The organism is Ottowia sp. VDI28 (assembly GCF_049532675.1).
GTDB lineage: Bacteria > Pseudomonadota > Gammaproteobacteria > Burkholderiales > Burkholderiaceae_C > Ottowia.
In genome coordinates, this window is the sequence record NZ_CP149820.1 from 5980148 (window position 1) to 6436686 (window position 456539).

Genomic DNA, 456539 nt, shown 5'->3' on the forward strand with positions numbered 1-456539 from the left:
CCGCAGCGTATTCCGGTTTCCATCGTGGACATGAGCACCTCGCTCTACGCGGTCCACGCCGTCTCGGCCGCGCTCTTCGCCAGGCAAACGGCGCCGGAGCCATCAGGGCGCCACATCGAAATCAGCCTTCTGGAAGCCTCCGCGTCGCTCGTCGCAGTGCGTCTGCTGGCAACGTGGCTCGATGGCGAAAATGCCCCCGTCTCCACGCCTCCCAGCGGCTCATTCGAGGCGGCCGACGGCTGGTTGCAAGTCCAGGTCATTCAGGAGACTGATTGGCAGGCGCTGTGTACGGCCCTCGGCGCTTCCGGGCTTGCCTTCGATGAGCGCTACAACCACAGGAACCTGAGAAATCGGAGGGCCAAGGAACTTCGCGAGGAGATGCGTCCTCTGTTCAAGCGCTTGACGCTGGCGGAACTGTCCGACCGCCTTGGCGCGGCGGATATTCTGTTCGAACGGCTCAATACCTACGGTGATTTTGTAGAGCAGGAAAGCAAGACCGGGTCTTCCACCTTGAGGTGGTTGCATCAACCGGGCGTGCCACGAGACTTGCCCATGCCGAGGATTCCCGGGTTGCCGATAGCAGCGCATGAGGCCGCCTTGGTCGCGCCGTCCTGCGGTGAACATACCATGGCCATCCTGGCGCAATGCGGCTACGGTGAACGGGACATCGAGGAAATGCGCCTATCCGGCGCGGTTGGGACGGCAAACAAGGGATAAGCTGAACCGGAATTCCGAGCCATGCGAGTTGGCTCTGGCTGTGCCCGTGCATGCTTTCATTCACCCATACGGGCCGCTGGCCGGTCCGCCGCTTTGCGGAAGGGCTCTGTTGCGCTGTAGAGCAGATCCACCAAGGTCTTCCGGTCGGATTCGATTTCGTTGATGGGCCCGCCCAAACTCAGCGTCAGCGGCTCGTGACCACGTGGAACGGGCAGAAGTATCGCCAGTGCTGAGGCGCCCGGTGTCGATGTTCCCAGCGACATGGCATAGCCATTGTGGATCGCTTTGCGCCGATCAGAAAGCGCCGCCTTGAGCTCCACGTGCAGCCGCTCATCGTTCTCCAGCGCGTTGGATTTGCGCAGCAAGAGGCCGATGTTCTTTTCTGGATGCGTGGTCAGCAGCATGCGGCCTGGAGCACTTCTGAACAAAGGCCGAAGGGATCCGGTCTTGGCGATAAACCGGCCTTGTCTAGTCGCCTGCAGCACATGCAGGTAGCGCACATGCACGCCTTGCTGGGTGCCGATCATTACCGTGTGGCCGCAGGCATCCAGGATGCCCTGCATCAGCCGAAGCAATCCTTGCTCAGTGAAAAGCTGCTCCTCGATCCACGCGGTGGCCAAGGCCAAGCGCACATTGGGCACATACATGCCGCTGCGGCTTTCGTAATCGAAATACCCCGATTCCACCAGGCTCTTGAGTAGCACGGAAGTGCTCGATTGGGGGTAGCCCAACGCTTGCGAAACCTCCTTCACCAGCGCCGGCCGGCGGGTCTCAGCGAAGAATTCAAGCAACTCCAGCACACGTTGCGCTGATTTGACGTGGTAGTCGGCCATTCACATCCTGAATTTTCAATCATATACATGATAGATCTCGCACAGGAGAACAGGCAAGGCGTAGGCTCGCGGCATCAAAAAACATCGGAGACAAGCATGCCTACGCGACGCCAACTCATGTGTGCCCTTACAGGATCCGCCGCCGGCCTGTGGCTACCCTCGACCTCGTTCGCCCAGCTCGGCAAGTCCGCACGAATCGTCGTCGGGTTTCCGCCTGGAGGCTCGGCAGATCTCATCGCCCGGGCTCTGGCCAGCCAGATGACGGGCTACGCCCAGAGCCTGATCGTCGAGAACAAGGCCGGGGCCGGAGGCCGCATCGCGATCGAGGCAGTGAAGGCCTCGGAGGCCGACGGTGCCACCTTGCTGATCACTCCCTCCTCCATGGTCAGCGTCTACCCGCATGTCTACCGCAAGCTCAACTACGACATGGCCCGGGATTTCGTGCCCGTGACCGAGCTAGCCTCTTTTCCCTTCGTGCTGGTCGTGGGTCCGCTGGTGCCGGAGAACGTGAAGACGCTTCCGGATTTCCTGGCCTGGGCCAAGGCGAATCCTCGGGAGGCCTCCTATGCCTCACCCGGCAATGGCACGACGCCTCACTTCATCGGTGCCATGCTGGCGCGGGCCAGCCAGGTGCCCATGACGCATGTAGCCTACAAAGGAGGAGCCCAGGCCATGAACGACGTGCTGGGCGGCCAGATCGCCTCCAACATGGCGGTCATCTCCAACGCCCTGCCGCAAATCCAGGCAGGCAAGCTTCGTGCGCTCGCCGTGACCGGCCCGCAGCGGAACAAGGCACTGCCCCAGGTGCCGACCTTCGTGGAATCGGGATTTCGTGATCTGAACATGCTGGAATGGTTCGGGCTCTTTGCCCCCGCCCGAGTACCTGCCGATCAGGTCAAACGCCTTTCTGATCAAGCCCAGCAGGCGCTGCGGAGCCAGCCCGTACAGGAAGCCTTGACCAAGGCAGGCTTCGATCCCGCCGCTCCTGGCGACCCGGCCAGCTTCGGCGCCATGATGAAAGCGGATCAGGCCCGTTGGGCCAGCATCGTGAAGGCTAGCCACTTCACGCCGGAGGAATGAGCATGGTGAAATTTGATGCCAGTCACTTGTCCGAAGGCGGATCTCCGGAACTGACCCTGGACGGTGCGGTGGCGACGATCACGTTGAGCCGGCCAGCCCATCGCAACCGGTTGCACAACGACGACCTGCGTACCTTGATCGCTCACTTCGACAGGATCAATGCCGCCACCGAGATTCGAGCCGTTGTATTGACGAGTCAGGCTCACGGACCGAAGCCGGTGTTCTGCGCCGGCTATCACATCGGCCAGCACGGCGACGAGCATCCTGATGCGCGTTTCGAGCAGGTAGCCGACGCCCTGGAGCAATTGCGGCCAGTGACGATCTGCGCCTTGAACGGCAGCGTGTACGGCGGAGCGACCGACTTAGTGCTCGCCTGCGATTTCGCGATCGGTGTGGAGGGTATCGAGATGCGCATGCCAGCCGCCGCGCTGGGCATGCACTACTACCCAGGGGGTATGGCACGCTATGTATCGAGGTTGGGAATCTCCAATGCCAAACGCGCCTTTCTGAGCGCAGAGGCTTTCGGCGCCTCGGAACTGCTCCGCATGGGCTACGTTCAAGAGTTGGTGCCCGCTGAACATCTGCAGGCGGCCATGAAGCGCCGCCTGGATCAGATTCTCCCGTTGGCGCCGCTGGCGCTCGAGTCGCTGAAGCGCTCCATCAATGAGCTGGGGCGCGGCGACTACGAGCCAACCCGCCTGCGCCAACGGCAGCAGGAATCGCAAACTTCCCATGACTTTGCTGAAGGCTGTCTGGCATTTGCTGAACGCCGCGCGCCTCGCTTCGAAAGACATTGAGATGAACCCCCTCCCACCGCATCCCCTCTGCATCTCCCCTTGGCGGGGGTGCGGGTCATCGAAGCGGCCCAGATCATGGCCGGTCCGGTGTGCGGGCTGATGCTGGCCGATCTGGGCGCCACCGTGATCAAGGTGGAGAAGTTTCCGGCTGGTGATGATGCCCGCCACTACCAGAAGCCGGGCGATCCGGCATTGCCGCCTTCCTTCCGGATGATCAACCGCGGCAAGCGCTCCATTGCCTTGGATATCCGTACCAAGGCTGGCCAGGAAGTGATGTACCGGCTGGTCAGGCAGTCGGACGTCATCACCGAGAATTTCCGCCGGGGCGTCATGGACAAGCTCGGCCTGGGTTTCGAGAAACTGCATGAGGTCAACCCCGCGCTGATCTATGCGGTCGTCAGCGGATATGGGCGGGAAGGACCACTCGCCGACAAGGGCGGCTTCGATCTGATTCTCCAGGCCTTCAGCGGGCTGATCAGCGTGACGGGCGAACCCGGCCGGCCGCCGGTGAAGCCCGGCGTTTCCATCGCGGACATCAACGCCGGCATTCTGTGCGCCTTCGGCATTCTGGCGGCCTACATCCAGCGCCTGCGTTCCGGCCAGGGGCAGAAGGTCGAGACCTCCCTGCTTCAGGCCGCCATGCAGCAAACCTACTGGCTGGCGGCCACCTACTTTTCCACTGGAGCCAATACACAGCCACTGGGCACGGCGCATGCACTGATTGCGCCTTATCAGGTCTTCCAGTGCAAGGATGGCGGTGTGGCGGTTGGCGGAGCAAACCAGAATGCCTGGGTCCGGATCTGCGAAGTGCTCGGTCATCCTGAGTGGCAACAGGACGCCAGGTTCGAAACACCTCAATTGCGGGTCCAGCACAGCCGGGAACTACAGGATTTGCTCGAAGCGGTTCTGGCTTCCGATGATGTCTCCACCTGGTGCGCCCGTTTCGACGCCGCAGGTGTTCCCGCCGGGCCGGTCAACACACCGGGCCAGGCGCTGGAGCATGAGCAGACCAAAGCGGTGGGCATGGTCATCGATGTGGACAACGGCATGGGCGGCACCACCCGGGGCCTGGGTTCTCCCGTCGTGCTCAACGGCACGATTTCCCGGCACGCCACCTCCATCGCGCCGAAAGTCGGCCAGCACTCCCGCGAGGTATTGAGCGAATTCGGTTTCGGCGATGAAGAAATCGAACGGTTGGAACGCGACGGCGTCATCCACCAGGATACCCCCTGATCGCCAACCCCCAGCAAGTGTCCTGAGACGGGTTTGCGCGGCTTTCAGCGCGCTGGCCGCCGAGGCGTCTTGGCGGGTTGCTCATCCATCACGTTGGGGATGTCTGTCTCAAGAGCTGCGCGCAGGCGAGCCAATGCGTCCAGCGTTTCCTTGAAAAGCGCCTTGCCCACGACACGCTCCATCAGCACATATTGACGCTCCACCAAGGGCGTCAGCTTATTGGCGAGCTCCATTCCGGCAGGCGTGAGCGTGATGGTCTGCCTGCGCTGATCCTGATCCGAGCGGGCACGCACCACCAACCCATTCTTCTCCATGCCTGCCAGGATCTGGGACATGCTGGGCGCCAGGATCTGGCAGGCCGAGGCTATTTCGTTCGAGCTCAAGCCATCAGGCGAGTCTTGCAAGGTACGAACCACGCGCCACTGCTGGCCAGTGAGTCCATGCGCTTTGAAGATCGGCCGGAAAGGCCGCAGCATGGCCTCTCGGGCGAGCATTAGCGACTGGGCAACGTTCGGATGACGGGCAGGCATGCGCGAGTAGGTTGAAGAGCGCCTGTTTGATGGCGCTGTAGCGGCGCAGTATAGCGGCGGACCGATCGCGCCAGAGTCGTTTTCTTGCGCGTTCGACGCGTTGACAATGAAGATATTCATTATTAATATCTTCATTAATTGATCGCCTTTTCCCCTACCCACGAACCGGCCGACGGCCAGCCACCAAGGAGACAGCATCGATATGCAGACCACATCCATAGACACCAACAGGCTGCATAGTGGCTCGCTTTACAAGCGCCCTCCAGGCACGCACAACGCCACTCTCACCGAAGTTGGACAAGGCACCCCCATGGGTGAACTGCTGCGCCGTTACTGGCAACCGGTCGCCTTGGCTCGCGATGCCACCACCACGCCCAAGCTCATCCGCGCGCTCGGTGAGGAGCTGATACTTTTCCGTGACAAGTCAGGCCGGCCCGGACTGGTGCACCCTCGTTGCGCGCATCGCGGTACCTCGCTGTACTACGGCAAGGTGGAAGAACGAGGTATTCGCTGCTGCTACCACGGCTGGCTTTTTGATGTGGAAGGACACTGTGTTGAGCAGCCGTGCGAGCCCGGTGGCGGCGCTCACCGCGGCAAGGTAAGGCAGCCCTGGTATCCCGTGCGCGACGCCTATGATCTTGTCTTCGCCTACATGGGGCCACCCGAAAAAATACCGGTGCTGCCGCGCGTGGATGCACTCGAAGGTGCGGGGCCTGATCAGAAAATCCTGGGTGAGCAGAAGGCCTTTGCTTCTGGCGGGCCAGCGATTGCGGACTGCAATTGGCTGCAGTACTTCGAGAACGCGCTCGACACCTTCCACGTCGCGGTTTTACACAGCAACTTCAGTGGTTTGCAATTCATCCCGGAAATGGCGGTGATGCCCGAGGTCAAGTGGTCCTTGACGGCAGGCGGCGTGAAGGCCACGCAGCACCGGCAACTTGACGACGGCAAGCTCTTCCTGCGCGTGACCGAAGTATTGAGCCCCAACGTGCGGAGCGTGCCAGACGCGTTCGGCAAAAAAGGGCCCGTGGACCGCATCGAATGGACGCTTCCCGTGGACGACACCCACTTCACGACTTTCACGGCCGGTGTCGTCGCCAAGGATGCCACGGTCATCCGCGAGCGCCGCGTTCTGCACAACGGCAAGCTCTGGGAGGACATGACGGAAGAAGAACGCCGCCTCTTCCCGGATGACCGGGAAGCCCAGGTGGGCCAAGGGCCTATCACGCTGCACTCCGACGAGCACCTCGCCACCTCCGATCAGGGTTTGGTCATGTTCCGGCGTCTGCTGCAACGCCAGTTGGCTACCGTGGCGGAAGGCAAGAATCCATTGGGCGTATGGTTCAACGAAGCCGAGGCGGTAATCCGCCTGGAGGCCGGCAACTTCTTCGACGCGCAGCTTTGAGCGCCTGACGATGAACACCGCCCTGTCGATGCGGCTGGAGCGCATCCAGTATGCCTGCGAACAGTGCAGTATCTTTGAATTCCGGGCGCCCCATGCCGATCCGCCGCCAGCGCCGGCGGGCGCCCATGTTCAAATCTATCTGCCCGACGGCAACCTGCGTGCCTACTCGGTTCTCAACCCCGACGAGCCCGAGCCGCGCTATGTGGTGGCCGTCAAGCACGCGGCTGGCAGCCGCGGCGGTTCACGCTGGCTGCATGAGCATGCGCGCGTGGGCATGCACTTCGACATCCTTCCGCCGCAAAACAATTTCTCATTGAACGAAGGCGCCTCTCACAGCCTGTTGTTCGCGGGTGGTATCGGCATCACACCGCTCTGGAGCATGGTGCAGCGGCTGGAGCGGCTACGGGCTTCTTGGAAGCTCATCTACGGTGTGCGCCACCACACCGACATCGTGTTCGCCAAGGAGCTGGCAGCGCTTGGCGATCGCGTGCAGTTCGTGTTCTCAAGGGGGCAGGCTTCTTCGCGGCATATTGATTTCCGCAGCGAATTGGCCGCAGCACCCGACGGCACGCACTTCTACTGCTGTGGCCCCAAAAGCATGATGGACGCTTTTGAATCAGCCACGGCAGCCCTTGGATTGCCGCCGCAGCAATGCCACGTGGAGTTCTTCACGCCGCGCGAGGAAGCCGCGCGCGGCGGTGACTTCATCGTGCATCTCGCGCGCAGCGGACGTTCCATCACCGTTCCCGCAGGCTTGACCATTCTCGATGCGCTACTGGCGCAAGGCATCGATGCGCCCCGCTCTTGCGAGCAGGGAGTTTGCGGGACCTGTGAAACACGCGTACTGGAAGGTGCGCCGGATCATCGCGACTCTGTGCTTTCCGATTCGGAGCGCAGCAGCAACCAGACCATGATGATCTGCTGCTCTGGCTGCCTGGGCAGCCGCCTCGTGCTCGACCTCTAGGCTTCAGACCCTCAATTGCTTCAGGAGACACCTCATGCCAACCTGGTTCTCAGCCATCCGTGTCCGCTTTTCCAGTTGCATTGCCTTGGTTCTTCTCATCCACGGGGCGCCCGCCCTCGCGGATGAAGCCTGGCCCAGCAGGCCGGTACGCTTCGTGGTGGGAGTGCAGCCCGGCGGTACAAACGATGCCATCGCGCGTTCCATCGCGAAAGCCTTGAGTGAACGCATAGGCCAGCCTGCCCTGGTCGAGAATCGCCCAGGAGCCAGCGGCAACATCGGCGCCGAGTATGTGATGCGTTCCGCTCCCGATGGCTACACGTTCTACGTGCCTACTTCTTCCATCGCTATCCGGCCCGCGCTCTACAAGGAGATGAGTTTCAGTTTCACCAAGGACTTCAAGGCCGTCGCACTGCTGGCAAAGGTGCCCAACATCATCTCCGTGAACCCCGCGGTTCCGGTCAGCAATCTCAAGGAACTCATCGAGTATTCAAAGAAGAATCCAGGGCTTGTGACCTACGGCTCAGGCAGCGCCGGCTCTTCAGGCCACATCACGGCGGAGAGTATCAAGCTGGCCACAGGCGCGGACTGGCGCCATGTGCCTTATAAAGGGATAGCGGGAGCGCTGAACGACGTCATGGCAGGCCATATCAAGGCTGTCGTGGACAATCTGCCTTCGTCACTCCCGCTGGTGCGCAATGGCAGCCTCAAACCCATTGCCGTCACCGGCGCTGCGCGCTCGCCATTGCTTCCCCAGGTGCCCACGGTGGCGGAATCCGGGTTGCCCGGCTTCGAGATGGTGGCGTGGTTCGGTTTGATAGCGCCGCGCGATACGCCTCAGCCTATCGTCGACCGGGTCAATGCCGCAGTGGCCGATGCGCTGGGCAACAGGGACCTACGAACGCAATTTGCACGCGAAGGGGCTGACTCCTCGCCCATGAATCCCGAGGAGTTTCATAATTACATCGTGTCGGAAACCGCCAAGTGGGGTGATATCGTTCGCAAAGCCAACGTCACTCTGAATTGAAGTACGAACGAGTTGATCCAGCTTCCAGCCCATCACATCACCAATGGCCCTGCCTCAGTCACCGGAAATACCGTCAAGCATCTCCATGGATGCCAGCTTTGCAAGCATCCCTGATCTTATCCGGCAGCATGCGCGCCAAAATCCCACGCACAAGGCGCTTGTGGATGGCAGCGACCCCTCTTCCAGCCTCGATTACCGGGCACTTGATGAGCGCATGGACCGCATCGCGGCCGCGCTGCAGGCCAATGGCTTGCGGGCCGGCGACAGCATTGCGGTGTGTGCCCCGGCGTCGGTGGACTATGCGGCCGTGTTTCTTGGCGCGCTACGGGCAGGCGTCGTAGTGGCCCCGCTCGCACCGGGATCCACGCCAGAGGCGCTTACCCGCATGCTGGCCGATGCTCAAGCCCGCCTCTTTTTCCTGGATGAAGATACCGCGGCCAGAATGCCTGTGCCAGGCACCGACGCTCCCACGCGTATTGGGCTCAATGGCTCCACCGGCAGGCTCTCGCTTGACGCCTGGCTCGCCCGCGACGGCAACCAAGCGCCCGAGTTTGCCGATCTGCAGCCTGGCTCGCCTTTTAACATCATCTACTCCTCGGGCACGACCGGCGTGCCCAAGGGAATCGTGCAGTCCCACGGCATGCGCTGGGCTCATGTACAGCGCGGGCGGCCCTACGGCTACAGCGCGCAAGGCGTCACTGTTCTGGCCACTCCGCTTTACTCCAACACCACGCTGGTGTGCTTTTTCCTACGCTGGCCTTTGGCGGCTGCGTGGTGCTCATGCCCAAGTTCAGCGTCGACGTTTACCTGGCACTATGTGAGCAGCATGGGGCAACTCACACGATGCTGGTGCCTGTGCAATACCAGCGGTTGATGGCGAGCGAGGCTTTCGATCGGCACGATTTGTCCCGCTTCGTCTCCAAATTCTGTACCAGCGCGCCCTTTTCCGCCGCGCTCAAGGCCGAGGTGCTGCGGCGCTGGCCTGGCGGGCTGATCGAGACCTACGGTATGACCGAAGGGGGCGGCACCTGCCTCCTGGAGGCCCATCTTCATCCCGGCAAGCTGCATACCGTGGGCCAGCCCGCGAAAGGCAGCGACATTCGCCTCATTGATGAGGAAGGCCGTGAAGTTGCCACGGGCGAGGTCGGCGAGGTGGTCGGCCATTCTGCCGGCATGATGATCGGCTACCACGGACAGCCCGAGAAAACACGGGAAGTCGAGTGGTTCAATCCCGAAGGCAAACGCTACATTCGCACCGGCGACATCGGCCGCTTCGACTCAGACGGCTTCCTGAGCCTCCTCGACCGGAAGAAGGACGTCGTGATCTCCGGCGGGTTCAATGTCTATCCGAGCGATCTGGAAGGGGTTTTACAACAGCACCCCGCCGTGCTGGAGGCCGCCGTGGTGGGCGTGCCCTCGGCGCAATGGGGAGAATCTCCCATGGCTTTCGCAGTCCTTCGCCCAGGGGCTGCGTTGTCGGAAGATCAACTTTTAGCCTGGACGAATGAGCGGCTTGGCAAGACGCAGCGCTTGGTGGCCTTGCAGTTGGTTCCTGAATTGCCGCGCAGCCCTATTGGCAAGGTGCTCAAACGCGACCTGCGAGACACTGCTTCGCAAGCATCCCGAGCCTCCTGAACGGAGGTTACGCCAGGGCGTGTTTGCACTAAAGATCCAGCACCAGCCTGCCTGACTTCGCTCGCGAGCAGCACGGAAGAAACTGGTCGTTGGACGCCTGCTCGGCGGCCGTCAGGTAGACGTCGCGGTGATCAGGTTCGCCGCCCAGCACGCGAGTAAGGCAGGTGCCGCACACCCCTTGCTCGCACGATGTTTCGATGTGCACGCCTTGCGCGGCCAGGGCCGCGATGACAGTTTGATCGGCTGCTATGGGGACCACCCGGCCGGAGCTAGCCAGTTGCACTTCGAATGCGCCATCGCCTTCCATCGTGACGGGTTCGGCGCTGAAGTATTCCTGGTGGAGCTGGTCATCGGCCCAGCCGCCGCTCCTGGCGCAGGCCAGCACGGCATCCATGAAACCTTTGGGGCCGCAGGTATACAAGTGAGCATCGGCACCTGCCGGCACCAGCAACGCCTGGAGGTTAGGTGGGGCCGCAGGCGCTTCATCGAAATGAAAGTGAGCATGCGCGGAAAAGCGGGAGGCGCGGATCCGGCCGATGAAGGCAGCTCGCTCCGCCGAGCGCGCGAAGTAGTGGAGCGTGAAGGGGCGGTCCATTTGCGCCAGACGCTCGGCCATGCACAGCAGCGGCGTGATGCCGATACCGCCCGCCAGCAGCAGGCTGTGCCCGCGCGCGTTCGCCAGCGGAAAATGGTTTCTGGGCTTGCTGATCACCAGCACGTCGCCCAAGTGGACCGCCTCGTGCATGGCCCGGGAGCCGCCTCGACCGTCCGGCACGTTGAGGACCGCGATCTGATAGCGATGCGATTCGCTCGGATCGTTGCACAGCGAATACTGGCGCGTGAGGCCGCCCGGAACCGCCACGTCGACATGCGAGCCGGCTTCGAAGGCCGGTAACGGCACGCCGTCTGCGCTGACAAGCTCGAAAGAGGTGATGCCGAGTGCGGTCTGATCCTTCCGCGCGACTCGAACGCGCAGACTCTCGATGACCTGGTTCATGGAGCTATCCGGGTTGCTGCGCAACCTGCCTGGTGCGGATCTCGTCGAGCACACGGCGGTATCGGACGGGGCCGCCATCCACCGACAAAAGCACAGGGCGAGCGGTTTGTTCGCCCACTTTGTCGATCACACGTTGCTGCGCCTCGATCATCGGCTCGTCTTCCGTCACGAAGGCCTTTCGGCGGAGCACCTTGAGGTCTTCCATGATCTTCGCGTGCACATCGTCAGGAAACGGCAGCGGGTTCTGGCGAACCGCGGCGAAGTGGTACACCGTCTTGCGCTCGTTCACGGGCGTCAGAAGATGCAGCCCGAAAATGCCGGTCCCTTCGCTTCGTGGCGCTCCGACCGCCGTGACCCCGGCGTTGTTGAGCAGGCAGGAGGGGGCCATCCAGGTGATCGCGGACCAGTGATCCACCAGACTCCCGTCGCGGCGGAACAGCATGTCGAACAGGCCGGGAGGTTTTACGTTGGGCATCCAGCGCGATACCGTGACCGAGTCGCCTTCCTGTGTCACGGCTATATCCGCCGCCACCGTGCTGTCGTTGCCCAGCACGCCGCCGTGGAGAAACGCCACATGCGAGAGGTCGAGCAGGTTGTCGATGACCAACTGGTAGTTGGCCTCCATCTTCAGAACATCGCGATAGGTCACATCCTTGGGGGCCGCGCGGTCAATGACGGACAAGTCCGGGATCAACGCAGGGTCTGCCGGCTGATCGCCAGTCCATACCCAGATCAGGCTGTGGCGCTCGATCACGGGATAGGAACGAACCCGCAGGGCTACCGGGATCACGCCCTTGCCGTGGGGGTTCACCGCACAGGCACCGGTCGCATCGAACTGCAGGCCGTGGTAGCCGCATTGCAGGTTGCCGTTGGGACACACCCGCCCCATGTGCAAAGGCGCGGAACGGTGGGGGCAGCGGTCGTCCAGGGCGGCGGGGATGCCGTCCGGCATTCTGTAGATGGCGATGTCGTGCCCCGCGATCTCGCGCTGCACCACTTTGCCTGGTTCGAGGGCCTCCGCCCACATGGCCACATACCAGGCGTTCTCGATGAAGCTGCTCATTCAGGACTCCTTCTCAGCCTGCAGGCGGGCCGACAGCAGCCGGCGGAACTGGGTCAGCCCGACATCCGCTCCGATGGCCACCATCGTCACGGGCTTGCCTTCGCCCAGCCGCCGTGCCTGGGCTTCGATCATGACCCGATCCTCCTCGAACGCGGCCACGATGTCATCGAAAATCTTGCTCGTGATCTCCTCGTCGGCGATCGCGAAGTTGCGAGGCACCGCGTAGAAATAGTGCGAGCTTCCAGTGGTTTCCGGCGTGACGGCCTGGCAGCTGCGAAACTCCAGGGCGTCCTGGTACCGGCCTTCGGGCGCGCCGGTGCCCGTGGCCTGCACACCGGAGTGCATGATGAGTATTCCTGGCACCTTGAAATCGTAGAAGTGCCAGCGGTCGACCCGGCCCGCGAAGCTGGCCACGCGGGCGTGGAAAGGCGCAGGCACCTCGTCCAGCAACCAGCGCTCGACGCGGACACCATCGGCCTGCGGCTTGACGACGGGCTTGCTCTTGGCGATGTTCTCGGTGCCGCCCAAGGTGGTCGGATGCACGTACCCGATGTGCGAGAAATCCAGCAGGTTGTCGCAGATCAGCAGATGAGGCGCGTCATAGTGGTAGTAGCCCGGTTTGTAGGCCCACTCGGTGCTGTCAAGCGACCAGGTATCCGGAATGGCGCTGGCATCGGCGCTTTCAGGCGCGCCCATCCAGATCCAGATCCAGCGGTTGCGCTCCACCACCCGATAGCTGCGCGCGCACATGCTGGGCGGGATACGGTCCTGGCCCGGGATTTCCACACAGCGGCCGTCGGCGCCGAACTTCACGCCGTGGTACATGCAGCGCAGTTGGCCGTTCTCGATCCGCCCCATCGACAGCGGAGCCGCCCGGTGGGGACAACGATCCAGCAAGGCCACCGCTTCGCCCGCGGTATCCCGGAAGAAACAGATGGGCTCCCCGAGGATGGTACGGCTGAAAGGCTTGTCGCCCACTTCATGGGACCAGGCCGCCACATACCAGCAATTCTCAACGAACATATTCAACATTGATGGAACCTCGGTTCTCCTACTGTTTGTCCATGAGCTTCCATGTGCCGCCTTCAACGCGCACGATCGTCCGCGAGCGGCGGTCCAGGCCCACGTGGTCGGTGGGCGTCATGTTGTAGACCCCTTGGGTGCCTTCGAACTCCTTGGTCTGCTCCAGCGCATCTCTCAACGCAGCCCTGAACTCTTTCGTGCCGGGCTTGGCCTTTGCCGCCGCTACCGGAATGGCATGGGCCGCCAGCAAGTAGGCGTCGTAGGCATTCGAGATGAACGTATTGCGGGTGCCGGCGCCGAATTTTTTCTCGTAGCGCGACACGATATCGACCGACTTCGCGCGGGCGGGATGTGACGCGGGAAGCTGGTCACTGATGAGCAGGGGCCCAACCGGCAGGTAGGTGCCCTCAGCGCTCTTACCCGCGACGCGCAGAAAATCATTGTTGGCCACGCCGTGGGTCTGGTAGATGCGCCCCTTGTAGCCACGTTCAGCCAGCGTCACCTGCGGCAGAGCCGCCGGTGTGCCGAAGGCCGCGATCAGAATGGCGTCGGGCTTGGCTGCCATCAGCTTGAGCGCTTGCGCGGTCACGGAATTGTCGCTGCGCTCGAAGCGTTCCACGCCAACGATCTTGATGTTCGCCTTTTCAGCCAGCGGGCGCAGCACCTTGAGGTATCCCTCGCCCGTTGCATCCGCGAAGCCGAGAAAGCCCACGGATTTGGCGCCTGCCTTGGCCATATGCTCCACGATGGCTTCCACCATCATCGAGTCGTTGTGCACCGGCTTGAAGACCCAGCGCCTGACCTTGTCGACAGGATCGACGATGGCTGCACCTGCCCCCATGGAGAGCATGGGCGTCTCACTTTCCGCCGCCACCTCGGTGATGGCCAAGGAGCCGGGCGTGGTGGTAGAGCCGATCAATACGTCGACACGATCTTCATGCGTGAGTTTGCGGGCATTCTGCACAGCCCTGGTCGAATCTGATCCGTCGTCCAGCACAATGACCTGCACGGGCATGCCATTGATGCTGGATGGCAGCAGATCGAACACGTTCTTCTCAACGATGCCCAGCGAGGCGGCCGGACCTGTTTCAGAAACCGTCACGCCGATCTTGACCTGTGCATGCGCTGCGGCCGATGTCAGCGCGGCGGCCAGGAACACCCCGAGCAAGCGGGTCTTTCGCATCTTTGTCTCCTAGAAAGCTATCGTGGAAGGGCTGGTCCGGTGCCTCTTGGCGGCACCGTGACAGGCACTTCAATCTAACGAGAAAGGATGCGGCGGGGCGAGCAGCGTTTACCTATCGTAAATTATTGATCCAAGTCCTCCAACCCTTCGTAGCCCAGTTTTGCTGAGAACTCGGCAGCAACGCGGCGCATGGCGGCGGCGCTTTCCCCGTCTGGTTGCCAGTCGAATCCCTGCACCAGCCCCAGCAATGTCAGGGCGCCCGCGAGGGTGCCGCCGGCGCCCAGCACGGGCGCGGAGATCGCCGCGACATCCGGCAGCATGATTCCCGAGCCCACCGCAACGCCGCATTTCCTGGCGTCCCCGATCCGCTGGCGCAAGGTGTCCTCAAGGCCGCGCCGCGCGCGCGGCGCGGCGGCGCGGAGTTCCGACGCCATCACCGCCGCTGTCTGCGGAGGCGGGAGCCATCCGGAGAAGACGATGCCCGTGACCGAGTGCAGCAGCGACATCTTGGTGCCAAGCCGCGCGAAGACGGTCAACGGGCTGAGGCCTTGCTGCCACCGCACAATCACCGCCCCGGTCGGCTGCCAGATGCAGAAGAATGAGGAGTAACCGGTCTCTTCGCTGAGCTTGGCGAGAAACGGCGCGCTGAAGTGCTGTACTTCAAGCCGGTCGACCGCGGTAAGGCCCAGGCGAATGGCAAGGTCGCCCAAGGCGTAGCGAACCGGCCCCTCGGAGCGCCGGACCAGCCCCGACCTGCACAGGCTCACCAGGTAGTGATGGAGTTGCGGTTTCGGCAGGCCGGTGACTTGCGCAAGCGCAGCCAGACCCAGCGCTTCACGCGAAGCGCGCAGGGCTTCCAGGATGAACGCCGCGGTCTCCACTGCCGCGACACCGCGTTGCGGTGTACCGGGGGTGCTCACGATTGATTCGGCCTCATGCAGCTTGCATTCCGTTCTGATTGATCGAATGCAGCCGTTATATCAGCGCGCCATCAACCGAGCGCGCCGTTTCTTTATCCATATCATGAGCCCTGTCACAACGAGACCCAGCACCGCGATGCCCAGCACGCAGACGAACACCTGGTAGGGCCGGCCAAACACCTGGGCCATATGCAGTGCCCCCAACCAGTTGCTCACCGTATTGCCGGCCGGACCGCCCGTGGGCAGCCAGCGCCCCAACGGCGCTCCGGTGTCGGCATCAATCAGCAGGGCCGTATTGCCGACTTCGCGGCGCAGGTCTGCCGTGGAATGCACCATGTAGGCGTATACGCCTCGGCGCCGGTCCAGTTGAAGCCGCTCTTCCCAATCCACGGTAAAGCCCACTTCCATGGCCATGCCATGCATGGCGTGCCGCGCGGCTTCTCGGGCGGCACGCCAATCCAACTGAGGGGACACCACAGGCTTGGCGCGCCAAGGCACGGTGCGCCAGGAATCGTCAAAAGGCAGGACAACGCCCATGACTGGCCGGAACACCGGCTCACGCAAATTGAACATGACACTCGACCAGGCAAACAGCAACAGCACCGCCCATAGCCAAAGGCCGCCAGCGCGGTGCAGATCCAGCGTGGCGCGGTAGGCTCCCGCACGCCATTTGAGGAGCCAGGAGGTTTTCCACTTGGGCATGAAGGGCCTGCCTTTCGGAAAGGTGAGGTACGCCCCTATGAAGCAGTCCAGGGTCCAGATGAGGGAGATGACGCCCAGCAGCACCGTTCCCCACAACCCGGGCAAGGCCAGGCTATGGTGCACCTTGTAGAGCAGAGGCACGATCTGCTGCGCCGAAAAGGCGATTGCTTCGCGGGCGCGCCTTCCTTGAATCTGGCCGGTGTGCGGGTCGACGAAAACCTCGTCGTAGTCCAGCACATGGAACTTGCCGGTTTGGCCATCGGGATTCGAGGCTACCGGAAAGCGTGCGGTGCGGCCCGCGTGCAAGCCCAACACCACAGTATCGACACGGCCCTGGGGGGCCACTTGCCGCTGCACGCGCTCGCGCAGCTCGAACGCATCGAGAACGGGAGCGCTGGCCGGAGAAGCCGCGATGAAAAGTTCAGGTGCCAGCCAGGCGTCGAGGTCGTCCCGGAAAGCCAGCGCGCTGCCTGTAATGGCGGCAACCGCCAGAAAGGCGGCCATCAACAGGCCGGCGTAGCGGTGCAGCGCGACGAGGTGCGCGCGTCCGATGCGGCGCACGCTTACCAGCGATAGGTAGCCCGAACAATGGCGTTGCGGCCGTCCCCATAGAAGCAACTCGTGGTGCCGTAGTAGCAGGACTGCACGTAGGTCTTATCGAACAGATTGCTGATGTTCAGTGCAATGCTCCATGGCCCCCGGTCGTAGCTGAGCATGGCGTCGAACACGGTGTAGGCCGGCAGTTGGGCGGGCGTGGGCGTACTGCCCAGCACATAGCCACTGGTGCCCACGATGCGGCGCACCCCCACCCCCATCTTCACGCCGGGCAGCAGGTTCTGGGGCAGCCGGTAGCTTGCCCACAGGGACAGGTTGTGCCTCGGCACGCCCGGCGGCGCGGTACCTTGGTCACCATTATTGCTGCGGGTGATCTCGGTGCGGGTATAGCTGTAGGCGCCCATCAGCTCAATGGAGCGGTTGAGGCGAGCCTTGGCCTCCAGCTCGATCCCCCGGGACTTGATTTCGCCGGCCTGCACCGAGTAGCCGGCGTGATCGGGATCAGCGGTCAGCATGTTGGTCCGGCGCAGATCGAAGACAGCAGCCATCATCGATACCGGGCTATCGGGAGATTCGTACTTGATGCCCGCCTCGTACTGCCGCCCCCGCGTGGGCTTGAAGGGGTTATTGTTGTAATCCAGCGCGCCCGCCTCGGGTTCGTAGGAGGTGGCAGCGCTCAGGTACGGCGCCCATCCGTTGTCCATCAGATAGACCGCGCCGATGCGGCCGGTCGTGGCCGAATCATTGTTGCGCAGGGACACGGACGTGACAGGGCTCGTGGCCGAGCCGTTGGTCAAGGTGCCGTTGACCTTGCTGCGCGCGCGGTCGTGCCGCAGGCCCGCCATCAGCACCCATCGCTGGTTGATCTTCACCTGCTCCTGAAGGTACAGGCCGAGTTGGGAAGTATCCGTGTGAAGGATGCGGCTGGGCTGCGCATTGGGCACGATGGGCAATCCGTAGACCGGATCGAACAGGTCAAGGGGGGCTGCGGTGCCCCGGCGTTCGTTGCGAATCCAAGGGACATCGGCGTAGTCGATGCCAGCCAGCGTGGTGTGCTCGAACACGCCATGACGCCACTTGGCTTCGACCTGGGTATCGATGTTGAAGGACTTGTAGTCGTCAGCCCTAATGAAGGCGAACCGGTTCAGCCGGCGCTGGTCGGCCTGCATGCCTGCCCCATAGGCAGAATCCCAGATCATGTCTGACTCGTAGTGGCGCGCGTTCTGCCGCAGGCTCCAGGTATCGTTGAAGCGATGCTCGAACAGGTAGCCCAGCGACCAGGTCCGGGTTTCATAGCGATCGAATCCAGGCTCGCCCGTGAAGGTGCCGCGGCCCAGTGGTCCATTGGGGTTGGGCAGTACCGTGCCGCTCACCGGCAAGCCCCAGTTATAGGCGGTCTTGGTTTTCTGGTACGAGCCCAGCAATGTGAGCGACGTGTTCGCGGATGGTCGCCAGGTGAGGGCTGGCGCCACGTACTGGCGGTCATTGGGAATGTAGTCCGTCTGTGTATCGGCATCCCGGCCCATGGCGGTCAGCCGGTAGGTCCACTCCCCGCTTTCATCGATTTTGCCGCCCAGATCCAACCCGATCTGCTTGTGGTTGTGGCTGCCCAACTGCACGTTGATTTCCCGTTGAACTTCACTGCCAGGCCGCTTGGACACCACGTTGATCAGACCTCCTGGGGTGACTTGGCCGAACAGCACGGAACCCGGGCCGCGGAGCACGTCGATGCGCTCGATGCCGTAGGGCTCGACGGTCGAGGCGTACATGGCGGGGGCTTGGCGCAAGCCGTCCCGGAATACCGGCGTATTCGATGATGTGGCCAAGCCTGCCGCAAAGCCGCGAACGTTGAAGGAATCATCGGTCAGGTTCACACCGCGCGTGCCGATCAGCCCGGGCGTGTAGCGCAAAGCGTCCTGCAAGGCAGGCGCGGCGCCCTGTTCGTCTATCTGATCGCGCGTGACCACGCTGATGGCTTGCGGAACCTCCACGTTGGGGGTGTCTGTCTTGGTGGCGGTGGAGGTGCGGCGTGCCTGGGGGCTGAAAGCGGACCCGTCGCTCTGTGCGCTGGCAGTCACCGTCACTGTCGCCAACGTGGGCCCCGGTGTGGTATCGGCCGTGGACGCCGGCACGGCAACAGGTGCCGCGCGCAGCGCATAGCTTCCATCGGACCGGCGGACGGCCTGCAGCCCTTGGCCGCGCAAAAGCGCCATGAAGCCCTGCTCGATGGAAAAATTGCCAGACAACCCCGCGCTGCCCTTGCCCTGTGTCATGGCGGCTGGCGCTGACAGAAATATGCCGGCCTCCTCTGCAAAGCGGTTCAGCGCCGCCGTCAGAGTCCCCGCGGGAATGTCAAAGCGCCGCACTTGCTCTGCCCCGGCTTGCGCTTGCGCGCTCGGCGACCAACCGGCAGCGGCGAGTATGGTGCCTGCAGCCGCCAAGCGGATCGTGAGTGCGGCAAGACGGAAACCGGGCCTGGATGAACAGGCGATGGCTGGGCGGGGCATGAATGATCCTCTCGAGAATTCACAAGGCATCGAGACGGCCATCAAGCGCACAAGCCCAATCTGATTGCCGTCTCTTATCTTCTGAATCGGATGAGATCGAAAAAGGGGAACTCGCTGCGTCAATTTTTTGCAAGAGCGGCTTCAGGCGCCTTGCCTCTGCTCTCGTCATTCCCGCGCAAGCGGAAATCCAGGCGGCGGTGAAAAGGTAGCACTGGATTCCCGCCTGCGCGGGAATGACGGGAAAAGGCTCTTGGAATACGCTTAAAGCCACTTCTGAATTGAATGAGATCAAAAAAGGAACGCGCTGCGTCAATTTTTTTGCAGGAGCGGCCTCAGGCGCCTTGCCTCTACTCTCGTCATTCCCGCGCAGGCGGGAATCCAGGGGTGGTGAAAAGATGGCACTGGATTCCCGCCTGCGCGGGAATGACGGGGAAAGGCTCTTGCAGTGCGCTTTAAAGCCACTCCTGGAGAAACAGATCCTCTCAATTCAGAAGCGCGAAAGTGCCGCTTTTCTCTTAACGTGCCTCGACGACAACCCACCAAGGCAGGGTGCGGCGCACCCGGATGGGCAGGGACTGCTCCAGCATGGAGAGCGTTCGGTCGGGGTCGTCGGCGGGGTACACGCCCATGACCTTGAGATCCGCCACTTCCGGCGCCACGCTGATGTACCCGTGGCGGTAACGGCCCAGTTCCTCCAGCAGCTCGCCCAAGGGCAAGTTGTCCGCCGGCAGACTGCCTCGGCTCCAGGCCTCGCGCACCCGGTCGGCGGGCATGGATGCCGAGATGAATTCAGCATCAAAAACCGCAGCCTGGCCAGCCGGTACACGTTGAACCTTGCCTTCGCTGGTGCGGATCTTCACAGCGCCTTCGAACACGTCGAGCCGGGTAACAGACTCCATCAGGCGCACCGAGAAGCGGGTACCCAAGGGTTGCAGCCGGCCGTGGCTTACGTCTACATAAAGCGGGCGCTGCAAGCTGTCGGAGCCGGTTTGAACCAGGATTTCGCCCTGGAGAAGGGTCAGATGGCGCTGGTTGGCGTCATAGCCTGCATTGAGCGCGGTGCGCGTATTCAGCCAGACGCGCGTGCCGTCGGCCAGGACGAGATCGCGGCGCTCGCCGGTGCCCGTATGGTGGTTCGCGCGTGCCGCCATGATCCATTCAGGGCCTGGTGAGTGCCGCCAGCCCATCCACAAGGCACCGCTGGCCAGCACGCCAGCCAAGGTGTTGAACACCTGACGGCGTTTGACGACAGCATGACGGGCAGCCCCCACCGCCGCGGCGGCCGCGCCACGCGGCCCGGCGCCGCGAACCGGATCGAACTTGCGGCTGACTGCCTCGATATGCGCCCAAGCCGCCTCGTGCTCTGGAGCCTGCGACAGCCAGCCTTGCCAAGCTAGCCTGTCCGCATCCGTTGCGTTTTCATCGCGCAAGGTCGCATACCACTGGGCCGCCTGATGGAGATTCTCGGCACTCAGCTTGCTCCCCGTTTTGCGGTGCTCGCCAACGCTTGCAGGAAGGGCGGGCGTCAGCTGTTGAGTCCGGCCTCGATCAGCGCGCATTGCAACATTCCCTGGGCGATGTATTTCTTGACCATGCGTTCAGAAACGCTCAATTGAGCCGCGATGTCCCGGTAGAGCATGCCTTCCACCTGAGACATGATGAAAGCCGCCGCCGCCTTCTCCGAGAGTTTTTCAAGCAGGCGGCTGATCTCCAGCAGGGCCTCGATCACGATGGCCTGATGTTCCGGCGATGGTGCGGCTGATTCCGGCATGGCCGCGAGGGTCTGCAACCATGCGGTTTCGATCTCGCGGCGGCGCCAGAGATCAACGCACAAGCCGTTGGCGGCTGTGCGGAGGTAAGCGCGGGCTTCTCCGAAGCTGTTGAAACCGCGGCTGGCGGGTTTGATGAGAAGGCGGACGAAGGTGTCGTGAGCGAGATCCGCTGCATCGGAGGCATTGCCCAAGCGCCGATGCAGCCAGCCCTGCAACCACCCATGGTGATCGCAGTAGAGGGTCTCCACTGAGGGAGTAAAAGCGTAGGCCGGCGCGCTCACAGGAAGTTCGGACCGCGGGTAGCGGTGCCGCGGCCATCAATGGTTTAGCTATAAATGAGAACTATTCTCAAATATAACATCAATGATGTTGGCTACAACTTCATGTCGTAATCAATGCTGATGGGCGCGTGGTCAGAAAATTTCTCGTCTTTATAGATCGACTCGTAGCGTGCCAATTGGGCAATGGCGGGCGTGGCCAGGTGGTAGTCCAGGCGCCAACCTACGTTCTTGGCGTAGGCCTGGCCGCGATTGCTCCACCATGTATAGGCATCGCCGGTGGTCTCGGGCTTCAGGTGACGGTAGACATCCACCAGCGCAAGCTCGTCGATCACGCGAGTCATCCAGGCGCGCTCCTCGGGCAGGAAGCCGGAGTTTTTCTGGTTGCTTTTCCAGTTCTTCAGGTCGATTTCCTTGTGGGCGATGTTCACATCGCCGCACAGCACGAATTCGCGCTGGGCCTTGAGTTGATGCAGATAGGGGAAAAATTCCGCCAGGAACCGAAACTTGGCTTCTTGCCGCTCGGGGCCGGAAGATCCACTGGGGAAATAACAGCTCACCACCGAAAACTTGCGCTTGGGCGTGTCGAAGCGCGCCTCCAGGTAGCGCCCCTCGGGATCGAATTCGGGTGAACCGTAGCCAGCGATGACTTCGCTCGGCTCATGGCGGGTATAAATGCCCACACCGGAATAGCCTTTCTTGCTCGTGGCAAGATGGAAGTGCCCGTTCATACCGGCCAGCACTTCGAAGCGGCCGGCCAGGTCAGGCTGCTGTGCCTTGATTTCCTGTACGCAAATACAATCCGGACGGTGCTTTTCCAGCCATGCCTCCACGCCCTTGGTAGCGGCCGAACGGATCCCGTTGAGATTGAGGCTGGTGATCTTGAACAAAGGAAGTTCTCCATGAAATCGGACGAAACAGTGTCCGCGAACGCCGAACGCGATACGCTGGCGCAAGAATTCGTGCAGTTTGCCATCGAGGCCGGCGTGCTGCGCTTTGGCGAGTTCAAGACCAAGGCGGGCCGCCTGTCGCCCTACTTTTTCAATGCCGGCCTGTTTGACGACGGCGCCAAGATGAGCCGGCTGGCTCAATTCTATGCACGCGCGCTGCTGGCCTCCGGTATTGAATTCGACGTCATCTTCGGCCCGGCCTACAAGGGTATTCCCTTGGGCGCCTGTGTAGCCGTGGAACTGGCCCGGTTAGGCCACAACAAACCCTTTGCCTACAACCGCAAGGAAGCCAAGGACCATGGCGAAGGCGGCATACTGGTGGGCGCGCCCCTGAAGGGCCGGGTGCTGATCGTCGACGACGTGATGTCAGCCGGCACGGCGGTACGCGAGTCGATCGCGCTCATCCGCGCCGCTGGCGCCATCCCGCATGCGGTGGCCATTGCGCTCGACCGGCAGGAGCAAGCCACCGAAAATGGCAAGGATGTGGCCTGGAGCGCGGTGCAGTACGTCCGAGAAACCTTGGGGTTACAAGTTTGTGCCATCGCACAGTTGGCGCACTTATTGCTACATCTACGTTCTAGTGACAATTTTTTGCCGCATTGGCAAGCTGTGTCGGCCTATCGGGCCCGATATGGCGTTGAGCAAGGGTGAACTTCACAAAATCGCTACTACTATTTGCCACATCGCGTCCATCCCGTCTGATCACGGCTGCGATGGGCTTGATGGCGCTTTGCTGCGCGGTACTGGCCCAACCGACGCCTCCGAACCAGGGTGCTTCCGGGCCCGGCATCTATAGTTGCGTTGATGCCCAGGGCAAGCGCCTGAGCGCGGACCGCCCCATCGCGGATTGCAGTGACCGCGAGCAGCGGCAGCTTTCCCGCAGTGGCGTCACCCGCCGGACGATCGGCCCGACCATGAGCGTCAACGAGCGCGAAGCGCGTGAAGCTCGCGAACGGGAGGCTGTGCTGACCCGGCAGCGCGCGCAGGAAAACATGCGGAGGGATCGGGCACTGCTCAGCCGCTACCCGGACAAGGTGACACATGATGCCAGCCGGCGCGACGCCCTGGCCCCTACGCAAAGCGTGATCGATGCGGCAGGCCTGCGCATCACCGAACTGGCGCATGAACGCAAGGCGCTCGATGACGAAATGGAGTTCTACCGCAAGGACCCGTCGCGCGCACCGGCCCAATTGCGCCGCCGCCTGGAAAGCAACGCGCACAGCGTGCAGCAACAGCAGCAAGCCATTGCCGAACAGACCGCGGAGCGAGGACGCATCAACGCCCGTTTTGACGAAGAGCTGGCCCGTCTGCAGCAGCTGTGGGGTGGGCAGCCGAACCTCCGGATGGCCAAATAGGCTGGGTTCTTACCGTATCTTGATTTTTGTGGGAGCGGCCTCGGGAAATACCGTGCTGCGGAGGCTGGGCGGGTTTGAAACCCGCCCCTGCGGTCGCCCGCTCAGCTTTCCAGCTTTTGCCGGAGCAGCGCATTCACCTGCGCCGGGTTGGCCTTGCCTTTGCTGGCTTTCATGGCCTGGCCGACCAGCGCGTTGAAGGCCTTGTCCTTGCCGGCCTTGAACTGAGCCACGTTGTCCGGGTTGGCGGCGATCACCTCGTCGAGGATCTTCTCCAGGGCGCCGGTATCATTCATCTGCTTGAGGCCCTTGGCCGCGATCAGCGCATCGACCTCGGAGCCTTCGCCCGACCACAACGCATCGAACACCTGGCGCGCGGCGGCATTGCTGATGGTGCCGTCCTGGATGCGCTGAATGAGCGCGGCCAGTTGCGCGGCCGATACCGGCGCGGCCTCGATGCCGATCTCGCCGGTATTCAATCGGCGCGACACCTCACCCATGATCCAGTTGCTCGCCAGCTTGGCTTGGCCGCTGGCTTTGGCCGCCTGCTCAAAATAAGCCGCCATGGCGGTTGATTGCGTGAGTGTGACGGCGTCGTATTCCGGCAGGCCATAGTCCGCCACGAAGCGCTCAACCATCTTGCGCGGCAGTTCAGGCATCTGAGCGCGCGTTTCCTCGACCCATTGCTCTGAAACACATAGCGGCGGCAGGTCCGGGTCAGGGAAATAGCGGTAGTCGGCCGAGTCTTCCTTGGTGCGCATGGCACGGGTTTCGCCGCTGTCGGGATCGAACAGCACGGTGGCCTGCTGGATCTTGTGGCCGTCTTCGATCTGCTCGATCTGCCAGCGGATCTCGAAATCGATGGCCTGCTGCATGAACTTGAAGCTGTTCAGGTTCTTGATCTCGCGCCGCGTGCCCAGGGGCTCGCCCGGCTTGCGGACCGACACGTTGGCATCGCAGCGGAACGAACCTTCCTGCATGTTGCCGTCGCAGATGCCGATCCAGGTGACGATTTTGTGCAGTTCCTTGGCGTAAGCCACCGCCTCTTCGCTGCTGCGGATATCCGGCTCGGTCACGATTTCGAGCAGCGGGGTGCCCGCACGGTTCAGATCGATGCCGCTCATGCCGTCGTAATCTTCGTGCAGCGATTTGCCGGCGTCTTCTTCGAGGTGCGCGCGCACCAGGCGCACGGTTTTTTCTCGTCGCCCAGGAAGAAAGAGACCTCTCCGCCCTGCACCACCGGGATCTCGAACTGGCTGATCTGGTAGCCCTTGGGCAGGTCAGGATAGAAGTAGTTCTTGCGCGCAAAGATGCTGCGGGGAGCGATGTGCGAGCCCAACGCCAGCCCCAGCTTGATGGCGCACTGAACGGCTTCGCGGTTCATCACCGGCAGCGTGCCGGGCAGCGCCAGATCGACCGGGCTGGCCTGCGTGTTGGGCTCGGCCCCGAACGCGGTCGAGGCGCGGCTGAAGATCTTGCTCTTGGTTTGCAGTTGGGTGTGTGTTTCGAAGCCGATGACGACTTCGTAGCCTTGAATCAACTTGGGAGAGCTTGTGGTCATCAGAAACTCTCCGGACGGCGAAGATGGAAATCGGTGGCTTGCTGCAAGCGGTGCGCCACGTTGAGCAAACGCCCTTCCTGCATGTAGTTGCCGATCAACTGCATGCCGACGGGCATGTCGCCCTCGCCAAAACCAGCCGGCACGCTCATGCCAGGCAGGCCAGCCAGCGACGCGGGCAACGTGAAGATATCGGCCAGGTAGTCAGCCAGCGGATCGGCGCCGTGCGCGCCCAGGTGCCAGGCTACGGTAGGAGCCACCGGGCCAGCGATTACGTCGCACTGCTGGAAGGCCTGCTGGAAATCGCCCGCGATCATGCGGCGGATCTTCTGCGCTTGCAGGTAGTAGGCATCGTAGTAGCCATGGCTCAGCACGTAGGTGCCGGTCATGATGCGGCGCTTGACCTCTTCGCCGAAGCCTTCGGCGCGGGTCTTCTTGTACATGTCTTCCAGATCGGTGTAGTTCTTGGCGCGATGGCCGAACTTCACGCCGTCGAAGCGGGACAGGTTGGAGCTGGCTTCTGCCGGGGCGATGACGTAGTAGACAGGAATCGCGAGCTCGGTGCGCGGCAGCGAAATCTCGACCACCCGGGCGCCCAGCTTCTCGTACTCCTTCAGCGCGCCTTCCACGGCCGCGCGCACGTCGGCGGACAGACCCGCGCCAAAGAACTCTTTCGGCAGGCCGATGCGCAGGCCTTCGATGCTTTCGTTCAAGCCGCGCGTGAAATCCTCGGCCGGCACATCGAGCGACGTCGAATCGTGATCCGGATCGGGGCCGCAGATGCTGGAGAGCAGCAGCGCGCAATCTTCGGCCGTGCGGGCCATGGGGCCGGCCTGATCGAGGCTGGAGGCGAAGGCGATCATGCCGAAACGCGAGGCGCGCCCGTAGGTGGGTTTGATGCCGGTGACGCCGCAGAAGCTGCCGGGCTGGCGGATGGAGCCGCCGGTATCGGTGCCAGTGGCGGCGGGCGCCAGCCTGGCTGCAACGGCCGCAGCGCTGCCCCCGAGGAGCCGCCGGGCACGCGCGTGATGTCCCAGGGATTCTTCACCGGGTGATAGGCCGAGTTCTCGTTGGCAGAGCCCATTGCGAATTCATCGCAGTTGAGCTTGCCCAGGCAAACCATGCCCTGGCTGGCCAGGTTGGCGACCACGGTGCTGTCAAAGGGCGATTGGTAGCCCTGCAGCATCTTCGAGCCCGCAGTGGTGGGGAAATCCTTGGTGACGAAGACGTCCTTGTGGGCGATCGGCACGCCAGCCAGCAGCGGGGCATTGCCTTGGGCCAGCCGGGCATCGGCCGCCTGGGCCTGCGCCAGGGTGACGGCTTCATCCCGGGCCAGATACGCACCCAGGCTTTCATGCTCCGCGGCGCGGCGCAGGAAATGCTGCGCCGCCTCCATAGCGGAAACCTCGCGTGCGCGCAGGCGGGCAGCCAACTGGGCCACGGTCAGATCATGCAAATCAAGCGCGGCGGTCATTCGATCACCTTCGGCACGAGGAACAGGCCGTCTTCCACCGCAGGGGCGCTGCGCTGGTTGGCTTCACGCTGATCGGGCTCGCTCACCACGTCGTCGCGCAATCGCAGCTGCACATCCTGGATGGCAGCGATAGGATGCGGCAGCGGCTCCACGCCCGTGGTGTCCACAGCGCGCATGGCCTCGACAATGGAAAAGAAGTCGTTGAGCTTCGTGAGCATGCGCTCACTTTGCTCATCGCTCAACTCGAGCCGCGCCAAATGGGCGATGCGCTCAATGTCAGGACGGGTCAGAGACATGGGAAAAACAGAGAAAACGGCCGGAAAGCCGAACTGAAACTAATTGTAAATTCGAACTTCGGGACGCACGGCATCCCGAGTCCCCGCAGGGGGATGCGTTATTATCCCGCCTTTGATGCGTGATGCTGGAAACGGCCCGTATCTGCTCGAAAAACACCCTAATTTTGCGGCGAAACCGCTGGTGGCGGCGGTAGGGATGCTCTGCATCCAAGAGGACAATTCATGTTTGGAGCTTTCCGTCGGTACTTCTCCACCGACCTGGCGATTGACCTGGGCACCGCCAACACCCTGATCTACGTACGCGACAAAGGCATCGTGCTCGATGAGCCTTCGGTCGTGTCCATCCGCCACGAGGGCGGCCCGCAAGGGAAAAAGACCATCCAGGCCGTGGGGAGCGAAGCCAAGGCGATGCTCGGCAAGGTGCCCGGGAACATAGAGGCCATCCGGCCCATGAAAGACGGCGTGATCGCCGATTTCACAGTGACCGAGCAGATGCTCAAGCAGTTCATCCGTATGGTTCATCCGCGCGGCCTGCTCAAGCCCAGCCCGCGCATCATCATCTGCGTGCCTTGCGGCTCCACCCAGGTCGAGCGCCGTGCGATCCGCGAATCCGCGCTCGGCGCCGGTGCCAGCGAGGTCTACCTGATCGAGGAACCCATGGCCGCCGCTATCGGTGCAGGCCTGCCTGTCAGCGAAGCCAGCGGCTCCATGGTGGTGGACATCGGCGGGGGCACCACCGAGGTGGGCGTGATCTCGCTCGGCGGGATGGTCTACAAGGGTTCGGCCCGCGTAGGCGGCGATAAATTCGACGACGCCATCATCAACTACATCCGCCGCAACTATGGCATGCTGATTGGCGATCCCACCGCTGAGGCGATCAAGAAGCAGATCGGCAGTGCTTTCCCTGGCAGCGAAGTCAAGGAAATGGAAGTCAAGGGCCGCAACCTCTCCGAAGGCGTGCCCCGCAGCTTCACGATCAGCAGCAACGAAGTGCTGGAAGCGCTCACCGAGCCACTCAACAGCATTGTTTCCGAAGTCAAGAAAGCGCTGGAAGAAACGCCTCCCGAGCTGGGTGCCGACATCGCCGAGCGCGGCATGATGCTGACCGGCGGCGGCGCCCTGCTGCGCGATCTCGACCGCCTCCTGGCCGAGGAAACCGGCCTGCCCGTGCTGGTGGCCGAAGAGCCGCTGACCTGCGTGGTGCGCGGCTGTGGCATGGCACTGGAGCGCATGGAACGCCTGGGCAGTATCTTCACGAGTGAATAGGCCCCCCTGAGGCGCTGCGCGCCTTCCCCCAGGGGACGCTGCCGGCGGCCTGGCGGAGCCAGCTCCGCGGCAGCCTTGAATGGCCTGCTCCGCGGCCATCTGATTTGGGTTTACGCATCTCCTCCGCTCGCGTATGCAGACGTTTCGAATCGCAGCAACCCCGCTTGAGCGCAGCGAAAGCCCGGTGATTCGCAGGCCGAGCGTAGCAATGGCCCGAGTCACGGGTCCCCTCTGGACGTGCCGAGGAGCACAGAGCGAGGGGTGGGCAAGGGCACTGCAAGATGCCCTTGCTTCGTGCTCTGACTTGCTGCAGCTGTTTGAGCGGCGTGAACGAAGTGAACATAGCGAGTTCTGCAGCACCTCCCCTCGATCGAGCACCGCAGGTTGCCCGCAGCGAAGCGAAGGGACACGTCCAGTGGGGTCGCCTTTCTTTGGCCTACGTTTCTTTGGCGACGCAAAGAAAGGTAGGTGCACCGCCGGGGGCAATCCCGGCCTCCGACCTTGGATGAGTAACAAAAGGCCATTAAGAAGCAGAGGGCCGCTCAGATCCACACGCCGTGAAAGCCCTCACCCCCCTCTCCCAGAGGGAGAAAGAGAGGGAACAAAACCTCACGGCCGCCCGCCATCATCCCAAGCGCCTCAAAAAAAATGACTAGCGCACCAGTATTTTTAATATCACCTGCTCATCTTTCAGGAGCATCGGCGATACTCAAGCTCTAGCCGCCGCAGCGCCTCTCACCAGCCATGCCGCTCGAAACACTCGACCGCACGCCTCCGCCCTTCTTCAAGCAAGGGCCATCGGCATTGTCGCGCCTGGTGTTCTTCAGCGCCCTGGCGCTGTTTCTGATGGTCGCGGATGCGCGCTTTCACGTCGCCCAGCCGCTGCGCGCCGCCATCGCCACCGTGCTGTACCCTGCGCAGTGGCTAGCCCTGCAGCCGGTGCAGATGATCGAAAACCTCACGGGCTATCTGACCGAGCTCAAGACCGCCCGCAAAACCGAAGAGGCGGCGCGCATGAAACTCGCCGAGCAATCGCAGCGCGCCGGCCAGGTCGAGCAGCTCCTCCTCGAAAACGAACGCCTGCGCCAGTTGCTCGCACTGCGTGACCGCGTTCAGGTCTCGTCGGTGGCGGCGCAGGTCCTGTACGACGCCACCGACCCTTTCAGCCGCCGCGTGGTGATCGACAAAGGCCAATTGCAGGGCATCGCACCCGGCTCCCCGGTGATGGATGAATGGGGCGTGCTCGGACAGATCACGCGGGTGTACCCCTTCGTCAGCGAAATCACCCTGTTGATCGACCGCGACCAGGTCATCCCCGTGATGAACGCGCGCACCGGCACACGCAGCGTGGTCTACGGCATGCCCGCCTCGCACGGCGGCATGCTGGAGTTACGCTACGTGTCGGTCACGGAAGACGTACGGGAAGACGACCTGCTCACCACCAGCGGTGTCGATGGCGTTTATCCGCCAGGCCTGCCGGTGGCACGGGTGACGTCGGTCGACCGGCAGAGCGACTCGAGTTTCGCGCGCATTCAATGCACGCCGCTGTCCAAGATGCAAGGCGTCACGCACGTGATGGTGCTCTCACCTGTGGAGCCCGCGCAAACGCCAAGCTCAGACGCCAGCGCCCCTGCCGCGAAATCAGCCGCGCAGGGAGCATCCGCCAGCGCGCCGGCAGCATCGGCGGCTTCAGCCGCACCGCAGGGCGCCCGCCCATCCACCTCCCGAGGAGCACGCCGATGATCATGCCGCCCGGCCGGCAATTGCTGCTGCCCGCCAGCCCCATCTTCATCTGGGGCAGCCTGCTGGCGGCGCTGATGCTGGATCTGCTGCCGATCGGGCGCGTGGCCTGGCGGCCTGATTTCCTGGCCCTCGTGCTGGTATTCTGGAACGTGCACCAGCCGCGCCGCGTGGGGCTGGGCGCGGCCTTCATCTTCGGCCTGGCCCTGGATGTGCACCAAGCCTCGCTGCTCGGGCAGCATGCGCTCGCCTATGTGGTGCTGATCTACTTCGCGATCATGATCCACCGGCGCATCCTCTGGTTTTCCGTGCCGGGCCAAGCGGTGCAACTCATTCCGCTCTTTGCCGCCGCGCACGCGATCACCATTGTGCTGAGGCTGATTGGCGGCTCGCCGTTTCCAGGCTGGGAGGTGCTGCTGGCCCCCGTGCTCGAAGCTGCGCTTTGGCCCATCGTGAGTTATATATTGCTGGCACCACAGCGCCGCGCACCCAACCCCGATGCGAACCGGCCGCTTTAAAGAGACGGCAACCCCATGACCGAATTGCGCAATGTCGAAGCCGACCTCAGGCGCTTCCGCTTGCGCCTGCTCGTGGTCGGGCTGGTCATGCTGCTGGCCTTCGGGCTGGTGGCCACACGCCTGTATATCCTGCAGGTGGTGCGCCATGATGCCTATGCGGAACGCGCCGAAACCAACCGCACCGCCGTCGTACCGATCGTGCCCAACCGCGGCGACATCCTGGATCGCAACGGCGTGGTGCTGGCCACCAACTACAAGGCGTACACACTGGAGATCACGCCCTCGCGCGCCAAGCCGCTGGAAGAAACCATCGACGCCGTCAGCCAGGTAGTGGAGATCACCCCGCGCGACCGCAAGCGCTTCAAGCGCCTCATGGACGATTCACGCAACTTCGAATCGCTGCCGATACGCATGCGCTTGTCGGACGAGGAAGTCGCCCGCTTCGCAGCCCAGCGCTACCGTTTTCCGGGCGTCGAAATCAAGGCACGGCTGTTTCGAACCTACCCGCTCGGCGAGGTCGGCTCGCACGTGATCGGCTATATCGGCCGCATCAATCAGGCTGAGAAGGAGCGTCTGGAAGACTCGGACGATGACGCCAACTACCGCGGCACGGACTACATCGGCAAGCTCGGCATCGAAAGCAGTTATGAGCGCATGCTGCACGGCACGACAGGTGTCGAGCAGATGGAAACCTCGGCCGGCGGCCACGCCGTGCGCAAACTGGCCAGCCATCCGGCCACGCCAGGCGATTCGGTGCGCCTCTCGCTCGACATCAATCTGCAGAAACTGGTGGAAGACCTCTACGGCGAACGGCGCGGCGCGCTGGTGGCACTGGATCCTCGAAACGGCGAAGTGCTGGCTTTCGTAAGCAAGCCCACCTACAACCCGAACCTTTTCGTGGAAGGGATCGATCAGGAAACCTGGGACGAGCTGAACACCTCGATCGCCAAACCGCTGCTCAACCGCGCCATCCGCGGCACTTACCCGCCCGGATCCACCTACAAGCCCTTCATGGGCCTGGCCGCCCTGGAAACAGGCAAGCGAACCCCCAGCGCGGTGGTCATGGACGGCGGTTCATGGACCTTCGGGGGACACACTTTCCGCTCGGGCCATGCGCTGGGGCCGGTAGACCTCAAGCGAGCCATTACCCTGTCGAGCAATGTGTACTTCTACCAATTGGCCAACGACATGGGCGTGAACGCCATCCATGATTTCATGAAGCCGCTGGGCTTTGGCCAGGTCACCGGCATCGACATTCCGGGCGAGTTGCGCGGCGTGCTGCCCTCCACCGAATGGAAGCGCAAAGCCTACAAACGCCCTGAGCAACAGCGGTGGTATGCCGGCGAAACCATTTCGCTCGGTATCGGGCAGGGATACAACAACTTCACCATGCTGCAGATTGCACAGGCTGCAGCCATTTTGACCAACAACGGAGTGCGCCACACGCCGCACTTTGTCAAGGCGCATAAAAGTCCCGCCGCCCAGGAGTTCATCGATATTCCACAGCCGCCAGGCGAAGACCTGGGCTACAAGCAGGAGCACATGGACGTCGTGCGGCGCGGCATGGTGGGCGTCACGCAAGAAGGCACTTCCAGACGCGTGTTCGCTGGCGCCCCCTACATCTCCGGCGGCAAGACAGGCACCGCGCAGGCGATCACCATCGGCCAGAAAGGGCGCTACAACGCCGCCAAGCTGGCCGAGTATCAGCGCGATCACTCACTCTACCTGGGCTTCGCACCCGCGGACAACCCGCAGATTGTGGTGATCTCCATTGTTGAAAATGCGGGCTTTGGTGCTGCGGCTGCCGCGCCGCTCGTGCGAAGGGTCATGGACTACTGGCTGGCGGGCATCTACCCCAGCGAACAAGACATTGCAGCAGTGCAGCGCGGCCAGGCCGGGCCTCCTATCGGCACTCCGCGCACCGTGAGCGAAATGGCCATTTCGCCACCCACCATCGCGCCGTAACTGATTCTGGCCGTCGGGCCAGAAGGCCTCTCGGAACAATGAAAGCCTGAAGGGTTGGCAAGAGGGACATGGCGCGGGTATCGGCCCAGCCATATAGACAACCTATAACCTTCTTAATGTGAATTAATTGGATCTATTCAAGAAGCTCTTCTATAGTCATCATGCATCCCACAACCAGCCAGGAGAATTCCCATGAGCGACGACACCAAGAAGTGCCCTGTAACCCACTTGACCACTGATTTCGGTGCGCCGGTATCCACCAACCGCGACAGTCTCACTGCCGGCCCGCGCGGCCCCCTCCTGGCACAGGATGTCTGGCTGAATGAACGCCTGGCCAACTTCGTGCGCGAAGTCATTCCCGAGCGCCGCATGCATGCCAAGGGCTCAGGCGCCTTCGGTACTTTCACGGTCACCAAGGACATCACCCAATACACCCGAGCCAGCATCTTCAGCCAGGTAGGCAAGAAGACCGAGATGTTTGCCCGCTTCACCACCGTCGCGGGCGAGCGCGGCGCGGCCGATGCCGAGCGCGACATCCGCGGCTTCGCTCTCAAGTTCTATACGGATGAAGGCAACTGGGACATGGTGGGCAACAACACGCCCGTGTTCTTCATTCGCGATCCGCGCCAGTTCCCCGACCTGAACAAGGCCGTCAAGCGCGACCCGCGCACGAACATGCGCAGCGCCACCAACAACTGGGACTACTGGACGCTCCTGCCCGAAGCCCTGCACCAGGTTACCGTCGTGATGAGCGACCGCGGCATCCCCGCCAGTTACCGCCACATGCATGGCTTCAGCTCGCACACCTACAGCTTCTGGAACAAGGCCGGCGAGCGCTTCTGGATCAAGATGCACTTCCGCACGCAGCAAGGCATCAAGAACCTCACCGACGCCGAGGCCACCGAACTGGTCGGCAAGGACCGCGAAAGCCACCAGCGTGATCTTTACGAAGCCATCGAACGCGGCGAATATCCCAAATGGACGATGTTCATCCAGGTCATGCCCGAAGCCGATGCCGAGAAGTACGCCCTGCACCCATTCGATTTGACCAAGGTCTGGTACAAGGGCGACTACCCGCTCATCGAGGTCGGTGAGTTCGAACTGAACAAGAACCCCGAAAACTTCTACGCCGATGTCGAGCAGGTGGCTTTCGCCCCCAGCAACCTGGTGCCCGGCATCGGCGCCAGCCCCGACCGCATGCTGCAGGCGCGCCTCTTCAACTACGCCGATGCACAGCGCTACCGCCTGGGGACCAACTACCACCAGATTCCCGTCAACCAGGCCCGCTGCCCGGTGCACAGCAACCACCGCGACGGTACCGGCCGTGTCGACGGCAACTATGGCGGCTTGCCGCACTATGAGCCCAACAGCTTCGGCCAGTGGCAGGGCCAACCGGAATTCATGGAGCCGCCGCTCAAGATCACCGGCAATGCTGCCCACTGGAGCTACGACAAGGACGACCACAACTACTTCGAACAACCCGGCAAGCTGTTCCGCCTGATGACGGATGCGCAAAAAGAAGCGCTGTTCGGAAATACCGGCCGCGCCATGGGCGATGCGCCGGAATTCATCAAGTTCCGCCACATCCGCAACTGCAATGCAGCCGATCCAGCCTATGGCGCCGGCGTGGCGAAGGCCCTCGGGATCGATCTGGCCAAAGCGCTGGCCTCCAAGAAGAACGATCCCATGAATGGCAATCCGCTGGTGGCGCTGCCAGCATAAGGACAGCCATTAAAACGAAAAGCCTTGGCAATCGCCAAGGCTTTTTTGCTGAGTGTGGAGACCTGCCGCGTTACGTCCGGTTCTTGAATAGCGCGGAAGCGCTGCTGGCCTGTGCTATTTCGTGCGCTGCGTTCAGCAATGTCGGCCCCAGGGCCTCCATGCGCTGCGGCGTCAGCCGCACGAGCGGCCCCGCGATAGTCACCACGCCGATGGCCCGTCCACCAGGCGCCAGCACCGGGGCCGCCATGGCCGTCATGCCAGGCGCGAACACTTCGTTGATCATGCTGAAGCCGCGCTGGCGAGCCGCCTTGACATACGCCATGGCTGCCTTGATCGAAGTGGGCGCCTTGGGGCCAAAATCCTCCGGCTTTCCCAAGCCCTTCTTGGCAATCAAGGCCAGGGCTTTGTCCTCGGTCAGCGTGGATAGCCAAGCATGCCCCGCGGCACTACATGACAGCATGACCGACAAACCCATGTCCGGATCGTACCGAAGCCCATGGGTCGCGCCTTGCGCTTTGGCGACGAAAGTCAGGTCATCACCGTCCACTACGGCAAGACGCACCAGCTCACCAGAAGCCGCGGCCAGTTGATCAAGCAGGGGCTGCGCGACGTCCACGATGCCGGCCCGGCTGAGAAATGCCAACCCCACGGACACCAGCTTGATCGTCATGAAGTAGTGACCATTGTGGGCATCCTGCCGCACATAGCCAAAGCCGATCAACTCGCCCAACAGTCGATGGGACGCTGACAAAGGCATGTTCAGCGCCGCTGCCAGCGTTGATACGGGCACGCCTTCCGGATGCTCAGCCAAGTATTCCAGGACTTTAAAACTGCGCTCGAGCACTCCGCTCATCAAGCTTCTCCAGATCAGGTTTCGGTATAGCGCATTCCAGCGACCGACAAGAAGACTCTATCAAATTTTTGCAAGGGATTTCCTTAGTGGAAAATTTTTCCACTTTTATTTATCATCGCGGCCAACCCGAGCAAGAGATTCGTCTGGCCGGGGCCCACCCATTCTTACCGGAGAGAAATCTTGAAATTCCTTCGTACCCTGGCCGCTATCGGCCTCGTGGCCGCGCTGTCGGCTCCCTCCTGGGCTCAGCAGGAGCGTGTGATCCGCTTCGGGCATTTGAACAACACAGACCATCCCGTGAGCTTCGGCGTCAAACGCTTCTCGGAATTGCTGGCCACCAAGAGCGGCGGCAAGATGAAAGTGCAGGAATATCCCTCGAACCAATTGGGCAATGAAATGCAGCAACAATCCGCCCTGCAGGGCGGTGTGCAGCAGATGTCCGCCCCCGCCACGACGTCCCTGGCCGGCATTGTCAAGGAGTTCGGCCTGATCGACTTCCCCTTCTCCGTGTCGACCTTCGCGCAAGCCGATGCGCTGCTCGATGGCCCTCTCGGCCAGACACTAATTGCAAAGCTGCCCGAAAAGGGCCTGATCGCTTTGGGCTATTGGGACCTGGGTTTTCGCAATACGACCAACAGCAAGCACGCCATCAAACGGGCAGAGGATCTGGAAGGGCTGAAGATCCGTGTCATTCCCAATCCTGTGTTCCTGGACACCTTCAAGGCTTTCAAGGCAAACCCGGTTCCACTGCCTTTCGCGGAACTCTATGGCGCGCTGGAATCGAAGGCGGTCGATGGGCAGGAGAACCCATTTTCAGTGATTCTGTCGAACAAATTCTTCGAGGTGCAAAAGTACCTCAGCGCCACCAATCACGTGTACGCAGCCAATATCGTGCTGGTGAGCAAGAAGTTCTGGGATCAGCTGACGCCCACCGAACAGAAATGGATGAAGGAAGCCGCCGACGAAACGCGCGGCTATCAGCGGCAGGTCAGCCGGGCGGCAGCTCAAAAGGCGCTGGGCGATCTCCAAGCGAAAGGCATTCAGTTCAACGAGATCACACCCGCCGAGCAAGCTCGCATGCGCCAGATCGCGCAGCCGGTGATAGACAAGTTCTCATCCCAGTATGAGCCGGCAATCGTGAAGCTCTATCAGTCCGAGCTTGTCCGCATCCGCAAGCAATGAGTGGCGCCTCCATGAAGATCCTTGTCCTGCACGGGCCCAACCTCAACCTGTTCGGGCGCCGCGAACCCCACATTTACGGCACTACGACGCTGGCACAGATCAATGAGCGCCTGGATGCGCTCGCGGCCGAATTGGGTGTGGAGATCGCCAAGATCCAGTCTAACCACGAAGGCGTGCTGATTGATTTTCTGCATCACCACATCGACGATGCGCAGGGCGCGCTGGTGAATCCGGCGGGCCTGACGCAGCACGGTGTGCCGCTGCATGACGCCATCAAGGCCATGCCCTTTCCAGTCGTGGAAGTGCATATGTCCAACATCGCCGCCAGAGAGGCATGGCGCACGCATTCGATCATTTCTCCAGCCGTCAAGGGTACGGTGCAAGGCTTGGGGCCGCACTCCTATCTGGCGGCGCTGCGCGCACTGGTCGACATCGTACGCACAGCGCAATCCTGAAGGCGATCGGCAGACGGGGAAAAAGCATGGATAGATTCATGGGGAGAGCGTGCCGCGCTATCGAAGGTCTGATGGCCTTCATCCTCGCGGTGATGGTAGTGCTCGTGTTCGGCAACGTCTTGCTGCGTTACGGATTCAACTCAGGCATCACCGTCTCTGAGGAGTTATCTCGCTGGCTGTTTATCTGGATCACCATGCTGGGCGCATTGGTCGGCTTGCGCGAACGCACTCATTTGGGGGTCGACATGGTGGTAGCCAAGCTGCCTCCGCTCGGAAAGAAAATCTGCCTGGCAGCCAGCTACCTGATCATGCTCTTCATACTCTGGCTGCTGTTCCAAGGCAGCGTGGCGCAGACCCGGATCAACTGGGATGTGGAAGCCCCCGTGACCGGGCTCTCCATGGCTATTGTGTATTCGGTGGGCATCTTTTTTTCGGTGTGCGCCTCCCTGATTCTGCTCATTGATCTGTATCGGCTGGCGGCGGGCAAGCTGTCAACGCAGGAACTCGTGGGTATCCAGGAGTCGGAGGAAGCAGGCGCTCTCGCACAAGTCCTGGGGCAACAGGGCGGTGGCAAGGAGATGCAATCATGACCCTTGCCGTCTTCATCGGGTCACTGCTGCTGGCCATGGCCATCGGCATGCCTATCGCCTTCGCGCTGCTGGCCAGTGGTGTCGCATTGATGTGGCAACTCGATCTGTTCGACGCACAGATCCTCACGCAAAATCTGATCGGCGGAGCCGACAGCTTCCCCTTGCTGGCCGTGCCGTTCTTCATGCTGGCCGGAGAAATCATGAACGCTGGCGGCCTGTCGCGCCGGATCGTCGATTTGGCCCTGACTCTCGTGGGCCATGTGCGCGGCGGGCTTGGCTATGTCACCATCATGGCAGGTTGTCTGCTGTCCGCTCTGTCCGGCTCGGCTGTGGCCGATGCAGCGGCGCTGACAGCTCTGCTGCTTCCAATGATGACTTCAGCCGGTCACGATCGCGCGCGCTCGGGTGGACTGATCGCTGCCACTGGCATCATCGGCCCGGTGATCCCGCCCAGCATCGGCCTGGTCATCTTCGGGGTTGCAGGCAACGTGTCGATCTCCAAGCTGTTTCTGGCTGCCATCGTGCCTGGGCTGCTCATCGGCGGCGCACTTTGGGTCACCTGGGCCTGGGTCGCGCGCAAGGAAAATATCCAGCCTCCGCCACGCAAGAGTGCTCGTGAAATTGCCAGGGCGGCACGTGAGGCGGGCTGGGCCCTCATGTTGCCGGTCATCATTCTGGTCGGCCTGCGGATGGGCGTGTTCACTCCCACCGAAGCGGCGGTAGTCGCGGCAGTTTACGCCCTCTTCGTGGCCACATTCGTCTACCGCGAGTTGAGCTTCAAGGATCTTTATCATGTGTTCGTCGGCGCCGCCAAAACCAGTGCCATCGTGATGTTTCTGATCGCTGCGGCCATGGTCAGCGCCTGGTTGATCACTGTCGCGGATCTGCCTTCGAAAGTCGTGGAAATGCTCAGGCCCTTCATGGGCAACCAGACGCTGCTGATGCTCGCGATCATGGTCTTGGTCATGATCGTCGGCACGGCGATGGACATGACCCCTACTATCTTGATCCTCACCCCGGTATTGATGCCGGTGGTCAATGCCGCAGGCATTGATCCGGTCTACTTCGGCGTGATGTTCATTATCAACAACTCCATCGGCCTGATCACGCCCCCCGTCGGCGTGGTGCTCAATGTGGTGGCGGGCGTCGGCAAAATGAAGATGGATGAGGTCACGCGCGGCGTGATGCCTTTCATGCTCGCGGAATTTGCCGTCATGTTCCTGATGGTCTTGTGCCCCTGGCTGGTCACCGTGCCTGCCAAATGGTTCCACGGATAGCGCCACTCTCTTGGCGTGAGGCCTCCGGCGAGCCTTAACGCCTCTTCAGGGGTTTCAGCATCCGGTAGTGAATTTGACACAAATTGATCAAATTACTGCCTCCACTCCTCCGTCCCATCGCCTTAGACTGCAATCATCCACTTGCTTTCCAAAGGACCGTTTCCATGAAACATCGCGCCCTCCTCGTGGCTGCTCTGCTGGCTGCCACCACATCGGCATTCGCCCAGAATCAGATGCTCGAGACCCTGAAAGGCCAGCTCGGCAAGTCGAATGCGACATCAGGTACCGGCCTGAGTGGAGAGGCAGGCTCCGGCGGCACCGCCGCAGGCCTGGCCAGCAGCCTGGGCCTGTCGATGCCCTCCATCGGTACCAGCACCATGGGCAATGCTGCCGGGGTTCTGGAGTACTGCGTGAAGAACAACTACCTCAGCGCCGATGCCGCCGGAGGTGTCAAGGACAAACTGCTGGGCGCGGTCACCGGCCAGAAGCCGCAGGAAACAGGTTATGCCAGCGGCCTTCAAGGCATGCTGCAGGGAGGCGACGGCAAGTCCCTCAGCCTTGACAGCGTCAACAGCCAGCTCAAGACCAAGGCCTGCGACTACGTGCTGTCCAATGCCAAGTCGTTGATCTGAGAACGTGCTCTAAGCCAATCCAGCGTCGATCTCAGCCAACACCCGGCGTATGGTGACCTGCTCGCCCACGCCCACGTTCAGCGAGCTCACGCGGCCACTCAGTGGGGCCACATGCACATGCTCCATTTTCATGGCCTCGAGCGTCACCATGGGCTGTCCGGCCTCGACCTGATCGCCCTCCGCCACCAGCACGGCCACCACACGCCCGTTCATCGACGCACGCACCTTGCCGTCACCGCCCTCTTCCGCCGCGCGTTCGGCGGCGGTGCGGGTGCGGTCGTTCACGATGAGAGGTTGCCCGCGGTAGTGCAACAGCAGTTGGTGGCCGTCGCGCAGGAAAGTGGCACTTTCCATCACCCCATCGGCCACCGCACGCACCTGGTGCTGGGCGATCTCGACCAGATCAATGACGTGCCGCCGCTCTTCTATCTGGACATCGAAGCGGTGGGAGCCGCTTTGTACGAGCTGCACTTTGTACGGAACCCCTTCGATCTCCAGCCGCATGCCCACCGGCAGTGAATGGGCCAACTGACGCAGGCCTTCACGAGTGGGATGCTGGTTGGCGGTCTCGAAAAGCAGCAACGCGGCCATGGCCACTGCACGCTCGCGGGTCGCACCGTCGGCACGCAGCAGTTCATCCTGATGCTGCGCGATGAACGCGGTGGTGGCGCCGCCAGCGGCAAACACCGGATGGCGCAGGCAGCTGCCCAGGAATACCTGATTGGTGGTCACGCCCAACGCTACCGTCTGGTGCAAGCCCAGCATGAGGCGGCGGCGCGCTTCGTCGCGTGTGGCGCCATGCGCAATGATCTTGGCGATCATGGAGTCGTAATACGGCGGGATCTCGGCGCCGGTGCGCAGCGCTTGCTCCACTCGCAGATGGTCCGGGCCGTGCCAGAGCAGCATGGTGCCGCTCTGTGGCATGAAACCCTTGCCCACGTCTTCGGCGCACAGACGCACCTCGATGGCGTGCCCCTTGAAAACGACGTCTTCCTGCGCCAGAGGCAGGCGCTCACCGGCCGCCACGCGCAGTTGAAGTTCCACCAGATCCAGGCCGGTGATCGCCTCGGTCACCGGATGCTCCACCTGCAGACGGGTGTTCATCTCCATGAAATAGAAGCTGCCTTGTTGATCAAGCAGAAACTCCAGCGTGCCCGCGCCTTCATAGCCGATTGCCTTCACGGCAGCCACGGCCGTGGCACCCATGCGCTCGCGCAACGCGGCATTCACCGCGGGCGACGGCGCCTCCTCGATCACTTTCTGATGGCGCCGCTGCACCGAACAATCACGCTCGCCCAGATGGATGGCATTGCCGTGACGGTCGGCGAAGATCTGGATCTCGATATGGCGGGGCTCAATGAGGGCGCGCTCCAGGATGACCTCCGGATCACCAAAGGCATTCCGTGCCTCAGACTGAGCGCTGCGCAGCAGATCAGGAAACTCCGCCGCACTGTTCACAAGCCGCATGCCACGGCCGCCGCCGCCGGCCGTGGCCTTGATCATCACGGGAAAGCCGATGTGCTCGGCCTCGCTCATCAGGCGGGCTTCGCTCTGGTCTTCACCCTGATAGCCGGGAATGCAGGGCACACCCGCATCCATCATGATTTTCTTGGCGCCGGCCTTGTGACCCATGGCAACGATCGCCTCGGGCGAAGGGCCAATGAACACCAGCCCTGCTTCACGGCAGGCACGGGCGAAATCCTCGTTCTCGGCCAGGAAACCGTACCCCGGGTGAACCGCATCGGCGCCGGTCTGGCGCGCGGCTTCAATGATGTGATCGATACGCAGATAGGACTGCGCGGGCAGCGGCTCGCCGATGCACACCGCCTGGTCCGCCTCCAGCACATGGCGGGAGCGCGCGTCCGCAGTGGAGTACACGGCCACCGTCTGATACCCCATGGCGCGTGCGCTGCGGATCACGCGCAGCGCGATCTCTCCGCGGTTGGCGATGAGGATCTTGTGAAAAGGAGTCAAGGTAGGCGTGGTCATGGGCGGGCAACGGAAAACTGCATGGATTGCGGCTGGCGCGCGGCCGATTCGCGGCAGATGGCCAGCACGTTCGCCAACACGGCGCGGGTGTCGCGCGGATCGATCACCCCATCGTCCAGCAGATGCGCGCTGGTGGTGAACACGCTCATCTGCCGGTCGAACCGATCGATGATGTTCTTTTTGAGCGCATCGAGCTTGGGCTGGTCCACCTCGCCCTTGCGGCGCATGGCCGCCTCGGTGACGATGGCCATGGTCTCCGCAGCCTGCTCGCCCCCCATGACCGCCGTCTTGGCATTGGGCCACGAGAAACAGAAGCGCGGATGGAAGCCCCGGCCGCACATGCCATAGTTGCCGGCACCGAACGAAGCCCCGCAGTAAAGCGTGATCTGGGGCACCGTGGCGTTGGTCACCGCCTGAATCATCTTGGAGCCGTGCTTGATGATGCCGCCCTCTTCGTAAGCCTTGCCCACCATGAAACCGGTGGTGTTGTTCAGGTAGAGGATGGGCGTTCTGGCCTGGCAGCAAGCCTGGATGAAGTGCGTGGCCTTGGTGGCGCCCGCCGGATCGATCGGACCGTTGTTGGTAATCACCCCCAGCGGCCAGCCTTCGATCTTGATGTGGCCGCACACCGTGGCGCCGCCGTAGTTCTCGCCAAACTCCAGGAATTCGGAATCATCGGCAATGCGGGCCAACACCTCTTTCATGTTGACCGGGCGCTTGTGGTCCATCGGCATGATGCCCAGCAGTTCCTCGCTGTCGTAACGCGGCAGCTTGAAGCGGCGGGGTGCTTCGACGGGCATGCCATGATCCCAGTCGATCTGGCCCATGACCTCGCGGGCGATGCGCAGGGCATCACGGTCGTCTTCGGCCAGATAGTCGCCCAGACCCGAGATCGAGGTGTGCATCACCGCCCCGCCCAACTCCTCCTCGGTCGCGATCTCGCCGGTGGCGGCCTTGAGCAAGGGAGGGCCGGCCAGGAAGGCCCTGGAGCGCCCTCTCACGAGGATGATGTAATCCGACAGGCCAGTTTGATAGGCGCCCCCCGCCGTGGAGGACCCGTGCGTGACCGTGACCACCGGCAGGCCCGCCGCCGACAGACGCGCCAGGTTGCGGAAAGTGCTGCCGCCGCGAATGAAGTCCTCGACACGGTAGGCCATGAGGTTGGCCCCCGCGCTCTCCACGAGCTGCACATAAGGGAGCTTGTTTTCCAGCGCCAACTCCTGCACGCGCAGGATCTTGTCCAGCCCCATGGGTTGAAGCGCGCCCGCATCGATGCCGGAATCCGAGGCTATCACCATGCACCGGATGCCGCTCACGAACCCGATGCCGGCGATCACGCCGCCGCCAGGCACGCTTCTGTCGAGATCGGCGCTATCCAGCCCCAGGCCCGCCAGGGTGGACAGCTCAAGAAACGGCGTGCCGGGATCAAGCAGCAGCGACAGGCGCTCGCGCGGCAGCATCTGGCCGCGCTTTTCAAAGCGCTCGCGCGAAGCGGCCGATTTCTGGCGTGCGCGCGCTTCATACTGCCGGACGCGATCCAACAAGGCCTGCATGCCTTCGCGGTTGGCGCGATAGGCATCACTGGCAACGGACAAAGAAGACTCGATATGGGCCATGGTGTGCTTGGTGGATGCGCTCGATGTTGATGCACATCGTAGCCGGGACAATGACCTGAGAGCGTATTGACGATCTCAGGCAGATTAAATGCCGAGTTGGCGTGCCGACAGATCCTTCATGATCTCCTCCGATCCGCCGCCAATCATCATCACCTTGACTTCGCGGTAGATCCGTTCGCTGCGGGTGCCACGCATGAAACCCATGCCGCCCAGGATCTGCACCGCCTGATCGGCGCAGTGCTGCATGGCCTGGGTGGCGAGCACCTTGGCCATACAGGTGCGGGCCACGAGCTCGCCCGGATCGCCCACGTGCTCCCGCAAGCGCCAGGCCAGGTCATAGGTCAGACAGCGCGCCGCATCGATACGGGCATACATATCCATCAGCTTGTGCCGGATGACTTGCCGCTCCGACAAGCTCACGCCGAAGGTCTTGCGCTCGCGCGCCCAGCCCACGGCTTCTTCCAGGCAGACCTGTGCATAGGAGCACGCCATGGCGGACATTCCCAGCCGCTCGCTGTTGAAATTGTTCATGAACACCTTGAACCCCTGGTTCTCCACGCCGATCAGGTTCCTGGCCGGCACGCGTACATGGTCGAAGCGCAGGTGGGCGGTATCAGAGGCCCACCAACCCATCTTCTTGAGGGCGCTGCGCGATAGGCCCTCGGCATCGCCTTCGATAAGCAGAGCCGAGATGCCTGAGGGACCCTTGCTCGCGGGATCGGTGCGCACAGCCACGGTGATGTAGTCAGCGCGCATGCCGGACGTAATGAACACTTTCTCGCCATTGACCACGTAGTCATCGCCTTCCAGCACCGCAGTGGTCTTGAGCGCCGCCACGTCGGAGCCGCCTCCTGGCTCGGTCACCGCCAGGGCCGCGATCTTCTCTCCGCGCAGCACTGGGGGAATGATGCGCTGCTTCAGCTCGGCGCTGCCATGAGCAGCCACTGGCGGCAGGCCGATGGTGTGCGAAAGCAGCGAGGCCGCGACGCCCCCCGCACCACAGCGCGCGATTTCCTCCGAGATGATCAGGTGATGGAAGACATCGGCCGGTGTGCCGCCATAAGCTTCCTCATAACCCACCCCCAGGATACCCAGATCGGCCGCCTTGCCATAGAGCTCGCGCGGGAAGGTTTCAGCTTCATCCCAATCGGAGACGAATGGCGTGATCTCTTTCGCCACGAAGTCTCGCAGCCCCTCACGAAAGGCATTGTGTTCAGGCGAAAAATAGTGTGGCGCGGGAGAAAAGTCGAACATGGGGTGGAATTCTGGACAGCGAGCGGTACGGGGCGACGGGAACAGTCTGGCCGATGTCATCGCCGCCGTCTTGCGCCTACTGGTCATCCGCGATCGAAAGTCTGCACCGTCTCTCCCGCGAGAGGCGGGGCCTCGGGCTAAACCGGCGCCAGCCTAGAACCGATCACCCGCAACTTGCGCGAGCCAGCGAAGATGTCCCTGGGCTTCAAGCCATAGACCTGACGAATCGAATGGCTGAAATGCGTGGAATCCGGGTAACCTGCCCCCAGGGCCACGTCGGTCAGGGTGGAGTTCTGGTCGACGACGTAGTGCAGCAGGCCGCGCGCACGCTTCCAGGTGCGAAAGCTGCGGAATGACGCCCCGACCTCACTCTTGAAAAGGTGCAGGAACCGGGAGAACGAGAGGTGCACCTGTTCGGCATACTCCTGGGCCAGCGCCTGGCCGGCAGGGTCGCGGCAGATACGGTCGAGCACATGGGCAATGCGGGGATCCACCGCGCGTGCCGGCAGCCGCTGGCCAAACATCTGATCATCGAACTCAAACATCGGTGCATCGACCAGGTGCTCATCACGAAGCAGGGATGCATGGCAGCTCCGCACTCTCTCCAGCAAGTCCTCGGCAGCCACCAGGCCGCTGGCTTGCCTCAGCCACGCGGGCAGGCGCGCGCTGTCCACGGATTCGGGCTCGATATGGATGCTCACGATATGGCGGGCATCACAAGCCACCCTGTGGCTGATATAGGGCTGCACCACGGCCACACGTCCAGTTTCCCACTCTCCGCCATCCACACTGATGCGTACCGGGCCTTCCAACGCCACATACAGGCTGATGGAGCCGAAGTTCCGCGCTGAGGGCGCCCCAAGCAGGCCTGCATAGAACACCCGGTCCTGGTTGATCCACATCACTCGCTCTGTGCTGCGGGAGCTGCACATGGCAATGGCGCCCATACAGTTCTGGTCAATACGCATCTTGCTTGGTCTCCTGGAGTCACTGGGGAGCGCTGTTGATCGGCCTGGCGCTGCTCTGGGTCTTCAGAAATCCCGCAGCCCTTGCTCCGGCAAGGCCTCAGACCAATTGATATTTTGTTGCTTTGATTGTGAACACCTTCTTAGAGCTCATTCCGATTTTCTTTTTCGAAAAACTAATCTTTCCACGGGTTCACAAGCGGCACGCCCGTCCTGTCATATCCGCCCGTATCGCGTGAAACAATGGTCAAGCCATGATGCAAGGCGGTGGCGGCAGGCCTGGAGCCGAGCTTCCAACTGGTGCCCAGCCCCTTTGGCCAGGTCCTGGAAACCATCAACCGCGGACGCATTGGCTCACAATGTTTTCCAACGGCAGATTGGCATCTGGCCGAGGGGGAGCCAAGGATTCGACTTTGGGTATCAGCCGCTTCGTCCTGATCGGCAACAAGTTGGTGGAGTTCGCCCTCATCCTGAAAGTCGGGCCGCAACGATCCGTCGATGAGCAGGTGGCCTATGCCCGGCAAATCATGGATGGGTATTGGCTTGCACTCACCCCGGAAGCGCCGGTTGAAAACGAGCCAGCACAGCCGCCTGCACAGTAAAGCCTGCTCAGGAATCTGCCCTTTCTCTGCATGCGTTCGTCCATACACAACGCCGTTGGACATGCAAGCCGTACGCGCCGAAGGTCAACGGTTGCGGAGCCGGCGTAGCGCAGCAGAGACAAAGCACCCCAAGCGGAAAACGGTGGTCGTCCGGCGTCGTACGCGTCTTGCATAGCGCACGGAACATCACGCAGGACACCTTCTCCGACAAACACCACTGAAACACCGAGCCCAAGCCATAAGGCACGGATATGCAGTGAAAGGCAATCTCGGACAAGTCATTGGTTGGCAATGACTTTTAGGAACTGGCGCGGCTGGCGGGGATCGAAAATCATCCGGAAACGCCTATAATTCTTATCTCACTGCTATTGATTTTCAAACATACCAACAAAAATACCAACAAATCGAAAAGTGTTCTATTCCTGCCACATGCGAGGGAAAACATCACCCTGCGCGGTGAGGCTCGTTACGTTTGGGCTTGAGGGGCCGAAAACCAGGTACTTGCTGTTTCCGAGAATTCGCAATGGCGCGCCTCGGCATAACACGCGCAGTCAGTCTTGACTTGATTCAATTCACGAAGCCGCCGTTGCTCATGAATCATAATCCACAGGTCAGCGGTTCGAGTCCGTGAAGCGCCACCATATAAAACAACGACTTAGCCCAGCCTAGCCCGCTGGGCTTTGTTGTTTCTGGGGTACGTGTAGCCACTGTGTAGCCATTGGTGCGGGGTTTTGCCCCACGACGACGGCCTCTCTATCATGCGCAACTCAATGGACTTGCGTGTCTTGAGCACCACACACTGAAGCAAGCGGTCTCAACAAAGCGTTCCAGCGAGTTCTTGCTGTCAAGAGCAGCGCTTCAGCCACGCTGACTGAAGACCGGTTTAGGCTGATTGCGGATCATCGCGAGGCCGTTGAGGTTCGACGGCTTTCGGTCGGATGCAGATCTTCGAGATTTCGACGGCGCCACCGACAAATGGCGATTCCTTGTCGGCGTGCTGCCGTCTTCTGAGTTGGACGCTTAGCGATAACCCGCAGTTGTCGATAGCCAGCGCATCTGCTGCTCGCACGGCAATCACGCGGGCGCCGGTCATCTAGGAAGTGCTGCACTTTTGTCGTTGACTTCCCCAAGATTGAGCGGTAATTCACATGGCGCAGCAATCTCTGCACCTGTCCGCGACAAGTCCGGAGAGATAGTCGCGGCATTCACCGTGACGGTGCCTGTCAGCCGGTTCACCAAGACGTTGCGCGAGCAAATGATAGAAGCCGTCACCTCCGCAGCCTCCACAATTTCCTCGGGACTCGGCTTTGTAGAACATGCGCAATCGCCAAGACGCACTGCATGAGACCGGAAACTATTGCACAGCGAAGCGTCAACGCGGGCGACTTGACCGGCAAGGAGAACTCTGCAATAGAAACCCGTGTTTTGTATGAGCTCAGGAAACGCTGATCAATCCGGTCCGAAACCTGTATATCCCTGGATCATGACCTATTCACCCCTTAGACGCCAAATCAGCCTTGCCAGCGTGGAGCATGCCCGCAAGGGGAAAGCGACGTGTCGCGAGAAGTGCCTCGCCGAGATGATAAGGCTCTCTGCTCTACGGAAGCCGAATCCTCGGTCAACGCCAGATACTGCAGTTTTGCAATCTTTCTGCGGCCTATCCCTCCAGGCGCCAGTTGGTAGAAAATTCGAATCGATCCACCGGATAGACGTTAAGGGAAACGGCAAGGAGGCGCTCCGCTTTGGCCAGATAGTAACGCCGCACAAATAGTCCCGGCGACCCCTCTTCCACTCCCAAGATCTTGGCGCTTTCCGCAGGTACGCCGATTGCTCCCACGACCTGTTCAGCCTCCAAGATGCGTTCTCCTCCGAACTTCTCCACCAAACCATAGATCCATGCATCGCCATCTTCCAGGGCATGCTGGATACCGTCACATTGGGGACGCACAAAGATGCGCATGTGCACGATTGGCTGCCCGCCCGCTACGGGAAATCTGCATGTATTCAATTCGAGCCAGGGCTCTCCCACGTCGCAACGCAGCAAGCGCTCCAAACTTTCGTCCGCATTCACCCAACGCGAACCCAGAAATTTCAGGGTGGTTTGCTGCGTATAGGCCATGAGGTCCCGCAACGACGACAAAGACGCTACGTAGCGGGTTTCGACCCTGTTCGCAAGCACGTGCGTGCCGACTCCCTGCTGCCGCGACAACAGACCCTGCTCACACAGCAGGCGAACGGCCTCCCGCAGGGTATGGCGCGAAACCGCAAAGCGCTGGCACAACTGAGGCTCAGGAGGAAGCAGGGTTCCAACAGGAAATTGTCCTTCACTGATCTCTCTGGTCAGGATGTCCGCGACCTGCAGATAACGGGGTGCACGGTCCCGCAAAAGGCCAAATTCAGTTGAACTATTCATGATGCTGAAGCCTAGCAGAGCCGTCGGGAGCCCGGAACTGGACGCGCGTCTCTCAATATAGAACAAGAAAACCTGCACTAGGGCATTGACGATACACCGAACTCCAGATTAACATTCGGACGTCCGGATGTTTAATGATGAATTGATCCGCCGACCTCACTTGCCCCTAAGGAGACAAGATTGAACATGCGCTTTGCTCAGCGGCTAATAATGGCAGTCGCATCGGTCGCCAGCTCACTGGCGCTCGCACAAGGTTACCCCGATAAGCCTCTTAAGCTCATTGTTCCCTACCCTCCTGGCGCCTCGACGGATGTCACCGCACGCTTGATCGGCCAGAAGGTTTCGAGCTTGCTGGGGCAGCCTGTGGTGGTCGATAACAAGAGCGGCTCCAGCGGCAACATTGGCACTGAATTCGTCGCCAAGCAGCCGGCTGACGGATACACCTTTATGCTGGGTACGGACGCCACGCACGCCGCGAACTCTTATGCGCGCGAGTACGACGTCGAGCGCCGCTGGCGCGAATCGCGCATTCAGCAGATCGCACCCATCTCGACCAACCTGGTTCTGGCCTATATCGCCGGGCATGTGCTCGGCACGCCGCGCTCTTATTGAGACGCAACGAGGCCCGTCTTTTCATCATGCTTGACTGTCACGAATGCATCATCGTTGGCCCCGATCCGGACGAACCCGTGCCTTCCACCCGAGTATCCAACGTCTCCTCTCGATCGGAATTACTCATCGATTTGGATTCACGACCCGAAGGACTGCGGCTCGTTGCTGGCTGGACTCCCCAGCCGATCATCACCGCCGAGTTTCTGAACGCCGAGAGGGCTGAAGTAGGGCAAGGGCACAAGATGGCCCGCAAAGCTGGTCACCTCTCAGAAGCGGAAAGGGAACGACTGTGGGGCTGACTCTCGATGCGGGCCGTTTCGTGGCTGGCCTTTCCGCAACAGCCATCCCTGATGAAGCGCTGTCCGTGGCCGAAACGGGATTTTGTGATTGCATAGCCGTCATGCTGGCTTCTCGCGAAGATCCTTCTGTCATTGCGCTTACGAGCGTGATCGCCCCCAGCAGCCTCGGCACATGTTCCGCAGTGTCGACCCATCACCGCCTCACTGCAACAGACGCCGCCTTGCTGAACGGTACCGCCGCCCACGCGCAAGACTTCGACGACATCGGACTCGGCGTCCACCCAGCCCATCCGAGTGCTGTCATGGTCCCGGCGATTCTCAGCCTGGCCGAGGAATACGGCGCAAGTGGTGCTGAGATGCTCACGGCCTACGTGGCCGGCTATGAAGTCTGGGGCGAGTGCGCACGCCGTGAACCCGGCCAGCATCTTGAGATCGGTTGGCATGCGACTGGAATCCTGGGCCCGCTGGCCGCCGCCGCCGCGTCAGCAAATTTGCTAGGTCTGAATGCACAGCAAGCCGCAATGGCCTTGTCAATTGCTGCATCTCAGTCTGCGGGACTCGTCGCCAATTTCGGCTCCATGACCAAGCCGTTGCACGCAGGCTTAGCCGCGCGCGCCGGTGTTCTCGCCGCAAAGCTCGCCGCCGTAGGGTTCAGCGCTGGCGAAACCTCGCTCGAACAACCTCACGGCTTGCTAGATGCTATTTCGCCGCACGGCAAAGCCGACTTGAACGGCATCTCCACTTTCGGCTTGCCTTGGAACATCACAAAGTTCCCGCTCGGCATCAAACTCTACCCGGTTTGCTATGCCCTGCACCGTATCGTCGACTGTGCGGTGGAGTTGCACCCGCAGGTTGAAGGTCGCCTCGCTGACATCGCTCGCATCGACGTCATGGTTGGGACTAACCAACGCAAGATGCTGGGTTTTCCACGCCCGATCAACGCATTGGAGGCGAAGTTCAGCATCGAGTTCGGGGTCACTACCGGGCTCCTCGAAGGGGCCTTACGTCTCGACCATCTCGATACTGAGTTTCTCTCGCAAGGTCGAGTAAAGGAATTAATGGAGAAGGTCGTGATCACGGAGGATCCCGTACCGGACCCCATCTATCGAACCTTTTCCCGGCAGGACGTTGTGCAGGTCACCCTGGCGGACGGTGCGACCTTCTCGCACCAATCGGCATACGCGAAAGGACATCCAACGAGGCCATTGTCTCGCACAGATCTGCTGGCCAAATTCCTCGCTTGCACAGGTCAAGCTGTGTCGGCGGACGACGGCATCGCCCTGTTCGACAAACTTCTCCGAATTCGGACACTGCCGGACGCGAAATTTATGACCCATCTGACGGCATCGCGCTCGTCGGGTCACTCCGGAGCCTCTGGATTGAAACGGCACTTGTCATCGAATCCTGAGAAACACAACGGATTCTAAATTTTCCCATCATAACCAAGGAGACAACGTTGAAAAAACTTTCCACACTGCTCGGGCTCTGCTTGGCGCTTGCTGCGCCAAGCATGGCGCTGGCAAACGACTATCCGACCAAGCCCATCCGAATAGTGCTTCCCTATGCGCCAGGTGGCCCTACCGATACCGTAGCTCGCGCCGTTGCTCAGCAAATGGCCAAGAAGCTGGGCACTGCCATCATCATCGATAACCGCCCCGGGGCCGATTCCACCATCGGCACGCAACATGTGGTTCAGTCCCCGGCGGACGGCTATTCACTCCTTTTCGGAACCTCATCGACGTTCATTAACGCGTCGATCTACAAGTTGAATTACGACCCTTCGCATGAGCTCGCCGGCATCGGACTCGTGGGCACTCAATACCTCGTGTTGGTCACTCGACCGGACTTGAAATTCGAAAACGTTAATGCCTTTATCAAACAGGTCAAGGAGCGATCTGCCGGATACAACTATGGAACCTCAGGCAGCACCGTCACACTGGTGACCGAACTTTTCCATACGCATGCAGGCATCTCAGTGGGACAGCGAATTCCCTACAATGGAAATGCGCCTTTGCTCAACGCCTTCTACTCGGGCGTCCTCGACTATTCCTTCATGTCGCTGGACAGCGGCATCGTCGGCATCCGATCCGGCAAATTGCTGCCGCTCGCAGTCACTGCGCCGACGCGGGTCGCCGCCTTGCCTCAAATTCCCACCACGCTAGAAGCGGGCGTTCCCGAATCTTCAGCTGGCGTCTCGTACTTCCTTGGGGCTCCGCGGAACACGCCTCCAGCAGTGCTGGAAAAGCTTAACGAAGCTCTCAACCAAGCTCTAGCCTCACCAGATGTTAAAGAACTTGGCAACAAGTTCGCCGGGCTTGTCCTGTCCGAAAAAACCAGTATCGAAGAAGCTAATCGATATATGAAATTCGAACAAGTTCGGTGGGCACCGATCGTAAAGAAAACTGGCGTCAAACCGGGCTGAAGCGTGCAATCGCACAAGAACTTAAAAGGAAATTGAAATGAGCAATCGCAAATTCATGGAAGGCAAGTCGGTCGTCGTGACAGGCTCGGGCCGCGGTATTGGCCGAGCCATTGCGCTCGAATTGGCACGTCAAGGCGCCTGCGTGGTGGTGAATGACGCCGGCGTCAGCGTGAACGGTACAGCCGAAACCGTTTCTCCGGCCGATGAGGTCGTGCAAATGATCAAGGACAGCGGAGGACAAGCGGTCGCGAACCGTGACAGCGTCTCTGAGTACACCGGCGCTGAACGCATCATCGACACCGCGCTCGACAACTTCGGACGCATTGACGCTGTCATCAACAACGCAGGAATCTTGCGCGACGTCATGTTCTTCAAGATGACGCCCGAGGAATGGGATGCCGTCATCAAGGTCCATCTCTACGGCAGTTTCAACGTCAGTCGCGTGGCGTCCGAACATTTCAAGAAGCAGGGCAGCGGGGCATTCGTCCACATGACGTCCACCTCCGGGTTGGTCGGTAACTTCGGACAAGCCAACTATGCCGCAGCCAAGATGGGAATCCTTGGCCTGTCGAAATCCATCGCACTCGATATGGCGAGGTCCAATTGCCGCTCCAACTGCATCTCACCCTTCGCCTGGAGTCGCATGGTCGGCTCTATCCCTACTGCTGGTGACACCGTCGACCCACGCGTCGAGATGGCAAAGACCTTGACGCCAGACAAGGTCGCAGTGATGGCAGCTTTCCTCGCCAGCGATGCCGCCAAGGACATCACCGGTCAGATCTTCGCTGTCCGCAGGAATGAGATTTTCCTGATCAGCCACAACCGACCGGTGCGCTCGGTGCATCGCGGCGAAGGTTGGACGCTGGAAACACTGGAAGACCACATGGTTCCCGCGCTGAAATCGTCTTTCGTCCCACTTGAGCGCTCAGTGGATGTTTTCGGATGGGATCCCATCTAACCATGGACTTCACTATCCCAGAAGAAGTCGCCGCAGTAGGCGACGCTCTCCTCAAGTTTATCGATCGCGAGATAGTCCCGCTCGAGCGCGACCACGCACATCTACTGAGCAGCGAGCGCAGGCTATTCGATGAGAGTGGGCGCTATGTCCCCGAAGTGCTCGCCCTTCGAAAGCAGGTGCGCATGCGCTCGGCCGAACTCGGCTTCTACAACCTGTTCGGCGATGAGCGTATCGGCGGTGATGGGCTCGGCGCGGTTGCCGCCGTGTACCTTCAAGATCTTCTCAATGAGCATTGCGGCCCGGACCGCTCGCTAATCCAGACGGTCGTACTACCCTCGCCTTTCACCAACGGGTTATCTCCAGTACTCACGCACCTGCCAACAGCCACTTTTAGGCGATACGAGGAGGGCATCCGTAACGGCTCAAGCATTCTCTGCTTCGCGCTTTCCGAGCCGGATGCGGGTTCGGACATCCATTCAATGAAAACGCGAGCCGTCCGCCAAGGCGCTGGCTGGGTCATCAACGGGACCAAGCAATGGATCACCAACTCACCTTACGCCGACTATGCGATGGTGTTCGCGATCACCAATGACGATGCGTTCAAAGCACGCAAAGGTGGTGTAACTGGCTTCTTCGTGCCGACCAATTCGCCGGGCTTCTCAGTGCCCAGCATTATTCCTGTCATGGGCCACCAAGGCGGCGAAACCGGGATCATTTCGCTGGACAACGTCCACGTCGATGACGACATGCGTCTCGGCGAAGTTGATGAGGGTCTCGCGGTCGCGTTGCAAGGTGTAAACACCGGCCGACTTAGTATGGCGGGGAGTTGCATCGGGCTCGCTAGGTGGGCGCTACGTCAGGCTACCGAGTACGCCAAGGTCCGCAAGACCTTCGGCAAGCCAATTGCCGAACATCAAGCTGTCCAATTCCTTCTTGCTGATTCTGCTATCGATATCTACGCCGCAAAATGCATGGCGCTGAACCTGGCGTGGCGGATTGATGAAGGCCAGACCGCCATCAAGGAAACCTCGATTGTCAAGGCCTTCGCCACCGAGATGCTAATGCGAGTGATGGATCGCTGCATGCAGGTCCACGGCGGTATGGGGCTGACCAACGAGCTACGCCTGGAGGCTGGACTCCGATACGCGCGGCTGCTTCGCATTCCCGATGGCACGTCCGAAATCCAACGCCGCGCGATTGCAACCCAGATGCTTCGCGGCGACTGCGAGTTCTAACCATGCTCGACATAGACACCGTCCGTCGTTGGAATTTCGGCTCCCTGACTCAAACCTACTCTGAGCGTGACACCATGCTCTACGCCCTCGCGGTCGGGTTTGGCGAAAATCCGAGCAATCAGGCTGACCTCGCCTTTGTTTTCGAAAAAAATCTGAAAGCCGTTCCGTCAATGGCCTCGATTTTGTGTTCGCCCGGCGGTTGGTACGGCAACCCGCGCACAGGCATCGACATCTCCAAGGTCGTTCACGGCGAACAAGATATCACGATTCTCCGCCCACTCCCCGCCTCTGGGTCACTCACGGCCCATGCACGCGTCACGGCGATTGTGGACAAAGGGCCAGGCAAGGGTGCCATCCTTGAGATTCAGCGCGACCTGATTGGCTCCGATGGCAGTGCAGTTGCACGAATCCGTCATATCGCTTTTTGCAGGGCTGAGGGAGGGTGCTACGGCAACCGACCGCAAACCGATCGCATTGAGCCGCTGCCGGGCGTACCAGAGCGTACCCCTGATTTTGTGGTTGATATGCCAACGCTGCCACAGTCGGCACTGATCTACCGACTACTCGGCGACTACAACCCGTTGCACGTTGACCCAGCCTACGCTAAGGGCGCAGGGTACGACCGCCCCATCTTGCATGGACTGTGTGTCTTTGGAATGGCGACACGCACTGTGCTGACCACTTTCTGTGGCCATGATGCCCACCGGGTTAAGAGAATGAGCGCTCGATTCAGCGCACCGACCTTTCCTGGCGAGGTGCTCCAGGTTCGCATGTGGCGGGAAGCAGCTGATGTCGTGCAGCTACAGGTGACGGTCCCCGAGCGGGGTGTCACAGTGCTTGCCAATGGGCGATTCGAAATCGCTCCCATCTAAAGGACATCCTTCCAAAAGCTCAAAGTGATGAAAAACGATATTCAATTGCCGCTTCGGCGCGACGACCTCGACCGACTGATGCGCCCTCAATCGGTCGCGATTATCGGTGCGTCCGAAGATTCCTCGCGCATCGGTGGACGTCCGCTTCGCTATCTACGCGAATCCGGTTTCCAAGGCCGTGTGTACCCAGTCAATCCGAACCGATCGATCGTCCAAGGACTGAGGAGCTACCCAAGCATCGACGCGGTACCGGACGCAGTAGATGTAGTCATCTTGGCAATTCCCGCCAGCGGCGTGGTTGCGGCTGCCCAAGCCTGCGCCAATAAGGGATGCGGCGGCTTGATCATCTTTTCTGCTGGCTTTGCAGAGACTGGTGAGGAAGGTAAGGAGATGCAGGACGCCCTGAGCGAACTCGTGCATCGAACCGGGATTCGCATCATCGGTCCCAACTGCCTCGGGATTTTCAATGCCGTCGATGGTTTCTACGCCACGTTCTCGCAGACGTTCGACCAAGTCGGGATTCCGAAGCCTGGCCCTATTGGCGTGGTCAGCCAAAGCGGTGCGTACGGTGGCCACCTTGCCTACCTGCTTTGCAAGCGAGACATCGGCATCGCCCACTGGATCACCACCGGCAACGAATGCGACATCAGCATCTCGGACGCCCTGGCATGGGTGGTCCGGTCGCCGGAGGTCAAAGTCATCCTGCTTTACGCAGAAACTGTGCGCGATGCGCCCGGCTTCCTGAAAGCGCTGCAGGAGGCGCATCGTCAGCGTAAGCCGGTCATCATGATCAAGGTCGGCCGTTCCGAATCGGGCTCGCGCGCGGCTGCCTCGCACACTGGAGCGCTAGCAGGCGCAGACGCGATCTATGACGCAGTACTCAGTCAGATGGGGGTTCTGCGCGCACCTACCACTGAGTACATGGTGGACGTAGCCCAAGCCTGCCTCCAACAACGCTTTCCCGCCGGAAAGCGCCTGGGCATCCTCTCGATGTCGGGTGGTATCGGTATTCAGTTGGCCGATGCGGCGGAACTGCATGGCCTGGACGTCGCCCCCCTAGCACAGGTCGGACAAGACGAGGTCTTGCGCCTGGTGCCTTTCGCCGGACCGTTGAATCCAATAGACATGACGGCAGCGGTGCTCAACGACACCTCCTACATAGGGCGTATGTTCGAAATCGCCCTGGATATAGGGCGCTACGATGCAGTCGTCATGTTTGCAGGAACTGGTGTTGCTTCGAGCAACCTCCGGGACCCGGTTCTCGAGACTATGCAAAGCGTGCGAAAGCGCTACCCGGAGAGGACGATCGGCCTTGCTATCGCCGGTCCCGATGAAATGATGAAGCAGTACCGAGAGCTAGGATTCGTCGTCTTTGAGGACATTGATCGTGGCATCGCAGCTATCGCAGGGCTTGCGTTCTTCGGTCGTAGCTTTGCGCGCGAACTCTCATGGCAAGGGCTACCGCCAGCACGACCGGCGGGCGAATTGCCTAAGGATGAGTTTGCTGCTAAGCAGCTGCTGTCGAGCCACGGCATTCCTTGTCTACCTGAGCAGGTCGTACCGGATGCCGCGAGCGTGGAAGTCGCGGCTCGCGACATGGCCGGATCAGTGGTGGTCAAGATTCTGTCGACCGACATTCCCCACAAAACCGAGGTCGGTGGCGTCGCTGTTAACCTGAAGACTCCACACGAGGCGGCCGACGCGGCGCGCGCCATTGGCGCCCGTGTGAAATCCCTTCGGCCAGATGCAGTCATCCAAGGCTACCTGGTAGCGCCGATGTGTCGCGGTATCGAGATCATCTGCGGCGCTCTATGTGACCCAACATTTGGCCCAATGGTCATGGTTGGTATCGGTGGCATCCATGCCGAGTTACTGAAAGACGTGGCCTTCCGCATGGCGCCCTTCTCCAGGGACGAGGCGCTGGAAATGCTGGATGAACTGAAGATGCGCCCACTGCTCGACGGCGTACGCGGCGCGCCGCCATCGGATATCGGCACCCTGGCGGACACGCTTGCGAATTTGTCGGATTTCTACGCATCCACTTATGCGGATATTGCTGAAATCGATATCAACCCGTTCGTCCTACTGCCGAAGGACCAGGGCGGTTTCGCGGTAGATGCACTGATCGTACCCACCACAAAGGGGACCTACTGAATGAGCATTAAGAACAAGGCGTCGATTGTTGGTGCATTCGAACATCCGACACGGCACGCGCCCGACAAGACGGTCGCACAGCTTCATGCTGAAAGTGCCAAAGGCGCGCTGGAAGATGCAGGCCTGTCCCTTTCGGATGTTGACGGCTATTTCTGCGCGGGCGATGCACCCGGGATCGGTGCACTATCCATGGTCGACTACCTCGGCGTCAAACCGCGCCATGTCGACTCGACGGACACTGGCGGCTCAGCGTACCTGATCCACGTTTCGCACGCAGCCCAGGCTATCGCGGCAGGCAAGTGCGATATCGCTCTGATCACACTGGCCGGCCGCCCTAAGTCGGAGGGTTCCAGCGGCGCGGTCCCGCGAAACTTTGGACCGAATACACCCGAGGAACCCTATGAAGTTCCTTACGGCTTAGTCACGCTCAACGGCTACGGCATGGCCGCGATGCGCTACATGCATCAATATGGAGCCACGAGTGAGCAGCTTGCCTGGGTCAAAGTCGCGGCTTCGATGCATGCGCAACACAATCCAAACGCCGCAATGCGCAAGGTACTGACTGTCGAGGATGTCCTTACATCGCCGATGGTATCCGACCCCTTGCACCGTATGGATTGCTGCGTGGTCACTGACGGGGGCGGCGCACTCGTACTGGCGCGCCCAGAAATCGCCAAAGCCTTGAAGCAGCCTCAGATCAATCTACTCGGTGCCGGCGAGGCTGTTCGTGGGCAGGACGGCGGTCGATTTGATATCACGCGAACCGCGAGCTCCATCTCCGGTCCCGCAGCGTTCGCAGAAGCTGGCCTTTCGCCATCAGACATCCGCTACGCCTCCATCTATGACAGCTTCACGATCACAGTCATGTTGCAACTTGAAGACCTCGGCTTCTGCGGGCGAGGGGAAGCAGGCCGCCTCGTGATGAACGCCGGACTGGTGGCAGGCAACGGCCGGCTAACGGTCAACACCGATGGCGGCGGACTATGCAACAACCACCCTGCCAATCGCGGCGGCATCACAAAAGTCATCGAGGCCGTACGCCAACTCCGAGGGCAAGCGCATCCTGCCGTTCAAGTACCTAACCTTACCTTCGCCCTCGCCAACGGCACAGGCGGGAACATTGGCATTCGCCATGGTTCCGCTACCTTGATTCTAGGAAGGGTCTGAATATGTCCAGTACCAACGACGCAGTCAAAATCAACCCGACCGAACGCCTGATGATTCCGCGCTGCCTGTCATGCCACAAGCTCTTTTGGTATCCCCGACCTCAGTGCCCTTTTTGTCTCGGTGATACGAAGTTGGAGGAAGCCAGCGGCATAGGCACCGTCTATACATTCAGCATCACCCGACGCGCAGGTCCAATACCCTATTGCATCGCCTACGTCGAACTGGCTGAGGGCCCTCTCATGCTGACGAACATCGCGGAATGCGATTTAGACGCGGTGCGGATAGGCAGCCCTGTGCATGTTTACTTCCGGGAAGCACCGAACGGCGCCCGGGTTCCTTACTTCACTCTCAGTTAGGAAAAGCCATGTTGCTCTCAAGACGTCAACTCAATGCCGGCTTGCTCGGTCTAGGTGTGATCGGCGCTCGATCGGTCTTGGCGGAAAGCTACCCAAACCGACCGGTCACCATCGTCGTGCCGTACGGCCCAGGCGGGGTTTCCGATGTACTCGCCCGTGGGCTCGCGACGCAGTTGAGCCAGCACTTCAAACAGAGCTTCATTGTTGAGAACCGGCCCGGGGCTGCTGGCGCCATCGGCACCAGTCTGGTTGCGCGAGCAAAGCCTGACGGTTACACGTTGCTGCTCGGCAACAACGGCTCGCTCGCCATTGCACCGCTGTTGCGCAAGACCAATCCGTTCGACCCCATGAAGGATTTCACCTTTATCTCGAATGCACTGGAGACAGCCAACTTCCTCGGCATCAACCAATCGACTCCAGCAACCAGCGTCTCTCAATTTGTCGAGTGGGCAAAATCGCAATCAAACCCTTTAACTTTCGGCTCGCCAGGCATTGGATCGTTTGGCCACATGAGCGGTGAGTTGGTACGCCAAGGCCTCGGCATCCAAGCGACGCACATCCCTTATCAGGGGACCTCTCAGGCCATCAGCGATTTGCTCGGCGGCCGGATCCAATTCATGGTCGATCCCGCTCTGATCCAACCTGCCTTCGCGGGGAGAATCAGGATCCTCGCGTGCGCCGCGACTGAGCGCTTCCCGAACGCACCAGAGATCCCAACGTTCAAAGAACTAGGCTTCGACATTGTCTCCAAGGGTTGGCAGGGCTTGGTCGGGCCAGCCGGACTACCAACGGAAGTCCGCGACGCGTTATCAGCAGCGGTGGCCATCGCCGCCAGGGATGAGGGCTTCCGCAAGCTGCTGCTCGGCATCGGCTCTACCCCTGCACCCGACTCGCCGCAAGACTTTGCCGAACGCCTGAGGCGCGACATCTTGCGCTATTCCGCAATCCGGACGCGCGCTGGCATCCAGATGGAGTAACCATGGCGACGGTCGATCTGCTCGAAACCTCCCAGGAGGGCATCGTCACCCTGACGTTCAATCGTCCGGCCAAGCGCAATGCGATATCCTTGGATATGCTGGCGGCACTAGCCGAGACATTAAACCGCCACGCGCTTGACCCACTCACCCGTGTGCTCATCCTGACCGGCGCTGGCGACGCGTTCTGTGGTGGCGGCGATGTCAGCAGCATGAGAAATCGCAGCGATATGCCGCCGACCGAACTTGCCGAGAGCCTAACTCAGCGTCAACTGGCGTTCCGACGACTGCAGACTTTTCCTAAGCCGGTGATCGCGAGAATCCGCGGTGCCGCTGTCGGTGCGGGATTCAGCATGGCCCTCGCCTGCGACTTCAGGATCGCCTCCCGAACTGCGCGATTCGGCACGGCGTTCACCCGCATAGGCCTCAGCGGAGACAATGGCATAGCATGGCTACTGTCAAAACTGGTCGGGTCCGCCAAGGCTCGTGAACTCTTGATGCTCGGAGACATACTTGATGCTCGAACGGCCTTGGCAGCCGGGTTGATCACCTCGCTGGTGGAGGAAGATTCACTCGATGCCGAAACCGACCGATTTGCCAGACGTCTCGCGAACGGGCCTACGGTGGCGTTTGGGTGCATCAAGCGGAATCTCCAGGCCGCAGAGCACCTCGGGCTCATGGAAGCGATGGGTATCGAATCGATGAACCAAGCGAATTGCATGCACACCTCCGACCATAAGGAAGGTATGGCCGCGTTCCTCGAACATCGGCTGCCTGAGTTCAAGGGAAAGTAGAGCGTAGTGGATGTTGGCAGGCGAGTGCGGTACATCACTACCGCGCCAGCCTGCACCGTCGACGAGCAGAACGATGTACTCACAGCGATAGAGGACGGCGACTTCAGCGCGAACCTAGTCCGCCTCATCAAATTATGTCCGTGGGAAAGCCGATGAGCTCGTCGATGTGTCTGCCCTTACGGGCCACCGTCTCTCAGTTCCATGGCAACCTGCTGCGAATGCTCACCCAGCATTGGTGGTCTGCGCACCGGAAGACGTTCGCCATTGAAGCGCCAAGGCGACGAAAGTACCGTCACTTCGCCATCATCGGGAAGCGACAAGCTGTGCAGTAGCCCGGCCTTACGGGTCCTGGGATCCGTCAGTGCCTCATGTAGCCCAAAGACTTGGCCGCTCGGAATGCCGACAGCGGCCAGTTTGTCGAGCAAATCTTGCTTTCGATGCTTGAGCAACTCCTCGTGCAATGTGGCAGATAGCTCGACGCGGCTCTTGGATCTTTTCAAGTTGGTTTCGAAACGCTCGTCGGTTGCGAGATCGGGTCGGTGCAGAACCTCGTTGCAGAGCTTCCGGTACTGTGCGTTGTTTCCCACCGCGATAACCAGAGGCCCGTCCTGTGCCTCGAATACGCCATACGGAACAATGGACGGATGTTGGTTCCCGTAGCGCGGGGGGTTGTGTCCGAGCAGCAGAGCTTCCAGCCCATAGTATGAACTGATCATGACACCGCAGTCGTAAAGAGCCAGATCGATGCGGCAGCCCTTTCCCGTACTCTTGGTCTTGTAAAGCGATGCCAGGATCGCCTGCGCAGCGTACATGCCTGTGAACAGATCAACCGCTGCAACTCCGAACTTCAGCGGCGGCGAATTTGCTTCTCCATTGATTCCCATGAGACCGCTCTCGCCTTGAACAACCAGATCGTAGCCGGGCCGAGAAGCTTCAGGCCCCGCCCGGTCGTAACCGGAAATCGCACAATACACAAGCCTCGGGTTAACTTTTTGGAGCACCTCATAGCCAAGGCCGAATCGCTCCATGCCACCCGCTTTGAAATTCTCGACGATGACATCGCAAGTTGCAGCAAGCTTGCGGATTGTTTCCGCACCTTGCGGAGTGGAGATGTCCACGGCTGTCGAGCGCTTGTTGCGATTGAAGCTCGAAAAGTATGTGGTATAGCCCGGGGCCACTTGCATTCCCCAGTCGCGCGTGTCATCGCCGCGATCGGGATGCTCCACTTTGATGACATCGGCACCCAGATCTGCAAGGACCATAGTGCTCATTGGCCCAGCCAAAACGCGAGACAAATCGAGCACCTTGACGCCCGAGAGTGGTAGATCGAACCTCATGCTTGAAACCTCTGACCGAAATGATGGTTGAGAATTGATCAGGTCGTGGCAGCGCCGATGGACTTCATGCTCATCTTGACATTCTCTGTGGCCACGCCGGACTGGCTCGGCTTGGCAACGTCATGTTGAAGTCCACCACCCGCTTGATAGCCATCGGAATTTTCATATCAATCGACAGTAATGTTCCGCTCCTTGATAAGACGCGAAAGTACACGCGTCTCATCGTCAATGAATTTTGAGAAGCTGACCGGGTTCATGTAGAGCGCCTGAGCCCCCATCGAGCCCATCTTGCTCTGGAAGTCCGACGTGGCTGTGACCTTCTCAATGGCATTTGCCATTCTCTGAATGACGTCGGCTGGCGTCTTGCGAGGAGCCCAGATGCCGGTCAGCATGTCCATCCGCACATCGGCAAGCCCGGCCTCCACCGTGGTAGGTACCGCTGGAAATAACGCGGAGCGCTGCCCGCTTGCCACCGAGATCATCTTCAGACGCCCCGATGAAACATGGCCGAACCCCACCCCGGGATCAAAGATCGCATCCACCTCGCCGCTAAGAGCAGCTTGCAGTGCAGGGGCCGCCCCCTTGTAAGGGACATGAATCAGCTCGATGCCTGTGCGCTGCATCAGCATTTCACCGGCCATGTGAGGGCCCGTCGCGGTGCCGGACGAACCATAGGTCAAGCGTTTTGGATGCTGGCACGCATAGGCGACAAACTCCCCTATGGAATTGAAGGGCGAATCGGCCTTCACCAGCAGATAGTTCTGAAACCGGACGATAGCTGCAACCGGAACCAGGTCTTTGCTGGCGTCGACGTTTACCTTCGTGACAAATGGAACGATGGATTCCTGATGCGTGGGCCCGACGAAGAAGGTGTATTCGAATATGCCGGCGATGCTGGCTTTTCTATTGATGCTCACCTTGCTGAATGAGCGGATGGTCGACTCAATGCATCAGCAGCGGCTAGGGGCTCGTTACGGCTTGAACCTGCCAGCAGCCTTGTGTTGCTGACCGACCACTTCAGGCTGATAGCGAGTCGTTCGCGTGTCCGTACTTGGGCGGCTGCATCCACCAACACCAGCCGTTGAGCGTCGCTGGCCGCGAACACGTCTGAATGGCAGCTTCTTCGTGTCGCGGCAGACTCATGTCACCTTGAGCGGAAATAGAGTTCTGCTAATGTCAGCCCCTCGTCGGCTGTGCTCAACGATGGTCCTACAGCGATGCCAGCGGCCGGTGATTCGGGAAATCTTCCTTCGCCGCCGCAACGAGAGAACCAAAGCTGATGTTCTTGCCGCCTCCGCCTTGCTTGAGGGTCCGCAGCGCCGAATGCCACATGGCTTGACCCGTCCCATAGAGCTGAAGCTTCGAAAGGTCACCACCGGCTCGCGTCCACAACTCTTGTTCACGCGGCCCGGTTGGGAAGAGTTCAATGAGGCACTGCTCCAGCTGGCTCCAACGGTCAGCATCGACATGCATTGACGGCGCGGAAGCGCTGGCGGGTGATTTCCTCCCGCCGCGACTCAACGCGATCGGGAAGTTCTGCTCAAGGTTGTCAGCCTTGAAGACGGGATGCTGGTCGTCCGAGACAGCCTTAGGAACCTCTTCTGCCACGTACTCGAACAGGTCGAAGACCTTGATGACCCCGCTGTTGTCTTTGTCCGCAGCGCCCTTTAGCCCTGCAAGCAACGCGGTGGTGAATATGCTGTTCCTTGCTCCCGTGAAGACGCCGGACTCCTCATCGGCGCGGCACGATGCCATCAAGGCGCGCCCTGTGCCGACCGCGAGCTTGGCGAAAGCGCTTGGGCTGTAGCCAGACTTGAACTCGTGGCCTTGGCCGTCCGTCAGGCCCTTGGAAAGGGCGGCACCGCCAGCGTGGCAGGAGTCGATGAAAACAAGGACGCGCTTTGCGTTGATTTGGCCAAGTGCGGCAGCCAGATCGGCGGAACTGATGGCGGTACCTGCGAGGTCGGCAAGGTCACTGTCCACGGTGAGCAGCGCACTGTCATCCCCACCGGCGCTCGACAGAACTGCACCGTGACCAGAGAAGTACACGCAGACGGTGTCATCTTCGCCAGCGCGGGCGGCCAGAGCGCCCAGACCATCCAACACCGTTTGTCGCGTGGCATCGGCATTGAGCAGCGACACGACGTTGTCCTGCGCATAGCCGCAGTAGTCAGCCGACGACAGCGTCGCGGCGATGTCCATCACGTCGTTCAGGATCGCGCTCGGCAGAGATGAGATGTGTTGGTACTTAGATACGCCGACCAGCAGCGCATGTCCTTGGTGGTAGCCAGGCGAAGTCATGACTGAAATGGGTTGTGATGCGCGGGTCAGCGATAGCCCACGATGTCGGTGTCACTGGCGTAAAGCCGCAACTGCTCATTGTCGGGGAAGTCCTTCAGCATGTGGAAAAGAAGCTCTCGAGCTTTAGGTCGACCGCCGAATCGAACTGAACTCAGCGCCGCATGCCAACGGGCGGCGCCGCTCTGAAATCCTCCGGGAAGGTCTGACGTTTTTCCTCCTGCCCGTGACCAAAGCTGCTCGTCATCAGGGCCGGAGGGGTAAAGATCGCATGCTGCATCTTCCAGAGCGGCCCATTTCTCAGTGACCGTCGGAGCAAACACGCCCAGCCGCCAGCGGGTAAACATGCCCAGCAACCCCGAACACGCACGGAGCGCCGGCAAAAGGTCAGCGCGCCGACGCGTCGAATAAAAGTCGGCGAGAGTATTCGCAGCACGGTCCCAGCGCTGGGACGCAACAAGCGTCCCCAGCCGCTCCGAGGAAGTGGTGGAAAGCACACTCATGCCCCGCAGCATCGTTTCGAGCCATGTGATGAACATCGACTCAGAGACCTGGAGCTTCTTGGGCACAGCAGCAGCGAGGCGCTGCTCAAAGGCGCGCTCAGTTGGCAGGGCATCCACGACCGCAGAAAACGCGGGCGAGTTGCCCTCGGCCCACCGCCAGACCGCTTTGTAGATTGGCGCACCGTCCTTGCGTGACGCGACCAGGAGCCCCGTAGTGGCAGCGGCCCGCCACGGTTCGAACGCAAGCTCCTCATCTCCTGCGGCTTGCGCGAGTTCACCGAGCTCAGCGTCCTGCGCCGGCTCGAACTTCAGCTTGGCCACGGCAAGCTCGACCGCCGACCAGAACTGCTCGGCCTGCGAGAACCCGGCCAAGAGCAGATTCCTCAAGACGAACAGCTGGCTCGCGCTGGCAACCGCACACGCAGTCTAGCCCCAGCGCGTGCATGCAGCTTTCGTTGCATGGGGTTAGCGCACCAGCCTCTTGGATGAGCCAGGCGCAGCCGAAACGTCCGATGTAGCGCGTCGTCAGAGCCTCGAGCCATAACCGTGGGGTGAGCAAAGGCTGCCCTTCCTTGTCTCAGGGCGAGAGCCAGTTAGCTTTGTCAGCCCTCTCGACCCAGGCACGGTTACCTTTCTGGAACGGCATGGACAGCAGGAGCTCACCCTTTTCGCGCATGATCAGTATCAGCGGGCCTGCATGAACTGCGCCACGATAGATTTGCGCGATGTCGATCATGGCCTTGACGCGCCCATCCCAGACGCCTGCTTATCGTCGGCATACGCGGCCTTGAGTTCGCGCAGCGTTTCTACCACCTCGGCGCGACGGGTGCGCTCCTGCTCCGCATGAACTGCGAATGCCTTATGAACGGCAGGATTGACGAACCACGTCCTTGGCTTGCCATCGGGCCCCGGGCCATCCTCGCGATCTGGATCAAGCCAAGCCATGTCGCACAGCCTGTTGATGACATCGTGGAGCTGCCACGCCTCCATCTTGGCTGCAGCTTTCCAATTGCGCTGCAGGTCGCGCTTGCGCACGATGGTCCAGCCGCGAGCGAGAATCAGGCGAGCCAGTTCACGAGCACTTTCCTGACGATCGTGCTGGTCGATGATTTCGCCGTAGAACGCTACTGCATGCCGCAGCAACGTGCCGCACATCAGGCGCTCGACCTTCTCAGCCGTCTTACCGCTTACCATGCGATCCGTTGGGTAAACGTGTTCTTCAGCGCATTCGATGACATGAAATGTGAGCAACAGTCGCGCGAAGAGACCGCTCCATTTACCCAGCCAGGCTTCCATGCCGTTGTGGGCGATCGCCTGCGCCATCCTTGCCGCGTACGCGTCGATGCGTTCACGGGCTTGATGGGCTTGTTCCGATAGTTTCACGCTATGCTGGCTCGGCTGAATGGCCACCAACTGTTTAAACAGCTCCCTGAACCGTTCGACCGCCTGCATATCGGGAGGCCGGTCAACGCCAGTATTTCCCATCGAGCGCGCCACCACAGGGATGAAGCGCTGCAACAGGCCATCGTTGCCCATGTTCGCGGCAACGCGTCGCATCATGTCTGGCTGAATACCGCCGACCAAGCAGGCGCTCCAGTTCGGAACGAAGACGTTGCCACGTGTTATGCGGTCGATTGGCCTTGGGCCGCCGTTGTAGAGCTCAAGCCAGTCCGCCCGGTCCTTGCCTCCGCTGCCCTTGGCACCCCCACGATAGGCATCCATACTGCCGAGCCAGCCGGTGATTTCATCGCGCACCACCAAGACTCCTTGCGGGTTGTCCTTGAGAACTTCACCAAGCGCCTCAATAGTGATGTCCTCCACGAGGGCACGCAGGGTCGGCGGCGCCTTGGGCTCCGGCGCGTCGCGGTCCTTCTTCTTTTCATCCTTCCTCTCGGCATGTTGCGCAGCCCACTTCGCGCGTTCGGATTCGCTGTTCTCGCGGCGAGCCCGGTCGATGGCTTTGACGGGGTGCACGGCCTTCGAGATGGCAGGGCTCTTCTTGGTCGAAGGTGAGCCGATGACGGCGACCCACAACCTCGCGCTTTCTGTCCAATACGGGTCGTGCCGCTTCGGCTGAATCTGGATGCCGTCATGGATACAGGAGGCGGCAGCAGCCAAAGCCGCCATTGCCACGACTGAGTGATCGCACCCCATAAGCTCCGCTTGGTCGGCAGCGAAGCGGGCGATGGGTTCCGGCAACACATCGAGGGGGATCTGCGACACCGGCGTCACGTTGAAGAGGTCGACGGGTTCGCCCCATACGGGCGCGGCCTTGCTGAACTGGGCTTTATGCGCGCCGACGTCTTCGGCTGCCGCCTGCTCCTTCGCAGCCGCAGCCGCGTCAACCATCCGCGCGTCCATCGCCAGCCGCTGCAATTCCTCAGCAGTGCCGCCAGCTGCGAACCAATCCGACACGTCGCCTTTGTGGGGCATTTCCGGCCAGTGTTCTGCCAGATCCAGAATACGCACCTCAAAGGCCACGCTGAGCAGCTTCGATGCCACGAGGCGCACGTGATTGCGCCCGGCGTCGTCGTTGTCCGGCAGGAGGATTACGCGGCGACCGATGAGGTGCTGCGTCAGCGAATCGGCCCACTTGCCTGCGCCGCCCGCGTTGCAGGTCGCCACGAGTTGATGCGCGGCCAGCGTGTTGGCGTCCTTCTCGCCCTCGGGGATGAATACCATTGTGTCAAGTGAAGCGGCCAGCAGTGATGGCAGGCGGTACGGCACCTGGGTGATGCCCTTCACGTCCCAACTCCAGCCGCCACGCGCGCTGGGATCTGGCCGGCGCTGGCGGAAGCCCTTTGGGTCCAGGCGGCAGACCTCATACTGCTCCACGCCGTCAGCATCAAAGTAGGGATACTGTGCGACGATCTTGAACGATGCTTTTCCCTTCGGCTTCGCTGGCTCCGCTGAGCGCGCTAATGTGGTTGCAGAACCGCTGTGCCGGAGCCCTTGCGCCTCAATCCAGCAGGCAGCCTCGGCGAGATCATGGGCCTTGCCGCAGTGGACGATCAGCGCCAACACGCCACCGCCATTGCCGAGTTCGTGGTCGCTCCATACGCCCTTTTCTAAGTCGACCGACATGCTGCCGTGCGAACCGAAGCGCAGTTCTTTGCCTGGCTTGCTCATGCTCTCGTTCAGATTGCCGAGCAACAAGCGCGCAACAGGCTCCATAAGCGCGACGTAATCTTCGGCGTTCATCCCGGCGGTGCGCGGCATCGGCGCAGTCGGTGCGTCCGTCCGCACGGCGAGCGCTGATAGAGGCGCGGGTGCAACATCAACAAGCGTCGGCTCGTTGACTTCGGGCTCGTCCGTCAATGGCGGCATGGTTGCAGGAACCAGGGGCGCGCTGGGCGTTACCGTGGCCGAAGCAGGCTGCTCCAGTTCAGCATCACCATTGTTGGCGGTGCCGGTCTTGGGTTCCTGCGCCATGTCGCTTTTCGCAGCCGGCTTGGGCTTCAGCCATTCACCGCGCGACCGGATGAGCTCAACCGGATCCACGCCGTCAACAACATCGACACCGTTGCGCCATTCCGCGTCGTCCACTGGCACGATCTTCAGGCTCGATGCGACATCAACGATGCGTCCGGCGATCACCTCCACCCAACCTGGGGGCGCCAGGACAGCAATCTTACGGCCGGCGAGAATCGACCAGGTCGTCAAGTCATAGGTACCAGGATCTCCTGGCGGCGCGACCACTACCAGGCGGTATCCCATAGCATCGATAACTTTCTCAGCGGCTGCGGCTGCGACACGATCCCCGAAGACGACGACCTGCCGGCTAGGAGAATCAGCCAAGCCCTGAGCACCATAAAGCGACATCAGTTCTGAAGCATCCATGGTGAGGTGGTTAGCGGTCACTCAGCATATCCATTACGTAGTCCAACTTGCGCAAAACTTCTAACAATGGAGCGCAATTTGGATAGCGGTATGCGAGGATGATTTTCGCCTGCTTCAGCAGCAAGATATGAGCTTGATACTTTTCGGCGCACGATCTGTATTGCAATCCACTCTGGGCCACATCGCCGAAATACGTGTTCTCAAATTGATTGTCAGTGAGCTCAGGCCAGTACTCAAGCAGCATCCAAGTGTTCAGGGCGCTTTTGACCTGACGCAACCGTCGCGCGATGCCTGCGTGTCCGTAGATGCCGTCGAAAGTTTCGTCATATACAGTTTTCAACGCCAATCCAACGCGGGCATGGTCGGCCAGTGGCATACGGGCGCCTGGGCGCAGCAGTTTTTTTCTGCCCTCAGTGTAGGCGAGGGTGAGACCTTTTCCAGCGAGAATAAGGCGGCGTGCATCCAGTAGGCCCACGAGTTCATCCAAATTCCAAATACCAAAGCGCGTACCGTTGCCGGTTGCGTTCAGGCACCATGAGATGTCAAACAAGTGCCCCGGCAGTTGACCGCGACACACGGACTGACCGAGGGGCGCCACTCGCAGCAATCCGCGGCGCAGTTCTGGCGGCAACGGGCCGAGAATTTCGATCTGCTCATCATCGCCATTGGTTATAAAGCTGACTTTCAGGCCATGATTTTCGCCAGCAGCGATACCCAGGAGGTCCACCCACCATTCAACGAGCCCGGTTTTCAGAAGGTTGAAATTTGCCATCGTAATTTGATAAAAATCGAACGACAGCGTTGCCGAATTTGCGCAGCGAGCACATAATGCTCATGTCTTTATAGCGCTAGCAACGCCTCCGGCCCGACCACCTTATCTAAGGTTGCCGGGCTTTTTCGTGCTATGCGATTACCTGCTGCGCGTCGCGCCAGGCCAGCAGTTCATCGACATCGAAGATCGTGCAGCGCGGCGACAAATGGCGCGGCTTCGGGAAATCAGGGCGCTCTTTCGCCCAGCGCCAGAATGTGGAGAGGCCGACGCCCAAGAGCTTGGACGCTTGTTTGGCGCGGACGGATTGGGCAAACGTGGCCGTAGGGGGCTCTGCCTTTTGGGCTCGGGTAGTCTTCCGTGAGTTCATTCTGCGAATTTCGCGCATGAACCAGCCCCGCCGCAACCAGCCAGTCGGCCCTATTTTTGGGCCGGTTGCCAGGGCCGGTCGTCAGTCCACCCGATACCTTAGGTCATTGTCCCTGAGCATTTTTTCCCAGCTGTGATTGAATCCCTTGTCGAGATTGCCTGGGCCAAATGCCGTTTTGTTGATCTGAAACGCGCGCTTCTTCACGACCGATCTCACGCCTTCTCTTCTGCCTTCCTCGTTTGGAGGCAAGGAGTCAGGTTCGTGGCCCAGCTCTTTAATGGCCTGCAGGATGACGGACGATCGCAAATCATGGACGGACTGACGCCCCTTCGATTTCGCGGGGACATCAGGCTCGGCTACCGGCCCGAATCGCTCCATCAGGCTCGTGAACTTCGCCGCTGTGATCCAGTCGCTGCCGTCGTGAACTGGGTCCGCCCATTTCGCCGGCACTGCGCAATCTGTCTCTGACGCGATCAGAGCAGCTGCCGCCTGCTGCTCTTGAGTGAGCTGTTCGACGTGGCTGATTCCCGGCGGAGGTTCATCCCCCACCATGAGCGCGGCGGCGTCCAGTACCCAAATGTGGGGCATCGCCCGCCATGGATTAAGGTGCTGGCTCGCCTCATCAAGCATCGCGGCCGCCAGTTCACCGCTCACGTAGTAGCTAATATCGCATCTCCTGCGCATGCTCTCATCGTGCACGGACACGGGTACCGCTGCCGCGCGATCCGAGATCCAGCGCAGAGCCGCCACCACCACCGGTGGACGTTCGCTGAAGGGAATGACAATTGGCGGGTCCAGCTTCGGATTCGGCGGAACTTGGCCAGCCAGTGCAAAAGCCAGTCGCCATGCCTCTATGGCCGTTTCTGGCTTCAATAGATGGAGCAAGTGCGCCAAATGCTGCTTGAACCGTGTCTCTGTGTCGCCTACCATCATCATGCCGCCCTGAGTTGGATCACATCAGCCACTGCCTTGAGCTTGTCCAAATAATCCGCCCATTCGTTCATCATCTTGCGGCGCTGCTCCATGAACTCTGCGCGATCGTAAGCCGCACCCAGCGGGCCAGATTTACCGTGTGCTAGCTGACCTTCGATCACGTCGGCATGGATGCCGGGCAAGCGTTCGATGATCAGCGTGCGGGCCATGGCGCGGAAGCCGTGCGGCGTCATTTCGTCGCCGGAGTAGCCCAGGCGACGCAAAGCCGCCGATAGCGTCATATCGGACATTGGCCTACCCTCACCCCTATTGGACGGGAATACGTGCGTCCTGTAGCCTGTGAGCGGCTGTATCTCCCTAAGGATTTCCACGGCCTGAGGAGCCAGCGGCACAAGGTGCGGTCGGCCGTTCAGCTTCTGCTCCACCGTGCGTTTCATCGACGCTGATGGGATAGTCAGCATGGCGTCGTCAAAGTCGATCCAGCTCCATTCCATCTTGCGGATATTGGCCGGACGCTGGAACAGCAACGCAGACAGCTGCAATGCAGCCTTGGTGATGGGTTGGCCGCTATAGCTATCAAAGGCCCGCAGCAACTCGCCCACCTTCACCGGTTCCAGCACAGCAGACATGTGCTTGACCACCACAGGCTCCAATGCGCCTTGCAGGTCGAACATGGGGTTGCGCTCACAGCGTCCAGTCTGGATGCCGTAGCGGAACACTTGTCCGGAATTCTGGCTCAAGGTATGGGCTGCATCCCGGTTGCCGCGCTTCTCTACCTTGCGCAGCGCGCTCAACATCATGGGCGGCGTGATGTCCATGAGCTGGAGACGGCCCACGAACGGAAATATGTCCTTTTCAAGGCCTCTGATCCACTTGGCAGCGTACTTCTCGCTCCAGCCGCTTTTCTTGATGGTGTGGTATTCACGGGCCACGGCCTCGAAAGTATTTTCACCAGCCACGGCTTTAGCCAACTTTTGGGCCTGCTTGACTACGGCCGGGTCTGTGTCTTCTGCGAGGCGTTGCCGCGCTTCTTCACGGCGTCGCCGAGCCTGAGCAAGACTAACGGCTGGATAAACACCCAGTGCAAGCGTCTTTTGCTTGCCGCCGTAGCGGTAGGCCATACGCCAGTATTTGCCTGCAGCCATGACGTGCAAAAACAACCCACCGCCGTCGCTGTGCTTGTCGCCGGCCGACTTACCTGAGTGTTTGACTTGCTTCACAAACGTGTCCGTCAGCGCCATGGTCATCCTTTTTGTTGGTATCTGCCTGCGTTGACAGATCGAATACCAACAAAGGTACCAACAAAATGTTGGTATGTCCACAGACCACCTGACACCATCCGAGACAACAAAAAACCCACAATGCTAGGAAACATGCGGGTTTTGAGAGGTTCTGAGACTATCTGAGATAGTCATATGGCGCGGCTGGCGGGGATCGAACCCACGACCCTCGGCTTCGGAGGCCGATACTCTATCCACTGAGCTACAGCCGCGTGTGAGACAAGCCCTCTATTATCCCTGATTGTGAGCCGTTCCCAACGGCGGCAGGCCAATACCGTGTAAAAACGTATCAAGAATGTTCAATCCGGTGGTCTCCAGATCGAAATCGGGCTCCAGCAGCCAGCTGAAAATCAGCCCGTGCATCATGGCATGCAAGCCCTGCGCCAACTGCTGCACGGGCACCTGGAAGCGCACCCCCGCTGACGGCTGGCCTCTTCGAGCGTGGTGCGCAGACGCTCCACATGTTCGCGCTGCGCCTGCAGATGGCGCTCGCGCACAGCGCTCAGCTCCTCGATGTGCTCGACCATCATGGTGGCAATTTCCAGCACGCGGCGGGTTTGCTCGTCGCGTGCGATCTGCCGCAATGCATGGACCAGCCCCTGGCGCATTTCTGCCACCGGATCGGCCGCAGCCGCAGCCGCCCCTGAGAGGCACAACCCGCCTTCGAGCGGCAACGTGACGCGCTCCATCATGGCATTGAACAAGGCGGCCTTGTCCTTGAAATGCCAGTACAGCGCCCCCCTGGTGACGCCCGCGGCCTGGGCGATGTCGCTCAGCGAAGTGCGCGAGACGCCACGCAGCTGAAATACGCGCTCGGCAGCATCGAGCAATGCCGTTCGTGTGGCCTGGGCGTCTTCCTTGGTGCGGCGAGCCATGACATCAATGGAGATATGTGGGAAAAGAAATGTATGCGCGTGAATTCACGTTATTTTAATATATACATTCTTGGATGTATGTATAATTCCGAACGGTTTCACTCGGTTAATAGGCGGGTTGCTGCTAGATTCACGTAGCACCCGCACATACATGTTTTTCCGCTTGCCCGCCTACCGCGTACGTCACGCTGGTATGGTGCTCCTTTCTCAAAGAAAAAGCTCAAGAAATCATCATGTCAGACACTCGTGCCGCTCGCCTCTCGTTGCCGCACCGCCTGCTGCCCGTGGGCGCGGCGGTAGTACTGGCCTTGTCGCTCGCCGCTTGCGGCAAGAAGGAAGGTGATGCGCCCCCCGGCGGCGCCCATGGCGGTGGCATGCCGCCCCCGCAGGTCGGCGTGGTAACCGTACAACCAGGCGACGTGGCCCTGGTTACCGAACTGCCCGGACGGCTGGAAGCTTCCCGCGTGGCGCAGGTGCGCGCACGAGCCGCAGGCATTCTGCAGAAACGGCTTTTCAAGGAAGGCAGCGACGTCAAGGCCGGCCAAGCCCTCTTTGACATTGATCCCGCCCCCTACAAGGCTTCTCTTCAAAGCGCGCAGGCCACCGTAGCACGCGCCCAGGCCAACCTTGCCCAGGCCGCCGCGCTGGCCGATCGCTACAAGCCGCTGGTGGAAGCCAACGCGGTAAGCAAGCAGGACTACGCCAATGCAGTGGCAGCCCGTGCACAGGCTGAAGCCGATGTGCAGGCTGGCCGCGCCGCCGTGGAAACGGCACGCATCAACCTGGGCTACGCCACGGTCACGGCGCCGATCAGCGGCCGTATCGGGCGCGCGCTGGTGACCGAAGGCGCGCTGGTGGGGCAAGGCGAGGCCACGCAACTGGCCGTGATCCAGCAGATCAATCCTCTCTATATCAACGTCACGCAATCGGCCAACGATGTCATGCGCCTGCGCAAGGCGCTTGAAAGCGGCCAACTGTCGCGCGCTGGCGGCGGTGAAGCCGCCAAGGTGCAAGTGATCCTGGAAGACGGCAGCGTCTATGGCAGCCCCGGCAAGCTGCTGTTCTCGGATCTGTCGGTCGATCCGGCCACCGGCCAGGTCAGCCTGCGCGCCGAGGTGCCCAACGCGGGCGGCCTGCTGCTGCCCGGCATGTATGTGCGTGCCCGCATCGAGCAGGCACAGGTGACCAACGCCATCCTGCTGCCACAGCAAGCCGTCACGCGCGGCAGCCAAGGCGACAGCGTGCTGGTCGTGGCACCGGATGGCTCTTTCGCGCCTCGCCCGGTCAAGATCGGTGAAGCGCAGGGCAAGTCGTGGGTGATCCTCGATGGGCTCAAGCCGGGCGAGCAGGTGATCGTCGACGGCGTGATGAAACTGATGCCTGGCGTGAAAGCGGTGAAAGCCGTGCCTTGGCAGGGTGATAAACCAGCTGCGGCCGCGCCTCAGGCGGCCTCGGCACCTCAAAACGCGGCATCGGGCGCGCCCACGGCGCAAGCGCCGGCATCGGCGGCATCCCGGTAAGCAGCGGGAGTTCAAGGCATGGCCAAATTCTTCATTGATCGCCCTATCTTTGCCTGGGTGATCGCACTTTTCATCATGGTGCTCGGGTTGACCTCGATCACCCAGTTGCCCATCGCGCAATATCCGCCGGTGGCGCCGCCGACCATCCAGATTAATGCTGTTTATCCCGGCGCCTCGGCCCAAACGCTTGAAGACGCCGTGCTGTCGGTGATCGAGCGAGAGATGAACGGCTCGCCAGGACTGGCCTACATGGAATCGGTGGCACAGGCCGAGGGTTCGGGCTCCATCACGCTGTCCTTCGAGCCGGGCACCAACCCGGACCTGGCGCAGGTGGACGTTCAGAACCGTCTTTCCCGCGCCACGCCGCGCTTGCCATCCACGGTGGTGCAGCAGGGTGTGCGGGTAGAGAAGTCCAACTCGAACTTCCTGCTGTTCGCGATGCTGTCATCCAACAGCCCGGATCTCGACATCACGTCAGTTTCCGACTACGCCTCGCGCAATATCTTGCCCGAGCTGCAGCGCCTGCCGGGTATCGGCCAGGTGCAGCTGTTCGGCGCCGAGCGCGCCATGCGCATCTGGATCGATCCGGCCAAGCTGCAAAGCTACAACATCTCCAACGCCGAAGTGGCCAGTGCCATCCAGGCGCAGAACGCACAGGTTTCGGCCGGCTCGATCGGTGACTTGCCCCTGGCCGCTGGCCAGGCGGTGGCCGCGACGGTGGTCGTGCCAGGCCAGATCAGCACCACGGAACAATTCGGCAACATCGTGCTGCGCGCCCTCTCGGACGGTAGCTCCGTGCGCCTGAAAGACGTGGCGCGGATCGAACTGGGCTCCCAGAGCTACGCGACCTCCGCCCGCTTGAACGGCAAGCCCGCCGCCGGCCTGGGTGTTCAGCTGACGTCCACCGGCAATGCCATGGCCGCTGCGGAAGCTGTCAAGAAGCGCATGGCGGAACTGGCGCCGTACTTCCCGTCCGGCATGGAATGGACCATCCCATACGACAGCTCCAACTTCGTCAAGATCTCCATCAAGGAAGTGGTCAAGACGCTGGCTGAAGCCATCGTGCTGGTGTTCCTGGTGATGTTCCTGTTCCTTCAGAACTGGCGCTATACGGTGATTCCGACCATTGTGGTGCCCGTGGCGCTGCTAGGCACTTTCGCCGCGCTTTTGGCATTCGGCATGTCGATCAACGTGCTGACCATGTTCGGCATGGTGCTGGTGATCGGTATCGTGGTGGATGACGCCATCGTGGTGGTGGAGAACGTCGAACGCATCATGGGCGAGGAAGGCTTGCCGCCTCTGCAAGCCACCCGCAAGGCCATGAGCCAGATCTCGGGGGCCATCATCGGCGTGACCGTGGTGCTGATCGCGGTGTTCGTGCCGCTGGCGTTCTTCGCCGGCTCGGTGGGCAACATCTACCGGCAGTTCTCGGCCGTCATGGCGGTGTCGATCTTCTTCTCGGCCTTCCTGGCGCTGTCACTGACACCGGCCTTGTGCGCCACCTTGCTCAAGCCGGTGGACAAGGACCATCACGAAAAGAAAGGCTTCTTCGGCTGGTTCAACCGGCGCTTCAACCGCACGGCAAAAGGCTATGAGGGTTTTGTCGCCAAGCTGCTGCGCCGTGCGGGCCGGCTGATGGTGGTCTATGTGGCCTTGGGCGTCGCGGTAGGTTTTCTCTACATGCGCTTGCCCACCTCCTTCCTGCCGCAGGAAGACCAGGGCAACCTGCTGGTCAACATCCAGTTGCCGCCGGGCGCCACGATGGAGCGTACGCAGAAAGTCGTCGAGCAAGTGGAAGACTACATGCTCAAGCAGCCCGAAATCGAGAGCATGGTGGCAGTGATGGGCTTCTCGTTCTCCGGCCAAGGCCAGAACGCGGCGCTGTCTTTCGTCACGCTCAAGCCCTGGGATGAACGAACGGGTGCCGAGCATGGCGCTGAAGCCATCGCCGGCCGTGCGATGGGCGCACTCTCCGGCATCCGCGACGCCTTCATCTTCGCGCTCAGCCCGCCGCCAATCCCTGAACTGGGTGTCAGCTCCGGCTTCACGTTCCGCCTGCAGGACCGCGGTGGCCACGGCCACGAAGCACTGGTCGCCGCGCGCAACCAGATGCTGGGCATGGCCATGCAGAGCAAGATACTGGCGGGCGTACGGCCCGACGGCCTGGAAGATGCGCCTCAACTGCAGGTGGATATCGACCGCGACAAGGCGGCGGCGCAGGGCGTGAGCTTTACATCCATCAACAGCACCATTTCCTCGGCGCTGGGTTCGTCTTACGTCAACGACTTCCCCAACGCCGGCCGCATGCAGCGCGTGGTGGTGCAAGCCGATGCGCAGGCCCGCATGCAGCCCGAGGATATTCTCCGGATGACGGTGGTGAACAGCCAAGGCCAGGCAGTGCCGCTTTCGAGCTTCGCCACCACACGCTGGGTGACCGGTCCCATGCAGACGATCCGCTACAACGGCTATCCGGCCATGCGTATCGCCGGCGGTGCCGCTCCCGGCTACAGCACGGGCGATGCCATGAAGGAAATGGAGCAGTTGGCCGCCAAGCTGCCGTCCGGTTTCGCCTACGAGTGGACCGGCCAATCGCGTGAAGAGAAACTGGCCGGCAACCAGGCCATGATCCTGTACGGCTTCGCCATTTTGGCGGTGCTGCTGGCCCTGGCGGCCCTGTACGAAAGCTGGTCGATTCCGCTGGCAGTGATTCTGGTGGTGCCGCTGGGCGTGCTCGGCGTGCTGCTGGCCATCACAGGACGGGGCATGGCCAACGACGTCTACTTCCAGGTGGGCCTGATCACCATCATCGGTCTGTCGGCGAAGAACGCCATTCTGATCATCGAGTTCGCCAAGGATCTGCAGGCGCAAGGCATGAGCGCGATCGAATCCGCGCTGGCAGCCGCGCACCTGCGGTTCCGCCCGATCGTGATGACCTCGCTGGCCTTCATTCTGGGCGTGGTGCCGCTGGCTACTGCCACGGGCGCCAGCTCAGCCAGCCAACGTGCCATCGGTACGGGCGTGATCGGCGGCATGGTCGTCGGCACCTTCCTGGCCGTGTTCTTCGTTCCCATGTTCTTCGTGGTGGTGCGACGCGTCTTCAAGAGCAGCGCGCGTGAGCGCGAGCGCTTTGCCGAACACGCGGCGCAGGCCGGCATTACCGCGGAAGCGGCGCATGCCTACGTCAATGCAGCCGAAGAAGGTCTCTCAGAAGAAGAGCGCCGCTCCATGCATGAGGGCGCCGACACGCCTTCGGCCAACGGCGCCAAAAAGGATGCACATGAATAAGCACCACACTCAGAACTTCGTGGTCCAGCGCCCCGCACCTGGCGTGCCCCGCACCTGGGGAGGGCTCCGGCCGCTGGCGGCAATCGCCGTCATCGGCTTGCTCGCCGGCTGCTCTTTCGTGCCCACCTACGAGCGGCCCGCCGCGCCCGTGGCAGCGCAATGGCCTGATTCGGCTGGCGCGCAGGCCACAGGCGGCACAGCGGCCGCCGACCTTCCCTGGCAGCAGTTCGTGCACGACGTACGCCTGCGCGAGGTGATCGAGCTGGCACTCGTCAACAACCGCGACCTCCGGGTGGCGGTGCAAAGTATCGAGCAAGCCCGTGCCCAGTACCGGATCACACGTGCCGATCAGTTCCCCACCGTAGGCGCGAGCCTCAACGGTACACGCTCGGCCCCCAACACGGCCGGCGGCGACGACGGCCCCAGCGTCAGCTCGGTCTACACGCTGGGCGTGGGTGTGACGTCCTGGGAGATCGACTTCTTCGGCCGCGTGGCCGCGCTCAAGGACGCGGCGCTGGCGCAATACCTGGCCACCGAGGATGCCCGCAAAACGGCCCAGATCAGCCTGATCAGCAGCATCAGCAGCGCCTGGCTGTCTCTGCAGGCCGATACCGAACTGCTGGCTCTGGCGGAACGCACGCTCGCCACGCGGCAGCAGTCGCTGCAACTGACCAAGCTGCGTTTCGAGAATGGGGCGTCGTCCGCGCTCGACATGCGGCAAGCCGAATCGCTGGCCGCGTCGGCGCAGTCCGCCCAAGCGCAGCAGCGGCGCTTGCGGGCACAGGACATCAACCTGCTCAACCTGCTGGTGGGACAAGAGGTGCCCGAGCGGCTGATCCCGCCGGTGCCACCTGTGACCGTGGCGCCCCCCACGAACGATTCGACCCGGCCCACGCCCCCTGTTGCCCCTACAGGCCAGCTCTCGACCTTTGCCGAAGTGCCGGCCGGCCTGCCATCGGATCTGCTGCTGCGCAGGCCCGACATCCGAGCCGCCGAGCAGCAGTTGATCGCCGCCAACGCCAACATCGGCGCGGCGCGGGCCAACTTCTTCCCGCGCTTCTCGCTCACGGCCAGCGCCGGCCGTGCCAGCACCACGCTTGACGGGTTGGTCGGCTCGGGGGGCGTGGCCGCCTGGTCGCTCGCACCCAGCATTACGCTGCCGATCTTCGACATGGGCCGCAACCAGGCCAACCTGGATGTTGCCAAGGCCTCCCGCGAGATAGCGGTGGCGCAGTACGAGAAAGCCATTCAGTCTGCGTTCCGCGAAGTGGCCGACGCCCTCGCCGGCCGCGCCACGCTGAGCGATCAGCTGGCGGCGCTCGAAACGCAAGCCACTGCCGAACGCGACAGTTTCCGGCTGGCCGATCTGCGCTACCGCAATGGCGTGGCCAGCTACCTCGACCTGCTGGACGCGCAGCGCTCGCTGTTCGCTACCGAACAGGCGCTGACGCAGACCCGCATGGCGCAGCGCGCCAACGAGGTGCAACTGTACAAGGTGCTTGGCGGCGGCTGGACCGAGCCCCCGGAGGCTGCCTCGCCGCCCGCACCTCAATCCGCGGGTTGAGGGCCGCGGTTACCGCGCTCGCCGGCACATGCGGTAGCCGTCCTATAATCAGTCGTTTGCAGCGTGGCGTGCGCATGGCACATGCCACGCCCGCTGTTCCAGAAAAACCACCACGATCCGAGCCCCCGAGGACGCCATGAGCGACAACACGCACGAGGAAGCACATACCGGCCCCATCAAGACGCCCAAGCAGTTGTTCTGGGTCAGCATCGCGTCATTCGTGCTGCCGGTGTTCATCATCATTGGCCTCGTAGCCTACGTGACCTCGGCCAACAAGAAGGCGCCTGGCGCCACGGACACCGAACGAGCCACTGCCCAGCGTATCCAGAAGATCGGCACCGTGGAAATCCGCGACGCCAACCGTCCTCTGGCCAGCGGCGAAGAAGTCTACAAGGCGCAATGCGCCGCTTGCCATGCGACTGGCGTGGCCGGTGCTCCGAAGTTCCAGGATGCAGGCCTGTGGGGCCCTCGCATCGCCACTGGCTATGAAAAGCTCGTGCACTCGGCACTAACCGGCAAAGGCGGCATGGCCCCCCAAGGCGGCGGCGACTTCTCCGACGTGGAAATCGGCCGCGCCGTGGTTTACATGGCCAACGCCGCAGGCGCCAAGTTCGAGGAGCCCAAAGCCCTCGTTGCCGCCGCCGCAGCTTCTGCCGCTGAACCCGCTGCTGCCGCCTCCCCTGCGCCAGCCGCTGCCCCTGCCCCGGCAGAAACCGTGGCCGCTGCGCCTGCAGCCGCAGCCACAGAAGCCGCCGCGCCTGCCGCTGCAGCGGGTGCCGGAAAGGCACTGTATGACAGCGTGTGCATGGCTTGCCACGCTGCTGGCGTCGCGGGCGCTCCCAAATTGGGCGACAAGGCTGCTTGGGCACCACGCTTGGCAGAAGGCTTTGATACTGTGCTGAAGATCGCCACCACGGGCAAGGGCGCCATGCCTCCCAAGGGCGGCTCTACCGCATCGGACGCCGATTTCAAGGCAGCTGTGCAATACATGGTGGACGCCGCCAAGTAAGCCTCGCAAAGAAGCCGGCCTATAGTACTGACGTACTGACCGGCTGAGATCGCGGATAAACCCCTGCTTCAAGGCAGGGGTTTTTGCTTTTGGAAAGCCCCTGCCAAGCGGGCATTGCTCAGGCACATGAGCCAGTCCGCCATGCCCGTGACCTGGACTTGAAACCACACCGTTTGACTAACGACCCGGGGCTGCCATGAGGCAGCCCTTTTTATTTGCAACGTCGTTCGGCTCATCAGCACCAACTCAAGCACCAACTCAAGCACCAACTCAAGCACCAACTCAAGCACCAACTCAAGCACCAACACAAACGGCGCGCCATATTGACATACGGCACGCTTAGCATCGATAATTTATTTAAAGGAACACTGTACCAATTATAGGAACAAATGTCAACCAATCAATCTCTGTCACGTGGCCTGCAGTTGCTCGATGCGGTCAATGCCAGTCTGGAACCGCTGGGCATCCGCGAAGTGGCACGCCTGTTGGACATCAGTCCCTCGATTGCGCAGCGGCTCGTGAACACGCTGGTCGAATCCGGCTATCTGCAGCAGGTGACTGAAACGCGCAAGTACAAGCTGGGTGTGAGCGCGCTGGCGCTCGGCTCAAGCATGGTGCGCAGCGATGTGCTGTATGCCAGCGCGTCCAGCGAGCTGCGCATCCTGGCCGAACAGCACCAACTCAACGGCTTTTTGGGCGTCATACAGCAAGATTCCGTGGTGTACCTGCACACGGTGCAAAGCCACGGGGCAATTACCATCCGTGCCGCTGCGGGACAGCGTATTTCGCCGCATACCACCGCGCTGGGCAAGACGTTGATGGCGGAATTGCCGTCCGATCGCCTGCGCAGCGTGCTCGGCCCGGCACCCTATGCGGCGCGCACCCCTCACACACTGACCACGGCCCACGCCTTTGACAAGGAACTCGAGCAAACACGTCGCCGTGGCTACGCCATTGCCGACGAAGAAAGCGAACTGGGCGTCGTCTCCATAGGCACGCCGATTCGCAACAAGGATGGGATGGTCATCGCCGCGATCAGCGTTGCTTTCCTGAAAGCTCAGCGCGGCCCCAAGGAATGGCCCGAGATCGCTGACATGCTCGTCCGTGCGGGCCTCCGCTGCTCCGCCGCGCTCGGCTTTGCGCCGCCCTCCATCGCTCCGCTGGCGGAAGCACCTTCGCCTGCGCCCACTCCTCGAATCACCACCCACTGAAACGCATGCCAAGCCTCCTGAACAAACCTCGGCTGAAGTCGCTCGCCATGAAGTACGGGCTCGACGCCCTGATAGCCACATCGCCGGAAAATGTGACCTATACCAGCGGCTACTGGGCGCTTTCCCAGTGGATCCGCCGAGGACCTCAAGTCCATGTGCTGGTGCCGGTGGAAGACGTCGAGCAGGCCCGCATCATTGCACCGACTTCACTGCTCGACCAGTTGGTGGATCAGGAGGATGTCTGGGTACGCTACGTTTCCCGCTACGGTTTCTTCCACGTCGACCAGGCACAAGGCCCGATGACACCCCTGGATGACCGGCTGCTGAGCTTCTTCGAGCAGCCTGACGAAAAAGATGCCATCACGGCGCTGCTCAAGGCGATTCGCGCCCAGCGTCTGGAGAAAGGCACTCTGGGCATCGACGAAATGGGACTGATGCCCGGTCACTGGGAACGCATTCAGCAGGAACTGCCAGACGCCAAACTCGTACCCGCCATGAAAATCTTCCGTGAGATCCGTGCGGTCAAGACGGCAGAGGAAATCGAACGGCTGCGCCAGGTGGCCACCATCGCCGAGGAGTCCGTGGCTGCCGCACTCCAGTCTGCACAGCCGGGCATCTCCGAGATAGAAATGGCGCGTGTGTTCCATGCCACCACGGTGCAGGGCGATGGGACGCCCGTGCTCGGCTGTCTGGGCTTCGGCACCCGCTCGGCCATGCCGAACGTCTACCCATCCGAAGCCCGGCTGAGAGCCGGCGACGTCATCCGGTTCGACGTGGGCGGCCGCTACAAGCACTACCGCGCCGACATCGCGCGCATCGCCGTCCTGGGTGAGCCAGACAAGAAACTGGTGCGATACCACAAGGCATTGCATAACGGTGTCATGGCGGCTTTCGAAAAAATCCGCCCGGGTGTCAGGTCTTCCGCAGTCTTCGACGCAGCAATGGAGGCCACGCGCAAATCCGGGATTCCGCACTATCAGCGAAGCCACGTCGGACACGGAATCGGCCTCGATGGCTACGACATGCCTGACCTGACTCCGGCCAACGACCAGGTCATCGAGGAAGGCATGGTCATGTGCGTCGAGACACCTTACTATGAATTCGGGTGGTGCGGCCTGCAAGTCGAGAACACCGTGGCAGTCCGAGGCAACGGCGTGGAGTTGCTTCACAAGGAAAACGGTTCGCTGAGGGTTCTGACATGACTGAGCCGCTCGCACTGCAGTGCCTGCGCTGCGGCACGCGCTATCCGGTTGAAGCCAACCGCTCGAGGTGTACGGCCTGTGATGGCAAGCAGGCCAGCAATCTGCGTGTCACCTATCATCCTCATGACATACAGCGCTGGAACTTTGCCAGCGCACAGTCAAAAAGCGGCAGCATGTGGCGCTACGCCGACATGCTGCCCGTGCCTCGCGAGCATGCTGTCTCGCTGAACGAGGGCGGCACGCCCCTGCATGCCGCACCCCGGATGGGCCAGGCACTGGGGCTGGCAAAGCTCTTCATCAAGGACGAGTCCCGCAACCCGACACAGTCGTACAAGGACCGGGTGAGTTCGGTGGCGGTGTCTCACGCGAAACTTGCGGGCGCGTCCGTTGTGGCTACCGCCTCGTCCGGCAATGCCGGCGCATCACTAGCCGCGTATGCGTCTCGCGCGGGGCTGGCATGCGTGGTGGCGTCGATGAAGGGCGCGTCAGGCCCCATGGTCAGCCAGATACGCAAGCTAGGCGGGCACCTCGTTCTGCTGGAAGACAAGGCACTTCGCTGGCCGCTGCTGGCCGAAGGTGCCGCGCGCCATGGCTGGTACGTCACGTCGCCATACTCAACTCCCGTCGTTGGCAGTACGGCCGTCGGCATCGAGGGCTACAAGACGATCGCGTACGAAATCGCCGCTGACCTTGGCTTCGCACCGGACTGGGTCATCATGCCGGTCTGTTATGGCGATGCGCTGGCCGGTGTGGCGCAAGGCTTTCAGGACCTATTGAGTGCAGGGCAGATCGCGAAGCTGCCTCGGCTCGTGGCCGCAGAGGCGCATGGCTCGCTCGCCCATGCCCTGCAAGCGCGCGCGGACGTCGTGGAAGCGGTCCATGCCGAATATGTCCCTCTGGCCGCCTCAGTGGGTGCCAACCAAAGCACCTATCAGGCGCTGCATGCTCTGCGCACGACAGATGGCTTGGCCGTCAAGGTCGGTAACGAAGGTCTCGTGGCACTTCAGGAATTGATCGCCGCCCGCGAGGGTCTGCTGTTCGAGCTGGCTAGCGTCATGCCCTTTGCCGCTGCAAAGCAACTCGAACGCAGGGGCCTTATTACGCGCAACGACACCGTGGTGTGCGTCGCCACAGCTTCCGGCCTCAAGGACACGGACAAGTCGACCGCAACATGGGACGAGCTCCCCATTGTCAATGCTGCAGCCGCGCAGATCTCCGAGCTTGCGAGCGACATGAACAACCGGCTCCGCTTTGGAACCTGTCCATGAAGCCGCCTCCATCTGCCCCGACCACGCAGCGCCGCCTGTCCACCAGCTTCGCAGGTAACCCCGGCCTCTGGCCTCCCCCTGCCTCACTCCAGGAGTAGTTCATGCTTCGACGCACTTTCCTCGGTTCTGCCGCCGTCATCTCGACAGTGATGACGCATCCGGTACAAGCTCAACCGGCATTCCCTTCTCAACCCATCAAGATCGTGGTGCCATTTGCTCCCGGCAGCGGCCCCGACGTGCTCGCGAGGTTGGTGGGAGACAAGTTCAGCACCACCTACAAACAGCCGGTGATCGTGGACAACCGCGTGGGGGCCAGCGGAATGATTGGCAGCGAATACGTGGCACGGTCCCCCGCAAACGGCCATACGCTGCTGGTCGTGACCCCGTCCAACACGATTGCCGCCGTGGCCGGCCGAAAGCTGTCGTTCGACCCGGTGAAAGATTTTGCGCCCATAGGCATGGCCGTGACGCTGGCACCCATTTTCATCGCTCATCCTGATGCGCCGTGGAAATCCGTGAAGGAACTGATTGCGGCAGCCAAGGCGCATCCGGGCCGGTTGACCATCGCTTCGGGAGGCGTTGGGAATTCGCAGCACCTCGCAGCGGAGCTTTTGATGCAGATGGCCGGTATCCAGCTTCTGCACGTGCCCTTCAAGTCGAGCAGCGAGATCGTGACCGCAGTCATCAACAAGTCGGTCGACGTCTCCTTCGTGGACCCTTCAGCCCTGCCGATGATCAAATCGGGACGAGTCCACGCGCTTGCCATCGGCCCCCACGTACGCTCAAAGATGTTGCCTGAAGTACCCACCGTGGCCGAAGCAGGCCTGCCTGGCTATGACTACACCAGTTGGTATGGTTTGGCAGCGCCAGCGCGCACGCCTCGGAATGTGCTGTCCTCGCTCAACCATGAACTCCTCAAGGCCCTCGCCGACCCGGATGTACAGTCCCGGCTCACCGCTGCCTCGATGGAGATCCGGGGCAGCTCGCCCGAAGCGCTGCAAACTTTCATGGCGCAGGACGTGGAGCGCTGGAAACAGGTGGTTGACACCGGGCGCATCAAGTTCGACTGATGACAAGACTGCCGTCCGGCCAGAGTCGGCGCGGACTGAACTACAGCCGAGAAGCTGCGCTACCATCCAATGTCACCGATTCAAAAACGCCATGAAGAGCGAAAGGACAGAGCCATGAGAGGAATCTGGGGATTGTTGGGCTTGGTCGTCGCGCTGGCCATCGTTGCCATGCTGGTCAAGCAACAGATGGCGGGCTCCAACAAGACGCTCGCGCAGCCGGCAACTGGCGGCAAGAACGAATCCGTACGCGTGCAAAGCCAGCAAGTCCAGCAGCAGGTCCGCCAAGCCATGGAAGCAGCGATGGCCGCGCCGCGGCGCATGCCGGAAGATCAGTGAGAAGGCTCCGCCGCCGGGCTCATCACATAGCCGAAACGTGCAGGCAGCTCCGCGGCCTGCACAGGCTCGGGCACCCATAGGCCCTGCTCCACGGCATCTGCCAGCAGCAGCATGTCCTGCGTGTGCACCAGGCCCAGGCCAAGATCGGTTGCCAGGAATACACGACCGGCGTCGTCGATCAGCGCAACGCGCACTTCAGCGGGCCGGCCGGTGTGCGACAGCACCGTGTGATCCGCCTGCACGCGCCAGATCCAGGGTGCGGCTTCCAGCTCCACATAGACGCGCTGCGGGCCGTTCTGGAAGAACCAGCGGCCAGCGGCGTCTGACTCGTAATTGCGCTCGATGAAACCGATCAGCTTCTCATGATCCAGCAGCCAGCCCTTGGCCCCCTTGGCCCCCTCGGCGCCGCTGGCAAAGCTGCCCTGCGCCTGCGCCTGATCGTCGCGCAGATACCAGTTTCCCCGCGCATCCAACCCCAGCCAGCCATAGCAATGCGGCACATTGGGCCACTTGGCCATGGCCTGTTTCACGATGTCGTCCATGCCCGATCATAAAACCCCATCGAGAACATGATGTAAATCCTTGTCGGGATTTGATTTTTTTATGATTTTTAGGTATGGTTCGAGGTTTTTCGCGCCCGGCAACAGGCCCGCGAGCGCGCCGCTCCAAGCGCCACCTACCATCAACTTTGCACCGCTTTGCAAAACGCAGGCGCTTGGATTTTCCTGAGTGTGTTCTACGCTCTCATTGCCTTCTTGAATAGGAGATAGGCCCATGCACCAACTCAAGCCCCCTCTTCACGTCCTCCAGGCCCCGGCCTCGGAGGTGACGCGCCTGCGCACCGTATCGCGCAAGGCGCCCGGCTTGCACTTGATTGGCGATTTGCACCACTGCGTCTGTGACGCCCGCCTGATGACCGATGCGGCCTATCTGGAAGATTTCTGCCGCCAATCGGTGGCCAGCGCCGGCTTGACCACCGTTGGATCCTTGTTTCATAGTTTCGGCGACGGCGCCGGCGTCACCGGCGTGGTGGTGCTGGCGGAGTCGCACTTGTCGCTCCACACATGGCCCGAGGATGGCTATGTCACGCTGGATGTCTACGTCTGCAGCTATACGAGCGACAACAGCACGCAGGCCGAATCCCTCTTCGCCCGCGTGATGCAGGCCTTTGCGCCGGCCGACCCGCACCTGCACCGCGTGGAAAGAGCGTGATGCGCCCCCTCGAGGACGGCTTCGTGGCCGAGGCGCTTTCGCCTGATCTGGGCTTTTACGTGCGCGCCACGCATCGGCTGGCCGAGCGGCACTCGCCCTTGCAGCACATCGAGATCGTCGAGACGCCGCTGTTCGGGCGCGCCATGCGCATCGACGACTGCTTCATGACCAGTGAGCGCGATGAATTCTTCTATCACGAGCCCATCGTGCAATTGCCAGCCGTCAGCCACGGGCGCGTGCACTCCGCCCTGGTGATCGGGGGCGGCGACGGTGGCACGATCGAGGAATTGCTCAAGCACCCTGGCATGGCCCGCGTGCTGATGGTGGAGCTCGATGCCGACGTGATCGACATGGCCCGCACCTGGTTGCCCAATATCCACCGCGGCGCCTTTCTGGACCGGCGTGTGGAATTGCACATTGGCGACGGGCTTGCCTTTGTCCACCAGTGCACGGAACAATTCGATCAGATCGTGCTCGATCTGACCGACCCCTTCGGACCCGCGTTGGCGCTCTACACCGCCGAGTTCTATGCCGCCTGCCGGCGTGCGCTCACACCGGGCGGCGTGCTCTCGCTGCACATCCAATCGCCGATCCACCGCGGGCCAACGCTGGCGCGCATCGTGGCGTCACTGAAGACCGCGTTCCCGATTGTGCGGCCGTACCTCCAGTACGTACCGCTGTATGGCACGCTATGGGGCATGGCGGTGGCATCGGATAGCGTGGATCCGCTCACCTTGAGCATCGAGGAAGTGGACCACCGCATCGCCGCGCTGGGCCTGCGCGATCTGCAGCTCTACAACGGCGCCACCCACCACTCGCTGCTGGCTCAGCCCAACTATCTGCGCGAGTTGCTGGCAGCCCCGGCCGCACCCATCAAGGCAGATGATTCGCTGGACGATCCTTCGCTGGATCCCGCGCTGAACATCGCGCCGCAGTTTTAGGCGCGTTCCAGCAACCAGTTGCCCACCGCCTGCGGCAGCCAGAACACGTTGCCCGGCGGCGCCTTGCCTTGCGGGAAACCGACGTGTCCGCCCTCTGCAGGCTGCCATAGCGTGACTTGCCCGCCCACCTCGCCTTCGCGGGGCAGGCTGGCGGCAGGCACGAAAGGATCGTTTCTCGCATTCAACGCCAGTGCCGGGACGCGGATGCGGTCCAGGTGCGGCTTGGCGGAGGCCCGCCGCCAATAATCATCCACCCCGGCAAAGCCGTGCAGCGGCGCAGTGAAAATGTCGTCGAAGGCGTACAGGTCGTGTGCGTGGCGAAGGCGCTCATGATCGAACAGGCCCGGATGCTGCGCCAGCTTGGCGTAGGCCTTGGCTTTCATGGTGCGCATGAACATGCGTGTATAGACCTGCCGGTTGAACCCGCGCCCGATGGCATGGCCTCCTGCCGCAAGATCAAGCGGAGCGCAGACCGCAGCCACCGCGCTCACGCTGTCCGACGCCGCCGCTCCCATTTCACCGGCCCAGCGCAGCAAGGCGTTGCCTCCCAGCGATACGCCCGCCGCCAGCACCGGCCCGCCTCCCCGCGCACGCTGCCACTCTCGCAGGCGGGCGAGGATCCAGCCGACTTCCTCGACATCGCCCGAATGGTAGGCGCGCGGCGCGCGGTTGATCTCACCCGAGCAGCCGCGAAAATGCGGCACCGCGAACGCCAAACCGCTGGCGCGCGCCCAATCGGCGAAGGCTTCGGCGTAGTGGCTGCGCGAGGAACCCTCAAGGCCGTGGAACAGCACCAGCAGGGGCGCATCGGGCTTGGCGGAAGGTCCACCGGCCAGAAAGTCGACATCGATGAAATCCCCATCGGCCGTGTCCCAGCGCTCGCGCTGGTAATGGATGCGCGGGCCGATCACACGGCGCGCATACAGCGACGGCCAGATGGTTTGCAGGTTGCCGCCCGGCAGCCAGCGCGGCGCATGGTAGCTCTTCACGGAAAGACTTCAGGATCAATGCAGCAACTGCGGCGAGGAGGTCACCTCTGCGACCTCGGCGCGGCCGGGGCTGGCATGGTGCGCCACCAGGCGCCAGCCCTGGGCTGTCTTAAGAAACACGTTGGTGGCCACCACCCAGGCATGCTGCGGCCCCTCGGCGGTGACGACATCGATGCGCTCAAGGACGTTGTGCACGCTGGCCGACAACGACTCGACGGTGCGCTTGCGTTCCAGGGTGACGCGGACACTGCCGCCGGAGAACATGGCTTCGAAAGCGGCCCTGATGGCCGCCGCCCCGATCAAGCGCGGCCCGCCCGGGTGAACGCAGACGATGTCGTCCTCATCGGCCCAGCAGGCCATCAACTGCTCGACATCGCCTGCGTGAAGCGCTTCATAGAAGGCAGCTTCAACGTCGTCGGCGGTGGCCCCCATTTCGGCAGGCCGGTATCTTGGCTTGGGCATGGCTGGAATGGCAAGTGCTGCGATTGTGCCCCGAATGCCTGGCATTTCACACGAAAAAGCACGCGAAAAAACGCACAGAAAAGCGAACAAAGAGGCGCTTCAAGCGCTTCGCCTACAAAATGGCTGATCTACCTATGATACGTTCTCGTCGGCCTTAATTTTTCCGTCAAGGAGGACACTCATGAAAAACTGGTTCTTCAAGGCAGCCGCCGCGCTCGCCGTGCTGCTCTCCCTCAGCGGCTGCGGTTACAACGATTTCCAACGCCTCGACGAGGGCACCAAATCCGCCTGGAGCGAGGTGGTCAACCAGTACCAGCGCCGCTCGGACCTGATCGACAACCTGGTCAATACCGTGAAGGGTGAGGCGAAGTTCGAGCAGGATACGCTCAACCAGGTGATCCAGGCGCGTGCCAAGGCCACCAGCATCCAGGTCACGCCCGAAACGCTGAACAACCCGGAAGCCTTCAAGCAATTCCAAGCCGCGCAGGGTGAACTCTCCAGCGCCTTGAGCCGCCTGATGGTGACCGTGGAGCGCTACCCCGATCTGAAAGCCAACAAGGCTTTCGCCGACCTGCGCGTGGCCCTGGAAGGTACGGAAAACCGGATTGCCGTGGCACGCGACCGCTACATCAAGTCGGTCCAGGAATACAACGTGCTGGCACGCAGCTTTCCCACCAATCTGACCGCGATGGTCTTCGGCTACAAGCCGAAGGAAAATTTCACGGTGGCCAACGAAGCCGAGATTTCCCGCGCGCCGAAGGTCGATTTCGGCACGTCACCCGCCGCTCCGGCGTCTCGTTGATAGCCCTCAAGGTGTGTGGCCATGAGTAGGCTCATCACCTTGTTCGCACTGGCGTTCGCCCTGTTCGCCGGCCTGGGCGCGCATGCCCAATCCTTGCAGCCGGTGCCGGCCCTGACCTCGCATGTGGTAGACACCACCGGCACGCTGGATCAGGCGCAAAAAACGGCGCTGGAAGCCAAGCTGGATGCGCTGGAGCAGGAAAAGGGCTCACAGGTGGTGGTGCTGATGGTGCCCACCACGGCGCCGGAAGATATTGCCGCCTATGCCAATCGTGTCGGCAACACCTGGAAAATCGGCCGCAAGGACGTGGGAGACGGCCTCATCCTGCTGGTGGCGGTTCAGGACCGGCGCGTGCGCATCGAAGTGGCCAAGACGCTGGAGGGTGCGGTGCCGGACATCGCCGCCAGCCACATCATCAATGAGGCGATCACGCCCTTTTTCCGGCAAGGCGACTATGCCGGCGGGATTGATGCCGGCGTGGATCAACTGGCCGCGCGTATCAAAGGCGAGCCGCTGCCGCCGGTACAGGCACCGCAAGCGCGCGGCAACCCGAGCGGGGACGAATTCGGCCTGGTTGAGGGCGCAGTCTTTCTGTTCATCGCGCTGCCCATCGTCAGCGCCTTTGCACGCGGTATTTTCGGGCGCAAGCTGGGAGCCTTTCTCACCGGCGCTGGTGTCGGCGGTCTGGCATTCGTCATGACCGCCAGCTTGCTGATCGCTGCAGGCGCGGGGCTCGTGGCCTTGATCTTCGCGGCCTTCTCGGGCGCCATCGCCGGCCTGCCGGGCCGTGGCGGAAGATCTGGCAGCCCTACAATCTTCCTGCCCCCGGGCGGAGGATTCGGCGGCGGCAGAGGCGGCGGTGGGTTTGGCGGAGGCTTCGGTGGGGGCGGTGGCTTCAGTTCGGGCGGCGGCGGTGATTTTGGCGGCGGTGGAGCCAGCGGCAGCTGGTAGGGGGACATGGCATGAAAACCTCTACCCTGACCCGCCTGCTGCGCCATCGCTGGCTTGATGAAAGCGATGCCCGCAGAGCCGTGCCGCCAGATCTGTCTGAACGTCTGCAGCGCCGCGTGGCGGCCAGCGAACGCCGGCATACCGGCGAAGTCCGCATCTATGTGGAAGGCTCGCTGCCGCTCAGCTATCTGTGGCGCCACCTGCGCGACAAACTGCCGATCGAGCAGATCGTGCGCGAACGGGCTGTCATGATTTTCTCCAAGCTGCGCATGTGGGACACCGCGCAGAGCAATGGCGTGCTGATCTACCTGCTGCTGGCCGAGCATGCCATTGAACTGGTGGCCGATCGGGGGGTGAGCCGGCACGTGCCTGCCGCCGAATGGCAGGCCATGGTGGACCGCCTGGGCTCGGCCTTGCGCGAGAACCGCTTCGAAGACGGCTTGACTCAGGCGCTGGAAGAAGTCTCCGCCGTGCTGGTGGAACACTTTCCCGAAGCACCGGGATCGGATGAAATGCCCGAAACGAAGCAGATCAATCAGTTGCCTGATACACCCGTGCTTCGTTGATTCTCGATAGCACAGCTATAAAAAAACCCTGCGTTTTACGGCAGGGTTTCTTTTCGCTTTCAGTGGTTCAGCGCTTCTGCCGATACTTACGCAAGGCAGCGATCTGCGCGGCCAACACAGCTAGTTCAGACGTGGCGCGGGCCATGTCGATTTCGCTCTTGGCGTTTTTCAGCGCTTCTTCAGCGGCCTGCTTGGCGGCATTGGCTTTTTCATCGTCCAGATCCTTGCCGCGGATGGCGGTGTCGGACAGCACGGTCACGCGGTTCGGCTGAACCTCGAGAATGCCACCGGCCACGAAGACGAACTCTTCGCCGCCGTTAGCCGTCTGGATACGCACCGAGCCGGGCTTGATGCGCGTGATGAGTGGCGTGTGGCGCGGGTAAATACCCAACTCGCCAGCCTCGCCCGGCAGCGCAACGAACGTGGCCTCACCCGAGAAGATGGACTCCTCGGCACTGACCACGTCAACATGAATGGTGTTGGCCATGTGTTCTCCTGGTTGAGTATCGAGCCTGGGACGCAGGGCGGCATATGGCCTTCCCTGCGCTCAACGCCCGTTCCCGGGCGCCGAACCCCAACATCAGACCTTCTTGGCCTTTTCCATCGCTTCTTCGATGGTGCCGACCATGTAGAACGCCTGCTCAGGCAGGTGATCGCACTCACCGTTCACGATCATCTTGAAGCCGTGGATCGTGTCCTTGAGCGGCACGTACTTGCCCGGAGAGCCCGTGAACACTTCGGCCACGTGGAACGGCTGGCTCAGGAAACGCTGGATCTTACGAGCGCGTGCCACAGCCAGTTTGTCTTCGGGGCTCAGTTCGTCCATGCCCAGAATCGCGATGATGTCGCGCAGTTCCTTGTAGCGCTGCAGCGTACCCTGCACCTGGCGGGCCACGCCGTAGTGATCTTCACCCACGACCAGCGGATCGAGCTGGCGGCTGGTGGAATCGAGCGGGTCCACGGCGGGGTAGATACCCAGCGCGGCGATGTCACGCGAGAGCACCACGGTGGAGTCCAAGTGGGCGAACGTGGTAGCCGGAGACGGGTCGGTCAAGTCATCGGCAGGCACGTACACGGCCTGGATGGAGGTGATCGAGCCCACCTTGGTGGAGGTAATACGCTCTTGCAGACGGCCCATTTCCTCGGCCAGCGTCGGCTGGTAACCCACGGCGGAAGGCATACGGCCCAGCAGAGCGGACACTTCGGTACCGGCCAGCGTGTAGCGGTAGATGTTGTCCACGAAGAACAGCACGTCACGCCCTTCGTCACGGAACGATTCAGCGATGGTCAGGCCCGTGAGCGCCACGCGCAGACGGTTGCCCGGAGGCTCGTTCATCTGGCCGTACACCATGGCCACTTTGGACTCGCCCAGGTTCTCCAGGTTCACGACGCCGGAATCGGCCATCTCGTGATAGAAGTCGTTACCCTCACGAGTACGCTCACCCACGCCAGCGAACACCGACAGACCCGAGTGGGCCTTGGCGATGTTGTTGATGAGTTCCATCATGTTCACGGTCTTGCCCACGCCGGCGCCGCCGAACAGACCCACCTTGCCGCCTTTGGCGAACGGGCAGATCAGGTCGATCACCTTGATGCCGGTTTCCAGCAGCTCTTGCGAGGGGCTGAGTTCGTCATAGGTGGGAGCCTTGCGGTGGATGGACGCTGTTTGCGCCTGGGAAACCGGGCCGCGCTCGTCGATCGGGTTGCCCAGCACGTCCATGATGCGGCCCAGCGTGGCGGGGCCCACCGGAACGGTGATCGGCTGGCTGGTGTTGGTCACCATCATGCCGCGGCGCAGGCCGTCGCTCGAGCCCAGCGCGATGGTACGCACAATGCCGTCGCCCAGCTGCTGCTGCACTTCCAGGGTCAGGGTCGTGCCTTCCATTTTGAGGGCGTCGTACACCTTGGGCATCTTGTCGCGCGGAAACTCCACGTCAACCACGGCGCCAATGCACTGAACGATTTTTCCCTGAACGTTTGAGTTCGTAGTGATGTTCTCTTGAGCCATTTGTCTTGCTCCAATAACTTGTATGCGTTGTGAACCGTGTCAGACCGCCGCGGCACCCGCCACGATCTCGGACAGCTCCTTGGTGATCGCAGCCTGGCGGGTCTTGTTGTAGACCAGCTTCAGCTCGTTGATCACGTTGCCGGCGTTGTCGGTGGCGGCCTTCATGGCCACCATACGAGCCGACTGCTCGGAGGCCATGTTCTCGGCCACAGCCTGGTAGACCAGGGACTCGACGTAACGTACGAGCAGATCGTCGATCACGCTCTGCGCATCCGGTTCGTAGATGTAGTCCCAGTCGTGCTGCGTACCGCTGGCACGCGTTTCTTCCTGCATCTTGCCGTTCGACAGGGGCAGCAACTGCTCGATCACCGACTCCTGCTTCATGGTGTTGATGAAGCGGGTATAGGCGATGTAGACAGCGTTCAACTCGCCCTTCTCATACTGGTCGAGCAGTGTTTTCACCGGCCCGATCAGTTTCTCGAGATGAGGGGTGTCGCCCAGCTGAGTGACTTGCGCCACCACCCTGGCCCCGATCCGGGTCATGAAACCCAGACCCTTGTTGCCGATGGCCACTGCCTCGGTGGCCACGCCAGCGCCCTGCAGATCACGCAGTTTGCTGGTCACGGCGCGCAGCACGTTGGTGTTCATGCCGCCGCACAGCCCTTTATCGGTCGTCACCACGATCACGCCGGCCTTCTTGGCGTCGTTGACCTTCATGAAGGGGTGCACGTACTCAGGGTTCGCCTCACCCAGATGGGCGGCGATGTTGCGTACTTTCTCAGCGTAGGGGCGGGCGGCGCGCATGCGATCCTGCGCCTTGCGCATTTTGGACGCGGCCACCATTTCCATGGCTTTAGTGATCTTCTTGGTGTTTTCCACCGATTTGATCTTGCCGCGAATTTCCTTTCCGACTGCCATTGCGTTCGTCCTTTCGAGGAAGGATCAGGCGAAGGTCTTCTTGAAGGCCTCGACGGCGGCCGTCAGCGCTGCTTCAAGCTCTTTGTCCTTGTCGAGCGCCTTGCCGGCTTCCATCTTGCTGAGCAGGTCAGCGTGCTTGTCCTTCAGGAAGCTGTGCAGGCTGCCTTCGAAGCGCAGGATGTCCTTGACTTCGACGTCGTCCATGAAGCCCTTGTTCACCGCGAACAGCGTGGCACCCATCAGGCTGATGGGCAGCGGGCTGTACTGGGCTTGCTTGAGCAGTTCGGTCACGCGGGCACCGCGGTCGAGCTGCTTCTTGGTAGCGGCATCGAGGTCCGAGGCGAACTGCGCGAAGGCAGCCAGTTCACGGTACTGCGCCAAGTCGGTACGGATACCGCCGGAGAGCTTCTTGACCAGGTCGGTCTGGGCGGCTCCACCCACGCGCGACACCGAGATACCCGCGTTGATGGCGGGACGGATACCGGCGTTGAACAGGTTGGTTTCCAGGAAGATCTGGCCATCGGTGATCGAGATCACGTTGGTCGGAACGAAAGCGGACACGTCGCCGGCTTGCGTTTCGATAATGGGCAACGCGGTCAGCGAACCGGTCTTGCCTTTGACTTCACCCTTGGTGAAGGCTTCGACGTAGTCGGCGTTCACACGAGCGGCGCGCTCCAGCAGGCGGCTGTGGAGATAGAACACGTCGCCGGGGTACGCTTCACGGCCTGGCGGACGGCGCAGCAGCAGGGAAACCTGACGGTAAGCAACGGCCTGCTTGGAGAGGTCGTCATAGATGATCAGGGCGTCCTGGCCGCGGTCGCGGAAGTATTCGCCCATGGTGCAGCCGGAGTAGGCCGACACATATTGCATGGCGGCGGATTCGGAAGCGGAAGCAGCCACGACGATGGTGTAATCCATGGCGCCGGCTTGCTCCAGTGAGCGCACCACGTTCTTGATGGACGACGCCTTCTGGCCGATGGCGACGTACACGCAGGTCATGTTCTGACCCTTCTGGTTGATGATCGCGTCGATCGCCACGGCGGTTTTGCCGGTCTGGCGGTCGCCAATGATCAGTTCGCGCTGGCCGCGGCCGACGGGCACCATGGAGTCGATCGACTTCAGGCCGGTCTGCACAGGCTGGCTCACCGATTGACGCGCGATCACGCCAGGCGCGACCTTCTCGATCACGTCGGTCATCTTGGCGTTGATGGGACCTTTGCCGTCGATAGGCTGGCCCAGGGCGTTCACCACGCGGCCGATCAGCTCAGGGCCGACGGGCACTTCCAGAATACGGCCCGTGCACTTGACGGTGTCGCCTTCGGAGATGTGCTCGTACTCACCCAGAATCACGGCGCCGACGGAGTCGCGCTCGAGGTTCAGGGCCAGGCCGAAAGTGGGCACGCCGGCAGCGGTAGCCGGGAATTCCAGCATCTCGCCTTGCATGGCTTCGGAGAGGCCATGGATACGCACGATGCCGTCGGTCACCGACACCACGGTACCCTGGTTGCGCACGTCGGCGCTGACGCCCAGGCCCTCGATGCGGCTCTTGATCAGTTCTGAAATTTCTGCGGGATTGAGTTGCATGACTCTTTCCTTGTCCTAAGGGGTTGTATCGAGGGGCCTGGCGCCTGATGCTTGGATCAGGCGGTCAGAGCCGTCTTCATTTGTTCCAGGCGGGCTTTTACCGAGGTGTCCAGCACCTCGTCACCCACCGTCACGCGCACGCCGCCAATCAGTGCAGGCTCGATCTGCACCGTGGCCTGCAGCTTGCGGCCGAAACGCTTTTCCAGCGTGGCGACCAGGCCGTTCAGTTCGGCGGCATCGATCGGGAAGGCACTTTGAATCAGCGCGTCCGAATTGCCGCTGACCTCATTGGCCAGCACACGGAACTGGCGCGCCACTTCGGGCAGCGCGACAAGGCGGCCGTTTTCGATCACGGTGCGCAGGAAGTTCGTGCCCTTCTCGGGCAGCGAGTTCTTGAGCACGCTGGTGACGACGTCGAACACCTGGCGGGCGTCAGCCCGCGGATCAGCGGCGAACTGCAGCAGCTCATCGCTGGCCGCCGCGCCCGCCAGCCCATCCAGCCAGGATTGCGTCGCGGCCAGATCGGCGCGCGAAGCCTGAAAGAGGGCTTCGGCGTAGGGTCTTGCAATGGTGGCGAGTTCTGCCATAGAAGTTTTCCTTTGGGCGAGCCCTGATGATCAGAGCTCGGTCTTCAGGCGGGACAGCAGATCCGCATGCACCGTCGGGTTGACTTCCTTGCGAAGAATCTGCTCGGCACCTTTGACAGCCAATGTGGCCACTTGCTCGCGCAGAGTTTCGCGGGCGCGCACCACCTGTTGCTCGGCGTCGGCACGGGCGGCGGCAACAATCTTGTTGGCCTCTTCCGTGGCACGCACCTTGGCGTCCTCGATGATTTGCTGCGCACGGCGCTCGGCATCAGCCAAGCGAGCCGCGGTCTCGTTGCGCGAGGTAGACAATTCCTGCTCGACGCGCTTGTTGGCGGCGGCGAGTTCGGTCTTGGCCTTGTCGGCAGCGGCGAGACCATCGGCGATTTTCTGAGCCCGCTCGTCCAATGCCTTCGTGATCGGCGGCCACACGAATTTCATCGTGAACCAGACCAGGATCGCGAAGACAACGGCCTGCAGGAACAGGGTCGCGTTGATATTCACGGTTCGACTCCTTTCAGTCTCGAAAGGCTTAGCCGCTTAACCAAGGGTGAAGGGGTTGGCGAAGGCGAACAGCAGGGCAATAGCAACGCCGATCAGGAACGCAGCGTCGATCAGACCAGCCAGAACGAACATTTTGGTTTGCAGTTCGTTCATGAGTTCAGGCTGGCGTGCGGAAGATTCGAGGAACTTGCCGCCCATCAGCGCGATGCCGATGGAAGCACCGATGGCGCCCAGACCGACGATCAGACCACAAGCCAAAGCGACGAGGCCGAGAATGTTTTCCATGATTGCTCCTAAAGATAAAAAGGATAGTTAAGGGAAGGAAAGTAAAAAGCGAAACCAGATAGCAGTACTAGATCACAGGACCTTAGTGAGCGTCGTGCGACTGACCCACGTAGATCAGCGTCAGCATCATGAAGATGAACGCCTGCAACGTAATGATCAGGATGTGGAAGATGGCCCACACAGACCCCGCAATCACGTGCCCAACACCCAGCCAGAACCCGCCCGTCAGGGGGTTGAACTGCCAGGCCCATACGCCACCCATCAGGGCGATCAGCATGAAGACGAGTTCGCCGGCAAACATGTTGCCGAACAACCGCATACCGTGCGAAACGGTCTTGGCGATGTATTCGATGATCTGCATCAGCAGGTTGATGGGCCACAGCACCGGATGCGCGCCGAAAGGCGCGGTCACCAGTTCATGAGACCAGCCGCCAAGACCTTTGATCTTGAGGTTGTAGAAGAAGCAGATCAGCAGCACGCTCACCGAGAGGCCCAGCGTGGTGGACAGGTCGGCAGAAGGCACGACACGCTGATAGGCATGGTGATCGCCCACGGCAACCTGATAGCCGAGCGGCAGCAGATCCACCGGCAACAGATCCATGGCGTTCATCAGGAAAATCCAGAAGAACACGGTGAGCGCCAGCGGCGATACCAACTTGCGGCTCTTGGCGTTGTGGATCACGCCCTTGGCCTGGTTTTCCACCATTTCGGAAAGAATCTCGACCGCGGCCTGGAAACGCCCCGGCACGCCAGAGGTCGCCTTGCGGGCACCCAGCCACAGCAGCCAGCACCCCAGCACGCCCAGCAGAATGGACCAGAACAGGGAGTCCGCATTGAACAGGCTGAAGTCGATAATGGACTTCTGCGTGACCGGTTCAAAGGAGAAATTTTTCTGCAAGTGATGCAGGTGGTGCTGGATATATTCTCCAGCAGTCTGTCCTTGCGCAACGCCTTCAGCAGCCATACGTTACCAATTGTTCAAAGGTCAATCCATCGACGACGCTGGCCGGCGCCTTGCCGACATCAGCCACAAGGCTACCCAGGCAGCCTTGATCGTCACCACAAACCCGGCCAGCAAAGCCAGCCAATGCACCTGCGCCAGAATCTTCGGTGCCGCCAGCAGCAGCGCCAAAGTCAACGCAATCTTGATACCCTCCCACACCATCAGCGCCACCAAGGCACTGCCGGCGTTGGCCTGCATTCGCATTCTGCGGGCCACCATGCGAGCAAACAGCATCGCGGGCAACCACGCCGCCAGGGCGCCATAGACCGTGGACCACACCACGGACATCACGCCCCCAGACACCAGCCAAGCTACGGCCGAAACCGCCACTCCCACGCCCGCCTGCACCCAGACCACCGGCCAGGGAGACAACGGCGGATGCATTTCCCGCCACCGCCGCGCCTCCTCAGCGCTCAGGGGCTTGAAACCCTCTTCGGCGGCATTATCTGCATCATCAACAGGCAACGGCTGCACCCTGGAAGGCGCGGCTGGTGTGATGGTGGCCATTTTGGCTTTCACGCAGTTGACAATCAATGCAATGCGGCTTCCGCCGCGGTTGCACCTACGCCCCTGCGATTGCAAAGCCTCTTATTATAGGGTTAGTCCGAAGCCTCTACGGCTTTTTCCTACAAAACCGGTCGCCCTATCCTACATGGCTGCGCTATCTTGGTGCTGTGCAACAACAAACTTTCGCTCTTTTTAACATCCGCCTGTGACGAAAGCTCTTCCATGACATCCACGCCCCCAACCGATACCCCCTCCAGCGCACCCGGCACCCCCGAGCGCGAAGGCGTTCCGCTCACCCCGGATGCGCGGGAATCGCTCATCGAGTATCCGAGCGCGTTCCCCATCAAGATCGTGGGCGTGAACGAAAACGGTTTCGTGCACGCCATCACCCACATTGCCAAGCAGTTCGACCCTGCGTTCGACGCGGCGGGCATCGAGCTGCGCGAAAGCGGCGGCGGCAAGTACCTGGGCATCACGATTACGGTCACAGCCACCAGCCGCGAGCAGCTCGACGAGCTTTACCGGGCGCTCAGCACGCATCCGATGGCCAAGTGGGTGCTCTGAGAACGTGTTTACGTTCTGATGGTGAGCAGCACCGCTTTGTAATCGCCGTTTACCCTCACCCCAACCCTCTCCCGCAGACGGGAGAGGGAGTCAGATAGGATGCCAGGAGCATGGACGTTCGCTTTTTGGGCCATGTCGAATACGTGCCCACCTTCGAGGCCATGAAGCAGGCCACCGCCGCCCAGGCAGCGGACCAGCTCTGGGTATGCGAGCACCCGGGGGTTTTCACGCTCGGGCTGGCCGGCAGGCCGGAGCATGTGCTGGCCCCCGGGGAAATCCCCGTGGTGCCCACGGACCGGGGCGGGCAGGTCACCTATCACGGCCCCGGCCAGGTCGTGGCCTACCCGCTGATCGATCTGAAAACGCGGGGCATTTTCGTCAAGGAATATGTATATCGGATGGAAGAGGCGGCCATCCGTACGCTGGCGCATTTCGGCGTGACCGGGCATCGCGTGGGAGGTGCCCCCGGCATCTATATACGGCTGGACGATCCTTTCAGCCACGCCGCATTGCCCCAGCGCCCGCAGCGGCGGGAAGCTGGCACCCCCGCGCCGGAGCCGGAGCTCACGGGGCTCGGCAAGATTGCCGCCTTGGGGATCAAGGTGAGCAAGCACCGCACTTACCACGGTCTGGCGTTGAACGTGGCCATGGATCTGGAACCCTTCTACCGCATCAACCCTTGCGGCTACGCGGGGCTGAAAACGGTGGATCTTTCTACAATCGGGGTTTCCGCCACGTGGGACGAAGCTGCCCGCGAGTTGGCGGCGCAGCTATCCCGCCTGCTGGCGAACTAGCGGCGAGAAGAAACAGGAACCTTACCTTATGTCCACGCCCTCCCTCGGCCCGAACGCCCCCGTGGTGCGCGAAGCACAACCGGCCAGCGCCTACGACGCCACGGCCAAGCAGAAAGCCGGCGCCAAGCTTTCCCGCATTCCGATCAAGGTGCAGAACGATGGCCCGGCGCTGAAAAAGCCCGAATGGATCCGCGTGAAAGCCGGCAGCCCGAGCACGCGCTTCTACGAGATCAAGGACATCCTGCGCAAGAACAACCTGGTCACGGTGTGCGAGGAAGCCAGCTGCCCGAACATCGGCGAGTGCTTCGGCCACGGCACGGCCACGTTCATGATCATGGGCGACAAGTGCACGCGCCGCTGCCCGTTCTGCGACGTGGGACACGGCCGCCCCGATCCGCTGGATCCGAACGAGCCCGTCAACCTGGCGAACACGATCGCGCAGCTCAAGCTGAAGTATGTGGTGATCACCAGTGTCGACCGCGACGACCTGCGCGACGGCGGCAGCCAGCATTTCGTGGACTGCATCCGCGCGACACGGGAAAAATCCCCCAGCACACGCATCGAGATTCTCACGCCCGATTTCCGGGGCCGCGATGACCGCGCGCTCAATATCCTGACGGCCGCGCCGCCTGATGTGATGAACCACAACATGGAAACCGTGCCGCGCCTGTACAAGCAAGCCCGCCCGGGCAGCGACTACGCTTTCTCGCTCAACCTGCTGAAGAAGTTCAAGGCCTTGCACCCCGACGTGCCCACCAAGAGCGGGCTGATGGTGGGCCTAGGCGAGACCGACGAGGAAATTCTGCAGGTGATGCGTGACATGCGCGAGCACGGCGTTGAGATGCTGACGATCGGCCAGTACCTGGCCCCCTCATCGGCGCACATTCCGGTGCAGCGTTACGTGCACCCCGACACCTTCAAGATGTTCGAGGACGAAGCCTACAAGATGGGCTTCACACACGCCGCCGTGGGCGCGATGGTGCGCTCAAGCTATCACGCTGACCAGCAGGCGCAGGCGGCGGGGGTACACAAAGCCTGACAGGGACGCCCCCGGAGAAGGAATTACGGGGCTGGAACGGTCCCGTATTGCTGCGCGAGCGCGAGGAATGCATCGAGCTGCGGGTCGGTGTCCAGTTCCTCGCGAAGAATCTCCGCCACGCAGGGAGCCACCGAGGCAGCCTGCTTCGCGTCAAGAAACAGCATGCGGACACGGCGTGCAAGCACATCTTCCACATTGCGGGCATATTCATACCGCGCCGCAAAACGGACCATGCTTTCCGTGAGGCCAGGGGCAAGCCTGACCTGGGAGCCATCAAGAGACTGCACGAAATCTGCCTCGCTCCCGTAGGAGTGCAGCCCTTGAGGTTCGTTGAGCCCGTGCGCCTGCGGCGTCCTCGTGGCGCCCACCATCGGTAATTGCACCGTCACGCCTGACTCGCGGCGGGGCAGCAGCTTGTGGTCCATGCAGTGGTCGAGCACATCCTCGGCCATGGAACGATAGGTCGTCCATTTGCCGCCCGTCACGGTCACAAGACCGGTCCGGCTCACGAGAACCGTGTGCTCCCGGCTGATCTTCTTGGTATTGCCGGCATCATCGTCCTGGTGTTTCACGAGCGGGCGCAGGCCAGCCCAGATACTGCGCACGTCGGATACCTTGGGCGCGCGCCGGAGATAGCGCGCGGACTCTCCCAGAATGAAAGCCACTTCCTCCCGCATCGCGCGTGGCTCGAATTCAATCCTGTCCTTGGGGCTGTCCGTCGTGCCCAGGATCACCTTACCCAACCAGGGCACGGCGAACAGCACCCGGCCATCGGCCGTCTTGGGCACCATGAGCGCGTGGTCGGTCGGCAGAAAATCGCGATCGACGATCAGGTGAACGCCCTGGCTTGGCGCGACCATGGGCTTGACAGGACGGCCCTGCGCGGTCCCGTCCTGTTCGCGCAGGGTGTCCACCCAGACGCCCGTGGCATTCACCACGCAATGGGCACGCACCTCGAACCGCCGATGCGTTTCCGCATCTTCACAGACCAGCCCGCAGATCCGGTCATTTTCATACCTGAGCTCACTGACGGCACAGTAATTGACCACCAGCGCACCACGCTGGGCAGCCGTGCGCGCCAGGGCCAGCGCGAGACGCGCGTCATCGAACTGGCCATCCCAATATTTGACGCCGCCCTTGAGCCCGTCGCTCTGCACGGTGGGCAGGTCGCGCAGCGTCTCCTTGCGGCTAAGGAACTGGGTGGCCCCCAGTCCCGCCTTCCCCGCGAGCGCGTCATACATCTTGAGGCCAACGCCGTAGAACGGTGTCTCCCAGAGCTTGTAGGACGGCATCACGAATGCCAACGGCCGCGCGAGGTGCGGCGCGTTGTTGAGCAGCGTGGTGCGCTCATGCAGCGCTTCGCGCACCAGGGAGATATTGCCCTGCGCCAGATAGCGCACCCCGCCGTGCACCAGCTTCGTGGCACGCGAGGACGTGCCTTCCGCGAAATCGCGGGACTCGAGCAGTACCACCTTGAAGCCCCGGGCCGTGGCATCGAGCGCCACGCCCAGTCCTGTCGCGCCGCCGCCTACGACGGCAATGTCATATTCAATGGGTTTCCCGAGCCGGCCCAACAGCTCGGCTCGCGCCGTTTTCAACGGCGAAACATTCAATTCAGCGTCCATATAAAGCAACGGCTCAGTCACGGCCGGCCCGCGCCGAATCAGCGCAATGCCTCCGATGCGAGCGGCGCACGATCAGGCGCACCGCTCCTCCCGTTCATCAGATACCTAGATAGGCCGCCCGCAAACGTTCATTGCCAAGCAGTTCCTGGCCCGTGCCGGACAGGACGATTTCACCGTGTTCCAGCACATAGCCCCTGCCGGACATGTTCAGCGAACGGTGCACGTCCTGCTCGACGAGCAGGATGGTGATGCCTCGGTCGCGAACTTCAGGAAGCTTGTCGAAAATGAACTTGACCATGATCGGAGCCAGTCCGATGGACGGCTCATCCAGCAGCAGAAGCTTGGGGGACGTCATCAGCGCACGGCCAATGGCGAGCATCTGCTGTTCCCCGCCGCTGAAGGATCTTGCCAACTGATGGCGCCGCTCCTTCAGGCGGGGAAACATGTTGTAGATCCATTCGAGGTTCTCGCGCTGCCGGGCCTTGTCGCGCAGGATGTCGCCGCCGATGAGCAGGTTGTCCTCCACCGGCATGTGGCCGAACAGGCGGCGGCCCTCCATCACCTGAGCGATGCCGGCTCGCGCAATCATGTGGGGCTCCATCCCGTCGATCCGCCGCCCATCGAAATGGATCTCTCCTGCCTTGGCCGGCAATGTTCCCATGATGGCGCGGATCAGCGTGGATTTGCCCGCGCCGTTGGCCCCGACGATGCTGACGATCTCGCCCGCATCGACCTCGATGCTCACATTGCTCAGCACCTGCACATCGCCGTAACCCGAGTCCAGATTCTTCACCTCAAGCAACATGCTCGCCTCCCAGGTAGGCGGAGATCACCTGTGGATCGTTGGCCACTTCCGCCGGCAGGCCCTCCGCGATCTTCTTGCCGTACTGAATCACTACGATCTTGTCGGAAAGGTTCATCACGGCCTTCATGTTGTGTTCGATCACCAGAATGCTCACTCCGGAAGCGCGCAAGCTGTGGATCAGTTCCACCATCTCCGCGGTCTCGACGGTATTCAGTCCCGCCATGACCTCATCCAGCAGCAGCAGCTTGGGATTGGTCGCCAATGCCTTGGCGACCTCAAGCCGCTTTCTTCCTGAAAGCGTCAAGGTCTTGGCAACCTGCTCTTCGCGCCCGCCGAGGCCTACCTGCTTGAGGACCGCGGCCGCGAGTTCACGCGCCTCTTCGGGCCGGGGGTGATGCAGGAAAGCGCCCACCATGGCGTTCTCGATCACCGTCATCTCGCCGAACGGCTTGACGATCTGGAACGTACGGACCAAACCAGCCCGGCAGATACGAGGCGGATCGAATCCGTCTATGCGCCGGCCCTGGAAATGGATACGCCCATCTGTCGGCTTGAGAAAGCCCGAAGCCATGGCAAACAGCGTGGTCTTGCCCGCGCCGTTCGGCCCGATCAGCCCGACGATCTCATTTTCACTGACGGTGAAGCTCACGTCGTCGATCGCGCGCAAGCCGCCGAAGCTCTTGCCCACGCCTTCAAACTCGAGCAATTTCCCGGTCATCGTCATTGGATGGCTCCCTGCTTGGCCGGACGCTTGAACCAGCGCTGAAAGATAGCCACCAGGCCACGCGGCTCATACCAGATCACCAGCATCAGCAGCAGGCCATAGAGCATCATGTCCGCGCCGAGAATGCCGCCCGAGAACGAGCGGGCCAGCTCCTCGCTGGGCAACAGCAGCAAGGCCCCCAGGAGCGGACCCCATAGCGTGCCGCGGCCGCCGATGATGCAGACCACGGCGATCACCACCCCCAGATTGGCGCCAAACACCTTGTCCGGACTGATGAACAGCACGAACTGCGCATAGAACGTGCCTCCGATCGCCGTCATGGCGGCGCTGATCATGGCCGCGTAGAGCTTGTAGCGCGTGGTGGGCACACCCAGCGCCAAGGCGGCGTCCTGCTCGTTGCGGACTGCTGCCAGGTAGTAGCCAAAACGGCTGCGCAGAATGCGCCAGTTGATGAGGAGCGCCAGCGCCACGAACACCAGCGCGATCACGTAATAGAACTCCTTGCTCGTGGACTGGAATTGCCACGGCGCGTCGCGCAGCAGAGTCACTTCCATGCCGCGCGGGCCGCCCAGCAGGGCATCGGCGTTGTCCACCAGGATCCTCAGCACCATGGCGGATGCCATGGTCGCCAGCGCGAAATACGCGCCGCGCAGATGCAGGCTGGAAATACCCACGATCACGGCCGCAACGATGGCGAACGCCGCTCCGATCCACATGCCGATCCACGGGCTCAAGCCCAGGTTCACGAAAAACCAGGTGGAGGCGTAGGCGCCTATACCGAAGTAAGCGGAATGACCCAGGGACAGTTGCCCCGCGATGCCGCCCAGCACATTCCATGACAGCGCCAGGTAGGCATACAGCAGCGTCATCACCGCCACCGACAGCAGGTACTGGCTCCTGGTAAGCAGCGGCGCAATCGCCACGATGAAGATCAGTGCGCCCAGGAGCAACGGATGCTTGGAACCTTGGTTAGCCATCATTCGTTCTCCACCCCGAACAACCCGCTCGGCTTGAAGTACATCACACCGAGGAACAGCACGAAGATCAGCGACTCGGCATAGGTGACCGGAATCATTTGGCTGCCCACTGACTCAAGAACTCCGACGATGATGCCGCCCCAGAACGCGCCGGCAATCGAGCCGATACCGCCCAGGACCACGATCACGAAGGCGCGCAGGCCGAAGATGTCGCCCACGAACGGATTGACCGGGTACATCGGCAACAGCAGCGCGCCCGCAATACCCAGCACGCCAAGGCCGATGGCAAACGAAAGCTGATAAATGCGCTTGCTGTCGATACCCAGTACGCTCGCGGCCTCACGGTCCTGCCCGGTCGCGCGGATGGCGCGGCCGGCGGCGGTATAGCGCATGAACACCACCAGACCGATGGTCACCAGCGCTGCGATCACGAAACCCGCGATCTGCGGATACGTGAAGATCAGGTCACCCATCACCACCACGTCGTTCGCCCACGGGCTGTCGACTGTGCGGCTGTCAGGCCCCAGGAGAGCGAGCGCAAAATAATCGAGGAAGATCCACAGGCCCGTCGTGAAAATCAGCACGCCAATAGGCTCGCGCGCGGACTCCTTGCGATAGATACCGTCGATCAGAAAACGCTGGCATGCCCAGCCCGCCAGGAACAGCACGAGCGCCGCAATAGGCGCTGCGGCAAGGGGATGCAATCCCATACGGGCACAGGCGTAGTAAGTCACATACATCGCCATCATCAGAAACGAGCCATGCGCGAAGTTGATGATCTTCATCACGCCGAATTGAAGGCTCAGGCCAAGCGCGATAAGGCCATAAACCGCTCCGGTGGAAATGCCCCCGAGCAGTGCTTGAAGATAGGTGCTCAATGCGAATCCTCAAATGTAGAAACAAAAGCCGGCTGCCCGTGATTCCGAACCACATGGCAGCCGACAACGCGGCGGGAATGCCGAGGGCCTGATCAGTTCTTCGCTGCTGGCCAGGTCATCTTGTAGGACTTGGAGGCCAGGTTCTCGGGCCAGATCGTGCGGTACTCGCCCGTGGGCGTGATCTGCTGCATCACGTACCTCTTGAGGGGGTTCTGGCCCTTCTCGTCGATCACGATGTCGTAGCCCAGGAGCTTGTTCAGATCGGTGCCCTTGATGCTGGTCTTCGCCAGGGCATCGCGGATCGCCTGGGGCTCTGCCTTGCCCGCGCGCTCCAGCGCATCCTTGATCATCCAGACAGAGCCGTATGCGCTGACGGAAAGCTCGTTCGGCTCGACCTTGTACGCCCCCTTGAATTCGTCCCAGAATTTCTTGGCGAATGGCGTGGTGATGGACGATTCATAGCCTGCCCAGCCATTCGTCGTAAATACCAGCTTCGCGACATCCTTACCGACCTGCGGCAGGAAGCCGGAATCGATCTGACCGCCCGCGCTGCCGATGTAGGCCATTGCATCCACTTTCATCTGCACCAGCAGCTTGTGCAACTGCACGGCGTCGGCGGCGTAGGAAGTCACCGTGACGACATCGGGCTTACGCCCTTTGATCTTCAGCACCAGCGGGCGCAGATCGGGGCTGTTGGGCGGATAGCCTTCGTCCAGCACGATCTCCACGCCCTGCTCCTTGAATTTCTTGCGCAGCGTGTTGGCCATGTCCTGGCCCCAATCGGTGTTTTCGTAGACCATGGCCACGCTCTTCGCGGGCTTTCCGGTCGTCTTGCCGGCCCAGGCCACGAAATCGGCCATGCTCTCGGCATTGGATGACGCAGGCACCTGCGTTCCACGGAACACGTACTTGTATCCGCGCTCGGTGATGTCCGCCTTAGCGGCCAGATCCACCACCCATGGCACGCTGTACTTTTCAGCCACGGCGGTCGCGGGGAAGGTCACTCCGCTCTGGAAAGCTCCCAGCAGGACCGGCACCTTCTCGCGGGTGATCAGGCGTTCGGTTTCGGTGATGGCCACCTTGGGATCGCCGCGCGTATCGGACTCCAGCAGTTCCAGCTTGGCGCCGCCGAGAGACTTGATGCCGCCGGCTTCGTTGATGTGCTTCACGGCCAGATGCGTGGCGCGGGACATGTCCTTGCCGATGGCCGCTGCAGCGCTGCCCGACAGCGGAATCAGGTAGCCGATCTTGACCGGGTCGGCTGCATGAGCAGCACTAACGCCCAGCGCCGCGAATGTGCCTGCAAGGCAGGCGCGGACGATAAAGTTTTTACGGTTGATCATGAGTCATCCCCTTCTTGCTGATTAATGTCTGAAAATTCACGTCTGCCACATTCACGGCTGGGCAAGCACGCCGTAGAGAGCCTGGGTCAATCTGTGCGCACGCGAGTTGAGCAGCACGCCTGCACCCATGTGGTTCATCGTGTATCCAAATCCGATACGCTGCCGTGGCGAAGCGAATCCCAGGGAGCCGCCGGCACCTACGTGACCGAACGCATCCCTACCAAAGTTCGCGCTGTCGAGCCCGCGGGCACGGTTGTCCATGCTGCGCATGAAACCTGCTGCGAAGCGCGTGGGCACGAGCAGGCAGAGGTCTTCGTTCGTGGCGGATGACACCTCGCTCGCCCGCATCAGCGTTTCCTCGCCGATCACGCGCACGCCCCGACGCTCGCCGCCAAGCGAAAGTGCGCTGTACATGCGGGCAAGCGAACGCGCATTGGTAATGCCACCAGCCGCACCGATTTCCGCGGCGTGTCCGCGCCGTGAGTTGAAACCGCTCGGACGCCAGCCGCCCGTGTTGCGGAAGTACAGATTGCTGATGCTGTCAGGCTCGTTGGCAACCGCACGCTCGAATGCATTGCGCGGCCCATCTCCGGGTCTGGCCGGCACGATGGTTGCCACGCGCGGCTCCTCGCTTTCGGGCAGGCCGATCCAGAAATCGATCCCTAGAGGTACTGCCACGCGTTCCTGAAAAAATTGGCCCAGCGGCTGCCCCGCAGCCCGCCGGACGACTTCCCCACCAGCCAGCCAAAGGTCAGGCCGTGGTAGCCGACGCTGGTGCCCGGTTTCCAATAGGGCACTTCGGCTGCGAGACGCGCGGTCATCTCATTCCAGTCAAATGCCGCGCCATCGGGCAGCATTTCACGCAGCGCCGGCACGCCGGCGGAGTGATCGAGCAACATGCGCACGGTCACATCGGCCTTGCCCGCCGCAGCAAACTCGGGCCAATAGTGGGCGACGGGCGTGTCGATGTCGAGCGCGCCGCCATCCGCCAGAATGTGCGCACAAAGAGCCGTGGCCGCCTTGGTGTTCGAGAACACGACGCCGATGGTGTCCTGCTCCCATTGGCGCCGCGCCGTCAGATCCGCGAATCCGCCCCATACGTCGATGACGGTTTCACCCTCGAGCTCGACAGCCAGCGAAGCGCCCTGCTCCACATCGCGCTCGAAATTCTCGACGAACGCGTCCAGCACTGGGCGGAACCGTGGCGCGCAGTAACCCTGAACCTTCGCACCCGCGAGTTCCGCGCGCTCGAGTCCAAGGCTGACGTTGTGTTCCCGCATGGCCATGGAATCAGCGGGTCAACGGTGCGCAGGCACCGAAGCCCAGCAGGTACTTGGCGCGCTCGGACAGCGTGGGAATGACTTCCTTCGGCAGCGTGGAAGTGAAGTCCGCGAAGAAACGCAGCCAGGACACGTTGTAGTTGCACAGGATGGCGCGGCGCTGGCCTTCCGTGGAGTTCGGGCCCGAGCGGTGCCAGGTGTTGGACAGCCAGATCGCCACGGAGCCCGCGGGCGCGGTCAACGTGACTTCGCCTTCCAGCGGATCGCTGCCCCATGGCGGCGACTTGCGCAGCTTGTGGCTGCCGGGCATGACACGCGTGGCACCATTGTCCGCGGTGAAGTCGTCCAGCATCCAGACGTTCTGCAACGTCAGCGGGAACTCAGGCAACGGCTCCGCGATCTGACCCAGCGGCGCGTCCACATGCCATGCGCCGCCCCCTGTCTTGGGGCCGATGCTGGTCGACTGGAAATCATGCAGATTGCAGTCTTCTCCCATGACGTGCTGGACCATCGGCAGTACGACGGGATGCTCGATCAGCGGAATCAGCTCGGGCTCCTTGTTGAGCAGGTTCCACACGCGCTGCGACTGATCGTTGTCGAACAAGGTGGGCAGGTGCAGGAAATTCTTGGAGACCTTGCCGATCGGCATCGGCCAGCGCGCACCGCCGTTGTCGCGGCGGTACTGGTGAATGCGCGCCACCATGCGTTCGGCTTCGGCGTCGCTCACGGTGTAGTGCTTCTTGTAGTAGGCGCGGATCTCGTCGTCGTCTTCGTGTTTCTCGTTGTCGAGCGGCAGCGGATTGGCCAGCTCATGCGCCATGCGCGTGGCCACCACTTCGCGGATGCGCTCCAACTGGCCTTGATCAAGTACGTTCTCGATCACCGCGTAGCCGTCTTCGGCGAGCTGGTGCTTGAGCTTGTCCATATCGATGTTCTTCAGCATCTGTCTTCCTTTCATCGTCTATTGCAGTAAGCGGCGCAACCGGAGCGTCTGCACGCCCTAGGCCTCCACGGGTTTCAATTCCTTGCGCGCGAGCTTTCCGATAGGGGTACGCGGCAGCACCTCCGTGATCCCAATGCGCCTGGGTGTCTTGTAATGGGCGAGCCGGGAAGCGCAGTAGGCGCGCAGTTCTTCGGCGTCCGGCATGTGGCCCGGCGCCGGCGTTACCCAGGCATGAACCACTTGGCCAAGACGCTCATCCATCACCCCGAACGCGCCGCATTCGCCCACGCTTTCGCACTCCCGCAGCGTTTGCTCGATCTCGAGCGGATACACCTTGAACCCGCCCACGTTGATGGTTTCCTGACGGCGGCCTTGGATGAACACGTAGCCGTCCTCATCCTTGCGCGCCAGATCCCCCGTGTGGAGCCACCCGTCGCGCAGCACCTCCGCGGTCAATTCCGGGCTGTTGCGATAACCCGCCATAACGTGCGGACCGCGCACGCAAATCTCGCCGATGGAGCCCGCGGGCAGCTCGCCACCGTCCGCGTCCACGATGCGCAGTTCGCTGCCCGGTACCGGCAGCCCGACCGAGCCCGGCTTGCATTCGCGGTGAACCGGGTTGTAGGTCAGGCAAGGGCCCGCTTCGCTTTGCCCGTAACCTTCGTAGATCGGACAACCGGTGAGGCGCTTGAATTCCAGCAAGGTGCGCTCGGGCAGCGGTGCCGCGCCGGAATAGCAGGCGCGCAGCTGGCCGCCCTTGACCAGCCCGATATCCGGCTGCCGCAGCAAGTCATGAAAGATGGCGGGCGCGCCGGACATCAGCGTCACGCCCTCCCGTGCCAGCACCTGTACCGCGGCCTTCGCATCGAAACGCCGCTGAATGAGTAGCTCGGACGCCGCGAACGCGCTCAGATGCAGGCACATGGCCACTGCCGACACATGAAACAGCGGCATCGGGCAGAACATGATTTCCTCGCCGCGCCGCGTGGGCAGCCAGGCTTCGCGCTGCACCAGGTTCGCAGCAAGATGGCCGTGCAGGATATTCACGCCCTTGGGCACGCCGGTGGTCCCGCCGGTGTATTGCAGCGTCGCCAGATCGGAGTGCACCGGCAGATCGTCCGGCAACGGTTTTTGCGATGCGAGCAGCCGGAGGAAGCCGCAGCCGTTTCCGGTGCGCATGATCTGCTCCTCGGACAGCGTCGGGCACAGTGCGGCCACGTCCACGCGCACGCTGTCATCCGCCAGCAAAAGACAGGGGGCCGCGTCATCCAGCATCGCCTGCAGCTCGCGTTCACCGTAGCCGGGATTCAGCGCCACGACCTGCGCACGCAATGCGTGGATCGCGAACGTGGCAATCGCCAGATCAAGGGAGTTCTGCATCAGCAGCGCGACACGCTCACCGGGAGCCACCCGGGGCTTGAGCTCACTCGCAAGCGCGCCGACCAGCCCCGCGTATTCGGCATAGCGCAGGCGCTGCCCTTCGAAGCGGATGGCCCAATGCTGCGGGTAGTCCCGCGCAGCATCGTTCAGCAGGTGCACCACCGAAACCGGGACACCGGTCAGCGAACAGGAAGCCGGCATCTTCAGTTCTTGGCCGCGCGCTGCTGCAGCTTGCGATCCGTTGCTTCCCAGACGGTGGGACGGCCTTCCTGGCCCAGCAACTCGATCGGGTCATGGTTCTCGATATGGCCGTACTGCCCCTTATAGATGCCGTAGCCGCACAGCTCCTGCAACCGGCGCGGAAACTTGGCAGCCGTCTGGCGAGGAATACCCAGCTGCAGGTTCTCCTGCTGGCGTATCCAGCCCGCGCAGTAATAGCACGAGAGCGCATAGCGGCGCTCATCCGTGGTGTTCGCGCCACCCATGTGCCACAAGGCGCTGTCGAACAGCATCACGCTGCCGGACCGCATGGTGGCGGCAATGGTTTCGGTCTGCGCGCCGTAGGGAGGAGCGTGGTCCAGTTTGTGGCTGCCAGGAACAATGCGCGTGGCGCCATTGGCTTCGGTGAAATCGCTCAATGCCCACATGGCATTGAGCGCGAGCGGAGGGCGCGGACGCGGCAGCGTCAATTGCTGCGTATCTTCGTGCAAGGGCTGGGCGGTCTGGCCCGGCCCAAGCGTCAGGGAGCACAGCGATGAAAGCAGCAGTTCACGATCCAGCAGCAGTTCCGCGAGCCCCAGGACCGAAGGCTGCAGCGGAACGTCCCAGAACGCTTCGTCGTATGCCAGCAAATTGTTGATGCGGACCGTCTTGAACCCCTCGAACGAGGTCTTGGCATAACCAAAGCCATTGCGTTCTTCCACGGACAGCAGCGCGCCCTTCAGCATGGCGACCTGGTCCGGCGAAACTACATCTTCGAGCACCACATAGCCATCACGCTCGAAGCGCTGCTTCCATTCAGCGAGTTGCTCAGGGGTTGGGACGGTCATATCGTGGCTCAAGGCGGACTGTAAACAGTGTTGTCGAATTTTTTCTATTTTGTTCGTTTATTGTATTTATCTTCACTAGGGTAATCCCTAGGATTTGTTCGTTTCTTTTCCTTTAGGCTGCACTCCCATGATTTCAAACCCCCGTCTAGATCACTTGGTGGATGAAGTCCGGCGCCAGGGCTCCATGTCCGTGGAAGCGCTGGCCGACCGGCTTGGAGTGACCCTGCAAACCGTCCGCAGGGACGTCAAGCAACTCGCCCAGATGGGCGTTCTCGCGCGCTATCACGGAGGCGTGCGCCTGCCGGTCTCCACTACCGAGAACATCGAATACCTGCAGCGCAGGCAGCTCAACGAGGAAGCCAAGCGCGTCATCGCGCGCGAAATCGCCAAGGCGATTCCCGAGGGTTGCTCACTGATCCTGAACATCGGCACGACCACCGAGGCCATCGCGCGCGAACTCGTCCGCCATCGCGGCCTGCGCGTGATCACCAACAACCTGAACGTGGCGGCAATCCTGGCCGACAGCCCCGATTGCGAAGTCATTGTGGCGGGCGGCGTGGTGCGCTCGCGCGACCACGGAATCGTGGGCGAAACCGCCGTCGATTTCATCCGCCAGTTCCGCGTGGACATCGGCGTGATCGGTATTTCCGGCATCGAGCAGGATGGCACCTTGCGCGACTTCGATCTTCGTGAAGTCAAGGTAGCGCAGTCCATCATTGCCCAATCACGGGAGGTCTGGCTCGCCGCCGACAGCAGCAAGTTCGACCGCCGCGCGATGATCGAGCTCGCGCGGCTCGATCAGATCGACATTCTCTTCACCGACGCGCAGCCCCCCTCGCCGTATGCGGCGCTGCTCGCAGAAGCCGGCGTCAAGTGCGTGATCGCTTCCTGACGAAACCAGTATCCAGTATGGCAGGCATGTCCTATCTCCTCGCCCTAGACCAAGGCACATCCAGTTCACGCAGCATCGTTTTCGACCCGCTAGGCCGGATCGTCTCGCTGGCACAACGCGAACTCCCCCAGATCTACCCGCGCCCCGGCTGGGTGGAGCACAGCCCGGCGGAGATCTGGAACACTCAACTCGCCACCGCGCGTGAAGCGCTGAAAAAGGCCGGCATCTCCGCCAAGGACATCCGGTCCATCGGCATCACGAACCAGCGCGAAACCACCGTGCTGTGGAATCGCAAGACAGGTGTGCCGGTGCACAACGCCATCGTCTGGCAAGACCGCCGCGCGGAACCACTGTGCTCTGCATTACGCGAGCAAGGCATGGCCGCGACCATCCAGGCCAAGACCGGACTGCTGATAGATGCTTACTTTTCCGGCACCAAACTGCAATGGCTGCTCGACAACGTCAGCGGCGCACGCGAGCAGGCCGAGCGCGGCGAATTGGCGTTCGGCACCGTGGATTCATGGTTGATCTGGCAGCTGACGCAAGGCAAGCGCCATGCCACCGACGTAAGCAATGCCTCCCGCACCATGCTGTTCAATGTGCACGAGAACATGTGGGACGACGAATTGCTCGCGTGCCTGAACATCCCTCGCTCGTTGATGCCGGAAGTGCTGCCCTCCAGCGCCGGGTTCGGCGCGACCAGCGAAACGTTGCTTGGCGGCAGCATCGATATCGGCGGCGTCGCCGGTGATCAGCAGAGTGCCCTGTTCGGGCAGGCCTGCTTTTCGGCAGGCATGGCCAAGAATACCTATGGCACCGGGTGCTTCATGCTCATGCACACTGGCCATCACTTCCAGACTTCGCACAACGGCCTGCTCACCACAAGCGCCGCGCAGGCGCACCCGCACCCCGAGTTCGCAATGGAAGGCAGCGTGTTCGTGGGCGGCGCGGTCGTGCAATGGCTGCGCGACGGGCTACGCGCGATCAATACCAGCAGCGAAGTGCAGGCGCTCGCGGAAAGCGTTCCCGACTCCGGTGGCGTCATGCTCGTTCCCGCCTTCACGGGCCTTGGCGCGCCTTATTGGAAGCCCGACGCGCGCGGCACCATCACCGGCCTCACGCGCGGCACCACGCTCGCGCATATCGCGCGTGCATCGCTCGAATCCATTGCGTACCAGAGCGCTGCCTTGCTGCAAGCCATGAGCCGCGATGCCGTGGAAGCGGGTGGCGCGCCTGTCACGGAATTGCGCGTGGACGGAGGGGCGAGCGTGAATGACCTGCTCATGCAGTTCCAGGCCGATCTGCTGGGCATTCCCGTCGTGCGCCCGGCGTGCGTGGAGACCACCGCCCTTGGCGCGGCCTATCTCGCAGGGCTTTCATGCGGCATGTATCAGAGCACGCAGGAGCTTTCGGCGCTCTGGAAGGCGGACCGCCAGTTCATGCCCACCATGACGCGCACGCGCGCCACGGAGCTCATGTCGAACTGGGAGCACGCGGTGCGCCAAGCGACGGCCGAATAGCCATTGGAAAGGAACCGCAGGAGCGCAGCCGTGTCCCGGCATCCTGCCCCAACCTCTCTCGCTAGCGGAAAAGCCACGCGCTCAGAGAAGAAAGTCCTCTATCGGCAGGCACCCTCGAAGAAATCCAGTATCTGCTCGCCCAGCCAGTACTCGCCGGAATTGAAGTGGGCCATCATCGATACGTGGTTGTGATCGGCGAGCGTCACGTGCAGCGGCGCCGTGCCGCGGGCGCGCCCCACCGCCCAGGCAAATTCCAGTCCATAGAGGTCGAGCAGCGGATTCTCGAACTGGGCGTTCGCCACGAACACAGGCTGCCGAATCCGGGACGCGTGCGCCATTGGCGAACAGGCCTCGTAGGCGGCCGCATCGTCACCATAGTAGGCGCGCACGCCTGGCGCATTGGGATTGACGGGCAGCACGTCCGCTTTCAGGCGTGCCGACACCAGTACCGCGCAGGCCACGCCAGGTGACAGCGCGGCCAACTCGGGCCGGGGATCGCACAGCAGCGAGGCCACGTGCGTCCCCCCGCCGAATGGCCGAGCAGGCATATCCGGCTCGGGTCACCGCCAAACTCCGCCACACGTTGTTCAAGCCATCGACAGGCAAGCCCCAGATCGAGACTGCCGCCCGGATAGGGCGCCTCCGGCGCGAGCCGGTATTCCACATTCACGCCGACACAGCCCCTTTCAGCGAACCAGGTGAGCACGTTGCCATACATCTGGTCGTTGATGGTCTTGTCGCCGCGAACGAAAGCGCCGCCATGTACGAAGACGATCACGGGCGCACGGTTCGCGCCCGCTGGCCGGTGAATATCGAGCACCTGCCTCGGATACGGCCCGTAAGGCAGATCCCGAAGCACTGGAGCCCCCTCCCGGGAAGCCGCCCGCAGCAGCGGCAGGTAGAGCGCCTTGGTGTCGTCGCCCGCCACGCGGATATCACTTTGCCAACGCGGGCCGATCTCGCGCAGGCGCTCGGTCACATAGGCCGGACGCGCGCCTGCGGGGGAAATGGCGCAGTGCATGGGCGCCTCAGTGGGTGGTGACGGAATCGAGTTCGGGGATGTGCGGAATTTCGACACCATAGGCCCCCACGTCCTCGCGGATCTGCTGGATCCCCCGGCGGATGATGGGGATTTCTTCCTCGGGATGCGTGGCGCCAAGTCCATGCTCGGCGGCCAAGGCGCGGTTGCGGCCGGAGCGGACTCGTTCGTCGGGCGGTAGGTTCACCACGGCGTAGACACCGTTGAGCAGGCTGCCCCTCAGCTTTTTCGCCACTTTCTCGCCAATGATGCGCTTCTCATCAGCGGACAACTCGCTGAAGAAGCGGCGCATGATGATCCGGCCGAACTGGATATGGCGCGCCTCGTCGCGCAGGATCAGCCGGCAGGCTTCGCGGATCGAGGTAAAGCGCGCATTCTCGTAGCGCGCCTGCAGCAACTCCCCGGAAAGTTGCTCGAACAGGGTATTGACCGACAGGCCCGCGAAAAAGCTCATCGCTTTTTCGTCCTTCTCGTCGTGGAAGCGAGGGATGATGTCCTTGAAGTAATCGGCTCTCGGCGTGGGCTCATAGGCATGCAGATGCTCCGCAATCCGGAAACTCGCTTCGTGGTGCCGGAGCTCCTCGGCGATGAAGTTGGTGATGTGCTGCTTCACTTCGAAGGGCTGGTGCTGGAAGATGGCGTCGCGCAGCCGTTCGGCGCCATATGGTGTCGCGCCGTGCTCCATCCAGGCCCGCAGGCTCCACCACTCGGCGCCGGCACGGCGCACTTCGGGCGGGAGTTCCGCCTGGGTCAGATCGCTGTAATCGATGTCGGCGACCGGGTCCCACGCCAGCTCCCTTGCTTGGGTACACAGCCGCCATACCTCGGGGTACTCGATCTGGGACACCACCGGATAGGGGTTCGGTACCTGGGCAATTTCTTCGAGCAGCGATGCTTGCATGGGATGGTCCTTTTTGATGGGCGGCTGGCACTGAAAGATCCCGCGCCACGGAAAAGCGCGGACCGGTACAGCCCGGTGCCGGTGGGGTTTGCCTATGCTAGGTAATCGCTTCTGATACAGCCAATACTATTTTCATCATTTGGTTATTCGTCATTTGTATTGACCAGGCCGGACGTGTCTGACTTAATGGGGCGGAACAACCCATCCATCCCCACAGACTTCAACAGGTTTTTTCATGCTCGAGCTTCGCCTGGCGCGTCAGTTTGTCGTGGTGGCCGAGGAATTGAACTTCCGCCGCGCCGCGGAACGCCTCCATATGTCTCAGCCGCCGCTGTCGGTGGCCATGCAGAATCTGGAAGCCATGATCGGCACGGTTCTGCTCGACCGCAGCAAGCACCATGTCCGGCTGACGCCCGCGGGCCAGATGTTCTACAAGGACGCATTGCGTTTGCTACAGCTTTCAGAGCAAGCAATCGAGCGGGCCCGCCGCACCGGCGAAGGGCTGGAAGGCGCCTTGCGGCTATCGTTCGTCCCCAGCTCGGCGCTGGATGTACTGCCTGCCATCTTCAAGCAGTTCCAGCTCAACTACCCCACCGTACAGCTCCGGCTCACCGCCGAGACCACCTCGCGCCAGCTGGAGGATCTGCGCAGCGGACACACCGACCTCGCGCTGGTAGTGGGACCTGTGTACGACGCCAGGGGATTGCACCTCGTCGATCTTCAGCCACAGCACTTCGTCCTGGCCGTGCCGTCCTGGCACCCGCTCGCGCAGAGGCAAAGCGTCAAGATGAGGGAATTGGCAGCCGAATCCTTCGTGTCCTTTCCCAGCTCGGAGGGCGCAGGCTTCGTCGCAGCGCTGCTGGGCGCCTGCAAGGCCGCGGGCTTTCTTCCCAGAGTGGTGCAGGAAGCCTCCCAGATGCAGGCCATCCTGACACTGGTGGCAGGCGGCCTGGGCATCGCGCTGGTGCCTTCCGCGATGCGCCGTCTCCGTATGGAGGACGTCTGCTTTCTGGAAGTCGCGGACACACGCTCACCTCCCACCTACGGGCTGGTCTTTGCCTATTCGAACCAGAACGACAACCCGGTGGTGCCCGCCTTTCTGTCCATCGCGCAGCGGTTGGTGAAAAGCGGGGCGGCCAAGCGCGGCACCCGGTAATTCGCAGCCTGTATCAACACCCCTGCCCATCGGTATTAGACAAGGACGGCAGGTATTCCGATTATTTCAGGCGCAACACGCGATATGTCCCACGAGCTTGGAGAAAAACCTACATGAATCGTTTTCGGCGCTTAAGTGTTTCGCTGGCCATTCTGTCCGCCGCGCTGGGGTTGCCCGCGCTGTGTGCAGCGCAGGCGTTTCCCGCCCGCCCTGTGACGCTGGTCGTCCCCTACCCTGCGGGAGGGTCCGCAGATATCCTGGCACGCACAGTGGGGCAAAAGCTCTCGGAAAAATTGGGGCAGCCTGTCGTGATCGAAAACAAGGGCGGCGCCGGGACGGCCATCGGCGCGCGGCATGTGGCTGAAGCCGCGCCGGATGGCTATACGCTGCTGCTGGGCACCGTCAGCTCGCACGCCATCAATCCCGCGATGTCCAAAGTAGGGTACGACCCGGTACGCGACTTCGTGGCCGTGGCCCCGCTCGGCTCCATTCCCTTCGTGCTGGCAGCCTACCCGGGCACGCCTTACCAGACCCTGCCTGAACTGCTGGCGGCAGCCAAACGGCAACCCGGCACCATCAGCTACGCCTCGGCGGGACCAGGCACCTCCAATCACCTGGCAGGTGAAATGCTCGCGAGCGCGGCCGGCATCAAGTTGATGCATGTGCCCTATCGCGGCAGCGCGCCTGCGCTGGCAGATGTATTGGCAGGACATGTGCCCCTGATGTTCGATTTGCAGGCGACTTCGGCGGCCTACGTGCGCCAGGGCAAACTCAAGGCCCTGGCCGTGACCGGCGCACAACGCAGTGCCTTGCTGCCCAATGTGCCAACAGTCGCCGAAAGCGGCCTGCCAGGGTATGAAGTCAGTGCCTGGTTCGCGGTCTTCGCACCCGCCAAGGTACCGTTGCCGGTACAGAAGCGGTTGTCTGACAGCTTGACCGAAGTGCTGCACGCGCCAGACATGCTCCAGAAGCTGCGCGAACTCGGTGTCGAACCGGACGCCCGGTCCCCAGCCGAATTCAATGCCTATGTACGCGCCGAGGCTGAGAAATACGAACGCGTCGTCAAGGCCGCGGACCTCGCCCGCTGACAAGCCCTTTCGATCAGGCGTAGATTGCCTCTCCCGCGGAGACCGCTTCGGCCAACCGTCCCAGATGCTCGAACCGGTCTCCCAGACGCCGCTCGATGCCCAGCAGGCGCCGCACCTGATGCGACAGTGCCAACTCGTCGGTCATGCCGATGCCACCGTGGATCTGGACGGCCTGCTCGCCGACCTGGCGGCAGGCGGCGCTCACCTGGGCCTTACATGCCGACAAGAGCAGCCGCCGGCGCTCCGGCGAGGCCTCGCGCGCGGGTCCGAACTGATCCGCAGCCATCCACGCAAGCGAGCGCGTCAGCTCCACCTGTGTGAACATATCGACCAAACGGTGCGCGATCACCTGGAAGCTCGAGAGCGGCTTGCCGAACTGACGCCGCGTCCCGGCATATTCGCGGGTGGATTCCAACACGGCCTGCAGTGTGCCCACGGCTTCCATGCCGGCCGCGGCGATCAGCAGCTCGTGCGCGGCCTCGATGGCAGCGAAAGCGCTGCCTTCGGCACCCAGCCGGGCACTGGCGGGCACCGCCACACCCTCCAGCACCATGTCTGCCCAGGGCTCCCCGCAATGGCCTTCATGCCGGGCAAAGCGCATACCCGCCGTGCCGGCCTCGACCACGAACAGGGAGATGCCTTCCGCATCGCCTGGAGCGCCGGAAGTGCGCGCAGACACCAGCCACCGGTCCGCCGAATCGCCGAAGGGCAGCGCGCACTTGGCACCGTTCAACCGATAGCCCTCTTTTACGCGCTCTGCCCTCGTACTCACGCAGCGCAGGTCGTAACGGGCGCCGTGCTCCGCATGCGCGAGCAGCGTCAATGCCCGGCCATCGGCGAGAGGCGGCAGCCAGCACTCCCGCTGTGCCTCATCGCCCAGCGCCAATAGCAACTGTGCCGATGCCAGCGCCACTTCCTGATAGGGCTCCGTGACGAACTGTGCGCCCATGGCTTCGACGATCGGCAGCGCATCGGCCACCGGATAGCCAAGCCCGCCCGCGGACTCGGGAACGAGCACCCCGAGCCACCCCATTTCCGCGAAACGCGCCCATAACGCGCGATCGAAAGGCACCTCTGTACCCTGATGCTGGCGCCTGTGCCGCGTGAAATCGCACTGCTGCGACAGAAAACGCGCCGCACTGTCATGCAGCGCGCGTTGTTCGTGTGTCTGGATCTCCACTCGCTTGTCTCCTTGCGCTCTTTCCGCTCTTACAAACCGAGCGCAAACTTGGCAATGATGTTGCGCTGGACTTCGTTGGAACCACCGTAGATGGACAGCTTGCGCCAGTTCAGGTATTGCCTGACCAATGAGGCAGGGGGTGCCAGTGGCTCCTCCGCCGGGGCGGACTCTGCATTCGGCTGATAGGGGCCAAGCGCCTCCACCAGCAGCGCCGACAGGTTCTGCGCGATCTCCGTGCCGCGGATTTTCAGGATCGATGGCTCCACGCCCATGCTGGCACCGGCCTGTGCGGCGGCGATAAGCCTCAGCGTGGTCTTCTCCAGAGCCAACAGATCGACTTCGGTTGCGGCGATGCGTTCGGCGAAACGAGGGTTGTCGAGCAGGCGCCGGCCCAGCATATCTGGCTGGGCCGCCATCCGTTTGAGCAGCGCCAGCTCGCGCAGCGAGCGGCCGATCTTGCCGGCATTGAAGCGCTCATGCCCAAGCAGAGCCTTGGCGTAGGTCCATCCCTTGTGAAGCTCGCCCACCACGTTCTCGAGCGGCACCCGCACCTGATCGAAAAAGACTTCGTTCACCTCGTGCGTGCCGTCCAGCAGGATCAGGGGGCGCACGCGGATGCCGGGCGTGTCCATGTCCATCAGGACGAACGAAATGCCCTCCTGCTGCTTGGCCTCGGGATCGGTCCGGACCAGGCAAAACATGCGGTTCGCATACTGGGCATAGGTGGTCCAGGTCTTCTGCCCGTCGATCACGAGGTGGCCGCCTTCGACGACACCGCGCGTCCTGAGCGAAGCCAGGTCTGAGCCGGAACCCGGCTCGGAGTAGCCCTGGCACCACCAATCATCGCTGGCCAGGATGCGCGGCAGGAAATACGCCTTCTGCGCCTCTGAGCCGTGCTGCATCAGGACCGGGGCAAGCATTTTTGGACCGAAGGCGAACACCTCGGGAGCACCTGCCAGCCAACATTCTTCCTCGAACACATAGATCTGCCGCGGCGTCCAGCCTGTGCCGCCAAGAGGCACGGGCCACCCCGGCGCCAGCCAGCCGCGGGCATTAAGTATCTTCTGCCACCCGACCAGATCGTCCTTGGTCAGCACGGCGTGTTCAAGGACTTTCTGGCGCAATGCCGGCGGCAGCGCCTCGCGCAGGAAACCGCGCACCTCCGCGCGGAATCCGGCCTCGGCTTCTCTGTTGAACATCTGCATGGTTCTGGAGAGTCAGTCGATGGAGATGTTGTGCTCGCGGATCAGCGCGCCCCAGCGGTCGCGGTCAGCCTTGACGTAGTCATCGACTTGGGCAGCCTCCATAGGCTGCATCATCAGGATGCCAGCCTTGGTAAATGTGGCGCGGAATTTCTCGTCGCGTATGAAACGGGCTGTCGCCTGCTGCAGTGCGGTCACCACTTCGGGTGGCGTGCCGGTCGGGACCGCCAGCCCCAGCCAACTGGCCGCGTGGAATTTCGAGTAGCCGGCTTCCTGCAGGGTGGGCGTATCCGGAAGCCACGGAATGCGCTTTTCCATGGGCACGGCCAGCGCCTTGAGCTTGCCGGCCTGGATGAATGGCAGCGCACCCGGCAACACATCCACGTACAGTTGCACATCATTGCTCATGAGCGCCGTGAGCGCCGGCACGCTGCCCTTGTAAGGCACCTCGGTCATACGGATGCCAAGCTCGGTTTCGATTTTCTTGGCAGTCAGGTAGGTCACGTTGCCCTGCCCCAGGGACGCGAAGTTGAGCTTGCCCTCATTGGCCTTTCCGTAGGCTGCCAGCCCGCGCAGATCGGCCAGCTGCGTCTGCAGATTGGTGACCACCACCGTCGGGACCTCGGCCACGACCGAAATCACACGCAGTTCGCGGATGGGGTCGTAATTGAGCTTTTTTGTCACCAGCGGCGTGACCGTCATGTTCCCGTTGGTAGCCATCAGGAGGGTGTAGCCGTCGGCGGGAGAGCGGGCCGCCGCCCCGGTACCGACCATCGCGCCGGCCCCTGCCCGGTTGTCGACGATGATGGGCTGCTTGAGTTCACGGCCGATGCCGTCGGCGAGCGCACGTGCCAGGTTGTCGGTAATGCCTCCCGGCGCATAGGGCACGATCAGCTTGATCGGCTTGTCGGGGTAGGTCGCCAGAGCCGCCGTGGCCAGCAGCAATGCGATGGCACCGGTAGCAGCGGTGCGCAAGGTACGGATCAAAGCATGCATTTCGTCTCCTTGGTTGTTCGAAGTGAAAAAAGGACTACCTGCCCGAGAAGCGCGGCTTGCGCTTTTCGCGGAACGCGTTGACGCCTTCGGCAAAATCCTCAGTGCCGAATACGACCGCCTGGGCCATGCTCTCCTTGAGCAGAAACTCGCTGAAACTGTCCTTGTAGGCGCCGGCCATCAATGCCCTCGCCAGCCCAAAGGACACCATGGGCCCGGCGGCGATGCGCTGAGCCAGGGCCAGCGCTTGATCCAGGAAGCCTTCGCGCGGCCATACACGGCTGACGAGACCGAGCGAGAGCGCCTCCCGGGCATCGACCCGGCGGTTGCTGAGCAGCAGATCGTTCGCCTGGACGCGGCCAAGCGTGCGGGGCAGGTTGTAGAGCAGCCCCATATCGGGAAGCACCCCCACATTCGCGAAGCCCGCCATGAAGTAGGCATCTTCGACTGCGACGACCACGTCACCGAAGAGTGACAGTGACAGCCCCGCGCCGACGGCAGGTCCGTTCACGGCGGTCACGATCGGCTTCTCGCATTCGGACAGCAGGCGGATGCTGGCGTGCGTCTTCGCCATGCGCCGGCGCACGCCCACGGTGCTGCGGTCGTCCTGCATGGTGCGCAGGTCTCCCCCGCGCAGAAGACGCCTTCGCTGCCGGTCAACAGCATGCACTTCAGGCTGTCGTCCTCCGAAAACCGCTGCGCCTGCTCGAGCAGCGCTTGCTTCATCTCCGCGCTGATCGCGTTGCGGACTTGCGGCATGCGCATCTCCAGCACCAGCACGCCCTCTTTCACTTCGGCGTGGATCGCTTTCTGTTCCATGGCTCAGCCTCCTCAAGAGCGTGTTTGCACCAGGGCATCGAGCGCATAAGCACCCTCGCCCGCCGGCAATGCCAACACCGGGTTCAAGTCAATGCTTTCGAGCTGATCGCCCGCACGGTGCGCGAACACGGACAGGCTCGACAGCATCCTGGCCAGCGCCGGCACATCCGCGGGCGGACGATTGCGCGCCCCCGTCAGGACGCTGGCCGAGCGGATGGACAACACCATGCGCTCGGCTTCCTGTTCATCAAAGGGGCAGCGGCGCAGCACAACATCGTTCATCACTTCGACGAAGATGCCGCCAAGCCCGAACACAGCGATCGGGCCAAATACCGGGTCGCGCTGTATGCCCATGAGGCACTCGACGCCGCCTTGCATCTGCTTGGCGACCAGCACACCGTCAACCCGGGCGTCCGGCGCCTTCTCCGCCGCCCGCGACAGAAGCAGCTCGAAGCCGGCTCGCACGGAGGGCTCATCGCCCACCCCGATGAGAACGCCGCCGATCTCGGTCTTGTGCGCGATATCGGGCGAAATGATTTTCAGCACCACGGGCCAGCCCAGCATGTGTGCAGCCCGGACGGCATCCTCCGCGGTCGTGCAGACCTGCTCAGGTGCCATGGCCACACCATGGTCCGCCAGCACCGCCTTGGCTTGCGCTTCGGAGAGCGGCCCTTTCGGCAGCGTGACCGGCCCACCTTCAGGTTGCCAGAACCGCGGCGGGCGCGCGAAATTGTCACCGAAACGCCCCATGGCGGCGATCGCGCGCGCGGCACGCACCGGATCCTCAAGAACCGCCAGACCGGCGGCGTCATAAGCGCGCCGCCGCTCCAGCGCCATCGTGCCGGATACGACGAACAGCCGGTCCGGGTGCTCCTGCCGCAATCGGGCCAGGTCCGCCATCAGCCGGTCCGCTACGGGCGGCACACCGGCCAGTTGCGCATAAAAACTGAGGATGGAGGAATACCCGCCTTCATCCACCATGGCGCTGGTGAAGCTGCGCACCAAGGTGGGATCATTGAGTGCCTGGGCCGTGCAATCCACGGGGTTGACCGGCGAAGCGTAGGGCAGCAGTTCGTGCAACCGCTGCTGCGCGGCCTGCGGCATAGGCGGCATGGCCAGGTTCTCGTCCTCCGCGATATCGCTGATCAGAACCCCGACGCCACCGCTCACGGTAGCCACCCCCAGCGTGTTGCCCGCCGGGTACGTCTTGAGCGCCGCCATGTACGCGACATCCAGCAACTCATCGACCGAACGCACCCGCGCCACGCCGAACTCGCGCAGCACAGCATCGGTCACAGCATCATCGCCTGCCACCGAAGCGGTATGCGACTGCGCCGCCTTGTGCCCCACCGCGCTGCGGCCCACCTTGAGCATGACCACTGGCTTGCGTGCGCGCCGCGCCGCGGCGAGCGCGTCCACGAACACGTCGGCCCGGGTCACACCCTCGACATAGGCCGCGATCACATCAACCTCCGGATCCTCGGCGTACCAGCGGATGATTTCGCCCACCGTGATGTCGGCCTGGTTGCCCGTCGTCACGCACTGGGGAGTACCCATGCCACGATCGCGCGCCAGGCACACCAGGTGCGAGCCGAACGCCCCTGATTGGCTGACTACGCCAATGCGCCCCGGCAGCGGCCAGCCGCTTTCAAATGCCGTGGTGAAGCTGGCGTACCAACCCACATTGGCGTTGAAAAGGCCGAGGCAGTTCGGCCCCAGGATCCGCATGCCGTGGTGGCGTGCGGTCTCCACCAATTGCTGTTGCATGGCCGCGCCCTCGCCCGGCACCTCGGCGAAGCCGGAGCTGAACACCACTGCTGCGCGCACGCCCCGGCTGCCAAGGGCGTCCAGGGTGCCCAATACCTGGGGAGCTGGCACGGCGACGATGGCCGCGTCCGGGGTTTCCGGCAGCGCAGCCACCGAATCATAGGAACGCAGCCCCTGGACCTCCGTGCGCGCCGGATTGATGGGGTAAATGGCGCCTTGATAGCCCGCACGCCGCATCCAGTCGATCGGCCGGCCGCCGATGCGCGTGGGATCGGAGGAGGCGCCCACGACTGCCACACTGGCCGGCGCCATCAGCGCCTTCAACCCTGCGCCGCGCAGATCCGCCGCTTCCATGATGCGCGCGTTCATACCGGATCCCAGCAGAACACATCGCTGGAGCGCTCGACCCCCACGAAACTGCCTTGCAGAGCCGGCATGGCATGCTCGGCGACGGTTTCCGGCGTCCAGCCTTCACCCCTGTGCACGGAGCGCAGAGGGCGCGGCTGGCTCATCAGGAAAATCTCGTTGTTGCGCACGGCAAACACCTGCGCATTCACATGGCGGGCTGCATCGCTGGCCAGATACACGGCGACCGGCGCGATTTTTTCCGGCGTCATCTGCTTGTTGCGTTCCACGCGCGCCGCCTTTTCCGGGGTGTCGGTCGGCACCGAGCTCGTCATGCGGCTCCAGGCAAAAGGCGAAATACAGTTGGAGCGCACGTGAAAGCGCTCCATGTCCAGGGCGATCGACTTGGACAGCGCCACGATGCCCAGCTTGGCGGCAGAGTAATTCGATTGTCCCGTGTTGCCGACCAGGCCCGAGGTCGAAGTCATGTGCACGAAGCAGCCCGATTGCTGCTCCTTGAAATGCCGCGCGGCCGCCCGGCTCATGTAGAAAGCGCCATGCAGGTGTACCTGGATCACGGCCTCCCAATCCGCCACGCTCATGTTGTGGAAGATGCGGTCGCGCAGGATGCCCGCGTTGTTCACCACGCAATCTATGCGCCCGAAATGGTCTGCCGCAGTCTGCACGATGCGCTCGGCCGCGCTGGCTTCCGCAACGCTGTCGTTGCTGGCCACCGCCCTTCCGCCAGCCCGCTTGATTTCGTCCACCACCAGTTGGCCAGGCGCGTCGTCCCGGCCGTCGCCGGTCAGGCCGGTTCCAATGTCATTGACCACCACTGCGGCACCCTGCGCGGCCATCGCCAACGCGATCGCGCGCCCGATGCCGTTGCCCGCGCCCGTGACCACCACCACCTTCTCCTGCAGCATTCCATTTGTCGTCAACTTGATCTCCTTGTGTTGTTCTGATTGCGGAAAACGCCCTGGCCCTTTGAACACCCTCTCAACACACTCTCAAGACACTCTCAATAGGACTTGGGCAAGCCCAGCACACGCTCGGCGATGTAGGAAAGAATCATTTCGCGGCTGACCGGTGCGATGCGCGCGATCATCACTTCGCGCAGGTAGCGCTCCACATGGAACTCCTTGGCGTACCCGAACCCGCCGTGCGTGAGAATCGCCCGTTCACAGGCATGAAAGCCTGCTTCGGCGCCCAGGTACTTGGCGGCATTGGCTTCGGCGCCGCAGTCGCGGCCATGGTCATACAGCCAGGCGGCCTTGAGCATCATGAGGTTGGCGGCCTCCAGCTCCATCCAATTGGCTGCCAGCGGATGCTGGATGCCCTGGTTCTTCCCGATGGGACGATCGAACACGATGCGCTCGTTCGCATAGCCGGCCGCCTTGCGCAACGCGGCACGGCCGATGCCGATGGCTTCGGCGCCCAGCAGTACCCGCTCGGGGTTCATGCCGTGCAGGATGTACTTGAAGCCCTTGCCCTCTTCCCCGATCCGGTCCTCCACCGGGATCTCCAGTCCGTCGATGAAGAGCTCGTTCGAGTCGATCGCCTTGCGGCCCATCTTGTCGATCAGGCTCACCGTGATCTTTCTGCGGTCCAGGTCGGTGTAGAACAGCGAGAGGCCATCGCTGTGGCTCTTGCATTCCTCGATCGGCGTGGTGCGCGCGAGCAGCAGGATCTTGTCGGCCACCTGGGCGGTGGAGATCCAGACCTTCTGGCCGTGCACGACATAGCGATCCCCCTGCCTTTGCGCCCGCGTCTTGAGCTGGGTGGTATTCAGGCCGGTGTTGGGCTCGGTCACGCCAAAGCAGGACTTGAGCTGGCCCTGCACGATCGGAGGCAGGAAGCGGCGCTTTTGCGCTTCCGTGCCGAACACCACGATCGGCATCAGTCCGAAGATGTTGATGTGAAACGACGCGCAGCCGCTCATGCAGGCACCGGTCTCGGCGACGCTCTGCATCATCAGCGCGGCCTCGGTCACGCCAAGCCCGGAGCCGCCATAGGCTTCGGGGATGGCGATTCCGAGCCAGCCGGCCTTGGCCATGGCAGCATAGAAATCATGCGGAAACTCGCCGCTGCGGTCGCGCTCCAACCAGTAGTCCTCGCCAAAGGGTTCGCAGGACTGTGTCACCGCTTCACGAATGGCCTGCTGTTCGGGTGTGAGTTCAAAAGACATGTCGATTCCTGAAGGGGTTCAATGAAAGTGTTTCAGTGACCCAGCGCGCCTTCGGCGCGCAGCTTTTCGATCTCGTCCGCGCTGAAGCCTGCTTCGCGCAGGACTTCTTCGCTGTGCTGCCCAGGGCGAGGCGCCGCCCGGGTCGAGGCAGGCTGTGTGCGCGACCAGGTCGCCGCGTGGCGCATGGCACGCAAGCGCCCTTCCGTGGGATGATCTTCCGCCTGGAAGAATCCGGTGGCCGTCAGATGTGGATCGTCGAATATCGAATCGAGGGTGTGCACCGGGGTCGAAGGGATGTCGGCCGCATCGAGGCTGGCCAGCCAATCCGCGGTGCTGCGCGTGGCCATGATGCGTCCGACCTCTGCATACAGTGCATCGACATGCTCCGTGCGGGCGGTAAGGTTCGCCAGGCGCGGATCGGTGTCCATCTCGGATTCGCGGCCGAGCAGACGCAGAAAGCTGCGCCATTGCTTGTCGGTGTAGATCAGCGCGCAGACGAAGCCGTCGAGCGTGGGATAGGGCCGCCGGCTGCGTGACAGCAGGCGGGCATAGCCGCCGCCATCGAGCGGCGGTTCGAAACTGCGCCCGCCCAGATGGTCGGACAGCACGAAACTCACCATGGTCTCGAACATGGGAATATCGATGCGCTGGCCCTGGCCGCTTTTCTGCCGTTCGTACACGGCCGCCAGGATGGCCCCCACGGCAGCCAATCCCGTGATGCGGTCGACGATCGCGGCCGGCACGTATTGCGGATCACCACCGCTCGCCCGCGCGAACATCGCTGAAAGTGTCGAAGCGCCCTGAATCAGGTCGTCATAGGCCGGCTTGGCCGCATAAGGCCCGTCCTGCCCGTAGCCGAACACCCCGGCATAGATGATGCGCGGATTGGTCTCGGCCAGGGTTTCGTACGACAGGCCCAGCCGCGCCATGGCCTGCGGCCGCACGTTGTAGACGAACACATCGGCTTCGCTGACCAGGCGCAGCAGGGCCGCGCGGCCTGCAGGGCACTTGACGTCCAGCACCACGCTGCGCTTGCTGCGGTTCGTGTTCAGGAAGATCGGCCCCATGCCCGTGCTGCGCATCGGGCCGATGCCGCGCACCACATCGCCCTCCGGCGCCTCGATCTTGATCACATCGGCCCCCATGTCGCCCAGCCACTGCGTGCCATAGGGGCCCATCAGCACCGCGGTCATGTCGATCACGCGCAGGCCGCTCAGAGGCCCGCTCATGCTTGCGCCCATGCCGGCTCGATGCGGTCTCCAGATGCCGCGCCCGGGATGTCCATGCGTTCCGCTTTAATGAGATCGAGTCGGGTTTGTTCTGATATAAGAATATTCATTTCCATATAAGAATTATTGGAATCGACAGCCGAAGCTGTCAACCGGCCTGCGGGTAAGTCCCAAGCCGCGGATGGAGTCGCCGGATAATTCACGTTGATGTCAGCCAAGACCATGTCCACCCACTCTTCCGAAGACGATGACGACCGCGCAGCGCCGCCCCGCGCGCCGCTACGGGTCATGCAAGTCATCTCCACCCTGGCCAAGCACCGTGACGGCCTTTCGCTGGCCCAACTCAGCGAGGCGCTGCAGCTACCCAAGACCAGTCTTTTCAGCCTGCTCCGCTCACTCGAATCGGGCGGCTACGTGATCTCGGAGAGCGGGCACCACCGCCTCGGCCAGGAGACGCACAGCCTGGCGGCCTTGATCCAGCACACGGACGGCTTTCCAGGCAACGTGCGGCCCTGGCTCAGCCAGTTGCACAAGGCCTGCGAGGAGACCGTGATGGTGGGTGTACCCGCGGACAACTGGACCCGCCTGGTGTATGTGGATGTGATCGAGGCCAGCAGTTGGCTGCGTTACTCGGCCAACGTCGGCGCGCACCGGCCTCTGTACTCGACCTCGCTCGGCTTGACGATGCTGGCCTTCGCCACACCGGAGCAACAGCGGCGCTACCTCGAAACGACGCGGCTTGAAGCGGTGACTGCCTTCACCATCACCACCCGCAAAGGATTGCAGCAAGCGTTTCGCGAGATCCAGGCCGATGGCTACGTCTGCAGCGCGGGCTCGATCGAAGGCGCGACCGGGGTTTCGGCGCCGATCTTCGACAGCGAAGGAAAGCTATACGCGGCTGTGGGCATGGCAGGTCCCACCGCACGCTGCGACCGCCACATGGAGCGCTTCATCGATCTCGTGCGCCAATGCGGCCTACAGATGTCGCGTGCATTGGGATATGAAGGGTCATATCCTGGTAAGGACTAAAAGCGTGTTCACGATGTCCTCCTGATGAGCTTTCGGCCTCATCGGACCATTCGGACTGAGCTTGCATTCACCGCATTGCGGCGCGAGGCGATTGGATTGAACCTGGCGCCGGGGATGCCTTCTCTCGTCATTCCCGCGCAGGCGGGAATCCAGCGACAGCGCTCCCAGCAGACACTGGATTCCCGCCTGCGCGGGAATGACGAGATATTGAAAATAAAAATCTGTTCATTGAAAACTTAGCGAAGCGTTGCGCAGGGCTTGAGCGCCTCGCGCTGTCAGCGCGCCTGAACGCCGCTCCCCAGCGCGTCCGGATGATCCGCCAGGCGTGGCATGGGCAGTGGGGCCAGCTCATCCATGCCTCGGACATAGGCCCGCCAGTCGGCCAGGATCCGGGCACGCCCTTCATCGCCTGCATAAGGCACCTGATAGCCCACGAAGGGCGGCAGGACCTGCATGCCGGTGAACCCAAGGACACCTCTCAGGAGCGGCATCAGAATATCGCGCATGTCCCCGTTGAGGGAGTCGGGTCCGAACGCCTGCGGCGGCGCTCCCGTGGTGACGGCGACGATGGCCCGCTTGCCCGCGAAACGGCCACGCTCGAACACCGCGGAGCGGCCATACACCGGACCCGACACGAACACCCGGTCGATCCAGCCTTTGAGGATCGCGGGCATGCCGAACCACCACAAGGGAAACATCAGCAGCAGCAGATCGGCATCCAGCAAGCGCTGTAACTCCGCCTGTATGTCGGACGCCAGGCTCCGGTTGCTCCAGCCATGGCGCTGCTCAAGAGACACATTCAACGGCCCTTCACTGCGTGGCGCCAGAAAATCACCATGCTCCACCACTGCTTTGAATCGCATGGCGTACAAGTCCGAGACCTGCACCGCGCAGCCCAGGCCTTCCAGTTCCTCGACCGCCGCCGCCCGGAGCGCCGCGTGGAAAGACCGCGGCTCCGGATGAGCGCTGACCAGCAGCGCCCGCCGCGGCGCCTCACCCGCGCAGCAATTCATCGCTGATGATGATCTTGCGCACCTCCGTCGTGCCAGCGCCGATCTCAAGCAGCTTGATGGAACGGTAGAGCCGGTTGATCTCGGACTCCCAGATGTAGCCCATGCCGCCGTGGATCTGAACCGCCTCGTTGAGGACTTTGTTCATGGTTTCGGCCGCATACATGACCGACGCCGCCGTGATCTTGTGCACGCTGCCGCGCCCGCCTCCACCGATTTCCAGATCGTTGGCCGCACGAAGCGCCTGGTAGGTGAACAGGCGCATGGACTCGATCCAGACATACATGTCCGCCAGCTTCGCGCGGATCATCTGGAAATCGGAAATGGGCTTGCCGAACTGCACGCGGGTACGGGCGTAGTCTAGAGAGAGTTCGAGCGCGCGCTCGGCGATCCCCAGGCAGATGGGCGCGATCATGGCCCGCTCCAGGTCCAGGCCGCTCATCACGACCTTGACCCCCTCGTCGAGCCCGCCCACCAGATTCCTCACCGGGACCCGGCAATTGTCGAACACCAGTTCACCGGTCTGGCTGCCGCGGAACCCCATCTTCACGAGCTTCTGGGCCACACTGAAGCCGGGCATGTCCTTTTCGACGATGAACGCCGAGATCCCCTTCGCGCCGCGTGCCTTGTCGGTCTTCGCGTAGACGAGCAGCACGTCGGCCACAGGGCCATTGGTAATGAAGATCTTCCTGCCGTTCAGCACGTAGGCGTCGCCGTCCAGCGTCGCGGTGGTGGCCATGGAACCCAGGGCATCCGAGCCGGCACCGGGCTCGGTCAAGCCCAAGGCGCCTGTGAGCTTGCCGCTGCACAGGCCCGGCACGTAGCGCTGGCGGATGTCGTCATTGGCATTGCGAAAGATGTTGTAGAGGCACAGGTTCTCATGCGCCACCCAGCTCAGGGCCAGCGCGTGGTTCCAGCGCGAAAAAGCCTGCAACACGAGGCCACTGGTGAACAGATCCATGCCAACGCCCCCCAGCTCCGAGGGCACAGGGATGCCGAAGTAGCCGTTCGCGCCGATTTTCCCGAAGATATCGGATGGCCACCACTCCTCATCGTCCATGCGCTGGGACAAAGGATGGAACTCGCTGCGGGCAAAGCGGTCGGCCTGGTCAAGAACGGCCTGCTCATCGTCGGAAAGGCCTGAGAAGCGCTGTGCGGCGTTCATGGTGGAAGCGGTGGTGTTCATCAGAATGCTTGCAAAAGAAAAAAGGAAAAAGAAACGGAGGGAAGAGATGGCCTCAATCGACGCGCTGGTCTTCGCCGAGCGGAAAGCGCGCGAGCTCATGCCGCTGCAGCTTGCCGGTCGTGCTGCGCGGCAGCTCCTCGGAACGCACGAACTGCAGATAGCGAGGCCGCTTGTAGCCGGCGAGCCTCTCGCGGCACCAGGCCACAATCTCCTCGCGCGTGGCCGTCTGGCCGGCTTGCAGCACCAGCACGGCTTTGATGGTTTCGCCCCAGTGCGCATCCGGCACGCCGAACACACAGGCCTCCTGGATCGCCGGGTGCCGGCTGATCACGGCCTCGACCTCGGCGGGATAGACGTTCTCCCCGCCAGTCTTGATCAGGTATTTCTTGCGATCGACGAAAGTCAGCGTGCCATCGGTCTCCCATCGCAGCAAGTCGCCCGTGTGCAGCCAGCCGCCTTTGAACACGTCAGCATTGGCTGCTTCATCGTCGAGATAGCCGGACATGACCGTCGGGCCTCGTACCACGCATTCGCCAGGCACACCGACCGGCACGTCGTTCATGTCGTCGTCCACGATGCGCACTTCCATCAGAGGCGACGGCAGTTTGCGCAAGCTGGGCATTTCGCCGGGGCCCGACCGCCTGTGCGCGAGCAGGTAGCTGGACTCGCTCTGGCCGAAAGCGTCGTAGAAATCGGTATGGCAAGCTTCGGTCAAGCGAGCTACCACCTGCGGCATCATGTTGGCATAGCCAATGAAAAAGCGCAGCGACGACAGGTCATGCGCGCCGCGCGCGGGATGATCGAGAAAATTGGTGATCACCCCCGGCAGCAGCAAGGTCCAGGACAAGCGGTCACGCTCGATCAGCTCGAACATCTGCGCCACGTCAGCCCTCTGGAAGGTGGCATAGATGCCGCCGGTCCAGAAGGTCGCGTAGAGCGATTCGTCACCGCCGCAATGAAACAGCGGCAGCCATCCGATGAAGCCATCGCGTTCGGTCAGTCCGAACCACTGGGCCAGCCGCAGCCCACGCGTGGCTGCCGCCTGCTGGCTGATCAATGCGCCCTTGGGCTGCCCGGTGGTTCCGCTGGTAAAGAGGATGTTGTGAATGTCGCCGCCCTGTGCCACGCGAGGCGGATCGGCCGGGTGGCTGGCGCTCAGCAGATGTTCGTAATCATCAAAGCCTGGCGCCTCGCCGAAAGCGATCCAGTGCCGGATTCCGGGCGCTTCGGCTTGAAGCTTCTGCGCGGCGGGCGCGAGCGTGTCCGACACCAGCAAGCCGGCGGGCTTGCTCTTGCGCAGGCAGGCCGCGAGTTCGGCAGGGTGCAGCCGTACGTTCAAGGTGGCGACCGTGATCCCCAGCGCCGCCATGGCGGCATAGCATTCAATGTATTCGGGCCGGGTCTCGGACAGCACGGCGATCGTGTCGCCCCTGCGGTAGCCCAACCCATGCAGCGCATTGGCCAGGCGCCAGGCGCGGTCACCCAACTCGGCATAGCTGCGCCGTCCGCCATCCCAGCTGACCGCCGTGCGATCGGCATACAGCGAGAAGGCGCGGCGGAACATGGCATCGAGCGTGATGCCGCCAGCCAGCGCGGCTTGAACCTGCCAATCGTTCACGCGTGGCCTCCTCTGCTTTCTCCGCCCTGGCTGCGCGACGCAAAAGCGGCTACCCTGCGCGCGAAATCCTCGGTCCCGGCGCAACGGACAAAGGCCGCTTTCTCGCGGTCCAGCTGCGCCTGCAGGGCATCCCGGCCCTGCACCGCCGTAAGTTGCTTGAACTCGGCAACGGCCTGCGGCGCCATCGCCGCCAGCTTGCGCGCCCATTCCTGCGCTTCGGCATCGGCGCTCCCGGCATCGATCACGCCATTGATGAGCCCCCATTCATGCGCCTCTGAAGCGGTGAACGTGCCGTGCAGGGTGAGCAATTCGAAGGCACGCGCTGCCCCGAGGCGCCGCGTCAGCCAGAAGCTCAAACCACCATCGGATGACGCACCGAGCTGCGCATACGCCGTCACGAAACGCGTGCCGCTGGTGGCCAGCACCAGATCGCACGCCAACGCCAGCGAAATGCCGCCACCTGCGACCGCTCCTTGCACGCTGGCGATGACCGGCACCTTGGCGCGGCTGAGGGCCATCACACTGGTATGAAAGCTGTCGATCATGCGGCTGATGAACGCCGGCAGCTCGTCCCGGTGAGCGTGCATGGCCAGCACATCGCCGCCGCCGCAAAAGGAGCGGCCCTCGCCGCGCAATACGATGGCCCGAACACCGGGCTCGGCCACCGCCTGACCGATCGCCAGACGCAGGCCCTCGATGGTGGCGTAGTCGAGCGCATTGAATGCGTGGGGCCGCGACAGCGTGATCGTGGCAACCCCTTGCTCAAAGCCTGTATGCACGGTTGAATCGTTGTTCATGAGTGTCTCTTCCAAATCATCTTTGCAGGCGCCACCGGCATCGGACATGCCCACCCACAGTGAACTGCCTTTACATGCCGGGATGCATCTGCAACGACTGGTACTTCGGATAACCAGACACCACGCCATACTCGATGATGCCGTAGCCCACCTGATCACCATCAGTGACTTCGATCACGTGGTCGGACAGCGTCCGCGCCAGGCGCCGTGTTTCCGGATCGGTCAGATCCCATTGGTCGTGCTCGCTGTAGAGCGGCCCTTTATCGTCGCCTTGTGCCCAGCCCCTGTACCCGCCATAGAGCCCGCCCTTGAGAAAATAACGGCCTGGGAGCGCGCGCATCTGAAGCGTGCGCCGGGTACCGTTGGCGAACTCGATCTCGAAAACCCCTGAGCGCAGCGTTTGACCTAGCGGATCATCCATCCAATCGATCTCATGGGAGATGGAATCCACGGCCAGACCGCGATCGATCTTCTTGCCCAAGGGCAAGGTCTGCTCGCCCGTGAGGTAGATCAAGTTCCCCGGCGCTCGCTCGTTGAAATACCACTGGACGCCATATTCCGGAAATTGCACTGTCGTCCAGGTCCAGAACAGCGGCGGGTAAGGGGTCATTGGCGGGCGCGTTTCATCGGTGCACATCTCTGCGCGGATGCCCCAGGAATGATCCCTCTGGCCCAGCCAGGTATCCGGTGAAACCTCGTACCTCTTGCCATGCACCTCGATCCAGCCGCTGTACTTTCCGAACTGCTGGACACGCATGAGGTTCTCCGTGACACGGCCATGGCGGCGCCTGAAATGAGGAGCCTCCTCGTGGGGGTTCATGGTGGCCAGGTATTCCAGATCGAACCTGATGCCGGAGTCGTTTTCAGCAAGCGTCAGACGGTGCTTGCGCAACCCCTCGATCACCGAGATCTCCAAAGGACCGATCCGCGTGCGTAACGGATCGGGACGCAGCCGCCGCGACAGCCGGAGGTTGTACTGTTTTGTCCCGATAGTGACGCCGGCAAAGCCGTCCATGACATTGCGGTTGGGGTGATAGCCAATGCCGAGATCGAAGATGATGTCGCCGCCGGGAATGGGATGGCCGGTATACCAGAGCCGCTCCATCCATGCCGGATCGCTGCTTTCCACATGGTCGAATGTCGTGGGCGTCTGATGCCCAATGAGATCATCCTGGGGAGTCAACATGAATCTGCCTCTTTCATTGATGGGTGGAGGGGTGGAAAATCATGGCTTCATGCGGCCTATCTTTTCCCGCTTGACCTGAATGCCCGCGGCTTCCCGGTCCCACGTATCGGCCGTGATGCCGTCTTCGCGCAGCTTGATCTTCTGGACCTTCGCGGTAGGGGTGCGCGGCAGCCCATCGACCACCCGGACATAGCGGGGGATCATGAAGTGGGCCATGCGCGGCCGCAGGAATTCGATCAGTTCCGCCGGGTCGAAGTGCGCGTCCTCCTTGAGCGCGATCACCGCCATGACTTCGTCCTCGGCGATCTCGCTGCGCACGGCGATCGCCGCCGCCTCGCGTACGGCCGGATGGGCCAGCACTTCTGACTCGACTTCGAAAGACGAGACGTTCTCGCCCCGCCTGCGGATCGCATCCTTCAAACGGTCCACAAAGTAAAAATTGCCTTCGGCGTCCTTGCGAAAGCCATCCCCCGTATGGAACCAGCCATTGCGCCAGGCAGCGGCGGTCGCCTGCGGATCGCCCGCATATCCATGGCTGAGGGCCCATGGGCAGTCGGTACGGACCACCATCTGGCCCACCGCGCCCACCGGAACCTCGCAGTCGTTCTCATCAACCAGCCGGACCTCCACGCCAGCCCTCGGCCTGCCGGCGCTGCCGAGTTCGCTGGGGTTCGGGTCCCCTACGAGCGGCATCGATATCTCGGTCATATTGAAATGGGTATGAATCTCCGTTCCGAAGCGCTCATGAAACTGCGGTGCGGTATCGTTGAGCGGCACATACGTACAGGTTCTGAGCGTATGGTTCCTGTCGTCCGGGCTGGCGGGACGCTTGAGCAACAGGCCCCCCATCACGCCCAGCAGGATCGCGGTGGTGATTTCCATCTCGCGCACCGTCGACCAGAACGTCTGGGTGTCGAACACATCGACCATCGCGATCGAGCCGCCATGAATCAGCATTGCGGTGACCGGCATGACGCCACCCGAATGGAACAGCGGCAGGTTGATCATGTAACGGTCGTCCGGGCGCAGGAAAGGTGCCGACTTCGACATGCAATACAGGTGCACGTAGGATGACATCACGGCTTTCGACGGTCCGGTCGTGCCTGATGTGAAGATGATCGACTGCGTGTCCCAGGGGGCGATCTCGCGTTCGAGCGTTGGCGGCGCAGTCTCGGATGCTTGCAAGGCGCTGGCGGGGTGAACCTTGAGGCCGTTGACCGGGGTGGCCTGCCCGCCGACCACCACAATCGCCGCCAACTGGCCGAGTTCCACCTCGCCCAGCCGCGCATGCAGGTCGGCATGAACAATGCCCAGGCGGGCCTCCGAGAGCTGCACCGCATGACGCAGGAGGTTGCCGCGATAGGCCAGATTGACCGGTACGAACACCGCGCCAAGAAAATTCAGGCCGAACCAGACACGCAGGCAGTCGGCACTGTTGGGCAACCAGGCCAACACGCGATCGCCCTGCCTGACACCCAGCGACTTCAGTGCGTTGGCGGTGGTGATGGCCTCGCGCAGCGTATCTGCATAGGTCCAGGTCTCTCCATCCTGAAAGACCGCAAAGACCTTTGCGGGCTGCACCTTCGCCCAGTGCTCCAGCATGTGGCGCTGGACGCATTGCTGCGCGGCGGGCATCCGGGGATCCAGGTGATAAGCCATAGCCACTCTCCGTGTCATCTCATCAGGTACCCGCCTCAGCTCCGCCGCGCGCGATCTCCGCGAATAGCGGCTTGCGGGTGATCTTCATCTCGGCGCTCAGTTCCTCGTGGAGGTGCTCCCGGATCAGCGCCGCGAGACGGTCGAAACCGGCCTCGTGCCGCCGCGGCCAGACAAGAGCGATGGCGTCGCCGATGGAAGCGTCGAGCTCGGCCTTCAGGCTGAGGAGATCGTCGGCGGCATGGGGTGGCGGCAAATCCTTCCGGGCCGCAGGAGCCAGCGCGGGCAGAACCACGGCGATCTCCGCCAACAGTGCCCGCTTGGCATCGACCTGCCGGGCCAGCGGCATCTGTGCCCACTCCACCCGAGGCGCAAGATTGTTGAGGATATCGATGACCCCAATGGCCTGTCCCCGTGCATAGGAGTCGGTCACGTGCGGAATCACATCGGAGCGCATCGTGGCGATGATGCCGTCGATCATGCGTTGCAGCGGAATGTTCATGAGGCTCGCTCCATGGCCGACTCCACTTGCAGCAACAGGCGCGGAATCTGTGCGCCCATCCCGGCCATCCTGAGATCACTGAAGCCACGCCGCGCGAAGCAGTTGGTGGCGCCGTAATGCATGATGGCCAGCTTGAATGTGCCGAAGGCCTCCCAATAAGCCATGTCAGCCAGCGAGACTTCATGGCCCGTGAGCGCGCTGTACCGGTCACGCAGTTCTTCTCGCTCGAAGAAGTGGCACATATAGGACGACCGCCCCCGCCAGGCTTGCAGGCAGACCCAGCCCAGGTCTTCCACGGGGTCGCCCAACCGGACCAGCTCCCAATCAAGGATCGCGGTGATCCGGTCACCCGTTTCCAGGAAATTGCCGATCCGGTAATCGCCATGCGTGATCGAGATCCGCGAAGCCTGCGGCGCCCGCTCGCGCAGCCATGCCGCGGCCAGCTCCAGCATCGGTACCCTGTCCGGCGACCACCGCGCCAGGTTGGCCATCCAGTTGTCCACCTGTTCCGTAGCGGCGCGACGGGGATCTTTCGTCCCACCGATCGAGGCGACTGGTGTGTCCTGCCACCGGAACGCGTGCAGAGCGGCCAGCGCGGTGACAAATTGCCCGCCAAGCAGAACCCGCCGCCGGTCATCAAACGCCGGCCCCCCATCATGCGTCCATGGGATCGGCGCCTCGCCAGGCACGAGATCGCTGACGAAGAACGGCGCGCCCAGCACTGACACGTCATCGCTGTACCAATACACCCCGGGCACCGGCACCGCGCTGCCGGTCAATGCCCTGAGTGTCACGAACTCGGGATAGGCCTGGTAGGGCCCGAAGATGCCTGTCGGCGGCCCGGCGCGCAAAATCAAGTCGCGCTCGATCGCCGTGCCTTGCTCCAGCCACTTCGCGCGCAAGCCATAGGTCACCCATGAAAACCCGACCGTGAAGCGCCGGAGCGGCCCGATCTCGACGGGACTGCCCAACTGCGCGCTCGCGAACGCCGCCAGCGCGCCACGGATCGCTTCAACCGCAGTGGGGTCGAATACCGCCGCGCCGGGCAGCGGATTCAGGACACGGCTGTTCATATCGCGGCGCTCTCGTACTGCGTCACCTCCTGATCGACGATGGCCTCCAGGCCCAGCGCCCGGCGGATATCGCGATAGAGCAGCCGGCACATCTCGAGCAGCATCAAGCCGAAAGCCAGCGGCATCATCACGAGGACCGGCCACAGCGGCAGAAAGTCGGAGCCGATCTGCATGGTGCGGTTGCTCTCGATGCTGCCCCAGACGAAGCGCACGATGTACCAGAGGAAAGCCGCATAGACAGCGATTTCGACCAATAGAACGAATACCGACAGGCACGCGCGGCGGCGGGGCGGCAACGCGTCGGCAAAACTCTCCAGCCGCGGAAACATGCCCTCGCGGTGCGCAATCGGCAGCGCCCAGAAAACGAGCAGGGGAAAGATGATCCGCTCGACGATGTTGTAGGCCCCGGGAATCAGGTCCATCTGCAGGAAATAGCGGCCGGCCACGCTGATCACCGTCACCATCATCATGATGAACAGCATCAGCCCTGCTCCGATCGCTGCAAGGCCCCACTCGAAAGCCCAGATAGTTTTCCAGAAACGCATGGCGGGCCTCAATTCAAATGGCTTGGCAGCCAAGTGGCAATGCCGGGAAAAATCATCATCACGGCGACCACCACCACGGCCGCGATGGAGGAAAAGACCATGCATGGCCGGAACACCGGTCCGACCGGCGTTCGCGCCGCCGTGGCGGCCGAGAACGCCACCAGGCCGACAGGTGGCGTCAGCAGCCCCAGCGAGATGACGAAGCAGGCCATGACGCCGAACCAGATCACATCGACATGGGCAGCCTGCACCATGGGCAGGATGATCGGAACCGCCAGCACGATGGTGGTCACCTCCTCCAGAAACATGCCCGCCGCGAATAGGCCCAGCATCAGGGTGAGCACCAACAGCGTCGGATTGGCCACCAGCGGCTCGACCAGATGAAGCAGCTCGGTGGGCAAGCGGGAGAGCGACATGAAGCGCGAGAAGATCTGCGCCGCGATCAAGAGCATCAGGAGCATGGCCGACACCTTGACGGAATCGATCAGCGCCTGCGCAATCTGGTGGATGTCGACCCGGCGCATGGCGATCATTCCGACGAAAGCCGCAAACGCACCGAGCGCACCAGCTTCGCCGACCGTGACGACGCCGCCGTAGATGCCGCCGAATACGACCGCCATCAGAACGATCACGAAGATGAAGGCGCTGACGGAACGCCGCAGCGCCGCTGGATCCTGCTCCTCCATCTCCGAACGCACCCCGTCCACCGAGCCGGGCACCACGTCACCGAAAAAGTAGAGGCAGCCGACGTACACGCCGATGCAGAGGACGCCCGGTCCGATGGAGCCGATGAAAAGATGGCCGATGGGAATCTCCGTCAAGGAGCCATAGATCATGATCAGCAGGCTTGGCGGAATGATCACGGAAAGGGAGCCGGCAATGGCGGCGAGCGCCACGGAAAAGCTGCGCGTATAGCCGACGCGCTGGAGCTCAGGACCCGCCAGCGTGGCCAGCGCGGCGGCACTGGCCGTGCCTGATCCCGAGACCGCGCCCAGCAAGCCTCCGGTAATGAGCGTCGCGACGCCGAGCGGGAAGCGCCGGTAACCGGCGATGCGGTGCCCCACGCGGAACAGATCGACGATCACCCCGCCCTTGAGCAGGAGCTGGGCCATGAGCAGATAAAGAGGGATGATCGACAGCGTGTAGGTGGAAGCGGTGTAGAACGCATCCTGGCCGGCGATGCCGTTGAGGACACTGGGCCCTATCCACAACATCACGCCGAGCAATCCGGCTCCGAGCAGGCAGGTGGCGACGGCCTGCCCGGCCACCAGAAAGACCACGATCCAGAGAGTCACTACCCAGATGATCCAATCCTTGGACATAAAAGCTCCGCGCGAAGAAGAGGACAGGCGCTGGATGAAGGCAGCGCCCCTGGGGATTTACTTGGCGAGATACTCCGCCACGCCGCCCGGCATTTTTCCGCCTTCGGCCTGGATGAATGCGGCGTAAAGCTTCGCAGCCTTCCTGGCGGGATGGCCCTTCGCCTCGTTCTTCTCGATCCAGGTGATCCAGGTATCAGCCGCCGCCTTGTTGATGTGGTCCTGCATGGACTTGGACAGGCTGTTGACCGACACGAAAGAGCCTTTGTCCTTCTTGATGGACTCGTCGCGCACGGTGGCCACGCGCGCTTCCCATTGCTTCGCATTGGTCAGTGCAATCTCGCGAGCGGTCTTGTCGAAGAGCGTTCGCTGCTGCTCGGAGAGTTGCTTCCAAGCGCTGTCACTGACGGCGAGATAGCTCTCCCAGTGGCCAATCGAGACATCGACGATCGAGTGGCGCAGCACTTGCTGCAGCGAATAGGACGGCCAGTCCGAGATGGCGATGATCAATCCCTCGATCGTTCCGCGCGAAGCTGCCTCGAAAGCCGCCGGCCCCGGCAACGTCACCGGCGTCGCACCCAGCTTTTCCAGAACAATGGTGTGAAGCGCCGACCCCGCACGTAGCGGAGTCCCCTTGAAGTCCGCCGGCTCCTTGAGCACCTTCTTCACTGTCGAGATCGAATAGGGAGAAGTCGCCCCAAGTGCCCAGGCACGGATGCCTTTGCTGCCGATCTCGTACTGGTAGAAATTCTTGCCGTCCTTCAGCACGTCATTGGAATCGAGCAACTTCTGGAAGGCACGGGTGACCATCGGTGAGTCGGTGCCGTAGGTCGGCAACTGCGTCACGTCCGACAACGGAAACCTGCCCTCGTGATAGGGCGCCAGCAAGGGAGCGGCCACCGCAATCGCGCCGCTGGTGAGGGCATCGAGTTCACGCCCGGCCTGCGTGAGTTCACCAGCATAGAAACGGGTGAACTTGACTCCTCCCTTGGAGCCTGCCTCGATCGCATCGGCAAACGGCTCCATGTGAGCGCCGACCCACGGATGAGGCTTCGCAAGCCCCGACGAGATGATGAAGTCGGCCGCTTGCGTAGCGGTGACAGTGAGCGCAATACCGACCAAAGTGGTCGCCACAGCTAGTTTTCTAGCGATAGGGAACATGCTTTGAAACTCCTCTCGTTGAACAGAGTCGCCACCGATCCAAGGTGAAAGTTACACCTCGAAGCGAGCGAATTCTAGGAGGCTCAAACTCCGCAAGTCAATAAAAATGAGCATTACTCAAATTGGTGTATTCCCTAACAGGGACTTTTCTCTCTCATGCGCAAATACATTTAATCCATCAATTTCATAAAAATTGAGTCAGACTCATAAATCTGTTGACACCGATGGTTTGCAACCGTACGATCCGCCGCAATTCATGTCACGCCGGCACATAGAAAAAGTACAGGAGACATCCATGTCCGACATCGAACGCTCTGGAGCACAAGCCGACACCGCGGCGCTCCACTCGAACCTGATCCACCGGGTCAACGTAGGCGACAGCCTCACCCGGACCGCGGCCCGCCTGCCGAAGGCGATTGCCGTGGTGGAAGGCGAGCGGCATCTGAGCTACGGCGAATTGAACGCCTGGGTGAACCGTGTGGCGCATGGACTGGCCGTGCGCGGCTACCGCCGCGGCGATGCGCTGGCTCTCGCTTCGGGCAACAGCACCGAGTTCCTCGTGACCTACTACGCCTGCGCCAAGCTGGGTGTGGTGTGCGTACCAATCAACCTGGGATGGCGGCCCGAGGAAGTCACCTACGTGCTGAAGCACTCCAGGGCGCGGGGCCTGGTCATCGAAGCTCAACTGCTTTCCGCGCTGTCTCCGGCGTTCATCCAGGTGCCGGAGGTGGCCGATGTGATCGTGGCGCCAGGCACCGGGGCCAGCGAAACCGTGGATCTGCCGAACCGGAGCCAGCTCACCTTCGCGGAGCTTGGCGATGGAGCGCCGTCCACCGAGCCGGAATGCCTTGTCGAAGACCGCGATCCGATCACCTATCTCTACACCAGTGGCACCACCTCCGCGCCGAAGGGCGTGGTCGGCAACCACACCGCCATCTACCTGGAATCGCTGACGCTGGCCATGGAGGCGCGCTTCACGAACGACGACCGGTTCGTGGCCATGCTGCCGATGTTCCACGCCGCCCAGCTCAACTGCCATTGCACCTCGGCGCTCATGGTGGGCGCCACGCTGCACATCCGGCGCGGGTTCGACGCGGGCGAGCTGCTGGATCAGATCGAATCCGAAGGCATCACGCAGATCTTCGGGCTGCCCATGATGTTCCGGCAGATGCTGGAGCACCCTGCCATCCAGCGCACGGATCTGTCCAGCCTGCGCCGGGCCTGCTATGCCATGGCCCCCATGCCCGATGCGCAGCTGCGGCGCTGCATCGAGGTCTTCGACTGCGACTTCTACCTGTTGTTCGGCCAGACCGAGATGAGCCCCACGTCCACCATGTTCCGGCCTGAGCACCAGTTGTCGCACTCGGGCGCGGTCGGCACCCCGGTGGTCAATGTGCAGGCCGCCATCATGGACGAGGGCGGCCAACTGCTGCCCGCTGGAGAGCAAGGCGAGATCGTCTACCGGGGCATCCACACCATGACCGGCTATCTGCGCGACCCCGAGGCCACCAGCCGGGCATTCGCGCACGGCTGGTTCCACTCCGGCGACGTCGGCCACTTCGATACGGACGGCATTCTCTGGTTCGACGACCGGCGCAAGGACGTGATCAAGTCCGGTGGCGAGAATGTGGCTTCCATCGAGGTGGAAAAGGCCGTCTACGCCGCCGATGACAATGTGGCCGAGGCAGTGGTGATCGGCTTGCCCCATGCGCACTGGGGCGAGGCCATCACCGCGGTCGTCGTGCCCAAGCCCGGCGCCACCCTGGACGAGCAGCGGATCATCGGCCAGATCAAGCAGCTGATCGATCCCTACAAGGCGCCGAAGGCCATCATCGTCACCGACGCCCTGCCCCGCACGTCCACGGGCAAGGTCCAGAAGAACCTGGTTCGCGAGAAGCTCGCGGCTCATTACGGCCAGAAATAGCCGCGCCGCCATGCTGACCATCACCAACCTGCAGGTCTACTACGACCGCGCCGTCGAGGCCTTGCGAGATGCCTCGCTCGAGGTGCGCGCCGGGCAGATCGTGGCTCTGCTCGGCAGCAACGGGGCCGGCAAGTCCACGGTGCTCAAATCCATCTGCGGCGTGCTCTACCCGGAAGACGGCGAGATCCTGGGCGGAAGCATCGCGTACGAGGGAAGTGCCCTGACCGGGCTGGCTCCGCACGAGATCGTGCGCCGCGGCATCGTGCAGGTGCCCGAAGGCCGCCGCCTGTTCGACAAGCTGACCGTGGAAGAAAACCTGCTCATGGGCGGCTATTCCCGCCCCCTCGGCGAGATCAGCGCGGCGCTAGACCAGGTGTTCGCCCTGTTCCCCGATGTCAAGCAACATCGCTCGCGCATCTCAGGCTACCTCTCCGGCGGCCAGCAGCAGATGGTAGCGATTGGGCGCGCGCTGATGTCACGCCCCCGCCTGCTCCTGCTGGACGAGCCCTCCCTGGGCCTGGCGCCGCAGATCATCGCGGAAATATTCAGCGCCATCCGCCGCCTGCGCGACGAGCAGAAGATGACCGTGCTGCTGGTCGAGCAGAACGCGCAGTTGGCACTTTCCGTGGCCGACTATGGCTACATCATGGAACGAGGCCGCGTGGTGCTCGATGGCGAACCCGCCAAGCTGCTCGCCAACGAGGACGTCAAGGAGTTCTATCTGGGCATGGGCGCGGGCAGCGAAAAGCGCCGCAGCATGCGTGATGTCAAGCACTACAAGCGCCGCAAGAGGTGGCTGTCATGAGCAACCCAACTACGACGCCGTCGGCGCCATCGGCGCAGCCGCTGCTCCAGCTCAGCAGCATCTCCAAGCGCTTCGGCGGCCTCGATGCGCTCGCCGGCATCGACCTGAACGTGATGGCCGGGCAGATCTACAGCGTCATCGGCCCGAACGGCGCCGGCAAGACGACGCTGTTCAACATGGCGTCCTGCCTGCTGCCTCCGAGCGCCGGGCAGATCCGCTTCGGCGGCGAGGACATCACCGGCATGCCGGCCCATGTGATGCCGCGGCGCGGCATGGCCCGGACGTTCCAGAACCTGGCCGTGTTCAAGCACGAGACGGTGATCGACAACATCCTCACCGGGATGCACGCACACCTGAAAACCGGCATCCTGGGAGCGGCGCTCTTCTGGGGGCCGGCCAGGAAAGCCGAGATCGCCGCGCGCGAAGCCGCCGAGGAGATCGTCGAGTTCCTGGAGATCGAAACGATCCGCGACGTGCCCGTGGGCACCCTCTCCTATGGCTTGCAGAAGCGGGTGGAGCTGGGCCGCGCGCTGGCCATGCGCCCGCGCCTGCTGCTGCTCGATGAAATGGTCTCCGGCATGAACCAGGAGGAGACGGAAGACATCGCGCGGTTCATCCTGGATATCCGCGAGGAACGCGGCATCACGGTGATGATGATCGAACACGACATGGGCATCGTCATGGATATTTCGGACCACGTCGCGGTGCTCAACTTCGGCCGCAAGATTGCCGACGGCACGCCCGCTGAGGTCTCGGCCCATCCCGCCGTGGTGGCGGCCTATCTGGGGCTTTCCGAACCCAAGGACGGAGGTCAGCCATGAGCCGCGACCACGCTGACCTGGCCGACCGCGAGCTGCCGCCCGGCGTGCTCGAAGGGAAAGCCACCCTGCCAGGCCTGCTGCGCTACCGCGCCCGCCAGACGCCCACCCGCGTCGCCCTGCGCGAGAAAGTGCGAGGGGTCTGGGTAGGCATCACCTGGGGCGAGTACTTCGAGAAAGTGCAGGCCTTTGCCCTGTACCTGCGCTCGCAGGGTTTCGGAGAGGGCGACAAGCTGGTCATCGCCTCCGACGGCACACCCGAGTGGTTCTATGCAGACCTGGCGGCGCAAGCCCTTGGCGGCGTCACGGTGGGCATCTACCCGACCAACCCCTGGCCGGAGCTGCAATACATCGTGCGCCATTGCCGAGCCAAGTTCGCCGTCTGCGGCGATCAGGAGCAGACCGACAAGGTCCTGGATGCGATGGGGCACGGCGAAGGCCTGCCGGATATGCGGCAGGTGCTGACCGTGGACATGAAGGGGATGCGCCACTATAGCCACGAGGGGCTTTCGTCCTTCGAGCAGGCCGTGGCCGCCGGCCGCGCCCTGGCGCGCGATCCGGGCCAGGTGGCCTCGTTCGAAGCGCAGCTCGATGCGCTGAGCCCCGAGCAGGACGCGCTCATCGTCTATACCTCCGGCACCACCGGCATGCCCAAGGGGGCTCGCATTGCCCATCGCGGCATCATCCACAACGCCACCCAGGTAGGCCTGGTGCAGCAATACGCCGGCCGTTCCATGTCGGTGGTGTGCTATCTGCCGCTATGCCACGTGGCCGAGCGGTTGATGTCTCCCGTGGCGCAGCTCGTGCATGGCACCGTGGTGTATTTTGCCGAGTCCATCGACACGGTGACCCAGAATCTGCGCGAGATCGGCCCGGGCTTTTTCTTCGGTGTTCCGCGCATTTGGGAGAAGCTGCAGCAGCAGATCATGATCACCTCGCGCGAAGCCAGGCCCTGGGTGCGCCGGTGTTTCGAGAAGGCGATGGCCATCGCGGAACCCATCGCCGAGCGCACCATCGCCAACGGCGACCGGCCGGTGAACTGGCGCGATGCCGTGATGGCCAAGCTGCTGCGCTGGCTGGTATTCAGCAACCTGCTGGCGTCGGTCGGATTGGACAGAACCTGGATGGCGATGACCGGCGGCGCCGCCATCTCCCCCGCGGTGATCCTGTTCTTCCGTGCCATGGGACTGCCCATCTACCAAATCTACGGCATGACCGAAAGCAGCGGCGTCACGCATGCCCAGTGCCACGGCCATGCGCGCCTGGGCTGGTGCGGCCCGCCGCTGCCCAAGGTGGTCGAGCAGAAGCTGGGCGATGACGGCGAACTCCTGGTGCGCGGGCCGATCGTTTTCAACGGCTACCTGTACGACGAGGCCGCCAGCGCAAAAACACTGGAAGGGGGCTGGCTGCACACGGGCGATATCGTGGAGATCGATCCGCAGACCAGCGAAGTCCAGATCCTCGACCGCAAGAAGGCCATTCTGATCACCAGCGGCGGCAAGAACATCACGCCGACCTTGATCGAGAACGCGTTGAAAGACAGCATCTATATCAGCGAAGCCGTGCTGCTGGGCGATGGGCGGCACTTCCTCTCTGCGCTGATCCAGATCGATCTGGACACCGTCGGCAAGTGGGCGCAGGAGCGGGGTATCGCCTACACCACGTACGAGTCGCTGGCCGCCCTGGAGCCCGTGCGCGAACTCATCGACAAGGACGTCCAGAACGTGAACGCGCATTTCTCCCGCGTGGAGAACATCCGCAAGTTCGTGATCCTGCGCAAGCAGCTGGATCATGACGACGGCGAGCTCACCGCCACCATGAAGGTGCGCCGGAACGTCATCGAGAAGAAATTCGCGGCAGAGATCGCGCAGATCTACGGCTAGTCCAGAGAAACAGGGCACTCCATGAACTATTTCCTGAACCTCCTGATGTCGGGCCTGGTGATCGGCTCGCTCTACGGCCTCATCGCCATGGGATTCGCCATGGTGTACCGGGCCACGGGCATGGTGAACTTCGCGGTCGGCGAAGTCATGATGATGACGGCCTACATCAGCTACAACCTGGCCCAGGTGCCTGGGCTCGGCTTCACGGGGGTGTTCCTCGCGATGCTGCCGATCTCCATGCTGCTGGGGTGGGTGATCGAGCGGGTCTTCATTCGGCCGATGCTGGGTGAGCCCATGTTCTCCCGCGTCATGGTGACCATTGGCCTGGCCGTGGTCATCCGCTCCGCCGTCATTCTGATCTGGGGCGTGGAGCCGCAGCCCTACCCTCGCCTGCTGGGCGATGAAGTCATACGGGTGGGTGAGCTGGCACTCTACCCCAGCCAGATTTTCTCGCTCTGCATTCTGGCGCTGCTGTGTCTGCTGATGTGGGCCTTCTTCCGCCACTCGCGCGTGGGCATTGCCATGCGGGCCACTTCGAACAATGAAACGACCGCGCTGCTCATGGGCATCAACGTCAACCGCATCAGCGGCATCGCCTGGGCCTTGTCTTCGTTCTTCTCGGCGATGGCGGGCCTGGCCTTTTGCCTGATGTTCGCGCTGGAGCCCGAGATCTCGCAAATGGGCCTGCGGGGCTTTCCGGCCACCATCCTGGGCGGCCTGGATTCCGTGGTGGGCGGCGCCTTCGGCGGGCTGGTGATCGGCGTGGCGGAGAACATGGCTGGCGGCTATCTGGGCCGGGGCCTGAAGGAAATCGCCGGCTTCGTGCTGATCGTGGTGGTGCTGATGGTCAAGCCCTACGGCTTGTTCGGCCAGCGCGAAATCGAAAGAGTTTGAGGTATCCATACTATGCGTACACGTAGCTACAAGACCTCATATGCCGATCTGGTCGCGCTCAGCCCGTACAGATCCACCTGGGCGTGGGCGCTTGCCGGGCTGGTGCTGCTGGTCTGCGCACCCATGGTGCTCGGCGCACATGGCCTGAGCATTCTGTCGGTCATCTTCGTCATGGGCATCGGCATCCTGGGCCTGAACCTCCTGACGGGCGTGACCGGGCTGATCTCGCTCGCCCATGCGGGCTTTCTCCTGATCGGGGCCTATGCCCAGGCCATTCTCACGACCGACTACCACCTGCCTGTGTGGCTGGCAGTCTTCGCCTCGGGCCTGGTGGCCGCGATTGCCAGCCTGGTGGTCGGCGTGCCCTCTCTTCGGCTCAAGGGCCTGTACCTGGCCATCACCACGCTCGCCTTCACTTTCATCGTGCGGCACCTGGTGCTGTTCGCGGAAGGCCTGACGCGGGGATCCGAAGGCATGGCGGTCGAGCCGCTCGTTCTGCTGGGCTACACCGTCAAGAACGATTTGTCATTCTTCTACGTGGCGTTGGCCATGGTGGTGCTGTTCGTGCTGCTGACCTTGAACATCATGCGCTCGCGCATCGGCCGCGCCTGGCTGGCAGTCCGCGACCATGACATCGCCGCCCGCGCCATGGGCATCAGCCTGATGCGCTACAAGCTGCTCGCGTTCATGGTCTGCGCCTTCTACACCGGTGTGGCCGGCGCCCTCGTGGCGCTCCAGACGCGCTACATCAACGTGGACACCTTCAGCATCCTGGTCAGCATCGAAGCCCTGGCGATGGTGATCGTCGGCGGTCTGGGCCGCGTGCACGGCGCGCTGCTGGGCACCGCCCTGATTCTCCTGTTGCCGGAGCTGCTGAACTTCGGGTTCTCGCTGGCCGGCGACCGTTTCACGACGCTCCTGTCCGATCGCATCTACGAGATCAAAGGGCTTCTCTACGGCGTCGTGATCCTGGCCTTTCTCCGCCTGGAGCCTGAAGGTCTCGCAGGCATCTGGCGAAAGATCAAGCGCTTCTGGGTGCATTGGCCCCTGTCTCAATGAACCAGTTCAGGAGGACAGGGATTGTGGTGGCAAGGTACGGAGCCGGATCTCATTCAAACCGGCCAGTACGACAACTATGGAGACAAGCATGTTGAAGAATCGGAAACTGGCCCTGCTCGCGGCCGTGGCGCTCGCAGCCAGCGCCGGGACCGCCCTCGCGCAGGAGATTGGCGTGACCGCCACTGAAATCCTGCTGGGCGAGGTGCAGCCCATGTCGGGCCCCGCGTCGCTGATCGGCAAGGCGGGGGCTGCCGGCTCCAAGCTCGCCATCGCCGAGATCAACGCCAAAGGCGGGATCAACGGCCGCAAGCTGCGGGCGATCTATGAGGACGACGGCTATGTGCCCGCCCGCTCGGTGACCGCCGTGAAGAAGCTCATCGACTCCGAGAAGGTGTTTGCGCTGACCGGCACCACCGGCAGCTCACACATGGTGGCCATGCTGCCGACGATCGAGGAAGCCAAGATTCCGACCATCGTGCACATGGCGCCCAACCCTGCCGTCGTCAGCCCCCGGCGCCCCACGGTCTTCATGATCGGGCCCGACTATGATCTCGCCGGTTATGTGCCGATCAATTACATGATCGAGAAGCTGGGGCAAAAGAGCGGGAAGTTCGGCATCCTCTACCAGGATGATGACTTCGGCAAGGCGCTGCTGGCTGGTTACCAGAAGGCCGTGAAGCAGCACGGCGTGGCGAGCGTCGCGGAAATTCCGTTCAAGCGCGGCGCCAAGGATTTCTCGGCCGAAGTGCTGTCCCTGAAGGAAAAGGGCGTCACTGCGGTCTACCTGGGCACCTTGACCACCGAATCCGCCGCGGTCATGGCCGAGTTCCGGCGCCTGGGGATGAAGCCCGTCATCGGCACCCTGTGGGCCGGCCAGTTGCCGGCGGCCGTCAAGCTGGCGGCGCCCTCGGGCTTCGAGTACCTGATTCCCGACTATTACGCCTCCAACTACGACCCGGCTGGCGTCAAGCTCATGGCCGTAGCCAAGCAGTATCTGAGCGCAGATGACTACGCCAACTTCAACCGCTACACCGTGAGCGGCTATGTCGGCACCCAGGTCCTGGCCGAAGGCATCCGCCGCTGCGGCGCCCAGGTCACGCGCACCTGCGTGGTCGAGCAGCTCAACAAGCTCAAGGACTTCAACACAGGCGGTCTCACGGGCCCGGTGTCCTTCGATAACCCGAAGGCCCAGGCGGTGTTGCCGATCAAGCTGTTCCAGACCGACCCCAAGAATGCGACAGTCAAGTCCCTGACGGATTTCGTCGCTTACTGAAACCCACCACCATGTCAAAAGCCCCACCCTCCTCTTCCCCGGCAAGCGCCGAGCGCTATCGTTCGGTGTTCCGAGAAAATCTGTTCGAAGGCCAGACCGTCGTGGTCACTGGCGGCGGCAGCGGCCTGGGCCGCTGCACCGTCCATGAGCTCGCCAGCCTGGGCGCGGGACTGGCCCTGGTGGGGCGGAAACTGGACAAGTTGGAGGCCGTGCGCGCCGAACTGGCCGCGGCGTACCCTGAAGCGAACGCGCGGGTCACCTGCCATGCCTGCGACATCCGCGACGAAGAGGCCGTGCGCCAGACGGTGGCGGACATCGTCGCCGCCCATGGCGCCATCCACGGCCTTTTCAACTGCGCGGGCGGGCAGTACCCTGCCCCTCTGCGCGACATCAGCCTGAAAGGATGGGATGCCGTGGTGCGGAACAACCTGCACGGCACCTTTCTCTTCTCGCGCGAGTGCTATGTGCAGTGGATGGAGCAGCATGGCGGCAGCATCGTCAACATCCTGGCCGACATCTGGGGCGGATTGCCCGGCATGGGCCACTCCGGCGCCGCTCGCGGCGGTGTGCTGAACCTCACCGAGACAGCGGCCTGCGAATGGGGCCACTCGGGGGTCCGGGTCAACGCGGTGGCCCCCGGCTGGATCGCCTCGGCCGGCATCGACACCTACGACGACAGTTATCAAGAGCTGCTGCGCGGCCTGCGCACCAAGGTGCCTCTGCAGCGCTTCGGCACGGAAGCCGAACTGTCCTCGGCGGTGGTCTACCTGCTGTCGCCGGCCGCCGGTTTCATCAGCGGCGCCGTGATCCGGGTTGACGGGGGCGTGCCGACCGCCCGCCACACCTGGAAGCTGGAGCCCGCGCGGCAGGACTTCACCTACAACGGATTCCCTCTCTACCAACCTCCCCAGGCGCTTGCCAAAACCGAACCTGGAGCCTCCTCTTGAGCACCGATCTCCCGCAAGTTCTTGTGGAACGCAAAGGCCATGCCTGCCATGTGACCATCAACCGCGCCGCCGAGCACAACACCATGACCGACAGCGTCATGAACGAGTTACGCGAAGCGCTGATGGCCGCCGAAACCATGGAGGGCGTGCGCGCCATCGTGCTGACCGGCGCGGGCACACAGACTTTCTGCGCCGGCGGCAAGCTCACGCCCGGCGCGAATGGCTCGCCCTTCGCGCTCGACCCCGGCCGCTTCGACAACCCCATCGCCGAGCTGTTTCGCGCCATGGACCGCTGCAACCTGCCGATCATCGCGCGCGTCAACGGCGGAGCCTTCGGAGGCGGTGTGGGACTGATCTGCGCCTGCGATTTCGCCATCGGCGTGGACAGCGCCAAGTTCGGCACCACCGAAGCGCGCGTCGGCGTCTTTCCCATGATGATCCTGCCGCTGCTCATGCGCGTGATCCCGCGCCGGCGCCTGCAGGAAATGTGTTTTCTGGCCGAACGCTTCGGTGCCAGCCAGGCCGTGGAATTCGGCATCCTCGGCCAGGCCGTGCCGGCCGCGGAGCTGGATATTTCGGTCGATGCCCTGGTCGCCAAGCTGGCCGCCAACTCCCCCGTCGCCCTGCGCATGGGACGGCGCGCCTTCTCGGCCATGAACGACATGAACCTGAATGACGCGCTCAATCTCGCGCAGATGGTGCTGCCGGTGATGGCGCAGAGCGACGACACGCGGGAGGGCATGCGCGCCTTCACCGAGAAGCGCGCGCCGGCCTGGCCCAACCGCTGAACCTGGAAACGGCATGACTTCCACTTCATCCCAACGTTCTCGCCGCGACCGGCCCCTGCGCATCGGCTGTGCCAGCGGCTTCTGGGGCGATTCCGAGGCGGGCGCCGCGCAGTTGGTGCGCGGCGGCCAGATCGACTACCTCGTGTTCGATTACCTGGCCGAGATCACGATGTCGCTGCTCGCACGGGCGCGGGCCAAGTCCCCCGAAGCGGGCTACACGCCGGATTTCGTCAAGGTCATCTCCAAGCTGGCGCCGGAGATCCAGGCGCAGGGCATCCGCGTGGTGGCCAACGCGGGCGGCGTCAACCCCAAAGCCTGCGCCAGCGCGCTGGCCGCGGCCCTGCAAAATCAAGGCCTCTCCATGCACATCGCCGTGGTGGAGGGTGACGACCTCAGCGGCCAGGTGGCCGCGTTGCGCAGCGAGGACACCCGGGAGATGTTCACCCAGGAGCCCATGCCGGCGGACTTCCTGAGCGTGAATGCCTACCTCGGCGCGCAGCCGATCGCGGCCGCACTCGATGCGGGTGCACAGGTGGTCATCACCGGCCGCGTGGTCGACAGCGCGGTCACGCTGGCGCCCCTGGTGCACGAGTTCGGCTGGTCCTGGAGCGACTGGGACAAGCTGGCCACCGGGAGCCTGGCCGGCCATGTGATCGAATGCGGCACCCAGTGCACCGGCGGCATCTTCACCGACTGGCACCGCGTGCCCGGCTGGGACAACATGGGGTTTCCCATTGCCGAATGCGATCCGGACGGCGCCAGCTTCATTCTGACCAAGCCAGCGGGCACCGGTGGCCTGGTCGAGCCCGCGACGGTGGCTGAGCAGATCGTCTATGAGATCGCCGATCCGCGCCGCTATCTTCTGCCGGATGTGACTTGCGACTTCAGCCAGGTCCGGCTGGCGCAAGATGGCCCGGACCGTGTGCGTGTCAGCGGCGCTGCGGGCACCCCGGCTCCTTCGACCTACAAGGTCAGCGCCACCTGGAACGACGGCTGGCGCCTGCTCGGCACTCTGATGATCGGTGGCAGCCAGGCGGCGGAAAAGGCCCGCCGGGTGGGCGAGGCCATTCTGAAGCGCTGCACCCGGCTGCTGGGCGAGCGAGACATGCCCGGCTTCTCCGAAACCAGCCTCGAAGTGTTGGGCTCCGAAGCCACCTACGGCCCGCACACACGCACGGCACATGCCCGCGAGGTGGTGCTCAAGCTCGCCGCCAAACACCCGCAACGCGAGGCGCTGGAGCTGCTGGCGCGCGAGTTCGCGCCTTCCGCCACGTCCATGGCGCAAGGCATCACGGGTTTTGCCGCAGGCAGGCCCAGCCCTTCGCCGGTGGTGCGCCTGTTCTCCTTCCTGATCGCGGAAGACCGGGTCAAGCCGCGCATCGAACTCGATGGCCGGGCAGTCTCTTTCGAGCCTGCCCAGGTGAACCGGGAGACCACACCCGCCGCAGACACATCTCCAGCCGCCGCAGCACCACCTGCGGCCTCCGGATCGACCACTCGCGTGCCCTTGCTGCGCCTGGCCTATGGCCGCAGCGGTGACAAGGGCGACACGGCCAACGTGGGCATCGTGGCGCGCTCGGAGGCCGCCTACCAGGAGCTGCGCAGAGTGCTGACCGCGCAAGCCGTGCAGGACTACTTCGCGCATGTCACTCAGGGGCCAGTCCGCAGGTACGAGCTACCCGGCTTCCAGGCGCTCAACTTCGTGCTCGAAAAAGCGCTCGGCGGCGGCGGTGTCGCCTCTCTGCGCTACGACCCGCAAGGCAAGGCATTCGCGCAGATGCTGCTGGACCTGGAAGTCGACGTCACCCCCTCCGTGCTGGATACTTTGCCATGACACGCTCGAATCGAACACCTCCAGCCGCTTCCCCGAGGATGCGCCCGCCGACTATGCGCAACCCGCCGGCGCACTGACGCCGCGCCGGATGCGCCGGGCGGCCGAGATCCTGGCGGCAGCGCGGGAGGTCTTTCTGGAGAAGGGCTTCGACCGCTCCTCGGTCGGCGAAATCGCGGCCAAGGTCGGCGTGGTGGAAGGACTTGTCTATTCCTACTACCCCTCCAAACGCGATCTCCTGAATGCCGTGCTGCGCGGCATGTACGAGCCGCTGATCGGCGACCTGGAAGACAAATTCTCGCGCCTGCAGGGCGTGCGCAGCCGCATGCGCTTTCTCATCTGGCGGCACCTGCGGGTCTATGTCGAAGAGCCCAATCTGTCGCGGCTGGTGCTGCATGAGGTGCGGACCGGCCCGGAGTACTTCCAATCGGTGCTGCACGATCTGCACGTGCGCTACACGGCCTTCCTGCTGCGCACCGTGGAAGACGGCATCGCCCACGGCGAGCTTCCGCCGGACACCGATGCCGAACTGTTGCGCTCCATGGTCTACGGCGGCATCGAACACCGCATGTGGGGGACCCTCTTCGGCCGCGGCACCGTGGACGTGGAATCCATGGCAGACCGCTATACCGCCATGGTGCTCGGCTTCGTGCAGCCTGGCTACGGCGCGTCCGCACCAGCATCGCTCCCTCATCCACTGAACGAACCCACATCAGCCAGGTGCTCGACGAAGTGCGCGCACGGCTGGACCAGATCGAGCAGGCAGTCATGACCTCGCCTGATACCGGATCCGCCCCGGCGAAGGCAGGCAAACCGCCTGCCGGCCGCGGCAAGAAAGCAAGCAAATGAGTATCCGCAAACTGTTCATCGCCAACCGGGCCGAGATCGCGCTGCGCATCGCCCGCACCGCCCAGCGCATGGGCATTGCCACCGTGGTGCCTTGGCACGAGAAGGACCGCCACGGCCCCGCCCTCCAGGTGGCGGACGAGACCGTGGAGCTGCACGGCGAGCCCCCCGTGTCGGCCTGGCTGAATGGCGCGGCGCTCATCCGCGCCGCCATCGACAGCGGCTGCGACGCCATCCACCCAGGGTACGGCTTTCTTTCCGAGAACGCCGGCTTTGCCCGGGCAGTGGCCGAGGCGGGCTTGACCTTTGTCGGTCCGCCCGCGGAGGTCATTGAACTGATGGGTGACAAGATCACCGCGCGGCAGTTCGCCCAGCGCCACGACGTGCCGGTCACCCCATCAGCCGACGAAGCCGACGCGCCGGAGAGCTTCGCCGAACGCGCCACGGCGGTCGGCTTCCCGCTGCTCGTGAAAGGTGCGGCAGGCGGCGGCGGCAAGGGCATGCAGATTGTGCGCAGCGCCGATGCTCTCCCTCAGGCCATCGCCGTGGCGCGCGCCGAGAGCGAGCGCTACTTTGGCGACGGGCGCCTGCTGGCGGAGCGCTTCGTCGAGCAGCCCCGCCATATTGAAGTCCAGGTCTTCGGCGATTCTCACGGGCGGGTCATCCACCTTGGCGAGCGAGAGTGCTCCATCCAGCGCCGTTTCCAGAAGCTCATCGAGGAAAGCCCCGCCCCCGCCCTGGCGCCCGAGTTGCGCCAGCGCATCTGCGATGCCGCAGTGCGGCTGGCCAGCGCGGCCGGCTATGTCAATGCCGGTACGGTGGAATGCATCGTGTCACCGACAGGAGAGTTCTTCTTCCTGGAAATGAACACACGCCTGCAGGTGGAGCATCCGGTGACCGAGATGGTCACGGGCCTCGATCTGGTGGAGTGGCAACTGCGCGTCGCTCAGGACGAACCCCTGCCCCTCACGCAGGAAGAAGTGCGCTGGCATGGCAGCGCCATTGAATGCCGGGTGCTGGCAGAAGATGCCGATGCGGGTTTCGTTCCCGATACCGGCCGAGTGCTTCTGCTGGGAGAACCGCAAGGGCCCGGCATCCGCTTCGACAACGGCGTCACGCAGGGCGCGCGGGTCAGCGCCGATTTCGACTCCATGCTGGCCAAGCTGATCGCCCACGCGGCCACGCGCGATCTGGCCATCGCCCGCCTGCGGCAAGCTCTGAAGGATACCTTGATGCTGGGCGTGACCGTCAACACCGATTTTCTGGGCCGCGTGCTCGCGCATCCCGCCTTTCAATCGGGGGCCACCGATACCGGGTTCCTGGAGCGCCACAAAGCCGAACTTCGCCCGCGCGAATGGACAGACGACGAACGCCGCGCGCTGCTGGCCGTGGCCGCCGCGGCCAGCCGGGAAAGCCACGCCACCGAACTGCCCCAGGTATTCGCCGCCATGGGCGCCTGGCGCAACTGAATCCAACCTCCGTAGAGACTCCCATGACGACCTTCGTCTTCCAATCCGACACCGCCCAGCGCCATCAGGTGCACAAGCGCGGCGGCCACATTCAGGTGGATGGCACCGAGATACCTGTCCGCGCCCTGGACAGCACCCACTACGTCACCCGGACGGATTCAGGCACGGCGCATGCGCGTGTCGTGGCCCACGGCGACACCTTCTACCTTCAGCTGAACGGGCGGAGCTGCACGATCGAGCGCGTCGATCCCACCCGCACCGACGGCAGCGGCGCCGGTGCGGGCCAAGGCGGCGCCACGGCGCCCATGCCGGGCGTGGTGATCAGTTGGATCGCTCAGCCGGGCAGCACGGTCAAGGCGGGCGAGCCCCTCCTCGTGATTGAAAGCATGAAGCTGCAGATGACCATCGAAGCGCCGCAAAGCGGCACCCTGGAAGAAATCCCCTTCCAGCCCGGACAGACCTTCCAACGAGGCGCCGTACTGGCCCGCATTCACGCCGAGGACGCCGCAGCATGAGCCGCATCAACAGCCGCCTGGACACGGGCTCCGACACCTACCGCCAGAATTTCGCCGCCATGACGCAGCGTGTGCAGCAACTGCGCGAGCGCCTGCATACCGCGCGGCACGTGCGGCCACAGCGGGACATCGACCGCCTGCACAGCCACAAGAAGCTTACCGTGCGCGAGCGGCTGGATCTGCTGCTGGATCCGGGTACGCCTTTCCTCGAAATCAGCGCCCTGGCAGCCAACCAGTCCTACGGCGGCGACGTGCACGGCGCCGGCCAGGTGTCGGGGATCGGCATCATCCACGGGCGCGAGGTGGTCATCCATGCCGATGACCCGAGCATCAAGGGCGGAGCCTGGTATCCGCTCTCGGTCAAGAAGATCGTGCGCACGCTCGACATCGCGATCGAGAACCGGCTGCCGGTGATCCACCTGTGCGACAGCGCCGGAGGCTTCCTGCCGCTGCAGGCCGACCTGTTCCCGGACCGGTATGCGGCCGGCCGCATTTTCCGCAACCAGTGCACGCTCTCGAAGATGGGGGTGCCGCAGATCGCCGTGGTGCTCGGCCATTGCACGGCCGGCGGCGCCTACATCCCCGCGCTGTGCGACTACAGCGTCATCGTGCGCGGCAATGGCGGCGTCTTCCTGGGCGGCCCGCCGCTGGTGAAGGCCGCGACGGGCGAGATCGTCAGCGCGGAAGCCCTGGGCGGCGCGGACATGCACACCACCGTGTCCGGTACCTGCGACTACGCCGCCGATGACGAGGCCCATGCCTTCGCCATCGCGCGCGATATCTTCGCGCAGACCTCGCCCGTGGAAAAGCAACGCATCGACCGCATCGACCCCGAGCCGCCCCACTACGATCCGCAGGAGCTCTACGGCATCATTCCCACCGACTGGAAGACCGGCTTTGACATGCGCGAGGTGATCGCCCGCATCGTCGATGGCAGCCACTTCCATGAGTACCAGCCTGGCTATGGCACCACGCTGGTCTGCGGCTTCGCCCGCATCTGGGGCTGCAAGGTGGGGATCCTGGCCAACAACGGGGTGCTGTTCAACGACAGCTCGCTCAAGGCCGCGCACTTCATGCGTCTGTGCGACCGCGACCGCACGCCCCTGGTGTTCCTGCAGAACATTACCGGCTACATGGTTGGCCGCGAGTATGAAGAGCGCGGCATCACCAAGGATGGCGCCAAGATGATCATGACCCAAGTGGGTTGCTCGGTGCCCAAGTTCACGGTCATTGTCGGCGGCTCGTTCGGGGCCGGCAACTACGGCATGTGCGGGCGCGCCTTCGACGGCCGGTTCCTGTGGATGTGGCCGCAGTCGCAGATCGCCGTCATGGGCGCCGAGCAGGCCGCGAACACGCTGGCCGATGTGAAGATCAGGCAACTGCAGCGCCATGGAGAGCAGCTGACGGAAGAGCAGATCACAGAAATCCGCCAGCCTGTCCTGGAGCGGTACCAGGCAGAAAGCGAAGCCTACTACTCCACCTCGGAGCTGTGGGACGACGGCATCCTCGACCCCGTGGACACCCGGAATGCCCTGGGCATGGCCATCATCGCCTCGCTCAACGCGCCGTTCGGCGCGGAAGGCTACGGCGTGCTCAGGTTGTGAAATACCCCCCTGAGTCGCTGGCGCGCCTTCCCCCAGGGGACGCACCCAGCGGCCTGGCAAAGCCAGCTCCGCGGGCACCCCAGCATGGCCTGCTCCGCGGCCAACTGATTTGGAGCCTTGAACATGTTGATTCCGGAAGAATCCGCCACGCTCGGCCAGGTCCTGGCCGAAGCCGCCCGGCGTTGGGGCAGCAACCCGCTCCTGGCGGTGCCAGCCAATCCTGCGCGCGCCTATGCGCCTCAGGGCCTTGAATGGTCGTATGCCGAAGTGGCGGCCCAGGTCAAAACGCTCAGCGAGGTCTACGCGCGCGCCGGTTACGGCGTGGGGCACCGTGTCGGCCTGCTGCTGGAAAACCGGCCCGAGCACTTCCTGCACAAGCTGGCCATGAACACACTGGGCGTGTGCTGCGTACCGCTCAATCCGGATCACCGCCCCATGGAGATGGCCTATGTGATCGGGCATGCGAAGCTGGATCTGATCATCACCCTGGACGCCCTGATGCCTTTGGCGCACCAGGCACTGGCCCATACCCCGCACCGCGCTCCCCTGATCTCCCTACAGGCAGCCTCAGGCGACCTGCCTGCGCCCTTGAGGCCGAAGGAAGTACGCGAAGTGCACGCGGGCGATATCGCCAGCATTCTCTACACGTCTGGAACCACCGGACGCCCGAAAGGCTGTCTGCTGTCCCATCGCTACGAAATCGCGACCGGCCAGTGGTATGCGGGCCGAGGCGGCCTGGTGAACTTTGCGGAGGGCCGGGAACGCATCTACAACCCGCTGCCGGTCTTTCACGTCAACTCTCTGGTGTTCTCGTTCTTCTGCGCGCTGCTCACGGGCAACTGCCAGATCCAGACCGATCGTTTCCAGCCCACCCGCTGGTTCGAGGAGGTCCATTCGAGCCGCGCCACCGTCGTGCATTACCTCGGCGTGGTCGTGCCCATGCTGCTGAACCAGCCCGCTCATCCCCTGGAGCGCGACCATCAGGTGCGCTTTGCCATCGGAGCGGGCGTGGACCCTCAGCGCCATGCCGAGTTCGAAGCCCGCTTCGGCTACCCCCTCATCGAGATCTGGGGCATGACGGAGATGGTGCGCGCGATCTTCGACGCCGATGCGCCCCGTCAGGTGGGCACGCGCGCCTTCGGCCGGACACAACCCACGCTGGAGGTCCGCGTCGCCGACGATGCCGATCAGGACGTGCCGGACGGTACTCCCGGCGAGATGCTGTTGCGCTATTCCGCCGAAACGCCGCGCAGGGACTGCTTCAGCGGCTACCTGGACGATGAGGCCGCCACCGAGCAGGCCTGGCGAGGGGGATGGTTCCACACCGGCGACGTAGTGGTGCGCGACCCTGATGGGCTGCTTCATTTCGTGGAGCGGCGCAAGAACATCATCCGCCGATCGGGCGAGAACATCGCGGCCGCGGAGGTCGAGGCCGTGCTGCAGGCGCATCCCGCCGTGGCACAGGCAGCCGTTCTCGGCGTGCATGACGACGTGCGGGAAGAGGAAGTGCTGGCCTGCGTGGTCCTCAAGCCTGGCCAGCAAGCCCAGCCTGATGCCAACGACCCGCTGGTGCAGAACCTGCTCGCGTATTGCCGCGACGCACTGGCCTACTACAAGGTCCCCGGCTGGTTGTGGTTCACCCGCGAGATCCCCACCACCGGCACGCAGAAGGTGCAAAAGCACCAGCTGTTTCCTGCCGGCACCGATCCGCGCGAAGCGCCGGGAATGATCGATCTTCGCCCGTTCAAGAAACGGCAAGCCTTGCATTGAACCTGCATTGAAACAGGAGGAGCCAGCCATGTCTCAGGACCACGTCCTTGTCCGCCGAGAAGGCGCTGTGGGGGTGATGACCTTCAACCGCACAGCACAGATGAACACCCTGGAGCCGGCCATGCTGCTCGCCATGGAACAGGCTTTGCAGGATCTGGAGAACGATAGCCAGGTGCGCGTGATCCTCGTCACTGGCGGAGAAAGCCGTGTGTTCATCGCCGGCGGCAATATCGCCGACCTCCATCAGCGCGACGCTCTTGCGCACTACCGCGATTTCTCGGTCCTGGTGCACCGGGTGTTTCGCCGTTTCGAGGAATGCACCAAGCCCACCATCGCCGCGGTCAACGGCTGGGCCCTGGGTGGCGGCACCGAATTCCTGCTCACCACGGATGTGCGCCTGATGGCCGAGGATGCCCAGTTGGGACTCCCGGAGATCAAGCTCGGCCTGTTCCCTGGCGGCGGCGGCTCCCAGCGGCTCATGCGGCAGATCTCTCCATGCCAGGCGAAACTGCTGATGTACACAGGCGACTTCATCTCGTCGCAGGAAGCCGTTCAGATGGGCCTGGTCAACCGGGCCGTGCCCTGGGAGCGCCTGCTGCCCGAAGCCATGGCCCTGGCGCAACGGATCGCGGAGAAATCCCCCTGGGCCCTTCGCCTGCTCAAATCCGCCATGACCCAGGGCGCGGAAATGCCCCTGAACGCGGCCCTGCAGCACGAGGCCGTCACTATCAGCCTGCTGCTGGATACCCAGGATGCGCACGAAGGGTGCCAAGCCTTCCTGGAAAAGCGCAAGCCGAACTTCGTCGGCGATTGACCTGCCCGCGGGCTCAGCTGTCAGACAACCTCTTCTCGAAGACGTCGAATAGCTGCGTGATATTGCGCTCCACGACGCCCCGGAAGAGCCTGTCGCCCAGGGAGGCGATCTTGCCGCCAATCTCGACCTCCGCGTCGTAGATCAGCCGGCTTCCGTTCTCGGCCGGCTCGACGCGGATCGCAGCCGCGCCTTTCACGAAGCCGGCCACGCCACCCGTTCCCTCGCCCGTCAGTGTGCAGCTGTCCGGCAAACGGCTGTCGTCAAGCGCCACCTGACCAGCGAAACGCGCCTTGATGGGACCGACCTTGGACACCATGGCGGCGCGGTAAGCATTGTTGCCTGTGCGCTCAAGTTCATCGCAGCCAGGAATACACGCCTTGAGCGTCTCGGGGTCCAACAGCGCACTCCATATCTGGGCGGGCCCGGCGGGAACGATTCTTTCTCCAGTCAATTTCATCAGATTTCCTTGGATGCGCAGGCGCGTGACCGCCATGCGTGCAGCGCCGATGGTGTCACCGGCAGCTCATCAATGAAGAGGGCCTCGTCGTCGAAGGCGTTGTCAATGGCGGATGCGATCGCGGGCATGGCTGCCAACCGCCCCCTTCCCCACAGCCCTTCATGCCGAACTCCGTGTAAGGCGAGGGTGTCTCCACGTGATCAATGGTCAGATCGGGGACCTCAGCCGCCGTCGGCACGCCGTAGTCCGCGAGTGAGCCGGTCAGCAGTTGCCCTTGCTCGTCGAACACGTACTTCTCGTAGAGCGCAGTGCCAATCCCTTGGGCAATGCCGCCTCGGATCTGTCCATCGACCAGCTTGGGATTAAGTACCGTACCGGCGTCATGGACGGCCACATACTTGAGGAAGCGAATCTGGTGCGTGGCTTCGTCGACCTCGACCACAGCGACGTGGCATGCGTGTCCCACGATCGGGTAGAAGATGCCCAGATCCGAGCGATCCGCGTTCGGGCGCGTGGTCAGCGGATGGTCGTAGGTGTACTGGGCAACCAGGCCGCTGTGATAGCGCTCGTCCTCGGGGAAATCGAGACGAAAGCTGTGCGCGGCGCGCGCGATCTCGCCGAAGGTCTTCATGCGCGCGGGATCGGATCTCAGGAAAACCCTCTCGCCCTCGATGTCCAGTTCTTCCTCGGCCGCGGCCAACATGCTCGCGGCGAACATCACCAGCCGCCGGCGCAGCCGCTCGCAGGCACCCGCGATCGCACCGGCCACCATCACGGTGTAACGGCTGCCCACCGGTCCCTTGGACATGAGCCCGACATCGGTCGCCGCGTAGTTGACCGAAATCCGCTCGGGATCCATCGACAAGTACTGCGCGACCAACTGCACCGCCGTGGTCTCCGGACTGTTGCCCCAATGAGGCGCATAGAGCGTCACGCTCACCGTTCCATCGGCAATCATCTTCACCTGAGCGCTCTCAGGGCTCGAAGTCTGCGGAAATGGGGCTTGGGGATCAAGGAACCAAAGTTCGGTCACGCTGAGCACGCTGCGCTCGTTGACGGTAGCCAGGCCGAAGCCGATGCGCTTTCCCCGCGCTCGCGACTCGGCCTTCAGCTTACGCCAACGCGGAAGGTCAGCCAGTTCAAGCGCGCGGTCAAGCACGCGGCCGTAGTTGCCGCTATCGTAGATGTTGCCGTTCGGAATACGCCAGGGAAATTGCTCCGGCTGGATGAAGTTGCGCCGCCTCAGCTCCACAGGATCCGCACACAGTTCCACCGCGGCGGCATCGACCAACCGCTCAAGCACGAAGTTGCCGACTTCGCCTCCGAAGCCCCGGTACGGCGCCTGGTTGGTCTTGTTGGTCAGAACACAAGTCAGGTCGTACTCAAGCGCCGGAATGGTGTAAGGCCCGACAGCCTGGGCCAGCGCATTGCCGTGAGCGCCCGTGTTCATCAGGAAATAGGCGCCGTAGTCGTCGATCACCTTGAGTTGCAGCGCCGTGAACTGGCCGTTTCCGTCGACCACCAGTGCCGCATCGTAGATGCGGTCCGAACCGTGCTGATTGCCGTTGGCCATGTGCTCGGCACGGTCTTCCGTGTACTTGACGGGCCGGCCGATGTGGCGCGAGAGCGCCGCGGCGATCATGGGCACATGGTAGAGCGTGGACTTCCCGCCGAAGCTCCCGCCTACATCGCGCATATGGAATGTCAGTTGCTGCGGCTGCACATGCAGGGAGGCCGCCAGGCGCATACCCAGCACGCCCTGCTGAGACATGTTCGACCATATCGTGAAGCGGCTCTCGGAGGGGTCGTAGTCCACTACAGCCGCACAGGTCTCCATCGGCTGCGGAGACACGCGCGGCCAGCGGAAGCGGCGGCGCACCACACGCGCGCCGGCCGTGGCGAACGCCTCTTTCACCGGCCCCCATGCATATCGGCTGCGGTGAACCACGTTCGAGCCGTGCTCCGGATGCAGCAATGCGTCGCCCGTGGCCTGTATCGATTGTTCGGGATCGACCACGGAAGGCAATGGCTCGTAATCGACGTCAATCAACGCCAGCGCGTCTTCCGCGACATAGCGGTTCACAGCTGCGACCACGGCCACGGGTTCGCCCACGTGCCGCACTTTCTCCACCGCCACGCAATGCTGAATCACCGGTGGCGATGACAGCGTCGGCATCGGCCCGACGAGCTGCTCCAACTCGCGTCCGGTCAGCACCGCGTAAACGCCCGGCAGCGCGCGGGCGCGTTGGGTATCGATCGAGCGGATGCGCGCGTGGGCATGAGGCGATGCAAGCGCGGCTGCATGGGCCATGCGCGGCAGCATGAGATCGTCCGTGAAGCGTCCCCGCCCCAGCAAAAAGCGGGCGTCTTCGCGCCTCGGGACACTGCGGCCCACCCAACCTGCGGATGTTTCACGAGAATCGGCGCTCATGCCTTGATCTCCGCGTTTTCGCGCGCCGCCTCGGCGATCGCGTCGATGATGGTTTCGTAGCCGGTACAACGGCACAGATTTCCCGATATGGCCTCGCGGATCGCCTCCCGGTCCGGCGATCCGCCGGCGCGCAGATACTCGGCCGCAACCATGAGAACCCCCGGCGTGCAAAAGCCGCATTGCAGCGCGTGACAGCGCCGGAAGGCCACCTGCAATGCGGAGAGCTCGCCCCCCGGCCCCGCCAGGCTTTCGATGGTCTCAACGTGGCAACCCTGAGCCTGGGAAGCAAAGGTAAGGCACGAGCGTGCACTGCGGCCATCAATCAACACGGTGCAAGCGCCGCATACACCATGCTCGCACCCCACATGGGTCCCTGTGAGACCCTGCTCATGGCGGATGAAATCACTCAGCAGCATCCGTGCCTCGGCCCGGTGCTCGACAGGCTCGCCGTTGATAACCAATTGAATGGGAACAGTGTTCATGGGGTCTCCGATGGCTCAGCTGCGGCACGGGACAGCGCCCGGATCATCAGCGTGCGGGTAAGGTCGCGCCGGTACTCGGCCGTGATGGCCGCGGTCGCGTTGAACTCAATCGCGCCAACGGCCGCATCAACCGCGCGCGCGATGCATCCGGCATCCGGCACCTCTCCAGCCAGGACTTCCTCGGCTTCCGCTGCCCGTAGTGGCGTGTACGATATCCCCGACATCGAGACACGGGCTCTTTCGCAACGCCCGTCCCGCATCCGCAGGCCGGCGGCCACGGCCGAGATCGCGAAATCGCCTTTGCGCAAACTGACCTCCTCGAATGCGAACCGCTCCTGCGCTAGTGCCGCCGGGATCCGCACTTGCAGCAGCATTTCATCCGGTTCAAGGGCCGTCGTGAACGGTGCGAGGAAGAACTCCGAAGCGGGAATCGCGCGCTCGGCGTCGACGCTGCGCACCATGAACACGGCGTCAAGCGCAAGCATCACCGCAGGCATCTCGGAGGCTGGATCGGCGTGCGAGAGATTTCCGCCTAGGGTTCCGCGGTTCCGGATGGAATGGTGCGCGACATACTCGTAGGCCTCTCGCACCAACGGTGCGTGCTGCGCCACCAGAGCATGCTCTTTCACATCGTTGTGCCGGGTCATGGCACCGATGCACAGCGCTCCATCCCGCATCTCGATGCCATCGAGGCCAGGTACCGCACCAAGATCGATCAGGATCTCGGGTTGCGCGACCCGGAAGTTCATCATGGGAATAAGGCTTTGGCCGCCTGCGAGGAGCTTCGCGTCTCGGTCCTGGTGCTCCCGCAGCGCGCGCAGCGCTTCTTCCAGACTCGAAGTCCGGATGAGTTCAAAGGCAGATGGTTTCATGGGCGTGTCTCGCGGGTGCTGACCGCTTTGGAAAGGAAGCAGCGGTTCGGGTTATCAGGCGCCGAGGCAATCCGGCCCGAACTTGCCGTCGATAAGCACGAACAGCACTTGGCAATGCGCCCCGGAGCGGTTGCTCCACGCGTGATTCGTGCCTCGCTGTACCACCACGTCGCCGGCCTTGACCAATACCTCGCGCTCGTCGAGCACGAGATAGATTTCGCCCGACAGCACGATACCGTAGTCGATCGATTCGGTGCGGTGCATGAACGGGTGGCGTGCGCCAGCCTGGAAGGTCGACGCACCGTGGCCGCCGATGGCGTCAAACGCCGCCTTGGCTTGCTCGCTGTCAAGCGTCTTTACGGCGTCGGATTCAGGAGGAAAATCAACCACCCGCACAACGGAGCCGCCCGCTGGCGGTGCCAAGGGCATTTTCCCCGCCTCCGCGGTCGGGTCGGCCTCATTGCCTATCGGAGCCGGCGTGGCGAAGGTGGTCCACAACTGGGTGCTGAAATAGCCCGGCCGGTGTGGATGGGCAATCACGTTGGGCGCCATGCCGTCACTGGAGACCACGGCGCGTCCTTGTGCGTCATGGCCTGTGACCACGCGGCGAACCTGCCCGTTGCGATACATATTCTGTTTGTTTTCCATGAAATCTTTCAAAGACCGAGATAAGCTGCCTGGATGGCCGGATCGCCAGCCAGATCGGTACTGAGCCCGCTGCGCACCAGGCGCCCGGACTCAATGACGTAGGCTCGATCGGAAACCGCCAGAGCCATCTCGACGTTCTGCTCTGACAAGAGAATCGATAGGCCGCTCTCGCGCAGCGACCGGATGATCTCTGCGATCTGCCGCACGATGATGGGCGCGATTCCCAACGTGGGTTCGTCGAGCATGAGCACGCGCGGACGACACATCAGCGCGCGGGCGATCGCAAGCATCTGCTGCTCACCGCCGGAAAGCGTGCCCGCTGCCTGATCCTGGCGTTCCCGCAACCGCGGAAACAGCCCATACATCGCCTCGATACCCTCGGCAAGATGGGCCGCACCTTCACCCACCGCCCCCAGTTCCAGGTTTTCGCGTACGCTCATGTCGCCGAAAACCTGCCGACCTTCGGGCGAGAGCGCAATGCCGATCGCAGGACGGCGCCAGCCGGCCAGCTTGCCGACTTCACGGCCATCCAGGCAGATCGATCCGCTCGCCTCGGCCATGCCGGCGATGGCCTTGAGCGTAGAACTCTTGCCTGCGCCGTTGGCGCCGACCAGGGCCACGACCTCACCCCGGCCGATGTCCAGATCGAGTCCGTCGACGGCGCACACTGCACCATAGGTGACCTTCAGTTGACGCACCTCAAGCATGCTTGTCCTCCGCGACCCCGCCCATGTAGGCACGCACGACAACCGGATCGCTGCGCACTTCGTCGGGCGTGCCCGCCGCGATCTTCTCGCCATGATGCAGCACCACCACCTGATCACACAGCGACATGATCATCTTGAGGTTGTGATCGATGATGATGATCCCCATGCCCTCGCGCCGCAATGACCGGATCAGGTTGGCCAGTGCCGTGGCTTCGGTATGGTTGAGGCCCGCGGCTGGTTCATCGAGCAGCAGCACGCGCGGGCCGGCGGCCAGCGCGCTCGCAATGGCCAGCATCCGCTGTTCTCCATAGGAAAGGCTCGACGCCAGCGCGTCCGCACGATGGCCCAGCCCGACTCGCTCGATCGCCGCACGCGCATGCGCAGCGCGGTGGGCTTCCCGCTTCAGGAAGCTTCGCGTCCGCACGACGGCGGCAAGCGCATGCTCGGAGGCTGCCAGATGCGTGGCAACCAGCACATTGTCAGCCACCGACAGATCGCCAAAAAGCGTAGTCTGCTGAAATGTTCTCACCAAGCCCAGCCGCGCCATGCGATGCGAAGCTATTCCAGCCACATCCTGGCCAAGCAGCCGGATCTGGCCCGAATCCGGCGCGAAGTACCCGCTCAGCACATTCAGGCAGGTCGTCTTTCCGGCACCGTTGGGACCGATAAGCCCAACCACCTCCGAGGCATGCACCTTCAGATCCACACCGCCGAGCGCGCGCAGGCCCCGGAACGATTTGGCCACGCCTCGCACATCGAGCAGCAGTTCGCCACGTTCGAAGGTTTCGGTCGCGGGCGGAAAAACAGCCTCGAGCCGCCGCTCCTCCTGCGCAGCCGGTGTTGCCGTCAACGTGCGGCGCGACCGCGGTCTCGGCAGCAATGATGCCAAGCCGCCCGGAAGCAGGCGGACAATGAGAAGCAGCAGCAACGCGAACACCGCCAACCGCAGGTCGCCGAGGAAGCGCAGCCACTCGGGCAGCACAGCGAAAATCGCTCCACCCAGCAGCGGTCCGATCAACGTACCCCGGCCGCCCAGAATCACCGCCAGCAAACCGGTTGCCGAATAGACCGGCCCCAACAGATCCGGTGTGAGCACGAGAATCTTGGGAACCAGCAACGCCCCCGCCAAACCCGCGATCCCACCGGAGAGTGCAAGATTCGCCACACGATAGCGCAGGGTGGGGATACCCAAGGATTCGGCCAGCGGCAGCGATTGCCGTATGGCAGTCCAGGCGCGCCCCACCGGGCTGCCCTGCAGGCGCCGGAGGATGAACACGGTCAGCGCCACTGCGATCAGCACGGCACCGAGGAACCCGGCCTGCGGCCCGATGCCATGCCAGCTTCCCGGCAGTGCCGAGGGCATGACCACAAGCCCCATGGGACCCCGCGTCAGATCCACCCAGTTGGCAGCCACCAGACGAAGGATCTCCGCCACGGTGAGCGAGGCAATCGCGAAGTACGCGCCGCCAAGGCGGATGGAAGCCAGTCCGAGCACCGCGCCAAGCAAAACACCAGGCACAACTGCAAGCGGCACGGTCCACCAGAAGTTGAGGCCAAATGCCTGCGTCACGATACCGGCCGTATAAGCCCCAAGCCCAAGAAAAGCAGCGTGGCCAAAAGTGACGTAGCCAAGCGTGCCAAAAACCAGGTTCACGCTCAGGGCAAAGAGCCCGAGAACGGCAGCGTACGCCACCAAGCCGGCATAGACAGGCGACTTGAGGAGAGTGGCCACGAGCATCGAGGCGATCACCGCCAGCACCAACCCGGCCAGAGAGCGATCGCGCATCATCGGGCTGCCTTTCCAAACATGCCTTGCGGCCGCACCATCAGGGTCACGAGCAGTAGGGCATAGACCAGGGCAGTGGTGAAGCCGTCGGAGAGCGCCAGGCCCACCAATGCCTCAGCCACTCCAAGGCCCAGGCCGCAGACCACCGCGCCAGCCACGCTGCCCATGCCGCCGATCACCACCACCACGAAAGCCTTGATGACCACGTTGTGCCCCATGTAGGGAGTGAATTGCGCGATGGGCACCAGGAGGGCGCCAGCCAGTCCCGCGATGGCGGCACCAAGCATGAAGGTGCGCATGCCCACGCCGCGCACGTCGATGCCCACCACCTGCGCCGCGAAGCGGTTCTGCGCCACGGCGCGCATCTGCTTGCCGAAGCGGCTGCGCCGGAGCATGGCCTCGAGCACGGCAATCAGCAGCAACCCCACGACGAACACGAAGATGCGCTGATGGCTGAGGACAACGCCAAATACTTCCTGCGCGCCCTCAAAGCCGCCGACGCCCGCCGGAGCCGGACCACGCACAGCCAGTACGGCATCGGCCAGAAGCAGGCTGACGGCATAAGTCGCCAGCAGTGCATCGGAAAGACCGTCGGACCTGGACAGCAACGGCCCCACCGATACGCGTTCAATCAGCAGGCCCACAGCCGCCATGAGCACCGGCGCCGCCAGCAGCATCACCAGATAAGGCGCGCCGAGCGCCTGCATGCCCACCACCACGACCAACGCGCCGAGCATGTAGAACTCGCCGTGCGAGAAATTGATGACATGCAGCACACCGAAGATCAGCGTGAGCCCGAGGGCGACGAGGGCATAGGCCATGCCCGCACTCAACCCGTTGACGAACTGCTGCGCAATCAGCTCAACCATGACTGTCGGTCCGCTCGATCAACGCTTGTCGACGATCATCTTGCCATTCTTGACAACCAGCGGCAGCAGGCCGCCGTTGCTTGCCTGGCCAGTGGCGTCGAAACTCAAGCGTCCGCGCGGCGTCTCCCACGACTCCGCGTGCAATGCCTTCGCGATCTTTGAGGTATCGTCGGCCGTGCCGGCCTTCTTCATGGCTTGCGCGGCCAACCAGATACTTTCGAAGCCCAGAGCCTCGATCTTCTCGGGCGCTTCCTTGTATTTGGCTTCGTAAGCCTTGACGAAGCGTTGGTTGAGCGCGTTGTCCAGCGAGGTGACGTAGATGTCGGCGCTGAATGAACCTTCGGCGCCCTTGCCGCCAATCTGCACCCCCCGCGAGTTCAGGAAACCTGGCAACACGCAGCGGCGGGCATTGACTTTCAGTTCGTCCAACAGGCGCAGGATATTCCCCCATTGCTCCATGTTCGAACCCGCCAGGCACACGGTGTCGGCTCCCGACGCCTTGGCCTTCGTCACCAGTGTGCTGAACTCGGACTGAGTCATTTCATACGTGTCCGCCATGACGACGCGAGAGCCCAGAATGCTCTTCATGCCATCGATGGTCACGCGGCCCAGATCGCTGTTCTCGGCGATGACCGCTACCTTCTTGACATTGCCGTCCGCCTTGAGTTCCTGAACGAACTTGCTGTCCATCTCCGTGGTGGAGTTCAGGCGGAACACCTTGTCATAGCCGCTCTTGGTGAGGTCCGGGTGCTTGGGGACGGCGGAGATGAAGACCGCATTGGATGCACGCGCGAGTTGCAGAGTGGCCAGCGCGACCGTGCTGCTGATCTCGCCCACGATGACCTTGACCCCGTCCTGCGTGAGCAAGCGCTGCGTCGACGCGACACCCTCATTGGCTTGGAAGTTCGTGTCATAGACCACCATCTGCACTTTTCGGCCACCCAGGATGCCCCCTTCGCTATTGACGAAATCAACCGCCAATTGAGCCCCCTGCACCAGTTGCTTGCCGACCAGTGACTTGGTCGGGCCGATGAAGCCGATACGCACTTCGTTCGATTGAGCGCTCGCCCCCGCCACGGTACCGAGCAAGGCTGCCGCGACGCACAGTTGGCGGCGCAATGCGATGAATTTCATGAGGTCTCCTTAAGTGCGGCTGCACCATGCAGCCTTCGAACGCCGCGCAGTGTAGGCAAGCGCCTGAAAAAAGTCAATCACTTGATTAACCCAAGTGATTCATTCAAATGATTAACTCAACCAATTTAGTCATTTGATTGATTTTTTGAGATGACCTCTCTACACTCCAGGATATTTCGGGTCCTATCATCTCGATCCCATGTCCAAACCCACGTCAAGCACCACGCCCATCAGCAAAGACATCCAGACGTCGGAGCGCATCCTCCTGGCCGCGGAAAAGCTGTTTGCGGAGAAAGGCATCGGTGCCGTATCCCTACGCTCCATCATGGCGGAGGCACAGAGCAACACCGCGTCCGCGCACTACTACTTCCGCTCCAAGGAAGGCGTACTGAAAGCCATCTTCACCAAACACGGTGCCGCCATGAATGCTGAGCGCAATGCGCTGCTGGATGCCTGCGAGAAGAAGCCCGGTGAAGGCATCGCGGCCATCCGCCGCCTGATCGAGGCATTCATTGGTCCTGCCATCCGCCTGCGCGAGAGCGCGGACGGGCGCAATTTCGACCGCATTTCCGCCTTGTGCTCCGTCGATCCCACGCCTGGCGTGCGTGAAATCGTGTTCGAGACTTTCGACGCGGTGGGTAAGCGCTTCTCCGGATTGCTGCGCGCGGCGTGCCCGCATCTCACGAACGAGGAGTATTACTGGCGGCTGCACTGCCTGTTTGGCTGCATGATGTACGTGCGCGGACACAATGGCCGTGTCGACCAGCTCGTGCCTTCCGATCCTGCCAGCGCCTCCGCCGCGCTGGTGCTGGATCAACTCACCACTTTCATCGCCGCCGGCATGAAGTCTCCTTCCCGGATGCCCGAATGACCTCGACCCCTCCCACTCGGATGCTGATCCGGGGTGCGACCGCTCTCACGCTCGCGCCCGGCCGGCCTCCCTATGAAAAACTGGACGTCCTGATCGAAAGCGGCCGCATCGCCGCGATCGGTCAAGACATCCCCGCAGGCGACGCCCAAGTGCTTGACGCATCAGGGCAACTGCTGCTGCCCGGCTTCGTCGATACACACCGCCATAGCTGGCAGACCGGTATCCGCGGTGTCGCCGCCGACTGGAGCCTGATGGAGTATGTGCGCAACATCCGGATGGGTTACGCGCGCGCCTACCGGCCGGAAGATGTGCATGCCAGCGTGCTGGTCGGTGCACTTGAAGCCATCGATGCCGGAATCACCTCGATGTGCGACTTCTGCCACATCATGAACAGCCCGGCCCATGCCGATGCCGCCGTGGACGCCTTCAGCGCCAGTGGTATCCGGGGCATCCTGAGCTATGGCTTCTATGACGTGCCGCTGGAGCAACCGGCTTTCTGCTCCCATGCCGAGCGGCTCGCCGATGCGGCCCGCATGGCGCGCACTTTCGCGTCGCGGCCGGCGGGCGTCATGGCCTTGGGCACTGCGTTGACCGAGGGCGGGCTCGTCACGAGCGAGCAAACCGCCGCCGAGGTCAAGGTATCGCGCGATCACGGCCTGCGGATGACAGCCCATATGGGCACGCTTTCCACGCCCGACACCGTGGGGCGCATGAATAATGCCGGGCTGCTGGGCCCCGACATCCTCCATGTCCATTGCAACTTCTCAAGCGATGAGGAGCTGGCGCAGATTCGCGACAGCGGTGGCGCCGTGTCGGTCACACCGGAAACCGAACTGCAGATGGGCATGGGCTTCCCCGTGACGGGCCGACTCCTGCGCGCAGGCTTGCGGCCCTCGCTAGGCATTGACATCGTCTCGGACTATTCGGGCGACATGTTCTCCCAGATGCGCATCGCGCTGCAGACCGAGCGCGCATTGCGCAACGAACCCATACTGCGCGAGCGCAAGATGCCAGCCACCGTTTCGCCGACGGTTTTCGACGCTCTGCAGTTCGCCACCATCGACGGCGCCGCCGCCATGGGCCTCGCGCACGAAGTGGGCAGTATCGAAGTCGGCAAGGCTGCCGACCTCATCACGCTGCGCACCGACGGACTGCACTACATGCCGCCAGCCGAGCCTGTCGCCGCCGCCGTCCTGCAGGCCCGCGCCTCAGACGTGTGCCACGTCATGGTCGCAGGCAGACTGCTCAAGCGCGATGGCCGGCTCGTGGGCTGGGATCTCGCGTCACTTCGCGCCCGCATCGGCGACAGCGCCAGGCATCTGCGCGACACCGTGGCCAGCCAGCCGGCCGTCAGCACATCGACGACCTCAGCCTATTCTTCGGCAATCGCCAGCATCGTCGACCAGCACTGACCGAAGCTCGGCGGCGGCAACGCGTCATCTGGCTGCCGTACCGTGCACCAGGTCCTCGAACAGGGCCTCACCGCCCATCTGGCCGCCCTTGAGCATGAGCTCCATGCCGTCGAGCGCGGTGCGTTCGCTGTGCAGCCGGCATAGCGCCACGCCCGGCGCCAGACGGCCCAGGTGCGACAATCCCCAGGCATCCAGCGCCTGTACCGCATGGCTGGAAGTGTCTCCGCCCGCCACGCCAATGCGCGGCAGCGGGACGCGCGCCAGCACCTGTGCCAGCAGCTGGCCGGTGGCCTGCGCAATGCGGCGGCCGTCACCTTGCGCCTCTTGCTCGTCGTCCGTGCTGACGATCAGCACATGGCGGCCAGCCTGCAAGTCGGCCACGGCGGCGTCGGCCGCGGCCGTGCGAGCCGTCTCGGCAAGCAGATGCTCTGGAGGCACCGTATGGCGCACGAAAGACCGGGCGGCCGCCACCTGCCGCGCCGTCAACGGCGACAGGCTGCCTGCGACGCCGAGCACCGGCGCGCGCGCCGGGGCGATTCCAGCCGGCGCCCGGACCATGCGGCCATCACCGAGGGCATCGACCACGCTACTGGGGCCGACGGCGAGCAACGTGGCATCAGCCGCCACGCGCCGCAACAGCCCGCCGAGCATCCGCAGCTGCGGAGCGTCGGCTACATCGAACAGCACCCCCGCCGGCCCCGAGGCAAGCGATGCATCGAGCGCCGTTTGCAAGGATGCGGGACCGCCTTCGTGGGCTGTCCATGGCAGCAGAGCGAGCGGCGCCAGGCCTTGGGCGGCCAGATGCCACCGAAGGTCGGCCTCACCCATGGGCGTGACAGGGTGCCGGCTCATGGTCGGATGGCGGTCGATGCGGAACACCTCTCCGCCCGTGCCCGCGGCGGCAAAAAGCTGGCCGAACAGGCAATAGCGGCCAAGCTGCGGCTGCCCGCCCACGATAGCAGTCCATGGCACGCCGGCCGCCGGCCGCAGCGCGGCGACGGCGGCGCCAATGCTGCCGACATCAGGCGCACTGTCGAAGGTGGAACACACCTTGTAGTGCAACACGCGAGGACGCAGGCGTTGCGCGAGCGCGGCGATGGGAGCCAGTTCCGCGGCCATCTCAACCGGCGGCATGGAACGGGCGGCTCCGGCGATGCCCACCGCGTCGAGCGGTCCGGCGCGCTCCAGCAAGGCGTCATCGGGCACCCGCAGGAACAGCAGGCTGCGCAGGCCGCCTTCGGCCGCGGTGGCCAGCGCGTCAGTGGCGCCTGTGAAGTCGTCGCCGTAGAACAGCAGCGTGGGCGGCTGCGCGCCAGTGGCCGTCATGCGCGGCCGAAGAAAGCCAACGCGTTTGCCAGCTCGGGATGCGCGCGTGCCGCGCTATCCAGCGTGTCACCCGCGCGTACCGCATCCCAAGCCTGGCGGATGCTGGCGACACCGGCGGCAGGGCCATCCGGATGGGCAAGGATGCCCCCGCCCGACATGAACAGCAGATCATCTCGCTGAACGGCGGCCCACGTCGCCGGTACCGTGCCAGCCCATTGGCCCGAAGAGAAAGCGGGCATCACTGTGTCGTCCAGCCCTTCGGCCAGAGCGGTATAGCAGTCGCGCGCGCCATCGATCACCTCGGCGTCCGATTGGGAGAACTTGCCCTCCAGCCCATGCACGTGCATATGGTCCACGCCGGCCAGGCGCCACAGCACCTGGTAGGCCTGATAGCCCATGCCCAGCATCGGATGGCGCGACAGCGCACCGAAGCCGTTGCGGTGGCCATGCAATGCCAGCGGTGTATGGCGGCGCAGCGCCTGGATGGCCGAGTAGCCGCACCAGTTGAGACTGGCCATCACGCAACTGCCGCCTTCGCGCTGCACCAGATCCGCGTGGCGGCGCATGTCGTCCACCTCGTCGGTAATATTGAATGCCACCATCACGTGCTTGCCGGTGCGCTCCTGATGCGCACGCACCACCGCCATGACAGCGGGCACGCGCTCGGCCAAAGGCGCATGGTCTGGATCGGCGCAGACTTCGTCGTCCTTGATGAAATCCACCCCGGCAGCGCACAGGCGCCCCACGAGCTCGGCCGTCTGTGCGGCCGAAAAGCCCACATTGGGCTTGATGATGGTGCCCACCAGAGCCCCGCTGGACACACCGGTCGCGGCGCGCGTGCCCACGATGCCTACGCGCGGGAGCTCGAAACGCCGGCGGTAGTGGGCCGGCACCCGCAACGTTTCCAGCCGCATGCCCGTGCTTTCGCCCAGGTCGTAGAGGTTACCGGCCACTGTGGCAGCCAGCGTCGGCAGGTTGGCTCCGATGTTGGCCACCGGGAAAGACAGGTGCACGCGCGCGCGTTGCCAGGGGCCACGGTGGCCCTGGCGTTCCAACAGCGCATTGGGCAGGCTGGGCGCATCCACGGTCTCCAGCGTCTCCACGCGTTCCACGATGGCCCGTGCACGGGCGCGCAGCGCATCGGTCTCGCCCTCCACCCGCTTGAAGGTGCCGCAGGACTGCTCGCCTGCCATGACCTCGGCTACCGCCGCGGGCACCAGCGGCGTTTCGATCAGATAACTGGCGTGGACGCGCTCGCTGGACATCAGAGTTTGCTCAGGTCAGGAAAAGGGCGCACGGGGTCGGTCTTGCCGTCCCAGTTTTCGGAAGACTGCCGGATCAGATCGAACATCTTTCCCTTCGGGCCGGCGACCTCCGACAGCTCGATCACCGTGCCGGGGTGGTACTCCGTATCGAAGTACACGAAACGCCCGCGCTCACCCACTTCGCCGCTCATCACCGGTTTGAAGCCCTCGCTCAGCAGCCGCGCCAGATCAGCGTCATAGTGGCTGGTCCAATAGGCCACATGCTGCAAGCCAGTGCGCCCGGCCTGCAGGAAGTCACGGTACATCGAAGGCACATCGTTGCGGGTCTGGATCAGTTCGACCTGCACGAAGCCGGAGTTGGCCAGCGCCACCGAGTTGTGCGGCTCGTAGGCTTCGCCTTTGTAGCGGTAGTTCTGGATCGGTACACGCGGGTTGTAGAACCAGGGGCCTACACCCAGTGTGCGGCTCCAGTAGTCCATCGCGGCCTCGATGTCGTTCACGACATAGCCAAGCTGGCGAATCTCGCCAAAGAAACGGCTCATGGTATTTCCCGTTGGTGGTTTATTTGAGGAATCCGATGGAGAACCAGGGCACGGCAGCCACCAGGATCAGACCGATCAGCAGAGCGGCCATGTAGCCGCCGATGTAGCGCACGCCTGCGTCGGGATCAACCTTGCTCACGGCACATGCGCCGTAGTAGCCGACGCCGAATGGCGGTGCAAACAGCCCGATGCCCATCGCGAAGATGACCACCATGGCGTAATGCACTTCATGCACGCCGGCCGCCTTGGCAATGGGGAAAAGCAGAGGGCCGAAGAGCACGATGGCCGGGATCCCCTCCAGCACACTGCCGAGCAGCACGAAGGCCACGATGGACACCGCCAGGAAGCCGTACTGCCCGCCGGGAATGCCGGCCATCAGTTGGGCAAGGTCCTGCGAGAAGCCGGATTGCGTCAGCCCCCAGGCCATGGCCGTGGCGCAGCCGACGATGAAGATGATGGCGCCCGAAAGCGAAGCCGTCTCGATCAGCATGGGCTTGAGCCGCCGCCAGTCGAATTGGCGGTACACCAGCAAACCCACCAGCGCTGAATACACGATGCCGATCGTGGATACCTCAGTGGCCGTGGCCACGCCTTCGACCACAGCGGCGCGGATCACGAACGGCAGCAGCACTGCCGGCAATGCCACCAGCAGCAGACGGCCGATCTGCGGCCAGGTACTGCGCGGCACACCGCTCAAATCTTCCTTGCGGTAGCGCCACCACACCACGCTGCACAGGCACACGCCCAGCACGACGGCGGGCACCATGCCGCCGGTGAACAAAGCGGCGATGGAGATACCCGTGACCGAGCCGATGGTGATGAGCACGATCGAGGGCGGGATAGTCTCGGTCTGAGCGCCGGTGGCCGACAGCAGCGCCACCAGATCGCCCGGCTTGGCGCCACGCTTCTTCATTTCCGGGAATAGCACCGGCGCGATGGCGGCCATGTCGGCAACCTTGGAGCCCGAGATGCCGGATACCAGGTACATGGCGCCGATGAGCACGTAGCTCAATCCGCCGCGCACATGGCCCAACAGGCTTGCCAGGAACTGGATCATGGCCCGCGCCATGCCAGTCATCTCAATCAGCGCGCCCAGAAAAATGAACAGCGGCACCGCCAGCAGGATCAGGTGCGACATGCCCTCATCCAGACGCCCCACCATGACCAGCAGCGGCGTGCGCGTGGTCAGCGCCAGATAGCCGAAGGTCGCCAGCGCGAAGGAAAACGCGATAGGCACGCCGGAGAGCACCGTGGCCGCCACCACCACCACGAAAAAGATCACCAGATTGAGCTTGCCCAGCGGCGCCAGCACCGGACCGGCCAGCCAGAACAAGCCCACCAGCAGCGCCATGCCCGCCAGCGCCGAAACGGACTGGCGCCAGGTACAGGTGCGCACCAGGCGCAGCAGCGCCACCACGAACATGAGCCCGATGCCCGTGGGCAATGCTGCTGCCCGCCAGGCATTGCTGACCTCCAACGCTGGAGTAATGATGAAAGACTCTTCATGCGCGTAGTCCACGGCAGGCCACGCGATCAACGCCAGGAAGGCGACGGAGGCCGCGATGGCCAGGGCATCGAGGACAGCCCGCGTGCCCGGAGAAGCCTTGGTGACCAGCGCCGTCATGCGCATGTGCTCGCCGCGTCTCAGCGCCACTACCGCACCCAGCATCGACAGCCAGAGAAAGAGGATCGATGCGAGCTCGTCCGACCACACCAGCGGCGCATGAAACGCGTAGCGCGCCGTCACCCCCGCGAAGAGCACGACGATCTCGGCCACCACCAGCAGGGCGGCGGCCGATTCGACCAGGCCGCCCAGAACGGCATCAGCCGTGGCGGCCCAGCCGCGGCGGCCAGCCGGAGTGGCCAGCGGATCGGCGGCGGCGGCAGTGAACGCGGTCATGATGTCAAGATCGCCAGCACGTTCTCAGGCCAGCTTGCCGACGGCGGCTTCGAGCAAGCCCCAGGCCTCGGCGCCGAAACGGCCTTTCCACTCGCCGTAGAAGCCCGATTCACGCAACTTGGCGCGGAAGCTGTCGGACGATGGCGTGTTGATCGCCAAGCCCTTGGCCTTCAGGTCATCGACCACGGAGTCGTTGAGCTTCTTGATGTCTTCGCGCTGCTGAAGGCCAGCTTCGTTGATGCCGCGTGCCACGATGGCCTTGAGATCGGCGGGCAGCGCTTCCCAGCTACGGCCATTGGCGATGAACCAGTAGCCATCCCAGATGTGATTGGTCAGGGAGGCGTACTTTTGCACTTCGTACAGCTTGGCCACCTGGATGATGGGCAGCGGGTTTTCCTGCGCGTCCACGATCTTGGTCTGCAGGGCGGAATACACCTCGCTGAACTGCAGGCTGGCCGGCGCGGCGCCCAGGCCCTTGAACATCGAGATCGACAGCGGCGAGACGGGCACACGGATCTTCAGCCCATCCATGTCCTTGGCGCCAGTGACCGGCGCCTTGCTGCTGGTGGTCTGGCGGAAGCCGTTGTCCCACATCTTCTCGAACGCATACAGGCGCGATTTGGCGATGGCCGCGCGCACATGGGCGCCCAGCTTGCCATCCATTGCCGCCCAGACCTGCTTGTAGTCGCTGAACGCGAAGCCCACGGCATTGATGGCAGCCACCGGAACCAGCGTGGCGATGACCAGCGCCGAAGGCGTGAAGAAGTCGATGCCGCCGGAGCGCACCTGGGCCAGCATGTCGGTATCGCCTCCGAGCTGATTGTTCGGGAAGATCTTGATCTCGACGCGGCCCTTGCTTTCCTTGGCGATGCGGTCGGCCGCTTCCTGCGCCCGGATGTTCAGCGGATGTGTCAGCGGCAGGTTGTTGCCGTACTTGAGGGAAAACTCAGCGGCGCGCGCGATGCGCGGCAACGCCGAGACCAGGCCCGCGGCGGGCACGGCGGAAAGGGTGCGCAAGGCGCGGCGGCGGGTCGGGTTCTGCATGCGTGTCTCCGTTGTGGTAATGATGCGAATTGATGCATCACTGATGGCTTGAAGTGGGCGAACGATAGACAATGGACATCAATTCGTCAAACTTCGAAATGATGGTTTTTGATGTACTCAAGCCAACGCCCAAGGTCTAACGGATGGCGCGTATGACACGGACGACACGGATAGCACGCCTTGATCATTCAGAGCCGCCCGGCGGCCTGCCAACCGTGGCCGACATTGCGCGCGCCGCGCGGGTGTCCACCGCCACCGTGGACCGCGTGCTCAACCGCCGGCCGGGTGTGCGCGATGCCACGGCGCAACGCGTGCTCAAGGCCGCGGCCGAACTGGAATACCTGCCTGGCGCCAGCCTGCCGGCCGCGTCAGCGCCTGCGCCCCAGCACATCACGTTCCTGCTGCCGGCCGGCAGCAACCGCTTCATCCGCATGCTGGGCGACATGGTGAGCTATGCGCATGAACACTGGACGCCGCTGAACGTGCGCTGCCGCACCGAATTCATTGCCGGCTTCGACCCGCATGCCCTGGCGGCTGCCCTGCTGCACCATGGCCAGCGCAGCGACGGCATCGTGATGATGGCGCTGGAACACCCCGCGGTACGCGAGGCGGTAGGCACACTGGCGGCGCGTGGCGTCCCGGTCGTCACCATCATCTCCGATCTCGCGAACTCGCAGCGCGCGGCCTTCATTGGCTTGGACAACCGCGCCGCGGGCCGCACCGCCGGCTATCTGATCGGCCGCTTCATCGGCACGCGCGCCGCCAAGGTCGCGCTGATCGCCGGCAGCCGCAGCTACAGCGCCCATGAGGAGCGCGAGGCGGGTTTCTTAAGCGTGATCGACGAGATGTTCGGCCGCCTCGAGGTGGTGGGCCTTCGAGAAGGGCAAGATGACGCCGAGAAAAACTACCGCCAGACCCGCGCCCTGCTGGAGCAGCATCCGCAACTCGGCGGCATCTACAACATCGGCGGTGCCTCCGACGGCGTGGCTCGGGCGCTGAAGGAAGCGGGGCGCGACCATCAGGTCGTTTTCATCGGGCACGGCCTCACGCCCGACACGCGCGCGCTGCTCATAGACGGCAGCATGGACGCGGTAATCACGCAGAGCCCGCAAACCGCGCTGATGAGCTGCGTGCGCATCTTCGCGAACCTGCGCGAGGGGCGTGATGTGCTCTCCGGCGTCGAGGCGACGCGCAGTCAGGTGATCTTCCGGGAAAACCTGCCTTGATATCTCCCTGACGCGCGCCGCTGTGCAAGAACGTGTTCACGTTCTAAGGCCAAGTCTCAAAAATCCTACGCTTTCTGAAAAGATTTGATTCACTTGTTTCAAATCAAATATATACTGAAGTTGTCATTTTTTTAATGTTCCAGTTCGGCTCACGCCACGCTCCGTTGACATCCCATGTCGTCCCTGAGGTTAGGCACCCATGCGCTCCTTCCCACGGATGTGGAGTTGGTCCGTATGGTGTTGCGCCTCTACGGCCTGCAGGGGCAATGCCAGTGGGCCTACGCTGAAAAACCGCCCTACGACGCGGTTCTGGTAGAGGCTTCCGCGCTCGAGGCAAGCCCCCTGCCGGATACGGAGCCAGCCGTCCGGCACGTGCTCCACCTTACTCGCCACGATACCGGTGAAGCCACCGACAGGCTGCCCAGACCGCTTTGCCCTCAAAAGCTGCGCCACTGGCTGGAGGGAGTAGAAAGCATTCTTGCCTCTCCTTCCAAGGTAGTCCCCGCCCCCCTCCTCGCCCCCGAGCCCGAATCCCTACCCGCACCTGCCCCGGAACCAGCGCCCGCGGAGCCCGAACCCGCATTCGTGCAGGCGCTGGCCTCCCCCGCCGGGCCCGCATCCGCGCCGGAGCCTGAGCCGGAGCCGCTTGCGCTGCCCCCTGAAGATGCGCCCCGCCTCCGCCTGCAGCGCTGGCCGCGCCAGGGCATTCTGCGCAACGATCCAGACCGCATCCGCATGGCCACCTTGCTCTCCCGCCGGGCTCTCAATGCGCGCGACCTGGTCAATTTGACAGGTTTCGCGCCCCATCAGTGCCAGGTTTTCATGCAGATCCTGCAGGCCTCCAGCCTGCTCCAACCGGCCCCCGCCGCCAGCGCGGCGGCAGAGGCCGCGAGCACCGCAGCCGCGCCCCCGCCAGCCCGTGCCGCCAAACCTCGTTTCACGCAGGGGCTGATCGCCGGTCTGCGCAAGCGATTGGGCCTTTAGTTCAACATCCGATGACCGAGCACAAGATACTCTTCACAGGCCCGATGGGTGCTGGCAAGACCACTGCCATCGGTGCCGTGAGCGAAACACCGCCCGTGATCACCGATGTGGTCAACACCGACGCCTCTCACAGCAAGAGCCATACCACCGTAGGCCTGGATTTCGGCCAATTGACCTTGGCCAATGGCGACCGCATACGCCTGTTCGGCACACCAGGGCAGGCACGCTTCGATTTCCTCTGGAAGATCCTGGTCAAGAACGCCTTGGGGCTGATCATCCTGGCCGACAACTCCCGGCCGGACCCCCTCAAGGACCTGCGCACGTACCTGGACGGCTTCTCCGACGAGCTGAAGGAGCTGCCCTGCGTGGTGGGCGTGGGCCGGCTCACCGAGCATGCTTCCGTCGGGTTGGAGGACTACCTCGACGAGATAGGCCGGTACGGTCTCGTACTGCCGGTGCTGGAGGTAGACGCACGCCGCCGCGGCGATGTCGTCCTGCTGATCGATACGCTGCTTGCGCAGCTGGAAGCCAGTTTGTATGGAGCATGAAATTGGGAGAACCCTTGCACCTCTCATCCACGACCAAGGCATGGATCCAGCGGGAAGCCGAGCGCTTGCTGCAGGAAACCTCGGGCGTCGTCGCCGTAGTGGTGGCCACGGTAGACGGGTTTGACCTGGGATCTGCCATGAAGCAGGGCGACCCCGAGCGCGTGGCCGCGATGGCCAGCTCCATCTTCGCGATCAGCGCCGTGGTGTCGCAGGAAGCCCATCTGGGCCGCAGCCGCAGTGTGACGATCGATACCGAAGAGGGCTTCGCCATCGTGCACAGCGTGTACCGCCCCGGCGCGGATCTGGTCATCAGCGTCATCGCCGGGCAGGATGCCATCCTGGGCCAGGTGGCGTACCAGGTGTCCCAGTTTGCGAGAGATCTGGCGGCTGCATGAAGCAGATGCAACTCAGGCAGGCGCTGGACGCCATGGCTCAAACGCCCGGCGTGGATGGCTGCGCGCTCGTGGAGATCGAGACAGGCATGGTCTGGCACCACGCCGGCAGCATCGACGACGTGCAGACCTTCGCCGAAGCTGCGAGCGATTACTGGCGCCTGCATAAGCGCCTGTCGCCCCAGTTCGAAAAACTGGGCGACCTGCGCGCTTCCATCATGGTGCACACACAGGGCCGCCTCACGATGCTGCCCTGCGGCAAGGGCATCCTGCTTTTGGCGCTCACGCGCCACCAGAGCACGACGGACTGGGCCCAGTGGCAAAAGGAAACAAGAAAGCTGGCCCTTCTCGTGGAGGACCTCTGAATCTAAAGCCGCCGTCCGTGTTTCTGGCGTGTCACGGCAGCGGTATCGATCCACACGCTCGAATTGTTGATTGGCATTCTTAGGAGGAAACCATGGCAAACATCAAGCAGACACTCGAAGAACTGATGACCCTGGACGGCGCCATGTGCGGGGCCGTGGTCGATTCGGCCAGCGGCATGATGCTGGGCTCCATCGGCTCCGGCGTAGACCTGGAAGTCGCGGCCGCGGGCAATACCGAGGTGGTACGGTCGAAGATGAAGACCATGCGGGCATTGGGCCTGAGCGACGTGATCGAAGACATTCTGATCACCCTGGGCAAGCAGTACCACATCATCCGGCCGTCCTCGCGCAAGGAAGGCGTGTTCATCTACTTCGTGCTGGACAAGGCGCGTGCCAACCTGGCCATGGCCCGGCGCAAGACGCAGGATGTCGACAAGGAAATGAATTTCTAAGAACGGAAACACGTTCTTGGGCACCCGCCCGGCCTTGCTTTACCAAGGCGGGTACCGCCAGCCAGGCTGACAGCCTTAGAACGTGTTTGCGATTTCGGCGCAACGGACCCGCGAAGAGATCGTAAACACGTTCTTAAGGGAAGGAAACGCCCGAAAGCGGGTGAAGCAGCGTTCCGCCGTTCTTGACCGAGATGGTGTTGATCTTGCCGTCGCCGGTGATGTCCTGGGACAGCCAAAAGAAGCCCTTGGCCGCGTTGCTATTCATGCTTCCAAGCAGGTCCTGCAGGCTGGCATTGTTGGACGTGGCCTCCACGGCGTACTCGATAGCCCCGCTATGGGCCGAGCTTTTCTCATAGATGTTCATGAAGGATGGCGCCTGCACGGGCCCCTTGGCCTCGGTGCCGCGGATGAGCCAGCCACCCGCGCCCTTGGCATCGAGCACCGCCTGCAGGCCAGCCCGGTCAGCGGCCGTGTAGGCATTGCTCTCGGCCTCCACCGTGTACTGATAGGTCACGCCGTCGCTGCGCCTGACATACAAGGTGAACATGGTGCTGCCGACGATCATCGGCCCGATGAAGCGGAAACCGCGGCTGCCCTGGCGATTGAGCTCGTCAGCCATCGCCTGCGGTGTTTGCAGATCCGTGGTGAGCGCCTCGTAGCTGAACTGGTCGCTGCGGCTGGTGTTCTTCACATACAGGTTCTGAACATCCTGAAAGTCGGCGGAAGACACCACGCTGGATTTGAGCGCATAACCATTGGCACCTTGCCGGTTGAGCTGATCCAGGAACCCCACCAGCGTGGCCTCGTCAGGCTGCAGCGCATAGGTGAGCTTGTGGCCTGTATGAGCGGTGTCGCTCATGTAGTAGTCGCCAATGGTCACGGACGTGCCCACGGTGTTGGCCAGAGAGGTCACCAACGCATATCCCTCGGCCCCCATGCGATTGGCGTCGGCCAATCCCTGGGCGTTGCTGCTCGCGCCTGCTTGCAGGCGGTAGGTGCCGGTCACTGCACCCGAACCGCCGCCGGGATTGCCGCCGCTACCAGGATCGCTGCCGCCGGAATCACCACCGCCCGGCGTCTCGCCACCTGGATTGCCGGTGCCCGCATCATCTCCGCTGCCCCCGCCTCCGCCGCATGCGGCCAGGCTGGCCAGCATCAGCAGGGCCGCGCTCCTGCGGGTCAATTCGGTTCGTGTCATCCATGCTCCCATTCACGTGTCTTCAAAAAGGAAACCGGAGCCTTTGCTCCGGTTTAAGTGCCGCTTCGCCAAGCCTGCGCCATGAGCGAAGGTTCGAAGCGGTCGAGGGGTGAAGATCGTAGCCGGGGGAGCGATTTACATGTGTTGCCAAAAGTGTGAGCGCGCACTCACTCCAGCAACAATGCTGAGGGCTCCTCGCTCTCGAGCACGGCCTGCGCCCAGGCCTGCAGCTTGCCAGCGTCGGCGCGCAGGATCTCCTGCTTGATCGAAAGGATCTGCGAAGGGTGCATGGAAAAGCTGCGCAAGCCCAGCCCCAGCAGCAGGCGCGTCATACTGGGATCGCCCGCCATTTCGCCGCACACGCTCACAGGGCGGCCTTGCGCATGGCAGGTGGCAATGGTGTCGGCCACCAGGCGCAGCACGGCTGGATGCAACTGATCGTAGAGGTGCGCCACTGACTCGTCGGCGCGATCGATCGCCAGGGTGTACTGGATCAGATCGTTGGTGCCGATCGACAGGAAATCGAAGTACTTGAGAAACAACGGCAGGCTCATGGCCGCCGCCGGCACCTCGATCATGGCGCCGACCTTCACGGGCCCATAGACATCCCCCCGCTTGTCGAGCTGCTCCCGCGCCTTACCGATCAGTTCGAAGGTCTGCCGGATCTCGCTGGCGTGTGCCAGCATCGGGATCAGCAAGTGCACTTGGCCATGAGCGGCGGCGCGCAGGATGGCCCGCAGCTGGGTGAGGAACATGGCTGGCTCGGAAAGGCTCCAGCGGATCGCCCGCAAGCCCAGCGCGGGGTTGAGATGCGCGGCGTCGTGGCGGCTGTCCAGCGGCTTGTCGGCGCCGACGTCCACCGTGCGGATGGTCACCGGCATGCCATGCATGCCTTCCACGGCCTGGCGGTAAGCCTGGTATTGCTCTTCTTCGTCGGGCAATTGGCCCTGCCGGCCCATGAACAGGAATTCACTGCGGAACAGGCCGACCCCCACGGCGCCCACCGCCAGCGCAGCGGACGTATCGCCGGGCTGCTCGATGTTCACCAGCAATTCGACCTTCTGGCCGTCCAGGGTCACCGAAGGCGTATTCTTCAGGCGCGCCAGGCGCCCCCGTTCGAGCTCCCCCTGGCGCTGCTTGAAACCATATTCGGCCAGGATGATGGGAGAGGGGTCGACGATCACCACACCCGCATCGCCGTCAATGATGACCCAGTCGTCCTGGCGCACCAAGTAGCTGGCCGAGCGCGCGCCCACCACTGCGGGGATGTCCATGCTGCGCGCCACGATGGCGGTGTGGCTGGTCTTGCCGCCGACGTCGGTCACGAACCCGGTGAACAGGCTCTTTTTGAACTGCAGCATGTCGGCCGGCGACAAATCATGCGCCACCAGCACCAGCGGCACATCCAACGTATCGTCCAGCAGCAGTTCCTGTTGCCGGGCGGCACGCGGCGGCGGCTCGGCCACCGGCTGCGCCGCGCCTTTCAGGCGCCGCAGGACGCGTTCGACCACCTGTTCCAGGTCGGCCTTGCGCTCGCGCAGGTAGGGGTCCTCCATCTCGTCGAACTGGCGCGAAACAATGTCCAGTTGCGTGGTCAATGCCCACTCGGCGTTGTAGAGGCGCTCCGTGATCCATTGGCGCACCCCGCCGCTCCAGGTTTCATCCTGCAGCAGCATGAGATGCACATTGAGCAGCGCGCCCAGCTCGTGCGGAGCGTCCTTGGGCATATCGGTCTGCAGGCGCTGCAATTCATCCAGGACGGCATCGCGCGCCACGTCCAACCGTGCAACCTCGTTCTCGATCTGGTCTGGCTGGATGAAGTAGTGCGTCACATCCACCCGGCTGGAGGCCACCAGCACCGCGCGCCCGATGGCAATTCCCCGGGCAACCGCCAGGCCGTGGACAGCGAAGGTCATGCACGCTCCTCCAAGATCACAAGATCACTCCCCTTCGCCGAACTTGTCGGCGATTAGCGCCAGCAAGGCGTCCATCGCCTCCTGCTCGCACTCGCCGTCGGTTTCGACGGTCACCACACTGCCGATTCCCGCCGCCAGCATCATCACGCCCATGATGCTCTTGGCATTGACGCGGCGCTCACCCTTGGACATCCAGACTTCACACGGAAAACTGCCGGCCAGCTTGGTGAGCTTGGCCGAGGCCCGAGCATGCAAGCCGAGCTTATTGCTGATGGTCGTTTCGTTCTTGATCATTAAGGGCCCTTCGGGGCTGGTTCTGCGGTGCCGTCGTGGCAACTGACATGATGCCTTGCGAGCCGCCTGCCAACGCGCGCGTGACCAGCGTATCGAGCGGTTCCTGGCGATAGCACACGGCGCGCAGCAGCATGGGCAGATTGACCCCGGCGACCAGGCGCACTTCGGCGGCGCCCTCCACCAGGCGCTGCGCGACATTGCTGGGCGTCGCGCCGAAGACGTCGGTCAGCACCAGCGTGCCGTCGGTGCCGAGTTGCCGCAGGACGGCGCGTGCCGTGGCCAGCGTCTCGTCGGGCGGGATGTTGGGGTGCACGTCCAGTGTGGCGATGACGGGCGCCGCGTCCGGGAACACGTGAAGCGCGCATTGCCGCAAGGCGTGGGCCAGCGGCGCGTGCGTGATCAGCAGAATGCCGTTCATGCCGCGGCCAAGTGCCACCGGCGGCAGCCGGAAGACGGAGTGAGAAAACGCGCAAGGCTCATGGGCGCTGATTATCCGTCGTGCGAACCTGCCGCGCGCCCGCCAGATGCAGCCACCATGAATTCCGCAGGGGCGGCAGTACGGCGTTCACTGCAGCTTGAGCCCGCTGAAGAAGGTTTCAGCCGCCTCGGGCATCGGCTTTTCCGAGTACATCACCAGATGCACCAGTTGCGCCGCCGAACCGCCCGGCGCGATGCGCGCCGTCCAGACGGCTTGCGCGGTCACGGCACGGCCGTCGGCCTTCTGGCCCCGGGCGCTGATGCGCACGGATTCAGGCAGGCTGATCGCCCCGCGCGGCTGGAAAGGCTGCTGCTGCACGTCCTGCGCATGCATATTGCTTTGCGTGGCGGTGCGCCAGCCGGCCAGCAGAGCCCCAGCCTGCGCTGCCGGTGCCTGGGCCACCATGATGGCGAAAGTGGCGCCCCCCGCATCGCACCCGGCCATCGTCAAGTCGGTGGGCACGCCGCCCAGGGGCACGCTGCGGCGCGCATGGTCGGGCTCGCAGGGCAGCAGTGCCGCCACGGAAGCCCCGGGAATAGGCGTTTCGCGCCAGTTCATGGTGGGGCTGCACGCCGCCAGCATCGCTGGCAGCGCGCCCAATAACAGCAGGATATTGACGGATCGGCGCCTTGCCAAAGAGGGCATCCGAGACGCCATCAGGGACGGCTGAGACATGCCGCCAATTATCGGGGCAGCCAGCGCCGCGCGTAGCTCAGTAGGCCACCGTGAACCTGGCGCGGACGTGCTCGCCTTTGTCCAGGGCATCGACCAGCGCCACCGCCAGATCGGCGGCGGAAAGGGTACCGGGCTGCCCGTCGGGTTGCATCAGCGGTTCGTCCGAGCCCACGCGGTAGGTGCCGGTCCGCTCGCCGTGTGCGCCCAGCTGCAGCGCGATGGGCGGGCTGAGCAGAGTCCAGTCCAGGGCGCTTTCGCCTTGAAGCTCCGTCAGCATGTCGCGCGCGGCTGCGGCGCCGTCCCTGATCGCGGCGGGAAAATCCGGCGAATCCACCAGTTGCCGGCCGTTGACGTACAAGCTGCCCGCACCGCCGACCACGAGGTAGCGTTTCACGCCCGCAGCCTTGAGGCCTTGAACGATAGCCCGCGAACCTTTCATGAAATCAGCGTAGATGTTGGGATTCGCCCAACCTGCGTTGTAGGCGCTGACCACGGCATCCGCCCCCTTGACCGCGGCCTGGACCTCCTGCGCATTCGTGACATCCGCCTTGACCGCGTTGAGATGCGCCCGCGCTACGATTTTTTCAGGCTGGCGCACCAGTGCCACCACCTCGTGCCCGCGCCGCAGAAGCTCTTTCAGCAAAGCGGAACCCACGAACCCTGTCGCGCCAATCAATGCTACTTTCATTTCAATGTCCTTTCGTGCTGGCGAACTCCATGTTCCCCGTTCAATGAATTATTGAAATCCGCGGCCGGAATGCCAAGATCAAAGAGCGGCAAGCCATGGTCAAATCTGGGAATCTCCAATGCAGGCCCCAGATGAACAAGCCAAAGGATCTCAAGGAAGTCCACTTCGACAACCCCCGGCTCACCGCCGTCGGTGTGGAGGCGCTGACCCTGGAGGAGCTGCGGGCGGGCGCCTCTCCGGGGGCACTGGCAGGACCCCAGCGCGTGGACTTCTTTCATGTGCTGCTGGTAGAGCGGGGCGAGGGCCAGCATATGGTTGATTTCATCGAGCACGAATTGAAACCGGGAACGGTGCTGTTCGTGCGGCCGGGTCAGGTCCAACAATGGCAGCCGGCCAGCCCCGTCGAGGGCACCTTGATCCTCATGGCCAATACCGCCTTGATGCCTTCCATCCATGGGCCGGAAATGCGCCTGCTGTCGCTGCCCCTGTGGTCAGCCGTGGCCCAGCCCGAGCCAGAGGTGTTTGCCGTGGTCAGCTCGGATTTCCGGCGCCTGAAAAGCGACATCGGGCGCTTCAAGGGCAACGATCTCGAAGTGGCCCTCATTCAGCATGAACTCCTATCCATGCTGCTGCGGCTGGCGCCCGCGATGCAATCCAGCCGGACGGCCAAGGGATCGGGCCGGGAGGCCGAGGTGCATGCGCTTTTTGCGCAAGCGCTGGAAGCCGGCTATGCCGGGCGCCAGAGCGTGCTCGCCTATGCGAACCGGCTGGGCTTCTCGGAAAGCACGGTCTCGCGGGCCTGCGTGGCCATGACGGGACGCACCGCCAAGCAATTGATAGATGAACGCGTGGCCCTGGAAGCCAAGCGCCTCCTGGTACACAGCGAAGCGACTGCCGCCCAGATAGGCCACTGGCTAGGTTTTACAGAAGCCACCAACTTCGTGAAGTTCTTCCGTCGAACCGCAGGCATGACCCCCCTGGACTTCCGCGCCAGAATGACAGCGCAAGGCTAGGGTGTGTCATCCGCTAGAGCGTTTTTGCCTTCAATAACGATCCATTTTTCGCCGTCATTCCCGCGCAGGCGGGAATGACGAAAAACCCGAAGGCCGCGGAGCACGCCATACCAGTGCACCCGCGGAGCTGGCTTTGCCAGGCCGCCAGGTGCGTCCCCCCTGGGGGGAAGGCGCGTCAGCGACTCAGGGGGGCTCTTTCAAGGGGCTATTTTCTTGTTCAACCCCCGGACCTGCTCAACGATCAGTTTACCGATGCCCTGTGAGTCGAGCAGATCCGCGCGCTGCCTGGTGCACACGAGCGAGATGCTGCCGATGGGCTCGGTTTGCGGAATGACGGGCACACCGAACCCCACGAGCTGCGACTGAAGCTCGCCAAAACTGACACAGTATCCCGCCTGGCGGATGGTCTTGAGCCGGCCGCGCATCTCCCGCCAGCCCTGATCGTCGGCGTCTTCCGAAGGCAGCTTTTCCGCTCGCGCCTCCCCGAATTTCTCGTAGAGCTTTCGCGCGCGCTGAGTGCTCATGAAAGCCAGAACAGCCGGACCGGGCGCGCCCCGGAACCAGGGCAGCGGCTCTCCCCGCGTGTAGGCGATCTCGACCGGCTCCAGCCCGACGTGCTGGGCCACGTTGATCAGACGGTCCCCGTAGACGCTGGACAGCATGCAGGTGCAGCCGGTCTGCCTTGAGAGCTCAGCGAGCACCGGCTGCGCGGCCAGCACGATGGGATCGACCCGGCGCGTCAATGCTTCCAGTTCGATGATCTTCGCGCCCACGACATAGGTCCCCGCAGGCAGGCGCGTCAGCAGCCCTGCACGGCTCAAGGCCCGCACGTACCGGTAGGCCGAGGACGGGGTGTAACCCATGGCCTGCGACAGATCCTCCACCGTCCACTCGAACCGCTCGATGTTGAAGCGGTCAAGGATCGCGAGCATGCGCGAGAGGCTGCTTCCGGAATCATCACTCATATCGAATTGCTTGTCTGCCGAACCGCGGAACACGCCATCGGGGATCGCGCGCGCTCGTCTGACCGCGAGTATGCCCGCACTTTGCCACACCTCACCGTGAGCTCTGCCTCTCTCAAAAAATCTTCATTTTTCCTTATATTGACAATTTCTATTTTTTTGAAGATACTTTTTAGACATATTCATAATTCAATTCTCAAAATAAGCATTTTCATGAGACACCCCGACGTCCTGGCCCCGCAACTCCGGTTCTCTCATATCGGCTTTTTTGTGCGGAACATCGACCAACAGGCGGTGTTCTACAAAGAGGTTCTCGGCTTTACGGAAACCGATCGCGGGACGCTGCCTACCCCCAGCGGCGAAGCGCGGCTGGTCTTTCTCAGCCGCGACCCTGATGAGCATCATCAGATCGTGCTGGTCAGCGGGCGCCCGTCTGAGCAGCACTTCAACGTGATCAACCAGATCTCCTTGAAGGCGGCGTCACTTGAGGGCCTTCAGGCGCTTCACCGGGAACTCCAGCGCCGAAAGGTCGGCGAGTTGATCGCGGTCACCCATGGCAATGCGGTTTCGGTCTACTTCCGGGACCCGGAAGGCAACCGGATCGAGCTGTACGTCGACACCCCCTGGTACGTCTCCCAGCCCTGCCGGGTCGAGGTGCCCATCGATCTGCCGGCGGATGAACTCTTCGCCTGGATAGAGGCCCATGCCCGTGGCCTGGAAGGGTTCCGGCCCCGGGCGCAATGGCGCGCCGAAATGGCCGCACGCATGGGCCTGACGCCCTAAGAGTGCCCGCCCGCATCACTTTTCACACCCACATCAAACAAGGAGACTTTCCACATGCCGCTACGCAGAGCTTTCACCCTGGGCGCCGCTTTTCTGGCGATGTCCCTGGCCACGCCGCTGGTCCACGCGCAGGGCGCCAGTGCCGGCGCTCCGCTCCGGTTCGTGGTGCCATTTCCTCCGGGCGATGGGCTGGAGACCGCTGCGCGCGTTCTCGTTGACCTGGTCGCCAAGGATCTCAACACCACGATCGTGATCGACAACCGCCCAGGCGCCTCCGGTGCCATCGCCGCCGAGACCGTGTCGCGCACCCACGACGGAAAGACCTTCCTGGTGGGCACCACCGCCATCATGGGGATCACGCCATTCGTCCGTACCGCACCCTATAGCCCCGCGGATTTCGTCCCGGTGGCCAAGTTCGCGCATATCTCCGCGGTCATGGCCATCCGCAACGAGATTCCGGCCAGGAACTGGGCTGAATTCGTGGCTCTGGCAAAGGCGGCGCCGGGCAAATACACCTACGCGACACCGGGTGACGGCACGCTCACCCACCTGGCCATGGTGACCCTGACCCGGCATGCAGGCATCGACATGGTGGCCGTTCCATACAAAGGCATGGGCCCCGCCTTGCAGGATTTCGTCGGCGGACGCCTCGATGTGTACACCGAACCCGCGGTGGTGCAAACGGCCAAGGCCGGCAAGGTACGCGCGATCGCCGTCAATTCGGCCCATCGTCTGGCGGAGCTGCCCGATGTCCCGACCTACGACGAAGCGGGCATCAAGACTTCCAGTACCCCCTGGATCGGGCTGCTGGCCCCCAAGGGCACACCTCCGGCCCTCAACGCCCAACTGACGGCGGCATTCCGCAAGGCGGTCTCCTCACCGGAATTCGCCTCGCGCTTGCCGGCCGGCATCGAAGCCGCCTATTCGAATGCGGAGGATTTCGGCAAGCAGCTGCAGACCGAGCAGGACCTCTACAAGCGGCTCATTGGCAGCCTGAACCTGAAGCTCCAGTAATCCTGGGGCAAAACGAAACACGGAATGAACACCATGCCGCAAGAATTTGATGTTGTCATCGTGGGCTATGGGCCTGTTGGCGCCACCCTCGCCAACCTGCTGGTGCAGCAAGGCGCACGCGTGGCCGTGCTTGAAAAGGAATCCGGCGTCTACCACCTGGCGCGGGCCGGCCACCTTGATGCGGAGGTCATGCGCGTGCTGCAAAGCATTGGCATCGCCGACGAGTTCGAGCAGCAAACCAGCCAGACCCTGGGCATGCGCTTTGTCGACGCGGACGGCAAAGTCCTCATGGAATGGAAACGCGGCGGCGCGCGCGGCCCCAACGGTTGGGTCAGCGACTACATGTTCTATCAGCCCACGCTGGAGAAGCTGTTGCGCAAGAAGCTCGGTGGCGCACCGAACTTCCAGGAGTTCCTTCTCCACGACGTCTATGCAGTGGAACAGGACGGCAGCGGCGTCACGGTGCGTGCCGAGGACACCGTCTCCAATCAGTTGATCGAGCTGCGTGCCCGCTACGTCGTCGGATGCGATGGCGCTCGTTCGCTGGTGCGCCGCCTGATCGGCACCGAACACACCGACCTGGGCTTCAAGCAGCGGTGGCTGGTCGTGAATGTCAAGCCATCCAGGAACATGGGCTTCGAGCCTGTGAGCATCCAGCATTGCAATCCCGCGCGTCCTGCGTACGCCAGCGGCTCGAGCCAAAGCCTGCGCTGGGAGTTCATGGTATTGCCGGGCGAAAGCACCCACGACATGCTCCAGCATGAGAACGTCTGGAACCTCATCGAACAGTCTGTCCGCCCCATGCGGCGGGAAGACGGCGAGATCACCCGCGTGGCGGTCTACACGTTCGAATCGCTGGTGGCCAAGCAATGGCGCGCCGGCCGCCTGCTCATCGCCGGCGATGCCGCTCACCGGATGCCCCCGTTTCTCGGGCAAGGCATGTGCGCGGGCATGCGGGACGCCTCGAATCTCGGCTGGAAGCTCGCGGCCGTGCTGCAAGGGCGGGCGCAGGAGAACCTGCTCGACACCTACACCAGCGAAAGATCCCGGCACGTCACGGAGTTCACGCTAGGCGCCATCGAGGCAGGCCGGTTCATCCAGATGGACGACCCCCAGCAGGTGCAGGCCCGCATGAGGGACATGCGGGACAACCCGAAAAGCTACGCGCCGCCCAGCCCTCACCTGGGTGCGGGCCTGAGCGCGCATCATGGAGAGGCGGGCATCGGCCGCCAGTTCACGCAGCCCACGATCAACGGCCAGCGCCTGGACGATCTTGTCGGGCACCGCTTTGCCCTCATCATCCGCAAAGGCTTCCTGAAGCCGGAACAGGGGGCCTCCATGGCGTCTTGTGCCGGCTTGAAAATCATCGAGCTCGCGGATGAACAAGCCAGCGCGCTCGATCCCTACGGCGCGCCTGCCATTATGCTGCGGCCCGACCGGTACGTGCACGCGGTGGTCCCCGAAGCCGCCTCGCTGCCTGCTGCCCTGGATGGCTTGGGCGCCTTGCTTCAGGTTGAAGCCGAGTTCGCGTGATGCGGATGACTCCAACAGACTCGTGGCGCGAGGCTGCCTCTGCAAGCCAGTCTGGCGGCGAGCCGTCACCGCACGGCGAAGCCATGCTGCGCGCCTATGGTTTCGACCGTGCCGTGGACTACGGGATGGCCTTGGACGACATGCTGCGCGTGGATGCGCGCGTTCGCGCCGGTGCCGAATGGGCGGACGTCCTGGAGCACCTGGCGTCGGACCATCTGCGGCGCGCCGAAATCCAATCCGGCCTTGGACAGATGGCCTCCGCGTCCAGCTTTTACCTGCACGCAGCGGCATGCCTGCGCTTGGCACAGGCCGGATGCGAAGAGGATCCTCCTCGGCGCCTGTCGCTTTACGAAAGGCAGGCCCTTGCGTTTGCGCATGGCGTGTCCTGCTCCGGGCTGAGCGCCCACGCCATGGTGCTTTCCTTCCGTGATGCGGCCCATCAAGCCTGGCTGGTACAGCCGCCCGTGGCGCATGCGCCACCGCCCTGCGTCCTGGTCTGGGGAGGCGCGGATGGCTGGTGCGAGGCCTTCTGGCGCAGCGTGCCCTCGTTTCTGGAACGCGGGCTGGCCGTCTGCCTTGTCGAGTTGCCCGGCCAAGGACTCGCCCGGCTGCGAGGCGGCTCCTATCTCGGCACGGATTTCACTCAGTTGGTGTCACTGGCGATCGACACACTGGGCGAAGCCGGCATTGATGCCCGCCGCATGGGCGTCATCGGCCACAGCATGGGAGGCAGCCTGGCCATGGCAGCGGCCAGCGCCGACGAGCGGATCCGCGCTTGCGTGAACAACGGCGGCGTGCTGGAGCGTGAGGTCACGGACCCTTTCCCCCGCGCCACCCGGCGCGTCGGCGCCATGCTCGGCCCGGACGGTGACGTCAATGCGTTCTATGCGTCGCTCGGCCTGCCCGCGGCGGCACGCTCCATGCGGGCGGATCTTCTTTGCGTTCAGGGAGGCAAGGACGTGCTGGTGCCCGACGCGCAAGCCCGTCGGGCCGTCGAACTGCGCGGCGCGACGCATGCCACCCTGGCTTACTGGCCGGAAGGCGTTCATTGCATCTACAACCACGCGCTCGAACGCAATTGCCTGGTGGCCGACTGGCTGGCCGCCACGCTCCTCCCGGCCAGGTAGTGCCAGGGATCCCAGGCATCTCCATACATCAGAAAGCAAATCATGAAACTCGCAAGCTATTTGAAAGACGGCCGCCCGTCCTTCGGCGCGGTCACCGGCGGCGGTGTCGTTGATCTCGCCGACGCGTTCGGCGGCCAGTTCTCCAGCCTCAAGGCCTTGCTCGCGGCTGATGCCGTCGCGGAAGCCCAAGCCCTGGTCTCCGGCCAATCGCCTTTCAGGCCGCTGGAGGATATCGAGCTGCTTCCCGTCATCCCAAATCCCGGCAAGATCTGGTGCTGCGGCCTCAACTACCACGAGCACGTGCAGGAAACGCAGCGCGAACTCACTGAACAACCCACGTTTTTCTTGCGCGTGGCAGACTCCCAGGCCGCGCACCAGCAGGCGATCGTCCGGCCGCGGGAGTCTTCGCAGCTTGATTTCGAAGGCGAAATCGCGGTGGTGATCGGCCGGGGCGGAAGGCGCATCCCCGAGGCTGAAGCACGCCGGCATGTGGCCGGCTACGCCTGCTACAACGACGCCACCATTCGCGACTGGCAGCGCCACACCTCGCAATGGGGACCAGGCAAGAACTTCTGGCGCACAGGCGGCTTCGGCCCCTGGCTGGTCACAGCCGATGAAATTCCCTTCGGCACCGAGCTGACACTGACCACACGCCTGAATGGCGCCGTCATGCAGCAAGCCACGACTGCCATGCTGATTCACAGCATCGCTCGCCAGATTGCCTACGTATCCACCGTCGCGCCGCTCCAGCCGGGCGATGTCATTGTGACAGGCACTCCAGGGGGCGTCGGCGCGCGCCGCACACCGCCCGTCTGGATGCGCAGCGGCGATATCGTGGAAGTCGAGGTGGAGCGCGTAGGTGTCTTGCGCAACCCGGTGATTGTCGAGAGCTGAACTGTCGCTTTCCGGCACAGGTGCTTGCGTAGGCGCCGGGCCAAATGCAACAATTCGTTCGCACCTTATGTTTGCGAGGATTGCCATGCGTTTTCACCTTTTGGCCGGTCTGTTGGGTATGGCTGCCTTGGCCGCGGCCCATGTGGCGTTGGCCGCGCCCACCCTGTATGCCGTCAATCCTTTCAGCAACACCAGCGCATCAAGCGACACGTTCGGGCTATATGCACTGAACCCTGCGGATGCATCAGTGCTGGCCTCGCAGGTCATCACTGTGCCGGGCCGCACCATTACGGGTGCCAATGGCTTGGCCATGGACCCCACGTCCCACGTAGCCTATGCCATCGTGCGGGCTTCGGGGGTGAGCGGACGTCTGCTGGTCACGCTCGATCTAGCCACCGGCGTGGGGACCGAGGTGGGCAACCTGGGGGACAATTTTGCGTCCATCGCCTTTCGCAGCGATGGGCAGTTGTTCGGGGTGACCGGCGACGGCGCCACAGTACCCGAAACGCTCTACACCATTGACAAGGCCACCGCCGCCAAGACCCTGGCGGTTTCGCTGGGCAATGGTGCAGATGGCGAAGTGATTGCCTACAACCCCGTCAGCGGCGAGTTCCATCACTTTTCCGGCAACGGCACAGTCATCCATGAGCGGTTTCCGGCCACCGCGCCCTATACGCCCATCACCAACGTGTCTCCGTCCATGGGAACCGGTGAGATTTTTGGGGCTGTGTGGAATCCAAGCCAAAGTCGTTTCTATCTGTCCAACATTTCTTCGCAACTGCTGACCGTGGACGCCGCCGGCACGCTTGGCCCTGTGCTGGGCTCCACGCCGAACGATTTGCGCGGCCTGATCCTTCAGCTCGATCAAGCCATCACGGCCTTTGCACCAGCCACCACGGCCGTGGCAAACGGCCCCCCGATCACCCTGACGGCCACCGCCGGCCCGTCCACCCAGCCCATGGTGTTCTCCACGACCAGTGCCGCCGGCATATGCACTGTCAGCGGCAACCAGGTCACCTACGTGGGGCCAGGTACCTGCACGCTGCTCGCCAATCAGGCGGGCGATGCTTCATATGCGGCAGCGCCGCCCGTCAGTGTGGACGTTCTGGTTTCGGCACCTCCGCCAGCCAGACCTACGGCCGTCCCCACGCTGGGCACGCTGGCCTTGGGCGCTCTGGCGGGCATGCTCGGTCTTCTGGGCGGCTGGCGGCGCAGGCATCGCGTTTAGTTGGCGCTTTCCATCAACGAGCTGACGTAGCCGGTTCCGCCGGCACCGGTGTCTTCCACCTCGACGTAGTAAGCCAGGTTGTGGCCCGCGCGGCGAGGCAGTTGCGCCGTGTAGCCGCCCTCACCCTGCGTCATGGGCACGGAGGCCCATTTCGCGCGGCGCCAGTCGGTGGCGACCGGGTTGTAGGCATAGAACAGCCGCACACCCGCCAATGACGTTGGCGTTGCCACCTTGGCGAGAACGCTCAGATGATCGGCTTCGAGCGAGCCCTTGGCGTCAACGCGGGGCAGCGGGCGCTGCAGGAAGGTATGGGCCAGCCACATGCGCCAGGCGGCGAGGTGTTTTTCCGACACCCATGAGTGAGGAAGGTTGTCCACGGCCAGAAATGCCTTGTCGCCCGACATCTCGCTCAGCATGCTGTTGGATGACCCCAGTGCATAGAACTGATCGTTGGTGCCCAGGGCCACCAGGAACTTGGCCTTGATCCGATCACGCCACATGTAGGGATCGAAGTGCGTCATCATGTCAAAGCCCAAGGGGTTGTTGTAGGCGCGCAGGACCGCCTCCGCCGGCTGAAAGCCCGGCCCGGAGCGCTTTTGCGCCGGCCCGCGCTCGTTCGGCCCGAATTCCGCAAAGCGCTTGGCCAGGCTGTAGAAATTGTTGCCCCCATAGAAACAGGTGGCCATGACCCCTGCCACCCGGTCATCACCCGCACCGGTAGCAATGGCCACGGCCATGCCGCGCTTGGAACACCCCATGATCACGGCGCGCTCCGTTTTCACGCCGGGCAGGGAATGCATCAACGTGATGGCGCGCAGATAGGCCCTGGTGATGGGCACATAGCCGTACCAGCCGAGGTCGCCGGTCTCCGCCATTTTCTTGAGCGCGTAGCCCATGAGGTCGGACTCGTTCATGCCCATGAAATCCTCGGCGGGGTTGCTGAAGATCATGATGGGCATGCCAAGGTCAAGTGCCGTGGCTTCGGCATAGGCCTCTTCGGTGCGCAGCGGCGTGCCTGGGATGGTCCGGCGTTGCCAATCCGGGTCGTCGAAGAAATTCCGCTCGGTGCTGATGATCCCGGCATCCCCGTTGCCCTTGTAGCCGTCAGGTACATAGACGCGCGCAGGGTGCCGCCACACCATCCCATACCAGTTCTGGCTGGTGAACTTCAACTCGATCACGCGCACGCTTTTGCCAGGCCGCGAGCGGCTTGGCATGACCTGGTCGCTGGTGACCTGGGTGTTCAGCGTGCCCTCGTCCAGGATCTCCTGCATGTTGAAAAAGCGGGCCGGCCCCACATCGCGTGCAGATGCGAAGCCGCTGCACCACAGCATCAAGACAGAAAGAAAGCGAAGAATGTTCGATGTTTTCACGGCGTTGTCGTCTCCTTTTTTCAAGGATTGTGGTCAGCGCCCATCCATCTGACAAATATTGAATTCGAATCTCCTGATCGGAAATTGACATACCTGGGCTGGTGCTGAACACGCTTGAATGGTTTACGCGCTCATGAGACCGGTGAGGAGGCCAACCATCAAAACAGGCCACAATGGCGGGATGAACTCACTCGACGGTATTCGCGTTCTCGATCTCTCGCGCGTTCTAGCTGGTCCTTGGTGCACGCAAACCTTGGCAGACCTGGGCGCTGACGTCATCAAAATCGAAAGGCCCGGCAACGGCGACGACACACGCACATGGGGCCCTCCCTTCCTGGTGGGTGACGATGGGCAGGAATCGCAAGAAGCCGCCTACTACCTGGGCGCCAACCGCAACAAGCGCTCGGTCACCTGCGACATCGCCAAGCCTGAAGGGCAGGCGCTGATCCGCGAACTGGCCCGGCATTGCGATGTTTTCATCGAGAACTTCAAGGTCGGCGACATGGCTCGCTACGGCCTTGACTACGGCACCCTGAAAACCCTCAACCCGCGCTTGGTGTACTGCAGCCTCACCGGCTTCGGCCAGACCGGCCCCTATGCGGAGCGTGCCGGATACGACTACGCCATACAAGGCATGGGCGGGCTGATGAGCGTGACTGGCGAGCGGGACGACCTGGGCGGCGGTCCGCAGAAGGTGGGCGTGGCGGTGGCCGATCTGTTCACCGGCATGTATGCCACCGTGGGCATCCTGGCCGCGTTGCGGCATGCGGAGCGCACCGGCGAAGGCCAATACCTCGACATGGCCCTGCTGGACGCCCAGACCGCCATGCTGGCCAACCTGGGGGCGAACTACCTGGTCAGTGGCAAGGTGCCGGGCCGCATGGGCAATGCGCACCAGAACATCGTGCCCTACCAGGTGTTTGAAGTGGCCCCCAAGCCCGACGGCAGCCTCGACCACATCATCCTGGCGGTGGGCAACGACAGCCAGTACGCCAAGTTCTGCCAGGTGGCCGGCCGGCCTGATCTGGCCGCCGATCCGCGGTATGTCAAGAACCGCGACCGCGTGCTGCACCGCGCCGAACTGGTGCCATTGCTGGTGGACATCATGAAAACGCGGGCCAAGGCCGATTGGCTGGCCGCGCTCGAGGCCGCGAAGGTGCCCTGCGGCGCCATCAACAACCTCGCCGAGGTGTTCGATGACCCTCATATCCAGGAGCGCGGCATGGTCACGCGCTGGAAGCACCCCCTGCGGGCTGACCTGCCCCTGGTCAGCAGCCCACTGAAACTGGAAAAGACCCCTGTGCGGACCGACATGCCCCTCCGCTGCTGGGGCAGCATACCGAGGAAGTGCTGCGGGACCTGCTGAATTGCGATCAGGAGCGCATGCAGCAGTTGCGTAAGCAGCAGGTGATTTGAGGTAGATATGCGGGCATGAATGCTCGCTTGATCCTGCATGACAAATCACTGAACTTGCGGGCGAAAAGCGGGTCTATGGCTGGGCATCCCTGCACGATGCGCCGCAAGTTTCTACAATACGGGCTATTGCCATGAAAATCGCTTTTCGCTCTCTCCTGCTCAGCGGGGCCACGGCCGCGCTGCTGGTGTTGGGTGGCTGCGCGCAGGAAGCCGCGCCCACTTCCACTTTCGTCCTGCTCGACGGCAGCCGTACCACCACGCAAGACCTGCGGGGCAAAGTGACGCTGGTGAACTTCTGGGCCACCAGCTGCACGACCTGTGTGGCGGAAATGCCCCAGGTGATCGCCACTTACGACAAATACAAGTCTCGCGGCTACGAAACCATGGCGGTCGCCATGAGCTACGACCCGCCGAGCTACGTGGTGAATTTCGCCGAAACGCGCAAGCTGCCTTTCAAGGTGGCTATCGACAACACCGGTGACGTGGCCAAGGCCTGGGGTGAAGTCAAGCTCACGCCCACGACCTACATCGTCAACAAGAAGGGCGAAATCGTGAAACGCTACGTGGGTGCGCCCAATTTCGACGAGTTGCACCAACTGATCGAGAAGCTCCTGGCAGAAGCCTGACGAGAGCCGACATAGGCCTGACAAAAAGCCCGCCCTGCATCACGCAGGGCGGGCTTTTTGATCATATCGGCAAACACCGCACCACTGCATTCGGCATCGCGAGCTTCTCCGCATAAAGCCCTTTGCGCTCCGGCAGCAACTGCGCCCCAAGCCCCTTCATCACCACCACTTCCGCCCCAGGCTTGACCCCACCGTAGCACTCACCCAGTGCCGCCAGGGTGTTGCCCAAAGCCTGACCCTGTGCCTTCTGGTCAGGGCTCTTCTGAAGCGTTTCCGCATGATTCTTGAGCCACTCTGAATAGGTGGCCAGTGCGGTATCCGGCAACTTGGCCCTTTCCTCCTCGGGAATCATGCGCGCATAAAGGGCTTGCAGGCTCTGCTCGCCAGGCTGTCCCATCACGAGCACGGCGTCGTAATGAACCTCATAGGCGCTTTCCCTGTAAATCACTTGATGGATCGAATACCGCAGCTTGCCCTTCTCGCCCCCCAGTGTCTGGATCAGCTCGCGTGCCGCGGCGCTGTTGGGGTCGCTGGCGAGCTGGGCGTCCAGCGCGGCGGTGATTTGTTCGTCGCTGGGGTAAGTGATGTTCTGCCCTCCAGAGGGCGCTGGAGAGCAAGAAGCCAGCATTAATGCAGCTGTAATAAATAGCCCGATATTCAAAGATGAGTAAATCATTTTCATGAAAATATGATGAAAACTTCCCATACGGAGAAGAAGATAAATTATCATCCTTAATCATATGATTTCTCGAAAACGGAGATTCAACAAAGTTAAAGACCTGTTTGTTACCAGTCGCTTTAAAATCTCTCATTTAATTTCAAATGATTCTCCACGTAAGATTTTTGTTCGTTTCTTGACAAGAATTTCCCACCTTTCGCTATCAAAATAAAAGCAAAGCTTCAAGGATAGACTGGATCAATTGAATTTATGACGGCCATATTTCAGAGAATCCCTTGAACTTTTCTTTACGTTCCTTTGTAGAGTTAGTGATGAGAATGCACCCGCTAGCCGCGTGAGGCTGCAATTCAAATCAATCCCCTATCTCGAAGGAACATGAATATGCGAAAAATTGCTACCGCCGCTGCTGCCGTTCTGGCGCTGACCTGTGGCACGGCATTTGCCCAAAGCGGCAACGTGACGATTCCCGGCCTGCTCTCTGGCAAAGGCTCGGCAGGCTCCGAAATCACCCGCAGCAAGATCATCCTGTCCGGCAACAAGGCGTCTGACGTGACGGCCGGTGGCGGCAAGGTGGGCATCAAGGTGGCCGAGGTGTCGATGGAAGGCGTGGCCAACGTCAACAGTGTGAACATCACCGGCTCCAAGGTCACCGATTCGGAAATCATGCTGCTGGACAACGAAGCCAAGAACATCCAGGCCATCGGCGGCACCGCCAACGTCAACACCGTGAACATCAACTAAGCGGCTTGGCGCAGTACCACGGCCCATGCGAAAGGGGTCCAGGAGCTTCCGCATGGCTGGTTCCGCCCGTCTCCGGGCGGAACCGCTTTCGCTTTCATTCCTGACCAGTTGCAAAGCATCGGTCTGCAGAAACGGCTTTGGGGGAACACCCGGTTCGCGGCTAGACGCCCCGGCTAAAGCCGCTCCTACAGACAGTCGTCTGCAAAAGGCATGGATTCACAGGCTTCATCTAAGGAATTTTGAGTGCGCAAGACGCGAACGTCATCACCGCATTGGCTTGCCTTGAGCGTGCTTGGCACCGCCATGGTTTCACTGGCACCGCACGCGGCTGCCCAGGAATCCATGTTGGCGGGCCTGGGTTGGCACAAGAACAGCGCTGGCACCAAAATCGACGGCAACTCGCAGATCCAGGTACAGGGCAACAAGTCGCAAGGCCCTGTGACCTCCTCCGGCGGAAAAGGGTCCGCGCTGGTCAACATCGGAATGAGCGTGGATCTGGCGGGCACGGCGCAGGCCAACGGCGTCGGCATCGCCGCCATGAACGTGCGCAGCTCCCAGACACGGGTGCTGAAAAACGAGGTCACCGGCTTTGTCAATGCGTTGGGCGGCGCGGCCACTGCGAACATGATCCTCGCGGCCAGCGGCACGGGCAGCAAGCCCATGACGTCCAGCCAGCTGACCGTGATGAACAACCGGGCATCGCAGATCGATGCGTTCGGCGCCAAGGCATCGGTATTGCTGGGAACAGGATCGCTGCAGATGCCGGGCAGGGCCACCGCCAACAGCGTGCTGCTGGATGCCACGGACGTCGACAATTCGCGGACGGACCTCATGGAGAACAAGGCCGACGGCATCGTCTCCATGGGCGGCGCAGCCTTGGCCAACGCGATGACGGGTGCCCGCAGCCAACTGCGCCAAACGCAGATCCGGAGCACGGGAAACGAGGCCAAGGACATCCGCGCCGGCGGCGGCAGCACAGGGTTGGGCCGCGGCATGCTGGCCCAGGTGGATCTCACCGGCGTGGCGGCGGCCAATACGGTGGCGGTGACTTCCAGCGAGCTTCAGGGCGCCCAGTTGGGCCTCTCGAACAACAAGGCCACGCAGATGAGCGCCACAGGCGGCAGCGCGCTCGCCAACAGCATCAGCTTCACGGAGCATCAGCTCACAGGCGGCGCTGGCTACAACGCCGGCCTGTACAGCAACACCGCCCGCAACGTGCAGGCCTTTGGAGGTGAAGGCAGCATTCTGGGCGGCGCGCTGGCCGATGTGCGGGTTTCCGCGTCGGCGCTGGCCAACGCCATCTCGGTGCAGAAAGGACAGCTCGCGCAGGCACCGTTGCATTCGCTGGCCCATAACGAGGCCACCGATGTGGTGGCCACAGGGGGCGCCGCTTCGGCCAACAGCATCTGGTTGGACGAAGCCACGGTGCAGGGCGGCTCCATCCAGCTGGGGCACAACCGTTCGGAACAAGTGCGCACGACGGGGGCCTCGGGCTCCATCGGCGCGGGCATCGTGGCTTCGGTGGACCGCAATGGCCGCGCGCTCAGCAACTCGGTCGCGGTCGACCGCCAGTCCACGCTGGATCAGGCCACGCTGAGCCTGCAGTCCAACGAAGGGCGCGGCATCACCGGCACGGGCGGCTTCGCGGCCGCCAACTCGGTCACAGTGAGTGAGGGACGCATCCAGCAATCGGTCGTGACGTTCCTGAACAATCGGGCCGATCAGGTGCAATCGACCGGCTATGCCGCGCAGGCTGGCGGCGGCCTGCTCTATTCCGCGGGGCAGCAATCAGCGGCCCTGGCGAACGCGCTGGCCGTGACAGGCTCCCAGCTGGACGCGAAGAGCCTCACGTTCTCGTTCAACGAAGCGTCCAACCTGGCGGCGCGCGGCGGCATCCTGATGGCCAACAGCGTTTCGCTCGAAGATGGCGGCGGCGCAAGCTCTCAGCTCTCGGCTGCGGGAACGCTGATGAACAACACGGCGAGCAGCATGAGTTCGGCCGCCAAATCCACATCCGCGGCCGCCGGCCTGGCACGCAGCGACAGCCGCGCGCGGGCGGCCGCCAACGCCCTGGTGCTGCATGACAACGCCATGATCGACGCGTCGTCCGGTTGGCTCATCGGCATGAACCAGGCGCGCGACGTGCATGTCGACGGCGGCACGGCGCTCGTCAATGCGCTGGCGGCCTACCGCGGCGCGCGCATTCAGAACAGCCCGGTCACGATCCTCAGCAACCAGGGCCACGATATCCGTGCATCGGGCGGCTCTTCGCAGGTGGCCGGCGTGGGCTCCAAGAGCAATGGCGTGCTGGCGGCCAACAGCCTGTATCTTGATGGCTCGGAGGCCAACCGGCTGACGAACACCCCGCTGCAGATCATGGGCAACACGGCTCGCCAATTGAACGCGCAGGGCGGCCGCATCAACGCCAACGCCGTGGCCCTCAACGGCCGCGGCAGCCTTGAAAACAGCACGGCCAGCATCTTCGGCAACACGGCCGCCAACCTGCACAGCGAGGGCGATGAAGGCACCGTGGCCGGTTTCGCGGCCTTCGGCAAAGGCGTGGGACAGGCCAATGCCAACACCGTTCAGGTGCTCTCCGCCATGCGCATGGCCAGCCTCCAGCTGATCGGAAACACCGCCAGCGACGTGAGCGCGACAGAAGGCCTGGCCGCCGCCAACAGCATCACCCAAGGCGATGAAGGCCGCATGGAGCGCCTGACGGCCACCCTGGTCACCAACACCGCCGGCCAGGCGCGCGCCGAAGATGGCAAGACGGCGCTGGCGAACAGCGTGCATGCCGATGGAAGCCTGGAGAACGCCTCTGTCCAGATGGTGGGCAACCAGGGCAGCGCACAGGCCTCCGATGACGATGCGCTCGCCAACAGCGTGCGCAGCCGCAAGGGGGCCGCATCGCGGAATCTTCCGTCTCCGTGGCCGTCAACCGCGGCAGCGCGAACGGCGGCACCGCCAACAGCGTCGACGTGGAAGGCAGCCTACGCGGCAGCCAGGTGTCGGTGATCGGCAACCAAGGGATGGCAAGCCGTGGCGGCGTGATCAACAGCGTGGCCGGCAAGGGACGGATCTCGGGCAGCAGCATCACCATTCTGGGCAACAGCGGCTCCGCAAACGAGGGTACGGTCGACAGCGTGCGCGTGGGCGGCAGCATCGCCGGCTCGCAACTGGCCATTCTCGGCAACCACGGAAGCGCCAATGGGGGCGGCACCGTCAACAGCATCACGGGCGATGGCTCCATCAGAAGCAGCCAGATCACCATCACCGGCAACAAGGGCAGCACCAGCCGGGGCGGCGTGGTCAACAGCGTGAAGAACTCCGGCAGCATCTCCGGGGCGCAGATCGCACTGCTCGGCAACAACGGCTCCGCCACGGGCGGCGGCACGGTCAACAGCGTGGACAACAGCGGCCAGTTGAGCGGCCGGGTACTGATTGCGGCCAACCGCGGAAGCGCCACCATGGGCGGCACTGTGAACTCGCTCGTCAATCGGGGAATCATGACCGGCAACGTGGTGATCGCCGGCAACAACGGCCGCTCGATGGCCGGGGGCACTTCCAACTCAGTCATCAACCATGGCGTGATCAGCGGAACGGTGGCTATCGTCGGCAACCGGACGGCCGCCGCGGCCGGCATCACGTCGGGCAGCGTGCGCAACCTGGGCGGAGCCATCGTCGGCTCCGCCGGGGTAGCGGGCAACTCAGCCTATGCCGCCAACGCCGGCTACACGTACAGCACTCCATCCATAGGCGTGGTGAACAACTCCGTCACGGTAGTCCCTGCATTCAACGTCATCAGCAATTGAAAAGGTAAAGGCCATGAAAAATGACCCCCACGCTTCTCACACTTCGTGTGTTCCGCTGCCCCCCAAGGGGGTACTTTTTCATCTTGGGAACGGCCCTGCGATGAAAAATCATCCCCCTCTATCCGCTTCCATCCGCTCTTTGGGGCTTGGCGCCGCACTGGCCGTATGCGGCTTGAGTGCCCAGGCACAGATGGTGAACTACGGCGAACAGATGTCCAAATACAAGGACATGGCGCAATCCGGCGTGCAGCTCAATGACGGCGTGTTTCCGTCGGTGAGCGCCAAGGCGCGCGTGAATCATGCCCTGGCATCGAATTCCTTGGTGGACCAGAGCGCGCTCGTGCAGCCCGATGGCACGCTGAAGCTGCCGGACAACCAGCAGAACATCGTCATCCGTACGGATTACTCGAACGTGACGCGCGGCGCGGATGGAACCCTGCGCATCGCGAGCCCGGTCATCCAGGGCAACGTGAACGGCAGTGTCACGTTGTTCGTCGAAGGCCGGGGGGTGGAGAACATCACTGTACTCAACTCGCGCTGAGAAAAAGCCATTCGGTCCTGATGCCCGTCATTCCCCCTGGTCACAGGCGGGAATGACGCTGCATTTTGGGAAGCCCTTATTTCAATTGAACCAATATGAACAGAACATTTTTCCGGAGGGTGGCACTGGCCTTGGCCGCGGCCTCGTTGGTGGGATGTGCGACGACCGAGAACACATTCAATGATGTGAACAAACTGATGGTGGAGCGGGAGGCCGACAAGCTGCGCCCTGTCTCCAATCTGAGCCCCTACGCCGAGTCGCTCCTGCGGTTCGGCCAGATGCTCGACATCTACAAGGAAGGCGACCCCGTCATCTACATGCAGACGCGCAACATCATGGATGCGACCAACCTGTCGAATCCGCTGGTGGGCGCGGAAATCCCCGGGGACATCACCGAGATGGTCCGCACCGCGGTGAACCGCATCGGAGCGCGTGTCGTCTATGTGCCCTACCATCCGGACTACCTGGTGTCGCAGGCGCAGCTGGGGGCCAAGTTCGGCGTGACGATGCCTGATTTTCTGATCACCGGCGCCTTGACCGAGTTTGACCGGGCTATCGCCGGTGCCGGGCGCTCCAACTCCGTGGGCATCGGATTCGGCGGCGGCAATGGCAAGACGGAACTGGGTGCCGACGTCAAGCGTACGGCCATCTTCTCGGCGCTGGCCCTGGATCTGAACCTGGTGAGTTTCTCCACCCAGCAGATGGTGCCGCGCATTCAGGCCTCGAACGCCATCAAGGTGCTGAACTTCAGCTCCGAGGACAACGCCAGCATCGGCTTCTACGGCGACGCCTTCGGCTTCAAGCTGGAGGGCAAATACCTGCAGGGCCGGCATTCGGCCATTCGCACCCTGGTCGATCTGAGCGTGCTGGAGCTGGTCGGCAAGGCGACCAATACGCCCTACTGGCGCTGCATCCCTGGCGGCCAGCCTGATCCGGTGGTGGTGAACAACATGCGGCTGGCCTACGAGTCCTTGAGCCCCGAGCTCAAGCTGGGCCTCATTCAGGTCACGCTGCGCAAGTATGGCGAGCCGGTGCAGGTCACCCAACAGCTCGATGAGCCCACTCAGGAGGCGCTGAAGAAGGTGTACTCCGAACGCTATGCGGCTGCGGGCCCCGTGGACGTGCTGCAATGGAAAGGCTTCGAGCCGCTGTTCTTCGGGGTGCCGATGGCCTGGGATGGAACGCTTGAACCCAAGGAGGCCAAGGTACAGCCGCCAGTTCAGCCCGCCACCCCCACCAAGGAAGGATGAGCGCATGAGGAAGTCCCCGTCTTCGGCTTTCCCAAAACTGATGCGTTCGTCATTCCCGTTGGCAATGATGCTCGGGCTGCAGCTGGCGCAAGCTCAGACCGCACCGCCACCCGCGTCCACGCAGACCCCGGCGGCCCGGCAAGAGCAGACGCAGCCCGTCAATGCCTCCACGGCGGCCCGGTTCATCGAGAACTGCAACGATTCGCTCCAGCGCGGCCTGGTGGATCCGGGGTGCCAGGCACCGATCTACCGCAACGAACTGAAACGCCTGAAGAAGGAAGCCATCACCACGCAGAACCCCAACCTGCTGTCTTTCGTGGGCGATGCCTACCGCAATCCGCGGACTGGTTTTGGAGATATGGGCCAGGCGTACCGCTGGTATCTGATGGCCGCGGTCCGGGGCGATCCGCAGGCGATGCAGCGCCTGGCGGAAATGAACCGTTCCGGCCTGGGCGTGCCCAAGGACAACGTCAAGGCCATGGGCTATGCACGGCTGGTGCAGCGCATGACACAGGCGGGCGCCAACGCAAAGCCCAACGTGGTGTCGATCATCAACGAACTGGGCGACCAGATGGCCGTGGAAGAGATCGCTCTGGCCGAGCGCTTCGCGACCCAGTTGGAAGAGCAGATCCTGCGCCAGGGCGGCGGTACGGACGCGGGCGGCTCTCCGGCCAGTGTCCCTGTCACGCCCACGGCCCCGCCCCCGGCGTGCCGCAGCCGTCCGGCATGCCTTTCCCGGGTACCGGAGCAGCAGTCACCCCGGGAACCGCATTGCCGGGCGTGCCCGCGCCACGCACCCCTTAGAACGTGTTCAAGCGCGTATTCAAAGCATGCTCTGACAAGGAAGACATGATGAATTTCCCCCTCGCCACCAGAATGAATCCGAGCAACCATCGCGCAAGCCCCCTCGGTGGTGGCTACCCGGTGCGGGGTTGTTGCTGGCCGTCATTGCGCATGCCACAGGGGCGCAGGCAGCAGGCGCAGCCTCTTCTTCCGATCCGGGACCCGGCAAGCAGCCCAGGCAGGAGCAGGCCGGCAACCGGATCGAAGTCTCGGGTAACAAGGTGTCTGGCGTGCGCTGCGCCAATGGCGGGTCGGTATCCGTCAACAGCGTGAATGTGAATGGTGCGAGCCTCAAGGGGCGTACCGTGATCATCCAGGGGCAAAACGAAGACACCGTGAAGGATGTCGATTGCGCGGATCAGCCTGATGGCGCCCGAAAGGCGCCCGCGCAGATCAACAGCATCACGATCCGCTAAGCCGTGCGCCGCTTCTTTCACATTCACACCACGATTTTTTTCCGAAGCTGAGGAGCCACATAATGATCAGAAAAATGCCTGCGCGGACAGCCGCATGTGGCAGGGAACAAGGAGGAGCAGTCATCTGCACGCTGGCGCTGGCCATGATGCTGGCCGCCTGCCAGGACAAGCCAGCGGACACCCCGGCCGCCGTGAATCCGCCGGCTACGAACAACCCTGCACCGGCCCCTGCGCCCACACCGGCACCCGCCCCCGCACCGGCCCCTGTGGCGCAGCTCACGCCGCAGGCGGGGGCTTCGGGGCAAGTATCCACGGAGCCCAGAAAGCTCCCGCTGAGCATTCAAGGGGTCTCCGCTTCAGGGGCCACGGTGCGCGTCAAGAGCATCGAGATCGGCACCGATGCCACGGTGCTGGATGTGAGCATCTCGTTTTCCAACAGAATCACGAACAGCACCATGCTGGCGCACCTGGACACTTTCCTGGAAGACGAGAACGGTGCCCGGCTGCAGATCAAGCGGCCTGAAGACAACCGCAACCTCACCATCCATGCGGGTGAAACACTGAACGGGCAACTGGTGTTCATGGGAGTAGTGCCCGCATCCGCGCGCAAGATGCGCCTGGTGTTCAATGAAGGCAATCCGGACGACAACATCGTCGCGCCGGGATTGACGGTCGATCTGCCTCTGCAGGGGGGTTGATGCGCCTGATCGCATTCGTGTCCGCCGGCACGATGGCGCTGTGCGCTTCCGCGCCGGCCCAGGAAGTGCTCCGCTCCGGGCGGCCGCTGTCGGGCCAGGCCTCGCGTCTGGAGCGCGTCCAGAACGCGCCCCAGACATCGCTCAAGCGCCAGGAGACCCCTGGCGGTCTGACGAGCAGCCGCGTTGAAACCGCGCTGCGGCCCGACGCGGGGCCGGACACCGTGCTGCGCGAAGCCGAGATTCCGCCCGCCCGGCTTGAGCGCACCCGTGTGTTGCTGCAGGAGTTCAAGGCCCAGCCCACGCCGGAGAAGGCCATTTCCATTGATCTTCCGGCCGATGTGCTGTTCGATTTCGACAAGTACGACCTGCGCCCCGATGCGCGGCCTGCCCTCGACCGGGCGGCAGAGCTGATCGCGGGTTATCCGAAGGCGCCACTGCTCGTGCGCGGCCATACGGACAGCAAGGGAAGTGATGCCTACAATGACCGCTTGTCCGAGTTCAGGGCGGAAGCCGTAGCCATGGAACTCCAGAAACGCACCGGACGCATGGCGGCCACGCAGGGCTTGGGCCGGCGCGAGCCGATCGCCCCGAACTCCACCGAGGATGGCAAGGACAACCCCGAGGGGAGGCAGCTCAACCGGCGGGTTCAGATCCTGATCGAAGCATCCATGAAAGGCAATTGACGATGGCGCTCATCAGCTGCCCCGAATGTGGGCATACCATCTCCACCAAGGCCCAGGCCTGTCCATCTTGCGGCTATGTGCTCAAGCCGAGTGAGCAGGACGGGGGCGTGGTCCGCTGCAGTCGCCGCATGTCTGGAGTACGGCGCTGGGGGTCCTCGGTGCGTGGCTGGTCACGCCGTGGATCGCGCGCTTGATCGTGGCTTTGGCGGTGTGTGTGTTGGGCTACTTTATGTTTACGGGGAAGTAGGGGCTTGTTTGCGATTTAGATGAGCGGTTTTGCCGCTGGGTGTCCTGGTTTGGGGGTGCGTTGTTTAATAACCGTCGGTTGTTGACCTACGGTCGGAGGCCGGGATTGCCCCCGGCGGTGCAGTCACCTTCTTTTGCGTCGCCAAAAGAAGGTAACCCAAGAAAAGGCGACCCCACTTGCCGTGTCCCTGCGCTGCGCTACGGGCAACCTGTGGTGCTCGATCGAGGGGCGGTGCTGCAGAACTCGCTTTGTTCACTACGTTCACGCCGCTCAAACAGCTGCAGCAAGCTAGAGCACGAAGCAAGGGCATCTTGCAGTGCCCTTGCCCACCCCTCGCTCTGTGCTCCTCGGCACGGCCAGAGGGGACCCGCGGCTCGGGGCTTCGCTGCGCTCCACCGTCTTTACTCCTTCCCCCGCTGGGCATAGGTATCTACACATCTTTGGATTTCATCCCCGTCATTCCCGCGCAAGCGGGAATCCAGGGAAAAGATGCGCGGATACCCAACACGGATTGCAGTGGGGTTGGCAGAATGGGGATACAAAGCGAGTGCTTTTGCTGGCGTAGTGTCACGTAACCCTGGATTCCTACTGGGGCATCCCACGTTGTCAAGCGAATATGGTTGTTATTTCTGATGGTTCTGATGGTTTAGTTGTTTATTACGGAGCTGACTGCAAGGACACTGAACTGAACGAAGAAAGACGGCCTACCTACTGACGGTCTTGTTGACGAGCTACGAAGAGCTTGGTGTCGGACCCAGATACGAGCCGCTCAGCGGAGGCTCCCATTCGCCTTTCGTGGCCTGAACAGGCCACCTGGAATCCATCGAGCTTATCCGCTGCCGGTCTAACCTGTTCAATTGATCTGCGAAGTGCCGTCCTGTTGAAACATCATTTTTTTGATAAACGAAACATGTGTCGATCTACTTCTACGTCGGTTTGACGCTCACATGATTGGCCACAAATGGCTGGCCTCGCGTGAACATCGCCCATAGAATGCGGGCGTTCTTGGCTGCCAGCGCGACAGCCGCCTTTTGCCAGCCCATGCGCTCACGCAACTGCTGCGCCCACAGCCACACTCGCTCCTGGCGTGGCTTGCTGCAGTGAATGGCCGATTTGGCGCCCTGCACCAGCAGCATCCGCAAATACGTATCTCCCTGCTTGGTAATGCCGCCAAGGCGGCTCTTGCCACCGCTGGAGTGCTGCGAGGGTGTCAACCCCAGCCAGGCAGCAAACTGCGCAGCCGTTTTGAACTGACTGAAGTCGGCCACGCTGGCCACGAGCGCCGAAGCGCCTATAGGCCCAATACCCAGTAGCTGCTGAGCCTGCTGAGCTCGACTGTCTTGCTTGATGTGTTGTGCAATGCGCTGCTCGCACCAGCCAATGTCCTGATCAAGCTGGCGCCACTGCATTTGCAGTCGCTCAATGCTTAATCTCACCAGCGCGGGCATCTCGTTGCTGGCATCCTCGTTGAGCTGGGTCAGCTGCTCCTTGAGCTTGCCCACCCCTTCAGGACACACCAGACCAAACTCGGCCAGCAGTGCACGAATACGGTTGATGCACGCAGTTCTGTCTTTCTCCCAGCCTTGACGCAGGGTGTGTACACCCAGGATCGCTTGCTGCTCGGTCGTCTTGATCGGCACAAAGTGCATTTGCGGGCGGCTGGCAGCCTCGCACACCGCCGCAGCATCATTGGCGTCATTCTTGCCTTTCTTGCCCTGCAAACGGTATGGCGCCACTAGATGAGGCGCGATCAGGCGCACCTGCAAACCAAGCTGGCTGAGCCGGCGTGCCCAGTGATGCGCTCCAGTACACGCCTCCATCACCACCAAACAACCGGCAGGCAACTTCGCGCACCAGGGCAGGAAACCTCGCCGCGCTAGCGCTCGGCGCACCAACACACCTGCCTGAGCATCCACCGCATGCACTTGAATCAAGTTCTTGGCCAGATCCACTCCAACTCGTGTAATCTCACTCATGGGACTTCTCCTTACTCTTTAGATTGACGTTCGCACCTCAATCTTGGCGCTTCGACGCCGTTCCTGGTAAGTGGGAAGTCCCCTCGTATTCGCCTGCGCGGGAATGACGGGAGATACCTATGCCCTCTGGGGGAAGGTTGGGCTGGGGGCTTTCACCGCGCCACCTGCACAGCAGAAGACCGTTCAGATCAACCGCGGTGAAAGCCCCCGCCTTAACCCTCCCCCAACGGGGGAGGGAATCAATACCGTGAAGCGCTATGGGGCTTGTTGGAAGGACAGCGAATGAGCAACCGCCGCAGACCCATCACCGGATGGCTGGCCTCCCAACCCTCCCGGATGGCCTCCCCGCAATCGGGAGAAGGAGCAAGACTACCGAGCACAGCGAGGTCTATTGATTCGCAGGCCGAGCAAAGCGCTGGCCCGAGCCGCGGATCCCCTCTGGCCGTGTCGAGGAGCACAGAGCGAGGGGTGGGCAAGGGCACTGCAAGATGCCCTTGCTTCGTGCTCTAGCTTGCTGCAGCTGTTTGAGCGACGTGAACGTAGTGAACATAGCGAGTTCTGCAGCACCACCCCCGGATGGCCGGCCCCTCGATCGAGCACCGCAGGTTGCCCGTAGCGTAGTGTAGGGACGCGACCGGCTAGGGCGTCCAGTGGGGTCGCCTTCTCTTGGGTTACCTTCTTTTGGCGACGCAAAAGAAGGTGACTGCACCGCCGGGGGCAATCCCGGCCTCCGACCTCAAATCAAAAAGCAGAAGGTCATTTGGAAGCAGAAAGCCGTTCAGATCAACCGACAGTGAAAGCCCTCATCGGATGGCCGCCCCCCAGCCCTCTCCCAGGGGGAGAGGGAGATCCCAGCAGAGACCTCCAGGAAAACTCAACCCACCTTCTCATTCACCAACCGACTGGGCAACAAAACCGTCACCACCGCCGCCAACACCAAGCTCCCAGCCGTCATATACATACCAGCCGAGCCGCTGCCCGTCGTATCACGCAGCCACCCCACCAGGTACGGGCTCACAAAGCCCGACAGATTGGCCACCGAGCTGATGATGGCGATGCCGGCAGCGGCGGCCCGGTCGGACAGCAGCACGGTGGGCAGGCGCCAGAACTGGGCGAAGGCGGTCAGGATGCCGGCAGTGGCCACGGTGAGCGCGGCGATCGCGAAGAACGTGTTGTCCTTGTGGGACATGCTCAGGTAAAGCCCCACGGCCCCGGCCAGGGCCGCCAAGGCCAGGAACAGCTTGCGGTCGCCTCGCGCATCGGCAAGCCGCGCCACATACACCATCGCGATGGCCGCAGCGCCATAGGGAATCGCACTGAACAGGCCGATGTTGAGCAAGCCGGTAATGCCCGCCTCGCGCACCATCGTGGGCATCCAGAAACCCATGCCATAGATCCCCAGGCCGATGCAGAACTCGATCAGGCACAGCACCCAGACCAACGGCTGCGTGAAGGCATCACGCACCGAAGCGCCAATGGTGCGCTGGCTCTCGCGCTCGATATTGGCCGCCAGCGTGCTTTTCTCCTGCTCAGTGAGCCAATGGGCGTCCTTGATGCGATCCCGGAGCACCACCAACACGACGATGCCGAGGATCACCGAAGGAATGCCCTCGATCAGGAACATCCATTGCCAGCCCTGCAGCGAGCCCACCTGATGGAAACTCTCCAGCAGCCAGCCGGACAAAGGCCCGCCCAGCACCCCAGCGGCCGGCACCGCGAGGAAGAACAGCGCCAACGCCTTACCCAGACGGCTCGGCGGAATGAAGTACGTGAGATAGAGAACAATGCCGGGAAAGAAACCCGCCTCGGCCACACCCAGCAGGAAGCGCAGCACATAGAAGGAGGTGGGCGTCTTCACGAACATCATCGCTGCCGACAAGGCGCCCCACGTGATCATGATCCGCGCGATCCATACGCGTGCACCCACCCTGTGGAGTACCAGATTGCTCGGCACTTCGAAAAGAAAATAACCCAGAAAGAACACACCGGCGCCGAGGCCGTAGACGGTTTCGCTGAACGACAGGTCATTGAGCATCTGCAGCTTGGCGAAGCCGACGTTGATGCGGTCCAGGTAAGACATGACGTAGCTGAAAAACAGCAGCGGAATGAGCTTCCGGAACACCTTGCGGTAGAGGGTGTCTTCGCTCTGGGGCCGGACGCCGGCCCCGTGTGAAACACCTGGCACAGCGGAATCCAGGACGCGCGTATTGGACATGGTCGTATTGCTCGGTATAGGCAGCGCGTTGGCTGCTAATTTGTCGACAATCAATGTAATTTCAGACTATTTAAAGCTTGATTTCACATTGATTGTGGACAATCATAGGCACTTCGTGGAATTCACACAAGTACTGACCGCAAAGGAAACGACATGACCGATGCCCTGGGGTGGCGCCAGAAGTTCGCCGTTCTCATCCCGTCCACCAATACCAGCGTGCAACCCGAGTTCGACGCGATGAGGCCGGTGGGCGTCACCAATCACATCAGCCGCATCCGCATTCCGAACATTCCGCTGAACAACGATGCGGACTTCCAGCGCCTCATCGAGCTCATTGCCGCGGCACAAGATGAAGCCGTCGATTCAGTGATGTCCTGCGAGCCCGACCGGCTGGTGCTGGGCATCTCGGCCGAAACCTTCTGGGATGGCCTTGCCGCCAGCCGGAAGCTGAAGGCCTATCTCGAAGAGCGCACCAAGCTGCCTGTCTCCATGGGGTCGGAGGCCTGCGCTGCGGCGTTCTCCGCCCTGAACATCCGCCGCATCGCGGTCGTGACGCCCTACCAGGAGATTGGCGACCGCAATGTGGTCCGCTTCTTCGAAGAGGCTGGCTACGAGGTGCGGCGCATCAAGGGCTTGCGCTGCGAAAGCCCGGTGAAGATCGCCCACGTTCAGGAGCCCGAACTGCGCGCCGCCTTGCAAGAGCTGGACGGGGACGACATCGACGGCATCATTCAGGTAGGCACGAACCTGGCCATGGCGCGCCTCGCGGCTCAGGCCGAAGTATGGCTCGGCCGGCCCGTGCTGGCCATCAACACGGCCATCTATTGGCACGCGCTGCGCGCTTCGAACATTGCTGATCGCATCGCCGGCTTCGGCACACTCCTTGAGCGATACTGAAACAAAGACCGCGCAAAGGGATACGAATGAAGCAAGTCAACGGTACGGCGACCGTCGCCCACGAGCTGTATGCCGTGATACGAGAGCGCATCGTCAATGGCCTCTATGGTCAGGGCATGCGCCTCACAGAGCAGCAGATTGCCGCCGAGTTCAACACCTCCCGCACGCCCGTACGGGAGGCGCTGCGGCAGCTCACTGCCGATGGCTTTCTGGTTTTCAAGCCGAACAGCGGCACACTGGTGCGGGAATGGAGCACGCAGCAGATCCACGAGCTCTTCGACCTGCGCGTGCTGATCGAAAGCGAAATCGCGCTCCATGCCGCGGAACACATCGACGACGCGGGGCTTTCGGAGCTGACCAAGGTGCAGGATGAGATCGAGGCCAGGGGCGCCGACATCAGCGAGGAAAACACCGTTCGCATCGGCCACCTCAACCGGCGCTTCCACGCGCTCATCGCACAGGCGAGCGACAGCGAACGCTTGACCTCCGTGCTCTCCAACGCGATCGAGCAGCCGATCGTGCAGCGCACCTTCCGCCGCTACACCGTACCCCAGCTGGAACGCAGTTTCGCTCATCACCGCGAGCTGCTGGATGCTTTCCGCAGCCGCAACGGAGCATGGGCCAAGAGCATCATGACCTGCCACATCCACGCCGCCAAGTTCGCCTTGCTGCAGGACAATCCTCACGCCGATGACAACGCCGACACCCCCTAGCCCTGCCTCCAGCGCCACCGCCAACTATGCCGATTCCGGCGCCTTCGGCGCTGAGCTGGGCACCGGCACGCGGCAGGCCCTGCTGATGATCGATTTTGCCCAGGCCTACTTCGACCCGGCCAGCCCGCTGTATGCGGCTGCGCCGCAGGTGTTGGACACCGCGGGCGAGCTGCTGCGCTGGGCCCGCTCACGCGGGATGCTCATATGCCACACGCAGGTGGTCTACGACGAGGCGGGATTGAATGGGGGCGTCTTCTACCGCAAGATCCCCGCGCTTTCGAACTTCCGGCGAGGCCACCCGCTCGGCGCTTTCGTACCGCCCGTGCAGCCACAGGCCGGCGAAGCGGTGGTAGAGAAACAGTACGCAAGTGCCTTCTTCGGCACGTCACTTCTGAGCCTGCTGAACGCGCAGCGCATTGATTGCGTGCTGATCGCGGGCATGAGCACGAGCGGCTGTGTGCGGGCCACCACGGTGGATGCGGTGCAATTGGGGTTCATCCCCTTGGTCGTGGCCGACGCCTGCGGCGATCGTCATCCGGCGCCGCATGAAGCCAACCTGTTCGACATGCAGGCCAAGTACGCGGATGTCATGCCCTTTGAGGCATTGCGGCAAAAATTGGAGCGCGGGTAACCTGCACCTCCCGCGCTCTGCGTTCGTCCACGGGCGCTGGCTGGCATCCCAGCAGCACCCATTCTGGTTCAACGCTTGCGGAAGTCGTCGTGGCAAGCCTTGCAGCTTTGCGCGGCGGGGCCAAAAGCGGCCTTCAGGTTGTCCAAGTTACCGGTTTTGGCAGCGGCGGCCACCTTGGCCACTTCAGCCTGCATCTTCTCGCTGGCGCCCTTGAACTTGGCTTCCTCTTTCCAAATTTCCGGGCGGGCCGCGCTGGGGCGGCTGCTGCTGGTCTCCGTGCCGGGGCCGAACGCATGCCAGGGCAACTTGGAAACCAGGGCTACCACGTCGGCGTCGAGCGAGGCGGAAGCGGCATCGAAAGGAATCTTGCCCTGGGCCATGCCACCCAGATGTCCAAAATGGTTGCCTAGAAGGGCGAGCGCGCTCTGGCGGTATTTGATCGCATCCTCCGGCTTGGCGAACTGCGCGGCGGCAGGCACGGCCAGGCTGGCGGCGCCAAGCGCCAAGACAATGGACATCAGTTTTTTCATCGGGGGAACCTTTCCTTGGAGTGGGGAACTACCGAAGGGCCAACAAACCGCCATGAAGCCACTACACTGCGCTTGAACGGCCGCTCCGGCTTGCAAGCATATCGTGTTTGAGTTTCAAAAATAGCATTTCCTCGCATGAAATCCATTCGTATCTGGGACCTTCCCACACGTCTTTTTCACTGGCTGCTTGCGTTGGCGGTGATTGGGCTGCTGATCACCGGAAACGTCGGCGGCGACGCCATGAACTGGCACTTCCGCCTGGGCTACACGGTGTTCGGGCTGCTGGCCTTCAGGCTGATCTGGGGCCTGATCGGCGGGCGTTGGTCGAGGTTCACTTCCTTTTTCCCGACCCCAGCCCGCTTGGTCCGCTATCTTCGCGGCCAGGCCACCCCTGAAGATCTTGCCGGACACAACCCGTTGGGCGCCTTCTCTGTGCTGGCCATGCTCCTGGTGCTGGCCGCGCAGGTTGCGAGCGGCCTGGTGTCTGACGACCAGATCGCCTTTGCCGGACCGCTGACCTCGCTGGTGTCGGGCAACACCGTCGGCTTTGCAAGCGGCTACCACAAGGACATCGGGCAATGGCTGATCATCGCCCTGATCGTGCTGCACGTGCTGGCGATCCTGTTCTACTGGCTGGCCAAGAAAAACAACCTGTTCAAATCCATGCTGGGAGGCGACAAGACACTGCCGGCCACAGTGGAGCCCGCGCACGACACCTTCGGCACGCGCGTGAAGGCGCTCGTGGCGATAGCCGTTGCCGCTGGCATCGTCTATTGGGTGATACAACTGGGAAACACTACTTTCTAAGAGCATGTCCAAGGTCTCCTCGCGGACCACTTGGCACGCCCCTTCAAATTTGAAGGGGTTTCACCTGTAACCGCTTACGCGTCACTGAGCTAAACTGAGTCCGAGACTGACATTCGCGCCCTCTGCGCACCTTACGACATTGGACAAGCCCCCACCCGTTGCACTCGTGACTGCCCACACGCCCGAACAGATACAGGCCGTGGGTGAGTTATTTCAGGAATATGCCGCCAACCTGGGAATCGATCTGGATTTCCAGGGCTTCGAGGAAGAGCTGGCCCAATTGCCCGGCGATTATGCGGAGCCGCGTGGCACCCTGCTGCTGGCAATGGTAGATGGCGAAGCTGCTGGCTGCTGCGCGCTGCGCCCGCTGGACGATGTGGATTACGGCAACGCCGCCGAAATGAAGCGCCTGTATGTGCGCAAGGCTTTTCGAGGCTTCGGCCTGGGCCGCCAACTCGCCGAAGCCATTCTGGAAGCCGCCCAGCGCCTGGGCTACGCCAGCGTGCTCCTCGACACCCTGAGCGACATGGAAGCCGCCCGCGCGCTCTATGAAGAACTGGGCTTCGCCGAGATCCCGCCCTACTATCACAACCCCGTCGTAGGCGCCCACTACCTCAAGGTCGATCTGGGCTAGGAGCCGAGGACGGGCGGGTTTGAAACCCGCCCCTACGGCAGCCCGTAGGTTGGGCTGAGCGCAGCAATGCCCAACAAAGCGGCGCTTCCTCAACAACGGCTGCCTGTTGGGCATCGCTATGCTCAGCCCAACCTACCAACACAAGCGGCCGCGGAGCAGGCCATCCAAGTGCTGCCGCGGAGCTGGCTTCGCCAGGCCGCTGGCAGCGTCCCCTGGGGGAAGGCGCGCAGCGCCTCAGGGGGGCCTTATCTAGCTTGAGCCAGCATGGTGGCGCCGTCGCTGACCTCGAATTTGCCAGGGCCTTCGACGTTGAGCGTTGCCACCTTGCCATCCTTGACGAGCATGGAATAGCGGTTGCTACGCACGCCCATGCCACGGCCCACCAGGTCCAGCGTCAGACCAGCGGCCTTGGCGAACTCGGCGCTGCCGTCTGCCAGGAAGCGAATCTTGCCCACGGCCTTCTGGTCGCGTGCCCAGGCGCCCATGACAAATGCGTCGTTCACCGAGAGGCACCAGATTTCATCGACGCCCGCGGCCTTCAGAGCCTCGGCATTGTCGAGATAGCTGGGCACATGCTTGGCCGAGCAAGTAGGCGTGAACGCGCCAGGCACGGCAAACACGGCTATGGTCTTGCCAGCGGCCGCCTTGGCCACTTCCACCGGGTTGGGGCCAATGCTGCAGCCATTGCCTTCCACTTCGGAATACTCGGTCAGGGTAACGGCAGGCAGGGTGTCTCCGACTTTGATCATGGGATGATGCTCCTCATTGGTGGGTTGAAAAAATACAAAAAAAACGACCCACATTGTGGGCCGTTTTCAGGGATATGCGCACAGTGTACGCAAGTAGGCTTGGTGCCTGCGAGGCTTTAGTGGTCTTAAACCACTGCGGCTTTTTGCACCAGACGCGTCGCTACCCAGTTCTTGGTCTTGGACAGCGGGCGGCTTTCGGTGATCTCGATCACGTCGCCCAGCTTGTACTCACCCTTTTCGTCGTGGGCGTGGTATTTGCTGGAACGCATCACGATCTTGTCGTAGATCGGGTGCTTGACGCGGCGCTCGATCAGCACCGTCACGGTTTTGGCGCGCTTGTCGCTGACGACCTTGCCGACCAGCGTGCGCTTGAGGGATGTCTTGGCTTCCGTCATGGTCACGTCCTTACTTGGCGGCCGATTGCTTTTCAGCAATCAGGGTCTTGGCGCGCGCGATGGCGCGGCGGGTCTGGCGCAACTGGCTGGTGTTGTTCAGCTGTTGCGTCGCCTTTTGCATGCGCAGGTTGAAGTGGGCCTTTTGCAGGTCCTTGACTTCAGCTTGCAGAGCGGCAACGTCTTTTTGACGCAGTTCAGCGGTGTTCATTGTTCATGCTCCTCGCGTTACTGGCCGACCATGCGGGTGACAAACGTGGTGCGCAGCGGCAGCTTGGCAGCGGCCAGCTGGAATGCCTCGCGCGCCAGGGCTTCTGGCACACCGACGATCTCGTACAGGACCTTGCCCGGCTGGATCTCGGCCACGTAGTACTCGGGGTTGCCCTTACCGTTACCCATACGAACCTCGGCCGGCTTGGTGGAAATCGGCTTGTCGGGGAACACACGGATCCAGATACGGCCACCGCGCTTGACGTGACGCGAAATCGCACGGCGAGCGGATTCGATCTGGCGCGCCGTGAGGCGGCCGCGATCGGTGGACTTGAGACCGAAGTCGCCGAAGGCCACGGTGTTGCCACGAGTGGCGATACCGGTGTTACGGCCTTTCTGCTCCTTGCGGTATTTTCTGCGTGCAGGTTGCAGCATGTTTACTCTCCTTTGGCGCCGTCAGCTGCTGCAGCTGGCGCGGCTTTGCGTACGCGCTTAACGGCGGATTTGGCGTCGGCCCCTGCGGCCTCCGCGGGTTTGTCGCTGCCATCGGCAGGAGCGGCATTGCTGCCACCGGCGCCACGGCCGTCACGGCGCGGGCCACCACGGCCGGCGCGATCGCCGCCCGGGCCACGGCCATCACGGCGCGGACCACGCGGACCACGGCGCTCTTCGCCTTCTGGGCGGGGAGTGCTGTCCAGCGAAGGCGCATCGTTGCGGCCCAGCGTGTCGCCCTTGTAGACCCACACCTTGACACCGATGATGCCGTAGGTGGTCTTGGCTTCGCTGAAACCGTAGTCGATGTCGGCGCGCAGCGTATGCAGCGGCACGCGGCCTTCACGGTACCACTCAGTACGAGCGATCTCGATGCCGTTCAGACGGCCGGAAGACATGATCTTGATGCCCTGTGCGCCCAGACGCATCGCGTTCTGCATGGCGCGCTTCATGGCACGGCGGAACATGATGCGCTTTTCGAGCTGCTGGGTGATCGAGTCGGCGATCAGCTGAGCATCGACTTCAGGCTTGCGCACTTCTTCGATGTTCACGGCCACCGGCACGCCCAGCTTCTCAGCCAGATCTTTCTTCAGCTTCTCGATGTCTTCGCCTTTCTTGCCGATCACCACGCCCGGACGAGCCGAGTAGATGGTGATGCGGGCGTTCTTGGCGGGGCGCTCGATCAGCACGCGCGAAACGGCGGCGTTCTTCAGCTTGGCCTTCAGGTACTCGCGAACCTTGATGTCTTCGGCCAGCATGCCGGCGAAATCACGGTTGTTGGCGTACCAGCGGCTGGCCCAATTACGGCTGACGGCAAGGCGAAAGCCGGTTGGATGGATTTTCTGTCCCATAGTCTTTCAGAGGCCTTCCGTATCAGTAGCCGACCGTCACGTACACGTGGCACGTGGGCTTCGACAGGCGCGCACCTCGGCCCTTGGCGCGGGCGGCCGAGCGCTTGAGCGTGGTGCCCTGCTCGACATAGATCGTCTTGACGCGAAGCTCGTCGATATCGGCACCGTCGTTGTGCTCGGCGTTGGCAACTGCCGACTCGAGCACCTTGCGCACGATAGGCGCGGCCTTCTTCTGCGTGAAGTTGAGGATGTTCAGGGCCTGATCCACTTTTTTACCGCGGATCAGATCGGCAACCAGACGGCCTTTGTCGACCGACAGGCGTACGCCGCGAAGGACTGCACGTGTTTCCATGAGTCTTCTCCTTATTTCTTGGCTTTTTTGTCCGCCGCGTGGCCTTTGAAGGTACGCGTGAGGGCAAATTCACCCAGCTTGTGGCCGACCATCTGGTCGGTCACGTATACCGGAACGTGCTGCTTGCCGTTGTGCACGGCGATGGTCAGCCCGATGAATTCGGGCAGGATCATCGAGCGGCGCGACCAGGTCTTGACAGGCTTCTTGTCTTTGGTAGCGACAGCCTTGTCAACCTTGGCCAGCAGGTGATGGTCAACAAACGGACCCTTTTTGAGAGAGCGAGTCATTTGTCAGTCCTTATTTCTTGCGACGCGACACGACCATTACCTGGGTGCGCTTGTTGTTGCGGGTGCGATAGCCCTTGGTCAGGTTGCCCCACGGATCGACAGGCGCGCGGCCCTCGCCGGTACGGCCTTCGCCGCCACCGTGCGGGTGGTCGATCGGGTTCATGGCAACGCCGCGAACCGTCGGGCGGATACCCATCCAGCGCTTGACACCGGCCTTGCCCAGTTGGCGCAGGCTGTGCTCTTCGTTGGCAACTTCACCAATGGTGGCGCGGCACTCGATGTGGATCTTGCGGACTTCGCCAGAACGCATACGCACCTGGGCGTAAGTGCCCTCGCGCGCCAGCAGGGTGGCGGAAGTACCGGCCGAGCGGGCGATCTGCGCACCGGCACCGGGCTTGAGCTCGATGCAGTGAATGGTCGAACCCACTGGGATGTTGCGGATCGGCAGCGTGTTGCCGGCGCGGATAGGCGCCTCGGAACCGCTCATCAGCTGGCTGCCGACTTCCACACCGCGCGGAGCGATGATGTAGCGGCGCTCGCCGTCGGCGTAGCACACCAGAGCGATGTGCGCCGAGCGGTTCGGATCGTATTCAATACGCTCGACCTTGGCGGGGATACCGTCCTTGTTGCGGCGGAAATCAACCACGCGGTAGTGATGGCGGTGACCGCCCCCACGGTGACGAGTGGTGATGTGGCCGTTGTTGTTGCGGCCAGCCTTCTGGAACTGGGGTTCCAGCAGCGGCGCGTAGCCTTCACCCTTGTGCAGGTGATCGCGCGTGACCTTGATCTGGCCGCGGCGGCCAGGCGAAGTCGGTTTGATCTTGATGACAGCCATGATTTAAGCGGCCTCCCCGAAGTTCAACTCCTGGCCTTCCTTGAGGCGGACGTACGCTTTACGCACGTTGTCGCGGCGACCGATGGTACGGCCGAAACGCTTGACTTTGCCCTTGGTGTTGACCACGGAAACGCCCTTGACTTCCACCTTGAACAGCAGTTCAACGGCGGCTTTGATCTCAAGTTTGGTGGCGTCTTGCAGCACCTTGAAGGTGACCGCATTGGATTTCTCTGCCACCATGGTGGCTTTTTCAGAGATGATGGGCGCCACGAGCACTTGCATCAGGCGGCCTTCATCGAATTTGTTGGCAGTGGTGGCGCTCATGCGAACATCTCCTTGAGCTTGTCGATGGCACCCTTGGTGACCAGCACTTTCTTGTAGTGCACCAGCGACACCGGATCGGCGTAACGCGGCTCGATCACGAGCACGTTGCCGAGGTTGCGCGAAGCCAGGTACAGGTTCTCATCGACCTCGTCGGCGATCACCAGCACGGAATCCAGCTTCATGGCCTTGAATTTGGCAGCCAGCTGCTTGGTCTTGGGCGAGTCGACCTTGATCGAATCAACCACGGCCAGGCGGCCTTCGCGTGCCAGTTGGGAGAAGATGGACGCCATGCCGGCGCGGTACATCTTCTTGTTGACCTTCTGGCTGAAGTTTTCGTTCGGCAGGTTCGGGAAAATCCGACCGCCCCCACGCCACAGCGGGGAAGACGTCATACCGGCACGAGCGTTGCCTGTGCCCTTCTGGCGGAAAGGCTTCTTGGTCGAGTGCTTGACCTGCTCGCGGTCTTTCTGCGCGCGGGTACCCTGGCGTGCGTTGGCCTGATAGGCCACCACCAGCTGGTGAATCAGCGCTTCGTTGTAATCGCGACCGAAGACAGTCTCGGGGGCGTCCACTTTGGATGCCGCCAGGCCTTGGTCATTGAGGAGTTCAAGCTGCATTACTTAGCCCCTTCCTTCGCGGCCGCTTTCGGCTGGCCCTTGACGGCGGGACGCACGGTGACGAAGCCACCACGCGAGCCAGGCACCGCACCCTTGATCAGCAGCAGCTGACGAGCCTCATCAACGCGGATGACGTCGAGGTTCTGGGTGGTCACGGTTTCGTCGCCCATATGGCCGGTCATTTTCTTGCCGGGGAACACACGACCGGGGTCCTGTGCCATGGAGATCGAGCCGGGCACGTTGTGCGAACGGCTGTTACCGTGCGAAGCGCGCTGGGAACTGAAGTTGTGACGCTTGATGGTACCGGCGTAGCCTTTACCGATGGAAGTGCCTTGCACGTCCACTTTCTGGCCCACGCTGAACACGTCGGTCACGGGCACGGTGCTGCCAGCGGCGTATTTGCCGGCGACATCGCCTTCCACGCGGAACTCACCAATGATTTCACCGGCTTCGACGCCCGCTTTCGCGAGGTGACCGGCTTCGGGCTTGGTGACGCGAGAGGCCTTGCGTGCACCAAACGTGACCTGAAGGGCCACGTAGCCATCGTTTTCCTGGGTTTTGACCTGGGTGACGCGGTTGTTCGACACATCGACCACCGTGACAGGCACTGCATCGCCGTCATCAGTGAACAGACGCATCATGCCCACCTTGCGCCCCAGCAACCCCAATCGATTGCTTTGACTCATTTATTGCTCCAGTACTTTCACCGCGCCTGCTGCAATTGGCCTGCGCGTTTGGTATATGAAAGAAGGGTTGAAATTAACTTGCTCTTTTTCTCATGCTTCCATGGGAAAAAGAGCAAGCCTGCGATTATAGCGAGCAGTTTGCTTTTGGGCAAACTGCCATGAATTCAGCCCGCCGTACCCACAAGGAGCAAGACGGGCTGCATGTTGCATTACTGCAACTTGATCTCGACGTCCACGCCGGCCGGCAGATCGAGCTTCATCAGCGCGTCCACAGTCTTGTCAGTGGGATCGACGATGTCCATCAGGCGCTGGTGCGTGCGGATCTCGAACTGGTCGCGGCTGGTCTTGTTGACGTGCGGCGAACGCAGAATGTCGAAACGCTTCATGCGTGTGGGCAGGGGCACGGGACCTTTGACCACGGCGCCGGTGCGCTTGGCGGTGTCAACGATCTCGGCGGCAGACTGGTCGATCAGCTTGTAATCGAATGCCTTCAGGCGGATGCGGATCTTTTGCTTGGTAGCCATGTTCATACGCCTTACTCGATGATCTTAGCCACCACGCCGGCGCCGACGGTACGGCCGCCTTCACGGATAGCGAAACGCAGGCCTTCTTCCATGGCGATCGGAGCGATCAGCTTGACGGTGATGCTCACGTTGTCGCCAGGCATGACCATTTCCTTGCCTTCGGGCAGCTCGATGGAGCCGGTCACGTCCGTCGTACGGAAGTAGAACTGCGGGCGGTAGTTGTTGAAGAACGGCGTGTGACGGCCACCTTCATCTTTGCTCAGCACATACACCTCACCGGTGAAGTGCGTGTGCGGCTTGATGGAGCCCGGCTTGCACAGCACCTGGCCGCGCTCGACGTCTTCACGCTTGGTGCCGCGCAGCAAAATACCCACGTTGTCGCCAGCCTGGCCTTGATCCAGCAGCTTGCGGAACATTTCCACGCCCGTGCAGGTGGTCTTTTGCGTGGCCTTGATACCGACGATCTCGATTTCTTCGCCGACTTTGACCACACCGCGCTCGATACGGCCGGTCACCACGGTGCCGCGGCCAGAGATGGAGAACACGTCTTCCACGGGCATCAGGAAGGCACCGTCCACAGCGCGCTCAGGCGTGGGGATGTAGGTGTCCAGGGCTTCAGCCAGCTTCATGATGGCTTGCTCGCCCAGCTCGCCGGTGTCGCCTTCGAGGGCGAGCTTGGCAGAGCCTTTGATGATGGGGGTGTCATCGCCAGGGAATTCGTACTTGGACAGCAGCTCGCGCACTTCCATTTCGACCAGCTCGAGCAGCTCGGCGTCGTCCACCATGTCGGCCTTGTTCAGGAACACGATGATGTAGGGCACGCCCACCTGGCGCGACAGCAGAATGTGCTCGCGGGTCTGGGGCATGGGGCCGTCAGCGGCCGAGCACACCAAAATGGCGCCGTCCATCTGGGCAGCACCGGTGATCATGTTCTTGACGTAGTCGGCGTGGCCGGGGCAGTCCACGTGGGCGTAGTGGCGGTTGGCCGTTTCGTATTCCACGTGGGCGGTGTTAATGGTAATGCCGCGCGCTTTTTCTTCAGGCGCTGCATCGATCTGGTCGTACGCCTTGGCTTCGCCGCCGAATTTCTTGGACAGCACCGTGGCGATTGCTGCCGTCAGCGTCGTCTTGCCATGGTCCACGTGGCCGATCGTGCCGACGTTGACGTGCGGTTTCGTCCGCTCGAATTTCTCTTTTGCCATTTCAAACTCCGTATAAAGAACAAACGCCCGTGCCTGTTTAACGTCTCCAACAGCAGGGCCGCCACGGGCAGCACCCTACGCCTCGCGGCGTTGTTGAAGACAAACTCATACCGCCCCGCCCCCTCTTTACCAGGGCACCCGTGGAGCGGGCTTGGCCCGGCCACTGGGTGCGCCCCTTGAGGGGGAAGGCGGCTACGCCGCCTCGGGGGTGGTCCTTATTTCGCGCGGGACGCCACGATAGCGTCAGCAACGTTCTTCGGCGCTTCAGAGTAGTGCTTGAATTCCATGGTGTACGTGGCGCGGCCTTGCGTGGCCGAGCGCAGCGTCGTGGAGTAGCCGAACATCTCGGACAGAGGAACTTCTGCCTTGATGATCTTGCCGCCGCCAACCATGTCGTCCATGCCCTGAACCATGCCGCGGCGGCTGGACAGATCGCCCATCACGTTACCGGCGTAGTCTTCGGGTGTTTCCACTTCCACGGCCATCATCGGCTCAAGAATAACCGGAGTAGCTTTCCGGGCGGCTTCCTTGAAACCGAAGATAGCGGCCATCTTGAAGGCTTGTTCGGAGGAGTCCACGTCGTGGTACGAACCGAAGGTCAGGCGGACCTTGACGTCCACCACAGGGTAGCCGGCCAGCACGCCGGACTGCAGCGCCTCTTCCACACCCTTTTGCACGGCGGGAATGTATTCGCGCGGCACCACACCGCCCTTGATCTCGTCGACGAACTCGAAACCCTTGCCGGCTTCTTGCGGCTCCAGCGTGAAGACGACGTGACCGTACTGGCCCTTACCGCCCGACTGGCGCACGAACTTGCCTTCGACATCGGTCACGGTCTTGCGAACCGTTTCGCGGTAAGCCACTTGAGGCTTGCCCACGTTGGCTTCGACGCCGAATTCACGCTTCATGCGGTCAACGATGATCTCCAGGTGCAATTCGCCCATGCCGGAGATGATGGTCTGACCGGACTCTTCGTCGGTGCGCACGCGGAACGAAGGATCCTCGGAAGCCAGGCGCTGCAGGGCAATGCCCATTTTTTCCTGGTCAGCCTTGGTCTTGGGTTCCACAGCCTGCGAGATCACGGGCTCAGGAAACACCATGCGCTCCAGGATGATCGCGGAGTTCGGATCGCTCAGGGTTTCGCCGGTGGTGACTTCCTTCAGGCCCACGCAAGCGGCGATGTCGCCCGCAACGATTTCTTCGATCTCGTTACGCTCGTTGGCCATCATCTGCACGATACGGCCGATACGCTCTTTCTTGCCCTTGACGGTGTTGAGCACCGTGTCGCCCTTCTTCAGCACGCCGGAATAGACGCGCACGAAGGTCAGCTGACCGACGAACGGGTCGGTCATCAGCTTGAACGCCAGGGCGGAGAACTTCTCGCCGTCGTCCGCCTTGCGGGAGACTTCCTTCTCTTCGTCGTCGGCGTCAGTGCCGGCCACAGGCGGGATGTCCACCGGAGAGGGCAGGAAGTCGATCACGGCATCCAGCATGCGCTGCACGCCCTTGTTCTTGAACGCGGTACCGCACAGCATCGGCTGGATCTCGGTGGAGATCGTACGGGCACGCAAGCCGTTCTTGACTTCTTCCTCGGAGAGCTCACCCTCTTCCAGGTACTTGTTCATCAGCTCTTCGCTGGATTCAGCGGCGGCCTCAACCATGTTCTCGCGCCACTTCTGCGCATCAGCGGCCAGCTCGGCCGGGATGTCAGCGTAGTCGAACTTCATGCCTTGGGAAGCTTCGTCCCAAATGATGGCCTTCATCTTCAGCAGGTCGATCACGCCCTTGAAGTTGTCCTCGGCGCCGATGGGGATCACCACGGGCACGGGGTTGGCCTTCAGGCGCAGTTTCATCTGGTCATAGACCTTGAAGAAGTTGGCACCGGTACGGTCCATCTTGTTGACGAACGCGAGGCGGGGCACCTTGTACTTGTTGGCCTGGCGCCACACGGTTTCAGACTGGGGCTGCACGCCACCCACAGCACAGTACACCATGCAGGCGCCGTCGAGCACGCGCATGGAACGCTCCACCTCAATGGTGAAGTCCACGTGGCCCGGGGTGTCGATGATGTTGAAGCGGTGCTCGGGGTAGGACAGGTCCATGCCCTTCCAGAAGCAGGTCACGGCCGCCGAGGTGATCGTGATGCCGCGCTCTTGCTCCTGCTCCATCCAGTCGGTGGTGGCAGCGCCGTCATGCACCTCGCCCAGCTTGTGGTTCACGCCGGTGTAGAACAGGATACGTTCGGTCGTGGTGGTCTTGCCGGCGTCAATGTGTGCAGAGATGCCGATGTTGCGGTATCGCTCGATGGGTGTTTTGCGAGCCATGATGCTTACTTTCTTGAAACGGAGAAGGCCCGCGCATGGCGGGCCGCATTCCAGTGGAGGAAACGGGGGAAGGTTGCCCTTAGAAGCGGAAGTGGCTGAACGCCTTGTTCGCCTCGGCCATGCGGTGAACTTCGTCACGCTTCTTCATGGCACCGCCGCGGCCTTCATTGGCTTCCAGCAGTTCGTTGGCCAGGCGCATGGCCATGGATTTTTCGCCGCGCTTGCGAGCAGCTTCCTTGATCCAGCGCATCGACAGCGCCAGACGGCGCACGGGGCGCACTTCGACCGGCACCTGGTAGTTCGCGCCACCGACACGGCGGGATTTGACTTCCACCATCGGCTTGACGTTGTTGATGGCGGTCACGAAAAGCTCCAGCGGATCCTTCCCGCTTTTCTTTTCCATGGTTTCGAGCGCGCCATAGATGATGCGCTCGGCAACCGCCTTCTTGCCGCCTTCCATGATCACGTTCATGAACTTGGAAAGCTCGACATTGCCGTATTTGGGATCCGGCAGGATTTCACGTTTAGGGACTTCGCGACGACGTGGCATGTTTCACCTCATATTGCTTCAGTTGATGTCCAGGCACCTCTGCTACCCCAGACACCGCGCAGATCCATCGGGAACTGCACTTACTCGGCCTATTCTCTAGGCCACTACGCTTGATTGACGGACAGCAAGCCGACGATTCAAGCACCGAAAAATGACAAAGGCATTGATTTCAGATCAAGCCCTCAAGAGCACCTTTGAAAACCGATCAGGCCTTCTTGGGACGCTTGGCACCGTACTTCGAACGGGCTTGCTTGCGGTCTTTCACGCCTTGCAAGTCGAGCGAACCGCGCACGATGTGGTAACGCACACCGGGCAAATCCTTCACACGGCCGCCGCGCACGAGCACCACACTGTGCTCCTGCAGGTTGTGGCCTTCACCGCCGATGTACGAGATGACCTCGAAACCGTTGGTCAGGCGCACTTTGGCAACTTTACGAAGCGCCGAGTTCGGCTTCTTCGGCGTCGTGGTGTACACACGGGTGCACACGCCGCGACGCTGCGGCGAATTTTGCATCGCGGGGCTCTTGGATTTCGATTTCTCGACAGTCCGGCCCTGACGCACCAATTGACTGATGGTTGGCATTGAAAAAACGTCCCTAAACGTCTGGAAAAACCAAAGGCGCCACCCGGTGACCGCATTCGGCGAGCAAGCCCGCGATCAACCTTGTAGCGCGCGAAAGACCTTTAACCCGTCATCCTTCAGCAAGCGCCGAAAGATAAAAGATTGAAAGGCGTGAATTTCCCGCCCCAACGCGGGAAAGCCTTAAAGTATAGCCCGGAATGGGGGATGCCGCAATAAGGGGACTGGTACGGGGAGGAGAGCGCCCTCTTGGACCGCCGCCGACCTTCACCCCTGCCCTCTCCCGCAAGCGGGAGAGGGGGCAAAACCCCCTCGGCGAGAAGGGAAAGCCCCTGCTTGTGGGCGTTTTACTTGATCCACAGGCGCATGGCGTCCCAGGCACGGCCAAGGAAGCCGGCTTCTTCGACGCCTTCGAGCGCCACCAGGGGCACTTCCAGCAATTGTGCTTCGCCTTGCTTGACCTTCAGGGTCGCCACTGCCTGGCCTTGCTTGAAGGGCGCAATCAAGGGTTCCGGACGAGCCACTTCGGTCTTGACCTGGGAGGCGGTGCCGGACGGAACCGCCACGATGATGGGCTCGGTACGGCCGAGCTTGAGTTCGGAGGCCTGACCTTTCCACACTTTAGGCGTGGCCACGGGCTGGCCGGCGTCGAAGAGCTTGATACCTTCGTAGGCGGTGTAGCCCCAGTTGAGCAGCTTTTGCGCTTCATTGGCGCGCACGCGTTCGCTCGATGCGCCCAGCACCACGGTCAGCACGCGGCGGGAGCCCATGTTGGGGAAATCGCGCTTGGCGGTGGCCACCAGGCAATAGCCGGCGGCGTCGGTGTGGCCGGTCTTGAGGCCGTCGACGGTGGGATCGCGGAACAGCAGGGCGTTGCGGTTGGTGTCGTTGCTTGCCGGTGTGCCGGGGTAACGGTACTTCTTGATGGCGTAATAGCGCGAATCTTCAGGAAAATCCTGCAGCAGGCGCGTGGCCAGGATGGACAGATCGCGCGCCGTGGTGGTGTGGCCAGGTTCGGTCAGCCCCTCGGGGTTCTTGAACGTGGTGTTCTTCATGCCCAGCGCCTTGGCCTGGTCATTCATCAGCTGCACGAAGCGCTCGACCGAGCCGCCCACGCCTTCAGCCAGCGCGACCGTGGCGTCGTTGCCGGACTGCACGATCATGCCCTTGATCAGATCCTCGACGGGCACCTGCATCTTGGGGTCGATGTACATGCGCGAACCGGGTGTTTTCCAGGCGCGCTCGCTGACCGGCATGGTCTGGGTCAGGGTGATTTTTTTCGCGCGCAACGCGTCGAATACCAGGTAAGCACTCATCAGCTTGGTGAGCGATGCCGGCTCGACCGGCGAATCGATGTCCGGCGACGAGGCCAGAATCTGGTTCGCCGACACGTCCATCACCAGCCAGGATTTGGCGGCCACCTCGGGTGGCTGGGGCAACTGAGTCGATTGGGCGGCGGCGACCAGTGCGGAAGCGGAAAGTGTCAGCGCGGCGAGCGCCTTGAGGAATCGGTTCATGGAGAAAGAGTGCGAGTGCGCTAAATAAAAGAAGAGCCTAAAAAGCAGAGCCAGGTTCAATCCATTTCAGAAACGCGCGTGACGCGCCACCAATGTCTTGAGAAGCGGCAATTGGCCGTGAAAGAAATGCCCGCCATCCGGTACCACTGTCACCGGCAGCGACTGCGGCCGCGCCCAGTCAAGCACGGAGGAAAGGGGCACGGTGTCGTCCTGCTCGCCGTGGATGACCAGGGTTTGCGGATGCAAATCAGCGGGAACCGGTACGGCGTCGAAGCGCGAGGCCGCCGTACCCACCAGCACCACGCGCTCGATTGTGCGAGCTGTCCAGAGGCGTTCGATGGCGTGTGTCGTGACGAAAGCACCGAACGAGAAGCCTGCCAGGGCCAGCGGCTGCTCCGCGGGCGCCTGCGCCTGAACAACGGCCAGCAGGTCTTCCAGTTCACCCCGCCCCTCGTCGTACGATCCGGCACTGGCGCCGACACCGCGAAAATTGAAGCGCACCGCACGCCAGCCACATTGCACGAAGGCACGGGCCAGGGTTTGCACCACCTTGTTGGTCATGGTGCCGCCAAACTGCGGATGCGGGTGCGCCACCACGACCGTGCCCAGGGGGGCCCGGAACAGATCAGGCGCCGGCACATCGAGCAGGGCCTCTATGGCACCGGCCGGACCGGAGAGAGTCAGCGATTGAGTCTGGGCATTCATTCAGCTACGTAAAGTATAGCTGCTTATGCTTCGGCCTCTGTGAGCTTCAGCCCAGGGCATCCGCCAGCCGCCCGATGGCATCGGTGCCGAGGCTCCCTTTTTCCCTGGCGAGGCGGAGCTGGCGACGCGCCATGGTGCGATAGAACTCCACCGATTCAGGACCCACGGCGGTGAGATCGGCCACGTGCCGCCGGACCACGCCGACATCGCCTCGTGAGATCGGGCCCGCCAGGGCGCCTGCCAGGCCCCGGGCCTCCGCGGCATCGAGCGTTCCGCGCGCCAGCGGCAGAAGCGCCGCCAGCGCGGCCTGGTCGTCCACGCCGAAGGCATTCCAGAGATCGCAGGCTTCGCGCAGCAGGAGAGCAGGAAGCTGGCGGAATAGTTGGTGGCAGCGTGATAGCGGCCGCGGACACCTGGCGGCAGGGTGATGGGCTGATATCCCACGGATGCCGCCAGGTCACGCAGCGTCTGCATGAGGCCCTCGGGCGCTTCGATCGCGACGCTGCTGCCCGGAATGCCGGAAAGCGCCACGGCCGGATCGGCAAACAGCTGCAGCGGATGAAAACCGCCCATCTGCGCGCCCTGCTGCCCCGCAGCCGCCAGAGCCGAGACTTCAGTGGCCCCGCTGCAATGAACCACGCTTTGGCCGCTCCGCCAGCGCAGGCCAGAGGCCACCGGTTCGATGCTGTCGTCGGGCACCGTCAGAAAAACCAGATCGGCTTCGTCGACAGCCTCCTGGGATTCGCGAAAAACTTGGCATGTACCGCCAGTCGCCTCCGCCAGGCGCCTGGATGACTCGGCGGACCTGCTGGCGACCGCCGCGATAGACCAGCCCGCCTGGGAAAAAGCCGCGGCCAACGTCTGGGCAAGGCGGCCGGCGCCTACGAATGCGATTTTCATGGCAAGACTCCCGTGTGCATATCCGGCGCCATTCAACTGTAGCGAATGCCAACACCCCGCACCGGAATGTCCTTCCAGAAAATGGCTCCTCCATCACGGCCCAGCAACTCCTCAAGTTCCAAGTGGAGCTTGTCTAGCTTGCGGTCGTGAAGATCACCGGAGCTTACGAAGATCTCGCGCGCTGTTGAAAATCACCGTACAACTGCCTGGGATTGTCCACCAGGATGCGTTTTCGGGTATCTGGATCAGGCACCCACTCAGCCAACAGATCGAACAGGTCGCCATCGTTGGGCATCCCTCGTCCGTTCATATTCACATGAGGCCAATCGGTGCCCCACACGAGCCGCTCGGGCGCGGCACGTACCAACACCCGTGCGAGGGGCGTGACTTCAGCATAGGGATAGTCGCCGCCGGTGCAGCGCATAGGGCCGGAGAGCTTTACCCAGAATTTTCCGGTGTCAAGCAAACGGAGCAGGCACTGCATAGCGGGCTGATCAGGGCCGCCGGCAGCTGGTATGGCAGCGAAATGGTCGAGCACCACCGCGTCGTTCGGCAGATCCCGCAGCGCCTGCTCGGCCTCCAGCAAGTCGGTGCCAGAGGGATAGTATTGAATATGCCAGCCGAGCTCGGCCACCATCGCCGCGATGCGCGACGACAGCCGAGGAAGATCTCCGCGATGCCCGTTGCTCACAAAGCGCGCGCCGCACACGCCGAGCTGGTTTAGTTCGCGCAGATCGTCCAGCGTCACCTCGTCAGGCAGCAACGCCACGCCTTTGAAGCGGCCTGGATGCAAGGTCAACATCTCTGCCAGGTGCTTCGTGCTGCGGCCATACCCGCCGCCACTCACAATAACGGCACCGGCCAACCCCAATTTATCTTGCAGGGCAATATGCATCTCAGGCGTGGCGTCGTCCGATGTGTACTTGCTGTCAGGGTGAAATGCGAACCGGGCCGCCGGTCCGAACAAGTGGATGTGGCAATCAATAGCTCCAGGCGAACAGGCCGTGGCCGGCGTGCGCGGATGCGGATCAGGAGGCTGGGTGCGCGGCGGAGTTCGACTGGAGTCTGTTGTCATGCTCAATCCACTTTGATCTTTGATTTGCGTATGACCTCGGCCCATTGGCCGATCTCAGCGCGGATGAGTTTTCCGAATGCGGCGGGATCGCCGCCAACGACTTCCACGCCATCGGCATCGAGCCGCTTCCGAAAGTCGGCGTTCTGGGTCACCGCGGTCATGGCGACATGCAGTTTCTGGATCACGGGCTGCGGGGTGCCAGCCGGAGCCAGAATGCCCATCCACAAGATGCCCTGATAGCCAGGCACGCCCAATTCGTCCAACGTGGGCACCTCGGGCATCAGAGGTGAGCGCTTCAGGCTGGCAATGGCCAAGGGCTTGAGTTTGCCGCTCTGAATGTATTGCGCCGAGGTGGCTATCGTGTCCATCTTGACGCCGACCTGACCGGCAAGCAGATCGTTCATGGCAGGCGCAGCCCCCTTGTAAGGCACATGCGTGATCTGCACATGGAGCCGTTGCAGCAGCAGCTCCATGGTGACATGAGGCAAAGTACCGTTGCCAGCCGACCCGTAGTTGAGCGCCCCTTGATGTTCCTTGGCATAAGCCAGGAAGCCTTTGAAATCCTGGTACGGCTGCGCCGCATTCGCCACCAGCAGCTCGGGAATCTGCGCGACCAGCGACACCGGAACCAGATCGCGCTCCGTGTCGAACGACATACGCTGGTACAGCGCGGGATTGATGGTGTGGTTGGGTGTGGTGAACAGCAGTGTGTAGCCATCCTTGTCGGCCTTCGCTACGCGGCTGGATGCTATCGTGCCGCCGGCACCCGGCAGATTCTCGACAACGACCTGTCCGCCAAGCTGAGTACCCAGCTGCCGCGCAACCAGCCGCGCCACGAAGTCGACCGTACCACCAGCGGAGAAAGGCACAACCAGGCGGATAGGATGATCAGGATAACGTTCTGCCGCTCCCACGGCCGTGGCGAGAAAGAATGCAAATGGAGCGAAAAGCAGCACACGCAACATACTGCGCCGGAGAAACGGGAATTGAAAAGCCATGAGATGATCGTGTCGATATACCGGGCGCAGTAAACCATTGCACCTCGGTCACGGCAAATGATTTGTTTGCACCGGCTGATGAACCATGTTCATCCCGCATATGAATATGCAGATCGACTTTCTCGGCATCCAGGCCTTCCTGGCCATCGTGGAAAACGGAAGCTTCCAGCTCGCAGCCACGCAACTGCACCTTTCACAGACGGCTATCAGCCACCGCATGCGCAAGCTGGAAGAAAGCCTGGGCGTGCGGCTGGTCACGCGGACCACTCGGGAAGTTTCGCTGACAGAGGCCGGCCGTGCCTTGCTGCCTCGTGCGCGCAGTGCGGTACGGGAATTGGGGCTCTCCTGCGAATCGGTACGCAAGCATGGCCAGTACGCCAATGACTGGCTGGTGTTCGCGTGTCTGCCCACCGTGGCGGCGGGCATCATGACACCGTTGCTGCAAGCCTGCCAAGAACGGTTTTCCGATATGCCTGTTCGCGTGTATGACAGCACCATTCGAGAGATCGCGGAACTCGTCGAGGCGCGTACGGCGGCATTCGGGATCAGTGTGTTGCAGACCAGCCGAGCCGAACTCGCGGTTGAGCGTGTGGCCGATGAGGCCTTCGTGTTGGCATGTCCCGAAGACCACCCGCTGGCCGCAGCAAACGCGCCCGTGCCCTGGAAGCAGTTACAGAACGAATCGCTGATACGCATCAGTTTGCCCTCCGGCAACAGCATGACCATCGATGACGCCCTGGGCCCCTTGCGTGACCGATTGCGTTGGCGCTACGAAGCCCAGCACAACAACATGGCGCTGGAGATGGTGCGCGCCGGCTTGGGGCTGACCGTGGTGCCACAGCTGTCAGTGCCTGAAGGAGCGGGTTTGCACACGCTGCCCATCGTGGAACCCCAAGTGCTGCGCACCCTGGCCATCACTACTCGCCGCGATGCCTTGCTGAACGATGCCGAGGCGTGGGTGCGGGATCGGGCTGTGGCGCTGCTGCGAACCAAACTCGGATCAGCACGAACGCGCTGACCCACCAGCAAAGGGTTGCGGCCTTTTTTTGCGCGCAGATGAATCTGGCGCATGGATCGGACCGAACAATTCATTTGCGGCGCATGGCGCGGGTTCGTACACTTTTTTCGTTGACATACGAGGCGTGATCGCCCGCCGTCGTGCGGCTCAGCCTCCATTCGAAAATGCGCCATCCAGATTCAATCGCTGCTCCCTCGCCATTTGCTGGCCTGTCCGCCCAACTCCAGCGCAGGTCGCTGCTGCGCGCGGCTGCTTCCGCCGCCACCCTGGCCATACCGCTTGCCCCTGCTTTTGCGCAACCGGCGTTCCCTTCTCAACCGCTGCGAGTGATCGTTCCTTTCGGCCCGGGAGGATTGGCAGATATCTCGACGCGGTTGGTGGCTCAAAAGCTCAGCGAACGTCTCGGGCAACCCGTGGTCATCGACAACCGGCCCGGCGCTGGTGGAGTAGTCGCCGCGACCACCACCTTGGCAGCGCCGCGTGATGGCTACACCCTCATCCTCTTCACCAACGGTACCACCATCGGTAAATCCCTTTTTCGATTGAACTTCGATCCGGAGAAGGATTTCGTACCCATCTCAACGCTCGCCTATTTCGACCTGGTGCTGTTGACCCGGCAGAACGGCGGAGCCCCCGATCTGAAATCCCTATTGGCGCGCACCAAAGGCCAAGGCAAGCCCATGATGATCGGCACCATCAACCCGGGGAGTACCCAGAACCTGTCGGCAGAGCTGTTCAAATCCGTCGCGGGCATCGAAGCCAGCATCGTGCCCTACAAGAGCTCCCCAGAAGTTCTGACCGCACTGCTGCGCGGCGACATCGATGTGGGCTTCGAGTCGTATGCGGCCTTGAAAGGCGCCATCGATGCCGGCCAGGTTCGCGCCATCGCGGCCACCGGGCCTGCGCGCTCCTCCTGGTTGCCCCAGGTGCCCACCGTTCGCGAGGGGGTTTGGCGGGATATGAAGTAACTGGCTGGAACGCCCTCTACGCAGCGAGCGGTACTCCGCAAGGCGTTATCGATCTACTCAATCGCCACATGCATGACGTGATGCGCCTGCCGGAAGTGCGTGAGCAGTTCCAGAAACTGGGAACCGACCCCAAGGCCAGCACACCTGCCCAGCTTGGTGATATTTTTCATCGCGACTTTGAGAAGTGGGCCAAGGTGATCAAGCAAGCCGGCATCAAATTGCAGTAACCCAAGAAACGGTTTCCCGTAGTGAACACCCCCACGCAACCTCTCTCAAACGACAACCGCGCCATCCCTGCCGATCGACCGCTGGTGGATTGCCATGTCCACATCTTCCGCCGCAACATGCCGTTGATTCCCAACCCCAGGCATGCTCCGAGCTACGAATTCACGGCGGAGCAGCTCGAAGCCACCTTGGCCGAACATGGCGTGCAGATGTGCGTGATCGCAGCGGCAAGCCCATGGGGCGACTGCAACGACTACGTGATCGAATCCCTGCGCACCCGGCCCTTGTGGCGGGGCACGGTCATACTCGACCCAGCCAAAACCGACCGCTATCAACTGGAGCAAATGGCGCGCGATGGCGTGGTGGGCGTACGGCTGCCTTTCATCAGCATGCAAACCCTGCCCGATCTCGACAGCTGGGATTGGCGCAAGTTCCTGTACCGATTGAACGAACTGAATTGGCACGTCCATCTTCATTTGGACGGTCCACGCATTCCCCAGGTGTTGCCTCAGCTCGAACGCTCCGGCGTCAAGATCGTGATTGACCATATCGGGCGCCCGGACCCGGTGGAAGGCATACACAGCGAAGGCTTCAAGGCCGTGGCGGCATCTGTTCAGAAAGGCCGTACCTGGGTGAAATTGTCTGGTGCCTATCGGCTCGGCCCGCAAGCCGACGAGCAGGCGCGCGAGCTGTGCCGCCAGGTGGGTTATGAGCGTATGGTGTGGGCAAGTGATTGTCCGTTTGTGGGTGATGAATCCACGAGGTATCAGAGCACCATCGACTGGCTGGCGCGCGTGGTCGAATCACCGACAGAGCGCCGGCGCATCCATGCGGACAATGCGCTCGCGCTGTACTACGCCCACTGAGCACCTACCCGCTCAACGGCACGCTCGCCTCTTTGAGCACCCGCAACACGAAACTCGACTTGCTGTGGCGGATGCCGGGAATCTTGTAGAGCTTTTCACGCAAGAGGCGCTCATAGTCGCGTGTGTCGCGCACCGCGATGCGGATGTAATAGTCGTAGTCGCCTGAAACCAGGTACGCCTCCTGGACCTCGGGGATGGTCGCCAGCACGCGGCCGAACTCGTAGAGCGTTTCGTCGGTATGGCTCTCGAGCGTGAGCTGAACGATCACGAAATCGTGGTAGCCGAGCTTGGCGGGATCGAGATCGACCGTGTAGCGCTTGATCACGCCCTGGGTTTCGAGCTTCTTGATCCGGCTCCAGCAGCTGGTGGGCGAAAGGCCGACTGCCGCGCCGATTTCCTGCAGGGTCTTGCGCGAGTCTTCGCGGAGGACGCTCAGGATGGCCAGATCGGTTTTATCCGATGATTCTTCGGCCAAGGATTCATTTGAACGACTAATTTTCAATGATTTCCCCAAAATAGGCTGAAATAGGATGCCTATTCTGCCCGGTTGAATGAAAAATTCCAGTCATGGAATCACTTTCACCCGAACTTCTTTCACCAACGCCGCCTGTGTGCCCCGTGCGCGTGCGCAATGGGGCCGTCGCCTTGCTCGACACCTTGATCGAGTACGGTGTCGATACGATTTTTGGCTACCCCGGCGGCGCGGCGTTGCCCTTGTATGACGCCCTGCACGGCGAACCCAGGCTACGCCATATTCTGGTGCGGCATGAGCAGGCGGCGGTTCACGCGGCGGAAGGTTACGCGCGTACTACCGGCCGTGTGGGGGTGGTGTTTGTCACCTCCGGCCCGGGCGTCAGCAACACCATCACGGGACTGCTCGATGCCATGAGCGATTCGGTTCCGGTGCTGTGCATCAGCGGCCAGGTCGCGACATCCGTGATCGGCACCAATGCTTTCCAGGAAAGCGACGCGCTGGGCATGTCGCGCTCTGTGACGAAGTGGAATCATCAAGCCCGGCTCGCGGACGAAATTCCATCGGTCATCCGCCGGGCGCTTCAAATCGCGTCGTCAGGCCGCCCGGGGCCGGTGCTGGTCGATGTGCCCAAGGATGTCCAGCTGACGATGCTGTCTCCGGAATCCTCCCCGGAAAACACGGAGTTCCGCCGCCAGGCATCCGCCCCCTTGCGGCCTCCAGCGGATTCGGTGCAACGCGCCGCGGATTTGCTGTCCACCGCCCGCCGGCCTGTTTTTTATGGCGGAGGCGGGCTCGTGAACTCCGGCGAGGCGGCATGCCACGCATTCACTGAGCTGGTCAGGCGTCTGGGAGCGCCTTGCACCTTGACGCTGATGGGACTGGGCGCTTTCCCGGCATCGGACCCACATTTCATCGGCATGCTGGGCATGCATGGCGCGCTGGAAGCCAATCTGGCGATGCATGAGGCTGATCTCGTGGTGTGCGTGGGCGCGCGCTTCGACGACCGCGTGACCGGCAAGCTGGACGAGTTCTGTCCGCATGCCCGCAAGATCCACATCGATATCGATCCGGGGAGCATCAACAAGATCATCAAGGTCGATGTGCCCATGGTGGGAGATTGCGGCGAGGTGCTCGAAGCCTTGCTCGCCATGCCGGTGCTGCAAGCCCTTCCCGCGCATCGGCTTGACGAGTGGTGGGCGCGGATCTCCCGCTGGCAGTCAGCGCGCTGCTTTGACTATCCGGTCCGCGCCGATGTGGTGCTGCCTCAGCATCTCATGTCGTCCCTGCAAGGGCAGTTGGCCGGCCGGAATGCGATTGTCTCCACCGATGTCGGCCAGCATCAGATGTGGGCGGCGCAATACCTCCGCTTCGAAACACCCTGCCGCTGGTTGACCTCCGGCGGCGCGGGTACCATGGGCTACGGCCTGCCAGCGGCGATCGGCGCCCAGGTGGCTCACCCTGAAGCGCTGGTGGTCTGCGTGAGCGGCGATGCCTCGGTGCTCATGAACATCCAGGAGCTCTCCACCGCGGTGCAGCACCGCGCGCCGGTGAAGCTCGTGCTGTCGAACAACGGCTACATGGGCATGGTGCGCCAGTGGCAGGAACTCAATCACGGCAATCGCCTGAGCCACAGCTGGAACGAGGCGCTCCCCGATTTCATGGCGCTGGCCAAGGCCTTCGGCTGGGGCGCTCGCCGGATATCGGACCCGGCCGAGTTGGACGAGGCGCTGGCAGAGTGCCTGGCCTATCCAGGGCCGTTCTTCCTGGATGTTCAGGTGGCCGCCCAGGAGAACTGTTTTCCCATGATGCCCTCAGGGCATGGCCATCACCGCGTCATGCTGAGCAAGGACCACTGGTATGAGGAGAAAGCCGCCTCATAAGCCCACACCACCTCTTCAGCTCAAAGCCCGCAAGCCTCAGTTTCCCATTGTGAGGTGGCGGCCCACCCGGCCACTACCTCACCCGCACGCGAAGCCGTTTACCGGCGGCCGAGCGTGTTTCATGAGATGTCCTACAGGATTGAATTCACATGACGGCAGTCACCCACTCGCTGGCCAGCGTTTCGCTGGACGATAAATACACCTCCACCGACGGCCGCGTCTACCTCAGCGGCATCCAGGCCCTGGTGCGCCTGATGCTGGTCCAGAAGTGGCGCGACCAGGCAGCCGGATTGACCACCGCCGGCTTCGTCTCCGGCTACCGGGGCTCGCCGCTCGGCGGTATCGACGAGGCGTTCTGGCATGCCCAGAAGCATCTGGACGCCAATGGCGTCAAGTTTCTGCCGGGCATCAACGAGGAACTGGCCGCCACGGCGGTATGGGGAACCCAACGGGTGCACCTGATGGGAGAGAGCGCGGTCGATGGTGTCTATGCCATGTGGTACGGCAAAGGCCCCGGTGTGGATCGCTGCGGGGATGTGTTCAAGCACATGAGCCATGACGGCACGTCTGCCCGGGGAGGCGTTCTCCTGGTCGCGGGAGACGATCACGGCGCCTATTCCTCGACGCTGCCCAACCAGAGCGATCACATGTTCGCCGCCTCGATGATCCCCATGCTCTATCCGCAAAGCGTGGAGGAATATATCGAGCTGGGGCTGCACGGTTTTGCGATGTCGCGTTTCGCGGGCCTGCCCGTCGGCTTCAAGGCCTTGGCCGACACCGTTGAATCGTCAGGGCCAGTCTCGGCGAATGCCATGGCGGTTCAAACCCGGCTGCCAGCCGGCTTCGCCTTTCCTCCGGCAGGCGTGCATGCGCGCCTGTCGACCGACACCCTGGGGGTGCAGGCAAGGAAGCAGGAGGCGCTGATGCAGGATTACAAGATCTATGCCGCCATTGCCTATGCACGCGAAAACCGGCTGAATCACGTGACGATCGACTCGCCCCACGCGAAGCTCGGCATCGTGGCGTCGGGAAAGTCGTACCGCGACGTGCTGGAAGCGCTGGAGGAACTGGGCATCGGCACAGAAGAGGCGTCGCGGATCGGCGTTCGGGTGTTCAAGGTGGCCATGCCCTGGCCCCTGGAGCCCGATTCCATTCGTGAATTCGCGGATGGGCTGGACGAAATTCTGGTGGTGGAAGAAAAGCGCCAGATCGTCGAATACCAGCTCAAGGAGCACCTCTACAACTGGCGCGAAGACGTGCGCCCGCGCGTGATCGGGAAGTTCGATGAAGCTGGCGAATGGGTGCATCCGCGCGGACGCTGGCTGTTGCCCGCGGCGGCCGATTTCTCGGTCGCACAGATCGCGCGTGTCATCGCGGGGCGCATTGCGCGGTTCCATATGAGCGACCTGATCCGCACGCGCCTGGCCATTCTCGACGCGAAGGATGTGGTGCTGGAAAAGGCCGTCGCCACGCCGGCCCGGCCGGCCTGGTACTGCTCGGGCTGCCCGCACAATACATCGACGAAGGTGCCGGAAGGCAGCCTTGCGCTGGCGGGCATTGGCTGCCATGTCATGGCAACTGCCATCTACCCGGAACACAACAAGACAACCACCCACATGGGCGGGGAAGGCGCGCCCTGGCTGGGCGCGGCGTGGTTCTCCAAGCGCAGGCACGTGTTCGCGAACCTGGGAGATGGCACGTACTATCACTCCGGCTCCATGGCGATCCGCGCCGCAGTCGCGGCCGGTGTCCGGATCACTTACAAGATTCTCTATAACGACGCCGTCGCGATGACAGGCGGCCAGCCCATCGACGGACCGGTGAGCGTGCCTCGGATAGCCCGGCAGGTCGCCTCTGAAGGTGTCCGGCGCATCGCGCTGGTATCGGAAGATCCCGCACGCTGGACCGGGCTCAAGGAGTTTCCGGGCCATGCGGAAAGCATGGTTTTCACGCTGCACCATCGCGATCAGATGGAGACGGTGCAAGACACGCTACGTGGCTACGACGGCGTATCGGTCCTGATCTACGACCAAGTCTGCGCAGCGGAGAAAAGACGCCGGCGCAAGAAGGGCGAGTTCCCCCGGATCGCCAAACGGGTCTTCATCAACGAAGCCGTGTGCGAAGGATGCGGCGACTGCGGCCACCAATCCAATTGCACCTCGCTGCAGCCCCTTCTTACCGAACATGGGCTGAAGCGGCGCGTGGACCAGAGCTCCTGTAATGCTGATTATTCATGCATCAAGGGCTTTTGCCCCAGCTTCGTGACGGTGGAAAACGCGGTACCACGCAAGGCCACGCCCGTGAAGGAGAGACCGGAGGCCAGGTTCGAGTTGGCCGAGCCGGCCTTGCCCAGCCTGGAGCACATTCACAATATCCTGATCACCGGCATCGGCGGCACGGGCGTGATCACGGTCGGCGCGCTCATCGGAATGGCCGCGCACCTGGAGAGCAAGGGTGTGAGCGTGCTCGACATGACCGGCATGTCCCAGAAAAACGGCGCGGTGACCTCGCACGTGCGCATCGCGTCCGGCCATGCGCATCTGAAAGCCCAGCGGATTCCCACGGGCGAGGCCGATCTGATCCTGGGCTGCGACATGCTGACAGCCGGCGCACCGGATGCCATTGCCAGAATGCGGCCGGGCCGCACTTACGCGGTGGTGAACACCTTCGAGCAACCCACAGGCCATTTTGCGCAGAACCCTGACTGGCAGTACCCGGTGGATCAGGTGAAGGCATTGATCGAAGAGTCGGCAGGCCAGAAGGTGGATTTCCTGGAGGCCACTCAACTGGCGACGCGCCTCATGGGCGACGCCATCGCCGCGAATCTGTTTCTGCTGGGATTCGCATTTCAGAAGGGGTTCATTCCCGTCTCATCCGCCGCGCTACTGAAAGCCATCGACATCAATGGCGTGGCCGTGAAAGCCAATCAGACCGCCTTCCAGTGGGGAAGAAAGGCCGCGCTGGATCTGCCTGCCGTTCTACGGGAAGCCACGCCTGCCCAGGTCGTCGCCGTGACACGGCCTTCATCCAATGCCATGCGGGTGGCAGACCGCGCACAGGCGCTGACCGCCTACCAGCATGCCGGGTACGCGAAGAAGTATTCAGATTTCGTTGCCCGGGTGCAGCGCGTGGAATCGGAACACGGTGGCAACGGAGAACTGGCCCAGGCGGTAGCCGCCAACCTCTTCAAGCTCATGGCTTACAAGGATGAATACGAAGTGGCGAGACTCTTCACGGACGGCCGCTTCGAGGCCCAGCTCGCGGAGCAGTTCGAGGGCACTCCTCGGTTGAGGTTTCACCTCGCCCCGCCGATTCTCGGCCAACGCGATGCGAGTGGCGTTCCCGTCAAGCGGACGTTCGGCCCCTGGATGATGCACGGATTCCGCCTGCTGGCCCGGTTGCGCTGGCTCAGAGGAACTTCATTCGACGTCTTTGGCAAGACGGCCGAGCGCCGCATGGAAAGGCAGTTGATCGAAGACTACCGGGCTATCGTGGAGCAGATCCTGGCGCTGGCCCATCAACATGGGTTCGAAGCGATGCGCTCACCCGCTTTAGCGATCGCCAGAGTACCGGAGCAGATACGCGGCTACGGCCATGTAAAGGAAAAAAGCGTCGCAGAAGCCCGCGCCCGCTGGGCCACGCTAGTCGAGCAACTGGAACTGGCAGGCATGGAACACCAAACCCAGGAGGCCATGGCCGCCTGAGCGGCCCCTGCCAGCCTCCTGGCTTTCAGCGGCCCAGGTGAGGCGGCGTCAACAGGCGCTCCACCACCACGCCGTTTTTCAGGTGAGAGTCGACGATTTCATCGATATCGGCCTTGTCGACGTAGGAATACCAGACAGCTTCCGGATAGACCACCGCGATGGGGCCGCCTGCGCAGCGGTCCAGGCAGCCGGCTTTGTTGACGCGCACCTTGCCGGCGCCAGCCAGACCCTCCTTCTTGACCCTCACCTTGCAGTGATCAAAGGCCGCCTGCGCATCGTGATCGGCGCAGCAGGCCTCGCCGTTTTCACGCTTGTTGAGGCAAAAGAAGATGTGGCGCTGATAGTACGAAGAAGCTGGGGCAGTCATGAGGTTAATTTTAGAGTCTGCGACCGGGAGTCAGTTGGGCGGCGGCCCTGCTTCTGGCAAGGATGCTGGAGGAGGTTCGGCTGGAGTTCCCCCGGACCTGCGGCCCAGGCGAGAGATCAGGTAGACAAAAGCCACGTAGGGCCACAGCCAGCCTACCCACTGCGCCAACCCGTGAAAGTGAATGAAGCGCCCCTGTTCCCAGCCCTGCAGCGTAGAAGCGAAATAGGGGCTTTCAGGAGCGGCGTTGAGCAAGGCGACCTGCACCACCAACGCCAGAAGCAACAGCCCCGCGCAGAAGCGCCTGGGCACGAACAAGGCCACCAGCGCAACGAAGGCCCCCGTGAGCAAACCCAGCTCGACTGGACGGCTGACCCACGCCCAGGCGTATGCCGGCCCCCAGGTGAGCGCCGCCGACAGCGCCGACACCAGCACGCCGATCGCCAAAGCCGCCACGGCAAATAGCGCCCGCCTGCCCTCGCCCCTGATCACGGTGAAGCCGAGCAGGCACGGCACCAGCGCGCCCAGGGCCACACAGATCAGCTCCACGCCCGGCAGCAAGGGCTGCAGATCGATCTCGCGCAGCGGCAGCCATTCCAGGAAAGGCGTGTCTTGCAGCAGCTCCGCAAGCGCTTCTTCGGACCGTTCGTAGACCTGTCCGAGCCCGAACGCCACCGGCGCCGGAAAGAGCAGGCCGACCGGCCACAAGGCCAGCAGTACCAACGCGCCGCGCGAATCCTGCACGAACCATCGCGCGCGGAAGCGGCGCCAGCCATCGATGGCACCCAGGCGCTCGAGCACATAGGCGACCAGCGCACCGAGCGCGCCGCCAGTGGCGTTCAGCCCGAAATCCAGATTGGAGGCTACGCGTATGGGCAAATAGGATTGCGTCGCTTCCATCGCGAACGACAGCAATCCAGCCCCCAGGGCGCCCAGCAGCACTGCCAGCCAGCCCCATCGGGCACGCAACAGCCCCAGCGTGAGCAGAAAGCCCATCGGCACATACCCCACCACGTTAGCGAGGAGATCGAAGCGTGTCCAGTATTGGGGCAGCGGCGCCGCCATGAAAGCCCAGGGGGTCAAACCCTGGTCGCGCCAGCCGGTGAACGGATACAGGCTGGCGTAGACAATCAGCGCCGCATACAGCAGCGCCAAGGGAAACGCGGCGGACTTATGGTGACTCACCCCGGCGTTCAGAATGGCTTGACCACCACCAGGATCACGGCCGCCAGCAGCATCAGGACAGGGGCCTCGTTGAACCAGCGGAACCAGACATGGCTGCGGGCCGGCCGCTCGGCCTCCAGGCCGCGCAACAGGCGGCCGCACCAGAAGTGGTAGCCGATGAGCAAAAGCACGATGAACAGCTTGGCATGCAGCCAGCCATTGCCCGGCCCCATGCCGATGCGGTAACCCAGCCAGAGCCACAAACCCAGCGCCAGGGCGGGAACGGCCAGGATGGTCATGAAGCGGTAGAGCTTGCGTGCCATGAGCAACAACCGCGCCCGCTCGGCCACCGAGCCAGGGGGAACCATGGCCAGGTTGACGAAGATGCGCGGCAGGTAAAACAGTCCGGCAAACCAGCTCGCGACGAAGACGATATGCAGTGCCTTGATCCAGAGCATGCAGGCAAGTGTAGCGGTGATATGAGCGCTCTGATGTAACTCACGGGGCTTTAGAACGTGTTTACAAGCAGGCAGCCCGATCGCTCATGCGTTCTTCGGCGTGCCATGGCCCCAGAAAAACCCCCGGCCACGAGGGCCGGGGTCAAATAACCTGCCTGCTTTCACACAGCCAGGGACCCGCTCAGGGAGGAAAAGCGGGGGGCAGCGAACCGCCCAGCAGAAATATAACAAAAGTTCCACTCATTGAATGCAACCAGGCGTGTGTGGGGGGCGTTGGCGATCTCGGAACGTGTTCACGATCTCAGGCACAATTTTGACCATGACCTTCCCACCAGCTCCTTTTCCCGCCAACCGGCCGCGCCGCTTGCGCCGCGATGATTTCACCCGCCGCCTGGTGCGTGAACATGCCGTGAGCCCCAATGACCTGATCTACCCCGTGTTCGTGCTGGCCGGCAAGAAGCGCCGCCAGGCCGTGGCCTCGATGCCCGGCGTGGAGCGTCTCTCGCTCGACGAGCTGCTGCCGGTGGCGGAAGAATGCGTCGCGCTAGGCATTCCGGTGATGGCGCTGTTTCCCGTCATTGACGCCAAGCTCAAGGACGACAAAGGCAGCGAATCCACCAACGCCAGGGGGCTGATTCCGACTGTGGTGCGCGAGCTGAAGAAGCGCTTCCCCGAACTCGGCATCATGACCGACGTGGCGCTCGACCCCTACACCTCGCACGGGCAAGATGGCTGGCTGGATAAAACGGGCTATATCCTGAACGACGAGACGGTCGGCCAGCTCGTGAAGCAGGCGCTGACCCAGGCTGCCGCGGGGGTCGATATCGTCGCGCCGAGCGACATGATGGACGGCCGCATCGGCGCCATCCGCTCCGCGCTTGAAGCGAAAGGGCATATCCATACGCGCATCATGGCCTACAGCGCCAAGTACGCCAGCGCCTTTTACGGCCCGTTCCGGGATGCCGTGGGCTCCGCCTCGAACCTGGGAAAAAGCAATAAAAAGGTCTACCAGATGGACCCCGGCAATACGGACGAAGCGCTGCGCGAGGTGGCGATCGATCTGCAGGAAGGCGCCGATATGGTGATGGTCAAGCCCGGCATGCCTTACCTGGACATCGTGCGCCGGGTGAAGGATGAATTCCGCGTGCCGACCTTCGCCTATCAGGTGAGCGGCGAATACGCCATGCTGAAGGCGGCAGCGCAAAATGGCTGGCTCGATCACGACGCGGTGATGATGGAAAGCCTGCTGGCTTTCAAGCGCGCGGGCGCGGATGGCGTGCTGACCTATTTCGCCCGCGACGCCGCCCGGCTGCTCCGGCAACAGTAAGCACGTTGACGATCTGAAACTTCCCAGTGCAAATCCTCGAGTTCACCGGCGACAGCCTGCGCTTTCTCGACGAACTGCCCGGCACCGCCTCCGGCAGCAGTTTCGTCTGGATCTACCTCGACCGCGCCGAGCTGCCCAAGCACCAGGCACTCCTGCAGGAGGCCGCACAGCGCCTGGGGGGCTCGCCGCTGCTGGACCTGCACTGGAAAGACCTCGGAAACGACCAGCATCCGTCGCACTACGACTCCACCTCGGTCTATGACCTTGTGATCTTTCGCCGGCTGGCCACGCAGGCCGAGGTGCAGCAGGATGCCGAACGGGAACAGGCCATCGTGGCCTACCACAACCAGGGCTTTACCGCCCGCCCGCGCAGGAGTGCAGCGATGCCGGCTGCCTTCGCGCGCATCAACTCACGCGCCGTGGGTTTTGCCATTTTTGACCGCCTGCTCATCAGCGTGCACCCGGCGGGGTGCGTCATCGCCAACACGTATGTACAGCGCTTTCTCTCCGACGCCAAGCTCAGCATCGAGACCGCCAGCGCCCGCTCGCGCCTGCCGGCCAGCCCCGCCGATCTGGCGCTGCGCACGATCAACACCATGGTCGACAGCTATCTCGACCTGCGCAAGGATCTGGCGACCTACCTGGAGCAGTTGCAAGGCGAGCTGATCAAGCCGAACTCACGCTTCGCCGACTGGAGCTCGCTGATGGAGGCGCGGCGCCAACTGCATTTGCTGGAAGATCTCTGCGAAGGGCAGCATGACGCGATGCAGGAATGGCTCGACAGCCTGCGCGAACAACCGCTCCAGAGTTTCTCCTCCGATACGCAAGTAGCCCAGACGCGGCGCGACGCGCTGGTAGCCCGAGCGCGCGACGTGGGCGAACACATCGACCGCGTGATGCACCATGCGCGGCGGCTGGAGCAATCCGCCGAGACGGTGGTGCAGATTCATTTTTCCGTGCAGGGCAACCGGACCAATGACATCATGCGCACGCTCACGGCCGTGACGGCCATCTTCCTGCCGCTGAATCTGGTCACCGGGTTCTTCGGCATGAATTTCGAGCACTTGCCATGGATACACAGCACCTCCGCGATGTGGACGATCTTCGGCATCATGGCGGCACTGGCGCTGGCGGTGATCGTGGTGTTTCTGCGCAAGCGCTATATCGCGCGCACCGACAACTGATACCGACCCTCCCCGTTTACTTGTCGGCCAGTTCCTCAGCCACGACGGCTCTCAGCCAGGCACTGGCCGCGTCCTCCTGGAACCGCCGGTGCCAGTGCATGTGGATGATGCTGGGCGGAACGTCAAACGGCAGATCCAGGGCCGTATACCGGCCGCTGCGGGCAAACGCATCGGATAGCTGCCCCGGCAGCACGGCCAGGAAATCTCCGGCTTCCAGCAACGGCGGCACCATCAGATAGGACGGCAGCTCCAGCACGTCCCGGCGCTGCAGGCCGTGGCGATGGAGCTCTTCGTCGATACGCTCCTGGATACCCGAAGTCATCCGGACCACCAGTTGCGGCACGTCCGCGAACGCGCGCAAGCTCAGGCGCTTGCCCTTGGCCAGGGGGTGATTGCGCTGAACGAGACAGACAAAGTAGCGTTCGAAGAGCCGCCGCTGATAGAGCGTATCCGGCAGGCCCGGATAGGCACCGATCGCCAGATCGATCTTGCCAGCAGCCAGATCCTCGGCAATCGCCGCCCCCGCGAGGGGCCGCAGGGTGAGCGACACGCCTGGCGCGCGTTGGCGCACCGCGCGCACCAACCGTGGCAACAACACATAGGCCCCTACATCGGACAGCAGTACGTGAAAGTTTCGGCGGGCCGTGCGCGGATCGAATGTGCCGCCGGGCAGCACCTGCTCGCGCACCTGCCTGAGCAGTTCGGCGACCGGCTCGGCCAGGGCGTCCGCGCGCGGTGTCGGCAGCAGCCCATGGCCCGTGCGCACAAAGAGCTGATCGCCCAGCAGGAGCCGCAGGCGCCCCAAGGCCGCGCTGAGAGCCGATTGGCTCATGCTCAATTCGTGCGCGGACAGCGTGACGCTGCGGTGCCGCAGCAGCGCGTCCAGCACGGGCAGCAGGTTCAGATCGACCGAGCGGATATCCATGGCATCGAATTCTGAATTGAAGTTCCTCCTGTAGACGCGAATTCTGCCCGCTCCTAAGCTTTGAACCTAGGACTACACGGAGACAGATCATGAAAAAACGTACCTTGGCCCGCTACTTCGCGGCATGCGCTTTACTGGGATGGGCCGCCGGCGCCTACGCCGCCAAGCCGTTGACGATGGTGGTGCCCTCTGGCGCCGGAAGTGCTCCCGACATCGTGGCGCGCCTGCTGGCGGACGAGCTGCAGACCCGGATGAATCAACCGGTGGTGGTCGACAACCGCCCGGGAGCGGGTGGGATCGTGGCCACCATGGCCGCGAAATCAGCGCCTTCAGATGGCAACACGCTGCTGCTGGCACAGGCGGCCGTGGTCACGCTGACCCCGCTGCTCTACCGCGCGGCCAAGTACGACATGGAGAAGGATTTTGAAACGGTCGCGGTAGTGGCCGACACGCCCATGCTGTTCGTGGCGAATCCGAAAGCGGGCATCAAATCGTTTGCCGATCTGATTGCGCAGGCCAAGGCCAAACCCGATGAGCTGACGATTGGCAGCCCCTCGCGCGGCTCGGTCCCTCACTTGAGTGGGGAGTTGCTCGAACAGATGACGGGCGCCCATCTCCGGAACGTGCCCATGGGCACCAGCGGCCAAGCCATTCAATCCGTGGTCGGCGGCGACACGCACATTTCGGTCGACGGCATCGCGCCTCTGCTTCCGTTGGTCAAGACAGGCCGGATCCAGGCGCTCGCCGTGACGTCCCGTCAGGTACTGCCGGGGCTGGAAGGCTATCCGCTGGCCAAGGACACCGTGCCGGACCTGGTGTTGTCGGGCTGGTTCATGCTGTTTGCCGGCAAAGGAACGCCCGCAGCCCGCGTCAAGGCACTCAATGAAGCGGTGAATGCAGCCCTGAAGTCACCTGCCTTGATCCAGAAACTCCAGACATCGGCCACCTACCCCGTCGGCGGCAGTGTGGCGGACGCACGCCAGTTCCTGGCGCGGGAAAAAAGCCTGTGGGCCGGTGCGATCAGACAAGCCGGCCTCGAAGCCGAGTGACCCCAAAGAACTTCTCATTGCCCAGCATGACCCAAGCTCACCGCATCGATACCCATCAGCATGTCGTGCCGCCGCACTACGCCTCCTGGCTGGCCCGCAAGGGCTTGAACGCCGGGGGCCGCGCCATCCCGGAATGGCGCGCGGAAAGCGCGCTGGAGCTCATGGAAAAAGCGCGCATCGCGACGGCGATCCTGTCGGTCTCCACGCCGGGCGTACATATTGGTGACGGCATGGAGGCCCGCGAGATGGCACGCTCCGTCAATGAGTTCGCCGCCGAAGTGGTGCGGCGCCAGCCGTCCCGGTTCGGCTACTTTGCCACGCTGACCCTGCCGGATGTGGAGGGCGCCATCGCCGAAGCCGCTCACGCGCTGGATCATCTGGACGCTGACGGCGTGGTGCTGCTGGCCAACGTGAACGGGGTCTATCTGGGTGATCCGGCCTGGGATCCATTGATGGCGGAATTGGACAGGAGGTCGGCCGCGGTGTTCATTCATCCCTCGTCCCTGCCCGCCCCGCCAGTGCCCGGGATCGCGCCGTTCGTGGCGGACTTCCTGCTGGACACCACGCGCGCAGCGATCAATCTGGCTCGTGTACGGACATTCGAGCGGTTTCCGAATCTGAAAATCATTCTGTCTCACGCCGGAGGATTCCTGCCCTTTGCCGCGGAGCGCGTGGCGCGAGCTTGCTCAGACGATGGTGAAAATATTGGAGAGGGGCTGGCACGGCTGCGGCAGTTCCACTTCGACGTGGCGCTGTCGAGCAGCCCTTACGCGCTCCCTGCCCTGCTGGCCTTTGCGGACCCCATGCGGATCACCTATGGCAGTGACTGGCCGTTTGCGCCCGCGGCGCGGTCGCTGCATTTTGCGCGGCTGTTGGATGAATACCCGCTGACTGCCGAACAGCGCGCCGCCATTGACCGGAGCAACGCGCTGAAACTGTTTCCGCGGCTGGGCAAGTGAGCCCGGGCAGCCGCAAAGCAAAAAGGGCCAGATGCATCGCATCTGGCCCCTTTTTCTTGCCGCGGCCATTTCAGGCCGCAGAAGATCTATCAGCTCATTTCGCCGCTTTTGACTTGGTAGCCGGCAGCAATGGCATCACGGGTTTGCTTGCGCACTTCAGCGCGGGTGACGTTGCTCGGCGCATCTGCCTTGTAGGCCACTGCCGTGTTCACACCCGCTGCAGGCGGATTGGCAATCGCTTGCTTGATCACTTCAGCGCGGCTGACCGTGCTGGCCGCGACCGCTTCATTCTGGAACAGAGGACCTTCGCCAGACACGGGCTGGAAGGCAAAGGCGTTACCGGCAAACACTGTAGCGAGCACGGTAGCGAGGGCGATGTTCTTGGCTTGCATGATTCTTTCCTTTTCAGTTCAATCTGTTCAATCTTTTGGACCAGCGAGACCGCCACCATGGCAGCCTCCTCTTCATCGTTGAGTCCATTTCATCTTTCGGACTCACCGCGGAGGAGGCTTTGGGCTTGGAAGGCTTTGGCCGGCTCCGTAAGATGTAGTTTGCGCCTCAAAGCCTAGGGTAAACACTAGCAAACTGGAATATGACTTGTTCCGTTTGAGAAATAATCCAATCCATGGACTCGCTAGACCTCCTCCAGACCTTCCGCGAAGTCGCCCGCCGCGGCAGCTTTTCCGCCGCAGCGCGGGCACTCGATATGTCGCCCGCCAACGCGAGCAAATACGTGGCGGCGCTGGAAAACCGCTTCGGCGTGCGCCTGTTCAACCGGACAACGCGGAAGGTGTCTCTCACAGATGCCGGGCAGTTGCTCTACCAGCGCTCAGGCCCGGTGCTGGAGCTGGTGCAGATGACAACCGGCGAGCTGCATGACCGCGCCCACAAGCCCAGCGGGCGCCTTACAGTAACAGCGCCGCACTCGCTCATGCAGACCCAGTTGCCAGTGCTGCTCGCGCGCTTCCTGGTGCTTCATCCCGCGGTATCGCTGAATCTTCAAGTCACCAACCGCGTGGTGGATCTGGCGGAGGAAGGGGTGGATCTGGCCTTGCGGGTAGGACCGATCCCGGATGCCAACCTGATCGTGCGCCGCTTCATATGCGTCGAGCGCGTGCTGGTGGCCACGCCGGCCTATCTCGCAGCCCATGGCGAGCCCAAGCACCCGCGAGAGCTGGCCACACACCGCACCTTGGTGGCCTTGAATTCAGGCGATGCGCCCCGCTGGACTTTCATTGAAGGGGGCGGCGCCTTGAGTTGCCGTTGCAGCCCTACATAGAGTCCACCAGCATCACGCCGATGCTCACTTTCGCCCTGCATGATCTGGGCATCATGCAGGTCGCACGTCTGGCGGTTGCAGCCCAGCTCGAAAGCGGGGAGCTCAAATCCGTACTGGAGGAATTCATACCGCAGGACGTGTGGCTGCACGCCGCGTATGCCCAGCGGCGCCACAACAACGCCGCGCTGACGGCGTTGCTGGATTTTCTCGAGAAGGGGATGCCTAAGCAGGCAGCTGCCGGCCTGACTTTCCCCCTTCCCAGATCTGAGAACCCGTGTGAGATCCCGGTTTTTTCTCAGACCACCCGCTGCCGCTGCGTACCCAGGCCTTCGATCGTCAATTCCATGACGTCGCCGCGCCGCAGATAGCGCGGGGGCTTCATACCCATGCCCACGCCAGGAGGTGTCCCGGTGGCAATCACGTCACCGGGCTCCAGCCGCATATAAGCCGACACATCGGCCACGATCTGGTCCACGTTGAAGATCATGGTCCGGGTGTTGCCCTTTTGCATGACTTCGCCATTGACGCTCAGGCGCATATCCAACGCACTGGGGTCGGACAACTCTTCGCGGCTGACCAGCCAGGGCCCCAAAGGGCCGAAGCTGTCGTAGCTCTTGCCCTTGGTCCATTGTGCTGCCGAATGCTTGAGCTGCCAGTCGCGCTCGGAAACGTCGTTGACGATCAGGTAGCCGAAGATGTACTCCCTCGCCTCGGCGGCACCGATGTTCGAAGCCTCGCGGCCTATCACGATGCCCAGCTCCACTTCCCAATCGAGGGCTTGGCTGCCGGTCGGCATCCGGACGTCGTCATCCGGGCCGCCGATGCAGGTCGTGGCCTTGAAAAACAGGATCGGCCGGTCCGGAACCGGCATGCCCGATTCCGCCGCATGGTCCGCGTAGTTCAGTCCCACGCCCAGCAGTTTTCCCACGCGGGCAACCGGCGCCCCTAAACGCGGGGAGCCTTCGACCAACGGCAGCTCTTGCCACCGCTGGGCCGCACGCCCCAGCGCCCCCGAGGCCATGCTCGGACCATCGATGTCGGGCACGCGCCCCTTCAGGGAACGCAAGCTGCCATCGGGCGCAAGCAGGCCGGGTTCCTCCTGGCCGATCGGGCCGTAACGCAGAAACTTCATATGAATCGCCTCCAGGTGATGGGTATGAATCAATCTTTCAAACGGCCAGCACGTATTCCGCAGCGACACCCCGGCAGTCCATCTCGAACTCGAGATCCTTCACGGGGGGCGGTTGAAATGCCAATCGACACCATGGCGCACGACGCCGTGGGGGGCCATTTCCTGGGCCATGACGTGCTGTATGGGGTGCACTGTATACAGCTGTGCCGCGGTGGTGTCGCCCCAGGCGAAACCGAGTGCAGCCATCCGGCGGCTCATCTCACCCAGCACCCAACGCCCCTTCTCCAGCAAACCCTCGCGCGAAGTGTCGCCCAGCCGTATGCAGTTGTCACGGTAATCTCCCTTGCCTTCGGCGGCTTCCGCGCTGCCTGCGATCACGAACGATCGCGCGGCCCCCGCATGCGCTGCGGTATAGCTGAACGCATGGAGAGAGGGCTCGGCAGGTTTGTCGAACTCCGGGCAGACATTGCTGCGCGCGACAGGGTTGTCGCCGCCCTCAGCATAGATGCCCCAATCCTTCAATGTGCCGATGTAGACATCATTGAAGGCCCGGAAACCGTCCTCGGTAAATGGCGCGGGCGAGCGAAGCTCACACGCCGCGAAAGCAGTCAAAGGACGCCCTATCGCCTGGAGATGGGCTGCGACGCGCCTGAACCCCTCCTTGAGGGGTACCGGGCGCGAAAAACGCACGCGCTCGAGCCTGTAGCCCGGATCGGCAGCGACGCCGCAGGAATATTGGCGCACCCCACGCATGTAGTGGTAGTTGCCAGGAGTGAAAGCGATGGCCTCAGTCATGATGTTCCTCCTATAGGATAGAGACAGCAGAGTCCGCCCCACCGGCGGATCCGGTGAGCTCAGACATGGGAAAACTCGATTCAGGGCAGCGTGATGCTCAGCGTGTCAAGCTTCCACACTGCCCAGGTAGGCCTCCCGGATAGCGGGATCCCTCAGCAAGGCGGCACTGGCACCATGGTGAGTGATACGGCCTGTATCCATGACGTAAGCGGTGCTCGACAGCTCAAGCGCGGTCACCACGTCCTGCTCTACCACCAGCAGCGAAAGCCCCTCGCGGTTGAGCTGCTGCAGCGATTGCACCAGCTGGTCCACCAACAGCGGTGATAACCCCAGGGAAAGCTCGTCGATCATCAGAAGCCTGGGCGCACTCATCAACCCGCGGCCAATGGCGCACATCTGTTGCTCGCCCCCCGACAAGGTGCCACCCGCCTGCGCGCGCCGCTCGAAAAGCTTGGGAAAGGCCGTGTACACCCGATCCATGTCACGCCGGAGCGTGGCGCGATCGGCCCTGCGTGCGTAAGCGCCCATGAGCAGGTTGTCCTCGACACTCATGGCCCCGAACAAGCGCCGCCCCTCAGGCACGTGCGCGATACCCAGCGCCAGCAAGGAAGCCGGTGTCTGCCCTTCAGTCAGCGGGGCACCCTCCCAGCGCAGCTCACCGGCGCGCAGCGCCACGAGGCCTGAGAGCACCCGCATCAAAGTGGACTTGCCGGCGCCGTTGGAGCCGATCAACGCCGTGATCTCGCCTTGTCTCAGCGCGAGATCCACGCCCCACAATACGTTCACTTGGCCATAGCCGGCTCGCGCCTGCCGCACTTCCAGCAGCGGTGGCTTGCTCATGGCCTCTCTCCTTGCGCGAGTTGCTGTGCCAGTCTTGCATACTTCTGGCCCAGATAGGCTTCCACAACTATCGGGTCGCGAACCACTTCGTGCGGGAGGCCGTCCGCGATCAAGCGGCCATTCTGCAGCACGACAACGCGCGAGCAGGTATCCACCACGACCTTCATCAGGTGCTCGATGACCACGATGGTCAGGCCCCGCTCGGCAAGCGAGCGGATCAGCGCCATCGCCTGCTCCACCTCGGCGGTATTGAGCCCCGCATTCACCTCATCGAGGAAAAGTATCGTGGGCTTCATCGCCAGCGCCTTGGCTAACTCGAGCCGCTTGCGCATCGCCAGCGTCAGGCTGGATGCGGGCCGTCCGGCCACGGCGCTCAATCCCACAAAATCGAGCTCTTGCGCTGCTGCCTTGCGCGCACCCGCCACCGAGAGGCGACGCTGTGAAAACAAGGCTGCCGAGGCCACGTTGTCCTGCACGCTCAGTTCGGGAAAAGGCTGCACGATTTGAAATGTTCGCGCCAGGCCCATGCGGGCCGTCTGGTAAGGCTTGCGCGCCGTGATGTCCTCACCGTGGAACAGGACCCGGCCGCCACTGGCTCGGTGGACACCGGTGATCACGTTGATCAAGGTGGTCTTGCCCGCGCCATTGGGTCCGATCAACCCCAACACTTCGCCCTTGTGCAGCCGCAAGGTGACATCCTGAAGCGCCTGCAGGCCTCCAAAGCGCCTGGACACCGATTCAAGCCTCAGTACTTCAGTCATGAGCTGCTCCCGAGCCGGCCCGCGCAAAGCGGCGCGGCAGCGATGCCAGCCCATGCGGCAAAAACAGCAGCAACAGAACCACCAGGACACCCAGCGCAGCCGAATGCATCTCCAGCATGTTGCGCCACAGCGTTTCTTCAAGACCGAGAAACACCAGCGCGCCAGCCACCGCTCCACCGATCGAACCCAGACCTCCAATCAGTGCCATCACTATGGGTTTGACCGATAGCAGCACATCGAACACGTCGGCCGGTTCGATGTAGTTCACCCACGCTGCATACACGGCGCCCGCCGCACCAACGAACACCGCGGAGAACCCAAATGCCAGGCTCTTGTAGAGAGTGGCGTTGACACCGATCATGTCGGCTGCCGCCTCGTTCTGGCGGATGCACGCCAGGCCAAAGCCCAGCTTGGAACGCTCGATCCAGCGCGCCAGCAGAAAACACATCAGCAAGAGCAGCCACATGGCCCAGTAGAAAATTGCCGCTGTCGCGGCAATGCCCCCGCCTGTATTCATGGGAACGTTCAGACCCATTCCGCCACCCGTCAACTCAGTCGAGGAGTTGGCGAGTTCCCGCAGCACCTCCACCACCGCCAGGCTGCCAATCGCGAAATAATGGCCTTTGAGGCGCAGCAGCACGGAGCCCAGCAACAGGGCGAGCACGAAAGCCAGCAGCGCGGCGCACAAGACCGCCAAAGGAAGCGGCCAACCCTGGGCGAGCAGGATGCCTCCCGCGTAGGCACCGAAACCGAAGAACGCGGCCGTGGCAAAGGACGGATAGCCCGTAAAGCCGCCCACGATGGTCCACGACACCGCCAGTACCGAATACATCGTGGCCAGGGTGCCCAGGCGCATCAGGTAGGCGCTGTCCGTCCACGGCAGCAGCACCGCGAGGCCTATCAGTGCGAGCATCACGGAGTAGGTGTTCAGCTTCATTCGAACCCCCTTTTGCCCAGAAGGCCATGGGGCCGCACCAGCAGAAAGACGATCAGCACGGCGAATGACAAGGCAGTGCCATGCTCCGGGCCCAGGGCAAGCGCGCCGAAACTCTCGAGCATGCCGAGAAACAGGCCCCCGGCCACCGCACCTGGCACGCTCCCCAAGCCCCCGAGCACGCACACCGCGAAAGCCTTGCCGAGATAGGAAGCCGACGTCAGCGGGGAAATTGGAAAGATCATCGCGAGCAGCACGCCTGCGCAACCCGCCATCGCCGCACCAAGACCGAAAGCGCTGGCATATACCGCATTGACATTCACCCCCATCAGGCGGGCCGCGTCACGATCCAGCCGCACGGCGATGATGGCCCTGCCAATGCGCGTGTGGCGCAACAGCAGATACAGCAGCCCCGTCAGCAACAGTGCCAGCACCATTACCAATACGCGGTCGACCGGCAGCACGAGCGCCCCCATCTGCCATACGCCCAGCGGGGGATCGAGGATCAGCTTGCGAAAATCCGCAGTGAAGACCTTGATCATGCTGTTGTTCAGGATCAGGTCGATGCCGAAGGTCATTGTCAGCGTGACCAGCACCGGAGCCGCGATCACGCGGTTGAGAAGACCTCGTTGAAGGCCGTAGCCCAGAACAAAGAAGATCGGCGCGGCCGCGATCAAGACATACCAGGGGCTCAGGCCCATGCTGTTGTAGGTCAGCCAGGCCAGGTAGGAGCCCAGGACAATGAAGGAGCCGTGCATCAGGTTGATGACGTTGAGCACCCCCCAAACCAGTGAGAAGCCCGCCGCAATCGCTGCGTAAAGGCATCCCAGCACAATGGCGTTGAGAAAAACCTGTGCGATCAGCATGCCCAAGCCCGATGCCCATTGCAGGAGATGGCCGCAGCCAAAGCGCGATCCCGCCAGAACATCACTTCACGCCCACCTGGAATTCGCCTTGCTTGATTTCGGCGGGAAACACGATCACCGGCTTGCCTTTCTGGATCTGGAAGACCGGCGGCTGCAGTGAGTTGATCTGGCCTGTAGGGCCGAATCGCACCGGCCCCCAGAAGGTCATGACATCGAGCGAGGCAAGCGCATCACGCACTTTAGCGGGATCCAGCGTGCCAGCCTTCTCGATGGCCATCTGAAAGAGTGCGCCCGCCACGGATGCCGAGGCCTGTGCATAGTCCGGCGTGGACTTGTATCTGGTCTCGAAGGCTTTGACGTAATTCTCCGTGCTGCCGAAGATGTCCTGGCCCTGATAGCGCACAGCCGGGTGCCACCACGAAGCGCTGCTGATGTTCTCCGCGCCCTGGCCCGCGGCATCGATGAATTCCTTGTATGCGGGCCCGGCAATCATCGTGACGACTTCGGCCGAAATGCGCTGGTCCGCCATCTGCTTGCGCAGCAGCACCAGATCGTTGATATAGCCCGTCATGAAGATCCACTGCGGGCTCTGCGCCTTGATCTGTGCCAGAGCCGCCGAGTGGTCCATGGTGTTGACGGCGTATTTCTCGGAGAAGACGACGTTGAAGCCGCGGCTTTTTGCGGATTTCTCCATCTCCTGGGCGATGGACAGTGGAAACAGGTCATTGCGGGCCAGTATGGCCACCTTGGCGTTGGGCGGCAGCTTGGTCTTCACGATGTCCGCGAGCGGATTGGTCAACGTGCTGTTGGGAGTGAAAGTGCCGAAGAGATACTTGTACCCTTGGTCGTAGACCTGCTCGGAGGAGGCTGACGCGGCGATACTGGGCCGGCCGTAGCGCTCGGTGACCGTGCTGGCCGCTTTGGCGGCACCCGAGCCGAACGCCCCGAAGAGGAAGTGAACCTTGTCCTGCGTAATCTGCCGCTCGGCCGTCTGCACGGCGCGCGGTGTATTGGATTGATAGTCGGAGTAGACGATCTCCACGCGGTGCTTCTTGCCGCCGACGTTGATGCCGCCCTTTCTGTTGGCTTCCTCCGCCCACAGGTCGTAGCCCTGACGCTGCTTGAGCGCCTCGGGCGCCAATGCCCCCGTCAGGGGCAGCGGTGCACCAAAGCGGATTACGTCTTGCGCCATTGCATCAAGCCCTGAACCAAGAGCCGCGAACCCCAAGCCGCACATGATGGCCTGGGTACACAACAAACGACCGATGTTGAATTTCATACGCGCATCTCCTGATGATGGGGTAACACTGCTGCTAAAACTGTGGAGGCACTCTAGCAAACAGAGTTTGTCTTGGACCCCTGCCCCGTGCGAACCCGTGCATCGCAAAAATAGAACACCCCGGGGCCGCTAGGTGAATCCTCGGATGCGAACAGGACAGACAGGAACGAAACTTGCAAGCAGTCCCGCAAACCCGCCACATGCTGCAACCCATTTGCCTCCAATACTTCGAAGCCGTTGCGCGCAATGGCTCGATCCGGCACGCCTGTGACAAGCTTTTCGTCGCCCCCAGTGCGGTGAGCCGGCAGATCGTCAACCTGGAGAAGGAGTTGAATGCCGAGCTCTTCGAACGCACCCCGCATGGCATGGCGCTGACGGCTGCGGGCGAAGTGCTGCTGCGCTATGTCGATTCAACCAATGGGCACCTTCAGTGCGCCAGATCAGAGATCGAGGATCTGAGCATGCTGGCGCAGGGAACGGTTCGCATCGCGGCAGCAGAGGGAACCACGTTCGACTTTCTGCCCGCCCGGGTGGCCAGTTTCAGCAAACAGCACCCGGGTATCCAGTTCAAGATCAGCACCTTGGGAACGCACCAGATCGCCGAGCAGGTGGTCGTTGACGCCGCCGAGATCGGGCTGGTGTTCGGGGTCTCCAGCCGGGACGATCTGATCTTGCGTGGCCGCGTCTCGAACTCAATGCGCGTGATCATGCGGCCAGGCCACCCTCTGGCCGGCCGCGACTCGCTGGCGATGAGCGATCTCGTCGGGATATCCATGGCGCTTCCAGACCGCACCTTCGGCATTCGGCGCCTGGTCGAGCGGGCAGCCCAGGCAGCCAAGGTGCCGCTGAAGATCCAGCACGAATCGAACTCATTGCACTTCATCAAGTCGCTGGTGCAGAACTGCGATGTCGTCGGGTTCATGCCGCGCATCACCTTCGCCCGCGAAGAGGCCGCGGGCGGCATCGTGTCCGCCGAGTTGCGCGACCCCGTCTGCGAACAGGCTACCATCGACATCGTCACCGCGCGCGGGCACAAGCTGTCGACCGCCGCGCGCAGCTTCCTACGTCATCTGGCAGGCGAGGAGATGATGTAGGAAGCGCGTGTGAATGCGGCATGAGGCGCCGCCTGGGCTGGCAACGCCTTCGCGAACCATTACTTCAGGTTCTTATCGAAAAACGCCAGGGTACGTTCGCGTGCCAGCTTGGCCGAAGCCTCGTCGTAGGCGCCACGGTGGTTGCAATTGAAGCCGTGGTGTGCCGGGTAGACATGCACTTCGATCTCGGGGTGCGCCTTCTTGAGGGCTTCGATGCTGTCCAGGGGGATCCATTGGTCTTGCTCGCCAAAGTGCGCGAGCACGGGCACCTTCGGCTGGCGCGCAGCCTCTTCCGGCGTCGTCATGCCGCCGCCGTAGTACGGAACCGCTGCGGACAGTCCGGTCAATGCGCTGGCCGCACGCCAGGTCAGCAAGCCGCCCCAGCAATAGCCGACCATGCCCACCTTGCCGCCGCTCTTGCTGGCGGCATAGTCGACGGCGGCTTGCAGATCCTGCAGAACGCCCGGAGCAGGCAATGCCTCCACAGCTTGCTTGAGCTTGAAGCCCGCGCCCATGTCGGCTTCGGCATAGCCCAGCTCGACGTTCTGCTGTACGCGATGGAAGGTGGCAGGCGCCACGGCCAGATAGCCATCGGCGGCGTAGCCGTCGGCCACTTCGCGGATGTGCGTATTGACACCGAAGATCTCCTGGACGACCACGATGCCGCCCTTGGGCTTGCCTGCGGGTTCGGCCACATAGGCTGGAAAGGTGGTGCCGTCAGCGGCTTTCAGGTCGATGAATTGACCCATGTGATGTACTCCTTCAGTGATGGTTGATCGAAAGGAAATGAGCCCGCGCTCAGTTCGAGAATGCGGGAACGCGTTCTCAGAGCCCCAGTTTGCGAGCCACGAAATCAAGCCGGTCCTGTCCCCAGAACATTTCGCCGTCGACAATGTAGGTGGGAGCGCCGAAGATACCAGCATCGATAGCGGCTTGCGTATTGGCATCGTAGCGGGCTTGCGTGCCGGCTTCGCGCGACTGATCCAGGCGCTCGTCCGGGAGATCGCATTCGGCCAGCAGCTCAAGCAGCGTGCCCTCGTTGGCGATGTCCCGCTCCTGCGCCCAGCAGGCGGCCAGTATGGCGCCTGCGAGGGCCATGGCGGCGTCAGTTCCGTCGCGCTGCTGCACGGCGGTGATCAGCAGCGCGGCCGGGTTGCCATCGACCGGGAAATAACGCGGCTGCACGTTCAGAGGGACTCCCAAGTGCTCCGCGAAGCGTTTCAACTCCACCAGCCGGTAGGCCTGCCGCTGCGGTGCCCGTTTGGGCAAAGGCAAGCCGCCGGAGACCGGGAACACCTTGCCCAAATCAGCCGGCAGCACGCTGACTTCGCGCCGGCTCTGGCGCAGCAGCGCGGCAAGGCGCGCATGCCCAAGGTAGGTCCAGGGGCTTTGGGGTGCAAAGTAGTACAACACGGACCGGCTCATGCGGGAGGCTCCTTAAACTGATGTAATCGAAACTGGAGGCATACGCTTCCTATCTTTTTAGCCAATCCGGCCATCCTCTGCAGGAAAAGGGATATGAAAAATAACCCCCACGCTCCCCGCTTCGCGTGGTCCGCTGCCCCCCAGGGGGGCGCTTTTTCATCTTGGGAGCGGCCCCGCGATGAAAAAAACCTTGCTGGTCACCGGCGGCAGCCGCGGCATCGGCGCTGCCACGGCGAAGCTGGCCGCGGCACAGGGCTGGGCGGTGGCTGTCAACTACACCGCCAACTCGCTCGCTGCCGATGAGGTAGTGCGCGCCATCCGCGCCACCGGGGGCTCCGCGATGGCGGTCCAGGCCGACGTGGCCGATGAGGCGCAGGTGCTTAAGATGTTCGAGCACATCGATGCCAAGCTCGGCCGCCTGGATGGGCTGGTCAACAACGCGGGCGTGGTGGATGCGACGCTGCCGATGGCTGAGCACAGCCTGGCGCGCTGGCGCCGCATGTTCGACATCAACGTGCTCGGCTCCATGCTCTGCGCGCGCGAGGCGGTGCGGCGCATGAGCAGGCGGTACGGCGGCGAGGGCGGTAGTATCGTCAACGTTTCGAGTGCGGCAGCCCGGCTGGGATCGCCCAACGAGTATGTCGACTACGCTGCAAGCAAAGCGGCCATCGATGCGTTCACCGTCGGCCTGGCCAAGGAAGTGGCCGGGGATGGTGTTCGCGTGAACGCCGTACGGCCAGGTTTGATCGAAACCGAGATCCATGCCAGCGGCGGCCGGCCCGACCGAGTGGCCGAACTGAAAGGCCATGTGCCCATGCAGCGCGGCGGCACGGCAGAGGAAGTTGCGCAATCGATTGTCTGGCTGCTCTCCGATGCCGCCAGCTATACCACCATGTCTCTTATCGACGTTTCAGGAGCCCGTTGAATATCATGTCCGATCATCCGCAAAAGAACATCAAATATTTCTGGGAGGATCTTCCCGTGGGAAAAACACGGGAAATCGGCAGTATCACCGTCGATCGCGACGAAGTGATCGCTTTTGCCAGCAAATACGACCCGCAGCCCTTCCACCTGGATGAGGAAGCCGCCACCAAATCCATGTTCGGCAAACTCAGCGCCTCGGGCTGGCATACCTGCGCCATGACCATGGGCCTGATGGTGCGCGGCTTCCTGCACGAGGCAGCCAGCCTCGGCTCGCCCGGCATGGAGGGAATCAAATGGCTGAAGCCGGTTTACCCAGGCGACACGCTCACGCTGCACCAGCGCATTGTCGAATCCCGCCCCATGAAATCACGGCCCGATGTGGGCCTGACGCGCTCTCACTGGGAGATGTTCAACCAGCATGGTGAACAAGTGCTGATGATGGATGGCTACGGCATGTTCCGCCGCCGTACACCGGGCGCTCCGGTGGACCAGGCGGCAAGCGGCGGCTGACGTTCATGCCGCCGAGATCCCGCTCCACCCGCTGGCGAGCCCGAAAGCTGCCGCTGGCGGTGCTGACGAGTTGCGCCGCCCTGCAGTTGGGCATGGCCCAGGCTGCCACGGAAGCCCCCACTCCCGACGAGATCCGGGCGGCCAGCGAAGCCACGCTGGCGTGGCAGCGTTGTACCAGCCAGCCGGATGCCCAGCGCCTGGCCTGCTTCGACGAATGGGCCCGCGGCCAGCAGGTTCTGTTGCAGGCCCTGCACGAAAAAGCCCGCTCGCTGGCGGAGTCGCCAAATGCCCAAACTGCGCCGGAAGCCGCGGGCGCCGGCCTGCGCCAGGATGTTACCCGCGCCTTGGCAAGCACCCAGCCGCCCTCTACGGCAGGCGGCACCTCCACGGCTTCTTCCGGCATCGTCGGCGTGGGACTGGAGCAAGGCTGCCGCGACCGCCAGTTCTCCGAGCTTTCGCGGTTCTGGGAACTGGAATCCGGCTCCAGCTGCCCCACCTTCGGCCTGCGTGCCTACCTCCCCACCACGGTGACGCTGTCGGCCGGCGACCGTATCAACCGGCAGCCGACCTCGCCCAATCCGGTCAACAGCGCCACCACGCCCATCGACTACAGCAAACAGGAACTGAGCCTGCTGCTCTCGGTGCGAACCAAGCTGGCCAGCGGCCTGCTCACGCCCGCTGACGGCACACTGCGCGATTCCCTGTGGGTAGCCTATACGCAGAAATCCAACTGGCAGGTGTTCAACAGCACGCTGTCGCGCCCCTTCCGCAATACCGACCACTCGCCCGAGATCATGTACATCTACCCCACCACGGCGCAGTTGCCGGGGGGCTGGCTGTGGCGCTACTCCGGCCTGGGGCTGGTGCACCAATCCAACGGCCAGAGCGATCCGCTCTCGCGCAGCTGGAACCGTGCCTACCTCATGACCGGCTTCGAGAAAAACGATACCTGGGCGCTGCAACTGCGCCTGTGGAAGCGCTTTTCCGAGAAAGCGGAAGATGACAACAACCCCGACATCATCCACTATCTCGGCCACGGTGACCTGAACCTGCGCTGGAAAGTCAACCAGCAGAATTCTCTGCGCCTGACCTACAGCGGCCTCAACCGGCGAGGCTCTGGCCGAATCGAATGGACTCGCTCGCTCGGCGATGGCCTGGGCAACAGTTTTTCAGGCCTGCGGCTGTATGTGTCATTGTTCCATGGGTATGGGGACACCTTGCTGGACTACAACTTCAAGCGGACGGTGTTCAATGTGGGGTTGAGCTTGTCGGATTTCTAACACGCTCTAATCACGCATTCGGCGCGGGCAACTGCGCCAGCCATTGCGAAAGCTCGCGCGCGACTTGATCGGTCGCTTCCGTCAGAGCGCGCACGCCGCCAGCCGCATCCAGAGTGGCGGCCGGCTGCCGCACGGTGAAGGTGCGTTGTCCCAGCAGGCGCTCTCCGCGCACAAGGGGCGCCACGGCAGTGGCGCGCAAGCGCACCACACCGAAGCTGGCGCTGGGGGAATCGAACACGTGGCTGAATTCCTCCAGCCCCAGGTGCAATTCCAGCCGCGCCAATCCCTCGCCTGCCGAAACCACGGGCCGTTGCGCTGCCAGGGTTTCACGCAGCCGCTGCGCCACCAACTGGGCAGGAGACATGCTCCAGCGCGCCTGGGCGTAGGGGCGCGGCTGCTGCCCGCCGTCGCTGTAGAGCAGGCGATAGGTTACGGCCAAGCCTTCCAGGGGCGAAGGCGCGGACACCGGCGACAGCGCCACCGGAACACTGCCCGTGGCCGCTGGAGCGGTGGTCTGCACACCAGGGCCGAAGTCATAGACCAACGGTCTGGTGGGCTTGTCGGGCAAAGGCAGGCCGCTGCAGCCTGCCAGCAGAGCGATCAGTGCGAGAACACCAGGGGTTCGGGTAGCGATGAATTTCATGGGAACCTCAGGGTTGCGAAGGTGCCACTGGCGCGGTGAAGCCTGGCTCGCCCGGCCCTGGCGGAATGGCGCCGTTGCCGTAGAGCAGCGACTGCGGGTTGTCATTCAAGGTATTGGCGACCCGGTCGAGCCGGCGGATCGTGCGGCTGACGTCTTCGGTCAAGCCCTGGATACGCGGCAGCGTGCTGCCCGTGACAGTGCTGGCGCTTTCGTTCAGGCGGTCCAGCACGCCGCCGGGCGCCGTGAGCGTGCCCAGCCCGGCCTTGAGGTCCGTTGCCGCAGCGTTGACGCTGCCCATCGCCTGGCCCGTCTTGGCCGCCGCATCCTGCATTGTTTTCAGCGAGCCGCTGGCCTGCGTGATCAGCGAGGACATCTGGCTATTGCCCGGCCCGAACTGCGCCTGCACGGCCTTGTCTGTATTGATGGCCAGTTGGTTGATACTTTTGGCCGCGGCACCGACCTCGGTCAACGCCGCGTTCAGCGCGGCTTGATTTTCCGGGCCCAGCACCTGGTTGAGGCGGTCCACGGTCTGATCGACCTTGCCCACCAGCGTGGAAGCGCTGTCTTGCAACTGGCCCAGCAGACCCGGTTTCAGCGGTATGCGCGGCGGGCCGCCTTCGTACGCCGCCGGCGGCTCGGTGGATTCACCGCTGTCGTCGAGCTGAACGAAGGAAAGACCCGTGAGGCCCTGGTAGGCAAGCGTAGCGAACGTCGATTGAGTGATCGGCGTGTCGTGGTTGACCGCAATGCGAACCAGCACATTGCCGCGGACCTTGGAGTCAAAGCCAATGTCGGTCACCTTGCCGATCGCGACGCCTTTGTAGCGCACCGCCGCCTGCGCCTGCAGGCCACTGACGGGGTCGCTGGTGGTCATCTCGTACACATCGGTGCTGGCGATATCGCGCATCAGCCACATGGTCAGCCCGACCAGCAATGCCGCCACCACCAGCACGAAGGCGCCAGCCGCAAGTGCGTGGGATTTGTTTTCCATGAAGCTATTGTCCTTTCTCTCAAGAAAGCGCCGGGCCGGGTATGGGCTGGCCCTGGGAGTTCTTTGAAGAATGCGCGGCGCCGCGTCGGTCTTTCAGCATTTCCATCGCGCGAAGACCTCGTTCGCCCAAGAAAAAATGGTGGATGAAGGGGTGGTCGAAGGCCAAGACCTCTTCCACCGGCGCGGCAATGATGACGCGCTGTTCCGCCAGCACCGCCACCCGGTTCGACAAGGCGAACAGCGTGTCGAGATCATGCGTGACCATGACCACGGTCAACCCGAGCTCCTGGTGCAGCGAGCGCAGCAGGTCGCAGAAGGCATCGGAGCTATCAGGGTCGAGCCCTGCCGTGGGCTCATCGAGCATCAGCAGCGGTGGGTCCATGATGAGGGCGCGCGCCAAGGCCACGCGCTTGATCATGCCGCCCGAGAGTTCGGCCGGCATCTTGTGCGCATCAGTGGCTTTCAGGCCGACCATCTGCAATTTCAAAAGCGCTGCCTCACGCACCAGCTCCGCGGGCACCGTGCCGGTCTCGCGCAAGGGGAACGCGATGTTGTCGAGCACATTGAAGGCCGAGAACAGCGCCCCCTGCTGAAACAGCATGCCCACGCGCGCGGCAGCGCCCGGCCCCGAGAGTTCGGAGACCGGCCGGCCCAGCACGGTGATCTGCCCCTTGGCGGGGGTGTTGAGCCCCAGCATCTGCCGCAGCAGCACCGTTTTGCCGGTGCCCGAGCCGCCCACCAGAGTCAGCACCTCGCCACGGTTCACCGTGAGATCGAGGTTCTTGTGCACCACCACCTCGCCGCCGCCGGGGATGGGAAAGACGCTCCAGAGCCCGCGCACTTCGATCGCCGGCTCACGCTGCACGGGTTCATGCGCTGGCGCGGTCATATGCCCACCTTCTTGAAGAGCACCGCAAACAGCGCATCGATGAGGATCACCGCGGTAATGGACGCCACCACGGACGTCGTGGTGCCCTGGCCCAGGCTTTCGGTATTGGGCTTCACGCGCAGTCCATAGTGGCAGCCAATCAGGGCGATGGCGGCGCCAAACACCACGGACTTCGCACACGCCAGGGTCAGGTTGGCCACCGGCACTGCCTTGGGCAGGGCCTCATAGAAGAAATTCGGCGTGATGCCCAGCGTGATATCGGCTGCCAGCATGCCGCCAACCAAGGCGGCCAGTGAAGTCCACACACTGATCAGCGGCATGGCGATGGCGAGCGCGAGCGCGCGGGGCAATACGAGCCGGAAACCCACGGGAATGCCCAATACGCGCATGGCATCGAGCTCCTCCGTGACGCGCATGACCCCGATCTGCGCGGTGATGGCTGAGCCGGAGCGCCCGGCGATCAGCACGGCCGCCAGAAGCGGCCCGAGTTCGCGGATCAGCGCCATCCCGAGGATATTGACGATGAAGGCCTCAGCGCCAAACTGGCGCAGCATTTGGCTCATCAGGTAGGCCAGCACCACGCCGATCAGAAAGCCCACGAGGGCCGTGATGGGCAGCGCCTGGGCGCCTATGCGGTAGAGGTGGCCCGAGAAGTCGCGCCAAGGGCCCTTCTGCGGTGCGGCCAAAAGGCGCAGGAAATCCAGCAGCAACTGGCCCAGCAGCGCAATGAAATCGCGCACCTGGGCCAACGCGCCTTCCACCGCCAGGCCGAACGCATCCACCCGCTGGCTCCAGCTGAGCGCCTTCGAGGGCGCCTGCGCAGGCGGGTGCGCGGCCACGCGCTCCAGCAAGGCCCGCTGTTCCGCATGCGCCTCCACCCGCGCCGGCCACCGGCGGCCCCAATGGTCCCAGAGCGCCATCGCGCCCAGGTGGTCGAGCGCACCGATCTGGCGCAGATCCCAGTTCTCGCCAGGCCCGAACGCCGCGAGCGCGGACATCACGCTGCGCCAGACGCGCTTGGAGGTCAATTGCGATGCCGTCCAGTCACCCTCGGGTACGGCCAGTTGCCCCCCGTCGGCGACTCTTCCCGGCGCAAGCGTGGCGTGGCGTCACTCACTGACGCACCTTCAGCCCCGCCTCTCGGGCGAGCAGATCTGAGATATGACGAAGTGTTTCAGTACTACGAATGGTAGACCGGATCATGCAAGAAGAAAAATGAAAGTAAGGGCGGACGCTCACTGACCAGCTTCGCGGATGTCCCCGCGCCAAATCAGCCGCGCCAGCGCCATAGGACGCATGGTAGCGCTTCACGCCAGCATACACATGTCAGACAAGAAGCTGCCTGGAACTTATGCAGCGTTGCCTTGAGGATTCCCTTAACGTTATCAATTGTTTTGGTTATGTTCCATTTGATCTGGAATAGAGTCTGTTTGGTTACGACTGTTTCCTCTTGTTCTGGCGGTCCCCCCAGCCTGCCGTTAGGATTCGTCAGTTGCATTAAGGAGAAAGCATGGCACTTCAAGGACCGTTTTTCGGCAAGCGCGAATCTGATTCACTGACCCCCGCAGCCCCTCGAGCTCCTTGGGCGGCTCCAGTTCCCTGGGCTCGGCCGGCAGCAGCGCTGTTGGCGCGCAGCCGTTCTCGGCTCCTGCCGCTACCCCCGCTCCTTCGACTGCCCCCGCAGGCGAAAGCGGCGCCAAACTCACGGTCGGCCCCAATATCAAGCTCAAGGGCGTTGAAATTACCGATTGCGACACGCTGGTAGTCGAAGGCACGGTAGAAGCCACCATGAACTCGCGCGTGATCCAGATCGCCGAGCAAGGTGCCTTCAAAGGCTCCGCCGAGATCGATCTCGCCGAAGTCCGCGGTACGTTCGACGGTGAGCTCACGGTCCGCCAGAAACTGGTGATCTTTGCCACCGGCAAGGTGACCGGCAAGATCCGCTATGGCAAGATAGTGATCGAAGAAGGAGGCCAGTTGTCTGGTGAGATCACGTTCGGCACCGATCAAGCCAGCAGCGGCGCTGGCAAAGCCAAAGGCGAGCAGACAGCCGCGGCGTAATTCGCCCGCTTCTGACGCCCAAGTGGCTGTATACCCTTCAGGGGCCGCGCGCGCGGCCCTTTCTCTTGCCTGTGCGCTGCTGCTGGCCGCCTGCGCCAGTGATGCACCCCTCGAACATGGTGAGGTGCAAGGCAAGGATTTCCAAAGCTCGGAGCTGCTGCAGAACGAAGGCAACCGCGTCACCGCGGCAGGCATGCGCGCCAATCATGAAAGCCTGATGCTCCTGGCCGACAAGCTGTACCGCCGCAATCCCGGAGAATGGCGCAAGACTGCGGCCACACGAGAGGCCGCACTGGCCCTGCTCGACGGCGTGATGCGAACCCAGCAAGCCTGGGCTCCGCTGGGCGGCAAGCGCGACGTCACAGCGCTTTCAGCGGCACTTTCCCAGGATTTCCAGGGAGACCGCGTGGCCGCCTTCATCATCGCCTGCGCCGACACCATTGTCACCGCGCATGGCGGCAAGCGTGAGTTCTACTACCTCGACTCCGTTGACCCCCAACATATCTATAACGCCGCCCGCAACATGGAAACGGCGCTATGGATTTTGAACACCCGGCGCGATGCGCGCGGGCAGCCGCTGCTGCTGGCCAACGAACTCACCCCCGACAACCGCAATCTCAGCTTCGAGCGCGAATTCGGCAAGATCATCGGCCGGCTGGACATGCTCGCTGCCTATATGACCGAGCGCTACCGGCGCGCCGCGATCTCCTATGTGCAAGGCATCGTGGCCGCGCCTCTGCTGGCTTTTCTGCCCGTGAAGTAGGCTTCTTTCTGCAAGGGATGTGTTCTTCGGCCATCATCCGGATATCAAGATTCGGAGATCGCCAGATGAACGACGCCAAGCCCTACACGCCCCCCAAGGTCTGGTCCTGGAAAAAGACCGGCGAAGGGCGCTTTGCCAATATCAACCGCCCCGTCGCAGGCCCCACCCACGACCGCGATCTGCCCGTGGGCAAACATCCGCTGCAACTTTACTCGCTGGGCACCCCCAATGGCGTCAAGGTGACGGTCATGCTGGAGGAACTGCTTGAGCTTGGCCACCAGGGCGCTGAATACGATGCCTGGCTGATCCGCATCAACGAAGGCGACCAATTCGGCAGCGGTTTCGTGGCGGTCAATCCGAACTCCAAGATCCCAGCCCTGCTCGACCGCAGCGGACCGCAGCCTCAGCGCGTGTTCGAATCTGGCGCGATTCTGCTGTATCTGGCCCAGAAATTCGGCGACGCCTTCCTGCCCGCTTCACCGGCCCAGCGCGCCGAGTGCCTCTCTTGGCTGTTCTGGCAGATGGGCAGCGCGCCTTTCCTGGGCGGCGGTTTCGGGCATTTCTACGCCTATGCGCCACTGAAGATCGAATACGCCATTGACCGTTACGCCATGGAGGTCAAGCGCCAGCTCGACGTGCTGGACCGGCGCCTGGCGGAAAGCCCCTATCTTGCCGGAGATGAATATTCGATCGCGGACATCGCGGTATGGCCTTGGTATGGCGCCCTGGTCAAGGGACAGATCTACGAGGCTGGCGAGTTCCTGCAGGTACAGGAGTACACCCACGTGCTGCGCTGGACCGATGCAATCGCCAAGCGGCCAGCGGCTCAACGGGGACGCATGGTCAACCGCACTTGGGGCCAGCTTTCCAGCCAATTGCACGAGCGCCATGATGCATCGGACTTCCAAACTCGTACGCAGGACAAGCTGTGATCACTCTCTACGATTGCGCGACCGCGCCCAGCCCCCGTCGTGCGCGCATTCTTTTGTCAGAAAAGGGCGTTGCACATCGAACCGTGGAAGTGGATCTACGTAGCGGAGAACAGCTCGGCGACGCATTCCGGCAGATTAATCCGCAATGCACCGTGCCTGTGCTGCAGACGGAAGATGGACTTAGCCTGACTGACAACGCGGGTATCACGGCCTACCTCGAGGCACGTTACCCAGAGCCGCCACTGCTGGGCCGCACGCCGCAGGAAAAAGCCGAGATCGCGAGCTGGCAATGGCGAGTCGAGTTCGAGGGATTGATGGCGATCGCCGAAACGCTGCGAAACAGCTCTCCAGCCATGGCGAACCGCGCGCTTCCCGGCCCGGTGGACTACGCCCAGATACCTGAACTCGCCCAGCGCGGCCTGGCGAGAATTCAGCTTTTCTTCCATACGCTCAACAGCCGCTTGGCCGATCGGGAGTTCATTGCCACCGAGCGCTTCAGCGTGGCTGACATCACGGCGGTCGTGGCAGTCGATTTCGCACGCGTGGCCAAAGTGCGCCTTGACGAGACGCATCCGCACCTGCAGCGCTGGCGCCTGGCGATGGCACAGCGGCCCTCCATGGTCTCATGATGCCTCTCTATGCCCGCGAGCATTCGGGCACGAGCCTTTAGAACGTGTTTACGATCTTAGGCTGAATAATCCAGGTTCCCCCAAGCCGATCATGAAAACCTGCATGCCCGCATATGAGCGAACAGATTTTTGACTACATCGTCGTGGGCGCCGGTACCGCCGGCTGCCTGATGGCCAACCGCCTTTCGCGTGACAAAAACAAGCGCGTGCTGCTGATCGAAGCGGGCCGCAAAGACGATTACCATTGGATCCATATCCCGGTCGGCTACCTCTACTGCATCGGCAATCCGCGCGCCGACTGGCTCTACCAGACCGAACCTGCCGCAGGCCTCAACGGCCGCACTTTGCGCTATCCCCGCGGCAAGGTGTTGGGCGGCAGCAGTTCGATCAACGGCATGATCTACATGCGCGGCCAATCGCGCGACTACGACCGCTGGGCCCAGCTCACGGGCGAAGACGGCTGGCGCTGGGAACGCTGCCTGGAGGATTTCAAGGCCCACGAGGATCACCACAAGCTGGACCGCGGCACACCCTCCCCTGCGTTCGCAGGCTTGCATGGCCATGGAGGCGAATGGCGTGTGGACAAACAGCGCCTGCACTGGGACGTGCTGGATGCCTTTGCCGCTGCCGCGCAGGAAGCAGGTATTCCCGCGAGCGACGACTTCAACCGCGGCTCCAACGAAGGCGTGGGCTATTTCGAGGTGAATCAGAAAGCCGGCTGGCGCTGGAACGCGGCCAAGGCTTTCTTGCGGCCCACGTGCTACGGACGGCCCAACTTCGAGTTATGGACCAGCGCCCAGGTCGCGCGCCTGGTCATCGAGCGCAACGAGCAGGGCGCGCTGCATTGCGCCGGCGCTGATGTCTCCACCGGCAATGGGCTCACGCAGGCACGCCTGGCGCCGGGCGGCGAGTTGATCCTGAGCGCGGGCAGCATAGGCTCTCCACAGATCCTGCAGCTTTCGGGGATCGGCCCGGCCAGCCTGCTGCAGGAACACGGCATTCCAGTCGTAGCGGATTTGCCGGGCGTGGGCGGCAATCTGCAAGATCACCTGCAGATTCGCAGCGTCTACAAGATCAAGGGCGGCAAAACGCTGAACCAGTTGGCCAGCACGCTCTGGGGCAAGGGCCTCATCGGCATGGAATACATGCTGCGGCGCACAGGCCCCATGAGCATGGCGCCCAGCCAGTTGGGCGCGTTCACACGCTCTTCAGCCGCGTTCGAATGGCCCAACATCCAGTACCACGTGCAACCGCTCAGCCTGGAGGCCTTTGGCGAGCCGCTGCACCGCTTTCCCGCCATCACGGCCAGCGTGTGCAACCTGAACCCCACCAGCCGCGGCACCGTGCGGATCAGAAGCCCACGCTTCGAGGATGCGCCGGCCATCGCGCCCAACTACCTCGCCACCGAGGAAGACCGGCAGGTGGCCGCCGACAGCCTGCGTGTGACGCGCCGCATCATGGAGCAGCCGGCCATGGCCCGCTTTTCCCCCGAGGAATTCAAGCCTGGCCCGCAATACCAGAGCGATGAAGAGCTCGCCCGCCTGGCTGGCGATATCGCCAGCACCATCTTCCACCCCGTGGGGACCACCAAAATGGGCCACGACAGCGACCCCATGGCCGTGCTCACGCCTCGCCTGCAAGTGCGGGACGGCGCTGGCGGCATGATCGCCGGCCTGAGGGTGGTGGATGCCGGCGCCATGCCCCTGATCACCAGCGGCAATACCAACAGCCCCACCCTGATGATGGCCGAGAAGGCGGCGGGGTGGATTCAGGGGCGAAGCTGACGCGCGCCCGCCAAACGCCTTACATTAAGAACGTGTCCGCACTCCAGGTGCGATACCGGACGGTTTCGTCATTCCCGCGCAGGCGGGAATGACGGACAGGTGGCCCTTGCTGTTTTTTCTCTTGTTTTCCCCTCATTCATTGCCATGACCTACGCCAATACCCAGCTGTTCATCGACAACCAATGGTGCGACGCCGCCGCGGGCGAAACGCTGCCGGTGATCAACCCGGCCACCGGCCAGGAGATCGGCCGTCTGGCGCACGCCCGCATACCCGATCTGGACCGCGCCCTGGCTGCCGCCGACCGCGGCTTCGCCACCTGGCGGGCCACGCCCGCCGCCGAGCGCTCCGCCATCATGCGCCGCGCCGCCGGCCTGCTGCGCGAGCGCGCTGACGAAATCGCCTCGCTGATGACGCAGGAACAAGGCAAGCCGCTGCCGGAAGCCAAGGTGGAAGTCGTTTCCGCCGCCGACATCATCGAATGGTTCGCCGAGGAAGGCCGCCGCGCCTATGGCCGCATCGTGCCGCCGCGCAACCTGCTGGCCGACCAGCGCGTGCTGAAGGAGCCCGTCGGCCCCGTGGCCGCTTTCACGCCGTGGAACTTCCCGATCAACCAGGTGGTGCGCAAAGTGTCCGCCGCGCTGGCCACAGGTTGCTCGATCCTGGTCAAGGGCCCCGAGGAAACTCCCGCTTCTCCGGCTGCGCTGATCCGTGCGTTCGCCGACGCGGGTGTCCCTGCGGGCGTGATCGGACTGGTGTACGGCGTGCCGGCTGAAATCTCCGAATACCTGATCCCACACCCCATCATCCGCAAGATCACTTTCACCGGCTCCACCCCGGTGGGCAAACAGCTGGCCGCGCTGGCCGGCAAGCACATGAAGCGCGCCACCATGGAACTGGGCGGCCATGCCCCGGTGATCGTGTGTGAAGACGCCGATATCGAGCTGGCCGTGAAAACCGGCGGCGGCGCCAAGTTCCGCAATGCCGGGCAAGTCTGCATTTCCCCTACCCGCTATCTGGTGCACAACAAGGTCAAGGCCGACTTCGTGGCCGCCTTCACCGCGCTGGCCAAGGGCCTGAAAGTGGGCAATGGGCTGGAAAAAGGCATCCAGATGGGTCCCCTGGCCAATGACCGCCGCCTGGCCGCCATGCAGCAGTTGACCGAAAACGCCGTCGCCAAGGGCGCCACCCTGGCCACGGGCGGCGAGCGCATCGGCAGCACCGGCAACTTCTTCGCCCCCACCATCCTGGCCGACGTGCCCCTCGAAGCCGATGTGTTCAACCAGGAGCCCTTCGGCCCCATGGCCGCCGTGCGCGGGTTCGACGACCTCTCCGAAGCCATTCAGGAAGCCAACCGCCTGCCCTGGGGTCTGTCGGCCTACGCCTTCACGGGGTCCCTGAAGAACGCCCACCAGATCTCTCACGCCCTGGAAGTCGGTATGCTGTGGGTCAACCAACCCGCCGCGCCCTGGGCCGAGCTGCCGTTTGGCGGCGTCAAGGATTCGGGCTATGGCTCCGAAGGCGGTACGGAAGCGCTGGAAGCGTACTTGAACACCAAAACGGTCTCGATCATGTGCGTCTGAGATCGTGTTCACGATCTGAGCCCGCTCTCCTGGATTCCGGCATTCGTCTGGTGCCGGCTATCCGGGAATGACGCCGTTTTCGCAATTGCACCGACAATAGGGGCATTCGCCTTTGCTGGCAGCCCCTTTTATTGAGCTATTGAGCTTTTCCCATGTCCTCCACCATCCTTCAATCCCTTCCCACCGGCCAGAAGGTCGGCATCGCCTTCTCGGGTGGCCTCGACACCAGTGCCGCATTGCTCTGGATGCGCCAGAAAGGCGCCGTCCCCTACGCCTATACCGCCAACCTCGGTCAGCCTGACGAAGAAGATTACGACGCTATCCCGCGCAAAGCCATGGCCTATGGCGCCGAGAACGCACGCCTGGTCGACTGCCGCGCCCAATTGGCCAACGAGGGCATCGCCGCGCTGCAATGCGGCGCCTTCCATATCCAGACCGGTGGCGCTACCTATTTCAACACCACCCCCCTGGGCCGCGCCGTGACGGGCACCATGCTCGTCAACGCGATGAGGGAAGATGGCGTCAACATCTGGGGCGATGGCAGCACGTTCAAGGGAAATGACATCGAACGCTTCTATCGCTACGGCCTGCTCGCCAACCCGTCGCTGAAAATCTACAAGCCCTGGCTCGACCAGCGCTTCATCGACGAGCTGGGTGGCCGCAAGGAAATGTCGGAATTCATGCAGAAATCCGGCTTTGACTACAAGATGTCGACAGAAAAGGCCTATTCGACCGACTCGAACATGCTGGGCGCCACCCACGAGGCCAAAGACCTGGAAGAGCTGTCCAGCGGTATCCGCATCGTCAACCCGATCATGGGCGTGGCGTTCTGGAAACCCGAAGTCGACGTGAAAGCCGAGGAAGTGCGCGTGCGCTTCGAAGAAGGCCGCCCAGTCGCCCTGAACGGCAAGGAGTTCACCGACCTGGTCGAGCTGTTCCTGGAAGCCAACCGCATCGGCGGCCGCCATGGCCTGGGCATGTGCGACCAGATCGAGAACCGCATCATCGAGGCCAAGAGCCGGGGCATTTACGAAGCCCCGGGCATGGCACTGCTGCACATCGCCTATGAGCGTCTGGTCACGGGTATCCACAACGAAGACACCATCGAACAGTACCGCATGAACGGCCTGAAACTGGGCCGCCTGCTCTATCAGGGCCGCTGGTTCGATCCCCAGGCCATCATGCTGCGTGAAACCGCCCAACGCTGGGTGGCGAACGCGATCACCGGAGAGGTCACGCTGGAGCTGCGCCGCGGCAACGACTACAGCCTGCTCAACACCGAATCGCCCAACCTCACCTACGCCCCGGAGCGCCTGTCCATGGAGAAAGTGGAAAATGCCCCGTTCTCTCCCCTGGACCGCATCGGCCAGCTGACGATGCGCAACCTCGACATCATCGACACGCGTGGCAAGCTCGCGGTGTACAGCAAAAGCGGCCTGCTACAGCTCGGCGAAGGCTCAATGTTGCCCCAATTGGAGCATGATCGCACCAAGTAGAGTCAAAAGCACTCAATTCGGCCCATGGCTGGCAAAAATGGGGCACTCAAAGCCGCACCATTCGGGGAAACTCCCAATATGGTGCGCTGAGATGCCCGGTTACAGTCACTGCATTCGGGCGGCGCAAGGAACATATCCGCGTCGCCGAAGGGCCGAGGAGACAAGCCAGACAACAAGAAATGCAATAACACCAAGCTTAGTACTAATAAAAAGTAATTTTTCAAAGAGCGCCTTACGAGGCGCTCTTTTTTTGTTGCCGGGCCGCCCCAAAACAAAAGCCCCCCTCGGGGGGCAGCGGACCGCGCGAAGCGGGGAAGCGTGGGGGCTTTTTTTTGTGCCTGGGATCCGGGAACTTGGCGGCAGCAGGCACCCTCTGAGAGCCTGTTCCAAGTTATCTCCCCGAAGAAACCTCCCCTTATGCAGCGCAGAACCCTGCTGACGGTCCTGGCCAGCCTTGCCGGTGCCTCCTCCCCCTTGTCCAGCGCCTTCGCTGCCTCTTTGTTGCAGTCGCTCAAGCCATCTGCCCGGATGCCCGTCCTGTTCGTGGGCCATGGCAGCCCCATGAACGCCATCGAAGACAACAACTGGCGGCGCAGCTGGCAGGCCCTGGGGACCGAGCTGCTCGCGCGGGCCGAACAGCCCCAGCTGATCCTTTGCATATCAGCCCACTGGCTCACCCGAGGCGGCTGGCAATTGACCGGCATGGCGCAGCCCAGGACCATTCACGACTTCGGCGGATTCCCGCAGGCCCTGTTCGACCAGCAATACCCGGCGCCTGGGGCGCCGGCAGTCGCGCGAAGCCTGGCGAAGGAACTGTCGCCAGCCGCTGGGAACGCCCTGGAAGTGGATGAACGCGAATGGGGGCTGGATCACGGCACCTGGTCGGTGCTCAAGCCGATGTTTCCACAAGCCCGCATTCCGGTGCTGCAGCTCAGCATGGACTACGGCCGGCCGCCCGCCGAGCATTACGCGCTGGGCAGGCAACTGCAGAAGCTGCGCGAGAGAGGCGTGCTCATCGTGGGCAGTGGCAACATCGTACACAACCTGCGCGCCACCCGCCGCGGCACGGCCTCGCAGGAGGCCTACGACTGGGCGGTGGAATTCGACACCGTGGTGCAGGACCAGATCAAGAAAGGCCAGCTCGACGCGCTCGCGCAATTCCAGCAGGTGGGCCAGATAGCGCGGCTGTCCCATCCCACGCACGAGCACTATCTACCGCTGCTTTATGCGGCAGGCGCCGCCCGCCCCACCGAAATGCCGCGCTTTTTCAATACGGGCTTTCAGTCAGCCTCGATCTCGATGCGCTCCGTGCTGTGGGGCTAGAGAGAGTCAGGGCTCACTTGCCGTTCAGGCGATCCTGAATGTGCGCTGCACGCTGCCCCGAAGGCGGGTGTGAGCTCAGGATGGAGCTGCCCGAGCTGCCGCCGCTGAGCTTGGCCAGCTTCTGGAAGGCCGTGACCAGACCCTGGCGGTTCATCTTTTTCTCGGTCAGCAGATCGAAGGAATAGTCATCGGCGGCGGACTCCTGTGACTGGGAGAACTGCGCATTGATGAACTTCTCACCCAGTTCGCCGGCCTGTGATTGCGACAGGGCAGCTACCGCCGAGTTACCGCTATTGGCCGCGGCCGAGCGTACTGCCGACGCGGCGTACGCGGTCTGCATGCTCTTCTTGCTGTGGCCCAGCGCCACGTGGCCGATCTCATGGCCCAGCACGCCACGCACTTCGTCGTCATTCATCAGGTCCATCAGGCCGCTGTAGACACGGATGCAGCCGTTGTCCATGGCCCAGGCATTCACGTCCTGCGTCAGGTACACCTTGTAGACAGCCTTTTTGCCGTTGATGGTCTGCGGCATCTTCGCCACGATCCGGTTCAGGCGCTGCGTGTACTTGCTCTTGGCAGCAGCGACCTTGTTCTGCGCATCCATGGCGCTGCACGATTCATTGGACAGCTTGACTACGTCGTCATCCGACAGCGAGACCGCCTTCATTGCGGCGGAGCCGGTTTCCATCAGCCCGCCAATATTGCCCGTGTCCATGGTCTTGCAGCCGGCCAGGGCCAGACTGGCGGCCAGTGCCGTCCACATGAGCTTCTTCATAGTTTCTCCTTCTCTTGAAAAATTCTTCTTGGTTTCATTGGGTCTCCGCGCATCGAGTTCCTCCTCTCGATATCACCCGGCATGGCCGCAGGCCTGGCATAAAGCCAACAGCCCAGCCTCAGCCTCCCCGAGATATGTGCAGCGGAGCGCACATTGACGCCCAATTCAGCGAAGTGATGACTCGCTTTCCTTGAAGACATTTTTCCAGTGTTTTGCGACAGATCTTTGATTTGCTATCGTTTGCTGACAAATTCATGCAAAATCAATCAAAATAACGAAAATTGATACCAATGACGGCCTGCACGCGCAGGTGATCGCCCGCTCTCCGGCGGACCTTCCCGCAAGCCGCTATGATCGGCCTGCCCGACGCCTCCCGGCTCCTCTTCCGGGCCGAACCAAGCGACACCGCTGCGCATTTCCCGGATGAGCGCAGGCCATCAACCACCCTCCGTCTCTCTTCATGGAATTGCTGATCATCTCCGTGGCCTCGCTGCTGGCCGGCATGGTGGATTCAATCGTGGGAGGGGGCGGGCTGATCCTGGTGCCGGCCCTGTTTGCCACTTTTCCCAATGCGGCACCGGCCACGCTCTTTGGCACCAACAAGACCGCCTCGGTCTGGGGCACGACCATCGCCACGCTTCAATACAGCCGCCGGGTGAAGATGCGTTGGCAGGCCTTGCTGCCGGCGGCCGGCACAGCGCTGGTGGGTGCTTTCATCGGTGCCTGGCATGTCACGCAGATCAATCCGGACTTCCTGCGCCGCCTGCTGCCGGTCATTCTGCTGGTCGTGCTGCTCTACACCCTGGCCAAGAAAGACCTGGGCCACACCCATGCGCCGCACCATACGCCAGGCCGCGAAACCGCCATCGCCTGCGCCATCGGCGCGGTGATCGGCTGGTACGACGGCTTCTTCGGGCCGGGCACCGGCAGTTTCTTCATCTTCCTGTTCGTGCGCTTGCTTGGCTATGACTTTCTCAACGCCTCGGCCTCAGCGAAGCTGCTGAACGTGGCCACCAACATCGCCGCGCTGGCGCTTTTCGCCTCCAAGGGCCATATCTGGTGGCAGATCGGGTTGACGATGGCTGTGGCCAACGTAATCGGCAGCCTGATCGGCACCCGGCTGGCCTTGAAACACGGCACAGGCTTCGTACGGGGCGTGTTTATTCTGGTGGTGGGCCTGCTGATCCTGAAGACCGGGTACGACGGGTTCATCAAGTAGCCCGGCCAGACACTCTTCTTCAGCGTTGCGTGTTTAGTGTGAACACGCCCTAGTCCACGTTGACCTTGACCCTCAAGGCCAGGGCGCACATCAGTTCATAGCCGACCGTGCCGCAGGCGTGGGCCACCTCGTCGATCGGCAGCTGGGCGCCGTTCGGGCCACAACCCCATAGCGTGACCTCGCTGCCCGGATGCGCCTGCGGCACCGGGGTGAGGTCTACCACGATCATGTCCATGCTCACGCGGCCCAGGGTACGGGTACGCACGCCGTCCACGAGGACCGGGGTGTCCGTAGGCGCGTGGCGCGGATAGCCATCCGCATAGCCGCAAGCCACCACGCCCACACGCAAAGACTGCTCTGCCGTGAATATGGAGCCATAGCCGATGGTGGCGCCCGCTTCCACCTGGTTGGTGGCGATGATCCGGGACGAGAGCGTCATGGCCGGCCGCAGCCCCCAGTGCGCAGCATCGTGCTCCGGGAAATCGGGCGATGCGCCATAGGCGGCGATGCCGGGGCGCACCCAATCGCCGCGCACCTCGGCCCGCGCGCCGTGGCGCAGGGTGGCGGCGCTGTTACAGGTGCTGCGCTCGCCAGGCAAGCCTTCGGTGGCGCGCTGGAAATGGGCCCATTGCGCTTCAATGCCTTTGTCGCCATCTGCGTCGCTGAAATGCGTCATGTGGGAAATCTCGTCCACCTGGGGCAGGGCTGCCAGGCGGGCGTAGGCGGCGCGATAGCGTTCGGGAGCGAAGCCGAGGCGGTTCATCCCTGAATTGAGCTTGAGGAACACGCGCTGCGGCGCGTGGGTCTTGTGCATGGCCAGCCAGTCGATCTGCTCGTCGCTGTGCACGACATGCCAAAGCTGCAGGCGTGAGCACAGTTCCAGATCGCGCGGCTCGAAGACGCCTTCGAGCAGCAGGATAGGCCCGCGCCAACCCAGATCACGCACACGCTGCGCTTCCTCCAGATCGAGCAAGGCGAAGCCATCGGCCCCGCGCAAGCCCTCGAAGGTACGTTCGATACCATGGCCATAGGCGTTGGCCTTGACAATGGCCCAGAGCCGTGCCCCAGGCGCGGCAACGCGCAGGCTCTGATGGTTGTGGCGAAGCGCGGCGTTGTGGATCGTGGCCTGGATCGGGCGTGGCATGTCAAATAACTTCAGGCAGACTGCAAGGCGGCTGGGAATTCCAGCGCTCTGTACGCCATTTTGACACTCGCAGACTCGGCGCGTGCTTACAAGGTAGGAAAGCACGGGGGCCTTTTTTCATCGCCGGGCCGCTCCCAAGATGAAAAAGCACCCCCTCGGGGGGCAGCGGACCATGCGAAGCAGGGAAAGCGTGGGGGCGATTTTTCGATGACAAACAGTAACCACGTGCTATAACCGCCCATCTCGTATAGAGCAGATTTTTTTCATGCCTTTTGCCCGGCTGACGCCCATCGCCGTGATCCCATGAAGCGCGGCTTTTACGTCATCATGTCCGCGCAGTTCTTCAGCTCGCTGGCCGACAACGCCATTTTCATCGCAGCCATCGCCCTGCTGAGGTCGGACGGTGCGCCCGATTGGCAGACGGCCGCGCTGGTGCCGATCTTCGCGTTCTTCTATGTGGTGCTCGCTCCCCTGGTGGGCGCATTCGCCGATGCCCAGCCCAAGGGACGCGTGATGTTCTACAGCAACGCCGTCAAGGCCGTGGGCTGCGCGCTGATGCTGTTCGGCTCGCACCCTTTGATGTCCTATGCCATCGTGGGGCTGGGTGCGGCGGCCTATTCGCCAGCCAAGTACGGCATCCTGACGGAGCTGCTGCCGCCCTCCCAACTGGTCAAGGCCAATGGCTGGATTGAAGGCCTCACGATCGCCTCGATCATCCTGGGAGTGCTCGTGGGCGGCCAGTTGGTGAGCCCCGCCGTGGCCGACCATCTGCTCAGCCTCGATTTTCCGATCATCAACACGGGCGTGGACACGCCGGCCGAAGCGGCCATCACCGTCATCATGGGCATCTACGTGCTGGCGGCCACCATCAATATGGGGATTCCGCGAACCGGCGTGCCGCTGCGGCCCTTGCCGAACAACCTGCTGAGCTTGCTGCCGGATTTCTGGCGCTGCAACTCCCGCTTGTGGCATGACCGGCTGGGACAGATCTCGCTGGCTACCACCACCCTCTTCTGGGGCGTGAGCGGCAATCTGCGCTATCTGGTGCTGGCCTGGGCTGCCGCAGCCATGGGTTATAGCGTTTCGCAGGCCTCCAAGCTGGTGGGGGTGGTGGCCATCGGCACGGCGGCCGGGGCGATATGGGCTTCGGCACGGGTCCGGCTGGACAAAGCTACCGGTGTCATGCCGCTGGGCATGCTCATGGGCATGCTGGTCACGGCGCTTATCTATGTCGACCAGCTATGGATTGCCGTGCCCATGCTTATCCTGCTGGGCGGCCTGGGAGGCTACCTGGTGGTGCCCATGAATGCGCTGCTGCAGCACCGCGGGCATAACCTGATGGGCGCCGGACGCTCGATCGCGGTGCAGAACTTCAACGAACAGGCTTGCATTCTGGGCCTGGGTTTCGCCTACAGCGCCATGACCAAGGCAGGCGCCTCGGCGTTTGCAGCCATTGTCGGCTTTGGCCTGCTGGTCACCGCCATCATGGCGCTGATCCAGCTTTGGTACTTCTACAACCTGCGCCACCATCCTGTGGAAATGGAACACCTGCTGACCATTGCCCGCAGCGACCACTCTCACGGGTAACGGGCGTCCACCGTGCCCCACGCCAACGTCAAACGTGGGTACTGATCATGCTGCCGCAGGAGCGGCAATAGTGCCAGGCGCTCCCCAGAAACGTGCTCAGAAGCCTTGATTATTTCCTGAGCGGAAAAGGTCTTGTTCAATTTAGCTAGTATTTACCCTAGTCCTTAAGGCGCAAACTACGTCTTACGGAGCCGGCCAAAGCCTTCCAAGCCAAAAGCCTCCTCCGCGGTGAATCCCAAAGTAGTCAAAACGGATTCAACGAAGAGGGGGCTGCCACGGTGGCAGTCTCGCTGGTCCACAAGATTGAACAGATTGAACTGAAAAGGAAAGAATCATGCAAGCCAAGAACATCGCCCTCGCTACCGTCCTCGCCGCTGTTTTCGCTGGTAACGCTTTTGCCGCCCAGCCCGCTGCCGGCGAAGGCCCCCTGTTTCTGAACGAGCCGGCCACGGTGAGCACACTGACCCGTGCTGAAGTGACCCAGCAAGCCATCGCCAACCTGCCGGCCACCGATGCCAACCTGCTGGCTGCCAAGGCACCCGTCTCCGCCAGCAAGGTCACCCGCGCTGAAGTGCGCCAGCAAACCCGTGAAGCCCTCGCTGCCGGCTACCAAGTCAAAAGCGGCGAAATGAGCTGATCACGCCTTCTGGCGGCCTGCAATGGCCGCCACCACAAAAAAGGCCCCCGCGCTTCCCCGCTTCGCGGCGTCCGCTGCCTCCCAAGGGGGGCTTTTTGTTTTGGGGCGGCCCGGCAACAAAAAAGGCCCCCACGCTTCCCCGCTTCGCGGGGTCCGCTGCCCCCAAGGGGGTGCTTTTTGTTTTGGGGCGGCCCGGCAACAAAAAAACGAGACGCTTGCCGTCTCGTTTTTTTGCCTTGCCGCGTGCAAGGCATGGCCATTCCCGATGCGCTATCCTGAAAGCCAGTTGATTGAGGGCAACGCCTTTAGGAGATCACGACATGGCACAAGCAAGCGCACCTGATTCCCCTGGCCTCAGCCGCTTTACTGTCACCACGCTGGAAGGCCAGCCCTTCGCGCTCTCGGAGTTGGCAGGGCGCGTGGTACTGGTCGTCAATACCGCCAGTGCCTGCGGCTTCACCCCTCAGTTTGCCGGCCTGGAGGCGCTGCACGAAAAATATGCGGCGCAGGGGCTCTCGGTCATCGGTTTCCCGTGCAATCAGTTCGGCAGCCAGGATTCCGGCAGCAACGCCGAGATTGGCGCCTTTTGCCAGCGCAACTACGGCGTCGAGTTTCCGATGATGGCCAAGATCGAGGTCAATGGCGCGGGCGCCGATCCGCTGTTTCAATGGCTCAAATCGGAAGCGCCGGGCCTGCTGGGCAGTCAGGCCATCAAATGGAATTTCACCAAATTCCTGATCGGGCGCGATGGCCGTGTGATCAAACGCTATGCACCCCAGGACAAGCCGGAATCGCTTTCCAAGGATATCGAGGCGGCGTTGAAAGCTCTATAACCCTGATTTCCTGCGGTATGCCCCTGGCGCACTGCCCGTCCAGCCCTTGAACGCACGCTGGAACGCAGCGCTGTCCGTAAAACCCAGGTCTTGAGCCAGCGCGGCCATCGGCATGCTGCTGGCGCTCAAGTGCAGGATCGCGATGTCGCGCCGCAGGGCGTCCTTCAGTGCCTGAAAGGACGTGCCTTCCAATGCCAGCTTCCGCTGCAAGGTCGCGGTGGACATGCACAGCGCTTCAGCGGTGGCCCCCAGATCAGGCCATGCCGGTTGCGTGCGCAGCAGATGGTGCCGCACACGGGTACTGACCACGTCGCTGCCCAGCTGCGGCAGCACGATATTCGTCTGCGCGTTCGCCAGGAATGCCCGCAGCGCCAGCTCGTCGCGCTGCACCGGACTGCGCAGGCAGCCCGCGTCGAACCAGACAGCCGACTCCGCGCACCCGAAAGCCAGCGGCGCGGGAAAGATCTTGCTGTAACCCGCCACATGCGGCGGCGCCGCGAAGGCGAAATCAAAGCGGGTTGCCGGCAAACGTCCACCCGCGAGCCAAGCAATCAAGCGCCACAACACGCGCAGCAGCATCTCGTGCCAGAACACCGGCTGAGCCGCGCACGCCTCGTTCGGCACCAGTGCCAACGCGGCCTGCCCACCGTCCTGCCGCGTAATGAGGGTAAAGTCATCCTGCAACAGGCTGAACGCCTCTGCCACGCGCCGCATCGCCAGCTCGACATTCGGCGCGCCCATGCCATAGCGCGCCATCAGCGCGAAACTGCCAGGCTTGATAGGCCGCGACAAGAAACCCACCCCCTCATCCGCACGCCGCTCGATCAGGATCTTGAACAGCTGGGCGTACTGCGCTGCAGTGACGCGCGCGCCCGCATGGCCCAACAGCTCCTCCTGGATGCCTGCTTCCGCCAGATAAGGCTCGCACGCTTCACCCCGGGCCTGCACACCCAGCAGCATGCCGCGCACAAAGGCCACCGGCACGGTGGCAGGGGCTTGCAGCGTCATGGGAGACGCCGCCGTGGCGCGATGTGTTCTGTCATGCGAACGATGCGATGTGTCATTGCCGGTGCGGGCATGCGTTTCTAACATGAACGCCCTTGCCACCACATAACGACCCTCACCATTCAGGGCCACCAGGAGACAACAGGCATGTACCTCACCCAAGGATTGCACCGAGCGGTGCAGCAGAAGCCGGAAAGCATCGCCGTACGCTTCGGGCAGCGGCACAGGAGCTTTCGCCAGTTCGCCGATCGCGTGGCGCGCCTGGCCGGGGCGCTGCAAGCGCTCGGCATGCAAGCGGGCGACCGCGTGGCCATGCTGGCGCTCAATTCCGACCGCTACCTCGAGTATCAGATGGGCGTGCCCTGGGGCGGCGGTGTGCTGAACCCCTGCAACATCCGCTGGTCTGCCGCCGAAATCCTCTACGCACTGAACGATTCAGGCTCCACCTTCCTGCTGGTCGATGAAACCTTCCGCCCGTTGGCGGAAACGATCCGCGGCGACACCGCCACTCTGCGGGAGATGGTCTATTGCGGTGATGGCACCGCGCCCCAGGGCATGCGCCACTATGAGGATCTGCTGGCCGAAGCCCGGCCCGTGCCTGACACCGTACGGCGCGACGACGATCTGGCCGGTATTTTCTACACCGGCGGCACCACCGGCTTTCCCAAAGGCGTGATGCTCAGCCACGGCAATCTCTGCAGCTCCGGCCTGGCGATGCATTCGGAGCGCGTGGCCAGCATTGGCGGCACCTACCTGCATGCCGCGCCCATGTTCCATCTTGCCGACATCGGCATTTCACTGCCGCATTGGATAGAGGGCAACACCCACAGCATCGTGCCGGCCTTCTCGCCCGAGGCGGTGCTGGATGTGCTGGCGCGCGACCGGGTCACCGACGTGCTGCTGGTGCCGACCATGATCCAGATGCTGGCCGATCATCCGGCCATGCAGGCACCTCGCGACCTGAGCGCGCTCAGGAGCATCATCTACGGCGCTTCGCCTATTTCCGAGGCGGTGCTGATGCGCGCCATGGCGGCCCTGCCTGGTGTCAGCTTCATGCAGGCCTACGGCATGACCGAGCTATCGCCGCTGGCCACCCTCAACCCGGCCGAATGCCATGTACCGGGCGGTGCCAAGCTGCGCTCGGCCGGGCGCGCCAGCTTCTGCACCGAAGTGCGGATCGTGGACCCGGAAGACCGCGAACTTCCTCGCGGCGAGGTCGGCGAAGTGATCGTGCGCGGCCCTAACGTCATGCAGGGCTACTGGAACCAGCCCGAGCAGACCGCCACGGCGCTGCGTGGCGGCTGGATGCACACCGGCGATGGCGGTTACATGGATGAAGACGGTTTCGTCTTCATCGTCGACAGATTGAAGGACATGATCATCACCGGCGGCGAAAACGTCTATTCCGCGGAGGTCGAGAACACGCTGGCACAGCATCCCTCGGTGGCCGCCTCCGCGGTCATCGGGATTCCCAGCGCCGAATGGGGCGAAGCCGTCCACGCGGTGGTCGTTCCCCGGCCCGGCACTGCTCCAGACGCCGAGACATTGATCGCCCACTGCAAATCGCTGATCGCCGGCTACAAGTGCCCGCGCAGTGTCGAATTCCGCGACTCGCTGCCTTTGTCGGGCGCTGGCAAAGTACTCAAGACCGCACTGCGCAAACCCTATTGGGAAGAGCAGGCACGGCAAGTCAACTAGAAGAAAAGGAAGAGGAAGGAGCGCAGTCTCGCGCCACAGAACAGGTCTCTACCTGGCGGAGATCATCGCCTCGTCCAGCACCTCTACCCAATGCCGGACCGGCACATCCGTGCCCGACTGAAGGTGCGTGATGCAGCCGATATTGGCCGACACAATCGCCGCGGGCCGATCCGCGGCGCGCTCCCCCAACAGATGCCCCAGCTTGCGCTCGCGCAGGCTCGCCGCCAACTCAGGCTGCAAGACGGAATAGGTCCCGGCTGAGCCGCAGCACAGGTGGGATTCAGCCGATGCCAGCCGCACGTCGAATCCCAGTGCCCGCATATGCTGCTCCACGCCGCCGCGCAGCTGCTGCCAATGCTGCAAGGTGCAGGGCGGATGGAAAGCCACCGTACCAGACACTGGCTTCAGCTTGCCGGCCAAGGCCTTGGCGATGTCGGGGAGCATTTCGCTCAGATCACGCGTGAGCGCGCTCACGCGCTCGGCCTTGCGGGCGTAACGCTCGTCATCCTTGAGCGCATGGGCGTAGTCTTTCACGCTGGCGCCGCAGCCCGAGGCGTTCATCACGATCGCCTCCACCTTGCCGGATTCGATATGCGGCCACCAGGCGTCGATGTTGTGGCGCATCTGGCTCAGCGCGCCTTCCTGATCGTTGAGGTGAAAGCGTACCGCGCCGCAGCAGCCCTGACCCCGAGGCCGGATCACCTGGATGCCGGCCGCATCGAGTACGCGGGCCGTGGCACGGTTGATGTTGGGTGCCATCGAAGGCTGCACGCAGCCTTCGAGCATCAGCACTTTGCGCTCGTGTGTGCGCCTCGGCCACTTGCCCGCATCCTGGCGTGGCGGCACCTTGGCACGCAGAGAGGCCGGAAGGAAGTTCCGCGCCGATTGGCCCAGACGCATCGCCGGCCCGAAAAGCGGCGATGACAACCCCATGCGCAGCACCCCTCTCAAACGGCGCTCGGCCGGCGGGCGCGGCACCTTGGCCTCCACCACCTTGCGGCCGATATCCACCAGATGCCCATATTGCACGCCGCTCGGGCACGTGGTTTCACAGTTGCGGCAGGTCAGGCAACGGTCAAGATGCAGTTGCGTCTCACGGGTGGGCACCTCGCCCTCCAGGACCTGCTTGATCAGATAGATGCGCCCGCGTGGGCCGTCCAGCTCATCGCCCAGAAGTTGATAGGTCGGGCACGTGGCCGTGCAAAAGCCGCAATGCACACATTTGCGCAAGATGGCCTCGGCCTCCCGGCCTTCAGGCGTGCCCTGGAATTCAGGCGCGAGATGGGTTTGCATCGGAAATCAGAAATCCAGAAACATGCGGCCAGGGCCAAGAATCCCAGCGGGATCGAATTCGTTTTTCAGCGCTTGGCTGATGCGCGCCACAGCCGCCGCCGGAGGGGTGAACACCGGCGTTCGGCCGTCACCGCCGCGAAACAGCGTGGCATGGCCACCCGCGCGAGCCGCTGCCTCCCGCACCCAGGCGCCGTCCTTGGCCGGCAGCTTGACCCAGCGCTGCGCGCCGTGCCATTCGACCAGTGTCGGGCCCAGATTCAGCGGGGTGGCGGTATCGGGCGTGCTGACACGCCACAAGGCCTCACCCCAATCCAGGTGGAAAAAGGAATGACGATGATCGCGCAGCGCCATCCAGTGGCGCGGCGCATCCTTCTCCACAACCTGGCCTCCCATGATCTTGCGGGCTGCCGTCACGGCCGCATGAGCGCCGCGCAAACGCACCAGCAGCACACCATCCGTCCAGCAACTCGCATTCAGCGGCAGCGGTTGGCCGCCCCAGCGATTGAGCTGCTGGCGCGCGCTGGTTTCGCTCAAATCGAACATCAGCGTGCTTTCGGCAAGCGGCACGGGTAGTACTTTCAGGCTCACTTGCGTGATCACGCCAAGCGTACCCATGGAGCCTGCCATCAGCCGGCTGACGTCATAGCCGGCGACGTTCTTCATCACCTGCCCGCCAAAGGTCAGTAGTTCGCCCTTGCCGTTGATGATCTGCACACCCAACACATAGTCGCGCAGGCTGCCTGCGCTGGCACGCGCCGGCCCCGACAGACCTGCGGCCACCATGCCGCCCACGGTGCTGGCGACGCCGAACTGCGGAGGCTCGAAAGGCAGGCACTGCCCTTGTTCCGCCAGCATGGCTTCCAGATCCTTCACGCGCGTGCCGGCGCGCGCCGTCACGACCAGTTCGCTCGGTTCGTAGCTGACGATGCCCGCCAGAGGGCGCGTATCCAGCATCTCGCCATGCAGGATCTGGCCGTAAAAATCCTTGGTGCCCCCGCCCCGGATGCGCAGGGGGCGAGAGCGCTCGGCGGCTTTTTTCACCTTGCCGATCAACGAAACCAATTCTGCATCCATGCAGCGATCATAAGGCGGCGCGTGAGAGGAGTCCGGCCGCGAGCTGTCCGTAGACTGTTGCGAAGCGCCTTCCTAGCGGCGCTCGCGCAATACCAGGGATTGCACCGCCACCCCGACAGGTCCGCGCAAATCATACAAACGCGACAGCGTCGTACCGGCCCCCGTGCCGTCCATCTGGGTTTCCGACATCAAGCCGATCCACTCGCCTTCCGGCGGCCGGTGCAAATGCAGGCTGAGATCCGCATTGGAAAACAGATAGCGCTCCGGATTCAGTACCCAACTCAGCCCATTGCCGAAATCCGCGGCCGCCGCGGCTCGCATCGCGGGCGACGTGTGTTGGCCTTGCACGAGCGGTACCGTGAGGCGAAACCAGGCAGCGGCCGGGCCCGGGCGATCGGTGTCGCCCTGCGCCAGCCGGTGATCCATCGCCGTGTCATAAAAAGAAACGCTGGACGGCATGCCCGGAATCCGTACCCGTTCCGTGCAGGCATCAGGCGCCGGCAGCATGCGCGGTGGCGACCAGCCCGGCAGATGAGAGGGGAGCGAGACGGGCTGCCCGCGCAGCATGAGGGCATGAGCCTGCGCCACCACTACACCGCCTGCCTCCAAACCGATCGTCACGCGCGTGGTGGCACGGCCCGAATAAGACTCCCGCCGCACCTTCAATGGGGCAATCGGCACTGGTTTGATCAGTTCGATGCTGAGGCGCGTGAGCTGCCAGCCGGGTTCGGCTAGAGCGCTTTCAGCCAGGTAGGCAAGCAAGGCACTGGGTGCGCCGCCATGCTGGGCACGCTCATCCCAAGGACCCCGCGACAGCACCGTGGGCTGCCACATATCACCGTCTTGTACATATACAGCCGCAGGTAAGGCGGCATCCTGGGAATGCGGGTGGGATGTCATCTTCTAGGTAGAGTGCCGACCCTATCAGGCGAAGGTACCGCGAGCCGGTACCCGATGATAGGCATGAGCATGAACGGCGTCCACGGCAGAGATAGCTGCGCGCCCCGAGAAGTTGCTTTTTGTTTTGGGGCGGCCCTGCAACAAAAAGAAGCCCCCACGCTTCCCTGCTCCGCATGGTCCGCTGCCCCCCAAGGGAGTGCTTTTTGTTTTGGGGCGGCCCTGCAACAAAAAAGAAGCCAACAAAAAAACGCTGGCAGCGGTCTTCCCGCTGCCAGCGCCAAGATGAGCGAAGCTGTTGTTTTGGAGACTTACCTGTTGTAGGCCGTTTCGCCGTGGCTGCTGATGTCCAGACCTTGGCGCTCTTGCTCTTCCGTGACGCGCAGACCGATCATCAGATCAACGATCTTGTAGGCCAGGAAAGACACCACGCCCGACCAGACGATGGTCATCAGCACGCTCTTGACCTGGATCCACACTTGCGATCCCATGGCAAAGGTGTCAGGCGTCAGGCCACCGGTGCCGCCCAGGCTTTGCGAAGCAAACACGCCCGTCAGGATCGCCCCGACGATACCGCCGACGCCGTGCACGCCGAAGACGTCGAACGAATCATCCACACGCAGCATGCGCTTCAGGCCGCTCACACCCCAGAGGCAGACGAACCCGGCCACGACGCCGATCACGATCGAACCCATGGGCCCGACGAAGCCGGCTGCGGGAGTCACCGCCACCAGACCAGCCACCGCACCCGAGGCGCCACCCAGCATCGAGGCCATACCTTTGTGCAGCGCCTCGCCCAGGCACCAGGCCAGGGTAGCAGCCGCCGTGGCCAGCACGGTGTTGACGAAAGCCAGACCAGCGTTGCCGTTGGCGGCACCGGCGGAACCGGCGTTGAAGCCGAACCAACCCACCCACAGAAGCGAAGCCCCCACCATGGTGAGCGTCAGCGAATGCGGCGTGAAGGCTTCCTTGCCGAAACCAACCCGTTTGCCCAGCATGTAGGCACCCACTAGGCCCGCGATACCGGCGTTGATGTGCACCACAGTACCACCCGCGAAATCAAGTGCGCCGTCTTTACCCAGCAACCCGCCGCCCCAGACCATGTGTGCGATCGGCAGGTAGCTGAAAGTGAACCACAGCGCCGAGAACAGCAGCACCGCGCCAAACTTGATGCGCTCGGCATAGGAGCCGACGATCAGCGCCACGGTAATGGCGGCGAAAGTACCCTGGAACGCGACGAACACGTACTCGGGGATGGTCGTGAGCGCGCCGAAGGTCTCTTGGGTCACGCCTTTGAGGAACAGCTTGTCGAAACCGCCGAAGAAGTTGCCTTCACCGCTGAAAGCCAGGCTGTAGCCGTAAATGGCCCAGAGCAGGCTGATCAGCGAGAAGATGACGAACACCTGCATCAGCACGCTCAGCATGTTCTTGCTGCGCGCGAGGCCACCATAGAACAGGGCCAGGCCCGGGATCGTCATCAGGATCACCAGCAGGGTCGAGGTCAACATCCAGGCGGTATCGCCTGAATCCACGTGGGGCGCCGGCGCAGCGGCCGGAGCAGTTGCGGGGGCTTCTCCGGCGGGGGCAGCGGCTGCAGGGGCTGCCGCTACCAGAGTGATTTCCACCGCACGAGCCTCGTCGGGGTTGCCCACCTTGACCGATTCCTCGGGCTTCTTCAGCTCGATGGCCGCCTCCGGCACGCCCGCGCTCTTGAGCGCATCACGTATCGCGAAAGCACGATTCTTGGCCAGCTCCGCGTTCGTCGCGGGGTCGCCCGACGTGTCGGTAAAGCCGGAAAGCAGCAGTTTGGCGCCACTGTTCGCGGCCACATACTCCGCGACTTTCTTGACAGCCTCCTGCCCCTCGGGGCCAACTTCGGTCTTGCCTGACTCGAACAGGACCTTGGCTGCGGGGAAATCCGCAGCCATCGCAGTAGCGCCGGCGAAAAAGGCGAACGCTAGAAGGAAAAGTGAAAAGATACGTTTCATGATGTTCTCGCTCCCTATGCTCACAGCGCCTCGGTGCCGGTCTCGCCAGTACGGATACGCACGACTTGTTCGATTTCAGTGACGAAGATTTTCCCGTCGCCGATCTTGCCGGTGCGCGCCGCCGTCTCGATGACTTCGATCGCGTTTTCCACGAGATCCGCGGCCACCGCGACGTCGATCTTCAATTTGGGGAGGAAATCCACCACATACTCGGCTCCCCGATAGAGTTCGGTATGCCCCTTTTGACGGCCGAAGCCTTTGACTTCAGTCACCGTGATGCCCTGCACGCCCAGGGCCGAGAGTGCTTCGCGCACCTCGTCGAGCTTGAAGGGCTTGATGATGGCGGTAATCATTTTCATGCTGCTTTCTCCTGGTTCATCGGACCTGGAAGCACTAAAGCAGAAGGCATGCCAACCCCGCCCCGGCTGACAAACAACGCGAAACACGTGCATCGCACCATAAAGGTGCATAAAACGGTGGCGCGCACCCCGTTTCAGGGCGCGCACGATCAAAACAGCCCCTACACTGGGCGCGGCCGCCCTGAGAGCATGTTCAAGAGCCCGGCTTGAACTGATCCTTCAGCCCCGCCCAGCAATCGGCGTAGGCAGTATCCAGCGCGGGGCTGTTCAAAGCGGCTGCAGTCGGGATGAACCGGTAGCGGCTCTCGAACATGAATGCCAGCGTGTTGTCGAGCTTCTGGGGCTTCAGATCCGCATGGCTGGCCTTGCCGAAGGCTTCCTCATCGGGGCCGTGCGGCACCATGGCGTTGTGCAGGCTCGCGCCGCCCGGCTTGAAGCCCCCCGGTTTGGCGTCGTACTCGCCATACACCAGCCCCATGAACTCGCTCATCACGTTGCGGTGGTACCAGGGCGGACGGAAAGTGTTTTCCATGACCAGCCAGCGCGGCGGGAAAATCACGAAATCACAGTTGGCGGTACCGGGCGTATCGCTGGGCGACGTCAGCACGGTGAAGATGGAAGGATCGGGGTGATCGAAGCTGATCGACCCGATGGTCATGAAATTGGCCGTGTCGTACTTCACCGGCGAAAGGTTGCCGTGCCACGCCACCACGTTGAAGGGTGAATGGCTGGTGGGTGCACGCCAGAAACGGCCCCCGAACTTCTTCACCAGCTCATAGGCGACTTCGCCCTCTTCCTCATAGGCCGCCACAGGCGCCTGAAAATCCCGCGCATTGGCCAGCCCGTTGGAGCCGATAGGCCCCAACTCCGGCAAGCGGAACTGCGCGCCGTAGTTCTCGCACAGGTAACCTCGCGAAGGACCATCTGGCAGGCCCACCTTGAACACCACCCCGCGCGGCATCAAGGCGATCTCGCCAGGTTTGACTTCCAGCACGCCCATCTCGCTGGTGATCACCAGGCGGCCTTGCTGCGGCACCAAGAGGATCTCGCCATCGGCGTTGACGAAGGCACGCCGCTCCATGGAACGGCCAGCCATATATATATGAGCTGCCACGCCATGCTGTGAATCGGCATCACCGTTCGCCACCATGGTGTGCACGCCGTCGATGAAATCGATGTCCGCCACATTCTCCGGCATCGGCACAGGATGCCAGCGCAGCGGCTCCGGGGGCACGGCCACTGCGCGGTCGCCGCCGGTGCGCCAGGTTTCCTGCGCATAGGGCTGATAGCGGCCCGCTACCACCGAAGGCTGCCGGCGATAGAACCAACTGCGGCGGTTCTCATGCCGGGGCGCCGTGAAGGCGGTGCCCGAGATCAATTCCGGGTATAGATCGAAGGGCGCCCGCTGCGGACTATTGCGACCCTGCGGCAACGCACCGGCCACGGCTTCCGTCGCGTATTCGTTGCCGAAGCCGCTCTGGTAGCGGCGTTGCGTGAGTGAGGAATCATTCATACCCCGAAGGATAGCTCGGGGACCGCGGTCGTCAAAACATTTTGGTCATCACTGCTGCTGGGGCATATGAGGCAAAGCGGCCAAGAGCGTTTTGGTGTAGTCGTTTCTGGGGTCATGGAACACCTGCTGTGTGTTGCCGTGTTCCACTATCTTGCCGTGATACATGACGATGATCTCATCGGCGAGAAGACGCACCAGGTTGAGGTCGTGGCTCACAAAAATGTAGGTCAAATCCAGTTCTTCACGCAGTTCCATCAATGTGCGTACGACATGAGCCTGCAGCGAAGCGTCCAGCGCGGAAGTCGGCTCATCGAGGATCATGAGCTTTGGAGTGAGGACGATGGCGCGCGCAATATCTACCCTGGCACGCTGGCCGCCCGACAACTCATGCGGAAAGCGGTTAAGCAGTTCAGCAGGCAAGCCCGTACGCATGGCGGCCTGCTCGACCAGTTCATCAATTCGAGCTTTCTCCGCAGCGGTTCCTAATCGCAAAACCGGATCGGCGATCGCGCGCCGGGCACGAAATCGCGGGTTCAGTGCAGCCAATGGGTCCTGAAACACCATTTGAATGTCCCGCCGAGCGGGTTGGCGGGCGAAAGTGGAACCCACAAGTGAACTGATGTTGACGCGATCCAGCAGCACCTCTCCGGAGGTTTGCCGTATCAAGCGGGCGATCATGCGCACCAGCGTCGATTTGCCAGAGCCAGACTCGCCGACCAATCCGATGACCTGCCCCTTCGCAGCCCTGAAAGTGACGTTCTGAACAGCCTGAAGTACTTGGCCGCGGCCCAGATCGAAATTCTTCGACAGGCCGTTAACCTCAAGAAAATCATGAGACATAGGGGTGGTGGCAGCTGACACTGTGAAGGGGAGCCATCGTTCGGCGAGGGGCGTCGACACGCAGGCAAGCATCCTCGACTCGCGAGCAGCGCTCGGCGAACCGGCAGGCAGGGAGATCGGCACGGCGCAGATCCGGCAGGCTGCCTCGCATGGGCTGCAGTTCATGGTGGCTACTCTTGCCTGAAGGCATCGCGGCCACCAGCATGCGGGTGTAAGGATGTGCCGGATTGCCAAGCACGCCTTGGGCCGCCCCCACCTCAAGAACCTGGCCGGCATGCATCACGACCACACGGTCACAGTGCTCCGCGGCCAACGCAAGATCGTGCGTAATGAAGAGACACGCCAGATGACGTTGCCGGCAAGCGCCAATCAGCAAGTTCATGACCTTCACCTGGGTAGTGACGTCCAGGGCAGATGTGGGTTCGTCGGCGATGATGAGCTGGGGCTCACACACAAGTGCAGCCACGATCATGATGCGCTGGCACATTCCGCCCGAGAGCTCGGCTGGATAGGCAGCCATGCGTTCTTCAGCGTGGGCAATGCCAAGCTGCACCATGACGTCCAGTATCTTCTTGCGTGCCTGAGCGCGGCTTGTGCGGCGCGGCGCGTGAGTCACCAGAATGTCCACCAGCGTATCGCCGACACGCCGGATGGGATTCAGGGCAGCCTTCGCGTTTTGGAAGATCATGGCAACGCGACGTCCCCGATAGCCGCGCAGCACACTTGGCGGCATTCCCAGAATGTCTTGGCCCGCCAAGTTCATGCGCTCGGCAGAGATCTCAGCATTTTCGCCAAGCAACCGCATGACTGCCATGCCGGTAATGGACTTGCCGGACCCAGACTCTCCGATCAGTGCGACACACTCACCAGGACCCACTTGCAAGCTGACCTTGTCGAGTGCGTGAAGGCGCCCAGCACTCGAGACGAAGTTCAAGCTCAGCTTCTGGATATCGAGCACCGAATCATCGCGGCGATCTTGATCTTCACTCATAACGTCCACCACCTTAGCTGCGGCGGCGCGGATCGATGATGTCGCGCAAGCCGTCTCCCAGCAGGGAGAAACAAAACACGGCGAGCACCAACGCACCCCCCGGGAAGACCACGGTCCACCACTGTCCAGCGATCATCAGGGCAGCGCCTTCCTGGATCATGACGCCCCATTCAGGAGTGGGAGGGCCCACACCCAGCCCGATAAAGGCGAGACTTGCCGTATTCAGGATAGCCCAACCGAGGTTGAGCGATATCTGCACGACGACTGGCGGCAGCGAGTTGGGCAAAATAAAACCAAGGATGACCTGAGAGGTTGAGTTGCCATTGATCAAAGCGGCTTCGACATAGCCGATCGTGCGTAGCGACACTGCCTGTGCGCGGGCTAGCCGAAAATAAAACGGGAAATTGATGATGGCGGTGGCAAGCACCACCGATTGCACCGAATTTCCGAACACGGCCACAAGAGCCATCGCCGCCACGAACAGAGGAAATGCCAACAATACGTCAACCACGCGCGACAGCACGGAATCAACGATGCCACCCAGGTATCCACAGAACGCACCCACGCAGACGCCTGCTGCCGCAGACACCATGACGGCCGACACCGCAATTGCAAAGTCCAGCCTTGTCGCCACAATGACGCGAGAAAAAATGTCGCGCCCAAGCTGATCTGTACCAAACCAATGCGCGGCGGTCGGGGCCTGCAGCACATTCGCCATGTTCGTGGTAAGTGGGTCATAGGGCACCAGAGCCGGGCCGATAGCTGCCGTCAGCAAAAGTAACCCCAAGAGAACGAAGGCAAATGCCGTCGTGACGTTCCTCCGGAGAAAGTACAACAACGCTTGGCGGGTCACGGCTTTATCCCTTGAGTTCATATCGAGGGTCAATCAGCGACGACACGATGTCAATCGCCAGCGTGAGCACCACGAACATGATGGCCACAATCAAGACAAACGCCTGTACAGGCGCATAGTCCAGTCCCACAAGCGCGTTGACGCCATAAGCGCCAATCCCTGGCCAACCGAACAGTTTTTCAATCATGACATTGGCGCCCACCATGGTTGAGATCACCATGGCCATCGTTGCCAGGACGGGCAGCATGGCGTTTGGCAGCGCATATTGAAGAGTGACGCGCCATGGTGCCAAGCCGTAGGCACGAGCAGCGCGCACATAATCACTGTCGAGCGCATCGATCATTCCGCCGCGCATCATGCGCATGAGAGGCGCTATTGCAAAGATAGCCATCGATGCCGCCGGAAGCAGCATTTTTGCCACTGCCTCACGCATCAACGCGAAATCGCCAGCGACAAGTGTGTCCACAAGATAGAAGCCAGTGACTCGCTCAGGCGGAAACGACCAACTTGACAGTCGCCCAACCGGCTCAGGAGAGGCCTCGAGCAAAAAATAGAATATGAAAATGAGGATGAGTCCAAAGAAAAAGCCAGGCATTGCAGCGGACACTGACGTAATGGCTCGTATGGCCTGATCAAGCAGGCTGTCGCGATACAACGCGGCCAAGATGCCCAGTGGCAAGGCAATGATCACTGACAGAGTGAACGCGAATGCAGCCAATTCAAGCGTCGCCGGCAGGCGCTCTGAGAAATCATGAATCACCGTCTGCCCCGTGCTCATGGAACGGCCAAGGTCCAATCGTGCGAGATGCTGGAGGTAAATCCAGAACTGTTCGACCATCGATTTATCCAGCCCCAATGCGGCGCGTACGGCTTTGATTTCATCTGGGCCCGCATTCGGCCCAGAGGCATACATTGCCGCCGGATCCCCCGGCAAAACGTGAATCAGCACGAAAGTGACCAACACCACTCCGAAGAGAATGGGCAAGGCCATGGAAATCCGGCGTCCGATCAGTACGAGGGTCTTGCTTGACATGTAGGGAAACTGGGTCTGTTAATTGCTGCCACGGCCCACAGGCCGTAGCTCCCGCTGCGGCCGGTCAAGCTCTGCTGAGGTGTCGCAACTCAAGCTGTCCGTGGAACATGTAGGTATAGCCGCGCAAGCTAGGCGAGACAATCGTGTCCTGGAAGGCGGACCACATCAGAATCAGCGGGACTTCATCACGTGCGATCTCGATCATCCGCTTGACTTTGGTGCCGTAGACCGAAGTGTTCGTCTCAAATCGAGTCTCGCTCGTCAGCCGGTTCATTTCCTCGTTCTTGAAATTGCCGTAGTTCCAGCGCGTGGACGAGGAGTAGTAGACGCGGAAGTAATAGTCCGGGCTCCGCAGCCAAGCCGTCCCCGTCGCCATATTGATCGGGATTTTGTGTTCCGCCTGAGCCGTTGCCATCTGACCGGAAGGCAAGGTTTCAATCTTCAATTTGACCCCGATCTTCCCCAATGACTCTTGCAACAATATGGCGGTGGGTTCAGCGGTTTTGGCTACCGAGCTATCAATCACGAAGGTGGTTGAAAACCCGCCAGCCATGCCGGCTTCGGCCAATAGAGCGCGCGCGCGCTCCAGGTCGTATGTGTAAGGCAGAGGTTGTGGGAACGCCAGAGGAAGTGCATCGTTCTTCCCGCCGAACATTGGAGCCCCTCGGCGGTAGAGGACCTTGTCGAAAATTTCCTGATAAGGCACTGCATGGGCAATGGCCTGACGGACCTTCTTGTTGTCGAATGGCGCCATCTGCGTGTTGAGGGCGATGAAGGTCACGGCACCCGGATTGGGAATACCTAGCAAGCGGATCTTCTCACGGCCTTTGAGATCTTCGATGTCGCGCCCGCTCAGACCACGGATGATGTCGGCTTCACCGCGCTCAGCCGCGGCGCGGCGCGATGCCGCGACAGGAACCACCTGCGCTGCAACTCTGGCATAGCCAGGCTTTGTTCCATTGGTCCACCCCTCATACCGCTCCAGCATGAAGCCTTGATCGGGTGCGAAGCGCACCAGCTTGAACGGCCCTCCAGCTGCGGTGTTGGTCTTCAGCCAGTTTTCAGCCCAGGGGTCGCTGGCAGTGGCTTGGGCCTTGCATACCTTTGAGTTCAGAATGGCGGGAAACAGGACACAAAGATCAGGCAAGGTGAATCGGTCCGCCTGCGGCACAGTGACGCGCAGGGTCATATCGTCGATCACCTGAAATTGTGAAGGGTCGGTCAGCGATCCGGTGGCCATCTGGGCTTTACCGGTAGTGACCGCAATCACCCGGTCGAGCGACCATTTCGCGTCGTGTGCAGTAACCGGAGTGCCGTCATGGAACTTCGCACCGCGACGCATGTGAAAGGTGAACTGACGTCCGTCCGGTGAAACTTCATACCGTTCCGCAGCCTGGCCCACAATCTTGTCATAGTCATAAATCATGGCGCCAGGCACGCCTTCAACTGGCTTTGTTCCGTACGTCACCAACCGATCGTATAGGTTCCAAGTGAGGTTGATAGATGCCTGGTTGTAGCCGGTGCCTGCCGGATCCAGTGTATTGGCGCTATCTTCAAGCAACACGCGCAATACGGAAGACGTCGCCGTTTGCGCGCTCGCAGTAGACAACCAAAGCCCGGCCATCGCAGCACCGGTTTGTGCGCTCAATTGCAGAAATTCGCGTTTCTTCACAGTTTTCCCCTTCGCTTGGTTGATGCTTGGTAGCGCTGCTATGCAGGCGCCTGCCCGTAACCACCGCCTCCGCAGGTCTCCACCCTCACAAGATCTCCACGATTGACGATGACATTCTGTTTGCCGCGCAGGAGTTCAATCGACCCATCGGCCCGCTCAAGCGTGACTTGGAACGTGGCCCCCGGCTCGCCTCCCTGCAAGCCGTAGGGCGGGATGATGGCCCGCTCATACATGGTGGTCAGCGACACCCGGTCCTGCAGCATGCGATAGTGCCGCAGCAGCCCATCTCCGCCGCGATATCGACCGCGGCCCCCTGAGCCACGCCGGATGCCCTGGACCTCGATCAGAAACGGATACTCGCTTTCCACTACTTCGGCCGGAGTGTTCATGACATTCGCGAGATGGCAGCGCACAGCTGACATGCCGTCGCGATCGGCTCGTGCACCTTCTCCGCCTCCATGCACTTCGTAAAAGGTCGCCCAGGAGCCGTCGGCTTTTTGAGCGCTGAAGATCAGAAGACCGGCCGTCGTGGGACCGCCTGCTGTGAGCAATGGCGCAGCAATGGATTCGAAGGCGCGGAACACCGCGTCGCAAACACGTTGGCTGGTTTCATGGTTGCCGCCGACTACTGGAAGCATTTGCTCGGGCTGAAACAATGAGCCTGGGCGAGTAATGACTTGAATAGGGCGGTAGCACCCGGCTGAAGGTTGAATATCGGCACCGAACAGGGATTTCATGACATAGAAAACACCTGCGCTGGCAATCACGGGGGTCGTATTAAGAGGCCCGGGAACGGCATCACCTGAGTCGGAAAAGTCGAATATGGCGGTTTCGTCTTCTATGGTGACCGAAACGCGTACAGGTACAGGTGCACCGGCATGCCCGTCGTCGTCCAGGTAGTCCTCTCCGTGGTACACCCCGTTAGGCACCGCGCGAATGGCATCTCGCATTTGACGCTCGGCGCGATCGTGAATGGCGTTGAACGAAGCTTCCAGAAATGGCGTCCCGTGGGCTTTGACCAACTCACCCAGCCGCCGGGCGGCCACCGTGGTCGCGGAGATCTGCGCAAGTATGTCGCCCCGGCGCTCTTCGGCGCCGCGTACGTTGCTCAGGATGAAGAGCATTTTTTCTTCGTCTATGGCGTCACCAGATACCAGACGCACAGGAGGGATGCGCAGGCCTTCCTGCCAACTATCGGTGGCACCTGCGTAGTAGCTGCCGGGCGCGGCTCCACCGATGTCCGCCCAGTGAGCGAGCGAGACCGCGAACGCATACAGTTTTGTGTCGTCAAACACCGGGCGAATCAGCTTGACGTCAGGCAGATGATTGCCGCCGATCTCCGGCAGGTTGAGGATCCAGACATCACCAGGCCTCAGTGCATCGAGACGCACGTGCCGCAGGAATTCCTTGACGGTGAAAGACAGTACGCCCAGATGTACGGGAACGTCCTTTCCTTGAGCCACGAGGTACCCGTGCGCATCGGTCAGGGCAGAGGAATGGTCCCCAGCCTCGCGCAGCAGCGGTGAACGCGCCGCGCGCATCACGACACTCGACATCTCTTCAGCGATAGCTGTCAAGCCGTTCCGGATCACTTCGAGAGAGACGGGATCGATTTTCATTGGGGCAACTCCACTTCGATATGCAGGTTCCCGTTCTGATCGGCCCGCAGGCGGTCTTGTGGCGGCACGATCACCGTTGACCATTCATCCTCAATCACCAAGGGGCCTTGCAGTAGCTCGTGAGGCCGTAGCTCGGATCGGTTGAGCACGCGCGTGTCCGCGCGGGTGCCGTTCTCGAATATCACGCGGCGAAACGTCGCTTGCTTCACATCTGCTCGCGGTGGGTGCTGGGCAGAAGCCTGGGAGGCACGTGCGGGCGCAGAAACTTCCGTGCGCACGGTGACCAGTTCCCAAGGCTCTTGGGTCGAATAGCCATAAAACTGTTCGTGGGCCTGAGTAAACTGGCGGCCGAGGGCCGTGGCATCGTCCAGCGCGGCGTCAAGGATGGATATTTCAGAGGACTGCCCTGAATACCTGATGCCAGCTGTGCGCGAGACAACCAGATCCGCACGCTGGTAGCCCGCTTTCACCAGAGGCTGGGCAAGCTCTTCGGCCTCTGCGACGAGCAGAGCGGCCAACCGATCGCCGTCCCAGTCACGGGAGCGCATGTCCACCGTGAATTGGCGTGAGAAATTCATGGTGGCGTCCACACATCCCAATGCGGAGAACCCGGACGAGAACATGGGGACGATGATCTTCCGAATGCCGCACAGGCGCGCCACTTCCGCAGCATGCATGGGGCCTGCGCCTCCAAATGCCACCAGATCGAAGTCTCGGATGTCGACGCCGCGCTCGACCGTGGCTCGACGCAAACAGCGCGCCATGGTCGCGTGCACCACGCGGGCGATGCCAAGGGCAGCGTCAACCGTGCTGAATTCCAACGCGCGTGCAAGTTCGGCGATAGCCTGCTCTGCTTTCTCTGGCGCGATGCGGACGGAACCGCCCAGGGTGCGAGCAGGGTTCAGATAGCCCAACAACACATCGCTGTCAGCCACGGTGGGCAGGACACCACCTTTACCATAGCAAGCGGGCCCAGGCGATGACCCGGCGGATTGAGGTCCGACTTCGAGCGCTCCAGATACCAAGCGCGCAATGGAGCCACCGCCTGCTCCGATCGAGTCGACGGCAACCATGGGGAGCCGAATTTTTTGTCCTCCCAGATCCCGGTTGGCGGCGATATCGGCCCTGCCTTCAACGATGAGACACACATCAGTTGTGGTGCCACCCATGTCAAAAGTGAGGGCATTGCGCATATCCAAGTCACGCGCTACCTGGCAGGCAGCGGCCACCCCTGCGGCTGGACCTGACATCGCCAACATCAAAGGTCGCTCGCCAATAAGCTCGGGCGTTGCCATGCCAGAGGCTGAATGCATCATGAAGATGCGGCTTTCTGCAGGTCTTCTTTCATCGATCTTGCCCAGATGGCTCTTGATCTTCGCCAACATCATCGCGTTCAGTACCGTCGACGACATCCGCTCGAATTCCCTGATCTCTGGCGAGATCTCATGGCTCAGCGATACATACGGGAAGACTGCCCGCAATCTGGCGCCCAGCTCGATTTCATGAACCGGGTTGCGAAACGCGTGAACGAGGCACACGGCCACCGTATCTACGCCACTGGCCTTGATTTCAGCGATGACGTGCTCGATCTGTTCCTCGGTGAGCGGGCTTTGAACAGATGCGTCGGCGAGCACCCGTTCATTGACCTCAAAGCGCAACTCGCGCGGCACCAGGGGACGCGCTTTGGGTTCGAGGTCTAGACGGTAGAGATGGCGCCGCGACAACCGCCCCACCTCGATGGTGTCTCCGTAGCCTTTCGTCGTGACGATCGCGCACGGCCGGAACTTGTTCTCGACGATGTCGTTGGTAACGATGGTCGTTCCATGGACTATTTCATGCACCTGCTCCCAGTCCAGCCCGACGGCAGCGATGGATTCGGTGATGGCCTCGATCGGCAGGTTGGGCTTGGACGGTACTTTGGCCGAACAGCGCTGCGTCCCGTCTGGCGACACGGCGACGACGTCTGTGAAGGTGCCGCCGATGTCAATGCCAAGGCGCCAACCGGATTGCGCTTGCGATGGTGCATTCATATGAGCTCTTAATTTCCGAAAAACGGAAATCTATTGCGAAATTCGATAGTTAATTTCCTAATGCTGAACTAAACTATGATTTTTCGCAACCCTAAATTTACCTAGGGGTGCTTTCCACACACCGATTTGATTGGAGTCCCACGCGATGTCGAGTCTTCTAGTCACTACGCTTACTACCAATGACTCTGATCCCGTCTTTGTGACGGGCGGGCAGGGATGCTGGTACTTCCTGTCAAACGGCCGGAAAGTACTTGATGGATCGAATACAGCCGGTGCGCTGGGGCACCGTCATCCGGACATGGTGGAAGCCATACAGCGCGCAGCCTCGCATCCGACCGTGTCGGAGGGCTGGGCTTGGAAAGGCCGTGAACAAGCAGCGCAAGATCTTCTGGAAGTATCTTTCGGCACTGAGCAATCCTGGGTAGGAGCGGTCCGCTTCGGGTTATCGGGGTCTGAAATCAACGATATGGCTTTGTCGCTCTGTCAAGTGCTGACGGGGCGCACGCCGATTGCGACACGGGAGAGGGCCTACCATGGCCTGACGGGCCTGTCACGTGCGGTCACTACACAGCCGCAATGGCATGGCGGGCTATCCCGGGCTGACGGACGTGTCATGCCAGCGCCAACGATCGACGAGGTCCGTGTGCTTTCCGCGCCAACCGTGTCGCGCTATGGGGAGCGCGTTGCGGCTCTGGCGCAGATGGATGAGGACGGCATGGCAGCCTCCCTCGAGGGAACGGCCGCCGTCATCATTGACTACACGCAAGGGGGTATCTACCACCATGCGACTTATCAAGATCAGGTGGCCCGTGCAGCAAAACGAGCAGGCGCATTGTGGATCGCGGACGAAGTCGTCACGGGCGCAGGCCGCTCCGGCCGCTGGTTTGCATTTCAGGGAGGACAAAGCCGGCCTGATATGGTCACCATGGGTAAGGGTCTTGCGGGCGGAGTCGGACCGATTGGAGCAGTGGTACTGTCCAAAGAACTTTGCTCAGAGTTGAAGGGCGCTGCATGGCAAAACTATTCCACCTTCCGTGGCCACCCTACTGCCATGGAGGGAGTCAGCGCGTACCTGAGAACGATCGTGCGCGATCGTCTGCTTGAGCGTGTTTCTGCGCTAGAGCCGCAAATCGCAGCGCGCCTGATACAACTGGCTGAACGCCATCCGTCGGTTGCCCGTGTCGATGGCCGAGGACTGCATTGGACCCTCGAATTTCGCGGCAACCACTGGAAGAACTGGACGGCCGCCACCGCGCAAGTACCGATCGCCTCACACGCAGTGAAGGCCGCGCTGGATGCGGGTGTCGTGTTTGGTACATCGGGCGAAGAAACGTCACTTTTCATTGCCCCGGCACTTATTATTTCTGACTCCGAACTGGAGCTGCTCTTCCAGGGGTTGGATCATGCATTGGGTGCCGCAGACAGTATCTATGCGGCGCAAGCGTAACCTGTCAACCGACCATCCACCCACTCTAGAAAGACCTGAGATGTCCGATCAAACCCCTGCTGTACGCTCCGTGCTCCAAGACTACTTCGACGCGCTTTACGACGGCGACGTCGAAAAATTCGCCAGAGTTTTTCACCCTGCCTGCCGCCTGTTTACCGTGGCGGAAGGGGGCGTCATGACACTGGATTACGACGCGTATCTCAAGCGTGTCGGGGGCGCCCCTCGCCACGTTCGAGGGGCGACGCGCGCGAAGATGAGATCCTGTCGCTCACCATCTCAGCGCCTACGCTTGCCCATGCCCGCGTGAAAGACTGCTATCTGCCCGGCCATTACATTAACGAGCTGACTATGCTCAAGGTCGATGGAAGCTGGCGGATCGCGGCTAAAGTCTGGCACGCCGCCGCTTGAGCTTAGACTGCGACAAACGGGGCAACTGCAAGCACATGAAGCAATGAAAACATGACAACGGCTGCGATTACGTTCGACGACAGCCCGCTCGGGCGGGCGTTTCGCTTGTTAGAAGTGCTTGCCTCGCACCCCGAGGGGGTGACCTTGTCTGAAGTCGCGCGGGAAAGCGGCTTGGCCGTTCCTACCGCGCACCGCCAATTGGCGTCGCTCGCCAGTTGCCGGATAGTCCGCAAAACAGAGAGCAAGACATTCGTGCCCGGAGAGGCACTATGGCGAATCATCTCATTGTTCACGAACGGTGCAGACATCGTTCAGCCAGCAGTCGCCATTTTGACTGAGCTGGCAGACCGATTCGGTGAAACCGCTTTTCTGGCCCGCCTGAATGGCCACGATGTCGAAATCATGACGACATGCACACCGACCGCCGTTGGCAAGGCCTACGCGCAGCCGGGACGCGGCATGCCGTTATATGCAGCGGCTTCAGGCAAGGTACTGCTCGCATCGCAAAGCGATGAATTCATCGACGGCTATATGGCGCTGCCTCGGCATGCTTTTACGCCCCACACGCAAATCGATGAAGCAAGTATCCGCGCAGAAATTGCCCGGGTACGCGAACGCCGTATCGCCATCTGCGAAAACGAGTTTGATCCGGACATCTTGAGCTATGCGACGGCAGTCGTCGACCCGCGTACCAACGTCGTTTATGCGATAGCGATTTTTGGGATGACGGAGCGTTTTGGGATCATTCCTCGCGCCAATGTCGAAACACAGGTGATCTATGCCGCGCAGCGGCTGTCAACCGCACTGAGCAGGCCCGACTGATTCAAGGCTCGCGTAGTCGTTGCCCAAGCCACTCCGCTAGTGGCATAGCGTACTTAAGGAATCATTCATACCGCAAAGGGCAGTTTGGAGGCTGCTTCGCCGAAATATAATACCTTTGTATTAATTATTTCAAAAAAGCAGCATGGGTCTATGTCTCGTCGCCAGCCGCGCGCTGATGGGGTTGGCTGCGCCGCAGGTGACGGTGGAAGTGCACCTGGCCAATGGCCTGCCCAGCTTCACGCTGGTGGGGCTGGCCGATGTGGAGGTCAAGGAAGCGCGGGAACGCGTGCGCAGCGCACTGCAGAACAGCGGCCTGGAGTTCCCGCACAATCAGCGCATCACCGTGAACCTGGCGCCGGCCGATCTGCCCAAGGATTCGGGCCGCTTCGATCTGCCGATCGCGCTGGGCATCCTGGCCGCCAGCGGCCAGATAGACGGTGCCCGCCTCGAGGGCTGGGAGTTCGCGGGCGAGCTATCGCTTTCAGGCGAGTTGCGGCCCGTGCGCGGGGCGCTCGCGATGGGCGTGGCGCTGCACCGGCAGGGCATCAACACGCAACTGGTGCTGCCACCTGGCAGCGCCGAAGAGGCGGCCCTGGTTCCCGGCATGGCGGTTTACCGCGCGCGCCATCTCCTGGATGTGGTGGCGCAGTTTCTACCCGCCTCAGCCGATCGGCCTGATATGAAAGAAGACTGGGCCCCAGTCGTACCAGCGGCTCGACCCAGTGCGCCGCCTTACCCTGACCTGGCCGACGTCAAAGGCCATGCCGCAGCCAAACGCGCGCTTGAGATCGCCGCCGCGGGCGCGCACTCATTGCTGATGATGGGACCTCCCGGCACGGGCAAGTCCATGCTCGCGCAGCGTTTTGCCGGCTTGCTGCCTCCCATGGAAGTGGGTGAAGCCTTGCAAAGCGCCGCGATCGCCAGCCTGGGCGGCAGCTTCACACTGGATCGCTGGGGCCAAAGGCCCACACGTGCGCCCCATCACTCGGCCAGCGCAGTGGCCCTGGTAGGTGGTGGCTCACCTCCACGCCCTGGCGAAATCTCCCTGGCCCACGAAGGCGTGCTGTTCCTGGACGAGCTGCCGGAGTTTCCGCGTGCCGCGCTGGAAGCTTTGCGTGAACCGCTGGAGTGCGGCCACATCACCATTTCGCGCGCGGCGCAGCGCGCCGATTTCCCGGCGCGTTTCCAACTCATCGCGGCCATGAATCCCTGCCCTTGCGGTTACCTGGGCTCACGCGCGCGCGCATGCCGCTGCACGCCCGACCAGGTGTCGCGCTACCAGGGCAAACTCTCCGGCCCGCTGATTGACCGCATCGACTTGCATGTGGAAGTCAATGCACTCTCGGCCGATGAATTGCTCACGGCCCCGCCAAGCGAAACCAGTGCCGCGCTGCGTGAGCGCTGCACCCTCGCGCGCGAAAAAGCGTTGGCCCGCCAAGGCCACGCCAATCAAGCCCTGCAAGGGCAATCGATCGACCAGCATGTGAAGCTGGCACCTCAAGCGGCCAGCTTCCTGACATCGGCCGCCGCCCGGCTGGGCTGGAGCGCCCGCGCCACCCACCGTGCCATGAAAGTAGCACGCACCGTCGCGGATCTGGAGGGGTGTGAAGAGGTGGGTGTCGGCCATGTCGCGGAGGCCGTGCAGTACCGGAGGGGATTGCAGACGCGCGCTTGAACGGTCCCCCCATTTGTCGACCACCGCTCGACAGGTAATAATGCCGCAGACAGTGCCTCCATCAGTCCCATTCGCACGAGCACGGGGGAGGCGATGCCTTGGTTGATTTCGATGCTCGAGACCTGTTTTGAATTTCCTCGATTACGACCCCGACGATATCGATGTTCGGATCTCCGAACTGCTGGTAGCAACGAACGACGCGACTGACCCGCTCGTTCATCCCAACGTGACGGAAGCCTTGTCCCTGTGCCGCGAGCATCTGGACATGGACGTGGTGTTCGTCTCCCAGTTCCGGCACAACCGCCGCACGTTCAGAGTGGTGGAAACCAAGCCCGGCGGTGTCACCGTGGTGAAGGCGGGGCAATCGGATCCGGTGGAAGAAAGCTGGTGCCACCATGTGGTGACCGGCCGCCTGCCGCAGCTCATGACCGATGCCCGGCCGTTCATCAAGCGAGGCGAAGCGCCTGCCACGCCGATCCGCATCGGTACGCATCTCAGCACGCCCATTCTCCTGAAAGATGGCAGTGTCTATGGCACGCTCTGTTGTTTCAGCCACGAGGTGGATGAACAGATCGGCGACAAGGATCTGCACCGGCTGAGGGCCATGGCACGCGTGCTGGCGCAAAAGCTGGATGCCTCGGCAGCCAGTGAACTTCAACTGCAGCCCCTGGAGCCGCCGAAGCGCCCCGCGTGAGTGAATATGTCAGCCTGATGGCAAATCCTTTCACATAGCCGTCACCTCCGATTGCAACACTCTCCGGTTTCCTGGAGAGAGGTTGTATGCAAAATCCCAAGCTGCTGGCGGCCATGGCCGCCTTGTTGTCATTTCCTGTTCACACTGCCCTCGCCGCTGATCCGGCCGGCACACGATCCGCATCGGTTCAACGAGTCTCTGCAAAATCCCTGCAGATCAAGGCAGACGCCGTGGCCGCGGTCTATGTGGATCAATCGTTTTCAAATCCTGCCGCCACGGGCCTGCCCAGCGGCTGGCGCACGCCGGCCTGGAACAAGGGCACCGTGAGCATCGAGCCCGCCACGGGCAACCTGATCATCGACGGCCGCGCCGACTCCTACAACATGACGGCGGCGATCCTGCCTGCCGATCTGGAAGGGCTCTCGAACTATCGCGTCGACGTGGAGTTCACGATGGATGCCGCCAACGATACGGGGCGGTGGATGAGTGTGATGTACCGGACCTCGCCTGCAAGCGGCACGATCGCCCACGAGCCCTATCATCAGTTCGCCCTTCGCCAGAATGCTGCGGCATCCAACGGTACCGAGTTCGCCTATCGCAACGGCGGCAGCTGGTCGGTGCAGAGCACCAAGGCATTCACCGAAACGCTCAGCAGCACCAAGACGTACAGGGCTACCGTGATCGTGTACGGCAACCGCGTGCGCCAGTACCTCAATGACGTACTGCTGCATGATGCCACGACCATGACCGGCCTTGAAAAGGGTGGCGTGGGTCTGCAAACCGCTGGCGCCAAGATGCGCGTCAAGAGCATCAAGGTCACCCAGCAGCTCACGCCCCTGCCCGAGTTCGATATGCCGGTCGCCGTGCAGGATACCGGCACCGCCGCATCGATGGCGCCCACGCTGGTGCAGAGCATGTCCACACTCGCCGCCCAGAGCGATGGTTCGAGCAATTCGCTGTTCACCCTGGACAGCTCGCTCAATCTCACCGGCGCTGGCGGCCAGAGCCTCGGGACTTTGAGGGATGTGTTTTCACAGACCACGCGCGTGACCGTGCCGGTCGTGCGCATCAAGGACCAGGCCACCGTCGATGCCCTGCGTGCATTCTCCAACGACGTGCATGCGCTCTCCGACATCACGTTCCTCTCCGACAACGTGCAGGTGCTGAGCTACGCCCGCCAGCAGCTTCCCGCCATTCGCACGGCGGTTGACTTCTCGGCGAGCGCTTTGTCCAACGACACCGCATCGTTGCTCAAGATCAGTGGCGACACCAACCGCGCGGGCGCCAAGATTGCCCTGCTGCCCGCGAATCTGATCCAGCGTGAATTCGTGGCGCATCTGCAGCGCCTGTTGATCACCGTCTGGGCCTCATCCGATGCAAGTAGCGCCGAGCAGGCGGCCCAAGTGCTGACCACGGGCGTGAACGGCGTGCTGGCCGCCAATAGCGCCGTGTTCGCCGAAGTCATGCGCAAACTGCCTGCCAACACACTGCTGCGTAAACCGCTGGTGGTCGGCCATCGCGGCATGCCTGCGGGCGGCGAGAACGATGAAAACACGCTGGAAGGCTCTCGGGCTGCGGTCGCCTCCGGCGCCGATGCGGTAGAGAACGACATCTACATCACCACCGACGGCCATCTGGTCATCATGCACGACAGCACGGTCGACCGCACCACCAACGGCACGGGCGCCATCGAAAGCATGAGCTTGGCGCAGGTGAAAGCCCTGCGGACCAAGACCAAGAACTGGCAGGTCCCCACGCTGCGCGAATATTTCCAGGCTTTCAAGAACAAGCCGATCACGCACTTCATCGAGATCAAGAGCGGCACGCCCTCGGTGGTCACGCAGCTGAAAAAGGAAATCGCCGAAGAAGGCGTCGCCGAGCAGTCGATTGCGATCTCTTTCGACACCGCTCAGATGAAACGCAGCACCAGCGAGATTCCCGAGTTGGCGCTGGGCTTCCTGGGAGGCTCGGCCGATTCGGGCGCCGTACTGAACGATGTGCGCAACGTGCTCAATGCGACGCAGGGGAACAACTCCACATTCAACCCCTCCTATGGCGGCCTCAAGCGCGAAACCATGGAAGCGGCCAAGCACCGCGGCACGACCTTCTGGCCCTGGACGCTCAATACGGCCGCTGACTTCTACAAATACTATAGCTGGGGCACCAACGGCATCACCACCGACTACGCCAAATGGGCTTCGGACTTCCCCGTCGAGATTGCCGCGGCGGAACTGCCGGCCGCCATCGCCCTGAACGAGCCCGTTTCCCTGGATGTGAATCTCACCACGCAAATCGGCGAGAAGCTGGCCACGCGCGCCAATGAACTGGTGCTGCTCGGCGGCACGGCCACCGCTGGCACACCGAGCAACGGCACGGTGACCTTCACCAGCGCGGGAACGGCCGTGGTGCTGCCGGGCTACCGCTACAAGATGGGCGACGGCACCTACAGCTATGTCATTGTCTCGAAACCCGTGACCCTGTTTGTCGGCGGCAGCACGGGCAGCGTGACCGGCATTCCCAACTCGGCCACCGGGGGCGAAGTCGCCTGCAGCGGTGCCGTGCCTGGGCAAACCAGCGCGTGCGCGGTCACGCCCAAGCCGGGCTACCAGCTCGTGGATTTGTCGGCGGGCAGTGATTGCCCCGTGGGCAGCTGGAACATGGATCGCACGGTCTACACCACGGGCGTCCTGACCGGCAACTGCACCGTACAGTTCGACTTCGCGGCGGCTCCGGCAGAAGCCTCGCTCGGCGCCGTGGGCAAGGAGGGTTCGGTTCAAGCCCAGGTCAGTGGCGGAGGCACCGGTCTGTGGGCTTTCGATGCGAGCCAAGCGCTGGAGGTCTCTGCCGCCAGCGGCGCGCCATCGAACATGAGCTTCCCGTTCGGCCTGGCAGGCTTTACGCTCAGCGGTGGCGAAGCAGGCAGCCAGGCGACCGTGGAGCTGACCTACCCGCAAACGCTGCCCACCGGCGCCAAGTACTACAAATTCGGCAAAACAGCCGACAACACGCAGGACCACTGGTATGAATACCCCAATGCCACGATCAGCGGCAACAAGGTGGTGCTGACCTTAACGGACGGTACGACCGGTGACGATGACCTGGCCGCCAACGGTGTGATCCGTGATCCGGGTGGCATTGCGGTACTGGCAGATGCGCCAGCCACCACGCTGACCCCCGTGCCCACCCTGGGGCATGGCGCACTGGCATTGCTCTCGGGCGGCCTGGGCTTGCTGGCTTGGCGCCGGAAGCGCCAAGGCGCTGCCCGTGGTGTGCTTAAGACGTAAGCTTTCACGAAGGGCACTGGCTCAGCAGCGTGGCACCAGCACCGCTTTTATGCTTGCTTCTGCGCAACCGCCCCGAAAAGGGGTGTTCGCGCAGGCCCACCGCACCACTCCGGTGCGAAAACGTGGATCTGGTAACCAAACCCGCTTGCCTGAAACACCTTCGGCTCTGTGGTCTCTCAGTTGGCATGCTCCCTGCTTATGCACTTCCGGGAGCGTTTTCAACCTTTGGGAGCAAGCATGATTGACGCACGCATCAAACTGCATCACCTGGGCCTTGGCCTGACATTGTTGGCCGCCGCGATCGGCGCTTCGGCCCAAACGGCCGCACCTGCAGCCGAAGCCCCGGCGGCCGCGGCCGAACCCGCCAGCTCGCTGGCGTTCAACGCCGCGCTGACCAGCGACTACCGCTACCGCGGCATCTCGCAAAGCCGGCTCAACCCCGCCATCTCGGCCGGCGCGGACTACACCCATGCGAGCGGCTTTTACGTGGGCACCTGGCTCACCTCGATCCGCTGGATCAAGGATGCAGGGGGCGATGCGCCCATGGAATGGGACGTCTACGGCGGCTACAAAGGTACCGTGGGCCCGCTCGGCTATGACGTCGGTGTGCTGCGCTACCAGTATCCCAACCATGAACTGGCGATCAGCCCCAACACCACCGAGCTTTACGGCGCGCTGACCTGGCAAATGGTCACGGTGAAGTATTCCCACTCCGTGACCAACCTGTTCGGCTTCGATAACAGCAAGAACAGCGGCTACCTGGATGTTTCGGCCAGCTTCGATCTGGGTAACGGCTGGTCGGTCGTACCGCACGTGGGCCACCAGTGGATCAAGAACAACAACGATGCGGCGTACACCGACTACTCCGTCACGCTGAACAAGGATTTCGGCAATGGCTTCTCCGCCAGCGCCGCGCTCGTGGGCACCGACGCCAAGAAGGAACTCTATGCCACCCCTTCTGGCAAGTTCACCGGCCGCAACGGCGTGGTGGTGGGCGTCAAGTACACGTTCTGATCTCCGGTAGTCTGAATTTCCGGGCCGGGTGATCCCCCGGCCCCGAAGGGCGGCGCCAGCGCGCTGATGTCCCAAGGCGCGCGCCCATCGCGCGCAGCCTTCTCCATCCGACCTCCATCCGAATTCCGCTAGGAGAAATTCCCCCATTCTCCTTTCCCGCCGTGGCCAGGCGCCTGCCACGATCGGAGCGAATCGCACCGGATAGGAGACATCAATGACCACGCCCCTCAACAGGCGGACAGCCTTGCACCGCATGTCCTGCGGCGCCGCCGCCGCGCTCGGCTGGAACGCGGCTTCCCTGGCACAGGCCCAGGGCACCTGGCCAAGGCAACCGGTAAAGGTGGTAGTGCCCTTCGCGGCGGGCGGCTCGACAGATGTCTTCGCACGCCTGCTGGCACGTCATTTCACAGAGGTGGTCGGCCATCCCTTTGTCGTTGACAACCGCCCGGGCGCCAATGGCAATCTTGGCGCCTCGCAGGTAGCGGCCGCCCTGCCCGATGGACACACCCTGCTGCTATCGACGACAGGCCCGCTGTCCATCAACAAGCTGCTGTACCGCAACATGCCCTACGATCCGGTGACGGCTTTCACACCGATCGCGCTGCTGGCGGATCTTCCGTTGGTATTGGCGGCACACCCCTCCGTGCCGGCCAAGGATCTCACACAGCTCATCGCCTGGCTGAAAGCCCGTCCTGGCGACGTTTCCTACTCCACCGCAGGCAACGGTTCGATGGGCCATCTGGCTGCGGAGCTGGTACAGCGCGCCACCGGCACCTCCATGATCCATGTGCCCTACAAGGGCTCCGCAGGCGCGCTCAACGACTTGATCGCGGGCGTGGTGAAACTCAGCTTCGACCTGGTGCCGACCTACCTGCAGCAAATCGAAGCCGGCAAGATCCGCGCACTCGCGGTACTGGGCACGCGGCGCGTCTCGACCCTGCCTGGCGTGCCGACCCTGCTGGAATCGGGCATCAAGGCCAGTGCCGTCGGCTGGAACGGGCTGGTCGGCCCCAAGGGGCTTCCCGCGTCTATCGTGGCAATTCTGAACAAGGCCACCAACGAGTTTCTCGCCAGCACCGAGGGGCGGGCCCAGCTGCAGACCTTCTCGATGCAACCGATTGGTGGTAAACCGGAAGCGTTGTCGGCCTTTGTCCGATCGGAGATGGACAAATGGCGCCCCATCGTGGAGCCGCTCGCCTCCACCATCATGCAATAAGAACGTGTTTACGATCTCCTCGCGGGTCCGTTGCGCCCGAAAAACCGCGTCTGCCGCGTTAAAAATCCTCGCGATACCACGAGGTATCCCTGCGGTTTTCGCCTTGCATCCACCATTTTTCGATCACAACGGCCCTCGCGCCGAGATCGTAAACACGTTCTAAGCCACATGCCGAATATCAACACCCGCCCCGATGCCCCGCTGGTCGACGCCCACGCGCACGTCTGGACGAACGATATGCCGCTGGCACCCACCGCGTGGCACCGTCCGCCAACCGAGGCTTCGATCGAGCACTTCGTTCAGACGCTTGATACGAACGGCGTGACTTTCGCCGTCATCGCCGCCGCCAGCATCTACGGCACCTACAACGACTACATGATCGAGGCCTGCCGCCGCCATCGCCGCCTGCGCACCACGGTCATCCTGCGGCCCGCTCATCCATTCGCCGACATGAAGGCCATGGCCGACCAGGGCGTCGTGGGCATCCGCTTGCAGTTGCGCAATGTGAAAGACATCCCCGATCTATCCAGCCCCGAATACCGCGCGCACCTCGGGCACATCGCCGAACTGGGTTGGCACGTGCATCTGCACGATGACGGCGCACGTCTTCCGCTGTATCTCGATGCGCTCGAAGCCTCGGGCGTCAAGATCGTGGTGGACCACTTCGGCCGCCCCGACGCCGAAACCGGCATTGCCGGAGCCGGATTCCAGCGGCTGCTGCGTTCCGTGGAAAAAGGGCGCACCTGGGTCAAGCTTTCGGCGGCCTTCCGGCTGCCCTCCGAGCAGCTTCGCGCGGAAGCCACCGCTGCCTTGCTGCGCCATGCCGGCCCCGAACGCCTGGTATGGGGAAGCGATTGGCCTTTTGCGGCGTTCGAGTCCAGCATGGACTACGGCCAGGCGATCGGCAGCCTGGCCCGTCTGGTACCCGATGCCGCCGCCCGGCGCCGGATCGGCTGCGAAACCCCTCTTCAACTCTATTTCACCTGACATGCCTCCGAAGGAACTGCTCGCCTTGCGTCATGAGCTGGAAGCGCTTGCGATCGACTTCTGGCATGAGGTCGATCGGCACGATGGCCGCGACGCGGCCCGCTTTTATGTCGAAGACGCGGTCTTCGAGACCAGCATCCGCGAATACCGCGGCCGGAACGCTATCCATGGGTTCTATAACCGGCGCCAGCAGCGCGGTCCCCGGCTGTCGTTGCACGTGGTACAAAACTTCCGCATCGACGTGTTGGCCGCCGACCGCGTGCACTGCGAGTACATCATGAGCCTCTACGCGGCCGACGGCGAACCCGTCCTGCCTTCCCGCCCTGCAATCATGATCGCGATCGCCGACGAAGTGGTTCGCCAGCAGCCTGACGGCAGTTGGCTCTATGAGTCGCGGCGGCTCAAGCCCCTGTTCAGGGACGACACGCCCACCACGGGCTGATGAAAAGGACAACACCCGCATGTTCATCGACCCCTACACCACGCCCGGTTTCCGGCGCACCATTTTCAACGCCATCGTCGCGCCCCGGCCCATCGGCTGGATCAGTTCCATGGGCGGCGACGGCAGTGTGAACCTCGCGCCGTTCTCGCAATTCAACCTGGTATCCACCGCTCCGCCCGTGGTAATGTTCGCCTGCAACCAGCCCGAAGACCGCGAAGAAAAAGACACCATCGCCAACGTGCGGCAAACCGGCGAGTTCGTGGTCAACCTGGTCTCCTGGAACTTGCGCGAGGCGATGAACATCACCTCCACACCGGCACCCCGCGGCGTGGACGAGTTCGTGCTCGCCAATATTCCCAAGGCCGCGTCGATGAAGGTCAAGCCACCACGCGTGGCAGCCTCTCCCGCGAACCTGGAATGCCGCGTCATCCGCCTGATGGAAATCGAGCCCGAATTTCCGGGTGAGACAAAAAGCACTGTGGTCTTCGGACGCGTGCTCGGACTGCATATCGACGAAGCCTATATCGACGCAGAAGGCCGCTTCGATACCGTCAAGGCCCAACCCACCACCCGCCTTGGCGGCGCGCTTTATGCCGCCCTGGGAGAGGTGGTCGAAATCGCCTCCCCTTTCAAGCGCCGGGCTTGATCCGCCATCACCTCCCACGAGAACACCCACCATGACAACCGCCCTGAACTCCCTGCGGCAGCGGGGATTTGCCGATTTTTCAGCGACGGCGCCAGAAGCGCTGGACCACCGCCGCCACTGGCTGATGCGCGCGCAGAACTTCAGCACCGAGTGGATCGAGTTCGATGAAGGCTCAGCCGCCGCTTCCTTCGACAGCGGTTTCGAAGCGCTGATCGTGGGTGTACGCGGCTCCGTGCGCATCTCGCCTGCGAATGACCGGACTCTCCCCGCCGAAGTCCCTGCGGATTCCATCGCGATCACACCTGCGGGCGCCCACTCCATTCTTGGCGAGCCCGGTTCCGCCTGTGTGGTGATCGCCTCGCAGCGCACCGATCTGGCCGGGCGGCGCGTTCTGAATGCCGAGTCGTACACGGAGCCTGACCCGCGCATCCTGCCGGCAGGGCAGCCTTTCCGGCGCACATCGGCCCTGCGCGGCATACAGGTGCTCGCCTTCAACGACATCATGGCCTCTCCAGAACGGCCGAGGCTGAAAATGCTGCAAACCGACACGCTCAGCATCAACCTGGTGGACTACCAAGGCCCTCGCGACCGGCGCATGCTGAGTCCGCACAGCCACACCAGCTTCGAGCAAGGCTCTCTCGCGGTCACCGGGAACTTCGTGCACCACCTGCGCGCGCCATGGGGAAACGATGCGAACACGTGGGCCGACGACGAGCACCTGCCGGCGCCTTCTCCCTCGCTTGTGGTGGTTCCCGTGGAAATCATCCATACGACGGAGGGTGTGGGCGAGATGCGGCATGTGCTTTTCGATATCTTCTCGCCTCCCCGCGCCGACTTCATCGGCAATGGCTGGATATTCAATGCCCGCGACTACGCTCCTTCCCACGAAAACACAGCCAGTTGAGCAAACGGACTCCAGACCATCATTCATGCAACGCCGCACCTTTCTCACCACCGCCAGCGCATTGGCATTACCCACCGCGTGGAACCTGGCCCACGCCGCCGACAACTACCCCTCGCGCCCCATCCAGGTGATCGTGCCGTACGCCGCGGGTGGCGCCGATTCCTACGTCCGTCCGCTCCAGCCCGCCCTGGAAAAGAATCATCAGGTCCGGCTGGTCATTGAATCTCTCGTCGGAGCGGGCGGCACCATTGGCGCCATGAAAGTCAAGCGCAGCGCCCCTGACGGACTGACGCTGCTGTTCTGCGGATCGGGCGCGCTGACGATCGCGCCTTCGCTGCAAAACAACGGAGCGCCACGGCCTTCGGACCTCACGCCTATTCTCAACCTCACGAACATCCCCTATGTGATCGCCGTGCGCAAGGACATGCCCGTCCGCAATGCGGCGGAGTTCATCAGCTTCATCAAGCAGAACCCCGGCAAGCTGAACTACGGCACGCCGGGCACCGGCAGCGCGCCCCACCTGGGCATGGAAGGCCTTGCGCAGAAACTGGGCACGAGCGTGACCCACGTGCCTTTCGCGGGCGTCACGGCCGCCGTGCAGTCGCTGCTGGGCGGACACATCGATGCCGTCATCGGCGCCCCCAGCAACGTCATGCCGCAGATCAGCTCCAACGCCGTGCGCGGCATCGCGGTGACCAGCAAGAAGCGCTTTCCCTTCGCCAAGGATCTCCCAACGCTCGCGGAAGCCGGCGCCGACATGGAGGTCACCACGCACTTTGGCTTCTTCGGCCCCAAGGGCATGCCTGCCGCTTACGTGCAGAAACTCGCTACCGTGATCCGTGAAGCCGCCGAGGACCCGGCCTACGCCAAAGTCATGGAAGGCATGCAGACGCCCGTGGACTTGCTGACCGCTGATGTACTGGCCCAGGAACTCGCCGCCGAACAGGCACGTTTCGAGCCGCTGCTTGCGGGCATGCGCCAAAAATAGAGCCGAGCGGAATCCGGGAGAAGAGGCGCGGGCCTGCCGATAATGATCGAAACCTTCGGCTCATCGAGCACCCCAGCGCCTTGCCATCCTATCCTCCCATCGAAGCTGTCTTGCGCGGCCTGCGCGTTCTCCAGGCGATGAACGAGCGGCCGGTCACCTCGGTCAACTGGCTCCATATGCAGTTGGGCCTGCCGCGGCCCTCGATCGTGCGCCTTTTGCAGACACTGGAAGCCGAGGGCTACGTCACGCACGCCCCTCAGCGAGGGGCCTATCTTCTCACCTCCAAGGTTCAACAGCTGTCATCGGGTTTCCACGGCGAGCCGCGCGTGGTCGAAACCGTGGCCCCCTTGCTCGACGCGCTGACGGAAGAAATCAAATGGCCCGCTGCCATTGCCGTGCCGGAATTCGACGCGGTGGTGGTCCGCTACAGCACCATTCCCAGCTCGCCGCTCGCTCTCCTGCATTCGACCATGGGCATGCGCCTGAGTCTTGTGAGCCGGGCCTTGGGCAGGGCCTATCTGGCTTTCTGCGAACCCGATGTGCGCGAGGCCTTGATCTCGCTGGCAGCGAAATCCGGCTCGGATGAAGACCAACCGGCCCGGCAGAACCGCCGGACGCTGGATGACACCCTGGAACTTGTGCGACGGCAGGGCTATGCCTTGCGCGCGCCTGCGGTACGCCCCGTTTCCCGCTCGCTGGCCGTTCCCATATTCGACGCGAACCGGGTGGTGGCCGCGGCGGGCATTACCTGGTTCTCCTCGACCATGGGCAACAGCGAAGCGGTCGAGCGCTACATGCCGCTGCTCCAGGAAGTGGCGCGCAAGGTGCGCGAAACCCTGAGCCGCGGGGCCCGCACGGCCTCTGAATCCATATGAAGACAAAAGCCATCGTCCATTCCGCCCTGGGCAAAGTCATGCATGCCTTCGAGGTAGACGCCTCTACTGGCGCCTTGACTGCCGTGCAGTCGCTCGCCATGCCTGCGGTCATTCAATATGCCTGGCCCAACCGGGCGCGCACGCTCCTTTACGTGGCCAGCAGCAACGGAGGGCCGATGTGCACGCCACGGCGGCCGGAGCACTTCGTGCAGGCCTTCCGGATCATGCCGGACGGAGCGCTGGTCGCGCATGGCGAAGCGGTGCCTCTGAACAACCGGCCCTTGCATGTCTCGCTGGACCTGGCCGAAGCCTATCTGCTCCTGGCTTACAACGATCCCGAGGACGTCACGGTGCACCGGTTGCAGTCTGACGGCACGATTGGCAGACAGGTGGCACAACCACCCATGGACTTCGGCGTGACGGTGCACCAGGCGCGCGTGACGCCGCACGGCAATATCGTGCTGGTCCCGGCCTGCGGACACCATCCCACCGGCGAGCTCGCGGGCTCGCTGGGCGTGTTCTCGTTCCGCGAAGGCCAATTGACGCCCTTATCCCGCATGGAGGCCGACCCTTCGCGCGCGCAACCGTGGCAAGGCAAGCGCCATGGCGCGCAAGGTTTCGCGGCGCGGCACGTCACCTTCCATCCCACGCGCCCGTGGATGTACCTTTGCGTGGAGCGCCAAGGCGAAATCCGGCTGCATGACTACGACGAGAACAGCGTGGCGCCGCAACCGCGCGCGATCGTCAGTACCCTGGAGGGTGCGCAGACCGGGCGCTCCGTGCAACTGGCCAGCGCCATCCACGTGCATCCGAACGGCCGTTTCGTCTATGTCTCCAACAGGGCCTACGACACGGAGAAGGTCGACGGTCAGGACGTCTTCGTCGGCGGCGTGAACGATATCGCCGTATTTGAGATCGAGCAGGAGACCGGCGTGCCCCGGCTGATCCAGCATGTGGACACGCAAGGCATCTTCCCGCGTACCTTCGGGCTGGATGCCGCGGGCAAGGTGCTCGTCGCCGGGAATCAGGATACGCGCTGGGCGCGGGAAGACGGCGCGCTCAGAAAGATACTGCCCAGCCTCGCGGTGTTCGCGGTCGGCGACGACGGCCGGCTCAGTTGGCTGAACCGGCATGAATACGCGGATACCGGCGATGTGTGCTTCTGGACAGGCGTCATGTCGCTGGGCGGCGAATAGCGCCCGCCTGCAGGAACCGCTTACCCAATCGTCATCAGCGATGCATTGCCGCCTGCGGCAGCCGTATTGATGCTCAGCGCCCTTTCCACCATCAGGCGCTCCAGCGGCACGGCGGCATCACCACTCTCCAGGCGCTCTATCGCGACCACCGGGCCGTCGCGCTCGGCAAGCTGGCGCTGAACCTCGCTCAGCCTGGCTACGGTGCCATGCAGCAGGACCGCATCGAAGTGCACCCGTGGCGACATCGGCTCCGCCGCCATCACCACGGAAGAACGTACCTCCGAAGGCAGAGCGCTCAGAAGCGCTTGCGCGCTCACGGGCCATATCGCCCTGCTGCCAGCGGCCAGCACAGCCGCCAACTGCAGCAGCAGATCGTCATCGCGATCCGCCAGGCAAAGCACATGCGAACGCCCGCAAAGCGAATACACGTTGCGCTCACCCGTCGGCCCAGGAAGCACCAGCGCATCCGCGCCCGGCCCGTTTTGCTCGAAGCGATCCACCGCCTGCGCCAAGGCGTTCTTCCCGCTGGACGCCGCCCAGCGCTGCAAGCTCCTGAGCGCGGCCGGCACCTGGTGCACGGCCTCCGCCCCCGGCGCAGCCGTGACGCGCCGCAGTACCTCATCAGGACGCGCGGCAAGCAGGCGGTAAAGATACAAAGGGCCACCCGCCTTCGGTCCGGTACCCGAGAGCCCCTCGCCGCCGAAGGGCTGCACGCCAACGACGGCACCCACCATGTTTCTGTTGACATACACGTTGCCCGCGTGCGCCGCGCCCACCACCTTCTCGATGGTTTCATCGATCCGCGTATGCAAGCCCAGCGTCAATCCATAGCCCGTGGCGTTGATCTGCGCGAGCAGGCCATCCAGCTCGTCGCGCTGGTAGCGCACAAAATGCAGCACCGGCCCGAACACCTCGCGCTCGAGCTCCGAAATGCTTCCGATCTCGATCAGCGTGGGCAACACGAACGTTCCGTCCGCCAGGGAATGCTCGCTATGGCCCGCCACCTGATGCACCCGATGCCCCTTGGCTTTCATCGCCTCGATGTGCCTGCCAATGTTCTGCCTGGCCTCCGCATCGATCACCGGCCCGACATCGGTTTGAAGCAAGGCCGGGCTGCCTACACGCAGTTCGGCCATGGCGCCGAGCAGCATCTCCAGTACGCGATCGGCCGCATCTTCCTGCACACACAGTACCCGCAAGGCGGAGCATCGCTGGCCCGCGCTATCAAAAGCAGAGTTCAATACGTCGGCCACCACCTGTTCGGCGAGAGCGGATGAATCCACGATCATGGCGTTCTGGCCACCCGTTTCCGCGATCAACGGAATGGCCCGCCCGCGCGCATTGACCCGGCCCGCCGTGGATTTCTGGAGGATCCGCGCCACCTCGGTGGAGCCAGTGAACAACACCCCCTGTGTGCGTTCATCGGCCACCAGACGGGCCCCCACCGTGGCCCCATCACCCGGCAGCAGCTGCACGGCGCTGCGGGGGATGCCTGCTGCCCACATGGCCCGCACAGCTTCCGACGCGATGAGCGGCGTCTGCTCCGCGGGCTTGGCCAGCACCACATTGCCCGCCGCCAGTGCGGCGGCCACCTGCCCCACGAAAATCGCCAGCGGAAAATTCCAAGGACTGATGCACACCACCGGGCCGAGAGGCACATGGCTTTGGTTGTCAAAGCGCGCTTTCACTTCACCCGCATAGAAGCGCAGGAAATCCACCGCCTCCCGTACTTCCGCGATGGCGTTGGACGCCGACTTGCCGGCCTCCCGGATCAGGATGCTCATCAAACGCGGCAAATCCGACTCCAGGAGATCCGCGGTGGATTCGAGCAGGCTCGCCCTTTCATGGGGAGGCCGTGCGGCCCAGCCCGCCGCCCCAGCGGCGGCAGCGGCCATCGCCTGATCGGTCTCTTCCGCGCTAGCCTCGCGCACGTTGCCGACATAATCGGCTCCTTGTGCAGGATTGCGTACGGCCACCGGAGCATGCTCCACGGCAGGCGTCACATCGCCGGCACCGCTGGCCAGCAATGGGCCCGCCATCCAGGCCTCCTGGCGCGAATCGAGTGTCCTGCCCAGCACCTGGAGAACGGCTTCGCTCGCCAGATCGCAGCCCCAGGAATTGCGGCGCCCAGGGCCATAGAGGTCCCGCGGCAAAGGGATCGCCGGATGCGCCATGCCCAGTTGGCCTTCCTGCTCAGCGTACCGCTCGATTACCTGCACAGGGTCTTGCACCAAGGTGTCGATTGGCAGATCAGGGTCCGCGATCTGGTTGACGAACGACGTATTGGCTCCGTTCTCCAGCAAGCGCCGCACCAGATAGGCCAGGAGCGTTTCATGCGTCCCGACGGGCGCGTAGATGCGGCAAGGCCGCCCCAGTTTGCCGGCGCCCTCTCCGACCACCTGTTCGTAGAGGGGCTCGCCCATGCCATGCAGGCACTGGAACTCGTACTGCTGTGGCGTGTAGGTGGCAGGGTCCGCCAGCTCATAAATCGTGGCCAGCGTTTGCGCGTTGTGCGTGGCGAACTGAGGAAAAACGGCATCCGGCGCCGCCAGCAGCTTTCTGGCGCAGGCAATGTAGGCCGCGTCGGTATAGGGCTTGCGCGTATAGACCGGGTAGCCCTCCAGCCCGTCCACCTGGGCGCGCTTGATCTCGGAATCCCAATAAGCGCCCTTGACCAGCCGCACCATCAGGCGTCGCTGGCTGCGCCTGGCCAGGTCGATCAGATAGTCGATCACAAGCGGGCAGCGCTTCTGATAGCCCTGGATCACGAAGCCCAGCCCGTTCCAGCCCTGGAGCTGCGGTTCAACGCAGAGTTTCTCCAGCAGATCGAGGGACAGCTCCAGCCGGTCTGCCTCTTCGGCATCGATGTTCAGGCCGATGTCGTAGCGCTTGGCCAGCGCACAAAGCCGCACCACGGTGGGATACAACTCCGCCAGCACCCTGTCGTACTGAGCGCGGCTATAGCGCGGGTGCAGCGCGGAGAGCTTGATCGAGATCCCTGGCCCGGCATACACGCCCCGGCCGGCCGCCGCGCGGCCGATGGCACGGATGGCGTTCTCGTAATCGCTCAGGTAGCGCTCCGCGTCGCGCGCGGTCAAGGCGGCTTCGCCCAGCATGTCGAACGAATAACGAAAACCCTGCTGCTCCCGCACCGCCCCGTTTTTCAGGGCCTCGTCGATGTTCTCGCCAGTGACGAATTGCTCGCCCATCATGCGCATCGCCATATCCACCCCTTTGCGGATCAGAGGCTCTCCGCCAAGGCTCACGAGCTTGGCCAATGCCGACGACAGGTTCGATTCGCTGTGCGTGGACACCAGCTTGCCGGTGATCAAAAGCCCCCAGGTGGCGGCGTTCACGAAGAGCGACGGGCTCTGGCCCAGGTGCGTGCGCCATTGGCCCTGCGAGATCTTGTCCCTGATGAGCGCATCGCGCGTGGGCTTGTCGGGAATGCGCAGCAGCGCCTCGGCCAGGCACATGAGCGCCACGCCCTCCTGCGACGAAAGCGCGTATTCCTGCAGCAAGCCTTGCACAAGGCCGGCACGGCCCGAACCCGCCTTTCGTTGCCGGAGCGTTCCCGCGATCCGTGACGCCAACTGCTGGATCCGCGCGGCCTGCGCGCCTGAAACCCGGGCGCCCGGCAGCACGCGAGCCACGGCCTCAGGCTCAGCGGTGCGGCACGCGGAAGTGATGTTCCTGCGCAAGGGCGAAGAAGCCCAGGGCGATGGCTGAAAGAAATTCTCGAAAATCGGCGTGGTGGTGTTCATGAGGAAAATTCAATGCAATTTCCTCTATGATGCTTTTTTGCATTAGCATTTTTCTTCGAAATTTCATTATTTCTCAGAATTATTCACTATGACCACTTATGAGCTCCCGGAGCTGGACCGGACCGATCGCCGCATCCTTCAGCAGCTCCAGGAAGACGGGCGCATCTCCAACCTGAAGCTGGCGGAAACAGTGGCCTTGTCCCCCACCGCAGTGCTGGCCCGGGTCCAGCGCCTCACGCGGGAAGGCTTCATCGAGGGATACGAGGCCCGGCTGAACCCCCGCTTGCTGGGGATCAGGATGCTGGTGTTCGTGGAAGTCCTTCTCGACCGCACCACCCCGAACGTGTTCGATCAGTTCCGCGCCGCGGTGCAGGTGCATCCAGAAATCCTGGAATGCCACATGGTGGCCGGCGGCTTCGACTACCTGCTCAAAACACGGGTAGCCGACATGGATGCCTACCGCCAACTGGCCGGCAATGTGCTCTGGCAACTGCCGGGCGTGCGTGAAACACGCACCTATGCGGTGATGGAGGAAGTGAAGAGCTCGAACAAGCTGCCTGTCCCGATGAACTAAGAGTCAAAGTGCCCCGCACACATCCTTTAGCTAATCACCGGCAAAGGCGGCGTTTCCACCCTTGTCCTACAGACGCTTGCCGATGCGCGTCGTAAATTGCTCAGATGACACAAGAGACCGGGGCGTTGTTCATTGGAACGGCAGGATGGGGCATTCCTCGCAGCATCGCGGAACGCTTTCCAGGTGAAGGTCAACACCTTGAGCGCTATGCCCGTGTGTTTAGCTGCGCCGAAATCAACACCTCGTTCTATCGCAGCCACAAACGGCAGACCTATACCCGCTGGGCGGGACATACGCCTGCAGGCTTCCGGTTCTCTGTCAAGCTGCCGCGCACCATCACCCATGATGCGCGGCTGCATTCGCCTGAAGTTTTGCTGAAGAAGTTTCTCGATGAAGCCTCAGGCCTGGGTGAGCGCCTGCAGGTTCTGCTCGTGCAACTGCCGCCATCGCTGTCGTTCGAGGCCCGCGTGGCCCGAACGTTTTTCGAAACGCTCTCCAGTATGCATGGCGCCTCGGTGGTTTGCGAGCCGCGCCACGCCAGCTGGTTTCAGCCAGTTGCAGACCAATTGCTCGCCGAATGGAAAATCGGACGCGTGGCTGCCGACCCCGCACGGCATTCCTCAGCTGGCGTCCCTGGCGGTTGGATGGGCCCAGCAGGTGATGGTGCCGGTGCAACTCTCTATTACCGCTGGCATGGATCGCCCCGAATCTACTATTCAGCCTATACCGATACATGGCTACACACCCGCGCTATCGAACTGGATTCTTGGCCGAAGGAGAGCGAGTGCTGGTGCATCTTCGACAACACCGCCCTTGGAGCCGCCGCAAGCAATGCACTTTCATTCACCAATCAGATCTTCGGACATTGGCATGCACAGCGGGCCGTATTCGAAGAAGGGAACTAGCGCACTCTCTCCTTGCGGCCTCTCCGCCAAGATGCCGAGTCGAGTGCCGCTGCGGACTCCATCCCTTCGCCCCATCGCTTGGCGGCCAGATACGTAGCGGCGGCCGCCACCATGGCGATCCATCTCAAAGGGGGCTTATTGCCCAAAGGCGCTCGAGCAACAACTTGTGAACGCCCGCGGCGGACTCGCCCTTCCTCATTTACCGGATGCCCACTGTCTGCCAGCGCCGCCGCTACGGTCGCCGTGCTGACTTGAGTGGAGCCCTTTGCTCCCGTCACCGCTGCTGCTGGAGGCGGAACGGCCGCCTTGCTGAATTCCCCCTGCTGCTCAGCCAGCACACGGGCGCAACTGGCGGCATATAGCAGCACAGCGGAAGCAAAGTAGATCCACATCAGCAGCACAACCAGAGATCCGGCGGCACCATAGGCCGACACCACCGCCGCCGTCGACAGATAAAGAGCCAGCCCGTACTTGCCCAGGCCGAACAGCACAGCCCCCAATGCAGAGCCGACGACGAGGTGGCGCAAGCGCGGCTGCGGCCCTGCGCTCATCCGCATCAGCGCGACGAAAAGCCCTGTGATGATCATCACCGAGACCGCCTGGTTGAGCATCGCCAGCAGCACTTGCGAGCCCATGCGCTCACCTCCCCAGTGTTCCAGCATGTTCAGCATGCTGGAAACGACCAGCGACACCAGCATGAGAAAACCCGTCGCCAGCACGTAGGCCACCCCTCGCAAACGCAGCGTCGCGCTATGCCACCAGACTTCCTTGGCAGCCACACCGGATCCTTGCGTCCACAGCCGCTCAAATGCAGATTGCAACTCGGCGAAAACGCCCGTTGCCCCGATCAGCAGCAAGCCAAAGGCCAACACAGACGCGAAAACACCCTGCGCTGGCTGGCTGGCGCTCTGCAGAGCCGCGTTGATCACCCCCGCTGCCTGTCTGCCTACAACTTCACCGATCTGCGCCGTAAGATTGTCCACCAGCACCTGGCGATCCAGCCACCATCCCACGCCTGCCACGATCAGTATCAGCAAGGGGGCCAGGCTCAGAATGCCGTAGAACGACATCGCCGCACTCATCCGAAGGCCGTCCGCGTCGGACCAGAGTTCGAAGGAGCGATAAAGCGGGTACATGCCCTTCAGCCGCCCGCGGAAAAGGACAGGAGTCGAAGAAATCCCGGGGGCGTGGTGAAAAGGAGGATTACCAGGTTGATCGGCGGGCATCATCGATTCACTTTAAAACCCACAGGCCAGGCAGGTATAGGCTCGGCTCTTACGTCGTTGTCAGCCGACGGCTCACTTTGAACTCAAGTCACGCATGCAAATATGGACCGAAGCGTCACCGGGCTTCTCGTTTCGCGCGCAGCAGCAGACGAAGAGCCGCCTTGCTATGCCGTGGGGCGGCGCCATACAGCCAAAGTAGCCGCAAGCAACCACATGCCGGCCGCGCAGCCGCGATTCATCATCTTGATGCCGCGCTGCGAAAGAAAGCGCACAGCCTGCGTGCCAGCGCCCGCGTAGGCCAGCATCACGCAAGTATCGAGCACCACGAAAACAGCCCCCAGCAGCAGATACTGCGGGCCTTGCGGCTTCGTGATGTCGACGAACTGCGGCAGGAAGGCTGCGAAGAACAGCACCGTCTTCGGGTTCGACAGTGCCACCGCGAGGCTGCGCACGAGGGCAATGCGTCCGTGCGGCCGACCTTCGAGCGGCGACTTGGCCAGCGCGGCGCGAAGATCAGTTGCCTCGCTGCGCCACAGCTTGATGCCCAACCACACGAGATATACGACGCCAGCCACGCGGATCGCGTTGAAGAGCCATTCCGAAGCCGCCAGGAGCGAGCCCAGCCCAAGCGCTACCACTGTGATCAGCGTCACGCTGCCCAGCGACGCCCCTGCAATCCCCCAGCTCGCGCGGCGCATGCCGCCCTCAATGCCGTTCGATAGGGCCAGCAGCATCGTCGGCCCCGGGATCAGGGCCAGTGCGAGCGAGGCAACGATGTAGATGAGCAAGGTGTCTAACGTCATGGTCTGGGTGATTGCTTTGGGTTGCGGAGAGACGACGTGCGCCTGGGTCAATGCTACTCCTGCAGGCAAAATCCGCGGCGTCTTCGTATATTCTTTCGGCCTTGCACCGCCTTCCGGGCGAAGCTTATCCGGTCACTTTCATACAAGGAATACATCATGGGCCTCATCCAGGCAGCGGTTGGTTCTATCGGCGGGGCGCTGGCCGATCAGTGGAAGGATTTCTACACGGTGCCGGACGGCCTGTCTCCGACAGCGGCGCTGTTCGCCGCCGTGCCGCGCGGCACCAATGCGGGGCGTGGATCGAACACCAAGGGCTCCTCGAACATCATCACGAACGGCTCCAAAATTGTGGTGCCCGAGGGCTACGGCCTGCTGCTGATGCAAGACGGCGCCATTACCGGCTTCGCCTCGGAAGCAGGCGGCTACGAATGGAACTCCAACGATCTGCAGTCGCAGTCGATCTTTGCCGGCGGCGGCCTGATGGATTCACTCGTCCGGCAGAGCTGGGAGCGCTTCAAGTTCGGCGGCCAGCCGGGGGCTCAGCAGGCCGCCTTCTTCGTGTCGCTCAAGGAGCTGCCGAACAACCGCTTCGGCACACAATCCGAGATCTACTGGGACGATGGCTATCTGAACGCGCAGGTCGGCGCCATTACCCGCGGCAGCTACACGCTGAAAATCGTCGATCCGATCCTGTTCGTGAAGAGCTTTGTTCCGGCCTCGTACCTGCAGCCCGGCCCGGTTTTCGATTTCACCGACCTCGACAACGCCGCGGCCGGCCAGTTGTTCAACGAGGTGGTGAGCCTGCTCGCGCCGGCTTTCAGCCACTACACGAACGATCCCGACAAGCGCAATCGCATCACCAGGATCCAGCAGGATTCTCTCGGCTTCGCCAAGAGCCTGTCTGAGGCGGTCGAGAGCGCCTATCAGTGGAAATCGGGGCGCGGCCTGGCCATCATCAGCACCGCCATCGTCTCGATCGAGTATGACGCCAACACCAAGGCCTTGCTCCAGACCGTGCAGCGCGCCGATGCGCTGCTGGGCGCACGCGGCAACTCGAATCTGCAAGCCTCGGTGGCCGCGGGCCTGCAAGCGGCGGGCGAGAACGGCGGCGCGAATGGCATTCTCGGCGTGGGCATGGCGGCGGGTGTGGCCGGTATCGGCGGCCTTCAGCAGCCAGTGGCACCAGCCCCTGCCGCTGCCGCTGCGCCGGCCGCGGATGACCCTGTCGCCAAGCTCACCAAGGCCAAGCAAATGCTCGACGCCGGCCTCATCACGCAAGCCGACTACGACACGCTGAAAGCCAAGGTGCTCGGTCTGTGATGCTGCCGCCCACCGGGCCAGGCTCGCCGCAAGACGTGCCGCCGCTGCCGGGCCAGTTCCCGGTGGATCCGGACACACTGCCCGGCCCGATCCGCGATGAATTGCGCGCACCCGATCCAGCCGTCATCGACACCTCGGCCACCGAGTTGCGCGACGGCGTCAACCGCTGCCCCAAGTGCGGCTCCACTGAAATCCGCCAGAGAGCCGGCTCCGATCAGTTGATCTGCCTCTATTGCCGCCACGAGTGGTCGAGTGCGCGGGTAGAAGAGGAATACGGCCTTGGCGACGGTATCGACGACCTGCAAGGCACGGTGATCGCCTCTGGCGCGAAGGACATCCAGGCCGACGCGGCGAGCCTGCGCACATTCAAGTGCACCGGCTGCGGCGCGGAAGTCGTGATCAACACCAACACCGAAATGACCGCGCGCTGCCACTGGTGCCGCCACATCCTGGGTGTCAACGAGCAGATAGACAGCGGCGCGGTACCCGATGCTGTGCTGCCCTTCCACATCAAGAAAGACGATGCGGTAGCGCGCATCCGTCAGTTCGTGAACAAGCGCCAGCTGTTTGCGCTGAAGGCGTTCAAGCAGGAGTTCACGCCAGAGAACGTGCTGGGCGTCTACCTGCCTTATATGGTGGTGGATGCCCGGGCCAGCGCCGACGTGGGCGGTTTCGGTGAGATCGAAACGCGCCGCTACACGCGTGGGGAAGGCAAGGACGAAAAGACCTACTACGACGCCGACGTCTACCGTGTTCAGCGGCACGTGGACTTCACCGTGGACGACCTGACGCTGGAATCCAGTGCCGAGCGCGGCAACCTGAACACGAAGGCCAACACCAACAACGTCATCAACGCCATCCTGCCCTTCGACACCAAGAACGCGGTTAAGTGGAATGCCTCCTACCTCGTCGGCTATACCTCGGAAAAGCGCGACCGGGATGTCGCACAGATGCATCCGCGCCTGGAGGACCAGCTACTCTCCATTGCGCGCGCGCAGGTGCAGGATTCGGTACGCCGTTACGGCCGCGGCGTACGCTGGGAGCAAGAGCACCTCGACGTCCATGGCACGCGCTGGGTAGCGATGTACCTGCCCGTGTGGCTCTACTCCTACCACCAGCCTTCCCGCACAGGCGGGCTGCTGCACTACATCGCCGTGAACGGCCGGACGGGCGAAACCATGGGCAGCGTACCCGTGCAGCAGTGGAAACTCATCCTTGCCGCGCTCACCGTGGGCACGATTCTCGAAACACTGGCCATCTGGCTCATCGGACGCTGACCATGGACAACGACAGCATTCTCGCGCTATTGGCCATCGGCCCGGCAGGCGCTGCCGGGGTGTACTGGATGTTGTACCGCTACTACCGCAACACCGACAAATCGCATTACTTCGAGCGTGAAACCGACGTCAACGCCCAACCCGTGACTGGTGCCGAAGCCGACCGGAAGGTGAATGAAGTCCGGGGCACGCAAGCCACGGCGATCAGTGGGAATAACGTGGGGGACTATCGGAGGCGCGTGGAACGAGTGTAGTGAGAGACGCACATTAGCACGCAACGACGATAAGCGGGTTCACGGCAGGATCCCCTGAGAATTGTCACCGTGTCACTATTGAGCTGAAATTGCGCCGGACCATCCACCAGACCTTCGTTAGTTGCGCGCGCCCTATCGGCGAGTTCCCCAACGTTGACTGGACTACGCTGGCTAAAGAAGCGAACAGCGTATGAAAGACGGTCATCTTGGATTTTACGCCACACTCCCTGAAAGGACATAATAATCAAAAATACTCTGGATCATCGGATTATCCTTAATTTCCAATAACGCCACATCTATTTTTAAATCAAATATGACTGCACTGCCGCCAAATATATTGCAGCCGTCTATTTAGGCCATATATTTTTCAATCAAAGATATATGAACTATACAATGGGCCGCGCTATTCATTCTGGTTAGACTATATATCCTAGCGATCTAAAATTGCATATCAGGTTAACTGCGCGACCACCCAGTTCCGGTTAGACCACATATCCCAGTGATCTAAAATTCAGGAACTCCGCCATGCGGCGCGGCCGCCGTTCCGGTTAGACCACATATCCCAGTGATCTAAAATCCGCTTCTACCGCTCTATGAACTGCAAAGAGTTCCGGTTAGACCACATATCCCAGTGATCTAAAATCAAGCCCACTCGCAGAAGCCTACCGGCTGAGTTCCGGTTAGACCACATATCCCAGTGATCTAAAATCAAGAACATTGCTCCCAAACGCCACCATGGGTTCCGGTTAGACCACATATCCCAGTGATCTAAAATGATCTGCTGCTTAAGACCTTCGCGGCCATTGTTCCGGTTAGACCACATATCCCAGTGATCTAAAATTGAAACGGCGCTGCTCGCGGCGCTCTTTGTGTTCCGGTTAGACCACATATCCCAGTGATCTAAAATCCCGCGCCGCCCTGGCAAATACAGAGAGGAGTTCCGGTTAGACCACATATCCCAGTGATCTAAAATCCGGCAAATGCTCCTTGAACGCTCAGACGTGTTCCGGTTAGACCACATATCCCAGTGATCTAAAATCGCCAGTGTGCCTTCAACACCCAGGGCGTAGTTCCGGTTAGACCACATATCCCAGTGATCTAAAATGCTGGCAGCAGCTAACCGCGCAGCATCTGGGTTCCGGTTAGACCACATATCCCAGTGATCTAAAATCGCCGTCAATGTAGGCAGCTTGGCGTAATAGTTCCGGTTAGACCACATATCCCAGTGATCTAAAATCATTGCAGGCGGCGCAGGCGTGGCGAACAAGTTCCGGTTAGACCACATATCCCAGTGATCTAAAATTACCGCGCCGGTGGGAACTTCGGCGCCACAGTTCCGGTTAGACCACATATCCCAGTGATCTAAAATCTGGTGGACCGGCGAAGGCGTCACATCCAAGTTCCGGTTAGACCACATATCCCAGTGATCTAAAATAGAAAATGGTAGCGAAACCCTTCATGCGGAGTTCCGGTTAGACCACATATCCCAGTGATCTAAAATAGGGGTGGTCACTGAGCGGGACGCGGCGGGTTCCGGTTAGACCACATATCCCAGTGATCTAAAATGACCGAATGGGCCACACGCGAAGACATCGTGTTCCGGTTAGACCACATATCCCAGTGATCTAAAATCTCGAAAACGCAGATGGAGACTATCGCCTCGTTCCGGTTAGACCACATATCCCAGTGATCTAAAATTGCCCATGCCGCCAGTGCTTCGTTGATCTGGTTCCGGTTAGACCACATATCCCAGTGATCTAAAATATCACTTCGGCCAACCCCCTTGCATCATTTGTTCCGGTTAGACCACATATCCCAGTGATCTAAAATATGCGCCGGATACTGGACAATCTTCCACGAGTTCCGGTTAGACCACATATCCCAGTGATCTAAAATGGCCTGCGCCTCTTTGAGTGGGTCGATCCAGTTCCGGTTAGACCACATATCCCAGTGATCTAAAATCAAAGCATCGGGGCCTTGCTCTGCCAGCTTGTTCCGGTTAGACCACATATCCCAGTGATCTAAAATTGTGCGGTGTCGACATGCACTCACCCGGAGTTCCGGTTAGACCACATATCCCAGTGATCTAAAATAGAGCGAATCGCAGGCCCCTACAGAAAGTGGTTCCGGTTAGACCACATATCCCAGTGATCTAAAATGCGTAAAGGCTCGCAGATCTATATCGAAGGGTTCCGGTTAGACCACATATCCCAGTGATCTAAAATTGATGACCTTTGCCTTGCCTCGGCAGAAATGTTCCGGTTAGACCACATATCCCAGTGATCTAAAATCTGTCGCTGGCGGCTGTGCTGCGGTGGCGAGTTCCGGTTAGACCACATATCCCAGTGATCTAAAATCGTCCATGTAGTGCTCAACGACAATCCAGTGTTCCGGTTAGACCACATATCCCAGTGATCTAAAATAGTGCGCTATTGGGAAGATGCAACGGTCAAGTTCCGGTTAGACCACATATCCCAGTGATCTAAAATACATCGAGCGGGAACTCGCACAAGCCCACGGTTCCGGTTAGACCACATATCCCAGTGATCTAAAATAAAATTCCTCTCGTGTGTACGATGGATTTCGTTCCGGTTAGACCACATATCCCAGTGATCTAAAATCCAACCGCGCCAACCCCTTGTCCCGCAAGGGGTTTGTCGCTTTTGGACATGTAAAAAACATCGCAATGCCTCAAAAAAGGTCGAATTGATCTGGCGTTTTCAGAGCCGGTTGCCGCGCTTTGCCATGAAAAGTGATGATGCGCTCGTATTGCTTGTCAGTGAACTGCACGACATGCACCTTACCGCCTGCAGGCAGGACAAACTCCACCCTCTTCGAATAGGTGTCCAACTGGGTCTGACTGGTGCAAAGGCGTAAGTAGACACTAAGTTGGCTCATCTCGAAGCCCATGTCCAATAAAGCCTTCCGGAAGTCGGAGGCTGCTTTGCGTTCGGCTTTCTCAAGCACAGGCAAATCGAACATCACCATCATCCACATCAGTCGGTACCCCGTCAGCATGGAAATCGGGACACGCTCAGTCGCCGTTCAGGCTGCTCGCCAAAGACAGAGGCAAGCCGGGTAGCGGCAAATCCAATCGCTCACGCTCACCTAGATAGACTTGCGCCAACGAAATGGCCAGCTTCTGCATGCAGACCATGACCGGCGTGACGCCAGCTTCTGTCGGCATGTCATCGTATAAGGCCCGCACCAGAGCGCGCTTGGTTTCCGGCGTGACCTCGGTTTCGTTGTTATGCAACAGTTGCCATACCTTCAGATCAACTACAGGCCTGAAAGGCTCCAGCAAATCGTCAACCAGCCGCATGGGGTTCCCATCATTGCTGTGATGTAGACCAATGCTCGGATGCAAGCCCGCCGCCACCACCGCCCGCGCGGTTGCGGAGCGCAGCACGGTATACCCATAGTTGAGAAGAGCATTGACGCCGTTACCATCTTGATCCCGACGGAACTCGCCGCCGAATAGCAAGCTCCAGTAGCGCCTCGCGCCCTGGCCTTCTATATTCTCCGGATCGCCGCTGCGCACCTTGCCCACCAACGCCGTAAGAGGCGCGGTCGGGGCGCCTGCAGCCTCCAGAGCCGAAGCCTGCTGCTGAAGCTTGGACTTGACCACGGCCGCCCACAATCGTTTATGCGTGGGCAAACTGGCCCCAATTTGCGCTTCGATGCGTTTGGACTGCACATGATGACCATCCAAAGTCAACAGCATGCCCACCGCGTTATGGTTGGCCGCGCATAGAACGAATGGAACTCCTCGCTCGGCCAGCGCCACCAGGAGATTGTTGGTGTAAGTAATGCCGTGCGCATTGGCAATCACAGCCGCAATATCGTCAAGCGGAACCTGGCCCAACTCCTTACGCTCGCCCTCCGTGTCTCGGACGACCATGAAACCACGGTGCACAAAGAGATGCCGCCGGTCGTCTGCTATTTCGACGATGCGGCCGAGCATGGTATCTAGACTTCAACACCGGGATCACGAAGCTCACCAATGGCCGAAATTATTACCATCCGACCATTCGCTTTCTGCAAAGATCCCGCATATTTCGAAGTGTAGGTAAACGCGTCCATTTTGTCACTGTTGCGAACATCAACGTTGGCCTCATGCACAGGTGCCATGAAAACTTGGCCCGTTGCGAACAACTTAACGACTCGCGTTGTCTTCAGTACCCCGTCCACCTCCAACCGCACACTATCCCCAATCATCAACCGCATCGCCAATGGCCTTCCATCCTGCCCTAGCGTCGGATGCCGCAATTGACGCATACCGCCCCGCCGCACGATTCGATATGCGTCGAACGTGGAAATAACCCGGCCTTCCCATTTGCCCTTGTCGTTCACAGTGATCTCGATGCAGTAGTTGCTGCCGCCCACATAGCCTTTGTATGGCAACGGATGGCCGCCGTCATCCACGCCGTGACGCACCACCTGCTCGGGTTCGGCAATACGGATCAAATTGCTGATCTCGCGGCCGGCGCTGCCGTCCGCCTTGCGCCTCTGCTTGATACTGCCATCTCTTCGGATGCCATAGCTCGTCTCCTCCATCATGGCGCCCTCGTAACCGTGGTCAGGCTTGTGGCTAACCCATATATTCCCGACGGCTCGCTCCACATGTTCCCGATAGGTCGGCCATGGCAATGGCATGCTTTCGACCAGACGCGTCAAGCCCCGTTCGCGTCCGCTCGCATTTGCCGAGGCAAACCGCTGTAGCAAGCCCTGATCGGTAACTCCGATCACGCATGCGTCGACGGCATGATGTCGGTGGTCATTCCTGTTTTTCTCGCCGTTCAAGCCCAATACGTCGTTTAGCCCAAATTTTGCGCGCAGCATGGCCGTCATCTGCCCCGGGATCACTCGCACACCCAACGGACAGATCAGCGTGAGGTATGACTTGGCCACGCGTGAGAGATAGCGCGTGTCGTTCAAGGCACGCGCCAGAAATCCTTTATCTTCGCCCAGCCAGCGCTCGTAACCATCTGCCGCGAAGCGATAACGCTTGCGGAGCGGCATGCGCTCAGCACGTTGCAAAATGTGCTCATAGGACCACCCTTGTGCCTCGAAGTCTGCGCGTGCCTGCCACGGAGTACGATTGCGCTTGATGCGGTTGGCCTGCCTCATAGCCACGGTGCGGTTGTTCAGTGTGTCGTCCAATGTTTGCGAGAACGGCAAGATGTGCTCGATCTCCACCTCGTCGCTCACCAGCATGGCGGCACTGATTTGCACACCGCTGTATGGGCAATGCCGATCAGCAACGTCAAAACTCAGTTCCTCCCATAGGATCCACTTCTGGATATCCGTGGTTTTCACCTGCTCCTCAGAGCATCCCCTCACCGCGGCAAATGCCTTTCGGATACGCTCGTTGCGGCGCTGATTTTCAGCTTGCTTCTTGGTAGCCTCTTGTTTCTGCTCGCGACTTTGTTTCAGATCACGTGCCAGCTCCACGATCACCTCCGTGGGGCGACCGTAGCGACGAATGAGGGCGTTTACTACAGTACGTACCTGATTCAGTCCGATGTGCACCGTCGGGTTGGCGATTTTTCCGTACCGTTTTTCTTCCGAATCTTCAGGGTCTCCACTGCCGAAGGCTACATGACGCTGCAGCGCTTTCCCGTAGTAGGGCAACTGCTTGAATACAGCTTTGATCTCGCCTGTTTCTGGATGAATCCAGTTCTCGACGTCATCGGATTCATAGTCAAACCCCAGTGCGCTATGGTGCTCGAAGCCGGCCTCCTGTACGGCCTTGTCATATGTGATGACCCCCGCGCGCAACGCCGGCACGATCTGTGCGAGCGCCTGCCTGCTCAAACTACCGTACCCCTCTGGCAAACCTGCACCAGTGACTGCTAGCGCCCGTCCCTCATCCACGCCAGTGGTTTCGCACAACCAACTCGCCAGCACCTCCTCGCTCTGCTCCGTGACCAAACGCCAGACGATCTCATCTTGCATTGATTCATCAAAATCTTTCCAGACAGATCCAAACAACTCTTTCTTCGACAAAGCAGCGGCCGTGGCGTTGCCTTTCAGCTCAGTGCGCTTTTCATCCTCTAGATTGAACTTCGCTGCATCACCCAGCTTGAGTTGCTTGCGCATCTCCTTGAAACTCACCTTGGCTTTTGCTTCCAACAACGCCACGATGGCATCTCGTTGTGCCAGCGTAAGGAGCGTTTCATTCAAGCCTGCATCCAGGATGCGCAAATGATTCACCTCCTGAAGAATACGAAAGCGTTGCGTGCTGGGCAAAGCCAGCGGCGCGCGCGGTTCGGCTGGAATCAGAGTGCAGCGTCCGGGCTTCACGGGGCGTAGATCACGCTGAAACAGCAGCGTATCTCGTAAGTCAGCCTGAGCTGATTCGGTGAACAATGTTGGGTTTCGAGTGGCCTGCGCCTCCCAGATCGCATCGAACTCGTCAGCCACCATTTGCCTGTCTACATAAAAGTCGTAGCTTTTGTCGATTCGCTTCTTGCCCTCTTCGGTGGTGTAAGGTGTTTCGCGATAGCGGGCACGCGCTCCCAGCCCGTTCTGTAAGCGCCGCCACAGCAGTTCGCCCACGGTCCGGGCTCCGCTTTCAGTCAGCGTAGCTCTCATGGCCTTGATAGCGGACTTGAGCGCTCCGCTGTCGTTGTCACTTCGGTCTGCTCTGCGATTGCTCTTGAAGCCGCGCCGTTGGTTGATATGAAATAGCGCTCTGGCAAACTCACCTGGTGTCAGGACTTCGTAAAGCCCCTTGGCTCTTAGCTCATACGGATTTGCCAACTCAAGAGCTTTTCGCGCCGCTTCGTCCTGCGGAAAGAAGCCATGCTCGATCAGCTTGCTCAGCATGCGTTCCTTGCGCCTGAGCAAGCGGTCACGTCGCCGGCGCATGGCACGCGCGGCTCGGCGAGTGACAGCAAGCGAAGAGCCATCCTTCGGGTTGCGGCCATCGCTAAAGATGCGAACCCCCGACCTGACGATCGCCGTGGGTTCACCAGAGCCATTGAGACGGAACATGGCCCAGCCCAACGAAGTAGACCCCAGATCAATTGCCAGCCTGAATTTCATGCATCTTTCTCCCATGTATATTATTGTTTCAAATATTACACATGTCCATTAGCTACCTTTGTAGTTTAGAAATTTTATCGATTTACTCCTTCTAAGCTTCATATGCTGTCTGATATGCCAAGCACTCCTGGTTCCCTTCTCCCCGTCTACCGTGCGGCCATACAGGACGCGGTGTGTCGCCACCACGTGGCTAATCCGCGGATCTTTGGCTCCGTTCTAGAGGGCAGTGACACAGCTACCAGTGATCTGGATATTCTGGTTGACGCTCTACCCGAAACGACCCTATTTGACTTGGGCGCCTTGAGATTTGAGCTAGAGCAGCTACTAGGAATATCAGTCGATGTGCTAACACCTCAAGATCTCTCCTCTGAATTTCGAGCTGAGGTCTTGGCCCGAGCACGACCGCTATGACAGAGTTACACCGTATCACGGTCTACCTTCGACATATGCTGGAAGCGGCCCAGCAAGCGACTGACTATGTGTCAAGCATGACACTTGAAACGTTCAAGGACGACAAGCGCACTCAACAAGCCGTCATCTTCAACTTGATGATCCTCGGCGAAGCAACCACCAAACTGTGCAACAAGTATCCCGATATGCCGGAAAAATACCCCGACATTGCTTGGAACGCGATGCGCGGGATGCGCAATCACTTGGTTCATGCCTATTTCGACATCAACCTGGAAGTTGTCTGGAACGTTACCCAATCCGAGCTGCCAAGGTTGATTGCGCAACTCACGCGAGCAAACAACGATTTCCGAGGTACTTAGCCTCCGGCGCCAAGTTACCATACGGGTCGTGGATACCATGTTGTAGTTTGTTCCGGCCAGATCGCGATTGCTTTGCTCGGGCATTGCCCAGTAAAATGCAATCACTCAGTTCACTGGGATATGTGCTCTAGCCGCTAACAAGCTGATGCTTTTTAGCTAGATGCAAAAAATGGAAAGCCGGGCATGCCCGGCTTTCGCTTTTTCTGCTGTGCTCACTGAGAATCGCCCTCCCGCCTATGCCAAGAGTGATATGGCATGAAAGCGCATCCGCCCGTACGCTGCGCACACCATGCCGAAGCCCTTGACTATGCGCCACACCCTGCTGCTCTGCACCGCGCTCCTTGCCAGCCCTCTGGCCCATGCGCAACCTGCTGCCGATACCTGGAGCAATGTGCCCCAGGCGCCCGATGATCGTTTCACCAACCCCAAGAGCAAGCTCTACGCCGGCCCGAATGGCTGGTTCAATTTTGGCGAGTTGCGCGCTGACGCGGGCGGCAAGCGCTACGCCCTGAAGGCCGGGCTGCAGTACATGGAAACGCCCAAGGCCTTTCTGCTGACGCCCAGCAACCAGTTGCAGGTGGCCACGCTGGACTTCGGCACCGCCACGCCAGCTCCAGGCACGTATCAGGTCGCTGACAAGCCGGACCCGGCCGCACGTAAGGTGCATGTGAGCTTTGCCGATGTGTCCAACCAGAAGATCGTGGAGTGGCAATCCCGCGGTGCATCCAGCACGGGCAGTGTGGTGGTGACGCAGGCGAATGGCTTTCTGTATTTCAAGGCGCGCAACCTGCGCCTGGTGCCCACGGGGATGCACAACGCAGGCGAGCTCAAGCAGCCGTTGGTAATGGGGGTGGAGGGGGCGGCCAAGCCGGGGGATTGACCGTTGGGCTCCGCTCCTTGCGCGGATCTAGAGGAGGCGCTGATGCCAAGCTGGAGCTTGGCGGTCCCAGGAGGGGGATGCAATCCGTCGGCTTATAGGCCCAGATTCGGGGCCAGCGCCCGCTCCACCACGCTCAGTTCCTCACCACTGCGCTCAGCCATGTCGATAGCCTGATCAGGGGTGATCTTGCCGACGTTGAAATAGGTGCTCTCGGGATGGCTGAAGTAGAAGCCGCTGACGCTGGCAGCAGGAAGCATGGCCAGGGATTCGGTAACGGTCATGCCGATCTCGTGAGCCTGCAGCAACTCGAACAGGGGGCTCTTGACCCGATGGTCCGGACAGGCGGGATAGCCAGGCGCGGGGCGGATGCCGCGGTATTTTTCGGCGATGAGTTCTTCGTTGTTCAGGCCTTCGTCGGCAGCGTAACCCCACCAGTCAGTGCGCACGCGGCGGTGCAGCCATTCTGCGCCGGCCTCGGCCAGGCGGTCCGCCAGAGCCTTGAGCATGATGGCGTTGTAGTCGTCATGCTGGCCCAGGAATTCGGCTTCCTTCGCGCTCACACCCAAGCCGGCGGTCACGGCGAAGGCGCCTAGATAATCCTTATGCTCGCCGTTCTGCCGCGGCATGATGAAATCGGCCAGGCAGCGGCTGGGCCGCATGCGGCCTTCGGCATCTTCCTGCTTTTCAGTCTGCTGGCGCAGGCCATACCAGGTAAGGGCCACCGCCTCGCGTGACTCATCGGTGTACAGCTCGATATCGTCATCGCGCACGGTATTGGCCGGCCAGAAGCCGACCACGGCGTTGGCGGTGAGCCAGCGGCTTTCCACGATCTGATTGAGCATGGCCTGGGCGTCCGCGAAAACGCGCGTGGCTTCCGCGCCCACCACTTCGTCGGCCAGGATGGCGGGGTATTTGCCTGCCAGGTCCCAGGTCTGAAAGAAAGGCGTCCAGTCGATGAAAGGCACCAATTCGTGCAGGTCGATGTTCTTGATGGCGCGGCGGCCCAGGAATTTGGGTACCGGCGGTTGGTAGCCGTCCCAGCCGATGGCGGTCTTGTTGGCGCGCGCCTTTTCCAGGGACCACATCGGCACCTGCTTCTTGTTGGCGTGCAGTTGGCGTACCTTCTCGTAGTCGGCTTTCGTTTCCGCGATGAACTGCTCCGCGCTGTCGCTGAGCAGGCCCTGCGCCACGCTCACGCTGCGCGATGCATCGGGCACATAGACCACCGGCCCTTCGTAGTGCGGAGAGATCTTCACGGCCGTGTGCACGCGGCTGGTGGTGGCGCCGCCGATCATGAGCGGAATCTTCTTGATGCGGAAATGCTCGTCTTTCTGCATCTCGCCCGCCACGTACTGCATTTCTTCCAGGCTGGGGGTGATGAGGCCGGAGAGGCCGACGATGTCCGCGCCTTCGACCTTGGCCTTGGCCAGGATTTCATGGCAGGGCACCATCACGCCCATGTTCACCACTTCGAAGTTGTTGCACTGCAAGACGACGGTGACGATATTCTTGCCAATGTCGTGCACGTCGCCCTTGACGGTGGCGATGACGATCTTGCCCTTGCTTCTCACGTCGCGGCCAGCCGCTTCGTCGCGCCTTTTCTCTTCCTCGATATAGGGAATGAGGTGGGCCACGGCCTGCTTCATCACACGCGCCGATTTGACCACCTGGGGCAGGAACATCTTGCCGGCGCCGAACAGATCACCCACGATGTTCATGCCGTCCATCAGCGGGCCTTCGATGACGTGCAGCGGGCGGCCGCCCTTGGCGATGATGGCCTGGTAGGACTCCTCGGTATCTTCGGTGATGAAATCCGTGATGCCGTGCACCAGCGCGTGGCTCAAACGCTCGTTGACGGAGGCATTGCGCCATTCCAGCTTTTTCGAGTCGTCCTTGGCCGCGCCCTTGGCGGACTCGGCGATCTCCAGCAGGCGTTCGGCCGCATCAGGGCGACGGTCGAGCACCACGTCTTCCACGCGCTCGCGCAGCTCGGGCTCCAGATCGTCGTACACCCCGACCATGCCGGCATTGACGATGCCCATGTCCATGCCGGCTTGAATGGCATGGTAGAGAAACACCGTGTGGATGGCCTCGCGCACCGGGTCATTGCCGCGGAAGCTGAAACTCACGTTGCTCACCCCGCCGCTCACCTTGGCGCCAGGCAGGTTCTGCTTGATCCAGCGGGTAGCTTCGATGAAATCAACCGCGTAATGGTTGTGCTCTTCGATGCCGGTGGCAATGGCGAAGATGTTGGGGTCGAAGATGATGTCTTCGGGCGGGAAGCCCACTTCGTCCACCAGGATGCGGTAGGCGCGCTCGCAGATCTCGGTCTTGCGCTGGTAGGTATCGGCCTGGCCTGTTTCGTCGAAGGCCATGACCACCGCGGCAGCGCCGTAGCGCCGGATGAGGCCGGCCTGGCGCTTGAACTCTTCCACGCCCTCCTTCATGCTGATGGAATTGACGATGCCCTTGCCCTGCAGACACCGCAGGCCGGCTTCGATCACGCTCCACTTGCTGGAATCGACCATCACCGGCACCTTGGCGATGTCAGGCTCGCTCGCCATGAGGTTCAGGAACTTGACCATGGCCGCCTGGCTGTCGAGCATGGCTTCGTCCATGTTGACATCGATCACCTGGGCGCCGTTCTCCACCTGCTGGCGCGCGACGGCCAGGGCTTCCTCGAACTGGCCGTTCAGGATCATGCGCGCGAAAGCCTTAGAGCCGGTGACGTTGGTGCGCTCGCCGATATTGACGAAAAGGGTGTCCGCGCCAATGCTTACGGGTTCGAGGCCGGAAAGCCGCATCGGGGGAGGGGTCAGAATTGCAGTCACCATGGGCTCACCTGGGCATTATTGTGATCAGGTGAGCGTCGTTGTCGTGCAGGGGAACTCCAGAGCCTCCAAGCCTGACGGCCAATTGAATACCGGTGGGTATCAGCGGCCGCTGCAACGCTCCTTGGGGCGGGGTGGCTGATTTTAAGAGATAAGCCAAGCCACCCCGAATGGCAGGGGCTATCGGCCGACGGCGCGCTCAAGTTGCGCCTTGTTCATGTGTGAGCGGCCCTTGATGCCTTTGGCTTTCGCTTCGGCATAGAGTTGATCGCGCGTGCGCCCGCCCGGCCCCCGGTGGGAACGCAGGCCGCCGCGGCGCGAGGATGAGATGTCTTTCAGCGAACCCGAACTGGCTTCCTTGGATTCACCGGCGCGGGCTCGCTCCTTGTTCACCGTACGCGCGGCGATCTCTTCAGCCAGCGCCTCGCTCCTGCCGTGCGCTTTCAAGCCTTGCTTGATGTGTTTGTACTGGCGCTCGCGCTTGGCGCTCCAGGTACCTTTGGGCATGATCTTCTCCTTGGGAATAAGACACACCCCCATGGTCGCGCCAAATTCGCCGCCTGTGCGTCGCCGAGGGGCTGATTGGCGCGTCGGAGCACTCTGACGGCGACGGGTGAGGCAATGCCGTCAGGCCACCAGCCGCACATCCCAGCCCTGCGCCCGCAGTTGGGCGATGATGTCCGCCACGTGCTCGTGCCCGCGCGTCTGCAGCACCATCTCGATCTCCACGTTCTGGGCCGACAGCAGCGTGAACGCGCGCTGATGGTGCACTTCATCGATGTTGGCCCCGGCATCGGCCACCAGTGCGGTGATGCGGGCCAGCATGCCCGGCACGTCGCGCGCGCTGACAACGATGCGCGCCAGCCTGCCGGAGCGGACCATGCCGCGGCCGATGATGGAGGCCAGCAGCATCGGATCGATGTTGCCACCCGAGAGCACCATGCCGACTTTCCGGCCCTCAAAGCGCGGGCGGTGCTTGAGCAGCGCGGCCAGCGCCGCGGCCCCGGCGCCCTCGACCAGCGTTTTCTCGATTTCCAGCAGCATGACGATGGCCTGCTCGATATCGCCTTCGTCCACCAGCAGCAACTCGTCCACCTGCCGGCGGATCACCTCGGCGCACAGCTCGCCCGGGGCGCCCACGGCAATGCCCTCGGCAATGGTGCTGGCCCCCTGCACATGCTGCTCGTGCTTGATGAGGTTGACCATGGCGGGAAAGCGTTGCGCCTGCACACCGATGATTTCAATGCCGGGCTTGAGAGCCTTGGCCGCCGTGGCGATGCCAGCGATCAGCCCGCCGCCGCCGATCGGTACGACCAGCACCTCCAGATCCGGTTGCTCGCGCAGCATTTCCAGTCCCACGGTGCCCTGGCCCGCCATGATCGCGAGATCGTCGTAGGGGTGGACGAAGGTGAGGCCCTGGGTTTTCGCCAGTTCCAACGCATGGGCGCGCGCGGCTTCGAGGGTATCGCCATGCAGCACGACCTCCGCACCGAAGCCGCGCGTGCGCGCCACCTTCACGCCCGGCGTGAAGCGGGGCATGACGATCACGGCGCGCAGGCCAAGCCGCTGGGCATGGTAGGCCACGCCCTGGGCATGGTTGCCTGCGCTCATGGCAATCACCCCGGGGCGGGCGCCGCCGGCGGTAAGTTCGGCGAGCTTGTTGCAGGCGCCGCGCTCCTTGAAGGAGGCCGTGAACTGCAAGTTCTCGAACTTCAGAAACACCTCGGCGCCCGTGATGTGCGACAAGGTACGCGATTCCACACAAGGGGTCTCGAGCACCTGGCCTTGCAGGCGGGCGGCGGCCTGCTGGATGTCTGAAAGCGTGAACATTCGCACATTGTGACGGACTCCGGTAGGCCCGCACAATGCCTCGAGCGTTGACTTAAGCAGCGGCGACAATGGCTGCGTACACCTGTATTTCCCACATGACCGCCGCCCCTATCCTGCACGGCCCTGACCGCCCTGACCTGCTGCGCCCGGAAATCCTGGCCGATCTCTTCGAAATCACCGCGGCCCGGGTACCTGGCAAGACGGCCCTCATCTTTGGCGGCCGTGCCCTCAGCTATGGCGAGCTTGACCAGGCCGCCGATCTGGCCGCGCACCGCCTGATCGAAGCGGGCGTGCAACCTGGCCAGATGGTGGGTCTGTGGCACCCCCGCGGCCTCGAACTCCTGATCCTGCAACTGGCCGTGGCCAAGACGGGGGCCGCCTGGCTGCCCTTCGATGCCGATGTGCCCACGGACCGCATCGCCGTCTGCCTGGACGACGCCAGCGCCGTGGCGCTATTGATCGACGAGCACCACGGTGAGTCTGCGCGCCGCCAGGAAGGTGTTTCAGCCAGGATACTGACCGCCAGCGAGCTGCTGGCGCCGCTGCCTGAAGGGACGCCTGGCCCCCCTCTCCGGCGCCGCACGGGGGCCCTGCCGGAACACACCGCCTATGTGATCTACACCAGCGGCTCCACGGGCAAGCCCAAGGGCATCGCCATCACGCAGGCCAGCATCTGCCACTTCTTGCGCAGCGAGAACGCGCGCCTGGGCGTGCGCGAAGACGACAAGGTGTATCAGGGGTTCTCGGTCGCCTTCGACATGAGTTTCGAGGAGATATGGATCAGCTATCTCGTGGGCGCGACGCTCTGGATCGCGCCCAAGGAAATCTCTGGCGATCCGGAGGCGCTGCCGCGCGCGCTGATCGAGAACGACGTCACGGTGCTGCACGCCGTGCCCACCTTGCTGGCACTGTTCGCGCAGGATGTCCCAGGCCTTCGCATCATCAACCTGGGCGGTGAGATGTGTCCGCAGACCCTGGTCGAGCGCTGGGCGCCCGGGCGGCAGATGTTCAACACTTACGGGCCGACGGAGGCCACGGTGTCGGCCAGCCTGGCCGAATTGCGGGCCGGTGAGCCGGTGACGATCGGCGAAGCGCTGCCCAACTATGGCCTGCTGGTGATCGAAGTGATCGATGCCGACAGCATTGCCGGCGGCCAGGTGCCGCCGCTGAAGATCCTGCCGTTTGGCGAAACCGGCGAGCTGTGCATCACCGGCCCTGGTGTGGCGGCAGGCTACCTGGGCCGGCCTGAGCTGACGGCCGAGAAGTTTCTGCCCAATCCCTGGGCGCGCAATGCCCAGGAAGCGCGCCTGTACCGCACCGGTGACCTGGCACGAGTGGAAACCCGCGCCAACGGCGAACCGCAGATGCAGTGCCTGGGCCGCGCGGACGATCAGGTGAAAATCCGCGGGTTCCGGGTGGAACTGGGCGAAATCGAAGCCGTGCTGGCTCAGCAGGCGGGCGTAGGCACCACAGCTGTATTGCTGCGCAAGGATGACGAGATCGATCAGCTCGTGGCCTTCTACGTGCCCTCGGGCTCCATCAAGCCCTCTGTCCAGGCTTTGCGGGCAGGTCTGGCCGAAAAGCTCCCCCTTACATGGTTCCGGCACGCTTCGAGCCCTTGACCGCCATGCCCCGCCTGCCGTCAGGCAAGATCGATCGCAAAACGCTCAAGACGCTGGCGCTGGCCCCCGCCGCCCCGGCCGAGGGCAGCGACACGCCGGAGACACCGGCCGAAGAAGCCCTTTTCGCCGCCCTGGAAAAGCTCTTTCCTGGCCAGCAGATCCGGCGCGAGCTGGATTTCTTCTATGACCTGGGAGGGCACTCGCTGTTCGCGGCGCGCCTGATTTCCACGCTGCGGCAAGACGCGCGCTTTGCCCAGGCCGCCGTGACCGACATCTATCAGAACCGCAAGATCGGCCTGATTGCCGAAGCCTTGCAAACCAGCCTGTCCGAAGGCGGGAGCGCGGCTGCCGAACGCCCCTTCCTGCTCCATTCAGCCTGGCGGCGCTGGCGCTGCGGCATCGCACAGGGGTTGGCGATTCCGTTTCTGGTGCTGATCAAGATGGCGCAGTGGCTGGCCCCCTTCTTCGCCTATCACTTCTACACGGGCGATCCGGCCGATTCGGTGGCGCGCGCGGTCGCGATGTCTTTGCTGGCGTTCCTGCTCGCCACGGTGGCCGAGTTCGGCGTCGCCTGGGCCGGCAAATGGCTGATCGCCGGGCGCCTGAAGCCCGGCAGCTACCCTCTTTGGGGCCTGACCTACTACCGCTGGTGGCTGGCCGACAGGCTGATGGAAGCCGTGCCAGTATACATGATCAACGGCTCTTCCCTCTATACCGGCTGGCTGCGGGCGCTGGGGGCGCATATCGGGCATGACGTGAACCTGGGCGCCATCACGCTGCGCGCGCCCGAGCTGCTGCGCATTGGCGACGGCAGCAGCATCGGCAACGCGGTCAACCTGGAGAATGCCCGCGTGGAAGGAGGATTGCTGCACCTGGGCACCATCGATCTCGGGCGTGAGGTCTGCGTGGGCTCCTATGTGGTGATCGAAGGCGATACGCACATTGGCGATTTCGGTCACCTGGAAGGCCAGGCCGCCTTGCGCAGCGGCCAATCCGTGCCGGCGCGCAAGGTGTGGGCAGGCTCACCGGCCCGCGAGCGCGGCGACTTCGACCCCGCCAGCCTGCCGCCCCGTCCACCGGTCTCCCGCGCCCGGCTCACTTTCGAGACCTTGTTCTTCGTTTTTGGGGCCCTGGCCATGGCCATGCTCTTCTTCATGCCGGTGTTCCCCACTTTCATGCTGATCGACGTGCTGGACGTGGAACAGTTCTCGGTCCGCCCGCTGGTGGACGCTGGCACCATCACGGAAGTGCAGGCCTTCTTGCTGCGCTTCGTCAAGTTCTTCTTCCTTTCGCTGCCGGCCAGCGTGGTGATGATCGTACTGACGGCCCTGATCGCCGCGATGATCCGCTATGTGTTTTTGCCGAAAATGCGGGCCGGTTCCTGGCCGATTCACAGCAACCGGTACCTGGGCAAGTGGCTGGTCAACCAGATCCAGGAAGGCAGCCTCGCCACGCTGCACGGCATCTACGCCACGGTGTATTCGGCCAATTGGTACCGCCTGCTGGGCGCCAAGGTGGGCAAGGAAACCGAGCTTTCCACCGCGCTCGGCGTCGTGCCCGATATGCTCACCCTGGGCGACGAGTGTTTCATCGCCGATGCCGTGATGCTGGGCGACGAGCACATCGACGGCGGCTGGATGACGGTGAAGCCCACCGTGGTGTCACGCCGCAGCTTCGTGGGCAATGGCGCCTACGTGCCCGACGGCACCACCGTGCCCGAGAACGTGCTGATCGGCGTGATGAGCGCCGTGCCGCGCAATGCCACGATGAAAGAAGGCGACACCTGGCTCGGCTCCCCGCCCATGCTGCTGCCGGCGCGCGAGGTGGCGGGCGGGTTCCCTGAGCACCTGACCTACGCGCCATCGCCCTGGCGGCGCGTGGCGCGCGGGGTGGTCGAAGCGTTTCGCATCGCCTCGCCGCATGCGCTGGTCATCGCGGCCGGCTACGCCATCGTGCTGGACGCCATGCCTCTGGCTGAGCAAAGCCGCTGGAGCGCGGTGGCTCTGGATCTGTGCGTGGGCGGCGTGGTGTTCGGCTTCGCCACCTTCTTCTTCGTGGCCCTGTTCAAATGGCTGCTGCTGGGTCGCTACCGCAAGCGCTCGGTGCCCATGTGGACGCCCTTCGTCTGGCTCTCGGAGGCAGCCACCAACATGTATGAAGGCATCGCTGTGCCGTGGTTCCTGCGCTATCTGCGCGGCACGCCCTGGCTTTCGGATGCGCTTAATCTGATGGGCTGCAAGATCGGCCGCGGTGTGTACATGGACACCACGGACATCACCGAGTTCGATTGCGTGATCATTGGCGATCACAGCGAACTGAACGCCCTATGCTGCCCGCAGACGCACTTGTTCGAGGACCGCGTGATGAAGGTGGACGACGTGGTGATCGGCAGCCGCGTCACCCTGGGCCCGCGCTGCACAGTGCTCTATGGCGCCTGCGTGGACGATGGTGCCCAATTGGGTCCACTCACCCTGGTGATGAAGGGCGAGCACATCCCGGCCGGTACGCGCTGGCATGGTTCACCCGCGGCGCCTTGGCGGGATTGAGGCCACGCTGAATAGATCCTTGCGTGCGATGGGTCATGGCCGCTGCCGGGCAGTGTGCTGTACGCACAGCGCCTCCCCAGCAGATGCAATCAAATATTATTTGCATTCACATGCCAATGCCGCAAGTTGAATGAACGCTCTTACCCGCCGCCAATTGGTTGGCCTGACTCTGCTCACGCTGATGTGGGGGCTGAACTGGCCCATGATGAAGCTGACGCTGCGCGAGATACCGCCGCTGCATTTCCGCGCGCTGACCATGTCGCTGGGCGCCATGGGGCTGTGGCTGTTCTTCCGCACGCAGGGCCTGCGCATGACACCCCGCGGTTCGCGCGAATGGCGCGACGTCGTGGTGCTGGGGCTGCCCAACATGCTGGGTTGGCATGGTTTTTCGATCATCGCGCTCACACAGCTGCCCGCCGGCCGAGCAGCCACGCTGGGATTCACCATGCCGGTCTGGACCGTGATGCTGTCCGTGCTGCTGTACCGCGAGCCGCTGAGCAAGCGCCTGGTCGTGGCGGTCGTGGCGGTACTTGCGGGCATCACTCTGCTGCTGTGGAATGAACTCGAGCAACTGGGTGGGCGGCCCGCCGGCATTCTGTGGATGCAGGGTGCGGCCGTCTGCTGGGCGCTGGGCACCATCTGGATGCGCCGCGCCACGCTGACGCTGCCGGCAGAGGCCCTGGTGGTCTGGATGATGGGGCTTTCAGCGATCGTGATGATTATCCTGGCGGTAGCGTTCGAACCTGCGCAGACCTGGGATTTCAGCCCCGCCATCTGGGCCAGCCTGGTGTGGGCCGTGCTGATCAACTACGGCGCTGCGCAGGTGGTCTGGTTCCGCCTGGCGCGCGCCCTGCCGCCCTCCACCAGCGCGATGAGCCTGATGGCCATTCCGCTGATCGGTGTGCTGAGCGCGCCACTGATCGTGGGTGAATGGCCGCATTGGCAGGATCTGGCAGCCATGGCGTGCATCGTGGTGGCGATGGGGGCGGTGCTGCTGCGGCGGGATTGAGTGCTATCGGTCCTGAACCGGATACCAGTAAGTACGCCGCTTGACTGTCGGAACAGGAATATTCGGACGCTTGGTGCACAGAGGCGAGGTACACGGAGGCTCATCGCCGCCGTTGCCGCCACCGCCGATGATGAAAGGCACGACCTCCGTCTTGCCGTCGACCTCGACGTTCACCAAACCAGTCACAGGCGATGGCGCCAAGCCTCCGCCGTCAAAGTCCGCAGGCAGATACTTCATGCCCTCCAGCAGGCTGATGTTGTATCCGGTGGCTACCCCAAATTCGACGGACATGTTTTTGCCGTGGTGTCATCTCCCGTCGTGCTGGTCGCCGCCGCCGTATCAGGCCGGTTGGTACTGAAATAGACTTGTCCGCCAAAGGTCGTGGGCGCATTGACGCCCTTTTCTCCCGATCCTGGCAGCGTGACATAGAAACCGCTGCCGCTCTTGTCGTAGACCGGACAGGTGGCGATGTCGGTAAAGTCCGTGCAGGTGGCATTGAACATGCCCTCCGGTCCAGTGGTGGAGGTCGCACTGGAGTCATCACGCACAACGGTCCAGCCGGAACCATCCACCCCGGTCTGCGTATCCTTGATCATGTAGAACCGGTTCTTCACGTTGTTGGCGCTGTTGCCTGCCAACGGATGCTCCCGGTCGCCGGAGACGGCCACCACGGCATCGTAGTTTTTAGTCAGCACCACATCCGGCGGGAAAAAGAACTTGCGCGGGGGCGTGCTCGAACTCCCCAGGGCCGCAAGGAGATAGGCTTTCCAGGTACTGACGGCACCGGTGCCATCGGGCTGCATATCCACACGCCAGATGTTGCCCGCAGTATCGGCAGCGTACATGCGATCGGCGTTGCCATCGAAATCGCGATCGACCAAAGTGATATCAGCCGGGATCGAGGTGTTCATTGCCCCCAGCGTGCAGGTGGTACCGGAGGTGGTGCAACTCGTCGCGGTGCCAGAGCCCCTTGCGCATGCCAGACAAGGGCACCGGTGATGGCGTCCACCACATAGATGGCATTGCCCATGGAATCGGAGCCCGCCGCCGGTGCATCGTTGTCTTGATTGGTGTCGTAACCGCCGCCAAAGATCAACACGGGATTGGTGTGGCCTTTGATCTTGACCACCTTGGGCTGCGACCATGTCTGCCCCAGCTTCTCGAACCCTGAAGTCGCGTTCGTGATTTTCCACATGTATTGCGGGTTCGCCGGATCGCTCACATCCAAGGCATAGAGTAGGCGCCCGCCTCGGCGGGCCGACAGGAAAATATAGGCTTTCCCCGTGGCCGCATCCCAGTACACCCCGGGTGCACCGTCAAAGAAATACGGTTTGCCAGAGGGGTTTTTCGGCGTGTTGCAGGAATTGGCATTGGCCGCCGTGGCACCCAGCGTCAGCTGCACGCTGTTCGTATAGAGCTGCTGCAGGCAGGAGTAGAACTCTGGCGCCACAAAGCTCCACAACTCGCCTCCAGGCGGCACCGAGACGGACTGATTCTTGGCATCCTTCACGGTGATCGCGCAATCGGTCGATACGGCGCACTTACCCATCGGCGCCGGTGAGGTGTTGCCAGCGGGAGGCTGGTTGCCATTGATGGCACGGAACATGCCGTCGTTGGACCCATAAAAGACCACCGTGCCGTATTTCTTGCCGGATGCATCGGCTCTATCGCCGTAGTTGATGACCGCCGGACGTGAATGGAGCACATCGCCATGTATCGAACCGCGAATGCTGATGGCGGTGGTCGCGGTGGGCGGTATGCTGGCCTCCGAGCCGGCCTGCGCGTCGCTTGCGACTCGCTTGGTGTCTGCCCCGCGGATCCAGTTGATGAGGTTGTTCACCCATGCCGTCACCACGTTCAGGACAGTGGCAGTCAGGCTGGTGGTGTTCGCGATATCGAAGCGGGTGGTGCTCAGCGCACCGGAGCAGCCTGTGGACGGGCAGGTATACACATTGCGCGAGGTGGTGGCCGCCGCACCGACCGTGGCTGGGTACGTGTCCTGCAAATACTTGAGCCTGAGCTGCTGCCCCACGCCGCCTTTCTCGACGAATTGCCCATCCGGGGCGTCAAAGCCATCGCTGGCGCCTAGATTCGCGTAGCTGTTGAGCCAGAAGCCGCCCTTGGCGCCGGCACTATCCGGCAACTTGGTCGTATCCTTGGATGTCCAATAGCTGACGGCCTGCGTACTCATGAAGCCCGTGCCCGCCGTACTCAAGGCTTCTCTTGCCGTCTTGCCCGCGCTATAAGGTCCCCAGGAGGCATCCGCGGTGAAGAGCTCCACCGAGCCCGAAGTGGTGTCCACACCGATCTGGTACTGCTTGAGGTTCCCCATCCAGCGCGGCGCCCCCTGCATCAGGCCTGAACATGCCCATGTAAATCTGGTTCAGGTAGGTTCCCTGGGTATTGGCGCTGACGGGCAGCACGGGTGCCGCGAACACGCTGTTGACGGCTTGCACGTCGGCGAATACCCGCTTGATCGCCTTGACAAGCTCCTCCAGACCGGAGGACTTGGTGATATCAATCAGGAATGGCGTACCGCCGCCTTGGTTGGCCATGCTCACCATGAGCTGCTCATAATCCGGATTGCTGCCATCCGTCAGAATGATGGTGTAGGTGGTGATGGGTGAGTAGCTCACGCTCGAGCTGGTCGTCTTTCCCGTGCGCATGAAAGCGGCCCACTCATCGGAATAGTCGCTCTGGTACTTGCCGGAAGCCAGACTCTGGGTAACAGGCGACTTCCAGGGAGAAGGCAAGGAAAGCTGAGTGATGGAGTTCAGGATCTGAGCCGTCTGCAGTGCGCCGCCCCCCGGTTGCCTCCGTCCTGAGGTTTCTGGTTATTGGTCGCGAAAGTGATGTACAGCACGAAGTTCCGTGCGCAGGTCAGACTCCCAAGCCCCGGATAGGTCTTGCCCGACAACCCCGTCTTGCCCTGGTAGAACGCCCAGGCTTCCTGCATGGCTTGCGCGACCTGGTTGTTGTTGCTTTTGTTGGCAGCCAGGTTCATCCCGGAGATGGTGCCCAGCATCTGGCTCAAGCCCTTTCCATCACCTGCAACACCGGTGCCGTCCATGTTCAGCAGCGCGCTAGGTGGCGGCGATGCCGCAGGATTGACAAACAACCCTCCGTCCGTACCGCCGCTGGGGAAATACATCAGGCCCAGATTGATGCGGCCATTCAGAGATTCATCGGTACCGATTGCGCTGACCGCCTTGTACAGACCACAACGCTCGAAGCCAAAGTTGGTTCCAGACGTCTTCTTGTCTTCGCTGAGTTTGGTCGTTCCCCCGGGGATCGTAGCATCGCAGGTGTAGCTGGCGCTGGCGTCCGATGCCGCGGCATTGTCGTAAAGAATAAGCAGATTGGGGGCTCCGCTGCCCGCCGCGCCTTGATAGATGTCGATGTCTTCCGCGTGGGCCGCCCGAGGTACCAGGCCGGCCAGCGCCAAGCAGAGTGCCAGACCGGTCCAGGCAGAACGGATGCTGTATTTTTCCTTCATGGTGCGTCCCCTGGGAAGGCTTGTATCGGACATGGTCGGAGCTGAGCTGGTGTTTGGATCTGGGAGCAGGCTTCAGCAGCTGGCGCCTACGCCCACCCGTTGAGTCACGCCCTGGCTTTGCACATAGACCGGTTGGGTGCTGTTGGCAGACGTGCTAGTGGCCTTGATGTCCCACACCGACGACGAGCACAGTGAATCGCCGCTGCTGGGCATGCCCGGCACCAGGCTCCCGCTGGTGAAGCAGGGCTTGTCGTTGCTGTCGTCGATGTTCAGGCTGAGCTGCGAAATGGGCTTCACGTACATGCACTTGGCGTCCACCTTGACGCTGTATTTCGCCCCGCTCTGCCCGCTGTCGTTGATGTCCACCGTGAATGTCTGCGTGGAAAGTATTGAACTCAGATCACCGCTGATGACGCTCTCGATCATCTGCTGGCCAGCCATGGCGCCCTCCTGCCGCATCTGCATGTTGCCAGTCACCTGCGTGTTCACGTTGGTGGTCTTGACGGCTGAGGCCACGATGAGCATCAGCACGATCATGAAGATCATGGCCACCAGAAGGGCGGCGCCGCGCTGTTTGCCGGCAGCGGGCGCAAAGCAGCGTCGAGTCACGGTGTTTCCCTCAAGGCAGAGATGTTGATGATGCGTGCCACTGTGCTGTAGGCCATCCGCTTGTAGCCATCGTTGAACGGCCCCACGCTGGGTTTTGCCAAGCCAAGGCTGAACGTGCGGCCATCGTCCTTCCAACCACTGGGTTTCTCCGTGGTGCGTGCCAGCAGGTTGATGCGTACGGTGACCACGTCCTTGCGCTCATAGGTGGCAGGCGTCGGGCAGATAGCTGCGTCGTCGGTCACGAATACAGGCGTCTCTGCGTAGTTCTTGCTGATGTAGCAATCGGGAGAGCCGTTGTAGCCGGCGCCCATATCGACGCCATAGTCCAGTTGCAGATCGTCAATGCCATCCGCCAGAGACGTGGGAGTGGCGCTCATGGCGCCGCCTGCGTACTCAACCACCTTGAGCGTCGGAATGCCATCGTTCTTGCCTGTGGCGCACTCATTGCAGGTACTGATGAAGTAGATGCGATGGATCACTTTCCGCAGGGGCGCGAGTGCGGCGCAGTCCTTTTGGTGCAGAGAGAACGCACTGCCGCCACCCAGGCCAATGGCCAGCGGCTGCGAATCGGTTCCGCAGGTGGATATCTGTACGTAGGCTTCGGAAGTGCTGGCGGCGGTCGTCAACACTTCTTGCGATGAGACACGCGTGATCAGCAGCATGGCAGTGCCGGGCTTGACGTTGGCGGCGCTCAAGCAGGTAGGTACTGTTTCCAGCATCTGCACAGCCAACGGCAGCAGCGGCGGTGGCGCCGGGGTCCCTGCCGGCGCGTCATAGCCCAGCCCTGCGACGTTGCCCGGACAGACTGCGAGCGTAAACGAGCGCCCGCCTGATGACAGCGATGGTGCCGCTCCTCTTTCCCAGGTCTGGTCACCCGTCGTCCCCACAAACCCGGCGGACTCAATGTCCGTGCTCAGTACCTGCAAGGCGTAACGCCCGCTTTCCACCTGCCGTGAGGTTTTGTCCAACTCGGTGCGGTTGCCAATAGTCGAAACCACCAGAGTAATCAGCGCGCCCAGCAACAGCAGCCCCAGCGCCACCGCCACCAGGAGTTCGACGATCGTGAAACCTCTCGATGCCTTCGGCCGCCGGTTGGAAATGCGCGGGGACCTCATGAGATGTTCCCGATCTGCACCTTGACCGTGACCACACGGTGCAGCTTTTCATTGCCAAAGACACCATCGCCGCAAGGGAATGCGGTGCCATCGCTCAAGGTAGGTGCTGCCGTAGGGGTCAGGCCCTGCCATGCCACTGCGATGCGGTAAACGTAGGTTGTCTTGGTGCCGACCAGGGCCGTGGTTTGCGTGATGCACCCCATTGCATCAATAGGGGCTCCCACCTTCGCCACCCCGACGGATTCCCCTTTGATCAGCTTGCTCCAGTCCTTCAGGTCCAGTTGTGCACGGGCTTGCGCCATAGCGTCGGTTCCCAGCGTGCAATCGGGGATGTCCGTGTCTTCCGAATCCTTGTCCAGGGTCAACCCGGCAGTGCCATTTGAATAGCAGGAAGCTACCTTGCGATTGGCGTTGAGCCGGTTGACCATGTTTTCGAGCAACTGCAACGCCTGCACCCGCTGGAACGATTCCAGTTCCGCCTGATTGGCACGGCCGCTCACCCCTACGAGCCCTAGCAGGCCAAACAGCAGGATGACCAGCGTAACCAGAATCTCGATGAGCGTAGTGCCCGCTTGCCGGCGGCGGCGGAGCACGAAGAAGTTCTTCACGTGCACCCCCTCACTGCTGAACGGCTGGCCGCCCAGACCTATGGTGATGCAGCGCGCTTTCACGCCAGCCACCGGCGTTGACGCTTCGATGCTGAACTTGGCGGCCCCAGTCGCGCGTCCGTCGCGGCCATAGATAATGGCGCTCTGGTCGTCCGCTTCGGTGATCTTCAGGCTGCTCAGAGCCTCTTGGCTACTGAAGGTACTGGTGTTGTCGGTGACCGACCAGCCTTCGTTCCAACTGGTCGCACCAGTTTTCATCTTGAGCCTGACGTCGCCATTTTGAGCAATTGCCTGGCTGCGCGCCAACATCAGCGCCGACATGAGCTCGAAAGAGGCGTTGCGTATCCGCTGATTAGCAATGAACTCCCGGAATGAGGGCACCGCCACCACGGCAAGGACCGTCAGCACGGCAATCGTAGTCATCAACTCGATGAGCGTGAAGCCGCGCGGCGGAGGGCGCTTTACCAGCATGTGGCGCCCCCGTTTTCCGAGGTTTTGCCACCCGCCTCATCAATGGTCAGCTTGCCGCAACTGGTATCGCGGGTAGCCTGGCTTCCTTGCGGAGTGGCCTCCACGGTAAAGCCTGGCGGCTTGCGCGGCGAACTGCCATCCATCGTGACCTTGGACACCACAACGTAGTTTCTGGCGACATCGGGTGGCGTACTGATATTCAGCTTTGTCGCGATATCGCCGTCATTGGGCGCGTCGGCATAGCTGCGTGCATCCAGCAGATAGCGCTGCTGCCGGCTGCTGACTTCCAGCATGAACGACTGCGCTGCACGCCGGTTCGATTTGACGATGTAACTCGTGTAAGACGGATACGCTACAGCCGCCAGAATCGCAATGACAGCCACCACGATCATCAGCTCGATGAGCGTGAATCCTGCCGCTTGCCATCTATTCCTGTAGCTCCGCATGGCGTTTTTAAGAAGTATTAATTTTTAGTTCAATGTGAAATTATCACATCATGTTAAAAAATCTTACAAACAACGACGAGCGGTAGAAAATCACCGATGAACGGTATTGAGGGCCACCAGCGGTTAGACTGAGGCGACGACAATAGGGGCCCACTCCCTCCAACCGAAGTCTTTTCTCGATATCCGCCAATGCATGAACGCCTGACTTGGGCCCAATCCGCCCTGGCGCGCATACTGCGTCCGGCCGTGCGGCTGGCGTTGGCGATGGGGCTCAAGCATCCGCAGTTGGAGGAGATCCTGCGGGATCTGCTGCTGGACGAGGCCCGGCACCTCTGGAGGCGCCAGGGGGTGAACCGGCCCAATTTGAGCCAGCTCTCGGTCACGACCGGTCTCAACCGGAAAGACGTCACGGCGCGTGTGCGCCAGACCCGCGACCCCTTGCCGGCCACGGAAGCCTCCGCCGCGGCGAAGGCCTATACGGCCTGGCTTCAACTGGTTTCCGAGGAGCCTGCCCTGCGGCGCCTGCGCATCGCCGATACTGGGAATGGCCCTTCCTTCGAGCTCGTAGCCCGGCTGGCCTCACGGGGCAACGTGCACCATAAGACGCTGATGGAAGAATTGCTGCGCCTGGGGCTGATCGCCCTGCCGGAAGATGGCGCCGAGGGAGAGGTGGAACTCGTCGGTGACGGCTTCGTACCTGTGGGCAGCCTGCGGGACATGCTCGCCTTTGCGGGGGACAACGTTCGTGATCACTTGCTGGCGGCGGTAGGCAATACGCTGGGAGAGCAGCCTCGGATGCTGGAGCGCGCCGTGTATGCCTCGGGCCTGTCGGCCCAGGAATGCGAACGCATCCACCAAAAGATCCGCGATGAGTGGGAACCCCTGCATTTCCGGCTGGTGCGCGAGATGTCCAAGGCGCACGCCGAGGCCCGCGGCCAAGGCACCGCACGGATACGCGTGGGTGTATACGTTTATCACGAAGACCAACCGGCCAATGGAGCGGCCGCAGCCCCTATCCATCTGGAGCGTGAGTCATGAACAGAAGAGCAGGCATGCGTGCACTGACAGCCGCCTTGCTTCTGGCAGCGGCCGGCTATATGACGGGCTGCGGCGGCGGCGATGGCGTGGGCTCGGGTGGCACGGGCGTCTTCAAATCCACGGTCGCCGTGGGCAGTGTCACCGATACAGCGAGCAGCGGGTATGTGGTGATCAACGGCGTACGCTTCGATGTGAGCCAGGCGCTGATGGAGATCGACGGCGCTCCGGCCGGCCAGCTCAAACCCGGCATGACGGTACAGGTAGAGGGCACGGTAGACTCAGGACTGACCACGGGCAAGGCCACCCGGGTCGTGTCTGTTCCCGAACTGCGCGGCACGGTGGATGCCGTGGATGAGCCGCAGGGACAGTTCAGCGTGCTGGGCGTCCCGGTTTCGGTGGACAAGGCCACCATATTCGATGGTGTGAGCGACCTCTCCACTTTGCAGCCGGGCCAGAGCGCTCAGGTCTACGCCCTGCCCAACGGCAGCGCCTTGCGCGCCACCAGGGTGGAAGCGCTGTCTGCCGCGCCAGGCACCGTGCTTCCCGTGCTATGGAGCAAAATCGAAGCACTGGATAGCCTTGCGCGCCGGTTCCAGGCAGGTGCCCTGGTAGTCGACTACGGGCAAACGGCTTTCGGGGAAGGGCTGAGCGCCGCCACACTGGCCAACGGCGCGTTTCTTTACATCAGCGCCCAGGAAGCCCCTGTCGGCAAGGTGCTCAAGGCCAGCCTTCTGCGCCCGGCTCATGAACTGCCTGCACAGGCCAATTCCCCTGTGACACTCGCCGGACTGGTCACTGCGTTCACGTCAGCGCAATCGTTTGTGGTGCAGGGCACACCGATCGACGCCAGCCAGGTGAAGGTGATCACCGGGGGTACGATAGGCGACGTGGGCCTCGGCACCAAGCTCACGGTGGCCGGGCGTATGGCAGACGGTGTGCTGGTAGCCCAGCGCGTTGAAATTCTTCAGGCCGCCAGCGACTCCAATTCAGGAGCCAAGCCGGAGACGGGCGGATCCCCCGATTCGGGCTCAGGTAACTCGGGCAACGGTACTGGAAGCGATAACTCGGGCAATGGCAGCCCAGGCAACGGTTCCGGTAGCGATAACTCGGGCAATGGGAACTCAGGCAGCGGTTCCGGTAGCGACAACCCAGGCAATGGAAATTCGAGCAGTGGCTCTGGGAACGGCAACTCGGGCAATGGCAACTCAGGCAACGGAGGCACGAACAGCGGCTCTGGGAGTGGTAATTCGGGCAGTGGCTCGGGAAGTGACAACTCGAGCAACGGAAACTCGGGTAGCGGAAGCTCAGATAACGGAAACTCTGGCAACGGCGGCTCGAACAACGGCAACTCGGGTAGCGGGGGCACGAACAACGGCGGTTCGAACAACGGCAATTCGGGCAACGAGGGCACGAACAATGGCGGTTCGAACAACGGCAACTCGGGTAGCGGGGGCACGAACAATGGCGGTTCGAACAACGGCAACTCGGGTAACGGGGGCACGAACAATGGCGGTTCGAACAACGGCAACTCGGGTAACGGGAGCACGAACAATGGCGGTTCGAACAACGGCAATTCGGGTAACGGGGGCACGAACAATGGCGGTTCGAACAACGGTAACTCGGGTAGCGCCGACTTGGTAACCTGAGTTCGAACGAACACGCTCTTATACGGCCTCCATCACAGCCCTCAAGAACTGCTTCGTCCGTTCTTCGCGGGGTTGGGCGAACAGCTCTTCTGCAGGGCCCTGCTCCACGATCCGGCCTTGATCGAAAAAGCACACGCGATCAGAGAACTCGCGGGCGAACCCCATCTGATGCGTGACCATCAGCATGGTCAGCTGATGTTCCCGGCCCAACGAGCGGATCACACTGAGCACTTCTCCGCACAATTCCGGGTCCAGCGCTGAAGTCACCTCGTCGAACAGCATCACCTTCGGACGCATCGCCAACGCACGCGCGATGGCAACCCGCTGCTGCTGTCCCCCGGAAAGCTGCGACGGGTGGTGATGGAGCTTATCGCTCAAGCCCACCATCGCTAGGAGCTCAACAGCCCGCTCGCTCGCCTCTTCCTTGCCCAGGCCCAATACGGAACGAGGCGCTTCCATACAATTTTCCAGAGCGGTCATGTGGGGAAAGAGGTTGAAATGCTGGAACACCATGCCAATCTGGGCACGCATGCGCCGCAGGTGCCGGCGGTCTGCCGGCACCTGCCGTCCACCACGCTCCATGCATGTCAGCGGCTCGCCCTCTATCCGGATGACGCCGCCATCAATGCCCTCCAGCGCCATAAGCACACGCAGTACGGTGGTTTTTCCAGAGCCTGAAGGCCCGATGATCGCGACCTTCTCATGCGGAGCGACGTCCAGGTCCAGGCGATCCAACACCGTCAGTTGACCATAACGCTTGGTCACCCCTTCGAAGCGCACCATGGGCGTCTGCGCTTTAGGGTGTTCTGTCTCGTTCATACCCGCCTTCCGGTGCGCGATTGCAAAGCCCTCTCTACCTGGCGGATCAACGCCGCCGAGACAAGACTGAAAATCAGAAAAAACACGCCTACCAGCGTTATGGGCTCGGTATATTGGAAGCTCTCCGCACCCAAGACCTTGGCGGTCTGCATCAGTTCGGTCACTGCGATCACCGACAGCAGCGGCGTTTCCTTGAAGAGCGCCACCAGATAGTTACCTAAAGCGGGCACAACAGGCGGAATGGCCTGCGGCAAGATCACGCGTTGAAAGGTCCGCCAAGTTGAAAAGTTAAGTGCCGCGGCAGCTTCCCACTGGCCTTTGGGCACGTTGTCAAGGCCCGCGCGGTACACCTCCGCACAGTAGGCGCCGTAATGCAGACCCAAGGCCAGAATCCCTGCAGGCAACGCTTCCAGCGTCAAGCCGATTTCCGGCATCAGGTAATAAAGGAAAAATATCTGGATCAACAGCGGCGTAGAACGTAGAAACTCTACCGTGCCAGCCGCTATCCGGCTCAACCAGGCAGGTCCTGCCCTCCGGCAGACAGCGAACAGCAAGCCGACCAGCAATGCCAGCGCAAAGCCCATGAACGTAGCCTGTACGGTGACTACCGACGCCTCGGCGAGCAATGGAAGTATTTCCCAGGCGTAGTCCCAATCCCAGACAAGCATCTCACGCCACTTTCTCAATGCGCTGGCCGCGCGTGACACGGCGCTCCAAGGCGCGCATACCCGCGGTGATCAACACAGACATGCCCAGATACATGAGCAATACCGTCCCGAACACCTCGGTGGTTCGCAGGGTATGCTGGTTGAGTTGCTGCGCCTTGAACGCGAGATCGGACAGCGTGATCAGTGACACCAGCGAAGTGGCCTTGAGCAATTCGATCAACAGATTGCCCCAAGGCGGGATCATGGCCGCGAAAGCCTGTGGCAAAACGATGCGCCGCAATGCTTGGCCACGGCTCATGTTCAAAGCTGTGGCCGCTTCCCACTGGCCGTGCGGCACCGAATTGATAGCCCCGCGAACCACTTCAGCGCCGTATGCACCCACATTCAGTCCCAGCGCAAGAATGCCCACGGCCAAAGCCGGAAGCACAACGCCGAATTGCGGAAGCACGAAGAACAACCAGAACAGCTGCACCAGCGCTGAAGTGCCGCGGAAGGCTTCGATGTAGGTTACAGCCAGCCAGCGCAGCGGCAATGGCCCGTACACGCGAGCCAAGCCTGCCAGGAAGGCCATGGCCACGGCCAGCAAGGAACCGCCTGCCGCCACAACCATGGTCACGCCTGCGCCGCGCAATAGCTCCGGCATCAACTCCCCCACAGAGGTGAAGCTGACGACGCACAGTCCTCCCACGAAGGCAATGATGGCCATCACCAGGATCACGGTCAGCTTGGGCGAAAGGGCCACGGCCGGCCTCCTGCTATTCGCCCGCGCAGTGCTGCTCGGCGGTCCGCTCGGGCAGGTTCGACGAATCGAAGCCGAACTCCTTGACCATGGCCAGGTGCTCCGGCGTGCCGATGAATTTTTTCAGTTCAGCATTGACCGCATCGCGCAAGCCGGTGTCCTCCGGTCTGAAGGCAAACGCGCCTTCGCCGCGGTAGGTTTTTCCATCGTGCTCGAAGTCGAAAGGTTGAGCACGCTCCAGTTCCTCGTCCTTATTGGCGAGATCCTGCGCGGTGAGCGACGTGAAAGCCGCCGCTGCGGCGCGGCCGGACTTCACATTGGCCACGGCTGCGGCGAAATCGGGCACCAGCACTTGCTGCCCGCGCTTCATGCCAGCCATGCGCGCCTGTTCGACTTCGGCGACACCCGCCACAAAAGCAATCTTCGCATCATTCCCGATGGCATCCTCGTAGGTATTGATTCCCTCGGGATTGCCTTTCTTCACGACCATTGCCGTGCCAACCCCATAGGTGGGGTCCGCAAAGATGACTCGCTTGCAGCGCGCGGGCGTGATGTACATCGACGCCACGATGGCGTCGAAGCGACCCGCGCGCAGGCCCGGGATCAGCGCCCCCCACTCAGTCAGGACACCATCCACGCTCTTTACACCGAGCTTGTTCATGATGTGGCGAAACACTTCGGGCGATTCACCCGTTAACTGACCTGACGAGGTGGCATATGCGAAAGGAGCTTCGTTGGCAAAGCCCACCCGAATGAAGCCCTGCTCCCGCAGTTGCTCCAGTGTCACCCCGGCGCTGGCCGCGCCAGCGCCGAGGAGCGCACAAGCACCCGCCAGAGTGAGCAGAGCGCGCCGCAAAATGAATTTCGGATTTTTTCTCATGTCTCTCTTTCCGGCTGATCTTGGCATCAGCTCGATGCGGATGGCGGTGAGAAGGGCACCGCAGAAATGTCCTCGCGCTCGGCGATGAAGTTGGGTCTTGGCGGCAAACCACAAAATGGCGCCTGCGGCGGGTTGTCGACGCTGTTGTAGACCACGAAGATATTGCTGCGCGGCAAAGGCGTGATGTTGGAGTTCGAGCCATGCATGATGTTGCATTCGAAGAATGTCACGGCGCCTGCCAGGCCGGTTGGGGCGACGATGCCGAATTCATCCACCAAACGGGCAAGGCTTTCGTCGTCGGGCACGCCCACTTCCTGGTGCCGCAGCGAGTCCTTGTAGTGGTTGTCAGGCGTTTCGCCTACACACGACACATAGCGCTGATGCGATCCGGGAATGATCATCAATGGCCCGTTGTGCGGCGTATTGGCTGTCAGGCTGATGGAGCAGCTGAGCATGCGCATGGCAGGAATGCCGTCCTCCACGTGCCAGGTTTCAAAGTCGGAGTGCCAGTAGAACTCCTTGCCTCGAAAACCGCCTTTGTAGTTGATGCGCGACTGGTGGATGTAGACATCTCCTCCCAGCAACTGGCGCGCGATCGCCACCAGCTTCGGATGCTGGCACAGCCGGCGCAGCACCTTGCTTGAACGGTGCACCGCGAAGATCGAGCGCAGCTCGCGGCTGCCCGGCTCGATGACGGCTTCCTCAGCCTGTTTCACGGCCTCGTCCTGGCGTAGCCGCTGGAGCTCTTCCAGACAGGAGGAGATATCAGTTTCATCCAGGAGGCCCTCAAAGCCAAGATAGCCGTTGTCTTCGTAGAACAGCAGATCGCGCTGTGTCAGCGGCCCATCCTCGACCCGGCCATGAACCACAAGGTCCTGGCGGGCACTGATGCCCGCCACCGGCTGATGGCGTGAAGGATAGCGATCGTCCGCGCGGACGCTGGCAGTATGTACTTCACTTTGCATCATGGTATGAGCTCTCCTTTCGCTCAATCCGACAGCGCGTAAGCACCGGAGGCATCGTGTACTTCCCGACCGGTCAGCGGGGGATTGAACACGCACACCATGCGCATGTGCGTGCCCTTGTTGGCGCGCAGGATATGGTGGTCGTGCTGGTTGAGCGCATAAATCGTCCCCACACGGATCGGATGCGTCATGCCCGTGCCCAGATCGGTAATTTCGCCCTCGCCTTCGATGCAGTACACGGTTTCAAGGTGGTTGAGGTAATGCATTTCCACTTCGGCACCCTTTTTGATGATGGTGTCGTTGACCGAGTAACCCATGCCGGCATCCTTGTAGATCAAGCGGCGGCTGGTCCAGGTTTCGGTATCCACGTCAGCGGGCGTGCCCAGAACGTCATCGAGGTGTTTGACAAGCATGTGTGTTCCTTTCTTGAGTGGTGATGAGATGAGACCTTGGCGTCAAGCCGCTTGGCGAAGACCATCGCTGAGAACGGCCTGCAGGCTCTGGTCAATGATGTCCAGCCCGTGCCCGAGATCCTCCTCCTTGATGGTGAGACTGGGCAGCAGCTTGAGTACCTGATCATCGATACCAGCGGTCTCGACAATCAAGCCGCGCTCGAAGCATGCTTTCGAAACCTGGCCGGCCAACGCGGCGTCGGCGAATTCAACGCCCTGAATCAAGCCAAGGCCACGGACCTTGCCGTCGACGCTGCGCTGGCGCAGCATGCCCTCCAGCCGCTGTTGGGTTAGATCACCTTTGCGCACGACCGCGTCCTGCAGCACAGCGTCGGTCCAAAAGCTCAGCGCCGCGGCGCCTGTCACGAACGCAGGACAGTGGCCGCGAAAAGTACCGTTGTGTTCGCCGGGTGCCCATTGATCCAGCTCTGGCTTGATGAGCACCATCGCCAACGGCAATCCGTAGCCCGAGAGCGATTTGGACAAGGTGACAATGTCCGGGACGATGCCCGCCGCTTCGAAACTGAAGAATCCCCCAGTACGACCGCATCCGACCTGGATGTCATCGACAATGAGCACAATGCCGTGCCGCTCGGTAATCTCACGCAGACGCTTCAGCCAGGCATGGCTGGCCACGTTCACTCCACCTTCGGCCTGCACAAGCTCCAGGATCACAGCGGCGGGCAGGCCCATCCCGCTGCCGTTGTCAAGCAACATCGCTTCGAAGATATCCAGCGTGTCGGTATCACCTCCGAGGTAGCCGTCATAGGGCATTGAAGCTGCGTGGGCTAGCGGCACGCCGGCGCCAGCGCGCTTGAAGCCATTGCCTGTGACGGACAATGCGCCCAAGGTCATGCCATGGAAGCCATTGGTGAAGCCCACCACATCTTCGCGCCCCGTGACCTTGCGCGCCAGCTTGAGAGCAGCCTCGACGGCGTTGGTGCCAGTGGGACCAGGGAATTGCATCTTGTATTCCAGGCCGCGCGGCTGCAGGATCACCTCCTGGAAACGCTCGATAAACGTGGCCTTGGCCTCGCTGTACATGTCCAGCGTGTGGGTGATGCCGTCGCGCATGAGATAAGCCAGCAACGCCTGCTTCAAGCGGTCCGGATTGTGGCCATAGTTCAGTACACCGGCGCCTGCAAAAAAATCCAGATACCGGCGGCCTGTGGTGTCGGTCATCCAGGCCCCTTTTGCGGACGAAAACACAGCGGGAAAGCTGCGGCAATAGCCTCGGACTTCGGACTCGTGTTGTTCAAAAATATTCATGATTTCTCCTCTTGGCAGTGGATGACGAGATAAATGAACGAGCTAGCGCTCACCGGCCAGGGCCGGTGGGGCATGACAAGTTCATTTCAGTGAATGGGCCCTATCCGCAGCAATGGCTCGGCGGGATGTTCGATGGGGAACTGATCGGTAGTGAAGTGCGGCTGTTGAGCCAGCGGCACATCCAGCCGCTGAGCCAGCGCGGCGAACAGCGCTTGTGAGGCCCGGTTGTGCGGGTCGACAGTCGCGGTGACCCATCGGGCGTCGAGATTGGCTGGCAACTCGCGCCAGGCCTCGAGCATCCGAAGCCCTAACCCCTGCCCTCTGAAGCGTGGCAGTAAACCCACTTGCCAAACGAAGGCCGCCTCAGGCTCACGCGGTGGCCGGTAGCCTATGACCATGCCTGCTGGCTGGCCTTCGTGCTTGGCCAGCAGGCAAGTCTGGCCGAAGTCGGTGGCCATCAGAAGATACAGATACGCGGAATTGAGCTCCAGCGTGCCAATGCTCTGCACAAGGCGCCACAGCGTAGCGCCATCCGATGATTGAACAGATTGAAATTCGAACGAAAGGGAAAGTGTGGGTGCGCCTATACCTGTAAGAGTCATGCCATTGGTTGTTTGTGGTGAAGCCTGACGTTCCTGCGTGGAACGTGCAATTGCTTCTGGCGATCAGACATGTGCACCTTGACGGCTTTCATGTCCGGTCGGCCCCTCGAGGGGGACCTACAAAAAAACTCAAGCGACCCAAACGGCCGTTGAACGATACAGGCTTTGCTAGCTCCGCTCATGCACGAAGTGCATGGGGAATGATGTGAATACCGAAGCGCCGACCCGAGAATTCCGTAGCGGCCGCTGGCCGCCCTGAACCTTTTTTTAGTCTAATCCCCTTAGTCGGATCATGCAAGCCCGCACATTTGCCTAGGACTTTATTGCCTCAGCACAGGCGATGGCGAAACGGTACTATGCAGCGGCCGGATAAAAGCCGGTTGGCTGTACTCCGCGCGCCTTCAGTGGCCCCACGGCCTGGGCGATAGCGCCGATATGGTCAGGCGTGGTGCCGCAGCAGCCGCCGACGATATTGACCAGCCCTTCGGCGGCGAACTCATGCAACAGCCGGCTGGTGACTTCAGGCGTCTCATCGAAACCGGTATCGCTCATCGGGTTGGGCAAACCGGCGTTGGGATAGCAGCTGATGAAAGTCTCCGGCGCGATGCGGTTGAGTTCCTGGATATAGGGGCGCATCAGCGCGGCGCCAAGGGCGCAGTTCAGGCCCACCGCCAGGGGCTGGACGTGGCGCACGCTGTACCAGAAGGCCGTCACCGTCTGGCCCGAAAGCACACGGCCAGAGGCGTCGGTGACCGTGCCGCTGATGATGATCGGCAGGCGTTCGCCGCTTTTCTCGAAAAACTCCTCGATGGCGAAGAGCGCGGCCTTGGCATTGAGGGTGTCGAAAATGGTCTCCACCAGCAGCACATCGGACCCGCCTTCGACCAAGGCCTCGACCTGCTCGTAGTAGGCTGCGCGCAGTTCCTCGAAGCTGGTGTTGCGCGCGCCGGGATCGTTCACATCAGGGCTGATGCTGGCCGTCTTGGGCGTGGGGCCAAGAGCGCCGGCCACGAAGCGCGGATGGTCGGGTGTGCTGAACTTGTCGCAGGCGGCGCGCGCCAGCCTGGCCGAAGCCAGGTTCATCTCGCGCGACAGGTCCTGCATGTCGTAGTCGGCCTGGGCCACGCGAGTGGCGCCAAAAGTGTTGGTCTCGATCAGGTCAGCCCCGGCCGCGAGGTATTTCTCGTGGATATCGCTGATCACGTCGGGCCGCGTCAGGCTGAGCAGCTCGTTGTTGCCCTTCACATCCTTGTGGAAATCCTTGAAACGCTCGCCACGGTATTGCTCCTCGCTCAGCTTGAAGCGCTGGATCATGGTGCCCATGGCGCCATCGAGGATGGCGATCCGTTTCGCAAGAATGGCGGGCAGCGCGGCGGCGCGGGTGTAGGCTGGCGAGTTCATACCCAGGATTGTAGAAAGCCTGCGCCCCGGCCGAGAAACCGCCCCGAAAAGACCATTGGATTCTTCCGCAATCTGCCGGAAAGCCAGGATTCCAATCACCCCCCGCTCACCGCTTGGTCCAGCTGCTGCAGAGCCTCCATGTAGATCGCGCTCACCTTGCGGTACATCAGTGCCACCACCGTCTCGGGAAGCGCCGGACGCACATCAACCACCTGCAGGCGCTCCGCCGCGATCAAGCTTTCGGCGGCCTGGCGCGGCACCACGGCCAGGCCCAGGCCTTCGACGACCAGCTGCACGTTGGCCGCCAGCGAATCCGATTCCACCAGCGGCGACGGCGCCCGGCTTCCACGCGCAGTGAACATTTCATTGAATGATTTGCGCTGGTGCGTGCTGGCCGAGGGAAGAATCCACGGGTAGCCGAGCAGGTCTGCCCACCGGTGCCGCTTTTCCGGCACGCCGAGTTGAGGCGAAGCGATGACCACCATCGGAACCGTCAGAAAGGGCCGGATATCCAGCATCGAGAGATCCAGATTGTCGACCGCGCGCGGCGAATACAGCGACAGAACCGCATCCACTTCCCCGCGCAGCAGTTGCTCGATGAACGCGTGCAGCCGCCCTTCGTGGAGTTGGACCGTCTCTGCCACCCAGGGCGCCCCAGTCAGCAGCCTGCGCAGCACGGCCGGAGCGACGTGCTCCGCCACGAATGGAGGCATGCCAATGCGCAACAGGCCACCGTGGCTGCTGTTGCCAGCAGCCACCTCATCGGTGAGATGCCGCAACTCGTTGATCAGCAGCCTCGCATGCTTGGCCACGCGCAAGCCTGCCGCCGTAGGCGCCATGCCTTGCCGCGAACGCTGAAACAACTCTTGCCCCAGTGAGCGTTCCAGTTCCTTGATCGCCTTGCTGACAGCCGCACGTGTGATGTGCAACCGTGCGGCCACCTCGGCGAGATTGCCGCACTCGGCCACCTCGTGCACCAGTTCCAGTTGAGCGAAGCGCAGCCGCCGGCCGATGGAACGCGGGACATTGGAGTTCATGCCGCCATGTTAACTATCGGTTGATACCTCGTGAGAAATCGTCGCTATGCGCGCGCCTGCCGGCTTCATATGATGACTTTGAACACGCTCCTGACGCGCTCAAGGAGCCCACAACCATATTTGGAGACAAGCGCATGCACTACTTCCATACAGGCTTGACGCGCCGCCAGACGCTGGCGTTCGCCACGGCTTCCCTCGCTCTGCCCGCCTGGGCGCAGAACTTTCCCACGGCCGGCAAGCCGGTTCGCATCATTGTCCCGGCGCCTCCCGGTGGACCCGCGGATATCCTGGCGCGTGCCATCGGCAACTACCTGGGCCCACAACTGGACAACGTGCCCGTGATCGTGGAAAGCAAGCCTGGTGGCGCCAGCGTACCGGCCGCATTGGCCACGGCCCACGCGCCGGCGGACGGCCACACCATCATGCTGGGCCTGAACACGACGCACACCCAGGTGCCGCACATGTTCAGCAAGCCGCCCTACGACCCGTTCAAGGATTTCACACCCATCACCCAGGTATATCGCAATGGCTCTGTGCTGGTGGCGCACCCCTCCCTGCCTGTGAATGACCTCAAGGAGCTGGTGGCCTACAGCAAGGCCCAAGCGAACCCCGTGCCTGGCGGTTCTCCAGGGGTTGGCACTAACGGCCACTTCTACATCGAGATGCTGAACCAGGCTGGCGCGAAGCTGAGCCATATCGGCTACAAGGGTTCGGCCGATGCGATGCGTGACCTGCTGGGCGGCTTCACCAAGCTGCAGTTCGATGCACCCGTCACTTCGCTGCCGCACATCCAGGCCGGGCGCCTGAAGGCGCTGGCCGTGACGGGTCCCACGCGCATCAAGCAGTTGCCCAACGTGCCGACGGCGCACGAGCAAGGCTTTCCCGCCCTGGATATCACCGGCTGGATGGGGTTCTTCGGCCCCGCGAGGCTGCCTGCCGGCACGGTGGAGCGCCTGAATCAAGCGCTGGTGGCCGTGATCCGCCGGCCCGAGATCCGCGCGCAGTTCGAGCCTATGGGGCTGGACCTCACGGGTACCACGCAAGCGGAGTTCGCGGCTATCGTGCGCAGCGACTATGAGGTGTGGGGAAAGATCATCAAACAGACGGGCATCAAGCTGGACCAATAAAGATATGAGCGACAACATGGATCAAACCTCTGTGCAGGCACTGTTGGATAGGGTGAAGGTGCTGGAGCAGCGTGTGCAACGTGCTGAGGACATCGAAGCCATCAACAGGCTGACTCGCGCCTATGGCTATTACCTGGACAAGGCCTTGTGGGACGAAATGCTGGATCTGTTCACCGAGGATTGCAGCGTGGAAATCTCCGCGCTGGGTGTCTACCTCGGCAAGCAGCAGGTGGTCGTCCTGTTCAAGGAGTTACTGGGCAAAGGCCCCGCCAAGAGCGATGAGAACGGCCTGCTGTGGGGGCAGCTCTACAACCACCTGATCGTGCAGGGCATCGTGCACGTGGACGACGATGGCGTGAATGCCAGCGGCCGCTGGCGCTGCTTCATGCAGATCGCGGAATTCGGCAAGAGCGCGGTATGGGGAGAAGGGCCCTATGAGATTCGCTACCGCAAGGGAGAGGATGGCATCTGGCGGATCCGTAGGCTGCACTTCTACCGCACCTATCACACGCCTTTCGACGAAGGCTGGGCAAAGGCAAAATCACCGCTGGGTGGCGTACGGCCTCATTTGCCGCCCGACTTGCCGCCCAGCATGGAATACGAGCCCTGGCCAGCTGTATTCATTCCGCCGTTCCACTACGCCAATCCTGTTTCAGGCAGCAGGCGCTATGCCCGGGGGACCCTGAGCGCGTCTAAGACGCTGCCTGAGGAATCAAGGCTCGGCTCAAAAAACGGCTTGGTTCCTGAAATATCGTCCTGGGGAGGCCATCGGATTCTGAATCCTCGTATAGTAGCCCGCTGCTACTTCCCCAAAGCTTTGCAGGAGCGGCTTCAGAGGGTGTCCCCCAAGCCCCCCTCCGTCATTCCCGCGCAGGCGGGAATGACGAGAGTGACGTTCAGACTTTTACGACACCCTCTGAAGCCGCTCCTGCAGGGCATGGCCCCGCCCCCTGAAAGTTTCATGACGATCGATGTTGCTCGCGCGCCTCTTGCCATTCTGCAAGAGGTCTTTGGCTATTCCGCTTTCCGCGGCCAGCAGGCGGCCGTGGTGGATCATGTGGCAGGAGGGGGCGATGCGCTGGTGCTGATGCCCACGGGCGGCGGCAAGAGCCTGTGCTACCAGGTACCGGCCATTGCCCGCCAGCGCGCGGGGCGTGGGGTGACCCTCGTGATTTCACCGCTGATCGCGTTGATGCACGATCAGGTGGGCGCCCTGGACGAAGCCGGCGTGCCGGCTGCTTTTCTCAATTCCACGCTCGATTGGGAGCAGACGCAGGAGGTGGAGCGCAAGCTACTCGCGGGCCAGCTCACCCTGCTCTACGCCGCCCCGGAGCGCATTTCCACCCCTCGCTTCCTGGGCTTGCTGGATACACTGCATGCCCATGGGCAGCTCAGCCTGTTCGCCATCGATGAGGCGCATTGCGTGAGCCAATGGGGACATGATTTCCGGCCCGAGTACCGCGCGCTCACCGTGCTGCACGAGCGCTGGCCGAGCGTGCCGCGCATCGCGCTCACCGCCACGGCAGATGACGTCACGCGCGCTGACATCGTCGAGCGGCTGCAATTGCAGCAGGCGCAGCAATTCGTAAGCAGCTTTGACCGGCCGAACATCCGCTACACCATTGTCGAGAAGAAGGACGCCACCACGCAGTTGCTGCGCTTCATCGAGCAGGAACATGCGGAAGAATCGGGCATCGTTTACTGCCAGTCCCGCCGCCGGGTGGAAGAGCTGGCGGAAAAACTGTGCGAAGCCGGCCTGGACGCCATGCCCTACCACGCCGGCCTGCCCGCCACCGAGCGGCAGGCCAACCAGGACCGCTTCCTGCGCGAGGAAGGCGTGGTGATGGTCGCCACCATTGCTTTCGGCATGGGGATCGACAAGCCGGATGTGCGCTTCGTGGCCCACGTCGACATGCCGAAGAATATCGAGGGCTATTACCAGGAAACAGGCCGCGCCGGCCGCGATGGCGAGCCCGCGCATGCCTGGATGGCCTACGGCCTGCAGGATGTGGTGAACCAGCGCCGCATGATCGACGAAAGCCCGGCCGAAGAGGCTTTCAAGCAGATCATGGTGCGCAAGCTCGACGCGCTGCTGGCGCTGGCCGAAGCGACGGACTGCCGGCGCGCGCGGCTCCTAGGCTACTTTGGCGAGCAGATGACGAGCGCCCGGGATGCATCCGGCACCCACGCGCATCCGTATTGCGGCAACTGCGACAACTGCCTGCAGCCGCCCGATGTGTGGGATGCCACGGACTGCGCGCGCAAGCTGCTCTCGACCATCTACCGCGTCCAGCAGATGAGCGGCATCAGCTTCGGTGCTGGCCACATCATGGACATCCTGCGCGGCAAATCCACCGACAAGGTCGCGCAGTTCGGCCATCAGCAGGTGTCCACCTTCGGCCTGGGCGCGGAATTCAGCGAGCCCCAACTGCGCGGCGTGCTGCGCCAGCTGATCGCCGTGGGTGCCCTGCAGGTCGATGCGCAGGCGTTCAACACGCTTCGCCTGCTGGATGAGGCCCGCCCCATTCTGCGCGGCGAACAACTGGTGCGCCTGCGCGCGGCCAGCGCAAAACCGGAGCGGGTGCGCAAGACCCGTGGTGAACGCGCGGAGCGCGGCTCCCGCAGCAAGGCCGCGCCACCCGCCGCGGCGGAGCTGGATACCGCCGCGCAAGCCCGTTTCGCGGCCCTGAAGGCCTGGCGCGGCGAAGTCGCGCGCGAACACAACCTGCCCGCCTATGTGATCTTCCACGATGCCACCCTGGCCGCCATCGCCGCCCGCGCCCCTCAATCGGCAGAGGATCTGCAAGGCGTCAACGGCATCGGAGCGACCAAGCTAGAGCGCTACGGGGACGAAGTGTTGCGGGTGTGCGCCGCAGCCTGAGGCCGAGTTCGCCATTGATGGCGAGTGCACTCCCTGGCATGATCTTTCAGCCGACCGGTATGTCTGGCATGCTTGAGCCGCATGCCGCTTTCGTATTCACTGGATTCGCGATTGGTTTTCATGGCGCTTTCCCAAAAGTCATCTTTTCCGCAGCGCTGGCCGTGGCTGTTGAGCAGTCTGATGCTCTTCGGCACCCCCACGGCGATGGGGCAGCCGGCACCGGCCATGAGCTATGCCGAAGCCGAGCGGACCCTCCTGGAGCGCTCCGACAAGTTGGCCGCAAGCAACAAAGCGGTGGAAAGCGCCCGTTTGCGCCGGCAAGGCACCGAAGGGCTGGGCGGGCCCTCGGTGGCGGTCACGGGCATGGCCTACCACTACTCGGTCAACGCCGAGCTGGATCTGGACCCCGCCCGGCGCATGCTCGATGGCGTAGTGAGCATGCTGCCACCCGGGGTGGCGCAAATACCCGGCCTGCCCACGATCCCTACCAGCGTCGATCTGCACCGTGAGAAAACCAAGGCATCGGCCAGCCTTTCCGTGATCTGGCCGCTGTACCTGGGCGGCCTGACCAGCGCCGTGCGCAATGGCCTCGACGCTGCCGCCGATGAAGCCCAGGCCGATGCCACCAGCAGCCGCGATTCATTGCATTCGCTGCTGGTGCAGCGCTACTTCGGCGCGCAATTGGCCGAACGGGCCGCGCAATTGCGCGCGCGCGCCTTGAAGAACGTGCAGGAGCATGACTCCGCCGCGCAGAAAATGCTCAAGGCAGGCGTGATTGCGCAGGTAGAGCGCCTGCAAGCCAGCGCGGCGCTGGCCGATGCCGAGCAGCAGGCACGCAAGGCCCGCGACGATGCCGACCTTGCAGCGACGGCGTTGGCGCGCACCATCAAGGCGCCGGGCACGGTGCGGCCGGGCTCGCCGCTTTTCGTCAGCACGCGTGCGCTACCCCCGCTGGAGGAGTTCATTGCCTCGGCCCAATCACGCCACCCGGGCCTGAGCAAGGTCCAGGCCAAGCAGCGCCAGGCTGAATCGCTGCATGAGGCACAGGAAGCCATGCGCCGGCCGCAAGTGCTGGCTTTCGGCTCTCATGAAATCGCCTCCCAGGGCAAGCCCAACTGGGCGGCCGGCCTCGCGGTGCGCTGGACGCTCTGGGATGGCCTCGACCGCGATGCCCTGTCAGCTTCCTCGCAGCGCTCGGTGGAACAGGCCGAGCTGACGCAGGCGCAGATTCGCAGCGACCTGGCCTTGCTGGTGGAGAAGAACTGGCTGGGCGTGGAACAGGCGCGGCGCCAATACCTGTCCCAGCAGGCCCAGGAAGACCTGGCCCGCGAGCTGCTGCGCCTGCGCGAAGCGGGGCTGAAGGCGGGCACCAGCACCGTGATCGACCTGATCGACGCGCAAACCAATCTCGCCAAGGTACAGACCGAGCGTGCCGCCAGCGCCAACCAATATGTGCAAAGCCTGGCCGCGCTGCTTGAAAGCTCAGGGCAAAGCGATGCCTTCGAGCAGTACATGGCCCAGGCCGATATCCAGATCTCCTCCGACGCACCATGACCGCTGAAATCGACACTCCTCCTCCCTCCAGAGCAGTTGCCCGCGACAAGCGCCCTCTCGCCACCATCGTGGCGATACTCGTGATCCTGGTGGTGGTCCTGCTGGTCATCTGGGGCTTCTGGCGGGCCGCACAGCCCGCGCCGACATTTTTCCAGGGCCAGATCGAAGCGCGCGAAACCGACGTGGCCCCCAAGGTGACGGCCCGCATCGCCAAAGTGCTGGTCAAGGAGGGGCAGCAAATCCAGCCTGGCGCCCTGCTGATCGAGATGGACAGCCCGGAAGTGCGTGCCAAGCTGGCCCAGGCCGAAGCCGCGCGCGATGCCGCGCAGGCCGTGGCTGACAAGGCCCAAGCCGGCGCCCGGCCACAGGAAGTGCAGATGGCCCGCCTGAACTGGCAGCGCGCCCAGGCCGCTGCCGATCTGGCAGAAAGCTCGTTGCGCCGCGTGCAAAGCCTGTACGACCAGGGCCTGGTGGCCGCGCAAAAACGCGATGAAGCCCAGGCCAACTACCGCGCCTCGCGCGATCAGGCCCTGGCCGCCAAGGCCCAATATGACATGGCAGCCTCCGGTGCGCGCCAGGAAGACAGGGCCGCCGCCCAGGCCCAGGCCCGCCAGGTACAGGGGGTGGTGGCCGAAGTGGAGGCCGCGCGCGCCGAGACCCAGCTCACCAGCCCGGTGGGCGGCGAAGTCAGCCAGGTGCTCGCCAAGCAGGGCGAGCTGTCGCCGCAGGGGGTGGCCGTGGTCACCGTGGTCGATCTGAACGACCAGTGGCTGGTCATGAACGTGCGCGAAGACCATCTGGCCCGCTTTGCCCAGGGCAGCCGCTTCATGGGCCGCCTGCCGGCGCTGGACAACCGCGAAGTGCAATTCCAGGTGTCGTACCTAGGCGTGCTGCCTGATTTCGCCACCTGGCGTGCCACGCGGGCAGGCCAGGGCTTCGATGCGCGCACGTTTGAAGTGCGTGCGCGGCCGGAGCAGCCCATCCAGGGCGCGCGGCCCGGCATGAGCGTGGTGGTGGAAGGGACCAAGTGATCAACAGCCTGCGCCGCGAATGGCGCTTGCTGTGCGGCCGGCCCTGGGATCTGGCGATGATCAGCTGGGTGCCCGCGCTGGCGCTGATGCTGCTGGCCTGGATTTTCTCGGCAGGGCTGTCCGAGCGGCTGCCGATCGCCGTGTGGGACCAGGACCACAGCAGTTTCTCGCGCCAATTCGTGCGCATGCTCGAAGCCACGCCCGGGCTCGCCGTGCAGTCCCAGGTGCTCAACGCGGCGGAAGCGCAATGGGCGCTGCAATCCATGTCGGCCTATGCGGTGGTGCAGATCCCGCCCGGCCTGTCGCGGGACGTCAAGCGTGGCATCGCGGGCGAAGTGGTGCTGATGCACAACGCGCAGCTGGCTACGCATTCCAGCCTGATCCAGCGTGATCTGCGCCAGGTGGTGGGCACGCTGTCGGCCGGCGTGGAGATGCGCGCGCTCGCCAAACGCGGTACGCCCAACCAGGTGCTGCAGGTGCGCATGGAGCCGGTGCGGACCAGCCTGGTCTCGCTCTTCAACATCTCGACCAACTACGAGCAGTTTCTGACAGCGGCCCTGGTGCCGGCCCTGCTGCACATCCTGGCCATGACGGCTGGAGCCTGGGCGGTGGGGCGTGAATTGCGCGACCGCACACTGGGCGAATGGGCCGAAGAGGCCACGGGCGGGCGCCCCGTCAACTGGGCGTCGATGCTCGGGGCGTTGGCGGGCAAGCTCGCCCTGCCCTGGCTGAGCCTCACGTCGTGCGGCCTGTTGATGCTGCTGTGGCTCACGGTGGGGCGCGGATGGGCTGTGCCCGGGAGCCTGAGCTGGGTAGGCGTGGGTTTGGCGGCGCTGGTGGCGGTCAGCCTGGCGGCGGGGGCCCTGATCGCGGCCCTCACGCTTTCGCTGCGCACGGCTTTGTCGGGGGCGGGGCTTTTGTCCGCACCCGCATTCGCGTTCAGCGGGGTGGGGTTTCCTTTGCTGGCCATGCCCTCTTCCGCCCGGGGGTGGGCGTTGTCCATGCCCTATACCCACTACGCGCGCCTGCAGATCGAGCAGTTGCAGATGGGCGCGCCCATTGTGCAAAGCCTGCCCATCGTGTCCGGCCTGGTACTGGCCACGCTGATCTTGCTGCTGCTGGCCGCCCTGGGGCTGTGCCGGGGCCTCAAACGCCCTGACAAATGGGGGGCACGCTGAACATGGCCAGCCCCTCCTCGCTCTTTGGCGCCTTCATCTCCACCTTGCGTACAGTGGCAGGCGATATCGGTGTGATCCTGCTGCTGGTGGGCGCGCCCGTGCTCTACGGCTTTTTCTACCCCTGGTTCTATACCGAAGAGGTGGTGCAGCGCGTGCCAGTAGCCGTGGTGCAGCAAGATGGCAGCGGCCTGGCGCGCCAGATGATGCGCTTTGCCTCGGCCAGCCCGCGTATTGATGTGGTGCTGACCACCGGTGACGAGCGCGAAGCCCGCGAAGCCCTGCTGCGCGGCGACGTCATGGGCTATGCGCTCTTGCCGCCCGATCTGAAGCGCCACGTGGTGCGCAGCGAAAGCACACCCGTGCCCGTTTATGCCAATGGCGCCTATCCATTGGCGGCCAAGCAGGTGCAGTACGGATTTGCCGAGGCCTTCGGCACCGTATCGGCCGGCGTCGAATTGCGGCGCCTTGGCGCAAGCGGGCAAAGCAAACTGCAGGCCGCCAGCAGCCGGTCGCCGGTAAACCTGCAGATGGAGGCCATGTTCAACCCCACGGAAGGCTATGGCAGCTTCGTGGTGGCGGCGGTGGCCATTCTGATCCTGCAGCAGACCTTGCTGATGGGCTCGGCCCTGCTGGTCGGCACCTGGCGCGAACAAGGCCAGGCCGCCGCGCCGCCCCGGGTGTGGCTCGGGCGGCTTCTGGCGTTGTGTACGCTGGGCTGGCTTTCAGGGCTGTATTACTTTGGCTGGATGTTCGTCTGGCACGATTTCCCGCGGGGTGGCAACCCATGGGGGGCGCTGCTGCTGCTGGCGGTCTTCGTGCCCGCCGTCGCGGGCTTGGGCGCTTTGATCGGCTGGTGGCTCGCCGACCGCGAACGGGCCATGCAGGCACTGCTCTTCACCTCAATTCCGCTGGCCTTCATGGGCGGCTTCAGCTGGCCCGCGGAGGCGCTGCCCACGATCCTGCAGTGGTTGCGCTGGCTGTCGCCGAGCACGGCGGCCATCAAGGCCTCGTTGCAGCTCAACCAATTGGGCGCGCCGGTAGTGGCCGCGCTTTTTCCCTTGTCTGTTCTTCTGTCATTGGCCTTGGTGGGGTGGCTGGCGATGCTGTGGGTCGGGAAAGTAAACCGAGGACAGATGACTTGACGGAAGAGGACGCGCTAGATTGCTGATCCGCCCTGCTCCCGCTCGCAGGCTTCACGGATCCATTCGCTGAACGCCTGGAGCGCGGGGTACTTGGCCGCGACTTGAGCCTGGTGAACCAGTAGGCGCCCTGCTGTAGCTCCTGTGCGAATGGGCGCAGCAAGCGGCCATTTGCAATCTCGCGGGCAAACAGCTTGGCGGGCAACAAGGCCACCCCCACGCTTTGCGCAGCGGCTTCGGCCATGGTCACGGACGAATCGAACACCGCTCCTCGCAGGCGCGGGCAAGGCAGGCCGGCCGCTTCGAACCACGCGCTCCATTCATCGGAGCGATAGGAGCGCAGCAGGACCTCACGCGCCAGGTCAACGCCCTGGTGCAGGCGTGCCGCAATGACCGGCGAGCACATCGGTGTGAGCGGCGCGTGCAGCAGTAGATGCGCTTCGGTGCCATGCCAGGCGCCGTCGCCGAAGCGGATGGCACAGTCCAGCCCCTCGCCGGCCATGTCCACCCGGTTGTTGTTGGTAAAAAGGCGCAGGTCCACGAACGGATGCGCCTCCTGAAAAGCCCGCAGCCGCGGCAACAGCCAGCCCACCGCAAAAGTTCCGACCACGCCCACGTTGAGCACCTCGCGCGGCCGCGTGTCATAAAACTGCTCCAGCGCCTGCGCCATGCGCGCGAAAGAGTCGGAGAGCACCGGCAGCAGCGACTGGCCTTCGTCCGTCAATGCAAGCCCTCTTGGCAGCCGCCGGAACAAGGGCTTGCCCAGCATGTCCTCCAGATTGCGGATGTGCTGGCTCACGGCCGTCTGCGTCACATGCAGCTCCTGCGCGGCGCGGGTCAGGCTCAGATGGCGGGCGGCGGCATCAAAGGCCCGCAAGGCATTCAAAGGCAGGTGCATGAAGTTTTTCTTATGGCTTCTCCAAATTATCTTCGATAGTCATTTCTCTTTTAAATCAATAAATTAAGCGCTCCATAACTAATTTATTGATATAAATCATGATGAAGAGGCGGCAGTTTTTCTTTTCCCTGGGGGCTGCGAGCATGGTGCCAGTCTGGGCTCGAGAAGGGTCTGGCAACGCCACCCAGCAAGCCTTTACCCAGGCCATGCAAGGCATCGAGCGTCAGGCTGGCGCTCGGCTGGGCGTGGCCGTGCTCGACACCGGAAGCGGCGCCTCTTTCCAATACCGGGGTGCTGAGCGGTTTCCCATGTGCAGCACCTTCAAGTTCCTGTTGGCCGCGCAAGCCCTGCACGCGGCCGAACAAGGAAAAGGCAGCATGGACACCCGGGTGCGTTACAAGCGCTCCGCTCTGGTACCCAATTCGCCAGCGACAAAGCCGCACGCGGACGGCGCCGGCATGACCGTGCGCGAGCTTTGCGCCGCCACTGTTTCGCTCAGCGACAACACCGCTGCCAACCTGCTGCTCGCCCGGCTCGGTGGGCCTGCGGGCTTTACCCGCTACATGCGCGGCCTGGGCGACACCGTGACGCGGCTGGACCGGATCGAGCCGGCCATGTCCGAATGCAAGCCTGGGGACGTGCGCGACACCACCACGCCGCAGGCCATGCTGTCGAGCATGCAGAAAGTGACGCTGGGCAACGCGGTATCTCCGGCCTCACGCCGCGAACTGCTCGCGTGGCTCCTGGACTGCAAGACCGGCGATCACACCCTGCGCGCGGGCGCGCCCGGCTGGAAGGTGGCCAACAAGACCGGCGCAGGGCCGGGCACGCGCAACGATGTCGGCCTGCTGTGGCGGCCCGGCACCCAGGCCGCCCCTTTGCTGATCACCAGCTTTCTGACCGAGTCCCAGGCGCCGATGGAAGGACGTGACCCGGTGTTGGCCAGCGTGGCACGTGAGGTGATCAAGCAGTTGGGGTAAGGCGGAGAGGGAAAATGCCTTGCATGGAAGACAAACAGCCTGCGATCTACATGCTTGCCAGTCAACGCAACGGCACGCTGTACATCGGCGTGACCTCGAATCTGGTCAAGCGCATGTGGGAACACAGGAACGATCTAGGGCAAGGCTTCACCCATCAGTACGGCGTTCATATGCTGGTCTACTACGAACAGCACGTGACTATGGAATCCGCCATCACCCGGGAAAAACAGCTCAAAAAATGGAATCGCGCCTGGAAGCTGCGAGTTATCGAGGAACACAATCCGCAATGGCGTGATCTATGGGTAGATATCTGTAGCTAAGCACGGCTTAGAGAGGGCAGAGATCCAGCCTCTGAGAAATGTCCTTGCCGATGTTCACCGTCATTCCCGCCTGCGCGGGAATGACGAGGGGTTGACGCATGTTCAACGGGAAATCCAGAACGCGTCCAAGGCGCGTCGCTGGATCTCGTTTGAATGAATCTGGCCTGCCAGAAAGTGGCGGTTATCCGCGCAACGAAAGCCAAGTCCCTGCATCGATGCCACCGACGCTCACCGTCATTCCCGCGCAAGCGGGAATCCAGCGGCAGCGCTCGCAGGAGACACTGGATTCCCTACTGGGGCATCCCACGTTGTCAAGCGAATATGGTTGTTATTTCTGATGGTTCTGATGGTTTAGTTGTTTATTACGGAGCTGACTGCAAGGACACTGAACTGAACGAAGAAAGACGGCCTACCTACTGACGGTCTTGTTGACGAGCTACGAAGAGCTTGGTGTCGGACCCAGATACGAGCCGCTCAGCGGAGGCTCCCATTCGCCTTTCGTGGCCTGAACAGGCCACCTGGAATCCATCGAGCTTATCCGCTGCCGGTCTAACCTGTTCAATTGATCTGCGAAGTGCCGTCCTGTTGAAACATCATTTTTTTGATAAACGAAACATGTGTCGATCTACTTCTACGTCGGTTTGACGCTCACATGATTGGCCACAAATGGCTGGCCTCGCGTGAACATCGCCCATAGAATGCGGGCGTTCTTGGCTGCCAGCGCGACAGCCGCCTTTTGCCAGCCCATGCGCTCACGCAACTGCTGCGCCCACAGCCACACTCGCTCCTGGCGTGGCTTGCTGCAGTGAATGGCCGATTTGGCGCCCTGCACCAGCAGCATCCGCAAATACGTATCTCCCTGCTTGGTAATGCCGCCAAGGCGGCTCTTGCCACCGCTGGAGTGCTGCGAGGGTGTCAACCCCAGCCAGGCAGCAAACTGCGCAGCCGTTTTGAACTGACTGAAGTCGGCCACGCTGGCCACGAGCGCCGAAGCGCCTATAGGCCCAATACCCAGTAGCTGCTGAGCCTGCTGAGCTCGACTGTCTTGCTTGATGTGTTGTGCAATGCGCTGCTCGCACCAGCCAATGTCCTGATCAAGCTGGCGCCACTGCATTTGCAGTCGCTCAATGCTTAATCTCACCAGCGCGGGCATCTCGTTGCTGGCATCCTCGTTGAGCTGGGTCAGCTGCTCCTTGAGCTTGCCCACCCCTTCAGGACACACCAGACCAAACTCGGCCAGCAGTGCACGAATACGGTTGATGCACGCAGTTCTGTCTTTCTCCCAGCCTTGACGCAGGGTGTGTACACCCAGGATCGCTTGCTGCTCGGTCGTCTTGATCGGCACAAAGTGCATTTGCGGGCGGCTGGCAGCCTCGCACACCGCCGCAGCATCATTGGCGTCATTCTTGCCTTTCTTGCCCTGCAAACGGTATGGCGCCACTAGATGAGGCGCGATCAGGCGCACCTGCAAACCAAGCTGGCTGAGCCGGCGTGCCCAGTGATGCGCTCCAGTACACGCCTCCATCACCACCAAACAACCGGCAGGCAACTTCGCGCACCAGGGCAGGAAACCTCGCCGCGCTAGCGCTCGGCGCACCAACACACCTGCCTGAGCATCCACCGCATGCACTTGAATCAAGTTCTTGGCCAGATCCACTCCAACTCGTGTAATCTCACTCATGGGACTTCTCCTTACTCTTTAGATTGACGTTCGCACCTCAATCTTGGCGCTTCGACGCCGTTCCTGGTAAGTGGGAAGTCCCCTCGTATTCGCCTGCGCGGGAATGACGAGGGGCTGACGCATGTTCAACGGGAAATCCAGAGCACGTCGAAGGCGTGTTGCTGAATCTCGCTTGGACGAATCTGGTCCGCCAGAAAGTGGTGGTTATTCACGCGGCAAAAGCCCAACCTCTCTACTAACGCCATCGACGTTCACCGTCATTCCCGCGCAGGCGGGAATCCAGCGGCAGCGCCTGCAGGAGACACTGGATTCCCGCCTGCGCGGGAATGACGAGGGGGCTGGCGTATGTTCAACGGGAAATCCAGAGCACGTCGAAGGCGCGTTGCTGGATCTCGCTTGGACGAATCTGGTCCGCCAGAAAGTGGTGGTTATTCACGCGGCAAAAGCCCAACCGCTCTACTAACGCCATCGACGCTCACCGTCATTCCCGCGCAGACGGGAATCCAGCGGCAGCGCTCCCAGGATGCACTGGATTCCCGCCTGCGCGGGAATGACGAGAGGGGCCTGCGTAGATTCCACAGGGAATACAGAACACGTCTGAGGCCCTACGCTTGATCTCGCTCGAGCAAGCCCGGCCAAGGACAAGGCAACTAATGCATGAACCCCACAGACCGCTGCTCCCGCACCTCAGGCTTGATGCGGTGCTCGGCTTCCAACTGATCCATGAACTCCTCCGCGGAGAACTCTGCGGCCAGGATGTCGCATTGGCGTTTCACCGCCGCAAAATCGCCAGGGGTGAGCTGGTCCAGCTTGGCCAGCCGCTGGCGGGCTTCGGGTGTGAGCTTTTCAGCATCCCCGCCCAAGGCTTCGGTGACGAACATCTTCTCGCGCTGTGCAGTCGTGAGCGGCTTGAACTTGATCTTGAAAGTAAACCGCCGCAGGGCCGCCTGATCGATGCGATCGAGCAGGTTCGTCGTGCAGATGAACACGCCGTCGTGCCGCTCCATCTGCTGCAGCATCTCGTTGACCTCGGTCACCTCATAGCTGCGCTGCGCCCCCCGGCGGTCCAGCAGGAAGCTGTCGGCCTCGTCCAGCAGCAGCACGGCTTTCTCCTGCGTGGCCTCCGCGAACATGGCGGCCATGTTCTGCTCGGTTTCACCGACGTATTTGCTCACCAGATCGCTGGCCTGCTTGATGATGAGCGGTTGGCCCAGATGCTCGGCGATGTACTCGCCCAAGGCGGTCTTGCCAGTGCCGGGCGAACCGTAGAAACATAGCGCCCCGTGCCCGCGCGCTTTCAAGGCTTCCACGATGCGCGGAATTTCGAAGCGGCTTTCCACATGGAGCATCTCCAGGTCGTAGGTGGTGACCTGCCTGCGGCCCTTCTTCCCGGCACCCTCGGGCCTGCGGCCCAAGGCGGCATCGGAGTTCTTCAGCTGCCGCTCGATCAGCGATTCAAAAGCCTCCCCGCCCGCCACTGGTTCGGTGTGCGCCAGATCGGCAAACCGCACCGCCGTGCGGATCTGCGCGGGGGTGAGCCCTTTGCGTTCGGTCAGCTTGGCGATGAAGCCGTCACTCACCGTCACGCCTTCCAGCGTCTTGCGGATGAGCTGCTCACGCGCGCCGGGCGGCGGAGACTTCAACTCCAGGTGATAGGCAAAGCGGCGCCGGAAAGCCGGGTCGATCTGCTCGATACGGTTGGTAACCCAGATGGTCGGCACCGGGTTGGATTCGAGAATCTGGTTCACCCATGCCTTGCCATTCACCGAGTGACTGACGGCGGCGCTCAGGGCTTGCTGTTCGGCGCGCGCCATGAGGCCCGCGGCGTCCACGCTGATGGGCGGAAACACGTCTTCCACTTCGTCGAAAAGCAACGCGGCCGCATCCGCCCCTTTCAGGAACACCTGCGCGATCTGCAGTGAGCGGTAGCGGTCCCGGCCCGAGAGGCTGTTGCCATCGCGGTCGGCGTACTCGACCTCAAACAGATCCAGCCCCGCTTCCCGCGCCACCACCTTGGCCAACTCGGTCTTGCCGGTGCCAGGAGGGCCATACAGCAGTACGTTAACGCCCATGGCCTTGGTCTTCATGGCTTTGTGAAGCAGGTTGACCAACACCTGCACATCTTCACCCACGAACCCGAAATCGCCCGCCTTCAGCGCGCTGGGAGCCGCTGGACGCGTAAATACGGCCATCAGCTCGGCACGATCGCGGTACTCGCGCATCAGCACCGGCGGCAACTTTTCACTGACCTTCATCAAGTCGGCCAGATCGGTGATGCTGTGCTCGGAGATCAGGTTCTCGACCAGGCCGATACGCTCCAGCCGCCCGCCAGCACGCAGTGCATCGGCCACTTCGGTGGCAGGCACGCCGGCCAGGTCCGCGATGGCGGCATAGGCCTCCGGCGCGTTGTTCACCTTGAATTCCACCAGCAGGCTGCGCAGATCACGCTGATAGCGCGCCAGCGTGCCATACAGGAGCAGCGCCCGCTCCGCCTTGTTGAGCTGCAACAGGTTGGCCAGCGAATCGATGTTCTTCTCGACCAGCGTGGATTGTTTCTTCAGCGCGTGGCTGAGCCATTGCCCCGTGCTCGACAGCAGCGCGAGCAGATCCTTGGGAGAGTCCTTGGCGTACTCATCCAGATAGAAGAACAGCGTGCCTTCTTCATAGGGGCCACGCCAGACGCCGTGGCGCTCCATGAACTCGGTATTGGAGAGCTGTTCATGGCCGCGCCAGAAGTCGTTCTCCTTGCAGCGGCGAGCCAGGAATTCGCGCACGCGCGCCAGCACCGGCTCGGGCCAGAGCAGATGCCGGCCAGCCAATGCCATCAGACCGTTGATGTCGCGCCGCACATTGAACTTGGCGCCCTGCTTGGCCGCCAGCGTCAGGACAAAGTGCGAGCACATCAAATCCAGCACCGGCGCAGTCTCCAGCCCCGGCGATGCCAGCATGCCAGCTTGTTCCCGAATCTGAATCGTCCGCTTAGCCATTGAAAGACCTCCTTGCGGTAGGTTAAGAGCGCCTGTACCTCTATTAAGTTTCACCATAACGCAATCGCGACCGCCATGGAAGACAGCCTGGTGCCCGAACTGTGGCGCGGGATTGACAACTATGCACGTTTTTCGTGTCGCCACATGTCTTTTCGGACTTGCCCGCAAGGTTGACGGTGCGGCGCAGACTCTGCCATCATGGACGCCAATCTGTGTCAAGGAGGAGTATCACCATGAACATGACCACCATGTGGGATTCGCTGCAGAGCTCGATGGGCGTCCATCTTCCCCAGGTGCTGGGAGCGCTGGCCATCTTCATCATCGGCTGGTTCGTGGCCGCTCTGGTGAAAGCCGGGGCGCGCAAGGCCCTGGGCCTGCTGCGCATCAATGAGCGTTTTGCCAGCAACACCGGCCAGCGCGCCGACATCGAAGGCGTCGTGGCGCTCAGTCTGTTCTGGCTGGTGCTGCTGCTCACGCTCGCCGCTGTATTCAATGCGCTGAACCTGTCGATGGTGTCAGGCTCTCTTTCCGCGCTCACCACCCAGATATTCGAATATGCCCCGCGGCTGCTCGGCGCTGCGCTGCTGGCCCTATTGGCCTGGCTGCTCGCCACGCTGGTGCGAGGCATCACCCAGAAACTGCTCGACCGCACCACGCTGGATGAAAAGCTCTCCGAACAGGCCAATATGTCGCCCATCAGCGAAAGCCTGTCGAATGCGCTGTTCTGGCTGGTGATCCTGCTGTTCGTGCCTGCCATCCTGGGCGCGCTGCAAATGGAAGGCCTGCTGAGCCCGCTGCGCGAAATGACCACGAAGGCGCTCGATATGCTGCCCAACGCGGTCGCGGCGCTGATCATCGGCGGCGTGGGCTGGATCATCGCCACGGTGCTGCGCAACCTTACCAGCAACCTGCTGCGCTCGGCAGGCGTGGATCAGGTGGGCGCGAAGGCGGGACTGGCCAATACCGTGCAACTCTCGCGCCTGGCCGGACTGCTCGTGTTCATCCTGGTGTTCGTGCCTTCGCTGATCGCCGCGCTGGACGCGCTCAAGATCGAGGCCATCTCCGGCCCCGCCACTGAAATGCTGGCGATGCTGATGGAATCGGTGCCGCGCATCGTGGCAGCCGGGCTGATCCTCGCCATCACCTGGATGGTCGCCTCGTTTGCCTCGCGCCTGCTGACCAGCTTGCTGGCAAGCGTCGGCCTGGACACCGTTCCGTCCAAGATCGGTATGGCGCACGCGTTCGAGAAAACGCCGCCCTCCATGCTGATCGGCCGCATCGCCCTGGCGTTCGCCATGCTGTTCGCCACTGTCGAGGCCGGCAACCAGCTTGGTTTCCACCGCTTCGCCGACATGATCAGCACCTTCGTAGAATTCGCGGGCGACGTGCTGCTGGGCTCGGCCATTCTGGTGATCGGCTTCATGCTGGCCAACCTGGCCTATGCGGCCATCGCCCGCGCCAGCGAAAATGACGACGGCACCAGCAGCGGCGGCCTGGGCCTGGCCCGGGTGGCCCGCTTTGCCATCCTGGGCATCGTCGTCGCCATGGGCCTGCGCGCCATGGGCATCGCCGATGACATCGTCAACCTGGCCTTCGGCCTGACCCTGGGCGCGATTGCCGTGGCCGTGGCCCTGGCCTTCGGCCTGGGCGGCCGCGAAGCCGCCGGCCGCCTGGCCTCGCGCTGGGTAGACCGCATTTGCAACAAAGAGGGCACTTCCGCCGCATCGGATCTGCCGCCCGCGTCCCCTACCCCTCCGACTATCCCACCGACCGCACCTCATGACCAACCCTGAGACCGTTCTGAGCAACGATACGGCCCGCCTGCAAGCCGCCCTGAGTGAACTGTTCGCCCCCTGGGTACAAGCCCTGGGCCTGCGGGTGGAAGAGGCCAGCGAGTCTTGCGTCGTGCTTCGCTTGCCGACAAGCGAGCAACTCGCGCGTTCAGGCGGCATGCTATGCGGCCAGGCCATGATGGCCGCCGCCGACACCGCCATGGTGCTGGCCTTGATTCAGCACTTCGGGGAATTCCGCCCCTGTACCACGGTGCAGCTTTCCACCAGCTTCCTGCGGCCCCTGTCGGCACAGGATGCGCTGGTGGAAGCCCGCGTGCTGCGCGCCGGCAAGGCGCTGGCTTTCGGTGAGATCGAGTTGCGTGGCGCGGATGACGGCAAGAGCGTGTGCCGCGCCAGTACCACGTATGCATTGCTGTAAGAACGTGTTCACGATCTAAGAGGGCCGCTAGACGGAAAAAGGGGGCATCTTCCCCTTGTGCCGCGACCCCGGTAAAATCAGCCCTCCCCGTTTGAAGAGGTCCCCATGTCCGCGCCAGTTTCCACACAAGCCCACGACGAGCACGAGATCGATCCGGTTGAAGAAGTAACCAAACATATCCCTGTGGTCGTTCCACTGGCTGGGGCCATCATGATGTTCCTGCTGGCTTTCATCGCGGTCAACATGGCCTGAGCCCCACGGGCACTGATTTTTGGGCTATGAATTTTGAAGTTCTCGCCCAATGTCCGGACGACGCCGGCCGGATAAACGCATGCGCCAAGACGGTGCCTGCCGTATTTCATAGAATCGTCACCTGTACACGGTAGCCACGGGTAGCCTTTTGGGCAGCCCGAAGGCACGGGCTAGCCCATTCCCGATCGACTACCTTTTTGCCATCAGTCTTCTTTCCCAAGGCTGCCGCTCGCGGCTTTCGCAAAGAAGATTTTCAACTTAAGGAGTCTTTCCATGAACGCACCGATCATGCAGGGCACGCCAGTAAATGCCCCTGATTACGTCAAGAACGCCAAACTGATCTCATGGGTCAGCGATATGGTGGCGCTGTGCAAGCCCGCCCAGGTGTACTGGTGTGACGGTTCTGAAACGGAATATCAGCGCTTGTGCCAGCAGCTGGTGGATGCCGGCACACTGATCAAGCTCAACGAGGCCAAGCGGCCAGGTTCTTTCCTGGCCCGCTCCGACCCATCCGACGTGGCCCGTGTCGAAGACCGCACCTTCATCTGCTCTGAAAAGCAGGAAGATGCCGGCCCCACCAACAACTGGACGCCGCCGGCCGAAATGCGCGCCAAGCTCCAGCCGCTGTTCGACGGCTGCATGCGCGGCCGCACCATGTATGTGGTGCCGTTCTCCATGGGCCCGCTGGGTTCGCCGATCGCGCACATCGGCGTGGAGCTTTCCGACAGCGCCTACGTGGCCGTCAACATGAAGCTGATGACGCGCATGGGCAAGGGCGCCATCGACGTGCTGGGCGAGAACGGTGAGTTCGTGCCCTGCGTGCATACCGTGGGCGCGCCGCTGGCCGAGGGTGAAACCGACCAGACCAGCTGGCCTTGCAACCCCGATGTGAAATACATCGTCCACTACCCCGAAACGCGCGAAATCTGGAGCTACGGCTCGGGTTACGGCGGCAATGCCCTGCTCGGCAAGAAGTGCCTGGCTCTGCGCATCGCATCCAAGATGGGGCAGGACGAAGGCTGGCTGGCCGAGCACATGCTGATCCTGGGCGTGAGCAACCCACAGGGCAAGAAATACCACGTGGCCGCGGCTTTCCCCAGCGCCTGCGGCAAGACCAACTTCTCCATGCTCGTGCCGCCTGCCGGCTTCGACGGCTGGAAAGTCACCACCATCGGCGACGACATCGCCTGGATCAAACCATCCGCGGACGGCCGTCTGCGCGCCATCAACCCCGAGGCAGGTTATTTCGGCGTGGCCCCAGGTACCAATCTGATCACGAACCCGAACTGCATGGCCACCTTGAAAAAGGACGTGATCTTCACCAACGTCGCCCTGACCGACGATGGCGACGTATGGTGGGAAAGCATGGAGAAAGACCATAACGGTCAAATCCCCGCCCACCTGGTCGATTGGCAAGGCAAGGACTGGACCCCGGAAGACGGCAAGGCCGGCCGCAAAGCAGCCCACCCGAACGCCCGCTTCACCGTGGCAGCCATCCACAACCCCGCGATCGACCCGGCCTGGGATGATCCCGCCGGCGTACCGATCGATGCCTTCATCTTTGGCGGACGGCGCTCGACCACCGTGCCGCTGGTGACCGAAGCGCGCAACTGGACCGAAGGCGTCTATATGGCCGCCACGATGGGCAGCGAAACTACCGCCGCCGCCTTTGGCGCGCAAGGCGTGGTGCGCCGCGACCCCTTCGCCATGCTGCCGTTCTGCGGCTACAACATGGCCGACTACTTCGGCCACTGGCTGAAGCTGGGCGAAAAGCTGAAAGCCCAAGGCGCCAAGCTGCCCGCCATCTACTGCGTGAACTGGTTCCGCAAGGGCGAAGACGGCAAGTTCGTCTGGCCCGGCTATGGCGAGAACATGCGCGTGCTGAAATGGATCATCGACCGCGCGGAAAGCCAGGCGACCGGCGAGCAGACGCTGTTCGGTATTGCACCGGCCTACGGCGAGATCAACTGGAACGGCCTGTCCTTCACGCCGGAGCAGTTCGCCACCGTCACCAGCGTGGACAAAGCCGCCTGGGAAGATGAGTTCCGCCTGCACGAAGAGCTGTTCACGAAGCTGGCCCAAGGCCTGCCCGAGGCCCTGACAGCCACCAAGGCCGCTTTGGAAGAGCGGTTGGCCGAACTGGCCTGACACTTCAAGGCTCCAAAGATCAAGCCGCCAGAGAACCTGGCGGCTTTTTTCATCGCCGAGCCGTCCCAAGATGAAAAAGCACCCCCTCGGGGAGCAGCGGACCGCGCGAGGCGGGGAAGCGTGGGGCCATTTTTCATTGCCGGGCCAACCGCCGCCGCATGCTGCACGAGCGCCTGCACCGACGCCTGCTCGGCACCCCCTCCATGACCAGCAAGAAGGACGGCAAATGATCGACTGCGACCACCAGAATGAGGTCACCCTGTGTTGGTTTATCACGTCAGCAACCCCCAATAAGCAGATTTACGAAAGATCACAGCTACTCTTACACTGCGGCAGTCCACCTACCCACCCGCCATGCAGCCAATGCCCACCGTCCCCCAGCGCCTGCATCTGACCTCGCGCGACTACACCGGGCGCGACAAGACCGATGCGCTGCGCGAGTTCTATGGGCGCGAATTGATGCGCGTGGAACTCCAGCCCTTCGAGGGTTCAGGCTCCTCCCAGGCAACCCAGGATGGGCTGGATTTTGCCTCCACCATGCTGCCTCTCGGCGGCGACTCCATCTACGTTCAAACAGACTGCTCGCCCAGCCGCATGTGGCGCTCGCCCGAGATGCTGCGCGATGGGGACGACGCCTTGTACCTGGCCGTGGCCTGGGGCGGCGGCATTTTCCATACGCCGAACGGAAGCCACCACCTGACCGGCGGCCAGTACGCCATCGTCTCCAAGGCCCGCGCGCATGAATTCATCAACCTCCGGGGCGGGGCCAGCGCTTGCATCCAGGTGCCGCATGCCGCCCTGGCACGGCGAGTAGCGAGGCTGGAGGAAGCGCCGCTGCGCCTGCTACCGCTCGGCATGCCCGAGCCCGCGCTGGCCATGGGCTATGCGCAATTGCTAGCCAGCAGCGCCCAGCTTTCCGCCCCCTTGCTGCAGTCGGCCCTGTCGCACTTGCAGGAACTGATGGCGCGCATACTCGCGCCCGCAGCGCAGGCTCCCGTGCTGGATGCCTTGGATGTGCCGCGCATGGCGCTGATCCGCCGCGACATCCTGGCGCGTATCGACCGGGTCGATCTGAGCCTGGCGCAGATCGCACGGCTGCACCACCTCGCGCCGCGCCAGGTGCAACGCTTGTTCGAGCGCGAAGGCACGTGTTTTTCCAATTTCCTCAGCGAGGCGCGGCTCCAGCGGGCGCGCGACATGCTGGCCGACCCGGCGCAGCGCCAGCGCCGCGTGCTGGAGATCGCGCTCGATAACGGCTTCGCCGATGTATCCGCCTTCAGCCGCGCCTTCCGGCGGCAGTTCGGCATGTCACCGAGCGAGGCGCGCGGCACGGATACAGCCCGCTGAGCTTCCCGCCGCCGTCGCAGAGGGCGCGGCCCTCAAACTGGAGCGCTATTCCGCCAGCGCATGGCTAGGGGGCATGTTGCGACGGCGCCAGCGCAGCTTTGAATGAATCCTGGCCCGCTTTTTTTGGCGTGATGCCGCATTGGGCATAGCGATTGTCGCGTTGCGCACGGACGCAGTCCGGCGCTTTGCCGAGAATCGCCGCAGCGTTTTTCGAATGCCACAAAAGCACATCCATGCGCCTTCACTGCCTTCCCCTGCATGCAGCACTGCTCACCGCCCTTGTTTTTTGCACCACACCAGCCTATGCCGCGGGCACCGTTGGAACGGGCACCCCTGGCAGTTGCAATGAGGCCGCGCTCGATGCAGCGCTGGTGGGCGGCGGCACGGTCAATTTCAATTGCGGCGGCGGCCAGGTCACCATTCCACTTACCTCCACCAAGATGCTCACTTCCGCGACCAGCATCGATGGGAGTGGCCTGATCACGCTGGACGGGCAGGCCGCCGTGTCGCATTTCTATCTGAACAACGCGGTCAACTACACCTTGGCCGGCATGAGCCTGGTCAACGGAAAAGCCAGCCTGGGCGGCGCCATCCGGGTCGACAGCGCCACTGTGGTACTGACAAAACTGCTGCTGTCCAACAACGTGGCGGAAGGCCTCGGCGCGAAGGGCGGCGCCATCTACACCAGCAACGGTACCACCTTGTTCATCCAAGAGGTACGCGCCATTGCCAACCAGTCGGACGGCAGCGGTGGCGCCATCTATACCAGCGCCAACGACACCATGGCGATGGGCAGGTTTGTCGCGCAGGACAACCAGGCGGGCGCAGGGGGCGGCGCCATCTTCCACCGTGGGCAATCGCTGAACATTGGCAGAAGTCTCTTCACCGGCAACCGTGTCACGCAATGGGGTGCGAACGGCGGCGCCATCGCCATTGACCCTGCGGGGCCGAGCAGCGTGGTCCTTGGCAACAGCACCTTTTATGGCAACACCGGCGTGGCCCCTGGCGGTTCCAACGGCAGCGCGGTCGACGTGACGGGTGGGCAGAGTGCCACTATCTACAGCAGCACCTTCGCAGGCAACAGTTTGGCGGAAGGTGTCATCGCGGCCCACGGTGGCACTACGGCGACGCTGACGCACACCATCGTCAGCAGCAGCCTGCAGGACAACGCCAACTGCTTTACCAACACAGGAGGCAGCATCGCCGATGGCAGCAACAACCTGCAGTTCGGTGGCTCCGTGGCGCAATCGTGCGGCGCCGCCATCCCGGTGACGGACCCGCTGCTCGCGCCGTTGGCCGACAACGGCGGCTTCAGCCACACCATGGCGCTGAAAGCGGGCAGCCCAGCCATCGACGCGGGCAGCAGTTGCAGTCAATTCGACCAGCGCGACGTTGCACGCCCCATCGGCCCTGCGTGCGACATCGGAGCGTATGAAGCGCCTTTGCCCGTGGTCGTGCCATCTGCGCCGGGCGGCGGGACGACGGCCATACCCGCGCTTGGCGGCGCGGGGCTGACGTTGCTGAGCGCGCTGCTGGCAGGCCTGGGCCTGGGCCAGCGCCAACGGCGCCAAGGCTGAGCCCATGCCTCTCCTGCACTTCACCCACCTCCTGCCGCCCCTGGCTGCGGCCTGCCTGCTGCTGGTCGCCACCACCAGCCCGGCCCGTGCGCAAACCGCGCCGCTCAACGACACGGGGCAGACCAAGTGCTATGGCGTGCAGAACTCGTTCCCTACACCCGTCCCGTGCGACAGCCCCGGCTTCCCCGGCCAAGACCTGCGCTATGGCCGCGATGCGGCGCAGGCGGCAGGCCAGCTCACCAAAGTGGGCGGCGGCGCGGCGGGCTTCGACTTCACCGCGCTCGACACCAGCGGCACACCCCAGGCGAGTCCCGGCAACGGCCATGCTTGCGTGCGTGACAACGTCACCGGCCTCATCTGGTCAACCCAGAGCGTGCTGAACACCTGGGCCGACGCGCCCCCCGCCGCAGGCTACAGCCGCTGCGGCTATACCAACACCGGCGCCAGCGCGCAGGACTGGCGCGTACCCACGCGGCGTGAGCTGCTGTCCATCGTCCACCGCGGCGTCCACAACCCGAGCCCGACCGTCGACACGGATTACTTTCCCGGCACCGAAACGAGCCGCCCTTACTGGGCAGCGGAAACCTACCCGACGGATACCACCCACGCACGGGTCGTCTTCTTCTCCGACGGCACTGCCGTCATCGACAACAAGGGCGCATCCCGCTTCGTGCGCCTGGTGCGCAAACCATGACGATGCCTGCCGCCACCCGCTCCTTCCTGCGCCCGCTGGCGCTGGCCCTCGCGGCCCTGGGTGCTTGCGCCGCAGGGGCCACGCCCTACAGCATCGACCCCAGCGGCACCATCGTGACCGACCAGGCCACCGCGCTGCAATGGGCGCGCTGCACATTCGGGCAGGCCTGGGACGGCAGCGGCTGCACCGGCAAGACCGCCGCACCCAATTGGTACAACGCCCTGCAAGCCGCCCAGACCGCCAACGCGGCCCACTACCTGGGCTACAGCGACTGGCGCCTGCCCAACGTGTCGGAGATGGAGTCACTGATGGAGATGGACTCCGCCAACCCCAACATCGACCTGACGGCTTTCCCAGGCACGGAGGGCGCTTTGTACTGGACGTCCACCACCGATGAGTACAGCTTCAGCTTCGCGTGGTACGCCAGCTTCCACGACGGCCATGTCTTGCGAACGGACAAAACCGGCCTCGGCTACGTGCGCCTGGTGCGCGGCGGGCAGCCCATGGCGGCTTTCGATGCGCTGGCCGCACCCGGCCCGGGCCCTGGCCCCGTCAGGCCCGCCGCGCCCACGGCCGTCCCCGCGCTAGGCTATGCAGGTTGGCTTCTGCTGTCTGCTCTGGTTGCGGGCGGGGGCGCGCTGCGACGGCGGCTTCTTCGGCCAGACCCGCGCACATGTCGTGCACGCTCACGCTGATGTACGATCTCCGCGCCTGGCCCTGATACCGCGCGACATCAAGGCCCGACTGGCCTCGCCCGAGTTGGGCCTGGCAGAAATCGCCCGGCTGCACCACCGGACGCTCCGCCAAGTACAGCGCTTGTTCGCGCAGAAAGGCATCTGCTTTTCAGACGATATGCGCGACGCTCGCTTACCGCGCACTCACGCCAAGCTGGCCAACCCAGGGCACAGCGATCGCCGCGTGCTCGAAGTCGCATTCGACTGCGGCTTTTCCGACATCGCCACCTTCGACCGGAGGTTCCGCCAACGCTATGGCGTGGCGCCTCACAAGGCCGGCCGAAGGGGCTTCAATGGTGTGAGGATTCCTCAGCGAATGACAGCCAGCGTGGCCATAGCGGCGCGGCGCAGTTCGAGCGCATGCGACGGATCGTAGCCAGCGGCGGCGTCGGCGAGTTCCATCAAACGGGCCGTCACGTCGTTGGACGGAGCGCCGTTCGAAGACTGCGAACGCATGAAAGCCTGCATGAAATCGACGAATGAATTAAACATGATGCAATTACCCTTCTAAGGACGTTCAAAGTCTCGGCGGGCATTACGGGCCCGCGAGGAGACTTTGAATACGCTCGACGGGCTACCTTGAAGGTCAGCAAAAAACTGACACAACTTCATTGTAGGCATTTCATTAGGGTTTACCCTAGATGCTGGACTCTAACCATGTTCCGGCTGATGTTTTCGCGCAAAAGAGGGGCTAGAGCGTGTTCAAAGTCTCGGCGCGAGGGCCGTTGTGTTCGAAAAGCTGTGACTGCAAGGCGAAAACCGCAGGGATACCTCGTGGTATCGCGAGGATTTTCAACGCGGCAGACGCAGTTTTTCGGGCGCAACGGACCCGCGAGGAGCCTTTGAACACGCTCTAACTCCGCACTGGCACAATAGCTTCGCCATCCGCCCACACGCTCCGAACCTGCCCTGGTTTAGAGCCTCATGACCGCCCAACATCGTGAATATCCAGCTTCTGTCCGATCTGCACCTGGAAACTCAACCGGATTTCATGCCCGAACCGGCGCCGAATGCCGATTTACTGGTGTTGGCGGGGGATATCGGCTCCTACCAGCGTGGCTCCGGCCTTCCGGCGCTGGGCGATACCGATTTCGGCCTGGCACGCTTTTCGCCCCTGCCTCAGTATGGAGGCTGGCCAACGCCAGTGATCTACCTGCCCGGCAATCACGAATACGACAACTTCGATTTCGACGAGGCGCACGCCCGCCTGCGGGCCACCTGCGAGCACCTGGGCATGATCTGGCTGGAGCGCGAAAGCCTCGTGCATGGGGGCGTGCGCTTCGTCGGCACTACGCTGTGGAGTGATTTCGACGCCTTGGTGCCGCGCGGGCCTTCCGCCTCCATGAGCGAGCAGTTGAAGGCGCGAGAAAAAGCCTGCCGCGCCGCCGAGTACTACCTGCGTCAGACAGACACCACGCGCGGCGGCGAGCCGTTCCTGGCACCGCAAATACGCGAACATGCCCTGGTGTGCCAGAAATGGCTGCGCCAGGCACTGGCAGAACCGTTCGACGGGCCCACGGTGGCCGTCACGCACTTCGCGCCCAGCTTGAAAAGCGCCGATCCGCGTTACGGCCTGACGCCGGGCACCGCGGGCTTTTGTAACGCGCTGGATGAATTGCTGCCGTACGCCGACGTCTGGTTGCATGGCCATCTGCATTGCGCACTGGACTATCAGGCGGACGGCTGCCATGTCGTCGCCAACCCGCTGGGCTATGCCTCCAAGGGGGAGCAGTCGGCCTTTGATCCCGCGTGCGTGGTGACTATTTGATCTTGGTCAAGTTTTCGCTCCACCGGAAAGAAGGTGCGCGTCCTAAACTTGGACACTTCATTCAAGGAATCAGGAGAAAACCCCATGAAGATTCTTCTCGCCGTTGACGGCAGTCCGTACACCAAGAAAATGCTGGCTTACCTGACCACGCATATGGAGATGTTCGCCAGCGAGGAGCACCAGTTCACCGCGCTCACGGTCCAGCCCGCGCTGCCACCGCGTGCGCGTGCCGCATTGGGCCGTGAAGCCGTGGATTCCTATCACGCCGACGAAGCCGCCAAGGTGCTGGATCCCGTCGTCAAGTACCTGAGCCGCCATGACATGAAGGTCAAGAGCACCTTTAAGGTGGGCCCTGCCGGAGAAACCATTGCCAAGTTCGCGGACGCCGGCAAGTTCGATCTGCTGGTGATGGGCTCGCACGGCTATGGCACCCTGGGCAATCTGGTGATGGGCTCGGTAGCCACCAAGGTGCTGGCCAGCAGCGGCGTACCTGTGCTGCTGGTGCGCTAAGAACAGGCCCCGGCTACGCGGGCATTCTCGGCACGGTAAAACGGAACACCGTGCCGCGCGGCTGATTCGGCTCATAATCCAGCGCGCCGCCGTGCTGCTCGACCACCGTGCGGCACATGGAGAGGCCCAAGCCCATGCCCTCGGCCTTGGTGGTGAAAAACGGCGTGAAGAGCTGGCGCGCCACTTCTTCGCTGATGCCAGCGCCCCAGTCTGCTACCGAGAACTCGATCCAGCCGCGCCCTGGCGTCGCGGCCGGACGATAGCGCGCAGCCAGTACCAGCCGGCGCCGCTCGGTCGCCTCGCCGGCCATGGCCTGCATGCCGTTGCGCGCCAGGTTCAGCACCACTTGCTCAAGCAGGGAGCGGTCACACCGGATCTCGGGCAAATCCTCCTCGCACTGCACCTGAATCTGGATGCCGAGCTTGTGCGCCTGCATCTGCACCAGCGGCAGCGTGGCCTCGATGACGGCCCGCGGGGCCACGGCCTCACGCGCGCGGCCACGCCGCCGTACGAAATCATGCACGCTGCTGATGACCCGGCCGGCCCGGTTGGCCTGTTCGGAGATGCGGCCAAGAGCCACCTGCACATCGTGCATGGTTTCCGCTGGAGTGCCTCCCTGCATCAGGTTGAGGCTGCCGGTGGCATAGCTTGAAATGGCCGCCAGCGGTTGGTTCAGTTCGTGGCTGAGTAGGGAAGCCATCTCGCCCACGGCCGAGAGGCGCGCGGTGGCCTGCAGGCGCTCCCGGGCCGCGCGCTGGAGCTCCTCGATGCGGCGCTGCTCGCTCATGTCGAGCACGGCGCTCATCCAGCCGGCATGCTTGCCCAGGGCATTGATCAGCGGCGCCTCGATGATGAGCACGGGAAAGCGCGAACCGTCCTTGCGCTGGAACACGCTCTCCAGCCCTTCGCGCGGAGGCGAATGCCCGGCGATCAGCCGCACGGCCTGGCGCTGGCGGTAGCCGTCCACCATCTCGGGCGGCCAGTATGGCGCCGGCACGCCGCGGCCCACCAGTTCCTCCGCGGTGAAACCCACCATGTCGCAGAAGGCCGGGTTCACATAGGTGATGCGCCCCTGCAGATCACGCGCGCGCAAGCCGGTGACGAGCGAATCCTCCATCGCCTTGCGGAAGGCCAGCGCATCAGCCAGCGCATGCTCGGCCTGCTGGCGGCGCCGGAAATCGCGCGAAAGCAGAATGAGCACGGTGATCAGCGCGATGGTGAGTGCCGTCACGAGCGCCGTGAGCACATTGGGCAACACGTCGGGCGCCGCCCGCCAGCCGTCCATGCGCAGCACCAGGGTGGTGCCGGGCAGGTCGAGCAGCTGCTGCGAATTGAAAATACGGCTACCCCGGCGCGAAGCGCCAAAGGTGGCCAGCCGCGTGCCGTCTGGTTCCGTGAACGAAACCTGCTGCCGCCGCGTGTAGGCCTCGCCCAGCATGCTGGCCAGAATGCCGCTGAGCGAGTAAGTGGCCACGGTGTAGCCGATGCGCCGCGTGCCCAGGCGGATGGGCAGGCACAGATTCACGATTTCCAGCCCTCTTCCGTGGGCCAAGGGTACGAACCGGCTGGCCGCGTAGGCGCCGCCGTCCACTCGGCTGGCCATGGCGCAGACATGCGCGATGTCGGTTTCGGTATCGATCTCTGCATCTGACAGCGGAGCAAAATAAGGGCTGTCGACTTCCGCGAGCCGGCTCAGGTTGGTGTCGCGCCATTCGAGCCGCATCCATTCCCGGTGCTCACGCAGCAGCGCCAGGGCGTGCTGCGCCCACGCCTCTGGCGTGGTGTCACTGGCATTCAGTCCATGCAGATTCTGCAGATTGCGCGCCAGGCCGTTGCGGATGTCCATCAGGGCATCCACGTTGTCCCGGTCGAGTTCGCGCTGCACCTGATCGATCTCGTACCCGCGCGCCAGCCACACGAGAATGCCCAGCGCCAGCACCACCAGGATGACCAGCAGCAGCCAAAGCAGCCACCGCCGGTCGATGACGCGCTTGAGCCGCCGCGCCACCCGGCGAGCGCGCCCGCGCCATGCTTCCTGCTTGACCTGCCACCAGCGGGGTACGGGTTCGAAATTACCTGACCACACGATGTCCGAGCGCGGGTAGATTGACACGGCGCTGCGCGAGCGCGGCGGCATCGAGTTCGGCCAGCGCCACGCCCGCCTCCTCGGCTTGCAGGGAAAGCACCTGCCCCCATGGATCGATCACCATGGAATGGCCCCAGGTGCGGCGGCCGTTCTCATGGGTGCCCCCCTGCGCCGCGGCCACCACGGCGCTCAGGTTCTCGATGGCGCGGGCGCGCAGCAGAACCTCCCAGTGCGCCTGGCCGGTGACGTAGGTAAAAGCGCTGGGCACCAGCAGCACATCGCAACTGGCGGCCGCGTACGCACGGTACAGCTCGGGAAAGCGCAGGTCGTAGCAGACGCTCATGCCGATGCGCCAGCGGTGGCCGTCGCGCGAAGGAAGATCGAAATGCACGGGCTCCGTGCCGCGCCGCAGCACCGCGGCTTCGTCGTAAGTACGCGTACCGTCGTCGAATTTGAACAAGTGGATCTTGTCGTAGCAGGCCACGCGTTCGCCTTGCGGGTTGAAGGCCAGAGATGCATTGCGCACGAGCTTGTCTTCACGCGGCTCGCATGAGAGCGGCAGCGTTCCACCAACCACCCACAGGCCCAGTTCATGGGCCGTGCTCGCCAGCCAATCCTGGATCGGGCCGCTGCCCAGCGTCTCCTGAAGGACCAGCTTGTCCGTATCGCGCTGGCCCATGATGCAGAAGTACTCAGGCAGCACGGCCAGCTCCGCGCCAGCGTTGGCGGCCTGGGCCAGCAGGGCATGGGCGGTGTTCAGGTTGTCGTCCAGCCGGGTGGACGACACCATCTGGATAGCGGCGACTTTCATGGTTTCCCTTTCGTAGAGCGCTCGGAGCTCTGTGAAGCGTCTTGCGAGGGATGGTCGAGTTTTTTCACTGTCGGATTGTCCCAGCTTCCGCCCACGTGGAATTCCTGGGTGTTGGCCTGGATCAGCGGCCGCTTGAGCACCAACTGTGCCAGGAAAGTACCCAGCCCGATGGCGGGGTTGATCGCGGTTGCCACGAGCGCTGCGGTACCGGCGTCGATCTCCGGAACCACCACCGCCCGCAGGTCTTGCGTTTCATTGGCGATGTCGGCGCGGCCGTCCATCAATACGGCGGCATTCACGCCTTTCATCTGCAGGTTGTTGGTGTGGGCCACCCCCTGGGCGATGCGGACGTCGCCGCGCACGAAATCGAAGGCAAAACCGGTGGAAAAGAGATCCCGGAAATCCAGTGTCAGGCGGCGCGGCAGGGCCTGCAGGCTGAGCACGCCCAGCAGCTTGGCCACGCCAGGATCGGCCTTGAGGAACTGCCCCGCTCCCACGTCCACATGGAGTTGGCCCGCCATGCTGGAGTAGTGCGGCGAAAGGGGCGTGCCGCGCCAGCTCAGATCACCATGCAGCTCGCCCTGGCCTCGCGCAAGCACGCCCGGCATGTCGAAGCGCGTCAGCAGGGCGCCTGCGTCACGAATGTCGAGCTTGAAATCCAGTGTGGTGCTGCGCAGATCCTGCTTCGCGTTGGATGCCTGCGGGGCCTGGGAGGCCTTTGAATCCGGCGGCCGCACCGGGCCGCGCCCCTGGGCGTCCCAACGCCCGGTGGCACTGAAAACAGCCTCCGGCATGCTCACCACCAGCTTGCTCAACTCCCATGCCTGCAACGCCCCCCTTGTTTCGCAGAGGCGATGTCGTGGTTGATGGCATTGACCTCCAGCCGGCCGAGCTTCTTGCCGCGCAGTTCGAAGTCATCGGCCACGATGTCGAGCGAAGGTATCTGCCCGGCAGACGAGGACGGTGCCGGTGCGCCCTGCGCTTCGGCTTTCGCATGCTCGGCACCGGCAGGCTCCGTATGCGCCGGAATGGACAGGCGCGACAGCCGTGCCACCAGCTTGCTGGCACGGCCGCTCGCGTCTTCGGTGTAATCCAGGCGGCCCGCCAGCTCGCGCGCCTGCACGTCGGCGCGCCAGACACGGCCTTCGCGCGTGCCCTTGGCGGTCATGTCGTGCAGAGTGCGGTCATTCAGCACGAGCTCCTGGGTGCGCAGCGACCACACGCTGGGCATGAAAGCGCTGTCGCTGGGGGCACTTGCCTCACTCGGCTGGCCGCCACTGAACATGCTCGAAAGCGCTTCGTTCCAGGCCGTCACGTCCAGACGAGGGGCCTGCAGGCGAGCCATCACACCGCTGGTGGGCAACGCCAATTGCGGCAACGCCTGCGCCCCGACACCGATCACGCCCCGCCGCACATGGCTTGCGCCACCCTCGCGCTCGCGGTCTTCCTCATATTCCACAAGAAGCTCGTCGGCCAAAGCAAAACGAAAACGGGTGCGGCCTTCGGTGCCCGCCACGGGGCCGCTTTCAAAACGCAGAGGCCACGTGGCGTCCGCCGGTTTGGTCAGCGGCGCGGGCAGATCGAGGGCGACGCCGAGCAGGTTGCTGGTCACGAGTACCTCGGGCTGGCCGGAGTGAAACCCGATGCGCGCCTCGTATGCGGTGCTGCCCGAGATCTGGCGCGCCACCGAAGGCAAAGGCGCCCATTCGGTCATCTCACGCAAGGCCTCTGCGCTCGCAGTGCCCGCCACATGGAGCTCCACCGGCGAGCGGCCATGCCCGTCCGAGGCCTTGCCGGTCGGCGTGCCGCCCGACAGACGAGCCTCCCCGCCCAGCACACGGGCCCGTGCATCCTCGATACTGAAACCGGTGTCGCTGAAAGCGACCGCGCCTTGGGCTTGGGCCAGTTGCGGGGTATCGGGTGTGATACGCAAGTCATTGCCCGCCAGGGTGACACGGCCTTCCACCTTGGCTTTCTCGATATGCGCGACCGGCAGATCCAGCTTGAGACGCAAGGTGGCGTCTCCGCTGGCCGTGGCTTTGTCGAGCGCGTGCCCGATGAAGCCACCGACCGGTGAGGCATTGGCAATGCCCAGCGCCGATGCCAGGGTCCCACGCCCTTCGGCCTCCACCAGCACGCGCGTATCGGTCAGATCGGCGATGCCGGCCTGCACACGCGTGAACTGCCAGCCCGGGTGGCCTTGCACACGGCCGCTGGCATTTTTGACCTGCATGGTGTTGTGATCGAAGATCAGCTCGCCCGCCAGGCCTTCCAGCGCCGGCCAGGGAGCTTCACCCTCGTGCTGGAGCATGCGCGGCACATAGGCCATGGTGACGCCGCTCACCTGGCCGGCGAAGCGGAACTCGCTGCCGGGCTCGGGCGGATGATCGCCCACCTTGTACAGATCGCCTTTGATGCGCACTGCCACGTCGCGCGCGTCGCCCTTGCGGATGGCATGACGCACGTAATCGCGCGCATCGGCGGGAATGCCCAGGGGCAGGTAGCGGTACACGCGCGCGCCGTCGGCTCGGCTGAAAGCGCCCGTGAGATCGAGAAAACCCGGGAAACGCTTGGCACCCTGCTGGCCCGGCAGGGTTTGCCAACGCCCCTTGAAGCTGCCGGTGAGGTCTTGGTTGCGCAGCGCCAGTTGGTCGACATCCAGGACGATCTGCTGGTCTTTCACGCGCCAGCGCGTGGCGGCCTTGAACTCGGCCACCGGGATGCGCGGTTCGGCAAATACGCCCGGGAATTCGAGCGCGCCATCTTTCACGGCCAAGCTGGCCGTACCCCCAGAGGGCGTGGCCTGCAGCTCCACCGTGGCCCCTTCGATGCCCGGAACACCTTCGACCGGAACGCCGTCCGGGCGCGGAGGAAATGGGCGGGCGCCCACCGCGAGGCCGCTGACCTTGGTCTGCACCCGCCAATCCTGAGGAGCATCCAGCGGGCCGCTCCAGCGAGCTTCCACGTGTTCGATCAGCCCACGCACCGGGTGTTCGGCCAGCCGTTCGCCCACCGCCGCGGGCAGGGGCAAGCGCCGCGCGATCTTGGCCAGAGCCGCAAGATCGAGCTGGCCGCCCGTCAGATCTCCCCGGAAGGCGCGCCGCCGCCACCATCGCGGTAGTTGAAGCGTACATTGCCGCCCGGCCAGGAAAGGCCGTCGGCATCCACGAAATGCAGATCGCGCGTGCTCATCTCCATGCCGGCCCCGGAATCCCGCCAGCCCAGACGGCCGGTGAGCGAGGCGAAGGCCAGCGGCTCCAGCTTCGGCCCAAAAGTGGCCGACACATCGGCCAGGGCCACGTCGGCGGTGGCGCCCGCGAGCAGCCCGCGCTTGACGTCGGCCCACAAGCGCAGGGCACCCCGCCCCGCCTGCAGATCCACCCCCCAGTCGGACTTCAGATCAACGTACTGGCGCAACTGCGACACGTCGGCACGGCCAAACTCGGCGAACACCTCGCCATCCCAGCCGTTCGGGCCTCGCCACTGGCCAGGGTGGCGCGAGAAAATGGATTGGCGGAACCGCCCGATCAGCGTGAAACGGTCACCCCATGAGGCTTCGGGGGTGGCATCCAGCCGCATCTGGTGGCTTCGGTAGCCGTTGCGGACGACGATCTGCACATCGGAAAGCTGCACCGGAGGTGCGGGGCGCTGCTCGTCGACCCAGCGCACGCTGCCCCCTTGCACGACGAATTCGGGCTGTGAAAAAAACCAGTCCGCTCCTTCCGCCCCTGCGGACGCATCGCCCGAGAGATCGATGCCCCCGGCCAGCAGGCGGCCGTCCGCGGTGCGGCGCAGCTCCAGCTCCGGCCGGTCGATGACAAGCTGCTCCAGCTCGCCCTTGCTGAGCGACAGCACCGAAAACGCCGCCAGCACGCGCGGCACCCTCAAACCAGTGCGGCCGGAAGGGTCTTGCACGCGCACATCGCGCAGGGCGACCGAGGGAACAAGGCCGTTCGACTCGGCCTCGATGGCGCCGATGGTGACTGGCGCGGATGCCGCGCGCGAGGCCATTCTTTCCAGCCGAGGGCGAAACTCGTCGATTCGCGGCACAATGACCCAGTGAAAAACTCCCCAAGCCAGCAGCACGAGAATCAGCAGCGCGCAAATGGCACGCAACACCCAGCGTGTCAGGGTGGCGGCGATTTTGATAGACGATTGAACCAACGGCTTTAAGAGCGTGTTTACTGAGACCGGACTTATGCAGTGCTGTCATTCCCCCACAGGCGGGAATGGTGAAACCCTTTTTGCGCAGGTCCTATGAGAGAAATTATGACCCGTGCTGACGAGCAAGGTTCTTGCGGCGAGCGTGAAACTTTGTTAACTGATTTCCAGGGGCTGCCGAGCAGCGCCAAGCATTCGCGTCTGGTGCAGCGCCTGAGGCGCCGGTACGAGGGCGAACTGCCCTTGCTGCCCCCGGGCCGCCCACGCGCGACCTCATGCTGGCCTGCCTGGACGCGCTGGCCGCGCGCGGCTACGCCACCGGCGAAGCCGTGCGCGTCCTGCGCCAACTGGTGGTGGAGCGCCTGGTGGTACTCGACTGCGAACAGGGGGCGCCGCTCGCCACTATCACCCGGGCGATCACCGAACTGGCTGAAGTCACGCTCGATATCGCCTCCCGGGAAGCCTGCGCGCAGCTCGACGAGCGCCACGGCGCGCCCCTGGCCGAAAACGGCCAGCGCACCCAGATGTGGGTGATCGGCATGGGCAAGCTCGGCGCGCGCGAGCTGAACGTGTCGAGCGACATCGACCTGATCTACATCTACGACGAAGAGGGCGAAACCACGGGTACGCCCGATGGCCGCGGCCGCATCTCGGCACACGAATACTTCACCCGCGCCGTCAAGCTGATCCAGGGCCTGATCGGCGACACCACCGAGCACGGCTTCGTGTTCCGCATCGATCTGGCGCTGCGGCCCAACGGCAACTCCGGCCCCACGGTGTGCTCGCTCGAAGCGCTGGAGGAGTACATGCTGGTGCAGGGCCGCGAGTGGGAGCGCTTCGCCTGGCTGAAGAGCCGCGTGGTGGCCCCGCGCCCGAGTATCGAGAACGGATCGGCCCAGTCCCTGCGCGGCGTGGTCCTGCCCTTCGTCTTCCGCAAGTACCTCGATTACGCCGTGTTCGATTCGCTGCGGGCGCTGCATCAGCAGATCCGCGACCATGCGGCCAAACGCAGCGCCGGCCGGCCCGAACGCGCCAATGACGTCAAGCTTTCGCGCGGCGGTATCCGCGAGATCGAGTTCACGGTGCAACTGCTGCAGGTCGTGCGTGGCGGGCAATTCCCCGAACTGCGCACGCGCCCCACGCTCGAGGCACTGGAGCGGGTGGCGCGCGCCGGCCTGATGCCCCAGGACACCGCCGATGCCCTGGCACGGGCCTATGTGTTCCTGCGCCGGGTCGAGCACCGCATCCAGTACCTGGACGACCAGCAGACCCACGTGCTGCCCACCGACGACACCGATCTCGAGTGGATCGCGCAGAGCATGGGCTATGAGGGCAGTTGCGCTTTTCTCTGCGAACTGGACACTCACCGCGAGTTCGTGGCGCAGGAGTTCGACCGCCTGCTGGGTGCCGACGCCCCCTGCAAGAACTGCCGCAAGGGGAAAATGGCGGCGGCCCTCTCACGGAGGAGCCAGCGGCCGATTTCGATGCCGTGCTGGACCTCTTCCCCGGCACGGTACGCGAGCGCCTCGAACAATGGCGCGAGCACCCGCGCATGCTGGCGCTGCGTGAAGGCGCGCGCGCGCGCCTGCGGCGCCTGATGCAGCGCACCGCCGAGTGGCTGAGCGAAGGACGCGTGTCCAGCGAAGCGGTTCTGCGCATGGCGGATTGGGTAGAGCCCCTGCTGCGCCGCGAGAGCTACCTCGCTCTCTTGCTGGAGCGCCCCGCCGTGCACGAGCGCCTGCTGCGCGTGCTGGGCACGGCGCGTTGGCCCGCGCGCTACCTGCTGCAGCACCCGGGCGTGATCGATGAGCTGGCCGGCCCGGCCTTGCTGAGCACGCGGTTCGAGCCTGCCGTGTTCGAGCGCGAGCTGGAGGACCGCCGCGCCGCCCTGGCCCGAACCGGCGAGGACGACGAGGAAAACCTCCTCAACCTGCTGCGCCGCGCCCACCATGCGGAGGTTTTCCGCACCCTGGTGCGTGACGTGGAAGGCCAGTTGAGCGTGGAACAGGTCGCCGACGACCTTTCCGCCCTGGCCGATGCCATCTTGCGGCTCACCACCCGCTGGTGCTGGGTGCGCCTGAAGCAGCACCACCGCGACGAACCCCGCTTCGGCATCATCGGTTACGGCAAGCTGGGCGGCAAGGAGCTGGGTTACGGCGGCGATCTGGACATCGTGTTCGTGTTCGACGACGAAGACGAATCCGCGCCCGAGGTCTACTCGGTCTTTGTGCGCAAGCTGATCAACTGGCTCACGGTGAAGACCGGCGAGGGCGATCTGTTCGAGATCGACACCGCGCTTCGGCCCAACGGCAATTCAGGCCTGCTGATCACCAGCTTCGAGGCCTATTCCGACTACCAGCAGCAGCGCGGCAGCAACACCGCCTGGACCTGGGAGCACCAGGCCATGACCCGCGCCCGCTTCGTCTGCGGCGAAAGCGGCATGGCCGAGCGCTTCGAGGCCGTTCGCCTGGCCGTCATTACTGCCCCGCGCAACGACGAGGCGCTGAAAGCCGAAGTCATCTCCATGCGCGAGAAAATGCGCAAGGCCCGGCCCGTGAAGACCGGCCTGTTCGATGTCAAGCACAGCCCCGGCGGCATGGTCGATGCGGAGTTCACCGTGCAATACCTGGTGCTGGCGCACAGCGACGTGCATCCCGAGCTCAGGCCGAACAGGGGCAACATCACGCTGCTGCGGATTGCCGAGGATGCGGGCCTGCTGCCACCGGGCATCGGCAGCGCTGCTGCCGACGCTTACCGCGCGTTGCGCCGGGTGCAACACCAGGCGCGGCTGAATGAAGAACCGACTCAGGTTGTCCCGGAAAGCCTGGCCGGTGAGCGCGCAGCCATCGAAGCGCTCTGGGAAGCCGTCTTCGGGAAGCCGTAGACGCGCGCTCCTGTACCGCCACCATCTCCCCACATCTCCGTCATTCCCGCGCAGGCGGGAATCCAGTGCATCCTGCAGGCGCTGTCGCTGGATTCCCGCCTGCGCGGGAATGACGGTGGCGAAGGGCATGACGCGCAGAAAACAACGCTCTCTCACATCCGAATCTTTCTGACTCTTGCGTTGTGGACGACGTACACATATGCTCGCAGGTTCATGTCGCCGACCCCATCTTCTCCTTTACGTCTTTTTCCCCGACTCTCCGCCCTTGGCGTCATTGCCATCTTGCTCGCGGGCTGTGCGGCCTCACGCCCGCCCCCGCCAGAGCCTCTCGCCGACATCGTGCCCGCCGCCTGGCAAGCGCCGCTGCCGCATGGCGGCCGCCTGCAGACGCTGAAGGACTGGTGGCAGCAGCGGGACGATCCGGTGCTGTCGGCGCTCGTCGAGGCCGCACTGGCGGACAGCCCCACCCTGGCGGCAGCGCAAGCCCGCGTGGAACAGGCTCGTGCGCAAACCGCGGCCAGCCAAGCCGAACTCATGCCCAGGCTCGATCTCGGCGCCAATGCCAGCCGGGGCAATAGCCAGAGCCTGTCTTCGGTGGGCGAAGGGACGGCCCCGCCCGTGGTCACCACCATGCAGGTCGGCCTTCAGGCGGGTTGGGAAATAGACTTGTTCGGCCGGCGGCAGGCGCTGCTGGATGCCGCAGAACACCGGCGTGAAGGCGCCGAGGCGTTGGCGCACCTGGCCCGGGTATCCCTGGCGGCAGATGTGGCCAGCGGCTACTACAGCTTGCGCCTGTGCCAATCGCTTCTGGCCACGGCTGAGCGCGATGGAAACTCGCGCACGGAAACGGCGCGCCTGGCCGTCATCAGCCGAGATGCGGGCTTCACCGCGCCGGCCACCACGGCACTGGCCGAAGCCAGCGCCGCGGAAGGCCGGGCCCGTACGAGGCAGCAACGCACGGTGTGCGATTCGCAAATCAAGGCACTGGTTGCCCTGACGGGGCAAGATGAAGCGCGCTTACGTTCGCAGGTCGCGCCGCTGGATGCGGGGGCCTCACTCAGCCAGGCCAGCGATACCGCGCTCAGCGTGGCCTCGATCCCGGCCGATGCCCTGCGTCAGCGCCCCGACATCTGGGCGGCCGAGCGCGAAATACTCGCGGCGCGCTCGGAAATCGATTCGGCGGAAGCCGCACGCTGGCCCTCCCTCAGCCTGGGCGGCTCGATCAGCCGGATGCAGCTACGTTCACAGGGCATGAGTGGCGGTCTTGGCGTCTGGTCGTTCGGACCGCTGGCCTTGAATCTGCCACTGTTCGACGGCGGACGCATCGCCGCGGGCACCCGGGCAGCCCGCGCCCGCTACGACGAAGCGGTGGCCAACTACAAGGGCAAGGTACGCCAGGCCGTGCAGGAAGTCGAAACGGCCCTGGTCCAGGGCGCCGATGCGGAAAGCCGTACCGAGGACGCCCGTGCCGCCGTGGCAGGCTACCAGCAGTCTTTCGATGGCACACAAGCCCTCTATCGCCAAGGCATGGCAAGCCTCGTGCAGTTGGAAGAAGCGCGGCGCAATCTGCTGGCCGCGCAGAATTTGCTACAAAATTTGAAGCACGATCAGCAAGCCGCCTGGGTGGCGCTGTATCGGGCTGCAGGCGGCGGGTGGCAGGCACCGTGAAACGGCGCATACCCTCATCCCGGCCTTCCGGGAGGGTCGGGGAGTTCTCTCCCGCTCCCACTGGGCATGGGTATCTGCACATCTTTTCCCGTCATTCCCGCGCAGGCGGGAATCCAGGGTTACGTGGCGCTACGCCAGCAAAAACACTCGCTTTCAATCCCAGTTCTGCTAAAGCCACTGCAAACCATGTTGGGTATCCGCGCGTCTTTTCCCTGGATTCCCGCCTGCGCGGGAATGACGGAGATGAAATCTAAAGATGTGTAGATACCTTGGCCCTCTGGGAGAGGGCGCCAAGCCCAAAAACTCGTCGACCAACCAGCTCATGAAATCCGTCCAACTCCTCTGCGCCTTCGCCCTGGCTACCTTGCTGGCCGCCTGCGGTGGCGACAAGAAAGCCGCCGACGCCCCGCAAGCCGCCGCCAGCGCGCCGCGTCCGGTGCTCACCATCACCGCCGAGAAACCGCAGCGCCTTTCGCTGGCCGATACGCTGTCGGCCAACGGCAGCATTGCGGCCTGGCAGGAAGCCAGCATCGGCGCCGACGTGCCAGGCTTGCGCCTGGCTGACGTGCGCGTGAATGTGGGCGACGTGGTAAAGAAGGGCCAGGTGCTGGCCACCTACGACGCCGCGCCGGTCCGGCAGGACGAGGCGCAGGCACGCGCCAGCCTGGCCGAGGCCGAGGCTGCTGCGGCGGACGCCGCCGGCAACGCCGAGCGTGCCCGAGCGGTGGCCTCCAGCGGCGCCTTGAGCCAACAGCAGATCAACCAATATCTCACCGCAGAGAAAACCGCCCGCGCGCGCGCCGATGCCGCCCGGGCCGTGGTGGCCAGCCAGGGCCTGCGCCTGCGCAATGCCCAGGTACTGGCGCCGGATGACGGCGTCATTTCGGCCCGCCCGGCCACGGTCGGCCAGGTGTCGGCCTCCGGCACCGAGCTGTTCCGCCTGGTGCGGCGCGGCCGGCTCGAATGGCGAGCCGAAGTCACCGCCGAAGACCTTGCGCGCGTGCATGCCGGCCAATCGGTTCAGATCGAATTGCCCGGCGGCGCCCAGGTGGCCGGCACCGTGCGCCAGTTGGCCCCCACGGTGGACGCCAAAACGCGCTACGGTCTGGTCTATGTCGACCTGCCCCCTCGGGGGGCGGATCGGGCAAGGCCCAGTCCTCGGGGCAAGCAGTCCCACGGGCCGGCATGTTCGCACGCGGCAGCTTCGAGCTGGGCAAGAGCGAGGCGCTCACGGTGCCGCAGGAAGCCGTGGTCATGCGCGACGGCTTTGCCCACGTCCTGCGCGTGGGAGACGACAAGCGCGCGCAACTGGTGCGCGTGCAGACCGGCCGCATCGCCCAAGGCCGCATCGAGATCAAGCAGGGCCTGGATGCCAGCCAGCCCGTGGCGGTGCGGGGCGCCGGCTTCCTGAACGATGGTGATCTGGTGCAGGTATCCGCCGCGCCTGCTTCCGCCACGAGCGCCGCCGCCAGCGCCACCAAATAGAAAAAAGAGCCATTCAGATGAACGTCTCCGCCTGGTCCATCCGGAATCCGGTACCGGCCCTGATGCTGTTCGTGCTGCTCGCGCTGGGCGGCCTGTTCGCCTTCCACTCGATGAAGGTGCAGAACTTCCCGGACCTCGACCTGCCCACCGTGAACGTCGTGGCCGCGCTGCCTGGCGCCACGCCGGGCCAGCTCGAGAACGAGGTCGCACGCAAGATCGAAAACAGCATCGCCACCATCCAGGGCCTGAAGCACATCTACACCACCATCCAGGATGGCTCGGTGGCACTGATGGTCGAGTTCCGCCTGGAAAAACCGGTACAGGAAGCGGTGGACGACGTGCGCTCGGCCATCTCGCGCGTGCGCGCCGATCTGCCGGGCGATCTTCGCGACCCGATTGTCACCAAGCTCGATCTGGCCGGCCAGCCGGTGCTGGCCTACACCGTGGCCTCGCCGCGCATGAACGATGCCGATCTGTCCTGGTTCGTCGACAACGACATCGCCAAGCGCCTGCTCGCGGTGCCTGGCGTGGGCGCCGTCAACCGGGTGGGCGGCGTCGAGCGCCGCGTGGAGGTCGCCCTCGATCCGCTGCGCCTGCAGGCCCTGGACATGACGGCGGCCGAAGTGTCTCGGCAACTCAGGCAGGTGCAGCTCGAAAGCGCCGGCGGCCGCATCGATCTGGGCACTGGCGAGCAGCCGGTACGCACGCTGGCCACCGTGGGCTCGGCCGACGAGCTGCGCGCCATGCCCCTGGCGCTGCAGGACGGCCGCAATATCCGCCTCGATCAGGTGGCCACGGTCACCGACACCATCGCCGAGCCTCGCGCCGCCGCGCTGCTGAACGGGCAGCCAGTGGTCGGCTTCGAGGTCGCGCGCAGCCGCGGCGCCAGCGAGGTCGAGGTGGGTGCGGGCGTGCGCAAAGCCCTGAAGGAAATGGAAGCCACGCACTCCGGGATGCGCATCACCGAAGCGTTCGACTTCGTCACCCCGGTGGAAGAGGAATACCACGCGTCGCTGCAGATGCTGGGCGAAGGCGCGCTGCTCGCGGTGCTCGTGGTGTGGCTCTTCCTGCGCGATGTGCGCGCCACTTTTGTATCCGCGGTGGCGCTGCCGATGTCGATCCTGCCGGCGCTGATCGGCATGTACTTCTTCGGCTTCTCGATCAACGTGGTCACCCTGCTGGCACTCTCCCTGGTGGTCGGCATTCTGGTGGACGATGCCATCGTGGAGGTGGAAAACATCGTGCGCCACTTGCGCATGGGCAAAAAGCCCTTCCAGGCGGCCATGGAAGCGGCCGACGAAATCGGCCTGGCGGTGATCGCCACCACGTTCACCCTGATCGCGGTGTTTCTGCCTACCGCCTTCATGAGCGGCATTGTCGGCAAGTTCTTCAAGCAGTTCGGCTGGACGGCGGCGCTGGCGGTCTTCGCCAGCCTCGTGGTGGCGCGCATGCTCACGCCGATGATGGCGGCCTACATGCTCAAGCCGATCGTGACGGCCGAGAAGGAGCCGCGCTGGCTCACTATTTACGGCCACTGGGCCAGCTGGTGCGTGCGCCACCGCTACTGGACGATGCTGGGCGCGGGCGTTTTCTTTTTCGCCTCGGTCGCGCTGATCCCGCTGCTGCCCACGGGCTTCATCCCGCCCGATGACAACTCGCAGACCCAGGTCTACCTGGAGCTGCCGCCCGGCAGCACCCTGCCTCAAACCGAGCAGGTAGCCGAGCAGGCGCGCCAATTGCTGGTCAAGAACAGCCACGTCAAGAGCGTGTACACCACCATCGGCGGCGGAGCGGCGGGGGGCGATCCGTTCGCGCAAGGCGGCGCCGATGTCCGCAAGGCCACGCTCACCATCCAGCTGAGCGTGCGCGGTGAGCGCCCCCGCAAGCAGGTGATCGAGAAGGACATCCGCCAGGCCATGGCCGAGATCCCCGGCATTCGCAGCAAGGTCGGCTTGGGCGGCTCGGGCGAAAAATACATCCTGATGCTGCAAGGTGATGAGCCGCAAGCGCTGCTCAGCGCCGCCCGCGCCGTCGAGCGCGATCTGCGGGGGCTGCCCGGCCTCGGCAGCATCACCAGCACCGCCAGCCTGATCCGGCCGGAAATAGCCGTGCACCCTGATTTTGCCCGCGCCGCCGATCTGGGCGTGACCAGCGCCGCCATGGCCGACACGCTGCGCGTGGCCACGCTCGGCGACTACGATGCGCAGTTGCCCAAGCTCAACCTGGCGCAGCGCCAGATACCGATCGTGGTCAAGCTGGAGGATGCCGCGCGCAAAGACCTCGATCTGCTCTCGCGCCTGGCCGTGCCCGGCGCCAAGGGCCCCGTGCCGCTGGGGCAAGTGGCCACACTGAGCTACAGCGGCGGCCCCGCCATCATCAACCGCTATGACCGCGCGCGCAATGTGAACATGGAGATCGAGCTGTCAGGCCAGCCCTTGGGCGACATCGCGGCCAAGGCCAAGGAACTGCCCTCCGTGAAAAACCTGCCTCCCGGCGTGCGCGTGGTGGAAGTGGGCGATGCGGAAGTGATGGCCGAACTCTTCCTGGGCTTTGGCCTGGCCATGCTCACAGGCGTGCTGTGCATCTACATCGTGCTGGTACTGCTGTTCCACCACGTGCTGCACCCGGTCACGATCCTGGCGGCACTGCCACTTTCGCTGGGCGGCGCTTTCGTGGCGTTGCTGCTCACGCACAAGGGCTTCTCCATGCCTTCGCTGATCGGCCTGATCATGCTGATGGGCATCGCCACCAAGAACTCCATCCTGCTGGTGGAATACGCCATCATGGCGCGGCGCGGGCATCCAGCCCATGACGGGCAGCCCGCCGTCGCCCCCATGAGCCGCTTCGACGCGCTGATGGATGCCTGCCACAAACGCGCTCGGCCCATCGTCATGACCACGCTCGCCATGGGGGCCGGCATGCTGCCGGTGGCCTTCGGCTGGGGCTCGGCCGATCCGAGCTTCCGCTCGCCCATGGCGGTGTCGGTCATCGGCGGGCTCATCACCTCCACGTTCCTGAGTTTGCTGGTGATCCCGGCGGTGTTCGTGTGGATCGACGATGTGGCGCAATGGACAGGACGGCTTTTCCGCGGCCGGCGTGAGGCACACTCTCCTACTTGAACCCCGCATCCGAATCCTCTGCCCATCCACGCGCCTGGACGCTGACCTGTGTGCTGCTGATGGCGGCCAGCGCCCTGGCGTGGCTGGCCGCCGTGCAAGGCCTGGCCTCGCCGCAGCATCTGGCCTGGAGGGCGGACAGCTGGCACGCCGCGCCCTGGACCCTCTGGACCGCGCCGCTGGAGCATTTCATGCTGGCCCACGCCCTTGCCAATGGGCTCACCCTCGCGGCCATGGCAGCCCTAGGCTCCATGCTCTCGGCCCGGCCGCGCGATGCGCTCGCCCTGCTGCTGGCATGGCCCCTTGCCACGCTGGGGCTGCTCCTATGGCCCCAGGTGGGCGGGTTTTATGGGCTCTCCGGCCTCATACATGCCGCGGCAGCCATTCTGGCTTTGCGCGCGATCGCTGAACCCTCCACCCAGCGGATCGGCCAATGGCTGGCCGCCGGCCTTCTGTTCAAGCTGGCACTAGAGCACGGTTGGGACATGCCCGTGGGCTTTGACACCGGTTGGGGGTTCAACGTGGTCTACGCCGCTCACCTGACCGGTGCAGCCGCAGGAGCGCTGATGGCATTGGTGCTGCAAGTGATCGCGACAATTCGAAACTAGTCGCCCCGACAGACCCTCACAATCACTTGATGCCGATCCGACTGCTCTGCGCCGCTCTCGTTGCCCTGCCCTGGCTCTGGCCCCTGACAGCGGGACCCTCGGCCGGCATGGTTCCCTACCTGGTCTCCGCCGTGACCGGCGCCTTGCTGATCACGGTATGGCCGGCGCATGACCGGGAGGGCCGGGCGCTGGAGAACGGCGCCACTATCGCTGCGTCCGGCTGGCTGGCGGCGGCCCTGATCAGCAGTGTGATCGCGCTGCTGCAGTATTTCGATCTGGAAACGCTGTTCTACCCCTTGGTCAACCAGGCGCAGCCAGGGCAGGCGTTCGGCAACCTGCGCCAGCCCAACCAGCTGGCTTCGCTGCTCGCGATTGGCCTGCTGGCCTTGCGCTGGCTGTTTCAGCGCCAGCATCTCAACAAGTTCCATGCCTCCTGGATGAGTGCCTTGCTGCTGGTGGCGCTCGCTGCCACGGCCTCGCGCGTAGGCCTGGTCGAGCTCATCCTGCTGGGCGCCCTGGTACTGTGGTGGTCTCGCTCACAGCCGGGTGGCCGTACGCGCCTGATGCTGGCCGGCGCGGCGCTGGGCATCTACCTGGTGGCGGCACTGGCTTGGCCAGCGCTCATCCAGAGCAGCGAAGGCGTGGCCGGGCGGGACATGGTCGAGCGCCTGCGCACCGCCGAATCCACCTGCGGCAGCCGGCTGATCCTGTGGCACAACGTGCTGCACCTGATTTCCCTCAAGCCCTGGCTCGGCTGGGGCTGGGGTGAGCTGGACTACGCCCACTACATCACCCTCTACGACGGCCCGCGCTTTTGCCACATCCTGGACAACGCGCACAACCTGCCGCTGCATCTGGCCGTGGAGCTCGGCGTACCGCTAGCGCTGCTGGCCTGCGCGCTCACCGCCTGGCTGCTATGGCGCGGACGCCTGTGGCAAGAGCAGGATGCATCCCGGCAACTGGCCTGGAGCGTGCTGGGCGTCATCGGCATCCACAGCATGGTCGAGTATCCGCTGTGGTATGGGCCGTTCCAGATCGCGGCCATCCTCTGTGTCTGGCTGCTGTGGCGCCCGCGGCATGCCGCGGCGGAGCTGACGGCAAGGCCCTGGTGGCGCAACGCCATCGCGGCAGCCGTGCTGGTGGCCGTGGCCTACACCGCGTGGGATTACCATCGCATCAGCCAGCTTTTCATGGCCCGCGAAGACCGCTCGCCCGCCTATCGCGACAACACGCTGGCCAAAGCGCAGCAGTCCTGGCTGTTCTCCGACGTGGTGGCCTTCGCCGAAACCACCACCCGCCCCGCTACCCGCGAAACCGCCGCCCGCCTGCTGCCCACCGCCCTCGCCGCCCTGCATTTCTCACCTGAATCCAGCACCATCATCAAGGTGATCGAGTGTGCCTCCCTGCTCGGCCAGGACGAGCTGGCCCTGGCCCACATGGCGCGCTTCAAGGCCGCGTTTCCGGACGAGTACAAGGAATGGACGCAAGACAACGCCCGCGTCCTTCAGGGTCTGCGCCAGTAGCCGACCTAGCCGCGCACGCTTCTAGCTCTTTGTCGTTGGCTCTTCAGCGCCCATGCCGCTCCAGCGAACCCGAAGCTTAGTACAAGGCATGCCATGTCGAAGCCGGCCATCGCCCAATCCCCTGCAGGCAGGGAGTGGCCCAGGTGGCGGTTCGTGGTGATCAGGTTGAGCACGGGCAAGGCGCCGAATCCCAGCGCCGCCGCCCATGCCTGCGCACGCCATGCGTGCCCCGGCGCGGTCCATGCCGCATGAGCAAACATGGCCAACCATACCCCGAACAGCACATGAACCTCGTATTGCGCGCGCTGGTCCATGTCGACCGGCAGCAAACGATTGGCCCAAAAGTAGGCTACCAGGGCAATGGGAAGCCCTAACACCACCGCAGCGTTGAGGCGTTCCACCAGCGCCAGGCCCGAGGTGGTCGCGGCCCTCCTGCGCTCCGCGCGCTGACGGCGTTTCAATGCCCACAACACCATACCCGTGGCGATCATGGCGCAGCCCAAAAAGCCTGAAAGCACGTACATCGACCTCACGATAGGACCCGCGAACAGGCCCTCGTGCAAGCCTAGAAGCAGATCGCGCGAGGCCCTGGGCACCGACTGCCATGCCGGACGCTCGGCCAGCACGCGGCCACTGACACCGTCGAATACCAGAATGTCCGTGGAGCGCACAGGGCCCGCCGCGAAGTTCCCAATGACGCTGACGCGCGCGTTCGAATCGCCCGGGTGCCGTATGTCCAGCACGGCTGGCTGCGCACCGCCCCAACGTGACCGGGCCTGCTGCAGCAATCCGGCGATGGGCGCTTGGGCAACGCGTTCGCCGGTCGCAGGTGCGACGGCCATCGGAGGAAAGAGCTCGCCATAAAAGGCACGCACGGCGCCAGGCGGTGGACCATACCAGGCGCTGGCGATCAACGGCATGAACGAAAACATCACGAAGACCAGCCCCGAATAGCTGATCATCAACTGAAAAGGCAAGGTGAACACGCTGGCCATGTTGTGCGCATCCAGCCACGAGCGCTGCCCCTTGCCCAGGCGCAATGTGAAGAAGTCGGCAAAGAAACGCCGGTGTACGACGATACCCGTGAGCAGTGCCAGCAACAGCGCCATGGAAGCAACGGCCACCACGCCATCGGTGACCGCCTGCGGAAGATAGTGCAGCCGCCAGTGCATCTGGTAAAGCGTCTGCCCGCCGCCTGTGTCGCGTACCGCGATGGGCGCACCCGTCTGCGCATCCAGCCATGCGGACTGCGTTGCCTGCCCGGCCCCCTGCGGTTGCCACTCGACTCGCAGATAGGGCTCGTTGCGATCCACAGGGAGCTGCAGCGTCCAGCGATGGGCGGTGGGAGCCTGGTTCTGGAGGAAATCAAGCGCATGTTGCGCCGTCTCCTCGCGCGGCAGTGAATACTGGGCTTGCGGAAGCTCGGGCCGCATCCAGCGGTCAATCTCGGTATCGAGGTACCCAACCGTGCCCGTGACGAACATGAAATACAGCAGCCAGCCAAACAAAAGACCCGCCCAGGTGTGCACGCCGTCCATGGATGGACGAAAAAGGCGCCGGGCAGCAGCCTCACCTGGTGGCCGGGACGAAGCTTGGCCCTGGTGCGTCACAGAAATATCCACGCCACCCCGGCACTGCCCAAGACGCACAGGCCGAGCACTCCCCAGGCGCGGCGCGCATCGCGAGCCGCGAAGGCCGCCATGAAAGCCCCCACGTAGACGGGAAAGCTGAGCAGCATGGCGGCCAGCACCGCGTCAGCGCGCGGCAGGTTCCAGGCCGCGACGAGTGCGACGGGCAGGATCTGCGCCAACGCGTACCCGCCCAAGGCGCCAGCCAATGAGCGGGAGACGGTGCTCCATGACAAGCTTGTCCGGTTCACGAAGTTATGGCGATCGCTGAATGCGATCAGAAGTCCGTCGATAGCGAAACCAGCAGCGTGCGCGGCGCCCCCATGGTCAGGCCTGCGCGCGCGGCGGACTGCCAGTAGCTCCGGTCCAGCGCGTTCTCGAGGGACGCGCGCAAGGTCACGGGTTTCCCGCCCGCGGTGAAGCGGTAGCGGGCGCCGAGGTCCATGCGCGTCCACGACGGCAGATGCTGGGTATTGGCCACATCCACGTACTGCTTGCCGGTGTGCAGCGCACGGGCCGTCAAGGTCAACCCTGGCAGGAAGGGGACATCCCATTCACCGCCCAGATTGGCCTGCAGGCGAGGCGTGGCGGGCGAGCTGCGGCCATTGTTGAGCCCGCCTTCAGTCCTCGTCTGTACGCCCTGCGTATAAGCCATGCCAGCCAGCAGGCGTACGCCACGTGCGACTTCACCCTGGCTGACAATCTCCAATCCGCGGTTGCGCTGTTGTCCGTTCATGCGGAATGTCGGCAGATCGGTGCTGGTATCCAGCATGCTGCTGGGGCGTTCGATCTGGAAGAGGCTGACCGTGGTGGCAAACCTGCCCGCATCGAACTTGACACCCACTTCCATCTGCCTTGACTTGGATGGTGCGAACACCTGGCCCGCGTTGGCAGTGCCCGCGGGCGCGGTGTCGCCCTGGCTCAGTCCCTCGATGTAGTTGCCATAGAGCGAGATGGAATCGGTGGCCTTGAACATCACCGCAGCCATGGGGGTCACAGCCGATTTGTCGTAACGGCCGGACTCCCCCCGTCGTCGCATCCAGGGAGCGCGTACGCACCGACTGGTAGCGTGCCCCCAGGGTCAATTGGAAGCGGCGATCCACCAGGAAAATCGTGTCCGCCACCGCCAGGCTGCTCATGCGGGTCTCGGCCACGCGCGGTATCGAGTCTCCGACGGGAATGCCTGGAAAGGCAGGGTCTGCCGGCGTGTAAATGCTTGACTGATAGATCGAGCCGTTCTGCCGCAGCGTCCCGTTGTTCTGCGAATAACCGGTGGCGCTGACCACGAGTTCGTGCGGCAAGGCGCCGGTCTCGAACTTGCCGCGCACACCGGCCTCAGCGGTTCCGGTGTTCACGTATTCCTTGAGCCGGTAAGGGCGTGCGGCAAGGTTGCCTTGATCGTCCAGCAGCAGCGAGGAAGCCTGCAAGCTGTCGAAGTCATACTGCATGGCGCCTATCGCTCCATAGGCCACCCACCTGGGAGCCAGGTCCACTTCGCCGCGCACAACGGCCGCCCGTTCCTTAGCGTCCCAGTAACTCCAGCGGGGCTGGAAGTTGAGCTTGTTGTTGGGCGCTGCCGGTATCGGCGTGCCTGACTCGGGGGGGAACAGCAGGCTGCTGCGGCCATGCGTAACACGCCCCTGGTAGTTGAAGTCTGCCTCCAGCCGAACGCGTTCTCCCTGATAGTCCAGGCCGAGAGCAAGTGCATCCACTCGTTCGCTGGAGCCGTTGACGGGCGTATCGCCCGAGTGCTTGGCGGCATTGAAACGCACGCCAAATTGCTGATCGGGGCCGAACCGGCGTGACAGGTCGGCGTGGACCCCCAACTGGCCATCATCGGCATACGAGAGCGTCAGGCGATTGAGCGGGTCAGCCCCCGCCCGCTTGGGCACCAGGTTGACGCTGCCCCCCACTGAGCCGGAAGGCGCCATGCCATTGAGCAGCGCATTGGGGCCGCGCAGCAGTTCCACTCGCTCCACCCCGATCAAAGAAACCGCGTTGCGCGGCGAGACGCCGTAAAGGCCGTTGTAGGACACGTCATAGTTGAACAGCGTGAAGCCCCGTACGTTGAACTCGTCGCGGCCGGCGCCACGGGCATAGGTGTTGCGCACCGAGGGGTCGTTCACCAACACGTCCCCGATGGTCTGCGCCTGCTGGTCGTCGATCAGCTGGGACGTGTACTGCGTCGTGCTGAAGGGGGTTTCGAGCATGTCGCGGTTGCCCAGCATGCCCACGCGCCCTCCTTTGGCCACCTGGCCACCCGCATAGGCCGGAGGCAGGCTGTCCATGACGGGCGAGGCAATCACCGACACGGTCGGCAATGTGCCGACCTCCGTCGAGTTCGCGGGAATAGCTTGTATCAATACTGATCTATCCCGCACCATGCCTTGCAACCCGCTGCCGGCGAGAAGCCGGTCCAGGGCCTGTTGCGCCGTGAACTGGCCGGAAACAGCTGGCGCGGCTTTTCCGGCTACCAGCGCGACCGGAAAGCCCAACTGCAGGTCCGCTTGCCGTGCCAATTCATTCAGGGCATTGGCCAGAGGCTGGGCCGCAATCGAGAAACTGCGAACGGCTGTCGCGGAAGCCGGGGCCTGCGCGTGCGCGTCGATAGGTTGGCTCGCGGCTGCCCCCAGCATGAAGGCCGCGGCCAGCGGCAAGGGGGCAAAACGAAAGCAGGGTAAAGACGCAAGACGCATAAGACTGTAACTCCTCCATCGGCAAAGGTGGGGCATGCCCATGGCACGATTCCTCTCCACCCGCTGAAGACGCATGAGTTCAGCTGATCCGCACCTCCTTTGAAAAGAAAAATCAAAAAAACTAGCGCGCGACGATTTCCGTGACGCCTTCGCGCTGGACCAGCCTCACCGCCAGCATCTGCGGCAGGAACTCGGCAAACTGCTGGTACTGGCGCAGGCCAAAGCTCCCTCCCACGGGCATGGCCGCCACGGCCGGGTCGCGCACCACGAGACCGGTATTGCCATAGCGCTCAAATTCCGCCAAGGCCTCGCTCAGAGGCGTCTGATTGAAGTTGAGACGCCCATTGCGCCACTGCGCCACTGCCTCGGGAACGATGCTCGTCACAGCCCCGAGGCCACCACTGACGTCGCCAGCGCCTTCCAGCATCTGTCCCGCGGCCAGCTCGACCACGGGCGTGGGGACGGTTGCCGGGGCCGCCTGGCGTTCCACCCGCACGCGGCCTTCTTCAACCGCGACGACCGTATGCCCTGCGCCAATCCCCGACGCCGTGTGCCGGACGGAAAAGCGCGTGCCCACCACGGTGATCCTCAAATCGCCCGCAAGTACGTGGAATGGTCGCTTCTTGTCCGGGTGAATGGCGAACATGACCTGACCGTCGTTCAGCTTCACCTCGCGCCGGTCGCGAAAGAACCGCACCTGAACGCGCGTGGAGGTGTCGAGATGAAGGGCGCTGCCCGCAACCGCATCGTCAGGCAACAGGGTCCTCACCTGTTGGCCACGCTCCGAGGCATAGGATTGCTCGAACGTCGGCTGCAGCCACCACCCGAACCATCCTCCCCCCACCAAAGCGAACAGCACCGCCGCCACGACCGCCTTAGGAAGCATTGGCCGAAAGAGCGACTGCCAGAGAGGCGGCCTGCTTGCCGGTTGCGCACGCGAAGCAGACGGCCCGGGCAATCCGGCACGCAATCTGGCCGTTTCGCGCTCGGGCATCTGCCGCACCCCTTGCAGCGTGGTGCGAACCGCGTCGAACGCGGCGGCATGGCGGGAATCCGCGTCCAGCCAGGCCTGCAGTCGGGCCTGGCTTCTTTCATCCAGCCCGCCGTGGCAGCGCACCGCCCAGATAGCTGCCTCCAGCTCCAGCGCCTCCCTCTGACCCCGATCCATTTGATCGCCCACGCTGCTTTCTTCAGGCGCAGAGCCTGTTCGATCATGGGCGTGTGAATGGGTAGTGGACATACGCGAACAGAAGGGGAATATAGACGCTGGCGTCGAACCGCTGAAGCGGCTCCTCGGAAGATTACGCGAGTACCCGCTAGCGGCCTTTTCCACCGGGCCTTCCGCCAGTGCCATTGAGCACATACTCGCAACGCCTGCAGGCCAGGGTGCCCCGGACCACATGCTTTTCCACCATGCTGACCGAAATGCCCATGCGTCTGGCAATCTCGGCCTGGGGCAGTCCGTCGATGATATGCAGCACGAAAGCCTCCCGGCAACGAGCTGGCAGGTTCTCGATTACTTGAGCATAGGCGGACACTGTCTGATAGGAAGCCAGCGCTTCTTCGGGTTGGAGATAGGCGGGGGCGTGCTGATCTTCCGGTTCAGTCACGGTGTCCAAGCTCTCGTGTCGTCTGAATTCGGCCCGCCGATGCCGGTCTATGACCAGGTTCTTGGCAGTGCGGTAGAGCAAGGCCCTCGCGTCCAGCACTGGTCGCCCCGCGTGCTGGGCCGCCAGTACACGCGCGTAGCTCTCCTGTGCCAAGTCTGCTGCGGTATCGCGATCATGGACTTGACGATTCAGGAAGTTCAGCAGTTCGCGATAAAAGCGCTCGAGCATGGCAAGAACCGGGCGGGCTGAACCAAGCGGTGATCACGCCGGCATGCTGTGGATGAATTGTTTGGAAATGAGAATCATTTTAAATCAGCTTCAGGACGCCGGCTAACCGACCGCTGGGCCGCCTTGCTGCGCCACGTCTGCCAGACTGCTTGATTCGCCCAGGCAAGTGGGGAGGTGACCGGTTTGGCGCGGCGGGGGCTGTGGATAAATTTGGCCCTCGCTAATGCTGGCGCGGGTTTGCGGGCGATTCGGGGGCCTGGAGAGGTTCCGGCCGCTTTGGCGCGGAATGGGATCGCCGGGGGCCAAAACGGCCGAAATGGGCGATTTCCGGGCCGAGGTGGGGTCAGGGTAGCAAAAAGTGGTTTCGGGGCCTTGTAGCCCCGTTTTCATTGGGGACGCCACTTCTGTCGCCCTGGCGCGGTGACGGTTTTAAAGCCTCTCGAAGCGCGGAAGGAAGTCGGACATTGGGGAATTAGGCGGTGCCGGTACGTCCAACTTAAAAAACTCCAATGAAATCAATCGCTTGCCGGGAGAGGTGCCCGTCTTGTCCACAACGTCCGACTTTGACGGACTCGGACGCTTTTAAAACCGCCCCGCTAGCCCTTTAAAACAGCGTGGCCTGCCTTCTATCCACAGGCGCGGTGACACCCGCCGCCGCCACGATTCGCTCAATTTGGCGTTCGGTCAGGCGGTGTTCGACGGCCAGCTCACGGGCCGTCTTGTGGGTGGCGTAGGCCTTCGCGATTCGGGCGTTGCGGACGGCCAGAAGAGCCTGCTCGGCCTTGGGCACGGCGAAGTGCGCCTCTCCGCCGTAGACCTCGGCCAGAGCGAGCAGTTTGCTGTGGCCGATCACCTTCGCAATCGAGTGATCGTCACTGGCACGATCCGGGGTAGGAATGAAGATGCGCACGCCGCCATAGACACGCACCAGGTCAAGCGTGGCCGCAAGCCCGATAAGGCGCTCGAAGTCCCGCAGCAGCTTGGGCAGCAGCTCGGAATCGATGACGGCGGCGAGGTCGCTCATGTGAGGATTGCAATGACGCTTTGGAGCTTCGCGTAGGCCGAGATGGCCTCGGGATAACACTGCGTCGGAGTGACTTGAGACAGCGCGCATGCCGCCTCAATCGCGGCAGCGAGTAGAAGATCGCGTTCGCTGCTGGACTTAGCCAAGGCGACTTGACGCAGCTCAACGCGTTGACGCCACGCGTCGATAGCTGCCTGCGCATCGGCGAGCTGCACCAGTGGAGTGCCAGGGCCGGGCTTTGTCGATGCTCTCCTGTAGCCGTTCTGGACGTACAGACGGGCCACAGTGGGAACTAGAGGCACATTGAGCTCTTGGCTGGTCAAGTCAGCCACGGCGTTGGGCCTCCTGGTTAGGGCGGTGCGTGGACTTTTCCGCGAATCGCCTGGGAAACCAGTCGCAATAGGTGTCGGATGGCGTGTGTCCAAAGATCGTGCAGCACCTGTATTCATGCACGCAGTGCCCGCAGGTCTTTCCGCTGGGCAGCTCCATGCAGGTCTTGTCGTTGCACGCCTTGTCTGCGCAGCAACCGTGGGAATGCTTTTGCACGTTCATGCTGCAATGCCTCCTTGGCCCTGGGCGGCAATCGCCTGCGGCTCCTTCGGCGGATTGTGGCCGCGCTGGTGCATGCAGAAGCACAACTGCGCGTGGGCATCCACGAACTTGTGGAACGCCTCGGGCGGGATGATGGCCGGAACGCCTTCAGCATCCTCATCAGGAATCGCGGCCTGGTGCAATTCCGTCATGGCCTGCTTGGCGTCCTGCAGCAGCTCGCGGAGTTCATCAACCAGGGTTGAGAGATGCCCATTTGCTGCCTCATGCCCGGCGATCTCAGCTTGAAGAGCACCCACTTCATAGTTGTTGATCCGGCGCGCGATCTCCGCTGCAGTCTCGGTCACTTCCAAGCTATCGCCATAGCTGGTTTTCACATAGGCGCGAATGCCGTGATACTGGCAGCTTGGGCCTGCCTCGGTAATGCGCAAGACGCTGCTGACAGCGACATGCAGTTCGCGGCCACTGAGGTCTGTGAGCTTGATCATGGCTGCACCTCCTGCAGCTCGACCACCTGGCCTGCCTCAACGGTTTGAGGCACCTCGGCGTCATTCAGCGCGCGCAGTGCCACCTCTCCCTCCAGATACCTCACTGAGGTGACTTCGTAGCGCACCTTGGCATTCGGAGCCGCAGCGGCCTCCGCATCACTCAGCAGCGGCAGCCAACCCACCGGCTTGCCCGTTCCTTGCGCGAAACAATCGTGGCTCCAGTCCCATCCGGCAAACTGCCATTCGTCATCGCCCGTGTTGCCGAGGTTGTTCATGCCGATGGTCACCTGCGGCACACTGTTGTCGTCGTCAAGTGGTGCGTCTTCAAACTCCACCAGCAAGCGCAGCAGCGAGCCATCCCTCGGGGCTGTGCTCATGTCTCTAAACGCGATGGCCGCCGGCTTCTCAGCGGTTGTAAGAACACCAACCGCGATTTTGAAGGTGTCCCTGCACTTTTCGGCCAGCGCCTGCGGGATCATTCGAGCTTCGTTGCCGTCTGGGCAGCAGTCGCGATACTTGGAATCGACAGGGCCGACGCTGCCGCAACCAGGGCAGTACCGTACAAGCGGCTCTGCAGATATCGCTGGAACGCGCGGGAGTATTGACAGGTCAACCCAGCGCGGATCTTCAAAACCCGGGAACAGGAGCGACACAGCCTTGCGCCCATGTGGCTTATCGGATGGCGGTCCCTGGCGCTTCAACCCCGTGCGGTATTCGATGCCACGAACCAACGTTTCAAGATCGCATGCGTGGTCGGTCCAGGGGATAGCGATCAGATCGAGATCGCGTGTGAAGCTGCCATGCAACGCGATGGCATACCCGAACTGCCAGGCCGCGATTCGAGCCTTGGTATAGGCCGTTGCGTAGTCCGGATCGATGATGCCAAACGGGAGCTTCGCAGGAGTCGATATAGCGACTGGCACCGCCTCGGCTCTAAGGGCTGCATGAACTGCGCGAAGCTCATCATTGGACGCCGGCGCCTTTAGATAGACAACCAAGGTCTGCGGATTCTCCGCATCGCGGCCGACGCCGTGCATTGCAGGCAGCTTCCTGGTAGGACGCTCGACACATTCGCATATCTCAACCTTGCCCGCGCACGAGTGGATATCCCCGTTCAAAGCGCAAAGATCGTCGGTGCAGTCTTCAGCATGGCCGTACACCTCGCCTATGCCGCCACAAATGGCGCACTGAGCATTCATCGTATCGGTGAGGGTCATTTCGGCTCCTGAGTAATCACGGCGGTTTTGGGGGTGCATACGGTGCTGGTGACCTTGCCCGCCGTTCTGGTGTGGCATTCGTTCCAAGCATTCGTGGTTTCGGTTTTGGCGCCGCAGCGCGTGAAATAGAGCCACCGGTCGCCGGGCTTGAATGCCCACACCTCGCAACCGTTGGCTTCGTTGACTTTCCGAGGGAGCCTTTCGGCAGCAATGCGGTCCGCATCGGCCTTGCGTTGTGCAACCGTTTCAGGCCGAAGCTGATACCAGGTCATGAACCCGATAAAGCCCAATATCGCAACAGCGATCACGAGCAGCACCCTCATCGCTTCGCTCCCTGCGCCCGCTTGGCGCGGTCAAGCATGGCCTTGAGGGCTTCGATGACCTTGGATGCTTCGAGCGTGGGCAGGAACTTCACATCGGAGACACCTGTTCCCGCCACGCGGCCAGCGAAAAGCAGCAGCGCTGCGGGACTCGCATCCACCAGGCCACCGGCCTTGCCGATCTGGCCCCACAGCCATTGGATCTTCGCGGCCTGGTCAAACGGCTTGAATGTACCGGCCTTGGGCTTGTAGCCCAGCGTTGCCATATGGGCGAGCACCTTGGCGCGGCCCGTCCCATTCAATTCGGCCGCGCTGGCCTTGCCGGTGAGATTGAGCAAGTGGAAGCGATAGTCGTCATCGCTCCAGCGCAACGCGGCCTTGCCCTGGTGGATATGGCCCAGCTCGCGCTTTCGTTGAGCGAACGCATTGGCATGATTCGTGTGCGCCGTGAAGCGCCTGGTGGTAGGCATGGCGTTTAAACGATGGAAGTGAATAGGCCGCGCTGCGGATCGGCTTCGCGGTGGTTGAGGTAGCATGCGGGGCACAGATGCCTGTTGGGGCCAATCTGGCGGGCGTGGGCCTCGCACATGGGCTGGTCACAAGTGCTCGCGCCTTGGCGCTGCGGTGGGCCATCGCACAAGTAGCCACTGGGCGCCAGGCATACCTGCTGCTTTCCATCGATCAGCACGCGGGCAGCGCACGGTGATGGCAGGCGGGAGCCCTTCATGTGGACGATGCCGGTCTTTAGTCGGTAGAACGGCATCAGGTCACCTTCTGGGCGGTACGCACGCTGACCGGGGCAGCAATGCAGCTACCCCGAGCGCCTACGCACAGGTAAAAGTCGATGGCACCAACCTGACTGAGCAGCCAAAGGATGAGCATCAGGGCGCCAATGGCATGAAGGACGCCTTTCATCGCAGCAACCTCGGTTTAGAGATTGGCATCGGCCCAGGCTCTCCGCTCGGCATGCGGATCTGGTTGGCGCGCACCAGGCGAAACTCCACATTGACCGGCTCGCCCACGGTGTAGTGATCTTGGTCTGCTGATGGGCGGTAATTCCACTCAGTGTTGACTGCATGCTGCATCAGCTCGGCGACCTTCATGGCCTTGCTAGCATCCATGAGGAAGTGGCTGTAGCCGATGGTGATGTAAGCCATCTGTGCGGCCGGTTTGGCTGGGGCGCGGCTCATATCGAACTCTCCCCAGAATCTTCGTCCAGCAAGCTCACAGCAACGTCCTCGACAGCACGTGCGAGGCGATCCAGTTCGTTAGCGCAGAACTGATCCAAGTCTTCCCACTCGCAAGACATGTCCGTCAGTTGCTTGCGCATGGTGCGCAGGCGGCGAACATGGCGCGAGGCCAGTTGTTTCTTTGTCGGCGCGCTCATGTCAGCAGTCCCCTCTCCGGCATGCCACCGACGCCACGATGGAGGTCGGCCTGCTGGCCTGCGCGATACCCGGCTCCGATGTGGCCCATGTCGACCTTGCGGCCTGTCATGGTGTTTCGCGTTTTTCCAGACTGCAGCTCACCGTACTCACGCTCGATATACGCCAGCAACAGCGCCTGGTCTTTCTCCGGATTAGCGAAAGCCTCGACCTTCTCAGACACGCCCATCACCCAGCCTATGGCGAATGCATCACCCCGCATGGTCTTGGTCGCGGGCTTGCAGTTACGCGGCTGCTTCGCGATGTGCGCCAGACGTCCGCGAGCGCACTGGCGCAGAAGCACCTCGCAGGCATAACCGGCCACAATCGGCGCAGCGTCAATGCCCACAAATACCCAGTGGCGAGAGCGCACGTAGTTGCCTGCATCGTTGTACCGCCCCTTCAATTGGGCGAACGTTTCGCAGCCGAAGGCATCGGCGACCAGGTGCACGAGGCGTAGCTCCCAGGCATTGGCTGCAGTACTGCAGGCCTTTACCTTCACCTCGCGGACATCAGCGAGCGAGACATCCTGCTCACGCAGGCCAAACTGCTCCATGAGCGCCTGGGCCTGGCGTAGCGCGATGCCCGCTTCGTTCTCGTTCGCGCTGCGGCCGAGTGCCAAGCACTTTTTAATCTTCTTGAGGGCTTCGTCGCGGGTCATGGCGTAGCTCCCTTCTCCGGAGCTTGCCGCGCACAAGCCTGCATCAGTTCACGAAGGTGCTGCGCGTGCACGTCTCGCGCATTCCGGGCGCCTTTGGCTGCACGCCACCATTCGCTTTCCAGCGCGTCAGTGATGGGCGGCAGCTTGTACTTCCTGGGATCACCCATGGTGGTCGCACCGGAGAGCACGTCTTCCTGGCCGCGAGCGTACCCATACGCGAAGTAGAAGCGGGCGAGCTGCGAAGCCGATTGGCCCAATTCCCTGGCGGTGCTGGGTGACACAGCGCAGTTCGCGGTTGCTACGCCGGAAAGGGCTGCAAGCAGCAGCGCGACGATGATCCTTTTCATGCCCGCACCTCCAATGCCTTGTCGCCTTGCTGGCAGAGATCGACTAGGGCATCCACGTTGAAGTGCGGGCCGAAGATGGATTCATTGCGATAGTGGAACTGCTCGCGTGCTTCGTGCTCCAGCGAGGTCAACACACACTTGAGCGCGGTCTGTACCAGCTCGGAATGCGTCATATGCGCCGAGAGCTGCCACTTGCGTGTGGTCCGTCGCACTGGCTTACCGCCGGATACGTTGCAAGGTGCTCGGAATGAAGCCTGCAGGTATGTGGTTCCCCGGAAGTTGCCCACCAGGTAGAAGGAGTAACCAGGGAACGAGATCGCGCGCAGGATCATGTTTGCCAGCTCGGCATCCATGGGCTTCTGCACAACAGGTGCCGCGACGGCATTGGCTCGGTGCTTCACCTGTGGCTTGATCAACCACTGCCAAATGCCGATCATGGAAGTGACCGTGAAAACGGACTGCTGCAGGATGAAGAACCAATGGCGATTGCCTGCGCCGAAGGTGATCCAGCCAACGTTACTGATGAGCCAGGCCACGAAGGCCCAGCCAGCGAAGCGGCTGCGGGTAGCAAGCAGCAAAGCCCCGGCCATGCCGAGAAACGCGGAGATGATTTCAATGAGCTGCATGAAGGCTCCTTTAAATGTCGGTGGGACCGATCTGCGTGAGCTGATCGGGTGTGGTGGTTGGCGTGGGGTCTATGAGGCCGATCTGCTCGGCCACTTGGATGCAGTCAGCGCAAAGCAGCTCATAGGCGCCGACTTCACGCACAGAGCAGGCCACGCACACGATTCGGGGAGATGTGCCGGTCATTTGGCGATCGCCTCCCAGCCTGCGGAGATCAGCCCTTCGTCAGCGGCCTGATCGCCAGTCATCCAATCGAGGGCCGTGAGCGCGCAGTCCAGCGTGTTCTGACTGAAGTCGAAGAGCACGGCGTCTTCCCCGAAGCAGTCATGAACGTCGTCGCGGGACATATGGTCCTCCAGCACCTTGATCTGTGCTTCGATGGCGGCATGGTTGTTGTCACCGAACCCAGAGAACTTCGGCACACGAGGCAGCACGGCCTTCAGGCGCGCAAGTTCATCCGCGACCTGATTGAAAGTCGGTCGATTCGCCTTCATACAGCCGCCACATCCAGGTTGATCGGGTCATATTCGCCCGAGGCATCGTTGCGCTCATAGAAGCGCACATAGGGCTTCGTGCTGGCCGTCTGCATGGAGTCGGCGATAGCCTGCATGGCTTGCTGCCACTTCGCATCGCGGATTTCCAGGCGCCGCAGGCCCAGAACGCGGCTCGTGTTGATCTTGCCTTCCTTGTCAGTCTGGAACGCATGATTCACCAAGGCCTTGATGTTGTCGTTCGCGCCTTCGGCCCAGGTGTGCACGCACTCGTCGATCAACTCTTTTGCAGCCATGAGCTGCTCGCCGAAAACGAGCTTGTCCTGCATTTGGCGAACGACCTTGAAGCGGCCATCGAAGCTCACCAGGGTGACATTGCCCTTTTCGCCGCCAGCCTTCACGCCGTACTGTTCCATGCTGGTCGAGACGAACGCGGCCACCTCACCCATCGCGAGAGCCTTAAAGGTGCGGATGGACTCTTGAATGGACTTGGCTTGCGCGCACAGATCGCCCACGGTTTCAGTGCGCAGCTTGTCGATATCCTTGACTTTTGACTCGGGGATGAGATTGCCGTTGGCATCTTCCCAATAGCCGGCTGGAATGGATTTCTTGTTCATATGAGGTTCTTTCTGTTAACGAAGAATGGATGCGCCCCCGGCGCGGTGCGTGCGCTTGCCGAGCAGGAGGCTGGGGTGGTTCATGTGGTCCAGTGCGCCTGGACGTAGCGCGGGCTGGAGTGAGCCGTAGCAATTGCTCGGGCGGCCTGGTTCGGGTGGATCGAGTGGCGCAGGTGCGTGAACTGCGCCCTTCAAGGGCATCAGCGCAATGCACTGGGCGGTGAAGCTGTACACCGTGCCGACCTTTTGGTGATGCTGGGCTTCCAGGAAATTGCCCTTGTAGAGAGTGACCAGGTGCCGCTCCACTTCATTCAGAGAGAAGGTGGGCGCCCATTCGCGTGTAAGGCGCAGAACGCCCCACCAGCCGCCCTGCTTGGCGATGGTCAGCCACAGCATGGAACACTCGCGATTGATGCCCTCAGACATGTTGGCCTCCCTGGATGAGCTTGAGAATGCGGTCGCGGTGCATACCGGTGAAGGTGAAGTAGTCCTCAACGGCCTCGACCACAGCCATGCGGCGGGCAACCTTGAAGGCTCGCTCGATGCGGCGCGCGCGGAGCGTGATCCAGGCAAGCGGCGGGCGGCGGTAGTCGGCCTCGGCCATGACCAGGTCGGCGCGGAGCTGGATGACGTTGCCCATCACATGGCCCTCCGGACTGCGCTCAAGGGCGGGTTCAGGGGCGTCGGAGCCAGGCGCAGCTCCAGGGCGTCCAGTTCGGCGCGCAGTTGAGCCATTTGCATCTGATGCAGGGCGTGCTCGCGCAGGATGCATTTGCGCACCTGGCGGATGCGGTACGCCAGCCATTGCTGCCGCACGCGCGTAAGGGCTTTAAACATGCTTCGTCTCCTCTGTTTGAATGGGAATGACCCTGCGCTGCGCGGCGCGCGGCAAAGGCGGCGCGCTGGACGCCAGGTGCTGACAGGATCTGCAGGCCTGCCAGTGCTTCACGTCACGCGGCGTGCTGGGCACCGCGCGGTGTGCGTGGGAGCGGCACTGGTCGGCCGTGATGACTTGCTCCTCGCCGGCCTCAGCCGACAGATGCGGGCACGGGTAGCGGCCGAAGGTGTGAATGACCCGATCGGCGATGCGCTCGGTGCTGGCCGCACCCGTGCCATAGGCCCCGGTGCCGTGCAGCACCTGACTGAGCGCGCCACCGCTGATGCCCAGGGTCTTGGCGATCGCGGACTGCGTGGCGCCTTCGGCATCCACACGCGAACGCAGCAAGGCAAACCACGCCTCGCTCATGTACTGCGGCGTCATTGCTCGGCGCCCTCCCTGCGAAACTTCGCTGGCACCGAATGTGCGGAGGCAAACTCGCTCGGGTGCACTTGCCCCTTGCGCGAGGGCGGTGGCCACCGGCCAAGATCGGCGACCAGCACATAGCGAATGCGCCCCAGCTCACGCTTGGCTGCCACTGCCACTGCCTTGGGCGCATACTTCGCCCACGCCGCCAACAGGGTGCCGATGCGCTTGACCTGCGTGTCGAAGTTCTCCCCGGCGTCAATGAGCGTTTGCGCGGCCTCGATCGACGTGAGCCGCTTGCGAATGCGCAGCAGGTTCCACAGCCGCGTTTCGAGGAGATGCATATCAGGCGCGGGCGCTTTGGGCATGGCTCGCAGTGCAGCCTGGGCTGCATGCAGGCCTTGAGGCGTCACATACCAAGGATTGGTAGTGTTCTTGTTCCTGGCGCGGCGATGTGTGCCGGTGCGTACGTACCCGCGCCCGAGCAAGGTGCCCAGAGCCAGCTCGGCAATGCCCGTCGGGAAATCCGTTTCAGCATCAGATGCCCAGGCACTCAACTCGACTGCGGTGATGGCGCGCTCGGTGCTTTTGACGTTGCGCGCCAGTGCAGCGAGCGCGGGGACAACGAACCACTGAAGAATGGCCATCACACACCTCGCCCCGAAACCATGTGCCCGGTGAAGTCCACGCACAGCGGCTTGCCCTTCACATGGGCGATATCGACCTCTTTCCAGCTATTGGCTTCGGCCCACACTTCGATATTGGCGATGGCGTTGAGCACTTGGCGCATCCGGCCTCTGCTGTCGCGGGCGATCTGTTCCACCAGGGCGGGCGTCAGCGCCACTTCGGCCTTTGCCTTGCATGTGGCCTGAACATCTACCAGGTTGAGCGGGTGAAGCTGCACGATGCGCGCCACGCGGCTGGCAATGTGGTCGTATCGCTGGACGATGGTCGGAAAGTTCTCCATGCCCACAAGGAACACCATCGTTCCGGTCACATCGGAGATGTCGCGGATGGTCTCCAGCTTCGACGCCTGCCTCATGTCGGCGAGGTAGTCGGCCTCATCAACGATCAGGGCCTGCATCGTTTGCGCCAGGTGCCCCGTGATGCGGTTCTCCACATCTTTGGCAGAGCCGCGCACAGCCAGCCCCAAGCCCGTGGCTATATCCTCCAGCATGGAACGTTGGGTCCACACCTTTTTGGCGCGGATGAACACGTGGCCGTTCTCGCTGGCCCAGCGCTCGGTCAGCTCCGATTTGCCGATGCCGTATTTGCCCTGGATCAGCACCAGGCCGGCTTCGCGGGCGCCACGGCGTTCCACGATCTTCTCGGCATCCTTCAGCAGCCGAAAATTTGCTGTTTGCACAAAACCTTTTTTCACCTTACATTCCCCTTCGTTTGGGTCGCTTCAATCAACTCAGGCACGCTCTGTGATGGCTGCAACCATCACAGGGCACTCTTAAAACCGGGCTGTTCGCCCGCGTCATCCCAGGCCAGGCCGCGCGCGGCGTAGTAGTCGGCCAAGCCCTCATAGGCATCACTCGCCACGTACTGGCGCAGCCAGTCCTCATCGCTCGCATCCCATCCGTCACGGTGGCCCATGAGCCACTCGTAGCGGTCGCTCGTGGTGTCGAAGAACGGCCTGGCCGAGGCGGCGGGTATCGCCTCTGCAGCCCTGGGGGAGACATCGACGGCCGGGACCAGGACCACAGGGGCGGTGGGTTCTGGCAAGGTCAGAACGTTCTCCTGCAGGGTGGGGTTCAGCTCGCGCAGCGCCAGCTCGATCTGCTGCTCGCGGCGCTTGATGGCGGCGCGGGCACGCTTTTCCTTCGCCATCTCGATCACCGGAGTCGGGAAGAAGGCGCGGCGGCTTGCGTCGAAGCTCGCATCGCAGACGAACTGGCCTTCGAGCGTGTAGACGCGCACGACGCTCGGATCGTGGATGTCGTAACGCACACTGACCTGGCGCCCATCGACATCGCGGCGCATCAGCTCGGGCGCGGCGTAGCTTTGATTGAAGAAGGTCACCATGCCGCGCTGCGCCGTGCGCAGTACGGCTGGCATGAACATCTCGCGCAGCTCGGCCTGGGTCAGCAGCTCCTGCTCGTCGCGCCTGTATTTCAGCGCCCATGCCTCGGCAGGCGTCATCCGTTTGCGATCCGGCCGCTTGGGCAGTTCGCTGTGGCGGTGCAGATGGTTGTACTCATGTACGGCATCGGCCATTGCCTGGATGAATTGCTCCCAGCTCGGCACCTTGGGCGAGAGTGCAACTACTTCTCCCGTTTGCATGGCGCGTCGCACTGCCCGCTGCTCCTTGGCAAGCTCGGCCGCTACCTTGCGAAAAGTGCCGCCGTCCACGTCTTTGCCCTGATAGCTGCCGAACTCGCGGGCGCAGTTGATGGCGAGCGTCTGCCACAGGCGTTCGATGCCGCCGTGGCCTTGAGGCTTGCCAGGAATGCCGGTGCGGTGATCGATGCCCAGGCGGGCGCAGAGACCGTCAATTGGGCAATCGATCTGCTTGGCGGTCTCGCCCGCGCCGTTGTCGCCGTAAAGGATGGCGGGCGGTCCCCATTGGCCCGTACCGTGGCGGAGCGCATCGCCCACCGCGCGCACGTTCTCGGAGAGGTTCACCGACCAGCCCGTGACAAAGCGGGTGGCGGCGTCGACGCACACGGTGACTTCGGGCGCGAAGGGTGCGCCGTGGTCAGGATGGCGTACCTTGGCTTTAAAGGTGTGGCCGTCGATCAACCAGAGATCGTTGCCCGCCATGTCGTCGGTATGGCGCCATTGGAATGGCAGCTTGGCATCACGCTGCGGACCCGGCGCGTGGCGTGCCTTGATGAGGGCTATGTTGGCCTCATGATCCTTGCCGAGCTTGTCCAGGGCGCGGCGTGCGCGGGCGTAGAGCGGCTTCCATGTGTCGTAGTCCCGGCCGAGCTGGCGCGTGACTTCCTTGGCCGCGCCCGAGAGCTTGCGGAAGCGCGCATCACGGGAGTGATACAGACCGAGCACTGCGGCCACGTCCTGGTCCACATTAATTAATGTGGGTTCGGGTGCGGGCGCGGGCAGCAGGCCCGACCAGCCCTCGGCTCGGAAGATGCCGAGATATCGCTCCAGGGTACGGCTGCTGACCTGGTCGGCGCGGGCACGCTGATTGGCGGCGCGTGCGGTCGCCTGCAGGGCGGCGGATGCCTGACCGCTGGCAAGTTGCAGGGCCACTGTAGCGCAGGCCCGCTTGATGCCGTGAAGGGGCTCCAGGTCCAGCACCATGTTGACCAGCACGAGGCGCGCATCGGCGGTCGCCTTGTCGGTCAGGCTCGGCGGGCGGCGCTTGGGATCGGGCGTGGGGGCCAGCGGGGCCGGTAGCGGCTTCTCAGGAGGAGCGAACGACTCGACCGGTGCGGCGTCGACCTGGGCAAGCGCTGTGGTGGTTGCCTGAGCAACGGCGCGCGCCGTCACGACTGCGCGGGCCTCTGTGGGCAGCGCCGAGGTGTCGTATTCCAGCCCACCACCGAACTTGGACCTTGCCCGCGAAGGGATGCCAAGTCGATCGAGTTTTTCGCGGGTGCGGCGTTCGCTCCCTGGCAATCCAGGAAGACCCGCCAATTCGCGTGCGGTCAGCCAGGTCATGAGCGACCTCCTTTGCGTTTGGTTACCGCCAGTGCTTGAGGGCTGGGATTCGAGGGCAGACCAAGGGTTTGACGGATGACCGCCACCTGCCCAGCCATCCTGGCGGGGCGATAGTTGCTACGCAGCGCAGTGCATACAGCGCTATAGGGAAAATGGAAGCGCGATGCGAACGTCGAGAGTGAGCCGTAGTGCTCTTGAATGAACTTCCGTGCGCTCGCCTCGCCCCAGGGGTTAAGACCAGCTTTCACGACACGCACGGTGCCGTTTGTTGAGACCTTTAACCGGGGTTTCACTTGCCCCTCCGCTTCAGGCCATTCGCCTTCGCTGGTTCATAGTGACCCGGCCAGATTCGGCCCACCGGCTTGCCGATGATTGCGGAAATCGCGTTAGCGACCTTGCGCGAAGTAACCCGGCTGTGAATCACATTACTCACTGTTTGCCGGGACAGGTGCAGAGAGTCAGCGATGGCGGCGGGGGTGGTGCCGCGCATGCGTATCTCTGCTTTGATTTGTTCGGGGTGCATTTCGGTGCTACGCTACTGGTTCAAAAAGAAACGTTTCAGCTTGAACCGTATTCTTGGTTCAATTTGAACCGAAGTCAATAGCACTATGGAAAAAAATTTAGATACTTCCTCCTATGAGCCTTTGACAGTAGATGAGGTAATTCGCCGCATCGCCGAGGCTCTCGGCCCGAACTGGATGGCCGTTATGGAGGTTCAACCTGAAACGGTTCGGACCTGGCGCAAACGCGGCGAAGTGCCGGTGAAGCAACTTCTGCGCGCAGCCCAGAAGTCAGGCAGGCAGGTGGAGCACTTCAATAGCCCCGATGCACCGAAAAGTCAGCCAAGCGAATCGCCTGCGGCTGAAGACGACGAGTTCACCCAGATCGACATGCTTGGCGCGCGCATCAGTGCTGGACACGGTGCTGTCAACGGGGCGCATAAAGTCATTGGAAAGTTCGCCTTCCGTACTTCGTGGCTTCAATCCAAGGGGCTCAACAAGCGCAATGCAAAAATCGTGCGTGTCCGAGGTCGATCCATGGCTGACCGGATCAACGACGGCGATATTCTGCTAATCAACACCTCCATCAATACGCTCACCCAAGACGGGATTCACGTCATCGAGCTAGACGGAGAGGACTACGTGAAGCTGTTGCAGCGAGATTTCACAACGGGTGGCGTGCGTGTCATTAGCTACAACCCGGACTACCCTTTGCAGGTGCTTGAAGGCGAGGCCGTCAATCGGCTAAGGATTGTTGGAAGGGTGATTTGGCACGGCGGTGAGCTTTAAATTCAATAAGGTTTTAAGGGAGGGAGTTATGCGTATCAAGGCATTGATCGTTGTCGCTGCATTGGTTGTTGCGTCACCGGCCTGGGCTATCTACAAATGCACGAAAGCGGACGGTCGGGTGGCGCTCCAGGACGCCCCTTGTGACAACAGCGCCAAGACATCCGAGCAGATCAAAGTGCGTAGTGGCACGAACGTCATGGAAAGTGGCAGAGGAACCAGAATTGCGGTGGAGCCGAATACAGCTCTCAAGGGGCCTGCCGAGGCCGCAGCGCTATTGACGCTGTACCGCCGCTGGGCCGACGCCGAGCGGTTGGCATTCACGACTTCTCGCATTGCGCTGGCTACGCCCATTGCGACTTTGCAAGCGATCAAGCGTGAGGCCGAGAGCCTGACTGTTCCTAGCTGCTTGACACAGGCTAAGGAAGCGATCAACACATTGATCTCAAAGTCAAACGATGCCATTCTGCAATTCGCCGGAAAAGAGGAATTGACCGCCGTCGCATACACAACGGTCGAGCGGCCAAAGCTGATTCCTCGCTTCGAGCGAGAGGTGGAAGGTGCGAAATGCACATCCGCTCAGGCCGCCAAGTAGCGCGCTACATGAGGCCGACACGTGTCGATCTTGCCTGGATCTCTGATGATGTGTTAACGTAATCGGCGCCCCGCTGACTCTCATGGGCCGACATATGTCGGCCTTAGTTTTTCTGCCTGCCGCGATGACAGTCGTGGCATGGCAAGCGCATCCTCCCTCGGCAAAGCAGTAGTCCGATTCGGCATCCCACTGGTACTGGGCGGGGCGGGCTATGTCACCTTCATCTCGGGCGCCGAAGACGGCCCGCCCAAGCCGAGCGGCGCGCCCCAGTTTAAAAACGTGGTCTATTCCGACAGGTTGGCGGGCAACCTCCCCACGGCGTGCGTGGGCCTCACCAAGTTCAGTAGCCCTGTTCCTGTCGTGCTCGGTGACTACTGGTCCGATGAGCAATGCGTGGCCGTCGGCAGCCAGGTGCTCGCCAAGGGCCAGGCCCGGGTGCTTGACTGCATCCACGTTCCGGTAACGCAGCCCATCCTCGACAGCTTTTCCAGCCACGGCCACAACAACGGGGAAGTCTCCACCTGCGTGAGCCGCGCGATGGGGCTGCTCAACGCCAAGCGCTACGAGGAAGCCTGCAATGCCCTGGCTCATGGTCCTGACGGAAAGCCCGCATGGAGTTATGTCAAGACTGGGCGCCGCGATGCCCAGGGTGCCTGGGAGTACCGATTCGTCCAGGGCCTCTACAACCGGCGTTTGAAAGAGCGCAGCTACTGCTTGAAGGGCGTGGTTGAACTCCGCGCCCGCTACGACTTTGCAACCGGCACATGGAAGGCGGAGGGCCAGAAATGAAGCGCTTTTTTAAAGTCCTGGGCATCGCTGCCCTAGTTCTGATCGTGGTCATCGTCGCGACGGCCGTGCTCTTTGTCACCACGTTCTGCGGCGGGCACCCACATGGGTTGTGCTGATCATGGCTACACGCGCGCTCGCCGCTCTGGTTTTGGCTATCGGCCTCATTTCTGGCGGCTACTGGTGGGGCCACACGGCCACCGACAACGCATGGGCCGCACGCCAGGCAAAGGCCGACCGAAAGGCCGACGAAGAACTCGCCAAGGCCAACGAGCGAGCCGACCAGGCCGCCGCCCAATACCTCAATGAACACCTGGACCAGGAAGCCCGCTATGCAGACCTTGATGCCAAGTACCGAGAGCTTCGCTCGCGTCATCCTCTTGTTGTTCGCCGCCCTGATCCTGTGGCGCCTGGGCCGAACCAGTGCGCGAGCCAGGGAGCGGTACCACCTGAGGTGGGCGTTGATCGCGACCCTGATCGCCTCACTTTGGCTGCTGTCCGCATGTGGAACGGTGCCCTCACGGGCGCCGACGCCCCTGCCAGTGCCTGCGGCCTTGCTGGTGCCGCCGAGGGAGCCGATTCCGCTTGTTCCGAAGACTCCGGCCTCACGCTCGATGACGCCTGGGCCAACCACCGCGCCAACGCCAAAACCTGCCTGGAAGATCGGCAGCGTTACCGCGCCCTGATTGATTTATTGAAGAAGCGCCAATCACCATGAGCGAACAAACTAACAACGATCGCCGCCAGGAGCTGCTGCTGCTTGGGCAAATCCACGGAATGGTTCAGTCCCTGAAAGACGGCCAGGACCAGCAAAACCGCCGTATGGATCGCATGGAGCAGCGCATGGAGGAGCACTACAACGGCCTGGATGAGCGCCTGCGAGAAGTCGAGAAGAAGGCCGCCGTGGCCGGTGCTGTCTCGGGCGGCGCCGTCGCCATTGGCACCGCCCTGGTGGTCGAGGGCATCAGGCAGTTCATTCGTGGTGGCGGTGGCCCTGGCCTGGGGAACTGATGGCACACCCGGGAGAAAAGCGCATCCAGCTCCGAGGCCTGTATGTCCACCAGCGCCTGCCGATGGAGACCGCTTGCAAGAAGCTCGGCGTGCCACGAAGCACGGCCAATCGCTGGAAGCAAGAGGCCGCTGACAAGGGTGACGACTGGGACACCGTGCGTGCGGCCGTGGCGCTGGGCGATGACAACTTTGCCTCGCTCTCAAAGAAGCTGCTCGAAGACTACCTGGTGCAGCACCAGGCCACCATGGATCTGCTGCGCGAAGCCGAGGACATGGGGCCGCGTGAGCGTGCCGAAACGCTCGCCAGCATGAGCGACAGCTTCAACAAGACGATGGCGTCGTTTAAACGCCTGGCCCCTGACCTTGATCGCCAGGCCGTGCAGATCGACGTGCTGCAGCGCTTCGTCGCGTTTGCCAAGGCGAAGTTTCCCCAGCACTTGCAGGCCATGGCCGAGATGCTGGAGCCGTTTGGCGAAGAGCTGGCGAAAGTGAGGTGACATGTTCAAGTGGTTTCTGCTCATGGTTTTCGGTTGGGCGTGTCTCTATGCAGCGCTCGGCATCGTCCTGGGCGCTGTCGGCCAGTGAGCTGAGATGGCAAAGAGCACAAAGGACTTCCTTGCCGGCCTGACCGCGTTGGCCGACGATCTGCGCCGCCAGATCGACGCCAACATGGATGGTTGGGACGTGAGCGGCGAGGCCATTGCCGAGCGCCGCCGCAAGGTCTGCGATCCGGTGAATGGCTTCGAGTATTGGGACCGTAACTACTTCCCCCACTACGGCCGGGCCGAGCCGAGCGAGCTGCACAAGTATCTGTACAAGCGCCTGCCCGAGATCATCAACAGTCCGGCCGGCCAGCGTGATGCCATCGCAGCACCTCGGGGCGAAGCGAAGTCCACGAAGATCAGCATGTCGTTCGTCGCCTGGTGCATCGTCACTGGGGCGAAGTGGTACGCCATCATCGTGATGGACGCCTTCGAGCAAGCCGCTGAGATGCTCGAAGCCATCAAGGCCGAGCTGGAAGCCAACCCGCGTATCGCGAGCGACTTCCCGGAAGCGGCCGGCCAGGGCAAGGTATGGCGTGCGGGCGTGATCGTCACGGCCAACGGCCGCAAGGTGGAAGCCTTCGGCAGCAGCAAGAAGATTCGCGGCCGGCGCCATGGTGCCCACCGGCCGGATCTGGCGATCTGCGACGACATCGAGAATGACGAGAACGTCAACACGCCCGCGCAACGCGACAAGTTGCAGGCGTTCGTCACGAAGTCGGTTCTGTCACTCGGCCCGCCGGATGACAGCATGGATGCGATCCTGGTTGGCACCGTGCTCCACTATGACAGTGTGCTGGCGCGGTTCTTGAAAAACCCGCTCTGGAATCGGAAGGTTTTCAAGGCCATCATCAGTTGGCCTGATCGCATGGATCTGTGGGAGCAGTTCGAAGGCCTGCTACTCAACGCTGAAACCCCGCAGCTCGGCGAGGCCGCTGCCATGGCCCTGTACCGCGAGCACCAGGCCGAGATGGACAAAGGCGCAACGGTGAGCTGGCCTGCGTTGCGCCCCCTGGTCAAGCTCATGCTCCGCCGTGCGCGTGAAGGCCATGCGGCATTCGACAGCGAACAGCAGAACGACCCGGTAGCGGGCGAAGACGCCCCCTTTGCCAACAGCATTCGGTTCTGGGTGAACCGCCTGGCCGAGTGGATCTTCTACGGCGCCTGCGATCCCAGCTTAGGTAAGGCCGGGAACAGCCGCGATCCCAGCGCCATCGGTGTGGGCGGCTACAACCGAGAGACCGGCATTCTGGATGTGGTCGAGGCTGTCATCAAGAAGCGCGTACCCGACCGGATCATCAGCGATGTCATCGAGATGCAGCGGGAGTACTGCTGCGTCGTGTGGGGTTTCGAGAGCGTGCAGTTCCAAGAGTTTCTGCGCACCGAGCTGGTCAAGCGCAGCGCCCTGCTTGGTGTTCCTGTTCCTGCGCGCGCCTTGATCCCGATCAGCGACAAGCTGCTGCGCATCGAAAGCCTCCAGCCGCACATGCACAACGGCCTGCTTCGCCTGCATAGCAGCCAGACCACGCTGATCGATATGTTCCGCCACTTCCCCAAGGCTGACCACGATGACGGTCCTGACATGGTGCAGATGCTGTGGATGCTCGCTGTGACGGGCGGTGTGGCATCTATGGCACAGGGCGGCAATACCCAGCAACCCCAAACGGCGCGAGAGCGCTATGCACGCCAGGCGGCGCGCATGTTCCGGAGACCCTCATGAATGAAGCACAACAAAACCTCCTCTTGGTCCGTGGCGCCATCTACGCCTTGCCCGATGCCGATCGCAAAGGCGTGGAGCTGGCTGCAGTGAAACTGCGTGAAGTAGTGGCACTGCACAATGATCTTGGCAAGATGGCCATTGTCCTAGTGGCGTCCGAACTCGCCGCCGAGGAGTGACCATGGGTTTCATCGACCGCTTTAAATCTGCCTTGGGCTGGGGTGAGGAAACGCCTGCTGCAGTGACTGAGCGCCCCGTACGCGAAGCCGCGGTTGCCCAAGGCAATGATGACGATGCAGGCTGGCGCCGTCTCTCGGGTGACGGCCTGGCTGGCATGAATGACCGCGACCTGGCGCCCATGGCCCAGGACCGCATGCAGAAGCTCGCAGAGTATCTGTGGCAGAGCAACCTGCTTGCCAACCGCCTGGTGGAGCTGCCTCTGGCGTACCTGCTGGCCGAAGGTGTCACGCTGCAATGTTCCGATGAGGAACACCAGAAGCTCCTTAACGCATTCTGGAGCGACCCCATCAACAATTGGCCCATGAAGCTCGAAGGTCGCGTGCGCGCCCTGGGCCTGCTTGGTGAGCAGTGCTTCATCGCCAATGTGCGCGAGGGCGATGGCTTCGTGCGCCTTGGCTATCTTGACCCGCGCCAGATCGCCACTGTGGTCAACGATCCCAGCAATCCAGAGCAGCCGATCGGCGTGGTGACCAAGCGGGACAACCGAGGCCGCCAGTACAAGTACCGCGTAGTGGTGTTGGGCAAGGATTCGGATCTTTTCAACTCGAACACGGTGCGTATCCGCGAGCAGGACTTCACGGATGGTGAATTGCTGCTGTTCCAGGTCAACAAGTTCCCGAACGGCAGCCGTGGCCGTTCGGACCTGCTGGGGCAGATGGATTGGCTGGATGCCTATGACGGTTTCCTGTTCTCAGAGCTGGACCGCATTGACTACCTGCGCCGCTTCGTGTGGGACGTAACACTCAAGGGTGCGGACGATGCAGCAGTGGCGAAGTTCGAGAAGAAGTTCGTCCCGCCCGCCCCTAACAGTTCGTTCGTCCACAATGACCAGGTCGAGCTGAAGGCAACGTCGCCCGAGTTGCAAGCGGCCGATACAACCCAGAGCGCCCGCCTGATCCGCAACCATGTCCTGGGCGGCGCCACGGTGCCCGAGCATTGGTTCGGCGGTGGCGGCGATGTGAACCGGGCTGCAGCGTCAGAAATGGGTGAGCCCACTTTCAAGATGTACAGCATGCGGCAGGGCTTTCTGAAGCGGATGCTGGAAGAAATCGGCCGCTATGTGCTCTGGTCCGCCGCTGACACGCGTAGCATTGCGCCAGACTGGGCAGACGAAAAGTGGCAGGTCACGGCCGTTTTTCCTGAGCTGCTCAATCGCGATTTGACCAAGTTCGCGTCGGCGATGCAGACTGTGGTCGCAGCCGTGATCCAGATGATCGATGCCGGGCTGCTTACCGAGGAAACCGCCCTCAAGATCGTGGCCGACGTAGCCCAACGCTTCGGCCAGGACTTCGATGCCAAGGCCGAGCTGGAAGCCGCACGCAAGGAAGCGGCTGACCGCAAGGCCAGGCGCCAGGCCGAGGACAGCTTCAACCTGTCCGCAGATCTGCGCGCTGCCCTGGAGGCCGGCCAGGCTGGAACATCCACCGGTGCAGGATCTGGCAAGAATGTTCCAACCCCTGGTGATCCCTCTGCAGGCGCCCAGTGACCCCGGAACAAAAGCGCTTTGAGGCCGCTTTAAAGGAGCACCTGGCCGATCGGGCCAGGCTGCTGCTGGGGGCGGATCAGCGCGTCATCGCCATGCTGCGCGATGCGTACACGCAGATCACGCAGCAGCTCGCGGCCCAGCCTGCTGACTGGCAGCAGTGGCACCTCAATCGGCTACGCGACCAGCTCGAAACCATTCTCACGGCCACCGGCAACCAGGCCGGCGCGGCCGTCAGCCTGGCGCTCAAGGACAGTTGGCAGCAAGGCGAGGACTTCGTAGACAAGCCGCTGGGCGCTGCAGGCATGAATGTGGAGCTGCGCCTCGGCGCTCTCGATACCCGCGTGCTGTCGGCCATGCAAAGCTTCGGCATCGATCGCATGAAGGCCGTCACGGCCGAGGCCGGCACCAAGATCGGGCAGCAGCTCGGGCTAGTCACGATCGGCGGCGTCACGCCATTCGAAGCCATCAAGGCCGTGCAAGGGGTGCTTGGCAGCGACTCCCCAGCCCGCGCCTCAATGATCGTCCACACCGAGGTCAGCAGGGCTTTTGCTGTGGCCGGCAATGCGCGCGTGATCCAGGCCAAGCCCCTGGTACCTGGCCTGGGCAAGCAATGGCGCCGTAGCGGCAAGATTCACAGCCGGTGGTTCCATGACCTCATGGACGGCCAGGTAGTTGACGCCGATGCGACTTTCAAGGTGCCCAACCCCGGAGGCGGCTTCAACATGATGCAGTGCCCGCATGATCCTTCAGCCCCTGTCGAGCAGGTGATCCGCTGCGGGTGTATCTCACTTCCGTGGCTCAAGGGTTGGAAGGTCCAAACGCCGAAAGCCAAGCCCTTCTCGGAGCGCGAGCTGGCTCTCGATGGCCGGAAAGCGGCGCTTGACCAGGCGGCCAAAAAGGCGGGCAGGAGGCAGGAATGAGGGTGGCGGGCTACGGGCGTTTAAACGCCTTCGAAGCGGCAACCCCCGCAGGATGCTCCAAAAAGGGCGCTGCGGGCGATTTAAAGGGGGTTTAAACGGGTTGCGGGGGCTGGGGCGCGGTGAGACTGTCTATCTCTCCCTGGAGGTACCCGGCCTGGAAGGCCATCCACAAACCCTCCTCTAATATCTCGTCGGAGGTTTTCTGCGTGGTGCTCAGACGCGCCTGCGGTGAGTTCAGCCAACGTTGAAACGCGGCATACTTCTGTGCAAATTCCTCGTGTTCCATGGTGCTCTTCCTGGCGAGATGGGAGTGTCTCGCAATCCTCGTGAATTTGCTACCTCAAATTGTGTCGTGGTAGTCTGAAGGCACTCCCCTCTCCATCCGGGCCGACGCATGTCGGCCTTAGTTTTTTGTGCCCCCACCGGCACAGTCACTCCACCCGCAACCGCCGCACCGCGCGGCCCATCTGCATGGAGTGATCGATGACCGACCCGAACAAGAAGCCGCCCGAGGGCGACAACACCGACAAGCAGCTCACCGCTGCAGAGGCCGCCAAGCGCGTGCGCCGCACTGTCACCGAAGTGGTGGACGGCAAGGAGGGTAAGACCACGCGAACCAAGGAAGTGGAGGTCAAGGCCAGCGAGGTGCTCTCCTCCCGTGACTACGGCACCCACGTCGTCGTAGTGACCCGCGACGGCCAGAAGCTCACCGGCGAGTAATCGGCCGTGAAGATCAAGCTCATTCCTGCAGGCCTCGGCTTCGCGCGCCTCACTGAGGCTGTGACGACCGAGTACGGCCAGCTCATTGACCTGGTGCGCCAGGCCGTGCGCGACAAGCTGCGCCTGGCGGCCAACGGTGACTACTACGTGGACGTACGCGGCATCTGGCCCGAGCGCGTGGTGGTGGCGTTCAAGGGGCGTCTTTACAGCTACGTCTACACCATCGCCGACGACAACACCGTCACTTTGGGTGATGCCTCGGAGGTCGTTGCGGACTTCGCGCCTGTGGGCGCCGCTCCGGCTCCCGCTCCTACACCTGCACCGGCCCCATCGGTTGCCGCTGTGCGCGAAGCCACTGATGGCTCAGTGGTGAGCTTCCGCGAAGCAGCGGACGGCTCCATCGAAGTCACCATCGTCAAGGCTGGTCGAAGCGGCAACCGCAACTACTACCCTGATGCCACGTTACGCGAAGCTGCGCCCCAGTTCGAAGGCGTTCGCGTTTTCGCCAAGTCCGATGCCGACCACACCTCTGGCAAAGGCAAGGACGTACGGAACCTGATCGGTGGCATCTATGGGGTCCGCTTCGTGGAGGGCAAGTCTACCGACACCGGCGCTCTGGTGGGCACCTTCAAGGCGATCGATCCGGCCGACAAGGCCGTGACCAAGATGGTTGAAGCAGTCAAGCGCGGCATGCAGGGATTGCTGGGCCTGTCCATTGACGCCTTCGCCCGCACCCGGCCGCGCCAGGTGGGCAAGGAACGCCTCACCGAGGCCGTCAAGTTCACCAAGGTGGTCTCCGTTGACCTGATTGTCGAGCCGGGCGCTGGTGGCGGCCTGGATCGTCTGACCGAAGCCGCCGCCGATCCCACTACCAACGAAGGAAGCAATATGCCTCTCTGGAAACAACGCCTTCTCGAAGCCATCAAGGCCAAAGACCCGGCGAAACACGCCACGATCAACGTGGACACGATCACCGATGATGAGGTGGTCAACCTGCACGAAGCCGTCTGTGGCCCCCTGGTGCCCGAGCCTGGCACCCAGCGTGTGACCGAGGCGCAAGGCGACAACACGCCGATCACGCGCGCCGACCTGCAGGTGTTCGAGCTGCGTGGTGCCGCCCGCGAGCGCATCAGTACGGCCAAGTTACCGCAGGCCTCCAAGGATCGCCTTCTGGCACAGGTCGCCACGGCTGGCGCGGATCGCCTCACCGAAGCCGCCGTGGTCGACCTCATCAAGGGCGAAGGCGACTACGTGGCTCGCGTGACTGAGAGCGGCTCGGTGCGCGTGCCGATGTTCGGCAATGGCTCCATCGAAGTGGGCGACCGCAGCCTGACGATGAAAGACATGCTCGATGCCTTCTGGGACCCGGACCACAAGGATCACGGCCGCGTGCAGTCATTCAAGGAGTGCTACATCGAGATGACGGGCGATCGCTTGATCACGGGCCGGATGCGCGAGTGCGATCAGTCTCGCCTGGTCGAGTCTCTTGGCAGTTCTACGCTGGGTGAAGTTCTGGGCGACAGCATCACGCGTCGCATGGTGGCCGAGTACCGCGCTGCGGTGGATTTCGACGGCTGGCGGCAGATTGCCAATGTGGTGCCCGTGTCGGACTTCCGGGTGCAGCACCGCACGCGCTGGGGCGGTTACGGCGATCTGCCCGTGGTCGCCGAGTCCGCTGACTACCAGCCCCTGACCAGCCCAGGCGATGAGGAGGCCACCTACCAGCCGGGCAAGCGCGGTGGCACGGAGGACGTGACGCTGGAGATGATCACCAACGATGATGTGGGTGCGATCCGGCGCATCCCTACCAAGCTCTCGCGCGCCGCCAAGCGGACGCTTGCCAAGTTCGTGTTCGATTTCCTGCGCAGCAACGCCGCGATCTACGACACGAAGGCATTGTTCCATGCGGACCACGCTAACCTGTTCACTGCGGCGCTGTCCAAGGCCGAGCTGGCGATTCACCGTCTGGCGATGCTCAAGCAGACCGAGCTTTCCAGCAACGATCGCATCGGCATCACGCCGACTCGCCTGATCGTGCCGGTCGAGCTGCAGGAAACCGCCGTCGATCTGTTCAAGCTGTCCACCAACAATGAGAAGACGTTCATCCAGTCACTGACGATGAACATCATCCCGGTCTGGTACTGGACGGATGCCAACGATTGGTGCACTGCCGCCGATCCGGCTGACATTCCGGGCATCGAGATGGGCTTCTTGAACGGCCAGCAGGAGCCCGAGCTGTTCGTTCAGGACGCGCCCAACGTGGGCTCCATGTTCTCGGCCGACAAGCTCACCTACAAGATCCGCCACATCTACGGCGGCGCCGTCACCGACTACCGCGCCTTCACCAAGGCAGTGGTGGCTTGAACACCTGAAGGGAGAAAGGCACGCAAGTGCCAAGCCAGGGCGTGGCGGCGCTCAATCCGCCCGGCCCACCCCGCAAGGGGTGGGTTTGTAAAGGCTCCTTCACGGTGCCTTTACCAACCCAGCCGATCCGCTTTTAAACATCCACGTTCCATGGTCCCCGCTGACTTCCTGCCGCTCGTGAACGACCTGGTGCCCGACCAGGGCGAGGACGTGATCACGCCTGAAGTGCGTGAGCGCGCCATTGAGGAGGCCCTGGTCCGCTACAACGCCGACCTGGCCCCTGATCCGGTCGACAACGTGCCGCGCGCACATCAACTGCCGGTAGCCCAGTATGCGGCCTACCTGCTGTGCCAGCAGCTCGCTACGCGCTACAGCAGCGATCGCGATTCCACCATCGCCGGCGACATGGCCCGCGTGGAAAGCCGCGCCCGGTCCTATGCGGCCAGGGCCAAGGAGTACCGCACGGCTTATTACGCCGGTACCGACCAGGCCGACCCTTTCAGCGAGCAGGCCGGCAGCGGCCTGACCCCAGCCGCTTCCGTCACAAGCTGGCCGTCGCGCAACCCTCGTTTCAACCTGGTACGCCCGCATGATTGAACTGTCGATCAGCGTAGGCGACTTGGCCTCGATCGCGCGCGGTATGCGCCAGGCGCCTGAGTACACCAATGAGGTACTGCAGGCCACCATGACAGAGGCCACCTTGCTCACGCAGCGCGAATGGCAGGAGAACCTGCCGCGCGTCACGGGCCTCACCGCCAACAGTATTACCAGCGATATCGCCAGTACACCAGCCGGTGTGCTCGGCATCGTGAGCAGCAGCCAGCCGAGCGCGGTCTTCATCGAGTTAGGCACCAAGCCACACATGCCGCCCGTGGCCGCGCTGGTGCCGTGGGTGAAGGCGGTGCTGGGCATCCGCGATCCGAAGGAAGCCGAGAGCACCGCCTTCCTGGTGGCCCGCAAGATCGCCCGCGAAGGCACACCCGCGCGGCACCCTGGCGCGCAAGCCCTGTCGGCGGTCACCGGGCAAGTGGTTGCCATGTTCGAGCGCGCGGCCGCTCAGATCGCGAAGCACCTGGTGGGAGGCACCAAATGACACCAAGCACTTTAGCGGCTTCTCGCCAGGCACTGCTGGAAGTGCTCCGCGCCGTCCCGGCCGTGGGCGTCGTCCATGACTGCGAGGTCTATGCGTCGGAAGACAAGGGCTTCAAGGCCGCCTATCGATACACGAACACCGACGCCAGCGCGGACGCCTTCGCGGCCGAGCCTCACATCCGCGGTTGGTACATCCGCAGATTCGCTACGGCCGAGGTCAACGCCAACGCCCGCATCCTGAACGAACACACCTGGCATGTGCGCGGCTACATGTCACTGAAGAGCGCCATCGATAGCGAGCTGATCTTCGACGAACTCATCGAGCGCATGCGCGATGCTGCGCGCATGCACGGAACGATGGGCGTGTCTTCGGCTTTGGGTGCCAGCACTGCACAGGAGCGTGGCGTACAGGTCATCAATGCCGGGCCGGTGCTCTTCGCGGGCGTGCTTTGCCACAGTGCCGTGCTGGAGCTGAAAACCCGCAACTGGGTCGAATGGAGGAAATCATGACCAGATCCCGCGCCAAAGCGCGCAATCAACCCCAGGTGTCGAGTCCGGAGCGCGTGAAGCTGGAGCGCGAACACGAGCACTGCGGCGTCAAGCATCCGCCTGGCGCTGTGATCGAAGTCCATCCCCAAACCGCCGAATGGCTCCGAGCCCAAGGCATTGTTTCCAAGCCAACCATCAAGAAGGATTGAAATGGCCACCACTTCACAACAGATCATCAAGCGTGTATTCGCCCCGACCGCACTGGTGGGTGAAGTCTACGCACGCAAGCGCGGTACGACCGGCGCCCGCTTTCCGCTCGGCAACGTCCTGGAACTGGAGTTGTCCCACAAGGAAGATGTGAAAACCCAGCCCAACATGCGCAGGCTTGGCGGCGGCATCCATGGCGAACTTCGCCGGGTGACCGATGTCGAGATCAAGATGACGCTGGCGGACATCAACGTATCGAACTGGGCACGGGCATCGCTTGGCTCGGCGCGTGGCGTGGAAGGTGGCACGGTGAGCGACGAAGCCCAAAAGGCTGTGCGCGGCGCTCTCATTCGTACCGCCCACATGAAACCCAAGAACGTGGTCCTTACCAAGCTGGCAGGAACCGGCACCGCGACCGACGAAGAGCATCTGAACGTTGACAAGGGTGACCTGGTGGCGCTAACCCATGCCGGCCCTTACACGAATGTCACCGTTCGCGCGGGTGCCAACATTGGCACGGCCACGCCACTCACGATGGCGAGCAACTACACCGTGGAGGCCACTGGCATCCAGATCGATGCTGCAGCGCCGGGGATCACCAATGGACAGGGCATTTGGGTCAGCTATGAGTATTCTGTGGCTGAAGGCGTGGTCTCGGCCGCTAGTAACTACGAAGTGCGTGCTGCAGGAGTCTTCATCCTGGAGAACGCGCCGGATTTTCCAGATGCCGACGACGAGGCCAACGGTGCGAGCGTGACTCTGGACTATGAGTACGACAGCTATGCGGTGATCGAAGCCTTGGTGACCAAGGCACAGGAGCTGGAGCTGACCTTCGAAGGCTTGAACGAAGCTGATGATGGCAAGCCCTCGATCGTGGACGTGTGGCGGGCTAGCCAGGGCGTGGCGGCCAGTATTCCACTGCTGGGGGACGGCAAGTTTGTCAACTTCCCTGTGACCGGTGCAATCCTTGAAGATGACACCAAAACGGGCGAAGGCATCAGCAAGTACTACCGCGTGAGCAAGGTCTAAAACCTCGCCCCTCCAAAGCAGATAAGGCCGACATATGTCGGCCTTAGCTTTTGGTGGATCGAATTAGATATTACAGCCATCGGCCACGAGGCCCAAGCAGTGCCCATCCCAGCACGCACAGCACGCCACCGGCGAGCAACCACCCTGCAGGCACGGGGGCACCCAGCATCAAGAGCAGTAACGCGCTGAAAAAGCAGATTCGAGCCATAGCGATCACATTATGAACGAAAGGACAATTGATTACACCATCCGTGCCAATAGCGATGGCACGGAAAACATTACGCGCCTTGCCAAGGAGTTCGAGGGCGTCGGCGTCGAAGCAGGCGAGCTGAAAGAGAAAGCGGCCCAGGTTTCACGCCAGTTGAAGGATGTGGCCGATCAGCAAGGAGCGATTGATTCATTGCGCGAGCTGGGTGTGCAGGGCCGCAATCTGAGCAACCGCCTGGCGGAGTCCACGTCGGAGGTCGAGCGCCTAGGTGCTGCGTTGCCAGTGGCTGCTAGAGAAACGGCGAACCTTGCCGAAGCGGAGGCCAAGGCGGCGGCAACGGTGGCGGAAACCCGCTCCAGCATCGACGAGATGCAGAAGACGTTGGTGGATCTGCGTACCAGCCATGACAAGGCGGCACGCAGCACGGACGAATACAAGGCCTCCGTGGCTCAGGCGCGCAGCACAATTGATGAGCTGCGCCAGCAGTTGAAGGAGCAAAGCAAGGCACTTGCAGACGCTGCTGATGCCACCAGGACGGCAGCCAGTGAAGAAGTGGCGCTGCAGCGCAGCTACGACCGGACCGTGGCGACTGCGGCGACGTTAAGCGGTGCCGTAGGCGAGAACCGCAAGGCGATGGACGCTGCCAGGGAGTCGGCTCGTTCGCTGGGTATCGACAGTTCCAAACTGGCTGAAGAACAAAAACGTGTGCAGCAGGCCGCACAGGGTGCGCGTGAGGGGCTGGAGCAGGCTGCAGCTATGGCTGATCGCATGCGCCAGAGCCAGGCTCTGGCCGCACAGACCGCGCAAGCTTTCCGTGAGGACTTGCGCAAACTTGGTCTGGAAGGGCCACAAGCCCCAGCGGGCCTGGAGCAGGCATTTCGCAAGCTCGGCATCTCAGGCGTCAAACAGGCTGAGGCCGCCGTGCACGACCTGCAAGTGGCATTGGCGCAGATCCGGAATTCACCGGACATCTTGCCGGCGGACAAGCAAGCTGCTGTTACGGCCTTTAAACAGCGCGTTGCCGAACTGCGCGATGAGGCAGGCAAGGCGGCTGGCGCCTCCCAGCAACTGGGGCAGTCGGTCGAAGGTACAGGTACGTCCATGGCGACGGCCGCGCACAAAGCTGCGGCCTGGACCGGGGCACTGATCGGACTGCAGCAACTCAAGTCGATCGCTGGCCAGGTCATTGAGACTGGGGCGCAGTTCGAGAACCTGCAGGTGCGACTGTCCAATCTGCTGGGCAGCACAGAGAAGGCTCAAAGCGCCTTCGCGATGATCAAGGAGCTTGCGGCCTCGACCCCGTTCGATGTGGCTGGCTTGACCGAGTCGTTTGTGAAGCTGACGGCTTTCGGCATGCAGCCGACCGAAGCGCAGATGCGTTCCCTCTCCGATGTGGCGGCTAACTTGGGCGGCGGTACCGAGGTGCTCTCGGGCGTGACACTGGCATTAGGCCAAGCATGGACCAAGACCAAATTGCAGGGCGAGGAAATCCTGCAGCTGGCCGAACGCGGTGTACCGGTGTGGGACGCTCTCGCGAAGGCGACGGGACGCACCGTTCCTGAGCTGCAGCGCATGAGCGAGGCTGGTCTGCTTGGTCGCGATGTAATCAGCAAGCTCATCGATGAGCTGGGCCGCATGAATGAAGGTGCCAGCGACAAACTGATGCGCACCTTCACCGGAGCCGTGGCAAACGCCAAAGACGCACTGGCTGAGTTCTTCGACATGGTGGCCCAATCAGGTGTCTTGGATTGGCTCACAGACAAGGTGCGGCAACTGCTGGCTGAGTTCGATCGGATGAAGCAGACCGGCGAACTGCAAGCCAAGGCCAAAGAAATCGCCGATGCGTTTCTGAATGTCGCCACCATGGTCGAGGCCGCTGCGCAGGCTCTCATCGACATGGCGCCAGCCATTGAACTCGCCGTCAAGGCCTGGATGGGGTTCAAGGCGCTCGGAATGGCACAAGCGCTCTACGGTATCGCAGCTGGCGGTAACGCTGCTGCTGCGAGCATAGCAGCTACAGGCGCAGCCAGTGCGGCGGCGGCGGCTCCATTGGGCGCCGCTGCTGTTGCGGCTGGGCGCGTGGCGACGGTATTGCGCGTGCTTCGCACAGTTTCCGGTGTAGGTCTCGCGCTTGGTGCCATTGAGCTGGCGCAGGAGTTCTTTCGAGCCAAGCGGGCGGCGGAAGAAGGTGATGCGGCCGTGCGCAAGGCGCTGGAGTCTCCACCCGCGTCCAATCAGAAGAAGAAGGCCGTTGAAGAACTCAATGAAAGCCTCGAAAAGACACCGCAAAAGGTAAGCGACCTTTTAGGTGAATTCGATCGGATGATCGAGAAAGGTGACAAGACTGCCGAAGCGATTTCCAAGATCGCCGCGAGTCTCGATCTGTCTAACGCACCCGGCATTCGTGATGCCACGCTGGTGCTGGACAACCTGCTGAAGCAGGGAAAGATTACGGCAGAGCAGTTCAAGGACGCGTGGCAAAAAGCGCTCAAGGATGTCGACCTGAATGAGTTCGAGGTCCGCGCGCGTGCAGCCTTTGACGGCACAGCAGAGGGTGTTGCAGAACTTCAGCAGGCGCTGGATGCAGGTTTACGTGAAGCCATCAGGCGTATGGGCGGTGATTTTGATGTGCTCTCTGGCGGCATTAGCAAAGCCGCGCGCAACGCGATCACTGACATAGAGATGATTGCAAACAATTTTGAGCGGCTGCGGGCAATCGGGGTTGATACCGGTAAAGCGCTTGAGGCCAGCATTTCCAAAGCCATAAATACCGCTGACAGTCAGAAAGCCATTGACGAGGTCCGCGCAAAAATCGAATCCTTGCGTAAGGTACTCGGCGACAAGATCACCGATGGCCTGCTTGACCAGGCAGCCCAGAAGGCTCGCGATCTCGGCGATGCCGCAGACAAGGCTCGCGGGGGCATTAACAGCCTGCGGGAGGCCACGAAAGAGCTGGGCCTTAAAACCCGCGAAGAACTCGATCAATCGGCCAAGAAAGCAGTAGAAGCCTACGACATCATCAAGAACGCCGGCCAGCAGGAAGGCGAGAGCTATGTGGCGTGGCAGGAGCGGAAGTCCCAGGCTGCCGAAGCCATGCTGAAGAAGATGATCGAGGCTAATGGTGGATTGGCCTCGGATGCCATCCGCGCCCGCGCTGCCGTCGAGGGCATCGAGCTGGCAATCGACAGCGTCGGCCGCGCCACCATCAAAACGGCCCAGACCTCGAAGGATTCGACCGACGACATGGTCAAGGGCTGGCGAGGCGTAGGCGGCTCAGTGGATGAGGCCACGGCCGCACTCGAAGCGCAGATCGCCCAGCAGGAAAAGCTCAATCAACTCAAAGAGCGCGAGCTGCAGCTGTACCTCAAGAAGTGGCAGATGGACAAGGAGCAGTTCGCTCTGAACTCAGCCGGCCAGCGCGTCCAGGGCCTGCAGGAAACGTCGTCATCGATCTATCAAAAATCCAAGAGCGCGGGCCTGGACGAAGAAACAGCCCTGAGCCTCTCCAGCGACCTCATGCGCGATCGGGGCCAAGGTTGGACTGGGAACCCCGACATTGTCAATCGCGCAATCAGCGATGCAGTGCTCAAGGCCGCGCAGTCCCGGGTGGGTGAAGGGAGCGCGCAAACGCCAGCGCCGTCCTCGGGTAGATCGGGAACTGCCAGCGCGGCCGAATCTGCCACCACCAATGTCTACAGCTCAACCATCAACATCGGCGGCCAGTCGATCCAGATCAAGACGGCTGACCAGGAAAGCTGGCGCTCGCTGGATAGCGTAGTCCGGCTTCTGGCAGGCGACAAGGGGAGGTCTGCGTGATCACATTGACCTATGAGAGCACCACTCGGCCTTTGAGCGATCACCTTGAATGGACTGATGAACATGCTTGGCAACCGGTTGCAATGGAGACAGATCGCGGGACGCTGGGCGACCTGCAGATCTTTGTGCGCGCTCGACAGGCCGGGCGGCCAATCACTCTAGAAGGTACGGGAAGCGGCGCCTGGATGACGCTGGCCGAGATCGAGGCACTCAAGGCCTGGGCCTCGATACCGGCCGCGCAGTTCACTTTGCATCTGCGCGGCACGTCTTTCACCGTGATGTTCGATCACACCCGCCAACCCGCCATCGACGCGAAACCTGCGTGGCCTCTGCTGGATGGCGAGGAGGCACCGGATCTGGAAATGCTGCCCACCTTTAAATTCATCGAAATCTGACCATGACCATCCTTGCACAAGACATCAAGCTGCGCGCCTCCAAGACGATGGCCGACGTTCCCGAGGGCGGCGGCGGTCCATCGGCGCAGGAGATCGGCTGGGGCGAGTCGAACACCGTGTTTGATGATATCGACTCGGTATCCCGCACCCTGGGCAACGTCTCGATTCGCCAGGTCCACATGCACGTGGACACGCCCAACACGGATCGCCTGCTCGGCGCCTATGCGATCGTGGCGAAGCTGCCCCAAGATCCCAACGTCAGCGTCACGCTTGCGGAGTGCGCTGCTTTCGCCAAGCGCAGCGAGATCTCGACCTCGATCGCCGACTACCTGATTCGCGGCGTCCGCTGGAACGGCTACCTGCTGGAAAACCACGTCAAGGGCCAGGCCAACATCCAGATCTACCAGCGCGTGGGCACGCCTGTGCCCACTATCGGGCGCACGCTCGTGCTGGTGCTCAACGAAGGGCTCTCGACGGAGGTGATCCAGTACATACGGGTCATTGCGGTCGAATCCAGCGAGAGAACGTTCACCGATCAGATAGGGGACTTCAAGGCCCAAGTCGTCAAGTGTGATCTGCAGAGCGGCCTGGCGCAAGCCCTGCCTGGCAGTCCGCCAAGCCGATTCTTCACCGCATCCGCGGGCACTACCGTCATCCGTGACACATCAGAGGCTGATGCGGCCAACTACTACGGCGCGGCGCCGCTCACTGCGGTGGGCACTCTCGGCTCCACGGAGATCAAGGTCAGCAGCGTCTACAGCCAGTTGGTGCCGAGCAGCAGCACGGCCGTTCCCAACCTCGACCAGCGCCCGGCCGCGCAGCGCCTGCTCACGCTCGCCACGGCGCCGCGCCTGGTCGAAACGCCAGTGACTCCGCACACGCGCCGGGTCAAGATCGGGCAGGAGAACCGGGGGCTTTCCTATGTTTTCCAGCTTACTCCGTTGCCGGAGCCTGGCACTGTCACGATCACTTGGGTGGGATTGGGCAACCGGCAGACCGTGATCGATGACGGTGCCGGCGCACTCGAAGGCGCAGGCGCCGGCACCGTCAGCTCGAGCACTGGCTCTCTCGCTATCACGCTGCCCAGCCTGCCCGATGTCGGCAGCGCCGTAGTGGTGAGTTGGGGAGCGCGCACCGCGTACACCAACCGCAGCTCGCAGGGCGCTCAAGTCCGGGCGCCTGAGTATGTATTTAAAACAGAGAAGGATGGGGTTGAGCCAGGTAGCGTCAGCATCGGTTGGACCTCTGGCGGCACCGTGCGTACGGCTACCGACAACGGCAGCGGCCAGATCGCGGGCGACGCCTCGGGCGTGATCGACTATCCCACGGGCACCATCTACCTGCGGCCGGCTTTCATGCCCGACGCCGGCGGGCAGTTCGCCATCGACTACCAGCGCAGCGACTCGGAAACCGAGATCATCGCGGTGCCTGGCGTGGATGCTGGCGGCTTTGCCATCCTTACGCTCGCGCAGCAGCCTGCCGCTGGCACAGTGAGCGTGTCCTGGAGCACGGCGCAGGAGGTCGGGCAGTCCAGCGGCGCCACGATGACCGCCGATAGTTGGGTCAAGACGGCGAACGCCGGGCCTGGCTCCAGCGGTGGCGGCGGAATCGGCCCTGGCTGGTGGGGAACGTTCGCGCCCACTCCCGGTAGTAGTGGCAGCAGCGCTGCACCGCCCAGCACCATGCAGACCAGCAGCAACGGCTCGCGCAGCGTCTACACCCGCACGGCCGAGCAGGCGAGCACGAAGCGCGTGATCACGAACCACAACGTGACTGACGACGGGGTAGGCGGCTTCACCGATGACCTGGGCACCGTCTCCTACGGCAGCAAGCAGATATCGCTGCGCATGGTCACTTTCGACCGGACCACGGCAAGCTACAAGACGGACTACGAGAACTCCAGCGAATTTGCGAACGCCACCGCGACCGGAGGGTCAAGCTCCGGCTCTAGCGGCGGCAACTCCCAGAAGGGCGGCGCCTGGGGCACCACGTCGGTGAGTGACCAGATGCTGGCCGGCTCCTCCGTGGTGGTCCGCTACAAGGTCGGCGTCAGCGTGCCTACGAACGAGACCATGACGTACACCCCGCCCGAGGTGGTCATTGATCTGTGTCCCTACACCACGGACCGCATCGTGCCGAGCAGCGTGCAGTTTTCGTGGATGGGTACGGTCTATCAAGACGTGGAAGGCATCGTCTACCGTGGCCGCACCTCCAGTTCGCCGGGCATCGTGAGCGGCACTATGAACTACGCGGCTGGTGTGGCGATCATGAATGACTATGTCGTGGGCGGCTCGGCCACCACGTTCGCCCTACAGAGCCTCTGGACGCAAAAGGGCGACTGGAAGGCAGCGAGCACGTTCTTCATGACCAACGCTTCGCCGATCCAGCCGGGCCAGATCACGATCACGCTGCTCGATGTCGCGGGCACCGCCATCACGGTCGACGCCGATCTGAATGGCAATCTGTCTGGCGACCATGCCATGGGCAAGGTCGACTTTCAGAACGGCCTGGCCGAGCTGCAGTTCGGTGACTTCGTGCTCGATAGCGGCTTGACGGCGGCCGAGAAGGCGGAATGGTGGTACGACCCCGGCGACGTGGGCGCCGTCCAGGCCGGCAAGATCTGGCGGCCCTGGCCGATCGATCCGGCGAGCCTGCGCTACAACACCGTCTCCAACTTCTACTTGCCCATCGATCCCGATATCCTGGGCCTGGACCCGGTCCGCCTGCCGCAGGACGGCCGCGTGCCCATTTATCGGAAGGGCCGGATTCTCTTCATCGGCCACAACGCCACCATTGCGCCGACGAACTACAGCAACGGCGCCACGATCGACTGCGGGCGTACGCGCCTGTCCCATGTCTGGCTGATCGGGGCAGATGGCAAGCTGATCACCACGGGCTTCACGGCCGACGAAGCGGCGCTGAATGCCGGAGAGATCACGGTAACCGATGTGAGCACCTGGGTGCAGCCGGTCACTGTTGAGCACCGTATCCAGGACATGGCCCTGTGCACCGACGTGCAGATCAATGGCACCTTGAAACTGAACATCCCGCTCAGTCACGATTTCCCGGTGGGAAGCGTGGTCAGCAGCGCGCTGCTCTTCGGCCTCACCTACGCGCGGATTGCCAACCTGTTCGACCAGCACAGCTGGGACGGCATCACGTGGGCTGACGCGCCCGTGGGCAATGTGGCCGTGGGTTCGTACAACGATACGGCCAACCCGGTCCTGGTGACCAACGCCGGCGCCCTCGGTGATCGCTTCGCCATGCGTTTCGCGTCCAACGCAGCGGACTTCGATCTGATCAGCGAGCACATGGGCACGATCGCGACAGGTAACAAGAACGTCAACTTCAACCCGATCAATCCGATCAAACCCGGGACACCGATCTTCACCTTGGCCGCTGCGGGTTGGGGAGGTTCATGGGTGGCCGGCAATACCGTGTTTCTCAAGCTGTCAGCGGCCATCCAGGCCATGGCGCTGATCCGCACCGTGCAACCTGGCACGCCCACAGGGCTTGATTACAGCTTCGATCTACTTACCGGCGGCGACGTCGACCGCCCGCCTTCTGCGCCTTGAGCGACCTCACATGACCACCTCCGTCAAGCTCCTTTCTTCGTCTCTGCGCGATGCGCCAGTCCTGTCCAGCGCGGCGGGCTCGCTGAAAGCGCTGCTCAGCGCTTGTTTGAAGAGCGGATTCGGCTCCGTCACGGCAAGCCTGGTCAGCGTAACCGACGGCATCGCCACGGCCACAGTTCAAAGCGGCAGCTCATTCGAATCTCGCCGCATCGTGCAGGTCTCCGGCGCCACTCCCACCGCGCTCAACGGTGACCACGAGGTTCTGCCTGGCGCCACGCTGACGCAAGTCCAGTGGGTCACAAGTGCGCCTGATGGGGATGCCACGGGCAGCATCACGATCAAGTACGCACCGGCCGGCTGGCAAGAGCTGTTTTCTGCCACCAATGTGGTTGTTCTCCAATCCGCCTCGGTCAATGCCTCGGGCTGCTGCCTTCGCGTGGACGATACCGGCACCACGTCGGCGCGGGTGATTGGGTACGGGGCGATGACGGCGATCGATGCCGGCACCGCGCCGTTTCCCACGCCGGGGCAGCAGGCAGGCGGCTTGTACTGGCCGAAGGCCCACAACGCCACTGGCTCGCGCAAGTGGGCACTGGTGGCTGACGATCGGACGTTCTACCTGTACGTCCAGCCGACCACGGACAACGTCGCGGGTTCACTGGTCGGCTTCGGTGATCTTATCGTGGATGAGGCTGCTAACCCCTGGGATTGCTTCCTGGCCGGACATACCAGTGCGGTCTTTACCGGCGGCGCAGGCTGCCTCAGCGCGGTGGGCTCAGCGCCCACGGCGGCGCTCGCACTGCCCAAGCCGGCCTCCGGCGTGGGCGATGCGACCTTGGCCTATCTGCTGTCTGCGTTTCGCACGGCTGGGGTCTCGGGAAACGGCGTCGGCTCACAGCTACCCGTATGGCCCAACGTGGCCCATGGCGACACGATCCTCACGGATGTGTACCTGATCGCCACCGATGGACTTCGCGGCCGACTTCCAGGGCTGCGGCACACGCCGGCCAGCATCACGTGGTCAACCGCGTTCGATACCGAGGCTTTTCCCGGCCATCTCGTGATGCGTACCAACCCCGGCGCGGCGGGCGTTGCGCTGGTTGACTTTGCGAAGGAGTGGCGATGAGCCAGGTTCGGTGGTCGCCGGCATTGCTGGGCGCGGATCTTTGGTTGGCGGACGATGTCTTGCCTGATGGGAGCGGGCTCGCGGCCGAATGGCGCAATACGCTTGGAGGCGCGGTCTTCTATCAAAACACAACCACTGCCCGTGCCACTCCGCAGACGATTCCTGCGGGAGGGTCTGCGCTCGCCTTCGATGGAGGCGACTACTACCTGACCACGGGATACGCGGACCTCTATCGCAACAAGACCTTCGGATGGGTTCTCGCCGTAGCCAAGAAGACCACGATTGACAGCGCTGCCGCGTCTCGCGTCGTGTTCTCGTCCTACAACGGATCCGGCGTCGCCGTCTTTGGACTTTATTGGGACGACGCCACATCCGGCGCGCAAAACCGGATTGTGCTCGGCGGTCGGCGACTGGATGCCGATGCATGGAACCGCGTGGCGTCGGCGCAAATCACTGACGGCGGCTGGCACATCATCGCCGGGGCGCTGGATTGGGCGAACCGAACGATCGTTTTAAGAGTGGACGGTCAAGTGGTAGGCTCGGCCACCAACGCATGGACGGGTGGGGGCGCCACAAGCTTCGCATCAGGCGCAACGCCAGTGGTCGGCGGTGGTACAGCAACACCGGCCCGGCTGATCGGCGGCATCGCTCACCTGATTGCGGGCTCCACCACACTGACGACGGCCGATTTCGAGAAGGCCGAGGGTTGGCTCGCTAAGGCATGCGGGCTTTCAGGGAATTTGCCTTCGGGCCATCCCTACAAGAGCGCGGCCCTACCGGAAGTCGGGGGTTTGCTGGAGGCGCGCCCTGTGCGGCTGATCGACGAGTTCAGTGGGCTCGGCACCGTCACTGGGAAGACATCGATCAAGGGGGACCCCGAGAACATTCCAACGCGCGCTCACGTCAGCCTGCTGCGCGCTCGCGACAATGCGCTTGCACGGCAGGTCTGGAGTGATCCGCTCACCGGCGCGTTCAGCGTGTCGAATCTCGACACCGCCAGGCAGCAGTTCATTGCCTTGGCGAGGTATCCGGACGGGAGCATGCGGCCCGTGGCTGGTATTTCTGCCTTGGAGGGCGCATGACATATCGCATTGGCTCCGTCCTGGCCGCTGCCCAGCTCGCCGCGAGCCTGACCCGTGCCGATCAGGGCGCCGGCTTTTCTCGCGTACGCTTGTACACCACGGATCGACCGGACACGCCCGGCGTGCACAGCGACACACCGCAGGCCGTGATCGCGCTCACCAAGCCTTGCGGCGCCCTGGCCGGGGGCGTGCTCTCGCTCACGGCGGCTGATCCTGGCATGGTCATGGCTCAAGGCATGCCTCGCTGGGCCGAGTGGATTGCCGCAGACGGCGCGCTGCTCGCGGATGGCACAGTGACCGACATGGACAACGGCGGTGATTTCAGAGTCGAGGGCGCGACCACGCCAGAGGGCGAGACAAGCCCGATGCTGTATACGGGTGGCCTGGTCACTCTCGGCACCGTGGTGTTGACATGAGGCTGGCGTGGTGCATATTGATCTCGTCTTCGGCCTGGATGACCGCGAACCGTTCGACCTGGTCTTCGGCGACGACGGCAGCGCGGGCGCTCAGCACCTCACGTTGCACACGGACGGGCAGATCACGGGGCTGCGCGGGCACCTCGGGTTGCGCACACTCGCCAAGGCTCATGCGGCAGGCCGGATCAGCGGCTTGCGCGGGAGCATTCAAGTGGCGCATGACATCAACGTGCCGCGCCCGCTGCTGGCTTGGTCAAAGCCGGCCTGGCAACTTGGGCAGCCCTTGCGTGCAAGCAGCCGGCCTCAATGGCAATACAGCGATCGGCTCTCGGTGGCCGTTCGCCCTCACTGGCAACCCGCCGAGCGCATCGGCAACGCCTGGCGCCCTCACTGGCAAGCCAGCATCGCCCTGGCGGCCAGCGCGCGCCCGCAGTGGCAGCGCGGCCTGCAGGTGCTGCTTGGCGCCCGCCTATCCTTGCAGCAAGCCATCGCTCTGCATTCAGGCACACGCACGGCGTTCGAGTTGGGCATGCCGCTGCAGCTCGACCTGCGCGCGCGCTTCGAAGAGGTTATCCGCCTACGCCGTAGCGCGCGCGTGGCGTTTCAGACCGCCGTGCCGTTGGCCTCTGGTGGCCGTGGATGGCTGCGCACGGCCTCGCCGCTTTGGCTGCTCTCTCGGCCGCATTTTCAGGATGCCATGCGGCCACTGCCCGGCCGCACGCGCTTGCCTGATCCGCCACTGCCCGAGCCGTGCTACGTGCCCGAGCAGCCCATCTCGCTCGTGTTCGACCAGGCCGAGGATTACTCTCTGGACCTCGTATTCGTCTGCGATCGCCACGGCGGCGGCCCAGATCTGCCGCCAGCGGCCATCGTCATCGCCAGGCGTAGGACTTACATCATGCTGACCAGCATAGAAGTGACCCGAGTCGACACCGGCCAGCGCCTGCCCGTGCTTCAGGATGGCTTCGGGATGCGACTAGAGCGCAACTCGTGGACATGGGGGTTTGACTTCAACCTGCATGCAGCCGCGCTGGCTTTGATTCAGCGAGGTTCCGATGGAATGCCTCGCGAGTTGGAGGTCAAGGTCAACGGCCAAGCTTTCCGGATGTTGGCTGAGTCATACAGCCGGCAGACGCAGTTCCCGAAGTCCGTGGTGCGCGTCTCTGGGCGAGGCAAGGGCGCGCTGCTCGATGCCCCGGTGGCCGACGTGCGCAGCTTCACCCAGCCGGCCGCGAGCACAGCCCAGCAGCTCATGCTCGATGTCCTCACAGTGAATGGCGTAAGCAACGGTTGGACACTGGACTGGCAGATCACCGATTGGTCCATCCCGGCCGGCACCTGGGCGCACCAGGGCACTTGGATGAGTGCGATCAACGATATCGCCAGCTCCGTGGGCGCTTATGTGCAGCCGCACGACACCGACCAGGTGCTGCGCATCCTGCCGGCCTATCCGGTGCGCTCCTGGCTGCTCGCCGGGGCCGAGCCCGACATCGAGTTGCCGCCGGGCTTCGCCAGCGTGGAAGAGGTCGAGTGGGTCACCAAGCCCGACTATGACAGCATCTACATGCACGGCGAGCCAGGCACGAATCTGTTCTATCGCAATCGCGCAGGTACGCCAGGCACCAAGCCCGCACCTATGGCTGTGCATTCTCTGCTGGTGCATGCCGATGCGGCTGCGCAGCGCGCGATCGCGGACCTTTCGGACACTGGGCGCCAGGTTATCCAGCGCCTGAAGCACCCCGTGCTGCCAGCAACCGGCATCATCAAGCCGGGGCTGCTGCTGCGGTACACGGACGATGGCGGCGTTACACGCACGGGTGTCACGCGCGGCGTCTCGGTTACATCGGGAGAGGCGCGCGTCGACCAGACCATCGAGGTGCAGGCCCATGATTAACCTTTACGCACTGTGGAAGGAGTTGTTCGCGGCCGGCCCACTGCAAGTGGGTGAAGTGATCGCCTATGACGCTGGCATCGCCACGGTCGAGCTGCCTGGCGGCGGGATCCTGCGCGCCCACGGCGAGGCGACCATCGGAGCGAAGGTGTACGTGCGTGACAGAGTGATTCAAGGACCAGCGCCAGACCTTCCTGTCGACGTGGGGGAGGTGTAACGAAAAAAAGACAGGGCGAATGCTCTGAGTGCGGGAACACTCTTTGCAAACGTCTTTGCCGTGAGCGAGCACGGCATCAACCGAAGACCCTGCCACCTAGCTAGGCGGGGCAAATCATAGGTGATGCCGATATGCGAGAAGTGAGATGCGGACGGTGCAGCAAGCTGCTGGCCCGTGCCGAAGGAACCGTAGAGATCAAGTGCCCGCGTTGTGGGTGCCTGAACCATTGGAGGGCCAGCGCCGCTGATCGCAGCGGATCGAGCCCCAAGCCAGAACGCCTTGAGCGTCATCAACTGAGGAAAAACGATGACGCAAAAGAGTCCACTGGCATGGTTAGGCGGCAAGAGCCGCCTGGCCGACCGGATCATCCAGGCGATGCCGGTTCACCAGACGTACTGCGAGGTGTTCGCAGGTGCGGCCTGGGTGCTCTTTAAAAAGCCGGAAAGCAAGGTCGAGATCATCAACGATATCAACTCGGACCTCACGAACCTCTACAGGTGCGTGAAATTCCACCTGAATGAGTTGGTGGCCCAGTTCAGGTGGATGCTGGTATCGCGTGACGAGTTCGACCGGTTCCTGCAGACGCCGGCCGACACGCTCACGGACATCCAGCGTGCGGTCAGGTTCTTCTACCTTGCCAA

The 456539-nt window shown here is 62.8% G+C and carries 430 protein-coding genes, 1 tRNA gene, 12 pseudogenes, 1 CRISPR repeat array and 1 riboswitch (2 of these 445 running past the window's edge); of the genes and pseudogenes, 214 read left to right on the top strand and 229 right to left on the bottom strand.

Translation table 11 applies throughout. From position 1 onward, the window contains the following. Nucleotides 1-717: the 3' portion of a CaiB/BaiF CoA transferase family protein gene (locus tag WJU18_RS28375; protein WP_423457511.1), read on the top strand. The gene continues 477 nt to the left of window position 1, outside the view; 717 of the gene's 1194 nt are visible here — the last part of the coding sequence; its start codon lies beyond the left edge, outside the window; it ends in the stop codon at nucleotides 715-717. 56 nt (nucleotides 718-773) lie between these two features. On the opposite strand, the gene WJU18_RS28380 is transcribed toward WJU18_RS28375, so the two are convergent. Further along, the gene (locus WJU18_RS28380) at nucleotides 774-1550 is read right to left on the bottom strand and encodes an IclR family transcriptional regulator (protein WP_423457513.1); all 777 of its coding nucleotides are present in this window, start codon (nucleotides 1548-1550) and stop codon (nucleotides 774-776) included. A gap of 96 nt (nucleotides 1551-1646) precedes the next feature. Here WJU18_RS28380 and WJU18_RS28385 point away from each other — a divergent pair, with 96 nt between their 5' ends. From WJU18_RS28385 to WJU18_RS28395, 3 genes are all read left to right on the top strand, one after another. Beyond that, nucleotides 1647-2630 (top strand): Bug family tripartite tricarboxylate transporter substrate binding protein, encoded by a 984-nt coding sequence (locus WJU18_RS28385; RefSeq protein ID WP_423457515.1) that lies wholly within the window; start codon nucleotides 1647-1649, stop codon nucleotides 2628-2630. A 2-nt stretch (nucleotides 2631-2632) separates the two neighbouring features. Further along, nucleotides 2633-3427 carry an enoyl-CoA hydratase/isomerase family protein gene (locus tag WJU18_RS28390; RefSeq protein ID WP_423457517.1) on the top strand — a complete coding sequence of 265 codons (795 nt, stop codon included), beginning with the start codon at nucleotides 2633-2635 and terminating at the stop codon, nucleotides 3425-3427. A gap of 75 nt (nucleotides 3428-3502) precedes the next feature. Then, nucleotides 3503-4660: a CaiB/BaiF CoA transferase family protein gene (locus WJU18_RS28395; RefSeq protein WP_423461118.1), complete on the top strand. Its 1158-nt coding sequence runs from the start codon at nucleotides 3503-3505 to the stop codon at nucleotides 4658-4660. 44 nt (nucleotides 4661-4704) lie between these two features. Here the strand turns inward: WJU18_RS28395 and WJU18_RS28400 are convergent, their stop codons facing one another. Beyond that, complete coding sequence (locus tag WJU18_RS28400; protein WP_423457519.1) at nucleotides 4705-5136, bottom strand: MarR family transcriptional regulator; 432 nt, start codon at nucleotides 5134-5136, stop codon at nucleotides 4705-4707. Nucleotides 5137-5392: 256 nt separating this feature from the next. Here WJU18_RS28400 and WJU18_RS28405 point away from each other — a divergent pair, with 256 nt between their 5' ends. The 4 genes and pseudogenes from WJU18_RS28405 to WJU18_RS28420 all read left to right on the top strand — a co-directional run bounded on the left by WJU18_RS28405 (nucleotide 5393) and on the right by WJU18_RS28420 (nucleotide 10218). Then, complete coding sequence (locus WJU18_RS28405) at nucleotides 5393-6595, top strand: Rieske 2Fe-2S domain-containing protein (RefSeq protein ID WP_423457521.1); 1203 nt, start codon at nucleotides 5393-5395, stop codon at nucleotides 6593-6595. Between the two features lie 10 nt (nucleotides 6596-6605). Then, nucleotides 6606-7559, top strand: coding sequence for a PDR/VanB family oxidoreductase (locus WJU18_RS28410; RefSeq protein ID WP_423457523.1), 954 nt, complete (start codon nucleotides 6606-6608; stop codon nucleotides 7557-7559). Nucleotides 7560-7593: 34 nt separating this feature from the next. Next, the gene (locus WJU18_RS28415) at nucleotides 7594-8583 is read left to right on the top strand and encodes a Bug family tripartite tricarboxylate transporter substrate binding protein (protein ID WP_423457524.1); all 990 of its coding nucleotides are present in this window, start codon (nucleotides 7594-7596) and stop codon (nucleotides 8581-8583) included. A gap of 85 nt (nucleotides 8584-8668) precedes the next feature. Continuing rightward, nucleotides 8669-10218, top strand: a pseudogene (locus tag WJU18_RS28420) (class I adenylate-forming enzyme family protein). Nucleotides 10219-10246: 28 nt separating this feature from the next. On the opposite strand, the gene WJU18_RS28425 reads toward WJU18_RS28420, so the two are convergent. The 10 genes from WJU18_RS28425 to WJU18_RS28470 form a co-directional block, all read right to left on the bottom strand. Further along, on the bottom strand, nucleotides 10247-11215 hold the full coding sequence (locus WJU18_RS28425; RefSeq protein WP_423457526.1) for a PDR/VanB family oxidoreductase: 969 nt from the start codon (nucleotides 11213-11215) through the stop codon (nucleotides 10247-10249). A gap of 4 nt (nucleotides 11216-11219) precedes the next feature. Beyond that, nucleotides 11220-12278: a Rieske 2Fe-2S domain-containing protein gene (locus WJU18_RS28430; RefSeq protein ID WP_423457528.1), complete on the bottom strand. Its 1059-nt coding sequence runs from the start codon at nucleotides 12276-12278 to the stop codon at nucleotides 11220-11222. Further along, nucleotides 12279-13301 (bottom strand): Rieske 2Fe-2S domain-containing protein, encoded by a 1023-nt coding sequence (locus WJU18_RS28435; RefSeq protein ID WP_423457529.1) that lies wholly within the window; start codon nucleotides 13299-13301, stop codon nucleotides 12279-12281. A gap of 28 nt (nucleotides 13302-13329) precedes the next feature. Continuing rightward, complete coding sequence (locus WJU18_RS28440) at nucleotides 13330-14484, bottom strand: ABC transporter substrate-binding protein (protein ID WP_423457531.1); 1155 nt, start codon at nucleotides 14482-14484, stop codon at nucleotides 13330-13332. 122 nt (nucleotides 14485-14606) lie between these two features. Further along, nucleotides 14607-15404 carry an IclR family transcriptional regulator gene (locus WJU18_RS28445; protein WP_423457533.1) on the bottom strand — a complete coding sequence of 266 codons (798 nt, stop codon included), beginning with the start codon at nucleotides 15402-15404 and terminating at the stop codon, nucleotides 14607-14609. A gap of 60 nt (nucleotides 15405-15464) precedes the next feature. Then, on the bottom strand, nucleotides 15465-16667 hold the full coding sequence (locus tag WJU18_RS28450; RefSeq protein ID WP_423457535.1) for a PepSY-associated TM helix domain-containing protein: 1203 nt from the start codon (nucleotides 16665-16667) through the stop codon (nucleotides 15465-15467). Between the two features lie 2 nt (nucleotides 16668-16669). Further along, nucleotides 16670-19168 (bottom strand): TonB-dependent siderophore receptor, encoded by a 2499-nt coding sequence (locus WJU18_RS28455; RefSeq protein ID WP_423457537.1) that lies wholly within the window; start codon nucleotides 19166-19168, stop codon nucleotides 16670-16672. Nucleotides 19169-19683: 515 nt separating this feature from the next. Further along, the gene (locus WJU18_RS28460) at nucleotides 19684-20727 is read right to left on the bottom strand and encodes a FecR domain-containing protein (RefSeq protein ID WP_423457539.1); all 1044 of its coding nucleotides are present in this window, start codon (nucleotides 20725-20727) and stop codon (nucleotides 19684-19686) included. Next, complete coding sequence (locus tag WJU18_RS28465) at nucleotides 20694-21221, bottom strand: sigma-70 family RNA polymerase sigma factor (protein ID WP_423457541.1); 528 nt, start codon at nucleotides 21219-21221, stop codon at nucleotides 20694-20696. Before WJU18_RS28465 ends, WJU18_RS28460 begins: the two co-directional genes overlap by 34 nt. 92 nt (nucleotides 21222-21313) lie before the next feature. Beyond that, the gene (locus tag WJU18_RS28470; protein ID WP_423457543.1) at nucleotides 21314-22108 is read right to left on the bottom strand and encodes an exodeoxyribonuclease III; all 795 of its coding nucleotides are present in this window, start codon (nucleotides 22106-22108) and stop codon (nucleotides 21314-21316) included. 12 nt (nucleotides 22109-22120) lie between these two features. Between WJU18_RS28470 and pyrE the strand changes: the two genes are divergently transcribed. Both pyrE and WJU18_RS28480 read left to right on the top strand, forming a co-directional pair. Continuing rightward, a complete protein-coding gene (pyrE, locus tag WJU18_RS28475; RefSeq protein ID WP_423457545.1) occupies nucleotides 22121-22819 on the top strand; it encodes an orotate phosphoribosyltransferase in 699 nt (232 codons plus the stop codon). Then, a complete protein-coding gene (locus WJU18_RS28480; RefSeq protein WP_423457547.1) occupies nucleotides 22816-23523 on the top strand; it encodes a DUF4124 domain-containing protein in 708 nt (235 codons plus the stop codon). The genes pyrE and WJU18_RS28480 overlap by 4 nt, the downstream gene beginning before the upstream one ends. Before the next feature lie 101 nt (nucleotides 23524-23624). Here WJU18_RS28480 and gatB read toward each other — a convergent pair. The 3 genes and pseudogenes from gatB to gatC all read right to left on the bottom strand — a co-directional run bounded on the left by gatB (nucleotide 23625) and on the right by gatC (nucleotide 26848). Then, nucleotides 23625-25081: pseudogene (gene gatB, locus WJU18_RS28485) on the bottom strand (Asp-tRNA(Asn)/Glu-tRNA(Gln) amidotransferase subunit GatB). Then, nucleotides 25081-26552: pseudogene (gatA, locus tag WJU18_RS28490) on the bottom strand (Asp-tRNA(Asn)/Glu-tRNA(Gln) amidotransferase subunit GatA). The pseudogenes gatB and gatA overlap by 1 nt, the downstream one beginning before the upstream one ends. Further along, nucleotides 26549-26848, bottom strand: coding sequence for an Asp-tRNA(Asn)/Glu-tRNA(Gln) amidotransferase subunit GatC (gene gatC, locus WJU18_RS28495; protein WP_423457548.1), 300 nt, complete (start codon nucleotides 26846-26848; stop codon nucleotides 26549-26551). The pseudogene gatA and the gene gatC overlap by 4 nt, the downstream one beginning before the upstream one ends. 222 nt (nucleotides 26849-27070) lie before the next feature. Between gatC and WJU18_RS28500 the strand changes: the two genes are divergently transcribed. The 5 genes from WJU18_RS28500 (at nucleotide 27071) to WJU18_RS28520 (ending at nucleotide 34059) form a co-directional block, all read left to right on the top strand. Continuing rightward, nucleotides 27071-28114 (top strand): rod shape-determining protein, encoded by a 1044-nt coding sequence (locus tag WJU18_RS28500; RefSeq protein WP_423457550.1) that lies wholly within the window; start codon nucleotides 27071-27073, stop codon nucleotides 28112-28114. A gap of 744 nt (nucleotides 28115-28858) precedes the next feature. Further along, on the top strand, nucleotides 28859-29857 hold the full coding sequence (mreC, locus tag WJU18_RS28505; RefSeq protein WP_423457552.1) for a rod shape-determining protein MreC: 999 nt from the start codon (nucleotides 28859-28861) through the stop codon (nucleotides 29855-29857). Next, the gene (mreD, locus tag WJU18_RS28510; RefSeq protein ID WP_423457554.1) at nucleotides 29854-30372 is read left to right on the top strand and encodes a rod shape-determining protein MreD; all 519 of its coding nucleotides are present in this window, start codon (nucleotides 29854-29856) and stop codon (nucleotides 30370-30372) included. Before mreC ends, mreD begins: the two co-directional genes overlap by 4 nt. 15 nt (nucleotides 30373-30387) lie before the next feature. After that, nucleotides 30388-32337, top strand: coding sequence for a penicillin-binding protein 2 (gene mrdA, locus WJU18_RS28515; RefSeq protein ID WP_423457556.1), 1950 nt, complete (start codon nucleotides 30388-30390; stop codon nucleotides 32335-32337). A 192-nt stretch (nucleotides 32338-32529) separates the two neighbouring features. Continuing rightward, nucleotides 32530-34059 carry a catalase gene (locus WJU18_RS28520; RefSeq protein ID WP_423457558.1) on the top strand — a complete coding sequence of 510 codons (1530 nt, stop codon included), beginning with the start codon at nucleotides 32530-32532 and terminating at the stop codon, nucleotides 34057-34059. 70 nt (nucleotides 34060-34129) lie between these two features. Here the strand turns inward: WJU18_RS28520 and WJU18_RS28525 are convergent, their stop codons facing one another. Then, a complete protein-coding gene (locus WJU18_RS28525; RefSeq protein ID WP_423457560.1) occupies nucleotides 34130-34912 on the bottom strand; it encodes an IclR family transcriptional regulator in 783 nt (260 codons plus the stop codon). A gap of 180 nt (nucleotides 34913-35092) precedes the next feature. Here WJU18_RS28525 and WJU18_RS28530 point away from each other — a divergent pair, with 180 nt between their 5' ends. From WJU18_RS28530 to WJU18_RS28550, 5 genes are all read left to right on the top strand, one after another. After that, complete coding sequence (locus WJU18_RS28530) at nucleotides 35093-36094, top strand: TRAP transporter substrate-binding protein (RefSeq protein ID WP_423457561.1); 1002 nt, start codon at nucleotides 35093-35095, stop codon at nucleotides 36092-36094. 11 nt (nucleotides 36095-36105) lie between these two features. Continuing rightward, nucleotides 36106-36549: a type II 3-dehydroquinate dehydratase gene (locus WJU18_RS28535; protein ID WP_423457563.1), complete on the top strand. Its 444-nt coding sequence runs from the start codon at nucleotides 36106-36108 to the stop codon at nucleotides 36547-36549. A 38-nt stretch (nucleotides 36550-36587) separates the two neighbouring features. Next, nucleotides 36588-37139, top strand: a complete 552-nt coding sequence (locus WJU18_RS28540) for a TRAP transporter small permease (protein ID WP_423457564.1) — start codon at nucleotides 36588-36590, stop codon at nucleotides 37137-37139. Further along, nucleotides 37136-38416, top strand: coding sequence for a TRAP transporter large permease subunit (locus tag WJU18_RS28545; RefSeq protein ID WP_423457566.1), 1281 nt, complete (start codon nucleotides 37136-37138; stop codon nucleotides 38414-38416). The genes WJU18_RS28540 and WJU18_RS28545 overlap by 4 nt, the downstream gene beginning before the upstream one ends. 164 nt (nucleotides 38417-38580) lie before the next feature. Continuing rightward, the gene (locus tag WJU18_RS28550; RefSeq protein ID WP_423457568.1) at nucleotides 38581-39048 is read left to right on the top strand and encodes a DUF2501 domain-containing protein; all 468 of its coding nucleotides are present in this window, start codon (nucleotides 38581-38583) and stop codon (nucleotides 39046-39048) included. Between the two features lie 9 nt (nucleotides 39049-39057). On the opposite strand, the gene WJU18_RS28555 is transcribed toward WJU18_RS28550, so the two are convergent. The 4 genes from WJU18_RS28555 to WJU18_RS28570 form a co-directional block, all read right to left on the bottom strand. Next, complete coding sequence (locus WJU18_RS28555; protein WP_423457569.1) at nucleotides 39058-41037, bottom strand: acetyl-CoA carboxylase biotin carboxylase subunit; 1980 nt, start codon at nucleotides 41035-41037, stop codon at nucleotides 39058-39060. Beyond that, nucleotides 41034-42653, bottom strand: a complete 1620-nt coding sequence (locus WJU18_RS28560; protein ID WP_423457571.1) for an acyl-CoA carboxylase subunit beta — start codon at nucleotides 42651-42653, stop codon at nucleotides 41034-41036. The genes WJU18_RS28555 and WJU18_RS28560 overlap by 4 nt, the downstream gene beginning before the upstream one ends. 84 nt (nucleotides 42654-42737) lie before the next feature. After that, nucleotides 42738-43907 carry an acyl-CoA dehydrogenase family protein gene (locus WJU18_RS28565; protein WP_423457573.1) on the bottom strand — a complete coding sequence of 390 codons (1170 nt, stop codon included), beginning with the start codon at nucleotides 43905-43907 and terminating at the stop codon, nucleotides 42738-42740. A 137-nt stretch (nucleotides 43908-44044) separates the two neighbouring features. Then, nucleotides 44045-44875, bottom strand: a complete 831-nt coding sequence (locus WJU18_RS28570; protein WP_423457574.1) for a helix-turn-helix domain-containing protein — start codon at nucleotides 44873-44875, stop codon at nucleotides 44045-44047. 410 nt (nucleotides 44876-45285) lie between these two features. Between WJU18_RS28570 and WJU18_RS28575 the strand changes: the two genes are divergently transcribed. Both WJU18_RS28575 and WJU18_RS28580 read left to right on the top strand, forming a co-directional pair. Further along, a complete protein-coding gene (locus tag WJU18_RS28575) occupies nucleotides 45286-45474 on the top strand; it encodes a hypothetical protein (RefSeq protein WP_423457576.1) in 189 nt (62 codons plus the stop codon). Nucleotides 45475-46606: 1132 nt separating this feature from the next. After that, nucleotides 46607-46819: an IclR family transcriptional regulator domain-containing protein gene (locus WJU18_RS28580; RefSeq protein WP_423461119.1), complete on the top strand. Its 213-nt coding sequence runs from the start codon at nucleotides 46607-46609 to the stop codon at nucleotides 46817-46819. Nucleotides 46820-47131: 312 nt separating this feature from the next. On the opposite strand, the gene WJU18_RS28585 is transcribed toward WJU18_RS28580, so the two are convergent. Beyond that, nucleotides 47132-47887, bottom strand: a complete 756-nt coding sequence (locus WJU18_RS28585) for a GntR family transcriptional regulator (protein WP_423457577.1) — start codon at nucleotides 47885-47887, stop codon at nucleotides 47132-47134. Between the two features lie 210 nt (nucleotides 47888-48097). Between WJU18_RS28585 and WJU18_RS28590 the strand changes: the two genes are divergently transcribed. The 11 genes from WJU18_RS28590 (at nucleotide 48098) to WJU18_RS28640 (ending at nucleotide 59730) form a co-directional block, all read left to right on the top strand. Beyond that, the gene (locus tag WJU18_RS28590) at nucleotides 48098-48499 is read left to right on the top strand and encodes a tripartite tricarboxylate transporter substrate-binding protein (RefSeq protein ID WP_423457579.1); all 402 of its coding nucleotides are present in this window, start codon (nucleotides 48098-48100) and stop codon (nucleotides 48497-48499) included. A 289-nt stretch (nucleotides 48500-48788) separates the two neighbouring features. After that, complete coding sequence (locus WJU18_RS28595) at nucleotides 48789-50225, top strand: MmgE/PrpD family protein (protein WP_423457581.1); 1437 nt, start codon at nucleotides 48789-48791, stop codon at nucleotides 50223-50225. A gap of 29 nt (nucleotides 50226-50254) precedes the next feature. Continuing rightward, a complete protein-coding gene (locus WJU18_RS28600; protein WP_423457583.1) occupies nucleotides 50255-51220 on the top strand; it encodes a Bug family tripartite tricarboxylate transporter substrate binding protein in 966 nt (321 codons plus the stop codon). Nucleotides 51221-51257: 37 nt separating this feature from the next. Next, nucleotides 51258-52178 (top strand): SDR family oxidoreductase, encoded by a 921-nt coding sequence (locus WJU18_RS28605; protein ID WP_423457585.1) that lies wholly within the window; start codon nucleotides 51258-51260, stop codon nucleotides 52176-52178. 2 nt (nucleotides 52179-52180) lie between these two features. Next, nucleotides 52181-53413 (top strand): acyl-CoA dehydrogenase family protein, encoded by a 1233-nt coding sequence (locus tag WJU18_RS28610; RefSeq protein ID WP_423457587.1) that lies wholly within the window; start codon nucleotides 52181-52183, stop codon nucleotides 53411-53413. 2 nt (nucleotides 53414-53415) lie between these two features. Continuing rightward, complete coding sequence (locus WJU18_RS28615; RefSeq protein ID WP_423457589.1) at nucleotides 53416-54285, top strand: MaoC/PaaZ C-terminal domain-containing protein; 870 nt, start codon at nucleotides 53416-53418, stop codon at nucleotides 54283-54285. A gap of 27 nt (nucleotides 54286-54312) precedes the next feature. After that, complete coding sequence (locus WJU18_RS28620) at nucleotides 54313-56439, top strand: acetate--CoA ligase family protein (protein WP_423457590.1); 2127 nt, start codon at nucleotides 54313-54315, stop codon at nucleotides 56437-56439. Then, the gene (locus tag WJU18_RS28625; protein WP_423457592.1) at nucleotides 56440-57606 is read left to right on the top strand and encodes a thiolase domain-containing protein; all 1167 of its coding nucleotides are present in this window, start codon (nucleotides 56440-56442) and stop codon (nucleotides 57604-57606) included. A 50-nt stretch (nucleotides 57607-57656) separates the two neighbouring features. Then, entirely contained in the window at nucleotides 57657-57962 is a 306-nt protein-coding gene (locus WJU18_RS28630; RefSeq protein WP_423461120.1) for a Zn-ribbon domain-containing OB-fold protein, read from the top strand. An 8-nt stretch (nucleotides 57963-57970) separates the two neighbouring features. After that, on the top strand, nucleotides 57971-58939 hold the full coding sequence (locus WJU18_RS28635) for a Bug family tripartite tricarboxylate transporter substrate binding protein (protein WP_423457594.1): 969 nt from the start codon (nucleotides 57971-57973) through the stop codon (nucleotides 58937-58939). Between the two features lie 2 nt (nucleotides 58940-58941). Continuing rightward, complete coding sequence (locus WJU18_RS28640; protein WP_423457596.1) at nucleotides 58942-59730, top strand: enoyl-CoA hydratase; 789 nt, start codon at nucleotides 58942-58944, stop codon at nucleotides 59728-59730. A 176-nt stretch (nucleotides 59731-59906) separates the two neighbouring features. Here WJU18_RS28640 and WJU18_RS28645 read toward each other — a convergent pair whose 3' ends face one another. From WJU18_RS28645 to WJU18_RS28700, 12 genes are all read right to left on the bottom strand, one after another. After that, nucleotides 59907-61067 carry a CaiB/BaiF CoA transferase family protein gene (locus tag WJU18_RS28645; protein WP_423457598.1) on the bottom strand — a complete coding sequence of 387 codons (1161 nt, stop codon included), beginning with the start codon at nucleotides 61065-61067 and terminating at the stop codon, nucleotides 59907-59909. Between the two features lie 167 nt (nucleotides 61068-61234). After that, a complete protein-coding gene (locus tag WJU18_RS28650; RefSeq protein ID WP_423457600.1) occupies nucleotides 61235-61984 on the bottom strand; it encodes a tripartite tricarboxylate transporter substrate binding protein in 750 nt (249 codons plus the stop codon). Between the two features lie 292 nt (nucleotides 61985-62276). Continuing rightward, entirely contained in the window at nucleotides 62277-63368 is a 1092-nt protein-coding gene (locus WJU18_RS28655) for a caspase family protein (RefSeq protein WP_423457602.1), read from the bottom strand. 26 nt (nucleotides 63369-63394) lie between these two features. Then, the gene (locus WJU18_RS28660; RefSeq protein WP_423457604.1) at nucleotides 63395-64240 is read right to left on the bottom strand and encodes an effector-associated domain EAD1-containing protein; all 846 of its coding nucleotides are present in this window, start codon (nucleotides 64238-64240) and stop codon (nucleotides 63395-63397) included. A 205-nt stretch (nucleotides 64241-64445) separates the two neighbouring features. Continuing rightward, nucleotides 64446-64604, bottom strand: a complete 159-nt coding sequence (locus tag WJU18_RS28665) for a hypothetical protein (protein WP_423457606.1) — start codon at nucleotides 64602-64604, stop codon at nucleotides 64446-64448. Then, nucleotides 64601-67729 (bottom strand): DUF3987 domain-containing protein, encoded by a 3129-nt coding sequence (locus WJU18_RS28670; RefSeq protein WP_423457608.1) that lies wholly within the window; start codon nucleotides 67727-67729, stop codon nucleotides 64601-64603. The genes WJU18_RS28665 and WJU18_RS28670 overlap by 4 nt, the downstream gene beginning before the upstream one ends. Beyond that, nucleotides 67719-68480: a DUF5623 domain-containing protein gene (locus tag WJU18_RS28675; RefSeq protein WP_423457610.1), complete on the bottom strand. Its 762-nt coding sequence runs from the start codon at nucleotides 68478-68480 to the stop codon at nucleotides 67719-67721. The genes WJU18_RS28670 and WJU18_RS28675 overlap by 11 nt, the downstream gene beginning before the upstream one ends. 130 nt (nucleotides 68481-68610) lie before the next feature. Continuing rightward, nucleotides 68611-68847, bottom strand: coding sequence for a helix-turn-helix transcriptional regulator (locus WJU18_RS28680; protein ID WP_423457612.1), 237 nt, complete (start codon nucleotides 68845-68847; stop codon nucleotides 68611-68613). An 81-nt stretch (nucleotides 68848-68928) separates the two neighbouring features. Beyond that, complete coding sequence (locus tag WJU18_RS28685; RefSeq protein ID WP_423457614.1) at nucleotides 68929-69783, bottom strand: hypothetical protein; 855 nt, start codon at nucleotides 69781-69783, stop codon at nucleotides 68929-68931. After that, nucleotides 69780-71021: a tyrosine-type recombinase/integrase gene (locus WJU18_RS28690; protein WP_423457616.1), complete on the bottom strand. Its 1242-nt coding sequence runs from the start codon at nucleotides 71019-71021 to the stop codon at nucleotides 69780-69782. Before WJU18_RS28690 ends, WJU18_RS28685 begins: the two co-directional genes overlap by 4 nt. 175 nt (nucleotides 71022-71196) lie before the next feature. Beyond that, nucleotides 71197-71272: transfer RNA gene (locus WJU18_RS28695), tRNA-Arg, on the bottom strand. 150 nt (nucleotides 71273-71422) lie between these two features. Then, a complete protein-coding gene (locus tag WJU18_RS28700) occupies nucleotides 71423-71935 on the bottom strand; it encodes a TetR family transcriptional regulator (protein ID WP_423457618.1) in 513 nt (170 codons plus the stop codon). 233 nt (nucleotides 71936-72168) lie between these two features. Between WJU18_RS28700 and WJU18_RS28705 the strand changes: the two genes are divergently transcribed. The 9 genes from WJU18_RS28705 (at nucleotide 72169) to WJU18_RS28745 (ending at nucleotide 84400) form a co-directional block, all read left to right on the top strand. Then, nucleotides 72169-73455, top strand: a complete 1287-nt coding sequence (locus WJU18_RS28705; RefSeq protein ID WP_423457620.1) for an efflux RND transporter periplasmic adaptor subunit — start codon at nucleotides 72169-72171, stop codon at nucleotides 73453-73455. 18 nt (nucleotides 73456-73473) lie between these two features. Then, nucleotides 73474-76740 (top strand): efflux RND transporter permease subunit, encoded by a 3267-nt coding sequence (locus tag WJU18_RS28710; RefSeq protein WP_423457622.1) that lies wholly within the window; start codon nucleotides 73474-73476, stop codon nucleotides 76738-76740. Further along, nucleotides 76733-78304: an efflux transporter outer membrane subunit gene (locus WJU18_RS28715; RefSeq protein WP_423457624.1), complete on the top strand. Its 1572-nt coding sequence runs from the start codon at nucleotides 76733-76735 to the stop codon at nucleotides 78302-78304. Before WJU18_RS28710 ends, WJU18_RS28715 begins: the two co-directional genes overlap by 8 nt. Nucleotides 78305-78440: 136 nt before the next feature. Then, entirely contained in the window at nucleotides 78441-79313 is an 873-nt protein-coding gene (locus WJU18_RS28720; RefSeq protein ID WP_423457626.1) for a c-type cytochrome, read from the top strand. 389 nt (nucleotides 79314-79702) lie between these two features. Further along, entirely contained in the window at nucleotides 79703-80524 is an 822-nt protein-coding gene (locus WJU18_RS28725; protein WP_423457628.1) for an IclR family transcriptional regulator, read from the top strand. A gap of 5 nt (nucleotides 80525-80529) precedes the next feature. Further along, entirely contained in the window at nucleotides 80530-81726 is a 1197-nt protein-coding gene (locus tag WJU18_RS28730) for a M24 family metallopeptidase (RefSeq protein WP_423457630.1), read from the top strand. Next, nucleotides 81723-82994 (top strand): threonine synthase, encoded by a 1272-nt coding sequence (locus tag WJU18_RS28735; RefSeq protein WP_423457631.1) that lies wholly within the window; start codon nucleotides 81723-81725, stop codon nucleotides 82992-82994. The genes WJU18_RS28730 and WJU18_RS28735 overlap by 4 nt, the downstream gene beginning before the upstream one ends. 101 nt (nucleotides 82995-83095) lie before the next feature. Beyond that, nucleotides 83096-84064 carry a Bug family tripartite tricarboxylate transporter substrate binding protein gene (locus WJU18_RS28740; protein ID WP_423457632.1) on the top strand — a complete coding sequence of 323 codons (969 nt, stop codon included), beginning with the start codon at nucleotides 83096-83098 and terminating at the stop codon, nucleotides 84062-84064. A 114-nt stretch (nucleotides 84065-84178) separates the two neighbouring features. Continuing rightward, entirely contained in the window at nucleotides 84179-84400 is a 222-nt protein-coding gene (locus WJU18_RS28745) for a hypothetical protein (protein ID WP_423457634.1), read from the top strand. On the opposite strand, the gene WJU18_RS28750 is transcribed toward WJU18_RS28745, so the two are convergent. After that, nucleotides 84394-84942, bottom strand: coding sequence for a DUF2946 family protein (locus WJU18_RS28750; protein ID WP_423457636.1), 549 nt, complete (start codon nucleotides 84940-84942; stop codon nucleotides 84394-84396). The two genes, WJU18_RS28745 and WJU18_RS28750, sit on opposite strands and share 7 nt — an antisense overlap. A 6-nt stretch (nucleotides 84943-84948) precedes the next feature. Continuing rightward, nucleotides 84949-85176 (bottom strand): hypothetical protein, encoded by a 228-nt coding sequence (locus tag WJU18_RS28755; protein WP_423457638.1) that lies wholly within the window; start codon nucleotides 85174-85176, stop codon nucleotides 84949-84951. On the opposite strand from WJU18_RS28755, the gene speD reads away from it, so the two are divergent. Further along, nucleotides 85175-85612 (top strand): adenosylmethionine decarboxylase, encoded by a 438-nt coding sequence (speD, locus tag WJU18_RS28760; protein WP_423457640.1) that lies wholly within the window; start codon nucleotides 85175-85177, stop codon nucleotides 85610-85612. The two genes, WJU18_RS28755 and speD, sit on opposite strands and share 2 nt — an antisense overlap. Continuing rightward, on the top strand, nucleotides 85612-86553 hold the full coding sequence (gene speE / locus WJU18_RS28765; protein WP_423457642.1) for a polyamine aminopropyltransferase: 942 nt from the start codon (nucleotides 85612-85614) through the stop codon (nucleotides 86551-86553). The genes speD and speE overlap by 1 nt, the downstream gene beginning before the upstream one ends. Here the strand turns inward: speE and WJU18_RS28770 are convergent. Both WJU18_RS28770 and WJU18_RS28775 read right to left on the bottom strand, forming a co-directional pair. Continuing rightward, nucleotides 86550-87542 carry a YheT family hydrolase gene (locus tag WJU18_RS28770; protein ID WP_423457644.1) on the bottom strand — a complete coding sequence of 331 codons (993 nt, stop codon included), beginning with the start codon at nucleotides 87540-87542 and terminating at the stop codon, nucleotides 86550-86552. The two genes, speE and WJU18_RS28770, sit on opposite strands and share 4 nt — an antisense overlap. Before the next feature lie 15 nt (nucleotides 87543-87557). Next, entirely contained in the window at nucleotides 87558-88004 is a 447-nt protein-coding gene (locus tag WJU18_RS28775) for a YybH family protein (protein ID WP_423457646.1), read from the bottom strand. Between the two features lie 181 nt (nucleotides 88005-88185). Here WJU18_RS28775 and WJU18_RS28780 point away from each other — a divergent pair, with 181 nt between their 5' ends. Genes WJU18_RS28780 through WJU18_RS28790 form a run of 3 tightly spaced genes read left to right on the top strand, consistent with a single transcriptional unit; the run spans nucleotide 88186 to nucleotide 90323 of the window. Further along, on the top strand, nucleotides 88186-88806 hold the full coding sequence (locus WJU18_RS28780) for a LemA family protein (protein ID WP_423457648.1): 621 nt from the start codon (nucleotides 88186-88188) through the stop codon (nucleotides 88804-88806). Nucleotides 88807-88827: 21 nt separating this feature from the next. Next, complete coding sequence (locus tag WJU18_RS28785; protein ID WP_423457650.1) at nucleotides 88828-89757, top strand: TPM domain-containing protein; 930 nt, start codon at nucleotides 88828-88830, stop codon at nucleotides 89755-89757. A gap of 11 nt (nucleotides 89758-89768) precedes the next feature. After that, nucleotides 89769-90323 carry a TPM domain-containing protein gene (locus WJU18_RS28790; protein WP_423457652.1) on the top strand — a complete coding sequence of 185 codons (555 nt, stop codon included), beginning with the start codon at nucleotides 89769-89771 and terminating at the stop codon, nucleotides 90321-90323. Between the two features lie 67 nt (nucleotides 90324-90390). Here the strand turns inward: WJU18_RS28790 and WJU18_RS28795 are convergent, their stop codons facing one another. From WJU18_RS28795 to WJU18_RS28835, 9 genes are all read right to left on the bottom strand, one after another. Then, a complete protein-coding gene (locus WJU18_RS28795) occupies nucleotides 90391-90810 on the bottom strand; it encodes a F0F1 ATP synthase subunit epsilon (protein ID WP_423457654.1) in 420 nt (139 codons plus the stop codon). A 93-nt stretch (nucleotides 90811-90903) separates the two neighbouring features. Further along, a complete protein-coding gene (gene atpD, locus WJU18_RS28800; RefSeq protein ID WP_423457656.1) occupies nucleotides 90904-92331 on the bottom strand; it encodes a F0F1 ATP synthase subunit beta in 1428 nt (475 codons plus the stop codon). Nucleotides 92332-92370: 39 nt separating this feature from the next. Further along, nucleotides 92371-93249 (bottom strand): F0F1 ATP synthase subunit gamma, encoded by an 879-nt coding sequence (atpG, locus tag WJU18_RS28805; protein WP_423457658.1) that lies wholly within the window; start codon nucleotides 93247-93249, stop codon nucleotides 92371-92373. 24 nt (nucleotides 93250-93273) lie between these two features. Continuing rightward, complete coding sequence (gene atpA / locus WJU18_RS28810) at nucleotides 93274-94833, bottom strand: F0F1 ATP synthase subunit alpha (RefSeq protein ID WP_423457660.1); 1560 nt, start codon at nucleotides 94831-94833, stop codon at nucleotides 93274-93276. A gap of 56 nt (nucleotides 94834-94889) precedes the next feature. Then, entirely contained in the window at nucleotides 94890-95420 is a 531-nt protein-coding gene (locus tag WJU18_RS28815; RefSeq protein WP_423457661.1) for a F0F1 ATP synthase subunit delta, read from the bottom strand. 30 nt (nucleotides 95421-95450) lie between these two features. Further along, nucleotides 95451-95921, bottom strand: a complete 471-nt coding sequence (locus WJU18_RS28820) for a F0F1 ATP synthase subunit B (RefSeq protein ID WP_423457662.1) — start codon at nucleotides 95919-95921, stop codon at nucleotides 95451-95453. A 36-nt stretch (nucleotides 95922-95957) separates the two neighbouring features. Beyond that, a complete protein-coding gene (gene atpE, locus WJU18_RS28825; RefSeq protein ID WP_423457663.1) occupies nucleotides 95958-96206 on the bottom strand; it encodes a F0F1 ATP synthase subunit C in 249 nt (82 codons plus the stop codon). An 82-nt stretch (nucleotides 96207-96288) separates the two neighbouring features. Continuing rightward, a complete protein-coding gene (gene atpB, locus WJU18_RS28830) occupies nucleotides 96289-97170 on the bottom strand; it encodes a F0F1 ATP synthase subunit A (protein ID WP_423457664.1) in 882 nt (293 codons plus the stop codon). Nucleotides 97171-97191: 21 nt separating this feature from the next. Further along, the gene (locus tag WJU18_RS28835; protein ID WP_423457666.1) at nucleotides 97192-97716 is read right to left on the bottom strand and encodes an ATP synthase subunit I; all 525 of its coding nucleotides are present in this window, start codon (nucleotides 97714-97716) and stop codon (nucleotides 97192-97194) included. A gap of 222 nt (nucleotides 97717-97938) precedes the next feature. Here WJU18_RS28835 and WJU18_RS28840 point away from each other — a divergent pair, with 222 nt between their 5' ends. The 3 genes from WJU18_RS28840 to lipA all read left to right on the top strand — a co-directional run bounded on the left by WJU18_RS28840 (nucleotide 97939) and on the right by lipA (nucleotide 100113). Continuing rightward, nucleotides 97939-98280, top strand: coding sequence for a YbeD family protein (locus WJU18_RS28840; protein ID WP_423457668.1), 342 nt, complete (start codon nucleotides 97939-97941; stop codon nucleotides 98278-98280). A gap of 110 nt (nucleotides 98281-98390) precedes the next feature. Further along, the gene (gene lipB, locus WJU18_RS28845; RefSeq protein WP_423457670.1) at nucleotides 98391-99074 is read left to right on the top strand and encodes a lipoyl(octanoyl) transferase LipB; all 684 of its coding nucleotides are present in this window, start codon (nucleotides 98391-98393) and stop codon (nucleotides 99072-99074) included. Nucleotides 99075-99102: 28 nt separating this feature from the next. Continuing rightward, complete coding sequence (gene lipA, locus WJU18_RS28850; RefSeq protein WP_423457672.1) at nucleotides 99103-100113, top strand: lipoyl synthase; 1011 nt, start codon at nucleotides 99103-99105, stop codon at nucleotides 100111-100113. Between the two features lie 23 nt (nucleotides 100114-100136). Here the strand turns inward: lipA and WJU18_RS28855 are convergent, their stop codons facing one another. From WJU18_RS28855 to WJU18_RS28900, 10 genes and pseudogenes are all read right to left on the bottom strand, one after another. Beyond that, on the bottom strand, nucleotides 100137-101738 hold the full coding sequence (locus tag WJU18_RS28855) for an FAD-dependent oxidoreductase (RefSeq protein WP_423457674.1): 1602 nt from the start codon (nucleotides 101736-101738) through the stop codon (nucleotides 100137-100139). 97 nt (nucleotides 101739-101835) lie between these two features. Beyond that, on the bottom strand, nucleotides 101836-102540 hold the full coding sequence (locus WJU18_RS28860) for an ABC transporter ATP-binding protein (RefSeq protein WP_423461121.1): 705 nt from the start codon (nucleotides 102538-102540) through the stop codon (nucleotides 101836-101838). Further along, on the bottom strand, nucleotides 102533-103267 hold the full coding sequence (locus WJU18_RS28865) for an ABC transporter ATP-binding protein (RefSeq protein ID WP_423457676.1): 735 nt from the start codon (nucleotides 103265-103267) through the stop codon (nucleotides 102533-102535). Before WJU18_RS28865 ends, WJU18_RS28860 begins: the two co-directional genes overlap by 8 nt. Then, nucleotides 103264-104247 carry a branched-chain amino acid ABC transporter permease gene (locus WJU18_RS28870; protein ID WP_423457678.1) on the bottom strand — a complete coding sequence of 328 codons (984 nt, stop codon included), beginning with the start codon at nucleotides 104245-104247 and terminating at the stop codon, nucleotides 103264-103266. The genes WJU18_RS28865 and WJU18_RS28870 overlap by 4 nt, the downstream gene beginning before the upstream one ends. Next, on the bottom strand, nucleotides 104244-105122 hold the full coding sequence (locus WJU18_RS28875) for a branched-chain amino acid ABC transporter permease (RefSeq protein WP_423457681.1): 879 nt from the start codon (nucleotides 105120-105122) through the stop codon (nucleotides 104244-104246). The genes WJU18_RS28870 and WJU18_RS28875 overlap by 4 nt, the downstream gene beginning before the upstream one ends. 92 nt (nucleotides 105123-105214) lie before the next feature. Then, nucleotides 105215-106465 (bottom strand): ABC transporter substrate-binding protein, encoded by a 1251-nt coding sequence (locus WJU18_RS28880; RefSeq protein ID WP_423457683.1) that lies wholly within the window; start codon nucleotides 106463-106465, stop codon nucleotides 105215-105217. 51 nt (nucleotides 106466-106516) lie between these two features. Then, a pseudogene (locus WJU18_RS28885) lies at nucleotides 106517-107751 on the bottom strand (serine hydrolase domain-containing protein). A 4-nt stretch (nucleotides 107752-107755) separates the two neighbouring features. Next, nucleotides 107756-108688, bottom strand: a complete 933-nt coding sequence (locus tag WJU18_RS28890; RefSeq protein ID WP_423457685.1) for a phytanoyl-CoA dioxygenase family protein — start codon at nucleotides 108686-108688, stop codon at nucleotides 107756-107758. 57 nt (nucleotides 108689-108745) lie between these two features. After that, complete coding sequence (locus WJU18_RS28895; protein WP_423457687.1) at nucleotides 108746-110269, bottom strand: AMP-binding protein; 1524 nt, start codon at nucleotides 110267-110269, stop codon at nucleotides 108746-108748. Nucleotides 110270-110271: 2 nt separating this feature from the next. After that, a complete protein-coding gene (locus WJU18_RS28900) occupies nucleotides 110272-111117 on the bottom strand; it encodes a phytanoyl-CoA dioxygenase family protein (protein WP_423457689.1) in 846 nt (281 codons plus the stop codon). A gap of 127 nt (nucleotides 111118-111244) precedes the next feature. Here WJU18_RS28900 and WJU18_RS28905 point away from each other — a divergent pair, with 127 nt between their 5' ends. Both WJU18_RS28905 and glpK read left to right on the top strand, forming a co-directional pair. Then, nucleotides 111245-112009, top strand: coding sequence for a DeoR/GlpR family DNA-binding transcription regulator (locus tag WJU18_RS28905; RefSeq protein WP_423457690.1), 765 nt, complete (start codon nucleotides 111245-111247; stop codon nucleotides 112007-112009). Nucleotides 112010-112035: 26 nt separating this feature from the next. After that, nucleotides 112036-113529, top strand: coding sequence for a glycerol kinase GlpK (glpK, locus tag WJU18_RS28910; RefSeq protein ID WP_423457692.1), 1494 nt, complete (start codon nucleotides 112036-112038; stop codon nucleotides 113527-113529). Nucleotides 113530-113627: 98 nt separating this feature from the next. Here glpK and WJU18_RS28915 read toward each other — a convergent pair whose 3' ends face one another. Genes WJU18_RS28915 through WJU18_RS28925 form a run of 3 tightly spaced genes read right to left on the bottom strand, consistent with a single transcriptional unit; the run spans nucleotide 113628 to nucleotide 115469 of the window. Beyond that, nucleotides 113628-114044: a hypothetical protein gene (locus WJU18_RS28915; RefSeq protein ID WP_423457694.1), complete on the bottom strand. Its 417-nt coding sequence runs from the start codon at nucleotides 114042-114044 to the stop codon at nucleotides 113628-113630. Beyond that, nucleotides 113957-114550 carry an alpha/beta hydrolase gene (locus WJU18_RS28920; protein WP_423457696.1) on the bottom strand — a complete coding sequence of 198 codons (594 nt, stop codon included), beginning with the start codon at nucleotides 114548-114550 and terminating at the stop codon, nucleotides 113957-113959. The genes WJU18_RS28915 and WJU18_RS28920 overlap by 88 nt, the downstream gene beginning before the upstream one ends. A gap of 7 nt (nucleotides 114551-114557) precedes the next feature. Then, nucleotides 114558-115469: a hypothetical protein gene (locus WJU18_RS28925; protein ID WP_423457698.1), complete on the bottom strand. Its 912-nt coding sequence runs from the start codon at nucleotides 115467-115469 to the stop codon at nucleotides 114558-114560. A 235-nt stretch (nucleotides 115470-115704) separates the two neighbouring features. Between WJU18_RS28925 and WJU18_RS28930 the strand changes: the two genes are divergently transcribed. Next, nucleotides 115705-116625 carry a LysR family transcriptional regulator gene (locus WJU18_RS28930; protein ID WP_423457700.1) on the top strand — a complete coding sequence of 307 codons (921 nt, stop codon included), beginning with the start codon at nucleotides 115705-115707 and terminating at the stop codon, nucleotides 116623-116625. Between the two features lie 113 nt (nucleotides 116626-116738). Continuing rightward, entirely contained in the window at nucleotides 116739-117713 is a 975-nt protein-coding gene (locus WJU18_RS28935; RefSeq protein WP_423457702.1) for a Bug family tripartite tricarboxylate transporter substrate binding protein, read from the top strand. Nucleotides 117714-117726: 13 nt separating this feature from the next. Here the strand turns inward: WJU18_RS28935 and WJU18_RS28940 are convergent, their stop codons facing one another. From WJU18_RS28940 to WJU18_RS28980, 9 genes and pseudogenes are all read right to left on the bottom strand, one after another. Beyond that, nucleotides 117727-118893: an acyl-CoA dehydrogenase family protein gene (locus tag WJU18_RS28940; RefSeq protein ID WP_423457704.1), complete on the bottom strand. Its 1167-nt coding sequence runs from the start codon at nucleotides 118891-118893 to the stop codon at nucleotides 117727-117729. Between the two features lie 29 nt (nucleotides 118894-118922). After that, nucleotides 118923-120098 carry an acyl-CoA dehydrogenase family protein gene (locus WJU18_RS28945; RefSeq protein WP_423457706.1) on the bottom strand — a complete coding sequence of 392 codons (1176 nt, stop codon included), beginning with the start codon at nucleotides 120096-120098 and terminating at the stop codon, nucleotides 118923-118925. A 12-nt stretch (nucleotides 120099-120110) separates the two neighbouring features. Beyond that, nucleotides 120111-121091: a Bug family tripartite tricarboxylate transporter substrate binding protein gene (locus WJU18_RS28950; RefSeq protein WP_423457708.1), complete on the bottom strand. Its 981-nt coding sequence runs from the start codon at nucleotides 121089-121091 to the stop codon at nucleotides 120111-120113. Between the two features lie 34 nt (nucleotides 121092-121125). Then, nucleotides 121126-121907: pseudogene (locus WJU18_RS28955) on the bottom strand (enoyl-CoA hydratase/isomerase family protein). A 12-nt stretch (nucleotides 121908-121919) separates the two neighbouring features. Beyond that, a complete protein-coding gene (locus tag WJU18_RS28960; protein WP_423457710.1) occupies nucleotides 121920-124043 on the bottom strand; it encodes an acetate--CoA ligase family protein in 2124 nt (707 codons plus the stop codon). Beyond that, on the bottom strand, nucleotides 124040-124945 hold the full coding sequence (locus WJU18_RS28965; RefSeq protein WP_423461122.1) for an SDR family NAD(P)-dependent oxidoreductase: 906 nt from the start codon (nucleotides 124943-124945) through the stop codon (nucleotides 124040-124042). The genes WJU18_RS28960 and WJU18_RS28965 overlap by 4 nt, the downstream gene beginning before the upstream one ends. A 95-nt stretch (nucleotides 124946-125040) precedes the next feature. Further along, nucleotides 125041-126207 carry an acyl-CoA dehydrogenase family protein gene (locus WJU18_RS28970; protein ID WP_423457712.1) on the bottom strand — a complete coding sequence of 389 codons (1167 nt, stop codon included), beginning with the start codon at nucleotides 126205-126207 and terminating at the stop codon, nucleotides 125041-125043. 32 nt (nucleotides 126208-126239) lie between these two features. Further along, a complete protein-coding gene (locus WJU18_RS28975) occupies nucleotides 126240-127436 on the bottom strand; it encodes a CaiB/BaiF CoA transferase family protein (protein ID WP_423457714.1) in 1197 nt (398 codons plus the stop codon). Then, nucleotides 127433-127654 (bottom strand): hypothetical protein, encoded by a 222-nt coding sequence (locus WJU18_RS28980; RefSeq protein ID WP_423457716.1) that lies wholly within the window; start codon nucleotides 127652-127654, stop codon nucleotides 127433-127435. The genes WJU18_RS28975 and WJU18_RS28980 overlap by 4 nt, the downstream gene beginning before the upstream one ends. A gap of 4 nt (nucleotides 127655-127658) precedes the next feature. Between WJU18_RS28980 and WJU18_RS28985 the strand changes: the two genes are divergently transcribed. Further along, nucleotides 127659-128465 carry an IclR family transcriptional regulator gene (locus WJU18_RS28985; RefSeq protein ID WP_423457718.1) on the top strand — a complete coding sequence of 269 codons (807 nt, stop codon included), beginning with the start codon at nucleotides 127659-127661 and terminating at the stop codon, nucleotides 128463-128465. A 275-nt stretch (nucleotides 128466-128740) separates the two neighbouring features. Here WJU18_RS28985 and WJU18_RS28990 read toward each other — a convergent pair whose 3' ends face one another. The 11 genes from WJU18_RS28990 to WJU18_RS29040 form a co-directional block, all read right to left on the bottom strand. Then, on the bottom strand, nucleotides 128741-129478 hold the full coding sequence (locus tag WJU18_RS28990; protein ID WP_423457720.1) for an NAD(P)H-dependent oxidoreductase: 738 nt from the start codon (nucleotides 129476-129478) through the stop codon (nucleotides 128741-128743). Further along, nucleotides 129459-130661 (bottom strand): acyl-CoA dehydrogenase family protein, encoded by a 1203-nt coding sequence (locus WJU18_RS28995; RefSeq protein WP_423457722.1) that lies wholly within the window; start codon nucleotides 130659-130661, stop codon nucleotides 129459-129461. The genes WJU18_RS28990 and WJU18_RS28995 overlap by 20 nt, the downstream gene beginning before the upstream one ends. Before the next feature lie 52 nt (nucleotides 130662-130713). Then, on the bottom strand, nucleotides 130714-132279 hold the full coding sequence (locus WJU18_RS29000; RefSeq protein ID WP_423457724.1) for a class I adenylate-forming enzyme family protein: 1566 nt from the start codon (nucleotides 132277-132279) through the stop codon (nucleotides 130714-130716). Continuing rightward, a complete protein-coding gene (locus tag WJU18_RS29005; RefSeq protein WP_423457726.1) occupies nucleotides 132276-133076 on the bottom strand; it encodes an enoyl-CoA hydratase/isomerase family protein in 801 nt (266 codons plus the stop codon). The genes WJU18_RS29000 and WJU18_RS29005 overlap by 4 nt, the downstream gene beginning before the upstream one ends. Before the next feature lie 70 nt (nucleotides 133077-133146). Beyond that, nucleotides 133147-134262, bottom strand: coding sequence for a hypothetical protein (locus tag WJU18_RS29010; RefSeq protein WP_423457728.1), 1116 nt, complete (start codon nucleotides 134260-134262; stop codon nucleotides 133147-133149). Nucleotides 134263-134301: 39 nt separating this feature from the next. Beyond that, nucleotides 134302-135921, bottom strand: a complete 1620-nt coding sequence (locus tag WJU18_RS29015) for an AMP-binding protein (RefSeq protein ID WP_423457730.1) — start codon at nucleotides 135919-135921, stop codon at nucleotides 134302-134304. Between the two features lie 22 nt (nucleotides 135922-135943). Beyond that, nucleotides 135944-136420 carry a hypothetical protein gene (locus WJU18_RS29020; RefSeq protein ID WP_423457732.1) on the bottom strand — a complete coding sequence of 159 codons (477 nt, stop codon included), beginning with the start codon at nucleotides 136418-136420 and terminating at the stop codon, nucleotides 135944-135946. Further along, complete coding sequence (locus WJU18_RS29025) at nucleotides 136417-137493, bottom strand: phosphotransferase family protein (protein WP_423457734.1); 1077 nt, start codon at nucleotides 137491-137493, stop codon at nucleotides 136417-136419. Before WJU18_RS29025 ends, WJU18_RS29020 begins: the two co-directional genes overlap by 4 nt. Then, nucleotides 137490-138038: a TRAP transporter small permease gene (locus WJU18_RS29030; RefSeq protein WP_423457736.1), complete on the bottom strand. Its 549-nt coding sequence runs from the start codon at nucleotides 138036-138038 to the stop codon at nucleotides 137490-137492. The genes WJU18_RS29025 and WJU18_RS29030 overlap by 4 nt, the downstream gene beginning before the upstream one ends. Nucleotides 138039-138046: 8 nt before the next feature. Further along, nucleotides 138047-139360, bottom strand: a complete 1314-nt coding sequence (locus WJU18_RS29035) for a TRAP transporter large permease (RefSeq protein ID WP_423457738.1) — start codon at nucleotides 139358-139360, stop codon at nucleotides 138047-138049. A gap of 57 nt (nucleotides 139361-139417) precedes the next feature. After that, nucleotides 139418-140518: a hypothetical protein gene (locus WJU18_RS29040; protein WP_423457739.1), complete on the bottom strand. Its 1101-nt coding sequence runs from the start codon at nucleotides 140516-140518 to the stop codon at nucleotides 139418-139420. Between the two features lie 295 nt (nucleotides 140519-140813). Between WJU18_RS29040 and WJU18_RS29045 the strand changes: the two genes are divergently transcribed. The 16 genes from WJU18_RS29045 to WJU18_RS29120 all read left to right on the top strand — a co-directional run bounded on the left by WJU18_RS29045 (nucleotide 140814) and on the right by WJU18_RS29120 (nucleotide 159758). Further along, nucleotides 140814-142442, top strand: a complete 1629-nt coding sequence (locus WJU18_RS29045; RefSeq protein WP_423457740.1) for an AMP-binding protein — start codon at nucleotides 140814-140816, stop codon at nucleotides 142440-142442. Between the two features lie 10 nt (nucleotides 142443-142452). After that, on the top strand, nucleotides 142453-143247 hold the full coding sequence (locus WJU18_RS29050; RefSeq protein WP_423457742.1) for an ABC transporter ATP-binding protein: 795 nt from the start codon (nucleotides 142453-142455) through the stop codon (nucleotides 143245-143247). Then, nucleotides 143244-144068 (top strand): ABC transporter ATP-binding protein, encoded by an 825-nt coding sequence (locus WJU18_RS29055; protein WP_423457744.1) that lies wholly within the window; start codon nucleotides 143244-143246, stop codon nucleotides 144066-144068. Before WJU18_RS29050 ends, WJU18_RS29055 begins: the two co-directional genes overlap by 4 nt. Continuing rightward, nucleotides 144065-145948: an AMP-dependent synthetase/ligase gene (locus WJU18_RS29060; RefSeq protein ID WP_423457746.1), complete on the top strand. Its 1884-nt coding sequence runs from the start codon at nucleotides 144065-144067 to the stop codon at nucleotides 145946-145948. Before WJU18_RS29055 ends, WJU18_RS29060 begins: the two co-directional genes overlap by 4 nt. 21 nt (nucleotides 145949-145969) lie before the next feature. Beyond that, complete coding sequence (locus tag WJU18_RS29065; RefSeq protein WP_423457748.1) at nucleotides 145970-146842, top strand: branched-chain amino acid ABC transporter permease; 873 nt, start codon at nucleotides 145970-145972, stop codon at nucleotides 146840-146842. A 12-nt stretch (nucleotides 146843-146854) separates the two neighbouring features. Next, nucleotides 146855-147901 carry a branched-chain amino acid ABC transporter permease gene (locus WJU18_RS29070; RefSeq protein ID WP_423457750.1) on the top strand — a complete coding sequence of 349 codons (1047 nt, stop codon included), beginning with the start codon at nucleotides 146855-146857 and terminating at the stop codon, nucleotides 147899-147901. 88 nt (nucleotides 147902-147989) lie between these two features. Next, entirely contained in the window at nucleotides 147990-149174 is a 1185-nt protein-coding gene (locus tag WJU18_RS29075; RefSeq protein WP_423457752.1) for an ABC transporter substrate-binding protein, read from the top strand. An 11-nt stretch (nucleotides 149175-149185) separates the two neighbouring features. After that, complete coding sequence (locus WJU18_RS29080) at nucleotides 149186-150121, top strand: SDR family oxidoreductase (protein WP_423457754.1); 936 nt, start codon at nucleotides 149186-149188, stop codon at nucleotides 150119-150121. After that, entirely contained in the window at nucleotides 150118-150909 is a 792-nt protein-coding gene (locus tag WJU18_RS29085; RefSeq protein ID WP_423457756.1) for an enoyl-CoA hydratase-related protein, read from the top strand. Before WJU18_RS29080 ends, WJU18_RS29085 begins: the two co-directional genes overlap by 4 nt. A gap of 13 nt (nucleotides 150910-150922) precedes the next feature. Then, a complete protein-coding gene (locus WJU18_RS29090) occupies nucleotides 150923-152743 on the top strand; it encodes an acyclic terpene utilization AtuA family protein (protein WP_423457758.1) in 1821 nt (606 codons plus the stop codon). Nucleotides 152744-152831: 88 nt separating this feature from the next. Beyond that, nucleotides 152832-153512, top strand: coding sequence for a TetR/AcrR family transcriptional regulator (locus WJU18_RS29095; RefSeq protein WP_423457759.1), 681 nt, complete (start codon nucleotides 152832-152834; stop codon nucleotides 153510-153512). A gap of 73 nt (nucleotides 153513-153585) precedes the next feature. Further along, on the top strand, nucleotides 153586-155055 hold the full coding sequence (locus tag WJU18_RS29100; RefSeq protein ID WP_423457761.1) for an acetyl-CoA carboxylase biotin carboxylase subunit: 1470 nt from the start codon (nucleotides 153586-153588) through the stop codon (nucleotides 155053-155055). Between the two features lie 23 nt (nucleotides 155056-155078). After that, nucleotides 155079-155570: an acetyl-CoA carboxylase biotin carboxyl carrier protein subunit gene (locus tag WJU18_RS29105; protein WP_423457762.1), complete on the top strand. Its 492-nt coding sequence runs from the start codon at nucleotides 155079-155081 to the stop codon at nucleotides 155568-155570. After that, entirely contained in the window at nucleotides 155567-157174 is a 1608-nt protein-coding gene (locus tag WJU18_RS29110) for an acyl-CoA carboxylase subunit beta (protein WP_423457764.1), read from the top strand. Before WJU18_RS29105 ends, WJU18_RS29110 begins: the two co-directional genes overlap by 4 nt. A gap of 123 nt (nucleotides 157175-157297) precedes the next feature. Beyond that, on the top strand, nucleotides 157298-158944 hold the full coding sequence (locus WJU18_RS29115) for an AMP-binding protein (protein WP_423457766.1): 1647 nt from the start codon (nucleotides 157298-157300) through the stop codon (nucleotides 158942-158944). A gap of 28 nt (nucleotides 158945-158972) precedes the next feature. Then, nucleotides 158973-159758, top strand: a complete 786-nt coding sequence (locus WJU18_RS29120) for an enoyl-CoA hydratase/isomerase family protein (RefSeq protein ID WP_423457767.1) — start codon at nucleotides 158973-158975, stop codon at nucleotides 159756-159758. A 13-nt stretch (nucleotides 159759-159771) separates the two neighbouring features. On the opposite strand, the gene WJU18_RS29125 is transcribed toward WJU18_RS29120, so the two are convergent. The 9 genes from WJU18_RS29125 to WJU18_RS29165 are packed head-to-tail and all read right to left on the bottom strand — an operon-like array spanning nucleotide 159772 to nucleotide 169144. Further along, on the bottom strand, nucleotides 159772-160215 hold the full coding sequence (locus WJU18_RS29125) for a CoxG family protein (protein WP_423457769.1): 444 nt from the start codon (nucleotides 160213-160215) through the stop codon (nucleotides 159772-159774). Between the two features lie 55 nt (nucleotides 160216-160270). Further along, entirely contained in the window at nucleotides 160271-162646 is a 2376-nt protein-coding gene (locus WJU18_RS29130; protein ID WP_423457771.1) for a xanthine dehydrogenase family protein molybdopterin-binding subunit, read from the bottom strand. Beyond that, the gene (locus tag WJU18_RS29135) at nucleotides 162643-163128 is read right to left on the bottom strand and encodes a (2Fe-2S)-binding protein (protein WP_423457773.1); all 486 of its coding nucleotides are present in this window, start codon (nucleotides 163126-163128) and stop codon (nucleotides 162643-162645) included. The genes WJU18_RS29130 and WJU18_RS29135 overlap by 4 nt, the downstream gene beginning before the upstream one ends. Beyond that, nucleotides 163125-164000 (bottom strand): FAD binding domain-containing protein, encoded by an 876-nt coding sequence (locus tag WJU18_RS29140; RefSeq protein ID WP_423457775.1) that lies wholly within the window; start codon nucleotides 163998-164000, stop codon nucleotides 163125-163127. The genes WJU18_RS29135 and WJU18_RS29140 overlap by 4 nt, the downstream gene beginning before the upstream one ends. Nucleotides 164001-164054: 54 nt before the next feature. Then, nucleotides 164055-164648 (bottom strand): cupin domain-containing protein, encoded by a 594-nt coding sequence (locus tag WJU18_RS29145; RefSeq protein ID WP_423457777.1) that lies wholly within the window; start codon nucleotides 164646-164648, stop codon nucleotides 164055-164057. Between the two features lie 8 nt (nucleotides 164649-164656). Next, a complete protein-coding gene (locus tag WJU18_RS29150; RefSeq protein WP_423457778.1) occupies nucleotides 164657-165355 on the bottom strand; it encodes an ABC transporter ATP-binding protein in 699 nt (232 codons plus the stop codon). Beyond that, nucleotides 165348-167144 (bottom strand): ABC transporter permease subunit, encoded by a 1797-nt coding sequence (locus WJU18_RS29155; protein WP_423457780.1) that lies wholly within the window; start codon nucleotides 167142-167144, stop codon nucleotides 165348-165350. The genes WJU18_RS29150 and WJU18_RS29155 overlap by 8 nt, the downstream gene beginning before the upstream one ends. After that, nucleotides 167141-168010, bottom strand: a complete 870-nt coding sequence (locus WJU18_RS29160; protein ID WP_423457782.1) for a branched-chain amino acid ABC transporter permease — start codon at nucleotides 168008-168010, stop codon at nucleotides 167141-167143. Before WJU18_RS29160 ends, WJU18_RS29155 begins: the two co-directional genes overlap by 4 nt. An 18-nt stretch (nucleotides 168011-168028) precedes the next feature. Next, nucleotides 168029-169144 carry an ABC transporter substrate-binding protein gene (locus tag WJU18_RS29165; protein WP_423457784.1) on the bottom strand — a complete coding sequence of 372 codons (1116 nt, stop codon included), beginning with the start codon at nucleotides 169142-169144 and terminating at the stop codon, nucleotides 168029-168031. 199 nt (nucleotides 169145-169343) lie between these two features. Here WJU18_RS29165 and WJU18_RS29170 point away from each other — a divergent pair, with 199 nt between their 5' ends. Both WJU18_RS29170 and WJU18_RS29175 read left to right on the top strand, forming a co-directional pair. Next, the gene (locus WJU18_RS29170) at nucleotides 169344-170015 is read left to right on the top strand and encodes a TetR/AcrR family transcriptional regulator (RefSeq protein ID WP_423457785.1); all 672 of its coding nucleotides are present in this window, start codon (nucleotides 169344-169346) and stop codon (nucleotides 170013-170015) included. Next, nucleotides 170012-171427, top strand: a complete 1416-nt coding sequence (locus WJU18_RS29175) for an amidohydrolase family protein (protein WP_423457786.1) — start codon at nucleotides 170012-170014, stop codon at nucleotides 171425-171427. The genes WJU18_RS29170 and WJU18_RS29175 overlap by 4 nt, the downstream gene beginning before the upstream one ends. Before the next feature lie 24 nt (nucleotides 171428-171451). On the opposite strand, the gene WJU18_RS29180 is transcribed toward WJU18_RS29175, so the two are convergent. The 5 genes from WJU18_RS29180 to WJU18_RS29200 are packed head-to-tail and all read right to left on the bottom strand — an operon-like array spanning nucleotide 171452 to nucleotide 177504. Next, entirely contained in the window at nucleotides 171452-172753 is a 1302-nt protein-coding gene (locus WJU18_RS29180) for a four-carbon acid sugar kinase family protein (protein WP_423457787.1), read from the bottom strand. Continuing rightward, a complete protein-coding gene (locus WJU18_RS29185) occupies nucleotides 172750-174018 on the bottom strand; it encodes a ribulose-bisphosphate carboxylase large subunit family protein (RefSeq protein ID WP_423457788.1) in 1269 nt (422 codons plus the stop codon). Before WJU18_RS29185 ends, WJU18_RS29180 begins: the two co-directional genes overlap by 4 nt. Further along, nucleotides 174018-174560 carry a VOC family protein gene (locus WJU18_RS29190; protein ID WP_423457789.1) on the bottom strand — a complete coding sequence of 181 codons (543 nt, stop codon included), beginning with the start codon at nucleotides 174558-174560 and terminating at the stop codon, nucleotides 174018-174020. Before WJU18_RS29190 ends, WJU18_RS29185 begins: the two co-directional genes overlap by 1 nt. Before the next feature lie 19 nt (nucleotides 174561-174579). Continuing rightward, nucleotides 174580-176460 (bottom strand): TRAP transporter large permease subunit, encoded by a 1881-nt coding sequence (locus WJU18_RS29195; RefSeq protein ID WP_423457790.1) that lies wholly within the window; start codon nucleotides 176458-176460, stop codon nucleotides 174580-174582. Nucleotides 176461-176484: 24 nt separating this feature from the next. Further along, nucleotides 176485-177504, bottom strand: a complete 1020-nt coding sequence (locus WJU18_RS29200) for a TRAP transporter substrate-binding protein (protein ID WP_423457791.1) — start codon at nucleotides 177502-177504, stop codon at nucleotides 176485-176487. Between the two features lie 152 nt (nucleotides 177505-177656). On the opposite strand from WJU18_RS29200, the gene WJU18_RS29205 reads away from it, so the two are divergent. The 6 genes from WJU18_RS29205 to WJU18_RS29230 all read left to right on the top strand — a co-directional run bounded on the left by WJU18_RS29205 (nucleotide 177657) and on the right by WJU18_RS29230 (nucleotide 181471). Beyond that, nucleotides 177657-178730: a LacI family DNA-binding transcriptional regulator gene (locus tag WJU18_RS29205; protein WP_423457792.1), complete on the top strand. Its 1074-nt coding sequence runs from the start codon at nucleotides 177657-177659 to the stop codon at nucleotides 178728-178730. A 234-nt stretch (nucleotides 178731-178964) separates the two neighbouring features. Beyond that, a complete protein-coding gene (locus WJU18_RS29210; RefSeq protein WP_423457793.1) occupies nucleotides 178965-179714 on the top strand; it encodes a hypothetical protein in 750 nt (249 codons plus the stop codon). Between the two features lie 11 nt (nucleotides 179715-179725). Continuing rightward, nucleotides 179726-180262: a GTP-binding protein gene (locus WJU18_RS29215; RefSeq protein WP_423457794.1), complete on the top strand. Its 537-nt coding sequence runs from the start codon at nucleotides 179726-179728 to the stop codon at nucleotides 180260-180262. Further along, on the top strand, nucleotides 180259-180657 hold the full coding sequence (locus WJU18_RS29220; RefSeq protein ID WP_423457795.1) for a roadblock/LC7 domain-containing protein: 399 nt from the start codon (nucleotides 180259-180261) through the stop codon (nucleotides 180655-180657). Before WJU18_RS29215 ends, WJU18_RS29220 begins: the two co-directional genes overlap by 4 nt. Further along, nucleotides 180654-181019 carry a roadblock/LC7 domain-containing protein gene (locus WJU18_RS29225; protein ID WP_423457796.1) on the top strand — a complete coding sequence of 122 codons (366 nt, stop codon included), beginning with the start codon at nucleotides 180654-180656 and terminating at the stop codon, nucleotides 181017-181019. The genes WJU18_RS29220 and WJU18_RS29225 overlap by 4 nt, the downstream gene beginning before the upstream one ends. 92 nt (nucleotides 181020-181111) lie before the next feature. Next, the gene (locus WJU18_RS29230) at nucleotides 181112-181471 is read left to right on the top strand and encodes a hypothetical protein (protein ID WP_423457797.1); all 360 of its coding nucleotides are present in this window, start codon (nucleotides 181112-181114) and stop codon (nucleotides 181469-181471) included. Between the two features lie 133 nt (nucleotides 181472-181604). Here WJU18_RS29230 and WJU18_RS29235 read toward each other — a convergent pair whose 3' ends face one another. The 6 genes from WJU18_RS29235 to WJU18_RS29260 all read right to left on the bottom strand — a co-directional run bounded on the left by WJU18_RS29235 (nucleotide 181605) and on the right by WJU18_RS29260 (nucleotide 186720). Next, nucleotides 181605-182669: a hypothetical protein gene (locus WJU18_RS29235; protein ID WP_423457798.1), complete on the bottom strand. Its 1065-nt coding sequence runs from the start codon at nucleotides 182667-182669 to the stop codon at nucleotides 181605-181607. Nucleotides 182670-182836: 167 nt separating this feature from the next. After that, complete coding sequence (gene ptsP / locus WJU18_RS29240) at nucleotides 182837-184585, bottom strand: phosphoenolpyruvate--protein phosphotransferase (protein ID WP_423457799.1); 1749 nt, start codon at nucleotides 184583-184585, stop codon at nucleotides 182837-182839. A gap of 24 nt (nucleotides 184586-184609) precedes the next feature. Continuing rightward, nucleotides 184610-184879: an HPr family phosphocarrier protein gene (locus tag WJU18_RS29245; RefSeq protein ID WP_423457800.1), complete on the bottom strand. Its 270-nt coding sequence runs from the start codon at nucleotides 184877-184879 to the stop codon at nucleotides 184610-184612. Next, a complete protein-coding gene (locus tag WJU18_RS29250) occupies nucleotides 184848-185297 on the bottom strand; it encodes a PTS sugar transporter subunit IIA (RefSeq protein ID WP_423457801.1) in 450 nt (149 codons plus the stop codon). Before WJU18_RS29250 ends, WJU18_RS29245 begins: the two co-directional genes overlap by 32 nt. 147 nt (nucleotides 185298-185444) lie before the next feature. After that, nucleotides 185445-185915 carry a hypothetical protein gene (locus WJU18_RS29255; RefSeq protein ID WP_423457802.1) on the bottom strand — a complete coding sequence of 157 codons (471 nt, stop codon included), beginning with the start codon at nucleotides 185913-185915 and terminating at the stop codon, nucleotides 185445-185447. Nucleotides 185916-186069: 154 nt separating this feature from the next. Beyond that, nucleotides 186070-186720 (bottom strand): NAD(P)-dependent oxidoreductase, encoded by a 651-nt coding sequence (locus tag WJU18_RS29260; protein WP_423457803.1) that lies wholly within the window; start codon nucleotides 186718-186720, stop codon nucleotides 186070-186072. Between the two features lie 131 nt (nucleotides 186721-186851). On the opposite strand from WJU18_RS29260, the gene WJU18_RS29265 reads away from it, so the two are divergent. Next, nucleotides 186852-187733 (top strand): AraC family transcriptional regulator, encoded by an 882-nt coding sequence (locus WJU18_RS29265; protein WP_423457804.1) that lies wholly within the window; start codon nucleotides 186852-186854, stop codon nucleotides 187731-187733. A 197-nt stretch (nucleotides 187734-187930) separates the two neighbouring features. Here the strand turns inward: WJU18_RS29265 and WJU18_RS29270 are convergent, their stop codons facing one another. After that, nucleotides 187931-188698: an IclR family transcriptional regulator gene (locus WJU18_RS29270; protein ID WP_423457805.1), complete on the bottom strand. Its 768-nt coding sequence runs from the start codon at nucleotides 188696-188698 to the stop codon at nucleotides 187931-187933. Nucleotides 188699-188908: 210 nt separating this feature from the next. On the opposite strand from WJU18_RS29270, the gene WJU18_RS29275 reads away from it, so the two are divergent. The 6 genes from WJU18_RS29275 to WJU18_RS29300 all read left to right on the top strand — a co-directional run bounded on the left by WJU18_RS29275 (nucleotide 188909) and on the right by WJU18_RS29300 (nucleotide 195274). After that, complete coding sequence (locus WJU18_RS29275) at nucleotides 188909-189478, top strand: VOC family protein (protein WP_423457806.1); 570 nt, start codon at nucleotides 188909-188911, stop codon at nucleotides 189476-189478. A 54-nt stretch (nucleotides 189479-189532) separates the two neighbouring features. Then, complete coding sequence (locus WJU18_RS29280) at nucleotides 189533-190492, top strand: Bug family tripartite tricarboxylate transporter substrate binding protein (protein WP_423457807.1); 960 nt, start codon at nucleotides 189533-189535, stop codon at nucleotides 190490-190492. 33 nt (nucleotides 190493-190525) lie between these two features. Beyond that, complete coding sequence (locus WJU18_RS29285; protein ID WP_423457808.1) at nucleotides 190526-192025, top strand: bifunctional 3-(3-hydroxy-phenyl)propionate/3-hydroxycinnamic acid hydroxylase; 1500 nt, start codon at nucleotides 190526-190528, stop codon at nucleotides 192023-192025. 5 nt (nucleotides 192026-192030) lie between these two features. Beyond that, nucleotides 192031-193152, top strand: coding sequence for an alpha/beta hydrolase family protein (locus WJU18_RS29290; protein WP_423457809.1), 1122 nt, complete (start codon nucleotides 192031-192033; stop codon nucleotides 193150-193152). A gap of 42 nt (nucleotides 193153-193194) precedes the next feature. Next, nucleotides 193195-194046 (top strand): fumarylacetoacetate hydrolase family protein, encoded by an 852-nt coding sequence (locus tag WJU18_RS29295; RefSeq protein WP_423457810.1) that lies wholly within the window; start codon nucleotides 193195-193197, stop codon nucleotides 194044-194046. A gap of 85 nt (nucleotides 194047-194131) precedes the next feature. Beyond that, the gene (locus WJU18_RS29300; protein ID WP_423457811.1) at nucleotides 194132-195274 is read left to right on the top strand and encodes a hypothetical protein; all 1143 of its coding nucleotides are present in this window, start codon (nucleotides 194132-194134) and stop codon (nucleotides 195272-195274) included. Here WJU18_RS29300 and WJU18_RS29305 read toward each other — a convergent pair. After that, a complete protein-coding gene (locus WJU18_RS29305) occupies nucleotides 195271-196647 on the bottom strand; it encodes a PhoPQ-activated protein PqaA family protein (RefSeq protein ID WP_423457812.1) in 1377 nt (458 codons plus the stop codon). The genes WJU18_RS29300 and WJU18_RS29305 overlap by 4 nt on opposite strands. Before the next feature lie 181 nt (nucleotides 196648-196828). On the opposite strand from WJU18_RS29305, the pseudogene WJU18_RS29310 reads away from it, so the two are divergent. Both WJU18_RS29310 and WJU18_RS29315 read left to right on the top strand, forming a co-directional pair. Further along, nucleotides 196829-198063 (top strand): annotated as a pseudogene (locus WJU18_RS29310) (CaiB/BaiF CoA transferase family protein). Between the two features lie 131 nt (nucleotides 198064-198194). After that, nucleotides 198195-198689 carry a TlpA disulfide reductase family protein gene (locus WJU18_RS29315; RefSeq protein WP_423457813.1) on the top strand — a complete coding sequence of 165 codons (495 nt, stop codon included), beginning with the start codon at nucleotides 198195-198197 and terminating at the stop codon, nucleotides 198687-198689. A 61-nt stretch (nucleotides 198690-198750) separates the two neighbouring features. Here WJU18_RS29315 and WJU18_RS29320 read toward each other — a convergent pair whose 3' ends face one another. Then, nucleotides 198751-199419 (bottom strand): hypothetical protein, encoded by a 669-nt coding sequence (locus tag WJU18_RS29320; RefSeq protein ID WP_423457814.1) that lies wholly within the window; start codon nucleotides 199417-199419, stop codon nucleotides 198751-198753. A gap of 330 nt (nucleotides 199420-199749) precedes the next feature. Here WJU18_RS29320 and WJU18_RS29325 point away from each other — a divergent pair, with 330 nt between their 5' ends. The 10 genes from WJU18_RS29325 (at nucleotide 199750) to WJU18_RS29370 (ending at nucleotide 208549) form a co-directional block, all read left to right on the top strand. Beyond that, on the top strand, nucleotides 199750-200109 hold the full coding sequence (locus WJU18_RS29325; protein WP_423457815.1) for a hypothetical protein: 360 nt from the start codon (nucleotides 199750-199752) through the stop codon (nucleotides 200107-200109). 243 nt (nucleotides 200110-200352) lie between these two features. Continuing rightward, a complete protein-coding gene (locus WJU18_RS29330; protein WP_423457816.1) occupies nucleotides 200353-203127 on the top strand; it encodes a hypothetical protein in 2775 nt (924 codons plus the stop codon). Continuing rightward, a complete protein-coding gene (locus WJU18_RS29335; protein WP_423457817.1) occupies nucleotides 203040-203924 on the top strand; it encodes a hypothetical protein in 885 nt (294 codons plus the stop codon). The genes WJU18_RS29330 and WJU18_RS29335 overlap by 88 nt, the downstream gene beginning before the upstream one ends. Before the next feature lie 100 nt (nucleotides 203925-204024). Beyond that, entirely contained in the window at nucleotides 204025-204465 is a 441-nt protein-coding gene (locus WJU18_RS29340) for a hypothetical protein (RefSeq protein ID WP_423457818.1), read from the top strand. A gap of 95 nt (nucleotides 204466-204560) precedes the next feature. Further along, a complete protein-coding gene (locus WJU18_RS29345) occupies nucleotides 204561-205715 on the top strand; it encodes a hypothetical protein (RefSeq protein WP_423457819.1) in 1155 nt (384 codons plus the stop codon). Nucleotides 205716-205719: 4 nt separating this feature from the next. Next, nucleotides 205720-206568, top strand: coding sequence for a tetratricopeptide repeat protein (locus WJU18_RS29350; RefSeq protein ID WP_423457820.1), 849 nt, complete (start codon nucleotides 205720-205722; stop codon nucleotides 206566-206568). Between the two features lie 82 nt (nucleotides 206569-206650). Then, on the top strand, nucleotides 206651-206974 hold the full coding sequence (locus WJU18_RS29355; RefSeq protein ID WP_423457821.1) for a hypothetical protein: 324 nt from the start codon (nucleotides 206651-206653) through the stop codon (nucleotides 206972-206974). 62 nt (nucleotides 206975-207036) lie between these two features. Next, entirely contained in the window at nucleotides 207037-207672 is a 636-nt protein-coding gene (locus tag WJU18_RS29360) for a hypothetical protein (RefSeq protein WP_423457822.1), read from the top strand. Further along, on the top strand, nucleotides 207672-208355 hold the full coding sequence (locus WJU18_RS29365) for an OmpA family protein (protein WP_423457823.1): 684 nt from the start codon (nucleotides 207672-207674) through the stop codon (nucleotides 208353-208355). Before WJU18_RS29360 ends, WJU18_RS29365 begins: the two co-directional genes overlap by 1 nt. A gap of 2 nt (nucleotides 208356-208357) precedes the next feature. Continuing rightward, nucleotides 208358-208549 carry a zinc ribbon domain-containing protein gene (locus WJU18_RS29370; RefSeq protein WP_423457824.1) on the top strand — a complete coding sequence of 64 codons (192 nt, stop codon included), beginning with the start codon at nucleotides 208358-208360 and terminating at the stop codon, nucleotides 208547-208549. 979 nt (nucleotides 208550-209528) lie between these two features. On the opposite strand, the gene WJU18_RS29375 is transcribed toward WJU18_RS29370, so the two are convergent. Beyond that, nucleotides 209529-210578 (bottom strand): IS110 family transposase, encoded by a 1050-nt coding sequence (locus WJU18_RS29375; RefSeq protein ID WP_423454084.1) that lies wholly within the window; start codon nucleotides 210576-210578, stop codon nucleotides 209529-209531. An 874-nt stretch (nucleotides 210579-211452) separates the two neighbouring features. Further along, a complete protein-coding gene (locus WJU18_RS29380) occupies nucleotides 211453-212793 on the bottom strand; it encodes an MFS transporter (protein WP_423457825.1) in 1341 nt (446 codons plus the stop codon). Nucleotides 212794-212946: 153 nt separating this feature from the next. Between WJU18_RS29380 and WJU18_RS29385 the strand changes: the two genes are divergently transcribed. Genes WJU18_RS29385 through WJU18_RS29395 form a run of 3 tightly spaced genes read left to right on the top strand, consistent with a single transcriptional unit; the run spans nucleotide 212947 to nucleotide 215034 of the window. Beyond that, the gene (locus WJU18_RS29385; protein ID WP_423457826.1) at nucleotides 212947-213690 is read left to right on the top strand and encodes a maleate cis-trans isomerase family protein; all 744 of its coding nucleotides are present in this window, start codon (nucleotides 212947-212949) and stop codon (nucleotides 213688-213690) included. 26 nt (nucleotides 213691-213716) lie between these two features. Beyond that, nucleotides 213717-214403, top strand: a complete 687-nt coding sequence (locus WJU18_RS29390; RefSeq protein WP_423457827.1) for a GntR family transcriptional regulator — start codon at nucleotides 213717-213719, stop codon at nucleotides 214401-214403. After that, entirely contained in the window at nucleotides 214381-215034 is a 654-nt protein-coding gene (locus tag WJU18_RS29395; RefSeq protein ID WP_423457828.1) for an isochorismatase family protein, read from the top strand. Before WJU18_RS29390 ends, WJU18_RS29395 begins: the two co-directional genes overlap by 23 nt. A 68-nt stretch (nucleotides 215035-215102) precedes the next feature. Here the strand turns inward: WJU18_RS29395 and WJU18_RS29400 are convergent, their stop codons facing one another. Next, complete coding sequence (locus tag WJU18_RS29400; protein ID WP_423457829.1) at nucleotides 215103-215564, bottom strand: c-type cytochrome; 462 nt, start codon at nucleotides 215562-215564, stop codon at nucleotides 215103-215105. Nucleotides 215565-215699: 135 nt separating this feature from the next. On the opposite strand from WJU18_RS29400, the gene WJU18_RS29405 reads away from it, so the two are divergent. Next, nucleotides 215700-216371: a cytochrome b/b6 domain-containing protein gene (locus tag WJU18_RS29405; protein ID WP_423457830.1), complete on the top strand. Its 672-nt coding sequence runs from the start codon at nucleotides 215700-215702 to the stop codon at nucleotides 216369-216371. A gap of 139 nt (nucleotides 216372-216510) precedes the next feature. Then, on the top strand, nucleotides 216511-217005 hold the full coding sequence (locus tag WJU18_RS29410; protein WP_423457831.1) for a GNAT family N-acetyltransferase: 495 nt from the start codon (nucleotides 216511-216513) through the stop codon (nucleotides 217003-217005). Nucleotides 217006-217250: 245 nt separating this feature from the next. Here the strand turns inward: WJU18_RS29410 and WJU18_RS29415 are convergent, their stop codons facing one another. From WJU18_RS29415 to WJU18_RS29515, 21 genes are all read right to left on the bottom strand, one after another. Continuing rightward, nucleotides 217251-217754, bottom strand: a complete 504-nt coding sequence (locus tag WJU18_RS29415) for a peroxiredoxin (protein ID WP_423457832.1) — start codon at nucleotides 217752-217754, stop codon at nucleotides 217251-217253. A gap of 125 nt (nucleotides 217755-217879) precedes the next feature. Further along, complete coding sequence (gene rpsQ / locus WJU18_RS29420; protein WP_423457833.1) at nucleotides 217880-218149, bottom strand: 30S ribosomal protein S17; 270 nt, start codon at nucleotides 218147-218149, stop codon at nucleotides 217880-217882. Between the two features lie 10 nt (nucleotides 218150-218159). Further along, entirely contained in the window at nucleotides 218160-218357 is a 198-nt protein-coding gene (gene rpmC, locus WJU18_RS29425) for a 50S ribosomal protein L29 (RefSeq protein ID WP_423457834.1), read from the bottom strand. A gap of 17 nt (nucleotides 218358-218374) precedes the next feature. Next, nucleotides 218375-218791, bottom strand: a complete 417-nt coding sequence (rplP, locus tag WJU18_RS29430) for a 50S ribosomal protein L16 (protein WP_423457835.1) — start codon at nucleotides 218789-218791, stop codon at nucleotides 218375-218377. A 2-nt stretch (nucleotides 218792-218793) separates the two neighbouring features. After that, nucleotides 218794-219699, bottom strand: a complete 906-nt coding sequence (rpsC, locus tag WJU18_RS29435; RefSeq protein ID WP_423457836.1) for a 30S ribosomal protein S3 — start codon at nucleotides 219697-219699, stop codon at nucleotides 218794-218796. Between the two features lie 22 nt (nucleotides 219700-219721). Further along, the gene (gene rplV / locus WJU18_RS29440; RefSeq protein ID WP_028603963.1) at nucleotides 219722-220051 is read right to left on the bottom strand and encodes a 50S ribosomal protein L22; all 330 of its coding nucleotides are present in this window, start codon (nucleotides 220049-220051) and stop codon (nucleotides 219722-219724) included. An 11-nt stretch (nucleotides 220052-220062) separates the two neighbouring features. Then, nucleotides 220063-220338, bottom strand: a complete 276-nt coding sequence (gene rpsS, locus WJU18_RS29445) for a 30S ribosomal protein S19 (protein WP_147913664.1) — start codon at nucleotides 220336-220338, stop codon at nucleotides 220063-220065. 10 nt (nucleotides 220339-220348) lie between these two features. Further along, nucleotides 220349-221173 (bottom strand): 50S ribosomal protein L2, encoded by an 825-nt coding sequence (gene rplB / locus WJU18_RS29450; RefSeq protein WP_423457837.1) that lies wholly within the window; start codon nucleotides 221171-221173, stop codon nucleotides 220349-220351. Nucleotides 221174-221176: 3 nt separating this feature from the next. Next, nucleotides 221177-221497, bottom strand: a complete 321-nt coding sequence (gene rplW / locus WJU18_RS29455; protein ID WP_423457838.1) for a 50S ribosomal protein L23 — start codon at nucleotides 221495-221497, stop codon at nucleotides 221177-221179. After that, a complete protein-coding gene (rplD, locus tag WJU18_RS29460; RefSeq protein WP_423457839.1) occupies nucleotides 221494-222114 on the bottom strand; it encodes a 50S ribosomal protein L4 in 621 nt (206 codons plus the stop codon). The genes rplW and rplD overlap by 4 nt, the downstream gene beginning before the upstream one ends. Continuing rightward, nucleotides 222114-222800 carry a 50S ribosomal protein L3 gene (rplC, locus tag WJU18_RS29465; protein WP_423457840.1) on the bottom strand — a complete coding sequence of 229 codons (687 nt, stop codon included), beginning with the start codon at nucleotides 222798-222800 and terminating at the stop codon, nucleotides 222114-222116. The genes rplD and rplC overlap by 1 nt, the downstream gene beginning before the upstream one ends. A gap of 209 nt (nucleotides 222801-223009) precedes the next feature. Beyond that, on the bottom strand, nucleotides 223010-223324 hold the full coding sequence (rpsJ, locus tag WJU18_RS29470; protein ID WP_028603957.1) for a 30S ribosomal protein S10: 315 nt from the start codon (nucleotides 223322-223324) through the stop codon (nucleotides 223010-223012). 11 nt (nucleotides 223325-223335) lie between these two features. Beyond that, nucleotides 223336-224526: an elongation factor Tu gene (gene tuf, locus WJU18_RS29475; RefSeq protein WP_423457841.1), complete on the bottom strand. Its 1191-nt coding sequence runs from the start codon at nucleotides 224524-224526 to the stop codon at nucleotides 223336-223338. Between the two features lie 215 nt (nucleotides 224527-224741). Then, the gene (fusA, locus tag WJU18_RS29480) at nucleotides 224742-226850 is read right to left on the bottom strand and encodes an elongation factor G (protein WP_423457842.1); all 2109 of its coding nucleotides are present in this window, start codon (nucleotides 226848-226850) and stop codon (nucleotides 224742-224744) included. Between the two features lie 79 nt (nucleotides 226851-226929). Then, nucleotides 226930-227400, bottom strand: a complete 471-nt coding sequence (rpsG, locus tag WJU18_RS29485; RefSeq protein WP_231698319.1) for a 30S ribosomal protein S7 — start codon at nucleotides 227398-227400, stop codon at nucleotides 226930-226932. 205 nt (nucleotides 227401-227605) lie between these two features. Further along, entirely contained in the window at nucleotides 227606-227983 is a 378-nt protein-coding gene (rpsL, locus tag WJU18_RS29490) for a 30S ribosomal protein S12 (RefSeq protein ID WP_423457843.1), read from the bottom strand. Nucleotides 227984-228327: 344 nt separating this feature from the next. Next, complete coding sequence (locus WJU18_RS29495; protein ID WP_423457844.1) at nucleotides 228328-229497, bottom strand: D-alanyl-D-alanine carboxypeptidase family protein; 1170 nt, start codon at nucleotides 229495-229497, stop codon at nucleotides 228328-228330. A 66-nt stretch (nucleotides 229498-229563) separates the two neighbouring features. Then, nucleotides 229564-230202 (bottom strand): alpha/beta hydrolase, encoded by a 639-nt coding sequence (locus WJU18_RS29500; RefSeq protein WP_423457845.1) that lies wholly within the window; start codon nucleotides 230200-230202, stop codon nucleotides 229564-229566. Next, nucleotides 230203-231102 (bottom strand): Rossmann-like and DUF2520 domain-containing protein, encoded by a 900-nt coding sequence (locus WJU18_RS29505; RefSeq protein WP_423457846.1) that lies wholly within the window; start codon nucleotides 231100-231102, stop codon nucleotides 230203-230205. It lies immediately after the preceding gene. Nucleotides 231103-231265: 163 nt separating this feature from the next. After that, nucleotides 231266-232177, bottom strand: a complete 912-nt coding sequence (locus WJU18_RS29510; protein ID WP_423457847.1) for an amidohydrolase family protein — start codon at nucleotides 232175-232177, stop codon at nucleotides 231266-231268. A 2-nt stretch (nucleotides 232178-232179) separates the two neighbouring features. Next, entirely contained in the window at nucleotides 232180-233175 is a 996-nt protein-coding gene (locus WJU18_RS29515) for a Bug family tripartite tricarboxylate transporter substrate binding protein (RefSeq protein ID WP_423457848.1), read from the bottom strand. An 85-nt stretch (nucleotides 233176-233260) separates the two neighbouring features. On the opposite strand from WJU18_RS29515, the gene WJU18_RS29520 reads away from it, so the two are divergent. The 4 genes from WJU18_RS29520 (at nucleotide 233261) to WJU18_RS29535 (ending at nucleotide 236252) form a co-directional block, all read left to right on the top strand. After that, on the top strand, nucleotides 233261-234193 hold the full coding sequence (locus tag WJU18_RS29520; RefSeq protein ID WP_423457849.1) for a LysR family transcriptional regulator: 933 nt from the start codon (nucleotides 233261-233263) through the stop codon (nucleotides 234191-234193). A gap of 164 nt (nucleotides 234194-234357) precedes the next feature. Next, entirely contained in the window at nucleotides 234358-235161 is an 804-nt protein-coding gene (locus tag WJU18_RS29525) for a Bug family tripartite tricarboxylate transporter substrate binding protein (protein ID WP_423457850.1), read from the top strand. Then, the gene (locus WJU18_RS29530) at nucleotides 235143-235388 is read left to right on the top strand and encodes a tripartite tricarboxylate transporter substrate-binding protein (protein WP_423457851.1); all 246 of its coding nucleotides are present in this window, start codon (nucleotides 235143-235145) and stop codon (nucleotides 235386-235388) included. The genes WJU18_RS29525 and WJU18_RS29530 overlap by 19 nt, the downstream gene beginning before the upstream one ends. A 21-nt stretch (nucleotides 235389-235409) precedes the next feature. After that, complete coding sequence (locus tag WJU18_RS29535; protein WP_423457852.1) at nucleotides 235410-236252, top strand: amidohydrolase family protein; 843 nt, start codon at nucleotides 235410-235412, stop codon at nucleotides 236250-236252. A 4-nt stretch (nucleotides 236253-236256) separates the two neighbouring features. Here the strand turns inward: WJU18_RS29535 and WJU18_RS29540 are convergent, their stop codons facing one another. Beyond that, nucleotides 236257-236727, bottom strand: a complete 471-nt coding sequence (locus WJU18_RS29540; RefSeq protein WP_423457853.1) for an Lrp/AsnC family transcriptional regulator — start codon at nucleotides 236725-236727, stop codon at nucleotides 236257-236259. Nucleotides 236728-236819: 92 nt separating this feature from the next. On the opposite strand from WJU18_RS29540, the gene ilvB reads away from it, so the two are divergent. Further along, complete coding sequence (ilvB, locus tag WJU18_RS29545) at nucleotides 236820-238607, top strand: biosynthetic-type acetolactate synthase large subunit (protein WP_423457854.1); 1788 nt, start codon at nucleotides 236820-236822, stop codon at nucleotides 238605-238607. A 149-nt stretch (nucleotides 238608-238756) separates the two neighbouring features. Continuing rightward, nucleotides 238757-242311, top strand: a complete 3555-nt coding sequence (locus WJU18_RS29550) for an indolepyruvate ferredoxin oxidoreductase family protein (protein WP_423457855.1) — start codon at nucleotides 238757-238759, stop codon at nucleotides 242309-242311. A 25-nt stretch (nucleotides 242312-242336) separates the two neighbouring features. Here WJU18_RS29550 and WJU18_RS29555 read toward each other — a convergent pair whose 3' ends face one another. The 3 genes from WJU18_RS29555 to WJU18_RS29565 are packed head-to-tail and all read right to left on the bottom strand — an operon-like array spanning nucleotide 242337 to nucleotide 244297. Then, the gene (locus WJU18_RS29555) at nucleotides 242337-242678 is read right to left on the bottom strand and encodes a (2Fe-2S) ferredoxin domain-containing protein (protein WP_423457856.1); all 342 of its coding nucleotides are present in this window, start codon (nucleotides 242676-242678) and stop codon (nucleotides 242337-242339) included. A gap of 30 nt (nucleotides 242679-242708) precedes the next feature. Next, nucleotides 242709-243860, bottom strand: a complete 1152-nt coding sequence (locus WJU18_RS29560; RefSeq protein WP_423457857.1) for a VanZ family protein — start codon at nucleotides 243858-243860, stop codon at nucleotides 242709-242711. 8 nt (nucleotides 243861-243868) lie between these two features. Further along, the gene (locus tag WJU18_RS29565; protein ID WP_423457858.1) at nucleotides 243869-244297 is read right to left on the bottom strand and encodes a CopD family protein; all 429 of its coding nucleotides are present in this window, start codon (nucleotides 244295-244297) and stop codon (nucleotides 243869-243871) included. A gap of 319 nt (nucleotides 244298-244616) precedes the next feature. On the opposite strand from WJU18_RS29565, the gene hemB reads away from it, so the two are divergent. Together hemB and WJU18_RS29575 are read left to right on the top strand one after the other, a co-directional pair. Next, nucleotides 244617-245624, top strand: a complete 1008-nt coding sequence (hemB, locus tag WJU18_RS29570; RefSeq protein WP_423457859.1) for a porphobilinogen synthase — start codon at nucleotides 244617-244619, stop codon at nucleotides 245622-245624. 26 nt (nucleotides 245625-245650) lie between these two features. Beyond that, a complete protein-coding gene (locus WJU18_RS29575) occupies nucleotides 245651-246808 on the top strand; it encodes a magnesium transporter CorA family protein (RefSeq protein ID WP_423457860.1) in 1158 nt (385 codons plus the stop codon). 16 nt (nucleotides 246809-246824) lie between these two features. Here the strand turns inward: WJU18_RS29575 and WJU18_RS29580 are convergent, their stop codons facing one another. Beyond that, nucleotides 246825-247733 carry a LysR family transcriptional regulator gene (locus tag WJU18_RS29580; protein ID WP_423457861.1) on the bottom strand — a complete coding sequence of 303 codons (909 nt, stop codon included), beginning with the start codon at nucleotides 247731-247733 and terminating at the stop codon, nucleotides 246825-246827. An 89-nt stretch (nucleotides 247734-247822) separates the two neighbouring features. Between WJU18_RS29580 and WJU18_RS29585 the strand changes: the two genes are divergently transcribed. After that, nucleotides 247823-248782 (top strand): Bug family tripartite tricarboxylate transporter substrate binding protein, encoded by a 960-nt coding sequence (locus WJU18_RS29585; RefSeq protein ID WP_423457862.1) that lies wholly within the window; start codon nucleotides 247823-247825, stop codon nucleotides 248780-248782. Nucleotides 248783-248808: 26 nt separating this feature from the next. Next, entirely contained in the window at nucleotides 248809-249741 is a 933-nt protein-coding gene (locus tag WJU18_RS29590) for an amidohydrolase family protein (protein WP_423457863.1), read from the top strand. Between the two features lie 89 nt (nucleotides 249742-249830). On the opposite strand, the gene WJU18_RS29595 is transcribed toward WJU18_RS29590, so the two are convergent. Next, entirely contained in the window at nucleotides 249831-250133 is a 303-nt protein-coding gene (locus WJU18_RS29595) for a hypothetical protein (protein ID WP_423457864.1), read from the bottom strand. Nucleotides 250134-250366: 233 nt separating this feature from the next. Here WJU18_RS29595 and WJU18_RS29600 point away from each other — a divergent pair, with 233 nt between their 5' ends. Both WJU18_RS29600 and WJU18_RS29605 read left to right on the top strand, forming a co-directional pair. Beyond that, on the top strand, nucleotides 250367-251020 hold the full coding sequence (locus WJU18_RS29600) for a LysR family transcriptional regulator (RefSeq protein ID WP_423457865.1): 654 nt from the start codon (nucleotides 250367-250369) through the stop codon (nucleotides 251018-251020). Then, on the top strand, nucleotides 251005-251388 hold the full coding sequence (locus WJU18_RS29605; RefSeq protein ID WP_423457866.1) for a LysR substrate-binding domain-containing protein: 384 nt from the start codon (nucleotides 251005-251007) through the stop codon (nucleotides 251386-251388). The genes WJU18_RS29600 and WJU18_RS29605 overlap by 16 nt, the downstream gene beginning before the upstream one ends. On the opposite strand, the gene WJU18_RS29610 is transcribed toward WJU18_RS29605, so the two are convergent. The 7 genes from WJU18_RS29610 to WJU18_RS29640 form a co-directional block, all read right to left on the bottom strand. After that, nucleotides 251316-252152: a fumarylacetoacetate hydrolase family protein gene (locus WJU18_RS29610; protein WP_423457867.1), complete on the bottom strand. Its 837-nt coding sequence runs from the start codon at nucleotides 252150-252152 to the stop codon at nucleotides 251316-251318. The genes WJU18_RS29605 and WJU18_RS29610 overlap by 73 nt on opposite strands. Nucleotides 252153-252251: 99 nt before the next feature. Then, nucleotides 252252-252947: a 2-amino-5-chloromuconate deaminase CnbZ gene (gene cnbZ / locus WJU18_RS29615; protein ID WP_423457868.1), complete on the bottom strand. Its 696-nt coding sequence runs from the start codon at nucleotides 252945-252947 to the stop codon at nucleotides 252252-252254. A 105-nt stretch (nucleotides 252948-253052) separates the two neighbouring features. Beyond that, the gene (locus WJU18_RS29620; RefSeq protein WP_423457869.1) at nucleotides 253053-253787 is read right to left on the bottom strand and encodes an ABC transporter ATP-binding protein; all 735 of its coding nucleotides are present in this window, start codon (nucleotides 253785-253787) and stop codon (nucleotides 253053-253055) included. Beyond that, entirely contained in the window at nucleotides 253784-254548 is a 765-nt protein-coding gene (locus WJU18_RS29625) for an ABC transporter ATP-binding protein (RefSeq protein WP_423457870.1), read from the bottom strand. The genes WJU18_RS29620 and WJU18_RS29625 overlap by 4 nt, the downstream gene beginning before the upstream one ends. Beyond that, nucleotides 254541-255485, bottom strand: coding sequence for a branched-chain amino acid ABC transporter permease (locus WJU18_RS29630; protein ID WP_423457871.1), 945 nt, complete (start codon nucleotides 255483-255485; stop codon nucleotides 254541-254543). Before WJU18_RS29630 ends, WJU18_RS29625 begins: the two co-directional genes overlap by 8 nt. Then, a complete protein-coding gene (locus WJU18_RS29635; RefSeq protein ID WP_423457872.1) occupies nucleotides 255482-256348 on the bottom strand; it encodes a branched-chain amino acid ABC transporter permease in 867 nt (288 codons plus the stop codon). The genes WJU18_RS29630 and WJU18_RS29635 overlap by 4 nt, the downstream gene beginning before the upstream one ends. 61 nt (nucleotides 256349-256409) lie before the next feature. Further along, nucleotides 256410-257627, bottom strand: coding sequence for an amino acid ABC transporter substrate-binding protein (locus WJU18_RS29640; RefSeq protein WP_423457873.1), 1218 nt, complete (start codon nucleotides 257625-257627; stop codon nucleotides 256410-256412). Nucleotides 257628-257827: 200 nt separating this feature from the next. Between WJU18_RS29640 and WJU18_RS29645 the strand changes: the two genes are divergently transcribed. Next, nucleotides 257828-258721: a LysR family transcriptional regulator gene (locus WJU18_RS29645; protein WP_423457874.1), complete on the top strand. Its 894-nt coding sequence runs from the start codon at nucleotides 257828-257830 to the stop codon at nucleotides 258719-258721. 59 nt (nucleotides 258722-258780) lie between these two features. Here the strand turns inward: WJU18_RS29645 and WJU18_RS29650 are convergent, their stop codons facing one another. Continuing rightward, entirely contained in the window at nucleotides 258781-259470 is a 690-nt protein-coding gene (locus tag WJU18_RS29650; protein WP_423457875.1) for a dienelactone hydrolase family protein, read from the bottom strand. Between the two features lie 76 nt (nucleotides 259471-259546). After that, on the bottom strand, nucleotides 259547-260146 hold the full coding sequence (locus tag WJU18_RS29655; protein WP_423457876.1) for a 2-hydroxychromene-2-carboxylate isomerase: 600 nt from the start codon (nucleotides 260144-260146) through the stop codon (nucleotides 259547-259549). Nucleotides 260147-260324: 178 nt separating this feature from the next. On the opposite strand from WJU18_RS29655, the gene WJU18_RS29660 reads away from it, so the two are divergent. Genes WJU18_RS29660 through WJU18_RS29670 form a run of 3 tightly spaced genes read left to right on the top strand, consistent with a single transcriptional unit; the run spans nucleotide 260325 to nucleotide 262860 of the window. Beyond that, entirely contained in the window at nucleotides 260325-261071 is a 747-nt protein-coding gene (locus WJU18_RS29660) for an SDR family oxidoreductase (protein WP_423457877.1), read from the top strand. 5 nt (nucleotides 261072-261076) lie between these two features. Beyond that, a complete protein-coding gene (locus WJU18_RS29665) occupies nucleotides 261077-261580 on the top strand; it encodes a MaoC family dehydratase (protein WP_423457878.1) in 504 nt (167 codons plus the stop codon). Between the two features lie 5 nt (nucleotides 261581-261585). Next, nucleotides 261586-262860 (top strand): phospholipase A, encoded by a 1275-nt coding sequence (locus WJU18_RS29670; protein WP_423457879.1) that lies wholly within the window; start codon nucleotides 261586-261588, stop codon nucleotides 262858-262860. Nucleotides 262861-262870: 10 nt separating this feature from the next. On the opposite strand, the gene WJU18_RS29675 is transcribed toward WJU18_RS29670, so the two are convergent. From WJU18_RS29675 to WJU18_RS29690, 4 genes are read right to left on the bottom strand one after another with little or no spacing between them, the layout of a single operon-like run. Further along, the gene (locus tag WJU18_RS29675; protein ID WP_423457880.1) at nucleotides 262871-263503 is read right to left on the bottom strand and encodes an ABC-type transport auxiliary lipoprotein family protein; all 633 of its coding nucleotides are present in this window, start codon (nucleotides 263501-263503) and stop codon (nucleotides 262871-262873) included. 7 nt (nucleotides 263504-263510) lie between these two features. Beyond that, complete coding sequence (locus WJU18_RS29680; RefSeq protein WP_423457881.1) at nucleotides 263511-264494, bottom strand: MlaD family protein; 984 nt, start codon at nucleotides 264492-264494, stop codon at nucleotides 263511-263513. 19 nt (nucleotides 264495-264513) lie between these two features. Further along, entirely contained in the window at nucleotides 264514-265383 is an 870-nt protein-coding gene (locus WJU18_RS29685; RefSeq protein WP_423457882.1) for an ABC transporter ATP-binding protein, read from the bottom strand. Continuing rightward, complete coding sequence (locus WJU18_RS29690; RefSeq protein WP_423457883.1) at nucleotides 265380-266411, bottom strand: MlaE family ABC transporter permease; 1032 nt, start codon at nucleotides 266409-266411, stop codon at nucleotides 265380-265382. Before WJU18_RS29690 ends, WJU18_RS29685 begins: the two co-directional genes overlap by 4 nt. Before the next feature lie 482 nt (nucleotides 266412-266893). Here WJU18_RS29690 and WJU18_RS29695 point away from each other — a divergent pair. The 8 genes and pseudogenes from WJU18_RS29695 to ygiD all read left to right on the top strand — a co-directional run bounded on the left by WJU18_RS29695 (nucleotide 266894) and on the right by ygiD (nucleotide 275952). Beyond that, nucleotides 266894-267444: pseudogene (locus tag WJU18_RS29695) on the top strand (bactofilin family protein). 22 nt (nucleotides 267445-267466) lie between these two features. Then, the gene (locus WJU18_RS29700) at nucleotides 267467-268207 is read left to right on the top strand and encodes a hypothetical protein (RefSeq protein ID WP_423457884.1); all 741 of its coding nucleotides are present in this window, start codon (nucleotides 267467-267469) and stop codon (nucleotides 268205-268207) included. A gap of 65 nt (nucleotides 268208-268272) precedes the next feature. After that, nucleotides 268273-269139 carry a glutathione-dependent disulfide-bond oxidoreductase gene (gene yghU / locus WJU18_RS29705; protein ID WP_423457885.1) on the top strand — a complete coding sequence of 289 codons (867 nt, stop codon included), beginning with the start codon at nucleotides 268273-268275 and terminating at the stop codon, nucleotides 269137-269139. Further along, nucleotides 269136-269768, top strand: a complete 633-nt coding sequence (locus WJU18_RS29710; RefSeq protein WP_423457886.1) for a glutathione S-transferase family protein — start codon at nucleotides 269136-269138, stop codon at nucleotides 269766-269768. Before yghU ends, WJU18_RS29710 begins: the two co-directional genes overlap by 4 nt. Nucleotides 269769-269881: 113 nt before the next feature. Continuing rightward, entirely contained in the window at nucleotides 269882-271552 is a 1671-nt protein-coding gene (locus WJU18_RS29715; RefSeq protein ID WP_423457887.1) for a GMC family oxidoreductase, read from the top strand. Between the two features lie 144 nt (nucleotides 271553-271696). Next, the gene (locus tag WJU18_RS29720; RefSeq protein WP_423457888.1) at nucleotides 271697-273133 is read left to right on the top strand and encodes an NAD-dependent succinate-semialdehyde dehydrogenase; all 1437 of its coding nucleotides are present in this window, start codon (nucleotides 271697-271699) and stop codon (nucleotides 273131-273133) included. Nucleotides 273134-273285: 152 nt separating this feature from the next. Then, on the top strand, nucleotides 273286-274629 hold the full coding sequence (gene argG, locus WJU18_RS29725; RefSeq protein WP_423457889.1) for an argininosuccinate synthase: 1344 nt from the start codon (nucleotides 273286-273288) through the stop codon (nucleotides 274627-274629). A gap of 417 nt (nucleotides 274630-275046) precedes the next feature. Then, complete coding sequence (gene ygiD / locus WJU18_RS29730) at nucleotides 275047-275952, top strand: 4,5-DOPA dioxygenase extradiol (RefSeq protein WP_423457890.1); 906 nt, start codon at nucleotides 275047-275049, stop codon at nucleotides 275950-275952. 13 nt (nucleotides 275953-275965) lie between these two features. Here ygiD and WJU18_RS29735 read toward each other — a convergent pair whose 3' ends face one another. Further along, nucleotides 275966-276727: a M48 family metalloprotease gene (locus WJU18_RS29735; RefSeq protein WP_423457891.1), complete on the bottom strand. Its 762-nt coding sequence runs from the start codon at nucleotides 276725-276727 to the stop codon at nucleotides 275966-275968. Nucleotides 276728-277187: 460 nt separating this feature from the next. Here WJU18_RS29735 and WJU18_RS29740 point away from each other — a divergent pair, with 460 nt between their 5' ends. Further along, nucleotides 277188-277946, top strand: coding sequence for a sulfite exporter TauE/SafE family protein (locus WJU18_RS29740; RefSeq protein WP_423457892.1), 759 nt, complete (start codon nucleotides 277188-277190; stop codon nucleotides 277944-277946). A 49-nt stretch (nucleotides 277947-277995) separates the two neighbouring features. Here the strand turns inward: WJU18_RS29740 and alr are convergent, their stop codons facing one another. Next, on the bottom strand, nucleotides 277996-279090 hold the full coding sequence (gene alr / locus WJU18_RS29745) for an alanine racemase (RefSeq protein ID WP_423457893.1): 1095 nt from the start codon (nucleotides 279088-279090) through the stop codon (nucleotides 277996-277998). 303 nt (nucleotides 279091-279393) lie between these two features. Here alr and lplT point away from each other — a divergent pair, with 303 nt between their 5' ends. The 3 genes from lplT (at nucleotide 279394) to WJU18_RS29760 (ending at nucleotide 282147) form a co-directional block, all read left to right on the top strand. Beyond that, nucleotides 279394-280677 (top strand): lysophospholipid transporter LplT, encoded by a 1284-nt coding sequence (gene lplT / locus WJU18_RS29750; protein WP_423457894.1) that lies wholly within the window; start codon nucleotides 279394-279396, stop codon nucleotides 280675-280677. A 334-nt stretch (nucleotides 280678-281011) separates the two neighbouring features. Next, nucleotides 281012-281314 carry a hypothetical protein gene (locus WJU18_RS29755; RefSeq protein WP_423456851.1) on the top strand — a complete coding sequence of 101 codons (303 nt, stop codon included), beginning with the start codon at nucleotides 281012-281014 and terminating at the stop codon, nucleotides 281312-281314. A 320-nt stretch (nucleotides 281315-281634) separates the two neighbouring features. After that, the gene (locus WJU18_RS29760; protein WP_423457895.1) at nucleotides 281635-282147 is read left to right on the top strand and encodes a glutathione peroxidase; all 513 of its coding nucleotides are present in this window, start codon (nucleotides 281635-281637) and stop codon (nucleotides 282145-282147) included. Here WJU18_RS29760 and WJU18_RS29765 read toward each other — a convergent pair. Further along, a complete protein-coding gene (locus tag WJU18_RS29765) occupies nucleotides 282142-283155 on the bottom strand; it encodes an AraC family transcriptional regulator (protein ID WP_423457896.1) in 1014 nt (337 codons plus the stop codon). The genes WJU18_RS29760 and WJU18_RS29765 overlap by 6 nt on opposite strands. A gap of 144 nt (nucleotides 283156-283299) precedes the next feature. Here WJU18_RS29765 and WJU18_RS29770 point away from each other — a divergent pair, with 144 nt between their 5' ends. Continuing rightward, nucleotides 283300-284850, top strand: coding sequence for a long-chain-fatty-acid--CoA ligase (locus WJU18_RS29770; RefSeq protein ID WP_423457897.1), 1551 nt, complete (start codon nucleotides 283300-283302; stop codon nucleotides 284848-284850). Nucleotides 284851-284898: 48 nt separating this feature from the next. Here WJU18_RS29770 and glcF read toward each other — a convergent pair whose 3' ends face one another. The 13 genes from glcF to WJU18_RS29835 form a co-directional block, all read right to left on the bottom strand. Next, the gene (gene glcF, locus WJU18_RS29775) at nucleotides 284899-286143 is read right to left on the bottom strand and encodes a glycolate oxidase subunit GlcF (RefSeq protein ID WP_423457898.1); all 1245 of its coding nucleotides are present in this window, start codon (nucleotides 286141-286143) and stop codon (nucleotides 284899-284901) included. A 6-nt stretch (nucleotides 286144-286149) separates the two neighbouring features. Beyond that, nucleotides 286150-287217, bottom strand: coding sequence for a glycolate oxidase subunit GlcE (gene glcE / locus WJU18_RS29780; RefSeq protein ID WP_423457899.1), 1068 nt, complete (start codon nucleotides 287215-287217; stop codon nucleotides 286150-286152). A 72-nt stretch (nucleotides 287218-287289) separates the two neighbouring features. Then, entirely contained in the window at nucleotides 287290-288051 is a 762-nt protein-coding gene (locus tag WJU18_RS29785) for a thioesterase family protein (protein ID WP_423457900.1), read from the bottom strand. Nucleotides 288052-288425: 374 nt separating this feature from the next. Then, nucleotides 288426-290102: an ammonium transporter gene (amt, locus tag WJU18_RS29790; protein ID WP_423457901.1), complete on the bottom strand. Its 1677-nt coding sequence runs from the start codon at nucleotides 290100-290102 to the stop codon at nucleotides 288426-288428. 20 nt (nucleotides 290103-290122) lie between these two features. Then, the gene (gene glnK / locus WJU18_RS29795) at nucleotides 290123-290461 is read right to left on the bottom strand and encodes a P-II family nitrogen regulator (protein WP_423457902.1); all 339 of its coding nucleotides are present in this window, start codon (nucleotides 290459-290461) and stop codon (nucleotides 290123-290125) included. Nucleotides 290462-290654: 193 nt separating this feature from the next. Next, nucleotides 290655-291974: a homogentisate 1,2-dioxygenase gene (hmgA, locus tag WJU18_RS29800; RefSeq protein ID WP_423457903.1), complete on the bottom strand. Its 1320-nt coding sequence runs from the start codon at nucleotides 291972-291974 to the stop codon at nucleotides 290655-290657. A gap of 48 nt (nucleotides 291975-292022) precedes the next feature. Further along, complete coding sequence (locus tag WJU18_RS29805; RefSeq protein WP_423457904.1) at nucleotides 292023-292886, bottom strand: ABC transporter ATP-binding protein; 864 nt, start codon at nucleotides 292884-292886, stop codon at nucleotides 292023-292025. Next, nucleotides 292804-293805, bottom strand: coding sequence for an ABC transporter ATP-binding protein (locus WJU18_RS29810; RefSeq protein ID WP_423457905.1), 1002 nt, complete (start codon nucleotides 293803-293805; stop codon nucleotides 292804-292806). Before WJU18_RS29810 ends, WJU18_RS29805 begins: the two co-directional genes overlap by 83 nt. 13 nt (nucleotides 293806-293818) lie before the next feature. Then, the gene (locus tag WJU18_RS29815; RefSeq protein ID WP_423457906.1) at nucleotides 293819-294658 is read right to left on the bottom strand and encodes an ABC transporter permease; all 840 of its coding nucleotides are present in this window, start codon (nucleotides 294656-294658) and stop codon (nucleotides 293819-293821) included. 4 nt (nucleotides 294659-294662) lie between these two features. Next, nucleotides 294663-295691 (bottom strand): ABC transporter permease, encoded by a 1029-nt coding sequence (locus WJU18_RS29820; RefSeq protein WP_423457907.1) that lies wholly within the window; start codon nucleotides 295689-295691, stop codon nucleotides 294663-294665. A gap of 64 nt (nucleotides 295692-295755) precedes the next feature. Then, nucleotides 295756-297363: an ABC transporter substrate-binding protein gene (locus tag WJU18_RS29825; RefSeq protein WP_423457908.1), complete on the bottom strand. Its 1608-nt coding sequence runs from the start codon at nucleotides 297361-297363 to the stop codon at nucleotides 295756-295758. Between the two features lie 38 nt (nucleotides 297364-297401). Next, nucleotides 297402-298982: a hydantoinase B/oxoprolinase family protein gene (locus tag WJU18_RS29830; protein WP_423457909.1), complete on the bottom strand. Its 1581-nt coding sequence runs from the start codon at nucleotides 298980-298982 to the stop codon at nucleotides 297402-297404. Beyond that, on the bottom strand, nucleotides 298979-301012 hold the full coding sequence (locus WJU18_RS29835) for a hydantoinase/oxoprolinase family protein (RefSeq protein ID WP_423457910.1): 2034 nt from the start codon (nucleotides 301010-301012) through the stop codon (nucleotides 298979-298981). The genes WJU18_RS29830 and WJU18_RS29835 overlap by 4 nt, the downstream gene beginning before the upstream one ends. Nucleotides 301013-301157: 145 nt before the next feature. On the opposite strand from WJU18_RS29835, the gene WJU18_RS29840 reads away from it, so the two are divergent. From WJU18_RS29840 to WJU18_RS29910, 15 genes and pseudogenes are all read left to right on the top strand, one after another. Next, on the top strand, nucleotides 301158-302459 hold the full coding sequence (locus WJU18_RS29840) for an aspartate aminotransferase family protein (protein WP_423457911.1): 1302 nt from the start codon (nucleotides 301158-301160) through the stop codon (nucleotides 302457-302459). 40 nt (nucleotides 302460-302499) lie between these two features. Next, a pseudogene (locus WJU18_RS29845) lies at nucleotides 302500-302867 on the top strand (nuclear transport factor 2 family protein). A gap of 51 nt (nucleotides 302868-302918) precedes the next feature. Beyond that, the gene (locus WJU18_RS29850; RefSeq protein ID WP_423457912.1) at nucleotides 302919-303689 is read left to right on the top strand and encodes an IclR family transcriptional regulator; all 771 of its coding nucleotides are present in this window, start codon (nucleotides 302919-302921) and stop codon (nucleotides 303687-303689) included. A 142-nt stretch (nucleotides 303690-303831) separates the two neighbouring features. Continuing rightward, complete coding sequence (locus tag WJU18_RS29855) at nucleotides 303832-305364, top strand: YifB family Mg chelatase-like AAA ATPase (RefSeq protein ID WP_423457913.1); 1533 nt, start codon at nucleotides 303832-303834, stop codon at nucleotides 305362-305364. A gap of 127 nt (nucleotides 305365-305491) precedes the next feature. Next, complete coding sequence (locus WJU18_RS29860) at nucleotides 305492-306058, top strand: GAF domain-containing protein (protein ID WP_423457914.1); 567 nt, start codon at nucleotides 305492-305494, stop codon at nucleotides 306056-306058. Between the two features lie 86 nt (nucleotides 306059-306144). Further along, nucleotides 306145-309342 (top strand): IPTL-CTERM sorting domain-containing protein, encoded by a 3198-nt coding sequence (locus WJU18_RS29865; RefSeq protein WP_423457915.1) that lies wholly within the window; start codon nucleotides 306145-306147, stop codon nucleotides 309340-309342. 237 nt (nucleotides 309343-309579) lie between these two features. Beyond that, nucleotides 309580-310356 (top strand): TorF family putative porin, encoded by a 777-nt coding sequence (locus tag WJU18_RS29870; RefSeq protein WP_423457916.1) that lies wholly within the window; start codon nucleotides 309580-309582, stop codon nucleotides 310354-310356. Between the two features lie 214 nt (nucleotides 310357-310570). Further along, nucleotides 310571-311572 (top strand): Bug family tripartite tricarboxylate transporter substrate binding protein, encoded by a 1002-nt coding sequence (locus tag WJU18_RS29875; protein ID WP_423457917.1) that lies wholly within the window; start codon nucleotides 310571-310573, stop codon nucleotides 311570-311572. A gap of 168 nt (nucleotides 311573-311740) precedes the next feature. After that, entirely contained in the window at nucleotides 311741-312559 is an 819-nt protein-coding gene (locus WJU18_RS29880; protein WP_423457918.1) for an amidohydrolase family protein, read from the top strand. A gap of 1 nt (nucleotide 312560) precedes the next feature. Then, nucleotides 312561-313001, top strand: a complete 441-nt coding sequence (locus WJU18_RS29885) for a nuclear transport factor 2 family protein (protein WP_423457919.1) — start codon at nucleotides 312561-312563, stop codon at nucleotides 312999-313001. A 19-nt stretch (nucleotides 313002-313020) separates the two neighbouring features. Beyond that, nucleotides 313021-313647 carry a flavin reductase family protein gene (locus WJU18_RS29890; protein ID WP_423457920.1) on the top strand — a complete coding sequence of 209 codons (627 nt, stop codon included), beginning with the start codon at nucleotides 313021-313023 and terminating at the stop codon, nucleotides 313645-313647. Nucleotides 313648-313678: 31 nt separating this feature from the next. After that, complete coding sequence (locus tag WJU18_RS29895) at nucleotides 313679-314551, top strand: hypothetical protein (protein WP_423457921.1); 873 nt, start codon at nucleotides 313679-313681, stop codon at nucleotides 314549-314551. A 25-nt stretch (nucleotides 314552-314576) separates the two neighbouring features. Continuing rightward, complete coding sequence (locus tag WJU18_RS29900; protein ID WP_423457922.1) at nucleotides 314577-315539, top strand: Bug family tripartite tricarboxylate transporter substrate binding protein; 963 nt, start codon at nucleotides 314577-314579, stop codon at nucleotides 315537-315539. 80 nt (nucleotides 315540-315619) lie between these two features. Next, entirely contained in the window at nucleotides 315620-316414 is a 795-nt protein-coding gene (locus tag WJU18_RS29905; RefSeq protein ID WP_423457923.1) for a DNA-binding transcriptional regulator, read from the top strand. Next, nucleotides 316411-317610: a lactonase family protein gene (locus WJU18_RS29910; RefSeq protein WP_423457924.1), complete on the top strand. Its 1200-nt coding sequence runs from the start codon at nucleotides 316411-316413 to the stop codon at nucleotides 317608-317610. Before WJU18_RS29905 ends, WJU18_RS29910 begins: the two co-directional genes overlap by 4 nt. 20 nt (nucleotides 317611-317630) lie before the next feature. On the opposite strand, the gene putA is transcribed toward WJU18_RS29910, so the two are convergent. Beyond that, nucleotides 317631-321374 (bottom strand): trifunctional transcriptional regulator/proline dehydrogenase/L-glutamate gamma-semialdehyde dehydrogenase, encoded by a 3744-nt coding sequence (putA, locus tag WJU18_RS29915; protein WP_423457925.1) that lies wholly within the window; start codon nucleotides 321372-321374, stop codon nucleotides 317631-317633. Between the two features lie 88 nt (nucleotides 321375-321462). Between putA and WJU18_RS29920 the strand changes: the two genes are divergently transcribed. Together WJU18_RS29920 and WJU18_RS29925 are read left to right on the top strand one after the other, a co-directional pair. Beyond that, nucleotides 321463-321948 (top strand): Lrp/AsnC ligand binding domain-containing protein, encoded by a 486-nt coding sequence (locus WJU18_RS29920; protein ID WP_423457926.1) that lies wholly within the window; start codon nucleotides 321463-321465, stop codon nucleotides 321946-321948. Nucleotides 321949-322052: 104 nt separating this feature from the next. Further along, nucleotides 322053-322853, top strand: coding sequence for a DUF72 domain-containing protein (locus WJU18_RS29925; RefSeq protein WP_423457927.1), 801 nt, complete (start codon nucleotides 322053-322055; stop codon nucleotides 322851-322853). Here the strand turns inward: WJU18_RS29925 and WJU18_RS29930 are convergent. Continuing rightward, nucleotides 322850-323989: a YihY/virulence factor BrkB family protein gene (locus WJU18_RS29930; RefSeq protein ID WP_423457928.1), complete on the bottom strand. Its 1140-nt coding sequence runs from the start codon at nucleotides 323987-323989 to the stop codon at nucleotides 322850-322852. The two genes, WJU18_RS29925 and WJU18_RS29930, sit on opposite strands and share 4 nt — an antisense overlap. 254 nt (nucleotides 323990-324243) lie before the next feature. Beyond that, entirely contained in the window at nucleotides 324244-324882 is a 639-nt protein-coding gene (locus tag WJU18_RS29935) for a LysE family translocator (RefSeq protein WP_423457929.1), read from the bottom strand. A 156-nt stretch (nucleotides 324883-325038) separates the two neighbouring features. Between WJU18_RS29935 and WJU18_RS29940 the strand changes: the two genes are divergently transcribed. From WJU18_RS29940 to WJU18_RS29950, 3 genes are read left to right on the top strand one after another with little or no spacing between them, the layout of a single operon-like run. Then, entirely contained in the window at nucleotides 325039-326202 is a 1164-nt protein-coding gene (locus WJU18_RS29940; protein WP_423457930.1) for an SPFH domain-containing protein, read from the top strand. Beyond that, the gene (locus WJU18_RS29945; protein WP_423457931.1) at nucleotides 326202-327479 is read left to right on the top strand and encodes a TFIIB-type zinc ribbon-containing protein; all 1278 of its coding nucleotides are present in this window, start codon (nucleotides 326202-326204) and stop codon (nucleotides 327477-327479) included. The genes WJU18_RS29940 and WJU18_RS29945 overlap by 1 nt, the downstream gene beginning before the upstream one ends. A 2-nt stretch (nucleotides 327480-327481) precedes the next feature. Then, nucleotides 327482-327733, top strand: coding sequence for a hypothetical protein (locus tag WJU18_RS29950; RefSeq protein WP_423457932.1), 252 nt, complete (start codon nucleotides 327482-327484; stop codon nucleotides 327731-327733). A gap of 409 nt (nucleotides 327734-328142) precedes the next feature. Next, a CRISPR array of direct repeats spans nucleotides 328143-330354; the repeat unit is 36 nt; unit sequence GTTCCGGTTAGACCACATATCCCAGTGATCTAAAAT. Between the two features lie 70 nt (nucleotides 330355-330424). On the opposite strand, the gene cas2 is transcribed toward WJU18_RS29950, so the two are convergent. Genes cas2 through cas9 form a run of 3 tightly spaced genes read right to left on the bottom strand, consistent with a single transcriptional unit; the run spans nucleotide 330425 to nucleotide 334783 of the window. Beyond that, nucleotides 330425-330751: a CRISPR-associated endonuclease Cas2 gene (cas2, locus tag WJU18_RS29955; RefSeq protein ID WP_423457933.1), complete on the bottom strand. Its 327-nt coding sequence runs from the start codon at nucleotides 330749-330751 to the stop codon at nucleotides 330425-330427. 16 nt (nucleotides 330752-330767) lie between these two features. Next, nucleotides 330768-331697: a type II CRISPR-associated endonuclease Cas1 gene (gene cas1, locus WJU18_RS29960; protein WP_423457934.1), complete on the bottom strand. Its 930-nt coding sequence runs from the start codon at nucleotides 331695-331697 to the stop codon at nucleotides 330768-330770. Nucleotides 331698-331702: 5 nt separating this feature from the next. Continuing rightward, complete coding sequence (gene cas9, locus WJU18_RS29965; RefSeq protein ID WP_423457935.1) at nucleotides 331703-334783, bottom strand: type II CRISPR RNA-guided endonuclease Cas9; 3081 nt, start codon at nucleotides 334781-334783, stop codon at nucleotides 331703-331705. A 114-nt stretch (nucleotides 334784-334897) separates the two neighbouring features. Here cas9 and WJU18_RS29970 point away from each other — a divergent pair, with 114 nt between their 5' ends. The 3 genes from WJU18_RS29970 (at nucleotide 334898) to WJU18_RS29980 (ending at nucleotide 336433) form a co-directional block, all read left to right on the top strand. Beyond that, the gene (locus WJU18_RS29970) at nucleotides 334898-335194 is read left to right on the top strand and encodes a nucleotidyltransferase family protein (RefSeq protein WP_423461123.1); all 297 of its coding nucleotides are present in this window, start codon (nucleotides 334898-334900) and stop codon (nucleotides 335192-335194) included. A gap of 35 nt (nucleotides 335195-335229) precedes the next feature. Beyond that, entirely contained in the window at nucleotides 335230-335553 is a 324-nt protein-coding gene (locus WJU18_RS29975; protein WP_423461124.1) for a DUF86 domain-containing protein, read from the top strand. A 289-nt stretch (nucleotides 335554-335842) separates the two neighbouring features. Next, on the top strand, nucleotides 335843-336433 hold the full coding sequence (locus tag WJU18_RS29980) for a hypothetical protein (RefSeq protein ID WP_423457936.1): 591 nt from the start codon (nucleotides 335843-335845) through the stop codon (nucleotides 336431-336433). Between the two features lie 92 nt (nucleotides 336434-336525). Here the strand turns inward: WJU18_RS29980 and metH are convergent, their stop codons facing one another. The 3 genes from metH to WJU18_RS29995 form a co-directional block, all read right to left on the bottom strand. After that, nucleotides 336526-339237: a methionine synthase gene (metH, locus tag WJU18_RS29985; protein ID WP_423461125.1), complete on the bottom strand. Its 2712-nt coding sequence runs from the start codon at nucleotides 339235-339237 to the stop codon at nucleotides 336526-336528. A gap of 53 nt (nucleotides 339238-339290) precedes the next feature. Further along, a riboswitch (S-adenosyl-L-homocysteine riboswitch) is annotated at nucleotides 339291-339396 on the bottom strand. Between the two features lie 48 nt (nucleotides 339397-339444). Then, the gene (locus WJU18_RS29990; RefSeq protein ID WP_423457937.1) at nucleotides 339445-339771 is read right to left on the bottom strand and encodes a plasmid stabilization protein; all 327 of its coding nucleotides are present in this window, start codon (nucleotides 339769-339771) and stop codon (nucleotides 339445-339447) included. Nucleotides 339772-339891: 120 nt separating this feature from the next. Continuing rightward, a complete protein-coding gene (locus tag WJU18_RS29995) occupies nucleotides 339892-341094 on the bottom strand; it encodes a threonine ammonia-lyase (protein ID WP_423457938.1) in 1203 nt (400 codons plus the stop codon). A gap of 95 nt (nucleotides 341095-341189) precedes the next feature. Between WJU18_RS29995 and WJU18_RS30000 the strand changes: the two genes are divergently transcribed. The 3 genes from WJU18_RS30000 to WJU18_RS30010 all read left to right on the top strand — a co-directional run bounded on the left by WJU18_RS30000 (nucleotide 341190) and on the right by WJU18_RS30010 (nucleotide 346271). Continuing rightward, on the top strand, nucleotides 341190-342716 hold the full coding sequence (locus tag WJU18_RS30000) for an amino acid adenylation domain-containing protein (protein ID WP_423457939.1): 1527 nt from the start codon (nucleotides 341190-341192) through the stop codon (nucleotides 342714-342716). Then, nucleotides 342689-345262 carry a Pls/PosA family non-ribosomal peptide synthetase gene (locus WJU18_RS30005; RefSeq protein WP_423457940.1) on the top strand — a complete coding sequence of 858 codons (2574 nt, stop codon included), beginning with the start codon at nucleotides 342689-342691 and terminating at the stop codon, nucleotides 345260-345262. The genes WJU18_RS30000 and WJU18_RS30005 overlap by 28 nt, the downstream gene beginning before the upstream one ends. Nucleotides 345263-345392: 130 nt before the next feature. Continuing rightward, nucleotides 345393-346271 carry a DMT family transporter gene (locus tag WJU18_RS30010; protein ID WP_423457941.1) on the top strand — a complete coding sequence of 293 codons (879 nt, stop codon included), beginning with the start codon at nucleotides 345393-345395 and terminating at the stop codon, nucleotides 346269-346271. A 3-nt stretch (nucleotides 346272-346274) separates the two neighbouring features. Here the strand turns inward: WJU18_RS30010 and WJU18_RS30015 are convergent, their stop codons facing one another. From WJU18_RS30015 to WJU18_RS30055, 9 genes are all read right to left on the bottom strand, one after another. Continuing rightward, nucleotides 346275-346562, bottom strand: a complete 288-nt coding sequence (locus WJU18_RS30015; protein WP_423457942.1) for a hypothetical protein — start codon at nucleotides 346560-346562, stop codon at nucleotides 346275-346277. Then, complete coding sequence (locus tag WJU18_RS30020; protein WP_423457943.1) at nucleotides 346541-347182, bottom strand: hypothetical protein; 642 nt, start codon at nucleotides 347180-347182, stop codon at nucleotides 346541-346543. The genes WJU18_RS30015 and WJU18_RS30020 overlap by 22 nt, the downstream gene beginning before the upstream one ends. Next, the gene (locus tag WJU18_RS30025; RefSeq protein ID WP_423457944.1) at nucleotides 347179-348573 is read right to left on the bottom strand and encodes a hypothetical protein; all 1395 of its coding nucleotides are present in this window, start codon (nucleotides 348571-348573) and stop codon (nucleotides 347179-347181) included. The genes WJU18_RS30020 and WJU18_RS30025 overlap by 4 nt, the downstream gene beginning before the upstream one ends. After that, a complete protein-coding gene (locus WJU18_RS30030; protein ID WP_423457945.1) occupies nucleotides 348512-349024 on the bottom strand; it encodes a hypothetical protein in 513 nt (170 codons plus the stop codon). The genes WJU18_RS30025 and WJU18_RS30030 overlap by 62 nt, the downstream gene beginning before the upstream one ends. A 20-nt stretch (nucleotides 349025-349044) precedes the next feature. Continuing rightward, nucleotides 349045-349767 (bottom strand): hypothetical protein, encoded by a 723-nt coding sequence (locus tag WJU18_RS30035; RefSeq protein ID WP_423457946.1) that lies wholly within the window; start codon nucleotides 349765-349767, stop codon nucleotides 349045-349047. A 72-nt stretch (nucleotides 349768-349839) separates the two neighbouring features. Then, the gene (locus WJU18_RS30040; RefSeq protein ID WP_423457947.1) at nucleotides 349840-350376 is read right to left on the bottom strand and encodes a pilus assembly PilX family protein; all 537 of its coding nucleotides are present in this window, start codon (nucleotides 350374-350376) and stop codon (nucleotides 349840-349842) included. Beyond that, a complete protein-coding gene (locus WJU18_RS30045) occupies nucleotides 350373-351491 on the bottom strand; it encodes a PilW family protein (RefSeq protein WP_423457948.1) in 1119 nt (372 codons plus the stop codon). Before WJU18_RS30045 ends, WJU18_RS30040 begins: the two co-directional genes overlap by 4 nt. Next, entirely contained in the window at nucleotides 351488-352570 is a 1083-nt protein-coding gene (pilV, locus tag WJU18_RS30050; protein ID WP_423457949.1) for a type IV pilus modification protein PilV, read from the bottom strand. Before pilV ends, WJU18_RS30045 begins: the two co-directional genes overlap by 4 nt. Then, entirely contained in the window at nucleotides 352561-353016 is a 456-nt protein-coding gene (locus tag WJU18_RS30055; protein ID WP_423457950.1) for a type IV pilin protein, read from the bottom strand. Before WJU18_RS30055 ends, pilV begins: the two co-directional genes overlap by 10 nt. 189 nt (nucleotides 353017-353205) lie before the next feature. Between WJU18_RS30055 and WJU18_RS30060 the strand changes: the two genes are divergently transcribed. Continuing rightward, nucleotides 353206-354054 (top strand): DUF6502 family protein, encoded by an 849-nt coding sequence (locus WJU18_RS30060; protein WP_423457951.1) that lies wholly within the window; start codon nucleotides 353206-353208, stop codon nucleotides 354052-354054. Beyond that, nucleotides 354051-355700 (top strand): DUF5666 domain-containing protein, encoded by a 1650-nt coding sequence (locus tag WJU18_RS30065; protein WP_423457952.1) that lies wholly within the window; start codon nucleotides 354051-354053, stop codon nucleotides 355698-355700. The genes WJU18_RS30060 and WJU18_RS30065 overlap by 4 nt, the downstream gene beginning before the upstream one ends. An 18-nt stretch (nucleotides 355701-355718) precedes the next feature. On the opposite strand, the gene ehuA is transcribed toward WJU18_RS30065, so the two are convergent. From ehuA to WJU18_RS30115, 10 genes are all read right to left on the bottom strand, one after another. Beyond that, nucleotides 355719-356519: an ectoine/hydroxyectoine ABC transporter ATP-binding protein EhuA gene (gene ehuA / locus WJU18_RS30070; RefSeq protein WP_423457953.1), complete on the bottom strand. Its 801-nt coding sequence runs from the start codon at nucleotides 356517-356519 to the stop codon at nucleotides 355719-355721. Continuing rightward, nucleotides 356516-357187, bottom strand: a complete 672-nt coding sequence (ehuD, locus tag WJU18_RS30075) for an ectoine/hydroxyectoine ABC transporter permease subunit EhuD (protein WP_423461126.1) — start codon at nucleotides 357185-357187, stop codon at nucleotides 356516-356518. The genes ehuA and ehuD overlap by 4 nt, the downstream gene beginning before the upstream one ends. 1 nt (nucleotide 357188) lies before the next feature. Beyond that, the gene (ehuC, locus tag WJU18_RS30080; protein ID WP_423461127.1) at nucleotides 357189-357830 is read right to left on the bottom strand and encodes an ectoine/hydroxyectoine ABC transporter permease subunit EhuC; all 642 of its coding nucleotides are present in this window, start codon (nucleotides 357828-357830) and stop codon (nucleotides 357189-357191) included. A 112-nt stretch (nucleotides 357831-357942) separates the two neighbouring features. After that, nucleotides 357943-358833, bottom strand: coding sequence for an ectoine/hydroxyectoine ABC transporter substrate-binding protein EhuB (gene ehuB / locus WJU18_RS30085; protein ID WP_423461128.1), 891 nt, complete (start codon nucleotides 358831-358833; stop codon nucleotides 357943-357945). Further along, nucleotides 358833-359774 (bottom strand): ectoine hydroxylase, encoded by a 942-nt coding sequence (thpD, locus tag WJU18_RS30090; protein WP_423457954.1) that lies wholly within the window; start codon nucleotides 359772-359774, stop codon nucleotides 358833-358835. Before thpD ends, ehuB begins: the two co-directional genes overlap by 1 nt. Before the next feature lie 20 nt (nucleotides 359775-359794). Then, nucleotides 359795-360184, bottom strand: coding sequence for an ectoine synthase (locus tag WJU18_RS30095; protein WP_423457955.1), 390 nt, complete (start codon nucleotides 360182-360184; stop codon nucleotides 359795-359797). Between the two features lie 42 nt (nucleotides 360185-360226). Continuing rightward, a complete protein-coding gene (gene ectB, locus WJU18_RS30100) occupies nucleotides 360227-361492 on the bottom strand; it encodes a diaminobutyrate--2-oxoglutarate transaminase (protein WP_423457956.1) in 1266 nt (421 codons plus the stop codon). Between the two features lie 86 nt (nucleotides 361493-361578). Further along, complete coding sequence (gene ectA, locus WJU18_RS30105; RefSeq protein WP_423457957.1) at nucleotides 361579-362094, bottom strand: diaminobutyrate acetyltransferase; 516 nt, start codon at nucleotides 362092-362094, stop codon at nucleotides 361579-361581. A 354-nt stretch (nucleotides 362095-362448) separates the two neighbouring features. Next, nucleotides 362449-363495 (bottom strand): homocysteine S-methyltransferase family protein, encoded by a 1047-nt coding sequence (locus WJU18_RS30110; RefSeq protein ID WP_423457958.1) that lies wholly within the window; start codon nucleotides 363493-363495, stop codon nucleotides 362449-362451. Nucleotides 363496-363590: 95 nt separating this feature from the next. Continuing rightward, entirely contained in the window at nucleotides 363591-364532 is a 942-nt protein-coding gene (locus WJU18_RS30115; protein ID WP_423457959.1) for a LysR family transcriptional regulator, read from the bottom strand. 134 nt (nucleotides 364533-364666) lie between these two features. Between WJU18_RS30115 and WJU18_RS30120 the strand changes: the two genes are divergently transcribed. The 7 genes and pseudogenes from WJU18_RS30120 to WJU18_RS30150 all read left to right on the top strand — a co-directional run bounded on the left by WJU18_RS30120 (nucleotide 364667) and on the right by WJU18_RS30150 (nucleotide 373445). After that, nucleotides 364667-365659 carry a Bug family tripartite tricarboxylate transporter substrate binding protein gene (locus tag WJU18_RS30120; protein ID WP_423457960.1) on the top strand — a complete coding sequence of 331 codons (993 nt, stop codon included), beginning with the start codon at nucleotides 364667-364669 and terminating at the stop codon, nucleotides 365657-365659. Between the two features lie 16 nt (nucleotides 365660-365675). Then, nucleotides 365676-366137, top strand: a pseudogene (locus tag WJU18_RS30125) (nuclear transport factor 2 family protein); the annotation flags it as partial. A 459-nt stretch (nucleotides 366138-366596) separates the two neighbouring features. Next, entirely contained in the window at nucleotides 366597-368540 is a 1944-nt protein-coding gene (recQ, locus tag WJU18_RS30130; RefSeq protein WP_423461129.1) for a DNA helicase RecQ, read from the top strand. Between the two features lie 120 nt (nucleotides 368541-368660). Next, the gene (locus WJU18_RS30135; RefSeq protein WP_423457961.1) at nucleotides 368661-370094 is read left to right on the top strand and encodes a TolC family protein; all 1434 of its coding nucleotides are present in this window, start codon (nucleotides 368661-368663) and stop codon (nucleotides 370092-370094) included. Then, nucleotides 370091-371125 carry an HlyD family secretion protein gene (locus tag WJU18_RS30140; protein WP_423457962.1) on the top strand — a complete coding sequence of 345 codons (1035 nt, stop codon included), beginning with the start codon at nucleotides 370091-370093 and terminating at the stop codon, nucleotides 371123-371125. The genes WJU18_RS30135 and WJU18_RS30140 overlap by 4 nt, the downstream gene beginning before the upstream one ends. Nucleotides 371126-371181: 56 nt before the next feature. Beyond that, on the top strand, nucleotides 371182-372303 hold the full coding sequence (locus WJU18_RS30145; protein WP_423461130.1) for an ABC transporter permease: 1122 nt from the start codon (nucleotides 371182-371184) through the stop codon (nucleotides 372301-372303). Between the two features lie 2 nt (nucleotides 372304-372305). Next, entirely contained in the window at nucleotides 372306-373445 is a 1140-nt protein-coding gene (locus tag WJU18_RS30150) for an ABC transporter permease (RefSeq protein WP_423457963.1), read from the top strand. Nucleotides 373446-373459: 14 nt separating this feature from the next. Here WJU18_RS30150 and WJU18_RS30155 read toward each other — a convergent pair. Next, nucleotides 373460-374340 (bottom strand): annotated as a pseudogene (locus WJU18_RS30155) (LysR family transcriptional regulator). A 101-nt stretch (nucleotides 374341-374441) separates the two neighbouring features. Here WJU18_RS30155 and bla point away from each other — a divergent pair. Further along, on the top strand, nucleotides 374442-375320 hold the full coding sequence (bla, locus tag WJU18_RS30160; protein WP_423461131.1) for a class A beta-lactamase: 879 nt from the start codon (nucleotides 374442-374444) through the stop codon (nucleotides 375318-375320). 23 nt (nucleotides 375321-375343) lie between these two features. After that, entirely contained in the window at nucleotides 375344-375640 is a 297-nt protein-coding gene (locus WJU18_RS30165) for a GIY-YIG nuclease family protein (RefSeq protein WP_423457964.1), read from the top strand. A 631-nt stretch (nucleotides 375641-376271) separates the two neighbouring features. On the opposite strand, the gene WJU18_RS30170 is transcribed toward WJU18_RS30165, so the two are convergent. After that, a complete protein-coding gene (locus tag WJU18_RS30170; protein WP_423454084.1) occupies nucleotides 376272-377321 on the bottom strand; it encodes an IS110 family transposase in 1050 nt (349 codons plus the stop codon). A gap of 172 nt (nucleotides 377322-377493) precedes the next feature. Between WJU18_RS30170 and WJU18_RS30175 the strand changes: the two genes are divergently transcribed. Further along, entirely contained in the window at nucleotides 377494-377784 is a 291-nt protein-coding gene (locus WJU18_RS30175; RefSeq protein ID WP_423457965.1) for a hypothetical protein, read from the top strand. Nucleotides 377785-377971: 187 nt separating this feature from the next. Here the strand turns inward: WJU18_RS30175 and WJU18_RS30180 are convergent, their stop codons facing one another. Continuing rightward, nucleotides 377972-380308 carry an ATP-binding protein gene (locus WJU18_RS30180; RefSeq protein WP_423457966.1) on the bottom strand — a complete coding sequence of 779 codons (2337 nt, stop codon included), beginning with the start codon at nucleotides 380306-380308 and terminating at the stop codon, nucleotides 377972-377974. A gap of 233 nt (nucleotides 380309-380541) precedes the next feature. Between WJU18_RS30180 and WJU18_RS30185 the strand changes: the two genes are divergently transcribed. From WJU18_RS30185 to WJU18_RS30225, 9 genes are all read left to right on the top strand, one after another. After that, nucleotides 380542-382101: a mechanosensitive ion channel gene (locus tag WJU18_RS30185; protein WP_423457967.1), complete on the top strand. Its 1560-nt coding sequence runs from the start codon at nucleotides 380542-380544 to the stop codon at nucleotides 382099-382101. After that, a complete protein-coding gene (locus WJU18_RS30190) occupies nucleotides 382088-382519 on the top strand; it encodes a PaaI family thioesterase (protein ID WP_423457968.1) in 432 nt (143 codons plus the stop codon). Before WJU18_RS30185 ends, WJU18_RS30190 begins: the two co-directional genes overlap by 14 nt. A gap of 105 nt (nucleotides 382520-382624) precedes the next feature. After that, nucleotides 382625-382771: a hypothetical protein gene (locus WJU18_RS30195; RefSeq protein WP_423457969.1), complete on the top strand. Its 147-nt coding sequence runs from the start codon at nucleotides 382625-382627 to the stop codon at nucleotides 382769-382771. A 273-nt stretch (nucleotides 382772-383044) separates the two neighbouring features. Beyond that, entirely contained in the window at nucleotides 383045-384919 is a 1875-nt protein-coding gene (locus tag WJU18_RS30200; protein ID WP_423457970.1) for a phosphoenolpyruvate carboxykinase (GTP), read from the top strand. A gap of 363 nt (nucleotides 384920-385282) precedes the next feature. Then, nucleotides 385283-386266 carry a helix-turn-helix transcriptional regulator gene (locus tag WJU18_RS30205; protein ID WP_423457971.1) on the top strand — a complete coding sequence of 328 codons (984 nt, stop codon included), beginning with the start codon at nucleotides 385283-385285 and terminating at the stop codon, nucleotides 386264-386266. A 233-nt stretch (nucleotides 386267-386499) separates the two neighbouring features. After that, on the top strand, nucleotides 386500-387843 hold the full coding sequence (locus WJU18_RS30210; protein ID WP_423457972.1) for a choice-of-anchor Q domain-containing protein: 1344 nt from the start codon (nucleotides 386500-386502) through the stop codon (nucleotides 387841-387843). Nucleotides 387844-387847: 4 nt separating this feature from the next. Then, the gene (locus WJU18_RS30215; RefSeq protein ID WP_423457973.1) at nucleotides 387848-388537 is read left to right on the top strand and encodes a DUF1566 domain-containing protein; all 690 of its coding nucleotides are present in this window, start codon (nucleotides 387848-387850) and stop codon (nucleotides 388535-388537) included. Beyond that, nucleotides 388534-389232, top strand: coding sequence for a DUF1566 domain-containing protein (locus WJU18_RS30220; RefSeq protein WP_423457974.1), 699 nt, complete (start codon nucleotides 388534-388536; stop codon nucleotides 389230-389232). The genes WJU18_RS30215 and WJU18_RS30220 overlap by 4 nt, the downstream gene beginning before the upstream one ends. Next, nucleotides 389129-389647 (top strand): helix-turn-helix domain-containing protein, encoded by a 519-nt coding sequence (locus WJU18_RS30225; RefSeq protein ID WP_423457975.1) that lies wholly within the window; start codon nucleotides 389129-389131, stop codon nucleotides 389645-389647. The genes WJU18_RS30220 and WJU18_RS30225 overlap by 104 nt, the downstream gene beginning before the upstream one ends. On the opposite strand, the gene WJU18_RS30230 is transcribed toward WJU18_RS30225, so the two are convergent. Then, on the bottom strand, nucleotides 389581-389763 hold the full coding sequence (locus tag WJU18_RS30230; RefSeq protein WP_423461143.1) for a hypothetical protein: 183 nt from the start codon (nucleotides 389761-389763) through the stop codon (nucleotides 389581-389583). The two genes, WJU18_RS30225 and WJU18_RS30230, sit on opposite strands and share 67 nt — an antisense overlap. Nucleotides 389764-390211: 448 nt before the next feature. Between WJU18_RS30230 and WJU18_RS30235 the strand changes: the two genes are divergently transcribed. Next, a complete protein-coding gene (locus WJU18_RS30235; protein ID WP_423457976.1) occupies nucleotides 390212-391039 on the top strand; it encodes a metallophosphoesterase in 828 nt (275 codons plus the stop codon). 84 nt (nucleotides 391040-391123) lie between these two features. Continuing rightward, nucleotides 391124-391549 carry a universal stress protein gene (locus WJU18_RS30240; protein WP_423457977.1) on the top strand — a complete coding sequence of 142 codons (426 nt, stop codon included), beginning with the start codon at nucleotides 391124-391126 and terminating at the stop codon, nucleotides 391547-391549. Between the two features lie 13 nt (nucleotides 391550-391562). Here WJU18_RS30240 and WJU18_RS30245 read toward each other — a convergent pair whose 3' ends face one another. From WJU18_RS30245 to WJU18_RS30265, 5 genes are all read right to left on the bottom strand, one after another. Beyond that, a complete protein-coding gene (locus tag WJU18_RS30245) occupies nucleotides 391563-393557 on the bottom strand; it encodes a two-component system sensor histidine kinase NtrB (RefSeq protein WP_423461132.1) in 1995 nt (664 codons plus the stop codon). A 64-nt stretch (nucleotides 393558-393621) separates the two neighbouring features. Further along, nucleotides 393622-394446, bottom strand: a complete 825-nt coding sequence (locus WJU18_RS30250; RefSeq protein ID WP_423457978.1) for a carbon-nitrogen hydrolase family protein — start codon at nucleotides 394444-394446, stop codon at nucleotides 393622-393624. After that, a complete protein-coding gene (locus WJU18_RS30255) occupies nucleotides 394443-395261 on the bottom strand; it encodes a YhdP family protein (protein WP_423457979.1) in 819 nt (272 codons plus the stop codon). The genes WJU18_RS30250 and WJU18_RS30255 overlap by 4 nt, the downstream gene beginning before the upstream one ends. Beyond that, nucleotides 395258-397477 (bottom strand): YhdP family protein, encoded by a 2220-nt coding sequence (locus WJU18_RS30260; protein WP_423457980.1) that lies wholly within the window; start codon nucleotides 397475-397477, stop codon nucleotides 395258-395260. The genes WJU18_RS30255 and WJU18_RS30260 overlap by 4 nt, the downstream gene beginning before the upstream one ends. Nucleotides 397478-397524: 47 nt before the next feature. Beyond that, nucleotides 397525-398565: a hypothetical protein gene (locus WJU18_RS30265; RefSeq protein WP_423457981.1), complete on the bottom strand. Its 1041-nt coding sequence runs from the start codon at nucleotides 398563-398565 to the stop codon at nucleotides 397525-397527. A 150-nt stretch (nucleotides 398566-398715) separates the two neighbouring features. Between WJU18_RS30265 and glnE the strand changes: the two are divergent. The 6 genes and pseudogenes from glnE (at nucleotide 398716) to WJU18_RS30295 (ending at nucleotide 409891) form a co-directional block, all read left to right on the top strand. Beyond that, nucleotides 398716-401491: pseudogene (gene glnE / locus WJU18_RS30270) on the top strand (bifunctional [glutamate--ammonia ligase]-adenylyl-L-tyrosine phosphorylase/[glutamate--ammonia-ligase] adenylyltransferase). Between the two features lie 213 nt (nucleotides 401492-401704). After that, nucleotides 401705-403159: an efflux transporter outer membrane subunit gene (locus WJU18_RS30275; protein ID WP_423457982.1), complete on the top strand. Its 1455-nt coding sequence runs from the start codon at nucleotides 401705-401707 to the stop codon at nucleotides 403157-403159. Between the two features lie 322 nt (nucleotides 403160-403481). Further along, nucleotides 403482-404570 (top strand): efflux RND transporter periplasmic adaptor subunit, encoded by a 1089-nt coding sequence (locus WJU18_RS30280; RefSeq protein ID WP_423457983.1) that lies wholly within the window; start codon nucleotides 403482-403484, stop codon nucleotides 404568-404570. Nucleotides 404571-404661: 91 nt separating this feature from the next. After that, nucleotides 404662-407763 carry an efflux RND transporter permease subunit gene (locus tag WJU18_RS30285; protein ID WP_423457984.1) on the top strand — a complete coding sequence of 1034 codons (3102 nt, stop codon included), beginning with the start codon at nucleotides 404662-404664 and terminating at the stop codon, nucleotides 407761-407763. Continuing rightward, the gene (locus WJU18_RS30290; protein WP_423457985.1) at nucleotides 407760-408368 is read left to right on the top strand and encodes a hypothetical protein; all 609 of its coding nucleotides are present in this window, start codon (nucleotides 407760-407762) and stop codon (nucleotides 408366-408368) included. Before WJU18_RS30285 ends, WJU18_RS30290 begins: the two co-directional genes overlap by 4 nt. Nucleotides 408369-408397: 29 nt before the next feature. Beyond that, nucleotides 408398-409891, top strand: coding sequence for a PglL family O-oligosaccharyltransferase (locus tag WJU18_RS30295; RefSeq protein WP_423457986.1), 1494 nt, complete (start codon nucleotides 408398-408400; stop codon nucleotides 409889-409891). A gap of 5 nt (nucleotides 409892-409896) precedes the next feature. Here WJU18_RS30295 and WJU18_RS30300 read toward each other — a convergent pair whose 3' ends face one another. The 31 genes and pseudogenes from WJU18_RS30300 to WJU18_RS30450 all read right to left on the bottom strand — a co-directional run bounded on the left by WJU18_RS30300 (nucleotide 409897) and on the right by WJU18_RS30450 (nucleotide 429211). Continuing rightward, a complete protein-coding gene (locus WJU18_RS30300; RefSeq protein WP_423457987.1) occupies nucleotides 409897-411501 on the bottom strand; it encodes a PepSY-associated TM helix domain-containing protein in 1605 nt (534 codons plus the stop codon). Further along, nucleotides 411498-411770, bottom strand: coding sequence for a hypothetical protein (locus tag WJU18_RS30305; RefSeq protein ID WP_423457988.1), 273 nt, complete (start codon nucleotides 411768-411770; stop codon nucleotides 411498-411500). Before WJU18_RS30305 ends, WJU18_RS30300 begins: the two co-directional genes overlap by 4 nt. Before the next feature lie 26 nt (nucleotides 411771-411796). After that, on the bottom strand, nucleotides 411797-412558 hold the full coding sequence (locus WJU18_RS30310; RefSeq protein WP_423457989.1) for a TonB-dependent receptor: 762 nt from the start codon (nucleotides 412556-412558) through the stop codon (nucleotides 411797-411799). Between the two features lie 937 nt (nucleotides 412559-413495). After that, a pseudogene (locus WJU18_RS30315) lies at nucleotides 413496-414290 on the bottom strand (TonB-dependent receptor plug domain-containing protein); the annotation flags it as partial. Between the two features lie 46 nt (nucleotides 414291-414336). After that, a complete protein-coding gene (locus WJU18_RS30320; protein ID WP_423457990.1) occupies nucleotides 414337-415383 on the bottom strand; it encodes a FecR family protein in 1047 nt (348 codons plus the stop codon). Between the two features lie 148 nt (nucleotides 415384-415531). Further along, complete coding sequence (locus WJU18_RS30325; protein WP_423457991.1) at nucleotides 415532-416053, bottom strand: sigma-70 family RNA polymerase sigma factor; 522 nt, start codon at nucleotides 416051-416053, stop codon at nucleotides 415532-415534. A 604-nt stretch (nucleotides 416054-416657) separates the two neighbouring features. Continuing rightward, on the bottom strand, nucleotides 416658-417077 hold the full coding sequence (locus WJU18_RS30330; protein WP_423457992.1) for a Mor transcription activator family protein: 420 nt from the start codon (nucleotides 417075-417077) through the stop codon (nucleotides 416658-416660). Next, complete coding sequence (locus WJU18_RS30335) at nucleotides 417074-417379, bottom strand: hypothetical protein (protein ID WP_423457993.1); 306 nt, start codon at nucleotides 417377-417379, stop codon at nucleotides 417074-417076. Before WJU18_RS30335 ends, WJU18_RS30330 begins: the two co-directional genes overlap by 4 nt. A 22-nt stretch (nucleotides 417380-417401) precedes the next feature. After that, entirely contained in the window at nucleotides 417402-417629 is a 228-nt protein-coding gene (locus WJU18_RS30340; protein ID WP_423457994.1) for a hypothetical protein, read from the bottom strand. After that, on the bottom strand, nucleotides 417626-418114 hold the full coding sequence (locus WJU18_RS30345) for a hypothetical protein (protein WP_423457995.1): 489 nt from the start codon (nucleotides 418112-418114) through the stop codon (nucleotides 417626-417628). The genes WJU18_RS30340 and WJU18_RS30345 overlap by 4 nt, the downstream gene beginning before the upstream one ends. After that, nucleotides 418111-419331 carry a hypothetical protein gene (locus WJU18_RS30350; protein WP_423457996.1) on the bottom strand — a complete coding sequence of 407 codons (1221 nt, stop codon included), beginning with the start codon at nucleotides 419329-419331 and terminating at the stop codon, nucleotides 418111-418113. The genes WJU18_RS30345 and WJU18_RS30350 overlap by 4 nt, the downstream gene beginning before the upstream one ends. After that, entirely contained in the window at nucleotides 419328-419648 is a 321-nt protein-coding gene (locus WJU18_RS30355) for a hypothetical protein (RefSeq protein WP_423457997.1), read from the bottom strand. The genes WJU18_RS30350 and WJU18_RS30355 overlap by 4 nt, the downstream gene beginning before the upstream one ends. Nucleotides 419649-419650: 2 nt before the next feature. Beyond that, nucleotides 419651-420121: a regulatory protein GemA gene (locus tag WJU18_RS30360; RefSeq protein ID WP_423457998.1), complete on the bottom strand. Its 471-nt coding sequence runs from the start codon at nucleotides 420119-420121 to the stop codon at nucleotides 419651-419653. Between the two features lie 5 nt (nucleotides 420122-420126). After that, on the bottom strand, nucleotides 420127-420414 hold the full coding sequence (locus tag WJU18_RS30365) for a hypothetical protein (RefSeq protein ID WP_423457999.1): 288 nt from the start codon (nucleotides 420412-420414) through the stop codon (nucleotides 420127-420129). Beyond that, nucleotides 420414-420566 carry a hypothetical protein gene (locus WJU18_RS30370; protein ID WP_423458000.1) on the bottom strand — a complete coding sequence of 51 codons (153 nt, stop codon included), beginning with the start codon at nucleotides 420564-420566 and terminating at the stop codon, nucleotides 420414-420416. The genes WJU18_RS30365 and WJU18_RS30370 overlap by 1 nt, the downstream gene beginning before the upstream one ends. Further along, nucleotides 420563-420841: a hypothetical protein gene (locus WJU18_RS30375; protein WP_423458001.1), complete on the bottom strand. Its 279-nt coding sequence runs from the start codon at nucleotides 420839-420841 to the stop codon at nucleotides 420563-420565. The genes WJU18_RS30370 and WJU18_RS30375 overlap by 4 nt, the downstream gene beginning before the upstream one ends. After that, entirely contained in the window at nucleotides 420838-421038 is a 201-nt protein-coding gene (locus WJU18_RS30380; protein ID WP_423458002.1) for a hypothetical protein, read from the bottom strand. The genes WJU18_RS30375 and WJU18_RS30380 overlap by 4 nt, the downstream gene beginning before the upstream one ends. Continuing rightward, nucleotides 421035-421736, bottom strand: coding sequence for a DUF2786 domain-containing protein (locus tag WJU18_RS30385; protein ID WP_423458003.1), 702 nt, complete (start codon nucleotides 421734-421736; stop codon nucleotides 421035-421037). Before WJU18_RS30385 ends, WJU18_RS30380 begins: the two co-directional genes overlap by 4 nt. Further along, entirely contained in the window at nucleotides 421733-422083 is a 351-nt protein-coding gene (locus WJU18_RS30390) for a hypothetical protein (protein WP_423458004.1), read from the bottom strand. Before WJU18_RS30390 ends, WJU18_RS30385 begins: the two co-directional genes overlap by 4 nt. Next, nucleotides 422080-422709, bottom strand: coding sequence for a hypothetical protein (locus WJU18_RS30395; protein ID WP_423458005.1), 630 nt, complete (start codon nucleotides 422707-422709; stop codon nucleotides 422080-422082). Before WJU18_RS30395 ends, WJU18_RS30390 begins: the two co-directional genes overlap by 4 nt. Before the next feature lie 10 nt (nucleotides 422710-422719). Beyond that, nucleotides 422720-422893 carry a hypothetical protein gene (locus WJU18_RS30400; protein ID WP_423458006.1) on the bottom strand — a complete coding sequence of 58 codons (174 nt, stop codon included), beginning with the start codon at nucleotides 422891-422893 and terminating at the stop codon, nucleotides 422720-422722. Further along, entirely contained in the window at nucleotides 422890-423201 is a 312-nt protein-coding gene (locus WJU18_RS30405; protein WP_423458007.1) for a hypothetical protein, read from the bottom strand. The genes WJU18_RS30400 and WJU18_RS30405 overlap by 4 nt, the downstream gene beginning before the upstream one ends. Further along, the gene (locus WJU18_RS30410) at nucleotides 423198-423815 is read right to left on the bottom strand and encodes a DUF3164 family protein (protein WP_423458008.1); all 618 of its coding nucleotides are present in this window, start codon (nucleotides 423813-423815) and stop codon (nucleotides 423198-423200) included. Before WJU18_RS30410 ends, WJU18_RS30405 begins: the two co-directional genes overlap by 4 nt. A 15-nt stretch (nucleotides 423816-423830) precedes the next feature. Continuing rightward, entirely contained in the window at nucleotides 423831-424241 is a 411-nt protein-coding gene (locus WJU18_RS30415; protein WP_423458009.1) for a hypothetical protein, read from the bottom strand. Further along, nucleotides 424234-424455: a hypothetical protein gene (locus WJU18_RS30420; protein ID WP_423458010.1), complete on the bottom strand. Its 222-nt coding sequence runs from the start codon at nucleotides 424453-424455 to the stop codon at nucleotides 424234-424236. The genes WJU18_RS30415 and WJU18_RS30420 overlap by 8 nt, the downstream gene beginning before the upstream one ends. Then, nucleotides 424455-424652, bottom strand: coding sequence for a hypothetical protein (locus WJU18_RS30425; protein ID WP_423458011.1), 198 nt, complete (start codon nucleotides 424650-424652; stop codon nucleotides 424455-424457). Before WJU18_RS30425 ends, WJU18_RS30420 begins: the two co-directional genes overlap by 1 nt. Beyond that, a complete protein-coding gene (locus WJU18_RS30430; RefSeq protein ID WP_423458012.1) occupies nucleotides 424645-425076 on the bottom strand; it encodes a hypothetical protein in 432 nt (143 codons plus the stop codon). Before WJU18_RS30430 ends, WJU18_RS30425 begins: the two co-directional genes overlap by 8 nt. Continuing rightward, nucleotides 425073-425705 carry a hypothetical protein gene (locus WJU18_RS30435; protein ID WP_423458013.1) on the bottom strand — a complete coding sequence of 211 codons (633 nt, stop codon included), beginning with the start codon at nucleotides 425703-425705 and terminating at the stop codon, nucleotides 425073-425075. Before WJU18_RS30435 ends, WJU18_RS30430 begins: the two co-directional genes overlap by 4 nt. After that, entirely contained in the window at nucleotides 425705-426424 is a 720-nt protein-coding gene (locus tag WJU18_RS30440) for an AAA family ATPase (protein ID WP_423458014.1), read from the bottom strand. Before WJU18_RS30440 ends, WJU18_RS30435 begins: the two co-directional genes overlap by 1 nt. A gap of 80 nt (nucleotides 426425-426504) precedes the next feature. Beyond that, nucleotides 426505-428688 carry a Mu transposase C-terminal domain-containing protein gene (locus WJU18_RS30445; RefSeq protein WP_423458015.1) on the bottom strand — a complete coding sequence of 728 codons (2184 nt, stop codon included), beginning with the start codon at nucleotides 428686-428688 and terminating at the stop codon, nucleotides 426505-426507. Nucleotides 428689-428977: 289 nt separating this feature from the next. After that, nucleotides 428978-429211, bottom strand: coding sequence for a helix-turn-helix domain-containing protein (locus WJU18_RS30450; protein WP_423458016.1), 234 nt, complete (start codon nucleotides 429209-429211; stop codon nucleotides 428978-428980). A gap of 85 nt (nucleotides 429212-429296) precedes the next feature. Between WJU18_RS30450 and WJU18_RS30455 the strand changes: the two genes are divergently transcribed. The 27 genes from WJU18_RS30455 to WJU18_RS30585 form a co-directional block, all read left to right on the top strand. After that, entirely contained in the window at nucleotides 429297-429977 is a 681-nt protein-coding gene (locus tag WJU18_RS30455) for a S24 family peptidase (RefSeq protein WP_423458017.1), read from the top strand. Between the two features lie 28 nt (nucleotides 429978-430005). Then, on the top strand, nucleotides 430006-430569 hold the full coding sequence (locus WJU18_RS30460; protein ID WP_423458018.1) for a hypothetical protein: 564 nt from the start codon (nucleotides 430006-430008) through the stop codon (nucleotides 430567-430569). Between the two features lie 138 nt (nucleotides 430570-430707). Further along, nucleotides 430708-431358 carry a lysozyme gene (locus WJU18_RS30465; protein WP_423458019.1) on the top strand — a complete coding sequence of 217 codons (651 nt, stop codon included), beginning with the start codon at nucleotides 430708-430710 and terminating at the stop codon, nucleotides 431356-431358. 118 nt (nucleotides 431359-431476) lie between these two features. Next, nucleotides 431477-432073 (top strand): hypothetical protein, encoded by a 597-nt coding sequence (locus tag WJU18_RS30470; protein WP_423458020.1) that lies wholly within the window; start codon nucleotides 431477-431479, stop codon nucleotides 432071-432073. Next, entirely contained in the window at nucleotides 432070-432366 is a 297-nt protein-coding gene (locus tag WJU18_RS30475; protein ID WP_423458021.1) for a hypothetical protein, read from the top strand. Before WJU18_RS30470 ends, WJU18_RS30475 begins: the two co-directional genes overlap by 4 nt. Continuing rightward, a complete protein-coding gene (locus WJU18_RS30480) occupies nucleotides 432366-432863 on the top strand; it encodes a DUF1804 family protein (protein ID WP_423458022.1) in 498 nt (165 codons plus the stop codon). The genes WJU18_RS30475 and WJU18_RS30480 overlap by 1 nt, the downstream gene beginning before the upstream one ends. Before the next feature lie 94 nt (nucleotides 432864-432957). Then, entirely contained in the window at nucleotides 432958-434628 is a 1671-nt protein-coding gene (gene terL, locus WJU18_RS30485; RefSeq protein WP_423458023.1) for a phage terminase large subunit, read from the top strand. Continuing rightward, entirely contained in the window at nucleotides 434625-434804 is a 180-nt protein-coding gene (locus WJU18_RS30490) for a hypothetical protein (RefSeq protein WP_423458024.1), read from the top strand. The genes terL and WJU18_RS30490 overlap by 4 nt, the downstream gene beginning before the upstream one ends. Nucleotides 434805-434806: 2 nt before the next feature. After that, complete coding sequence (locus WJU18_RS30495; protein ID WP_423458025.1) at nucleotides 434807-436351, top strand: hypothetical protein; 1545 nt, start codon at nucleotides 434807-434809, stop codon at nucleotides 436349-436351. Further along, on the top strand, nucleotides 436348-437271 hold the full coding sequence (locus WJU18_RS30500; RefSeq protein ID WP_423458026.1) for a hypothetical protein: 924 nt from the start codon (nucleotides 436348-436350) through the stop codon (nucleotides 437269-437271). The genes WJU18_RS30495 and WJU18_RS30500 overlap by 4 nt, the downstream gene beginning before the upstream one ends. Before the next feature lie 483 nt (nucleotides 437272-437754). Next, a complete protein-coding gene (locus WJU18_RS30505; RefSeq protein ID WP_423458027.1) occupies nucleotides 437755-437991 on the top strand; it encodes a hypothetical protein in 237 nt (78 codons plus the stop codon). Between the two features lie 6 nt (nucleotides 437992-437997). Further along, nucleotides 437998-440355, top strand: coding sequence for a hypothetical protein (locus WJU18_RS30510; protein WP_423458028.1), 2358 nt, complete (start codon nucleotides 437998-438000; stop codon nucleotides 440353-440355). A gap of 150 nt (nucleotides 440356-440505) precedes the next feature. Next, nucleotides 440506-440952, top strand: coding sequence for a hypothetical protein (locus WJU18_RS30515; protein WP_423458029.1), 447 nt, complete (start codon nucleotides 440506-440508; stop codon nucleotides 440950-440952). Next, a complete protein-coding gene (locus WJU18_RS30520; protein WP_423458030.1) occupies nucleotides 440945-441448 on the top strand; it encodes a hypothetical protein in 504 nt (167 codons plus the stop codon). The genes WJU18_RS30515 and WJU18_RS30520 overlap by 8 nt, the downstream gene beginning before the upstream one ends. Further along, nucleotides 441445-441957: a hypothetical protein gene (locus WJU18_RS30525; protein ID WP_423458031.1), complete on the top strand. Its 513-nt coding sequence runs from the start codon at nucleotides 441445-441447 to the stop codon at nucleotides 441955-441957. Before WJU18_RS30520 ends, WJU18_RS30525 begins: the two co-directional genes overlap by 4 nt. After that, nucleotides 441954-442145, top strand: coding sequence for a DUF7210 family protein (locus WJU18_RS30530; protein ID WP_423458032.1), 192 nt, complete (start codon nucleotides 441954-441956; stop codon nucleotides 442143-442145). The genes WJU18_RS30525 and WJU18_RS30530 overlap by 4 nt, the downstream gene beginning before the upstream one ends. Nucleotide 442146: 1 nt before the next feature. Then, nucleotides 442147-443172 carry a hypothetical protein gene (locus tag WJU18_RS30535; protein WP_423458033.1) on the top strand — a complete coding sequence of 342 codons (1026 nt, stop codon included), beginning with the start codon at nucleotides 442147-442149 and terminating at the stop codon, nucleotides 443170-443172. 220 nt (nucleotides 443173-443392) lie between these two features. Continuing rightward, nucleotides 443393-447196, top strand: coding sequence for a tape measure protein (locus WJU18_RS30540; protein ID WP_423458034.1), 3804 nt, complete (start codon nucleotides 443393-443395; stop codon nucleotides 447194-447196). Between the two features lie 83 nt (nucleotides 447197-447279). After that, nucleotides 447280-447591: a hypothetical protein gene (locus WJU18_RS30545; protein ID WP_423458035.1), complete on the top strand. Its 312-nt coding sequence runs from the start codon at nucleotides 447280-447282 to the stop codon at nucleotides 447589-447591. Nucleotides 447592-447593: 2 nt separating this feature from the next. Then, nucleotides 447594-451166 carry a hypothetical protein gene (locus WJU18_RS30550; RefSeq protein WP_423458036.1) on the top strand — a complete coding sequence of 1191 codons (3573 nt, stop codon included), beginning with the start codon at nucleotides 447594-447596 and terminating at the stop codon, nucleotides 451164-451166. A 10-nt stretch (nucleotides 451167-451176) separates the two neighbouring features. Next, on the top strand, nucleotides 451177-452292 hold the full coding sequence (locus WJU18_RS30555) for a hypothetical protein (protein ID WP_423458037.1): 1116 nt from the start codon (nucleotides 451177-451179) through the stop codon (nucleotides 452290-452292). Further along, a complete protein-coding gene (locus WJU18_RS30560) occupies nucleotides 452289-453374 on the top strand; it encodes a hypothetical protein (RefSeq protein WP_423458038.1) in 1086 nt (361 codons plus the stop codon). Before WJU18_RS30555 ends, WJU18_RS30560 begins: the two co-directional genes overlap by 4 nt. After that, entirely contained in the window at nucleotides 453371-453790 is a 420-nt protein-coding gene (locus WJU18_RS30565; protein ID WP_423458039.1) for a hypothetical protein, read from the top strand. Before WJU18_RS30560 ends, WJU18_RS30565 begins: the two co-directional genes overlap by 4 nt. Nucleotides 453791-453797: 7 nt before the next feature. After that, nucleotides 453798-455684: a hypothetical protein gene (locus WJU18_RS30570; RefSeq protein ID WP_423458040.1), complete on the top strand. Its 1887-nt coding sequence runs from the start codon at nucleotides 453798-453800 to the stop codon at nucleotides 455682-455684. Then, nucleotides 455677-455898: a hypothetical protein gene (locus WJU18_RS30575; RefSeq protein WP_423458041.1), complete on the top strand. Its 222-nt coding sequence runs from the start codon at nucleotides 455677-455679 to the stop codon at nucleotides 455896-455898. Before WJU18_RS30570 ends, WJU18_RS30575 begins: the two co-directional genes overlap by 8 nt. Before the next feature lie 131 nt (nucleotides 455899-456029). Further along, on the top strand, nucleotides 456030-456332 hold the full coding sequence (locus tag WJU18_RS30580; RefSeq protein ID WP_423458042.1) for a Com family DNA-binding transcriptional regulator: 303 nt from the start codon (nucleotides 456030-456032) through the stop codon (nucleotides 456330-456332). Further along, nucleotides 456223-456539, top strand: the 5' portion of a protein-coding gene (locus WJU18_RS30585) for a DNA adenine methylase (RefSeq protein ID WP_423461133.1). 475 nt of this gene lie beyond the right edge of the window; 317 of the gene's 792 nt are visible here — the first part of the coding sequence; the start codon lies at nucleotides 456223-456225; the stop codon falls past the right edge of the window. Before WJU18_RS30580 ends, WJU18_RS30585 begins: the two co-directional genes overlap by 110 nt.

Excerpts from the sequence above, each read along its gene's own strand:
- WJU18_RS28380 (WP_423457513.1), bottom strand. The coding sequence starts at position 1,550 with ATGGCCGACTACCACGTCAAATCAGCGCAACGTGTGCTGGAGTTGCTT.
- WJU18_RS28385 (WP_423457515.1), top strand. The coding sequence starts at position 1,647 with ATGCCTACGCGACGCCAACTCATGTGTGCCCTTACAGGATCCGCCGCC.
- WJU18_RS28390 (WP_423457517.1), top strand. The coding sequence starts at position 2,633 with ATGGTGAAATTTGATGCCAGTCACTTGTCCGAAGGCGGATCTCCGGAA.
- WJU18_RS28395 (WP_423461118.1), top strand. The coding sequence starts at position 3,503 with ATGGCCGGTCCGGTGTGCGGGCTGATGCTGGCCGATCTGGGCGCCACC.
- WJU18_RS28400 (WP_423457519.1), bottom strand. The coding sequence starts at position 5,136 with ATGCTGCGGCCTTTCCGGCCGATCTTCAAAGCGCATGGACTCACTGGC.
- WJU18_RS28405 (WP_423457521.1), top strand. The coding sequence starts at position 5,393 with ATGCAGACCACATCCATAGACACCAACAGGCTGCATAGTGGCTCGCTT.
- WJU18_RS28410 (WP_423457523.1), top strand. The coding sequence starts at position 6,606 with ATGAACACCGCCCTGTCGATGCGGCTGGAGCGCATCCAGTATGCCTGC.
- WJU18_RS28415 (WP_423457524.1), top strand. The coding sequence starts at position 7,594 with ATGCCAACCTGGTTCTCAGCCATCCGTGTCCGCTTTTCCAGTTGCATT.
- WJU18_RS28425 (WP_423457526.1), bottom strand. The coding sequence starts at position 11,215 with ATGAACCAGGTCATCGAGAGTCTGCGCGTTCGAGTCGCGCGGAAGGAT.
- WJU18_RS28430 (WP_423457528.1), bottom strand. The coding sequence starts at position 12,278 with ATGAGCAGCTTCATCGAGAACGCCTGGTATGTGGCCATGTGGGCGGAG.
- WJU18_RS28435 (WP_423457529.1), bottom strand. The coding sequence starts at position 13,301 with ATGTTCGTTGAGAATTGCTGGTATGTGGCGGCCTGGTCCCATGAAGTG.
- WJU18_RS28440 (WP_423457531.1), bottom strand. The coding sequence starts at position 14,484 with ATGCGAAAGACCCGCTTGCTCGGGGTGTTCCTGGCCGCCGCGCTGACA.
- WJU18_RS28455 (WP_423457537.1), bottom strand. The coding sequence starts at position 19,168 with ATGCCCCGCCCAGCCATCGCCTGTTCATCCAGGCCCGGTTTCCGTCTT.
- WJU18_RS28460 (WP_423457539.1), bottom strand. The coding sequence starts at position 20,727 with ATGCGCGCTGATCGAGGCCGGACTCAACAGCTGACGCCCGCCCTTCCT.
- pyrE (WP_423457545.1), top strand. The coding sequence starts at position 22,121 with ATGAAATCGGACGAAACAGTGTCCGCGAACGCCGAACGCGATACGCTG.
- gatC (WP_423457548.1), bottom strand. The coding sequence starts at position 26,848 with ATGTCTCTGACCCGTCCTGACATTGAGCGCATCGCCCATTTGGCGCGG.
- WJU18_RS28500 (WP_423457550.1), top strand. The coding sequence starts at position 27,071 with ATGTTTGGAGCTTTCCGTCGGTACTTCTCCACCGACCTGGCGATTGAC.
- mreC (WP_423457552.1), top strand. The coding sequence starts at position 28,859 with ATGCCGCTCGAAACACTCGACCGCACGCCTCCGCCCTTCTTCAAGCAA.
- mreD (WP_423457554.1), top strand. The coding sequence starts at position 29,854 with ATGATCATGCCGCCCGGCCGGCAATTGCTGCTGCCCGCCAGCCCCATC.
- mrdA (WP_423457556.1), top strand. The coding sequence starts at position 30,388 with ATGACCGAATTGCGCAATGTCGAAGCCGACCTCAGGCGCTTCCGCTTG.
- WJU18_RS28520 (WP_423457558.1), top strand. The coding sequence starts at position 32,530 with ATGAGCGACGACACCAAGAAGTGCCCTGTAACCCACTTGACCACTGAT.
- WJU18_RS28525 (WP_423457560.1), bottom strand. The coding sequence starts at position 34,912 with ATGAGCGGAGTGCTCGAGCGCAGTTTTAAAGTCCTGGAATACTTGGCT.
- WJU18_RS28535 (WP_423457563.1), top strand. The coding sequence starts at position 36,106 with ATGAAGATCCTTGTCCTGCACGGGCCCAACCTCAACCTGTTCGGGCGC.
- WJU18_RS28540 (WP_423457564.1), top strand. The coding sequence starts at position 36,588 with ATGGGGAGAGCGTGCCGCGCTATCGAAGGTCTGATGGCCTTCATCCTC.
- WJU18_RS28545 (WP_423457566.1), top strand. The coding sequence starts at position 37,136 with ATGACCCTTGCCGTCTTCATCGGGTCACTGCTGCTGGCCATGGCCATC.
- WJU18_RS28550 (WP_423457568.1), top strand. The coding sequence starts at position 38,581 with ATGAAACATCGCGCCCTCCTCGTGGCTGCTCTGCTGGCTGCCACCACA.
- WJU18_RS28555 (WP_423457569.1), bottom strand. The coding sequence starts at position 41,037 with ATGACCACGCCTACCTTGACTCCTTTTCACAAGATCCTCATCGCCAAC.
- WJU18_RS28560 (WP_423457571.1), bottom strand. The coding sequence starts at position 42,653 with ATGGCCCATATCGAGTCTTCTTTGTCCGTTGCCAGTGATGCCTATCGC.
- WJU18_RS28565 (WP_423457573.1), bottom strand. The coding sequence starts at position 43,907 with ATGTTCGACTTTTCTCCCGCGCCACACTATTTTTCGCCTGAACACAAT.
- WJU18_RS28570 (WP_423457574.1), bottom strand. The coding sequence starts at position 44,875 with ATGCGTATTGACCAGAACTGTATGGGCGCCATTGCCATGTGCAGCTCC.
- WJU18_RS28585 (WP_423457577.1), bottom strand. The coding sequence starts at position 47,887 with ATGAATAGTTCAACTGAATTTGGCCTTTTGCGGGACCGTGCACCCCGT.
- WJU18_RS28590 (WP_423457579.1), top strand. The coding sequence starts at position 48,098 with ATGGCAGTCGCATCGGTCGCCAGCTCACTGGCGCTCGCACAAGGTTAC.
- WJU18_RS28605 (WP_423457585.1), top strand. The coding sequence starts at position 51,258 with ATGAGCAATCGCAAATTCATGGAAGGCAAGTCGGTCGTCGTGACAGGC.
- WJU18_RS28610 (WP_423457587.1), top strand. The coding sequence starts at position 52,181 with ATGGACTTCACTATCCCAGAAGAAGTCGCCGCAGTAGGCGACGCTCTC.
- WJU18_RS28615 (WP_423457589.1), top strand. The coding sequence starts at position 53,416 with ATGCTCGACATAGACACCGTCCGTCGTTGGAATTTCGGCTCCCTGACT.
- WJU18_RS28620 (WP_423457590.1), top strand. The coding sequence starts at position 54,313 with ATGAAAAACGATATTCAATTGCCGCTTCGGCGCGACGACCTCGACCGA.
- WJU18_RS28625 (WP_423457592.1), top strand. The coding sequence starts at position 56,440 with ATGAGCATTAAGAACAAGGCGTCGATTGTTGGTGCATTCGAACATCCG.
- WJU18_RS28630 (WP_423461120.1), top strand. The coding sequence starts at position 57,657 with ATGATTCCGCGCTGCCTGTCATGCCACAAGCTCTTTTGGTATCCCCGA.
- WJU18_RS28635 (WP_423457594.1), top strand. The coding sequence starts at position 57,971 with ATGTTGCTCTCAAGACGTCAACTCAATGCCGGCTTGCTCGGTCTAGGT.
- WJU18_RS28640 (WP_423457596.1), top strand. The coding sequence starts at position 58,942 with ATGGCGACGGTCGATCTGCTCGAAACCTCCCAGGAGGGCATCGTCACC.
- WJU18_RS28645 (WP_423457598.1), bottom strand. The coding sequence starts at position 61,067 with ATGAGGTTCGATCTACCACTCTCGGGCGTCAAGGTGCTCGATTTGTCT.
- WJU18_RS28655 (WP_423457602.1), bottom strand. The coding sequence starts at position 63,368 with ATGACTTCGCCTGGCTACCACCAAGGACATGCGCTGCTGGTCGGCGTA.
- WJU18_RS28665 (WP_423457606.1), bottom strand. The coding sequence starts at position 64,604 with ATGATCGACATCGCGCAAATCTATCGTGGCGCAGTTCATGCAGGCCCG.
- WJU18_RS28675 (WP_423457610.1), bottom strand. The coding sequence starts at position 68,480 with ATGGCAAATTTCAACCTTCTGAAAACCGGGCTCGTTGAATGGTGGGTG.
- WJU18_RS28680 (WP_423457612.1), bottom strand. The coding sequence starts at position 68,847 with ATGAACTCACGGAAGACTACCCGAGCCCAAAAGGCAGAGCCCCCTACG.
- WJU18_RS28685 (WP_423457614.1), bottom strand. The coding sequence starts at position 69,783 with ATGATGATGGTAGGCGACACAGAGACACGGTTCAAGCAGCATTTGGCG.
- WJU18_RS28690 (WP_423457616.1), bottom strand. The coding sequence starts at position 71,021 with ATGGCGCTGACGGACACGTTTGTGAAGCAAGTCAAACACTCAGGTAAG.
- WJU18_RS28700 (WP_423457618.1), bottom strand. The coding sequence starts at position 71,935 with ATGGCTCGCCGCACCAAGGAAGACGCCCAGGCCACACGAACGGCATTG.
- WJU18_RS28705 (WP_423457620.1), top strand. The coding sequence starts at position 72,169 with ATGTCAGACACTCGTGCCGCTCGCCTCTCGTTGCCGCACCGCCTGCTG.
- WJU18_RS28710 (WP_423457622.1), top strand. The coding sequence starts at position 73,474 with ATGGCCAAATTCTTCATTGATCGCCCTATCTTTGCCTGGGTGATCGCA.
- WJU18_RS28715 (WP_423457624.1), top strand. The coding sequence starts at position 76,733 with ATGAATAAGCACCACACTCAGAACTTCGTGGTCCAGCGCCCCGCACCT.
- WJU18_RS28720 (WP_423457626.1), top strand. The coding sequence starts at position 78,441 with ATGAGCGACAACACGCACGAGGAAGCACATACCGGCCCCATCAAGACG.
- WJU18_RS28725 (WP_423457628.1), top strand. The coding sequence starts at position 79,703 with ATGTCAACCAATCAATCTCTGTCACGTGGCCTGCAGTTGCTCGATGCG.
- WJU18_RS28730 (WP_423457630.1), top strand. The coding sequence starts at position 80,530 with ATGCCAAGCCTCCTGAACAAACCTCGGCTGAAGTCGCTCGCCATGAAG.
- WJU18_RS28735 (WP_423457631.1), top strand. The coding sequence starts at position 81,723 with ATGACTGAGCCGCTCGCACTGCAGTGCCTGCGCTGCGGCACGCGCTAT.
- WJU18_RS28740 (WP_423457632.1), top strand. The coding sequence starts at position 83,096 with ATGCTTCGACGCACTTTCCTCGGTTCTGCCGCCGTCATCTCGACAGTG.
- WJU18_RS28745 (WP_423457634.1), top strand. The coding sequence starts at position 84,179 with ATGAGAGGAATCTGGGGATTGTTGGGCTTGGTCGTCGCGCTGGCCATC.
- WJU18_RS28750 (WP_423457636.1), bottom strand. The coding sequence starts at position 84,942 with ATGGACGACATCGTGAAACAGGCCATGGCCAAGTGGCCCAATGTGCCG.
- speD (WP_423457640.1), top strand. The coding sequence starts at position 85,175 with ATGCACCAACTCAAGCCCCCTCTTCACGTCCTCCAGGCCCCGGCCTCG.
- WJU18_RS28755 (WP_423457638.1), bottom strand. The coding sequence starts at position 85,176 with ATGGGCCTATCTCCTATTCAAGAAGGCAATGAGAGCGTAGAACACACT.
- speE (WP_423457642.1), top strand. The coding sequence starts at position 85,612 with ATGCGCCCCCTCGAGGACGGCTTCGTGGCCGAGGCGCTTTCGCCTGAT.
- WJU18_RS28775 (WP_423457646.1), bottom strand. The coding sequence starts at position 88,004 with ATGCCCAAGCCAAGATACCGGCCTGCCGAAATGGGGGCCACCGCCGAC.
- WJU18_RS28780 (WP_423457648.1), top strand. The coding sequence starts at position 88,186 with ATGAAAAACTGGTTCTTCAAGGCAGCCGCCGCGCTCGCCGTGCTGCTC.
- WJU18_RS28785 (WP_423457650.1), top strand. The coding sequence starts at position 88,828 with ATGAGTAGGCTCATCACCTTGTTCGCACTGGCGTTCGCCCTGTTCGCC.
- WJU18_RS28790 (WP_423457652.1), top strand. The coding sequence starts at position 89,769 with ATGAAAACCTCTACCCTGACCCGCCTGCTGCGCCATCGCTGGCTTGAT.
- WJU18_RS28795 (WP_423457654.1), bottom strand. The coding sequence starts at position 90,810 with ATGGCCAACACCATTCATGTTGACGTGGTCAGTGCCGAGGAGTCCATC.
- atpD (WP_423457656.1), bottom strand. The coding sequence starts at position 92,331 with ATGGCTCAAGAGAACATCACTACGAACTCAAACGTTCAGGGAAAAATC.
- atpG (WP_423457658.1), bottom strand. The coding sequence starts at position 93,249 with ATGGCAGTCGGAAAGGAAATTCGCGGCAAGATCAAATCGGTGGAAAAC.
- atpA (WP_423457660.1), bottom strand. The coding sequence starts at position 94,833 with ATGCAACTCAATCCCGCAGAAATTTCAGAACTGATCAAGAGCCGCATC.
- WJU18_RS28815 (WP_423457661.1), bottom strand. The coding sequence starts at position 95,420 with ATGGCAGAACTCGCCACCATTGCAAGACCCTACGCCGAAGCCCTCTTT.
- atpE (WP_423457663.1), bottom strand. The coding sequence starts at position 96,206 with ATGGAAAACATTCTCGGCCTCGTCGCTTTGGCTTGTGGTCTGATCGTC.
- atpB (WP_423457664.1), bottom strand. The coding sequence starts at position 97,170 with ATGGCTGCTGAAGGCGTTGCGCAAGGACAGACTGCTGGAGAATATATC.
- WJU18_RS28835 (WP_423457666.1), bottom strand. The coding sequence starts at position 97,716 with ATGGCCACCATCACACCAGCCGCGCCTTCCAGGGTGCAGCCGTTGCCT.
- WJU18_RS28840 (WP_423457668.1), top strand. The coding sequence starts at position 97,939 with ATGACATCCACGCCCCCAACCGATACCCCCTCCAGCGCACCCGGCACC.
- lipB (WP_423457670.1), top strand. The coding sequence starts at position 98,391 with ATGGACGTTCGCTTTTTGGGCCATGTCGAATACGTGCCCACCTTCGAG.
- lipA (WP_423457672.1), top strand. The coding sequence starts at position 99,103 with ATGTCCACGCCCTCCCTCGGCCCGAACGCCCCCGTGGTGCGCGAAGCA.
- WJU18_RS28855 (WP_423457674.1), bottom strand. The coding sequence starts at position 101,738 with ATGGACGCTGAATTGAATGTTTCGCCGTTGAAAACGGCGCGAGCCGAG.
- WJU18_RS28865 (WP_423457676.1), bottom strand. The coding sequence starts at position 103,267 with ATGACGATGACCGGGAAATTGCTCGAGTTTGAAGGCGTGGGCAAGAGC.
- WJU18_RS28870 (WP_423457678.1), bottom strand. The coding sequence starts at position 104,247 with ATGATGGCTAACCAAGGTTCCAAGCATCCGTTGCTCCTGGGCGCACTG.
- WJU18_RS28880 (WP_423457683.1), bottom strand. The coding sequence starts at position 106,465 with ATGATCAACCGTAAAAACTTTATCGTCCGCGCCTGCCTTGCAGGCACA.
- WJU18_RS28890 (WP_423457685.1), bottom strand. The coding sequence starts at position 108,688 with ATGCTGAAGAACATCGATATGGACAAGCTCAAGCACCAGCTCGCCGAA.
- WJU18_RS28895 (WP_423457687.1), bottom strand. The coding sequence starts at position 110,269 with ATGCCGGCTTCCTGTTCGCTGACCGGTGTCCCGGTTTCGGTGGTGCAC.
- WJU18_RS28900 (WP_423457689.1), bottom strand. The coding sequence starts at position 111,117 with ATGACCGTCCCAACCCCTGAGCAACTCGCTGAATGGAAGCAGCGCTTC.
- WJU18_RS28905 (WP_423457690.1), top strand. The coding sequence starts at position 111,245 with ATGATTTCAAACCCCCGTCTAGATCACTTGGTGGATGAAGTCCGGCGC.
- glpK (WP_423457692.1), top strand. The coding sequence starts at position 112,036 with ATGTCCTATCTCCTCGCCCTAGACCAAGGCACATCCAGTTCACGCAGC.
- WJU18_RS28920 (WP_423457696.1), bottom strand. The coding sequence starts at position 114,550 with ATGCACTGCGCCATTTCCCCCGCAGGCGCGCGTCCGGCCTATGTGACC.
- WJU18_RS28925 (WP_423457698.1), bottom strand. The coding sequence starts at position 115,469 with ATGCAAGCATCGCTGCTCGAAGAAATTGCCCAGGTACCGAACCCCTAT.
- WJU18_RS28930 (WP_423457700.1), top strand. The coding sequence starts at position 115,705 with ATGCTCGAGCTTCGCCTGGCGCGTCAGTTTGTCGTGGTGGCCGAGGAA.
- WJU18_RS28935 (WP_423457702.1), top strand. The coding sequence starts at position 116,739 with ATGAATCGTTTTCGGCGCTTAAGTGTTTCGCTGGCCATTCTGTCCGCC.
- WJU18_RS28945 (WP_423457706.1), bottom strand. The coding sequence starts at position 120,098 with ATGCAGATGTTCAACAGAGAAGCCGAGGCCGGATTCCGCGCGGAGGTG.
- WJU18_RS28950 (WP_423457708.1), bottom strand. The coding sequence starts at position 121,091 with ATGCATGCTTTGATCCGTACCTTGCGCACCGCTGCTACCGGTGCCATC.
- WJU18_RS28960 (WP_423457710.1), bottom strand. The coding sequence starts at position 124,043 with ATGAACGCGCGCATCATGGAAGCGGCGGATCTGCGCGGCGCAGGGTTG.
- WJU18_RS28965 (WP_423461122.1), bottom strand. The coding sequence starts at position 124,945 with ATGCTGCAGGAGAAGGTGGTGGTGGTCACGGGCGCGGGCAACGGCATC.
- WJU18_RS28970 (WP_423457712.1), bottom strand. The coding sequence starts at position 126,207 with ATGTCTTTTGAACTCACACCCGAACAGCAGGCCATTCGTGAAGCGGTG.
- WJU18_RS28975 (WP_423457714.1), bottom strand. The coding sequence starts at position 127,436 with ATGAGCGGGCCTCTGAGCGGCCTGCGCGTGATCGACATGACCGCGGTG.
- WJU18_RS28985 (WP_423457718.1), top strand. The coding sequence starts at position 127,659 with ATGTCCACCCACTCTTCCGAAGACGATGACGACCGCGCAGCGCCGCCC.
- WJU18_RS28990 (WP_423457720.1), bottom strand. The coding sequence starts at position 129,478 with ATGAATTGCTGCGCGGGTGAGGCGCCGCGGCGGGCGCTGCTGGTCAGC.
- WJU18_RS28995 (WP_423457722.1), bottom strand. The coding sequence starts at position 130,661 with ATGAACACCACCGCTTCCACCATGAACGCCGCACAGCGCTTCTCAGGC.
- WJU18_RS29005 (WP_423457726.1), bottom strand. The coding sequence starts at position 133,076 with ATGAACAACGATTCAACCGTGCATACAGGCTTTGAGCAAGGGGTTGCC.
- WJU18_RS29010 (WP_423457728.1), bottom strand. The coding sequence starts at position 134,262 with ATGTTGACTCCCCAGGATGATCTCATTGGGCATCAGACGCCCACGACA.
- WJU18_RS29015 (WP_423457730.1), bottom strand. The coding sequence starts at position 135,921 with ATGGCTTATCACCTGGATCCCCGGATGCCCGCCGCGCAGCAATGCGTC.
- WJU18_RS29020 (WP_423457732.1), bottom strand. The coding sequence starts at position 136,420 with ATGAACATTCCGCTGCAACGCATGATCGACGGCATCATCGCCACGATG.
- WJU18_RS29025 (WP_423457734.1), bottom strand. The coding sequence starts at position 137,493 with ATGAACAGCCGTGTCCTGAATCCGCTGCCCGGCGCGGCGGTATTCGAC.
- WJU18_RS29030 (WP_423457736.1), bottom strand. The coding sequence starts at position 138,038 with ATGCGTTTCTGGAAAACTATCTGGGCTTTCGAGTGGGGCCTTGCAGCG.
- WJU18_RS29035 (WP_423457738.1), bottom strand. The coding sequence starts at position 139,360 with ATGTCCAAGGATTGGATCATCTGGGTAGTGACTCTCTGGATCGTGGTC.
- WJU18_RS29040 (WP_423457739.1), bottom strand. The coding sequence starts at position 140,518 with ATGTTCCCTATCGCTAGAAAACTAGCTGTGGCGACCACTTTGGTCGGT.
- WJU18_RS29045 (WP_423457740.1), top strand. The coding sequence starts at position 140,814 with ATGTCCGACATCGAACGCTCTGGAGCACAAGCCGACACCGCGGCGCTC.
- WJU18_RS29050 (WP_423457742.1), top strand. The coding sequence starts at position 142,453 with ATGCTGACCATCACCAACCTGCAGGTCTACTACGACCGCGCCGTCGAG.
- WJU18_RS29055 (WP_423457744.1), top strand. The coding sequence starts at position 143,244 with ATGAGCAACCCAACTACGACGCCGTCGGCGCCATCGGCGCAGCCGCTG.
- WJU18_RS29060 (WP_423457746.1), top strand. The coding sequence starts at position 144,065 with ATGAGCCGCGACCACGCTGACCTGGCCGACCGCGAGCTGCCGCCCGGC.
- WJU18_RS29065 (WP_423457748.1), top strand. The coding sequence starts at position 145,970 with ATGAACTATTTCCTGAACCTCCTGATGTCGGGCCTGGTGATCGGCTCG.
- WJU18_RS29070 (WP_423457750.1), top strand. The coding sequence starts at position 146,855 with ATGCGTACACGTAGCTACAAGACCTCATATGCCGATCTGGTCGCGCTC.
- WJU18_RS29075 (WP_423457752.1), top strand. The coding sequence starts at position 147,990 with ATGTTGAAGAATCGGAAACTGGCCCTGCTCGCGGCCGTGGCGCTCGCA.
- WJU18_RS29080 (WP_423457754.1), top strand. The coding sequence starts at position 149,186 with ATGTCAAAAGCCCCACCCTCCTCTTCCCCGGCAAGCGCCGAGCGCTAT.
- WJU18_RS29090 (WP_423457758.1), top strand. The coding sequence starts at position 150,923 with ATGACTTCCACTTCATCCCAACGTTCTCGCCGCGACCGGCCCCTGCGC.
- WJU18_RS29095 (WP_423457759.1), top strand. The coding sequence starts at position 152,832 with ATGCGCCGGGCGGCCGAGATCCTGGCGGCAGCGCGGGAGGTCTTTCTG.
- WJU18_RS29100 (WP_423457761.1), top strand. The coding sequence starts at position 153,586 with ATGAGTATCCGCAAACTGTTCATCGCCAACCGGGCCGAGATCGCGCTG.
- WJU18_RS29105 (WP_423457762.1), top strand. The coding sequence starts at position 155,079 with ATGACGACCTTCGTCTTCCAATCCGACACCGCCCAGCGCCATCAGGTG.
- WJU18_RS29110 (WP_423457764.1), top strand. The coding sequence starts at position 155,567 with ATGAGCCGCATCAACAGCCGCCTGGACACGGGCTCCGACACCTACCGC.
- WJU18_RS29115 (WP_423457766.1), top strand. The coding sequence starts at position 157,298 with ATGTTGATTCCGGAAGAATCCGCCACGCTCGGCCAGGTCCTGGCCGAA.
- WJU18_RS29120 (WP_423457767.1), top strand. The coding sequence starts at position 158,973 with ATGTCTCAGGACCACGTCCTTGTCCGCCGAGAAGGCGCTGTGGGGGTG.
- WJU18_RS29125 (WP_423457769.1), bottom strand. The coding sequence starts at position 160,215 with ATGAAATTGACTGGAGAAAGAATCGTTCCCGCCGGGCCCGCCCAGATA.
- WJU18_RS29130 (WP_423457771.1), bottom strand. The coding sequence starts at position 162,646 with ATGAGCGCCGATTCTCGTGAAACATCCGCAGGTTGGGTGGGCCGCAGT.
- WJU18_RS29135 (WP_423457773.1), bottom strand. The coding sequence starts at position 163,128 with ATGAACACTGTTCCCATTCAATTGGTTATCAACGGCGAGCCTGTCGAG.
- WJU18_RS29140 (WP_423457775.1), bottom strand. The coding sequence starts at position 164,000 with ATGAAACCATCTGCCTTTGAACTCATCCGGACTTCGAGTCTGGAAGAA.
- WJU18_RS29145 (WP_423457777.1), bottom strand. The coding sequence starts at position 164,648 with ATGGAAAACAAACAGAATATGTATCGCAACGGGCAGGTTCGCCGCGTG.
- WJU18_RS29150 (WP_423457778.1), bottom strand. The coding sequence starts at position 165,355 with ATGCTTGAGGTGCGTCAACTGAAGGTCACCTATGGTGCAGTGTGCGCC.
- WJU18_RS29155 (WP_423457780.1), bottom strand. The coding sequence starts at position 167,144 with ATGATGCGCGATCGCTCTCTGGCCGGGTTGGTGCTGGCGGTGATCGCC.
- WJU18_RS29160 (WP_423457782.1), bottom strand. The coding sequence starts at position 168,010 with ATGGTTGAGCTGATTGCGCAGCAGTTCGTCAACGGGTTGAGTGCGGGC.
- WJU18_RS29165 (WP_423457784.1), bottom strand. The coding sequence starts at position 169,144 with ATGAAATTCATCGCATTGCGCCGCCAACTGTGCGTCGCGGCAGCCTTG.
- WJU18_RS29170 (WP_423457785.1), top strand. The coding sequence starts at position 169,344 with ATGTCCAAACCCACGTCAAGCACCACGCCCATCAGCAAAGACATCCAG.
- WJU18_RS29175 (WP_423457786.1), top strand. The coding sequence starts at position 170,012 with ATGACCTCGACCCCTCCCACTCGGATGCTGATCCGGGGTGCGACCGCT.
- WJU18_RS29180 (WP_423457787.1), bottom strand. The coding sequence starts at position 172,753 with ATGACGGCCACTGGCGCGCAGCCGCCCACGCTGCTGTTCTACGGCGAC.
- WJU18_RS29185 (WP_423457788.1), bottom strand. The coding sequence starts at position 174,018 with ATGTCCAGCGAGCGCGTCCACGCCAGTTATCTGATCGAAACGCCGCTG.
- WJU18_RS29190 (WP_423457789.1), bottom strand. The coding sequence starts at position 174,560 with ATGAGCCGTTTCTTTGGCGAGATTCGCCAGCTTGGCTATGTCGTGAAC.
- WJU18_RS29195 (WP_423457790.1), bottom strand. The coding sequence starts at position 176,460 with ATGACCGCGTTCACTGCCGCCGCCGCCGATCCGCTGGCCACTCCGGCT.
- WJU18_RS29200 (WP_423457791.1), bottom strand. The coding sequence starts at position 177,504 with ATGCAGAACCCGACCCGCCGCCGCGCCTTGCGCACCCTTTCCGCCGTG.
- WJU18_RS29205 (WP_423457792.1), top strand. The coding sequence starts at position 177,657 with ATGACACGGACGACACGGATAGCACGCCTTGATCATTCAGAGCCGCCC.
- WJU18_RS29210 (WP_423457793.1), top strand. The coding sequence starts at position 178,965 with ATGGTGTTGCGCCTCTACGGCCTGCAGGGGCAATGCCAGTGGGCCTAC.
- WJU18_RS29215 (WP_423457794.1), top strand. The coding sequence starts at position 179,726 with ATGACCGAGCACAAGATACTCTTCACAGGCCCGATGGGTGCTGGCAAG.
- WJU18_RS29220 (WP_423457795.1), top strand. The coding sequence starts at position 180,259 with ATGAAATTGGGAGAACCCTTGCACCTCTCATCCACGACCAAGGCATGG.
- WJU18_RS29225 (WP_423457796.1), top strand. The coding sequence starts at position 180,654 with ATGAAGCAGATGCAACTCAGGCAGGCGCTGGACGCCATGGCTCAAACG.
- WJU18_RS29230 (WP_423457797.1), top strand. The coding sequence starts at position 181,112 with ATGGCAAACATCAAGCAGACACTCGAAGAACTGATGACCCTGGACGGC.
- WJU18_RS29235 (WP_423457798.1), bottom strand. The coding sequence starts at position 182,669 with ATGACACGAACCGAATTGACCCGCAGGAGCGCGGCCCTGCTGATGCTG.
- ptsP (WP_423457799.1), bottom strand. The coding sequence starts at position 184,585 with ATGACCTTCGCTGTCCACGGCCTGGCGGTTGCCCGGGGAATTGCCATC.
- WJU18_RS29245 (WP_423457800.1), bottom strand. The coding sequence starts at position 184,879 with ATGATCAAGAACGAAACGACCATCAGCAATAAGCTCGGCTTGCATGCT.
- WJU18_RS29250 (WP_423457801.1), bottom strand. The coding sequence starts at position 185,297 with ATGAACGGCATTCTGCTGATCACGCACGCGCCGCTGGCCCACGCCTTG.
- WJU18_RS29255 (WP_423457802.1), bottom strand. The coding sequence starts at position 185,915 with ATGAACTGGCGCGAAACGCCTATTCCCGGGGCTTCCGTGGCGGCACTG.
- WJU18_RS29260 (WP_423457803.1), bottom strand. The coding sequence starts at position 186,720 with ATGAAAGTAGCATTGATTGGCGCGACAGGGTTCGTGGGTTCCGCTTTG.
- WJU18_RS29265 (WP_423457804.1), top strand. The coding sequence starts at position 186,852 with ATGAACAAGCCAAAGGATCTCAAGGAAGTCCACTTCGACAACCCCCGG.
- WJU18_RS29270 (WP_423457805.1), bottom strand. The coding sequence starts at position 188,698 with ATGAGTGATGATTCCGGAAGCAGCCTCTCGCGCATGCTCGCGATCCTT.
- WJU18_RS29275 (WP_423457806.1), top strand. The coding sequence starts at position 188,909 with ATGAGACACCCCGACGTCCTGGCCCCGCAACTCCGGTTCTCTCATATC.
- WJU18_RS29280 (WP_423457807.1), top strand. The coding sequence starts at position 189,533 with ATGCCGCTACGCAGAGCTTTCACCCTGGGCGCCGCTTTTCTGGCGATG.
- WJU18_RS29285 (WP_423457808.1), top strand. The coding sequence starts at position 190,526 with ATGCCGCAAGAATTTGATGTTGTCATCGTGGGCTATGGGCCTGTTGGC.
- WJU18_RS29290 (WP_423457809.1), top strand. The coding sequence starts at position 192,031 with ATGACTCCAACAGACTCGTGGCGCGAGGCTGCCTCTGCAAGCCAGTCT.
- WJU18_RS29295 (WP_423457810.1), top strand. The coding sequence starts at position 193,195 with ATGAAACTCGCAAGCTATTTGAAAGACGGCCGCCCGTCCTTCGGCGCG.
- WJU18_RS29300 (WP_423457811.1), top strand. The coding sequence starts at position 194,132 with ATGCGTTTTCACCTTTTGGCCGGTCTGTTGGGTATGGCTGCCTTGGCC.
- WJU18_RS29315 (WP_423457813.1), top strand. The coding sequence starts at position 198,195 with ATGAAAATCGCTTTTCGCTCTCTCCTGCTCAGCGGGGCCACGGCCGCG.
- WJU18_RS29320 (WP_423457814.1), bottom strand. The coding sequence starts at position 199,419 with ATGATAATTTATCTTCTTCTCCGTATGGGAAGTTTTCATCATATTTTC.
- WJU18_RS29325 (WP_423457815.1), top strand. The coding sequence starts at position 199,750 with ATGCGAAAAATTGCTACCGCCGCTGCTGCCGTTCTGGCGCTGACCTGT.
- WJU18_RS29340 (WP_423457818.1), top strand. The coding sequence starts at position 204,025 with ATGAAAAATCATCCCCCTCTATCCGCTTCCATCCGCTCTTTGGGGCTT.
- WJU18_RS29345 (WP_423457819.1), top strand. The coding sequence starts at position 204,561 with ATGAACAGAACATTTTTCCGGAGGGTGGCACTGGCCTTGGCCGCGGCC.
- WJU18_RS29350 (WP_423457820.1), top strand. The coding sequence starts at position 205,720 with ATGAGGAAGTCCCCGTCTTCGGCTTTCCCAAAACTGATGCGTTCGTCA.
- WJU18_RS29360 (WP_423457822.1), top strand. The coding sequence starts at position 207,037 with ATGATCAGAAAAATGCCTGCGCGGACAGCCGCATGTGGCAGGGAACAA.
- WJU18_RS29365 (WP_423457823.1), top strand. The coding sequence starts at position 207,672 with ATGCGCCTGATCGCATTCGTGTCCGCCGGCACGATGGCGCTGTGCGCT.
- WJU18_RS29370 (WP_423457824.1), top strand. The coding sequence starts at position 208,358 with ATGGCGCTCATCAGCTGCCCCGAATGTGGGCATACCATCTCCACCAAG.
- WJU18_RS29375 (WP_423454084.1), bottom strand. The coding sequence starts at position 210,578 with ATGAGTGAGATTACACGAGTTGGAGTGGATCTGGCCAAGAACTTGATT.
- WJU18_RS29380 (WP_423457825.1), bottom strand. The coding sequence starts at position 212,793 with ATGTCCAATACGCGCGTCCTGGATTCCGCTGTGCCAGGTGTTTCACAC.
- WJU18_RS29385 (WP_423457826.1), top strand. The coding sequence starts at position 212,947 with ATGACCGATGCCCTGGGGTGGCGCCAGAAGTTCGCCGTTCTCATCCCG.
- WJU18_RS29390 (WP_423457827.1), top strand. The coding sequence starts at position 213,717 with ATGAAGCAAGTCAACGGTACGGCGACCGTCGCCCACGAGCTGTATGCC.
- WJU18_RS29395 (WP_423457828.1), top strand. The coding sequence starts at position 214,381 with ATGACAACGCCGACACCCCCTAGCCCTGCCTCCAGCGCCACCGCCAAC.
- WJU18_RS29400 (WP_423457829.1), bottom strand. The coding sequence starts at position 215,564 with ATGAAAAAACTGATGTCCATTGTCTTGGCGCTTGGCGCCGCCAGCCTG.
- WJU18_RS29405 (WP_423457830.1), top strand. The coding sequence starts at position 215,700 with ATGAAATCCATTCGTATCTGGGACCTTCCCACACGTCTTTTTCACTGG.
- WJU18_RS29415 (WP_423457832.1), bottom strand. The coding sequence starts at position 217,754 with ATGATCAAAGTCGGAGACACCCTGCCTGCCGTTACCCTGACCGAGTAT.
- rpsQ (WP_423457833.1), bottom strand. The coding sequence starts at position 218,149 with ATGACGGAAGCCAAGACATCCCTCAAGCGCACGCTGGTCGGCAAGGTC.
- rpmC (WP_423457834.1), bottom strand. The coding sequence starts at position 218,357 with ATGAACACCGCTGAACTGCGTCAAAAAGACGTTGCCGCTCTGCAAGCT.
- rplP (WP_423457835.1), bottom strand. The coding sequence starts at position 218,791 with ATGCTGCAACCTGCACGCAGAAAATACCGCAAGGAGCAGAAAGGCCGT.
- rpsC (WP_423457836.1), bottom strand. The coding sequence starts at position 219,699 with ATGGGACAGAAAATCCATCCAACCGGCTTTCGCCTTGCCGTCAGCCGT.
- rplV (WP_028603963.1), bottom strand. The coding sequence starts at position 220,051 with ATGGAAACACGTGCAGTCCTTCGCGGCGTACGCCTGTCGGTCGACAAA.
- rpsS (WP_147913664.1), bottom strand. The coding sequence starts at position 220,338 with ATGACTCGCTCTCTCAAAAAGGGTCCGTTTGTTGACCATCACCTGCTG.
- rplB (WP_423457837.1), bottom strand. The coding sequence starts at position 221,173 with ATGGCTGTCATCAAGATCAAACCGACTTCGCCTGGCCGCCGCGGCCAG.
- rplW (WP_423457838.1), bottom strand. The coding sequence starts at position 221,497 with ATGAGCGCCACCACTGCCAACAAATTCGATGAAGGCCGCCTGATGCAA.
- rplD (WP_423457839.1), bottom strand. The coding sequence starts at position 222,114 with ATGCAGCTTGAACTCCTCAATGACCAAGGCCTGGCGGCATCCAAAGTG.
- rplC (WP_423457840.1), bottom strand. The coding sequence starts at position 222,800 with ATGAGTCAAAGCAATCGATTGGGGTTGCTGGGGCGCAAGGTGGGCATG.
- rpsJ (WP_028603957.1), bottom strand. The coding sequence starts at position 223,324 with ATGGCTACCAAGCAAAAGATCCGCATCCGCCTGAAGGCATTCGATTAC.
- tuf (WP_423457841.1), bottom strand. The coding sequence starts at position 224,526 with ATGGCAAAAGAGAAATTCGAGCGGACGAAACCGCACGTCAACGTCGGC.
- fusA (WP_423457842.1), bottom strand. The coding sequence starts at position 226,850 with ATGGCTCGCAAAACACCCATCGAGCGATACCGCAACATCGGCATCTCT.
- rpsG (WP_231698319.1), bottom strand. The coding sequence starts at position 227,400 with ATGCCACGTCGTCGCGAAGTCCCTAAACGTGAAATCCTGCCGGATCCC.
- rpsL (WP_423457843.1), bottom strand. The coding sequence starts at position 227,983 with ATGCCAACCATCAGTCAATTGGTGCGTCAGGGCCGGACTGTCGAGAAA.
- WJU18_RS29495 (WP_423457844.1), bottom strand. The coding sequence starts at position 229,497 with ATGAACCGATTCCTCAAGGCGCTCGCCGCGCTGACACTTTCCGCTTCC.
- WJU18_RS29500 (WP_423457845.1), bottom strand. The coding sequence starts at position 230,202 with ATGAATGCCCAGACTCAATCGCTGACTCTCTCCGGTCCGGCCGGTGCC.
- WJU18_RS29505 (WP_423457846.1), bottom strand. The coding sequence starts at position 231,102 with ATGAAAATCGCATTCGTAGGCGCCGGCCGCCTTGCCCAGACGTTGGCC.
- WJU18_RS29510 (WP_423457847.1), bottom strand. The coding sequence starts at position 232,177 with ATGACAACAGACTCCAGTCGAACTCCGCCGCGCACCCAGCCTCCTGAT.
- WJU18_RS29515 (WP_423457848.1), bottom strand. The coding sequence starts at position 233,175 with ATGGCTTTTCAATTCCCGTTTCTCCGGCGCAGTATGTTGCGTGTGCTG.
- WJU18_RS29520 (WP_423457849.1), top strand. The coding sequence starts at position 233,261 with ATGTTCATCCCGCATATGAATATGCAGATCGACTTTCTCGGCATCCAG.
- WJU18_RS29525 (WP_423457850.1), top strand. The coding sequence starts at position 234,358 with ATGCGCCATCCAGATTCAATCGCTGCTCCCTCGCCATTTGCTGGCCTG.
- ilvB (WP_423457854.1), top strand. The coding sequence starts at position 236,820 with ATGGAATCACTTTCACCCGAACTTCTTTCACCAACGCCGCCTGTGTGC.
- WJU18_RS29550 (WP_423457855.1), top strand. The coding sequence starts at position 238,757 with ATGACGGCAGTCACCCACTCGCTGGCCAGCGTTTCGCTGGACGATAAA.
- WJU18_RS29555 (WP_423457856.1), bottom strand. The coding sequence starts at position 242,678 with ATGACTGCCCCAGCTTCTTCGTACTATCAGCGCCACATCTTCTTTTGC.
- WJU18_RS29565 (WP_423457858.1), bottom strand. The coding sequence starts at position 244,297 with ATGCTCTGGATCAAGGCACTGCATATCGTCTTCGTCGCGAGCTGGTTT.
- hemB (WP_423457859.1), top strand. The coding sequence starts at position 244,617 with ATGACCTTCCCACCAGCTCCTTTTCCCGCCAACCGGCCGCGCCGCTTG.
- WJU18_RS29580 (WP_423457861.1), bottom strand. The coding sequence starts at position 247,733 with ATGGATATCCGCTCGGTCGATCTGAACCTGCTGCCCGTGCTGGACGCG.
- WJU18_RS29585 (WP_423457862.1), top strand. The coding sequence starts at position 247,823 with ATGAAAAAACGTACCTTGGCCCGCTACTTCGCGGCATGCGCTTTACTG.
- WJU18_RS29590 (WP_423457863.1), top strand. The coding sequence starts at position 248,809 with ATGACCCAAGCTCACCGCATCGATACCCATCAGCATGTCGTGCCGCCG.
- WJU18_RS29595 (WP_423457864.1), bottom strand. The coding sequence starts at position 250,133 with ATGCAAGCCAAGAACATCGCCCTCGCTACCGTGCTCGCTACAGTGTTT.
- WJU18_RS29600 (WP_423457865.1), top strand. The coding sequence starts at position 250,367 with ATGGACTCGCTAGACCTCCTCCAGACCTTCCGCGAAGTCGCCCGCCGC.
- WJU18_RS29610 (WP_423457867.1), bottom strand. The coding sequence starts at position 252,152 with ATGAAGTTTCTGCGTTACGGCCCGATCGGCCAGGAGGAACCCGGCCTG.
- cnbZ (WP_423457868.1), bottom strand. The coding sequence starts at position 252,947 with ATGACTGAGGCCATCGCTTTCACTCCTGGCAACTACCACTACATGCGT.
- WJU18_RS29620 (WP_423457869.1), bottom strand. The coding sequence starts at position 253,787 with ATGAGCAAGCCACCGCTGCTGGAAGTGCGGCAGGCGCGAGCCGGCTAT.
- WJU18_RS29625 (WP_423457870.1), bottom strand. The coding sequence starts at position 254,548 with ATGACTGAAGTACTGAGGCTTGAATCGGTGTCCAGGCGCTTTGGAGGC.
- WJU18_RS29630 (WP_423457871.1), bottom strand. The coding sequence starts at position 255,485 with ATGAAGCTGAACACCTACTCCGTGATGCTCGCACTGATAGGCCTCGCG.
- WJU18_RS29635 (WP_423457872.1), bottom strand. The coding sequence starts at position 256,348 with ATGCTGATCGCACAGGTTTTTCTCAACGCCATTGTGCTGGGATGCCTT.
- WJU18_RS29640 (WP_423457873.1), bottom strand. The coding sequence starts at position 257,627 with ATGAAATTCAACATCGGTCGTTTGTTGTGTACCCAGGCCATCATGTGC.
- WJU18_RS29645 (WP_423457874.1), top strand. The coding sequence starts at position 257,828 with ATGCTGCAACCCATTTGCCTCCAATACTTCGAAGCCGTTGCGCGCAAT.
- WJU18_RS29650 (WP_423457875.1), bottom strand. The coding sequence starts at position 259,470 with ATGGGTCAATTCATCGACCTGAAAGCCGCTGACGGCACCACCTTTCCA.
- WJU18_RS29655 (WP_423457876.1), bottom strand. The coding sequence starts at position 260,146 with ATGAGCCGGTCCGTGTTGTACTACTTTGCACCCCAAAGCCCCTGGACC.
- WJU18_RS29660 (WP_423457877.1), top strand. The coding sequence starts at position 260,325 with ATGAAAAAAACCTTGCTGGTCACCGGCGGCAGCCGCGGCATCGGCGCT.
- WJU18_RS29665 (WP_423457878.1), top strand. The coding sequence starts at position 261,077 with ATGTCCGATCATCCGCAAAAGAACATCAAATATTTCTGGGAGGATCTT.
- WJU18_RS29670 (WP_423457879.1), top strand. The coding sequence starts at position 261,586 with ATGCCGCCGAGATCCCGCTCCACCCGCTGGCGAGCCCGAAAGCTGCCG.
- WJU18_RS29675 (WP_423457880.1), bottom strand. The coding sequence starts at position 263,503 with ATGAAATTCATCGCTACCCGAACCCCTGGTGTTCTCGCACTGATCGCT.
- WJU18_RS29680 (WP_423457881.1), bottom strand. The coding sequence starts at position 264,494 with ATGGAAAACAAATCCCACGCACTTGCGGCTGGCGCCTTCGTGCTGGTG.
- WJU18_RS29685 (WP_423457882.1), bottom strand. The coding sequence starts at position 265,383 with ATGACCGCGCCAGCGCATGAACCCGTGCAGCGTGAGCCGGCGATCGAA.
- yghU (WP_423457885.1), top strand. The coding sequence starts at position 268,273 with ATGAACGACGCCAAGCCCTACACGCCCCCCAAGGTCTGGTCCTGGAAA.
- WJU18_RS29715 (WP_423457887.1), top strand. The coding sequence starts at position 269,882 with ATGAGCGAACAGATTTTTGACTACATCGTCGTGGGCGCCGGTACCGCC.
- WJU18_RS29720 (WP_423457888.1), top strand. The coding sequence starts at position 271,697 with ATGACCTACGCCAATACCCAGCTGTTCATCGACAACCAATGGTGCGAC.
- argG (WP_423457889.1), top strand. The coding sequence starts at position 273,286 with ATGTCCTCCACCATCCTTCAATCCCTTCCCACCGGCCAGAAGGTCGGC.
- ygiD (WP_423457890.1), top strand. The coding sequence starts at position 275,047 with ATGCAGCGCAGAACCCTGCTGACGGTCCTGGCCAGCCTTGCCGGTGCC.
- WJU18_RS29735 (WP_423457891.1), bottom strand. The coding sequence starts at position 276,727 with ATGAAGAAGCTCATGTGGACGGCACTGGCCGCCAGTCTGGCCCTGGCC.
- WJU18_RS29740 (WP_423457892.1), top strand. The coding sequence starts at position 277,188 with ATGGAATTGCTGATCATCTCCGTGGCCTCGCTGCTGGCCGGCATGGTG.
- alr (WP_423457893.1), bottom strand. The coding sequence starts at position 279,090 with ATGCCACGCCCGATCCAGGCCACGATCCACAACGCCGCGCTTCGCCAC.
- lplT (WP_423457894.1), top strand. The coding sequence starts at position 279,394 with ATGAAGCGCGGCTTTTACGTCATCATGTCCGCGCAGTTCTTCAGCTCG.
- WJU18_RS29755 (WP_423456851.1), top strand. The coding sequence starts at position 281,012 with ATGCAAGCCAAGAACATCGCCCTCGCTACCGTCCTCGCCGCTGTTTTC.
- WJU18_RS29760 (WP_423457895.1), top strand. The coding sequence starts at position 281,635 with ATGGCACAAGCAAGCGCACCTGATTCCCCTGGCCTCAGCCGCTTTACT.
- WJU18_RS29765 (WP_423457896.1), bottom strand. The coding sequence starts at position 283,155 with ATGACGCTGCAAGCCCCTGCCACCGTGCCGGTGGCCTTTGTGCGCGGC.
- WJU18_RS29770 (WP_423457897.1), top strand. The coding sequence starts at position 283,300 with ATGTACCTCACCCAAGGATTGCACCGAGCGGTGCAGCAGAAGCCGGAA.
- glcF (WP_423457898.1), bottom strand. The coding sequence starts at position 286,143 with ATGCAAACCCATCTCGCGCCTGAATTCCAGGGCACGCCTGAAGGCCGG.
- glcE (WP_423457899.1), bottom strand. The coding sequence starts at position 287,217 with ATGGATGCAGAATTGGTTTCGTTGATCGGCAAGGTGAAAAAAGCCGCC.
- WJU18_RS29785 (WP_423457900.1), bottom strand. The coding sequence starts at position 288,051 with ATGTGGCAGCCCACGGTGCTGTCGCGGGGTCCTTGGGATGAGCGTGCC.
- amt (WP_423457901.1), bottom strand. The coding sequence starts at position 290,102 with ATGAAACGTATCTTTTCACTTTTCCTTCTAGCGTTCGCCTTTTTCGCC.
- glnK (WP_423457902.1), bottom strand. The coding sequence starts at position 290,461 with ATGAAAATGATTACCGCCATCATCAAGCCCTTCAAGCTCGACGAGGTG.
- hmgA (WP_423457903.1), bottom strand. The coding sequence starts at position 291,974 with ATGAATGATTCCTCACTCACGCAACGCCGCTACCAGAGCGGCTTCGGC.
- WJU18_RS29805 (WP_423457904.1), bottom strand. The coding sequence starts at position 292,886 with ATGCTTGCCTGCGTGTCGACGCCCCTCGCCGAACGATGGCTCCCCTTC.
- WJU18_RS29810 (WP_423457905.1), bottom strand. The coding sequence starts at position 293,805 with ATGAGTGAAGATCAAGATCGCCGCGATGATTCGGTGCTCGATATCCAG.
- WJU18_RS29820 (WP_423457907.1), bottom strand. The coding sequence starts at position 295,691 with ATGTCAAGCAAGACCCTCGTACTGATCGGACGCCGGATTTCCATGGCC.
- WJU18_RS29830 (WP_423457909.1), bottom strand. The coding sequence starts at position 298,982 with ATGAAAATCGATCCCGTCTCTCTCGAAGTGATCCGGAACGGCTTGACA.
- WJU18_RS29835 (WP_423457910.1), bottom strand. The coding sequence starts at position 301,012 with ATGAATGCACCATCGCAAGCGCAATCCGGTTGGCGCCTTGGCATTGAC.
- WJU18_RS29840 (WP_423457911.1), top strand. The coding sequence starts at position 301,158 with ATGTCGAGTCTTCTAGTCACTACGCTTACTACCAATGACTCTGATCCC.
- WJU18_RS29850 (WP_423457912.1), top strand. The coding sequence starts at position 302,919 with ATGACAACGGCTGCGATTACGTTCGACGACAGCCCGCTCGGGCGGGCG.
- WJU18_RS29855 (WP_423457913.1), top strand. The coding sequence starts at position 303,832 with ATGGGTCTATGTCTCGTCGCCAGCCGCGCGCTGATGGGGTTGGCTGCG.
- WJU18_RS29865 (WP_423457915.1), top strand. The coding sequence starts at position 306,145 with ATGCAAAATCCCAAGCTGCTGGCGGCCATGGCCGCCTTGTTGTCATTT.
- WJU18_RS29870 (WP_423457916.1), top strand. The coding sequence starts at position 309,580 with ATGATTGACGCACGCATCAAACTGCATCACCTGGGCCTTGGCCTGACA.
- WJU18_RS29875 (WP_423457917.1), top strand. The coding sequence starts at position 310,571 with ATGACCACGCCCCTCAACAGGCGGACAGCCTTGCACCGCATGTCCTGC.
- WJU18_RS29880 (WP_423457918.1), top strand. The coding sequence starts at position 311,741 with ATGCCGAATATCAACACCCGCCCCGATGCCCCGCTGGTCGACGCCCAC.
- WJU18_RS29885 (WP_423457919.1), top strand. The coding sequence starts at position 312,561 with ATGCCTCCGAAGGAACTGCTCGCCTTGCGTCATGAGCTGGAAGCGCTT.
- WJU18_RS29890 (WP_423457920.1), top strand. The coding sequence starts at position 313,021 with ATGTTCATCGACCCCTACACCACGCCCGGTTTCCGGCGCACCATTTTC.
- WJU18_RS29895 (WP_423457921.1), top strand. The coding sequence starts at position 313,679 with ATGACAACCGCCCTGAACTCCCTGCGGCAGCGGGGATTTGCCGATTTT.
- WJU18_RS29900 (WP_423457922.1), top strand. The coding sequence starts at position 314,577 with ATGCAACGCCGCACCTTTCTCACCACCGCCAGCGCATTGGCATTACCC.
- WJU18_RS29910 (WP_423457924.1), top strand. The coding sequence starts at position 316,411 with ATGAAGACAAAAGCCATCGTCCATTCCGCCCTGGGCAAAGTCATGCAT.
- putA (WP_423457925.1), bottom strand. The coding sequence starts at position 321,374 with ATGAACACCACCACGCCGATTTTCGAGAATTTCTTTCAGCCATCGCCC.
- WJU18_RS29920 (WP_423457926.1), top strand. The coding sequence starts at position 321,463 with ATGACCACTTATGAGCTCCCGGAGCTGGACCGGACCGATCGCCGCATC.
- WJU18_RS29925 (WP_423457927.1), top strand. The coding sequence starts at position 322,053 with ATGACACAAGAGACCGGGGCGTTGTTCATTGGAACGGCAGGATGGGGC.
- WJU18_RS29930 (WP_423457928.1), bottom strand. The coding sequence starts at position 323,989 with ATGTACCCGCTTTATCGCTCCTTCGAACTCTGGTCCGACGCGGACGGC.
- WJU18_RS29935 (WP_423457929.1), bottom strand. The coding sequence starts at position 324,882 with ATGACGTTAGACACCTTGCTCATCTACATCGTTGCCTCGCTCGCACTG.
- WJU18_RS29940 (WP_423457930.1), top strand. The coding sequence starts at position 325,039 with ATGGGCCTCATCCAGGCAGCGGTTGGTTCTATCGGCGGGGCGCTGGCC.
- WJU18_RS29945 (WP_423457931.1), top strand. The coding sequence starts at position 326,202 with ATGCTGCCGCCCACCGGGCCAGGCTCGCCGCAAGACGTGCCGCCGCTG.
- WJU18_RS29950 (WP_423457932.1), top strand. The coding sequence starts at position 327,482 with ATGGACAACGACAGCATTCTCGCGCTATTGGCCATCGGCCCGGCAGGC.
- cas2 (WP_423457933.1), bottom strand. The coding sequence starts at position 330,751 with ATGCTGACGGGGTACCGACTGATGTGGATGATGGTGATGTTCGATTTG.
- cas1 (WP_423457934.1), bottom strand. The coding sequence starts at position 331,697 with ATGCTCGGCCGCATCGTCGAAATAGCAGACGACCGGCGGCATCTCTTT.
- cas9 (WP_423457935.1), bottom strand. The coding sequence starts at position 334,783 with ATGAAATTCAGGCTGGCAATTGATCTGGGGTCTACTTCGTTGGGCTGG.
- WJU18_RS29970 (WP_423461123.1), top strand. The coding sequence starts at position 334,898 with ATGCCAAGCACTCCTGGTTCCCTTCTCCCCGTCTACCGTGCGGCCATA.
- WJU18_RS29975 (WP_423461124.1), top strand. The coding sequence starts at position 335,230 with ATGCTGGAAGCGGCCCAGCAAGCGACTGACTATGTGTCAAGCATGACA.
- WJU18_RS29980 (WP_423457936.1), top strand. The coding sequence starts at position 335,843 with ATGCCGAAGCCCTTGACTATGCGCCACACCCTGCTGCTCTGCACCGCG.
- metH (WP_423461125.1), bottom strand. The coding sequence starts at position 339,237 with ATGCGGCTTTCCGGCCTCGAACCCGTAAGCATTGGCGCGGACACCCTT.
- WJU18_RS29990 (WP_423457937.1), bottom strand. The coding sequence starts at position 339,771 with ATGCCCAAAGGTACCTGGAGCGCCAAGCGCGAGCGCCAGTACAAACAC.
- WJU18_RS29995 (WP_423457938.1), bottom strand. The coding sequence starts at position 341,094 with ATGTTCACGCTTTCAGACATCCAGCAGGCCGCCGCCCGCCTGCAAGGC.
- WJU18_RS30000 (WP_423457939.1), top strand. The coding sequence starts at position 341,190 with ATGACCGCCGCCCCTATCCTGCACGGCCCTGACCGCCCTGACCTGCTG.
- WJU18_RS30005 (WP_423457940.1), top strand. The coding sequence starts at position 342,689 with ATGGTTCCGGCACGCTTCGAGCCCTTGACCGCCATGCCCCGCCTGCCG.
- WJU18_RS30010 (WP_423457941.1), top strand. The coding sequence starts at position 345,393 with ATGAACGCTCTTACCCGCCGCCAATTGGTTGGCCTGACTCTGCTCACG.
- WJU18_RS30015 (WP_423457942.1), bottom strand. The coding sequence starts at position 346,562 with ATGTCCGTCGAATTTGGGGTAGCCACCGGATACAACATCAGCCTGCTG.
- WJU18_RS30020 (WP_423457943.1), bottom strand. The coding sequence starts at position 347,182 with ATGAACACCTCGATCCCGGCTGATATCACTTTGGTCGATCGCGATTTC.
- WJU18_RS30035 (WP_423457946.1), bottom strand. The coding sequence starts at position 349,767 with ATGAAGGAAAAATACAGCATCCGTTCTGCCTGGACCGGTCTGGCACTC.
- WJU18_RS30045 (WP_423457948.1), bottom strand. The coding sequence starts at position 351,491 with ATGAGGTCCCCGCGCATTTCCAACCGGCGGCCGAAGGCATCGAGAGGT.
- pilV (WP_423457949.1), bottom strand. The coding sequence starts at position 352,570 with ATGCTGGTAAAGCGCCCTCCGCCGCGCGGCTTCACGCTCATCGAGTTG.
- WJU18_RS30055 (WP_423457950.1), bottom strand. The coding sequence starts at position 353,016 with ATGCGGAGCTACAGGAATAGATGGCAAGCGGCAGGATTCACGCTCATC.
- WJU18_RS30060 (WP_423457951.1), top strand. The coding sequence starts at position 353,206 with ATGCATGAACGCCTGACTTGGGCCCAATCCGCCCTGGCGCGCATACTG.
- WJU18_RS30065 (WP_423457952.1), top strand. The coding sequence starts at position 354,051 with ATGAACAGAAGAGCAGGCATGCGTGCACTGACAGCCGCCTTGCTTCTG.
- ehuA (WP_423457953.1), bottom strand. The coding sequence starts at position 356,519 with ATGAACGAGACAGAACACCCTAAAGCGCAGACGCCCATGGTGCGCTTC.
- ehuD (WP_423461126.1), bottom strand. The coding sequence starts at position 357,187 with ATGCTTGTCTGGGATTGGGACTACGCCTGGGAAATACTTCCATTGCTC.
- ehuC (WP_423461127.1), bottom strand. The coding sequence starts at position 357,830 with ATGCCGGAGCTATTGCGCGGCGCAGGCGTGACCATGGTTGTGGCGGCA.
- ehuB (WP_423461128.1), bottom strand. The coding sequence starts at position 358,833 with ATGCCAAGATCAGCCGGAAAGAGAGACATGAGAAAAAATCCGAAATTC.
- thpD (WP_423457954.1), bottom strand. The coding sequence starts at position 359,774 with ATGATGCAAAGTGAAGTACATACTGCCAGCGTCCGCGCGGACGATCGC.
- WJU18_RS30095 (WP_423457955.1), bottom strand. The coding sequence starts at position 360,184 with ATGCTTGTCAAACACCTCGATGACGTTCTGGGCACGCCCGCTGACGTG.
- ectB (WP_423457956.1), bottom strand. The coding sequence starts at position 361,492 with ATGAATATTTTTGAACAACACGAGTCCGAAGTCCGAGGCTATTGCCGC.
- ectA (WP_423457957.1), bottom strand. The coding sequence starts at position 362,094 with ATGACTCTTACAGGTATAGGCGCACCCACACTTTCCCTTTCGTTCGAA.
- WJU18_RS30110 (WP_423457958.1), bottom strand. The coding sequence starts at position 363,495 with ATGAACTCGCCAGCCTACACCCGCGCCGCCGCGCTGCCCGCCATTCTT.
- WJU18_RS30115 (WP_423457959.1), bottom strand. The coding sequence starts at position 364,532 with ATGAACTCCAATGTCCCGCGTTCCATCGGCCGGCGGCTGCGCTTCGCT.
- WJU18_RS30120 (WP_423457960.1), top strand. The coding sequence starts at position 364,667 with ATGCACTACTTCCATACAGGCTTGACGCGCCGCCAGACGCTGGCGTTC.
- recQ (WP_423461129.1), top strand. The coding sequence starts at position 366,597 with ATGGCCCCGCCCCCTGAAAGTTTCATGACGATCGATGTTGCTCGCGCG.
- WJU18_RS30135 (WP_423457961.1), top strand. The coding sequence starts at position 368,661 with ATGGCGCTTTCCCAAAAGTCATCTTTTCCGCAGCGCTGGCCGTGGCTG.
- WJU18_RS30140 (WP_423457962.1), top strand. The coding sequence starts at position 370,091 with ATGACCGCTGAAATCGACACTCCTCCTCCCTCCAGAGCAGTTGCCCGC.
- WJU18_RS30145 (WP_423461130.1), top strand. The coding sequence starts at position 371,182 with ATGATCAGCTGGGTGCCCGCGCTGGCGCTGATGCTGCTGGCCTGGATT.
- WJU18_RS30150 (WP_423457963.1), top strand. The coding sequence starts at position 372,306 with ATGGCCAGCCCCTCCTCGCTCTTTGGCGCCTTCATCTCCACCTTGCGT.
- bla (WP_423461131.1), top strand. The coding sequence starts at position 374,442 with ATGAAGAGGCGGCAGTTTTTCTTTTCCCTGGGGGCTGCGAGCATGGTG.
- WJU18_RS30165 (WP_423457964.1), top strand. The coding sequence starts at position 375,344 with ATGGAAGACAAACAGCCTGCGATCTACATGCTTGCCAGTCAACGCAAC.
- WJU18_RS30170 (WP_423454084.1), bottom strand. The coding sequence starts at position 377,321 with ATGAGTGAGATTACACGAGTTGGAGTGGATCTGGCCAAGAACTTGATT.
- WJU18_RS30180 (WP_423457966.1), bottom strand. The coding sequence starts at position 380,308 with ATGGCTAAGCGGACGATTCAGATTCGGGAACAAGCTGGCATGCTGGCA.
- WJU18_RS30185 (WP_423457967.1), top strand. The coding sequence starts at position 380,542 with ATGAACATGACCACCATGTGGGATTCGCTGCAGAGCTCGATGGGCGTC.
- WJU18_RS30190 (WP_423457968.1), top strand. The coding sequence starts at position 382,088 with ATGACCAACCCTGAGACCGTTCTGAGCAACGATACGGCCCGCCTGCAA.
- WJU18_RS30195 (WP_423457969.1), top strand. The coding sequence starts at position 382,625 with ATGTCCGCGCCAGTTTCCACACAAGCCCACGACGAGCACGAGATCGAT.
- WJU18_RS30200 (WP_423457970.1), top strand. The coding sequence starts at position 383,045 with ATGAACGCACCGATCATGCAGGGCACGCCAGTAAATGCCCCTGATTAC.
- WJU18_RS30205 (WP_423457971.1), top strand. The coding sequence starts at position 385,283 with ATGCCCACCGTCCCCCAGCGCCTGCATCTGACCTCGCGCGACTACACC.
- WJU18_RS30210 (WP_423457972.1), top strand. The coding sequence starts at position 386,500 with ATGCGCCTTCACTGCCTTCCCCTGCATGCAGCACTGCTCACCGCCCTT.
- WJU18_RS30215 (WP_423457973.1), top strand. The coding sequence starts at position 387,848 with ATGCCTCTCCTGCACTTCACCCACCTCCTGCCGCCCCTGGCTGCGGCC.
- WJU18_RS30220 (WP_423457974.1), top strand. The coding sequence starts at position 388,534 with ATGACGATGCCTGCCGCCACCCGCTCCTTCCTGCGCCCGCTGGCGCTG.
- WJU18_RS30225 (WP_423457975.1), top strand. The coding sequence starts at position 389,129 with ATGCAGGTTGGCTTCTGCTGTCTGCTCTGGTTGCGGGCGGGGGCGCGC.
- WJU18_RS30230 (WP_423461143.1), bottom strand. The coding sequence starts at position 389,763 with ATGTTTAATTCATTCGTCGATTTCATGCAGGCTTTCATGCGTTCGCAG.
- WJU18_RS30240 (WP_423457977.1), top strand. The coding sequence starts at position 391,124 with ATGAAGATTCTTCTCGCCGTTGACGGCAGTCCGTACACCAAGAAAATG.
- WJU18_RS30250 (WP_423457978.1), bottom strand. The coding sequence starts at position 394,446 with ATGAAAGTCGCCGCTATCCAGATGGTGTCGTCCACCCGGCTGGACGAC.
- WJU18_RS30275 (WP_423457982.1), top strand. The coding sequence starts at position 401,705 with ATGTCGCCGACCCCATCTTCTCCTTTACGTCTTTTTCCCCGACTCTCC.
- WJU18_RS30280 (WP_423457983.1), top strand. The coding sequence starts at position 403,482 with ATGAAATCCGTCCAACTCCTCTGCGCCTTCGCCCTGGCTACCTTGCTG.
- WJU18_RS30285 (WP_423457984.1), top strand. The coding sequence starts at position 404,662 with ATGAACGTCTCCGCCTGGTCCATCCGGAATCCGGTACCGGCCCTGATG.
- WJU18_RS30295 (WP_423457986.1), top strand. The coding sequence starts at position 408,398 with ATGCCGATCCGACTGCTCTGCGCCGCTCTCGTTGCCCTGCCCTGGCTC.
- WJU18_RS30310 (WP_423457989.1), bottom strand. The coding sequence starts at position 412,558 with ATGCGACGACGGGGGGAGTCCGGCCGTTACGACAAATCGGCTGTGACC.
- WJU18_RS30320 (WP_423457990.1), bottom strand. The coding sequence starts at position 415,383 with ATGGATCGGGGTCAGAGGGAGGCGCTGGAGCTGGAGGCAGCTATCTGG.
- WJU18_RS30325 (WP_423457991.1), bottom strand. The coding sequence starts at position 416,053 with ATGCTCGAGCGCTTTTATCGCGAACTGCTGAACTTCCTGAATCGTCAA.
- WJU18_RS30330 (WP_423457992.1), bottom strand. The coding sequence starts at position 417,077 with ATGAGCGACCTCGCCGCCGTCATCGATTCCGAGCTGCTGCCCAAGCTG.
- WJU18_RS30340 (WP_423457994.1), bottom strand. The coding sequence starts at position 417,629 with ATGAACGTGCAAAAGCATTCCCACGGTTGCTGCGCAGACAAGGCGTGC.
- WJU18_RS30345 (WP_423457995.1), bottom strand. The coding sequence starts at position 418,114 with ATGATCAAGCTCACAGACCTCAGTGGCCGCGAACTGCATGTCGCTGTC.
- WJU18_RS30350 (WP_423457996.1), bottom strand. The coding sequence starts at position 419,331 with ATGACCCTCACCGATACGATGAATGCTCAGTGCGCCATTTGTGGCGGC.
- WJU18_RS30360 (WP_423457998.1), bottom strand. The coding sequence starts at position 420,121 with ATGCCTACCACCAGGCGCTTCACGGCGCACACGAATCATGCCAATGCG.
- WJU18_RS30365 (WP_423457999.1), bottom strand. The coding sequence starts at position 420,414 with ATGCCGTTCTACCGACTAAAGACCGGCATCGTCCACATGAAGGGCTCC.
- WJU18_RS30370 (WP_423458000.1), bottom strand. The coding sequence starts at position 420,566 with ATGAAAGGCGTCCTTCATGCCATTGGCGCCCTGATGCTCATCCTTTGG.
- WJU18_RS30375 (WP_423458001.1), bottom strand. The coding sequence starts at position 420,841 with ATGAGCCGCGCCCCAGCCAAACCGGCCGCACAGATGGCTTACATCACC.
- WJU18_RS30380 (WP_423458002.1), bottom strand. The coding sequence starts at position 421,038 with ATGAGCGCGCCGACAAAGAAACAACTGGCCTCGCGCCATGTTCGCCGC.
- WJU18_RS30385 (WP_423458003.1), bottom strand. The coding sequence starts at position 421,736 with ATGACCCGCGACGAAGCCCTCAAGAAGATTAAAAAGTGCTTGGCACTC.
- WJU18_RS30390 (WP_423458004.1), bottom strand. The coding sequence starts at position 422,083 with ATGAAAAGGATCATCGTCGCGCTGCTGCTTGCAGCCCTTTCCGGCGTA.
- WJU18_RS30395 (WP_423458005.1), bottom strand. The coding sequence starts at position 422,709 with ATGCAGCTCATTGAAATCATCTCCGCGTTTCTCGGCATGGCCGGGGCT.
- WJU18_RS30400 (WP_423458006.1), bottom strand. The coding sequence starts at position 422,893 with ATGACCGGCACATCTCCCCGAATCGTGTGCGTGGCCTGCTCTGTGCGT.
- WJU18_RS30405 (WP_423458007.1), bottom strand. The coding sequence starts at position 423,201 with ATGAAGGCGAATCGACCGACTTTCAATCAGGTCGCGGATGAACTTGCG.
- WJU18_RS30410 (WP_423458008.1), bottom strand. The coding sequence starts at position 423,815 with ATGAACAAGAAATCCATTCCAGCCGGCTATTGGGAAGATGCCAACGGC.
- WJU18_RS30415 (WP_423458009.1), bottom strand. The coding sequence starts at position 424,241 with ATGTCTGAGGGCATCAATCGCGAGTGTTCCATGCTGTGGCTGACCATC.
- WJU18_RS30420 (WP_423458010.1), bottom strand. The coding sequence starts at position 424,455 with ATGGGCAACGTCATCCAGCTCCGCGCCGACCTGGTCATGGCCGAGGCC.
- WJU18_RS30425 (WP_423458011.1), bottom strand. The coding sequence starts at position 424,652 with ATGTTTAAAGCCCTTACGCGCGTGCGGCAGCAATGGCTGGCGTACCGC.
- WJU18_RS30430 (WP_423458012.1), bottom strand. The coding sequence starts at position 425,076 with ATGACGCCGCAGTACATGAGCGAGGCGTGGTTTGCCTTGCTGCGTTCG.
- WJU18_RS30435 (WP_423458013.1), bottom strand. The coding sequence starts at position 425,705 with ATGGCCATTCTTCAGTGGTTCGTTGTCCCCGCGCTCGCTGCACTGGCG.
- WJU18_RS30445 (WP_423458015.1), bottom strand. The coding sequence starts at position 428,688 with ATGACCTGGCTGACCGCACGCGAATTGGCGGGTCTTCCTGGATTGCCA.
- WJU18_RS30450 (WP_423458016.1), bottom strand. The coding sequence starts at position 429,211 with ATGCACCCCGAACAAATCAAAGCAGAGATACGCATGCGCGGCACCACC.
- WJU18_RS30455 (WP_423458017.1), top strand. The coding sequence starts at position 429,297 with ATGGAAAAAAATTTAGATACTTCCTCCTATGAGCCTTTGACAGTAGAT.
- WJU18_RS30460 (WP_423458018.1), top strand. The coding sequence starts at position 430,006 with ATGCGTATCAAGGCATTGATCGTTGTCGCTGCATTGGTTGTTGCGTCA.
- WJU18_RS30465 (WP_423458019.1), top strand. The coding sequence starts at position 430,708 with ATGGCAAGCGCATCCTCCCTCGGCAAAGCAGTAGTCCGATTCGGCATC.
- WJU18_RS30470 (WP_423458020.1), top strand. The coding sequence starts at position 431,477 with ATGGCTACACGCGCGCTCGCCGCTCTGGTTTTGGCTATCGGCCTCATT.
- WJU18_RS30475 (WP_423458021.1), top strand. The coding sequence starts at position 432,070 with ATGAGCGAACAAACTAACAACGATCGCCGCCAGGAGCTGCTGCTGCTT.
- WJU18_RS30480 (WP_423458022.1), top strand. The coding sequence starts at position 432,366 with ATGGCACACCCGGGAGAAAAGCGCATCCAGCTCCGAGGCCTGTATGTC.
- terL (WP_423458023.1), top strand. The coding sequence starts at position 432,958 with ATGGCAAAGAGCACAAAGGACTTCCTTGCCGGCCTGACCGCGTTGGCC.
- WJU18_RS30490 (WP_423458024.1), top strand. The coding sequence starts at position 434,625 with ATGAATGAAGCACAACAAAACCTCCTCTTGGTCCGTGGCGCCATCTAC.
- WJU18_RS30495 (WP_423458025.1), top strand. The coding sequence starts at position 434,807 with ATGGGTTTCATCGACCGCTTTAAATCTGCCTTGGGCTGGGGTGAGGAA.
- WJU18_RS30505 (WP_423458027.1), top strand. The coding sequence starts at position 437,755 with ATGACCGACCCGAACAAGAAGCCGCCCGAGGGCGACAACACCGACAAG.
- WJU18_RS30515 (WP_423458029.1), top strand. The coding sequence starts at position 440,506 with ATGGTCCCCGCTGACTTCCTGCCGCTCGTGAACGACCTGGTGCCCGAC.
- WJU18_RS30520 (WP_423458030.1), top strand. The coding sequence starts at position 440,945 with ATGATTGAACTGTCGATCAGCGTAGGCGACTTGGCCTCGATCGCGCGC.
- WJU18_RS30525 (WP_423458031.1), top strand. The coding sequence starts at position 441,445 with ATGACACCAAGCACTTTAGCGGCTTCTCGCCAGGCACTGCTGGAAGTG.
- WJU18_RS30530 (WP_423458032.1), top strand. The coding sequence starts at position 441,954 with ATGACCAGATCCCGCGCCAAAGCGCGCAATCAACCCCAGGTGTCGAGT.
- WJU18_RS30535 (WP_423458033.1), top strand. The coding sequence starts at position 442,147 with ATGGCCACCACTTCACAACAGATCATCAAGCGTGTATTCGCCCCGACC.
- WJU18_RS30540 (WP_423458034.1), top strand. The coding sequence starts at position 443,393 with ATGAACGAAAGGACAATTGATTACACCATCCGTGCCAATAGCGATGGC.
- WJU18_RS30545 (WP_423458035.1), top strand. The coding sequence starts at position 447,280 with ATGGAGACAGATCGCGGGACGCTGGGCGACCTGCAGATCTTTGTGCGC.
- WJU18_RS30550 (WP_423458036.1), top strand. The coding sequence starts at position 447,594 with ATGACCATCCTTGCACAAGACATCAAGCTGCGCGCCTCCAAGACGATG.
- WJU18_RS30555 (WP_423458037.1), top strand. The coding sequence starts at position 451,177 with ATGACCACCTCCGTCAAGCTCCTTTCTTCGTCTCTGCGCGATGCGCCA.
- WJU18_RS30560 (WP_423458038.1), top strand. The coding sequence starts at position 452,289 with ATGAGCCAGGTTCGGTGGTCGCCGGCATTGCTGGGCGCGGATCTTTGG.
- WJU18_RS30565 (WP_423458039.1), top strand. The coding sequence starts at position 453,371 with ATGACATATCGCATTGGCTCCGTCCTGGCCGCTGCCCAGCTCGCCGCG.
- WJU18_RS30575 (WP_423458041.1), top strand. The coding sequence starts at position 455,677 with ATGATTAACCTTTACGCACTGTGGAAGGAGTTGTTCGCGGCCGGCCCA.
- WJU18_RS30580 (WP_423458042.1), top strand. The coding sequence starts at position 456,030 with ATGCGAGAAGTGAGATGCGGACGGTGCAGCAAGCTGCTGGCCCGTGCC.